Raw genomic sequence first — 461,373 nt, 5'->3', positions numbered from 1 at the left:
GGGCGTCCGGAGAAGAGATCGGCAAGCGATCCCGCTCGATCCCGTACATCAGCGGCCTCGATGCCGTCGACATCGACGTGGTGGCGGAAACCCAGTGTCAGCAGGTCGCTCGCCGCGTGGTGCCATCTGGCGTGCGAGGCGAGCCAGTCAGCCTCGGGGACCATGTCGCAGTCGAGAAACACGAGAACGTCACCGTTCGCAGTTCGTGCGCCGTTGTTGCGAGCCCGAGCCAAGCCGAACCCGAGGTCTTCCTGGTGAATCACCTGCAGGTTCAGCGGGTTCGGCCCACTCAGGTCGAGCCCAGGCAAATCGAGCGCAGACAGATCCAGCGGGGGATCTGAGCCGTCATCGACGACGATTACTTCGAAGAGATCCCGCGGGTAGGTCTGTCGTTGAAGTCCGGCCAGTGTGAGCCCCAATTCGTGGGGCGCTTCGTAGTAGGGAACGACGACCGTCAAGCTCAGCAGCGGCTCGAAGACGACCAACGGCGCGACAGCGATCGAGCGCCAGTCATTGCCCCGCACATCGGCGGGCGGCGGCGCGGGACGGTTTCGGGAAAGTGTGAACACGGGTGGGTCAATGTCTCCGGACATCACTCAGCGGCGTGAGTATGCCCCCGCTGGCCACTGAGGGCGGGCACCGGTGCTTCCGGACGGCCTTCGTAGGATGACCCGCGTGGACAGCGAGGGCCCCGACGGAGCGGCCACCGGCGAAGCGCCGGCCCGGCCCCTCATCGATCTGACATCGAGGCCGTCAACGCTCAGCTACCTCCGGGAGGCCTGGCGGCGGCGCGAGTTCGCCATCGTCGTGCCGGCACAGGACCTGCGCGCCCAGAACATGGACACGACGCTGGGTCAGCTCTGGCACCTGGTGAACCCCGCCCTGCTGGTCGGCGTCTACTTCCTCGTGTTCGGCGTGATCATCCCGGAAACACGGCGCGGGATCGACAACTTCCTGGGCTTCCTCATCATCGGCGTGGTGCTCTTCCATCTCACCCAGCGCGTCACGCTCGAAGCGGCCGGCTCGATCACGCAGAACCTCGGCCTGATCCGATCGATCCAATTCCCGCGCATCCTACTGCCGGCGGCGTCGGTGAATGGCCAGACGGCCGCTTTCGTGCCTGCACTGGTGCTGGCGCTGCTGGCGGTGCTGGCGACCGGCGAGTTGCCGACACTGCGATGGCTCGTCCTGCCGGCCGTGCTGGTAGCGCAGTTCGCCTTCAACTTCGGCGTCGCGCTGCTGGTGGCGCGCATCGGGACGACGATGCGGGACTTGCGCCAGATCCTTCCGCACCTGTTCCGGCTGCTGTTCTACGGCTCGGGAGTGATCTTCAGCGTCGACGCGTTCGTACAGAGCACTGCGTGGCGGCGGGCTTTCGCCCTCAACCCGATCTACGACGTGATCACCTGTGCCCGCTGGTGCCTGCTTGGTGAGCCCGTGGATCTGTGGGTCGTCGCCGGCCTCGTGGTGTGGTGCATCGTGATGCCTGCGCTGGGCTTTGTCGTGTTTCACCGGTCAGAGCAGAGGCTCGGCGCGTGAGCGATCCAACGGTCACCGTCGAGGTGAGGGATGCCCACGTCAGCTACCGGGTGTACGAGGAGCCCGCGATGGGCGTCAAGCAGGGCTTTGCCCGGGGCCGGTTGCGACGCGAATCCCGCTTGATTCCTGCAGTGCAGGGTGTGACGCTCGACCTCTACGAGAGCGAGACGTTGGGGCTGATCGGCCCGAATGGAGCGGGGAAGTCGACGCTGCTCTCGGCGATGACGGGGCTGTTGCCGCTGCGCTCAGGCAGCATCCGGGGTCGGTCGAGGCCGTCGCTGCTGGGCGTGTCCTCCGTGCTGCGCCCGGCATTGTCGGGGCGTCGCAACATCCTGATCGGCGGGCTGGCGCTGGGCTTCACCCGAGTCGAGGTCGAATGCCGGATGGACGAGATCATCGATTTCGCCGGCCTGCGTGAGGCCATCGACCGGCCGATGCGGACGTATTCCTCAGGGATGCGGGCCCGGCTTCGGTTCGCGATCGCCACCGCCCGGATTCCCGAGATCCTGCTGATCGACGAGGCCTTGACCGTCGGTGACGAGGAGTTCCGGCGACTGGCTGCGGAACGGATCGACGATGTGCGGTCGGCGTCGGGCTCAGTTGTGCTGGTCACCCACAACATGAACGAGATCCAACGCTTCTGCGATCGGGTTGTCTGGCTGGACAAGGGCCGCATCCGAGCCGTCGGAGAGCCATCCGAGATCGTCGAGACTTACGTCACGAGCTCCCGCCCCAACTCCGCTTGAGCCAGCAGGGCGCTGCGGGGGCGACGATGCGAGACTGACCCCGTGACGGGAGACGCAGGGCCGGGGCGGCGGATCATTCTGAACGCGTTCACGATGAACTGCGTCAGCCACATCCAGCAAGGGCTGTGGGTTCGTGACGACACCCGCCAGCGCGAGTACACCTCGCTCGAACCGTGGCTCGAGCTTGCCCGCATCTGTGAGGCGGGCTGCTTCGACGCCATCTTCCTGGCGGATGTGATCGGGTTGTACGACACCTATCAGGGCAGCGCCGACACCTCGCTGCGCGAGGGCATGCAGGTGCCAGTGAACGACCCGATGCTGCTGATCCCAGCCATGGCCACGGTGACCGAGCACCTCGGATTCGCCTTCACCAGCAACGTGCTGCAGGCACATCCGTTCACCTTTTCCCGCCAGATCACCACGCTCGACCACCTCACCGGCGGCAGGGTGGCGTGGAACGTCGTCACCTCGTACCTGCAGAACGGTGCACAGAGCCTCGGCTATGACCGGCTTCCAAAACACGACAATCGCTACGAGCGGGCAGAGGACTACATGGACGTCTGCTACAAGCTCTGGGAGGGCAGTTGGTCCGACGACGCCGTCGTGGCCGACACCGAGCGCCGCGTGTACGTCGATCCCGACGGCGTACGGCCGATCGATCACGAGGGCCCGTACTACTCGGTGGCAGGTCCGCACCTTGCCGAGCCGTCACCGCAGCGAACACCGGTGATCTACCAAGCGGGCTCCTCGGATCGCGGGCGGGACTTTGCAGCGAGACATGCTGAGTGCGTATTCGTTGTGGCGGCCTCGCGGGGTCTCGCCCGCATCGCCGCAGACATCCGGCGCCGGGTGAGCGCCGCCGGCCGAAGCCCCGACGACGTGAAGATCATCGCCGGCCTGTCCCCTGTTGTCGGAGGCACAGAGGCCGAGGCCAAAGCCAAGCACGCCGACTATCTCGAAACGCTGTCGCTAGAAGCGGGCCTGGCGCACTTGAGCGGCAACCTGAACATCGATCTCGGTCACATCGACCCTGACCAGCCGCTCGAGACCTTCGACACCGAAGGTGTGCGAGGACCGGTCAAATCCCTGCTCGATTCCGCTCCTCCGGGCACCCGGACCTTTGGAGATCTCATCAAGCTCAACATGGCGGGCCAATTCCTCGTCGGTTCTCCCGAGCAGATTGCCGACGCCATGGCGCGCCGTCTGGACCAGGGCGTGGACGGCTTCAACCTCGTCTACGCCACCACTCCCGGCACATTCGTGGACTTCATCGACGGTGTCGTCCCGGTGCTGGCAGAGCGAGGTCTCGTGCAGCGGGAGTATCAGCCAGGGACGCTGCGGGAGAAGCTCTTCGGCCGCAGTCGACTGCCTGCGACGCACTACGGCAGCAGCTTCCGCCAGCAACCGGCGTAGCCGTACTGCCAGCCGGTCGGCCGCCCGGGCTCAGCCGGCCAGCGTGGCCCGTGAGGGCCCCCGCAAGGTCACGCCGCCGTCGACGACCAGCGTGTGACCGGTGATGTAGCGCGCCTCATCGGTGCACAGGAACCTGACCGCTGCGCCCACATCCCAGCCGCTGCCTTCGATTCTCAGCACGCTTGCCCTCCGGCGGGCCTCGGCAAGTTCTTCGGGCATGTCGTCGCCGCCGACCAGCGGCGTCCGCACAGGTCCTGGGGCCACGCAGTTCACACGCACACCGTCGGCGCCGTGGTCGACCGCCATCGCCGAAGTGAGCGACATGATCGCCCCCTTCGACGTCGAGTACGCCGTCATTCCCCGCGGCCGCAGCGCCGAGATTGACGAGATGTTGACGACCGCTCCCGCGCCCGAGTGCTCGATCATGGACGGGATCGCGTGCCGTGAAGCCAGCACCATCGAGGTCAGGTTCACGTCCATGACACGTTCCCAGCGGTCCACGTCCTCGGTCACCACCGTTCCGCTGCTGCCGATGCCGACGTTGTTGACCAGGATGTCCAGCCGGCCCCAGCGATCGATCGCTGCCTGGACCATGGCCGCGCAGTCAGCCTCGACGGTCACATCAGCCTCGACGGCAATCGCGCTGCCGCCCTCTGCGGCAATCATCTCGACGGTCACCTCGGCGAGTTCGAGCTTGCGGTCGACAGCGACGACATGCGCCCCGGCCTCGGCCAGCAGGATTGTCGCAGCCCGTCCATTGCCGATCCCGTCTGCGCGTGCCCCGGCGCCGGTGACGATCGCCACCCGACCGCTCAGATCCGCACTCGCCCGCGTCGCACTCATCGGCACAGTGTCTCATTCCTGTCCCGTAGGCGGGACAGCGAGAAAGCTCCGCCTGCCCCAGATGTACGCTCGCGGCATGGCCGCGGTTGTTCGGGTACCGGACATCCTGGCGAAGAAGCAGCAGGGTGAGCCGATCACGATGCTCACCACCTACGACTTCAACATGGCCCGCCTACTGGACGCCGCCGGCGTCGACATGCTGCTGGTCGGAGACTCCTTGGGCATGGTGGTGCTGGGCTATCGCAACACCGTTCCCGTCACGCTCGACGACATGGTCCACCACAGCGCGGCAGTGGCACGCGGGGTCGAGCACGCATTGGTCGTTGCAGACATGCCGTTCGGAACGTGCCACTCGGGACCCGACGACGCGATGCGCGCCGCGTCGCGTCTCGTCCAGGAGGGCGGCGCCGCAGCGGTGAAGATCGAGGGTGGCCACCAGATCACCGATGTCGTTGCTCGCTTGACCGATGGCGGCATCCCCGTCATGGCACACGTCGGGCTTCGGCCCCAGTCGGTGCACCAAATCGGCGGGTTTCGACGCCAGGCACGCACGCCATCAGAGGCCGAGCTGCTGCTGCACGACGTCAAAGCTCTTGCCGATGCCGGCGCGTTCTCGGTCGTGCTCGAGGCGATTCCCCACTATGTGGCGGCCGAAGCCACCCAGGCAGCGCCGATTCCCACGATCGGCATCGGCGCTGGTCCGCACTGCGACGGACAGGTGCTGGTCAGCTACGACGTGCTCGGGCTGTACGACCGTGCTGTGCCCAAGTTCGCGAAGCAGTACGCCGACCTCGGCCATCAGGTCACCTTGGCGGCCAAGCAGTTTGTCGACGAGGTGACCGCAGGGCAGTTTCCCCCGCCGCCACACCAACCGTCCTAGCTGTCTCCATGGCACTGCGGCGCGCCGACACCATTGCGCAACTCAACGAAGTACTCCATGTCGCGCGGCGTGACGGTCAGCGAGTCGCGTGCGTCCCGACGATGGGCGCGCTGCATGCAGGTCACACGTCGCTGCTTGACCGGGCCCGCGCCGAATGCGATGTGGTCGTGGCCACGCTGTTCGTGAACCCGCTCCAATTCGACCGCGCCGACGACCTCGCGAACTACCCCCGAAACGTCGATACCGACCTCGGCATCTGCGAACGGCACGGCACCGATGTGCTGTTCTCCCCCACACCTGAGGTGATGTACCCCGGACCTCAGCGGGTGACCGTCGATGTCACGCCACTTGAGGGCTGCCTCTGCGGCGCCACCAGACCAGGCCATTTTCGTGGCGTTGCTACCGTCGTGACCAAGCTGCTGAACATCGTTGCGCCCCAGCGGGCATATTTTGGCGAGAAGGACTTCCAGCAGCTCGTGATCATCGCCACGATGGCGCGTGATCTCAATCTGGATGTCGAGATCGTCGGCTGCGAGACCGTGCGCGACGACGACGGTTTGGCGCTCAGCTCCCGCAACGCACTGCTCGACCCCGTCCAGCGAGCCGCAGCGCCGCTCCTCGCGACCGTTCTGCGCGACGCCAGCGCAGCCGTGGCCGCTGGCGAGCGAGACGCCTCGAAGCTCGTCGCTGCCGCCAAGGCCTCGCTGAACTCCGAACCGCAGTTCGAGATCGACTATGTCGAGATCGTCGATCCTGCGACGCTCGAGCCCGTGAGCACCATCACCGGTACCGTCAGGATCGCTGCTGCCGCGTACTTGGGCTCAACGAGGCTCATCGACAACGTTGCCGCGTTGCCACTGGGTTGATCAGGCTGGGCTGATTCCGCCGAGCTGATTCCTAGGCCTGGTTGCGGCGCAGCGTGCTGCGATCGTCCAGCGGCGTCCACGCATCGGTGTAATCGTCCTGCAGCTCACCCAGGCCTGCTGCCCAGGCCGTGGGGATCCACGCATAACGGGACTCGAACATGAAGGCCAGCATGTCGGCCATCCGCCGGGGCTCGAGTTCCGCCGTGGTACCGGCGTCGTAGGCGTCGATGTCGGGGCCGTGGGGCAGGAACGCATTGTGAATACTCACGCCGCCGGGCAAGAAGCCTTCGAGCTTGGCGTCGTAGGTGCCTTCGATGAGCCCCATGAGCTCGCTCATGACGTTGGAGTGGTACCAGGGCGGACGAAAGGTGTGCTCCTGCACGGCCCAACGCTCGCGGAACAGCACGAAGTCGACGTTGGCGGTGCCCGGAAGGTCTGAGGGCGACGTCAGCAGCGTCCAGATCGAGGGCGCGGGATGATCGAACAGCAGCGGCCCGAGCGGGCAGTAGTTGCGCAGGTCGTACTTGTAAGGGGCGAAGTTGCCGTGCCACGCCACCACGTCGAGCGGGGAGTGCGGCAGGTGCGTCTCGAGCAGGCGGCCGTCGTGCTTGAAAACCAGCCGGGTGGGCCGGTCGTCGGCCTCGTAGCCGGCAACCGGATAGAGGAAGTCCCGCGGCATGGCCAGCGCGTCCACGCCGATCAACCCTGGGTCTGGCAGCCGGAATGGTGCGCCGTAGTTCTCGCACACATAGCCCCGCGCTGTCTCCTCCATGAGCTCGACGCGGAACTTGACACCACGGGGCACGGTTGCAAGCTCGGCAGGCCCAACAGTGAGCGTGCCCAACTCGGTGACGAGCCGCAGTGCTCCCTGCTGGGGCACGATCAGCATCTCGCCGTCGGAATTCGCGAACACCTCGCCGTCCATCGAGCGGTTGGCGAAGTACAGGTGCGTAGCAGCGCCGCATTGGACGTGAGCGTCGCCGTTGGCGGCCAGCGTGCAGAGCCCTTCGAGCCAGGTGCGCGGCTCGTCAGGCACGCCAATGGGGCCCCAGCGCAGCTGGGCCACCGGCGGTGAGCCCTCACGGCATGGGGAGGTCCGGATGTTGCCCGGATCGATGTCGCGGAGTCCCGTGACGTGACGCACCGATGGTCGGATCCGGTACATCCACGTGCGCAGCGCATCCGTCCGAGCGACAGTGAAGGCGCTGCCGGTCAACTGCTCGGTGTAGAGGTCGTGGGAGACACGCTGGGGGCTGTTCTGACCGATCGGCAGCACGCCGGACTCAGCTTCGGTGGCGTGCTCGTTGCCGAATCCGCTCTGATACTCGACGCCGAAGTCATCCCCCATGCCTGCCAGCCTAGATCGGGCCCGCCGACCCGCTTGAGGGAGCGAGCACGGACCAGCCAGACCGGCGCTAGTAGCTGGGTCGGCGATGCCGGCGCATGACCAGCGCCATGACGGTTGCGCCTGCCGCGCAGACCGCGAAGCCGGTCCAAACCAGGTCGAAACTGCCCGTCCATTCGGCTATGTAGCCGGTCGAGAGGCCGCCGATGCTCAACCCGGACATGAAGCCAAGCATCACGGTGCCCGATGCCCGGCCCGCCAGGGCAACAGGAATCCCGGTGATGATCGCCAACATCGCTACGGCGTTCCAGGACATCATGGTGAAGCCAGCCAGCAGGGACATCACCCACAGCAGGCCGCCGTTGACAGAGGTGGCGGCGAGCAGGAGGCCCATCGCGACGATGGTGAACCCCGCTTGCACGGCCAGCGCGCTCGCCGGCCGGACTCGTAGTTCGGTGAGTCGGGCCCACCAGATGCGTGATCCCACCGCGGTGATGCCTGCGAGCGCGCTGGCCAGGCCGGCCCAGACGTTGGTCCAGCCCAGTGATTCCTCGGCAAAGAGGATCTGGAAGCGGCCCACGCCACCGACGACGGCTCCCATCAACAGCGAGTACCAGGTGATGGTCCTGATGAAGCGGCGTTCGGAGCGGCCCATCCGGAGCACCTTCGGAAGCAACGGGGTAATGGTGAACACCGCGCCCGGCGGTGCGTCGTACGCCACCGCCGATGCGGAGCCCGTCCGCGCGTCGGGACGCATCCACAGTTGGATGCCTAGAGCGCACGCCAGAGCCACGACCCCATAGACGCCGACCGCGGTACGCCATCCGAACCAGACGGCGAGCGTCGGCAGCGTCGCCCCCGCCAGGAAGGTCCCGAACATGACGCCCGATTGCTTGAGGCCGGTGATTGTGCCTCGTTGACCTTCCGGCACTCGTTCGGCGATGAGCTTGTTGGTCGCCGGGTTGCACCAGCCCTGGCCAAGGCCAGCGAAAGTTGCGAAGGCCATCAGCGCCCAAACGTTGGACGCGAAGGCCATGCCGATCAGACCGACCCCGGCGGTAGCGATGGTCAGCACGGTTGAGAGCTTCGGGCCGATTCGGTCGGTGAGGCGCCCCGAGAGCGGGGCGAACAGCGCTGCTGCAACCGTGTTGGTCGTGAGCGCCACCCCGAAGACACCCTTGGTGATGCCGAGCGACCCGATGAGATCGGCCGCTACAACCGCCGGTGCGATGAGGGGAAACGGCCCGAGCACCATCGTGGCGACGAGCACGAACCTCAGACCGAAGCGCTGCAGCAGGCCTTCGGGACCCGGCGGCGCCACGGCAGCGTCCGGTACTGCGCTGGAGACGCTGCCGACCGTTCGCATCGTTGCGCACCCTATGGCTGCTGTCACGCTTTCTGTGTGCAAATTTGCCGTCTGTGGCGGCATTTCTGCGCAGAGTCGAGGCCGTCGGGGCGGCCGGGCATCGCCGCCTATCCGCTAAGGCTCTAACGGATCGTCCCGGCGATGACATTGGAGACTGCGTAGCGTGCCGGCGTGAGTTCTCGACAAGTCCTGCTGCCCGTCGACGACTATGCGCGGCTTGCTGATCGGCTGTCGGCGCTCGATCACGACATCGAGCCGCTGTTGTGGAGTCGCGACGGGGTAACGCTCGCCGACGGCACCCCAGTCGCCGACGCGGACGGGATTCCGATCGGCTCGCCGACGTACGCGCCCAATGCTGCCTGGGTGTCGATCGGGCTGCTGTTCGGCGGCGACCTGGCCGGCTTCGTCGAAGCTGCGCTGGCCCCTGGGACACTGCGTTGGACCCAGGCGTGCTTGGCCGGAACCGATGCGCCACCGTTCCAGCGGCTCGTGGCCGATGGCGTTCAGTTGAGCCGCAGCGACGCTCCGAACGACGCCACCGCCGAGCACACGATGTCGCTGATCCTGCACACCCTTCATGGCTGGGAAGGACGTATCGATCGCCGGAGAGCCGGTGTCTGGCTGCAGGTGCCGTGGCGAGAGGTGCGGGGCAGCCGCTGGCTGGTAATCGGCTTCGGCTCAATCGGCCGCAAGCTGGCGGCGCTGGCACAGCCGTTCGGCGCAGTCGTCGTCGGTGCCCGCCGCAGCGTTGCCGATGCCGCCGACCTCGGGTCCGCGGACGCGATGGTGACGATGGAAGCCCTTGCCGATGAGCTGCCTCTGGCTGACGTGGTGGTCCTGACGTGCCCGCTCACTGATGAAACGCGGGGGCTCGTCGATGCCAAGTTCCTGGCGTCGGTGCGCGACGACGCGGTGCTGGTCAACGTGGCCCGTGGACCCGTCATTGACGCCGATGCCCTGCTGGCATGGCTGGACGGGAACCGTCCCGCGACGGCGGTGCTCGATGTCTTCGACATCGAGCCGTTGCCCGCTGACAGCCCGCTGTGGAATCATCCCAAGGTTGTGATGACGACCCATATCGGAGGTGCCGGCAGCGGGATGCCGTCTCGCAACGACGATCTGTTCATTTCTCAGCTCGATTCGTTCCTCGCGGGCCACGCGCCTCGCCTGCTGGTCGAGGGCTGAGCCATGAGAACCGAGACACTGCTGCCGCTGGGCAAGCTCGACCCCGGGCTGCGAGCCCCCGACGTGCCGCTCGACGTGACGGGCATCGGCGAGGCCGCTGCGCAGGTCGAAGAACTGGGCTACGACGCCCTCGTCGTCGAGGAGACCAAGGACGACCCCTACCAGCTCCTCGCAATGGCAGCAATGGCAACGACCACGCTGGGACTCGGCACCTCAGTGGCGATGGCATTCCCGCGGTCACCCACCGTCACTGCACTGTCGGCATGGACGCTGCAGAAGGCTTCCGGCAACCGGGCGATTCTGGGGCTCGGATCCCAAGTTCGTGGCCACATCCGCCGCCGTTACGGCATGGAGTGGTCGGCGCCGGCGCCGTGGATGCGCGACTACGTCGGCGCAGTGCGTGCAGTGTGGCGCTGCTGGCAGGATCGCTCCCCGCTGGACTACCAGAGCGAGCACTACAACCTGAACCTGATGGTGCCGCTGTTCGATCCAGGCCCGATCGCCCATCCCGACATCCCGGTGCACATCGCGGCAATCAACCCCAACATGTGCGGGGTCGCCGGCGAGGTCGCCGATGGCATCCGGCTGCACCCGGTGTGCTCGCCGCTGTACATCACTGAGGTCATGGCGCCTGCGGTCGATCGTGGCGCCGAACGAGCCGGGCGCGACGCCGTCGCAGTGGACTGGTGCATGAAGCCGCTCGTGGCCGCAGCGCCAGACGAGGCCATGCTGGCGGTCGTGGCACGCACTGTTCGTGAGCGCGTGGGTTTCTACCTGTCGACTCCCGCCTACCGGGCAGCCTTCGACGTGCACGAATGGACTGACGAGTCGGAGCGGGCCGCGGTGATGTCGAAAGCTCAGCGCTGGGACGAGATTTCGGCGCTCGTATCCGATGAGATGCTGCACACCATCGCCACGGTCGGCACCTACGACCAGATCGGACGGCTGCTCGCCGAGCGATACGGTGCCCTGATCGACCGCATCGAGTTCTCGATTCCCGTCAGTAATCCTGAAGACGGCGAGCGGTTGACCAGCATTCTCACGGAGCTTCAGGCCACCAGCCGACGCTGAGCGGCGCCGCGGCTCTTCGCCGGCAACGGCACCTGAGACCTTCTAGGTCTAGGGTCTCGTCGTCGGTCGCGTGCAGGCGCGGCCATGGAGTCAACCGCACACAGGCTGGGAGGCAGCAGATGGGTGTCCTGGACGGGCGAGTCGCGATCATTACCGGGGGCGCACGAGGGCAGGGCGCTGTCGAAGGGCAGCTCTTTGCTGACGAGGGTGCAACCGTGGTCCTCACCGACGTGCTCGACGAAGAGGGCGAGCGGACCGCCGGTGAGGTGGGATGCGAGTACCTGCACCAGGACGTGGCCTCGGAGGCCGATTGGGATGCGGTCGTGGCCGACGTCGTGAATCGTCACGGCCGCATCGACGCCCTGGTGAACAACGCCGGGATCTTCCAGGACACCGGCCTGATGAACACCACGGCCGAGGACTACCACCGCATGATGAGCATCAACGCTCTCGGCCCGTTCTTGGGAATGCAGAAGGTCGGGGCAGTGATGGCCGAGGCAGAGTCCGGATCCATCATCAACATCAGCTCAGTCGCGGGCCTCATGGGCACCTTGGGAGGGTTCGCCTACGGCGCCAGCAAGTGGGCCGTGCGCGGCATGACCAAGTCGGCGGCGAAAGAACTCGGCCGCCGCAACGTGCGCGTCAACTCGGTTCATCCCGGTTACATCGACACCGAGATGCTGACCCAGACATCGGTCTTCAACGAGGACCCCGACCGCACTCGCCGGGTGCTGCGCAACGTGCCGCTGGGGCGCATCGCCGAACCGGCCGAAGTCGGCCGCGTGGTCCTGTTCCTGGCGTCGGACGCCAGCAGCTACTGCACCGGCCAGGAATTCACCGTCGATGGGGGCATGTTCGGTTGAGCTTGCTCAGCCGAACCATCAGACACAGCGGTTGAGCTTGCTCAGCCGAACCATCAGACACAGCGGCTGAGTTTGCTCAGCCGAACCATCAGATGCAGCGGTTAAGCGCGGCGCTCTCGCATCTTGGCGAGGTGTCGAGCTGAGTCCATCTGACCGGGCTCGAGCGGCCGTTCTGGGCTCGGATAGTGAGGCACGACCACGGCGCCTGTCGGGATCCTCAGCTCGAATCGGCGCGCCCCGGGTAGTGAGCAGGTCGAATCGTCGCACACCTGCCATCGCACCACGCCCGACGCGGTCACTTCGCGGTTCTCGTTCAGCTTCGAGCCGTTGTGCAGGAAGGGGACGACGACGCGGATAGCGCCGTCGTCGTCTGGCTCGAAGACTTGCAGCGTCTCACCAGTGCCTTCGAGCACATGGGGGCGTGCCACCGGCAGTGCGGCGTCGAGCACGATGATTGACTGCTCGCCGTCGTCGAGCTCCACGGCTGTCGCAACCATGCCGGCAGGCACCGGTGCGCCGTAGAGGTGCCATCCGAGCGGGGGTGTGAGCTCGACGTTCAGGTCCGCCACGATGCCGGGCGGCAAGTGCCGGGCTTTCGTCCAGACCCGCACCTCGATGTCGCCTGGTTCGGTCGACACATCGTCGGTCGCCAGATCGGCGAGCACAGCGTCGTCCGTCGCGGGGGCCGGCTCTCCCCGGACGGCCCGCAGCAGCTGGTCGCCGCTCGCACGGATTGCCAGACGGCCCTCGAAGAACTTGGACCGGATGATCCCCTCGCCATCGATGATGTAAGCGCCGGGGAATGGGATGCCGTGCCACGGGTGATCATCGGGCGGGATCAGCGTGTTGAGGATCCCGAACCCGGAAATCACCTTGCTGTCGGGATCGGACAGGAGTGTGAAGGTGGTTGCGTGCTCAGCGGCGAAGTCCGCCAACGCCTCGGGCTCGTCATAGCTGAGGGCATAGACGGCAACACCCGCCGCCTCGAAAGCGGACATTGATCGCTGCAGCTCGACCAGCTGCGTGCGGCACGGCGGTCACCACACGGCCGAACGGAAGAAGAGCATCACTGCGGGTTTGCCGTCGCGATGCTGATGCACGTCGATCGCTTGCCCGGCCGCGCCCATCGCGCGGACATCGGGCAATCGCTGCCCCACCTCGGGTCCGCTGGGCGAGTGTCCCGCTGGATCTCGGCGCGGCCCGGTCCCGGGTTGCAACGGGCCGATAAAGCCCTGGCGGTCGATCCATGCCCGACCGCCGCGCCATGGCGTACCGGCGGTGTCGAGATCAGGAATAGGCGCAGGATTGGATTCGATGACAGAGGCGCTTTCGGTCATGGCGAGACCGTAGCGGGCCGGTTTCAGGTGCAGCGTGGCGCAACGTCAGAGTCCGCAAGTGGCCGTCAAGCAGTGAACTACAGTGACCCGCGGGTTGACCCCATGGGGAGAGGTCCCACATGAACTACGACGCCCAGCTCCTCCGTGCGGACATCCGAGCTGGCATCACCTCTGCCGCTGTCGTCTTGCCGCTCGCGCTCGCCTTCGGCGTCGTGTCAGGGCTGGGTCCCGTTGCCGGTCTGTGGGGCGCAGTCGCCGTCGGGCTCCTGGCGGCTGTCGTAGGGGGCACGCGAGTACAGATTTCCGCGGCGACGGCCCCGGTGGCGATCGCCGTGTCGTTCATTCTCGTGAGGTACGCGGACTCGGCGGTCGAGGCGCTCGCAATCATCTTCATAGCCGGCATCATCCAGATCCTGTTGGGCCTGTTGCGGCTCGGGAATCTGGTGCAGTACACGCCCTATTCGGTGGCTTCGGGCTTCATCAGCGGTGTCGGCATCATGGTGGTGCTGCTGCAGGTACTGCCCTTCTTCGGTGCCGATCCGGTGCTCGGCAACCCACTCGATTCGATCCGCGAGTGGCCCGACGCTGCCCGCGACATGGACTTCCACGCGTTCGGATTAGCCGTCACGACCTTCGTGATCTTCGCGGGATGGCCAAAGCGGTGGCGCAACTACGTGCCAGCCCCCGCTGGCGCGCTCGTGTGCGGCATCATTCTCGGCGCATGGATCTTCGACGGGGCTCCCCGCCTCACCGAAGTCGTCGACGTTCCGGAATTCTGGGCAATGGAGATGCCAGCCGGCGGCTTCTGGGGCGCTGTCGGCGCAGCGATGATCATCGCTCTCATCGGCACGCTGAACAGCCTCCTGAACGCCTCGGCATCGGACTCAATGACCGGGTACCAGCACGACCCGGATCGGGAACTCATCGGCGTTGGACTCGGCAATGCACTGGCGGGCATGTTCGGCGGCCTGCCGGGTGCCGCTGCTCCGGACGCTACGCAGACGAATATCCGGGCAGGGGCGCAGACCAGGGTGGCGGGCGCAGTATCGGCAGTGGTGTCGCTGGTGCTGATCATCGTGCTCGGCGGCCTCGTCGACGACATCCCCTACTCGGTCCTGGCGGGCATCTTGCTGTGGATGGGCTTGCGGCTCATCGACTGGCGACTCATAACGCACCTGAACAAGGTGCAGCGAGAGCACGTGCTGGTGATGTTGCTCACACTCGGGCTCACCGTCTTCGTCGACCTGCTGGTGGCCATTGCCGCCGGCCTGATCGCTGCGGCTCTGGCTGCCAGCCGTCGCTTTGAGCGGCTGGAGCTGGACAGTGTCTTGTCGGTGCCGATGCTCGACGCAGTGTTCTTCGCTGACAGCGACAGGGTCGACATCAGCCAATTCGATGCGTTCTCGGCACGAGTCGGGATGGTGAAGATGCGTGGCAGCTTCACCGTTGCGTCATCCAACCGGCTGAGAATCGCCATCGGCAAGGACATCCAAGAACACGAAGTCGTGATCCTGGACTTCTCCGAGACGAGCTACATCGACGACAGCGCAGCGCTCGTGGTGGAGCAGCTCATCGACGCTGCGATCGAGCACGACACCGAATGCATCGTGATCGGCCTCGACGGGCTGCCCGCGACCAGCTTGCAGGCCCTCGACGTGCTGCACCGGGTGCCGGGCGACCACTTTGTCCAAGACTTTGACCAGGCTCGGTCCATTGCCGCTCGGCTGCTCGAGATCAACATGGAGTCCAGCACGGAGGCCTGAGCCCGCGCCGCTCGATCCAAAGTCGAGCCGCGGTCGAGCCGCTCAGACCCCTGGTTGCAGGCTCAGTACAGCTCTGGGACGAACGTCTGGTCTGACATCGGCGGGCGCACGTATCCCTCTGAAGGACTGCGTTCTGGCAGCTCGACGGACTCCCACGGCACGGCTTCGTAGGGGACCTGCGACAGCAGGTGGCCAATGCAGTTGAGCCGCGCCGCCCGCTTGTCGTCCGCCTCGACGACGAACCACGGGGCCTGCTTGATGTCGGTGTACGCGAACAGGGAGTCCTTGGCCCGTGAGAACTCCACCCACCGTGCACGAGCTTGGAGGTCCATCGGCGAGAGCTTCCAGCGCCGGGCCGGATCGGCGATGCGGCTCTGGAAGCGACGCTCCTGCTCCTCGTCGCTGACGGAGAACCAGTACTTGATGAGGATGACGCCCGAGCGCACCAGCATCCGCTCGAACTCGGGGCACGAGCGCAGGAACTCCTCATACTCCTCTTCGGTGCAAAAGCCCATGACCGGCTCGACGAGGCCGCGGTTGTACCAGCTGCGATCGAACAGCACCATTTCGCCAGCTGCAGGCAGCTCTCCGACGTAGCGCTGGAACCACCACTGCGTCTTCTCGCGATCACTGGGCGTGCCGAGCGCCACGACGCGCACCACGCGAGGGTTCAAGCGGTCGGTAATGCGCTTGATCGTGCTGCCCTTGCCGGCCGCATCCCGGCCTTCGAAGATGACCACGACCTTGAGCCCCTTGTGGACAATCCAGCGCTGGAGGCGGGCCAGTTCTTGCTGCAGGAGCTTGAGTTCCCGCTCGTATTCGCGGCGACCGATGCGGCTGCGACGTTTCGGCGGCGGGGCGGGAGAATCGGTGTCGGGCTCGGCAGCGGCAACTGCTTCAGGCTCAGCGTCTTTGGACGTGGCCTTCGACCCCATGGGTTCGGACAGTAATTCAGCGATCCCAGTGACGAAGACCCAGCCGAAGGGGGCTGGTCTCAAGCCTTCCTGATTGCCGCAGTGGTCGTTCGATCAAGCACCGTTGCATAGAGCACGCCCAAGATCACGATGATGGCGCCCGCTACCGTCGTGAGCGTCGGGTACTCGCTCAAGAATGCGGCTGCCCAGACGATGCCGGCCACGGTCTCCACCGGAGCGAACAGGGCCACCTCGCCGGCGGGGGCGTATCTCGTTGCGGTGCTGTAGGACAGGCGTCCAAGCGGGTTGCAGACCAAGCCCATCACCAGCACGGCAGCCCAGGCTGTGGCGTCAAGCCGGCCCAGGTCGACGACGAATGCCGTGGGGATGACCACCAGCGCTGCAGCCAGTGCCAGACCGACGAGGCGGCTCATATCGCGATGGCGTCGCCAGACGACCGTGCTGGCGGCGAACGCCGCAACCGCGACCAGTGCCAAGAAGTCGCCGAGCAGGTTCGGCGTGCCAATCGAGTCCGAAACCACCAGGCCGATGCCCGCCAGCGTCAGCGTGATGCCCACGACGACACGCAGAGACGTGCGTTCACGCAGAGCGAACCAAGCGATCGCCGCAGCCAGAACGGGCGCAGCCGCCACGATGGCCACGACGTGAGGGATCTCGGTGTGTGTGATCGCCGAGATGAACGTGAGCTGGCTGAGCGCCCCGAGCACGCCGATTGTGAGCAAGGGCACGGTGTGAGTCCGCATGGACGCCCAAGCGGCCGACGGTTGCCGGACTGCCATTGCACCGTAGAGAACCAGCGACAGCACCCCGACGACAAAAGCGATGTCGAGTGCGTCGGCTTCCGAGATACGCACCCACAGCGAATCGGTGGACACCAGCAGCATGCCGCTGGCCGCGAGGAACCAGCCAAGGCGTCGACCGTCGCGGTCGGTGTGAGTGTCCGTCACAACACGGTCGCGCTGCCGAGGTGGCCTGTTGTGATCATGAGAGGTTCAGTCATTGGCAGAGCTGTCACCTCCGAGGCGGCGATGCACCAACTGGGCTGCGGCCAAGTCCGACAAGGCGAAACCGACCGACTTGAACAGGGTGATCTCGGAGTCCGAGGTGCGCCCGGGATGGTTGCCGACGACAAGTGCCGCCAAGTCGGCTGCGATCGAGTCGCTCGTAATGAGCTCGTCGGCGATCGGCTGGGCGAGATCGCCTGCGAGCACTGCTCCGTCACGCGTGTCGACGAACAACGTCGATCGAATGACTGCAGCATCGTCCGCCTCGCGCATGTCGGCGCGGAAGCCGCCCACGAGGTCGAGATGCGTGCCGGGCTGCAGGAGGCTGCCCCTCACCAGCGGGCTGGTCGCGCCGGTGGCGCAGGTGACAATGTCGGCACGCTCGACTGCGACGTCAAGCGAGGGAGCAGGTTGGGCCGGCAGGCCCTGGTATTCGAGTGCGCGCGCCACTGCAGCGGCCTTGGCCAGATCCCGTCCCCAGACCTCAATGACGCTGAATTGCCGGACCGTGGCGTGGGCCAGCGCGAGGTTGGGTGCCAACTTGCCCGTGCCGACAACGAGCAAATGATTGGCATCGGAGCGGGCGAGGCGATCAGCGGCAAGCGCTGAGACGGCGGCCGTGCGCCGCAGCGTCAGCTCGTCGCCGTCAAGCACAGCAGCGAGCTGGCCCGTCTGGCCGTCGAACAACAAGTAGCCCGCACTGATGATCGGCAGGTCGGTGCCCACATTGGAGGGGTAGTACGTGACGGCTTTTACTCCGAGCAATTCGCGATCAACCCATGCGGCCATGACCAGCAGCGAGCCAGTGCCGCCGTCGGGAAGGGCCACATCGTGCACCTCCCGCTGGGGCACCGTGGCGCCACCGTCACCGAGCAGTTGGGCAATCGCCTCCATCAGCTCGTTCCACGGCGTGGCCCGCCGCACCGCTGCGGCATCGAGCGAGAGCATCACGAACTGCCAGCGGCGAACAGGCGGGGAGGCCGGTAGACCCCGTGGGTGACGGCGCCGTCGACAACGTGAAGCTCCCAGATGGACGCCTTCTTGCAGCGGCGCGGGGTGACGTCTATTCCCTGGTGGGCGAAGCGCCACAGCACTTCGGGAATGACGTCGCCGTGGCTGCACAACACGCTGTCCCCTGGCAGGCCGCACACGCAATCGAGCAGGGCTTCAGTGCGCCAGCCATCGGCGCCCTCGTCGAGCTCAACAGCTATCCCGATGTCCAGTCCCAGCGCTGCGGCGAGCGGTTCGATGGTCTGGATGCAGCGCACCGACGGGCTTGACAGCACTCGGCGCACTGGTGCTGCGCAGAGCAACTCGGCGATGGCCGCCGCCTGGGCCAAGCCCTTCGAGTCGAGCGGTCGGACGCTGTCGTCACCCTGCCAGGCCCGCCGATCGCCAGCGGAAGCGTGACGAACGAGGTAGAGCACAGCGTGAACGCTAGGGCCGCGCACGAATGTCTGCCGCCCCCTCCGCGACTACTGAGACCGGGGTGCGGTATGAGACGATGAGCCCGAACCGAACGGGGGTGGCCGATGAGCGACACGACTCAGGATCCGGATCCGAGCGAGACGCCTAGCGTCGCTGGGTCTAATGCCGAGACGCCAAGCGTCGCTGGGTCTAATGCCGAGACGCCAAGCGTCGCTGGGTCTAATGCCGAGACGCCAAGCGTCGCGGTGCCCGCACTCCCCGACGGCGAGTTCGCCTGGCACCGGCTTGTCGGCGTCGACGAACTCGATGTCGGCCGGGTCACCACGGTGACCGTCGAACGCGAGAGCCTGTGCGTCACCCGCACGGATACAGGATTCGGGTGCCTCGCCAACGCCTGCCCGCATCAGGGCGGTCCGCTCGGCGAGGGCAGCATCGAGGGCGGCTGGCTGCGCTGCCCGTGGCATGGCTACGACTACTCCCCCACCAATGGCAAGCCGCCGCCCCCATTCGACGATGCACCTGCCGCCTACCGCACCGAGGTCCGGCCCGACGGTGTCTACGTGGCTCTGCCGGTTTTGGCCACCCGGACTCGAACCGTGTCGGACCAGCTCGTCGAGACCATGACCGCGTGGGGCGTCGGGTGGGTCTTCGGCATGGTGGGGCACTCAAACCTGGGCTTCGCCGATGCACTGCGAACCGCCGAGGCTCGCGGCTCGCTGCAGTTCATCGGTGTGCGCCACGAGGGCGCCGCCTCCTTCGCGGCGACCGCGTACGGAAAGCTGACCGGGAGTCTGGCCGCGTGCTTTGCGATTGCCGGGCCGGGCAGCACCAACCTGCTGACCGGGCTGTACGACGCCAAGATGGATCGGGCACCGGTTCTGGCGCTGTCGGGCCAGGTGCCGTCGAGCGTGCGTGGCAGAGGTGCATTTCAGGACACCGACCTGTCAGCGGCATTTGCCGACGTAGCGCGCTATTCCCAGACCGTCCAAGCGGGCTCCGATGCAACAGAGCTGATGAACCTGGCCTGCAAGACGGCGTTGGTGGAGCGCGACGTGGCACACCTGGTGCTGCCCGACGAGGTGCAGGTGCTTCCCGCTCCCGCCGCCCAACGGGCAGCCGGTTCACCGGAGGGCCGCACGGGTGATCGTGGTGTCTCCCCCGCCCCGAGCGCACTCGACGCGGCGGTCGACGTGCTATCGGGCGCGGCGCGGCCGATGATCATCGTGGGGCACGGCGCCCGTAACGGCATCGACGACATCGTGGCACTGGCTGAGTCGATTGATGCGCCGATCGCCACGACGTTCAAGGGAAAGGGCCTGATTGCTGACCAGCACCCGCTCGCGTGCGGGGTGCTGGGCCGCTCTGGCACCCCGATCGCCAGCTGGTTCATGAACGAGGCCGACGCGCTGGTGACCTTCGGCGTGTCGTTCGCAAACCACACAGGCATCGCGTCCTACAAACCGATCGTGCAGGTCGACTTCGACCCGATGGCGCTCGGGCGGTTCCATGCGGTGACGGTGCCCATGCTGGCCGATGTAGGCACGGGGGCACGGACGCTCGCCTCGGCGTTGGAGAGTCGAGCCGCACGAGGGGACACCGCTGCTGAAGTTGCTGAGCGCTGGGATATCTGGCGTGCCGAGAAGCAACGCCGGCGTGACGATGACCGGGGCAGCGGCATGAATTCGGCGGTCGTGTTCGAGACCCTGAGCCGCCTCGTTCCGGCCGACGCCATCATGACCGTGGACGTCGGCAACCACGCCTATTCCTTCGGCCGCTACTTCGAGCCCTGCGGGCAGACCGTGCTCATGTCCGGCTACCTGGGGTCCATCGGCTTCGCATTCCCCGCTGCGATGGGGTGCTGGGCCGCAACCCAGCGTGCGCCGAGTGCGGAGGGGTCCCCTTGGGCAGGCCGGGCGGTGGTTTCGGTGTCGGGCGACGGCGGCTTCGGCCAGTACGCCATGGAGTTGACGACCGCCGTCAAGTACGGCATGGACATCACCCACGTGCTGCTCAACAACGGCGAGCTGGGGAAGATCTCCAAGGAGCAGCGAGCGGCCGAGCTGGACGTGTGGCAGACCTCGCTGCACAACCCGAGCTTCGCCGAGTTCGCGGAGCTGTGCGGCGTGATGGGCAGCCACGTGACCACGGCGAACGAGCTGGACACCGCGCTCATCGACGCATTGGCCCACCCGGGTCCGGCCCTGGTAGAAGTGATGACCGACCCTCTGCTCGTCTGACCGCAACCCCGGGTTCTCTGCGCAAGAAAGCCGCACGCAACGGCATTCCTGCACACAGAACCAAACTGCCGCACTCTCTGCGCAAGAGAGCCGCCCACAACGGCATTTCCGCACACAGAACGGCAGCGCTAACGTCACCCAGCGATGACCAAGCCAACGGCGGCGGAATCGGCCGCAGCAGGTATCGGGCTTGAAGAGGCCTACGCCGTCGACGGGCCCGAAGCCAACCGTGAGCTGTACGCCTCATGGGCGGAGACGTATGAGTCTGTCTTCCTAGCCGAGAACGACTACCTGTACCACGAGCACGTGGCAGCTGCGTTCTGTGGCGGTCTCGACGAACTCGACGGGCCCGTGCTCGACGTCGGCTGCGGAACGGGCGTCGTCGGTGCCGAGCTGGCACGGTTGGGTGTCCCGGTGATCGACGGCATCGACATCTCGCCCGAGATGCTGGCGAAGGCCGCTGACAAGACCCACGACGGTCGCTCGACCTACCGACAGCTCTTCGAAGCCGATCTCACCGGCCGGCTCGACCTCGACAGCGCGACGTACGCCGGCATCGTGAGCGCTGGCGCGTTCACCCACGGTCATCTGGGCCCTGAATCTGTCAACGAGCTCATTCGTGTGGCCCGCCCGGGTGCTCGTTGTTCGCTGGGCATCAACTCGGCGCACTTCGCCGAAGTCGGCTTCGGCGACTGGCTGGCCGAGCGTTCCGAAGCCGGCGTGATCAGCGGGCTCGGTTTCGTTGTGCGTCCCATATATGGCGGCGCCGACCCTGACAACCCCGACAGGTGGACCCGCATCGCCGTTTTCACGGTGCGATGAGCCCTGCTGGCATTGGCCAAACGGTGATCTTCGCCGACTTGAGTCGCTGCCAGTGATACCTGCATCCGGGCCGTCGATCGCCGGGCGACTGACGCCAGCCAACAGCTACTGGCGGTAGGCGAAGGTTTCGTCGAAGCGGGACTGCAGGTAGGCGCCCGATGTCGTGGGCGGGTACTTCGGCTGCTCGCCCTCGCCGAGGCAGCCCGGCAGGCACTCGACGACGGTGTCGTAGGACGGGTTGACGAACGTGGGCACCGAATAGCGGTCCGCCGTGCGCGGCGACTGCACTCGGTGAACGGTGGCGCGGTACCTGTCGTTCGTCCAGCGAGCCAGCATGTCGCCGAGATTGATGATGAAGCTGTCCGCGGGCGCGACCACGTCGTGCCACCGTCGGTCGATATCCGCGAGTTGCAGTCCGGGCGCACCGTCGGTGAGCAGCAGCGTGATGCAGCCGTAGTCGCTGTGGGCACCGCAGCCCAGTTGGTCGGGCAGGGGCTCGCTGACGGTCGGGTACCGGATGAGCCTCGTCCCCACGAGGGGCCGCCCGAATCGCTCGTCGAAGAAGGACGGCTCCAGCTCGAGTGCCTGCGCGATCAATCGAAGCAGACGTTTCGCCGCGTCGAGCACCGCCTCCTGATAAGCCTCGACCGCCGCGCGAAATCCAGGCAGGTCGGGCCATTGGTTCGGTCCTTCCAGGGGTGAGCGACGGGGGTCGCCGAGCGGTATTTCGGGGCCGAAGTCCATGGTCTCCTTGTAGTCAGCCCGCAGACCGGGCTCCAGCAGTTCACCCTCCACACCTGCGTAGCCCCGGTGATGGTCGGACGACTCGATCGCCAGCGAGTTCTTGTGCGCAAGCGGCTGGGCGAAGAACTCCCTGGTCACGGTGAGCACACCTTCGAGCAGTTCGCCCGCAACTCTGTGACCGGTGACGGCGAAGAAGCCGATGCCGCGGCACGCGGCATCGATCTGCTCGCTCGCAGCGTCGAGCGAGGCGGCGCCAGAGATGTCGATGACCGGAATCGCCGTTCCGCCAGTGGACATGGACGCAACGTACCGGCTTGCCCCGGACGCGCCGAAGCGGGCCGGCGGAGAGGGGACCGGCCCGCTTCGGGATGAAGCCGCAGGGGGTTTATGCGGCAGTGTCGGAGTGGGCGTGCCCGCCCCAGCGCCCCAGACCGTCGATGCCGCCGCGGTGCAGGCCGCGACGTCCGCGCCGTCCGTCTTCGCCTTTGGGCCGCTCGGGCCGCTCGCCGTTGACGAAGGCCGTGATTCTGGTGGTCAGCTCGTCGGCGTCGATTTCGCGGTCGCGCTCTGCGGCACGCTCGCTGATGGCGGTCACGAGTGCGTCCACCACGTCGGAGACCTCGACCTCTTGCTCGGCGGCGATGTCGGCGAGCGACGATCCTTCCTGGAGCTTGGTGCGCAGCGTCTCGGTATCGATGCCGAGCACCTCGGTCAGCGTGTCGCTCATGCCGAGCCGCCAGTGCTTGCCGCCGTGGTGAGATCCGTCGTGGTCGCAGGTGCTGTCCGAGTCGTCCTCGCCGGAGCCGTCGTCGTTCGAGCCGTCGTCTGCCTGCTGCTCGTCGGTGCCGCCGTCGGTGTTCTCGGTCTGTGCACTTGCACTGCTGGCAGTGAACGAGATAGCGACTACAGCCGCCAGGAGGGCTGCGAGAAGCACGGCCAGCAGCCGGCCTCGCTCGGGTCTGCGATGACCCAACTCGCTCTTCGGGGTGATCTCGTTGGATTCGGCCATGTCGCCAGTCCTTTCGTCAGGGGGTTCTGCAGAGGTATCTGCGACAGCCCTGACGATGGCGGGCAAATCTGAAAGGCCCCTGAGATCAACCTGAAGGCGAAATGAGAATGTGCGTTCGGCAGCGGCAAATGCCGAACGAGAGCGCTATCAGCAGACGGTCAGCCTGCTTCGGAGTGAGTGACCGGTTCTTCACCCATCCATTCGCGCAGCGTGTTCTTGAGCTTGGTCTGCTGGATGAACAGGTCATGCTCGGGACCAGCCGGATCTGCCGACTGGGGGGCCTTCAGGTAGAACGACAACCACTCCTGCACTCCCCCTTGGCCGGCTCGCTGAGCGAGGTCCAAGAACAGGGCGAGATCCAGCACGATCGGTGCCGCCAGGATCGAGTCTCGGCACAGGAAATCGATCTTGATCTGCATCGGGTAACCGAGCCAGCCGAAGATGTCGATGCTGTCCCAGCCCTCCTTGTTGTCTCCACGCGGCGGGTAGTAGTTGATTCGCACTACGTGGTCGATCTCGCCGTAGAGATCCGGGTAGGTCTCTGGCTGCAGAATCGTGTCGAGAACGCCCAGCTTGGAGGTTTCCTTCGTCTTGAAGTTCTCAGGATCGTCCAGGACTTCGCCGTCGCGGTTGCCCAGGATGTTGGTGGAGTACCAGCCGCGCAGGCCCAGCATCCGTGCCTTGAGGCCTGGCGCGATCAGGGTCTTCATGAGCGTCTGACCGGTCTTGAAGTCCTTGCCGGCGATCGGAACGCCGCGGCGCTGCGCCAAGTCAGTCATCGCGGGGATGTCCACGCTGAGGTTCGGTGCGCCGTTGGCGAACGGCACATCGCTCATGAGCGCGGCGTAGGCGTAGATCTGGCTGGGCGAGATGTTGTCGTCGTCCGCGGCGAGGCCCGCCTCGAACGCTTCGACGCTGGCGTGCACCTCAGCGGGTTCCTGGTATGCCTCGGTCGATCCGCACCACACCATCACCAAGCGGTCGCAATCGTTCTCCGAACGGAAACGCTCGATGTCGGTCATGAGCGCCTGCGCGGCGTCGAGCTTGCCCATCGGCGGCTTGGTGCGTGTGCCCTCAAGCCGACTCACCCAACGCGAGTCGAAGACCGCGTCCATCGCGACAATGCCTTCGAGTTCGCGCGAGATGACGCCGAGATCGCGCTCTTCGAGCACGCCTGCCGTGCGGGCGCCCTCGAGTGCATTGGGTGTGATCGGATCCCAGCCGCCGAAGACAAGATCGTCGAGGCTGGCCAGAGGCACAAAATCTCGGACGAGCGGATTGCGGCCCTCGGCACGGCCGCCCAGGCGGATATGGGCCATCTGCGTGACCGAGCCGATCGGGGCTGCGAGACCGGCCCGAGTGGCGAGCACGCCAGCGATGAACGTCGTGGCTACGGCGCCCATGCCGGGCGTCAGCACACCGAGCTTGCCTGTCGCGGGTGCGATCTGGGGTGTCGTCATACCGCGAACCCTATGGGTCAGCCAAGTCGCCGCGATTGTCGTGCGCGGCCTGTCAGGCAGCGAGCGGGGCGGCGGGCGTGAACTCGGCGTCGAGGTGTTTGACGCCATGAATGAACGCCGCCTGCAAGGCGTCGGGCTCGCTGACGGCGACGATGTCCGGCAGCCGGTTGAACAATTCGCGGTACATCACCGTCATCTCGCGACGCGCAAGATGCGCCCCCAAGCAGTAGTGAGGGCCAGGGCCGCCGTAGCCGTACTGCGGATTCGGGTCTCGAAGAACATCGAACTTGAACGGATCGGTGAACACCGCCGGGTCCCGGTTGGCGGCGACGTAGAACATTGCGACCTTGTCGCCCTGTTGCATCTCGCGGCCGTCAAGGACATAGTCACGGGTGACAGTCCGGCGCATGTAGCCGACGGGGCTGGACAGCCGCACGATCTCCTCGACCGCAGTGGGCGCGACGCCTTCGAAGTCTGCAGCCCATATGGCTCGCTGATCGGGATGGTCGGTGAGGTACTTGAGCCCCCAGGAGATGGCGTTGCGTGTGGTCTCGTTGCCGGCCACCACCAGCAGCACGAAGAAGCTGGCCAGGTCGGCATCGCTCAGCTGGTCGTCAGCAAGCTCCGCGTTGACGAGCACGCTGGTGAGATCGGTGCCGTCGCCGCCGCGCTTCGCCGCTGCAACTTCGTTCATCAGACCGGCCAGTTGGCCGCCGGCGGTGAGCAATGCCGTCAGGAAATCGAAATCTTCCGGCTGGTACTCGGGATCCGAGATACCCAAGATGACGTTTGTCGCCTCGAACACGCCCTGATACTCCGACCGGGGGATGCCCATCAGGTCGCAGACGATCTTGAGCGGGAGCGCGGCGGCCACTTCGGTCACGAAATCGCAACTGCCCCGCTCGCACACCGAGTCCACGATCTCTGCCGCCGCAGTCTGAACGCTGCCGTCGAGATCGGCCAGCATCCGCGGCGTGAATCCCTTGGCGACGATGCGCCGCAGCCGAGCGTGGCGCGGGTCGTCCATGGCAATCATGGAGCTGAAGAACTCGAGGAACTCCGGCGGTGCGTCCAGCATGGTGATGCCATCAGCGGAGCTGAAAACCTCGGTGTTGCGCGAGATTGTTGCCACGTCGGCGTGCCGGGTGACGCACCAATAGCCAGGACCTGGCTTGATCACGTCGTCGTCGTCGTAGTCGGGTTCCTCAAACCAATCCAGTGGGGCTTCGGCATGGTGTCGAGCGATCACCGCGTCGATCACGTCGGCGGGCTGGGTCCAGAACGCCGCCTCCATCATGTTGGGCAGATCGGTGTTCCACTCACGCATGGCTGAACCGTAGCGCTGCGCTGAGATGGATCGACACGGCGCAGCAGCCCCCAAGATCGGTTGCGGCCGTGCGCCGGACCATCTGGCACGATGTACCGCCGTGGCTACCGACAGAGCCCTAAATCGCAGTGCCGCCAATGGCGGCACTGAATTCAACTACATCGTGCATGGCGCTGGAGCAATCGGCAGCGTGCTCGGCGCGCGGCTGACCCAAGCAGGTCGGCGGGTCACCCTGATCGCACGCGGGGACCATCTCGAAGCCCTCAAGCGCGACGGCCTGCGCATCTCGGGCAGCACCGAAGGCCACTTCAGGTTGCCAGCGGTCCGCACAGCGCACGAAGCGGACCTGGACGACAACACCGTGGTGCTGCTGACCATGAAGACCCAGCACACCTTCGAGGCGATCGAGGGGCACCGCGAGCTGTATGACGGTGTGCCGCTGTTCTGCTTCCAGAACGGCGTCACCAACGAGGAATGGCTGCTCGGACAGGGTCTGCGGGCCTACGGCGTCATGGTCCGCATCGGAGCTCGCATTGACGAGCCCGGCCTGGTCACCCACACCGGCGCGCGCCGGGCTCAGATCGGTTGCTGGCCGACTGGCACCGACGAACTCTGTGCGCGAGTGGTGGATGACCTCGTTGCCGCCGAGATGAACGGTTCGCTCGAAGAGCGGGTCGCGGACGCCAAGTGGGGCAAGCTCGTGCTGAACCTGACGAACGCCTTCTCGGCGCTCGCCGATCTGCCGGTCCAGGAGTGGTTCTGCTCCGAAGAAAACCGGATCTTCATGGCCGACATCGAAGAAGAAGCGGCCAACGTGCTCGAGGCGGCGGGCATCACGCCGATCATGGAGGACATGGGCGAATTGCGCCCGTGGATCGCACGCCTGCGCAAACCTGGAGAGCGCGAGCCCCGGGGGGCTACCGACCCAGCGCTGCTCAGCTACCCCTCGACCTGGCAGGACCTGAACTTCCGGCGCCCGACCGTCGAGGTCGAGCACTTCAACGGCCGCATCTGCGAGCTCGGCGAGCAGTACGGCATCCCGACGCCCCTCAACCAGGTGCTGACCGAGCGCTGTGTTGATGCCGCAGCCCGACGCCTCGGTCCAGGTACCGAGACGGTGGCGTCACTGCGCGCCGCAGCTGCCCAGCTGTAACCGCCGCTTCCCGCAGCGATCAGGTGCCCGGGGCGGGCACCAATACCCGCAGGTCAGCCTGATTTTCTGCGGACTGTTACCCATCTGCTACCCACAACCCCGCTGGCTTAGCTCGCGTGGGCCTCTGAGGCGTACTGTGCGGCCCGCAGCGGCGCTGTGCACCCCTCGGCGCGGTGAATGTGCGGGCAACCGTGAACGGCGCTGAACGGCGGCTCAGCGTTCCTAGCTTCGCTGCGGGTGCCGTGCCCGTGCTCACCGTGGGGAAGCCCGCTCGGTGTGTGTAGGGCACACCGTCGCGGGCAACGGGCACGGCACCCACCCGCAGACTCAGCCGACGTGCCTGCAAGCCGCCCCGATCACGACGGCACAACCAACTGCCCGCCTTTGGAGCCCCAGCAGACCGCGGTGGCGTCGCTGCGCAGCCCGCACGAATGCAAGCCGCCGGCGGACACCGCGGTGAACGAACCCGACGGCGCATCCGCCCGCCCGGAGTCGTTCCAGCCCCAGCAGACCGCGGTGGCGTCGCTGCGCAGCCCGCACGAATGCGAACCGCCGGCGGACACCGCGGTGAACGAACCCGACGGCGCATCCGCCTGCCCGTGGCTGTTCCCGCCCCAGCAGACCGCGGTGGCGTCGCTGCGCAGCCCGCACGAATGATCGCTGCTTGCGGACACCGCGGTGAACGAACCCGACGGCGCATCCGCCTGCCCGTGGCTGTTCCCGCCCCAGCAGACCGCAGTGCCGTCAGTGCGCAGCCCGCACGAATGCAAGCCGCCGGCGGACACCACGGTGAACGAACCCGACGGCGCATCCAACTGCCCAGTTACGGTGCCCCAGCCATTCGTGTTGTCACCCCAGCAGACCGCGGTGGCGTCGCTGCGCACCCCACACGAATGAAAGCCGCCGGCGGACACCACGGTGAACGAACCCGACGGCGCATCCAACTGCCAGTCGCCGTATTTGGAGCCCCAGCAGACCGCGGTGGCGTCGCTGCGCAGCCCGCACGAATGATCGCGGCCGGCAGACACAGCGGTGAACGAACCCGACGGCGCATCCAACTGCCCGTCGCCGTTGTAGCCCCAGCAGACCACGGTGGCGTCGCTGCGCAGCCCGCACGAATGGTAGGCGCCGGCGGACAGGGCCGCATAGCTGCCCGTGTCGGCGGGTTCGCCGCTGGTGTTGGTGCCTGCGGTGGTGTCTCCGCTGGCGCGTCGCCCGACAAGCTCCGCGGTGGCCCAGCGGGTACCGCCGCCGAGGCGTGTCATGTCGCGGCCGGCGATCTTCGCGGTAGGCACCGCGGCGATGCCACCGAGCACGTACCCGCCCGCTTCGGCAGCGTCGAGGCGTGCCCGCTGGGCGGCTGTCATGTCCCCGTCGCGTGGTCCGGCGAGGATCACGCAATCGGTGCCGAGCACCCCGGCGAGGGTGACAGCGCTGTAGATGTCCGACTGCGCCTTGCTGTCAGCGCCCACCACGATGGGGGTATCACCGGCGCAATCCGACGCGATCCACGGCTCAGCACCGTCGAGATACACACCGGACACCCGAACGGGCGCGGGCGCTTCGCCGGATTGCCCCGACGGCGCAACCGCCTGCCCGTAGCTGTTGCTGCCCCAGCAGACCGCTGTGCCGTCGCTGCGCACCCCGCACGAATGATTGCTGCTTGTGGACACTGCGGTGAACGAACCCGACGGCGCAACCAACTGCCCGACGCGGTTGTCGCCCCAGCAGACCGCGGTGGCGTCGCTGCGCACCCCGCACGAAGCCCTGGCGCCAGCGGACACCGCGGCGAACGAACCCGACGGCGCATCCAACTGCCCGACGCGGTTGTCGCCCCAGCAGACCGCGGTGGCGTCGCTGCGAACCCCGCACGAATGCGAGTACCCGGCGGACACCGCGGCGAACGAACCCGACGGCGCAAGCGCCCGCCCGAAGCCGTTGTCGCCCCAGCAGACCGCGGTGGCGTCGCTGCGAACCCCGCACGAATGCGCGTCGCCAGCGGACACCGCGGCGAACGAACCCGACGGCGCATCCGACTGCCCGACGCGGTTGTCGCCCCAGCAGACCGCGGTGGCGTCGCTGCGAAGCCCGCACGAATGCCTGGCGCCAGCGGACACCGCGGTGAACGAACCCGACGGCGCATCCGACTGCCCGTAACTGTTCCAGCCCCAGCAGACCGTGGTGGCGTCGCTTCGCACCCCACACGAATGCCAGTCGCCGGCGGACACTGCGGCGAACGAACCCGACGGCGCATCCGACTGCCCGTAGTTGTTCCGGCCCCAGCAGACCGTGGTGGCGTCGCTTCGCACCCCACACGAATGCAAGCCGCCTGCGGACACTGCGGTGAACGTTGACGGGCCCGTGGCTGCCGTGTCGGCGGGTGAACCGCCCGCGGCGATGCGGGCCTCGCTGCCGACTTGTTGCGCGGTGGCCCAGCGGGTAGCGCCGCCGAGACGTGTCATGTCGCGACCGGCGAGCTTGGTTTCGGGCACCGCTGCGGTGCCGCCCACGACGTACCCGCCGGCGGCGGCAGCGTCGAGGCGTGCCCGCTGGGCGGCTGCCATGTCCCCGTCGCGGGGTCCCGCGAGGATCACGCAATCGGTGTCGAGTACCCCGGCGAGGGTGACAGCGCTGTAGATGTCCGACTGCGCCTTTGCGTCAGCGCCGACGACGATGGGGGTGTCACCGGCGCAATCGGATTCGGTCCACGGCTCAGCACCGTCGAGATACGCGCCAGCGGTCTGCGCCGAAGCGGGCGCGGGCAGGATCAGCGGGGACAGGAGCAGCGCGGCGAGCAGCGCTGTGAGCCATCGTCGGGGCATAGCGGTTCCCTCCTGACGGGGGTCAGATTGAAAGCAGGCGCAGTATCGCGCACCCGACACAGCAGGAAACGACCGTGAGACGCGCTGTGCGCCCCGCAGCGGCCTTGGCGGGCAGTTCGTGCGGGGAGCCCCGCCGGAAGCGCAGCACGACACTGGCACAGCACCCCCGCCGAGGGGATCACGTACCCCGCTGCCGACGTGATGGCACCGGCCAGCCTCGGCCACCCCGCGGGCACCGGTGAGGGGGTCACCCGTACTAACGAATGGCCGGAATCGACCAAATAGATGCACACAAGACCCCCTCGCCGGTACCTGCCCCGAGGCGTTCGCCGGTCGGTGCCATCGGGCGCACGGCGGGCGCTGAGGCGTGCTGTGCGGCCCTCGCCGTGGGCTGCGGGCCGCGTTCGCGGCACCGGTAGCCGTCGCGCACGAAGCACCGTCACCGCGGCCTAGCCCAGTTGTGGCCCCAGCAGACCGCTGTGCCGTTCGTGCGCACCCCGCACGAATGCGCGCTGCCAGCCGACACCGCGGTGAACGAACCCGACTGCGCAATCGCCTGCCCGTCGTGGTTCCAGCCCCAGCAGGTCACGGTGGCGTCGCTGCGCACCCCGCACGAATGCCGCCCGCTTACGGACACCGCGGTGAACGAACCCGACGGCGCATCCGCCTGCCCGTTGGAGTTGGAGCCCCAGCAGGTCACGGTGGCGTCGCTGCGCACCCCGCACGAATGCGCGCCGCCTGCGGACACCGCGGTGAACGAACCCGACGGCGCATCCGCCCGCCCGGCGCCGGTGAAGCCCCAGCAGGTCACGGTGGCGTCGCTGCGCACCCCGCACGAATGCTCGAAGCCTGCGGACACCGCGGTGAACGAACCCGACGGCGCATTCGCCTGCGCGTAGTTTTGGCGGCCCCAGCAGGTCACTGTGGCGTCGCTGCGCACCCCGCACGAATGCGCGCCGCCTGCGGACACCGCGGTGAACGAACCCGACGGCGCATACGTCTGCCTGTGTGTGTTGGAGCCCCAGCAGGTCACTGTGGCGTCGCTGCGCACCCCGCACGAATGCGCGCCGCCTGCGGACACCGACGTGAACGAACCCGACGGCGCATTCGTCTGCCCGGGGTCGGTGAAGCCCCAGCAGGTCACTGTGGCGTCGCTGCGCACCCCGCACGAATGCACGCCGCCTGCGGACACCGACGTGAACGAACCCGACGGCGCATCCGCCCGCCCGTGTTGGTTCCAGCCCCAGCAGGTGACTGTGGCGTCGCTGCGCACCCCGCACGAATGGTCGTCGCCGGTGGACACTGCGGTGAACGAGCCCGACGGCGCATCCGCCTGCCCGGCGTCGGTGAAGCCCCAGCAGGTGACTGTGGCGTCGCTGCGCACCCCGCACGAATGCGCCACGCCTGCGGACACCGACGTGAACGAACCCGACGGCGCATCCGCCTGCCCTCTGCCGTTGCGGCCCCAACAGGTCAGGGTGGCGTCGCTGCGCACCCCGCACGAATGCTGGCCGCTTACGGACACCGCGGTGAACGAACCCGACGGCGCATCCGTCTGCCCGTGTGTGTTGTCGCCCCAGCAGGTCAGGGTGGCGTCGCTGCGCAACCCGCACGAATGGAAGTCGCCGGCGGACACCGCGGTGAACGAACCCGACGGCGCATTCGCCCGCCCAGAGTCGTAGTTGCCCCAGCAGGTCACCGTGGCGTCGCTGCGCACCCCACACGAATGCGTGACGCCTGCGGACACTGAGGTGAACGAACCCGACGGCGCATCCGCCTGCCCGCCCCTGTTGCGGCCCCAGCAGGTGACTGTGGCGTCGCTGCGCAACCCGCACGAATGCCCGCTGCCTGCGGACACCGCGGTGAACTGTGGCGTGTCGTCGTCGTTGTCGTCGTTGTTGGTTTCGGTCGTGGTGTTGGTGCCCGCGGTGGTGTCGCCGCTAGCGCGTCTCCCGACAAGCTCCGCTGTGGCCCAGCGGGTAGCGCCGCCGAGACGCATCATGTCGCGACCGGCGACCTTGGCTGTGGGCACCGCGGCGATGCCGCCGAGCACGTAGCCGCCCGCGTCGGCTGCTTCGAGGCGTGCCCGTTGGCTTGCTGGCATGTCTCCGTCGCGGGGTCCGGCGAGGATCACGCAATCGGTGTCAAGCACCCCGGCGAGGGTGACGGCGCTGTAGATGTCTGACTGCGCCTTGGCGTCAGCGCCCACGACGATGGGGATATCACCGGAACAGTCCGATTCTGTCCACGGCTCAGCGCCGTCGAGATACAAGCCGGGCGCTGTCACGTCGCCGGGTGCTGTCAGGGTCGTGTCGGGAGCAGCCGCGGTCTCGGGTTCGGTGCCTGCGGCGAGCGCGCTGGCCTCGCTGCCGACTTGCTGCGCGGTCGCCCAGCGGGTAGCGCCGCCGACGCGCGTCATGTCGCGACCGGCGAGCTTGGCTTCGGGCACCGCGGCGGTTCCGCCCACGACGTACCCTCCCTCAGCGGCAGCGTCGAGACGTGCCCGCTGCTCGGTCGTCATGTCGCCGTCGCGGGCACCGGCGAGGATCACGCAATCGGTGCCCACGACCCCAGCGAGGGTGACAGCGCTGTAGATGTCTGACTGCGCTTTCGCGTCAGCGCCCACCACGATGGGGATATCACCGGAACAGTCCGATTCGGTCCACGGCTCAGCACCGTCGAGATACGCGCCCGATGCCTGCGCCGAAGCGGGCGCGGGCAGGATCAGTGGGGCTGCCAGAAAGACGGCAATCACGGCTGCGAATAGACCTCGGCATCGAGTTGGCATCGGCAAACGGCTCCCTGACGACGGCTCGCGAATCCTGTGCAGCGCATGTTTACATGACACGTGGATGCGTGCCGGGTGCCACAGAGTCCCTTTGCCACGTCAAGGCCAGGGCGCGCCTCGTCAACGTCCGCGTGACTGCCAAGCGCTTGTCGCTCTGCAGAACGGTCAGAGGCTCGTTTCCACCGACGCCCGAGATTGGCCATGGACACATCGAATTCCAGGCCGGCCCACTGTTCCCGGAGAACCCCGGCCAGCACAACTGCACCTGCGTCCGAGTTCGGCGTGGGAACGGACTCGCCTTCAGCCAGGGCAATGCCCACCGCGCGCATCGGCCGCGTATGCACGGCTCCGTCCGCCGTGATGAAATCCTGTGCACTCGCTGGCACCAGTCGCCGCTCGCGGCGTTGCGGCGCGTATGCCGGTTCGGCGCTTCTCTGTGCAAAATCACTCGCTGAGCGAATATTTCTGCACAGAAAACTGATCCCGTCGGGTTCCATTGCCTTCGACTGCGGTACGATTTAAATAACGGTTAATGGATAACCGATATTTAGAGGGCTCATGGCATCACACTTACGAAAACGTTGGAATGCACAATTCCAAGGGATGAGCCGACGGGACCGGCGTGGCTGCTTCTATGACGCATACATTGCCGACCCGCTCGCAGGGTGGGACCCGTCAATTCCCGCAGATATAGCAGCCGACATCGCAGATGCCGAGTCGGCGGTGCGGACGCTGAACGATGTCGGCACTTCGCACGTGAGCCTCGAAGGCCTCGCTCGATTCCTGCTGCGGGCCGAGTCCGTCGGCTCCTCGAAGATCGAAGGCCTCGAGGCAGCGGCCCGCCGATTGGCTCGCGCCGAGGCTGCGATTGCTCTCGGAAGTGATGCGAGCGATCGCGTGGCGGTCGAGGTGCTCGGCAACATCGCCGCGATGGAGTCAGCGGTCGAATTGGCCGTCAGCACCGAACGATTTGAACTCGACGACCTGCTGTCGGTTCACCGCAGGCTGATGGACAATTCACCCGCTCCCGAACTTGGCGGCATCGTCCGCGAGGAGCAGAACTGGATCGGCGGCAGTTCGTTCAACCCCTGCAGCGCTGCGTTCATTCCCCCGCCTCACGAGTACCTCCCGGATCTGCTCGCCGACTTGCTCGGCTACGTCAACCGCGACGACCACTCTCCGCTCGTGCAAGCTGCAATCGCCCACGCCCAATTCGAAACCCTCCACCCCTTCGCCGACGGCAACGGGCGCACCGGCCGCGCGCTCATTCATGTCGTGATGCGACGTCGCGGCCTCGCGCCGACCTTTGTCCCGCCGGTAAGCCTCGTCCTGGCCACTTGGTCCGACGACTACGTCAACGGTCTGATGACGTTCCGCCACCTCAGCGACCCTGACAGCGCTGAACGTTCAAACGCTGCGGCGGAGTGGCTGCGCATGTTCGCAACTGCCACCAGCCGAGCCTGCCAAGATGCTGAGAACTACAGCGCAGACATCGGTGAGATCATCGCGACCTGGCGAACCAAGCTCGGCCGTATCCGTGCGAACTCCAGCGCCGACTTGTTGTTGCGAGTCTTGCCGGGCGTACCGATCGTCACCGTCGCGACGGCGAGCAAGCTGATCGATCGATCAACGGCGCGTTCGGCCGACGCAGTCAATCTGCTCGCAGAAGCAGGCGTCTTGCGTCAGCGAAATGTCGGACGCCAGCGCTACCGAGTGTTCGAAGCGACAGCGGTGCTCGACCTGTTCACCGGACTCGAACGAGCGCTCGCCAGCCCGACTGGCGACACAAGAAGCGCCCGGCCCAACCGGCCCACACCTCATCGCCCGGTCGTGAAACGCTGAGCATCGACGCATACGCGCTCACGGCACTGCGCCGCCGCCAAGCCAAGCTCACAAGCGCAAGAGGCCCCAAGTCTCGGGGCAGGCAACGAGACGGTGACATCGCTGCGCAGCGCAAGAAGCGGGCTTGTGGGTGCCCAGGGCGGGCACTAGTACCCGCAGGTCAGCCCCGTTTCTTGGAATCCGTTACCCATCCGCCCGCTCGTCGGCGTTGTCGCCCGAACAGGTCACGGTGGCGTCGTTGCGCGTCGCTGCTGCCGGCGAAAATCTCACCCGAGACTCCCCGTTGCTGGACCTAGCGTCGCGAAAGGGCCAGGCCCCCGAGCGACGCCACTGCGGTACGTCTGCCAAGTTCGGGGAGGCTGGCCTCTGAGACGTGAGACTACTCGCGCCTCCACAATTCACTCGACAGCGAATTGCGACTCAGCGGCGGCAATGCAAATGGGTGCTCCAGCGCAAGCCTGCTGACTGCGGCGCAGCGTTGAGCGCTACGAGTCTTCTTCTGTTCGCCGCAGCCAGAGGTCGAGCGTTTCTGTGGTCCATGTGGGCACGCCGGTTCCGACGAAATCGTTGTCCGTGGTCCACACACCTACGTCGAGCGCAAGAGCGCATGCGACTACCGGCCAATCGCTGGGGTCGCGAATCGAGCGTTCTCGGGCTTGGTCCTCCCATGCCGAGTAGATGGCTTCGGCGACGATGGTGCAATTCAGAGCGACGACTTGCAGGCAGCGGTCCGACAGCTCACTGACTTCGTCTGCACTCAGACCCCGATGGCGACCGAGCTTCTCCGCGCGGCGCGGAATCTCGCGGAGCGTTTCATGCCACATGCGCTCTGGCAGATACAGGTCTATGCGCTGATCGGCCAGCCGCTGTCGGCCTCGCTCGCGCAGCAGCTCACCGACCAGAACGCTCGTGTCAACGACCAGACGCATGCTGCGGCGATAAACCGTCGCTGGTCGAGGTGGTCTGAGAGCTGATCAGGATCGTCTCGTCCGCATCATCATCAGCCTCATCAGCGAGATCCGCTCCAGTGAACTCCGCTACGAGATCGTCTTCGGTAAGGCCGGTCTTCGCGAGAACCCCTCTCACGGTCTCGCCCAGACGGTCGAGCGCCACCGCGCCAGCACGGCGATCCCTAGCGACAATCGGCACGAAGAATCCGACGGGCTCGCCATGCCTCTCGACGACGAGCGTCTCACCCGAAGCGATCAACTGAGTCGCGCGATCACGGAATTCTCGGATTCCTACCGACTTCATCGGTCTACCTCTCGCCGTTTTCAGCACGTGGGCTGTGTGCCCACAAGGGTAGCCACATACATGCAACGCACGGACATCACCAATTGCGTAACCGAACTCGACCGCCGACGCCAAGCGATTTCGCGCAACAGCGCTCCGCCGCTCGCTGGTGCCCGGGGCGGGATTCGAACCCGCACGCTCCCGTGGGAGCCGAGGGGTTTAAGCCCTCTGCGTCTGCCAGTTCCGCCACCCGGGCCGGCCAGCGGGAACATCATGCCCGCGATGTCCGCTGTGCCCATCATCTTCGGTCCGGGACTCTGGCACGACGCTGGGCAGGGCTAGGCAGCTTCGTCCAGCGGGAAGTGTGAGCCCTCGGGCTCGGAGGCCCGGTTCGTGCTGCGCGACTGCCGTGGACGAACTGTCAGCGACTCACCTGGCTGCGGCGTACCGCGCTCCGGTTCTGAAGGCAGATCCGGACGCACAGCATCCGCCCCGAAATAGTCAGAACCGGACCAGAGACTCTCGACTGCGCACCAGAGCGCATCTCGCACAGCACCGACGACGCTCGCTCCCAAGTCGTTGCAGGCCACGACGCCGTCGATGGCGTCGGCTGCGACGGCGCCGAATGGACGTCCGCGCACCCGAACTGCCACCACACAATCATCTGGGGCGCGACGCAGAATTGAACGAGTCAGATGTTCCGAGCGCGGCGGGCTCTGGAACGCCGGGACACTGAGTCCCAGGTCGCGTGCCGCCGCGGTCAGCGCTCTGACGGTCAGAACGAACTGGCCACTCGCATCAGCGACGACACCAGTGCGGCTCGGACGCTCCATGCCGGAGTTGCCGGTGCCTCGGCGCTCGCTCGGCTTGATGCCCCCGGAGCGGTGCAGGCGGCCGCGGGCCGGCGATGCATCAACCAGCCGGAGCGGTGCAGGACGGTGGGTTCGGGGTGTTGCTGGCATGTGCCCATCATCACTGGGGGGTGTGACAGGCAGCGGCATGGCGGTGGTTCGCGATGACTTCCCGGCCCGGGAGGGGTCGCTTTGTACAATGCGTCTCACCGAATCGCTGCGTTCGACGGCTGAGCGGGGTCCGAGATGACACAGACGGCGATGGACTCCTTGAAGATCGCCCATCGGCACTTGGAGAAGGTGGAGGCGGCTTGGTTCGATCCCGTCGACTGGGCAGACCTCGCGATGTACGGGTTCTACTGCTTGGAGGCGTGCGTGGTTGCCATCACCTTGCACCTCGGGCAGCCACGACCCAAGAGCACACACCCGGCGAAAGTTGCGCTGGCGAGGAGCTTCGCGGCGTCCCACGATCTGCCCGATATTGAGCAGTTGCTCATCGCGCTGAACGACAGGCGCAAGTTCGAGGCTTACGGCGACGTCGAGCTAGCCGAGGATGATGATCTTGACGCTCAGGATGTTGCCGATGAGATCCGGGGCTACTTCGAAGCGGTCGAGGCAATGGTTGCGCCATGAGCTACCAAGGGCTCAAATCGCCTTCCGCGCAGCCGGCGGGACGCTGGGAACGCGCTGTGATCTCGTGGCCCGACGACGCAGCGCTGCACTGGACACGCCTGCTGATCGAAACAGCTCATCGAGACAGCGCCGTCAAGGCTGTTGTCGCCACCGGCTCGGCCGTGCGCGATGTCGAGCACAGCGATGATCTTGACTTGGTCGTGGTGCACCGTGCGGCACGGCCCGTGCTGTCCCGCCCGCCGATTTCGATTGACCTGCGGTGTTTTTGCCAGACCGACATTGTCCCCAAGTTGACCACCGGCCACAGCTTTCTCTCGTGGGCCGTGCGCTTTGGGCGGCCGCTCTTCGAACGGAACCGGTGGTGGAGCCAACTGCGCGCCGACTGGAACGCGCGGCTGCTCCTGCCGCCAGCGACTGAGTCGACCGAGCGAGCGATGCGAGCAGAGCACCATCGGGATGCATTGGCCGAGGCCGGTGACGACGACGCGGCGGCCGAAATGGCGCTGTCGGCCCTGACTCACCACGCCCGAGCGGCGCTGAGCAAAGCGGGAGTCTTCCCGCACTCTCGTCCGGAACTCCCAGGTCAACTGCGCCAGATAGGCGAGCACCAGCTTGCTGAGGTTGTCGATAGAGCACTTGCCTGTCGATATCTGTGAACGCAGCAACCACCGACCTCCCAAGCATCTCCGGATCAATGAGCACAGATGGCTGACACTGCGACAGGACTGCTTCCAGCGCAGCAGGTGACGCTCGATGCAGTCCGCACGCCCTCGCAGCAGCGGCCCGTCTATCCCAACGACTTCGCCGCTGAGTTGCGCCAACAGTCCGAAGACGCGCTGGCGGAATTGGTCGAAACGGCACGCCAACTCGACAACCGGGGCGTGTGGATTTCCAAGCGAGACCTCGCCGGGGTCTTCGGCTGCGAGGCGCGCTACCTCGCCGACGCCGACACCCCCTTCGAATGGTCGGTGCCGACGGCCCGCGGCACGGTGCTGCACAAGGCCGTGGAGCTGTCGATCCACCAGCGTTTCGAACCGCAAGACGCCGTAAGCGCCGCCGTCGAGCGGCTTGTCGCCGATGACGAGAACCTGGGCAGCTTCCTGGCTGTCGCGACGGCCGGCGAGCACGCCGACCTGCTCGCCGGGTGTGTGGCACTGCTGACCCGGTTCGACGAGACCTTCCCGCCGATGCAACGTTCCTGGCGACCTGCCGCCGAGGTCAAAGCCCGCGCACGGCTCTGCGGCGGTGCCATCGTGCTCTCCGGTAAGTACGACCTGACGCTGGGAACGCCAGCGTCGGTGGGTGGTCCCGACGGCGGCCAGCGTGCCGGCAAGGTCATCATCGACCTCAAGACCGGTTCGCGGACCCCGACCGATCCTGAGGACCTGCGCTTCTACGCGCTGGTCGAGACGCTGTCAGTTGGCGTGCCGCCGCTCGGCGTGGGCTCGTTCTATGTGGCAGAGGGTCGCATCGAACACGAAACAGTCACCGCCGAGGTGCTCGACAGCGCACTGCGTCGAACGGTTGACGGCATCGGGAAGCTCGTGACGCTTCGATCAGGCGACCGTGAACCACGCCGAGTGCCCGGCCCGCCGTGCCGTTGGTGCACGATCTCGGCTGATTGCGGTCCCGGTCAGGAGTGGCTGTCCGACCCTGACGACTGAGCGACACCGTCGCTGCGAGCGGCTCGCAGCCGCGCTGCCATCTCGTCGCGGACCGACCGCCATTCCTCCAACGTCAGGCCAAAGCGCACATGGTCTTCCCAGACGCCGGCGATCTGGATGTAACCCTGCGCGATCCCCTCCGAGCGCAGACCCAGCTTTTGCACCACCCGCAAGCTGGCGGCGTTGCGGGGCATGATCGAGACCTGCACCCGGTGAAGGCCGGCCTGCTCGAAGGCGAACCCGAACACGGCCATGAGGCCCTCGGCGACCAGTCCCTTGCCCGCTCGCCGCTCGTCGACCCAGTAGCCCACATGAGCGCTCTGGAACGCTCCCCGCGCCACGTGGGAAATGTTGATCTCACCGCAGAACCAGCCCTCGTGCCACAGGCCGAAGTCGAACGAGGTGCCTAGCGAGCGCTCACGTTCACGCATCCGACAACGGTTGGCGAATGCTTGGGAGTCGCGCGATGGATCGGGCGCGCTCAAGGGTGGGCGCGGCTCCCATTTCGCCAACCAGTCGCGGCATCGTTCGCGAACCTCGCTCCATTGAGCGAAGTCCGACGACACGAGCGGGCGAAGCTCGAGCCGCTCGGTGCGCAGATGACTCACCCCTCGCACAGTACTTGCGCGCCGTCGGCGCTCACCGAGCGGCATGAGCGCCTCCTGCGGTATCCGTGGCGCGCTGCGACGTGCGCAGCTCGGCGGCAATGCCATCGAGAAGATCGCGTTCACGCACCAAGCACTCGTCGATTTCCCAGTGGCGCATGATGGCGACCAGGATGCAGCAACCGCCCACGATCACTGGCGCCCGGTCGACGTGCAGGCCCGGATTATGAACGCGGTCGGCCAGTCGCTCGGTGGCAAGCGTGCGGAACACGTCCTCGGCTGCAGCCCTGGTCAGCACGAAACCGTCGATCACATCAGGATCGTAGGGATCGAGGCCGATCTCGACCGCAGCCACCGTCGTGAGGGTGCCGGCAACGCCCACGAGCCGGGCCGCCGGGGCACCTCGACCGATGACCGGGTGCTCACGGTCGATGTCGTCGAGATACAGGCGAGCGATCGAGATCGCTGAACTCAGCTCGGACGGGTGAGGGGGATCGGATGCCAGGAATCTCTCGGTCCACCGCACTGAACCCATGTCGACTGACGTGGCGTCGTCCGGGCGGGCGTTCGCGGCGGGCGTGCCGTAGGCGAACTCGGTAGAGCCGCCACCGATGTCGAGCACCAACGCGGGGCCCGCATGGGCGCCATCGAGACCCGAGGTGGCTCCGGCGAATCCATAGGCCGCCTCGCTGTCACCGTCCAGCAGCTCAACCTCAGTGCCGAGCGTGTGGCTCGCCGTCTGGAGGAATTCGGAGCCGTTTGTCGCATCGCGCGCAGCGCTGGTCGCCACCGCCCGCACTGAGTTCACCTGACAGCGTTCGATGATCTCGCGGTACTCCCCCAACACGTCGAGCACACGGCCGATGGCGTCGTCCCGCAGCCGACCGCCAGCGTCCACGCCTCGCCCAAGCCCAGTGATCCGCTGCAGCCTCAAACCCAGACCCTCGCCGTCGTCGATGAGCAGACGTGTGCTGTTCGTACCGCAGTCCACCACCGCAACCGGATCGGTGGGGTTCTCGACAGTCACCGAACCGACCCGTCGGGGCCCAGCCGTGCCAGCACCCAGTCACCGACGGGATCGTCGCCGCCCGCCAGCCGGTACGCCAGATGCGCATGCAGGCACTTCACGCCCTGCGCCGTGCCCCCGACGCCACCGCTTGGGCGCGGTCCGCGGTGATCTTGGGGCAATAGCGCATCCCGTTCGGCGGAGTAGCAGCGGTGGGCAGCAGCGAGCGCCGCTGGGTCAATGGCGGCCTCGGCCATCCGGACACCGCCGTCACCCTCAAGCTGGGACACTCGCCGGCGCAAGTCGGCATCGACCAGCCAGTAGCGAGTCGGCATGGGACGTCCGTCGTCGAGCAGCGGGGCATTTGCAATCACGACCGGTCGCCCGTCGTCGTGCGCGACGGCCACGTCGAAGGCGCACTGGGGCGGGCGGCCGAGCAACTCGGCCACCGCTTCGGCTTGAGCGGGCGTCAGGGGTGCGCCGGGAGCGCAACGGACAAGCAATGCCCTGCGGGGAGTCGCGGCGGCGGACCCTCAGCCTTGGCGGCGCTTGCGCCTGCGGCGACGATTGAACAAGAAGAACACCACCACTGCGAGCGGGGCCAGGAGGCGCTTGAGCAAGGGCCTGCCCGCGGTTTCGAGCAGGTCAACCGGCTCCGGTTCGGCCATTTCGATCTGGCGGGGGCCTGACTCTGCGGGAGTTTCCGCCGCCTCGCCCGTCGGTTCAGCGTCGTCAGCGGAGCCGTCGCCCGCCTCAGCACCGGGGTCCTCTTGGTCACCAATCTCAGACAGCTTCTCCTCGAGCGAACTCACGAACTGCCCGATGAGCTTCTCGGTCACATCGGCCATGACCCCGCGGCCGAATTGGGCCACCTTGCCCGTGATCTTGAGATCGGTGGTGATCGACACGACCGTGCCGTCGCCGTCGGGAGTCATCTCGGCGGTCACCTCAGCGGCTGCATTGCCGGCACCGCGCGAGTCTCGGCCGGTGGCTTCGAGCACGATCCGGCGGTTGGCTTCGTCGAGCTCGACGAAGCGGGCCGAGCCCTTGTACTGCGCGGTGATCGGGCCCACCTTGATCTTCACACCGCCCTTGAACTCATCGCCGTCGATCTCGGTGAGCTGCGCGCCCGGCATGCACGGCGCGATGAACTCGACGTCGGTCAGGGTGTTCCAAGTCTGCTCGACTGGAATGCCGACACGGAATTCACTCTTCAGCTCCATCGGCTCAGATCCTCCTCGGTGTCGATGTCGTCGGGTAGCCCTTCGCAGGCTACCGGCACCACGATTTCGGGAAATCGGCGCATCACTGTTCGGGCCCCCTCATCGCCGTCGTGCGGCAGCAGCGGCCAGACCTCGCGTGCCAGACGGACCGGGTTTCCTCGCCGACCGCCGTAGGTGGCAACCGAAATGGACCCACCGCTTGTGGCCACAGCACGCCATGCCCCGGACGTCACGAACGGCTGGTCGGCAAGGCCTACCACGACTGCTTCGTGGCCCTGCCGTTCTGCCCAACCGGCGGCGCACCGTACCGATGACGCAATACCCGACGCCCAGCGTTCGTTGGAGATCAGCGCAATCTCGTGACGTGCATCAGCGAGCGCGCCGGTGAGGTCAACGGCGCCGGTCACGACGGCGACGGCGTCCAGCGATGCCTGGAGCAGCGATTCGAGCGCTCTGCTCACCACACTTCGGCCGTCGATCATCGCAAGCAGCTTGTGCTGAGAGGCGGTGAATCGCGTCCCAGCCCCTGCGGCCAGCAACACCCCCGCAGTACTCACCGGATTCAGCCTTCCCGTCTTTGCCTGGCCAGCCGGCTGGATGTCACTAGTACGAGCGGGGCAGGCCCAGCACCTTCGACGACACGAAGTTCAAGACCATCTCCTGGCTGACCGGGGCGATCTTCATGAGCCTTGCCTCGCGCCAGTAGCGCTCCACGTCGTATTCCTTGGCATAGCCGAACCCTCCATGAGTCTGCATGGCCCGGTCCGTGCACTCGAACGCGGCTTCCGACGCCAGGTACTTCGCCAAGTTGGCCTGCGCGCCGCAGTCGAGGCCATTGTCGTAACGCCACGACGCGTCGCGCACCACAAGCTCGGCCGCGTGAAGCCGAGCGTGGCTGTCCGCCAGCGGGAATGCGATTCCCTGGTTCTGCCCGATCGGACGTCCGAAGATGACTCGGCCCTTGGCGTACTCGACGGCGCGTCGCAGCGCGACCCGGCCGATGCCCAGCGCCTCGGCGGAGATCAGGATGCGCTCAGGGTTGAGTCCGTCAAGGATGTAGCGGAAGCCTTCGCCCTCTTCACCGACGCGGCGGCTGAGGGGAACCCGCAACCCGTCGTAGCGGACTTCGCAGGACACCACCGCGTTACGGCCCACCTTGGGAATTGGCGTGATGTCGACCGCGGGATCCTGCAGGTCGACGAGCAGCAGCGTCATGCCTCTCGTCGGGCCATCGCACTCTTCCTTCGGCGTGGTGCGCACCAGCAGCAGGCACACGTCGCAATACGGGGCTTTGGTGGTCCACACCTTGGCGCCGTGGATCACGTACTCGTCACCGTCGCGCACCGCCCGGGTGCGAATCGACGTCGTATCGGTGCCCGCATCGGGCTCGGTCACGCCAAACGCCGCATGGATGGAGCCGTCGGCTACGCCGGGCAGGAACTCCTTGACGAGCGCATCGGAGCCGTACTTGCGCACCGGCTCCATACCGAAGATGGACAGGTGCAGCGCCGAGCAACCGTTCATGGCCGCACCGCTGGCGGCCACCTCCTCGAGCACGATCGAGGCCTCGGTGATGCCCTGGCCGCCGCCGCCGAACTCGGTGGGAATCGCGATACCGATCCAGCCTCCTTCGGCCATGGCGTTGTAGAAGTCCCAGGGGAACTCGTGGTTCTCGTCGCGGTCGCGCCAGTACTCGTCGGGGAAGTCGGCGCAGACCCGTCGGACGCCTTCGCGGATCGCCTCGTGATCCTCGCTTGTCGTGAACTCCATCTTGCTGACGCTACCTGCCACTCGCTACGCGGTTCCGTGCCCCGGGGTGGGCGGGCCTTTGGGCTAGTGGATGCGGCCCTTGCCTTCGCTGAGGCGGGGGGCCTTGCGACCCGTTCTGGCCGCGATGATCTCGGCAACGATGGACACGGCGGTTTCTTCGGGGGTGCGGCCGCCGATGTCCAGGCCTATGGGGGCGGCGACGCGGGCGAGTTCTTCGTCGGTGACACCGGCTTCGCGTAGGCGCTCGGATCGTTTCTCGTGTGTTGTGCGCGAGCCCATGGCGCCGAGAAAGCCCACGCGGGTCGGCAGGGCGCCCACGATTGCAGGCACGTCGAACTTGTGGTCGTGGGTGAGCACGCACACGGCATCTCTGGGGCCTAAATCATCGCCGATCCGGTCGAGCAAGCGATTCGGCCAATCCACAACCACCTCGTCGGCCATCGGGAAGCGACGCTTGGTAGCGAACACCTCCCGTGCATCGCAGACCGTGACGCGGTAGCCGAGCAGCTTGGCCTGGGAGGCGAGAGCGCGGGTGAAGTCGACAGCGCCGAAGATGACCATATGCGGGCGCCGGGCATGGCACTCCACGAACACGCTGAGGTCCATCTGGCGGGCCTCTCCGTGCTGGCCGTAGTGGCGTACCTCGCTGATGCCGGCGTCGAGCATCCCGAGGGCGTCGCGTTCGACAACCCGATCAAGGTCGGCGTCGCCCAGGTTGCCCAGCGTTGGTTCGTCAGGCCGTACGAGGAGTTTCACACCGGCATCAGGTCCTTCGATGACCGTCGCCAGAGCAACCGGTTCCTCGGCCCGGATGGCGTCGCGGAACACCTCGTAGAGGCTGGTCACCAGTTGAGTACCTCCACGAACAGGTGGATGGTGCCGCCGCACGTGAGTCCGACCGAAAACGCCTCGTCGTCGCTGTAGCCGAATGTCGTGATGCCCGCGCCGCGGCTTCCCGCCAGCAATGCCAAGGCCTCGCCTACGACAGCGCCCTCGACACAGCCGCCCGAGACCGAGCCCGCAACTTCGCCGTCCTCGTTGACTGCCATCGCCGCCCCCGGGTCGCGAGGCCCTGACCCCTCGATGTCCACCACCCGGGCGACCGCGACTCGCTGACCTGCGATTCGCCACCGGTCGATGTCGTCCAAGAGCTCGTCCATCTGATCAGTCTCGCTGCACAGCGGTGCTTCGCGTCGCTCGAGGTCGTTGAGTCGGGGCCGTCCTCATGCTGCAATGGTCGCGGCCAGCTGTTCGAGCGAGTCGAACGAGTGGCCTTCGATGAAGTCGTCGACGTGCGGCAGCGCTGCGGCCATGCCCCGCGCCAGTGGCGCGTAGCCGGGTGTGTGCTTCAGCGGATTCACCCACACCAGCCGATGCGTGACCCGATGCAGGCGGGCCATCTGCTCTTCGAGTTCGTCAGGAGTGCCGCGGTCCCAGCCGTCCGAGACAACCACCACGATCGCGCCGCGGGCGTGGCCCCGCACCCCCCACTTGTCGTTGAACTCGTGCAGCGTCGCGCCCAGCCGGGTACCGCCCGACCAGTCCTGCACCGACTCTGCGGCGTCTCGCAGGCCAGCGTCGGGATCACGTGACGACAGCTCACGGGTCACCCTCGTCAGGCGGGTGCCGATGGTGAACGCCTCGACCCGGGCCCGGCCCACGACCGCCGCATGAGCGAAGCGCACGAGCGCCCTGGCGTACGGCTCCATCGACCCCGACACGTCGAGCAGCAGCACGACCCGCCTCGGCTTGCGGTCCCCCTTGAGGAACTCGCGCTGGATCGCCTCGCCTCCGGTGCGCAAGGCACGGCGAATGGTGCGGCGCAGGTCGGGTCGGCGGGTGAACCGCTTGGCCCTCACTGCCCGACGCGAGCGGCGAGTCACGGCATTGAATCGAAGCCCGCTCATCAACGAATGGAGCTCTGTCAGCTCCGCGTCGCTGCAGTCGGCGAAGTCCTTATGACGCAGCGTCTCGACATCGCTGTAACGAACGCGCAGCGTCGGACCGCTGTCGGGTTGGCCGTCGTCGTCGGGTGGCGGGGCGGCGCCCTCGTCGTCGGTATCGGTGGCAAGCGTCACCGAAATGGGGGGCAGTTGGACGACGATGCCGCTTGGCTCGCGGCCTTCCCAGAACACGGCGAAGGCCCGGTCGTACAGGCCGATGTCGGCGGGACTGCCCACCAACGTTGCTCGTCCCGCCCAATAGACGCTGTCGCGCCGCTCAGCGCCAAGAAGTCGCAGTGCCTCGGTAAACGCCATTACCCGGCGGATCGTGATGACGAGGCCGGCACCTCGCAAGATCGCGCTGAACGCAGATGCCAGGCGTTCAGGCTCGTTCACCAGCCCGTTGGGCGGCTCGTCGAAACCGTTCGTCGCACGAGGCAGCGATGGCTCCGTGGTTCCGGCGCTCCCAGCGGCCGCCATGTCCCGCCCGTACTGCTTCTCGACCGCGTCAGGCCTCGGCGACGGCGGCCATGATCATCTCCATGCCCACCGAGGTGACCCGCTGCTGGTCCTCGCGGTACTTGAGCACCGTCCCGAGCGTCGCCTCGAGCATCGGAGTGTCCAGCTCCGATGCGCCCAAACGGCCCAGCGCGGTGGCCCAGTCGATGGTCTCTGCGACGCCGGGCGGCTTGTAGAGCCGCATCTCCCGCATGGCAGACACGGCCGACGCGACCTGCCTGGCGAGCGTGCCGTCCACGTCGGGCAGCTTGAGTTTGACGATCTCGACCTCACGCTCCACAGACGGGTGCGCAACCCAGTGGTACAGGCACCGTCGCTTGAGAGCGTCGTGAACGTCACGGGTGCGATTCGAAGTGACCACTACGAGCGGCGGGGTCGCAGCGGTGATGGTGCCCAGCTCGGGCACGGTAACGGTGAAGTCGGAGAGCACTTCCAGCAGGAAGGCCTCGAATTCGTCGTCGGCGCGGTCCACCTCGTCAATCAGCAACACCGCCGGCGTGGAGTTGTCGTGGTCGATGGCCTGCAGCAGCGGGCGGCGGATCAGAAAGCGTTCGGAGTACAGCTCGTCCTCGATGGCCTCGGCGTCGGCAGCGGCACGTCCTGCCGCTTCCGCGGTGCGCAGGTGCAGCAGCTGGCGCGTGTAGTCCCATTCGTAGAGCGCCTGCGCCGCATCGATGCCCTCGTAGCACTGCAGGCGAATGAAATCCCCACCGGTCCATGCTGCGAGCACCTTGGCCAACTCGGTCTTGCCGACGCCAGCGTCGCCTTCGAGGAACAGCGGCCGTCCCATCGTGATCGACAGGTACACCACCGTGGAGAGTCCCTCGTCGGGCAGGTACCCGTGCCGGGACAGGGCAGCCGAGACCTCAGCAGGAGTACTGGGCGCCTTGAACACGGCGGCCAAGGCTACGACCTTGCGCTCACGCTGGTGCGGTCGGGAGGGTCACACCGGGCCAGCTAGCCGTAACCGACCCTGCCATGCCATATCTGTGCAGAAATGCTCGCACAGCGGGCAAATCTGCACAGATATGAGGGGAGGCCCGAACGATTCCCAAAACGCACATCAAGTTTTATTATTTTTCAGTTAATTTCAAGACTATATGAGATTGGAGACTGCCAAGCAGGCGACGGGCGGCGGCGAGGTGCAGGTCGACGAAGTACGCCTCGAGTTCCACATGCGACGGCAGCACGGACTTGTCTCGCTCGTCCAAGCTCGGTCGGCTGGCATGAGCCGCCAACAGATACAACGCCGCGTCGGTGCCAGTCGCTGGCGACGCGTCGGGCCAGGCGTGTACCAAAACTCGGCTGTGCCGATCACACCACATTCCAAACTGCTGGCCGCTTGCATCGCCTACGACGGCTTGGCGAGTCATCGGTCCGCAGCCGCCCTGCATGGCATCGAAGGATTCAGATTCGGGCGTCCTGAGCTGGTGGTTGGCCAGAACCGTGCCAGATCCGCAGTCGGAGTCATCGTGCACCGATCCGCGCAGATGGACTCGACCAAGCCGGTGACGCTTCACGGCATACCCTGCACGGGGCTGTCACGTACCGTGCTCGACCTCGCCGGAGTGGTCAGCCGCGAGCGACTCCAACGGGCCATTGACGCCGTCTTGCGCGACGACCGCTTGCGCTACCACGACCTATACGAAGTTCTGGATGCTCATGCGCGCCATGGCAGAAACGGCACGCGCCGGCTCCGCGCTGTGCTCGACGAACGCGTTGGCGAGAGAGGGGTGCCATTGAGCGACTGGAGCCGCTGGGTAAGTGACTTGCTTTGTGAGTCAGGCCTACCGAAACCAGCTCTGGAGCACCGGGTACACACCGTCGAAGGAGACTTCGTCGCTCAGGTGGACTTGGCGTATCCGGCGCGCCATCTGGCCATCGAGCTGGACAGCATCCGCTGGCACCACAACCGAGACTCGTTCGTGAATGACCGACGTCGCCGGAACCGGCTGACGACCGCCGGCTGGGATGTGTTGTCGTTCACTTGGTATGACTACAGCGAGCAACCTGCTGCGCTGTGCGATGTGGTGGCCGGAACTCTCAACGGCACAGCGTCGCGCTGTCCACTGCGCCCGGCAACGGCCTGACCGCATTCGCCACCCGCTCCTCGCGCATATTTGTGCAGATTTGCTCGCTCAGCGGGCTTTATTGCACATAAAAGCGGCGAATGGCGCAGGCATGGAACTGCCTGCCCTCATGTCAGCTTCGAAGAGTGCCGCCGCGTTGCGCTCACGCGGATGCGGCGCCCTCCAGCCGGCAGAAGCACGAGGCAGTGATCGGAACGTCGGCGTGAGCGACAGCGAGATCGAGGCGCTGGCGGACGAGCGGCGCTTCGACGGTGTCCCCTCGACGGATCAGGCACTCGTGCAGACCATGCAGGCTCCACAGGTTGTCGGGATGCTGGCACGCACGCCGCAGCTGACCGTCGAGGCCGAGGTCGGCACGGTATGCCGCCTCTGCCTCATCTGTTCGACCCTGTTCGAGCAACAGTGCGCCGAGCGCATGTCGGGCTGGCTGCATCCAACCCCACGGTTCGTCATAAGGCAGGTTGTCGTCCAATTCGACCGCTCGACGGAGATGGTCAAAGGCGACATCGAAGCTGCCCCGCCGGTACTCCACCTCACCAGTGAGCATGGCCTCGGCGACAGCCAGGATGTCCTCGCACGTGTTGTTGAACAGCGTCCGGCTTGCAGGAACCTGATCGCAAGCGGCCAGGAATGCTTCCCGCTCCGACTCAGCGTCGTCGACCTGACCCGTCGAGGCCAACGCAACCGTTCGTGCGTAACGCATCATCGCCGTAGTGACGCAATAGAGCTCTGGGTCCTCGGGCAAGGCTTGGGAAAGAATCTCGTGCCACTTGCCGAAGCGGATCAACACGTGCTGCTTGACGGGCACAAAACCCTCGAGCCAGTCGGCCATTGGGGGCGAACCGGTCTGCAGCAGCTCAGCGGGCAGCGTGCGGATCATTTCCTCAGCTGCTTCGAGAGCCGGGGCGTACTGGCCCGCGAACATCGCCCCGTACACCTTGAAGTGATAGTCGTGGCAGCGGTAGGCGGAATAGAAGTTCATCGGGCCTTCGCGCTCCAGATACTTCCGGTCGGCCACGATTGCTGCGGAGTTGCGTGCCACAACGTTGAGGTAGTGCCCGCACAGCACGTCGATATGGGTTGGCATGTGAATGAGGTGCCCGGCGTCGGGCATGAGGTCGACGAGCCGGTCCCCGGCGCTGAGCGCCCGCTCGGGATGCGGCGACATCTCCATGAGATGGACGTACATGTGCAAGAGGCCGGGATGGTTGTTGGCGCCCTCGGCGTCGAGCGTCTCGAAGGCAGCCTCGAGCACTTCGATCGCCTCGAGGGTGCCGGCGCCTTCGGGAGGCTCACCAGTGACGAGATCCCAGAGCTCCCACGGGGTCCGGTTCATGATGGCCTCGGCGAACAGCGCACAGACGTCGAGATCGTTGCTGTGGGCCCGGTACACCTCCCGCATCGCGTCCGCATAGGCGTCATTCCAGGACCCGAAGTCGTCTTGGTCGGGGCTCGGTGGATAGCGCTGGGCTAGTGCGCCGATCAGCGCCCGTTCGGCATCTGAGGCACTCGAAGCCGCGTCGGCGGCGGCTGCCACCGCGGCGAGCGCGCACTCGAGCGAGTCGCGCTTCTCTTCGTCGTCGAAGGCTTCCCACGGCTTGTTGTAGTTGGGCCCGATGGCATACGCGATTCCCCAGTGAGCCATTGCGCAGCCGGGGTCGTGCTCAAGCGCTCGCTCGAAACAGGCGATCGCTTCTTCGTGGTTGAAGCCGTAGCACCAGGCCATCCCGCGGTCGAACCAGAGCTGCGCCTCAGGGTTCTGTGTCGTGACGGGCCGTCCGTACGAACCCAGATCGAAATACGCCATGCAAGCTTCCTGCGTTCGGTTCGTCGGCGTGCAGCTAGCTCTAGCAGATTGTCAGCCAGCTGTATTCGCTTGCCCCGCAGTGGGCGTGGCTACGACTCGCAGATCAACGTGGTCCGGTCACGCTCTCCCTCAGGATCCCTCGGGCTCCTCTGGGCCGACAAGGTCGATGATTCCAATCGACGGACGAACTCCGAATCGGAGCTGGGGGGCGTTGCCCCGCTCACGGCCCACACCCGTCGACACATAGATCGGTGTCTCGTTCAGTTCATGAAGTCCACCAGCGGCGATGTGCCTCGGCACGCGTGACAGCGTCAGGGGTGGACCGAGAAGAGGGAACGAGACCTGCCCGCCGTGCGTGTGGCCTGCGATGAGAAGATCGGCAGGCCGTGCTTGCAGCAACTCGATTGCGTCTGGCTTGTGTGCGAGCAGTAATCGAACGTCGGCGTGCTCGTCGCCTGAGAGTCGTTCAGCCATCCGCCGCGCAGCTGCTTCGTCGCCGAAGAGCGTCGTCCCTCCAATGCTCAGTGTGGTGCCGTCGAGTTCGAACGTGTCGATCTCGTTGTCGAGCACTCTGGCGCCCGTTCCTTGGGTGATCTGGCGCAGACCCGCCACGGTGTCGGTATTCCCGCTCACCACATAGACAAAGGGCACATCGTCGGCAATTCGCTGGATCAGTTGCGTGAATTGCGGCGCTCGCTGATCGAACAGTTCACCGTCGAATTGGTAGAGGTCTCCCGGCAACACGACGATGTCGGGCGCAAAGCCAAGCAAGCGGTCGACTGCGTCGTTCTCGTAGTCCCCCACCGCTGTGGTCTGGAGATCAGAGAGCACCCCAATCCGGATCCGCCCGTCGACACCGTCGACTCCGAGCTCGGTGGCGTCCGCCCGCAGCCAGAAGGGCTCGACATAGGTCGCATATACGCCGACCGGGATTGCGAGCAGGGCGACTACGCAGACGACAGTGATTGCTCGCGGACGCTCGCGCGCTGTCAGCAGCACGATGCCGCCTGCAGTAGGTACGCCGACGGTCCCCACGACATAGGCGACATGGACGAGCGTGAACCCGTCCAATCCGGTGATGAACAACGCTCCGCCGCTCAAGATGAGCGTGCTCGCGAATCCGACGGCGACAGCGCGAGCGACGATTCGGCCGCTGCGGAGTCGTGCGCGGAGCCACTTCACCGAAAGGATCCCTGATGCTGTCCCCACGATGGCGGCGGCCACGATGGAGTAGTAGTTCAAGAGCATCGACTACGGCACCTCGCGCCCAGATGATGCCCCATTTCTGTCCGATTCGGTCGGTTGACCAAGGGTCGATGCAGATGGACCTGGCCCAGCCGAGGGGGCCATGCGCTTACGCAGATGCGTTGGCGTCCATCCGGCAGAAGCATGAGGCAGTGATCGAAACGTCGGCCCGAGCGACAGCGAGATCGAGGCGCTGGCGGATGAGCGGCGCTTCGACGGTGTCCCCTCGACGGACCAGGCACTCATGCAGGCCGTGCAGGCTCCACAGGTTGTCGGGATGCTGGCAGGCACGCCGGAGCTGGCCGTCGAGACCGAGGTCGCCACGGTATGCGGCCTCTGCTTCAACGACGCGGCCCTGTTCGAGCAACAACGCGCCGAGGGCATGGCGAGCGGGTTGCATCCAGCCCCAGGGTTCGTTGTAGTGCAGGTTGTCGTCGAGCTCGACTGCCCGGCGGAGATGGGTGAAGGCTGCATCGAAGTTGCCGCGCCGGTACTCCACCTCGCCGGTCAGCATGGCTGCGGCGATATCCAGGATGTCCTCACACGTGTTGTTGAACAGCTTCCGGCTCGGCAGAACCCGGGCCTTGGCTGCCAGGAAGGCCGCACGTTCGGCTACCGCTTTGTCGACCTGGCCCGTCGAGGCGTAGGCCACCGTCCGCGCGTAGCGGATCGTCGCCGTGGTGACGCAGTACAGATCCTGGTCGTCAGGCAGGGGTTGGGCGAGTATCTCCTGCCACTTGCCGAAGCGCACCAGCACATGCTGCTTGACCGGCACGAACCCCTCCAGCCAGTCCGCCATCGGCGGTGAGGGCGTCTGGAGCAGCTCCGCGGGCAGCGTGCGGGTCATCTCTTCAGCCGCATCCAGCGCCGGGCGGTACTGGCCCGCGAACATCGCCCCGTACACCTTGAAGTGGTAGTTGTGGCAGCGGTAGAGCGAATAGAAATTCAACGGGCCTTCGAGGTCCAAGTACTTCCGGTCGGCGACGATCGCCGCTGAATTCCGCGCCACGACGAGGTGGTAATCGCCGCACAGCACGTCGATGTGTGTCGATATGTGATTGAGGTGCCCGGCGTCGGGAGCGAGATCGACGATCCGGTCGCCCGCCGCCTGCGCTCGCTCGGGGTGCGGCGACATCTCCATGAGGTGGACGTACATATGCAGCAGGCCGGGATGGCTGTTGGCACCCTCGCCATCGAGCGTCTCGAAGGCAGTCTCCAGCACTTCGACCGCTTCGAGGGTGCCCGCGCCGTCGGCGGGCTCGCCGGTTACCAAGTCCCACAGCTGCCACGGGGTCCGGTTCATGATCGCCTCAGCGAAGAGTGCGCAGACATTCAGATCGTCGCGGTGCACCCGGTAGACCTCGCGCATCGCGTCCGCATAGGCGTCGTTCCACCGGCCAAGGTCGTCCGGCCCAGGTATGGCCGGATCGGGTGGGTAGCGCTGTGCCAATGCGCTGATGAGGGCGCTCTCGACCTCGGTCGCACCGGCTGATGCGTCAGCGGCTGCAGCTACTTGCGCCCGAGCGAGATCGAGGGAGCTGCGCAGATCTTCGTCGTCGAAGGCTTCCCACGGCTTGTTGTAGTTGGGTCCGATGGCATACGCGATGGCCCAGTGCGCCATTGCGAGGTCCGGGTCGCGCTCGAGGGCACGCTCGAAGCAGGCGATCGCCTCCTCATGGTGAAAGCCGTAGCACCACACCATGCCCCGGTCGAACCAGCGCTGGGCCTCTGGGTCCTTCGTCGTGACTGGCCACTGATACGAGCCCAGATCGAAGTACGCCATCTCAGCCCCTCATGAAAAAACGCTAAGTGCGACACTACCTCTCATACTGTGTGGGATTCGCTGACGCCGTATGCGTGCTCGCCACACCCCGAAGCTCACCCGATTCATGGCGGAAGGGATCAGCTGGTGCCGAGGGTGAGCAGGTTCTCCACGGGCTGGTAGAGCTCGGAGAGGTACACGGTGTCGTCGGGGCTGAGCTCGATCATCGTGGCCTCGACGAGTTGGTCAAGCTGACTGATCTTCGATACGCCAACGACTGGGGCGGTGATCTCGGGCTTGTTCACCAGCCACGCCAGCGCTACTTGGGCGGGACGCACATCGAGCCGCTTGGCCACCTCGGTCACCCGTGCGGCGATGTCGAAGTCGCGCTCGCCCCGGTACAGGCTCTCGGTACGGGCACGATCCTGACCCTGCGACCTGTCGGTGGTGCCGGCCTCAAGACCGCCTTGGTACGACCCCGCCAAAATGCCCCGCGCCAGCGGCGACCACGGGGTGAGCGCCACGCCGGTGCGGGCGCAGTAGGGGTTCATCTCGCGCTCTTCCTCGCGGTAGATGAGGTTGTAGTGGTTCTGCATCGATACGAACTTCGTCCAGCCCCGCATCTCGGCGGTCAGCTGCAACTCCGCGAACTGCCACGCGAACATCGATGACCCGCCGAGGTACAGCGCCTTGCCCGCTTTGACTACGTCGTGCAGCGCTTCGAGCGACTCGGTGATCGGTGTCTCGACGCTGCCCGGGATGCCGTGAGGGTGGCGGTGAATGACTATCTGATCCACGTAGTCGACACCGAGGCGGCGCAGCGAATTTTCGACGCCTTCGATGATGTGCTTTCGATTCAGGCCGCCTTCGTTGGGGTTGCGCCCCATCGGCATCGAGACCTTGGTGGTCAGGACGTACTTCTCACGCGGCAGCAGCTCCCGCAGCAGCTGGCCCACAACCTCCTCAGATGCGCCCACCCCGTAGACGTCGGCGCAGTCGAAGTAGTAGAGCCCGCGCTCGATGGCGGCTTCGAAGATCGGACGGGCCTGGTCGACGTCGAGCGTCCAGTCGCCCTGGTGGCCCCGACCGGGGATCCCGAAATTCATGGTTCCCAGGCAGAGTTCGGAGACCCGCAGTCCGCAGTTGGACCCGAGCTGGGTTGACTTCAGTTGCGTCATGGTCACGAAACGTATTCGACGGCAGCGCTCCCCCGTCGGGTCGACACCGTCGGCGATGCGGGCTCGGCGCTACGCGGGCTCCGGCGTACCAGAGGCGAGGGCACGCCAAAGCAAACGGTAGGTGGGCCACGAAGCCTCAGCGGGAAGGTAGCCGTCGTCGACGAGCGCCCTGTTCAGACGCGCCAAGTTGCGAGCCGGCACGCCCGAATCGACGTGATGCGCCAGGTGGTAGCCGACGTGGTACGGCACGAAGAGCACCCGGGCCAGCCAGCTCTGGCGGATGTGGTGCGTGGTGTTGCGACGGTCAGACGTCCGGGTCATGCCGCCGTGCTCGGCGATGGCCCGCAAGCGGTTGATGATCTGGTACCAGGTGAAGAAGGGCACCACCCACAAGAACAGGTACAGCCAGGGGTGCCCCGCAAGCCAGAAGGCAGCGAACACGACGGCCTGGCCCGCAAAGAACCGCAGGCTCAGCGGCAGGAACTTGAGTTTGGCCAAGCCGATGAATCGGGGCTTGACGATGCGCCACGCGGACACGCCTGCCACATCTCGCATGAACTTGCGGCGAAGCGACAGCCACGAAATTGGGTAGAACGAATACAGCAGGAAATCCGGCTCGCGGGGGCCGAATTCGTCCCGGTGGTGGTTGGCATGGCCCCTGCGGTAATGGTGCGCGCCGGTGCCGAACGGGAACCAGCCCACCAGGTTGATGCCGATCCGGTCGTTCAGCCAACGATTCGAGAACAGCAACCGGTGGGATGCCTCATGGTGAAGGATGAACATCCGCAGTTGCAGCGTGCCGATGATCGGCACCGCAGCAACGATGGCCACCCGATGATCGATGGCGATCACTGCGGCAATGACGACCACGGGCGCAGCCAGCGTCGCGATCACCTCGTACGCGTTGATCGCATTTGGGATGCGGCGCAGCTGTGCTCGGAAGGCGGGTTTCGGGCGACCGTCAGGGCGCAAACGCTCCGAGCCCTCGAATGCTGGCAAGTCGGATCGTGCCATGCCGCCGGTCATCTTCGCCACGCGCTCGGCGTGAGTCGGCGGTACGGCGGTCGCGCTCACGACAGTGATGCTACGGCGCTTCAGTGGGGCGAGCGGTTCGTGGCGACGCGGCGCAAGCCGGCCGTTGGCTACGGTTCCGGGCGACCGCAGACGGGCTGATGAGAATCAGTTGACTGAGACAAGGGAATCGACGATGGACTTGGGAATATCAGGACGAACTGCGGCGGTGGCTGCAGGATCAGCAGGACTCGGGCTCGGCTCTGCGCAGGCGCTCGCAGCCGAAGGCGTACGCGTGGCCATCTGTGGCCGTGACCCAGAGCGATTGGCTGCCGCAGCGACACAGATCGACGGCGAGGTGCTGTGCATCACGGCCGACCTGGGCAACCCCGCCGAGGGACGCAGCTTCGTTGAGCAAGCGATCGCTGGTCTTGGCTCCGTGGACATCCTGGTGACCAACGCCGGCGGACCGCCACCCGGCATTTTTGCAAATACCGAGATCGACTCCTTCCAAATGGCCTTTGACATGAACTGCAAGGCCATGATCGAAATGTGCCGAGTTGCCATCCCCCCGATGCGCGAGCGGGGCTGGGGCCGGGTGTGCGCTATCACCAGCGTCGGCGTGAAGCAGCCGATCCCGTTCCTGATCGCCAGCTCGGTAGCGCGAGCTGGGCTGACCAGCTTCCTCAAGATCACGGCCCGAGAAGTGGCAGCCGATGGCGTCACGGTGAATTCCGCCCAGCCCGGAACCCACTGGACCGCTCGCGTGTCCAAGATGATGAACCAGGAAGATGCTGGCAAGAGCAACCCGATGGGTGTGTGCGGCGACTCCGATGACTTCGGCGCTGCGGTGGCATTCCTGTGCAGCGAGCAAGCCAAGTTCGTGACCGGCACTGGCCTGCTGATCGACGGCGGTCAAGCCACGGGACTGCTCGACTGAGGCGACCCGGGTCGCCAGCCCAGGGTGCTAGGAGAGGCCCGCTGCCTCGAGCGCCCGTCGCGTGAGAACCCGGGCGAGGTGGTTGCGGTAGTCCGGCGTGGCGTTCAGGTCGGTGGGTGCGTCGGTGCCCTCGGCGGCCTGCTCGGCAGCTTCAGCCGCCGATGCCCCGCCTGCCAGTGCCGCCTCGACCGATGCAGCTCGAATCGGCACCGAGCCCATGTTCACGAGCGCCACGTTGGTCCCGCCGTTGACGGTCACCGCAGCTGCGCCGACGATCGCCCAGTCCTGGGCCCGCCGGTTGAACTTCTGGTAGTTCCAGCCGTCGCCGGGCGCCTTGGGAACCCGGATCTCGGTCAGCATTTCGTCGTCCGCCAGCGCTGAGGTGAAGTAGCCGGTGAAGAAGTCGCCAGCGGCGATCTCACGGGTGCCGTTGGGACCTTGGGCGACGAGTGTGCCGCCCAGTGCCAGCACCGCCGCGGGCAGGTCGGATGCGGGATCGGAGTGCGCCAGCGAACCGCCGATAGTCCCACGGTGGCGAACCTGCGGATCGCCGACCTCGCCAGCCACGTGTCCCAGCAGCGGGCACTCAGCAGCCAGCAGATCGCTGGTCTCGAGCGCCCGGTGACGGGTCAGCGCGCCGATGCCGATGTGGTCGCCGTGGTCGGAGATGAAGCTGAGGTCGGTCACGCGGCCGATGTCCACGAGCACGCTCGGCACCGCCAGGCGCAGCTTCATCATCGGCAACAGGGAATGACCGCCAGCCAGCAGTTTGGCCTCGTCGCCGTGCTCACCAAGCAGTGCGATGGCCTCGTCGGCGGAACCAGCTCGTACGTAGTCGAATGCTGCAGGAATCATTTCTGCGCTCCCCTCAGGCTGACGTCTCGCCGGCCGCGCAGGCCAGCACCGACTTGACGATGTTGTGGTACCCCGTGCAGCGGCACAGGTTCCCTTCCAGGCCTAGGCGGACTTCTCGCTCGGTCGGGTCGGGATTCTCCTCGAGCAGCGATACCGACGCCATGACCATGCCTGGAGTGCAGTAGCCGCACTGCAGTCCGTGGTTCTGGCGGAAGGCTTCCTGCATCGGGTGCATCTCGTCCTCCGACGGCGCCAATCCCTCGATGGTCAAGATCTCCTCGCCGTCGGCCTGCACCGCCAGCATCGTGCACGACTTCACCGATTCGCCGTTCACATGCACGGTGCAGGCTCCGCACGAGGACGTATCGCAGCCCACGTTCGTGCCGGTCAGCCGCAGGTCGTCCCGCAGCCAGTACACGAGCAGCGTGCGCGGCTCGACGTCGCCGGTGCGAGTCTCGCCGTTCACAGTGACGCTGATCTCCACAATGACCCCTCTTCTCGCCGGCCACCAGGCCGAGTGTTTGGTTCCGTGGCCGTCAGGCCGGGCGTGTGTCTACACGGCCTGCCGGGCCGAGCGGCCACCATCATGCATCATGCAGCGACCGCGCGCAGACACCGGGACAAGCGGCCCTGAACCGCAGCAGTAGTTTGACGATGTGACCGGCGAGGAGGCCGTTGCGGGTACTGGCGAACGGTCGGAATGCGCGAGCGAAACTGCGCCGCCGGACACTCGGGACTTGATCCTGCAGCGGTCGCGTGACCTGTTCGCCCGGCAGGGCTACCGGGGCACTTCGGTCCGACAAATCACCTCGGGCCTCAACCTGACGCCGGCTGCGCTCTACTACCACTTCACGGGCAAGGAAGACGTGCTCGCCGGGGTACTGACCTCGATGGAGCGCGACGGTGAAACGATCGTCGCCCGGATGGCCAAACTCGAGCGAACACACGAGGCCCTGCGAGAGGTGCTCGACCGCTTCTTCGACCTGCTGGCCCGCGACATCGTGGCGTTCCGACTCGTCGCCGATGACGTCGACGTTCAGCAGAGCGCTGTCGGTCAGCGCCTACGGGCGCAAGCCAGAGATCTCTTTGCCTGGCTCACCGGACCTTCGCCCGAAATCGAGGAGCGCATCCGTGCTGCGGGCGCCGTCGGCACGGTCCGTCTGTCACTTGAGCAAAGCGGCGTGGATCCCGATGTTCACCGTGATGCGATTGTTGGACGCGCCCTGCGCATCATGACCGATTAGCTGACCGGCGGCTACCAGTGGCTTGGCCTGGTGCCAGCCGACGGATTCAATTGCCGAGCAGGTGCGCCACGCCGCGCAGCGGCCACGCTGGCGGCAGCTTGACCACGTCGGCGGGATCCACGTTCAGGCGATACAGCGTGTCGCCGTCGCGCACCAGAGAGAGCTGCTCGCGGGCGATCCGCTCCACGACCACTGGATCCTTGGCCTCGGCCACCTGGGTGGCCAGGTGAGTGGTCTCCGCCTGCAGCCGTGCCAGCGTGTCGGAAGCATGGTCGATGTTGCGCCGCTGGCTCGTCAGCGATTGCCAAGGAAACAGCAGCACTGCGAGCAGGCCGACTGCGCTCACCACGATCACAAGACCGACAAGCACTGCCATCACCCGGGGTCGCCCCTCCCGGCGGCGGAGCCGCGTCGGCGCGTTCACGGGCCCTGGGTTCATCGGCTCTGGCTTCATGGGCTCCGGGCCAGCGAACCGCCACCTCGATAGGCAGCAGTCTCGCCGAGCTCTTCCTCGATGCGGAGCAATTGGTTGTACTTGGCGACCCGATCCGAGCGTGCCGGCGCGCCGGTCTTGATCTGCCCGCAGTTGGTGGCGACAGCCAGGTCGGCGATGGTGGTGTCCTCGCTCTCGCCTGAACGGTGCGACATCACCGCGGTGTATCCGGCCTGCCCGGCGAGCTCGACGGTGTCGAGCGTCTCGGTCAGCGTGCCGATCTGATTGACCTTGACCAGCACGCTGTTGGCTACCCCCGCAGCGATGCCGCGTCCCAGCCGCTCGATATTGGTGACGAAGAGGTCGTCGCCTACCAGCTGAACCCGATCGCCCAGCAGGTCGCCGAGTCTCGACCAGCCGTCCCAGTCCTCCTCGGCCATGCCGTCCTCCACTGAGCAGATCGGGTATCGCCCGCACAGTTCGGCCAAGTAGCTGGCAAAGCCTGCAGCATCGAGCTGGCGACCCTCGCCGGCAAGGGAGTAGGTGCCGTCGGCGAAGAACTCGGTGGATGCCACGTCAAGCGCGAGCGCAATGTCAGCGCCGGGTTCAAAGCCAGCTTCGCCGATCGCCTCGACCAGAAGCTGGAGCGCAGCCTCGTTGGACTCCAGGTCAGGAGCGAACCCGCCTTCGTCGCCGACCGCTGTCGACAGGCCCCGGGTTCGCAGCACGCTCCGCAGTGCGTGGTAGGTCTCGGTGCCCCACCTCAGAGCTTCCGAGAATGACGCCGCTCCCACCGGGACGATCATGAACTCCTGCAGGTCCACGTTGTTGTCGGCGTGGGATCCGCCATTGATGACATTCATCATCGGCGTGGGAAGCACATGTGCATTGGCGCCGCCGACGTGGCGGTACAGCGGCACGCCCAGCGTTGCCGCCGCGGCGTGGGATGTCGCCAGCGAGGCGGCCAGCACGGCATTCGCCCCGAGCCGGCCCTTGTTCATCGTGGCGTCGAGCTCGATGAGCATGCGGTCGACAAGGCGCTGATCGGCAGAGTCGAACCCGACGAGCGCGCCCGCAATTTCGCCGTTCACGTGCCCGACCGCAACAGCGACACCTTTGCCGCCGTACCGGTCACCACCGTCACGAAGCTCTACGGCCTCGAACTGTCCTGTCGAGGCACCGGAGGGCACGATCGCACGACCGACGGCACCCCCAGCCGTGCGTACATCGGCCTCAACCGTGGGATTGCCCCGCGAGTCCAGAACCTCGCGGCCGGTCACCTGGACGATCTGAGAAAGTGCGCGCGCTGTCACGCAATGCGAGAGTACCGAAGCTTGGCACGAGCACGATCAGCGCTCGAGCCAAACGACTAGGGGTTCTGTGTCTCGCGAGCCGCGATGCGGTTCGCCCGTGCGGTGCGTTCGGCCTTCTTGATCGCCTCCCACTGCACCGACAGCTCGTCATCGCTGGGTTCGGGAGCGTCGGGATCGCGTGCGAACACATGGGGATGGCGACGCAGCATCTTGGCCTCGATGGTGTCGAGCACCTCGGCCAACGTGAACGTTCCCGCCTGCTCCCCGATGGCGGCATTCATCAATACCTGCAGCAACACGTCACCCAGTTCGGAGACAAGATCCTCGATGGCGGTTGCCTGATCGTGCGCTGAGCCGGATAACGCGTCATCGGCGTCCGCCAGCGCCTCGGCCAGCTCGGCGGCCTCGTCGAGGGCGTAAGGGGCCAGCGAGGCATGCGTCTGGACCCGGTCCCAAGGGCACTCGCGTCGCAGTCTCGCAATCACCCCATGCAGCGAGATGAATCTCGCACCGAGATCTTCCTCAACGGCCATTGTGACCCTCACCCAAGAGACAGCTCACGGCAGGATCGGCAACGACACCCTCAGGCTGTCGGCCCTCCAGGCGCCGAGCCCTGGGGCGACGCTCACCTCGTAGGTCGACATAATCTCGGTCAGTACGTGGCCCGCGAACGGACCGATTGACGAAAGATCGATCTCGTCGGTAAGCAACGCATCCAGATGCAGCACCACCCAGAGCTCACCGGTCGGACTCGCTGCGGACGGCAACATCAGCGGCTCGGCCAACCCTCCGGGCTCGAGGTCGAGCAAGGCGAGCGCCAATTCGCCTCCGCCGAACAGACTGAACGGCTGGCCGCATCCAATGGTGCCGTCAAATTCGGTGAATCCTGGAAGGTTGACCGCAACAGCGACGTCGGACAGCGCCTCACCTGCTCGCACCCGATCGGAGGCCGCTTTGGCATCGGCCTCGGTCGTCACTGCCAGCGCACTGACGCAGTGCGGTGTCGCCAGCCGCTCGATGTTGGGGTCTTCTTCGACGCTGCGTTGTTGCGCGAACTCCTCGAAGGCGCCCTCGAGGTGCGCTTGGACCTGCGCATTGATCTCCTCGTCAGAGGCACTGACGTCGACGGAAAAGCCCAGTGCTTCGAGAGCGACACCAGCAAGGCGCAACTGAATCATGGACGAGAGCCGCGACACGAACTCCTCGTGCGTCGGGTTCTCCGGGTCGTCCATGAGTGTCACGGGCGAGTCCGCGATGTTCATACGAACCTCATCGACAAGCACCTGCCCGCCCGGGAAGCTCGCTGCGACGGCGGCACCATCTAAGAGCAGTGCCCGGAAGGCGACCTCCTTGGCAACTCGCGCAGCGTCGCGTTCGGCTCGCTCGGCCTCGAGTTGCGCCTGCTCGGCCTCCCTTTGGGCATCCAACTCTGCCTGCTCGTTGGCCGCCGCAACGGCATCGCGTGACACCACGCCGTCATCGTCGGTGTCGAGTGCGTCGACGAGATCGGAGTCCACCGCTGTGTGAATGGTGACGATGTCGCCATCGTCCGCACACGCAAACGCCATGAGCGCTACGAGCCCCGCGACGGCCCCGATGGCCAACTTGCGGCGCAGCGTCCGCCGTCGCCCCGACCGGGCAGTCACCGCCGCCTCGAGCGAGGAGGCCGCCAGGCTTCGATCGGCATCAGGAATTCTCGGCAGCCATGGTGTTGCCGTTGTCTGGGGCATCTAGGCAGGGTAGGTGGTCGCCGATGCGACGGTGTTGGCACCATCGCATCGCAAGGTCAGTCGGCGGGCGGCCGCAGTTGCTGGCAGAACCCAAACAGGTTCCCGACAGTGGCCGGTTTCAACATTCGGACTGACAGCTGCACTTCGCCCACTTCTGCCTTGTAGCGCGCTGCGCCAAAGGGCGTGCCTGCACAGATGCGCCGCATGCGCAGCTCCTCGCTTGCGGTCAGCGCGAACGGTCCCAGGCGCACTCGTCCGCCGTCGTGACCGGGCGCGAACGCCACAGTTCGCATCCCCAGCCGGTGGCATTCGGTGCGCAGCAGCGCTATGTGCAACAGCGTCCGAGCGGCATCAGGAATCGGACCGTAGCGATCGATCCATTCGGCTTCGATGTCAGCCACTTCCACTAACTCGGTCACAGCCCCGAGGCGGCGATAGGCCTCCAAGCGACCCGTCTCGTCCGCCACGTAGTCATCGGGCAGGTGCGCCACGAGCGGCAGATCGATGACGACTTCGGCGGGCTGTTCGGGTATCTCGCCGTTCAGCTCGGAAACCGCCTCGTTCACCAACTCGCAGTAGAGGTCGTAGCCGACAGCAGCGACATGGCCAGACTGCACGCCGCTGAGCAGGTTCCCGGCGCCTCGGAGTTGGAGGTCGCGCATAGCGATGCGGTAGCCCGAGCCCAACTCGGTGGACTCGCCGATCGTGCGCAGCCGCTCGTAGGCCTCCTCTGAGAGCGAGCGACCCTCAGGGTGGAACAGGTAGGCGTATGCACGCTGGCCCGACCGACCCACCCGTCCGCGGATCTGGTGCAGCTGCCCCAGACCCAGCAAGTCGGCGCGGTCCACCACCAAGGTGTTGACGCTGGGCATGTCGATGCCCGATTCGATGATGGTCGTGCACACCAGCACGTCGTAGGCGCCTTCCCAGAAGTCGATCACGACCTGTTCCAGCGTTCCCTCGTCCATCTGGCCGTGTGCCACCGCGATTCGAGCCTCTGGCACGAGCACCGCGAGGTCGGCAGCCACCAGATCGATGTCCGCGACCCGGTTGTGCACAAAGAACACTTGGCCCTCGCGCAGCAACTCCCTCCGGATGGCCTCACTGACAGCGCGCTCGTCATAGGGGCCGACGTGCGTGAGGATCGGCTGGCGCTCAGCGGGCGGTGTCTGCAGCAGTGAGAGATCCCGGATGCCGGTGAGTGCCATCTCCAGGGTGCGGGGAATCGGTGTGGCCGTCAGCGTCAGCACATCGACCTCAGAACGCAGGTGCTTGATCGACTCCTTGTGGCTGACACCGAAGCGCTGCTCCTCGTCCACCACCAACAAACCGAGATTCTTGAACGACACGTCACCCGACAGCAGCCGATGCGTGCCGATCACCACGTCGACTGTGCCGTCGGCTAGCCCGGCGAGCACCACGCGCTGAGAAGCAGGTGTGAGAAAGCGGCTGAGCACCTCGACACGGACGGGTTGGTCGGCATAACGCTCGGCGAACGTCTGGTGGTGCTGCTGGGCCAGCAGCGTCGTCGGCACCAGCACCGCCGCTTGCTTGCCCGCGCTCACCGCGCAGAATGCCGCCCGCACCGCCACCTCGGTCTTGCCGAAACCAACGTCGCCGCACACGAGCCGGTCCATCGGCGTGGGTTCTGACATGTCGGCCAGCACCTCGTCGATTGTCCGGCGCTGATCCGGTGTGGGCGTGTAGGCAAAGCTGTCGGCCAGTTCGGCCATGCCGAATCCGTCGGGGTCAAACGCGGTGCCCGCAGTGGTGATTCGTCGCTGGTACAGCACCACCAGCTCTTGGGCGATCTCGGCCACGGCCGCCCGCACCTTGGCCTTTTGGCGCTGGAAGTCGCTGCCGCCCATGCGACTGAGCCGAGGCGTCTCTCCGCCGATGTATGGGCGGATGAATTCGATCTGCTCGGTTGGCAGGTAGAGCCGGTCGGTTCCGCGAAACTCCAGCTCGAGGTAGTCGCGCTCATCGTCGCCGAACGACCGGCGGACAAGCCCCGCGTAGCGGGCGATGCCGTGATAGTGATGAACGACGAAATCGCCGACGCTGAGATCTTCGAACGACGGAGACACTCCAGTCCGCCGGCGAGCTGCGCGGTGAACGCGGCGGCGGCCGGAGAACTCCGCCTCGGGCAGCACCGCGATACCGGCCTGGGGCGCGATGAATCCCTTCTCGAGGGGCGCGACCACCACGTGCCCGCCCGGCGCCGGAGCGAACCCGTCTCGATGCAGGCGCAGCGGCACCTCTTCTGCGCCGAGCGCGTCAGCGAGACGCACAGCCGAGCCCTCGCCTTCGGCCGCCACAATCACAATGGGTCGCTGCGCTCCCGCCACCACGGGTCGCTGCGCACCGGTCACCAAGCGACGCAACTGAGCCACCAAGCGCGTGACGTCGCCGGCGGCGGGCACCCAAGACTCGGTCGCTATGTGCGGGCCCGGTGTTCCGTCTGCCGACGGAGCTGCGGTCGAGTCCACCGACCACACTGCGGCCTCGCAGCGCGCCAGCAACCGGTCGAAGGGAACGTGCAACCGCGGAAACGACACCTCAGCCTGTTCGCCCGTGCCGTCGCACTGGCCCGCATCGTCGGGATTGCTGAGGCCCCACGTCACCGCCAGAGAACGGGTCAGGTCGTCGGTTTCCGCCGTGATGTCGGCGGCCCGGTCGGCGAGTCGCCGCGGTTCACAGAGCAACACCAGCGCCTCGGGTCCCAGCAGATCCGGCAGCACGATCTCATCGGAGCTGAGCCACGGCAGCCACGACTCCATCCCGTCGAACAGCTCGCCTCCAGCGAGGCGCTCCATGTGCTCGCGGCACCACGGTTCGCTGATTGCCAGCGCTGCGGCCCGTTCCCTCATGGCGGCATCGGGGCGCATCTCGCGTGCCGGGAAAAGACGTGTCTCGCCAAGATCTGCCACCGAACGCTGATCGGCGACGGAGAATGTCGTGAGACGATCCACCTCGTCGCCCCACAGGTCGATTCGTATCGGCGCATCGGCCGTCGGGCAAAAGACGTCCACGATCCCGCCGCGCACCGCAATTTCGCCTCGGTGCTCGACCTGATGCTCGCGGCGGTAGCCCCACCCCACCAGCTGCGACACCAGCTCGCCGAGGTCGCACTGGCCGCCTCGGGCCACGCGAATCGAAGACGTTCCCCCAGCACACGTATCGGGACTGAGCCGTTGCAGCAGAGCTCGAATCGGGGCGACGATCACCTCGGGCACAGGCTCGCCTGCGTCTGAGCTCGTGCTCAGCGCCCCCAGCACCGCCAGGCGGCGGCCCATGGTCTCAGTCGCAGGACTCACCCGCTCGAACGGAAGCGTCTCCCAGGCGCCGAACAGTGCGACCTGTTGCTCCCCCAACCAGGTGCCGAGGTCATCGGCATAGCGCTCAGCTTCGTGGGCTGTCGCTGTCACGACAACAACCGGCGTCCGCGACCCCAACGTCGCCAAGCCGGCCGCGACATAGGGGCGTGCCCCCTCGGCGACCGCAATCGAACCGGACGCACGACCCAGCATCGACACGAAGCCGGGGTCGTTGCCGAGGCGTTCGGTCAACACCCGCAGCGGCGCTGAGCCTACGGTGCTCATTGTGCGTGGGGGTCCCGACCCCGCCGTCGGGTGTTGGTGACGTTCATCGCCGCCTCGGGTCCATCGCGCACCAGCGTCTCCAGCCCTGCCACCGCCAGGTCGACGGCCTCGTCGATCAATGGTTCTTCCCGGCGCGACGGGCGTTGCAGAACCCACTTCTTGCCGGCTTCGGGCCGCGGCGGCTTGCCGATGCCGATGCGCAGACGCACAAAATCCCGGGTGCCGAGCTGGCTGGCGATCGAGGCCAAGCCGTTGTGACCGGCGATCCCCCCGCCCACCTTCAGCCGCACCTGGCCAGGCTCAAGGTCGAGCTCGTCGTGCACGACGACAAGTCGCGACGGCTCGACAATGCCGTGGCGCTTGACCAGCATGCCAACGCTGCCCCCGCTCTCGTTCATGAATGTGGACGGGCACGCAAGCGTGACGCGGCACTCGCCGACCGTCGTCACTGCCACCCGGGCGTGTTCGCGTCTCTGCACGGTCAACTCGCACCTGAGCGCCGCTGACCAGCGTTCCACGGCTAGGGCCCCAGCGTTGTGGCGGCTGCCGGCGAAGCGCTCGGGAGGATTGCCGAGACCTACCACCAACCAGTCTGCGGCTGCCCCCCGCCGCGCGGCCGCCCGGCGGAAGACGGACACTGAGTGGGTCAGTCCTCGTCGTCGGCGACGTCGTCGTCTTCGTCAGCCTCGGTTGGCTCGCCGTCTTCGTCCACCTGCTCGGCTGCGACAGCGGCCCGTGATCGCTGCGCGATCACCACCAGCGTGTCGCTTTCGAGCAAGCTCACCATGCCCTCGGGCAGGGCGAGATCGCTGACGCGGATCGAGTTCTCCAGCGACAGCCATTCCACGTCGACGTCGATCGCCGGGGGGATGACTCCCGCTGGCGACTCGACATGCAGCGACATGAGCTGCTGCTGCACGACCGCTCCCTCGCGACCGGCCACTGCCGCTTCACCGACAAGCCTGACCGGCACGTCGACCACGAGGCGCTCTTCGAGCGAGACGAGCATGAAGTCGACATGCGTGACGCGGTTGGCGATCGAGTCGCGCTGCATGTCCTTGACGATGGTGAGATGGTTCTTGCCCTCGACCTCGAGGGTGATGATCGCGTTCGGACCCGCTGCGTTCAGCGCCGCCCGGAACCGCAAGCGATCGAGCGTGATCAACACCGGGTCGCTGCCGTGGCCGTACATGACCGCAGGAATCTTGTTATCGGCGCGTAGACGTCTCGACGGGCCTGAGCCGATTGTCAGACGGGCCTCGGCGACGAGCTTCAGCTGTTCCATGCCGATCCCTTCAAGTGCTGGACATCTAGTCGGTCAGCGACGGGGAAGCCTACGAGATCGAACCCCGAGAGCCGCCGCAGATCCTTTTCTGTGCAGAAATGCTCGCCTGGCGAGCTTTTTTGCACACAGAAGCGCTCCGGCCTCAATTGCCGGCAGCCATCGCTCTAGAACAAGTTCTGGCCGTCAAAGATCTCCGAAACCGAAGCGTCCTCGAACACCGATTCGAGGGCGTCGGCGAACACCCCAGCGACACTCAGCACCACCAGCTTGTCGAACTGCTTCGAGCTGGGGATCGGCACTGTGTTGGTGACGATGACCTGGCTCAGCGACGAGTTCTTCAGGCGGTCGACGGCCGGCTCGGAGAACACGCCGTGAGTGCTGGCGCACATCACGTCGGCCGCTCCCTGGGCCAGCAGCGTCTCGGTGGCCGAACAGATGGTGCCAGCCGTGTCGATCATGTCATCGATGATCACGCAGGTGCGCCCCGTCACCTCACCCATGATGCCGAGCGCTTCCGATTCATTGGCGCTGTCAGCCGAGCGGCGCTTATAGATCGACGCAACATCGCAGCCCAGCCGTGTGGCATAGCGCTCAGCCACTTTCACCCGACCGGTATCGGGCGACACGATCACTGAGTCGGGGTCCATGACGTCGGACAAGTACTTGATGAGCACCGGCGCGGCAGTCAGATGATCCACCGGACCGTCGAAGAAGCCCTGGATCTGACCGCTGTGCAGGTCAATCGACACCAGACGCTCCGCGCCGGCGACCGAGAACATGTCGGCGAGCAGTCGCGCTGTGATCGGCTCGCGGCCGGCGGCCTTGCGATCCTGGCGGGCGTAGCCGTACAGGGGTGCAACCGCGGTGATGCGCTTGGCCGATGCGCGCCGGGCGGCATCCACCATGATGAGCTGCTCCATGATCGCGTCATTGAGGCTCATGGTCTCGCAAGCGGCATGACTCTGGATGATGAAGACATCGCCGCCGCGAATCGACTCTGCGAACTTGCACTTGATCTCGCCGTTTGCGAAGTCGATGAGTCCTGGATCACCGAGTTCCACGCCCAGTTGCTCTGCGATCTCAGTGGCCAATTCAGGATTCGCCCTTCCGCTGAACAAGTGCAGGCGCTTCTTGGTGACCAGCTCCATTGCGTGTTCCTTTCGCAGCCGTCCCCGTGGCGCCGTGCTCAACACGGACGCGCTCGAGGCAGCAGCACTTGAAGGCTGGGCGGAACGCTCGGCAGTGGGTTTTGGCGGCATGTTCAGCAGTCCGGCGACACTTCGAGGCTACCTGACGGCACTTGCAGAACACCGGAGATTTCCGCTGTCCGACTGCGTTTTGGACGCTCAGCGACCGCGTCGCGTCGCCAGCACTGCCTCGCACGCCGCCAGCTGGTCGGCGTCGTTCACACCCAGCACTTCGGCAGGGTCAGGGGCCGGCACAGCCGAGATCGACTGGCCGGCGCGCGCGAGCAGTCCGATGGCATCGGTGAGGTAGTACTCCGACTGATCGTTGGCCGGGCTCAGCTCGCCCAGCACCCGGCGCAACAGCGAGATGCGAAAGCAGTAAACGCCCGCATTGATCTCGTTGATTCGTGCTTGCGACGGCGAGGCGTCTCGTTGCTCGACGATCCCGATGAGCCCGTCAGTGCGCACGATGCGCCCGTAGCCAGTCGGGTCGTCGACGTAAGCCGTGAGCAAGCTCGCAGCAGCGTCAACGCGCCGGCGCTCCGAGATGACTTGGCTCAGCGTCGCGGCACGCAGCAACGGCGTGTCGCCCGGCACCACCAGAACATCTGAGGCTTCTGAGAGCTGGCTGAGGGCCAGCAGGCCCACGCGTGCTGCGTCGCCGGTGCCGAGCTGGGAGGGCTGGGTCGCGAACACCAAGCGGTCTGGCTGTGGCGCTGCGCTCTGCACGGCGTCGCGGACTTTGGTTGCGCCATGCCCGATCACGACCACAACCGGCTCGGCATCGACACCTGCGAGCGCGTCGAGCACCCGCAGCACCATGGCGCGGCCTGCGACCGGAAGGAGCGGCTTCGGCGCGTCCGAGGCCATTCGAGTGCCCGCGCCCGCTGCCAACACGATGGCTGCGCAGGGTTGGCTCATCGGAACCGAGCGCATCGTGCGGGTCCGACCTGGGAATGGGGCGGTTCGGGGAGGAGGGTTCGAACCTCCGTTGTCGGGACCAAAACCCGATGTCCTGCCAATTGAACGATCCCCGATCACGCATGCGGCGTCAGCCGGCGTGCTTGTCTAGCGAGGGTAGCGACCCGCGCGAATGCCATGGTCAGGGAGTTGCCCGAGCTCTGAATCCGGGCGTTCTCGTGGGACGCCGACGGTGAGGCGGTAGCGTTCAGCGCTCGATGGGATCGCTGGTCAAAAAGCGCCGCAAGCGGATGCGCAAGAAGAAGCACCGCAAGATGTTGCGGCGCACGCGTTACCAACGCCGCAATCGCTGATCCAGCGACCGCGATGGTTTAGGGCGATGGCCTAGAGCCGCCCGATGGCACGCGCTCGCAGGGCGCTGATGCCGTCGCGCGTAGGCAGGTTCAGGCGTGTGCCAAACGGCGCAGGGACGAACCACGTGCCGCCGCTGCCAGCCAGCCGAGGCGTTCGCCCTGTGGCCCCGGCGAGCTGATCGCGCCAGGCGGAGAGTTCGGGATGAACGGCCAATGCGGCCGCCTCAAGGTCGTTCGAGCCCCCGCTCGGTCCCCCCATCTCGTCCCAGCGCCGGTACACCGCTGCGGTATTGACCTGAATCGGCGGCGTCCACAGCACAAACGCTGCATCCCGGAACGGGATCGACTCGATGATCTCGCCGATTCCCGTCACGCGAGCTCGACCGCCGGTGAGGCAGAACGCCACGTCTGCGCCCAGGGTCGCCGCCTGTTGCGGGGAGACGAGGGTCGGAGTCTGGGGACGGGACGCTTCCGAGGCTGCCTTGGCGGTCTCGCTGACTGCGAGACGATTCGCCCAGCGGAGCACTGCGGCCGCGTCGGCCGATCCCCCACCGAGCCCGGCGCCCGGCGGTATGCGCTTGCGAATCTCGACGTGGGCGGTGTGGCCCGCCAGCTCCAGCGCCCGGATGACCAAGTTGGAACGGTCGCTGGGGATGTCCCAGTCGGCTGCACCGGCTGCGCCGGCCGAAGGCACCACCTCAACCGACGATGTTGTGCTGGGATGAACGATGAGCTCGTCGCACAGGTCCAGCGTCACCATCTCGGCATCAATGAGGTGATAGCCGTCTCGACGAGTGCCCGTGATGCGCAGCTGCAGCGTCAGCTTCGCTGGAGCAAGCAGGCGAACCGGCCCTCGGTCAGCGGAGGCGTGCGCCGGCACAGCCGTCTCAGCCTTGCTGCCGAGTGCCCAGCGAGACTGTGGCGAGACGTGCCCACTGCGCAAGCCCCAGCCGTTCGGGGCGCTCGGTCGGGTCGATGTCGGCGGCCACAAGCTTTGCATCGGCGTCATCGAAGGCATTCCGCAACGTGCGACGCAGCATTTGCCGGCGGTGCGCGAAGGCCGCTGTGACGAGCCGTTCGATCTCCGCGCGCAACTTGGACTCCAGCGCGTCCGCACGCCGGGTGATGCGCACCAGCGCGGACTCCACTTCGGGACGGGGGTAGAAGACCGTGGCCGGTACCGCGCCAGCCAGTTCGGCGTCAGCGTGGATCGCAACACGCACCGAAACGGCGCCGTAAGCACCGCTGCCGGGTTCAGCTGCCAGTCGCTCGGCGGCCTCTCGCTGGCACATCACCAGCAGCTGGGACACCCCCGGCACCTCGTCGAGCACCGTCAGCACCAGCGAGGTGGCGATGTTGTAGGGAAGATTCGCCACAAGGTGCCAGCCAGTGCCTCCCAGGAGTGCGTTCCAGTCCATGCGGCGAGCGTCTGCGTGCACCACCTCCACCGAACTCGGGTAGGGACTCAGCACTTCACGCAACAGGGACACCAGCCGGCCGTCGGTTTCCACGGCGACAACGGTGGCTCCGGTCTCCGCCAAGGCCGCCGTCAGCGAACCCAACCCGGCGCCGATCTCGACAACGCGGTCACCCGGCCCGACTCCTGCCAAGCGGGCAATGCGGCGCACGGTGTTGGGATCGACGACGAAGTTCTGGCCGAGGCTGCGACGTGGAACAGTGCCAGCCCGCTCCAAGAGTTCCTTGACCGCAGGCAGCGTCAGCAGCTGGTTGGTCATGGGAGGCCAGAGGGGCCAAGCCGGAACATGCGCTGGGCATTGGCCGTGGTCTCGGCCGCAACCTGCGCGACAGAAATGCCCCGTGTCGCTGCAACTGCCTGGCCTACGAAACGCACCCAGCTCGGCCGGTTCTGCTTGCCGCGTTGAGGCACCGGGGCCAGGTACGGCGCGTCTGTCTCTACGAGGTAGCGGTCGGCCGGAACGAGGGCGGCAGCATCACGGATCTCGGATGCATTGCTGAACGACACGATGCCGCTGAACGACAGCGAAGCGCCGCGATCGAGTGACGCGCGGGCCTCGTCGGGCCCTCCGGTGAAGCAATGGAAGATGGTGCGCTCAGGCACGCCCTCGGCGTCGAGCACGTCGAACGTGTCCTCCCAGGCGTCGCGGCTGTGGATCACCAGCGCCAGCTCGTAGCGATGCGCCATCGCAATCTGAGCGGCAAACGCCTCACGCTGGCTGGCCCGATCGGAGTGCTCGTAGAAGTAATCCAACCCGCATTCGCCGATCGCGACCGGCGAGGAGCCTGCAGCGATCAGCTGCTCCAGTGCCTCAAGCTCCGCAGGTCCGGAATCGGCATCGTGGGGATGCAGCCCGATGGTGGCAGCGACACCCGGCAACGTGCGGGCGCGCTCCAGTGCCGAAATGCTTCGCTCAACGTCGGTGCCGATGTCGATGACCCAGGCGACCCCGTCTCGGTGCGCCTCGGCGACGAGGTCGGCGCCGTTGTCCCACAGGTGGCAATGGCTGTCGATCCAGACTTCGGCCAGGTCCTCTGTGTTCATCGCAATGGGCTCATCGCAGGCGCGGATACAGCGGTTCGCCCGTTTCCACCGGCAGGCCCCCTGGGTAACCGCCCCAGTTGGCAGCCTCCGGCAGACGCTGATCGGCCACCAAACCCTCCATGCCGATGCGCCGCCACACTTCCTGGCAACCCCTCGGCGTGGCCACCGACGACAGCACCGCCACGATGCGCAGCGCCTCGAGCGCATCACCGAGCACCGCGTCCACCTCGGGACCTGGTTCGGCCTTCCATGGCTCGGTCGCCTCGAGCATGGAATTGGTCTCACGAATGATCCGCCATGTGGCGTCGAGGGCATCTGAAGGCGCCAGTCGTTCCCACGCCTCGGCCGCCTCGCCGTAGCACTGGGCCACCGCGGAGGCCAGCGGGCTGTCGGGGCTAGGCGCCGGCCCGATCCCGTTGCACTTGCGAGCGACCACGGTGGCCACCCGGCTCATGAGGTTGCCCAGGTTGTTGGCCAAGTCCGCGTTGTAGCGGGCGACCATCGCCTCATAGGAGAAATCCCCGTCAGGTCCGAAGGGCTGATCGTGCAAAAAGTGGTGCCGCACGCCGTCGCTGCCGAAGTCGTTCACGAGGTCGCCGGGAGCGATCTGGTTGAGCGCCGACTTCGCCATCTTCTCGCCGCCGACCAGCAGAAAGCCGTGGACGTGGACCCGCCGCGGCGGCAACACGCCGCCGCTCATCAGCATCGCCGGCCAGTACACGCAGTGGAATCGCAGGATGTCCTTGCCGATGAGATGGACCCCCGGCCAGCGGTGGTCGAACTGGATCGGGTCGTCGCCGTAGCCAGCCGCCGTGATGTAGTTCGTCAGAGCGTCGAACCAGACGTAGGTGACATGGCGAGGGTCCCAGGGAATTCGGATTCCCCAGTCCAGCGATGTGCGGCTGATGGAGAAGTCCTGCAGGCCGCCGCGGATGAACCCCAGCGCCTCGTTGCGCTTGGTCGCCGGGACCACGAAGTCGGGATGTGCCTCGTACCAGTCCAGCAACGGCTTCTCGTACCGGCTGAGCGAGAAGAAATAGTTCTCTTCGGTGACATGCTCGGCGGGACGGCGGTGGATGCGGCAGTTGCCGTCGTCAAGGTCGTCGTCGGTGTAATAGGCCTCACAGCTCACGCAATACAGGCCCTCGTAGGTCTGCAAGGTGATGTCGCCGTTGTCGTAGCAGGCCTGCAGCAGCTGCTGTACCGAGCGGTGATGGCGGGGCTCGGTTGTGCGGATGAAGTCGTCGTTGGCGATGTCGAGCTGCTGCCATGCCTCCTGGAAGCGCACGACGGTGCGGTCTGCCCACTCGATGGGAGTGCAGTCGTGCTCCTGCGCTGCCCGCTGGACCTTGAGACCGTGCTCGTCGGTGCCGGTCAGGAACATGACGTCATCGCCGCACAGCCGCTTCCAGCGAGCGATCGCATCGGCGGTGATCGTCGTGTACGCGTGCCCGATGTGGGGGGCGTCGTTCACGTAGTAGATCGGCGTCGTGACGTAGTAGGAAGCCACGCCTGCAGGGTAGTGAGGGGCAGCCAGCGAGCTTGCGGAGTTTCAGCGACGAGTTTGGGTACCCGCCAGCTCAGTCGCGAGCGCCTGCCAGCGCCACCGCGAGGGGGTACACCCGGTTGCGACCGACGCCGAGCTTGCGTGCCACGGCGGCCGCAGCGTCGCGTGCGCTGACGCCAGCGGCGAGCTCGTTCGCCAGTTCGGCCCCGATCTCATCGTCGGAGGGGGCCGCTGAAACTGCCGGACCGATGACCACCACGATCTCCCCCTTGGGCGGGTCGCCAAATCGGGTCGCCAACTCTGCGAGCGTCCCGCGGCACACCTCTTCGTGCAGCTTGGTCAGCTCCCGCGCCACCACGGCTGGCCGGTCGCCACCACAAGCTTGCGCCAGCTCGGCCAGCGTGGCGCCGACTCGTCGAGGCGATTCGAGCAGAACGACGGTGTGCCCCGAGACAGCGATCTCGGCCATCCGCGCCTCGCGGGCCTCCCCGCTGCGGGGCAGGAAGCCCTCCATGATCCAGCGTTGCGTCGGCAGGCCGGACACGGCGAGCGCCGCGATGGGCGCAGATGGCCCCGGCACAACGCTGATGAGCACTCCAGCAGCCGCAGCGGACTCGACGAGGCGCTGTCCGGGATCGGAAATGCCAGGCATGCCGGCGTCGGTCACATATGCAGCTGTCTCCCCGGCAACCAAGCGCTTGACCACCTGTTCGCATGCCGCAGCCTCGTTGTGCTCGTGCACTGCGAGGAGCGGCCGCCGTCCGATGCCCAGCCGCTGCAGCAGCAAACCTGTGCGGCGTGTGTCCTCACAGGCCACGAATGACACCTCGCGCAGCACCTGTACCGCCCGGGGGGCGATGTCGGCCAGATTTCCGATCGGCGTAGCGACCAGCCACAGCCGCGGTTGCTCTGCGGTGTCTGCGGCTGACCGGTCAGTCATGTCTGTAGGCAAGCACGCCCAGCGAGTGTTGGTGTGCTCATGCGTCGAGCCGGACGTCGAGCGAGTCGCCCACTCGAATTCCCCAGCGTTCGAACGCGCCCGCTCGGGCCTCGATCACCGATCGTGCACCCAGCCGGGGCAGGCCGATCCGGCCCGGCCGCATCGTGACGATGTCGACCACTTGCCTGCCGGCGTCGAGGTATGCCACATCGATCTCGAAGTTCATTCCCACCGTGTGCACCGCACGGCAACGCTCGATCAGCAGCGCCCCGGTCAGGTCGTCGCGCCCCAGCAGTCCGCGACGGCGTGCAGACCGGGCGCGGGCGACTTCGAGGCTTGCCACCACGCGGTCCCCACAGGCCAACCACGGCATGGCTACACGTTGAAGCGGAACTCCACGACGTCGCCGTCGCGCATCGGGTAGTCCTTGCCTTCGACGCGCATCCTGCCGGCTTCACGCGCAGCGCCCCATGAGCCCAGTTCGAGCAGCTCCGCCCAATCGATCACTTCTGCCCGGATGAAGCCACGCTCGAAATCGGTGTGGATCCGGCCAGCACACTGCGGTGCCCGCCAGCCAGCACGGAATGTCCACGCCCGTGACTCCTTCTCGCCGGTCGTGAGAAAAGTTCGCAATCCCAGCAGGCCGTGCGCGCCAGCAACGAATCGCTCCAGCGCTCCGGAACCCAGACCGAGTCCTTCCAGCAATTCAGCCCGTCCGGCCGCATCGAGCTGTGCAGCTTCTGCTTCAAGTTGCACGCAGAGCGGCAGCACCGTGGCACCCGGCAGCTCAGCCTCGATGGGCGCGGCAAGCTCGGCTGCGGAATCCAGCTGGTCCTCTCCGATGTTCAGGACCGCCATGACCGGCTTGTCGGTCAGCAGGAAGTGGCTCCGCAGCGCAGCGCGATGCGGGTGTTCGTCGGCCCCGTTGCGCGTCGCAGCGAGCGGCCATGCCCGGAACAGCGGTGTGCCAGCTTCGAGGTGCTCAAGTGCTGCATCGAGTGCTGCCACTTCTTCGGCAAGCGCAATGTCGGAGGGCTGGCTGCGCAATGCCTTGCGCCGGCGTTTGATCCGGGACTCCACCGACTCCAAGTCGGCCAGTGTCAACTCGGTCTCCACAATGCTGAGGTGCTCGAGCGGATCGGCGGGACCTGGCACATCGGTATCGGTGAAGGCACGCAGCACAAAGACAATCGCATCGACCTCGCGAATTCCGGCCAGGAATCGGTTGCCCAGTCCCTCGCCCTTGCTGGCGCCCTCTACCAAGCCTCCGATGTCGATGAACTCGGTGGTCGTGGGCACCACTTTGCGGCTCGCGCTCATGGCGGCCAGGGCATCGAGGCGTCCATCGGGCACGCGTGCCACGCCGACATTGGGATCGGTTGTCGCGAACGCGTACGGCGCGGCCAGCGCACCGCCGCCAGCGAGGGAATTGAACAGTGACGATTTCCCCGCGTTGGGCAAGCCGACAAACCCAAAGCGCTCCATCGCCGGGCGAGGCTAGTGAGCGCAGCAGTTCAGAAGGTTCGTGGTTGTGGGGTCCGCGGTCGTGGAATTCGTGTCCCCGAGCGTCAAGGTCGGGGCGGAGGGGGTGGAATGGAAGCGACCGTCTGTTGTGCACGGACGATGACGCTGTCGGCGAGATTGGTGAACTGGTCGAGCTCCGCACTGGTGGGTTCGACGAGATCGGAAGGGTAATTCGCCTTGTGTCGGAGATCGCGTAGCTGGTCGAGTTGTGTCCATTCGACTCGATTGACAAGGTCGACTGCGAGCGCGTAGTCAACGGCAGCGACATGAGCGCCGGGACGGTTGGCAAAACGCAGTCCCTTCGAAGCCGCGACCGCCGTGACTGCCAGCCGGGCCGCTTCGTGCAGGTTTGATATCACTGGGAGGCGCAGGTTGTTGTCGCGGCAGAGCTGAGCCGTATGACGAAATTCGCGTGCCGACGCCAGGACGCGCCTTCCCTCGTTGCGGTGTTCAGCGACCGGTCCCGGGACACGGTGCAGCGACGCGCCGATGAGTTCGCCTAACGCTGCCGGACGGCTGTTCACGTGCGGGCATCTCGAGGGACGAGAACCGGTACCGATCCTGCTCGAAGCGACTCAAGCCGTTCGTTGTCGGGTGCCAAGATCATCTGATCGACGGTCATACCGGTCTCGACTTCGATCGCGGTGCGATAGGGGGCAAGAGTGAACCGAGTATGGGAGAGGCTGACGATAACGAGGTCAAGATCGCGGGGTGGGCTGCCGGGCTCCCCGTGGAATCGTGCTGCCCAGGACCCGTGAATGAAGGTCTCATCGATGTCATCGACGTTCTCGTACACGGTGCGGACGATGTGGGGAACGCCTGCGGCATATGCAACGAGCTGGCGCAGCGCATTGGCGTAGGGCGCAGGGGCGGCGTGGACGACTTTGGCATTGCCGACTTGCTCGTACTCCACGATCCCGGCGTCCACGAGCCGGCCCAGCTCTCGGGCAACGGTTGGCTGAGCCAAACCGAGCCGCCGTGCAAGTTCACGGCCATTCGCCGGCGAGTTGAAGAGCACTTCGGCGAGAATCTGCGCCTGAGTCTGGGACCGAAAGATCGGAAGGAGTGCTGGGGCTGGCGCTGGCACACGATGAGTATACACATATTCAGTCAAATGACTATGAATGCGGATCGAAGGTCATGACGCCTGCCAACTCCGACTGCTTCGACTCTGCGCAGAAATGCCGCCACAGACGGCAAAATTGCACAAAGAAGGCATGACAGTCGTTTTCCGAGCAGCGGCGCTCGGGCATCGCGCAATCCGAGATGCAAGACTTCGCCGCTACGGGCGTGCGGCTACGACGCCCACTGACGGGGAGGAATCCATGGGACCGTTGCAGGGACTCAAGGTGATCGAGCTTGCTGGCATCGGCCCAGGGCCGTTCTGCGCAATGCTGCTCGCTGACCTGGGGGCGGACGTCGTCCGCATCGATCGCATGACACCCGAAGACCTCGGCATCGACCGGGGACGCAAGTTCAACGTGCTCAATCGCGGCCGGCGCTCGGTTGCGGTCGACCTCAAGTCGCCGGACGGCGTCGAGACCGTGCTGAAGCTGGTGGAACAGGCCGACGCGCTGATCGAGGGGTTCCGCCCCGGCGTGACCGAACGGCTCGGCCTCGGTCCGCACGAGTGCTTCGACCGCAACCCGAAGCTGGTGTACGGGCGCATGACCGGGTGGGGTCAGGAAGGCCCCATGGCGCACGCAGCCGGCCACGACATCAACTACATCGCCCTCACGGGCGCACTGCACGCCATCGGTCCCGCCGAGGCGCCGAGCCCACCGCTCAACCTGGTGGGCGACTTCGGCGGCGGAGGCATGTACCTGGCATTCGGTGTGTGCGCTGCGCTGCTCGAAGCGCGCGACTCCGGGGAGGGCCAGGTGGTGGACGCAGCGATGACCGAGGGCGCCGCATCGCTGATGGCGGCGATCTACGGCATCTACGGCTCGGGCGGCTGGCAAGACGAGCGGGAATCCAACTTCCTCGACGGCGGCGCCTACTACTACGGCGTGTACGAGACCTCCGACGGCAAATTCGTCTCGGTCGGGTCGATCGAGGGCAAATTCCACGATGAACTGTTGGAGAAGACCGGCTTGGCCGACGCTCCCACCGTGGACCGCAACGACCGGGATGCGTGGGCTGACAAGCGGGCCCGCCTGGCCGAGGTCATCAAGACCAAGACCCGGGATGAGTGGGACGAGATCATGGCCGGCTCAGACGTGTGCTACGCGCCGGTGCTGGACCTGTCCGAGGCTCCCCATCACCCGCACAACGTGGCCCGCGGCAGCTTCGTCGAGGTGGAAGGCGTGATGCAGCCCGCGCCTGCACCTCGCTTCAGCCGTACTCCCGGCGAAGTCGCTCGGCCGCCGGCTTCACCCGGCGAGAACACCGACGAGGTGCTGGCTGACTGGGGCTTCGATGCCGACGACATCGAAAAGCTGCATGAGGTCGGCGCGGTTGGCTGAGCCGACCGTGGCCTCGGAGACCACCACACCGCAACTGATGCCCCCGGACTGATGCCGGCGCGGCGTCGATAGCCTGATCCGTCTATGTCGAAGCGCACCAACAAGCGAAAGCTCCGGGCGCGGCGCAACAAGGCCAATCACGGCAAGCGCCCCAACTGCGGCCGCGGCTAGTCGCGCGTCAACCGCTGCGGCGCTCAATCGCGGCCAGGATCGGCTGGGTCAGCACGAGACCGCCATAGAGCGTGTAGTGGACTCCGTCTTGGGTGCGAATCCTGCGATTGCCGTGATCGGCGCCGAGCTGCGAGGCATAGCGTCCGTCGATAGACAGCGTCTCGTATGCATCGACGAAGATCGCTCCGGGGACTTCGGCCACAGCCGCCGCGGACAGCGGGTTGACTGTGCTGGGCAGGTCTGACAGAAACCGAGATCCCAGCGGTGGCAGCCCAACCCAGACCACCAGTCGGCCGGGCCGCACTGCCGCAGCGACGATGTCGCGCACGCGCGAGCGGTATTGCTCAGACCACGCCTGCTCCCCGACATAAACCGGAATGCCCCGGAACCGCTGCTTGTCGTTGGCGCCCATGGCAATCACGATGACGTCGTAGGGTCCCTCCGCCACCTCGGTGGCCATGTAGTCGATCCAGTCGAAATACCAGTCGGTCACGACGCCGGTCGACTTGATGATGTCCTCGGTGAAGCGGAACCGCTCGTCGTCGGCGATGAGCTGCCGGAAGCCATAGACCGGACCGCCCGACATCGAGTCTCCGCCGGCCCACACCCGCAACGGCCGTTCGGAGGTCGCCGACGGTAGGAGCGACCGCCGGTCGTCGCGCGCAAACCAGTAGTAGGTGGGCTCGGTGCCCAGCTGCGATTCGGCCAGCGGGTCTGGCCAGCGCAGCACAGGGTCTGCCCATGGATCTTCACTGACCCTGGGTGCCGGCTCGGGCGCCGGCTCGGGCGCTGGCATTTCCTCGCTGGCACCGTCGTCGGTCGAGGCCTCGTCGTCGGTCTGCGCCCCCGCCGGTCCCCCAAGCAGCCCTGACGCCAGCAGGCACACGACGACTGCGGCCGCTGCTGCCCTCAGCGATCGCCGAGGGCGGCGCAATTCCCGCTGGTTCACGAAGGAGCGCCCGACGTCAAATCGACGACAAGGCCGAGTTCGTCCAACAACACCTCCGACAGCCATCTGCCACCGATGGTGCTGAGGTGGACGCCATCGGTGAGTCGAACGTCGGTGAGCTGCCCGTCGGCATCAGCGACGTAGCGGCTGAAGGTGCCGTTCGGCCCCCTGAACAGGTCGCGGATTTCCACGTAGCGCACCCGGTCGCGCTCGGCAGCTTCTGCCGCAAAGATCTCGTTGACCCGCTGCATCCGGGAGTCGTAGTCGGGATCTTCCATTATCGGCTGGCCGACCCAGATCAAGACTCGTTCCGGGTCGGTCGTCACCAAATCCATGATGTGACCGACTCTTGCCGAGTACTCCTGTAGCCAGCTCTCCGAGAAACGGCGGGCGATCTGGCCGTCCACGACGATCGCCTGAGCGTCGTTGCCTCCGAACATCAGCACCACTGCGTCGGGGTCGTCAGCAGCCATGACTTCGACGATCCGAGTCGGCCAGTCGTAGAAGTCAGGCCGACTCAGGCCGCTTGAGAGCTGATGCTCTGTCGAGGCATTGATGACACCAGTGTCGTTGGCCAGTCCGACCATGGTCTTGCCGAAGAACTGCACCATCGAGTCGCCCATGATGGACAGCTGCAGCGGGTCAGCGGGTGTTGGGAACCACGGCACCGTGGTGGCAGGTGCGCTCGTCGCCGAGTCGTCGGCGGCACCTGTGGCCTGCTGCTGGTCCCCAGCTGTCGCCTCTGTGCCGATTGATCCGCCGACCGTCGCCCCGGATCCCGTCGCTTGGTCTGCCAACGCAGGCGTATCGCCGCTCTCTGTGCTGTCGGTCCCGGTGGCGGGCGTGTCGGCGATCACGACACCGACGGGGATCGAATCGGTCACTGCTGTGTCGGCGGCATCGCCCGCGACGACGGAGGCGAATTGGTCAGTGATCACGCCCGGATTGGTCACCGAGCGGCCCAACGCTTCGTCGGCCCACAGGCGCGGCAGGTGCAAGCCGACGGAGCTGGCAGCACCCTCGACCGGCTCCCAGACCGCCACCGAAGCGTCGCGCTCCCAGCCGAATGGCTTCTGCTGAGCTTCCCGAAGCAATTGCTGCGAGTTGAGCACGATCGCCAGCAGCAGCCCCAGCGCACCAGCCAACAAGACCTTGCCGGCAGCGACCCCGGTGCGACGGTCCGTGGCGTCGAGACGAGGTTGCCCGGTGGGCGGGACGATTCGGGAAGCGTGCGAATCCGACATGGCTCAGAACTGGAAGTAGATGAACGGGGCGACGCCCGTCGGGCCGAGGACATCGATTGCCACCAATGAGACGCCCACCACCGCGCCTTGGGTCACCCAGCCCAGGCTGGCGAATCCGTCGCGCAGCTGATCGAACCAATCGGTGGGCATGAACTGGAACGCCAGCGCGCCAAAAGTCACAGCGATCACGAGCGGCGTCGCAGCGCCGGCGTAATTGTCGAAGCTGGCGACCGCACCGAGCATCTCGATCGCCGCCGACAGCGACTCGGAACGGAAGAACACCCACGCCAGGCACACGACATGGAACGTGACCAGCCAGCGCACCACCTCGCCGAGGGCTGGGGACAGCACGGGACCCGCACCGCTGCGCTCTCGCTGCTCACGCACCAGCCGCTCCACTGCCAGAACGACGCCGTGAATGCCTCCCCAGATCACGAAGTTCCAGGTGCTGCCGTGCCACAGGCCACCGAGCAGCATGACGATCATGAGGTTGCGGTACGTGTTGGCGCGGCCACCCCGGTTGCCGCCCAGCGGCACATAGAGGTAATCGCGCAGCCAGCGCGACAGGGTCATGTGCCATCGGCGCCAGAAGTCCTGCAGCGTGAGCGCCCGGTACGGATTGTCGAAGTTCTGCGGGAAGCGGAAGCCCAGCAGCAGCGCCACGCCGATGGCGATGTCGGTGTACCCGGAAAAGTCCGCATAGATCTGGACCGCATAGGCGTAGACGCCGAGCACGACCTCGGGTCCGCTGTGGGCCCCCGGATCGGCGAAGACGTCGTCCACGATCTCGCTTGCCAGAAAGCTGGAGATCACGACCTTCTTGAACAGCCCGTTCAGGATCAGCCCGAACGCTTCTGCGGCTGGGACGTAGCGGGGGTCAGGCCGTGCAGCGAGCTGCGGTGCCATCTCTGCCGCTCTCACAATCGGACCGGCGACCAGCTGGGGGAAGAATGACAGGTACACCGCAAAGTCCAGCGGCGCCATCTCGCGGACGTTCCCCCGGCCGATGTCGATGATGTAGCTCATCGCTTGGAACGTGTAGAAGGAGATGCCGACCGGCAGCGTGTACTCCAGCACCGGCAGGGCACCGGAGATGCCGATGCTCTCGAGCAGGTTGGACAGCTCGACGGCGAAGAAGTCCCAGTACTTGAAGACGCCGAGGATGCCGAGATTGGCGGTAACGCCGAACCGGACCCACCACCGTGCTGCCTCGGCGGAACCGGTCACCGCGTAGTGCCCGACGACCCAATTGATGACGATGGTGACGAGCAGCAGGAAGACGAAGCGCCAGCTCCACCAGCCGTAGAACACGATGCTGGCTGCGAGCATCAGCGGCTTCCACAGGGCCGGGTGCGGCCGAGTGAGCCAGTTCACGACGAAGACGACGACGAAGAATGCTCCGAAGACGAACGTCGGGAACAACATGCCCAGTCGAACATACTTGCGCCCCCAAGTACTTCGAGGGACAGCGGTGAGTGAAGGCGATCCCCCATGACGACCCCGACAACGCTGCTGGACGCCTGGCTGGCCGCCGACCCAGATCCGGTGGCGCGCAGCACAATCGAGGCCAACCGCGAGCGTCCCGACTGGGTCGAGGCGCATTTCGGCAGCGTGCTTCGATTCGGGACCGCTGGGATGCGGGGGCCGAGTGGACCGGGCCCCGCGCGCATGAACCGGGTCATGGCGCGCCTGAGTGCTCGGGCAATCGGCGCCGAACTTGTCTCAGCGGGACTTGCTGACCGAGGCGCCGTCGTCGGCTTCGACGCCCGATCCGGTTCCGCGGACATGGCCTTCGACGCCGCACGGCTGCTCGCCGCTATGGGAATCCCGACAGCAATCATCGACGGTCCCGCACCAACACCCCTGCTGGCACGGCAGCTGCTCGCCCGCTCCGCCGGGGCGGGACTCATGATCACCGCCAGCCACAACCCTCGCGATGACAACGGTCTCAAGGTCTACTGGGCTGACGGCACCCAGATCCGGCCGCCGCTGGACCGCCGCATCGAGGCCCGCATGGACCTCGGGGATCTCCCAACCGACGACGACCTCGCCGTCCGCCACGAGCTGGAGTTGCTCGACGTGCGATCGGTGATCGCCGAATACGTCGGCGCTGCCGTCCGTCGACCGGTGTTCGGCCCCGACGGCCTGCCGGCCGATCCGGCGGACGTGCCAGAGTTCGTCTACACGGCGCTGTGCGGCGTCGGCTCGCAAACCCTGGGCCACGCGTTCGCCACCGCGGGCCTGCCGCCACCGATCTATGTCGAGCACCAACGACATCCCGACGCAACGTTCCCGGGGCTGCCGTTCCCGAATCCCGAAGAGCCGGGCACCCTCGACGATGCGATCGCACTGGCCTCCGACGAGGGCATCGACTTGGTTCTGGCCAACGACCCCGACGCAGACCGGCTGGCAGTGGCCGTTCGCGATGGGGACGGTGCGTGGCGCCGGCTGAGCGGGGACGAACTAGGCGTGCTGTTGTGCGACTGGCTGATCGGTCTGGCCGGTAGCCACCGGGCTGCGCGACCGTTGATCTCGGCTTCATCGGTCGTGTCGGGACGGATGGTCGAGGCACTCTGCACCGCTCGGGGCGTCGGACACCATCGAACCCTGACCGGCTTCAAGTGGATCATGGAGCCACGGCTGGCGCATCCCGACGCTCACTGGGTGTTCGGCTACGAGGAAGCGCTCGGCTACTCGGTCACTGACGCCGTACTCGACAAGGACGGCATCTCGGCGGCCATCGAATTCGCGCGGCTGACCGGAGCCTTGGCTGCTCGCGGCATGGGACCGCTCGAACGTCTCGATGAGCTGGCCGCCGAGTTCGGCCTCCACGTCACGGCGGCAGCTTCAGTGCGCGCCAGCGCCGGTGCGATCGCCGCCGCCATGGCGGCGTTGCGGGCCAATCCACCTCGCACGATCGCTGGCCGCTCCGTTACGAACATCGCGGACTGGCTCGACGCCAGCACGCCTCACCCCGCTGACCTCGTCGAACTGGAGCTGGCGCCCGCCACGGCGGACGGCTCCAACCACGACCCGGAGGCGCAGGTGCGCATCTGCATCCGGCCGAGCGGCACCGAACCTAAGGCGAAGATCTACCTCGAAGCCGTGATTCCGAGCCCCGGTGACATCCGCGCCGAACGCCACCGCCTGCGGGCGCTGCTCGACGCCATCGCCGCCGAAACCCGGGACTCACTCTTCACTATCGAGTGACAAGGAACTAGCGTTGCCCAGAACGTAGAGCTAACCGGGGGAGCACAATGTCTCACCGTCCACGTATTTCTACGAACGGCTGGATTGGTCACCGACGACGCCCCAGCCTGCTCATCTTCGCCCTGCTCGCAGTGATGTCGCTGCTGGCGGTGTCCTGCGGCACCGACGACGACGCCCCCGATGCAGCCCCGGACACGCCGAGTGCGGACACCAGCGCGACAGCAACCGAAACTGACGACGCAGCGCCGGAGCCGGACGAAGGAGCGGAGCCGGACGAAGGAGCGGCGCCGGACGAAGGAGCGGCGCCGGACGAAACCGCCGCCCCCGAATCCGAGCCGGCAGAGTCCGCGCCGGAACCCGAAGAGACGGCACCTGAGGTCCCCGCACCGAGCGGCACGGTCCGTTTAGCACCGATCGTCTCGCTCATCACGATGGACCCGCACAATTTCTTGGGCGGCGGGTTGCCCTGGCTGACACCGGTGTATGAGCCGCTGTTCCGCATAGAGCGTGGCGGGGATGGCTCGATCCAACCGCTCCTCGCGACCGGTTTCTCCGTGGACGGCCTCGATGTCACCATCACGCTGCGGGATGATGTCACCTTCTCCGACGGCGAGCCCTTCAACGCCGCAGCTGTCAAGGCGAACCTCGACCGAGGCAAGGCAGTTGGTGTCAGCGATGTGTTTGCTGTCATCGACTCGGTGAGCGTGGCCGACCCCTTCACCGTTGTCGTCACACTGGCCCAGCCCGCTCCGGCCTTCATCAGCGACCTGGCGTCGATTCCGGGATTCATGATCAGCCCTGCGGCCTTGGACGATCCCGCACTCGACCGCAACCCCGTCGGCACGGGTCCCTGGGTGTACAACGCCGCAGAGAGCCGCGAGGGGGACGTCCACGTCTACACGCTGAACGACGGCTACTGGAATCCGAGCGCCCAAGGTGTGGAACGGATTGAGGTCTACGACATTCCGGACGCGCAGGCCCGACTCAACGCCCTCAAGACCGGCCAGCTCGATATCGCCGCTGTCGCCGGCCCGACTGCTGCAGAGGCAGGCGCCGACCCCTCGCTTGGTCTGATCGAAATGGGAACGAATTGGGTGCTGGGAATTCCCATCCTCGACCGGGACGGCACCAACGTGCCGGCATTTGCCTCTCCACAGGTCCGCGAGGCGATGTCGATCGCCATTGACCGCGATGCCTGGGCACAGGTGATCGACTTCGGCCTCGGTACTCCCAACCTGCAGCCGGTGCCGAAGGGTCACTGGGCCCACAACGATGCACTCGACGAGAACATCGAGTTCAACCCCGAGCGGGCCCGGCAGTTGATGGCGGAAGCGGGTTACGGCGACGGCTTCAGCTTTACCATGCCCTCCATCGGATTCTTCGGTCGGCACGTGGAAGTCCTTGGCGAGTTCTGGCGAGACATCGGCATCGACATGAGCGTCGAAGTGCTCGAACCTGGCACGCTCGCCGGCCGCAGTCGGAGCACCGACTTCCCCATCACGACGCTGTTTTGGGTTGTCGGCAGGGATGTCTCGGCATACCCAGGCACGTTTCTCAATGTCGGCGCGCCGTTCAACCCGTTCGGCCACGTGCCGAATCCGCGATTCGCTGAGCTCAACGAACTCGGCTCGGCGAGTCTGGATCCCGCCGAGCGCGCTCCCCACTACCACGAGATGTGGGAGATCCTCGCCGAGGAGAGATCCGTCATATTCGTCACGAGCAGTGACGTCGTGCTGGGCGCATCGGCCGAGATGGCGCAGAATCCGACGATCCGGATCGACGCCGCGCAGGCGGAGGCGCCGATCTGGCATGGGTTCCGGGTCGGCGGCTAGCCAGTACCCGGCTTTGCTTCCGGGCTCCAAGAAAACCCGATGAGATCAGGTAGCGCCGCATGCTGAAGCTCGCGGCACAGCGGCTGGTCGCGCTCGTCCCCCTGCTGTTCATCGTCTCGCTGCTGACGTTCTCGATCACCGACCTGCTCCCGGGAAACCCCGCCGAGCTCATCGTGGGCGACGACGCCACCCAGGAGCAGGTCGACCTGGTGCATGAGCGGCTCGGCCTCGACCAGCCGTGGCCCCAGCGGTACTGGGACTGGCTGACCGATGCGGTCCAAGGCGACTTGGGGACGTCGTTCTTCAACAGCGTCGAAGTGACCGATGCGGTGCTGTTGCGCCTGCCGGTGACGCTGTCGCTGACGCTTGCGGCTGTGGTGGTGGCGCTCATCATCGGCATCGGCGCGGGCCTCATTGCGGCGCTGCGACCGGGCGGATGGACGGACCGGGCCGCCACGGCGGGCGCCACCGTCGGCCAAGCGTTGCCGAACTTCTGGCTCGCGCTGATACTGGCCGTTGTCTTCGCTGTGAAGATCCGGTGGTTCCCGGCGACCGGGTACACCCCCCTCACCGAATCGCCTACAGAGTGGCTGCGCAGTATCACCCTGCCGGCCATCGCGCTCGGGACGGGTGCCGCTGCGATCCTCGCCCGCCAGACACGCAGCGCGATGGTCGGCGTTCTGCAGACGGACTATGTCCGTGCCGCCCGCGCGCAAGGCCTCAGTTCTCGCCGGGTGGTGCTCAAGCATGCGATGAAGAACGCCATGCTGCCGGTCGTCACCGTGCTGGCGTTCCAGATCACCGTGCTGCTGGGGGGCGCGATCATCGTCGAGCAGGTCTTCGCAGTGAACGGGCTCGGCTCGCTCGCCGTCACCGCCGTGCGTCGCCAGGACGTGCCGCTCGTGCAGGGGGTCGTCATCGTCTCGGTGATCGTCGTGGTGCTCACCCAGCTCGTGACCGACCTGTTGTACGGCTATCTCAACCCGAAGGCCAGGCCCTCATGACGAAGGTCTCGCCCGGATCGGGTCTCGGGGCTCCGCCGGCTTCCGGGCCATCGGCTGGCGCTGCCGGCAGTCTGCTGGGCTCTCGGCAACGTTTCACCCGGCGCTTCTTCGCCAAGCGTGCCGTGATTCCCGCTTCGCTCATCGTGGCGGCCGTGCTGGTGGCCGGGATCTTCGCGCCCTGGCTCGCTCCCTACGACCCGCTCGACCAGAGCCTGCTCGACACACTGCAGGGTCCATCACGAGAGCACTGGCTGGGGACTGACGATCTAGGCCGCGACGTGCTGAGCCGTCTGATCTTCGGGGCTCGCATCGTGCTGATCGCCGTTGCCCAGGCTCTGACGGTTGCCGTCGTGCTCGGCGTGCCGATCGGGCTGTTCATCGGGTACATGGGCGGTTGGTGGGACCTTCTCGTAATGCGAGTCGTCGAGGCTGTCGTGTCGGTGCCCGGGATCATGGTGGTGATTGTCATCATCACGGTGCTCGGCACGGGTCTCACGAAGGCGATGATCGCCCTGGGCCTGCTGTTCTCGACAGCCTTCCTGCGGCTCGCACGAGGCCTCGTGATCGCCGAGCGCGAGGAGCTCTACGTGCGGGCCGCACGGGTCGTGGGCGCCGGCACCGGTCGCATCGTGCGCAAGCAAATCCTGCCCAACATCGCCGCGCCGCTCATCGTGCAGATCACGTTGACGACGGGTGCCATCCTGCTGGCAGAAGCCGGCTTGAGCTTCCTGGGCCTCGCCGTGCAACCGCCGGACGCCAGCTGGGGAACGATGCTGACGACGGCGTCGCGATTCATCAATCTGCACCCCTGGCTGGCCCTGCCGCCGGGCATCGCCATCGCGCTTGTTGTGCTGGCCGTGAATCTGCTCGGTGACGCCATCCGCGATTCAATCGGCCGCGGGATCGGCGAGACCGCCGTGCTGCGACCGGGTGCGGAGGGCGCGGCCGCTGTCAGCGCCATCGCTGGACACCCCTCCCCAGGCCCGCAGGCGCGAGCCGACGTTCCGCCCGATGCAGTGCTCGTCGTGTCGTCGCTGCACGTTCAGTTCCCCTCGCCGCGCGGTGTGCCGCTGACGGTCGTCAGCGATGTGTCTCTGCATGTCCGGGCGGGCGAAACGCTCGGCCTTGTCGGCGAGTCGGGGTGCGGCAAGAGCGTGACCGCGATGGCGGTGCTGGGCCTCGTGCCCGAACCTGGAGCTGCGACCGCGGAGGCCATCCTGCTCGGGGGCGATGACGTGTCAGAGATGTCGCGCCGGGACCTCGAACACGTACGGGGCACGCAAGCGGCGGCGGTCTTTCAAGACCCCACCACGAGCCTGAATCCGGCCTTCCGGATCGGCGACCAGCTCTCCGAGATCCTGCGGATCAAGCGTGGGATGAGCCGCAGTGACGCACGCAAGCGGGCTGTTGAGCTGCTGGACATGGTCGGGATCCCCGACGCCGCGGCCCGGACTCGCAGCTTCCCTCACGAGCTCTCCGGAGGGATGGCGCAGCGAGTCGCTATTGCACGGGCGTTGTCGTGCGAACCGAAGCTGCTCATCGCCGACGAGCCAACCACAGCGCTCGACGTGACGGTCCAGGCCGAGGTCTTGGCGCTGTTGCGCGACCTGCAACGCGAACTTGGCATGGGGATGCTGTTCATCACCCACGACCTCGCCGTCGTCGCGGACATCTGCGACCGGGCAGCCGTGATGTATGCCGGGGAAATCGTCGAGCAGGCCGAGGTCACCGAGCTCTTCGCCAATCCACGCCACCCCTACACCGAGGGCCTTCTGGGTGCCGTGCCCCAAACCGCTCACCGCGGAACAGCCCTGCGGTCGATACCCGGCGTGGTGCCGCAGCCGGGCGAGTGGCCCACGGGTTGCCGCTTTGCGCCACGTTGTCCCTACGCCACCGCCGAGTGCACTGCGGCTCCGATTGCGTCGGTGACACAGGACACGCACCTGTTCCGCTGCGTGCGTGCCGCAGAACTCACGCTGGAAGGGGCGCAATGAACGGCGAGGCGGACACCGAGGCACTGCTTGCGGTCTCAGATCTTGTCGTCAAGTATCGGAGCCCTCGCAGCCTCTTCCATCTCGCGGCGGCCGATATTCACGCCGTCAACGGCGTCAGCCTCGACATCGCTGCGGGACAGACGCTGGGCCTCGTCGGCGAGTCCGGTTCGGGGAAGTCAAGCACGGGCAACACGATTCTGGGCATCGTGCGTGCCGAATCCGGATCGGTGCGCTTCGACGGGGTCGAGCTGACCACCTTGGAGGGCAAGTACCCCAAGGCCATCCGCCGCGACATTCAGGCCGTCTTTCAAGACCCCGCTTCGTCGCTGAACCCGTCGATGGTCATTGCGGACATCCTGGGTGAGCCGCTCGACATCCACGAGCGCCTCGGCAAGGCGGCCCGACTCGCGGCCTGCGAGGAGCTGCTGGAGCTCGTCGGGCTGTCCCGCGAGCATCTCGAACGCAAACCGCACGAGTTCTCCGGCGGGCAACGCCAGCGCATCGCCATCGCGCGGGCCCTGGCGTTGCGCCCGCGACTGCTCATCCTGGACGAGCCGGTGAGCGCCCTCGACGTGTCCACCCAGAGCCAGGTGATCAATCTCCTGGAGGAACTTCAGGAACGGCTGGGGCTCACCTACCTGCTGATCGCTCACGATCTCGCCGTGGTGCACCATGCCAGCGATCGCATCGCAGTGATGTACCTGGGCAGCATCGTCGAGGAGGGCCCAGCCGAAGAGCTGTACGCCGAGCCGGCGCATCCCTATACCCAGGCCCTGTTGGCCGCGGTGCCGGTCGCGAACCCGGTTCGCCAACGCGAGCGGCGCTCCGGCGGCCGCATGAGCACGGGCGAGATTCCCAGCCCGCTCAACCTCCCCTCGGGCTGTCCGTACCGCACTCGCTGCCCGCACGCTCACGATGCGTGCGTTAACGATCATCCTCCGATGATCGACCTGGGCAATGACCGACAGGTGGCCTGCGTCCTCTACACCGGCGACAGCAAGGAGATCATCGGATGAACACTCACGCAGCTGGGACCTACGCGGGCACTGGCCCGCACCCGGTGCGAAAGGCCGAGCACCTGAGGGTGGTGGATGAGCGGCGCGACCGCGAGATCGAGATCACCTGCCGCTACCCCACTGAGGCCGGCTCCCACAAGCTGCTCGTTTGGTGTCACGGGTTGGGCGGATCGCGCCATCGCAGCGTGGAATTGACCCGACTGTGGGCAAGCCACGGGTTCGTCGTCATCCAGCCGACGTTCCTGGACTCGATTGAGCACGTCGCGCGGGACTATCCCGATCTCGGGCTCAAACGGCACCACATTGACAACAACGAATGGGTCTCCGTACCCGAGATCTTCGAGTTCATGATCGGCCGCTTGCTCCAGCCCCCGTGGTGGCTAGCCCGCGTCGCGGACGTGAAGGCCGTCCTGGACCAAGCGCCCACACTGCTCGACGAGGTCGCGGAATTCGCCGGAACCGTCGACGGCGAGCGCGTCGGCGTCGGCGGCCACTCCTTCGGCGCCTACACCAGCCAGCTCGTTTCGGGGGTCACGATCAACCTGCCGGGCGAGGGGCCGACGTCGCTCCGCGACGACCGGGTGGGTGCCGTGGTGATCGCCAGCGGTCAGGGCCGCAACCAGCAAGGTCTCCGGGACGGCTCGTGGGACACGATGGCCTGTCCGATGCTCAACATCACCGGCAGCAAGGACATGGGAGCCACGACCGACGATCCGAATTGGAAGCGTGAGCCGTTCCTGTTCGCACCACCCGGCGACAAGTACGAAGCCTGGATGGAGGGTGCCGACCACGGGCTGGGAGGCATCAGCGGGAATATTTCGAATTTCGTTGAGAACGCCGACCAGAGGAGGATCGTCGAACAGACAACGCTGGCCTTCTGGCGGGCCTACATCGCCGGCGATGCCGACGCGATGGCGTGGCTCAACTCTGACTCGCCGAGCGAGTTCGGCGCGCCGATCCTGTCATTCGAACGACGATGACCGCGTGACGCGACCGGCACCGCTGCGGCGTCCATTCAGGTACCGACCATCGAGTTCCGGCTCAATGGGAACAATCTTGCACCGCGCTACCCACCACGCCCGTCCGGCAGCAGCAACGACGACTGGCTCTAGATCAGGTCGGCCGGAACATAGTGGTGGCCGCGGCCACCGACATTGGCATTGCTCGACACAAGTTCTCCGGCTTCTGCGAGTGCCCTGAGCCGGGCGACGGCCGTGGGGGTGCTGACCGAGAGCAAGGATGCGGCCTCTGTGCTGGAGATGCGGCCGCGGGCGGTCGCGTAGGAGAACGCAACGCGCAATTGGCCCTCGATCGGTGCATGCACCGCATTTCGACGGTGCAGGTGCTTGCGTGCCGGGACGCTGATCATGCATGCTGCGTGCCGGCTGTCGGGACTTCCGGCAATGCGCACGATGATGGGAACTGCTGCCGGTGACCGCCTGCGTGCGTCTCCCGCAGGAGGCACCACGCCGGGTTCCTGTATGCCATCGTTCGCTCGCGGCGTCCCACCGACGACAAACGTGGCCTCAGCGAGACGCTCCAAGATGTCGGCCGTCTCAGCCTCGCCCCGCTGCAACGTCAGCGCAGCTGTGTAGCGGTCAGCCCAACCAATTCTGCACAGGTGGTCAATCACCAACGCTGTGTCGACGCTGGAAGCTACGTCTGGTGGCTCAATGCTGCTGAGCAGACTGGCCAGCGCCACGTCGGGTGATCCACCCATCAGAACCACACGCACAAAGGGGCCCACGAGTTCGGAGATTTCAGGTGCCGGTCGTCCGAGCGCCAGCATGTCTCGCACCATTCGCGCCACGCCGACGCCTTGCCGCTCGGCATACTTCAGCATCGCCAACGCCTCAGCCAAAGCGCGATGGCGGGGTACCGCAGGGTGGGTGATGATGTTGGATGGATCGATCCCGCCGACAAAGCCTCCTGGTGACGTGACCGTGACCGTCTCAGCCACGTGCTCTACAACCGTGGGAAGAGGAGACAGCCAGTCTCTGTGAGCAACGCCGTTGACGATTGCCTCGCGCAGCGCTCGCGAGGGCACCGATTGCACTTGTCGGTGAACAAAACCCAATTCGATGTGATGGACCGGGTTTGCAGCCTCCGCGGCTAACTCAACCTGCTGCACCTGCATTACCAACGGTTCGGTGCCACGCAACCTGTAGCGGCTGTCGCCGCCTGAGCCATCGCGACGGATGTAGTCAATCCCGGGCTCCGGAGTACCCACGAAGAGCAATGAGCCTGCGTTCGACAGTCGCCCGTCGCTGTCGGCGAGGCTCAAGCGACGCAGCAATTCGGCGTCATTCGCCTTCGCAAGATCTGTTGCAGCACCTTCGGAGGCCAGATGTCGCCGAGCGGTATCCAATGCGGCAGCGCTCGCATCTTCGATCGCGTGGCCTGACGGCTGGGCCGACCAGTCGGCCCCACTGCGGTGCAGACGGGCGCTGTGCCATGCAGAGATATCCATCTGAACGCTGCGCGGCCCGACTCGATGGTGCAGTTTCCCCTGGGAGCTGATCGGCTCCACAACCTCGGGCGTACTGAGCAGCAAGAGGCGGCAACCGTTGAACTCAGCTGCGCGCACGTTCACTGTGAGCCGATTTCCGCTGAGCTCCCAGATCCGCGCTCGCAGCCAGTCAGGGTCGATCTGAGTACCGACGAGAGTGCCGTCATCGGCGACTCCCAAGACGACCGCACCACCGCCTGCGCTGTTGGCCATGGACGCCATCGCATGTGTCAGCGCTGCCGCAGCAGCTTCATTGCGGGCTTCACCGGTTCTCACCGACCCGTCGGGTGCGCGGCGCCCTGACTCTTCCTTGAAGTCAACCTGGGCGCTCTCGACGACCTCAGGCAGTTCACCGTCGACAACGCGGTTGAGCGCAGCTTCAATCTGCTCATCAAGGGAGTCGGGTCCCAGAAAATGCAAGGGCATGCGAAGAATCCAATATGGCTTAAAGTCTTTCGGACACACCTGCGCAAAACGGTGCTCTGCCGGGGACAAACTTTAAAGCAACGGCACGATCTGTCAAGATCTTTAAGTTTCTGGGATGCCGCACCAAGGCTCGGCGGCTATGCCGCAATCCTGTGCAGAAATGCCGCCTCAGACGGCAAATTTGCTCACAGAATGCGTGACGGTCGCTTCCCAAGCCGGGACGACTGGCTCTAGATCACGTCGGCAGCCAGCTCATCGAGCGGCACCAGCGGCCGGGTGCCCACGTGGGAGATGACCTCGGCGGCTGCCACTGAGCCCAGCCAGCCGCAGCGCTCCAGGTCGTAGCCCCGGGCCAAGCCGTACAGCACACCGGCCGCGTACAGATCGCCCGCACCGGTGCGGTCGACCACTTCGTCGACGGGCTCAACCGGAACGTTCACGACCTCGTCGGGGGTGACGAGCACTGCGCCCGCTGCTGAGAGCGTGACCGATGCAATGTCCACCTGACCTCGCACGGCAGCGAGCGCCTCGTCGAGGTCATCGGTCTGGTAAAGCGCCTTGAGTTCAGCAGCGTTGGCGAACAGGACGTTGGTGCAGCGGTCGACCATGTCGATGAACTCGCGCCGGTGGCGTTCCACGCACAGCGAGTCCGAGAGGCTGAGGGCAACCTGGCAGTGGTTGCCGGGCGCGGCGCAGTGCTCCGCCACTTCGCGCAGCGCTGCCCGGGCCGCTGTCGGGTCCCAGAGGTAGCCCTCAAGCAGCACAGTCCGGGCTCGATCCACCATTGCCCAGTCCACGTCGGCCGGGGCGAAGCCGGCCGATGCGCCCAGGTACGTGCTCATGGTTCGTTCGCCGTCAGGGGTGATGACCACCGTGCAGCGACCCGTCGGATCGTCTGCGGGCGCCCGCGCAGTGGCGTGTTCCACGCCATGGCCGACCATGTCCGAGACGAACAGATCGCCGAGCGGGTCTTCGCACACCCGGCCCATGTAGCCGGCGCTGCCGCCCAGCGCCGCAATGCCCAGCATCGTGTTCGCGACCGAGCCGCCGGGCGTCATCTCGTCGGCGCCGCCCAGCATCTCGACGAGCGCGCTGAGCTCGACCGCCCGCTGGGTGTCCACCAGCGTCATCGCCCCCTTGACGATGCTCAACTCGGTGACGACGGCTTCGTCGGCGCGCAGCAACACATCCACCATCGCATTGCCGATGCCCACGACATCAAGAGGATGCTCACCAGCAGCGGCATCGGGTGCGTGGTCGATGCCCACGACATCCAGCTGTTCGCCCGATTCCACCCCGTCGGCTTAGCACCTCGTCTGGTCCGTTCGCACGATCTGCCTCGGCGGTCAGGGCGTCGGTAGTGTGCGCGCCGTGACGTTTCTGATTCCTGGCCCGCCCCCCACGTCGGGATCCGACGGTTCTGCTGTACCCGATGTCAACCCGTACCGACTGCCCCGAGATGTGCGGCCAGTTCGCTACGACATCGTCATCGAGCCAGATCTCGACGCTGCGCGATTCGTGGGCGAGGTCCGCATCGAGGCGGTAGTGGAACGCTCGGTCGACAGCGTCACCTTGAATGCCGCCGACCTCGAGTGCTCCGATGCGACTTTGCGCCAGAGCGGCAGGGCCGTCGGCGCTGAGATCTCATTCGATCCCGAGACCGAGCGGATGACGCTGCGGCCTGTCGACGGCAGCCGCCTCGATGTCGGCCAAGTGCAGATCGCATGCCGGTTTGCCGGCGAGCTGAACGACCAGCTGCGTGGCTTCTACCGATCCACGTTCGTCGACGAGGCCGAGCAAACGCGCACGATCGCCACCACCCAATTCGAATCCACCAACGCCCGGCGCGCCTTCCCCTGCTTTGACGAACCCGACCTCAAGGCGGTGTTCGGCGTCACCATGATCGTGCCGCCCGACCTCATGGCAGTCAGCTGCGGCGAATTGGTGTCGTCCGAGCCGACAGCTGACGGGCGGCGTCGCGACACATTCGCCGACACCATCCAGATGTCGACCTATCTGATGGCCTTCATCGTCGGCGACCTCGAAGCGACCGATCCCGTCGACGTCGACGGAGTGCCGCTGCGGATCGTTCACGTGCGCGGCAAGTCGGCACTGACCGCGTTCGGGTTGGAAGCCGGGGCGTTCTCACTCGCGTGGCTGGTCGACTACTACGGCATCGACTACCCGGGCACCAAAGTGGACCTCATTGCGGTGCCGGACTTCGCATTCGGTGCCATGGAGAACATGGGTGCCATCACCTTCCGCGAAACGCTGCTGCTGGCAGATCCCCAGAAGGCGACCACCGCGGAGCTGTTGCGCATCGTCGATGTCGTCGCGCACGAACTCGCGCACATGTGGTTCGGCAACCTCGTGACGATGGACTGGTGGAACGGCATCTGGTTGAAGGAGGCGTTCGCCACGTTCATGCAGGTGGCGACCACCGATGCCTTCCGGCCGGAGTGGAACCGCTGGGACGAATTCTCGATCGAGCGTGGGGCGGCATTCGACGTGGACGCGTTGAGTACCACCCGCCCCGTCGAGTACGAGGTGATCTCCCCCGCTGACGCCGAGGGCATGTACGACGTGCTCACCTACGAAAAGGGCGCCGCGGTGGTGCGGATGCTCGAGCAGTACCTCGGCCCGGACCGGTTTGCAGCGGGCGTGCACCACTACCTGGAACGCAACAGCTACGCCAACACCACCACGACCGACTTGTGGGACGCCCTTGAGTCCTCCAGCGGCGAACCGGTGCGGTCGGTCATGGACGGCTGGATATTCAAGGGCGGCTACCCGATCGTGTCCGTCGAAGCGCATCGCAGCGGCCTGACGGTCTCGCAGCACCGCTTCGTCTACGGCTCCGGGGAATCCGACGATGCGGATGCCGAGATCTGGAGCGTGCCCGTCATGGTGCGCGCACGTCTCGCCGACGGCAACACCGTCGAGCGGCGACTGCTGCTCGCCGATGCCTCGGCGACTGTGAACTTGGGCGGACCGGTCGAATGGGCCGTCGTCAATGCCGGCGGCCATGGCTATTACCGGGTGCGCTACAGCGGGGACCTGCTCGCAGCTGTGGCCCGTCAGGCGCTCGAAGTGCTTGAACCCATCGAGCGCTACGGGCTGGTGGACGACACCTACGCCGCCGTCGTGGCCGGCGACGCCAGCGCCGCGGAGTTCATCGGGCTCGTGACCGACCTGTGCTTGGAGACAGATCTGCACGTGTGGCAGCGGATGATTTGGGGGCTGAAAGGGCTGCACGCCATCGCCGAGCCGGCGGGGCGCGAAACCCTGGCTGTTCTCATCAGGGACATGGCCACGACCGCCCTGGGTGTGCTGGGCTTCGAGCCTCAGCCCGGCGAGCCCGATCTCGACCGTGAACTGCGAGGCGTGCTGTTCGAGGCAGCTGGCGGCAGGGGGCGCGACGAGCTGGTGCGCACCCGCGCACGGGAGCTTGTTGAAACGGCAATCGGGAACAGTGTCGCCGTCGAGCCGAATCTGGCCGCGGCTGCAGTGCAGGTCGCAGCGGCCTCGGGCGACGAGACTGACTACGAGCAGATGGTCGAGTTGTACCGCTCAGCGGACACTCCCCAAAGCGAACTGCGCTACCTCCAGGCACTGCTGCTCTTCGAAGATCGACAACTGTTCGAGCGCACGCTGGAGTTGTTCGCCACCGAGGTGCGGACCCAGAATGCCCCATATCTGCTCGGTGCCGCCATGACGCATCTCGACTGGGGACCGGTGGCGTGGGAGTTCATCCGGGACCAGTGGGACGAATTGACCAACCGTTTTCCCCAGAACTCAATTTCCCGCATGGCCGGAGGGATCCGCGGTCTGCACACCCGAGATCTCGCCACCGAGGTCGAGACGTTCTTTGCCACCCACGAGGTACCTCAAGGCGCTCTCACGGTCGCCCAGCACATCGAGAAGATGTGGGTCAACGTGCGGTTGCGCGAGCGTGAGGGTGCCCGCATCTGATGTTCGGCCGCCCGCCTCGGCGCCCCATGCGTCCGGGCGATGAGCTGTGGCTGTCATTGCGCGCACTCGCTGCCTCGGCGGCGCTGATCGTCGTGGTGATCTACTGGGCGCTCGTCATCGTCGACTAAGCGGGCCAGCCGGACTGGACGCCCGAGACTCGTCAGCCCAACGCAGCATCATGGCGATGATGGCTCCCCACACGATGGGAATGCCGCCCAGCTTCATGATGAGCCCGGCCGTCTGCTGGTCTGTCGCAGCGTCGAGGCCATAAAACCGGGGCGCCAGCTCGTAGGTGGCATAGAGGGGGAAGCTGGCAAAGGTCAGGAACCCCGCAGGCACCGCCGGAACGACACCAAGCGCCAGGAACAGATACACCATCTTGCCGGGGTAGGCGCGTAGCCGGTGCTCGGTGAGCGGCGACAAGATCGGCAGCCACACGAGCACGCCCGAGACCAGCCACACCACGTCCATCACAAACGAGCCGAATTGGTTCGCCCGCAGGTTGTCGACTGCCCACGGCGAGTGCGTCGCAACGAGGCAACCGTTGAACACCAATGCGGCGGTAACCGGCTTGGTGAGCCGGGTCAGGAGGCGGTAGAGGCGCAGCCTCGCCAGAATCCTGCGAGCCATCGGCTCGGACACGCCCATCACCAGCAGCGGCGCGGCGACCAGCGTGTACAGCATGAACTGCAACATGTGGGCCGAAGCCAGATAGCCCGCGCCGAGCACGCCGAGCGGCCAATCAGAAGCCATCCAGAACGCCGCCACCCCGGCCAGGAACAGCCACATCTGGCGGCGCTCCGCCGCTGCTTCGGCGGCGTCCAGCGGTTCTATGCGCATGGCGCGGGCACGGCGACGAGCCACTAGGTACGGGACTGCGATGGCAAGCGTTGCCACCCAGACCCCTGGATAGGCACGCCACCCCCACGTCCACGGCACCTCGAGCGCCGAGCACCAGAAACGCATGGTGCTACAGACCCGCGCCGGCCGGCGCGTCCGGTTCGATGACGGCCAGGATCGGCAGGTCGTGATCGAACTGGGACTGACGTGTGGGATAGGGGTACTGCGCGTAGCCGTAGCCGTTGGGGGCGAAGGCAAAGACACGGCCGTCGTGGCCTACGTCGTAGGCGCCGTGGCCGTGAGCCACGTCGGCCTCGACATCGGTGCTGTGGTCGTGTTCCGTCGTCGGAGTCGTGTCGAAGATCTTGAACGAGGCCAACGAGCCCAGCGCGTTCTGAAGGTCGGTCAACTGCTGTTCGCTCCGGGGAATGAGTCCAACAAAATCGGCGCTGAACTGGTCAAGATACGCACGCAGGATCTCAGGTGTGTCCCGATCAGGGTCGACAGTGACCGCCAACACCTGCACGTTCTTGGGAGCCCCTGGCCGGCCGAGCACGCTGGCGAGCTGCGCCAGTTGCACCCCACAGATATCGGGGCAGTTCGTGAACAACTGGTACACGAGACGTACTTGCCCTTCCGTGTCGGCCGCGAGTTCGAAGTCGTTGCCAGCGGTGTCTGTCAGCGACATCTGGGGGATCTGCCGCAGCTCGGAGGGGGCCACCGCGAGGCCTTCGTAGCGCGATTCGCTGTCGCCCCCGCCTCCGCATGCTGCCACGAAGACGGCAGCTACCAGAACTGAGGCAATCGCGCTCAGGCGTGCCCGGCGAGCGTGTCCTCGGTGCCGACGCGGGTGGCCCCGGCGTGACGACAATGTGAAGGTGAAGGGAATTCGTAGGAGCAGGTCAGGGGCCATTTCTGCTGTCGGTTCCCTTTCGGTTACCTAGCAGCGCAGGGGTTGGGTTCCCGTCACGCCTGCCAACGGCCCGACGTTTGGCGCAGCGTGCCGCCAAGTAGCGCTGAATTGTGCCCGCGAAGATAGTTGGTGCGTCGAGACTCCCCTCTTCGGTACCCGCCCCTTAGCGAAAGGGCGGGGTGCCATCACCGTCGAGGCGGGCGCTGCGGGGTGCTGGGCGGGGCGGTACGTCGAGGCCGCCGCCCACCTCGTCAACGTCTCTCGCCGTGTGCGCTGCTTCGCGTGCATCGGCCGAGTTGTACGGCATTGGGAAATACCTATGGCTCGGTGTCCTGACAGGACTTGTCAGCGGTTGGCTTCGAGCCATTCGTCGCGAGAAATGCCTGCTTGGTCGAGAATGATCGCAAGCAGTTGACTGCTGATGTCGGGACTGTGTGGGTTCGGCAAACGCAGTTTTTACTTGCCTTTGTGCATCATCTGATGCTTGCTGCCCTGCCACGGACCGGTCCAACCCTGCCTCCGCAAGGCCTTAATCAAGTCCCTGCGGCTGATCGGCTCGAGCCTCTGGCTCATTGGGTGACGTAGAGACTTACCCCGTCAATGCTGGGAATGTCGTCGTCGCCGTGTTCGATCTTGAGGGAGGCCCAGTCGACGAGCACTTCCAGCAATTCCTCTCTCGCCTCTCGTACGTCCGCTCCATGAGCCCAAACGCCAGTCAGGCCAGCAACGGTCGCGACGACTCCGGGTGGGTCTTCAATGTCCTGCAAGCTCGCATGCCCAAGCGCAGCCTCAGCCCACACGACAACCGGCCCGCGGTGCGCTTCTTGCGGATGAGCAGTCGGCTCGCCGGAGCGGGAAGCACGAATGCCGACATCTAGAGAACTCCCAGGCTGACCGTCTGGTACGGGCACCTTGCGCTTGCGTTCCACATCGGCATTCTGCCATGATCCGATCCCATCACTCACACGGATTATTCCGCTCGGGCAGGTTGCTACACGTTGACGGGACGCAGCGTGGAATGGAGCGGACCTCGCCAAGGCGGCGTCACGTGACTGGGCGTGGAGGTGAGGGGAATCGAACCCCTGGCCTCTTCGATGCGACCGAAGCGCTCTACCAACTGAGCTACACCCCCGAACCGGGCGGTTGTCGAATATATCTGCGGGATCAGCGGGCCAGTCTGCGACCACGATTCGCTGCTCAGCAGCGCTTGGATGCTCTGGCTGATCTCCGGGGGGCCGGTGCCTACTGGTTCGCCGTACGGCGCCGTGGCTACTAGTTCGCCGTTCGGCGAATCATCCTCACCGTCGACGAGCTGGCCGGATCTCGCAGTGGCAGGTAGTGCACCTCAGCAGTGGGAGCTGCGCGACTCCGACGCACCGCCAGCGCGACGTAACCCGTGGTGAGCCCGAGCATCACAACGAAGGCAGCAAGTGCCCACAGCGAGCCCGTGGCGAGTGTGCCTGCGAGCGTCACCAGCATGCACAGCACGAGCAACGTACCGATGTCGCGTCGACGGACCGCTGCCTGCTTGGGCGTGGTCGGCATCGAGGTGGATGGGCTCGTCCTCCGAGGTTGAGGCTCGCGGAATTCCCTCAACGCATGCGCTTGGGAGATAAGTGCTGCAGCCGGCGCCGAACGACCGAGTGAGTCGAGTTGCTCGCGGAACTGGTCGACGGACGATGTTGCTCTGCGTCGTGGCTGGAACAGGCGCGCAACGTCGGGAGCCAGTACCACGATCCAAGCGACAGCCAACAACACCAAGACCAGTTGTGTCACGCGTCACCTGCCTAGCGGGCTGGCCTGCCCACACAGGGTGCCATTCCGCCGCGCGTCCAACATGCATTTCCGCTGCCCGCGCACAGCAGCAGACTAATGTTCCCAGATTGAGAGCGCTGATCGCGCGACCGTTCGCTCGGCGGGCACTCCACAGCACCGCAACCGCATCAGGCGACGGGATCAGTCGGTGGCGTCCGCTTCTCGCCGGTAGGCGCCCGACTTGCCGCCCGTTTTCTCCCACAGGGCGAGGTCGCCGATGACCATGGATCGGTCGGCCGACTTGCACATGTCGTAGATGGTGAGGGCTGCGACGGAACAAGCCGTCATCGCCTCCATCTCAACACCGGTGCGGTCCACTGTCTCCACCTGCGCCTCGATCTCGATCCAGGTGTCGGCAATCTCAAAATTCACATAGACAGCGCCGACGAGCAGAGGGTGACACAGCGGGATGAGATCTGGAGTGCGCTTGGCGGCCTGGATGCCAGCCACCCGAGCGACCGCGATGACGTCCCCCTTCGCGATCGCACCCCGGGCAACCAGTGACGCTGTCTCGGTGGCCATGTGCACGCGGCATCGAGCGATCGCTCGTCGATGTGAGATCTCCTTCGGGGTCACATCGACCATGCGCGCCCGACCCAGAGGATCCAAGTGAGTGAAAGGTGACTCGGTCATGATCTCAGCCGCCCCTGTGTCTAATGAATCGGCGGCTCTCAGCCGCCGATTTGACTCATTGTTCGCTTGGGTTTGATGAAGTTGACCTGCCCGATCGAGTGGCCGGCCCACTTGGTGCCGACCGCATCGCGGACTGCAACCGCGAGGCGGTCATCGAGCTCGTCACTCGGAGCACCGCTGCGCAGGATCGACCGCATGTCGAACTCGTCCAGCGCAAACAGGCATGTGCGGAACTGGCCTTCGGCTGTGAGGCGCACCCGGTCACAGTTGCCGCAGAAGGGCTTCGTGACACTGGCGATGACTCCGACGTGACCGACGCCGTCGAGGTAGCGGTAACGCTCGGCGGGCTCGTTGCCACGCAGCACGGGCTCGGTCGGGAACACCTCCGAGATTGCCGCCAAGATTGCATCGGCGGGAACCACTACGTCTGATGTCCACACATCTCCAGCCTCGAGCGGCATGAACTCGATGAAGCGGACTTCAACTCCACGCTCGCGGCCGAAGCGGGCGAAGTCCACGACTTCGTCGTCGTTGATGCCGCGCATCATGACCGTGTTGATCTTCACTGGCGCGAGCCCGGCGTCGATGGCTGCGTCGATGCCATCGAGGACCCGATCCAGCTCGTCACGGCGCGTCAGCTCCAAGAAGCGATCGCGCTGGAGCGAGTCGAGGCTGATGTTGATCCGCGAAAGGCCCGCTTCCGCGAGCGGCTTGGCATGCATGCGCAACGTGGCGCCGTTCGTGGTCAACGCCACGTCGACGCCGAGCACGGCAAGACGTTCGACCAGCCGTGGCAGGTGAGCCCGTACCAAGGGCTCTCCTCCCGTCAGCCGGATGCTCTCGAAACCGAAGCGGTCCACGCACACCTTGGCGAAGCGCTCGATCTCCTCGAAGCTCAGGATCTCTGAACGGGGTAGCCACTTCATGCCCTCGGCGGGCATGCAGTACTGGCAGCGAAAGTTGCAGCGATCGGTGACCGAGATGCGCAGATCGCCCACGGTCCGACCAAACGGATCGACAAGGTCAACCGCTCGTGCCGACGCTACGGCACCTGCTGCACCATTCATTGGCCTGAGCGTATCGACGGCTGCGCAGAGAGGTCGCCGCCGGGTCCCCGACGATGGACTGGCTCAGTCCAGCAGGAGCACGTCGAGCTTGCCTCCGGCGCGTACGCCGTCGCCGTCACCGATGACGGCCAACGCATTCGACTTGGCCATGGCCCACAGCATGTGCGAGCCCTGACCTCCCGCGGAGCGCACTTCGGTCCGGCCGCCCAGCGGTGTCGCCAGCACCCGCATGAAGTGCGTCTTGCCGTCCGGGCGCCGGAGCAGGTCTTCCGCAGCGAAGGCCATGACCGTGGGTCGGATCGGCTGCGGATGCCCCATCATCGAGCGCAGGCCGGGCCGGGCGAAGAGCTCGAAGGACACCATCGATGAGACTGGGTTGCCCGGAAGCCCGAAGACAGGCACATCGCCAACTGTGCCGAACGCCAGTGGTTTTGCCGGCTTGATCGCCACCTGCATCCACCGCATGTCGCCGATGCGCTCAAGCACAGCTTTCACGTAGTCGAAGTCGCCCATGCTCACGCCGCCCGAGGTGACGATGGCGTCGCATGTCTGGACGCCGATGGCGAGGGAGGCCTCGATCTCGGCTGGGTCGTCGCGGACGAGGCCGAGGTCGACCGTTTCGACATCGGCCCGGTGTGCCAACGCCAGCAGCGTCCGACGGTTCGAATCGCGAATCTGTCCCGGCTGCAATGGACTGCCATCATCGACGAGCTCATCGCCGGTGGACAGCACGCCGACTCGCGGCCGGGGGTACACCTCAACGTCGGTCATCCCGAGGCTGCACAGGACGCCGAGATGCCCCGCCGCGAGCTCAGTTCGTGCGGGGAACACGTTGTCGCCTGCATGCAGATCATCGCCAACAGGCCGCACGTGATTGTCGCGCGGGACGCTGATCTCCACTCGTACGACTTCGCCGTCTGCGACCGAGTCCGAAACGATCGCCGTGCGCTCCACCATGACGACGGCATCGGCCCCAGGGGGGATCGTGGCCCCGGTCATGATGCGACTGGCTTCACCGGGCCCCACGGTGATCTGCGGAGCATGCCCGGCGGCGATCGTCTCGACGATGCGCAGCTCACAAGGAGCGTCCGCTACGTCCGCCGATCGCACGGCAAAGCCGTCCATGGCCGTGTTCGCAAACTGCGGGATGTCCTCCGAGGCGATGATCTCGCTGGCCGTCACCAAGCCCAGTGCGTCCGCGACCGGCACGCGCACGGGCTTGCGCGCTTGGCATCGGTCCAGAACGAATTCGCGCGCAGTCTCAAGCGGCAGCACCGGGCGCAATGTACTGGGCGCAATGTGCCCGAGGCGGCCTAGAGGGAGGTCTCGATGCCCCGCGCTGCGAGTATCCGGGCGATCTCGGGGCGGCGCGCTTCGAGTTCGGCAGGGTCCTTCACCGGCTGGAAACGCCCGTCAGGCCCGTCACGCTCGACGAGCAGCATCGTGGTGTCCACGAAGGCCGAGAGCTCGCCGATCAGCCGTTCGAACTGGACGACCTGGGCACCTTCGACCTGTTTGCGGACTTCGAACCAGGTGAGCGGCCAGTCCGCCTCGAAGACTTCGACGTCGGCAACCAATGAATTGGTGTTCACCGCACATGTCGCCAGCGGATCGATCCCGGGTGGCAGACGAAATGACTCCACGATCTGCGCTCGCCCGTTCACACGCCACGGCGATCCCCCCGTTGCGGCGCCCGGGACTACTTCGCAGGTGAGCGGCTTCGCTTCCACCACGTGCGCGCCGATCACTGCCGGATCCAGCGTTGCCGCGGCGTTGTCGACATTGGTCACGAACAGGTGCCGACCGCCCGCTTCGGCGAACCGGCCCAGCTGACCGCTCCGGCGCATCGCCCATGGCGCGTCCCCGTGCCCCGGCGCGTGCAACGACACAGTGCCGCTGCGGTCCCGGAACAGATCGCCGTCGGGCGTCAGGCGCATGGAGACGCCCTGTGGAGCGAAGTCGACCGGTACCTGTGCGCTGCGGGTGCGGGCCGATACCCAGTCGCGCAGAACGCCGTCGGACTGGAAGCTCGTCATCAGCCACAGGGGGACGGTGCACCCCAGCTCGCTCGCCAGGCGACCCAGGTCCGCCATCTTGGCGTCCGCGAAACTCAGGCCGGGCAGCACTTCGGCCAGCGCCTTTACGCCGCCGCCGAAACGAGTGGCCATGCCGCCCGCCAAGAGCAAGACGCCCACCTGCCCACGAGCGATTGCCTCGCGACCGACATGTGCGAGCCGTTCGCGTTCGGCCGAGTCCAGCGGTGTCAACGACACCAGGTCGTCGGATTGCGCGGCTTCGATGCTGCCACTCACCCGATTCGCACTGGTCCGGTCGCTGTCGCCGCCCGAATTGCCGGTCAGCCGGCCGCGCAGCTTGTCGAACGTGCCGGTGTCGAATCCGTAGGTGGCAAGCGTCTGAGCTGAGCGCTCGTCGATGCCGTATCGGTCTGCCAGGTCCGAAGCGCGCACGGCACGAAAACCTAGAGGGTTCACGGAGAGGCGACGATGCCGGGCAGTCCACGACGCCCGACAGCTACACTTCTCGGCGGCTGGAGACAGGACCACATCGGAGAACGGGACCTCATGCCGACCTACCAGTACCGCTGCACTGACTGCGGAGAGTCGTTCGAGCGCCATCAGAGTTTCTCGGACGATCCCATCACGGTGTGCCCACTGCCGCGGGAGGGCGAGGCGCTCAACGGGGCAGGGTCGAAGTGCGGAGGCGAGGTCCGCAAGATCTTCTCCAACGTCGGCATCAGCTTCAAGGGCAGCGGCTTCTACCGCAACGACAGCCGAACCTCTTCAAGCTCAACTTCGCCCGACTCGTCGGAATCCGACTCATCTTCATCAAGCACAACCAGCGAATCCCCAAGCAAGGAATCGACCTCTTCGGAGAGCGGCTCGTCAAGCGACAAGTCGAACTCAACCGTCGGGGCCGCCTCGGCGTCAGGCTGACGCCTCCAGCATCGAAACGAATCCGCGGCGGTGCAACCGCCGCGATGACTTCGTGGCGGAGGTATTCATGGCGTTCATCTCACAACTCGGCGATCTCTGGCAGCGCCGTCCCAACCTGGTCCACTGGACCGCCGTCGGCGCTGTTGCGCTCGTGGCACTCGTGCTCGTCTCCGGGATGACTGGCCGGGCGCGCACGGCTGCTGCCGCATGGGGGACCTCGGTACGCGTACTTGCCGCTCAGTCCCCGTTGGCAGTGGGGACCTCTCCCGAAGGACAGGTCGATCTCATCGAGGTCCCGGCCCATCTCGTGCCCGCCGGAGCGCTCACCAGTGCGTTCGAGCTCGGCGAGCTGACTCGAGCCGTCCCGCGCGGGGGCCTGTTGACCGAATTGGACTTTCACCCCGCGGCGGGAGTGAGCCCGGGGCGCCGGGGCATCGGCATCCGCGTCGTTTCCCACGCACCCGACGTCGAGCCCGGCACTGGCGTGGAGCTGTTGCTGTTCGCCGACATCGATCCGTTCGATCCCTCCGCTGGCAATGCAAGCCCCGATCGCGTGCCTGCCTATGTCCTCGCCGCATCGGCAGATCGTTGGTTTGTCGAAATCGAGCCCGTGCACCTCGAAGGGGTCGCGCGCGCCAGCGCGACTGGCATCGTGGTGCCGGTGGTCCTCAGCGCAGACCGCTGATAGCCACCACGGCCACCGCAGCCGCCAATGCCACGCGGTAGCCGGCGAACCACGCAAACGGGGATCGCTGCGGAGCCCGGCTCGTCCGATCCAGCAGCCACACCATTGCGGCAACGCCCGCCCATGACGACACCACTGCTGCTGCTCCCCCGACGATGAACAGCTGCAATTGTGCACCTGTGGGGGCAGCATCTGCCAGCGTGAACGAGCGGTAGACGCCCGCGCCCCCAATGAGCGGCAAGCTCATGAGGAAGGCCAGTCGCGCCGCCGCAGCCCGGTCGAAGCCGAGCCACCGGCCTGCGGTGATGCTCACCCCCGAGCGGCTCACCCCCGGCAGCAAGGCTGCTGCTTGCGCGAGTCCCATTCCGGCCGCGTCCCGCAGGCCGTAGGAATGCTGGGACCTCTGCGCACCTCGTCGGGTCGCCGATGCGTCGCTCCACCACAGCAACCCACCGAATCCAGCCAGCAGCGCAGCGATCAGCAGCGGCCGCTCTGCGAGGTCGAGCAAACGGTCCTCCAGCGTGACGCCCACCAGCGCCGCGGGGACGGCCGAGAGGGCCAAGCTCAGCGCAACCACCGTGTCGGGTTCGGCGCGGCCGCGGATGCCGCTCCAAAGTGCCTTGGCGTAGCGGGCGATGTCGGCACGCAAGTACACCGCCGCTCCAACGAGCGTGCCGACGTGCAGCGCGACGTCGAAGGCATTCTCCAGCTCGTTGTCGCCATCGAAGAGATCCCAACCGGCCAGCCATGGCACCACTTCGAGGTGGGCGCTCGAAGAGACCGGGAAGAACTCGGTCACTCCTTGCAGCAGGCCGAGCACGATCGCCACGGCAAAATCCGGCACCGAGGCGGCCTCTAGTCGTCGCTCCCCACCGATGGGACAATGCGCGGTCTCCAGCGACGGGGTGGGTCGTAGTGATGGCCGACCGCCCAGCCCTGACGCATCGATGCGAGGAAGGTTGCGGGATCGTCGTCGTCGAAATCCGGCATCTCGAGGTAGGCGCCCCCGAGTGCTTCGGCCACGTGGGCGTCGCTGCCGGCGCCCGGCGCCAAGCCGTGCTCGCCCGCGTAGCGCGCCGCACGCGCGTTGAGGCTGGTGAGGCTCGTCTTCGCGTTCAGCACCTCGATGCCGTCGACGAGACCGTCGCCGACGAGCTCATCGAGCACGTCGTGACGCAGGTTGTTGCGAAGCGGATCGAACGGGTGCGGGATGTAGACGAGCCCACCCTGGTCCTTCACGGCCTGCGCAGCCGTCACCGGCGCCAGACCCTGCGGCACGCGGTCGGTCAGGAAAAGCCCGATGATCTCACCCGCGTGGGTCTTCATCTCCTCGCCGACCACGACCCGAGCATCCAAGGTGCCCTGCAGCTGTTGGGCACCGCGCACGGCGTTGTGGTCGGTGATGCACACCACATCGATACCGCTCTCAGACAGGCACTGCGCGAACTCGTCCGGTGTCGTGGTCGAGTCGCCCGACCACATCGTGTGCGTGTGGAAGTCGACCCGCACCCACCCCGACGGGCACTTGTCGGCGAGATGCGGATGGCGTTCGACGGCTGCTGGTGCAGGTAGGCGCGGCATCGCTCACACCCCCGAGAGCGCCACGTCAGCGATGACCAGCGGTGGCATCGACATGCCGCCCGCGAGAGGTTCAGCGGTGGCGCCGACGCCGCAGATCTCCAGCAGCATCCGCTGAAGGGTGGATGCGATGGTGGCCTCGCGAAACGGCTCGGCGAGTTCGCCTCCAACGATGCGGTGCCCCCAGGCACCGACCGAGAAGTCGCCACTCGTGGGATTGACCCCGCTGTGCAAACCGCTGACGCCGCGCACCAGCACGCCGTTTTCGACCGCAGCGAACAGATCTTCAGCGGCGATATCGCCAGTGGCGACAACGCGCGCATGGGTGCCCACACCAGGAACGGACCGCGTGCCGCGCACTGCCGAGCCGGTCGACACCGTGTCTGATCGGCGTGCCGTGTAGGCGTTGTGCAGGAAGCCGCAGAGCACGCCCGCCGAGATCAGCGCGTTGCGGCGGGCCGCCAGACCCTCGCCGTCGAAGTTCGCTGCACCAAGTGTCGTCGGGTCGGTGGGGTCGTCGACCAGGTGCAGGCGCTCATCGGCAATCGGCTCGCCGACCCGGTCGGCGAACGGCGAGCGGCCCTTGAGCACACTGTCTGCGGCGAGCACGCTCGACACCACACCGATAAAAGCTGCCGCAACCGGCGGGGCCAGCACAACATTCATTCGTTCGCTGGGCGGCTTGGTTGCGCCCAGCTGGCCGGTGGCCAACGCCGTTGCTTCTGTGACGACTCGTTCGACGTCAAGTTCGTCGGGACGCCACGCAGCATCACCGGCGTAACCGATCTGCGTCTCGTCACCTTCGGTGGCGAGAGGTTGGGCGCCGATCGAACAGGTGCCGCGCTCGGATTGCACACAGATGCCGGTGCTTGAGGCCAGCGCAGACTGCGACCACCCGTCGCTCCACGCCGCGACACGCACTCCCGAGATTCGGGGATCTGCGGCCAAGCAGCGGCGCTCGAGGTCGATGGCCGCCGCGATCTTGTCGGCGTCGGACACGCCCAGCACTGATGAGTCGCCGAGGTCAAGGCCGGGGGGCGCCACGCCGTCGGGCTCGGCAAGTCCCTGGTGGGGATCAGGCTCGCCGAACGTCACGTTGCGGCGGGCAGCTGCGAGCGTGTCGGACACCACGTCGGCGTCCAGAGAGCCGGCCGATGCGAAGCCTTGACGCCCTTGCGAGACAACCCGCACGCCGATCGCGGCACTCACACCCGAGCGCAAAGATTCGACATCGCCGTTGTACGCACGCACCGTGGTGGAGCGCCCCGTCGACACGCAGACCTCGATCTGCTCGTTTCCGTGGGCTTGCTCGCACACCCGTTGGGCGAGGCGAGCCAACTCGTCAGTTTCGTAGTGCCGTCGTTCGCTCACGCGCGATCACACCCTGCCGCTCACGCGCGACAACACCCCGCCGCTCACGCGCGACAACACCCCGCCGCTCACGCGGCGGTGCCCCCGACCGTGAGGGCTCGCACTCGCAGGGTGGGCTGGCCGTCGCCAACGGGCACGCCCTGGCCGTCCTTGCCGCAGGTGCCCGGGCTCCCCATGGCGAAGTCGTTCCCAAGGGCGTCGATGTCGAGGAGCACCTGAGGGCCATTGCCGATCAAGTTGCCCTCGCGCAGCGGCTCGGTGATCACACCGTCTTCGATGAGATACGCCTCGGTCATGCCGAACACGAAGTCGCCTGTGGCGGTGTTGACCTGACCGCCGCCGAGGTGTGCCACATAAACACCCCACGGCGTGTCGGCGATGATGTCGGCGGGATCGATGTCGCCGTTGGTGACGAACGTGTTCGTCATCCGGACCATCGGCAGGTGCGTGTAACTCTGGCGGCGACCGTTGCCCGACGGCGCGCGGCCATCGTCGCGGCTGCGCAGCCAATCCCACATGTAGTTGGTCAGCACGCCGTCGGAGATCAGGACGTTGCGCTGGGACCGGTGGCCCTCGTCGTCGATGGCCAGCGCGCCCCACTCAGGACCCATCGTGCCGTCGTCCACCAGCGTCACACCGCTAGCAGCCACCTGCTCGCCCACCCGGTTGGCAAACACGGACGCGCCTTTGCGCACCAGATCGGCTTCGAGTCCGTGACCGCAGGCCTCGTGGAAAAGCACTCCACCCCCGCCCCGAGCGATGACGACGGGCACCTCACCGCTGGGCGCCGGGCGAGCCGACAGCTTGGTCACAGCGCGCTGCGCAGCGCGCTCGGCAAGCTCGGCGGGGTCGTAATCGTCGAACAGCTCCCACCCGACCGTGTAGCCGACAGTCTCGCGTCCGGTCTGCAAGCCGCTGTCGCCGCTCGCGACGCATCCCACGGAGAAAAGCGTCCGCACCTGGTCGTCGGCGGCGCACACCCCACTGGTGTTCGCCACCATGATCCGTCGGCGGCCCTCGCCGTAGCGGACGGTGACCTGGGTGATGGCCTCGTGGGTGGACCGCGCAGCATCGTTGGCGGCGCGCAGCAGTGCCACCTTGCGTTCCGCGCCGATGGTTGCGGGCAGCACTGCCACCCGTGGCTCAGCGAGACCGTTGCCCCCGAGCGACATCATGTCCACCGTCCCGCCTCGGGGCGAGCGGGTTGCCACCGCTGCAGCCGTGCGGGCCGCATCTGCCAATCCTCCGGCACTCAGGTCGGACGTGTGCGCATAGCCCGTGATGTCGCCGGTGGTGACACGAATTCCCACACCGCGGTCGCGACCCGAGTTCATCTCCTCGACCCGGCCCTCGTCGAAGATCACGCCAACCGATTCACGATCCTCGGCGAACAGCTCGGCCCACTCGCCGCCGGCGTGCAGCGCCGCGCGCAGCGTCGCGTCAACAACGTCGAGGTCGACGAGCGGCTCCGCTGCTCCGCTCATGGGTGTCATTGTGTCCGTTGTACGTGTCATCGCCACTTTCGCTGCCAGAAATTCTCAGGCCATGCCCAAATGTGCGACCCGACCCAATCGACGAAGTGGGGCCGCTGCACGGCCGAACGTGGGTCGCGCCATCGCCACACTATTGTGCGAAGCCACGTGAAACGCTTCGAGTGGGAAGTGCGCCGGGGGGCTGATTCAGGCACCGCAGTTTGCAGGCTCCGCGGGAGTGCAGCCTGAGTGCGCATCCCACATGGCCTCGTCACGGCCTTACGCGTCTGCGTGAGTGCAGGCCTCTTGGCGCTGCTGATCGTCATCAGCCGCGATGAGCTGTCGGCGCTTGGCGTCGACTCCAAGAGCGCCGCCGCTGCCTGGCTGGCTGCAGCGGCCATCGCAATCGCGGCGGCGTTCGTGACCGCCGCTGCACGCTGGTGGCGGGTGGCAGACACGCTTGACGTCGAGGTGTCCGGACGCTCGATGCTGTCGATCTACCTCGCCGCTCAGTTCGTCGGGAACTTCTTGCCCACCACGATCGGCGGTGACGTGTTGCGCGTCAACCGGCTCAGTCGCATCTGCGGCAGCGAAGCCAACGCATTCGCGTCCGTGATCATCGAACGACTCACTGGCTGGGTGGTGCTGCCAATGCTCACCCTCATCGCACTCGTGTCGCAGCCGAGCCTGCTGACGCACTCCGGAGGTCAGATCGCCGGCGCGCTGGCACTGGGGACCTTGGTGGTGCTCGCTTTCATTGTCTGGTTCGCGGAGCATCCCCGCGGTCTCGGCCGGTTGTCGGGCGGCAGCCGCATCCGGGACGCCCTCGGCGCCGTGCATACCGGTCTGAGCATCTTCCGGCGCGCACCGCGAGCTGCCGGGCATCTCCTCGGCGTCGGGCTCGCGTACCAGTTCCTCCTGGTGGTGGCGACAGCATTGGCCGGCGCAGCGATCGGCGTGAACCCCGGCCTGCGAGCGTGGCTGGCGTTCGCACCGATGGTGCTGATCGTCCAGCTGCTGCCGGTTGCCATCGGCGGCCTCGGGGTACGAGAAGGCGCTCTCGTGCTGTTCCTGGATGCGCACGGAGTCAACGAAGGTGAGGCAGTGCTGCTGGGCCTGCTGCTGTACGCGCTGACGCTGCTGGTGAGCCTTTCCGGGGCTCCGACACTGGCATTCGGCGGACCACGGCGTCGCGGCAAGCCACAGGCCGAGGTCCCGCTAGGGCGCTGAGTACCCTTGTGCCGCGAATGCACCTCGCCAAGCTCACCAGTCCGGCTGACCTGCGAGCGCTCAGCCCTGCACAGCTCGATGAGCTCTGCGCGGAGATCCGGCACTTCGTCGTGCAAGCCGTCTCGCGGACCGGCGGGCATCTCGGATCGAATCTCGGCGCGGTCGAACTCAGCGTGGCACTGCATCGCGTCTTCGAGTCACCCCGTGACGTCATCATCTGGGACACCGGCCATCAGGCCTATGTGCACAAGCTCATCACCGGCCGGCGGGAAGGCTTCGAACGGCTCCGCCAGCGGCACGGTCTGTCGGGATACCCCAGCGCGAGCGAGTCCCCCCACGACTTCGTCGAGAACAGCCATGCTTCGACCTCGCTGAGCTGGGCGTCCGGCCTCGCCGTCGGCTTCCAGATGACAGGTCACGAGCACCGACGCGTCGTCGCCGTCATCGGCGACGGCTCCATGACCGGCGGAATGGCCTTCGAGGCGCTGAACAACCTCGGCCACTACGCCCAGCGGGCGCTTATCGTGCTCAACGACAACGGCCGCTCGTACGCCCCGACTGTCAGCCGGCTTTCGGCCGCGATGTCTCGACTGCGACAGTCGCCGCACTACGTGCAGGGCCGTCGAGCGATGGAGCAACTGCTCGATCGCGTGCCGCTGGGCGACGGCGTGCGACGGGGGATCGACAGCGCTGCCGCCGCGATGCGCGAGATGTGGGAGCCACCGGCGTTCTTTGAGACGCTCGGAGTCCGCTATCTCGGCCCGGTCGACGGGCACGACATCGCGGCCATGGAATCGGCGTTCCGCGACGCTACGGCCTATACCGACGGCCCCATCGTCGTCCATGTCGTCACGCAGAAAGGGCGCGGCTACGCCCCCGCCGAACACGACACCGAAAAGCACCTGCACGACATCGGCTTGTTCGATCCCGCCACTGGTGGTGCGCCGGCGCTCAGCACGGGCGCCTCGCAGTTAGAGGCGAACATGGTGGCGCAGGCCGAGCCTGATGCAGATGCCGACTCGCAGGCGGCTGCGAAGTCCCAGCTACCTGCATCTTCGGAGCCGGCTCTGCGCGATTACACCGCTGTCTTCACTGAAACGCTCATCGCAGCAGCACGACGCAACCGCGACATCGTCGCTATCACGGCTGCCATGGGCGGCTCCACGGGGTTGCTGCCCTTCCAGCGAGAGTTTCCTGAACGCTTCTACGACGTCGGCATCGCCGAGCAGCATGCGTTGACCTCAGCTGCGGGCATGGCGCGCGCCGGGCTACGGCCTGTTGTGGCGGTGTATTCGACGTTCCTGGCACGAGCCTTTGACCAGGCGCTGTACGACATCGGCCTCCATCGCATGCCGGTCATCCTCTGCGTCGATCGGGCCGGCATCACCGGACCCGATGGCGCCTCGCATCACGGGCTGTACGACATCGCCATGTTCACGCGCATACCCGGCATGACGGTGTTCGCTCCATCGTCACCCGACGAACTGCCTGTGGCATTCGCGCAAGCCTTGGAGATCACCGACGGACCAGTAGCGATCCGCTGGCCACGCGGCAAAGGCCCAGTGACGCAGCCCGCCGAACACACAGCCACAATGGCAAGCGGCATGCGGATGCAAGCCCGCCAACACCGCTGCGGCCCCGACGCCTGCATCCTGGCCGCGGGCCAGACACTCGCCGCCGCAACCGAAGCTGCCGCGCTCCTCAGCGCCGAAGGAGTGGACGTCTCGCTATGGGACCCCAGGGTGCTGAAACCGCTCGATCGAGCGATGGTGCTCGACGCCGCCACGCACCCGCTCGTAGTTACCGTCGAGGACGGCGTACGAGTGGGCGGCTTCGGCAGCCTCGTCAACGACGCACTGCAGCAACTTGATGTGCCGACAGCGCCGCGCGTCAGCCAGCTCGGCACCCCCGACGCCTACCTCCCCCACGGAACCGCCGCAGAACTGCACGCCGAGCTCGGCCTCGACGCAGTCGGCATAGCCGCCGCAGTCCGCAAGACCCTCGCCCGCATCACGGCCTAAGAACCGCAAGCGCGAAACGGCCCGGGAGCAAGTGCCCCCGGGCCGTTCAGCGAATTCGGTTGTGTGCTTGGCTCAGCCGAGCTCGGAACCTACGACCGAGACGAAGCTCACGCATGCGCCCGGCTGGCCGCCGAGGTTGTGCGTGAGGCCCAGCGTCTTGCCCTGCTCGGTGACCGAGGAGATCTGCCGCTCAGGCGGTGCCTGACCACGAAGCTGCAGCCAGCACTCGAAGAGCATCCGCAGGCCGGATGCACCAATCGGGTGGCCGAAGCTCTTCAGGCCGCCGTCGGGGTTGACCGGAAGGTCGCCGTCGAGGTCGAACGTGCCGGCCATGGCTTCCTTCCAGCCCAGGCCACGCTCGGCGAACCCGAGATCCTCCATCAGGACGAGTTCGGTTGGCGTGAAGCAGTCATGCACCTCGGCCATCGCGATCTGCGAGCGAGGATCCGTGATGCCGGCCTGCTTGTAGGCCTCGGCTGCCGATACCTCCACCTCGCGGAACGTGGTGTAGTCATACGTGCTGTCGAGCGCCCCGGTCGCAGGACCTGAGGCGAAGCTGAGCGCCTTGATGTACAGCGGGTTGTCGCAGTACTTGTGGGCGTCCTCTGTCCGAACCAGGATCGCAGCGGCCGAGCCGTCGCTCACGCCGGAGCAGTCGAAGATGCCAAGTGGACCAGCGATCAGCGGCGAGCCGGCGATGGTCTCCTTGGCGACTTCCTTGCGGAACTGAGCCCGGGGGTTCAGCGCTCCGTTGCGGTGGTTCTTCCAGGCGATGCGGGTAAGAACTTCCTTCATGGTGTCGGAATCGAGCCCGTACTTGTGGGCGTATGCCGGTGCCAGCAGGCTGAACGTCGCCGGAGCGGTGATCGACGAGTCGGTGCCGTCGCTGGGCGGGCGAGCGCCGGTCAGGCCGGAGTAACCGGAGTCCTTCAGCTTCTCGACGCCGATGGCCATCACCATGTCGTAGGCGCCCGATGCGACTGCGTACGCAGCGTTGCGGAATGCTTCCGAGCCGGTGGCGCACATGTTCTCGAGCCGGGTGACCGGCTTGTAGTCGAGCTGCAGCGGCTTGGACAGTGTCAGGCCGGAGACTCCCGAGCCCATCGTGCCGAGCCAGAAGGCGTCAACGTCGTCCTGTACGACGCCCGCGGATGCGTACGCCTCGTGCGCGGCGTCGGTGAGCATGTCATCGACGCTGCGGTCCCAGTGCTCGCCGAATTTGGTGCATCCCATTCCGACGATCGCGACCTGGTCGCGAATGCCATGTGAACTCATGTGTGCCTGCCTTGTGCTGGTTTGGGTGTTGGGTGATGGACCGGTCGGTGCTCTGTCGGTACGCCGCTGAGTACGCAGGTGCCAGATCTCCCAGAGACATTATGGCCGCTGGGGCACAGTGCTTGCTCGCTGCTGCTCTCGCAGACTGCATTTGCCTGCTGCTCTCAAAGCACGAGCATGCTGCGTCAGGAGGCGGCTGGGCGAGCCTTCCAGAAGTAGTTGTGAATGCCCTCGGCGCTGTAGAGGCGCCGGAACGTCATCTCGACCCGGTCACCGATCCTCACATCGTCCGGACTGACGTCGGTCATCTCGGCCTGGAAACGACCGCCGCCGTCGTAGTCGATGACGACCGCCACGACCGGCGGAGAAAGCGAGAAGGCCAGCCGGTCGACGGTGAACGTGGCGATCGTGGCGGGAATATCCGCCATGCGGATGCGCTCCATGTCGTCCACGGCCCCACCGTCCATCGACACGCGCATCGGCGGCATGTGGATCGCACCCGAGCTTCGGTCACGGGAGCCGACGAAGGCGTACTTCCAGTCCTCGGAACGGAACGCAGGCGGCGCGCCCGGGCGTTCAGGGTCTGGACGGCGGGGAGGCTCGCGGTCGAGGAAGCCGCGCCATGTCAGGTACTTGTTGTAATCGAGCGCGTCGTTGCCGCGATTGATCTGAGAACGCACCGAGGCAAACGGCGTGTGGTCAGCGATGGCGTCCGTCGTGCGCAGCACATCGACCGTGGCGCCGTCGGCCAGATGGACCAGCAGGATCGTTTCGTTGGGCTCGGCCTCGTCCAGAATTGATGCCAGCACGATCGCCGGGTGAGCGGTTCCGGTGTTGCCGATCTCGCCTGTCAAGTCGGGGACCAGATTGTCGCCCGCGACCCGTGACAGGCTGCGCACCGCCCGCGCGTGCAGGCCGACGATCGCGATCTTGTCGATGTCATCGAGACTGACGCTCGCGTCGCCCAGCGCACGCTCGATGGCGTCGTTTGCGAGCGGCAGATACACTTGCTCGCCGAATCGTTCCTCCCAGATGCGCGAGAACGCATCGCCCGGCTGCCGGTAACGGTCGGTGAACTCCGCTGTGGCGACCGCTCCCCCGAGCCATTCGCACAGCACCGGCGAAACCGAGTCATCGCCGAAGACGTACGCAGCCGCGCCGTCGCCTCCGGTGGCCTCGTCGCCGCTGGTGGGACGACCAGTGCGCAGGTCAGAGGCGACGGCCAGGTTGGTGCCCCGATTCGCTGCGGCGAGCGCCCAGGCGGCCTCCGATGACCGCGGCGCTCCGCCGACGTCCACCGCCCACGATGACTGGGGCAGATCGAGCGCCGCGTGGATTGCCGCAGCGTTCGTCTTGTCCATGTAGGCAGGATTCGCCGTCGAGAACAGCACCGAGTCGGGCACGAGCTCGCTGCCCCGCAGTGCATTGCGCGCCGCTTCGACACCCATCGTCGTGGTGTCTTCGTCGTAGCTGGCCGCCGCACGGTGCCCCCTGCCGCCTCCCGAGCCCATTACCGCAGTGATCTTGGAGCGGTCCAGCCGCCAGTACGGCACATACGCCCCGTACGCAATGATCCCTCGTCCCATGATTCCGTCTCCCATCGACCGTCGTCTTGGGCCCTCGAGCGGCCCCCACGGCCCCGGTCCGGCGCACACCGGCCAGCGCAGGAGCCTACGTCGTTGGGTGCCCTTGTCGCCTAGCCGGCAGGGACGACGCGGTAGGCCTCGGCGAGACGGCCGTCCGCCAATCCGGCGGCTTGCGCAGTCCTGGTGCACCATTCCCGAACTCGGTCGGCGAGCCCATCGAACGGGGCCAGCTGGCTGTGGTGTTCGCGCAGCGCTGCAATCTTGGCGTCGAACGTGTCGGTGATGTCGATGTAGCGGTTCGGCTCGGTGCCGGTCAGCCATATCTCGCTGACGCTGTAGGGCTTGTGGCCCTCGTCGAGAAGTTCAGGGAAGGCACGGGGATTACGAGCATCGGGGTAGACGGCTGCCAACGCAGCCGTGGCCGTGGCCATGTGGTCGGGATGGGAGATGTAGATGTGGTCCCAGTTGGGGATCGTCGTCTGGCAGAGCACCACGTCGGGTCGGGACATGCGGATGACCCGGGCAATGTCGCGGCGCAGGCCCAGGTCGGCCACCACCATTCCGTCAGGGTGGCCGAGCCAGTGCAACTCGCTGACACCGACTCTTCCCGCGGCCGCCGTCTGTTCGGCCTGCCGCAATTCCGCCAGCTCCTCGGACGTATGGGAGAGATCGTCGTCGCCGGCCTCGCCACTGGTCGCCAGGCAGTAGGCCACGTGACATCCGGCGGCCGTCAGCGCTGCCACAGTTCCTGCCATCCCGAAGTCGATGTCATCGGGATGCGCCACGATGACCATCGCGCGCGCCGGCGCTTCGATCTCGCCTTGATCGGTGAGAATCACGCCCACAGCACCTGCCTCCAGCGCTCGAAGGGCCGCTCTTGGAGGCCTAAGCGACTAGTTCCAAGGGGTCGGGTGGTGCCTCTACCGGTTGACGCGGTCACTCAAAGTGCATGTCGTCGATCCTGGCTTCGCCGCCTTCCTGGTACGAACCGATGAGCGTGCGATGGCTCGCGACGCGACGATGGTCGGACAGCTCTTCGAGACGTTCGTAGCCACCGAACTCGCACCCCACGTCGAGGCTGCATCCGACACCACCGAGATGCTCCACTTCTGCGACAGGTCAGGCCACGAAGTCGGCTTCGTGCTGGAACAGCAGGGGCGGATCGTGGGACTGGAGGTGAAATCCGCTACCAGCGTCGGCCGCGATGACGCGAAGGGCTTGCGGTGGCTGCGAGATCAGCTCGGCGACGCCTTTCATCTTGGGGCGGTGCTGTAAGCAGACCGGCTGCCGTTCCGCATCGACGACCGCCTGTGGGCACTGCCCATCAGCGCCATGTGGCGACCATGACCGGCGGTGCTGTTTCGGGCGGCTCAGGACCGCCTTTGGCCAGTTTTGACAAGGGCGTGATATCTTTTTTGGTGTCATGTGGGCAGTCGAGGTCGAACCGGAGGTTGAACGTTGGCTGGACTCGCTGCCTCCGAAGGAATTTGCGGCCGCGCAGGCCCACATCATGCGGCTAGCAGAGAAGGGAAGCCAATTGCGCCCGCCCGCAACCCGATCTCTGGGGGATGGTCTCTTCGAGCTGCGATTCAATCTCAGGAGCGTGGCCTGACGTGTCACATTCCGCTTCGCTCCAGCGCAGCGAATTGTGCTGCTCACGGTGTTCCGCAAGCAGCGACGACGAGAACAACACGAACTGCGACGGGCGGCCGAAGAAGTGCGCCGCAGTATTCAGTCCGATAGTGAGGAGTCACCGTGAAGCGCCCGACCATCGACGAAATCGCCGAGCGCCGGCTAGGAGAAATGGGCGCCGATGAACGCGCCGAGTATGACGAGGGACGAGAAGCGGTTGAACTGGCCTTTCAGATCGGCGACGCCATCCGGGGCCTTCGTGAGACTGCCGGTCTCAGCCAACGGGCCTTGGCACTGCGCATGCATACCAGCCAAGCGCAGGTGGCTCGCATCGAAGCCGGCGTGGTCGCTGCAACGCTCACGACACTGCAACGCGCCGCCCGGGCTCTCGGGTTCGTGCTCAACGTCGACTTCATCAAACGGCCGCAAGTCCGCTCGCCTGCACGCGTCGACTGAGCCGCCATCCCGCTCTCAGGGCTCGCCAAGCCAGCGCAAGCCCGGATCGGCAGATCACATCTCCCACAGGTACGAGATCGGCAGTGCCATGATGCGGGGCCCGAGTCGCAGTGGTTGCTCACCGGCGTAGAGGACGATGCCGAGCTCGAAACGGTCTCCGATGGTGTCGCGGAGCCAGCCGAGCGTTTCTGCCTTGCGGTCGTGGGCGCGCATCGCAGCGGTGACCTCGATGCAGATGAGCTTCCCGTTGGCCAGCCGAACAATCAGGTCCACCTCACGTTGGCGACGATCCCGGAAGTGATGCAGCGCCGCACCCGAGCCCCCGAACGACAGTTGCTTGCGGACCTCGTTGGCGACGAACGTCTCATACAGCGGTCCGCGCAACGGCTCTGTGGGATCGGCCAGCGAGTCAGGGGTTGCCCCCAACAGCGTCGCGGCCAATCCTGAGTCGGCCATGTGCAGCTTGGACCGCCGCTTGACACGGGTGGCCGCGCTCGTCGACCACGCCGGAAGCAACACCGTCAGATACACCATCTCCAGGTACCTGATGTAGTCAGCAGTGGTCTGCGAGCTGCCGAACGCCGTGTCGCGATGCACATCTTCGATAACAACGGGCCTCGGACGGTCCCAGACGAACCCGACGGGGTCACCAAGAGCAGCTTGGAGCGTGTCGGGATTGTCGAGACTCAAGAACACGCCGCCATTGGTGACCTGCCTGGCCAGCCTCGTCTTGCCCGACTGGCGCGGCCCCAGCAGCGCGGCTGGAAGAAGTGCTGGCTGTTCGCCCAGGCCTGGGGCGAAGCGGCATCGATCCGAAGAACAAGCAGCTTCCTGTGACGGCAGCCGCTGGGTGGCCTCATGACGAGCTGAAACGGGCGTTGCTGTGGCTCGCCGTCTGTGACCGCAGCAACAAGAAGACTCTGGTTGGCAGCGGCATCTACCGGAACCAAGCCGCTCGCTTGACAGGAGACGACATCTCGAACGGGTCGCTTATCGCTGCCGCATACATGTGCGACCTAACACGCGACTACGAATGCGACGGCGGCGAGATGTCAGTCGAACACGAGGTAAGCGCCATCGAAAGTGTGCTGGACCACCACGCCCCTGAAGCCCATGAGGGGTGGGGCTGGTGCGCCGACTGCGCGGGCCACCACGCCTACCCGCACGACGACGGTGAGTACATCGAAGCGTCACCGTCGCCCGAAGCTGACCGGGCGCGAGACTGGCGCCTCAGGGGCTCCCAACCGTCAGCAGGCTCGGAAGCCAGTCCTGGAGCCGAGTGACGAGCGACTGCACCGTCTCACCGCTGCGCTGCGCTTGCGCGGAAACGGCTCCCAGCACTTCGACATGATGGCTGAGCATCGAGAGCACGCCGATTCACCACGTACGCGAATCTTGCTTAACACGGCACCAGCCGGCTGTTGAAGCGGTGCCTGATACGCGCTTCTGCCGGTACAAAGCCGCTGATCAACAGTCTTGTGAGCTGCTCAAGACAGACTGCTTCTTGCACCCTGCTAGCTGGCCTCCCAGTGCTGAACTTCGAGTTCGGGCATCGGAAAGTCCGAGACGTTAGCTGTGGCGAGTGCGGCACCAACGCCGACTGCTGCGGATGCGATGAGGCAATCGGCCTGGTGCAGCGTGATCCCACGTGACGCGAACTCGCGGCGCCACCGACCGGCCCGCTGGCCTTCGGCGGCGCCCAACGATGCCAAGCGCAGCGCTCCGACTAGACGGCGTGCCAGCGGCTCCTCCTCAGGCTGGAGACCACGCCAGATCTCCTCTACCGATACCGCAGACACCCACGGCTCCACGCCGACTCGCCGAAGGCCTCGGAGGCGCTCAGCGGCGGGGCGGCCTCGCAGAGCGTCGATCAGGACTGTCGAGTCCAACAGCAGGCGGGACACGCTCAGCCAGACCGTCGCGCATCGCGATGCCGCTGGGCGCGCACCCATGCGGCGGGACCGTCGTCCCACTCGTGCCCCGAGTCAGAGATCGAGCCCAACGATGCCTCGATCTCGTCCCAGCGGTGCTCATCGTCAAGCCCTCGCCGGATGAGCGCGGTAATGAATGCGCTGCGGCGCCTTGGGCCAGCCCGCCGGTCGATATCAGCGACGATTTCGTCCTCGAGCTGTATGTGTAAACGCATGTGTGTTATTATACACACGTCACCGATTCAGCTCTACGGACTCTGGACTCCTTTCGCAGGCTCGAACACGACATCAACCGACTGCGGCCGAGCGTTCACCGGCCGTGGGGAATCCGGCACGATCCCTCAGCGAATTTCATTCGACTGCCGGCCGAGCCTTGCGGCCGCATACCTGCCGAATTCGCGCAGGAATTCCGCGGCCACAAACTCCTCATGCACGATGCGACGGCCTCCGTCGAATTCAGCCTCGAGCGTGGGGTCCCACGGTGTTGGCCCGGCGGCCGCGCTGTCGTGTGGCAACGGAACGCCCTGTGCTGCGGCGCGTTGCACGGCATGGCGGTAATCGGCGGCCGACATCATCCACGGCGTGCACCCGCGGTCGCGCATGCGCCAGCAGATGGCGATGCCTGCTGCGTCGAAGTCGCCGTGATAGCGCAGATCAGCGCCGCTCGCAGCAAGCTGGTCGATGAGTTCGGTCACCGTGGATGTCGGGTTGCCGTTGGTGCACACGAGGCCGAAGACGGCAGACGCGTCGGCGGCGCTCTCGACGACGCTCGGGTTCTCCACGACCAGGATTGGCGTGCCCGGCGCAACCTCGACCTGATGCTGGCGCAGTGCCCGCAAGCTCACGTGCATGGGCAGGCCGGCATCGGCGGCGCAACCGAGCATTGACGCCAGCGGCGACGCACCGAGCGGTCTCAAGCCCCATGTGAGCGCCGGAGCGGAGACCGAGTCCGCGGCTATTCCTGCCGCCTCCCACAGTGCTCGGCCTTCGACAGCGCTTTCGCTGAGCCCGACCACATGTCTCAGCGCTCGCTCAGCAGCCGCAGCGAGCTTCGTCTGCCTGTCGAGCGAGTGAGCCGAGCCGAACAGCTGTGCCGCCAACTCCGTGCGCGAGGCAGTCCGCGCCAGCGGATCAGCGCGAGCGTCGATGAGCCGGCGCACATTTCCCAGCAGAGCTGCGACCTCGCCCCCGTCGAGGCCGCTGAGCAACCCGGACCTGAGCATGTCTTGGCCCCAGTGAGCGGCCCACGTCTCTGGCCATCTCTCCAGTGCCGATTCCAATGCTTGTCGAGCCTGTCGCGCCCGCGCCCGGGCTTCGCTCCGTTTGCGCTTGGCAGGATCAGGCGGGCAGCCGAGGAGTGTCAACGCCGAGTCAAGGTCATGACCGAGTCCCAGTCGAACCAAGCCTGCTTCGAGTTCGGAAACATCGAGCCGCGATGTCGGCGAGCGGCCGATGAGCGCAGCCACTGCCGGCTCGCAGCGCGGCTCAATGACGGGCATCCGGATCGTGCCGGGCATGGCCCCGTCGCAGCGGTCATGCCGTTGTCGAACCGCTCCCCACAACGTAGCGAGGCCGGGATCGGCCAAGGACGCCGGAACCGACCGATGACTCACGGCTTCGACGCCAGCCGCCACTGCCTGCGAACCCTCAGGGTCATCAGACTCCGGAACGGGAGGTTCGCTCACAGCATCGATACCTCTTCATGCGAGACGTCGAGGACGTACCGCGCCGCTGCGGGCAGCACGACGATCTCGTCGCCGACCAGATCGACGAGCCGGTGGTCGGCGAGCAATTCGAGGGCTTCGCCGGCCAGTCGCTCGGGACTGTCGGCGAGCTGGGACCAGTACGAACGATGCTCGGCGGCCAGATCCGCGACGATCCCGACCACGACGTCACGGCCCACCGGCACGTCGCCGCGCTGTGACAGCCGGTCGGCGAGCAGCAACGCCGTGTGGCCGACAGTGCCGGTCAGCGGGAACCGCACATCGGTGAGCTCGCCGACGGGATCGACGGCCATGACACCCTCGGCACGAGCCTCGATGTGCAGCCCGAACATCTCGTCGAAGAAGCCGGACTCCTCACTGAGGCGTCGCCGCAACTCAGTCCACTCGTCGGCATCGAAGTCGCCGCGGTACACGACGGGTTCCTCAAGAATCCGGGCACGCATCCAGGCCCGGGCCGAATTGCGGCTGTCGGAACGCTCGAAGAGCTGCTCGGCGGTCTGGGCGCGAGCCAAGACCGGCAGCGGCAGCATCGCCACCCGGTCGGGCCGAATCGCCAGCACCGCGTCGGCCTCGGCGTCATGTGCGTACTCGTCGATGCGTTCATGAAGCTCGGTCGCAAGACCGTGGGCGATCATCCAGCGCAACGCCGTCACGAGTGCCCGCCGGTCCGACGGCTCGCTCCCGATAGTCACACCCGCCTCTGAGGCAGCGCCCTGAAGCTCTTGCACCAGATCGCGCAAGCTGATCACGCTGGGACCTGACACCACTGCTGCCAGAACAAGCGCCAGCATCAGGTACTCCGAAATACCGAAGGGACGTCGTTGCGCAGTTGCTGTGCGGAGCGGGCGACGTCGCACTGTTGCGGTCGTCTTGGACAGTCGGGCGGTGTCCGCAGTCACCTGCAGCCGGTAACCGAAGCGCTGAGTGAACCACTGATCGAGTTGTTGGCGGTGACGCCGTATCAGAGCGAACTCATCCGGGAGGTGTTCGGCCGCAATCAGCGGACGCACAACCAGGCACCGCGCTGCCTCGCGGAGGTCCGCTGCGAGCTCGTCGGCATCGGAGGAGTGCCTCATGCCGCCGTCTCCGTCGGCTCGGCCGCTGTCGCCACCAGCGCCGGCTCGGACACTCGCCGCCCACCGGCGGTGTCCGCGACCGAGATCGTCAAGCCATGCAGCCAGAGCCGTCCTTCGGGGCAACTGACCGTCGTCTGCGCATGCTCGTCGCGCCGCAATTCGCAGCAAACGCCTGCGGATTCCGCCACTCGGGCGCCGGTGCTGCCGGCCGTTTGGTGCCCGCACAGGCCGATGAGTTCCCGGAGCAAACTGAAAGCAGCAGTCGACAGCGATACCCCGTCGATCCGGCCCGCGGCATCGGCCTTGGACAACAACTCGCGTGCCGTCGCATTCCGCTCGACGCGCTCTCGGTCGAGTCGCTCCCGAATGATCCGATGCTCGCTGCTGCGGTCGCGCATCGGCGTCGTGTTGCCCCGCTGAGTCCGTTCGCCTCGTTCGCGCAGCGAGATCGGCACCTGCGCCCGTGGGGCGCTCGCCCACGGTGTGGTGGTGGGTGCGGGATCGTCGGCGTCAGCGGCAAGCGTTCCGGCGTGACGGCACGACCCGAGCCCTAGCGCCGCAGAAGCCACATCGTGAGCCTCATGCGGTGTCGTCGCCGCTTCGAAGAACGCCGCCAGTCGCAGGAAGTCGGCGCGTCGCGATGTCGTCGCTGTGCCCAGGCGCGAGAGCCGGCTGAGGTTGGAGGTCAGGGTTCGCACCGCCGCCAGGGCTTGGTCGGTGAGCTGGCTCAGGCGAGATGGACGCGCTGGTGCATCGCTGAACCAGCGGCTCAGCAAGTACCAGTCGTCGCGTTCCGAACCGCGAAGGCGACGGGCCGAGAACTTATCGGCGAGACCGGCTTCGCCGACGCGCTCCGCAAGGCCCGCGTCGATCGACGAGAGCAGTGCGTCGAGGTGCGGCATTATCTGCTCCAAACAGCGTGAGATCGGCCGCTGCAGTCGCTCAATCTGGGCGAGCTGCTCGCTGACGTAGCCGACGATGACGCCTGCGAGCAATTGCACCTCGTCGGCGTTCAGGTCGTAGCGGCTCTGCCATTGGGCGAGCTGCCTGAAGAATCCAGTCAGCTCCTCGGCGAATCGCTCATGGATGTCGAACACAGCGCGCACCGCAGCGGTTGTGTCGTCCCGGCCGAGATCGCGAAAGCCGCCAAGAGCGTGGTCGGCAAGCAGTTGCAGGTGGCCCCTCAGATCGCTCAGCCGGCCTGCTTGGGGGTCAGCAACCTCGTCGATGCTTGCAAGCATGCGCTCGACGAGATCGAAGACCTGCTGACCTGCACGGGTGATGAGGTAGCGGTGGCGCCTGCGGTTGTAGTCCTCCAAGCTCGTCGGATTGCCTGCATCGGTGGAAACCGTCAGATTGCCCCAGCGCCGCAGGCTGTCGAGACGGTCCCGCACCACCTCGGCACTCAGATGCACACCCACAAGGCGGGCTTGCACCTCTTCGGGACTGAACTCGGTGAAGAAGGTGTCCACGAAGACGGCGAGAATGGCGCGGTACTCAGCCCACTCCTCGCCGCCGAGGTATCGGAACAGTTGGCGGACGCGCTGCGCGTCGGGCTCGCTGCTGACCGCCGGCGCAACTTCGCCTGACCCCGCGGCAGCCTCGCTCATGACGTGACGACGCGTTCGAGCGTGTCGCCCTGCCAGCTATAGCGATCTAGCAGAATCGACTTCAAGCCGGCGTCGCGCACGATCTCGACGATGGACAGCTCGGGCACGGTGCGATGGTCGCCCCACAATCGTTCGCTGGTGGCGATGAAATCGAGATCCAACGACACGAGCAGTCCGAACAGTGCGGCGTGATTGTCCGCAGAGACCTTGGCGAAGGCATCGTCGAGCAGCACAAACCGTGCGATTCCCGCTTCGCCAGCGCCCGCCTGAGCGCCTGCTTGCGCCAGCGCGTCGTAGGACGCGGCCACCGCCACGAACAGCGGCAAGTAAGTGACGAGCTTCTTCTCGCCCTCCGAAAGCGGCGTCCGGCGGCTGAGCCGTCCCTCGGGTGCTTCCGGGCGCGTCACCATCACGTCGAGTTCGTGCCACGTCTTGTAGTCGAGCGTCTCTGCGATGAGCTGGCGGTAGGACACGTCGGGCTCATCGGCACGGGCTGCGTCGAGCCGTTGAGACAGTGCGTTGCGGACTTCGGCGATCTCGTCGGGTGTGCGCAGATCGGGCGGCTTGGCGAGCAGCTCGACCATGCGCTTCGTCGAGGCGTCAAGCTCGGGCGAGCGTCGCCATCGCAGCCGCACACCCACTCGGTGCGCGGTGGCAACCGAACGGAGCCGTTCGTTCGTGAGCTCGATCAGGTGCCCCGCGCCGTGCATCTTCTCTGCGATTTCCTTGGCGATCAGGCCTTGCAGAAGTTCGCGCAGTGCATCTTGCTGCTTGCGGTCGAGCAGGCCAGCGAGTTGGCGGTGCTGAGCACTCGTAACACGCAGTGCGGCAGGCAGAGTTGCAGTGCCCGACGGCCCAGTGACCTCGACGGAGAGCGGCCTGCCAGGATCGGGCTGGAGTGCGACGGCATCCCATCCCGCACCGAGCGAGTCGCGACGTTGTTGCAGCGACAGGCGGACACTGTCGGCATTCACCGCCGAGTCGGCGCCGTCCCCACTGTCCGCGTCGGCCATGAATCGGCTGAGTTCGTCGAGCAACGCCGCAAGCCCAGCTGAACCGGCACTCTCCGCTGCGGGCGGTGCTGGCGCCTCATCGCTCACGAGTGCGTCGAAGTAGCCCGGCACCCTGAGCACATCTTCGAGCTCGACCCGGCAGGTCTCACACGAACGCTCGCTCCCCGATGCCGCTCGTTGCGCACTTTCAGCGGCGGCCCGAGCCTGCGCCCTGCGTTCAACAGCGCTCTCTTTGCGCCCGCGTGTCGTGGGAAGGCGGCGTTCGAGCATCTCGAGGTCGGCAGCGAGCCGGTCACGCTCTTGGCGAATCCGTTCGTAGTCCGCGCCGACAGTTCGTTCGAGCATGTCCAGGCGGGCTTGCTCTCGGGCTCGTTCTGACTCGGTTTGCGCGAGTCGAGCGCTCGCCTCGTCACGCTGAGTGATGTCGTTGCGGCTCTGTGTGGCATAGCGCTCGCATTCCTGAACAGAACGTTGCAACGTCGTGAGTCCGGCGACGCAGGATGACACCAGCCGGTCGAACTCGGCCACTTCGGCAGCCACGCTGTCCAGCTCAGAACGGTCTCGCGGCAGCGACAGTGTCGTGGCGGTTCGGCGCAGCGCAGTGTCAGCATCATTGACGGCTCGCTCGGCTTGCGCCGCGTCGTGTGCTGCATCGCCGTGACGGGCTTCGGCGGCCGCCAATTCGCTGGCTGCTGTGTCCGCAGCGCCAGCCGCATGTTCGATGCCGCTCGTGTCCGGCAGTGCCGCGCGGTGGCGGTGGAGGTCATCGAGTGATTCCTGCTGCCGATCGCTCAGGTCAACCAGACGCTGCACCTCGGCTTGCAGCGTTTCCAGTTCCAGCCGCGCTGCGGCACGTTCGCGTTCCAAGGCATCTCGCCGTGCTGCTGCACCGATGAGCTCTGCGCGCTCCTTGGAGTGCCGACCACGCAGCAGACCTGATCGGAATGACCCGTCGGAAGCCGCGACGGTGAAGCCCTCGGCATTGACATCGCAGCTGATCGAGTCGAGCAGACGCGCAACAACGCTTTCGTCAATCGACCCGGCGAGCGCTGCTGGAACCGCCGGGCGCAGCAAGCGGCGCAGGGGGCGTGCGACAGGCGAGGCTGCAACGACGACAAGTTCTCCGCTGGCAAGTTCCAGCACATCGTCGGCCGCCACCCGGGCCGCGAGCAGTCCCGCCGCCTCGAGCGCTGCCTCGACGCTGGCGCGTTCGGGAGCGTCCAGTTCGGGCGCGAAGTCGACAAGGTCCGCGAAGCAGTGATCGGCGACAACTTGCCAGTCGAGCCGAGGCGGTTCAGGCTCGGCTCGACTCAAGAGCTTGTCGAGCACAGCTTGCTGGTCGCGAACCGCGTCGCGACTGTCATCAAGAGCCCGACGGGTCTGCGCGACCGTGCCCGTTTGTGCCCCCACGGCAGCGTCGAACTCGGCGAGCAGGCCCACCCGTAGAGCAGCGATTGACGGTATCTGGTCGCCGCCCGGCAATTCAGCATTTCTTGAGGCCTTTGCGGCAACATCGGACGGCGAGCCGACAGACGCACAGAACTTCACTGCCGTCGAGGCCCACACCCCGACTTGGGTTGCCCAGTCACGTTGGGCCGCCGCCAGCGCCGCCCGCCGCTGCGCATGCTGATCAACGGCCCGTTGCTTGGCATTGGCTGCAACCTGAAGCGCGTCGGTTGCTCGGGTGAACTGTCCTTCGGCCTGATCGCACCGTGTGCGCGCTTCGGCGACCTGTTTGATGTCACGCCGTCGCTGCTGTGCCGCAGCCGCGGATGCATCAAGACGACGCTTGGCAGGGGTGGCATCGAACGACTCAGGGACGGCGATGTCGAGGTCTTCGAGCCGGTGGCGCTCAAAGACCAGCGCGGTGGGCGGACGTTCGGCAAGGCCGCATCGGGCCGCGATCTTCTCGGCTTGTGCGAGTCCTCCGTTCAGTTTGTTGAGATCGCCTTCGCTTCGGCCGACGGCACCGATGAGGTCCTCAACCGCGCGCCGCACACGTTCCTCGGCACCCTCGAAACTGCGTTGCGCTTCACCATGCTGCCGACTGAGATTGGTGACGAGATCGCGCACGCCGTCGAGCTGGCGCCCTTCCTGGTAGGCACTCGACTCCTCGATCGCCGAGATCTGGCTGCGCAGCCGCTCGGTGCCGCGCTGCTCGTCTGCAATCTGGGCCTCAAACCGCACCACCTCGACTTCAGCGGCGTCGACGGCTTTGCGCGCAGCTGCCTCGTCGCGACGAAAGCGCTGGGCTTCGTCGAGCTGGCGCCGCCCCTGCGCTGCTCGCTGGCGCAGGTCGCTCGCGCAGTACGAGCGGTAACGATCGAGCAGCCCGCCGACCGCGGACACCGTCCGTTCGAGTTCGGCGACGTTGCGGCGGTGATCTTCGAGGTCGTCGAGCGGTGCCGCTGCGTCGGTGAGTGCCTGTTCAGAGAGCTGCGGCAGCGCATCGGCGAGATCGAGCGGCAGATCGACATCAATCCGGTCGCCGACTCGCGGGTTGCGGACCTTGTCGAGGAGCCGGATGTGCTGGTCCAGGCTGACGCCGCCGAACAGGTGCTGTTCAATGTGGCGCCGGTATTCCCGCCGATCGCGCTCGGCAAACACCGGGTCGCCGTCGAGCTTGTCGCGCAGCACCTCGGCTGACAGCGGAACACCGTCGACGACGAGATCGATGTCGATGCCCGGGCGCTTCGAGGTTGCGAACCACCACGTCACGACATTGTTGGCCGCCCGGTTCGCCTTGATGCCACAGCCGCAGACGAAGAACGCGTCGCCGCACCGAAACTCGATCCACAGGTAACCCACAGGCTGGGAGTCGTCGCGTCCGCCGAGCATCCATGACGCCAACAAGCCGCTCTGATCGCGGGCAGCGTCGATGTTGCGCTGGCGAGCCGTCAGCAGGAACGGCAGCAGCATGTTCATCGCGGTCGACTTGCCCGAGCCGTTCACGCCTCGCAGCAGCAGCCGACCGCCGGCAAAGTCGAGCACCTCGTCGCCGTACTGATAGACGTTGATGATCCCGGCGCGCTCAAGTCGCCAGCGCGTCGGTGGATCGTCAGCGGCAGTGCCCACGGCGCAGAACGTAGCGACTGCATGTCACATGAAAACGCGTCTCGTTCGGCATGCGGCCGGTGCTTGCCCAGTTGGCAGACGACTGCGCCGAATCTCGCTCAGCGGAACGCAGCATGCCGCGCGCCGTGCTACGCGGCGGGAACAACCCTGAACGCCTCGGCGAGACGGCCGTCCGCGAACCCACCGGAGCGAGCGGTCTCGGTGCTCCACTCGCGCAGGCGTCCGTCGAGGTTCTCCATGTGCTCGGTCTGGCTGCGATGCTCGCGCAGCGCTGCCACCTTGGCGTCGAACGTGTCGGTGATATCGATGTAGCGATTGGGCTCAGTGCCGATCAGCCACAGCTCTTCCACGGTGTGGGGCTGGTGGCCTTCGTCGAGCAACTCGGGAAACGTGCGAGGGTTACGGGAATCGGGGTAGACCGCAGCCAGCGCCGCCGTAGCGGTCGCCAAATGGTCCGGATGCGAGATGTAGATACGGTCCCAGTCCGGAATCGTCGTCTGGCAGATCACGACGTCGGGCCGGACTATGCGGATCACCCGCGCGATGTCGCGCCGCAGTCCGAGGTCGGCCACCACCATGCCGTCGGGGTGCCCCAGCCAATGGAGCTCGCTGACGCCAACACGCGCAGCGGCAGCGGTCTGCTCGGCCTGCCGCAGCGCTGCCAGTTCTTCGGATGTGTGTTCGAGATCGTCACCGCCAGCGTCCCCACTGGTCGCCAGGCAGTAGGCCACGTGACATCCGACGGCCGTCAGCGCTGCCACGGTTCCTGCCATCCCGAAGTCGATGTCATCGGGATGCGCCACGATGACCATCGCGCGCGCCGGCGCTTCGATCTCGCCCTGATCGGTGAGAATCACGCCCACAGCACCTGCCTCCAGCGCTCGAAGGGCCGCTCTTGGAGGCCTAGGTGAAGTAGGGGTTCTCGCCCGAAGCGTGATCGGTGAGGTCGACCACCCGCTCGATGTCGGGGATCAGCTCACGCAGCGTCTTCTCGATGCCGGCGGTGACGGTGGCGTTGGCCATGCCGCATCCCTGGCAGCCGCCTCCCAGCTTCACAACCACCGTGTCCCCCTCGACAGTCACCAGTTCGGCGAAGCCGCCGTGGGCCGCAATGGAGGGGTTGATGCGCTTCGTCAACACCTCGCGGACGTTGTCTTCGACGGTGCCGTCGAGGTCGAGCGCAGCGTTGGGTCCGAGGTCCGGACGGTTCGGGTTGCGCAGCACCAAGCCCGGCTGGTTGGAGTTGGACGGCAGGTCCAGCGAGGCGCCGTCGAGCTTGACAACGTCGCGATCGGGAATCAACACCGTCAAACCGTTCCCAACCGCGAAAGGCACGTCGGAAGCGTCGGCCTCGGCCAGCAGCTCGAAGGCGAGGTCGTAGGTGTAGTCGACGCCTTGAGCGCCCGTCACCTCGATGCGAAGCGCCAACTGGTCGCCGTCGACCTCACTGTTGCGTAGCTCGATCACCTTGGAGAGCGCGGCCGGCGCGACGTCGAAGGTCTCGCGTCGCGTCTCCATCATCGATTCGCGAATGGTGTCGCTCAGGGCCATGCGGTCAGCCTACTGACGGCACCGTTCGAGTACGAGGCCGGCTTCGAACGGTGGCGCCGAACCCCCGGCGGTAATGTCCCGCAGATTCGCTGGGCTTCTCACTCCGAGGACGCCACGTCGACGAGGGGACCTCCATGGCATTCCGCGTATTGATGCTCAAAGAGCAGGACCGCCCAAATGGATCGAAGGCAGTTACGGCCGAACTGGCCCAGATCGACGACGGCCAACTGCCGGACGGCAACGTCACGGTCGCAGTCGAATACAGCACCCTCAACTACAAGGACGGGATGATCCTGGGAGGGATCGGCCGGCTGGTTCGCAATTATCCCCATGTGCCAGGTATCGACTTCGCCGGCGTCGTGGAATTGTCCGAGGATGCCCGTTTCGCTGCCGGCGACCGCGTCGTGCTGACCGGCTGGCGCGTTGGCGAGACGCATTGGGGCGGGTACGCGGAGCGCGCACGCGTCAATGCCGACTGGCTGGTCCGCCTGCCCGAAGGGCTGTCGACCTTCGACGCCATGACGATCGGCACAGCCGGATTCACCTCGATGCTGGCCGCCCAGGCGCTGGAGGACCACGGCATCGGATCGGGTCCGGTGCTCGTGACGGGCGCTGCCGGCGGGGTCGGCAGCGTTGCGGTGCACCTGTTGTCGGCCGCCGGCCACCAAGTCGCCGCCTCGACCGGCCGGCCGCAGACCGCCGACTACCTGCGAAGCCTTGGTGCCACCGAGATCATCGACCGGGCGGAGCTGTCAGAGCTGCCCCAGCGGCCGCTCGGAGGCGAGCGGTTCGGCGGCTGCGTGGACGCCGTCGGCGGGACGACGCTGGCGAACGTTCTGACACAGATGTCCTACGGGTCAAGCGTGGCAGCATGCGGCCTCGCCGGCGGCAATGGGCTGGACACGACCGTCATCCCGTTCTTGCTGCGCGGTGTCAACCTGCTTGGCATCGATTCGGTCATGTGTCCCTTCGAACCACGCGCAGCGGCGTGGGAGCGACTGGACGAGCTGGTCGACCGGGATCTGCTGGCGTCCATGGCAACGACTGTGGGTCTCGGCGACCTGGCGGCGCTCGGGCCGAAGATCCTGGGCGGTGAGGTGCAGGGCCGAACTGTTGTAGATGTGCGCGGCTGACGCCGCGTCTGTGGATGTGCGCGGCTGACTAGAGCACGGAGGCGATTGCTGCGAACCCGGTCAGCAGCATCGCCGCGACGACCAGGACCGCTGTCCACCACACGCCGGGGCTGCGTTGGTGGAGCGGGCGCAAGTTGCCTGCGGAGTCGTATCGATTTCGTGGCATACCGCAGCGACTAGCCCTTCAGTCTCCACACGATGGTGCCGATCTCATTCTGGACCTCGACCTCGATGTGTTGAGCAGCCTCCGTATCGGTCCGCTCGAGCGTGCACAAGAAGGTATGGCCGACCGAGACCACGAGGTACTGGTCATCGCCGCAGTCCGCTTGAACGCTGAATCCCAGCTCAGTCGCCGCTTCGGCACCAAGAGCGGTTTCGGTGGCGTTCACCTGCATCACCGCCTGTCTGGGTCGGACTTCGCGGCGGCCCTGCTCGTCGATGATGGTCACTTGCGCCTCGTAGAACGCGCCCTCGACCTTGCCGTCGCACAAGAACGTCGAACCGGGCCTGATAGGCGCGTCCGCTGGACATGAGATGTCGGCAATCGCCGCCGGTGCCACCACGCTCTGTAGGTAGGCCTGAACCTCGCGTTCAACCTGCGTCTGCTCGGTCCCGCCGCCACAAGCCCCGAGAACCACTGCCATCAGCAGCACCGTGACGGCGCTCCACGCAAGCCGACCGGTGCGATGGGTCCTCACCGTCCGTGCGCGCACGCAGGCTGTCTCCGGCGCGGACGGTCTGGTCAATGTGCCGGCCTCCGGGTAGGAATGACGGGACACTAGCCCACCGCTGCCGAACGGCCTGCACTTCGCACAAGCGGCGCAACCGCAGGTCACCACCAACATCTGCGATGCCTCTCGCCGCACCCCAGGCAAGACGCCGATCAGATGAACGGCCGCTCCTGATAGCGACCGAAGACATCGGCAAGGGCATTGGTCACTTCGCCCACTGTGGCCCGCGTTCGCACCGTGTCGATGAGGTGCGGCATGAGGTTTGCGTCAGTTTCGGCGGCCCGGCGCAGCGCCTGCAGGGCCTCGTCGACGGCAGCTTGATTGCGATCGGCCCGAACTTGCTGCAGCCGCTTGATCTGTCGCTGCTCGTCGACGTTGGTGATCTTCAGCAGGTCGATGTCGTCGTCTTCGCTGCCCTCAGTGAAAGCACTCGCCCCAACGACAACCCGGCGGCCCGCATTCACCTTCTTCTCGAAGTCATAGGCGGCGTCCGCGATCCCGGACTGATACCAGCCCTCGTCGATCAGGCGAAATGCTCCTTCGAGCATCGAGCCGTCGCCAGCAGACAAGATGTGAGCAAACATCTCCTCTGCCTCGGCTTCGAGCTGGTCGGTGAGCTCCTCGATGAACCAGCTGCCGCCAAGAGGGTCGATGACGTGGGCGGCCCCGGTCTCATGGGCGATGATCTGCTGCGTCCGCAAGGCGATGCGGGCCGCCTTGTCGGTCGGCAGCGCCATCGCTTCGTCCATCGAGTTGGTGTGCAGGCTCTGCGTGCCGCCCAGAACCCCTGCAAGCGCCTCGATGGCGGTGCGGGCAATGTTGATTTCCGGCTGCTGAGCCGTGAGCGACACACCAGCGGTCTGAGTGTGAAAGCGCAGCATCATCGACCGCTCGTGCTGGGCGCCGTACCGGTCGCGCATCCAGCGGGCCCAGATGCGTCGGGCCGCCCGGTACTTGGCGATCTCCTCGAAGAAGTCGATGTGAGCGTTGAAGAAGAAGCTGAGGCGCGGGGCGAACTCGTCGGTGGTCAGGCCCCGCTGGGCGGCCGCTTCAACGTACGCGAACCCATTGGCCAGCGTGAACGCCAGCTCTTGCGCGGCTGTCGAGCCTGCTTCGCGAATGTGATAGCCGCTGATCGACACAGAGTTCCACCGAGGCATCTCTTCGGTGGCGAATTCGATGGTGTCGGCAACGAGTCGCATGGACGGGCGTGGCGGATACACCCATTCCTTCTGGGCTTGATACTCCTTGAGGATGTCGTTCTGCAGCGTCCCGCCGAGATTGCGGCGGTGCGCGCCGTGTTCTTCGGCATTGGCCACGAACATCGCCCAGATGGTGGCGGCCGGTGCGTTGATGGTCATCGACGTGGTGGTCGCCTCGAGGTCGATGCCGTCGTAAAGGGTCGCCATGTCGTCGATGGTGTCGACGGCGACGCCGCAGCGGCCCACCTCGCCCAGCGACATCACGTCGTCGGAGTCGAGGCCCATGAGGGTGGGCATGTCGAATGCCGTGGACAGTCCGCCGCCGCCTGCTGCCAGGATTTCACCGAAACGCTTGTTGGTGTCTTCGGGAGTGCCGAAGCCTGCGAACATGCGCATCGTCCAGAGCCGGCCGCGGTAACCGCTGGCATGCACGCCGCGCGTGTACGGGAATTGGCCAGGCCAGCCGACTTCTGAATCGGGTTCGTCGTCAACCGGCCCGTAGAGCGGCTCGAGTTCGATGCCGCTCATCGTCTCGAAGTCGGCTTCTCGCACCTCGGTGGCCTCGAACTCCGTTTGCCAGCGCTCGCGTGTCACCGGGTGCCTCCTGGGGTGTGCGGCCTCGCCGCCGCTGAGACGAGCTCAAGAACGGCGTCACGAACAGCGTTCGCAGTGTACGCAGATGGGTCCGAACCGGTCCGGCCTCACACAGCGAACGGGTCGACAGGTCCTTGGCCGCCGCCGAGCTGGCGAGTCGCTGAAGCTGCAATAGCGCGTGTTGTCAGGGTGTGAGCGCGATCGATAGCTGAATCAAGGTCAGTGCCCTTCGCCAGCTCAGCGCAGATTGCGGCCGAGAAGATGTCGCCCGACCCTCGGACATTGCGGGTCTCGATACGCGGGGCCGACAGCAGCCGGACCCTGCCGTTGAGGACCACAACGTCGGTGACGGTGGCCCCACCTCGGAGACGGCCGCCGGTGACGATGACGGCCTCGGGACCCGCAGCCGCGAGCTCATGGGCCGCTTCGATCCACGCCTCGGGCTCGCCGGGAAGATCTCTTCCCACCAACCGTCCCGCCTCGAGATGGTTGGGTGTTACGACGCGAGCGCACGGCAGGAGCCGAGTTGCCACCGATCGTTCAGCATCGGGGGTGAGCATCGGCTCACCGGCCCCATTGACGAGCACCGGATCCACCACCAATTGGGGGAGACGGCGGGCAGCGATTGATGCCACGACCGCGATCGTCTCGGCAGTGAGCAAGAGGCCCGTCTTGGACGCCGCTATCGGCATGTCGTCGAGCACTGCGTGAATCTGCGCCGCCACCAACTCGGCATCGACGGGCTGTACCGCTCGAATCTCTGTGGTGTTCTGTGCCGAGACCAGTGTCAAGGCGAACGCTCCGTGCACGCCCGACGCCGCGAACGCCCGCAGATCGGCCGCGAGGCCCGCACCGCCGGAGGAATCTGCACCCGCGATGGTCAGTGCTGCGGGCGACCACGTGCGCGGTCCGGGTGGACTGTGGCTCTCATTCTCGATTCCACCGGCCATGACCCAAGTACAACAGTTCGGAGCGCCGCGCGGCGCTCAGGCGACGAGGGTGGTTAGCGTCGGCGGACGATGGCAGGACCGGTTTCGAAACTGAGCGACCGCCGCGATGGCCGCGGCTCGGCTGACGGCACCATCGGGATCATCGCGAACCCCGTCTCGGGGCGCGACGTGCGCCGAGTAGCGGCGCGCGGTGCGGTGTCCACCACCGAGGACAAGCGCAACCGCATCGCCCGAGCGGTGATCGGCGCGGTGACGGCCGGGGCCACGCGCATTGTGGCCATGGCAGAGCCATTTGGGATCGCCACCGGAGCGCTCACCGACTTGCGCATCAACGCCGAGATCGAGATCGTCGACGTAGGGGCGACAGTGTCGCCGGCCGACACGGTGCGTGCCGTCGAGGCAATGCGAGCCCGCAACGTCAGCGTGCTCATAACGCTGGGCGGCGACGGCACGAACCGCACGATCTCTGGGGTGTGGCCCGAAGCCACGTTGGTGCCCATGTCCACCGGCACGAACAACGTGTTCCCCAGCCTCACTGAGCCGACTGTCGCCGGTGCCGCCGCTGGCCTTTTGGCCAGCGGCGCCGTGGACCCAGCGTTGTGCGCTCCGCGCGCGAAGCTGATCTGCGTCCGGCTTGCGGGGGGCGCAACAGACATCGCGCTCATTGACGCTGTGACGCTGGCCGACGACTTCGTCGGCAACCGGATGCCCGCCGACGGAGCGCTGATACGGCAGGTGCTGGTGTCGCGTGCCCACCCTGCGAGCATCGGGCTCAGCTCGCTCGCGGGGCTTCTGCGGCCCTGTTCATTTGACGAAGACGCAGGTGTGCTGGTGGAGTGCGGTCCAGGTGGACAGCCGATGCGCGTGGCGCTGGCACCCGGGTTGTACCGCACGGTTTCTGTGCTCGACCATCGTGAGGTCCCCCTGGGAGTTCCGGTGGAGCTTCGGGGTCCGACCGTCCTGTCGCTCGACGGCGATCGGGAGCACACGATCGACGCCGATGACGTTGCATCTGCGGAGGTGCGGCGGTGCGGGCCCCGAGTCGTGGACGTGGAACGCGCACTGGAACTGGGCGCGGCCGCCGGAGTCTTCACGACGACGCAAGCGCCGACCGGCGACCGGGCGCTCAACGAACGACCCACAGTTCATTACCACCACGCCGACGGCACCCCGATACGGGACTGCTGCTGAGCGGAAGCACACCCATCGCCGTGAGCCGACTGGTCGCCCGATGAATTCCTGACTAATCAGGTCGGATTTGTCGCCTAAGCCAGCTAACCTGTGCCCAACGGTTCGTGCCGTCGGAGGCACGCCTTTTGCCGGAGGAAAAACATGGCACTGCGCCTCAATGACACTGCTCCTGATTTCACCGCCAGCACCACCGAAGGCGAGATCACATTCCACGACTGGATCGGCGATGGATGGGCGCTGCTCTTCTCCCACCCGAAGGACTTCACCCCGGTGTGCACAACCGAGTTGGGCGCCGTCGCCGGCCTCAAGGACGACTTCGCCGCACGCAGCTGCAAGATCATCGGCATCAGCGTTGACGGTGTGAGCGATCACCAGGGTTGGAAGGCCGACATCGCATCGGCCACCGGCCACGAGGTCAACTACCCGCTGATCGGCGATCCCGAGCTCAATGTGGTGAAGCTCTATGACATGCTTCCCGCCGATTCCGGCGATACCTCCAAGGGCCGCACGGCTGCCGACAACGCGACGGCTCGCACGGTGTTCATCATCGGTCCGGACAAGAAGATCAAGGCGTCGCTCACCTACCCGATGACGACCGGTCGCAACTTCGCTGAGATCCTGCGTCTGCTGGATTCGTGCCAGCTCACTGCTGCCGAGCAGGTGGCTACGCCTGCCAATTGGCAGCAGGGCGACAACGTCATCATCGTTCCCGCTGTATCGAACGAAGCCGCCGCCGAGAAGTACCCCGACGGCTGGGAGGCACCGCTGCCATATCTGCGCCTGGTGCGCCAGCCGGGCACCTAGTTCAAGCTGGATTCAGGCGCGACTTGGGCCTCGAAGGCCGGAGCGCCGTCGAGGCTCCGCATCGATGGGGGCAATTCGGCGCGGACTCGCTGGTGGAATGGCCGGTCCCGTTTGAGCGAGTAGGGATAGACAGCCCGCCCATCCCGCACGAGCGGCACATGCAAGGGACGGCTGTCGGCCGGGCCCGGACGGTCACGCTCGACCAGTACCTCGGCCGTCGCAATGCCGTCCTGCAGCACGCGGTACGGCCGCACTACCCCGCCGCGGGTGGCCTTGCCCTCTGATTCCTTGTGCACCGGTACGACCGGTTCGAACCTGCCCGAGTGCCGAGCAATGGCGACCGCCTTGTACACCATGCCAGCGGTCGCGTGTCCAGAACCCACCACGAGCTGAGTGCCTACGCCGTAGCCGTCAACCGCCAGATCCGCCAGGTCGGCGATGCGGTATTCGTCCAGGTCACCCGAGACCACGATGCGGGTCGCTTCGGCACCTGCATCGTCGAGCCAGTGCCGGACTCGCGGCACTTCCACTGTCAGGTCACCCGAGTCGATGCGGACTGCGCCGGGCACCCCGCCGAGCCGTTTCGCGGCAGCCAGACCACGCTCCAGGCCTGTGCGCAGGTCATAGGTGTCGATGAGCAGCGTTGTCTCGAGTCCGTGAGCGCGCATCTGCGCATCGAATGCGGCTTCCTCGTCGTGGTGCGCCAGCGTGAAGGCGTGCGCCGCCGTGCCAGCGGTCGGGATCCCGTATTGCGTGCCGGCCAGCAGATTGGAGGTCGCGTCGAAGCCGACCAGCCACGCGGCGCGTGCAGCTGCGACCGCCGCCAGCTCGTGCGTGCGGCGGCCGCCCATCTCGATGAGGTGACGTCCAACCGCTGCATCGTGCATGCGGGCCGCCGCCGAGGCCACAGCGCAGTCGTGATTCAGCACCGACAGCACCAGCGTCTCGACCAGCAACGCAGCGCCGAACGAGGCGTCCACCCGCAGCACCGGGCTGCCGGGCACGTAGAAGTCGCCCTCGCGGTAGCTCCAGACGTCGCCGTCGAAGCGGAACGTGGCGAGGTGTTTGAGCAAGCCGTCACTGAACCGGCCGAGGCCCGCCAAGTACTCCAGATCTTCGGCCTCGAATCGGTAGTCGGCCAGCAGCTTGGCCAGGCGCCCCGGCCCCGCCACGACGCCGTAGCCACGGCCTGGCGGCAGTCGCCGGGCGAATACTTCGAAGCACGCGCGCCGTGACGCGACCCCCGACTGCAAAGCCGCATCGAGCATGGTCAGCTCGTACAGGTCGGTCATCATCGCCGTGCCCATTCGGTAAGTCTGCCTTCTCGCGCCCCGACCGCACTCACCGACGCTGCTTCAGCCAGCTACGAGGAGCGAGAGCATGCGCCAGTAGCGTCGCGGCGATGGTCGGTGTCGGGCTGGCGCGCCTCGTGGCCGCGTCTCACCTGGGCTACATCGTGTTCTTGCTGGTGGGCGGGTTCATGGCTCGGCGCTGGCCCAAGCTCACGAAGTGGCACCTTGGAGCAATTGGCGTAGCGGGCGTCGTCAACATCACCGGCTCGGACTGCCCGCTGACCGTGTGGGAGAAGTGGTTCCTGCGCCACGCTGAGCAGGAGCCCTATGAGACGGGCTTCATCTCGCACTACCTCGTGGAGCCGGTGTACCCGCCGGGCATCAACGGACGCGTCAACTTTGTGATCCTCGTGTGCCTGACAGTGCCGATCACCATCAGCTACTTGCGCATGCGCAAGTCCAGCTCGACTGCCGCCTCGCATTAGGGAAACGTCGGCACGGGGCGGCTCCTAGACTCGCCCCCGGTTGTCGCGAGCGAAGCCGGTGAGATCCCGGCACTGTCCCGCAACGGTGATGCCCCTCCGGGGGACGAGTCCGATCGCCTCTCGACCGCCGTGACGAGATCCGATTCCTCGAGGAAGGAGCGGCTCGCGCGGTGGGAGCTCCCGCTGCTCGGCCCTGAACTCGAGCAGAAGGGAGAGCACCATGAGCCGTACCCCAACAAGACGAGCCTCGCTGCCGCGGAAGTTCTTGTGGGCAGTGTTCGCCCTGAGTCTTGTGGCGGCCGCTTGCACCGGCAGCGACACCGGCTCTGCCGAGGACCGCGACTTCCAGCGGATCGTCTCGATCTCGCCCGTCGGCACCGAGATCCTGTTCGCCATCGGCGCCGGCGACCGCGTGGTCGCGGTCGACCAGTTCTCGTACTACCCGCCTGAAGCGCCAGTGACTGACCTCGACGGCTGGAACCCCAATCTCGAGGCCATCGCCGCATACGAGCCGGACCTCGTGGTGCTGCAGACCGATGGCGATCTCATCTCCGGCCTCGAAGCGCTGGGCATCGCCGTGCTCGCGCATGACGCGCCGTTCGTGTTCGAGGACGTTTACGCCCAGATTGCCGAGTTTGGCGAAGTCACCGGTCAGGTCGACGAGGCGGCTCAGCTCGCCGCCGACATGAAAGCGCAGATCGCAGACTTGATTGCAGCTGCGCCCGACGCATCGGGTCTGAGCTACTACCTCGAGCTCGACAACACCCTCTACACCGTCACGAGCGGCACGTTCATCGGCCAGGTCTATGGATTGTTCGGGCTTGAGAACGTCGCCGATCGCGCAGACGCCGACGGCACCTCCTACGGCTACCCACAGCTCAGCGACGAATACCTGGTGGATGCCAACCCCGACGTGATCTTCCTGGCCGACACGCTGTGCTGCGACCAGAACGCTGCGACTGTCGCTGCACGCCCCGGCTGGGACGAGCTCACGGCCGTGCAGACGGGCAGGGTTGTGGAACTCAGCGACGACATTGTCTCTAGGTGGGGACCCCGCCTGGTGGACTTCATCGCCGCCATCTCCGACGTGCTCCGAGATATCGGCGCAGCGAGCTGATCGGCACTGGACATGGCCGGCTCACCCATGTCGCTCGGCCCTGAGGTGACCGAGGCAACGCTTCGGCCGTCGGGTCTGCGGCCCGCAGCGCTCATCGCGGGGCTTGCGGCGGTTGCGATCGCCGTGACTGCCGGACTGACGATTGGCCCGGCCGGTATCCCTGTTCACCGGGCGGTACTGGAGCTGTTCGACGCGCTGCCCGGCCTCACGTTCGACTCTGGGCTGAGCTCGGCACACGCAGCGATCGTGCGGGAGATTCGCCTTCCCCGTGTTGTGCTCGGCCTGCTCGTGGGCGCCACGCTGTCGATGAGCGGCGCGACATACCAGGCCGCGTTCCGCAACCCGCTCGCCGACCCGTACCTGCTGGGCATCGCTGCAGGCGCTGGCCTCGGCGCGACCATTGCCATCACCAACAACCTCGGCGACGGCGCTGGCGCCCTGGACCCAGTGCCCCTCGCCGCGTTCGCCGGAGGGCTCATTGCGGTGACGGTGTCCTACGCCGCAGGACACGTCGGCGGCCGCTCAACGGCGTCGCTGATCCTGGCCGGAATCGCCGTAGCCAGCTTCCTGACGGCATGCCAGACCTACGTCTTGCAGGCCAACAGCGATGCCTTTCGCAAGATCTTCGCCTGGATCCTGGGCCGCATCGCGACCTCGGGATGGTCGGAACCGGCACTGATGCTCCCGTACTTCGTGCTGACCACAGCGGTCGTGCTCCGTTACCGCCGGGCGCTCGACGTGCTCGCGGTCGGGGACGAGGAGGCCGCCGCACTCGGCATCGAACCCCGAAAGGTGCGCTTGATCGTGGTGCTCGCGGCCTCACTGGCCGCAGCTGCGGCTGTGTCGGTCAGCGGCTTGATCGGATTCGTCGGCATCATCGTGCCCCACACGGTGCGGCTCGCGTTCGGGGCCAGCAACCGAGTCGTCCTGCCGCTCTCGGTGCTGTTCGGCGGGGCGTTCATGGTGTTCGCCGACCTGGGGGCACGCACGGTGCTGTCGCCGGCGGAATTGCCGATCGGGGTCGTCACTGCCTTCCTGGGAGCGCCGTTCTTCGTGCTCGTCTTGCGCACGACGCGTCGGGAGATCTGGTGACCGAATCAGTGGCTCTGCCATCTGTGGCCCCCGCCGCTGCGGTCCCCGTCGAGGGTGCCGCACCCACTGCTTCGCCTGGCCACGCCGTCAGGATCCAAGCGCTGGAAGTCAACCTCGATGGCGCGCAGGTGCTCGACGGTGTCGATCTGACCGTCTCAGCAGGGGAATGGGTGAACATCATCGGCCCCAATGGCGCCGGCAAGACCACGATGCTTCGAGCGGTGTTGGGCCTGGTGCCGTTCCGCGGGAAGATCCAGATCAACGGAATTCGAGAACGTCGCCGCGCCGCGCGTGCTCGCCATGTGGCTTACGTTCCCCAGACACCGGTGATCCCTCCGGGAATGCTCGTCGCCGATTACGTACAGCTCGGACGCATACCCCACCGAGGCGTGTTCTCCGCGGAGACCGCCGGTGACCGCCGGATCGTTGCCGAAGTTCTGGAACGACTCGATCTAGGCGGCTTCGGCGAGCGCACTGTCCAGTCGCTCTCGGGAGGCGAACGTCAGCGGGCCGTGCTTGCAAGGGCGCTCGCCCAGCAGACCGGCGTTCTGCTGCTGGACGAACCGACCACAGCGTTGGATCTCGGACATCAGCAGGACGTGCTCGAACTCGTCGAGGCGTTGCGGTGCGAGCACGGGCTGACCGTCATTGCAACGCTGCACGACCTCACGCTCGCAGCCCGATACGGCGACCGGGTCGCGATCCTCTCGGACGGCCGGATCGCGCAGTGCGGATCACCGGCCGAGGTGCTTACCGTTGCGAACATCTCCGAGCACTTCAATGCGAAAGTTCGCATCCTCGACGACCCCGACGGCCCCGTGATCGTCCCGAGCGCGACCAACTCGAGCCCGAACTCGACGATCGAGAGGGCACCCACCAATGGAGGCACCCGATGACCGATTCCCCCACATCCGCCGACACGCCGCCCACCGAGGACCCCCGCCCCGACGGTCTGCGCACCGCTCGCAGTCTCGTTGTGGTGAATACCGGCGACGGCAAGGGCAAATCCTCGGCCGCGTTCGGCACGGCAATGAGAGCTCGCGCCCGCGGCTGGCCTGTCGCGGTGGTGCAGTTCCTCAAGTCCGATGACTGGGTGACCGGAGAGCAGATGATGGCCGAACCGCTCGGCATCGACTTCTGGTCGCTGGGCGAGGGATTCACCTGGGACAGCAACGACCTCACCCGAGATGAGGCTGAGGCTCGCGAGGCGTGGCAGCACGGCAAGGCGCTCGTGGCCGCGGGCGATCACCGGCTGGTCGTCTTCGACGAAATCACCTATCCGCTCAACTGGGGCTGGATCGACGCGGCCGATGTCGAGGCCACCTTCCGGAGCCGGCCCACCCACGTGTCCTTGGTGCTGACGGGGCGCGACGCACCCGGCTGGATGATCGACCTCGCCGACACCGTGACCGAGATGCGCAAGACCAAGCACGCCTACGACGCGGGGATCCGGGCCAAGAAGGGCATCGACTACTGAACCATGAGTGGAATCAAGGTTTCCGGGCGCGCAGACATTGCGCCGTTCTTCGTCATGGAGATGATGCGCGCCGCCGCGCAGCGGGAAGCTACGGGTGGTGATGTCGTGCACATGGAGGTCGGCCAGCCGTCCTCGCCCGCGCCTGCGGGTGCGCGTGCGGCCGCAAAGGCCGCAATCGACAACGACGTGCTGGGCTACACCGATGCGGTCGGGATCGAGCCCCTGCGTGCCCGGCTGGTCCAGCACTATGCCGATTGGTACGGCCACGACGCCGACCCTGGCCGCATCGTCATCACCCAGGGTGCCAGCGGAGCGTTCACGCTCGCGTTCCTCTCGTGTTTCGAGGCGGGCGACCGCGTGGCAGTGACAGCTCCGGGTTACCCGTGCTACCGCAACACGCTCGAAGCGCTGGACATCGACGTCGTCGAGATCGCAGTCACACCCGAGACGGGATTCCGGCTCACCGCCGAGATGGTTGAAGGTGCCGGTCCGCTCGACGGATTGGTGGTGGCCAGCCCCGCCAATCCGACCGGCACCATGCTCATCGCCGACGAGTTAGGTCGGCTCGCTCGTTGGTGCCACTCCGCTGGCGTGCGGCTCGTCTCCGATGAGATCTACCACGGCATTTCTTACGGCAGCGAAGCAGCCACTGCGGCGGCCCACAGCCCGAGCGCGGTGGTGGTGAACAGCTTCTCCAAGTACTTCTCGATGACCGGTTGGCGCCTGGGCTGGCTGCTGCTGCCGCCCGAGTTGGTTGCGCCCGTCGAGCGCCTCGCCCAGAACGCCACCATCGCCGCTGCCACGGTCTCTCAGCACGCAGCGTTGGGGGCCTTCGACAGCATCGACGAGCTCGAGGCAAACGTGGCGCGCTACACGGCAAACCGACAGATCCTGCTCGACGGGCTGCCGGCTGCTGGGATCGATCGCATTGCCCCGCCCGATGGGGCGTTCTACATCTACGCGAACGTCGATCACCTCACCGATGACAGCGCCGAGCTTGCTGCGGTCTGGCTTGGGGAACTGGGCATCGCCACCACGCCCGGCATTGACTTCGATCCCGCCGAAGGCCACCGCTACATTCGCTTCTCATTTGCCGGCAGCAATGACGACATGGGACAGACCGTCGAACGGCTCACAAACTGGGCCAAACAAAGAGGCCCTTCGTCTTTTGTTGGGATGAGGTTGGGTTGAGGGTCCGTTTGTAGGGGTCGAGGCCGTGGGGGGATCGGTGTTTGGAGACGCCGAACCCTGGAGGGCCTCGATGGCGAGTGATGTTATGTCGGTGCGGCTGTGGCTGTGGCGCATCAAAGTGGAGGGGGTCGTCGTCGACGCGCCGGAGGAGCTGGTGGTGCGGGTGTGCTCGACGGTGCGCCGCCCCGGATGCCCCGATTGCGGGGTCCCGAGCGGGAAGGTTCATGACCGCGGGGACAACAAGATCCGCGACTTGGAGGTGTCGGGGCGGCCGGTGACGCTGATCTGGGAGCGGCGGCGGCTGGTGTGCGAGCCGTGCGGCAGCCGTTTCAGTGAGGGCCATCAGGGGTTCGAGGGCCGCGTCACGGCGCGTCTGGCGCGCCGGCTGGTCAAAGACGCCCGTGCGATGACGGTCAACGCGGCAGCCAAACGCCACCAGGTGAGCTGGAAGCTGGTGAACTCGCTGGTGGTCGCATGGGCGGGGCTGGTCGGCGAGCACCGCCGCCGCCAAAGATGCCGGGTGCTGGGGGTGGAGGGGACCTCGATCCGCAAGCGGCACCGCTGCGTGACGGTGATCGTCAACGGCGACACCGGCGAGGTGCTCGCCATGGTGCCCCACCGCGACGCCCAGGCGCTCAGCGCGTTCCTGGCCGCCCAAGGGCCCCGCTGGTGCAAAGCCGTGAAGGTCGTCGTCTCCGACGGCTCGGCGGCGTACAAAGCAGCGATCGACGCCCGGCTCGGCCACGCCCGCCACGTCCTGGACCGGTACCGGGTCATCAGATGGTTCCAAGCAGGGCTCACCGCGGTCCGCCGAGACGTCCAGCGCCGCCCCGAAGGCTCCAAGCCCGCTTTCGACCGCGACGTGTTCAGGGCGAGATTCCTGCTGATGCGCAGACCCGACAAGCTCGACGCCGCCGACCAGGCCCGCCTTGACGTCCTGTTCGCCGCCCATCCACGGCTCAACCCAGCCTGGGACGCGCTCGGCGAGCTGCACGGCCTCTATCTCGCCGACGACCACAAAGGCGCGATGGCAGCGCTCGACCGCTTCGCCGACATCTACGCCACCGGCCAGATCCCCGAGTTCAGCGACACCGTCGACGCCTTCTTGGCCTGGCATGCCCAGATCCTCGACTGGCACCGAACGGGACGGCCCAGCAACGGCCGAATCGAAGGAACCAACAACCTGCTCCAAGTCCTGCGACGCCGAGCCCACGGCTTCACCAACTACGCCAACTTCGAAGCCCGCGGACTCCTCCTAACATGAACCCCGCCGAACCCAGCAGCCCGAATCCCAAAAAAAGACGAAGGCTCAACAAAGAACTTGAGCCGGCGGGCGCAGCGCGAGCCCCATCACTAGCGTCGCTGCGCATGGAATCGGCAGAGCTCGAAACACTGATCATCGACGCTGCGGACAATGGCGTCGTCACCATCACCATGAACCGGCCGCACCGGCTCAATGCGGCGAGCCCCACGATGTTCACCGAGCTGCGCGAGACGTGGAACGAGATCGGCGGTGATCCCACGGTGCGCTGCGTGGTGATGACCGGCGCGGGTGACGCCTTCTGCAGCGGCGCCGACCTCGCAACTGATGACGACGGGCCCAAGAGGCACCCGCTGCAGGGGCTGAACGTGATTCACCAGACGGTGTCGGCGCTCTACTCGATCATGGTTCCCGTCATTGCCAAAGTGAACGGGTGGCCGCAGGCGCCGGCATGAACCTCGCTCTCGCCTGCGACCTGATCGTGGCCTCAGACCAGGCGCGCTTCAGCGAGATCTTCGCCCGCCGCGGCCTCTCGGTGGACTTCGGCGGAACGTGGATCCTGCCCCGGCTCATCGGCTTGCACCGCGCCAAGGAACTGGCCTTCTTCGCAGACGTCATCGACGCCAAGCAGGCGGAGGATTTCGGCATCGTCAACAAGGTGGTGCCCCACGGCGACCTCGACGCATTCGTCGGCGACTGGGCCGACCGGCTTGCCGCCGGGCCCCCGATTGCCGTCGCAATGACCAAGCGCCTGCTCATGCTCAACGCTTCGGCTGACTTCGCAACCGCGCTCGAAGGCGAAGGCATGGCTCAATCGCTCAACTTCACCACCGAGGACACCAAGGAAGCGGTCAAGGCGTTCCTCGAGAAGCGGCCCCCGACCTTCACCGGACATTAGGCAGAGACCGACTCTGAGGTTCGTTCAGGCGGGCGTCATTCGGTCCTGTTCACGACTTGGCTTTATGTTCGTCCGCGCGAACATTCTGGGCGTCAGAACATGAAAATCGCACGATCTTCAGGTAGCTCAAGTGACATGGCTGCGGGCTCCGGCGGACAACGCCATCGTGTTCGATGACAGGGCGGCGGTTCGCGGCGCGGCGACGGTGAACCGTCATCTGGCCGCGCTGTTTGGGTTCTACGGCTTGCGCGCTCGCAGCGGCGGCATGGGCGTGGCGGGCGAGTTGGTGGCGTGGCGGAGCGGGTCTCGGGGTTCCTGCAGGCCGTTCTTGCGCGGCATCGCTGGTGGCGGGCCGGTGCGCACGCGGCCGGTTGGGTTGCGTGTGCCGCGGCGGCTGCCGGCTGTGCTCGGCGTCGAGGAGATCGCTGTGATCTTGGCGGCGTGCACCCGGCTGCGGGACCGGTTCTTGTTCGCCTTGTTGGCCGAGACGGACATGCGGGACGGCCAGGCGCTTGGTCGGCGACACGAGGACTTCGTGAGCCGCCGCCGGGAGGTGCGCATCGTGGCCCGTGCCGACAGCGCGAATGGGGCCCGGGTCAAGTGCTCGTCGCCAGCAACGGTGCCGGTGTCGGCACCGCTGGTGCGGCTCCACAGCGATTGCATGCACACGGAGTGCGGCGAATTGGCCGAATTCAATCGGTCGTCGCAACACCTCGTTGATGGAGGTGCGAGATGGGGACGATGCGGGAGCGGCGGCTGGGAGCCCGCACGGGCATCGAGTTCGCCCCGCGCACGCTGCGCCACAGCCGCGCCACCGAGCTGGTGCGTGCAGGCGCCTGGGCGCGGGGTCTGTGCTCTGCTCACGACCAACGGTGGGCCAGCCACGGCAAGCCCGACCTCGGGGAGTTCAAGGCGGGGGCCGCTGCAGTCGCGGTCCGGGCCGGCTCAGAGGGCGTGGATGGCTTCGATCTGTCGGCGTTGGCCGTCGGGGCCCGCCTGGAGGTCGCGTACGTGCTGGGGTGCCGCCACGACGACCGCACTGTGAGGGTGCCGCCCTCGACGGTGAGGCATTTGGTCGCTCTGGTGGCCGACAGCGGCGCCGGCTCGCTGCTGGATCGGCCGATGGAGGACTGGCTAGATGAGGTGAGGTCCCGGGGCCGCAGGGACCCGAGCCCCACGATCGGGCTCGTCCGCTATGCCTACCGGAGTCTGAGCGACCTCGGCGGCATCGACATCGAAGCCGAGTACGCGTCGGACGTCTGGGTCGCCTCGCGGCTGGGGATCAAGGTGACCCGGTCGCCGGCTCAAACCCGTTTTGACACCATCGACCAGCGGTGGCTGCGCGCCGCGGTGAAGCGCTGGGCGAGGCTTCGGCTGGGGTCGGGCACGACCTTCGGCAGCGTGCATCTCGATGCGCGGGCGAGGCTTTGGCTCAGCCGGTTCCTCGGCCGACGCGATCCCCGAGCCTCCGACGAGGCTGTCGTCACCCGCGACGCGCTGGAGTCCTATCTGGTGTGGTCAGCCGCCTCACATCTCGCTGCTCACACCTCCAGCACCTACATCACGTGTCTGCGAGTCTTTCTCGATGCCTGCCGACGCCACGGCTGGCTGCCCCGACTGCCCGCGACTGCAGCGATCTATCACGACGACCTGCCCAGCCGACCCCGGCCGCTGCCCCGGTTCATCCCCGAGTTCGTCATGGCCCAGCTCGAAGACCCCGAATGCCTCGCATGCTGCCCGACGCCACGACGCGGGCGCTGGTCACCGTGATCATGGAGACCAGCCTGCGGGCCAACGACGCCTGCTCGCTGCCGTTCAACCCGATCATCGACCACAGCGCCCGATGGCCCTGCCTCCGCTACCTCAACACCAAGATGGCCACCGAGCAGCTCGTGCCCCTCAGCGCCGCCGCCGCCGAAGCCATCCGAGCCCAACAGAGGCATCTGCTCCACCGCTGGCCCGTCGCCTCGCCGGTGCTGTTCCCCGCCCCGCGATCCAACCCCGACGCGATCCGACCGTTCAGCGACGCCACGCTGCGGCGGCGTCTGGCCCGCTGGCAACACAGCATCGACCTGCGCGACGACACCGGCCGGCCCGTCCGGGTCACCGCCCACCAGTTTCACCACACCTTCGGCACCCGGCTGATCAACATGGGCGTCCCCCAACACGTCATCCAGCGGCTCCTCGGCCATGCCAGCCCCCAGATGACCGCCCGCTACGCCGAGCTCCATGACACCACCGTCCGCGCAGCTTTCGACGACTGCTGCCAGCAGCGGGTCGACCTCGCCGGAGAACGCATCGCCTACGACCCCGGCGCGCTCACCGCCCAAGTCGAGTGGACCACCCACAACATGGCCCGCGTCCAGGCCAGGCCTGCCCAACGGCCACTGCGGACGCCCACCACAACAGCACTGCCCCCACCCCAACGCCTGCCTCACCTGCCCCGACTTTCAGACCACCCCGGCGTTTCTCGCAATCCACCGCCGCCAACGCGACGAGACCCGGCTGCTCATCGCCACCGCCGAAGCCGACGGCCGGTTCCGGCTCGCTGACAACCATCGCCAAGTCCACGACAACGTCAACCGGCTCGTCGCCGCGCTCGAATACATCGCAGACACCACCCCGCGACCGCCGCCCTCGCCGCTGCCGCCCGACAATGCTCCGTCCAGACCCGCCAACGCGCCACCGAAGCGCTATAGCGCAACCGCGCAACCGGTGATCCTCGCACACGTCGCCCGCACAGCAGGCGCGTCCCGGTCCTGGCTCCACCGCCAGCCCGACCTGCGAGCCGACATCGACCGACTCCGCCGAGTTGCCACAGCCCAGGCTGCCCCCGTTCCACCACCCGAACGAAGATCAACCGAATCGCTGCGACAACGCCTTGAAGCCGCCCTCGGCGAAATCACCAGACTCAAAGCCGACAACCACCAGCTCCGAGAACACCTCGCCCAGCACCTCGGCCACCGGCGCCACAACCGCATCCCGGCCAAACCCAACAGCCCAAACCCCACGAAAACGCGAAGGCTCGAAAATGGTGACCCCGGACCGTCGCCGGGTCGCTGTGGAGCGGGTCGTGGATCGGTTCGGGGTGTCGCGGCGGCGTGCGTGCGGTGTGGTCGGGTAGCCGCGGTTGACCCCCCCCCCCCCCCGATGCTGATGAGACCTATGGGCAGTGGCTGTGGGAGTTCGCGAATACCCATCCCGCTGGGGCTGGCGCAAGACCAACGAGGTGGCCGCTCGGGTACGCCGTACGGCCAATCCCATGCGCACTCTGCGGCTGTGGCTTACCTGTGAGCTGCAGCGGCCCCCGCAGCGGCGCCACAAACGGAGTCGCCTCGGCGACGGCACCGCCGTCAAACTGCGCGCTGAACGTCCCGACCATGTGTGGGCCTTGGACTTCCAGTTCGACGAGATTGCCGCCCGGAGGCGCCTCAAGCTGCTCAGCGTCATCGCCGAGCACACCTGCGAAGCGTTCGCCATCAAGATGGACCACAGCATCGACGCCGACGGCGTCGTCGCCACCGTCGAGGCGATCGCCGCCGCACGGGGCGCGCCGAGTCATCTGCGCACGGACAACAGCCCCGATCTCGTCGTCGGCGCACCGCGGGACTGGTGCAGGCTCTCAGGAACTCAAACGGCCTACATCGAGCCCGGCACGCCCCGGGAAAACGGCCACATCGAGTCATTGAACAGACGGCTACGCGACGAATGCCTCAACATCGAGGACTCCGCCAACCTCACAGAAACCCGCGTCGTCATCGAGAACCGTGTGTTGCGTCTGACTTAACGCGACGGGATTCTGGTTCTTTCAGGTTGCATCTGACACGGTGGCTGGCCTTGATCATGGAGGCCGTCAACGATGACGTCGATGCAGCGAGAGCCGAAGCGGATGCTGACAGCGGAGCAGAAGTACGACTTGTGGGTGCGGATGCTGTCGGGGCAGATTTCCCAAGCGGACGCCGCGGCCGAGGCGGGGGTGGATCGCTCGGTGGTCGCTCGGCTGCGCGCTGTGGCTCGCGACGGGGCGATCGCCGCTTTGCAGGCTTCGAGGCCGGGCCGGCCGCGCCGGTCCCGCGCCGAGGCGTCGGAGGCGGCCGCGTTGCGCGCCGAAGTCGAACGGCTCCAGTCCACGGTGATCGAGCAGGCGGTCGAGTTGGCGGTGCTGCGGGGAAAATCGCACTGGGGATGAGCGGCCCGATCCCCGCCCGCGTCGACGGGGCCGCCAAAGCAGCGCTGCTCGGCTTGATCGACGACGCTGTGCGCGCCGGCTGGAGTCTCACCTGGGCCTGCGCGGCCCTCGAGGTCGACCGGGCCAGGGTGTGGCGCTGGCGACAACGCCGAGCCGCCGGCCGCCTCGAGGATCTCGCTGCGGGCGGGAACCCGATCCATCGGCTCCTCGAGTGCGAAGAGGCCGAGATCTTGGCGCTGTTCGATGACTGGGGCGACATCGACCGCTCGCACCCCAAGCTCGCCCACCGCGGCTCCTACGAACAGCGAGTGTGGGCATCGCCATCGACAGTGGACCGGGTCCTGGCCCGTCACGGCCTTGCCCTACAAGGAGACCCGCGGCCCGCGCGCAGCGCCAAGACGCCGCGGCCGGCCTGGCATGAATGGCGCCCGAACCAGCTGTGGTGCTGGGACGGCTCCCAGTTCGAACGCTGCGCTGCCGCCAAGCACGCGTACGCGATCGTCGACCTCGTCAGCCGCAAATGGATCTGCGCCCACCTCACAGCCAACCCCGACTCGGTCGCCGCCCGGGTCCTGTTCAGCCGCGGTCTCGACAACGAAGGGCTGCCCGCCAACGAGCTGCGGGCGCGCCTCGACGACCCCGACGCCGAACCGCCCGACGACACCACGATCCCGTTGCTGCTGGCGATCTCGGACAACGGCACCGAGATGCGCGCCAACGAGACCCGCCGGTTCATGGCCCTGTGCTCGATCGCTCAGCACTTCGGCCGCCCCTCCACACCGACCGACCAGGCCTGGATCGAGTCCCTGTGGGGCCACGCCAAACGCGAGCACCCCCACCTGACCACGATCACCGACCCGGCCGTGCTCACCGCCGAACTCGAACGGATCCGAGCCCACCACAACAGCGTCCGGCTGCACGAAGCCATCGGCTACGTCACCCCCAACGACGAACACGACGGCCGCGGCGACACCATCCGCGCCGCCCGCCAACACGGGATGCACACCGCCGACCAACAACGCCGAGCCTGGCACCGGAGCCAACGATGACCCAGACCACTACTCTCACCAACCACAACCCGCCAGCAACCCACCGACGCAGTCTGAACCCAACCCCAACCCGTCGCGAAGAGTCAGAAACACCTCAACCGGCTACACCGATCACCCGGCGGACAAACCCTCGCCGCATACGCTAAACAACACAACCGACAATACCCATAACAACTGGACCGACAATCAGGTCCCCGTCACCCGACGGGCCGCAAGAGAAAACCAAGGCCGTGCGGTGCCGTGCCACTCTCCAACAACGGCAAGTCCTACATCCTCGCACGTATCGCTGATGCCAGGGACCGTATAGTAATTGACGAGTCGTTCACCCGCAATATAGCCATCCAACTTCCACTCCGTGCCGTGGCCCTCTTTCATACTGATCCAAGCCATTCCGTCCTCAGTAAGAACCCGTGCAATTTCGCTGAGAGCCGCACCCAAGCAGGTCCGCGGCACATGCAGGAGAACGCCACTACATAGGACACCACCAAATGTGCCGTCGCCAAACGGAAGAGCCACAGCGTCAAGGTGGACTGCAGGCAGCCCTGCACCCTTGGCTATCACGCAGAATTCAGCGACTAAGTCACCGAATATTACTCGGCGTCCGAGTTGAGCAAGGAACAGGGCATCTCTACCTGAGCCACCTCCCAAGTCGAGTATTGGCCTTGCCTCCGGAACGGAAGCTTCGAACCTCAAGATATCCTCACGCAGACCAGGGAACCGCTCGTAGTTGATTGTCTCGGCAACATAGCGATCCGCCATCATTGCATAGGTGGACGCCGTACGTTGCATGGCGGCAGGGCCATCCAAATCAGCTAATGCTGTCATACGCCTAGAAATCTACGCTCGCCGATCCGGTTTGCAACCTGCTGCGCCAGTTCCTGAAGGTTTTCATCTTCCAAGATGCGCGCGCCATAGGGTAAGTCAACGGAAATACATCCACTGAAGCGCTCGCCACTGCGTATCGGCGTTGCCAAAATCGCACCACAATGCTTAGATCGCTTGTGTTCGGTCCATGAGAGATTCCGTCTAGTGCTATTGGTTACATCCAACCAAGCTTCTTGACTATGAACGTCATGATGCGCGCTGATATTGTCGGCTACTACGATATCATTACGCTCCCAGCACGCTCCCGTCACGCCCTTACCGCGCAAGAATATTACGGGTTGAGTGGTAGGAGTACTGGCCATTCGTATCGCGCGCAGGCGGACCAGCTGTCCAACGAGGGGGTGTCGAATTGTCCGCTTGGCGCGCCATATGTGCAGAGCAATATCTCTGTGACTTAGGGCGTAAGGGTCGTCAGCCTCAACTAGTTGCAACGAAACGGCTGGCTGAAGGATCTCATTATCCTTGCTTTGGTGGACGAGATCTAGTACGCGGGACAAGATATTAGAAAACGCACTGTTGATTTGGTGGTCCATCGCAATTCGATCCTGAAGTTGTCCCCGCTCCGACCAGCGCACTACTGGTTGCACGATGCCAAAAAAACTGCCCAGTGCCAGAAGGGCCAATGGAAACCAAGAAGATCTTCCAAGTTCTGACATCCACAGCCACGCGAACTCCTTCTGCTCGCGGAGAGCAAGAAGCACGGTTGCAATAAAGAGGACGGTACTATCTATGTGTCGAATATAGCGCAAAGTCACGATCCTCCTTTAGAGTCCCGCTTCGTCGTAGGCGTCTAGCGTTTCCCAAGAATCTCGGCCGCTATTTCACTCGATGATTCCATCTGATGGCGCCAAGCTACTCCAGGGAGCGGTTCTAGTTCCTCGCCAAATCGGAGAAAGGCACCCGTCTCACCTCTATCTGACATAACTTCGCCAATAATATGGAATTGGAGGTCGTACTTCTTGAAAGCTGCACTAAGCCGGTCAAATTTTGCGGGCTCGAATGTAAACACAAGCTGAAAATCCACTGAGTTGCCGAACGTGAGGTCCAAGGCATCAACTCCGGCCTCATGCGCCACCGCCGCCACGGCCGGGTGCACCGGAACGCGATGCGCATCCACCGCGATTTGGACTCCAGACGCTTCGGAGATCTGTTCAAGGGTCGCCTTCAAGCCGTCAGATGAATCCTGACAAGCTGATGCCAATCGCTGAGATCCGAGAACGCGGCCAGCCAATACTTGAGCCTGGGGATGCCGCCATGAATCGAGGAGCTGGCGTTCGGTATCGACTGGCACCGACCATCCGCTTTCATCCTTCTTAGTAAAATAGGCCATAGCGGTGCCCGCCAGCCCCGTGGTTCCGGTCACTGCCACGAGGTCACCATGTTCTGCTCCGCTGCGGAGCAGAACATGGTCTTGGTGGCACATTCCAAGGCCAGTGGCGCTCAAGTACACCCGCTCGGCCCCACCGATATCTCCTCCGACATTCAATACGCCGAAGTCAGTGCAAGCGGAGTTTATTCCAGCAATGAGTTGACCAAATTCGTCGTCGGTCAAGCTAGAAGGATAGCGGATGACAGAGAGCAAACCTATCGGAATCGCGCCCATTGAAGCTACATCGCTCATGTTCGCGGCAACCAGATAGTATCCGATGTCACGGAGTGTCAGAAGGCCAAGCTCAAAGAGCGAAAAGCCCACGCCCCGAACAAAATCGCTGCCTGCGACGAGCGCGAGTTCGGTACCGATGGAGTAGACGGCACAGTCGTCGAATTGGTCAGCACCGGTCTGGAGGCGTACATCAACTCCGACGTCATCAGATGTCGCTACCAAAGAGTCCGATTGTCCCATCACGTAGCGGCCGATTATCGACGCGATACGTGTCGGCTCGTCGGAGATGATTGCACTAACGTCGTTCATATAACAGACCTCCGACTAATGCGTTCACAAATCAAATCCAATACTGCATCGGGAGTTAGCTGTGAGGTGTCGACTCGAACCATATTAGTTCGCTTCTCAAGTTCTTCTTGGACGGAGCAGTCCAAACTCGTCGTACAACCAACCACAATAGACCGATCGGGCATTGTCAGGGTCTGTTGGCGCCGACGCATCCGACGACTCTTATAATCGGCCGTAAGGTAGACGTGGAGGTGAGCGTCGGCGAGCAACGACAATGATACATCCCGTCCTGCTGCAATAGTCCGCGGAACAGTCAATAGTGCTTCATGATACGATAGTATCTCCGATCGAAGCGTGATGGACTTGGCTACATCATCCAAATGTATATCGGCTTCATAATTGAAGATGTCAGCGGTTACATCGCAGCCATCGATGCGGATGAGTTCTCGAAATTCGGGCGGTTCCGCAACTTGATGGACGATCCGCCTCCTCCAGATGCCTGCTAGATTCTCAGGAGCAACCTCTCGTTCGATATCACATAAGAGCGCGATTGCCCGAAATGTCAGGCCCGTGTCTAAGAAAGAGGCAGAATATCGCTGGGCTAGAGCCATTCCTAATGTGGTCTTCCCGCTCGCAGTCGGTCCGTCGATAGAAATCCTCAGGCTCATGAGAAGGCCGCCAGTCTGCTAACGGTTTCTCGAAGCAAGTGTTTACGTATCTTCATCGCCCAGTCCCAATCAGGTTCGGGAATATCAAAGACTTCAGCCGTGACGACTCGCAGGTACTGGTGGCGCTTGCTGAGATTATCTTCGAATAGATATTCGTCGCCAGCGTGTGGATCGCGATAGTAGATGTATGGCCGGTCGTTGCGTGCGGGTTCTGCTAAAGCACGCCAGCTCGACACCCTTCTTCCTATCAGGCGGTCAGCCTGAAAGACATCGTATGAGGCCGCTGCATTGGGGACAATGTGGCAGTGTGCATGGGTAACGCATGCAGAGGGCGACATGGTGGAGGAGGATCCATGTTCGAGTACTGTCGGCGACCCAAAGATAGAACCCACAAGGTGTTCGCACTCGGCGCGGAAAGTTTCAAATTCGTTTGCAAGATTGCCAGGTATGTGTCCAAAAGCCAAGTAGTGATGGCGCGGTACGAGAAGGCAATGACCAGCGACGATCGGTGAGATGTCGCAGATGAGAAGGAAGTTGTCTGACTGACCGATGATTCGGCTCGGAGGGTCACCTGCGTAGATCTCATGGAACGCGATTCCGTCAACAGCCCCAGCGATTTCATCACAGAGTTTTGAGTCGTCACATTGCATGTGGTGTCGATCCGTATTTTGACATAGGCGTAGCGTAGCCCGCGGGTCAGAGTGATTCGGGGAGCCATGGGTGTTGGACCTTGGGTTCCTGCGAGGACGTGGCCGCAGGGGGAGCGTGATCGGCGAACAGTGACTGAGGTGTGTCTGAGTCTTTCGCGGAGTTTGGCTGGGTAATGAACCAAGTCATGGGGTGTTGGCGGGGTTGTTGGTGGTGGTTCGGCGGTTGTGGTCGAGCCGTCGTGTGCGGGCTCGTTGGAGGCCTTGGCGGCGGGCCTCGCGGATCGGTTCTGGTCGTTGGTGGTGTTCGTCGTCGGGGGGTGAGGTAGCCGAGCGTTTCGTGGCGCCGGACTTCGTTGTAGTCGATCCGGATGCGTGCGGGCTCTGTGTCGAGCAGCGCCGGGTCGGTGATGTCGTTGAGGTGGGGCCATTCGTGGGTGATGTGGCTGAAGAAGCTCTCGATCCAGGCTTGGTCGGTGGGGGTGTGGGGTCGGCGGGGGTGTTGGGCGATGGCCGTCATCGCCATGTAGGCGCGGGTGTGGGGGCTGGTCATGGCCGGGCCGTTGTCGGACACGGCGACCAGGATCGGCCGGTCGGGGTCGTCGATGTCGAGATCGAGGCGGCCCTCGGTGAGCAGCTCGTCGAGATCTTGGGCTAGCAGCGCCTGGTCGAAGATGACACGCACTTGGGTGGAGGTCTCCTCGGTCGAGACCAGGCTGGCGGTCCAGTAGCGCGAGACCACCTCGACGATGGCGAACACGCAGCGCCGGGCCTGCCCGAAGCCGGTGACGTCCCAGACCCCGGATCCTGTTCGGTTCGGTAGACCAGCCAGTGCGGCCATGGCGTGCGGGGCCGCCGTGGTGTCGGCGGCTGTTCGCGCAGCACAAGCGGGTGGGCAGCCAGAACGCGCCGGAACGTCGAGGGGGCCACCCACACCGGGCCCACATAGGAACCGCGGTGGGCGAGCTTGCGGTGGGACCGGTCGACCGGTCCCCACTCCTGGGCGACAGCGAGGACCTCCGCGACTTCGTCGGCCCCCACCGCATGCACCGGCGCGCCGCCCGGGGCGAGGTCGCTGAGCGTGCCCAGCTCGCGTCGGCGGGCCCGCCAGCGGTGCACCCGGTCGTCGGAGACCTGCCACACACCGGTGGCCCATGTGTGCCAGAACCCGGCGGCAACGGCGTCGTCGACGGTGTTGAGGACCAGCTCTTTGGCCTCGGCGGGGACTCTCGCCGGGACCGGTCCGTTCAGTCCCAGCCGGATTTTCCCCGGACAATGGCCAACTCGATCGCTTGGACCTTGATCGCCTCGGTGAGCCGGCCGATCTCTGCCCGGGCCGCTTCGAGCTCCCAGTTCCGTTCGGTGGCCGGGCGACCCGGCTTGCGGGCCAGCCCAGCCAGCGCCGCGTCGGTCACCGTCCGGCCGATGGAGATGACCCTCGACACATCGACCCCCCACTTCCGGGCCGCGTCGGCCTGGGTGATCTCTCCGCCCGTGACCTGCAAGTAGATCTCCCACTTCGTCTCCGCGGACAGCTTCTTCGGTCGACGCCGACCCTCGCTGACAGTCATCTGATGCTCCTTCACGCGTCAGCGAGAACACGATCAGACTTGGTTCATTCCACGGTGCACCCTCCGCGGCAAAGTTCAGACGCACAACATGACGTATACCCGCAATGCTGGGATGATACTGGTACATCATTTGCTCGTTCGGGACTTGAACCGGGTCCCTTGGTGCGGCCCGTTGGATTTCGCTGCGCGTGTAGTTGCGTGCGCGTGATGCGGGTGGTGGTGTGTTGCGGCTGACATTGTGTCGCTAGCCCTGATTATTCACGAGAATGCCTGTTCAGGGTTTTATGGGTTGTGTTTTGGTGTGTCGGGCGGGTTTGTCGGCTTGACGGGACCCGGTGGGTGCTGTTGGGCGCGGCTGGAGTGATCGCAGGGCCCGTGTTGGACCCTGACATGGGTGTGTGGGCGCGACGGGTCGGCCGCCGCGTGAGCGGCGCTGTTGGCGGCTGGGGGTGCTGGGTGCTCAGTTGGGGTGCTGGGCGGCGAGCAGGGCTCGGGCGCCGGGGTGTGCGGTGGGGAGCCGCAGCCAGGTGCGTCGGCCGGTTTCGCATACGAGCGCGGGCAGGTGCCACAGCTGCCAGCGGAGCCGTTTGCGGGCTGCGCGTTTGAGCGGCCCGGTGAGGCGTCGTGTCTGGAACCAGTGCACGAGCGCGGCGCTGATGTTGCACAGCGTTGCCCATGGGCAGTTGGCGTGCCAAGCGGTGAAGGGCATGCGCATCAGCCCGGAGTCCTTGAGACGCGCGACGGCATCTTCGACGTCGGCGTGCTTTCTCATCAGGCGGTCGAGCGGGGCGGGGCCGGCTTGGGCGTCGGTGAGGAATCCCCAGCAGGCGGAAGTTGTCGCTCTCGAACAGGCTGCGCTGCGCGCCCGGGTGGCGCGGTTCGCGTCGGATGATCAGCCGTGTCCGTGCTGGCCAGCCCGACAGGTCCACCAGATCGGTCAGCTCCGCGACATGCGCTTTGGGATGACGCTGGGCGGGGTTCGCCACAGCAGCAGTCCACCGTCGGGGATCGCAGCGGGCAGCCGCGATGGCGGCGTCGATGCCCGCGGTGGCCCGAGCGGACATGAAAAACGTGACGTTGCGGTCCCTGCATGCCTCAGCGATACGCGCCGAGCAGCCCCCGGCGTCGACACGCAGCACCAGTTCGCGTCCCCCCAGCGCCGCGTCGTCGCCTGCGCGGTGGCCCGCCGCGTCAGCTGCGGGCAGCACCGAGACCGCCGCGTCGAGCACTTCTATGTGATCGGCGATGTCGTTCGCGGCGGCGTTACCCGGGCGCAGCTTGGCCCACAGCGGCTCCCCGTCGCCAGTCGAGCAGACCATCGGACCGAACCCGTACCCGCCCTTGCAATGGGGCGCGGCGCCCTGCTTGTTCTCCGAGTGGACCTCCACCAGCGTCGAGTCGATGTCGACCACCAACGGACCCGAGCCTCGGCGCTTCGACCACGCCTCGGCGCGTGCGGTCGCCGCGGCGCCCCACATCGCCCCCAGTCCCGAGCCGTCGATGCCCCCAGCGCCCGATACAGCGTCGAGCCCGACCCCACCGGCCCGAACAGGTCCCGCTGAGACCGCAGATGCTCGACATCTGTGCACGCCTCGCCGCCCCCGGCCAGCACCAGCAACAGATGCACCAACAACACGCCCCGGTCAGCCCGACACGGTCCGCGAAACCGCCCAAAGCGAACAGTCCCGCGCCCCACGCCACCCGTTCACCGCCGCCTGCCAGACGCGCATTTGCCACACTGCTAAGTTTCACCTCGAAGATGCCTCTCTGAATTGCACACTGCGTGCGTTGACAACACGCATCGTCGCAGATCAGAGAGGCTTTTCCGCGGACTCACACACCCAAACCCACCAGACTCATGAACAATCAGGGCTAGTGCCCCGAGAAGGATGAGCGTTGCCAGTCCCCACATGAGTGGCTACTGTGCACGATACTTTTTCATCAATGAGGCTGCTCCTGTGGCTGTGAGATGACGCCTGCATTATTACGACAGATGCCGTCAACGATTGGTGTCGCTACATCAAGCCAGAACACGACGCAGATCATTGCCGAACATCTCTATCATGTGGTCGGCAACGTATCGGTGAGGAAATTGCCTCCAAGGGGCTAGTGTTCCACACTCTGCTATCCATTGTTAAGTCATGACAATGCCACCACATCGACTCTGTCAGGCTTCCTGATTCTCACGACCAAAGCTCAAATGCAGGGCTGAACGCCGCCGAGGCCTAACTCAGGGAGCGCGGTCAAAGCGAACGGCCATGCAGTTGAACGTGCCGTCGGAGCGCAGTCCGCACGGCCTGTCGCCGTATTGCCAGATGGCAGTGAAGTTGCCTGCAGGCAGGTCAGCGTCGGTGAGGAGGTTACTGGTATCTCCCCAACAGGCAAGGGTGCCATCGGAGCGCAATCCGCACCCCGTACCTGATGTGCGCCGCCATATGACGGTGAACTCGCCGACGGGTTGTTCAGCGTTACCCCAGATATGTTCGTTGAACCTGTCCCCCCAGCAGGTCATTGTACCGTCTGTGCGGAGACCACACGAATAGGCGATCTCAAATCGAGGACCGGTTATGCCACCGGGAACCATCGCTGTTGACGTGACACTCGCGAATACAGCTGTGAATATCCCCGTCGGTGCGTCAGTTTGCCCGACATCGTTGTTGCCCCAGCATGTGATGGCACCGCCTGGGCGCAAGCCGCAAGCATGTTTGTTGCCCGTGGATACAGCAATGAATGAGCCACTGGGTGCATCTATCACTCCGAAATCGTTGCGACCCCAGCAGGTGACTGTGCCGTTTGTGCGGACCCCACACGCATAGTCGTCATTCGTAGAAATTGCGGTGAATGTTCCCGACGGTACATCCGTCTGTCCGGGCCTGTTGTCTCCCCAGCAGGCAATCGTGCCGTCGGTGCGAACCCCACACGCATAGTGGCCAAAGCTAGGAGATACAGATATCGCGGTGAAAGTTCCCGGCGGCGCATCCGTCTGTCCGGACCTGTTGTCTCCCCAGCAGGATATCGTGCCGTCGGTGCGTAATCCGCAACGGAATGTCTCGGCTGCAGACATGGCTCTGAATGTTCCCGAGGGTGCGCCAGCCTGTCCGTATGTGTCGTCACCCCAGCAAGTGATAGCACCGTTAGTATGTAGCCCGCACCACGATCCGGTAACGCTATCAGATAGGCGAAGGGTGGTGAAGGTGCCCGTCGGCGCAGCGTCAGGCCTCGAGAGACGAAGTGCCCCCCAGCAAACGAAGGCGCCGTCAGTCCGCCGTCCGCATGATGGAGACGTGTATACCGAATCAAACTTGCCGGTCGGGACGTGTTTGTTACTCCAGCACGTCACGCTGTCGTCGGTGCGCAAGCCGCACGCATAGTGTCCGGCCACAGCCACAGCTGTGTACTTCCCCGGCGGCGTATTGGTCACCACACCAGAGTCGTTCTTTCCCCAACAGGTGACGGTTCCGTCGGTGCGGACCCCGCACGCAGTCTCAGCACCTAGAGACACTGCGGTGAACGTTCCCGCTGGTGGGCTAGCCTGCCCGACTCGGTATTCAGGCCTCGTGTCGCCCCAGCAGGCGATGGTGCCGTCGGTACGTATTCCGCACGCATATCCGACGTTCTTGATGGCTATAGCGATGGTGGATATTTCGGCGAATGCGCCGCTGGGCGCGTCAGTGTGCCCGCTGCGGTTGTCGCCCCAGCAAATGACGGTGCGGTCTGTGCGTATACCGCACGAGTAGTGGTAGCCGACGGCAACCGAGGTGAACGTGCCCGAAGGCGCCTCAGCTTGCCCACCGGAGTTGCCGCCCCAGCAGGCGACGGTGCGGTCAGCGCGCAACCCGCACGAGTGCGATTGGCCCAACGAAACTTGGGTGAACGTGCCTGAAGGCGCGTCAGTCTGTCCGTACCTGTTGTCTCCCCAGCAGGTAATAGTGCCGTCGGTGCGAACCCCGCATGAATAGTCGTAGCCGACGGCAACCGAGATGAACGTGCCCGAAGGCGCCTCAGCTTGCCCACGGGAGTTGTCGCCCCAGCAGGCGATCGTGCCGTCGGTGCGGAACCCGCACGAATGATCCCAGCCAAATGTCGCTTCGTTGAACGTAGCCGGCGGCGGCGCGGCGGCGCGCTCATGGGCGCAGGTGATGGTGCCATCTACACGCAACCCACACAGACCCCGACCGCTCGAGGCGGAAATGGTAGCGAAAGTGCCCGACAACAAAGGCCCGTTGGCGGGTCCATTAGCCGTCCAGCACATGAGTTCGCCGTTAGTTCGCACAGCGCATGCCGTATTGCCGCTTACGTCTATCAATGTGAAGGTGCCCGATGGTGTGTAACCCGGTGCGTGCACATCGTGACCCTGGCCCCAGCAGGTGATGGTGCCGCCCGTACGAATCCCGCACGAATGGTAAGAACCAAGCGAAATTGCGGTGAACGTGCCGGAGGGCATGTCGGTCTGCCCGGCGTTGTTTCTGCCCCAGCAGGCGATTGCGTTATCGGTGCGAAGTCCGCAGGAGTGGCTGTATCCGGTTGATACTGCGATGAAAGTGCCAAGAGGGGCGTCAGCCCGCCCGTACCTGTTGTTTCCCCAGCAGATGATGGTGCCACCCGTACGAATCCCGCAAGCATGCGTCTGGGCAGGGGATACGGAAGTGAATGTCCCGGACGGTGCATCGGCCTGTCCGTACCCGTTGTCTCCCCAGCAGATGATGGTGCGGTCAGTGCGTATTCCGCACTGGAGAAACGCAGCGGAACTCGAATCAGCTACGTGTACAGCGTCGAATGTGCCGCTAGGCGCGTTCCCGGGATCGACGCCGCCGCCGCCACGGCACGCAACCGTGCGGTCAGTCTGCAGCCAACACGAGAAGCCGTTCCCACTGGAGAAGGACGCGAACGACTCAGTGGTGTCGGCACGGGTTTCTTGTGCAATGATCGGCTCGTCGCTGGTGGGTGTTCCTGCGGTGGTGTCGCCGCTGGCGCGGCGCCCAACAAGCTGCGCGGTAGCCCAGCGGGTGGCTCCGCCTAGACGCGTCATGTCCCGACCGGCGATCTTCGAAGTGGGCACCGCCGTGATGCCGCCGAGCACGTAACCGCCCGCTTCTGCTGCGTCGAGGCGTGCCCGCTGACTCATCGGCATCGCGCCGTCACGGGGACCGGAGAGAATGACGCAGTCGGTGCCGAGCACCCCCGCGAGCGTGACAGCGCTGTAGATATCCGACTGCGCCTCGACGTCCGAACCGACCACAACCGGCACCTCTCCAGCGCAATCCGACGCGATCCACAGCTCCGCTCCCTCTAGAAATACACCGGGCTGCCGCACATCCGCAGGAACATCTAGAGTCGTGTCAGGCGCACTTGCGATAGCCGGCTCCCCGTCTTCGGCCAATGCACGCGCTTCACTGCCGATGAGCTGGGCTGTCTCCCAACGAGTAGCACCGCCGAGGCGTGTCATGTCCCTGTCGACGATTTTCGCTGTGGGCACCGCAGCGGTGCCACCAAGCACATACCCGCCCGCTTCGGCTGCGTCGAGGCGTGCTTGCTGGGGAGCTGGCATATCCCCGTCGCGGGGTCCGGCGAGGACCACACAGTCGGTTCCGACGACACCTGCGAGGGTGATCGAACTGTAGATGTCGGACTGCGCAGCCGCATCTGAACCGACAACGATCGGGATCTCACCCGCGCAGTCCGACTCGGTCCATCGTTCAGCGCCGTCGACAAGTGCGCCACCGGTCTGTGCTGCCGCTGGCGTCGGCAGCGCAAGCGGGCCAATGAACGCCGCTACGAGCAGTATGGAAATCCATCGGCGTCGCTCGTCAAGCATCAGCGTTCTCCCGTTTCAAGTTTCGAGGACTCAGCAACGATAGGCGGCCCCGCGAGGCGTACACGGATTCCCGCCGCGAGCGGAGATTGCTACAGACCTGATCGCGTCGTTGGCGTGCGCACCGGCAGCCAGACGCGCGCGCAAAGATTGCACCTCAATGTCCCTACAAGACCTGAGGTGCTACATCAATTCACAAGATTTTCCAATCACCGCGATCTCCCCAGCACTCGATGATGGAGCTGACCCGGTTGGGTTGGCGCCACGGGCCAACCAATTGAATTGACACCTTCAGAAGCCGCGACTCTCGACACCCACCGAGTCGATTCAGACGGTCGGCCGACTAGCACCGTTGTTGTCGTGCGGGGATCTTCACAGCGAACGAGGTGACAAGCCAATCGCGCAGGCACCAACGGGTGGAGACACCCTCTCTTTGCCTGCGACCACTAACCCTCTGGATTCGATCACCCGATTGAGCGTTGCCACGGGGCGGTCAGTCGGCGAACATCTCCCGAGCGATGGCGAGCACCTGCGCTGTCGTCGGCGCCGGGAGCCGGCCGAGGTTGCGCACAAGCCGCGCTTTGTCCACCGCGCGCATCTGGTCCAAAACGACGTGAGCACGCACGCCGTCAAACTGGCAGGCGACTCTGAACGGGTAGGGGTGGCTGCCGGTGGTCATCGGCGCTACCAGACAGCTCGCCCAGTGCTCATTGAGTTCGTCGGGAGAGATCACCACAGCGGGACGGGTCTTGCGAATCTCCGAGCCGACGGTGGGATCCAGGCTGCACAGGTACACGTCCCCGCGTCGGGGCGTCATCGGGCGTCATCGGTCGCGGGTTCCCATTCCCATTCGTCGGTGTCGAACCGGGTCGGCGGCCAAGACTCGACGCCGATGTCGTCGCCTCGCTCGCGAGCCAGTCTGGCTGCTTCGGCCCACCCTGCCCTCGCCTCAGAGCGGGGCTCGATGAGCACACCGCCTTCCACGATGCGGAGCGAGACACGCTCGCCCAAGCCGGCCTCCTCGATGAGCGGCTTCGGCAGCCGGACGCCGCGTGAGTTGCCGATCGGCACGATTCTCGCGTCCATGAGAGCCTCCATACACCATCAGCGCCATCGCCGACACCCGCGAATTGTAATTACATTATAGCTACGATCAGCAATGTGCAGCGAAGATGGGGTACCACCATCTCAGTCTCCCGCGGGGCAGCCAGCGACGCTGATCGACCGGGGCGGATCAGGCGTGCGACGCGCGAGATTCTGCCCAGGTCTTGCCGGACTCCACGTCGACATCGTGTGGGAGGCCTAGGACTCGCTCGGCGATGATGTTTCGCTGGACCTCCGAGGTGCCGCCGCCGATCGTCAGCGCCGGGCTGAAGAGGTAGCCGCCGTGCCAGCCGTTCCAGCCTTCCACGACGGCTTGAGACTTCGGGAACTCCGGCGACGTGCCGAGCGGGCCCGTGTGTGTCAGCAGCCCATGGGCCCCGGAGAGGTCCTTTGCCAGCGTCATCACGTGTTGGCCGTGATCGTCGGCAAGCGCCTTGCGCACGCTGGCCTCGGGTCCGGGCTGGCGTCCGTGCAGGCGCGCGCTCAGCGTCCGCAGCCGGATGAGACGCAGCACCTCACCCTCCATGTGCAACCGCGCTGCGCGGTCACGCAGGACCGGGTCGGTGAGGCCACCGGCGGAACGGACGATGTCGAGCAGGTCGGCAGCGCTGGGACCACTGCCCCACAGTGCGCCCTCGCCCGAGAGCGACACCCGTTCATTGCCGAGGGTGATCTTCGCGAGACGCCACCCGTCGTTCTCGTCCCCGATACGGTTCTCGACCGGCAACTCCATGTCAGTGAAGAACGTCTGGTTGAACGAGTAGGCCGTAGTCATGTCGATGATCGGGCGCAGCTCGAGGCCCGGCGTGTCCATCGGGCAGATGAAATACGACACGCCTCGGTGCTTGGGCACGTCGGGATCGGTGCGGGCAATGAGGATGCCGAACTTGCTGCGGTGCGCTCCTGACGACCAGATCTTCGAGCCGTTCACGATGTAGCGATCGCCGTCGCGTACCGCCCGCGTGGCCAGATTGGCGAGATCCGAGCCGCTGTCTGGCTCGGAGAACAGCTGACACCACACCTCCTCGCCGGTCAGGATCGGCCACAGGTAGCGCTCCTTTTGCGCATCCGTTCCGCCGTACAGAATCGTCGGGCCGGCCCAGCCCAGACCGATGCCACCGGCCAGCCGGCGGATACCTGCGCTGGCCAGTTCCTCGTCGACCAGCAGCTGGGTGATCGGGTCGGCTTCGAGGCCGTAGGGCTTGGGCCAGTGGGGTGCCACGTAGCCGGCGTGCGCCAGTGCCTCCTGGCTGGGCGCACCGTCGTGGTCGTCAAGCCAGTCGCGCACCGCAACACGGCGAGGATCATCATCGTCCGGCCAGTCGAAATCCATGAGCGGACCCTAGTAGTGGCTCGTCAGACGCGTACAGGCCCCGGCGTTGCCGCCGGGGCCTGTACTTACCCGAAGATCGTTGTCGCGCCTCCGCTGCTTGGCGGGGCTGCAGCCACGTGAGGACCAGCACGCGGATCTTGTGGGGTTCGGTGGTCCGGGTTGGAGTCGCCACCTGTAGGAGGCGGCCCCTCTTCGGAAGCGGGCCGCCTCAGCGCCCGGCCACCTCCAGAGTCCTCTTGCGTTTCGCCATTGTGTGGACCACCCCCTTTTTCTGGTGCGCCCAGATTGCCACAGACGCAAGCCCTTAGGTGGCAATGGCGGCCCTGATGGCTGAAGCCACCGCCCGCGCGCCGAGCATTGCGATTAGGTCGGCTCTGGTCTCGACCTCGCCAGTCGCCAGCAGGAAGAGGGCATCGCCGTCGAAATTGGTGTGCGGCGGCTCGATGGCCCGGGCAATGCCAGTGTGCGCCAAGTCGGCCGCGCGGCACGCTTCGGGCTTGGTGAGCCGGGCATTGGTGACCAAGCAGCCGATAGTCGTGTTGGATCGCTCGAGCTGCTCGGGCTCTTCGGAGCCGCGACCGGTGAAGCCCGGAATCGCTTCGATGGCGGAATCCGGGTAGCGCGCCGCCGACGACGGTGCCGTGCAGCCAGCCAGCACGGAGCCATCGGCATCGATGACATCACCCAGGGCATTCACAGCCACGACCGCGCCGACGATCACGTCGCCGGAGCGTTCGACTGCGGCACCCAGCCCTCCGGGCACCGAATGGTCTCGCCCCGCAGTCTTGCCGATCGTGCAGCCTCGCCCCACACCGATCCGGCCCGTGGCGGGCTCATCGGCGGAGGCAGCCTCGCAGGCTGCCCATCCCGCTTCTGCTGTGGGTCGTGTGCTCTCGGGTGAGGCGATGTCGTACACCACAGCGGCGCCCACGACCGGAACGATGCTGTCTCGGATGTTCAGGCCTCGGTCCTGCTCGGCGCACCACCTCACGACGCCGTCGGCGGCGGCAAGGCCGAACACGCTGTTGCCGCACAGCACGACGCCGTGGCATTCGGTGCCCCCGCCGGTTGGTCCGAGCGCCGCCGCCTCACGAGTGCCCGGCGCGCCGCCACGCACCGCGATTGCGCCCAGGGTTCCCGCCGGCGGCAACACCACCGTCACGCCAGTGCCAGCGTCATCGTCCGTCCACGATCCGACGAGTACGGACTCCAACCCCAACGCCATGGGCGCGGACCCTACGCGCTGGGGTTCCAAAACGCCGGACCGCGCCCCAGCGCGCTCCGATATCACCCAAAAGCACTCGGGCAAGATTTCTCGAGCGGCAGCTCTGGCTCAACTGATTCGCGAAAGCCGCGGCGCGCGATGGCCGACCGGACACAAAACCACGCTTGACCGAACACCAGGTTGCGGCAGTCTCACCGATGTGCGTGCACAGACTTCAGACCGCGATCGACCAAGCTCATTCGGGCCGCGCCCTCGAGTACCGAGAACTCGCCGAGCATTCGGCCGAACAGAACAGCACGGCACGGGCTCGGTCATTTGACTAGCTATTATTACTGACAGAACTTCGACAGAATACATGACATCCAAGCGTGTCGACATCCTCCCGAAAGGACAGGCTCCATGGCGGCAGGAATCGCCGAACGGGTTCGGGAACTCCAGGACGCAGCCCGGCTTACCCAAAGTGACATCGGGCGCGTCGTCGGTACATCGGCGCGCACTGTCGCCCGTTGGGATCGTGGCAGTTGCGCACCCCAACCCGGGGCCCGCCAGCGGCTGCTCGAGCTGGTGTACGTCACTGACCAGGCGTCCACAGTCATCCAGCCTTCGGAATTCTCGCTTTGGCTGTTTGCCCCAAATCGGCTGCTCGACCACGATTCGCCTGCCGACCGAATCGCTCAGGGCGACTACCGATCCGTTCTCGCCCTCATCGAGGCGCTCGCAGACGGCATCACGGTTTAGTGACAGCGACGATGCAACCGAGACGGCCGAGGACGACCCGCTATCGGCTCTGAACTCGCTCGGCGCGACACCACTGGATCTCATCGCCTACCGGCACACTTCTCGCAATCGTCCGCCCCTCTCCGGTCGCGGAGCGCAAGCCCTCGGCGGCCGCTGGAATCGTCGCGGAGGGAGCGCAGCCATTTACCTCACGGATTCCGTGCCTGGGTGTGCGGCGGAATTCCGTCGGATGGCAGCAGGACAAGGCCGGGGGAGCTCCGCGCTGCTGCCCCGCGCGCTACACCATGTGCACCTCGATCAGATGCCGCTCGTCGATCTTGCTGTACCCGGTGCTCTCGACGCACTCGGACTCAGCCGGGACGACATCCGTGCCGCAGACTGGTCCAAATGCCAGCTGATCGGCGAGACAGCTGCGCTGGCCGGTTACGCAGGCTTACGTGCACCGTCCGCTACCGGGATCGGGCACGTGATCGTCCTCTTTGAGGCTCTCATACCCGAGGGCCGAGTGCATTTCATCAAGACGGAGGATCTCAGCCCATACCTGTGAACTCACACAACTCGTGCTTCCAGCAAAGCATCCACCATCGACCCACGACCGCTGACCGCAATCTTCAGCAGATCGGTGGCGCGAGTCATGCCGACATAGAGCAGACGCCGGCGCAGGGTGTCATCGGTGCTCGGACCGCCCCGGATGTCGTCCACTCCGATGATGTACACCCGTGCGAACTCGAGGCCCTTGGCGAGTTGCATCGTCGACAGACGCACTCCGTCATCAGTTTCGGTTCCGTCCGGATTGAGGTCGACAAGCTTGAACGTCGGGATGTCCAGCTGACGGGCCTCCTGCTCAATTTCGTTCAGTGCGTCCCAGTTCCCAGCCAGAATCGCCATGTCCGACCAAGGAACCCGTTCGGCGTGTGATCTGCGTAACGCCGCACACACAGATTGGTACCCCTCGAGGTGCGATTGAAATGGGCGCACATCGGGAGCAGGGCCCGACCGTTCAGCGGCTTCGGGCGGAATGAATGTCGCCGGGTCTTCTTCATCGCCACCCTCAGGCACGCCGCCAGCCCGAAGAAAGTCATCGGCAAACTTCAGGATCTCGTAGGTGTTGCGGTAGTTGACTCGAAGCACTTCGGTCCGCCCGCGGCCGCTGATTTCGGTGGTATCGGTCGAGTTGGGCCGGTGCTGCGCAGGCGGCGGCAGTCCAGGCTGACGCCGATAGAGGTTCTGCGCAGAGTCAAGGGCGACCACGAAATCACTCCACGGATACCGCAGGAGCCCGAACACCATGCGTGTCCTGCTTGCGTCGAGATCCTGTGCCTCGTCGATCATCACGGCGTCGTAGCGATAGCGCTCCGGCACTCGACCAGCATCGAGCGCTTGGTTCACCTCCTCCACATGACGATCAAACCTTGAATTTCCGAGGTGTCCGGTCTGGATTTCAAGTGTCCTGCATATGGCCGATGCCAGACTGTCGACGGTTCGCACGCGGACATTGGGACAATCCTCGAGTTGCCGGGCCAACGAGAGTGCCAATGGCCGGTTGAAGCAGGTCAGCAGGATTCGCCAATTGGGATAGTGCCGTGCAAGGTGCCGTGCCCGGAACACCAGCACCAGCGTCTTGCCAGATCCGGCTACGCCCTTGATGACCCGGTAGCCGTCTCCGAGATGTTCGGCAAGACGTTCCTGCTGGCGGTCCAGCACTTGCACAACGTCTTCACCATCCTTTGGTGGCCGGAAGACCAGCTGACCCTGCTCGGCCTGCGCAGCGCTGTTCACGAGGAGTCGCGGATTCAGCGCTGCTCGTGCCCGGCGCTCTTCGGCCGCGCTGAGGCCCACGTCGGCGCGCCGTCGCCCGCCATTCGAAGTGGCGAGCATCCGCTCGAGCGCCGATTCGATCGATGAGGCGGAGAAGTCTTCTTGCAGCAGAAACTGATCCACATTGGCCTTGCCCGCGGCCAAGACTTTCGCCCTCGTCAACCGAGGTGCCGCCACCGCGAGCGCGACCGGAACTCTCGCTTCGCTGAGACCCTGGGCAACAAGCCGGTCCCGGACTTCCTCGGACAGGAGCCCCAATCGGCCCCGCGTTTCTTCGGCGAGTCGCTGCAAGACACGTTGGGGCCGCCGCATGGTCGCGAGGTTACGAGCGGTGCTGCCAGGAACGAAGTCCAAGAACACGATGCCAAGCGACGGGTGCAGCACAACCAGGTACGGCCTGCTCGTCGTGCCTTGCGAATCGGCCGAGGTTGAGTCGTCATCGTCAGATCGGGTCACGTTCGGCGCATACAGCGTCACCGTGACTTGCTCCGGAAGCCAGTCCCGGAATACCTGCGCTGCCTGCCGCAGTGGCGGCGGCACTGCCATGTTGTTGACAAGATTCGCAGGTAGCAAGAAGGCCATGAGTGGCATTCACGGTAGCGGCGACGTTCGGCGCAGTAGGTGGTTGCACGATGCGATCGCCAGTGCACACGGAGTGGAATTCTTGCTTGCCAGCGATGTCGAAGAGCGAATGTTTGCCTACGACGGGATGCGCAGCGTTTCCCAACTTCCGCGCTCTTCGTCGATGCGCTCGATGCGTAGCTCGCCTGAGCCCAAGAGGCGATCGATCTCACGCCGCACTCCGCGCGGGCCGAGCGCAGCGAGACGGCCGTACAGCCGGTGTGTGCGCAGCGGAAGCGGGAGTTCGTTGCGGGTGCCCTCGCCGGACTCGCCAGCCAGGCACCGTTCGATGTTGCGCTGCGACGGCGACCGGCGGTTCGGATCGCCCGGCGGCACCTCTCCTGCGATCTCCAAGATGACGGTCACCGCGTCAACGGCTTTGTCAATGTGCTGGCGAGAGATCACGACCTGTTCCCACGGTCGTTCAAGATCGCCTCTGCACACATCGCACGCATGACAGCTCGACGCTGCGGCCGCACCGAGATATTCGAGCAGCACTCGACGACGGCAGTCGTGGCGGTTGTCTCGATAGAGCTTCGCCAGGTCGCTGAGACTGCGAACGGCACGCCTGCGCTGTTCGAGCGATTCGCCGATTGCCGCGAAGTCCGGAGTGCTCCCGGGGACACGCTGCCATAGAGGCGAGACCTGCCATGCCGTCAGTTCGATTGCCTCGCCATGACTGAGGTCAATCAGCGCTCGTTCGAGTCTGCGCGTTGACGACCAGTCCATCTCCGCTGCCCAAGAGCGAATGCCGAACGACCGCTCGCTCGCTCCCTCAAGCGATTTCAGAATCTCGCGCGCATCCTCACTCAGCCTTCCTTGGCCACTCTCGGACCGGTGATGCCGAGCCGCACCGGGCAGGACTCGAACGATGCCCTCTTCGATCATGTCCTCGACGCGCTGAGCACACCCCTGCTCAACGAGCAGATGTGCAGCGAGCTCGAGGTGACTGCTGTCCCTGTCCCTAGCAGCGCGGCGGTCCCCGTTGACCCGAGTCAGCGCTACCGGCCCACCCGTGCGTTCAGCAGCGATCTCCAACGACCTCCAGAGCTGCTTCACCGTGTCCAGACTGGGCGCTGCGTCCCTGACAAATGACTCGTGCACGCCGCAGTCATCAGGGGCCCTCAACAGAATGCAGCGTCCAAGGCTCGGGCCGCTGCCAGCAGTGGCACCTCGCGCCGCTCGCCCCACCTCTTGCACGTAGCTCTCGACCGACGCGGGCATTTCGAGATGGACGACCACTTCCACATCAGGCTTGTCGATGCCCAAGCCGAACGCATTGGTGCCGACAACGATGTCGATCTCCCCCGCACGGAAGGCTTCCTCGGTGTGCACCCGTTGCGCCGACGACATGCCGCCGTGATACGACCGTGCCGTGTGACCATCGAGTCGCAAGAGCTCTGACATGCGTACCGCCGTCGCTCGGCTCGGCACATAGACAATCATCGCCCGACGCCGGTACGCCTCAGCGATGCGCATTACGACCACATCGCGGTCGTCGAGCGAATCACAATCCTCGACGTAGTAAAGGAGCTCTTTGCGGTCCGGGTCCAGTTCGTGCCGGTGCAACGTTCCGCCGATGCCGAGGCACGCCACGATGTCTTCGGTGACCTCACGCGTGCCCGTGGCTGTCACCGCCAATACCGGCGGGCGTCGCGACGGCGACAGCTCACGCAGTGCTTCGGCGATAGCTCGGTATTCGGGGCGAAAGCTATGGCCCCATTGGGAGATGCAATGCGCCTCGTCGACTGCTACAGCTGAGATCTCGACGCCAGCCAGTGCCTGTCGTAGGCGGCTTGACCACAACCGTTCTGGCGAAACGTAGAGCAACTTGTACTCGCCGTCGCGTGCGCGTCGCAGCACCTCAGCCTGCTCAATTTGACTCTGGCCCGAACGCAGTTCCGCCACTCGGGTCAACCCTCGATCGCGCAGACCCTCGACCTGATCGCGCATCAACGCCACCAAGGGAGACACGACCAGTGTCAGACCTGAACGCAGCATTGCCGGCAACTGGTACGTGAGCGACTTGCCAGCCCCGGTAGGCATCACCGCCAGCGTGTTGTGGCCCTCTGCGAAGCTGCGCATCACTTCTCGCTGGCCCGGACGCCACTCTTCGAAGCCAAGCAACTTACGCGCTCGCTCCAGCAGTTCGTCGACATTCTCCGTTTGGGTTGCAGCATGGCGCGCGTCTGACAACGTCTCGAGCTCTCGCCACGGGTCGGAGGATGGCAGTGCACGCAGCTCGGCTTCGTCGGATGCGCCAAAGGGGAGTCCCAAGTGCCGGGCGACCGTTGCATAGGCCGCGCTCGCCGTATGAGGCCGTTCTATTGACGGCGGGCCGGGCAGCGAGTCCAGGAACGCGGCGGCATACGGCGCGCTGCCTCGAATCCGTTTGTCAAGCACGACGCACACGCCACGGTCCGTCTCCTTTCGCACCAAGCGGCCGACTGCCTGTGTGAATCGGAGTACGGCCTCGGGCACGAGGTAGCGGCTGAAGGCATCCTCTCCTCGGCGTTCAAGTTCGGCCATGCGTGCCGCCACCACCGGATCTCCTAGTGCAGCAAACGGCAACTTTTCGATGATCAACAGGCTCAGCGCTTCGCCGGGCACATTCACGCCTTCCCAGAACGAGCGTGTGGCGAGCAGGCTCGACGATGCGTCGGTGCGCATCCGCTCCACGAGCTCACCCGATGGGGCATCGCCTTGGCACATCACACCAAGTCCGTGCAATCGGAGCTCGGGCACGCGCCACAGATGGTCACGTGCATGTGCCATGCGAGCCGAGGCGGTGAACAGCGCGAGTGTGCGACCGCGTGCGACCAGAACAAGGCGCGCTATCTCGTCGGCCTCTGCCTTGGTGAACTCCGCCATCAATCCTCCGCGGGGCACCGGCAAGTGGCGTGGAAGCACCAGAAGCTCATTCTGGGAGAGATTCTCGAACGGCGTCTGCAAGGCGAGTCGCCGGGCGTCGGACAGCCCGATCCGCTCGAGCACGTAGGCGAACTCGCCGTCGACGCGCAGCGTGGCCGAGGTCAGCACGACCGAATCCAGTTCTTCCCAGGTGGCCCGCAAGTGATCGGCAACGGACACCGGCACCCGCCGCATCGACCACTCCCAAGTTGTCTTGCCGTCGTAGACGGGTCTGCGACAACGGAGATCGACAATGCTGATCCAACTGTTGTCGTCGCGTGCGGACGTGGTGTTGGCGAGCACTTCGGCTGCGGTTCGCACGCGACGACCGATGCAGCCCAGCTCTGACTCGATGTGACGCCAACGAACGCTTCCGAGCGCAGCTGCGGGCGGCTCGAATGCCATGCAACCGCTGAGCCGCCGCAGATATTCGGACAATGCCCGCGCCGCTCGGCGCGCGGGCGCGAACTCAGCCCGACTGGTATCGAGTCCCGGCCTCAGCCGGTACGCGACTCCGAAGCTCGCAGCTGCCTCGACGGTTACCTCTGTACGACCTCGTATGTAGTCGACGATGCGTCGATCCAGATCTGTCAGCGCCTCACGGCACTGCGACAAGGCATCCAGAGCCGCGGCGACTTGCTCGGTTGACGAGTCACCCGAAGCTGCCACCGAGTATCGACGCAGCACGCCGGCACCGCTGTCGACGTGCGCGACGCAGTCGAACAACGCTGCAAGCGCCGCTCCGCCCGTGGTCTCGGTCAGCGCACTCGTCGCGGCGTCTTCGAGGTTGTGGCCTTCGTCGACGATGACATGCGGCACCTCTTCGACGAGCCTGCCGAGTGTCACGAGCACGGCGTGGTTGGCGACCACAATGTCCGCCGAGGAAATGCCGGCCAGTGCGCGGCGATAGAAGCACATGCGATCGGCGTCGTCAGCGGCGAATTCACGTACTTCGTCCACGCTCAGTCGCGATCGCAGGGCCACGAGCTGTGGCCATGAGATTTCAAGCTGTGAGATGCTCAAGTCATCCCAGTCGCCGGTGACTGTCTGAGCGGCCCACCCGGTCATCACCGCCAGACCGAGCGCTTCGACCGGTCCGTCGGGTCCGGCTCCGATGGCTGCGTCAAGATAGGCGACGGAAACGTAGTTGGCGATGCCCTTGAGCAGCACCCATCGGACGTCGCCAACAGCCCTGCGATAGAGCTCGATGTCGGTGAGGAGTTGATCCTGGAGCACCTTGGAGTGCGTCGCAATCGCAACCGGGTGCCCTCGCGCCTGCGCACATGCCACAGCAGGCACCAGATACGCCAACGTCTTGCCCGTGCCAGTCGGCGCTTCGACCGCCAGCCGTCGCGTCCGGGCAGCCGAGTCTTCATTGTTGACGCCGAGACCGTCAGCGAGCGACCTGAGCACCGCAGCGGCCATCTCACGTTGCTGGGATCTGTAGGCACGGCCATCGCCGGTCACGAGTACCCCGCCGGGGCTCAACGGCGCCAGAACCGCCGCCTCGTCGAGCGTTACCACGGGTTCGGCGTTCGCCGCGTTGCCCTTGTCATCGCGCATCACATGATCCATGTCGACGGCGCTCGGTTGACCGCTGATTGTTGCGAGACGGCGTGCCTCGGCACTACTTAAGCAATCGATCACAGACGTGCCGGCAGGCGGTGCCTCCATGAAGCGCGCCCACGGATGCTGGCCAGCGTGCAGGATCCAGCGCTGCAGCCGGCGTGCCGGCGACGGGTCGGAGATCATCTTCAGCATCCGCTCGATCAGCACCGCCGTCAGCTGCGCATCAGGAACGGCCCGATGCCGCTCCGACGGCCGACCAGCAGCACCGAGCCACGTCGCAAGATCGTCAACACTGCGACTCGCCGGTGGCACCGACCCGTCGGCGTTCGGCCGCATCTCGCTTCCCACCCGTGGAGCAGCCAGGTGAGCAAGATCCAAGCTGTCGAGCCGGTCGTCGTGGAGCGCTGCGACATCGCAACGGCGGCAGGCTTCATCGAGCACGGCAAAATCGTGAAGCCGCCCGTTGTGAGCGACCACGGGACTTCCGATGCAGTACTGCGCCAAGTCCAGGAGAGCGTCCCGGCAGGCAACCAAGCCGGCGCTCAGATTGTTGGAGACAGTGTCCACCGCTGTGCACGGAAGGGATCCCGTGTCGGGAGCGGTGCCAAAGAACTCGCTGCGTACTAATCGGTGGAATACATCAGGACGCGCGATGTGCGTGCCATCAGTCAGGACTTCGACTCGGCATGCGCCGATCTCGCGGATGTCTTGATTGGGGCCGAGGCCCACTAACGGCATCGTCTCGATGTCGAGCACAACGTATTGCCGCACACGCGGCGTCACGTCATCCGCGGTGGCCAGCGACCTCGAATTGCTCACCCGTCTTAGGTCAGGTCGACAGTCGTAGGCCGGCTACTCGTCGTCAGCGGCGACGTTGCCGGCGGGGGTGCTGCTCTCGCGGAACATCTCGCCCATGGCTGCGACGGCGCCGAGCACTCCGCTGGTGTCGAGCGGCAGGAAGATCTTGGTGGCTTGGCCGTCGGCGATGCCCTGCAGTGCTTCGAGGTACTTGATGGCGATCAGGTCGTCGGTGGGGTTGCCGTTGTGGATGGCGGTGAATACCCGCTCGATGGCTTGGCCCTCACCCTCAGCCACCGTGAGCTTCTGGTACTTGTCCGCATCGGCCACTCGCTTGATGGCTTCAGCCTCGCCTTCGGCACGCAGAATCTGCGACTCCTTCACACCCTCGGACTTCAGGATCGCGGAGCGCTTGTCGCCTTCAGCTTCGGTGACCACTGCGCGGCGGTCGCGTTCGGCCTTCATCTGGCGGTGCATCGCTTGGGTGACGTCGGGGGGCGGCTCAATCCGCTGGATTTCGACGCGCACGACGCGTGTGCCCCACTTGTCGGTCGCGTCGTCGAGAATCTGGCGCAGCTTGGAGTTGATGAGCTCGCGCGACACCAGCGCATCGTCGAGTTGCAGGTCGCCGATGACGTTGCGGAGATTCGTCTGCGCCAGCTTGGTCACCGCGATGATGAAGCTGCCCACCGCGTACTTCAGCTTCACCGGGTCGGTCGGCTCGTAGTAGATGACAGCGTCGACGGTCACCGCCACGTTGTCCTTGGTGATGACCTCCTGGGGCGGCACGTCCACCACTTGCTCGCGCATGTCCACCTTGAGCATCCGCTGGATGAAGGGGACCACGAACCGCAGACCGGGATCCACCGTCGTGCGGTACTTGCCCAGGTTCTCGATGAGACCCTGTTCGAAGGGGCGCACGGTGCGCAGGCCCTTGGCTGCAATGACGAGAGCCGCCAGTGCGATGATTGCCAGGAGGATCACTCCCGGGCTGATGTTGTCCATCATTCGCTCCTCGGAGGCTGGGTCGCCTCTTGGTCGTCTTGATCGCCTTCGACGCCGCCCGCGTCGCTCACATCGCCTTCCGAAGCGACCTCGGCACCTGCAACCGGATCTGGTGACACCGGCTCGGGGACGTCGCCATGGCGCACGTAATCAGGCGGCGGCGACTCGGTGAATTCGACCAGCAGCTTTGTGCCTTGAACCGCAATGACTCGCACCAACGATCCCTCTTCGACCGGGCCGGTATCGGTAACGGCTCGCCATTCGTCGGACAGAACACGGACGCGTCCTGTGTTCTCGATGAGGTCGATGTCCTCGATGACCCGAGCCTCCATGCCGATATAGCGATAGGCGCCGACCGGAAGATCGTCAGGGCTGTCCTGGCGGCCCATGAAGCGCCGCAGCACCAGCATCGATGCACCGGTGCCGCCGAAGAAGAGCAGCCACTGGACGGCGCCGTGGAGATCCAGCCACGCTGCGGCTGCTGCTAGCACGCCGCCGATCGCGAACGGCAAGAGAAAGAAACCCGCGGTGAAGATCTCGCCGAGGCCCATGACCAACGCCAACGCGACCCAGACCCACCGCCACACTTCGTTGTCCACGCCGACCCCCGATCACGCGATGGGCGTGCCGTCAGTATGCACCTGAGACGTAGCCCGACATGGCGCGTCAGCGGTACTGGCAGCTGGGACACCAAGTGCTGGAACGCTGATCCAGCACCCGGCGGCGCATTTCGGCACCGCAGCGCACGCACGGTTCGCCTGCTCGGCCGTAGCAGACGAAGTATTTCTGATTGTCGCCAGCGCCTTCGAGGCTGTAGTAGTCGCGCAGCGTGCTGCCGCCGCGCTCGATGCTGGCGACGAGCACGTCCCGCAGTGCCGCCAGCAGCCGTTCGGCTCGCGGCTTCGAGATCGTGCGCGCTGAGGGGTTGATGCGGGCCAGAAACAGCGCCTCGTCGGCGTAGATGTTCCCGATGCCGGCGATCAGCCGCTGGTTCAACAGCTGCGTCTTGATGCGCAGGCTGGATCGCCTACTGGCTCGCCAGAACGCTCCCGCATCGAAGCTGGGATCGAATGGCTCGGGACCCATCGCCGCGAGCGTGGGCAGATCGCGGTAGTCACCTCGATCGCAGACCGCTATCCGGCCGAATCGCCGGACGTCGTGCAGGCACAGCACCTCGCCGTTGTCGAGGCGCCACCAAGCGCGCACGTACGGATCGGCTGTGCTGATCCCGCGGGTTTCCATGACGTCGGGGGCAGGGCCGTCAGTCGGCCGCAGCGATGGCGCGTAACCCGGGCCCCCAACAGCGGCGTCGCCAAAGCACAGTCGACCGGTCATGCCGAGATGCACGACGAGGTCACGCTCGCAATCCAGCTCAGCGATCAAGTACTTGCCTCGCCGTCTCAGGACTTCGATAGCGCTGCCGGTGACATCGCGCGCCGAAGCGAACTTGGCAGACGAGTGACTGCCGGCGTCAACGATGCTGCGACCGACGAGACGCGGTTGCAGCTGCCGCCGGACGACTTCGACTTCCGGCAGCTCTGGCATCAGCGATGTCGTGCGCGAGGCCGGAGCTAGCGGAACTTAGGCGGGCGCTTCTCGAGGAACGCAGCGACGGCCTCACGGTGATCATTCGATGCGCGAGCGACGTTGAGCGCTTCCAGCTCACGCCGCTGCACCGCACGCAGATCGGTGTCGGATCCGTTGTCGGAGAGCAGTTGCTTCGTCAACTGCAGCATGGTGGGCGGATTCTCCGCGTAGCTGCGGGCGCGTGCGAGCGCCGCGTCAAGCACATCTCCGTCGGTGACTTCGTCGACAAGGCCCATCTCGACCGCCTCAGCCCCGGTGACAATCCGACCGGACAACGCGAGGTCTGACGCCGCGCCCCAGCCACAGCGCTGAATGAGGATGTGCGACGACGCCAGCTCTGGAGTGACGCCCATCTTCACGAATCGGCACGACAGCTTGGCCTCGCTGTGAGCAACCAGGAAGTCCATCGACAGGACCATGGTGAGGCCGATGCCGATCGAGGCGCCGTTGATGGCCGCCACCATGGGCTTGGATGCGCGCACCAGCTGGACCCAGTCGTCGACAGCGGCATCACCGTCGGCAGCTGCTTCGCCGACGCTGCTGCCGGCTTCGTCGGCAGCATCGATCCGGGCGGCAAAAACCTCAGCGATGTCCGCGCCGGCACAGAAGCCGCGACCCGCTCCCGTGACGACGAACGCGCCGACTGCCGGGTCGTCGTTGCCGGCCCGCACGGCGTCGGTCAGCTCGGCGTGCATGCGCGGTGTCCACGCGTTCAGCTTCTCGGGCCGATTCAGCGTCAGTACCCGCACGTAGTCGCGGTCGGTGACGTTGATCTGCTCGTAATCCATCTCGATGCTCCCCGGTTCGCAAGGTCGGCCTACAGCATGGCCCGAACGAACTGGGTGTTGCTCAAGCAGCCAGCCGTGCTTGATGCGGGCTGGCTCAAGCAGCCAGCCGTCACACTGCGGGCCGGCTCACGCAGCCAGCCCGTGCCTTCTCTGATGCTCGAGTTGGCCTTGGGGGCAGTCATCGCGGTAGGGGCACCAACTGCACAGCGGGCCCGGAGTGGGTTCGAAGCAGCCAGTGCCGGTGGCCTCGGCGATCCGATCCCAGGTGGTGCTGTGCTCGTTGACCGCCGCTGAGACGGCATCCGGATCGAATGAACGAGCGATCTCGGTGGGCTTCCGGTCATCGCGGCCCGAACCTGTCTCACCTAGGTACAGAAGCCGCACCTCACTGACGTCGTCGCCAACTGTCTCAAGTGCAGCTGCATACAGCCAAACCTGCGACAGCCGGCTGTCGACGTAGCGCTGCCCGGGCGGGCGGCCCGTCTTGTAGTCGGTGACGCGCACCCCATCGGGCATCCGGTCCACGAGATCCACGATGCCCCGGAAAGGCACACCTTCCAGCGACGTCTTGACATCGCGCTCGCGATCTACCACGTCGACCTGTGTGGGGTCGACCAGCTGGAAATAGCCCTCGACATCGCGCCACGCATTCCACCGAAAAGCGCGTTCGTTGTCCGCCAGCAGCTCCAACGCCGCAAAGTCGGGGTCATCCGCCAACTGTGGCCACAGGTCCCGGCAGATGGCACGCGCGCGTTCAAGCGTGCGCTGCGAAGGCGCAATCGCGAGTAACTCCTCCAGCACGCGATGCACGAAGGTGCCGCGCAGCGCTGGTTCGCCGGGCGGATCCGGCAGCTTGTCGATGTACCGGAACTTCCAGCGCCTCGCACACTGCCGAAACGTCGACGCGCCCGAAGGGCTCAAGCTGTGAGGAGCCTCGACGTCACGGGCAACATCGGCAGTGACGCTGCCAGCGTGGGGTTCCACCTTCACAGCGTGGCCCATCTGATCATTGCGAGCGTGGATGGTTTCTCAGCGCCGACGCCAGCGTCGCCACAGCCACCATGCGACAACCGCTGAGATCAGCCATCCAACTGCCACCGCGCCTCCGAGTGCCGCAAGCAGGCGGCGGTCGACGGGTTCGGCGCGCCGCGGCAGGAGGTGCGATGCAGGGGCGGGAGCCGGATCAGCATCGGAATCGGTGTCAAGGGGGTGCCCAGTCGCAGGCGGCGGCATCTCTTGAGCCTCATCGGGCAGTGCATCGCCTGGAAGCGCGGCCGACCCGTCAATGCTCGGCCGCGGTCGCTTCGGGTCATAGTTGGCCATGGTGAACCCTCACGCCTGAGCGTACCGCTGGTCCCTCAGCCCAACCGGCGCTGCAGGTCTGCCCACAATTCGTCAAATGCCTGCACCGCCTCGGGGGCACCGGGCCGGCGTCCGAGCGCCCGCAACGGTTGTGATTGCCCCGAGGCCTCGGCAATGGCCGCTCTCTGCGGGATCGGTGGCATGAGCTCGGTGACGAAGCGCTCGGCAAGCTGCTGCGCCCAGTACGCGTTGTCGCGTGTGCGCCCCACTCGGTTCAACACGACGCCGGCGACCGTCGGAGTGCCCTGACGCTGGGCAACGCGATTGATCGTGGACCGCATCAGGTCGACGCCATCGGCCGCCCAGGCTGCCGGCTCAGTCACGACGAGGGCCCGATCGGCTGCGAACAGCCCATTGATGCACAGCAGTCCCAGCGACGGGGGGCAGTCGATGAGCACGAGATCATGGTTCACGCCCGCCAGGGCAATCCGCAGGCGATCCTGAGCACCGACAAGGTCGGCGGCCATCTGAGGCTCGCGGCTTGTCAGCGCATAGCTGCCAGGCACCAGCTGCGGGCACGGACCATCGGGCGGCCAACCACTGCTCACGACTGTCGCCAGAGCCGCACCGGGCGTCGCGTCCGCCAGCACGCCGTCGATGTTCGGGGAGGCATTCCACACACCGAGGCCGGCAGATGCGTTGGACTGGGGATCCAAATCGACGACGAGCACGCTGTGGCCGCCAGCGCATGCGGCTTCAGCGATGCCGAGTGCGACCGTCGTCTTGCCCACGCCGCCCTTCTGGTTGACCACAGCCAGCGTCGCCATCGCTACTGCCCTCCACCAGATTCGGGGCGCACTGTGTCATGGCGCTGCGGTTGGGGCCTGTCACTTCGCTGCAGTTGCAGGCAGCCTGTTGAGGTCGATGCCACACAGCGCCGCAGCAGCCACCAACTCGCCCCGCAGCGTTGCGCCCCCAGCCCCGCGTTCGATCGCTGCAGCGGCATCGAGCAGCGCATCGCGGGCCTTCGGGGCATTGAGATCGTCATCGAGCACAGCCTGCACCTCAGCGAGCAGGCCCGATGACCCGCCGGCTGATCTGGTGGCTGTTGCCGCCCCGACCGCCGCACCAACCAAGGTGTCCAGGTCGCGCTGGGCGCTGAGGCCCTCCGAGTCGAACCACTCCCATTCGGTGCGGTAGTGGTGCGCCATCAGCGCCAGCCGGATGGCCCTCGGGTCGACGCGGGCGCGCAGATCCGAGATGAACACGAGGTTGCCGAGCGATTTCGACATCTTGTGGCCCTGGTAGGAAACGAGGCCCGCATGCACCCAGTAGCGGGAAAGTGGTGCGCTGTGAATCGCCTCGCTCTGGGCGATCTCGCACTCGTGGTGCGGGAAGACGAGGTCGCCGCCTCCCCCATGAATGTCGATGGTCTCGCCGAGCGCTGCGTGGCCCATCGCAGAGCACTCGATGTGCCAGCCGGGCCGTCCCGGACCGAACGGAGACGGCCACGAGGGCTCGCCGTCTGCGCTGGCCTGCCACAGCACGAAATCAAGGGGGTTGCGCTGGCGGGGATCGTCGGGAGTTCCCCCACGCTCGGCCGAAAGCGCCGTCATGTGCTCGGCGCTGTAGCCCGACAGCTTCCCGAAACCGGGAAAGGTCGCCACGTCAAAGAAGACTCGATCGGCCGAGACGTAGGCGTGACCGGCGTCAAGCAGCTTGGCGATCATGGTGATCATGGCATCGATGGACCGTGTGGCCCGAGGCTCGTGCGCAGCAGGCCGCGCTCCCAGCGCCGCCATGTCTGCTGCAAAGCGGTCGATCTCGCGCTCGGCCAGCGAAAGGTAGTGCTCGCCCAGCTCGGCCGCCTTGGGCAGGATGCTGTCGTCCACATCGGTGTAGTTGCGCACCAGCGTGACGGTGTGGCCCATGTCTTCGATCCGGCGGATGATCAGGTCGTATGCCAGGTACGTGGCGGCGTGTCCGAGGTGCGTGGCGTCATAGGGCGTGATGCCGCACACGTACATGCCGACGTGTTCGCCGAGCTCCAGCTCGACGATCGTCTTCTGCGCGGTGTCGTACAGGCGCATTCCCACGGCCCGACACGGTACTGTCGGAGCGGGTGGACGAGCGTCGAGATGACCGCGCGCTGCTCGAGCGAATTGCCCTGTACCGGCACCGCCGCGAGCTGCCGCCGATACAGCCAGTGCTGATCAACGAGCTTGCCGAGTGGCTGAGAGCCCACGGCACCGACCCGCTTACCTATGTGTGCGATCTCTTCGAACGTCACCAGGTCGTGTTCGTCGGCCACCACACTCCGACGCGACGTGCCGGGCTGTTCCTGCAAGACCTCATTGCCGCTGCATACCGATCCGGCGTGGGCATCGTGGCAATCGAGTACGCATGCGTCGACGACCAAGCGCGGCTCGATGCAGTGGTCACTGGCACGACCTTCGACGAGCCACTCGCACGCGAGGCGTTGCTGCGCTGGGGCATCCGGCACAACTTCGCCTACCGCGAGTACCTGGACGTGCTGAGCGCAGTCTGGGAAGTGAACCGCCGCTTCGTCGGCGGCGGTACGCCGATGCGTGTGCTGGGGCTCGACTACGACTTGGACCTCGATGCCGTCACCGACACAGCAGACCTGCGCACGTCGTACGCATGGCCGCACCTGCGCAGTCGCGGCCCGGTGTCTGCCCACATGTGCGAGGTGCTGCTCGCAGAGGTGATCGAGCCGGGGCATCGTGCGCTCGTGCTGACACGCACAGCCCATGCGCTCACGCGAGCGCGACGGCTACCGCACCGGGTGTGGGATGCCATCGATGCCGAGGTCGTCGGCGGGTACGTAGTTGGCGCGGCGAACCGTCTGTACGAGGTGGTGGCTGACCGTGCAGTCACGGTGCTGATCCACGAGCCACTCCCTGCCGATGGCGAGCTGTGCGACTACGCGCTGGTTGCCGACGGCGTACTCGACGCGACGTTCGCCATGAACGACGACCTCGCCGTGCCGCTTGCCTTCGACGTCGACCGGGGCCCACCGGCACGGCTCGGATGCACCACGAGTCTCGACCGCGATCCGCTCGGCAGCCTTGCCACCGGCTGGATCTATCTCGAACGGGACTTCGAGCGTCGGGCGCCCACGCCGTTGCCCGAACCCGTGCCAGCGGTGCACGTGGAGCACGCTCGGCGCTACGCACTCGACCCGGTGCTGCGGGACCGCCGGTCAACCGCAGGCGACTTCGCTGCGGCGGTGTCCGAATCGGCCTCGGCAGCCGAGCTGGCCTGGACACAGGTGCTCTAGAGCAACCGCACTGTCAGGTTCCGGTCGGATTCCGGGCAGACTCATTGGCAGTGCCGCCCGATGCCCCCACCGACGACGAGCGGTCGTCGTCCGCGATCGCATCGCCGGAGGCGTACCTCGGCGACATTTGCGGTCGACACCAGGTCGTCCTGCTGGGCGACCAGATCGGGGTTCGCCAGCATCTGCGCTTCTTGGCGGGCACGCTCGGCGAGCTGGCCGACAACGGAGTCTCCAACTTCGCCTGGGAGTTCACCAATTCGCGCCGTCAGGCCGAACTCGATGCCCTGACCGAAGCGTCAGCTTGGGACGATCGCGCCTGCGCCGACCTCTTTGTCGACCTGCTCGGCGCCGGATTCGGCTACCAGGAGTACGCCGACGTGCTGCACGCCGTCTGGAAGCACAATCAAGCAGAACGCCGTCGAGACTCGGACCGGCGGCCCATCCGTGTGATCGCGCTCGGCCTGCCGACCTACGTGGAAGACCCGGATCTGCTCGACGGTCGCTCAGCCGCCGAGCTCGGGCTTCGCAACTGGTGGCTCGGCGGGCACTACCGCGACATGTCGGCGTTCCATGCCGCCAGCGTGCTCACCGCGGAAGTGCTCCGTCAGGGAGAGCGGGCGCTCGTGTACATGAACATCGCCGCCACCACCACCGGCCTCGTCGAGTGGGCTGACCGCACACCCACAACTTCCGCGGGAAACCTTCTGTGGCGATGGATGAGTGACGGCTGTCGACGAGTCGTCTTGCACGGCGCTGTGGCCGACACCACTGCGGCGGAGCGCGTTGAGGAGCTGGTCTCTCGCTCTCCAGAGGGGCGTGGCAATACCGACATCCGCTTCGGATTGGACCTCGTGGCCTCGTCGCTCGGCAGCGTCGCGATGACTGAGGTACGCGGCTCGGTGGACGGTGCCGAGACCTCGCTGCGGCTGCGCGATGTTGCTGATGGCTACGTGTATCTCGGGCCTCGCGCCGACTGGGAGGCCTGCACGCTGATTGACGACCTGCTCACCGACGCGAACTTTGCGAGCGCCGAGGCTCGCTACCGGGCACTCGATCCCCGGTCAGAGCCCTACAGCCGCGAGGAGCTCGAAGAGTTGCGCCGCACCGGCCAGCAGGAGCTGTCTGATGCTTGGCCGCCGTTGCCAGAGCCTCCCGAAGAGCCGAAGCGCCCCTTTGCTCGGTTCCGCAAGAACGACGCGTAGCGGGCGCCATGCTGCACCGCATCGACGAGATCCCACTTGGAACGCCCGAGGGAACCGGCCGGCTGTACGTCACGAACTTCTCGGCCGTCGGACCCGACCCGCAAGCGGCGCTCGACCGCGTGGACGCCTCGGTCATGGTGTGCCTGCTGACGCCGCACGAGATTGAGCTGCGCTATCCCGACTACCTGCCGTGGCTGATTACTCGAATGCCGCCCTGGCTCATGCAGCAGGTCAATGAATCGGCCGTCGACGACGTGCTCCAAGGCCATGCCGCACGCTTCGGCGACATCGATATCGAGTCACTCCGCTTCCGCAGCGACGCCGATGCCCGAGCGCTTTGGCTGCCGATACCTGACGGCGGCACGATCTTCGACGGCGGTGTCATGGGCACCGTCGCCTACATCAACGAGTCCATCTTCACCGGCAAGAACGTGCTCGTGCACTGCGGCGCGGGCATGGCACGCACCGCGGTCGTGGGCATCCTCGCCATGATCTCGCTAGGGGCAGACGCTCAGCAGGCCGCAGTTGACTTCCGTGCCGCCCGCCCCGGCGGCGGTCCAGACGGTCCCTCGCAGGAACAGCAGATCGCCCGCCTAGTCGGCCGAGCCCGCCGCCTGCGCCCGACGTACTGACTTCGGAGTGCTACGAAGTCGCTGTTCCGCCGGTGACTGCGTGGGCTCTGGCAGCCGAGGCTGCTTCAGCGTGTGGCGGCGGCGGTGCCGTCGTGTTCTTCCCAGCGCCAGCCAGAACGGACCATGGTGCAGCGACGACGCGGACCGGGCGTGTCGAGGTCGCCGTCGGGAAAGGCAACGTCGCCGACATAGACCGCGACATGGCCCGGGTCGGACTCGGGTGACTCGATGATCTCGGTGTGGAAGCAGGAATGTCCGCTCACGGAGGCCAGAACGTCTGCGGTGCGGTTGAAGCCCGACAGCCACGTCAAGGTCACAAACGTGGGCGTGACGAACTCGATCTCTCCCGCTGCCCTGCGGGCGAGCGCAGCAGCAGGCGAGACCCAAGCGTGGTCGAGGATCTCGCTGCCGTCGACGGTCACTGCGTCCAGTTCGGCGGGGGCCGCGCAGATGAAGAATTGGGTCGAGAAGCGCTTGGGCCGGATTGGCGGCGGCAGCCAGTGAGCGAAATGCACCAAACCGGCACCTGAGAGGTCGATGCCTGCCTCCTCGTGCGCCTCTCGGATCGCCGCCGTGCAAAAGCCGCTGGCGTCGCCGTCGTGAAGTCCTGCTGCACCATCCACCGTGCGGGGATCGCAGGGACTCACGATGTCGCCGGGACTTTCCCTGTCGGGCGGATCGACTCGGCCCCCAGGGAACACCCACATGCCGCCGAAGAAACCGCGTGAGTTTCGGCGCAGCATGAGTACTTCGATATGCGCGCCGATGTCGCTCGTCGCAAGGTCGAAGCCGTGCCCGGGCGCCGCGGCCGGCTCTGCATCTCGCAAGACGACCACTGTTGCCGCGTCGATCGGTGGCGACATTGCTGATGCACTCGGAGTGCTGCTCATGTCGTGTCCCTGGTGCGCACCTCGAGCCGGTCCGAGCCCGCATCCATGCCAGGCAGCGGGCGCGCCACAGCACTTCCGGCCGCCGCCATCAGCTCCACGATCATCTCCTCCATCTCGGTCCAGTCGTGGGCACGTGGGCCGGCAACGTGGGCGTTGTACGGCTGGTCGAACGCAATGACATGGCCGCCGGCTGCTCGGATGGCCTCGATATTGTGCGGCGCGTCCTCGATGTGGGCGTCGGCATTCACCACCGACTTGTCGGCGAGAAAGCAGATGTCCCGGTAGGGAATGCGCTGCCGGTCAAGCCACTCCACCGTGTCGCTGACGGTGACCCGGTGACCCCAGCTGGTGTAGAGCCGGTGAGTCACAATCCGGATCCACACGCCGGCATCGGACAGCCGCCACAGTGCCTCCGAGCAGCCTTCCATCGGTTCGATGTCGCGGAACATGCGGTACTCGAGGACCGCCACTTTGTGCAGCTCTTCGAAGTCGCCTTCGCCAAAGCCCCACTCGGAGAAGCTCCAGCTGCGCAACAGCGGCAACGTGTCCTCGCTGACGTTGCGCTCACGGGCGACGACACGTCGAAATGCCTCGGTGTGCTGGGCACAGACCCCGTCGAGATCGACGGCCAGTACGAACTCGGGCATCCCCGCAAGCTAACAACCTGACTGACACAGAATCCGGCGATTACGACCGGATGCCGCGAACTCTGCCGACCGCCGCCGTGTCGAACTGCGACGAGGACCGCCCCCGTGTCGAACTGCGGCGACCACCGCTGCAGGTGCAATGCTGGGCCCGATGCAGCCCAGTGGTCATGAACGCAGCGTGCACGACCTCGGTGGCGTCTCCGGATATGGACCAGTGCCCCACGAACCGGACGAGCCGCCGTTTCATGCCGACTGGGAGCGGCGTGTCTTCGGCTTACTCGGCGCTGTCACGTCGGCGACTGCTCGGCGGCCCGGCGAGTTCCGATATGCGCTGGAGCGCCTGCACCCCGACGACTATTTCAAGAACGGCTACTACGGACGCTGGCTGGCGGGTTTCGAGGTGCTGCTTGCCGAGTACGACATCGTCGATCCCGTCGACTTGGCCCTGCGGATGGCCGGGCTCCGGGACGTGGCCCTGCGGGTGGCCGGGCGCGCGGACCTGACCCCTACAGCTACCTCTAAAGCGACGCCGGCGCGGCTGGTCTCCCCCGTCGCCGACCGTGTCCCGTCCCTGCTGCCCCCCGATCGCCCCACACCGGCGCCGCAACGCCGGACGGTCCGGCGCGAACTCGCTGAGCCACCTCGATACAGCGTCGGCGACCGCGTGGTTGCCCCGGCACCAATCCAGCCCGGCCACACACGGCTGCCCGGCTACGCCGTGGGCAAGCCGGGCATCGTCGTGAAGCTGCACCCGCCCGAAGTGCTGCCCGACAGCACGGCACACAACAGGGGCGAGCGGCCCCAGCACGTGTACTGCGTGGGTTACGACGCCCGAACGCTGTGGGGCGACGACGCCGAGCCGAACGCGACGGTCCACGTCGACCTGTACGAGTGCTACCTGACCACAGCGACGGCTGACCGCTGAGGCCCCGCCGATGGAGGAATTCATGCAAGACGACCACGGAAACGGCCACGGCCATCACCACGACCATTACGACGCGTCATCGCCGGAAGTCCGCGTCGAAGCGCTCGAAGACCTGCTGGTCGCCAAGGGCCTCGCTGATCCCGAGCGGATCGATGCGACCATTCGGCGCTTCGAGCACGACATCGGACCGATGATCGGAGCGCGGCTGGTTGCGCAAGCGTGGACTGATCCCCCACTGCGACAGCGACTGCTGGCCGACGCCGACGCCGTCGTCGCCGATATGGACATCCGCGGTGCCGAGATCGAGCACATCGAGGTGAAGGCCAACATGCCGGGCATCCACAATGTGGTCGTCTGCACGCTGTGCTCGTGTTACCCGTGGGCCCTGCTGGGGCTGCCGCCGAATTGGTACAAGAGCCCCGAGTACCGGGCCCGCGTGGTGCGTGAGCCGAGAGCCGTGCTGGCCGAGATGGGCCTGGAACTCGGGACCGACACCGAGGTGCGCATCTGGGACTCGAGCTCTGAAACCAGGTTTCTGGTGCTGCCGGAGCGACCTGTCGGCACCGAAGGCTGGCCGGCCGAGCGACTGGCCAACCTTGTGACGCGCGACTCGATGATCGGCGTAGCCCGTGCCGCGCAGCCCGACAGTCAATGACGGCCAACAAGCTGACGGGACAGCCATGAGCATCGAATTGCTGGAGGGCACCACGGCCGCACCGCCGCGGGACAACGGCGAACTGGTCTTCTCCGAGCCCTGGCAGGCCCGGGCATTCGGTCTTGCGGCCGATCTCGTCGATGGCGGTCATTTCACCTGGGACGAGTTCCGCGGGCACCTCATCGAGGCGATCGCCGCCGCGGAGACTGCCGCGGCGGACGACGAGGCGCGCGAGACTTGGGACTACTACCGGTGCTGGCTCACCGCACTTGAGCAGGCGGTCACCGACGGCGGGCTGCTGGAGGGAACAACGCTCGCTGATCGGGCCACGCGGTACGCCGATCGACCAGCCGGTCACGACCACTGACCGCACAGCACGCGTGCAGCCAGCGCGGGTGTCAGACTGTGTGCATGAGCACCCTCACCTTCCACGATCCACGGGGCGAGGCCAAGACTGCGCCCGAGCCGTACAGCTTGAGCACACGGCTCGATCAGCCGATCACCATCGGCCTGGTTGCCAATGGCTTCCCTGATAGCGTCCGCTTCCTCGACCATGTTGAGAAGGCGCTTGCCGAGCGGCTTCCGGCTGCGTCGTTCTACCGCTACGACAAGGGCGACGCCTCGTCGGTTGTCGGCGAAGGAATGCTCGCCGACATCCGCTCCGAATGCGGTGCGGTGATCGCGGCGTACGGCCATTGAGGCAGCTGCACCTCTGGCACCGTGCGTGACAGCATCTCCGTCGCCCGGCAGGGCATTCCCGCCATCGCACTCGTCACCGATGCTTTCTGGCCCCAAGGCGACTTCGTGGCCGCCGCCACCGGCATGCCGGCTGTTCCCCGCATCCGGCTGCCGCATCCGGTCGCCGGCAGCGGCGAGGACAACATGGCTCGGGTGGCAGCCGACATCGCGCCACAGATCGTGGCGATCCTGAGCGGCGCCGTCACGAACTGATCAGGCCGTGACGCTCTTGGAGGCCCGCAGCGAGGCCGACGCGCTCGAAGAACTGCACGTGCTCGGGCTGACCGACGGTCTGCCGGTCGTCATCCCGACTCCTGAACGAGTGGCCGCGATGGTGCTCGCGACTGGGCTCGATACCGACGTTGAGTTGGGTGTCATGGGTCCTGCGCACGGCGTGGCGAGCGTTGAGAAGGTGGCCACGGCGGCCGTCATGGCGGGCTGCTTGACCGACCACGTGCCGGTTGTCGTCGCCGCAGTGCGAGCCGTGTGCAAACCCGAGTTCGACCTGACCGAGATGCAGAGCACCACCCACTGCACCGCGCCGCTCATGGTGGTGTGCGGGCCCGCTCGGCACCAATGCGGAGAGGTTGCCTCGGGATTCGGGGCGCTGGGTCCGGGTCACCGGGCCAATGCCTCCATCGGTCGGGCGCTGAGACTGGCGATGATGAACATCGGCGGCGCTCGCCCCGGCGTCTCCGACATGGCACTGCACGGCCATCCGGGCAAGTTCACCTACTGCATTGCAGAGGACACCGAGAACAGTCCGTTCGCGCCGCTGCATACGTCGTTCGGCTACGAACCCGACCAGAGCGCAGTGATCGTGACGGGTGCCGAGGCACCGCACTCGACGTTCTTCACCGGCGACGCCGACGATCCCGAGTCGGCCAACCGCCTGCTGAACGTGATCGCCGCCGTGATGGCGAATCCAGGCAGCAACAATGCACACCTTCGCCACGGCTCGCTCGTGGTGATCATGAATCCGGACCACACGGCTGTGCTGGCCCGGGCAGGACTGAGCCGTGAGGACGTCCAAGCCGAACTCGCTGCTCGGGCCGCCAACTCGACGGCCGTGCTCGTCGCCATGGGGTCCGTGTTCCATCTTGGGAACGACTCGCCGCCCGACGAGATGGTGCCGATCCTGAAGGACCCGAGTCGGATCGTGGTGTTCCAAGCGGGCGGCAAGGGCCTGTACACGATGGTGATGCCCTCGTGGTGCGCCGGCCCGCACCAGAACCCGGTGGTCCACGCCGAGATCGAACTCGACCAGGCCTGCGAGGTGCCCGGCATCGCCGACGCTCTCGGCGTCGGCGCATCGGACACTTCAACTGAAGGACAAGGAGCTGCCTGATGAGCAATGCTCCACGCCCGCACGGCGGCTTGTGGTTCGAAGAACTGACACCGGGGCTGGTGATCCACCATCGGCTGCGGCGGTCCATCACCGAAGCCGACAACGTCATGTTCACGACCATGACGATGAACCCGGCGGCCCTGCACCTCGACTTCGAGTACGCCCGCACGGAGACCCAGTTCGGCAAGCCGCTCGTGAACTCGATGTTCACTGCCGCAGTCGTCGTCGGCATTTCGGTGCACGAGACCACGCACGGCACCACCGTTTCGAACGCATGGACTTCCCCGCACCGGTGTTCCGTTCGACCACGCACGGCACCACCGTCGCCAACCTGGGTTTCGAACGCATGGACTTCCCCGCACCGACGGCGACACGCTGCGTGTCGAGAGCGAGGTCGTGTCAGCCCGGGGTTCGAAGAGCAAGCCTGATCAGGGCATCGTGCTGTTCGAGCACCGCGCCTACAAACAGGACGACACCCTGGTTGCCATCATGCGGCGCAACGCCCTCATGTGGCGCCAGCCTGCCGAGGGGACAGACGCCTGAGAGCGCTGGTTCGACGTTCCGATTGACCCGAGGCATGTTGCTGTCGCTCGTGCATCCTTGAGCGACATGAATCCCGAGGCACCCCCTGACGCAAGCGCGTTGCTGCACACAGCACGGCAGCTCGCGAGCGACGTGCTTCTTGGGCGCTCGCTCGATGTGGACGCAGCCGGAACGGTGCCTGAGGACAATTTGGACTTGTTGCGCGACGCGGGGTTCTACGGCTTGTGGACGCCACGAGAGGTCGGCGGCTGTGGCTTCAATGAACTCGAACGGCTCGCGATTCTCGAGGCGCTGGCTAGTGGCTGCCTCACCACGGCATTCGTGTGGGCGCAGCACGGCGGTGGGTCGGCGGCCGCCGCGCGTATGCCACCCGGCTCGCCGCTGCACGATCGCTGGGCCCGTGCCCTTGCGACCGGCAAGTCTCGCAGCGGCGTGGCGTTCGCGCATGTGCTGCGGCCTGAACCTTGCCTGTTCGCGGAACGTTCCGGCGACGGCTGGTCACTGCGTGGCGTGGCGCCCTTCGTGACTGCGTGGGGCCACATCGATGCCGTGCTGACGGCTGCCCATAGCGCCGATCGCCTGGTCTGGATGCTGATCCCGGCAGATGAGGCGCCGACGTTGCAGTCACGCCGGCTGCGCCTCGCCGCAGCGGACTCATCGGTCACCGTCGAGCTGCATTTCGATGGTCACGTCGTCGGCGACGACTCTGTCGTCGAGGTCATTGGTTACGACGAGTGGCTGGCTGGCTACCGCCTGGGACTGCGAACCAACGGGGCGCTCATGCTGGGGGTTGCCTCGCGAGCCTTGGCATTGCTGGGTCCATCACCGCTTGACGCGGAGCTCGATTCGGCACGCCGGGCCCTGCACGCCGCCGAGGTGGACGACATGCCAGAACGCCGTGCACAGGTCGGTTACGTGGGCATCCGCGCGACGAGCGCGCTCGTGTCATCGGTAGGTGGGCGTGCCATCACGCTTGGCCATCACGCGCAGCGCCTCGCCCGCGAGGCCTTGTTCCTGCTCGTCCAAGGCCAGACCGCCGAGATCCGCTCCGGCCACCTGCGCCGCCTCGGCGCTGCAGACGACTAGGGAATGCGGGCTAAGGCAGGCCAGCTCCGGGAATGTCGACCCGCACGGTCTCGATGCGACCCCGCGGCGGTTGGTCCGCCGGCGGTCGCGATGTCGGGGCGGTGACCATGTAGAGGGTGCGTCGATCGTCGTCGCCGAGCATGCAGGCGAAGCAGTTCAACTCCAGCTCGATGACGTCGGTCACTTCGCCGCCGTCCACCACCCGGAAGCAGCTGGCGTTCAGGGGATCTGCCACCCAGATGCCCCCGGCCTCGTCCAAGCAGATGCCGTCGGGCACCCGCTCGCCGAGTTCGGCGAACGTCCGGCGGCCGCTCAGCGAGCCATCGGGCTCGATCTCGAATGCGGTCATGCGGCGGCCGTAGCTCTCGGCGACGACCATGTGCCGGCCGCTGGCATCGATCACCGTGCCGTTGGGAAAGTCGAAGCCATCTGGTCCGGGCCGCGCCGTTCCGTCCGGGGCCACGATGGCCAGAGTTGCCTGAGCGAACGTCTCCCCCGCACTGTCGTCGAAGCCGAAGTTGCCGACATACGCGGTGCCGTCCGCCGCCACCACCATGTCGTTGCAGGGTCCGTCGGCAATGTGAAACAGGTCGGCATGCAGCGACTCATTGCCGCCCGGGTCGAGACGCCGCAGCTGACGGTCCAGCATCGACACGAACAGCAGGTCGCCATTTGGCAGCCAGCCCAACCCCGATGGCTGCGTCGGAACCGTGTGGATCAGCTCCTCGTGGCCGTCGGGCGTCACGGTGAAGATGCCGTGGCGGTAGAAGTCTGAGTACCAGAGCCTGCCGTCGCGCCAGCGCGGCCCTTCCCCGAACCTGAGCCCGGTCACCACTACGTCGGTCGTCGTCATGCGTGCCGAAGATAGTGGTGTGTCCGAGGGTGTCTGCAATTGCGGGGGCCCTAGCGGCGTGGAACGACCATCTGGTGCTTGATCGGGCCGACGTGGAGGTGGCCGATGCGCGACTGGCCGCCCTCGAGCTTCAACCCGTCGAGCAGCGGCGCCACCACACGGAAAAACGCCCGCAGCTCCCAGCGAGCCAGGTGCACGCCCAAGCAGAAGTGGGCGCCATGGCCGAATGCGAGGTGGTCGTTCGGAGTGCGCTGAAGGTCGAAGCGGTACGGATCGGGGAATTGGCGATCGTCACGGTTAGCTGACGGGTACCACACGCCGACGTGCTCGCCCGCCTTGATCTTCTGGCCTCCCAATTCGGTGTCGGCCGTGCAGGTGCGTGCGAACTGGATCACCGGCGACGTCCAGCGCAGGATCTCCTCCACCGCTGCCTCGACCGCCCCGCCGGCGTCGCCGGCGTCAGTACGCCGGTCGTCGTCGATCCGCTCGTTGAGCAGGTCGAGTTGGTCGCGATGTTCCAGCAGTGCGATCGTCCCGCCGCTGGCGGCATTGCGGGTCGTCTCATTCCCGGCGGCGATCATCAGCCGCAGGTAGCCGACGAGCTGCTGGGGCGTGAGCGGACCCGATTCGATCTCCGACCGAAGCAGGATGCTCACTAGGTCCCGGCCGTCTGTCCCGTCACGTCGACGTTGCGCGATCAGCTCGCCGATCCACGTGTCGAACTCGCGGATCATGCGCGCCCGCATGTCGTCGTGAGCCTCACCTGGCTGGCAGTACCGGTCCAGATCGGGATCGTCGAACAGCACGGCGGTCCAGGCGTGGACCTGTTCCCAGTCGTCGGCTGAGACGCCAACCATCTCGCAGATGGCTGCCAGCGGCAGCTTCACTGCCAGGTCTTCGACCAAGTCCGCCGTGCCCTCAGTCGCAACGCGGGCCATGAACTCATCGGCGAATCGCTGGGCGTGGCGCTCCAAGGACTCGGACCGGCTGCGCATCGCCTTCGGCGTGAACTCCGGCACCACCAGGCGACGCAGATCCCAATGGTCGGGACGGTCCTTGAAGATGAAGTCCGGCGGCTCGTCGGGGTCCCAGCCGATCTCGATCATCCGTTGGCGGTACTTCGTCCAGAAACGCAGGTCGCGGTCGGCGTCAGCCAGACGCAGGCGCCCGCCTCCGTTGATGAACGTGCGGTTCTGACCCGACACCCACCTCACGTCGGAGTAGCGGGTGATCGCCCAGAACGGGACGATGTTGTCGCGCACGTACCAATAGACCGGAGCCTCGTCACGCAGCAGGTCCCACTCGGCCCACGGATAGCCCTGCGCCGCATATTGCTCGGTGTCGTGAATCACCACATCGTCGACTTGCATGGGGTTCGCCTCACTCGGGTGCGGATGCTCAGAAGCAACAACCGGAACAACGGTAGCGAGCCGCTCAGCGGCGCCGCTGAGTTGGATGGGCCTGCTGCCGCCGCAGATGCAGCGCAATACTGGCGCCATGGAACACGAGTCGGCCGATCTGCCGATTGTCTGGTTTGACCGTCCTGCGGGCACTCTGCAACGCGAACTGCTCGACGGAAAGGCTCGCATTGTTGATGTGCGTGGCGACGACCCGCTGGAGGGCATCGAAAGCGCCCACGGAGCCATCGTCGGCGCCGCAATCGGCTACAACCGCACCGTCTACGAACGTGCACCGAACCTGCGTGTGATTGCTCGTGCGGGGATCGGCTACGACAACTTGGACCTCGACGACGCCACCGCCTTCGGCATCGCCGCGTGCAACACGCCCGACGGACCGACGGTCTCAACCGCCGAGCACGCCGTGGCGCTGATCTTCGCTGCAACCAAGGGAGTCCGTGAGTCGGTCGATAGGCACGAAGCCGGCGACGGCGACTACTGGGCGCGTCACAGCCACTTGGAACTGGACGGTTCGATGCTCGCGCTGCTCGGGCTCGGACGCATCGGCGGCTACGTCGCCCGCGTGATGTCAGCGGTCGGCATGAACATTGTGGCCTACGACCCCTACGCCAGCGACGAACGCTTTGCCGCCCTCGGTGCACGGCGCGCGACCACACCCGCCGCCGCAGTCGCCGATGCTCACGTCGTGTCGGTGCACGCTCCGCTGAGCGACGCGACCCGGCATCTGGTGAATGCCGACTTGCTCGCGGCGATGCGCGAAGGCGTCTACGTCGTCAACACCTCACGCGGCGGATTAGTGGATCAGGTTGCGCTCTTGGCGGCTCTGGATTCGGGACGAGTCCGTGCAGCGGCACTCGATGTCAGCGAGCCAGAGCCGCTGCCGCCCGATCACCCGCTGCTGGGTCGCCCCGACGTGGTTGTCACCCCGCATGTGGCCTCTGCCACGAATGCCGGTCGTCGCCGCATCTTCACCCACGCCGTGGCCGAGGTGATGACGGCCCTCGACGGCACCCAACCGCCGAACATGCTCAACCCCGAAGCCTGGCCAGGCCGCAGCGCCTGAAGTGCGGTTACGCCCCCACACAACACCGGCACCCCAACCCCGGACATAGCCTCCGATACCGATGGCAGACGCGGTATCGGCGGCAGGACAGCTGGCGACGTTCCTGCCCCGCGAGCCCGACCCCGACTCGCTGCTGGACGCGTTTCTGGCCTACACCGACGAGATCGGTTTGGAGCTCTATCCGGCTCAGGAAGATGCGATCCTCGAGATCTTCTACGGCAACCACGTCATCATCACCACACCAACCGGCTCAGGCAAATCACTCGTCGGACTTGCGGCCCACTTCGAAGCGGTAGCGCGCCGTCATCGCAGCTACTACACGGCGCCAGTCAAGGCGTTGGTATCGGAGAAGTTCTTCGCCCTGTGCGGCGAGTTGGGCGCAGCCAACGTCGGCATGGTGACCGGCGACGGCGCGGTGAATCCCGACGCGCCGGTGGTGTGCTGCACGCAAGAGATCCTTGCCAATCTCGCGCTGAGCCACGGTGCCGACGCCCCGGTCGACAGCGTTGTCATGGACGAGTTTCACTTCTATTCCGATCGGGATCGGGGCTGGGCTTGGCAGGTGCCCTTGCTGGAATTGACCCGCTCACAGATGGTGCTCATGAGCGCGACGCTGGGGCCGACGTCACGTTTCGCCGAGGATCTGCGGCGTCGCTCCGGCCGCGAGGTCGCCACGGTGACGGGGACAGAGCGTCCAGTGCCGCTCACCTTCACCTACCGCAAGACGACCCTGCACCAGTCGCTTGAAGAGCTGCTGGAACTGCGGCGTGTACCCGCCTACATCGTCCACTTCACCCAGAGAGCCGCCAACGAGCGTGCCCAGGCGCTGACCAGCATGAACGTGCTCACGAAGGACGAGAAGGCTGCGGTCGCCGCCGAGATCGTCGACTTCGGCTTCGATTCGCCCTTCGGGCGCGACGTTCAAAGATTCGTCAAGGCCGGCATCGGAGTGCACCACGCAGGGATGCTGCCGAAATACAGGATGCTGGTCGAACGGCTGGCTGGCTTGGGCCTGCTCAAGCTGATCTGCGGCACCGACACGCTCGGCGTCGGCGTAAACGTCCCCATCCGAACGGTCGTGTTCACACAGCTCTGCAAGTACGACGGGCGCGACACTCGCACCCTGACGGTGCGCGACTTCCAGCAGATTGCCGGACGAGCCGGCAGGCGAGGCTTTGACCACGACGGCTTCGTGTGGTGCCAGGCCCCAGAGCACGAAGTGGAGTACGCCATCGCTCTTGAGAAGGCCCGCGAGAAGTTCGGCGACGATCCTGCCAAGCTCCGCAAGGTCCGGCGCCCATCGGCTCCCAAGCGCGGTTATGTGGCATGGAACGCCGACACCTTCGAGCGGCTGGCATCAGGCCAACCTGAAGCCCTGCAATCCCGCTTTGACGTCTCGCACTCGATGCTCATGCATGTACTGGACCGGCCCGGTGACGGCCGTGCCGCAATGAAGCGGCTGCTCACCGACAACCACGAGACGCGCAAATCCAATCGCAACCACATCCGTCGTGCGATCTCGATCTACCGGGCGCTGGTGGCTGCAGATGTCGTCGAACAGCTCGACGAGCCCGATGAACAGGACCGGCTCGTGCGCGTCAACGTCGATCTGCAGCTGGAATTCGACTTGACCCGCCCGCTCTCGCCGTTCGCGCTCGACGCGATCGAGTTCCTCGACCGGGACGAGCCGACCTACGCGCTGGACGTGCTCAGTGTGCTGGAGTCAACGCTGGAGAATCCGACCGTCGTGCTGGAACGCCAGCGAGACATGGCCTGCACCGACCTGCTGGCTGAGATGAAGGCCGAAGGCATCGAATACGAAGAGCGCATTGAGCGCCTCGAGGAGGTCGAATGGCCCAAGCCGCTGCGCGACTGGCTCTACGACAGCTTCAACGCCTGGTCGACGAACCACCCCTGGCTCGGCAGCGAGAACGTCCGCCCCAAGTCAGTTGCCCGCGACATCTACGAACGCGCCATGACGTTTCGCGAGTACGTCAACCAGTACGGCATCAAAGGCTCCGAAGGAGTGCTCCTCCGCTACCTCAGCGACGCTTACAAAGCACTCTCGCGAAACGTCCCCGAACATCACCGCAGCGACGACATCGTGGAGCTGACCCGCTGGCTCGGCGACACCGTCCGCAATACCGACAGCAGCCTCATCGACGAATGGGAACGCCTCCAGGCACTCGCTGCGGGCTAGTTCGGAGCGCTGTAGTTGGGTGCCTCTTTGGTGATGATGATGTCGTGGGGGTGGCTCTCTCGCAGGGCCGCCGCGGTGACACGGACGAATCGGGTGTGCATGCGCATGTGGTCGATCGTCGAGGCGCCGCAGTAGCCCATGGCCTGGCGCAGGCCGCCAACGAGTTGGTGCAGCACGCCTGACAACGGGCCCTTGTAGGCCACACGTCCCTCGATGCCCTCGGGGACCAGTTCGTCGGCGCCTCGGCCGTCCTGGAAATAGCGGTCCTTCGAGAAGCTGCGGCCCTTCATGGCGCCGACCGAGCCCATGCCTCGATACTCCTTGAAACGCTCGCCCTGGTACAGCACGACCTCGCCGGGCGACTCGTCGGTGCCAGCGAGCAGGCTCCCGACCATCGCGCAGTCGGCGCCCGCTGCGATCGCCTTGGCCAAGTCGCCCGAGAATTGCATGCCGCCGTCGGCGATGACCGGGACGCCGGATTCCGACGCCGCTGCCGCGCAGTCGAACACCGCAGAGACTTGTGGCACGCCGACCCCGGCAACGACCCGCGTCGTGCAGATCGAGCCTGGTCCGATGCCGACCTTGATCGCGTCCGCTCCGGCATCGATGAGTGCCCGGGCCGCATCGCCAGTAGCCACATTGCCGGCCACGACTTCGGTGCCGTAGTTGGCCTTGATCTTCGCTACCATCTCGATGACATCACGGCTGTGACCGTGGGCAGTGTCGACCACGATGGCGTCGACGTCTCGTTCGACCAGCGCCTCGACTCGATCAAACGTGTCAGGTCCCGTGCCGACGGCTGCGGCGACGAGCAGCCGCCCGAGCTTGTCCTTGGACGCGTTCGGGAACTGGATCCGCTTCTGGATGTCCTTCACCGTGATCAGCCCGACGAGGCGAAAGTTGTCGTCGACGATCGGGAGCTTCTCGATGCGGTGGCGTGCCAGCACGACCTGGGCGTCTTCGAGCGTGGTCGGTGCTTTCGCCGTGACCAGCCCAACAGAGGTCATCACTTCGTGAATCGGTCGCGACCAGTCGGTCTCGAAGCGGAGGTCTCGGTTGGTGAGGATTCCCACCAGCTTCCCCGCTGGGTCGGTGATGGGCACGCCGCTGATCTTGAATCGCGCCATCAGCGCTTCAGCATCGGACACCAGGTCGTGGGGCCCGAGCGTGATCGGCTCGACGATCATCCCGGACTCGGAGCGCTTCACCCGGTCCACTTCCGCTGCCTGGTCGGCAATCGCCAGGTTCCGGTGGATGACTCCGATGCCCCCGTGGCGGGCCATGGCGATCGCCAGCCGGGCCTCGGTCACGGTGTCCATGGCGGCGCTGACGAGGGGCACCGCGAGCGTGATCCTGCGGCTGAAACGGGTCGCTGTGTCCACCGTGTCGGGCAGCACGTCGGATGCTGCGGGCACCAGCAGCACATCGTCGAACGTGAGGCCGTCGGCAGCGAATTTGGCCTCCAGAGACGGGAAACCGACTGGCGGCCGCTGCGGTGTCGAGACCATGGCGCACGATACCGCGCGACCCTCCGCGATCTGGCGACCGGCAACGGCGGGCACGGTAGGTTGCACGCGGTCAACCGACGGGGTGCGATGTGGCCGATTTCCAGCAACACGAGTCGATCGCGACGCTCCACCGGCTCAGCGATCGCCCCGTCGAGAGCTTCGAAGCAGATCTGTTCGAGCGCTCGCGCCGCAGTCCCATCGCCCTCATCATTCCGGCGCTGTACAGCGAGATCGGCGGACCGGCGCTGGGCCCCATCGTCGACGAGATCGCCAAGATCACCTATCTCGACGAGATCATCATCGGCATCGACCGAGCGAATGCCGCGGAGTTTGCCGAGGCAAAGCAGTTCTTCGCCCGCCTGCCGCAGCGAACCCGTCTGCTGTGGAACGACGGGCCTCGGCTGCGCAACATCGACGAACAGCTCGCCGATCGGGTGCTCGCCCCTGACGAGCCGGGCAAGGGCCGCAACGTCTGGTACTGCCTCGGCTACTTCCTGGCGTCAGGCCGCTGCGAGAACGTGGCGCTGCACGATGCCGACATCCTCACCTACGACCGCGGGATGCTGGCCCGACTGCTCTACCCGATCCTGCATCCCACCTTCGGGTACTCGTTCTCGAAGGGCTACTACTACCGGGCCAGTGGCGATATGTCAGCCGACGGCCTCGGTGCGAAGGGGCGGATGAACGGACGGGTGGTACGCCTGCTGGTCACGCCGTTGCTGAGAGCGCTGAGCGCGACCATCGGCGAACACGACTACCTGCGGTATCTCGACGGGTTCCGCTACCCGCTCGCCGGCGAGTTCGCGATGAAGACCGACATGACGCGCAGCATTCGAATTCCCAGCGACTGGGGTCTCGAGATCGGCGTGCTGTCGGAGGTGTACCGCATCTACCCGGGGCGCCGGATCTGCCAGGTCGACATCGCCGATCGCTACGACCACAAGCACCAAGAGCTGTCGGAAGCCGATGCAAACGCCGGGCTGCACAAGATGAGCCGGGACATCGCGAAGGCCATCTATCGCAAACTGGCGATCGACGGCACGGTGCTGGGCACCGAGACGTTCCGCACGGTGAAAGCCGTCTACTACCGGAACGCTCTGGACCTCGTCAGCCACTACCGCAACGACGCCTTCTTCAATGGCTTCGACTTCGATCTCCATGCCGAGGAAACGGCAGTGGAATTGTTCGCAGCGGCGATCATGGAAGCAGGCGACGAGTTCCTGAACGATCCGATGGGAACACCATTCATCCCGAACTGGTCACGGGTGCAAAGCGCCGTCGACGGAGTGCTCGAACAGCTCTACGACGCAGTCGAATTGGACAACGCCTAGCGCAGCGGGGCGGCCTCTCGGTCTGCCAGCGCAGGCTCCCTGCGCTCGGCTTCCAAGCACAGCCAGATCGTCTGGCCCGCTGTCAAAGATGCATGCGAACCCGGGCCGTACACCCGGTCCTCGAGAAGATCTACGCAGCCTTCGTGGCCGAATCGCGCCCCCGCACTGCCGAGCGGGCACAGCCCGGACAGCACTTCGAAGTCGATGGTGAGCTGACTGTGCGAGACGTTGGTGATCGACACCACCGTTTGGTCCCATTGCGGCCCGCCCCGAATCACACCGAACGCCCGGGAGCCCAAGTCCAGCGACACCTGCGCGCTGTCGGGATGGAACGCTGGCTGGCCGCGCCGCACCAGCATCCGCCGCACCAGTTCCACCAGCACCCTGCGACGAACGCCTCCCTGTGAGCCGAGCAGGTCGACTGCCTCGTCGAGCGTCAGCTTGCGCCGGTTGATCGTGCGTTTGTTCTGCTCGACAGGCGGCAGTCCGTGATCGGTGACGATGCGAGGCGGCTCGCTGATCGGTGTCCAGTAGCTGGGGGTGCCCAGCAGCGCATGCACGTACACCGCAGGAATGCCGGCGAGGCTCAGCATGACCGTGTGCGCGGCAAGGAACTGCGCGACGCCAAGCGCGTCCCGGTCGCCGGCGAACAGATCCCACAGCGAGACGTTCAGCTCGTACGCCTTGGGTCCTGCGGGGGTGTCGAACTCCGAGTGAGTGCCGCCTGCGCTGTGGGCCGCCGCGATGAGCCGGAAGATCTGTGCACCGCTCAACAATCCCTCTACCGGACGCAGCCCGATCCCATCGTGACTGGCGATGAAGTTGAAGTACGACGCTCCCGCTGGGGGCGGCTCCAGCTGAGCGAGCCAATGCTGCAACGCGACGGCCGACCCCGACAGCATCGTGTGGGCGACCAGCGGGGGGAGGCTGAAGTTGTAGATGAGATGGGCTTCATCGCCTGCGCCCCAGTAGGCCACGTTCTGGTCGTGAGGCACATTGGTCTCGGTGACGATGACAGAGCCAGGACAGCGCGCATCCAGCAGTGTTCGCAGCAGCTTGACGATCTCGTGGGTCTGCGGCAGGTTCACGCACGAGGTGCCCGGCTCCTTCCAGAGATAGGCGATGGCGTCGAGGCGGAACCAGCGCACTCCTGCGTCGACGAGGCATGCGACAGTGCGCAACAGGTCCAGCAGAACCTCGGGCTCGGCAAAGTTCAGGTCGATCTGGTCATGGCTGAAGGTGCACCACAGCAGCCGGGGGCCGTCGGGGGTTTCGACCTCGCGCAACAGCGGCGCTGTCCGTGGTCGCACCACGCTCGAGGTGTCGTCTTCGGGTTCTGCGGTGAGCAAGTACCGGCTGCCGGGCATTTCCCCTTGGCAGAACTGATCCATCCAAGGGTGATCGGCGCTGACATGGTTCACGACGAGGTCAGCCATCAACGTGTAGGTGTCGCTGAGCGCTGTGATGTCCTCCCAGCTGCCGAGCCGGGGGTCGACCGCTCGGTGGTCGGTGACAGCGAAGCCTCCATCGGAGCTCGCCGGGTAGAACGGCAGCACGTGCACGACGGTCACGACATCGCCCGTCAGGTCGTCGAGCATTTCGAGGAGGGTGTGCATTGGGGCTTTGCCCGCCTCGGTGATCGAGTCGGCGTACGTAATCACTGCGATGTCGTGCTGATCCCAGCGTGGCCTGGCATCGGCCACCTCATCAGCCGGCTCCCAGCCGATGGCGGCGAGCACGTCGTCGACGAGTCTCTCTGTGGGCAGCGCGGGGTAGACGAATTCGAGATGGCGCCGGACACGGCTGCGAAGATCCCCCTCCGTCACGACTTGAGGACCCCCATCACCAGCCTGTCCGCCTGCCCGTCGCGCTCGGAGCCGTAGCGGGCGACACTACCGATCGCATCCGATGAGGCCGCGCCACGTAGCGTGATCCCATGACCGAGACCATGCTCGAACGACCCAGCGATGATGCGACCACGCCGCCGCGTCATCCACTGTCGATGATGACCGAAACCGAAGCCCATGCCGCCATCGAGGTGCTGCGCCGCAGCGGGCGCATCGGCGACAGCGCTCACTTCCACGGATTCTGCATCTGGGAGCCGCCCAAGGCAGAGGTCGCGGCTTGGACGCCCACCGCCGGCACCGACCGCCGCTTCGAGGTGGTGGTACGCGAGAACGGCGAGGTGTACACCGCCGTGGTCTCAGTGACCCGCGGCGAGGTGGACTCCTGGGAGCACCAGCCGGGCGTCGTGCCGCGGGTCGGCATGGCCGAGCTGTTCGCCGTGATGGACGCCTGCCGGGCGGACCCGGGATTCGCTGCGGCAATCGCCAAGCGCGGCATCACCGATACGTCACAGGTCCAGATCGATCCGTGGCCGACCGGCGACTACGGCTTCGATTTCGAAACGGGTCGGCGGGTGCAACGCTGCATCGCCTTCTGGCGCCCGAATCCCACCGACAACGGCTACGCCTACCCCCTGGACGGGCTGATGGTGCATGTCGACGTGGACACGCTGGAAGTGCTGCACATCGAAGACTTCGACCAGTGGCCAGTGGCCTCGGAGCGGGGCAACTACGACGTAGACGCCGTCACCGAAGACTTCGGGCCGATGCGCACCGACCTGCGACCGATCGAGATCACCCAGCCGGAAGGAACCAGCATCACGCTCGACGACAACGAGCTGCGCTGGCAGAAGTGGTCGATGCGCGTCGTCATGGATGACACCGAAGGCCTGGTGCTGCACCGGATCGCCTACGACGACGGCGGTCGGGTACGCCCGATCATCGACCGGGCGTCACTGGCCGAGATGGTGGTGCCCTACGGCGACACACGTCCGTCTCAGACGTTCAAGCACGCGCTCGACTCGGGGGAGTTCGGCCTCGGCCTGATGAACAACTCACTCAAGCTGGGTTGTGACTGTCTCGGCGAGATCACCTATCTCGACTCCGCCCAGGTGTTCGACGACGGCTCAGTTGTCACCACGCCGAACGCGATCTGCATCCACGAGGAGGACTTCGGCATCGGCTGGAAGCACTTCGACTGGAATGCCGACACCACCGAGGTTCGCCGATCTCGCCGGTTGGTGGTGAGCGCCATCCACACGGTCGGGAACTACGAGTACGGATTCTTCTGGTACTTCTACCTCGACGGCACCATTCGATATGAGGTCAAGCTGACCGGCATTCTCACCACCCGTTCGCACCGCGACGGCGACGACATGACGTTTGCCCGGCAGGTTGCCCCGCACGTATCTGCCCCGATCCACCAGCACATCTTCTGCGTGCGGTTGGACATGGCGATCGACGGCACTGCGAACACGGTGGTCGAAGTGAACACCGAAGCGCTGCCGCCGGGCACCGACAATCCGCATGGCACTGCGTTCGCCGCTCGTGAGACGGTGCTGGAGAGCGAGTTGGCTGCTCGCCGCGACACCAACTCGTCGTCGAGCCGGTACTGGCGGATCGAGAGCGCCGACCACATCAACCGGCTCGGGCGCCCGACGGCATTCCGGCTCTTGCCACCACCCACCGCGACGATGTTTGCTGCGGCCGACAGCCCGCATTCAGAACGCGCCACCTTCGGCCGGCACAACTTGTGGGTGTCGCCGACCGATCCCGACGAGCGATATGCCGCTGGCCGGTTCCCGACGCAGCGCAACGCCGGCGACGGTTTGGAGCGCTATACGGCGGGTGACCGGTCGATCGTCGGCACCGACGTCACGGTGTGGCACACGTTCGGCATCACCCACGATGCCCGTCCCGAGGACTTCCCGGTGATGCCCACCGAGTACATCAGCTTCGGACTGGTGCCCGACGGCTTCTTCGACCGCAACCCGATGCTCGACGTGCCCCCATCATCGAACGGCCACTGCGGCTGAGCCAGCCGCGGCCTACTGTGGCCAGATGGCGGGAGCACCCGAAGTCGAAGAGCCGAGCCTGACGACGACCGGCGCTGTATCTGATGACGCCGGTCTATCCGGCCCTGTATCTGATGACGCCGGTCTATCCGGCCCTGTATCTGATGACGCCGGTCTATCCGGCGCTGTATCTGATGACGCCGGTCTATCCGGCGTTGAGCTCGTCGAGCACTTCTCCCCGGCACCGACCGAGGGGCTGCGTATCGCGCCACTGTTGGACGCGATCGAGGCGCAGGCAGAAACAGCAGACCGGACCCGGTCCGTGTCGTCGGATGTCATCGAGGCAATCCGCGGCACCGACTTCATGCGCATGTCCGCCACCCCGAACATCGGCGGCGTCGAGGAATCGATGCTCCATATGGGCCGCGAGCTCGAAGCTGTGGCCGCCCGCTGCCCCAGCCTGGCGTGGTGCCTGTGGAACCACCTGTGCGTGTTCCACCTGTTCGTCGGATCCATGGGCCCGCAGCAGCAGGACTTCCTCACCGACATCGTGACCAACGGCCATTGGGTGTCGTTCCCCGGTGGTGCCCGCAGCTCCGTGTACGGACGCATTGAAGGCGACCAGGCCATCCTGAACGGGACCGGCCGCTGGGGCACCGGTGCCCGCTACGCCGACTACTGCGGCGTGGCCTTCGCTATCACTGGCCCCGACGGCAAGCCGGTGCGACCGATGGACATCCGATTCACCATCGTGTCCACCAAGACCGAGGGGTTGAAGATCGATCCCTCGTGGGACGGTGCTGGCCTGCGCGCCTCGGCAACCGACGACGTCCACTACACCGACGTACCCGTGAACCTCAGCGACTGCGTCGCCTGGTATGGAGCGAATCGCGCCGAGTCGCTGCGCAGCGTTCCGGTGGTGGACCACCGGTACCGGGAGGACTGGGTAGGCATCTCGGATCTCTGGCTCACGTGGATGGCGGTGGGCCTGGTACGCCGGGCGCTCGCGGAGGCAGCCGATGCCGCCGGCGGTCGTCGGGTCATCATCGGCGGCAAGATGGTCGAGCGGCCGACGGTGCAGGTCAACTTTGGTCGTGCGGCAGCACTGCTGGCTGGCGCCGCAGCCGCGGTCGAGACCGCCTGCAACGACGTCGACCGTCGCATCGCTGCCGGCGTCATTCCCGACGAAGCGGACTACTTGCGACAGATGGCCGTGACCTCGATGGCCGTCGAGCAGCTCGATGAGGCCATGTCGCTGCTGCATCGCACTCAAGGCGGGACGGCGCTGCGAGAAGGCGGTGCATTCGAACGTCGCTACCGGGATTTCCGGGCCATGCCGGTGCACATCAACGTGCATCAGGACCGCGTCACCCATCAGCTCGGGCGCCACGTCCTCGGCCTCGAACTCAACCCATTCTGAACCGCTTGGCGATATTTGCCGCCAGTGGCCGCGGGCACAGGTGCGCAAGATTAGGCTCTCCTCGACCGCCCCGGGGTTACCTCTCGGGCGCGAACCGAGAGGGAGATCATGGGTTCGAGGACTCTGACACGACTCGCCATTGCTCTGGCCGGCGTGGCGCTGCTGGGAGCAGCGTGCGGCGGCGACGATGGCGATCCCGAGGACGTCACGGCGGCATTCGTGCTGGTGGGACCCGTCGGTGACGCCGGCTGGAACTGGGCACACGACCAAGGTCGCCAGCAAGCGGAAGACCAAACCGGTGCAACGACGCTGTTCGTTGAGAGCGTCCCGGAGAACGCCGAGGACTTCAAGGCGGTCGCCGTCGACTTCATCGAGAACGAGGACGCAGACATCATCTTCGGCACCTCGTTCGGCTACATGGACCCGATGCTCGAGCTGTCCGAGGAGTACCCCGACGTCGTGTTCGAGCACGCCTCGGGCTTCAAGATGAACGAGGCCAACTTCGGCAACTACTTCGGCCGCATGTACCAGCCGCGGTACCTGTCGGGCATGGCGGCAGGTGCGATGACCGAGAGCGGGCAGTTGGGCTACGTGGCTGCGTTCCCCATCCCTGAGGTGATCCGAGGCATCAACGCCTTCACCCTCGGCGTGCTCGAGACCAACCCGTCAGCCGAAGTCCACGTCATCTGGACCTTTACCTGGTTCGACCCGGCGGTTGAGGGCGACTCAGCCAAGGCCCTCCTGGAAGCCGGCTCCGATGTCATCGCCATGCACCAGGACTCCACGGCTGCGGGTGTCGCTGCGCAGGACGCTGGAGCACGTTGGGTTGCCTACAACTCCGACATGCGCGACTTCGCACCCGACGCGTTCATCACCGCACCTGTGTGGAACTGGGGCCCGCGCTACACCGCGATCATTGAGGCCGTTGCTGCGGGCACCTACGAGCCAGGTTCGTACTGGGGCGGCATGGACGACGGCATTGTCGACCTGGCGCCGCTGGCTGACGATGTGCCTGGGGACATCGCCGATCAGATCAGCGACGTTGCCGACCAAATCCGTGAAGGCGAGTGGGACGTGTTCACCGGCGAGATCCGCGACCAGGACGGCACCGTCCGCGTGGCCGCAGGCGAGACTCTGGACGACGGCTCGATGCTGGGCATGGACTGGTTCGTCGAAGGCGTCGTGGGTGACGCCAGCCCCTGATCCGACTGATCGAATCGCACTGACACTGCCGTTGGTTTTGGGGGACTCCGAGATGTCCCTCGGAACCGGCGGCGGTGCCGCGCGCCGCTGTAGCAGCAGGCCGCGGGCTTCTGACACCGGTACGGCGTGAACGTTCAAGATCTCTCGGAGCCCCGCTCCGGCAGCGGCGACGCTGCCCCGATGGCCGTCGACCTGCGCGGCATCCGCAAGGAATTCCCCGGAGTGGTTGCCTGCGATGGCGCCGACCTCGCCGTGCGGGCGGGCACCATCCACGCGCTACTCGGAGAAAACGGCGCCGGCAAGACCTCGCTCGTCAACGTGCTCGGCGGGGTGTACCTGCCCGACGGAGGCGAGATCTGGGTTCATGGCAAGCAGCAGCAGTTCCACTCGCCCGCCGATGCAATTGCCGCGGGAATCGGCATGGTCCACCAGGAGTTTCGCTTGGTGCCCACGCTCACGGTCGCGGAAAACGTCGTGCTCGGCTCGGCACCGCGATACCTGAACATGACCCAGATCACCGAACGCGTTGCTCACCTGGCAGCGACCTACTCGCTCGACGCCGATCCCACCCGGCCTGTATGGCAGCTCTCGGTCGGCGAACGGCAACGTGTGGAGATCCTGAAGGCACTCTGGCGCGACGCCGACGTGTTAGTGCTGGACGAGCCGACGGCGGTGCTCACACCTGCCGAGGCAGCCGACTTGGGTCTCACGCTGCGTGCCATGGCTGACCGCGGCCGCTCCGTGATCTACATCAGTCACAAGCTCGACGAGGTGCTGTCAGTGTGTGATGAAGCCACCGTGCTGCGCGGTGGAGTAACCGTTGCGCAGCCGGGCAGCCTCGCCGGAGTCGAGCGATCGGACTTGGCCCAGATGATGGTCGGAGAGACCGCAGCCGAAGTTCGGCGTCCCGCGGGACAGCCGAGCGGTGACGTCGTGCTCGCGTTGGATGGCATCGCGGCATTGAGCGACCGGGGGTTTCCCGCACTGCACTCGGTCGACCTCGACCTACACGCCGGCGAGATCGTGGGCGTCGCCGGCGTTTCGGGAAACGGCCAGAAGGAGTTGGCCGAGGCCATCGCCGGATTGCGTCCCGTCACCTCCGGAAGTGTCCGCTTGTTGGGCACCGACATCACCGGTGCTTCGCCGAGAACGCGTTCTCGCAGCGGGATGGCCTACGTGCCCGAGGATCGCCTCGGCGTCGGTCTCGCCCCGCATATGTCCGTCGTCGACAACGCCGTCGTGCGTTCGTACCGGGCCATGCGCCGCGGGGTCCTGCTGGACCTGCGGCGCTGCGAGGACTTCTGCAAAGGCCTCGTCGAGAGGTTCGGCGTGCAGGTCGGACGCTTGCACTCAGATGTGAGCGCCCTGTCAGGGGGCAACCTTCAACGCCTGCTGCTCGGCCGCGAGCTGACCGGAGAGCCCAAAGTGCTCGTGGCAGCCCAGCCCACCCGCGGTCTCGATGTGGCGGGCATCGCCGCCATCCAGGAACAGATCGTCGCGCAGCGAAGCGCCGGCGTTGGAATTCTGCTGATCTCTGAAGACCTCGACGAATTGCTCGCTCTGTCAGACCGGCTGATCGTGATGTACGAGGGGCGCATCGCGGCCCGTCTGGACCCGACGACGTCCTCGAGAGCCGAGGTAGGCACCGCGATGGCCGGAGGCGGAGGGGGCGACACATGACCGACCCGAATCCGGCGCCGGAACCGACGCACGCTCCGCTGCACACCGTTTCACGCGGTCGAGCTCGCTGGCATCGCGGCCTGGTACGGCCCGTGCTGCAGCGACGTTCGGACGTAGTGCCTGCGGCACAGGCCTTCGCCTTCGTGATCGGAATTGCGGTGGCTCTGATCGCGGGAGCGCTCCTGCTGCTCGCCGCGGGCCACAACCCGGCCGAGGTGTACGGCCGGATGATCGACTCGTCGCTTGGCGGCTTCAATTCGATCTCACGGACGTTGCTGCGAGCGACACCGCTTGCGCTGGCCGGTCTTGCGATTGCCGTTGCGGGATCAATGGGACTGTGGAACATCGGCGCCGAGGGTCAGATGATGGCGGGCGCGACGGTCGCAGCAGGATTCGCCATGTCGGCGGGCGACTTGCCGGGTCCTCTCCTCATCGTCTCGATGCTGATCGCCGGCGCGGTAGGCGGCGTCATCGCAATGCTGGGGCCGGCGCTCGCTCGTGCATACCTGGGTGTCAGCGAGATCATCACGACGCTGATGCTCGTCGAGGTTTCGATTCGGATCGTGGAATGGCTCGAGACCGGTCCGTGGAAGGATCCCGAGTCGCAAGGCTTTGCGTTGATCGAGCCCCTGCCCGACCATGCGTCGCTGCCGGGACTGTTCGGCCGCGCACACATCGGTGCAGTGTTCGCCGTCGCACTGCTGGTGGCCTTCTGGCTGGCCGTCTCGCGCACAGCGTGGGGATACGAGCTGCGCATGGCGGGATCGTCGCCGGCCACAGCTCGCTATGCCGGTATCTCGCTGCAACGCAAGGTGCTGACGGCCTTGCTGCTGTCGGGCGGACTGGCGGGCCTCGCCGGCGCCATCGAGCTGACCGGAACTGCAACGCGGCTCGATCCCGGCTTGTCGAACGGCTACGGCTTCGCTGGGATCATCGTGGCGGCGCTCGCGCTGATGCGGCCGTCGGGTGTGGCGGCGGTGGCGTTCGTGTTCGGCGCGGTGCAGGTGGGCGGCCAGTCCATCCAGACGCTTGGCGTTACGAGCTCGATCGCCACGATCCTGCAGGCCATGATCCTCATCGGTGCTCTGGTGGCCGCGGTGCTGCTCAACTACCGCGTCCGATGGGTGCGACCCGTCGGACACCCCACAGATGCCGCCCCACAACCAGACGGCGCCGCCACTCCGGGAGCTTCGGGTGTCTGAGGCAGCCATCATCGGGCTGCTCGTGGCGACAGTGCAGTTCGCCACCCTCGTGTATTTGGCTGGGCTCGGCGAGCTCATCGCCGAACGATCCGGCGTGCTGAACCTCGGTGTCGAGGGAATGATGGCGATGGGGGCCGTGAGCGGATTCATGATGGCGCTCGCCACCGGCCGGCCCTGGATCGGCTTCGCATTCGCTGCGCTCGTCGGCATGGCGGTCGCAGGGGTCCACGCTGTGGTGAGCGTGGTGATGGGCGCGGGCCAGGTGGTATCCGGCTTGGCGATCACCATCGGCGGATTGGGATTCGCAGCCTTCATCGGACAAGGCGCAGTGCGCCAACGCGCCGATGCCGTGTTCACCGATCTGGGCATCGCCGGACTTGCCGACATCCGCTGGGTCGGTCCGATCCTCTTCGACCAGCCGCCAGTTGTCTACCTCGCGGGTCTTCTGGGCATCGCGGTCTGGTTCGTGCTGAATCGAACCCGGCTCGGCCTCGCACTGCGTGCCGTGGGCGAATCCGCCTCGACGACGGACTCGGTGGGCCACTCAGTGACACTGCTGCGCTCCGGGGCTGTGCTGACCGGCGGTGCCTTCGCCGGCGCTGCCGGCGCCTTCTTGTCGCTGTACATGGCCGCCGGCTGGACCGAGGGCCTCATCGCCGGCCGCGGCTGGATCGCAGTGGCACTGGTCATCTTCGGGGCGTGGCGGCCCGGCCGGCTTGCCGCTGGCTCGCTGTTATTCGGGTTCACGCTGGCGCTGCAGCCCCGTGTCCAGACGTTCGACCTGAGCCTCTTCGGCCTCGAGGTCAACTCGATCTCGCCAGCGCTGCTCGGCATCCTGCCGTTCCTGCTGACTGTCGTGGTCCTCATCGCCATCAGCTTCCGGGCCCGGCATCGACCGAGCCCAGCACCCGCCGCCCTGACGCTCCCCTATCGACGCGAGGAACGCTGAGTGCCACAGATGCCGCCGCCGGCAGCGTGACAGGGGCGGGCTAGGGCTAGCGTCTTCGCCGATGGCCGAGGGCAACCCGCACGAATCGCTACCCGACGGTACGAAGCTGCAGATTCGCCTCCCACCTGAGCTTGAGGCCGGTGTGTGGTCCAACTTCGCGGTGGTACGCCATTCGCCGTATGAGTTCACGCTCGACTTCATCCGGCTGGACTTCAGCGGCAAGCAGTCACCCCGGCGAGGCGTCGTCGTGCAGCGCGTCAACATGTCGCCGCAATTCGTGGAGCAGCTCATCAGCGCCCTGAGCGACAACATGTCCAAGTTCGCCTCGAACCTTGCGCCGTCCAGTCTTGAATCGCTGAATGAGCCGCAGGACGACCCAGACGTTTGATCGTGCTCAGCGCTGCGGCGAGCGCTGGTGACCCTTGGACCTGGAACGGTTGTTGTTGCTTCGACGGTGCCGGGACTGATTCTTGGCCGCCGGGCGCTCAAGCGTGCGACGCCGGGTCTGCGAGCCCTTGCGGTGCCAATCCGCGTCGGCACTCGCCTTGCGGGGCTCAGTGCGGGGCTGATCTGATACGGCGTTGGCCTTGCGGGTCTTCGAGCCCTTCGGGCCTGAATCGCTGGCGAATCCGGCGCCGTTGGCGCTCACCTTGCGTGGGCTGGCTGACCGGATCGCAGCCACGTCGACTTCGGTGATGGGCTGCTCCAGGCCCATCTTGCGCTGCATGGACTTGAGTTCTTTGACCTGCTCGGGCTGAACCAGCGAGACCACCACACCACCCAGACCGGCCCGGGCAGTCCGGCCCGATCGGTGAAGGTAGGTCTTGTGGTCGGCTGCGACGTCGTAGTGAACGACGGCGCCGACACCCTCGACATGGATGCCGCGGGCTGCAACGTCGGTCGCGACCAGCGCCTGGACCTTGCCGGCGGCAAACTCGGCCAGCGCCCTTGTGCGCTGGCTCTGGCTGCGTCCGCCGTGAAGTGCCGCAGTGCGGATGCCTCGGCTATGCAGCTGCCGGGCCACGCGATCGCAGCCATGCCGGGTTCGACAGAACACGATCGTCGATCCTGCGGCGTCGATTGCTTCCGCGCAGATGTCGGTGCGGTCAGTCCTGGCCACGCTCCAAAACACGTGGTCGGCAGCGCTGACGTCGGGGATCTCGTCTCCAACCTCGTGACGCACGGGATCGCGCTGGTAGTCGCGTGTCAGTGTTGCTACATCGCCGTCGAGCGTGGCCGAGAACAGCATGGTCTGGCGTTTTGCGGCGGTCTGGTCGAGCAAGCGCCGCACGGCCGGGATGAATCCCATGTCGGCCATGCGGTCGGCCTCGTCGATGACGACCTTGTCCACAGCGGACAGGTCGACTTGGCCCTGTTCGATGAGGTCTTCGAGGCGACCTGGACACGCCACGAGAATGTCGACCCCGCGACGCAGGGACCCGATCTGGGCGCCATAGCCCACGCCGCCATAGGCGACGCTGACCCGGCGCTTGCCTGCGAAGGTGCGCAGCTCGGTCATGATCTGGTCGGCGAGTTCACGGGTCGGCGCGAGCACGAGTGCTCGGGGCTTGTGTGGCTGGGCGCTGCCGACGCTGGCTACGAGCGGAATCCCGAACGCCAGCGTCTTACCGGATCCGGTTGGCGCTCGGCCGCAGACATCGCGTCCGGCCAGGGCATCGGCCACGGTGGCCGCCTGGATGGCGAACGGCTGGCTGATGCCACGTTGAGCGAGGGCGCTGACGATGAAGTCGGGGGCGCCCAGCTGGGTGAAGGTGGGGGGCATTTGTCTCCTGGCCCGCTGCGCGCGGGCTCTGCACGGGTTCGGTGGCGCCTCAACAGGGGGTGAAGAGGTCGGCGATAACTGGGGTCTGGTCCACGTTGACAGGAAGAACCAAGACCGGCCTGCGAACCCGTCGGCCGAACATGCCGGCCAGACGACGGGAGGGTACCGGCGCGCGCTGCTCAATACTCGCGGAGCAGAACGCGGCCGGGTGGCCCGAGATGTGTTGACACGGGTGGCGTGTGACGCCGCCCGCGCCTGATGTGCTTGCCAACGGAGTTCTGATGGCCGAGATGTCTCGCGGCCAAAGCTCCGAACGTCGCCAGCCCGTTCGGCTAGCGACGGTCAGTGGCGAGTGCCCTCAGACGGGCTTGACGTTCTGAGCCTCGTCGCCCTTGCGGCCGGGTCCGATATCGAACTCGACCTCTTGCCCTGCTTCCAACGTTCGGTAGTTATCACCGACAATGTTGGAGAAGTGGACGAAGACGTCGTCCGCCCCGTCACGGGAGATAAAGCCGAAGCCCTTCTCACTGTTGAAGAACTTGACTGTTCCACGCATGTCTTGCCTCTCGAAGCCCGGCCTAGCCGGTCAAAGACCGCAAGGCTACGGCGGAAACTTCGCGTTCAGGCTCGGGCTTGTGCGGAGGGCACGAATTCGGCCAGGAAACGGAGCGTCGCTTCGACGAATATGTCGTTGCGATCACCGGCCACCATGTGCGCCGCGCCGCCCACATTGGCGTAGTGCGCATGCGGCACAGCGTCGAGGAACGACGCGGCGCCCTCCTCGGACAGCACGTCGCTGAGCCCGCCGCGGACGAGCAGCGTCGGAAGCGTCAGGTTCTCAGCGGCCGCCTGCTGACGCGGGATTCGCTCCGCGAAGCTGCGCGGACGGTGCATGAACGCCGGGTCCCAGTGCCAGCGATAGCGACCGTCGGGCCAGAGGCGAACGTTCTTGGCGAGACCGTCGAGATTGCGCGGACGCTTTCGGTGCGGCTGGTAGTTCGCGATGGCCTCGGCGACGTCTTCGAGTGACGCGAACCCGTCGGCGCCTTGAGCCATGAAGTCTCGAATTTTGCGCACGCCAGCCGCTTCGATCTGCGGCGCTGTATCGACGAGGACGAGAGCAAGTGCGTCCACCGCGCCTTCCCCGACGGCGGTCAACGAGGTGCCCCCGCCCATCGAGGCGCCTACCAGCACTGGTCGTTCGCCGAAGTTCTCCTCGATCGCCACCAGATCGGCCACAAACGCCTCGGTCGTGTAATCGCCGTCAGGCGCCCAGTCCGAATCGCCGTGGCCCCGTGCATCGAGGCTCACTGCGCGGTAGCCGCCGTCGGCGAGGGCCTGCCCCGCTCCCTTCCAAGCGTGACGGGTCTGGCCGCCGCCGTGCTGAAGCAAGACGAGCGGACCTCTGTCGCCATATACGTCGGCGGCAACCTTCACGCCGCCCGACGCTTCGATCATCAGGTCAGGGTCCACAGCGCCAGTGATCCGCTCCCCATGCTCGGAGGGATGCGAGTAGACATCCGCACCAGCCGGCTCGGAGGGCACGAAGTCGGGAGCATCGGCGTCGGCTGGATCGACCAGGGGCCGGCGTTGCTGGCCAGGTGATTGCTGCGTCATGTGCTGCCTTTCGTACGCGCTGGCGCCGACGGCTCCAGCCGCCGATGCCCAGATTGCTCAGGCGTTCCGGGCGCGGCCGTCGGCCTTGGCGGCGGCCTGATCGCGTCGACGGGCCTCGCCCGCTGCAGCCAGGGCGGCCCGGTTCGAGTCGTCGACGCGCATGAAGTGGTCGCGCCAGCCGTCGTTGTCGTCGGCATCCCACACGTAGGGCGTCTGCACCGTCGTGCGCGGCAGCCAGGCGCGCTCGAACAGGTCGAGCGCGGTGCCCACAATGTCTCGTTGCATCGCCACGTCGCCCGGCTTGCCTGTGGGATTTCCGAGCGGGAAGTCCGTGAACACGAAGCGCGCGACGCCACATTCTTCGACGATGTCACGGGCGCTGCCAGCAATCACAGTCGGTATGCCGGCCTCTTCGAGATGTCGTGCGACCAGACCCACGGTCTGGTGGCAGACGGGTCAGAGGGGGACCAGCAGCGCCACGTCGACGCCGTCTTGGCGCATCCATTCTTCGATGCGGGGAGAGTCGTTGCGCTGAGTGCGACGCTGGCTGTAGTCGGTGGGAATGCCGTAGAAGCGCTCTGACACCGCACCGATGCGGCCAACGGCTGCGAATTCGCGCAGCCGGTTGATCGGCAGGTACGTGTCGAGATCTTCGGTGTGTGTGTTGTCCTTGTCCCAGAACAGGTCATTGTTGTAGAGGCCTTCGAGGGCGTCGTCGCAGCGCGCGGCGTAGGGCTGCTTCGGCCGGGCCGAGGGAACGCCGGCAGGCTCGCTGCCTGCCCGGAAGAACGATGTCGTGAGCAGGCCGACTGTGCTCTCCGACAGTGGTTTGGACAGTGGGGTGAATGCCACCTCGTGGTTGTATGCCCATTGGTACGGCTGCGGATAGCCGTTCGCCGCGTAGTACCCGCGCGACTTGTCGATGTAGCTCAGATACGACCGTTGTGCCCGCCGTCCGTTCGTCCGCCGCTGCGAACGATCTGTCAACGCCATCGTCTCTCCCCTGCCTGCCGCTGGGTTCTTCCCAGCCTCACCGCTGTGCGCCGACGCTGCGAGCCGGCGCACCAAGACTGTACGCGCCTCGCCCTGCGGGATGCCCGGCGGCGGCGGCATGAGAGTCCAGGAGCGCCGAGAGATGGGCGAACCGCTCCGGCGTGATGTAGGCCGCATTCCAGCCATCAGCAAGCCGTGCGGCCATCGGGATCGTGCGCCGCTCGCCGATCCCGCCGAGCCAGATCGGAAGCCGCTCCTGCACGGGAGCAGGCAGGCACGAAGCATCTTCAGCACGAACCCAGCGGCCGTCGTACGTCGTGCGCTCCTGAGTGAGCAGCGAACGGATGAGCTCGAACGACTCCTCGAGCATGTCGAAGCGCTCACCCAGCGACGGGAAGTCGTAGCCGAACGCGGCGGCTTCGGTTTCGTGCCCCCCGGAACCCAGACCCAGCGTGAAGCGTCCTCCGCTGATGTGATCCAGCGTGGTGGCGGCCTTGGCCAGCAAACCCGCGTTGCGATATCCGACGTAGAAGACAAGACAGCCGATGCGGGCGTTGCGAGTGTCGGCCACAAGCGTTCCCAAGGTGGAAAGCGCCTCAAAGTGAGGCACCGTTCCGCCCTGGGGCGGCGCCTCATACAGGTGGTCCCAGATGGAGATCCAGTCGGCCCCTCCGGCATCGAGTCGCTTCCACAGGTCACGCATCTGGGCGGCCGTCATGTTCTGTTGCCCGATGTGCGCGCCAAGCTGCATCGGCCCATCGGCGTGGGGGTGTTGTGTCGTAGTCAGCCGCGCAAGCTAACCCGATGGCGCTCTTAGCCTGATTGACGTGACCGAAGCTGACGCCATCCCGCCGAGCGAGTCCGAAGGGTCCACATGGGGAGCGGGCGGGCTGACGCTGGGCGGCAAGCTGGCTGATGCGGTCGAACAGCCGCCGACCGTCTACGCCGCGGTCGGTGGGCAACGGTTCTTTGACGAATTGGTTGACCGGTTCTACGACGCCGTCGAGTCGGACCCGCTGCTGCGGCCGCTGTACCCCAGGGACCTCGCGCCTTCCCGGCACCGACTGGCGGGATTCCTGGCCCAGTACTGGGGCGGCCCCGCCGACTACAGCGCCGAACGCGGCCACCCGCGGCTGCGAATGCGACACATGCCGTTCGCTATCGGTCAAGCCGAACGGGATGCCTGGATGGCCCACATGCTGGCGTCGCTCGAAGTCGCTGCGCTGCCCGACGGCTCACCGCTGGACCCCGAGATCGCGAACGCCATGTTCGCCCACTTCGACAACGCTGCCACCCACCTCATCAACCAACCCGACTGAACGGCTACGCGTCGGGCGTGCAGCACACGTCAGGGGACGTCGAGCAAGAGGGCGATGACCTCGCGGATCTGGGCCAGCGCGACACCGCCGACGTTCCCACGTGGTTCCTGCACCCGTGCCGTAGCCACCGCGCGGACGTGCTGACACTGAGCGGCTGAGCGTTCGTCGAGACCATTGCTCGGATCAGCTGCAATCTCAATCTCTGAAGCGAACCTGCGAAGCCGCGATGTCAGGGGCACAACATGGACTATTGCCGGGTTGGCATCGAGGACGCGCTGCGCAGTGACGACGATCGCTGGGTGCCGGAAGCCAGCTTCGTGCCCAATCGGCGTACCGAGGTCAACGTTGACAACGTCGCCTGCGCTGAACGTCATCCCAAGTCGGCTTCGAGCCACGCGGACTCGACTTCGTCGAGATCCGCACGAAGTTCTGCGCCGATCTGATCTTGTCGAAGGCGACGCACCGCCAACGACACGGTTTCGCCCACGGTCATTGCCATCACTGCGGCGAGATGTTTGAGTTCGCGATGCGTCGCAACGTCGATACGCACACTCGTGCTCTGCATGTCGGGAGCATAGCTCCGAAGCAAGGCATGTATGCATTTTTGCATGCAATCTCGATGGCGTACGCCGTTCATGCGGACCGTCGACGATGTGCACGCTCTTGCTCTCCGATCGACAGAGCGCTACGCCGCAGGAACGGGCGGGATAGAACATCGGACGATGGCTGAGACGACCAGAATGCGAGCACGGCAGATGTGGGAGTGCGTGGAGCGCTTTCATCAGCTCTGCTACTGGGCTCCCGAAGTACGTCAGACGGGCTCTGCGGCCGGGTTGCGGGGATTCTGGATGAACTACTTCGCTACGCGGGCCGCGCCGCTGGGGCCGGTGCCCGCGATCGTCGTGGAGTCGCTGTTCTTCTACTACGCGCCGGCGCGAGTTCGGCGCGCAATCCCTGATGCCTGGACGTACTCGTCACCGCCGGCAGCGCTGGCGGCGCGCTACGAGGGCATGGACGCTGCACTCAGACGTGAGCTGGGCGAGCTGGTTGGGAGCGACGAGGTGCGACGCTGCGTCGACATCGTGCGAGCGGCTGCCGAGGCGGCCGACCCGGTCGGGCGGACGCTCTTTGCGGGTTGGGCGTCGCTGGACTGGCCAGATGAGCCCCACCTGGCGCTGTGGCACGGCTGCACGCTGCTGCGCGAGTACCGCAGCGGGTGCCACTTGGTGGCGCTCGCGGCAGCTGGTCTGGGCGGCTGCGAGTCGGTGGTTTCCCAGGTCGCGGTCGACGAGGCGCCGCACGAGTGGATCGGCCAGGAAGCCGGCTGGACACCCGAAGAGGCTGCAGAGGCGTGCGCGAGCCTCCGAGCACGCGGCTGGGTGGACGCGGACGGCTGGGCCACACAAGCCGGACGCGAAGGCCGCGCCGAGATCGAAGCAATGACCGATCGACTTGACGGCGCCCACTGGGCCGCTATGGGAGACGGGGCGGCCGACGCCTTGCTCGCAGACATGGCGCTCATCAATGCGTTGCTGCCCAAGGACGATCAGATCGACTGGCGCGAGCTTTACCCCGCCAACGAAACCGCCACCAGCTAGCAGTCGGCGGCCCCGCGACGCCGCCCATCCGCTGGCCGGGCACCATGCCCGCGGCGCGGCGACATCTGCAAGGCTGCGGCTCATGGGCGAACAACTGCTAGGACACGTCGACAACCCGGTCATGGAGCACACCGATTCCATCGACATTGATGCTCCGCCGTCGGTGGTGTGGGACATGGTGACGGCGCTGGATCGCTACGGCGAGTGGAGCAGCGAGAACACCGGCGGCTACTGGCGCAAGGGCCCCGACGGCGAGCCCGGCACCGGCGAGGTCGGCGACATGTTCGTGGGCGTCAACCGGCGTGACGGCGAGGAATGGAAGGCGCCCGTCGAGATCATTCGCCGGGTCGACAACGAAGACTTCGCGTTCGTCACGGGCGGCCTCGAATACAACATCGTCCTGTGGCGCTACCAGCTGGCACCCAAAGGCGACGGCACCACGCTGACCGAGACCTGGACGCTCCGCAAGCTCTCACCTCGCATGGTCGAGCACGGTCAAGGCGAGGTCGATCAGCGATCCCACAATGCGCGCACCAGCATCCGGGCGACGCTCGAAGCGATGAAGGCAGCCGCAGAGGCCTAGCCGGGAATGCCGATCATCTGTGCGGTTGCGTGCATGTTGATGAGACGACCCAAGTCGACGAATTCGCTGAAGCCGTCTTCGGTGATCGTCGACTTGTAGGCCTCCCAGCCACCCGGGTCGGCGAAGTACAGCTCCGCCATGCCGATGTAGGCCTCGTCGGCAGGGTTTTGGCTGTGGTTCACCACATAGCGCAACCCGCCGATCTCTTCCATGACGCCCCGCACGTTGGGCGCATGCGCTTCAAGCCAGTGCCGGAACGCTGCGTCGTAGTCCACCCCTTCCCTGCCCGGAACCAGGAACGTCACCTTGAAAAAGCCTGACCGAGTCGCCGGAAACGGCTCGTTCAGCGTGTTCGGCACAACGGGCAGCTCTCCATCCATCACTACGTACTCAGTGGTCGCCCACCCCACGTACGGCTCGGCCTTCTGCTGGAACGTGTCGGCGGGCACAGTGCCGTGCGGCTCGGGCGGGTTCGGGATCGTGCGATCGAACCACAGCTGCGCCATGCCATCCCACGGCACGTCTCGGCCGGGCCGCTGATCGAACAGGGTCGCGATGTACTTCGTGGCGTGGATTTTGCCCTCGGCGGCCTGACGCGCTTGCCCGGCGATGACTGCGGGCATGTGGTTCTTGAACCAGTTCGCGACCAGCTCGTCGCGGGTCGCTTCCGGCCGGCGCTTGATGAGGAAGATCATCTTGGCGCCGGATGTTGCTGCGATGTTGGGTGACATGGATGCCTCCTTGGCGACCAAGACGTGCCTGCCTGGGCGACCTGTTGCCGCTCAAAACCCGCTTGGCGGGAACGCTGCCAAAATCTAGGTTGGCGCTCGGTGCGACGGTCCGCATCCTTCAACACTTCAGACTCGGCGTGCGGGCCGTCGCACTCATGAGCGCTCATCAGCAACTTATCGGGAGACCGCAAAGGCTGTCAACGGAGTTCGGCAGCGAGCGCCTCGGCGAGCCTGTTGTAGTCGCTGGAGTCGTTGTAGAGGTGGGCGGAGATTCGCAGCACGCGATCCGGCGGGGCCGGCCACGTGAACACCGGCACCTCGATGCCGTGCCGGTCCCGCAGCGCCCCCATCAGCGGGTCGAAGATCGCAGAACCCGAGTTTTGAGCGGCCGGCAACGGCACGCTCGCGATCGCGCCGATCATGTCGCCAGGTGCTGGCGGCTCGATGCCGAGGGCTTCGACCAGCCGCTCCCGTCCCTGTAAGCACCGTTGACGGATGACGTTTTGCACACCCGGCCAGCCGTCGGCGTGCATCGCCTCCACAGCGGTCAGCGCATCGGGGACCGTCAGCCACGCGCTCGGGTCGTGGGTTCCCGTCCAGTCGAACTGGGCGTGGAGGTGGCCTCCTTCAGTCGGCCAGCCGCCGTTGTACCCATGGCTGATGACCGCCGGGTACACGCCGTCTCGCCGGTCGGGCCGCACCCACAAGAACGCAGCACCCTTGGCCGAGCACATCCACTTGTGGCAGTTCGCCGTGACGTAGGACGCGCCCAGTTGGGCCACGTCGAAGTCGATCATGCCGGGGGCGTGCGCAGCGTCGACCAGAACCCGCACGTCGGGCTCCAGCTTGGCCACGAGCTCGGCCACCGGCAGCACGAGGCCTGTTGCGGAAGTCACTGCGTCGATCAGCAAGATGCGGGTGCGTTCGGTCACGGCGGCGAGCACGGCATCGACCACTTCGCGCTCGTGCTCAAGCGGGAACGGCACTGCCGCGGTGGTGACCACCGCCCCAGCCCGCGACGCGGACACGATTGCGGCGTTGGTGCACGCGTTGTACTCGTGATCGGTCACCAAGATCTCGTCGCCGGGCAACAAGGCCGGCTCCAAGGAGCGCAGCACGCCGTTCACGCCCGCTGTCGCATTCGTGACGAACACCAGGCCTGCTTCGTCGGCACCGACGAAGTGGGCCACAGCTCGCCGTGCCTGGTCCAGCCGTTCCTGGTACTCCCCTTCCAGGAAGAACCGTGTGGGATTCAGCTCGATGCGCTCTTGGATCCGTTGCTGTGCCTCGAGCACCGCCGCAGGTGTCGCGCCGAACGAACCGTGATTGAGGTGCAGTACTTCCGGGTCCAATAGCCACGCAGTCACGCAGCGCACGCTAGGTCAGCGAAAACAGAGGCGGCGCGGAGAACTGCTGCCACGCCTTCTGTGTGCAAATTTGCCGCCTGAGGCGGCATTTCTGCGCAGAGTCGAGGCAAACGGGGCTAACGGGCACCGCCACCTCTCCGTCGACGCTCATAATCTCTGAGCACCGGAGGTCGTCATGAAAAAGCTCCTGGTGGCCAACCGAGGCGAGATCGCCATCCGCGCCTTTCGTGCGGCGACCCAGCTCGGCATTCGTACGGTGGCGATTCTCCCCGTCGAGGAAGAACGCAGCGGCGCGTTGCACCGCATCAAGGCAGACGAGGCGTACGTCATCGGCGAAGAGGGTCGGCCAGTTCGGGCGTATCTCGACCACGCCGCCATCGTGGACAAGGCCGTCGAAGTCGGCGCCGACGCGATCTATCCCGGTTATGGATTCCTCTCCGAGAGCCCAGATCTGGCAGACGCGTGCGCAGCGGCAGGCGTCACGTTCGTCGGGCCGAATGCAGAGGTGCTGCGCCTGACCGGCAACAAGATGCGAGCGCGCCAAGCCGCCGACGAAGCCGGCTTGCCGGTGCTGCGCCAGTCGGAACCCATCGACGACGCCGACGCCGATGCCGACATCATCGCCACTGCACACGAGATCGGCTTTCCGCTGTTCGTAAAGGCGGCCTCTGGCGGCGGCGGTCGTGGCATGCGGCGCGTGGAGCGCCCCGGCGATCTGGCCGAAGCGGTGGACGCCGCCCGGCGCGAGGCGCACAGCGCCTTCGGTGACAGCACCGTGTTCTACGAGGAGGCCATGACCGATGTGCGCCATATCGAGGCACAGGTCCTGGCTGACGCCAGCGGAAATGTCGTACACCTTTTCGAGCGGGACTGCTCGGTGCAACGACGCTTCCAGAAGGTCGTCGAGATGGCTCCCGCCCGGGATCTCGACGAAGCCGTTCGGCAGCAGCTGCTCGCCGATGCGGTGCATTTCGCCGAGGCCATCGGCTACGCCAACGCCGGCACCGTGGAGTTCCTCGTCGATGCCGAGGGCCGTTACGTCTTCATCGAGATGAATCCCCGCATCCAGGTCGAGCACACCGTGACTGAGGAAATTACCGACGTCGATCTGGTGGAATCGCAGCTGCGCATTGCTTCGGGCGCCACGCTGGCGGATCTTGGGCTCGCCCAGGAACGCATCAGCCTGCGCGGCTTCGCGATGCAATGCCGGGTCACCGCCGAAGATCCGGCGCATGACTTCCGGCCCGACACCGGCCGGATCGTCGCGTACCGGCCCGCCAGCGGCGCCGGGGTGCGTCTCGACGGCTGCGTCTATCAAGGCGTGGAGATCACACCGCACTTCGACTCGATGATCGAGAAGATCACCTGCCGGGGTCCCGACTTCGACACCGTGGTCCGCCGGATGCAGCGCACCCTGGCTGAGTACCGGGTCCGTGGCGTGTCGACCAATCAGCCATACCTGCAGGCGATCCTTGCCGATCCCCAGTTCCGCGCCGGGCCAGTCTCGACGACATTCATCGACGATCGGCCCGAGCTGACCGCGGCATCTGTCGGGGCCGACCGGGCCACCCGCTTGCTGCGTTACCTGGCCGATGTGACCGTCCACCAGCCGAACGGCCCTGCGCCGACCGACGTCGACCCGGCTTCCAAGCTGCGGCCGGTGCAGGGCGCGCCGCCGGCTGGATCGCGGCAGCGTCTCGCCGAGCTTGGACCGGCTGGCTTTGCCGCCGAGCTGCGTGCTGCGACTGCGGTTGCCGTCACCGACACCACGCTGCGCGATGCCCACCAGTCGATCCTTGCCACGCGACTGCGCACCATCGACCTCGTGGCCGGGGCACGCCAGATGGCTCACTTCATGCCGGAGCTGTTCAGCATGGAGTGCTGGGGCGGTGCCACCTTCGACGTGGCACTGCGGTTCTTGCACGAGGATCCCTGGGAGCGCCTGCGACGCATCCGGGCGGCAGTCCCCAACATCTGCACTCAGATGCTGTTGCGGGGACGCAACACGGTGGGCTATTCGCCCTATCCCGACACGGTTGCGCACGAGTTCGTGGCTGAGGCTGCCGAGTGCGGGATGGACATCTTCCGCGTCTTCGACGCGTTCAATTCCATCGACCAGATGCGACCGGCGATCGAAGCCGTGATCGCTGCTGGTGCTGTGGCCGAGGGCACGATCTGCTATTCCGGCAACCTTTCCAGCCCCGACGAGGACCTCTACACGCTCGACTACTACCTGGGTGTCGCCTCGGGGCTCGATGACGCAGGGGTGCACATCTTGTGCATCAAGGACATGGCAGGGCTGCTGCGGCCTTCTGCTGCGGCGGTGCTGGTCAGCGCGCTGCGTGAGCGCTTCGCCCAGCCCGTCCACCTGCACACCCACGACACAGCCGGCGGGCAGCTCGCGACCTACCTGGCAGCGGTACAGGCAGGGGTGGATGCCATTGACGCCGCCGCGCCGCCACTGTCGGGCATGACCTCGCAGCCGTCGATCGCCTCCGTGGTGGCGATGACCGACGACACCGACACCGAGACCGGCCTCGATCTTGACGCGATCGGCGACATGGAGCCCTACTGGGAGGCAGTGCGCCGCGTGTATGCGCCCTTCGAAGCCGGGCTGCCGTCGCCCACCGGAACCGTCTATCGCCACGAGATTCCAGGAGGCCAGCTGTCGAACCTGCGAGCCCAGGCTCGGGCACTCGGCATCGGGCACCGGTTCGAAGAGGTGGAGCGGCTCTACGCGGCGTGCAATGAACTGCTGGGTCGGCCGATCAAGGTCACACCGTCGTCCAAGGTCGTGGGCGACCTCGCTCTGCACCTCGTGGCCTCGGGCGTCACTCCCGACGAGCTGGCGTCTGATCCCGCTGGCGCCGACTTGCCCGACAGCGTCATCGGATTCCTGCACGGCGAACTCGGAACCCCGCCCGGAGGGTTCGCTGAGCCCTTCCGCTCTCGGGCGACCGAGGGCCGCGATTGGGCACCCAAGACCAAAGACCTCACCGACGACGACAAAGCGGGTTTGGCCACAGATCGGCGTGCCACGCTCAACCGGCTGCTCTTCCCCACACCATCGTCCGCACAAGGGGAGAACACCGAGCGCTATGGCGACCTGTCGGTGCTGCCATCACTGCTGTTCTGGTACGGGCTGGATCCTCACGCTTGGGACACTGCGGTGGTGCTGGGCCCCGGCGTGCGTCTGCTGCTTGGCCTGCGATCGATCAGCGAGCCCAACGACGAGGGCATCCGCATGGTCAGCTTCCGGGTCAACGGTCAGCCCCGCGACATCGACACGCTGGATCGCACGGTTGCAGCGGACCGTCCCACCCATGCCCGCGCCGACCCGAGCGTGCCCGGGCACGTTGCAGCACCCTTCCGGGGCTCGGTCAACGTCGCGGTGACCAAGGGCGATCAGGTTGCCGTTGGCGACACGATTGCGGTGATCGAGGCCATGAAGATGGAGTCGTCGATCTCGGCGCCGGTTGCTGGAACTGTCGTATCGATCGCAGCAGCGCCGGGTGCCCTGCTCGAGCCCGGCGATCTCATCGCCGAGATACGTCCGGCAGGGCGCTCGGGCAGCCCCGAGAGCGAACACGACGGATAGCTGGCATCGCCGCTAATTTCGACAGCACCATGCTGCAGCCATTCACCGTTGCCGATTGCGTGGCAACGAACGCCCGGTCCTTTCCGGACCGGTGCGCGATCGAAGTGCTGGACCCGCGCGCAACCGGAGGCGTCGAGCCCGTCGAGACGTGGACGTACGGCCAGCTCTGGGCCCGAACCGAGGCCATCACCGATGCGCTGGGGCCAGTCGAACCGGGGCCTCATGGGCAGATGGCCGGGCTCCTGCTGCCCAACGGTGCCGACCACGCCGCTGCGTATCTGGCATGCCAGCTCGTCGGCGCAGCTGCAGTCCCGGTCAACAGCCGACTGGCCGAACCCGAGATCCACTACGTGCTGGAGGACTCGGGCGCCTCGGTACTGATTGCCGACGAGCCGTTCATCGACATCGCCCGCCGGGTGACGGCCGATCTCGGAATCAGGCTGATCGACGCCGCCGCGATTCCCCCCTCGGCGCCATCGAGGTGGTCACGACCCATCGGGCCGTATGCCAACAGCGATCCCAGCACGGGTCGGCTGGTGCCGAGCGTCGCGCCGAGCGACATCACCACCGATGAGCGCGTCGCCGTGATCGCGTACACCTCAGGGACGACCGGTTTCCCGAAGGGGAGCATCAACACCAACGCTGGATTCCTGTCTCGACTGTTGCACTGGAGCTGGACATTCGGGCTGTCGCGCCGCGAGGTCGTCTCCACGCCGGGTCCGATGTTCCACCTCTCCTATGGTGGCCTGACGTTGGCGCAACGGGTGGCTGGCGGTCGGGTCCGGGTGATGACCGCGTTCGAGCCGCAAGCCGCCCTCGACGAGTACGCCGGGCACAGCACCTGGGCGTTCCTGGTGCCCTCCATGACCGCTGCGATCGCCGAGGCGTGGCGGGGGGCCGGCCGGCCACCGCTCGGCGCACTGCGGTACCTGCTCTCCGCAGGGGCGCCAGGACCGATGTCCCTGCTCGACGAGGCGTTCGACATCTTCCCGAACGCCGAGATCACCGACGGCTATGGCTGGACCGAAGCCGGCTGGGTGACCTACGACATCAAGGATCGTGCCGCTCTAGTGCCCCATTGCGTTGGCGTCCCCACGCCGGGCGCGGCCGTCAAGGTCGTCGACCCTGACACCTGCGACGAGGTTCCCGTCGGCGTCGCCGGTGAAGTGGTCGCTATGTCGGTGGTGCCATTCGAGGGCTATCTGGGTCAGCCCGAGGCCACCGAGGCGGCCCACACGCCTGACGGATTCGCCCGCTCGGGCGACATGGGCATCATGGCGGACGACGGCCGGCTGGCGATCGTGGACCGCGTCAAGGACATGATCATCAGCGGCGGAGAGAACGTGTACTGCGCCGAGGTCGAGCGGGTTCTCGTCGAGCATCCGCAGGTCGCCGAGGCAGCCGTGGTCGGACTGCCCGATGAGCGCTGGGGCGAGCGAGTCGCAGCAGCCGTCGTGCCGCACGCGGGCGAAGAACCCGACCTCGCCGCCGTCATCGCATTCGTGCGAGACCGGCTGGCCCACTACAAGTGCCCGCGAGAGCTGATAGCCGTAGCCGAGCTGCCCCGAAATGCCATGGGAAAGGTGCTCAAACCGTTGCTCGCCCAGCAGTTCGGCTGACATCCGCGCACCAGTGTTCGGAGCGTCTGCGAGAACGGGATAGAACTAAGAGATGGCGACTCATTGGACCCAGCCGGAGCCTGGTTGGACGCAGCCGGAGGCTGGATTCTGGGCGCCCAATCGCAACACTGTCGATGCGTCGTTCGCCATGTCGCCCGTGGTCTACGCCGACGAGAGCTTCTTCGCCGCCGAGCAGGAGCGACTGTTCGGCCGTGCATGGGTCTGCGTGGCTCTGGCGGCAGAACTGGCGCGACCGGGCAGGCTGCTGGTGCGGTCGATCGGCGGGCGATCGGTGCTGCTGACCAGAACCGACGACGGCCTGGTCGGCTTCCTGAACTCGTGCCGCCACCGCGGCACCGAGCTTGCCGAGGCCGACTGCGACGTCACACAGACCATTCGCTGCCCCTATCACCGCTGGCACTACAGCGTGGACGGCCGGCTCGTGGCCACGCCGTTGTTCGATTCGGTGCCACGAGACGATTTCGACCCAGCGGATTTCGGCCTGGTGCCAGTGCGGGTGGATTCGTGGGGACCGCTCGTGTTCGCGTGCCTCGACGCCGACACGCCGCCTCTCGCACAATGGCTGGGCGACCTCGACGAGCGCATGACCGGCTACCGATTCGACGAGTGGGAGCCAACAACACGCTCGCCGGCTGACTGCACGTTCGGGCCGGCCGCCAACTGGAAGCTGATCGTCGAGAACTTTGCGGAGTACTACCACCTGGCCTGGGTGCACCCCGAGTTGGCGAAGGTGTCCCGGGTGGAGAACCACTATCGCTATCAGGGGCCGGGCATGTACTGCGGGCAGACGACCACGCCCATTTCCGGCGACGAGCGCGACGACTGGCTGACGCTGCGGGCCGCAGACGGCCTCGATGCGTCCGATGCCGTGAGCGGCAGGTTCATCGCATTGTTCCCGAACGCGCTGATTGCCCTGCTGCCGAACCACGCATTCTTGATGCGACTTGAACCGGTGTCGGCAGGGCGCACCATCGAGCACTGCTCATTCGTGTTCCCGCCGGGCACGCGTCCTGCATCCGACGAGGAGGGCGCGCAGCAGTTCGCGGAGGCATTCGAGACCACTCGTCGCTTTTGGCTCGACGTGAACGACGAGGACATAGATATCTGCGAGCGCGCCCAGCGCGGCATTGCCCGCGGGGGTGCGCCGCCGGGTCCATTGGCGCCGCGCTTCGAAGAGCCGCTGAATCGCTTCCACAAGATGACAGCCGACCTCATGACGCTGGAGACCGTCGCTGACCTGGCGGTGCCAGCAGGCGACCGCCCCGGAGGCATCGACCTGTACGGAAACGAACCGAATCCCATGCCGCCGGCCGCCGAAGTCGCAGCAGCCTCGAGCGCACCGGAGGCCCCGGCGACGGCGACGTCATGACCGACCGGGTGCAGGCGGTCGTCATCGGCGGCGGCGGCGTGGGCACAAGCGTGCTGTTTCACCTGACACGGGCCGGCTGGACCGATGTGGTGCTGCTGGAACGCTCCGAGCTGACTGCAGGCTCGACATGGCATGCGGCGGGCGGCATGCATCCGATCAACTCGGATCCGACGGGCGTGACCTATGCCTATGCCAGGGCGGCGATGGCGGCCGGGGCACAGGTCCGCCGCCATACATGGGCTCGCCGCATCGAACGCACACCCGACGGGGCTTGGCGGATCGGGCTCTAGGACACAGCCCGAGGCGATCTCGCCGGCACGTCGAACACAGCCGGCAGCCGACTGCGACGATTGGATCGAAGCGTTGCATGTCGTAAACGCGGGTGGTCTGTGGGCTCGCGAGGTCGGGCGCATGGTGAGACTCGAACTGCCCGTGCTTGCCATGGAGCACACCTACGTGATCACCGAGCCTGTCTCCGAGATCGTCGCCCACAACGAGCGCACCGGCGAAGAACTCATGAGCGCGATAGATTTTGGCGGTGAGATCTACACGCGCCAAGAGGGCCAGGGCCTGCTGGTCGGAACTTATGAGCAGGCGGCTGTGGCTTGGCAGCGCCAGCAGACGCCGTGGGACTTCGACAAACGCCTGCTGACGCCCGACCTTGATCGCATCGCCCCGTCGCTGGAGACCGCCTTCAAGCATTTACCGGTGCTTGCCGATGCCGGCATCGCACGGGTCGTCAACGGGCCGTTCACCTTTGCGCCTGACGGGAATCCCCTCGTCGGTCCAATCAAGGGTCTGCCGGGCTTTTGGTCGGCTTGCGCGGTGAAGGCTGGTCTGGGCCGCTTCATACGGTTCACGAGATCCAACGACGACGGCACAGACTTCGTCGGCCGGTCTGCACTCATCGCCAAGTACGGACCTCAGGGACCTGGGGCTGGTGTCAACCCAGCGCCGCAGGGTTCGATGGCGCTGCGCACGTGGACCATCCCGGGCGTGAGGGATCGCTCCGGCTTCGATGCCGTGGCCGATGAACCCATCTTCTGCAATGGCGACCCGGTCGGCTGGGTTACTTCCGGTGGCTATGCCCACTACATCGATGCATCGGTCGCCATGGGCTATGTGCCGGTCGAGTTTGCCAACGACGCGAACGAGCCAGAACCCGAGCCGAGCAACAACGCCGCTGGGGCCGACCAGCCAAACAAGCCGCATGACCAAAGCGCGCAAACGTTTGCGGACACAGCACTAGCCCTGATTATTCATGAGAATTCTGTTGGTCGTATTTTCGGTGTGCTTTGCGCCCGGTTTGGTGGTGTGGGGCTGTTGGGGCGTCGGCGGGAGCGTCGCAGGGGAGCCGATGGCCCCGGTTGTGGCGCTCAGGCGGCGCTGGGCGGCGCTGGGGGCGTGGCGGGGCTGTCCCCCCGGGGGCAGGCGTCGCGCGGGACCGGTTGGCTGGGGGGTCAGCGGGGGTGGGCGATGGCGAGGAGCGCTTTGGCGCCGGGGTGCCGTTCGGGCAGGCGCAAAAGGACGCGTCTGGCGGTGCGGCACACGAGCGCGGGGAGGTGCCACAGCTCCCAGCGGAGCCGTTTGGGGGCCGCGCGGCGCAGCGCCCCGGTGAGGCAGGCGTTCTGGAACCAGCCGACGAGCGCGAGGCCGATCATGCACATGGCGGCCCAGGCGCTGTTCGCGTGCCAGTCGGTGAACGGCATGCGCGTCAGGCCGCTGTCTTTGAGCCGGCACACGGCGTTCTCGACGTCGGCGTGGCTGCGCATCAGCCGATCCAGTTGCACGGCGCTGCCTTGCTGGTCGGTCAGGAATCCCCAGTATCGGAAGTTCTCGCTGGGGAACAGGCTGCGCTGCGCTCCGGGGTGGCGCGGCTCGCGGCGCACGATCAGCCGGGTGCGGCCGGGCCAGCCCGACAGGTCCGCGAGGTCGGTGAGGTCGGTGACCTGAGCACCGCGCCGCTTGCGCTGGCCGGGCCGCTTTGGGGCGTTGTGCCAGCGGTCCGGGTCGCCCAGGCCGCCGCGGATCGCTGCTTGGACGCCCGGAGCCGACCGAGCTGACACCGCATAGCCGATGTTGCGGTCCCGCAGTGCCGCGGCGAGTCTGGGCGAGCAGCCCGCGGCGTCGATGCGCACCACCAGCGGGCGTTCCACGAGGCTGTCGCCGTCGCCTTCGCGGTGGCCCACGGCGTCGGGCTCGGGCAACGTCGCCACCGCGGCGTCGATCACCTCGAGATGATCGGCGATGTCGTTCGCGGCGGCGTTGCCGGGCCGCTGGGTGATCCACAGAGGCTCCCCGTCCGCAGTGGAGCACACCATCGGATGGAACCCGAACCCGCCCTTGTAATGCGGCGCAGCTCCCGCCTTGTTCTCCGAGTGGACCTCCACCAGCGTCGAGTCGACATCGACCACCAGCGGCGCGCTGCGGTCACGGTCGGCCCACAACAGCTCGCGCACCGCTGCGGCCGCGCCCAACAGCGCCGCGGCGCCGCCCTCGCCCAGGCCCGTGAGGGTGCGGTACAGCGTCGAGTCCGACGCCACGTCGCCGAACAGCTCCCGCTGAGCACGCAGATGCTCGATGTCGGTGCACGCCTCCCCGCCGCCGGCCAGCATCAACAACGCATGGACCAGCACCGCGCCCCGGTCATGAACCGGGGCCCGCTCGCCGCGTGGGGGCACCGCGGCCGACAGCGCCTCGGTCAGCCCGACCCGGTCCGCGAACCCGCCCAAAGCGAACAGCCCCGCACCCCACACCACACGATCCCCGCCGCCTGCCAGACGCGCGTTTGTGACACTGCTAAGTTTCACCTCGGAGATGCCCCCCTGAACTCGCGGATGCGTTCATTGCAGACACGCATCGTCGCAGGTCAGAGGGGCCTTTCCGCGGACCCAGACAACCCAGTCCGCCCGACTCGTGAATAATCAGGGCTAGCCCTGATTATTCATGAGAATTCTGCTGGTCGTCTTTTTGGCGTGTTGTGGGCCTTGTTTGGCGGTGTGGGGCTGTTTGGGTGTCGGCGGGGCCGTCGGGGGGGAGCGGTTGGGCTCGGTTTTGGTGCGCGGGCGGGACCGGGTGGGGGTGCGGGCGTGGCGGGGCTGTCCCGCTGCGGCGGGCGTGGCGCGGAACTGGTCGGCTGGGGGTTCAGCGGGGGTGGGCGATGGCGAGCAGTGCTCGGGCGCCGGGGTGCTGTTCGGGCAGCCGCAATAGGACGCGCCGTGCGCTGTGGCACACCAGGGCGGGAAGGTGCCATAGCTGCCAGCGGAGCCGTTTGGGGGCCGCTTTGGCGAGCGCGCCGGTGAGGCAGGCTGTTTGGAACCATCCCACGAGCGCGAGGCCGGTCATGCACATGGCGGCCCAGGTGCTGTTCGCGTGCCAGTCGGTGAAGGGCATGCGCGCAAGGCCGCTGTCTTTGAGCCGGCGCACGGCGTCCTCGATGTCGGCGTGTGAGCGCATCAGCTTGTCCAGCTGTGCGGGGTGGCCGGTCTGGTCGGTGTAGAACCCCCAGTAGCGGAAGTTCTCGCTGGGGAACAGGCTGCGCTGCGCTCCGGGGTGCAGCGGCTCGCGGCGCACCACGAGCCGGGTGCGCTCGGGCCAGCCCGACAGGTCCGCCAGATCGGTGAGCTCCGCGACCTGAGCGCCGCGCCGTTTGCGCTGATCGGGGCGCTTTGGGGCGTTGTGCCAGCGGCCCGGCTCGCCCAAGGCGCCGCGGATCGCGGCTTGGATGGCTGGGGCGGACCGCGCCGAGATCGCATAGCCGATGCTGCGGTCCCGCAGCCCTTCGGCGAGTTTCGCTGAGCATCCCCCGGTGTCGATGCGCACCACCAGCGGACGCTCCACGAGGTCGGGGTCGTCGCCTTCGCGGTGCCCTGCGGCGTCAGGCGCGGGCAGCATCGCCACCGCGGCGTCGAGCACTTCGAGATGATCGCCGATGTGGTTCGCGGCGGCGTTGCCCGGCCGCTGCTTTAGCCACAGCGGCTCCCCCTGCGCGGTGGAGCAGATCATCGGATGGAACCCGAACCCGCCCTTGTAATGCGGCGCAGCTCCGGCCTTGTTCTCCGAGTGGACCTCCACCAATGTCGAGTCGATGTCGACCACCAGCGGCCTGCTGCGGTCGGCGGAGGCCCACAACGGCTCGCGCACCGCTGCGGCCGCGCCCAAAAGCGCCGCGGCGCCGCTCGCGCCCAGGCCCGTGAGGGTGCGGTACAGCGTCGAGTCCGACGCGACGTCGCCGAACATCTCCCGCTGAGCACGCAGATGCTCGATGTCGGTGCACGCCTCACCGCCGCCGGCCAGCATCAACAACGCATGGACCAGCACCCGGCCCCGGTCATGAACCGGGGCGCGCTCGCCGCGTGGGGGAACCGCGGCCGACAGCGCCTCGGTCAGCCCGACACGGTCCGCGAACCCGCCCAGAGCGAACAACCCCGCGCCCCACACGACACGGTCCCCGCCGCCTGCCAGACGCGCGTTTGTCACACTGCTAAGTTTCACCTCGGAGATGCCCCCCTGAACTCGCGGATGCGTTCATTGCAGACACGTATCGTCGCAGGTCAGAGGGGCTTTTCCGCGGACCCAGACAAACCAGTCCGCCCGACTCGTGAATAATCAGGGCTAGGCGCCATCCAGGGTCATTTGTCGACAACCGCGCCTAGCGGCAGACGCTTGCCACAGAATTTAGGTGGCCCGACGGTGACGCGATATATCGATCACCTTCTCGGTGTCAAGACATACATTCCATTGTCTCATGTATTCCGATAATCCCTGATGCATCGTGCACTTGGCGTTCATGCATTTCACAAGGGAATTCCCCCGGCGTTACGGACAGTCATGTACGGAAACCGGGGTGAACAAAGTGCAACACTCTTACGAGATACAGGCGAAGTTGTACGAGTTGCGCATTTCAGGTCGTCATGACCAATCCCACTACGTTGGCCCGTTTAGTATTGAACCACATTCCCTAGTTTCCTGTAATCGGCAGAGGAATAAGAGTCGTTTCGTCCTTATGGTCACATCAATGACGAGTCAGATATCGACCCAAAACGCACGTGAACGGTGCTTCAGCGCGAGATTCGCCGCTCGATGCGACCATGTTCATGAGAAACAAGTGCACACATTTAATATTAGTCATTATATCTGTTCACATATCTCATCCGGGCTGGCGATTTTGTAGCAATGTCTTCACGTTTGGAAATGCACCATTACGAGACCATCGTGGCTGTTTCGGACACCGGATCAGTCACCGCGGCGGCTGGCCGACTCCACGTCAGCCAATCTGCCGTCAGCCATCGATTGGCAGAGGCCGAACGTCGGCTCGGCGGACGCTTATTCGAACGCCGCCCGTCGCGTGGCATGCAGCCGACGCCCGCTGCGCTCGCTCTGTGCCAAGCCGCCCATCGCGCGATACCGGATTTGGGCCGCGCCGAACGGGATTTCATGCGCAGTGTCGGTGGGACGACCGCCACCGTTCGCATCGGAGTCGGCTCTTACGACTGCTACCACTGGCTGGCGCCATTCGCCGCGGCAGCGAGCGAGCGATTGGAAGGACTGCTGCTGGAACTCGTCGTCATTGGTGACGCGCCAGCACAGCGACTCGCTGACGGCACGGCTGACCTCGTACTTGCGCCTGGCCCCGCGCAGGGGACGAGTGAAACAATGCACGTGTTCACAGACGAACTCGTGCTCGTCACCCACCCGGAGCATCGCCTTGCGAGCCGTTCATGGATCGGGCCCGAGGCGTTAGCCGAAGAGGACTACTTCACCTACAACCGTCAACCGTCGCCGGGCTTCGAGTACGAACGCTTTCTCCGACCCTCCGGAGTTTCGCCTCGCACGATTACGGTGCTTGAGCAAACGGGTGCGATCGCCGAAATGATCGCAGCCAATTTTGGAGTATCGATTCTCAGCCGGTGGGCGATGTCGCCGTGGATGGACACAGGACGACTCACAGCCGTGCGTTGTGGCCGCTCCGGCCTCGAACTGGAGTGGTCGGCACTCATGCGTGGAGAGACCGCCGACGACGCGCCGGAGCGTCAAGTCGCCGATGCCATCGTCGCGTGGCTCGGCGATCCAAAGAACAGCTGAGCCTGAGCGCGGCCAGTAGGCCGTCAGGAGAAATCGGCGCAGGTGTGGGCGCTCATGCGCAACACAGACTCCTGGTCGAACCGCTGGCGATATTCCCGGGCGATCTCGCCAGTCAGCTCAGCAGGGCCTCACAGAACGGTGACTCTGACAACAACTCCGGACCTGTCGGGGTGATGAGCACCTGTTCCTCGAGCTTGACAGCCTCGGGCCGCCCAACAGGCGCAACCAAGCTCTCGACGCACAGCGTCATGCCTGCTTCGAGCACGCCGTCATAGCCGTCGTTCCCGAAGAGTTCGCGATTGAGCACCAGCGGGTACTCGTTGCACAGGCCCATCCCATGGGCGACGCACGCATTCGCCGCCGAGTGCAGTCCCGCTGGCGGCAGGTAGGCACGCTCAGAGAGCTCGGCGAAGGTCACTCCTGGCTGCAGCAGTTCGACATTGCGTTGCACCTGCTCGTAAGCGGCGGCGTACATGGTGCGCTGCTCGGCCGTGCGCTTGGCGTCTCCCGCGAGCCAGGTGCGTGACACGTCGACGGTGTATCCGTCCAAACCCACGTGATCGGTGTCGAAGGCAACGAGGTCGCCTTCGCGGATCACCCGATCTGAGCACTCCTGGTACCACGGATTGGTGCGGGGCCCAGATGTGAGCAAACGGGTCTCGAACCACTCTCCGCCGCCAGCGATGGCGACTTGATGCATCACCGACCAGAGCTCCTGCTCGGTGATGCCGGGCCGGCAGGCTGCTTCCATCGCCGCTATTGCCCGCTCGCACACCTCGACGGCCGACCGGATGGCTGCTATTTCCCCCGGACACTTGACCGCACGGGCCAGACCGACGATCTCGCCGCCATCGGTCACCTCGACCCCACAGCGATCGAGGGCCCACAGGCCGAGCGGGTCCAGCCGATCCACGGCGAGCCTGGGCTGGGTGCCCCGCCGCCGGAACGGACTCGAACCGAGCAGTGAAGCGATTTCTGCGGCCCAGCGATCGGCGAATTCACCAGTACGCGGCCCGGTGATGAAGTGGTACCAACTCACCGCATTTCGCACCTCGCCCACGGCCCGATGCCCCTCGGAGAGGTGTTCGCACGTCTTGAACTCGAACAAAGTGACCGGACCCTCCGCAGGTACGAGTGCGTACCGGCAGGGGTGGTGCAGCGAGTACACCGCCATGTTCGTCGTGCCGGTGGCATATCTGACGTTGAGCGGGTCATAGAGCAGGAGCGCGTCGCAGTCCGTGGCGACGAGATGCTGCTGCAGCCTCGCGAGACGTTGTAGCTCTAGGCCCTCCTCGGGAGCGCTCACAAGATGAGCCCGTCGCCCGAACCGGGTGCAAACTCAGCTGCCAGCAGGTGCGCTTCAGTGACGCGGCCGTATACCGACCTGGTCCGATCCACCGGACCGATGACGCCAGGCCGGTTCGCATAGCTGAGTACTCCGACACAGCGCGTGGTCTGGCCCTCCACCTTGGTCACTCGGTGCAAAGAGTACCGGCCCAAGAAGATCTGCAGATCGCCGGCGCGCAGCCGCAGGCGGCGCACCACATCAGGTGCTTCGCCTCGCAGCACCCGGCCGAGTCCGTCGAAGTTCTCGTTGCCAGGACTGCGCAGCCCCGGGCAATACTCGAAGTCGCCGACGCACGCCGCCACGAATTGCTTGACGCCAGGTGCGGCATACACGCGCGCCAGCACCGCGTCGGGCGGGATTTGGTCGCGGGTGAGGTGACCGATCAGGCGTGACATCTGGATCTGGCGAGGATCGTCCGGCGCGAGACCCACTTCGAGATCGGAGCGCGCGTAGACGCTCGAGGTCTCATGACGCAGCGGCGCCTTCGGCATCAGTGAGGAGATTTCGCTGCGTGCTTGCCGCAACCCCTCGTCGGTCAAGAATCCCGGCAGCGTTGCGCACCCGTCGGCTGCCAGAGCCCGTCTCGCCGTGGCCACCATGTCCGCCCAGCTCTCGTTGACCGGACCTCCGGCCTTCTGGGTGCTGCCAACCGGATACTGGCTGACGTTCACGATGTCCGCGAGGGTGTCACCCTCAGGATTCGCATACAGCAGAGCTGAACCCACTTTTGTCCCCTCTTAAAATGTTGTGTTTGAGGTGGTCCTCGCGACAGCCCGAACGAGCTGTGAGCCGAGTTGTGATCACCTTTGAAGACAGTTAACACTCGTGGGGTACATGAAACAACCTCATTGGTTACACGTAATCCGTGAGCAACGTGCATCGACGGTCGCGGCCTGTCGCCGACTCGATATCCGGCCAGCAGGTGTGCTCAGTCGAGCAGCGCCCTGCTGATCACGACATCTTGGATTTCGGTCGCACCGTCGACGTAGTGCGTCAGCCGCGAAGCTGCCAGGTGGCGGGGCAGCGGGTGATCCCGGCGCGCGCCGACAGCGCCCATCACCTGCATGCAGTCCGCCAGCCGTCGCTCTGCTGCGCGAGTCGCGAACTTCTTGGCATGCGCGGCCATCACGGCCGCCGGGCGGCCCTCCGCCACTGCGAGCGCTGCCCGGTACGCCAGCAGGCGCGACGCTTCGAGGTCTGTGGCCACGTCGGCCAGTCGGAACCGCACCCCTTGCAGGTCGGCGATGCGACCGCCGAAGGCCTGACGTTGGCGCACGTATTCGATGGCCGTCGCCAATCCGGTGCGCATCATGCCGCAGCACATCGCCGCGACCAGGACGCGGGCGATGTCGATGCCCTCCATTGCAGCGACGAAGCCCTCGCCCACGGGCACCATCACATCGGCGTCGGACACTCGGCAATTCTCGAAGCTGATGCCGTTGGTCCCGAGGCCGTGTGCGCCGCTCAATTCGTACCCCTCGGAGCGTTCGACGCCGTCGGCACTGCCATCGATGAGGAAGGTGACTATGCCTCGATGGCCGGCTGCGGGATCGGTCTGCGCGTACACCGACAGCAGCTCCGCAGAGGTGCCGTTGCTGACCCAAGCCTTCTCGCCGTCGAGAACCCATTCGTCGCCGTCACGGCGTGCCGAGGTAGTGATCTTGGCGGCGTCGCTGCCCACACCGGGCTCGGTGAGCAGGAAAGCGCCAAGCCGTTCACCCGAAACGAGCGGCGGCAGCGCTCGGGCACGAAGCTCCGCAGGTGCTCGCCGGCTCACTGCCCCCGCCAGGTTGTTGTGACACACCAGCGAGAAGGCGACGGCGAAATCCGCAGCCGCAATCTCCTCGAGCACGCGTGCCAGACCGATCTGGCTCATGCCGGACCCGCCGTCGGCCACGGGCACCAACAGCCCGCAGAGCTCTTCGCCGGCGGCACTCGCAAATGCCTCAGTCGCGAAGCGGCGATCTCGCTCCCACGACTCGGCCCGCGGCGCGACATAGTCGCGAGCCCACGACGCGGCGCGTTCGATGACTGCTTGATCTCCCGAGCCCACCGCGGCGTCGGCGACATCTGGCGTGAGTTCGGATACCAGATCCGGTGCGGGCATGGCGCTGAGGTCGGTCGCTTGGGAGGTCATGACCCGGAATATTGCCATTGCGGGTCCCGTACAGTTCGCCTGGACGTGCAGGCCACCCGTCGGCACGTCCGGTAGCTGGACCCTCAACACGAGGAGCACCGCATCGATGAGTCCCGACGGCCGCATACCTCACAACGGCAACCGTGCCGGAACCCAGGTGAGCCTCGACACCGCAATCGAGCGAATCGGGCGCCGGGCACGCGTCTATGCAGCGCAAGGCTCAGCAACCCCGTACGGCTTGCTGAGCGCGATTGACGCCGCACACGATCGCTTCGAGCAACTCGAGTTCGTGAGCGCCTTCCTGCTCAGCAGGCCTGCACCGCTCGACCATCTCGGCAACCCATTCCGCTGGACCTCGCTGCAGCCCAGCGGCGCACTGCGCGATGCGCACGGCAGCCCGCACTTCGACGTCGTGCCCGCCCGGTATTCGGACATCACCGGCCTCGTGGGCCCCGGCGGCGGGCTCGAAGCCGATGTCTTGGCGTGCCAGGCCAGCCCGCCCGATGCGCAGGGGCGCATGAGTCTCGGCACTGGCGTCGGTGGCCATGTCGGGCTGTTGCGATCGACGCCGCTGGTGATCGCCCAGGTGAACCCGCAGATGCCCTACGTGGGTGGGGAAGGCGAGTGCCACCGGACCGACTTTGATGCGCTGGTCGAGATCGATGAGCCGCTGGCCGAGCTAGCGCCGGCCGTCGTCGATGACACCGCCCGGGCCATCGCAACTCACGTCGGCCAGCACATCGGCGATGGGACCACGCTGCAGTTCGGCATCGGCTCGATTCCCGACGCCGTGCTGTCCAGCCTCGGAGACCGTCGCCACCTCGGACTCCACGGCGGCATGATCAACGACGCCTGCATCGACCTCATCGCCAGCGGTGCGGTGGACAACCGCCACAAGGGGCCGCTGGGCGATGGCGTGAGCGTCGCCGCAGAGGTCATGGGCACACGCCGGCTCTACGACTGGGTCGACCGCAATCCGGCAGTGCAGTTAGTGCGCGGCTCGCTGAGCCACGGCATCGAGGGCATCGCCCAGGTACGCAACTTCGTGGCGCTGCAGTCCACCGTGCAGATGGCGCTCGACGGCTCGGCAAACTCCGAGGTGATCGGCGGCCGATATATCTCCGGACCCGGCGGCGCCCCCGACTTCGCGTTCGGTGCCTGCGTGGCAACCGGAGGCCGTGCCATCGTCGCAATGCCGTCGACGGCTGCGGGCGGGCGCATCTCGCGCATCGTTCCAACCCTTGAACAGGGCGCCCCTACGACGCTGCCGGCGTATGTGGCCGACATCGTCGCAACCGAGTTCGGGGCGGTGGAACTACGGGGTCGCACGCTCGCCGAGCGTGCTGAGCTGCTCACCTCGATTGCACACCCCGATCACCGGGACGCGCTGAGCGATGGGCGCCGCGGCTAGAGGCGACGAACCGAAGCGGCCTTGCCGGTCGTGCCGTACGCCATGCCGGCCATGCGATGCAGATTGCGCGTGTTGTGCATCTTGCCGTGGATGCGTGGCCCCGCAGCCAGCATGGCGCCGTCCACCACGAGCTGCTGACCGCTCACGAACTTGCTGTCGTCGCTGGCCAAGAACAGCGCCGTCGACGCAATATCGCTGCCCTCGCCTCGCTCCGGCCATGGCTGCAGTTCCGCCATGACCTCGGTGGCTTGGGCCTCATTACCGCTGTGCATCAGCGGGGTGAAGATCAGCCCCGGGCAGATTGCGTTCACCCGGATGCGGTGGGGCGCCAACTCCAGCGCCGTTGTCTGAGCCAGGCTGATGACGGCTGCTTTGGCTGCCGAATACGCCTGCGGGCCGGCTCCACCGCCAACGCCGGCAATCGATGCGGTGTTGATGATCGAGCCGCCGGTGCCCTGGGGGATCATGACCCGGGCGGCGTGCTTGGTGCCCAGCATCACTGAGCGCACCAGGATGGCGAACGTCTCGTCCCAGGCATCGGTGTCCAGCTCGGTGATCGGGCCGAAGGCCCCGCCGATGCCAGCGTTGTTGAAGACCACGTCCAGCCGGCCGAAGGCCTCGACCGCCAGCTCGGTCATGGCAGCTACGTCGTCCTCTACCGATACGTCCGTGCGGGTGAAGCGAGCACGCTCGCCGTGGCCAGCCGCGGTCAGTTCCTCCACGAATGCGTGTCCTGCGTCGGCGTTGAGGTCGCCTATCACGACCGAGGCGCCTTCGGCCAGGAACCGCTCGACCGTGGACCGTCCCATGCCGCTGGCGCCGCCAGTGATCACCGCTGACTTGCCAGCCAGGCGGCCTGGTGTATTTCCGTTGCCCTCACTCATGTCATCGTCCTCTGCAGGAGTGTTCGGTCAGGGCCAGATTGTCGCCCATGGCGCGTGTTCGTGCGCCGGTACCGCTCGGCAGACACTTCGGCGGGACGCTTCCGCTGACATCGGAGGCACGCCGTGCGAGAATGCTGGCGGAATCATTGGGGCGAATCAGGCGCGTTGGGGGAATCATGAGCACGACCATCCAGAGAGATCTGTCCGCTCACGGCGATCAGCGCCACATGCACGAGGTGCACAAGATCGCGCACGCCGGCGCTGTGGACGCCGACGGACACATTCTCGAGCCGCCCGACCTGTGGGAGGAATACCTCGAGGAGCGCTACAAGGACCGGGCATTGCGCATCGAGATAGAGCCTGAGCGCGGTCTCGAAGTGCTCATGATCGACAATCAACTGAGCCTGCTCGCGCGCCCTGGCATGGTCTCCACGCTGGGTGCCATGGGCGCAGCCGACTTGCCCGACATCATGTTCAACCCCGAGCGCACATATGTGGGCGAGATCCCCTTCGGCGCCATGGACCCCCATCAACGGATCGAATTGCTCGACGCTGAAGGCCTCGACATCGCGGTCCTCTTGCCGACGATGGGGCTGCTGTGGGAAGCCGAGCTCACCGACCCTGAGCTCAGCCAGGCCTACACCCGCGCTTACAACCGATGGATCTGCGAATTCTGCCGGGACCATTCGGACCGGCTCGTTCCTATGGCGCACCTGTCGCTCACCGATCCCGTCGCCGCGGCGGCTGAGCTGCGGCGCGCCGTTGCCGACGGGGTGCGGGGAGCTTTCGTCGCACCGTTCACACACAGTTCGCGCCCGCTCGGTCATCCCGATCACGACTCGGTCTTCGAAGCAGCGCAGGACCTGGGCGTCCCGTTTGCGATTCACCCCACCTTCGAACCGCAATGGACCAAGGGCACTCGCATGGGCACCTGGGAGCACGTGCGCGATCTGCGGCTCACAGCGTCTATGACCGCGTCGGACGGCGTGCGTCATCAATTCGTGTCGCTGTTCGACTACGGGGTCTTCGACCGATTCCCCGAACTCAAGGTGCTGGTACTCGAGTCGGGCGGCGGATGGCTCGGCTATTGCCTGGACCGCATCGACGCGGTCTTCGCCCACACCTACACCGGCACCCGGGTGCCGCTGGAACTGAAGCCGAGCGAGTACTTCATGCGTCAGGTGTGGATCTCCTGCGATCCCGACGAGCGCACGATCCCGGCACTCGCGAAGCGCTTCGGGCACGACCGGTTCATGTGGGCCAGCGACTTCCCCCACGCCGACCACACCCCGGAGTACGTGCTGGACCTCGACGAACTCGTCGACATGTTCCCCGCCGACAAGCGGCGTGCCTTCATCGGCGACAACGCTCGCCAGCTGTTCGGCCTGTAGCCGAGGCCATCGTCGTGGCCGCCAGTGAGGGCGATCAGCATTGCTGAGGCGGCATCAGCAGCGGACGAGCAGCAATCCGGAGCGGGCCTTGGGCAAGAAGTAGGTGGTCTTCGGTGGCATCACACCACCAAAGTCGGCCACGTCGAAGACCACCTCGAGGGGAACCGGCGCCAGCATGATCGTGACGGGCGTGTCGGCCGTGGCAACGGTCGTGGGTCGGTAGGTGAGCCTCGGGTCGGATGCGCTCGCGACACCGAAGATCTCTTTGAGCATGAAGTCGTGCACGAAGGCGGCATCGAGCCCGCTCGCCGGGTCGATGCCCGGCGGCGCCCCACGTGAAGCGTCGGCGTCACGACGGCGAGCGCGGTACCAATGATCGGCCACGCCGACACCGATCCATCCGGGCTCGGTGGGGCGTGCTGCAACGGCATCGGATACTTCGGTCACCTCACAGCGGGTCGATATCAGGTCCGCCACCCGTCTCGGCATTATGTCGAGCTCGCTCAGCTCGCGGTCGAAACTGCCGAGGTACAGCTCGGCCGTGGGTACCAACGCCACGAGCACGTGGCTGAAGCCGGCTTGATGGGCAGCAGCGACCCGGTGATGTCCGTCCACGATGTACAGCGGGCCATCGAATCGGACACCTTCCGATTCGCCGCCCGGCAACACTGCAGGCCACAGCGTGACGCGCGCGCCGTCGGCGGTCTTGGTATCGAGCAACGGCTCGTGAGGGGTGGACGCCCCGGACGCTGCAATCGTGGCCTCGATGACCTCCGCGACGTGCGCCATGTCGGGCCCGGTGACGACCACCGGGCTCGACATGGCGCCGACCTCGGTGAAGTGCATCGCCAATCCGTGGACCCGGCCGGGCTGGGTGTCCTCGTGCGGCCGCAATTCACGCGAGGCGAGGTTCACACCTCCGAGGAGCGCGTGCTGAACATGGCCGTCGGCCTCGACGCACTGCACGTACAGACTTGCCGAACGGGTGGAGCCAAACGCACCCAGCCCGATCAACCGGTCCAGTGCTTGTGTGCTGCGCGTGGCGTGCTGCAGGTGTTCGCTCGGATGGCCGAAGCTCTCCGGCGGCGATCCGGCGACATGGGCGAACGAATCAGGATTCTCGGCGAGCTGCTGAGCGCGCTCGTCAGGGGTGAGCGAGTCGTAGGGCGCGGGTATCACTGTCGGCGCCCATTCGGGCGTCAGAACACGAGCGCCGACCGGCTCGATCATCCGCTCTCCTTCCACGCCGCCCCATCTCGTTCGCCCGTGTTGTTGAGCCCGGGACGCACAGCGACGCGGCGGATCGAAGTTATCTCACGATCGGCAGTTGTTTCGACGCGCGGCACCTGTCAGGGAATGACACCGGCCTGTTTCAACTGTTCGATTGCATCCCAGTCGTAACCGTGCTCAAGCAGGATCAACTCTGTGTGTTGCCCCAGTTCGGGCGACGGTCCGCTGGGAGTCCAAGCAGTCGCGGAGAAGTCGACGGGCGTCGCGACCATCTCGGTTGTGCCGCCATCGGGTGCTGGCACCTCGACCCAGCAACCGGCGGCCTGAGCCTGCGGGTCGGATCGAAACTCCAGGGTGGACTGCACTGGTGACCACCACACATCGTTGGCGTCAAAGATCTCACCCCAGGTGGCTCGCGTGCGAGTGGCCATGACCGCGTCCATCTCCGCGGTGAGAGCTGCTGCGTTCTCCAGGCGGAGCACGATGTCACCAAAGCGTGGATCGTCGCCCCACTGCGGCCGATCCAGCGCACAGACGACGTTGGGCCAGTGCCGGTCGCCTTCGAGGCCCAGCATCCAGAGCCACTCGCCGTCACCGCACCGGTAGCAGTTGATGAGCGGATTGGGCGGACTGTCGCGACCCCAGGCCACGGTCTCGGCGCCGGTCATCGCGGTGACGTTGTGATCCCAGCCCAGCATGTAGGTGCCCAGGCGCATCAGGGAGGACTCGACGAGCTGGCCCTTACCGCTGCTCGTGCGGTGATAGAGCGCTGCGGCCACGCCGGCCGCCGCCGCCAGTCCCGTCATGTGGTCGCCCATGCCGCCGCGCTGGTAGGGCAGGTCGGCGCCTTCTGGGGTGAGTGAGCGGGCGATCCCGGCACGAGACCAGAACGTGCCGACGTCATAGCTGTGGCGATCTCGTTCATCGCCCTGCAGCGATAACCCGGTCACGCTCGCGTAGATCAGCTGCGGGTAACGCTCCGACAGCGACGGGTAGTCGAGGCCCATCCGTTCGAGCCCGCCGGGCCGGATGTTGGACAGGAAAATGTCGGCGGTGGCCAGCAGTGAGTGCAGGGCATCGAGGCCCTCTGGTTGTCGCAGGTCCAGGGCGATGCTGCGCTTGCCCCGATTGTCGAGATCGAATGGGGGGTTGCCGACACCCGGGTACAGCCATGCCAACGAACGGAACGGGTCGCCGTCCGGCGTCTCGACCTTGATGACGTCGGCGCCCCAATCGGCGAGTATCCCCCCGCAGGCTGGTCCCGCGATCCACACGCCCAGCTCGACGACGCGGACACCCTCCATCGGCCCGGCCATCTGTCCTCCCTTGGCTCAACGAGCCCGTCGCAGTGGGCCGGTCAACCCACCTCGCGGGCACTGCAACCAGCGCAGCAGCAACGCGGCAGGGTACTCAACCCCACCTCTCAAGGGGAGCGAGGTCGTCGTCGGTGGGGATTCGGCTCTGCTGGCGTAGATCGTGTTTGCGCGCCGTGTCGTCCCATTCCACGCACTGCCTTCATAGGGAGGCTCACAAGTACGCTGACGGCATGGGCATTTCGGTCGAAGTGCAGAACCTCGGCCCGCTGGAGTCGGCCCAGATTGATCTTGGCGACCTCAACGTCCTGGTCGGCGAGAACAACACCGGCAAGAGCTTCTTCGCCACGGTGCTGCACTGCGCGGCGGCGTCCACAAGCGCGGCGCGGGTTCCGGGCCGGCGCGATTTTGACGAGATTCCGGGCCAATTCCGTGACTTCGTCACCCAACTCCTTCGCCTCGTGAATTCAGAGAGCCAAGCCAGCCAAGCGCTCGAATATCGGCCAGATGAGAGCACGACTGAATGGCTCAGGGCCATCTCGACGGACTTGATACAGACCTTCGGGCGCGAACTGCGACGCGGGCTTGCGTACGCCTACGGCACGACGCCGAGCGAACTGCGCCGCAAGATCCCAGCCGGCGTAGCGCCGGACTCGCTCATACGGGTCTCCAATAAATCAAGCGATACGGATCTGATGTGGTCGGTCATGGTCGGGTTCGATCCTGACAACAGCGACAGCGAAGACATCGATTCCGATGGCGTCGTGGTTGAGCCGCCGAATCCGATCACCTGGCTCGGCGAAGTCCTCCACGGCGACAACGTGGCATTCGCGACGAAATTCCTGCCTGCCGAACGCCTCGGAACCGAGCCTGTGGCGGACGACATCACCCACACCTGCTGGCGTCTTGCGATCGCGGTGGGCCGCGCTGTCCTGTTCAATGGCTGGCCCACCGAAGCAATCCACTTGCCGGCCCAGCGAAGCGGCATCGTGGAGAACTCCGGAGTTCTGGCCGGGGTGGCGTTGCGGCAGCTCGCAGGCGTCAAGCAGCTCGGCGCAGCAGAAGTGCGCATGACCGGCACGACGGCCGACCTGCTTGCACTCTGGCTGCAGATGGACGGCGGACCGTCTCGGCCGATGCCCGAATCTGAGTTTCCCCGCCTTGTGGAATCTCTCGAGCACCGGCTCGGTGCGTCCATCGAGCTCGACACCGAGGGTGGCGGTGGCCCGACCTTCATGGCTGTGACCCCCGAGGGTCGATTTCCGCTGCCCCGAGCATCGGCGATGCTGTCCGAGCTGGCGCCGCTGCTGCTGGCCGCCAAGCACCGGCTTGAGTGGGGACACTGCCTGACCATCGACGAGCCCGAGGCACATCTGCACCCAGAAGTGCAGCGGCAGATTGCTTCTTTCTTGGTGCAGCTCGCCACCGCCGGCGCTGTCGTCGTCTTGACGACGCACTCGTCGTCCTTCGTCGGTCAGCTCAACAACCACGTCCGGGCCCACGCGTTGAAAAAACTGCCGTCGCTGCCCAAAGGCGTGCCGACGCCAGACATCGACCCAGCGACAGTGCGGGCGTTGTGGTTTTCTCGAACCCAGCGAGGATGCGCGGCTGAGCCGATTGCGGTCGACCGCATCGACGGCATCGACCAAGGCGTCTTCACCGGCACGATGCGAGCGTTGCACCTCGAGACGGCAAGCACCGTCAATCCGCTGCTGGAATCCTCGGTCGACTAGATGCCCGACAGAGTCGGAGTGCCGCCCTGCGGCCAAGCCGATTGCCGTGCCTGTTCCGTTCGGGACTGGTTGCTCGAAGCGGGGGCACGTGGACTCGACAGCGCAACACTCCTCGACGACGACACTCCGGGAAATGTCCACTGCGAAGTGACCATCTGCGATGACGGCGACTGCTTGTGCCAGTCACGTCTGAAGCTTGACATCACAGGTGCGACGTACCGAGAAACCGGTCGACGATCCGAGGAGACGCCAATGTGCGACTTCTCCGTTGTCGCTGCGTTGCCCGAACGGAACGTTGCGGCCGCGGTCGAACTCAAGCTCGGTGCCGCCGCGTGGCCTGATTCCGGGGAACAGCTACAGCATGGCCTTCGAGTGCTGCATGATGCGTTCAGTGGCGTTGGCGCGCACAGCACGCCGAGGGCGTACCTCGCCGTCGGGAAGCAGCGGGAACAGTTACAGGAGGTCCTGGATGCCGAGGGATTCAGGCTGAACTACGGCTCGCACACGGTTCCTGTCGAAGTGATCGACTGCGGTTCCTGCATCAATATCTCGGCTGCCTAGCTCGTCTTGATGCCCCACAGTGTTGGCTCGCCACCGCAACTCGCAGGGTGGGCATCGCCGTCACAAGACTTGGCACAGTCGCAGGGCGGTCTGGGAGTCGATGCGCTCGGCCGGGGTGAGGGTGCGGCTGGTTGCGGCTTCGATCCAGTCAGCGGGTTCCGGGGGCACGGTGGGGGCATCGGAGGACAGCGTGACCGTGATCCCACGGCGCAGCAGGCTGGCGAGCGGCCACAGCCAGCTCTGCTCCGTGACCGAGAGCTGATCGCGGTACTTCTGCTCACGACGGGTCACGAAGCTGGGTTGCGTAACCACAGTGACGCCGAGGCGGGCGATGCGGTCGAGCTGCTCTGGCAGCGCAAGCGCACAGTGTTCGATGCGATCTGGCTCAATCCGCGCAGATTCGGCGGACTGGGCCGTGTCGAGGATTGGCGGATGCGCCTCAAGGGCATCGAGTGCCGATTGCAGCGTGTCGATGTCCATTGCATGGATAGCGACCGGAAAATGGTGGGCGCGAGCGGTCGCGACCATTTCGGCGATCGCGCTTTCGTCGTCGTGGGGCGGCATCACCTTGGCATGACCGATTCGCACGCCAACCTCATCGGACACAGCCGACGGGCCCGGCACGGTCATGCCAAAGGTCAGATCCCCGAGCGAGTCGAGCCGGTCGGCACCCACCATGGCCGTGACGTCCACAGACGGCACACCAGCGGCCGCTTCAGCCAGCAATTCCAACGCAGCGAGGTCGTTCGTGTGCGTGGCATCGGTGCATGCGCTGATGCCCGCGCCAACTACGTCGGCCAGCACATCTGCGACGGATGCCACCGTCGTTGCACGGTCGGGCCGCGGCACCGCCGCCAGCACGTCGTGGCGCTCGACGAGCACCTCACCAGACGCGAGGCCCAGTGCCCGGCCCGCGACGGTGTTGACCACGGCCACGTGACCGGTGACGTGGTGGAGCACGGCGGGATAGCCGGTGGTGACGGAGTCCAGCTCGGCAACCGTGGGATGGCGCCGCTCGTCGAGCAGCGCATCGTCGTAGCCCCACACGCGCAGCCACGATTGAGAGGGGTCACCCGCGGGCACGGCGCCGCCTTGGCGGCGCGCAACCGATCCAGTGCCGCCTTGGCGGCGCGCAGCCAACGCAGCGGCGCTGCGGCGCCGTACGGCGTGCCGCACTGCAGCCAGCAACTCTTCTATGGACGCAGCGGCACTCACGTCCACTGATCGGCGTGCTGCGGCGCACGCCAGCAGATGCAAGTGATCGTCGCGATACCCCGGAGCCGGGGTGGTGCTCACGGGCCGAACGAGCCCGGCGCGCTCACGCCCAGCCTCAGATCGAGCCTCAGATTCCCGTCTCTTCGAGCATCGGTATGAGGTCGCGGCGCAGCAGCTTGCCGGTGGAGGTCCGTGGCAGCTCGTCCATCAGGTACACGAACTCGGGACGCTTGAACGGCGCCAGGCGCTCGCGCGCATGGGCAACGAGGTCGTCGCCGGTCGTGCCGCTGCCGGGCCGCACGACCGCCGCGGCCGTGATGCGTTCGCCCCATTCCTCGCTGGGCAGACCCACCACCGCAGCCTCGAGCACCGACGGATGGTCGTACAGCACAGCCTCGACCTCATCAGGCAGCACGTTCTCGCCACCCCGGATGATCATGTCGCCCGTACGGCCGGCAAGGAAGAGATAGTCGTCGTCGTCGAGGTAGCCGAGGTCGCCCGTGTGGACCCAGCCCTCGTCGTCGATGGTCACGCGGGTCTTCTCGTCGTTGCCCCAGTAGCCGTCCATCGCGCGGAACGTCTGCAACTGCACCTCGCCGATCGCGCCTGGTGCGACTGGCTCGCCGCTGTCGGCGTCGACGACGCGGACTTGCACGTCCTCCAGCACCTGCCCGACAGAGGACAGCCGGTGCAGCTTGCGCTCGTTCTCCTCGGCGGTTCCGGAGATGCGGTGATCGTCGGGATCGAGGACCGCCACCGTGGAGGTTGTTTCGGTCTGGCCGTACGCCCCCGCGAATGCGACGTTCGGCGGGAACAGATCGATGGCTCGCCGGATTACCGACGGCGGCATCGGCGCCGCGCCATAGGTGATCGCCTCGAGGCCCCCGAACGCCTCGTGCGCAAAATTGGGCGCCTCAAGCACCCGGGTGAGCATGGTGGGCACCAGGAAGGCGTGGGTCACCGAGTGTGCCTGCACGCAGTCGATCCACGACGAAGCCTCGAATTGAGGCAGCAACACCACAACGCGCCCGCTGTACAGCGCGTTCAGCATCGAGGTCAGCCCCGCGATGTGGTAGAGCGGCGCGGCCACCGCCATGCGACCCATGTCCTCGCCCGTGGCGGCGTCGTTGGTGCCCATCACGTAGCCGGTGATGGCGCCGTTGGTGAGCTTCACGCCCTTGGGCATGGCCGTGGTGCCGCTGGTGTACAGCAACGCGCACAGCCCGTTGGGGTCGACATCTTCGGGAACGGGCAGCTCGAATGCCTCGTCTCGTGCAGATGCATAGGAATCGGGGTCGTCAAGCACGTAGACGTGCTCGAGGTCGGCGGGCTTGTTCTGCTCGATCAGGTCGCTATAGCGAGACTCGGTGAACAGCACGCTGATGCCGCTGTCGCTCAGCAGGTGAGCCGTCTCCTCGGCGCCGGCGCGGAAGTTCATCGGCACGACGGTGGCTCCGACGAATGCGCCGCCGAAGATGGCTTCCACGCACTCAACGCTGTTGGTGGCGAAGATGCCGACACGGTCGCCGACACCGACGCCGAGCATCGTCAACATTCCCGCGGTGCGTGACACGTTGTCGAGCAGATCCTGGTAGGTGACTTCGCGTGCGCTGCCGCCGCCGGCCTCCGTCGAGGTGTCGATCAAGATGACCTGTTCGCCAGCAATGGTTGCTGGCATAAAGAGCAGCATTCCCAGATTCACAACAGCCCCCTGTGGCCCGCACGGGCAGAGATCACCGCAAATACTCGCAGGTGTCGTTGCGACGCGCCAGAAAGAGCGCCAGCAGCGACACAATCTGCCTACCGCTGGCGCCGATGACTCGCCCACTCTCCGCTGGGGTCCCTACGCTTCGCGCATGAAGCGGCTCGCATGTGTCCTGCTGGGTCTCGGCTTGCTGGCAGCCGCGTGCAGCAGCACCGATGACACCTCGCCGGACACGGCGAGCGACGGAACAGCCCAAGCACCGGCCACCGAAGCAGCGGCTCCAACCACTACTGCCGCCCCAACCACTACTGCCGCTCCAACCACTACGGCCGCTCCGGAGACCACCGCCGCGCCAGAGACCACCGCGGCGCCGGCACCCACCACGCAAGCCCCGGCACCGGCGACAACGGCCGCGTCGACGCCTAAAACCACCAAGGCCGCCGAGCATGCAGCGGAGCCCATCGACCGGCTCAGCGCTGCCGTCCTGGAGTGGATGGACGAGACCGGCGCTCCCGGCGTAGTGCTCGCCGTCACCCGGGGAGGTGCTGAGCCGCTCACGTTCGCCTGGGGTGTCAGCGATCTCGCCACTGACACGCCGATGACCCCTGATCACCACGTCCGCATCGGGTCAGTAACCAAGTCCGTCACCGCCGCGGTCGTCTTGCAGTTCGTCGCCGAAGGACGGGTCGAGCTCGACGCGCCCGTCGCGCACTACCTGGGCGACGACTGGGCATCCGGATACGAGCACGCCGCGACGGTCACCGTGCGGGACCTGCTCGGGCATACCTCAGGCTTCGTGGAGTTCGCCGTCGACCCGAGGTTCTTCCAACTTGCGGCGCCACGGCTGAATGAGCCGATGACGCCCGAGGAGATCCTGGAGTTCGCTGCGGCCTACGGACCAGTGGCCGACTTGGGCACTGAACGCCACTACAACACCACCGGCTACGTCGCTGCGGGCTTGCTCATCGAAGCCGTCACCGGCAACCCGGCGGCAGATGAGATGCGTGCCCGGGTGTTCGATCCGCTTGGCCTGTCGCACACCTATCTGACACCCAGCGAGTTCCCGCCCGAGCCCAACGCGAACGGGTACGTCGGCGGCACATTCGCCTACGTCTTGGGCCCGATCCTCGGGCTCACCGGCGACAACAAGATCTCCCTCCAAGGCGCCATCTACGTCGACATCGGCACGATGCCCCAAGAGCTCGCCCGTTCCGCCGGGTGGACCGGCGGCGGCATCGAAGCGCGCATCGGCGATGTGGCGCTGCTGATCCGAGGCCTCTTTGCTGGCGAGATCCTCGATGCGAGCCAGATCGCCGTCATGACGACCGGCCATCCGGATCCCGCCGACAACAACGGCTTGGGCATCAACACCGACGAAGTCATGGGGCTGATGGTTCACTCCCACGGCGGCGGCGTACCGGGCTTCCGCACGATCGCTGCACACGTGCCTGCGTTCGACCTCGGCATCGCCATCACTGCCAACCTGCTCGGCATCGACGGCGACAATGACGTGGACGAGCTGCTTGTCACGCTGGCCCCGATCCTGGCCACGATGGGCTGACGGGCCGCCGGGCTAGCGATTCTGGGTCATCGGCCATACTTGCCCCGTCGGCACTGGCCTTCGGGGCCGGACAAGGGGGCAGCAGTGAGCCAGTTGTTGGCCGGCATTCGAGTGCTGGAACTGGCGACGGGAATCTCGGGTCCGTACCTGGGCAAGCTCTTCGCCGACCACGGCGCCGACGTCATCAAGGTGGAGCCGCCGGGTGGTGATCCGGCGCGTCGCCACGGTCCGTGGGGCCCTTCGGGAACGCCATCAGGGGCCGGCAGCCTGGAGCGCTCGCCGCTCTTCCTGCACCTGAACACCAACAAACGGAGCGTGATCGCCGACCTCGACGTGCCGTCGCCGAGCACTGACGACATCGATTTCGTTCGGACGCTCGTGGCGGATTCCGACATCGTAATCGAGTCGTTCGCACCGGGACATCTCGATGCCATCGGGCTCGGTTACGAGACGATGTGCCTCCTGAGCCCTGGCATCGTCCTGTCCTCGATCACGCCGTTCGGCCAGACCGGTCCGTATGTGGAGGCCGGCTATCGGGGCAGCGACATCGTCACCTACGCGATGGGCGGGCCGATGTGGGGCACCGGCATCGACGAGCGCGAGCCGGTGAAGCTGAGCGGTGATGTCACCTCGTATCAGGTCGGCAATCTGGCAGCAGTGCCAACGCTGGCGGCGTTCCTCATCAGCAGGCGCAGCGGACGGCCTGCACATGTGGACGTGTCAGCCTTCGAGGCACAAGCGGGCACGATCGACCGGCGCAGCTCGTACCTCATCTACCAGGCGTACACCGGTACCGATGTGGCACGCGAGCCCCGTCAGCCTCAGCGGGCGTCGCCCGTCGGCTTCTACCCCGTGACCGATGGCTGGGCGCTCGTCTTTACCCTCCCCACGTGGGCGCCCCGGATGGTGCAGACGCTGGCTGCGGCCGGACTGGGGCTGGGCGATGGCGAAGAAGGCAGTTCGCTGGCCGAACGATTCGCAAGTCCCCGGTGGGTGTTCGATCCCGACCTGCCCGACATGGTCGAGACTGCCTTGTACACGTGGCTGTTCAGCCATTCCAAGGCGAGCGTGGCGGCAGCGGCGCAAGTCCACAAGTGGGCGGTGACGCCACTGAACGCACCGGTCGATGTGCTCGACGACGAGCATTTCGTCTCCCGCGGTGTCTTCGTCGAGGTCACCCATCCCGTCGCTGGAACCGTGACCCAGCTCACAGCGCCATTTCGCTTGCACGCTGGCTCGGATTCGCCATCGGACGCTGGGCCAGATGTGCCGGCGCCGGCACCGTTGCTCGGCGAGCACGACGCTGCGACGCGTGCCCGCGCCGCTGAACGCTCCCGCAGGGACGCTTCGGTCAGCGAGGCTGCAGCGAGCGATGCGTCGGCCAGCTCAGCCGGTTCGCTTGCGCGGGCCGATCGTGAGCCTCCGCGGCTGCCGCTCGACGGCATCCGAGTTCTGGACCTCACGGTGGTGTGGGCAGGCCCCGGCTGCACGATGTACCTGTCGGATCTCGGCGCGGAGGTGATCCGGGTCGACAACCCGTTCGTCTTCCCGACCGCCACGCGGGGCCTGATGGCGCGTCCGCCTTCCGAGATTGTGCAGGAGCTGGGGCCGCTGTCCGGCTACCCCGACAACGACCCGGGACCGCGGCCGTGGAACCGTCAGAACATGTTCAGCTCGCACGGCCGGGGCAAGCTGAGCTGCACGCTGGACCCGCGCACCGAGTTGGGCCGCGAGACGCTGCGGCGGCTGCTGGATCACGTCGACGTGATCGTGGAGAACAACTCCATCGGCGTGCTGGCGAAGCTAGGCATGGACTGGGAGACGGTTCACGCAGCAAACCCGCGGGCGATCATGGCGCGGATGCCGCCCATGGGTCTCGACGGCCCGTCGGCCGATTGGCTGGGCTTCGGCGCCAACTTCGAGGCCATGTGCGGGCTGACCGGACTGCGCGGCTACGCCGACGACGACCCCACGAGCCTGACGTCGGTCTTCCACATGGATCCCGCCAGCGCTGCAACGGCTGCTTTCGCTGTGCTGGCAGTGCTGGCCCGACGGGACGGCGCCGACGGGGAAGGCGGAACAGGCGTCGGCGAACTCATCGAGTTCTCCCAATCGGAAAACGTGATGCAGCACATCGGCGAGTACTTCATCGACGCTGCGGCCAACGGAACCCGTCATCATCCGCTGGGAAATCGGTCCGTCGCACGTGCACCCCAGGGTTGCTACCGCTGCGCTGTGGACCCCGCCCGTCCGGACCAGGACGATGAGTGGGCAGTCATCGCATGCGAGAACGACGCCGACTGGCAGGCGCTCACCGATCTGCTCGACCGGCACCGACCGGACGGCGCACCGGCGCTTGGAGACGATGAGGGGTTCGCGACGCTCGAAGGCCGCATGGCGCACCACGACGAGATCGACGCTCGCGTCAGCGCCTGGACGCAGCAGCGCACCTCTGCTGAGGTATTTCGTCAGTGCCAGCAGGCGGGGGTGCCGGCTGGGCCGGTGCTGCGAGAGTCGCAATTGCGGGCCGATCCGCAGATGGCGGACCGCTGCTGGTTCCGCCAGAACGGTTCGGTCGAGCAGGGCTGGCACAGCTTTCCGGGGCGGCAGTGGGGCTGGGACGGCCCTGAGATGCCGTGGAGGCCGATCGGCATCCTGGGCGACGCCAACGAGTACGTCTTCCGGCACATCCTGAGCCTCGACGACGCCGAGTGGCAGGCGCTCTGCGACGAAGGCCACATCAGCCGCGACTACCTGCAGCCCGACGGCACCCCGCTGTAGAGCAGCGCCAACATTTGTGCCCCGCTTACCCCAGCCAGCCCTGGAGGTTGCTTGTCAGACGGGTTGGCGTGCAGTCGGCAGAGCTTTCACTGTCTCGCCGATCTCCTGGCCGGCAACCGCCAGATCGAACTGCGTTTGCAGATTCATCCAAAACTGAGACTCCACGCCGAACCAGTGCCCAAGGCGCAATGCGGTGTCCCCGGTGATCGACCTCTTGCCAGCGATGATCTGAGACACGCGATTGGGCGGCACGGAAATCTGGCGAGCGAACTCAGTGGGCGTGATCCCAAACTCCTCCAACTCGCTCTTGAGCACCTCTCCTGGGTGAACGACTCGTCGCAACATCTCCGAACCTCCCTTTTTCTAGTGAGAGTCCACGATCTCGACATCGCCGGGCCCCTGCCCTTCCGCCCAAACGAAGCAGACCCGCCACCGCCGGTTGACCCGGATGGAGTGCCGACCCCTTCTGTCGCCCTTGAGGGCTTCGAGTCGGTTGCTCGGCAACGCTCTCAGAGTTTCCAGCGAGGGTGCCGCATTCAGAATCGCCAGCCTCTTCGCTGCCTGCTGTTCGAATCCCTGAAACGCTGGAACAAACACCCCATTGGCAAACATCTCAGTCCTCTTGTTCTTGTAGCCGAGGATCACTGTTCCGCATCCTGCCAGTATTGACGGCGTACGTCAATCGTACACCTCGCGAACGGCGCCAGAGTGAAAGTCGGCCTTGAGGTGCGCTTTCCGATTCGTCAGACGCTGTGGTCGACCACAATGACCAGCGACCGATGCTGAGCTGGACAGCCGGGGACGCGAGTCGCACGCCACAGATAGATTGCGCTCATGGCAACTGATACGGGCACTGACGCGACGACCGCGTCCAACGACATCGAGTTCTGGGTGGACCCCATCTGACCTTGGTGCTGGGTGACGGCCAGGTGGGTCGTCGACGAAGTCGCCTCCGAGCGCAACCTGAACGTGAAATGGCAGCCGATCAGCCTGCTCTTCAAGAACAATCCTCCGACCGACAGTCCCTACTACGACGCGGTCGTGGGCACCCACGGGCAGTTGAGGGTGATGGAGTCGATCCGCGCCGCGGAGGGCGACGACGCCGTGTTCGGTGTCTACTGGGATTTTGCGAGCCGCATCCACCACGACGGTGACCGCGACTTCGACATCGCGAAGGCGCTCGAAGAGCTGGGGTTCGATCCGGAGCACGCGAAGGCCGCGACGGACGAGTCGTGGGACGCCGAGATCCGCTCACGCATGGACGAAGGGTTGGCGCTCGTCGGCACCGATGTCGGCACGCCGATCATCGCTCTGGACCGCAGCGACGGCGAGCGCGTCGGCATCTTCGGCCCGGTCATCACGCGGGCACCCAAGGGCGAAGAAGCCCTGAAGCTGTGGGACGGCATGATCGCCATGATGGACGTGGACGGCTTCTGGGAGCTGAAGAAGACGCGCACCGAGCGCCCCGAATTCGGCGACCGTCCGGTCACCGTCCCGCCGGTCGGTTGAGCGCGCGGCGGCGCACCCGCGCACCGCGGTAACACAGCAACAACCAACGGAGTAGCGCGATGGCTGGCACCATCCTCGACGACCTCAAGATCATCGACACCGACAGCCACTGGTCCGAGCCCTACGACCTGTGGACGTCGCGGGCGCCCGCGAAGTATCGCGACCGCGTCCCACGGATGACCGAGCGCGACGGCAAGCGCCGCTGGTGGTTCGACGACTCCATCCCGATCGGCCTGCCGATCGCTTCGTCAGTCGTCGGTCCCGACGGCGAGAAGGTCACCGGAACGGTGTTCTTCGACTTCGACAACGACATGGTTCACCGCGCCAGCTACGACGCCGAAGCCCGGGTTGCGATGCTCGACGAACTCGGCATCGAAGCGCAGATCATGTACCCCAACGTCGCCGGTTTCGGGAACCAGAACTTCCTGAAGTCGCCCGACGATGCGCTGCGCATCATCTCGGTCGAGATCTACAACGACGCATTGGCTGAGTTCCAAGAGGCCAGCGGCCAGCGGGTGTTCGGCATGGCGCTGCTGCCGTGGTGGGATCTTGACGCTTCGGTGCGCGAGATCGAGCGCTGTCACGCAAACGGCTTGCGGGGCATCGTGACGTGCTCGAACCCCGAGGAGGCGGGCCTGCCCGACATGGCGATGCCGCATTGGGATCCCGTTTGGCAGGTGTGCTCTGACTTGCGAATGCCGGTGAACTTCCACATCGGGTCGTCGAAGGGCAACCTCGACTACTACGGCAAAGCACCGTGGCCGTCGTTCGGGCCCGAACGCCGCCTGGCGGTCGGCTCGGCAAATCTCTTCATGGGCAACGCTCGGGTCGTGGGCAACATGATCTACTCGGGCGTGCCAGAGCGGTTCCCCAATGTGAAGTTCGTCTCGGTCGAGAGCGGGGTGGGCTGGCTGCCGTTTTTCCTCGAAGTGCTCGACCATCAGATGCATGAGACGGCGCCCAACGAGCTTGCCGAACTGTCGATGCTGCCCTCGGACTACTTCCGGCGCCAGTTCTACGGCTGCTTCTGGTTCGAGCGATCCACCGTGAAGCCGACGGTGGACTACCTCGGCGCACAGTCGTTGATGTTCGAGACCGACTTCCCGCACCCCACCTGCCTGTACCCACGAGACGACCGCGACTTGGCCAGAGCCCTCGAGGGCATCCCCCTCGGCGACATCGAGCGCATCATGTCTGCCAACGCGGCCGAGCTATACCACATCGACATCTGATCCCGCTTGGCGCCTGTCGACCTCCTGGTCGGCTTCCGAGAAGCCCAGTTCAGATGAACTCAGGCGTAGACACCGTTTGCTCGGAGTAGGCCACCCGCCGAACGGTGACACGCGTGTAATGACCACAGAGGTTGTTGACGCGGCTCATCTGCGTTCGACTCAGGGTCGGGCACGCGCTGGATGGTGCGCGTCGAACACGCGCGAGCCGCCAGCTTCTCAGCGGCAAGCCATCCGGTAGGCGTCGCGGGCAGCGTTCAGTTCCTTATGCAGCCTCAGCGACTCCGAGGCAAGCTCTTCTTCGCTTAGGTACGGGCCGCCGTCGGGGGAAATGCGTGCGAGATGCTCCGCGCTCGACTCCCCCGGTCGGATCAGGTACGGGCGAATGGGGCCTGCCTCCCAAGCTTAGCTGGCGGCCTTGTAAGCATTACTCAGCTCGTCGCACTGTCGGTCCCGGCACCCGGTCATGATCCCTGCCGTGACGGCAGCTAGGACGATGAATGCGGGTGTTCGTCTCATACATCGAGTTTACGGACCGTCACGCGCCGCTAGTGTCCTGTTTGGGGAATTCGTTGGATATATGAGGCGAGGTTGTCGAGTATCTGGTCTGCGGTCTTGCGCCATATGAAGGGTTTGGGGTCCTGGTTCCAGTTGTCGACCCAGGCGTTGATGGAGTCTTTGAGGTGTTTGACGCTGGTGTGGGTGCCGCGTCGGAGCCATTTGGTGGTGAGTTCGGAGAACCAGCGCTCGACGAGGTTCATCCAGGAGCTGTAGGTGGGGGTGAAGTGGAGCTTGAAGCGAGGGTGCGCGACGAGCCAGCGTTTGACGGCGGGGGTCTTGTGGGTGGAGACGTTGTCGAGCACGACGTGCACGTCGAGGTGGGAGGGGACCTCTTTGTCGATGAGGTTCAAGAACTTGCGGAATTCTTCTGAGCGGTGCCGTTGTGTCATCGACGTGATGACGTTGCCCGAGGCGGTGTCGAGCGCTGCGAACAGGTTGGTGGTGCCGTGGCGGCGGTAGTCGTGGGTGCGCCGCTGGGGCGTGCCGGGCATCAGCGGCAGGATCGGGGCGGTGCGGTCCAGGGCCTGGATCTGTGTCTTTTCGTCCACGCAGAGCACCACCGCGGCCTCTGGGGGGTTCAGGTACAGCCCCACGACGTCGCGGACCTTGTCGATGAACTGCGGGTCCGGGGACAGCTTGAACTCCTCGGTGAGGTGGGGCTTGAGCCCGAACGCCCCCCAGATGGCGTGCACCGACGACGGCGAGATGCCCACCGCTTTGGCCATCGACCGCGTCGACCAGTGCGTCGCGTCGACCGGCGCGGACTCCAGGGTGAGCACGATGACCTCCTCGACGGTGGCGTCGTCGATGGTGCGCGGCGGACCCGGCCGCGGATCGTCGCAGAGCCCGTCGAGGCGCCGCTCGGCGAAACGGCGGCGCCACTTGGACACCGTCGCGGGATGGCACCTCAGCTCCGCGGCGATCTCGTTGTTGGTGCGGCCCTCGGCCGCGCCCAGCACGATGCGGCACCGCAGCGCCAGCGCCTGAGACGACTTCGGGCGGCGCGCCCACCGCTCGAGCGTGGCGCGCTCCTCGCCGTCCAGCACGATCGCGACCGTCGGCCGTCCCCGCCGTGCACCCATATCCGCCTCCGTTCATCGCCTGCCACGGCCACGCCGCCGCCCCACCATGTTAACGCGATGAACTAACCAGACAGGACACTAGCAGGATGCTGAAATATGCAGGTTTGGCCGGAAGTGCACTCCCCTGACCTGCGGGTTCGCGTTCGGCAACCACCCGAAAATCGACTCTTTCAGCACCCTGCTAGGAGGGTGGTCGGAAAGTTCGGGTGTGGGTCCTGGTGTTGGGGGGCGTGATCGCGGATGATGGTGGGGTGCGCGGTTCGGCTGATGGTCAGGGTTCGATTTTCGATGTCGGGGTGATGGTGGGCGGCCTGCTCGACACTGAGGGTTTCTTGGCGACGTTGGGGCAGGCTCGGGGCGAGTTGTTCTGTGATGCCGATTTTGATGCGTTGTACGCGTCTGGCCGTGGTCGGCGGTCGCATCCGCCGTCGGTGGTGGCGGCGTTGTTGTTGTTGCAGTTGTTCTATGGCGTGTCGGACCGCGAGGCGGAGCGCCGTTCGCGGTTCGACATGTCGTGGAAAGCGGCGCTGGGTTTGCCGTTGGAGCATCGGGGGATAGCGCATGTGGTGCTGGTGGAGTTCCGGGCGCGTCTGGTTCGCGCCGGGATGGAGTCCTTTTTGGGGGATCGTGTCAAGATCGCAGCCAAACGCGCCGGGGTGATCGGCCATCGCCGCACGATGGACTCGACCGGTGTGGCGGACTCGGTGCTGACCCAGGACACGATCACGCTGATCAGGTCCGGGGTCCGCAAGTGCATCGAGGTGCTGGGCGGGATCGACGCCGGGGCCGCAGCGGAGCTGGCGGGGCTGTTGTCGCGTGAGGACTACGACCGGCGAGGCAAACCGCAGATCATGTGGGCTGATCCCTGCGCACGGGCCGCTTTGGTCGCGGAGCTGTTCGGCGACGCCGAGACCGTCATCGGGTTCTGCGCCCGTTTCGGGGACCCGGGCCTGGCTGGGGCGGTCGAGCTGCTGAGGGTCGTGGCGGGCCAGGACATCGAGATCGCCGCCGACGACGACGGAGCCCAAACCCCGCGGATAGCTCAAAGAGTGGCCCCCGGCCGGGTCATCTCGATGGTCGATCCCGACGCTCGGCACGGGCACCGTTCCCGCTCGGACCGCTACGACGGATACAAGCTGCACGTCTCCGCGGATGTGGACTCGGACCTGATCTGCTCAGCGACCGCGACGCTCGCGACTGTCCACGACGCCGCTGTGATCGAAGACCTCATCGACGCCGACCCGGTCCCGGTCGCCGAGATCATCGCCGACACCCACTACGGATCGGGGCCCACCCGTCAAGCGATGGCCGACCGAGGCATCGACCTCGTCGCCCCCGCCCAGCCGATCCCGACCCGCGGCGACAAGCTCACCAAAGCCGACTTCGACATCGACCTCGAAGCAGCGACGGTCACCTGCCCGCAAGGAAACACCGCACCCATCCCGCCGCCGAACGGCGCCAAACGGCGCCAGGTGCGGTTCGCGGCAACGGATTGTTCAGCATGCGAGCTCAAGCCCCGATGCACCACACGCGACGGCGGCCGCATCATCGAGATCAACCCCCACGAAGAACTCCTCGCCCCCGCAAGAGCACAACGCCACGAACCCGAGTTTCTCGCCAGATACCGATTGCGATCCCAGGCCGAACGCAAGATCGCCCAGATCAAGTCCCGCACCAAAAACGTCCCCTGGCGCGGCCTCGACAAGGCCAACCTGTGGCTCGACCTGCGCATCGCCGCCCTCAACCTCGACCGCGCCGGCCGCCTCGGCATCATCAGGTAAAACACCCGCCCCGACCGGCGACCCCGGGCCCCACTGGCCGACCGACGATGTGCCTGGGCATCATCAGGCAGAACACCCGCGCCCAACCCACCCCGAACCACCAACCAGACAACCGCGCACGCTCAACAAACAACACACACCACACCCCAATTGCCGACCACCCTCCTAGTGCTGTTCGCTGGCAGCAACGAACGCGCCCGAATCCCAAGGAACTCCATCCCAACCGCTACGCCGATCGGATCGCTAGCGGACCTGCCGGTACCGTCTCAGGACCTTGGTGACCCGTTCTGTCAAGCCGACTACCGTGCTGACGATGCGGTCCTGGCGGCGCGTGAGCAGGGCACTTCACCGGGTTGGCGACGCGCTCGTAGCCATCGTCTTCGTCATCGTCTTGATCTCCCTTCTTTTGGCATTCATGAACTGGCTTGCCTGACCTGAGCCTTTACGCTGCGCTGCACGGCGAAGAATCGAGCCGAGCACAAGCGCACTTCCCCACCCGTACGTCAACAGCGAGACGATGCGACCCCTGAGAGCGTGAGGGACTGTTGGCGAGCAGCTTGTGTAGCCGCATGGAAGGCAATGAAATTTATTTCGCTGCGGCTGGGTCGCTGGCTACAGTGCGCGGCCGGTGGTTCGGTGCCCGCCGGATCGGAGGCGTCCATGCTTGAAGGGGATCGATCCCGTCTCTACGATTGGCTCTGTGAGGAGACCGACGAGCGGCTCGCGGAGTACGTCGTGTCCCGCTTGAGTACCGTGCCGCTGGACGAGTTGGCCACGAAGAACGACATACGGCGGCTCGAGACCGACGTGCAACGGGTCGAGACAGCCGTCGTGCGCTTGGCCGACCTGCGCGAGGCAGACCGTGGCGAGGCGACGGCTTTGCGTGACGCAGACCGTGCCGAGCGGGTGGCCGAGCGTGCGGCTGACCGGGCCGAGCGGGTGGCCGAGCGTGCGTCTGATCGGGCCGAGGCGAAGAGCCAGTTTCGGTGGCTGGTGGGCATCGTCGTCTCGTTCGGCGTGTCGATCCTTGTGGCGGTCGTCGCGCCGATGGCGGTGTCGCTCGTCTCAGGCTGATGAACTGGTCGCTCATGCGGATCCCGTCGTGGCTGGGCTCCACGATGACGCTGGCGATCCCCATCACCAGCACGCTGATGGCCTGGGCGTTCTTGCGCGATTAGGTGTCGCTGTGGCAGTTCGTCGGGATGGCGGTGGTGATGTTCGCGCTCTCCGCAGTGGTGCTTGACCAGTCCCGCACGAAGCTGACGTAATCGCCCTTGGCGAGCCCGGTCGGGCTGGGACCGGTTACGGGTGAGTTGGGGAGGATCGTGGTGGTCAGGCTGTGACGGTGTCGACGGTGGTTTCCGGCAAGACGACAACCTCAGGGTCAACCCCGAGCAGTTCTCCGGCTTCCTGAATCAATGCCTCAAGTTCAGCGAGCGTGGAGGCGTTGGCGAAATACGCGGATTCACCGATGTCCCCTTCGGCTAGCCAATCTCCGCTGCCGTCGTCGTCTCGGGTGATCACGACCTGCGCCATGCCATGCCCTCCATTGGGAAATTCAGAGTAACGCCTCGATCTCGTCCTCGGTCAGCCCCACCCTCTCGACCAGCATCGCCCGCATGTGCTTGCGGCGCCGAGCCGGGTCTTCATGGCACATTCCACTCTTCAGTTGACGGCTATTGGTGCCTTAACCATCAGACACGAATGGTTGTTGGGACCGTAAGCCTCCTGATCACGTCAAGAGAGATCTTCCTGTGTGCGCCGAGCATCAGCTTCGTTCGTCCGAAGCAAGCCTGAAACGGCGACGCCCCGTCGCCAGTGCGCTGCGCTGGGCTAGAACTGCGCGATGAAGTTCGGGATCTTCTACGAGTTGTCGGTGCCGCGGCCGTTCAGCCGGGTCAACGAGTGGTTGACGTACCACAACGCTCTGGAGCAGTGCCGGCTGGCCGACGAGCTGGGCTTCGACCACGTCTGGGCAGTGGAGCACCACTTCTTGGAGGAGTACTCCCACTGCCCCGCGCCCGAGGTATTCCTGACCGCCGTCGCCGCGCAGACACAGCGCATCCGGGTGGGACACGGCGCAGTGGTGTGCGTACCCGAGATGAACAACCCGATCCGCGTCGCTGAGCGAGCCGCGGCACTCGACATCATCTCGAACGGCCGCCTTGAACTGGGGACTGCACGGTCGAGCACTTGGACCGAACTGGGCGGCTTCTGTGCAGACCCGGACGACACCAAGAAGACATGGGACGAATTCGTACGGGTGATCCCGCAGATGTGGACCAGCGACGATTTCGGCTGGGAGGGTGCACGCTTCGAGATGCCGGCGCGCAACGTCATTCCCAAGCCGTTCCAGGAGCCTCACCCGCCGATGTGGGTGACGGTCACGACTCCCGGCACCGAGCTGGACGCGGCTGAGCGCGGCTTGGGCTGTCTCGGCGTGAGCGCCGCACCGTTCGCGGAACAGGAGCGCCGCACCGTCGAGTACTACCGCCGGGTTGCCAACTGCGATCCGGTCGGCAGCTTCGTGAACGACCAGGTCCACACGCTCAACTTCCTGTACTGCCACGAGGACTACCGGCAGGCCGCCGCGCTGGGCCTTCCGATGGTGGGCGCGTTCAGCATGTCCAACGCGCACCTGTATTTCACGAGGGAGGCGTACCCGACGAGGGCCTACCAGACGCTCGGCAACGCGGGCGCTGCACTGCGCAGCCGCGCCGCCCCGAACGGGGCCACTGCGGCTGACGACCCGAGTGCAGCCAAGGGTCTGCCCGAAGGCGTCGGCATCGGCGATCCCGACCACCTCATACGCACGATCCGCAAATGGGACGACGTGGGCGTGACCGGCATCAACTTCCTGCTCAACGCCATGGAAATGATCCCCCAAGAGCAGGTGCTCGACAGTCTGCGATTGTTCGCGACCGAGGTCATCCCGCAGTTCCAAACCCCGGCCGAACGGGCGCAGCCAGTGACGACGCCCACAACAGTTCCCGACGTCGGCCAGTCGAATGCGGCTTCCTCGTCGACCACCCCAACCGGGGCGAGCCGATGATCTCGGGGACCGCGTCGGTCGACGAGTTGGCGGCCGGTGCGGCGGAAATCTCATCGTTCGGCAGCGAACCCATCACGCTGAGCGGCGTCACCGGTCTCTCGCTGATCGCCGAGCTGCGGCGCAGCGCCCGCGAGGAAGTCCTGCCGCCGGGACTGCACCCCATCGTGCCGCCCGCAATGTCGCTCGTTGCCTGGGATGTCGGCGGCTCTCCCTGGGGGGCGTTCAGCGCCGCGTTTGTGCGAGTCGTGTGCCGCAGCGGCGCCCGCGCCCGAACGTTCTGTGTCGGTGCAGCAGCATCCACGCAAGACGCCATCGACGGCTTGCGGTCACAACTCGGCTTCCCCGCACAGCGCGCCGACGTGGCGTTGCGCCGCCACTACGACGGCGTCGACCTGACGGTCGCCCAGTGCGGCGAGGCGGGCGACGGCACCGCAAGTCGAAACGGCGCGGGGCCGATGTTGGCAGTGAGTGCCCTCGACCCCGATCCGCTGTCAGTTGGCGACCTCCAACAGGTCGGCTCGATGAATCTGGCGCGCACCCCGCTGGGGCTGCGGCTCGTCCAGGTCGAGACGCATCACGTGCCGTCCCGCGTGGAGCGACTGGCAGCCCGTATCGATGCATTCGATGCCGAGGCCTGGGGTCAGCGGCTGCTTGATCCGTACTGGGTCGTGAGCTGTTCGGTGTCGCTTGAGGACATCGAGATTCCCGTGATTCGATTCGTGTGCGATCCCGCCAAACACGCCGCTGAGGGCACCGAACGCGTCCAGTAGCGTCCGCTGCCATGAGCGAATCGGCCCCCGATACCACCGACAGCGCCACTGAGAACGGCTCGCAGCTGCGGGCCGTAGGCGTGACGATTGACTGCTCCGATCCGGAGCGAATTGCCGATTTCTGGCAGGCAGCGGTCGGTTTTGCTCAGCGGGTCGGCAACGGCCGTCCCTACATCACGCTGTCGGACGCGGGCGGCGGCCGGATGCTGAACCACCTGACCATCCAGCGCGTGCCTGAAGCCAAGACGGCGAAACTGCGGGCCCATCTCGATCTGTTCACCCGCGACATGGACAGCGAGGTAACCCGCCTGGTGGCGCTCGGCGCGACCGTGCTGGTGCCGGCCAGCACCGAGACCGAACCTGACGGTCATCTCGGCTTCCGCGCCACCGTCATGGCCGACCCCGAAGGCTCCGAGTTCTGCGTCGTCTCCCGCTAGACGCAGCGCCCATCTCCCACTCCGTCACCCCCGACCACCCTCCTAGGAGGGTGGTCGGAAAGTTCGGGTGTGGGTCCTGGTGTTGGGGGGCGTGATCGCGGATGATGGTGGGGTGCGCGGTTCGGCTGATGGTCAGGGTTCGATTTTCGATGTCGGGGTGATGGTGGGCGGCCTGCTCGACACTGAGGGTTTCTTGGCGACGTTGGGGCAGGCTCGGGGCGAGTTGTTCTGTGATGCCGATTTTGATGCGTTGTACGCGTCTGGCCGTGGTCGGCGGTCGCATCCGCCGTCGGTGGTGGCGGCGTTGTTGTTGTTGCAGTTGTTCTATGGCGTGTCGGACCGCGAGGCGGAGCGCCGTTCGCGGTTCGACATGTCGTGGAAAGCGGCGCTGGGTTTGCCGTTGGAGCATCGGGGGATAGCGCATGTGGTGCTGGTGGAGTTCCGGGCGCGTCTGGTTCGCGCCGGGATGGAGTCCTTTTTGGGGGATCGTGTCAAGATCGCAGCCAAACGCGCCGGGGTGATCGGCCATCGCCGCACGATGGACTCGACCGGTGTGGCGGACTCGGTGCTGACCCAGGACACGATCACGCTGATCAGGTCCGGGGTCCGCAAGTGCATCGAGGTGCTGGGCGGGATCGACGCCGGGGCCGCAGCGGAGCTGGCGGGGCTGTTGTCGCGTGAGGACTACGACCGGCGAGGCAAACCGCAGATCATGTGGGCTGATCCCTGCGCACGGGCCGCTTTGGTCGCGGAGCTGTTCGGCGACGCCGAGACCGTCATCGGGTTCTGCGCCCGTTTCGGGGACCCGGGCCTGGCTGGGGCGGTCGAGCTGCTGAGGGTCGTGGCGGGCCAGGACATCGAGATCGCCGCCGACGACGACGGAGCCCAAACCCCGCGGATAGCTCAAAGAGTGGCCCCCGGCCGGGTCATCTCGATGGTCGATCCCGACGCTCGGCACGGGCACCGTTCCCGCTCGGACCGCTACGACGGATACAAGCTGCACGTCTCCGCGGATGTGGACTCGGACCTGATCTGCTCAGCGACCGCGACGCTCGCGACTGTCCACGACGCCGCTGTGATCGAAGACCTCATCGACGCCGACCCGGTCCCGGTCGCCGAGATCATCGCCGACACCCACTACGGATCGGGGCCCACCCGTCAAGCGATGGCCGACCGAGGCATCGACCTCGTCGCCCCCGCCCAGCCGATCCCGACCCGCGGCGACAAGCTCACCAAAGCCGACTTCGACATCGACCTCGAAGCAGCGACGGTCACCTGCCCGCAAGGAAACACCGCACCCATCCCGCCGCCGAACGGCGCCAAACGGCGCCAGGTGCGGTTCGCGGCAACGGATTGTTCAGCATGCGAGCTCAAGCCCCGATGCACCACACGCGACGGCGGCCGCATCATCGAGATCAACCCCCACGAAGAACTCCTCGCCCCCGCAAGAGCACAACGCCACGAACCCGAGTTTCTCGCCAGATACCGATTGCGATCCCAGGCCGAACGCAAGATCGCCCAGATCAAGTCCCGCACCAAAAACGTCCCCTGGCGCGGCCTCGACAAGGCCAACCTGTGGCTCGACCTGCGCATCGCCGCCCTCAACCTCGACCGCGCCGGCCGCCTCGGCATCATCAGGTAAAACACCCGCCCCGACCGGCGACCCCGGGCCCCACTGGCCGACCGACGATGTGCCTGGGCATCATCAGGCAGAACACCCGCGCCCAACCCACCCCGAACCACCAACCAGACAACCGCGCACGCTCAACAAACAACACACACCACACCCCAATTGCCGACCACCCTCCTAGGAGAATGTGACTCCCTCACGGAGCCATGCTGCGAGGGATTCTTCGTCGATGTCGCCAGCTGCCACGGCGAGCATCGTCTGTTCTGCGTCGTCGAAATCGGGTGGATCAGGATCCCAGCGTCCGCCATTGAGATCGATGAACATGACGAGTGCTGCCCAAGCTGCTCGCTTGTTGCCATCTGGCAGCGGATGGTTGCGTGCCAAGCGCCAGCAGAGCACCGCTGCTTTGTCCATCAAGTCCGGGTAGAAATCCGTCCCGCCGAAGCTCGCTTGCGGGGCGTGCAGCGCTGAGTCAGCCAATTCGATGCGGGCAGATCTGGATAGCTCTTCAGCCTGAACTCCAGTGACCTGCTCGGCGAGCCAGAGATACTCAGCGATGCTCAGATACCTGGTCACCGTGCGAGCCGCTCAAGCAGCTCGCGATCTCTCTCAAGCAGGCGTTTCGCCGTGGAAGTGAAATCGTCGTCTGCGCGCACCCGGCCGATCTCGGCGCGCAACGAGTCGACGATGAGCGGATTCATACTCGAACCTTGAACGCGGGCGACGACCTCAGCTTCCTGCGCCAGATCGTCCGGCAGCCGGACCGTCGTCTGTCTTGTCATGAGATCATGATATCGCGATACCACCCATGAGTCCTCGCACGCGCCCCGAAGCAGGCATCCACGCAGGCTGCCTTGCGCGCTCAGGCGGCGTGACGATGAGCGGCAGTCAAGAGCACAGCAGAGTTGCTGTCCCTCAGGCGTCTGCGCCAGCGGCAACGAGGCTGGCCCAGCGACGCTCGGTGGCGAGGCCGTGCTCGAGCGGAAGATCGTTCGCGGCGCGAAGACAGCGACGGAGCGCCCGTGCTGTGAGCGGGTTGATGCGCGCAAGCTCGCTCGCCAGCTCGACAGTCCTGCCTTCGAGGTCATCGGGCGGGACGACCTCGCAGACGATGCCCAGACGCTGAGCCTCGACGGCGTCAATGCTGCGTCCGCTGAGCACCAGTGGCAGCACTGCAGTCGGTCCTATTGCGGCGGTCAGGCTCTGAGTGCCGCCTGCAGCGGGCAGCATGCCGAGCTTAACCTCGGGCAGTCCCAGGATCGCATCGGTGCTGGCGATGCGCAGATCGCAGAGCAGCGACATCTCCAGTCCCGAGCCGAGGGCGTAGCCGTGCAACGCGCACAGCGTCGGCACCGGCAGATTCACAAGCGGCAGCCACGGGTCGCGGTCCCAGCGGATTTGCCGTGCCTCGAAGATGGATTCGGCTGTGCCGAACTCGGACAGGTCGGCCCCGGCGCTGAAGTGCTTGCCTTCGGCAGCGAGCACCACGCAGCGCACATCGGGCACGTCGCGGACTGCCGTGATGGCCTCAATCAGCCCGTCGCGCATCTCGAGGTCGTAGATGTTGAGCGGCGGATGGAGAAGCGTGATCGTGGCAACGCCGTCGTGATCGAAGACCAGCCGGACTCGCTCAGCCATACCTGTTCCCATCGGTCCGGGCGCCGACGGTCACAGTGCAAGCGGCCCGGGCGGCAAGCGGCGCGACGGCACCAGCGAGCGAAACCCCCTGATGTTGCGACGCGGTGCCGGTTAGCTGATCCAGCGCAACGGCCGCTGCTCGAAGCCCGGCGAGGGGGTCGGGATAGGAGTACGCGGGCGCCCGCGGCTCATCGCCCAGCCAGCCCAGACCCGACGCGGCGTGCACGCCCGTGCCGTATGCGATCCAGCCCCGCTCGACAGAGCTCGATTCGAACGCCGTGATTGCCATGGTGCGCAGACCCGGGTGCCGAGCACAGAGCTGCGAAGGCAACAGGTCGAGATTGGCCAGTGCCCGCGGAGACAGTGAGGTGACCAGCAGGTCGGCCAACGCCAGCATCTGGTCGAAAGAGCGTCGGTCTGCTGCAAGCCGCAGATCCACGTCAACCACGGTCTTGTGAGCGTTGAGCTCTGCGTACATGGACGAGCCCGCCAAGCCGTCGGGGCGGGCTGCGGAGGTGACCTTGTGGATCTCGGCACCAGCACGACCCAACAGTTCCGAGCACAGCGGGCCCGCCCACATCGAGGTCAGATCCACCACATTCGCTCCGTCGATGCTGGTCGTAACGGTGGGCTCGTCGCCAAATGCACTCGCAACCGGGCGGCCAGATTCCTCAGGTATCCGGCGATACGGCGTGACTGGAAGGCGCCATTCCTGCGCGGCAACGGCGACGGCGTCGGGGTCAGACTCGTTTCGGTGCACCTCGGCGAAGCGTTCCCACGTCTCGACGTCGTCGGGCCCGAGGTCGACGCAGAGCGCGCCATTGCCCCAGGGCACGGGGGCGCTCGGCACGTCGGCAGTACCGAGCCGGCGGGGCAGGTCGATCCACGCTTCCCCGTCTCCCACCAACGTGCGGCCCAGCCGACTGTCAATGGCCGCGGCCAATTCAGATCCGTACGCGAACAGACCCGGTGGAAGCCAGACGCTCATCGCCCACAAAAGTCCGGCGGGCGCTTGTCGAAGAATGCGGCGAGGCCCTCGGCGCGGTCGTCGGTGGCGGCCAGTTGGTGGTTCAAATCGCCCTCGAGACGGAGTCCGTCGGCGAGGGGAAGCTCTGAACCCCGGTGGACGGCTTCTTTCGCGAACTCAAGTGCTAACGGCCCTGCGCCGGCCAGCTCGTCGAGCCAGCGTTCGACAGCACCGTTGAGGTCTTCTTCCACCGCACCTATCAGGCCCCACTCCAGCGCCGTGAGTGCGTCAATCTCGCTTCCCAGCAGCAGCATCGCACTGGCCCGGGATCCCCCGACTGCACGAGGCAGGCGCTGCGTGCCTCCCCAGGACGGGAGCCGGCCATCGACGGCGTCGCGCATCGCAAAGCGAGCGGTCTGATCGCACAGGCGGATATCGCTGGCGAGCGCAATCTCGAGTCCGGGTCCGTAGCAAGCGCCGCTGATGGCGCAGATCACCGGGCTCCTCACTGCTGCCAGCGCTGATGCCGGATCGGGCTGGAGTTCGAGCGGATCGAAGCTGATGCCCGAGCAGAAGTCAGTGCCGGGTTCGTTGCGCAGGACCAGCACAGCCGGTTCGCGTGCCTCGCGCACCGACGCGCAGAGGTCGGCAAGTGCACGCGCTGCGACGCGGTCGAGTTCGCCGCCGTCCAGGGTGTGTTCGATGCGGTTCAGGGTGCCACCACCCCCTTGGGTGGCCGGCGCAGGTTGCCTCGATACGGCCTCAATCGGCCTCAGTCGGCCGACTTGGTCTTCTTTGGCTCCTGCAGCGCCATGTCCTTGCCGTCGCACTGCAAGGTCACCGCGCCCGGCTTGGTGACGAGCACCTCGATACCGGAATCTTCGTCCTGGTAACGCTTGCCGACCTTCAGGCCCTCGCCACCGGCGGACGAGGAAATGACAGCCTCGCCACCCTTGGTGACGATGACCTGCACACCACCGTCGAAGTCCAGACGCTCTCCAGCCTTGGTCGCCACAGCATCCCCCTGGTCTCATCGTTTCAATGCGGAATGTGGTCGCTACGAAGCTACACGTCGCGCACCCGCGTTACCTCACGGCAACAACGAGCAGCGCCAGACACAATGGCCCGGTGACCGAACGGCAAACAGCGCTCGTGGTGGGCGGCACCGGGCCCACCGGTCCGCTCGTCGTCAACGGGCTCATCGAACGCGGCTTCGACGTGACCATCCTGCACACGGGGCGGCACGAGACCGAGCTCATCGACCCAGAAGTCCGACACATCCATACCGATCCATTCGACGGCGAGGCCACCGGCGAAGCGCTCAGCGGCGAGGACTTTGACGTTGCCGTGGTCATGTACGGGCGTCTGCGGGTGCTGGCACAGCTGCTGGCAGAACGCTGCGACCACTTCGTGTCGATCGGCGGCGTCGGCGTGTACCGCGGCTTTGGCAGTCCAGATGATCTGTTTCCCCTCGGCATGCCCGTCCCGCTGCCGCACGGCGCGCCACTGGTCGGCGACGGGGAGGAGTTTCGCAAGCTGCGAATGATTCGGGTCACCGAGGAAGCCGTGTTCGAACACCATCCGCAGGCCATTCACCTGCGCTACCCGCAGCTGTACGGTCCTCGCCAGCCGCTGCCGCGCGAGTGGCCCCTCGTGCGGCGAGCGCTTGACCGGCGGCCCTACCTTGTCGTGGCCGATGGCGGCCTCACGGTGAAGAGCCAGGGTTGGATCGGCAACGCCGCCCACGCGACGCTGCTGGCCTGTGACGCACCTGCTGCCGCGCTCGGCGGCATCTACAACGTGGCCGACTCGTCTGCATTGTCGATTGCACAGATCGCGGAGGTCGTCGCCGACGAGCTCGACCACAGCTGGGAGCTGGTGTCGCTGCCGCATGACCTTGCGGTCCCCGCCCGCCCGCTGGTGGGCAGCTGGTCCACCACGCACCGGGTGCTCGACATCGGGCCGACAATGCGGGATCTCGGCTACCGAGATGTGCTCGAGCCCGTCAACGCGTGGCGCGCCGCCGCCCGTTGGCTGGCAGACCATCCGCTCGAGCGCGACGGCGCACTCGAGCAGCGACTGGGTGATCCCTTCGACTACGAGACCGAAGACCAATTCGTGGCGGCCTGGAAGGACGCACGGCGGGGCTTCGAGGAGGCCATCGCCGACATCGAATGGCTCAGCGAGCCCAACTACGGCAGCGCGTACGTCGGCGACCGCCCCAACCCCGGTGTCTCACAAGAGCGTGAGAGCCTGAACTCAGCCGCCTCCCGGCCGAAGCCGGTGACCGGCTGAATTGCTCAGCGGGATTGCTCAGCGAGCCAGCGGGCCGCGCAGCAGGTGGCCCGGCACAGCACCGGTCACCTTGCCGTGCTCAGTGATGACCTCGCCGTTGACGATCGTGGCCGCGAAGCCGGTTGCGGTCTGACGCAGGCGTGGCTCACCCGCCGGCAGGTCGTGCACCAGCTCGGGCAGATCAGGTGTGACCGTCTCGGGATCGAACACGTTCACGTCAGCGGCCTTGCCGACGGCCAGCACGCCACGGTCGTCGAAGCCCCAAGCCGTCGCGGGCAGCTGGGTGATGCGGCGCACCGCATCGGCCAGCGTGAACTCCTGGCGGTCGCGAACCCAGTGTCCCAGCAGGTGAGTCTGCAGCGACGAGTCCATGATCTGGGTGACGTGCGCTCCGCTGTCGGAGAAGGTCGGGATGGCGCGGGGATGCTTCATCAGGCGCAGCACCAGGTCCTGATCCTGGTTGGCGATGGCCTGGACAAAGAACAGCTCGAGGTCGCTGTCGAGGGCGATGTCGACGAAGGCGTCCATCGGCGTCACGCCCCGCTCGGCAGCGATCTCTTCGATGGAACGAAACGGCGGCAGTGGCTGCGTCAGCGGGTAGATGTGCGCCCACACGGGCTTGCGGGCTTCCGGCCCGAGGGCCCGGCCGTAGTCGCCGTTCGTGGCCTCTTCGACCAGGCGGGCACGAAGGGCGGCGTCGGATAGCGCGGCCCTCTGTTCAGCCAGCGAACCCGCGCGCACGTCACGCCACAGCGGCAGAGCGTCAAACGGCAACGCGGTGCGGAACGACAGCAAGGTGCCGAGGTGGCGGGTGTGCGCCTGACCCCACGAGATGCCCCCAGCAGCGTTGATGCCGTCCAGCAGCTTGATCACTGGCTTCCAGTGATGGTCCGCGCTGGAGGGGGCCAGCATTCCGTAGGTGATCGGGACACGGGTACGGGCACCCAGCTCGACGAGCTTGGCGATGTAGGCGTCGTTCCGCTCGGCGTCTCGCGAGCGCAGATCGCCATGGTTCGCCAGCTCGAAGATGCCAGCGCCCATGGCGCCCATCTCGCTGATCAGCGCATCGATCTCGGACCATTCCGCCATCCGCGAGGCAACCGGGCGGTCGTCGGCGGTCTCGTGGTTATAGGAAATGGACGTGGTGAAGCCCATAGCGCCGGCGCGCAGCGAGTCGCGCAACTGCTGCAGCATCAGCGCGAGCTCGTCATCGTTGGCGCCTCGATCGAACGCCGCCTCGCCCATTGCCCAGGTCCGAAGCGCCGAGTGGCCCATGTAGCCGGCGTAGTTGATGCCCTTCGGTGTGGCCTCGACAAAGTCGAGGTACTCGGGGAACGTCTCCCAGGTCCAGTCGATGCCTGCCGCCATGGCCTCAGCGGAGATGTCCTCTGCCCGCTCGAGGTTGCGCACCACCAGGTGGCGGGCGTCGGGCCGGGCAGGTGCCAGCGTGAAGCCGCAGTTGCCCATCACCGCAGTGGTCACGCCGTGAAAGCACGAGCTCTCGCCCATCGGGTCCCAGGCGATCTGGGCATCCATGTGGGTGTGCACATCGATGAAACCGGGCGTGACGGCGTGGCCTTCGGCGTCGATCGTGCGGTCGACACGGCGGCCGGCCAGTTCTCCCGGTTTCTCGCCGATCTCGGCGACCACGCCGTCGGAGATGAGCACGTCGGCCCGGCGCGGCTCGGCGCCCGTTCCGTCGACCAACGTTCCGCCTGAAATCAGCAGATCACCCATCGCTGTCTCCCTTCGTCGCGCTCTTGCATGCCGACCGCTCGTACTGTGACCACCGACCCTCATGCGATTCCGCCTGGCGGCCTGAACAGAACTAGCGCGATCCACTCACCTGGACAGTAACGACATCGAGACCGTGATACTTCTGATGCTGCACCGAAGAGGTGTAGTGCCGAAGCAAGCGCAGCGTCATGGCGCTTGCGTCCACCGAGCCTGGGGCAGCTTCGGCTTCCTCGCCCAGGTAAGCCAGTCGATCTTCGAGGTTCTCGTCATCGAAGACGGCCATGAACTCCAGTTCCACCACGGTGTCGGCCGGACGCGCTATGACGATCAAGCGAGGCACTGCGCCGTTCGGAGCGGTCTCGTCCAAGTCCACAAGACTCATCAGCGTCTCCTCGCCCGCGGAACGCAGCCGCTGGGTCGACACGTCGTTCCAGCGGAGCCGAGCGGCGAGACCCGAGAGGAATTCATCGAGCTCCGGTTGGCAGGCAGTACTCAACGTGGCGTCGAGACGTCTGCGGTCACGGCCACCGATGAAGTTGGACAACGTGACCATCACCACCGCGGAGAACGCTCCGACCATGACGCCGTTGTTGGCCAGCGGACCCCACACGTCGCCGAGCAGGTCTGCGATGAGCGTGTCCTGTTCGATGCCTGCGCCGAGGGCGAATGCCACGCCCAAGATGACAGCATCGCGTGCGCCGAGCCCCCCTTGAAGCGCTGTTCGAATACCGCCCACGAAGAGCAGCCCCGCGATGCTCAACAGGTAGGACCCGGCAACCGGTCCGGGGACAGCGAGCAGCACCGCGCTCAACTTGGGAAGCAGCGCCACTGCCACGAGGCCGGCCCCGATGTACACGCCGACGCGTCGCGCCGCGACCTGAGTGAAACTTGTGAGCGCCACGCTGAAGGCCCCGTAGCTGCACAATGGCGGCGACCCGACCGCGCCGGCCAGCACGAGGCCGGCCCCGGTGACGTTGATCGAGCCCTGCACACGACGGAAGTCCGTCACGCGCCGTGTACGCCATGACTGCTGCTGCACGAGAACGTTGTCACCTATGTTCTTGATGCCGTCCACCAGAGCGACCAACGCAAATACCGGCAGCAATGACCAGAAGCTCGCACCGAAGTTCGGCTCGAAGCCAGGGAATCCCGCACCGGGAAGGCCGATCCATGGCGCTTCGACGATCTCGCCAGCGTCGTACACGCCGAACAGCAGCGCGACCCCGCAACCCGCTCCGATCGTAATAAGCGGCGCCCAAATCCTCCACGCCCCTCGGGAACGCAGGGCGAGCGCCGTGGCGGCGATCAGCGTCACCAGACCGACGATCGGACCCCCAGCCGCCGGCGTTCCTTCGGGTACGTTGCGAATCCCGTTGAAGCACACCGGCAAAAGCGTGACGGCGATGAGCATGAGCACTGTGCCTGAAACCAGCGGCGTGATGATCTTGCGCAGCTTGGGAAGCCAGAAAGACAACAGGAAATAGGAGATCGCAGCGGCCGCGGTCAGGCTCGACAGCATGGTCGGCCCGCCTTCTGAGAGCGCCAAGATCGAGATCGCCACGTACGACGGCGACACACTCACCATGAACACGAGCCCAGCACCGAATCTTCCGACACGGCTGGCCTGCAACGCAGTAAGGATCCCGCTGACCAGCAGCGCCGCAAAGACAGCCCAGGAGACATAGCTGTCGTCCTGGTCGCTCGCCTGGGCCGCAAACGATGCCAACAGCACGGTCGGTGCCACGACCAACAGGACACCCTGCAGGGCAACACTGATGCTCACCCGTTCCGGGCACCGATCATCAGGCTCGTAGCGGACAGCAGCCTCTGCTTCGTCAGCTGACATCTGCGTCGGACCCTAGTCGTGGGCTCTTGGTGCAGATGGGGCGAATTGTCAGCAAAGCCGGGCGCGATCCGGACTTCGACGCTGGGAATTGTGGCTGCGGCTAGCGCCGGATCGCCGACTCAAGCTCCGGCAGAACCGCAGTCGGGTACTACGTGATGCTGCTGAACCACGGCAACAGCCTCAATACCGGCATGTGGGCCACCGTGGTACCACATCTGCAGGATGGCTTTCACTGCTGGGGCCTCGATTTTCGCGGCCACGGTTCAGCGCGGCCCCAGTACGACGACATGTCTGTCGAGCGCAGCCACTTCGTCGACGAGGCGTACGAGCGGTTCGTGTCCAAGCTTCCTTTCTCGGCCTGCGAGCCCGCGGCGGTGCGCGCGTATGTCGAATTGGGCACGTACTCGTTGGGTGACGGTGCCGTTCGACTTTCCTGCTCGGGCGACACAGAGGCGCGCATCTACGTGACCGGTCGACCCATCGAATACACCAAGCTCAGCACCGTCAGATGCTCTGCCGTGATGGCGCGCGGTGGCTCCCTTGCCGCCAAACGGAACGACATACCGCCGAAGCTCGCACAGCCCATCGCCGAGACCCTCGGCAACGACGCTTGCACCAGACCCAGCTGTCGTGGCCGCACGGGCGGTCGACTCGGTTGCCGGGCACACTGCGCCCGCATCGACACGGCGAAATATGCTCCCGGCCGTGACTCTCGAACTCGAAGCATCCCGTGTCATCGCCCAGCTCAACGCCCTGGACCGACCGACGTTTCAAGACGTCGGCCCCGAACGTGCCCGCAAGGGCTTCGAGGAGCTGCCGCCCGGCGGTGAGCCGGTCGACGTTGCAGCCACCGAGGATCGGACGATCCCCGGCCCCGACGGCAACGCCATCGCGGTGCGCATCTACCGACCCGGCGACGCCGCCGCGACAGCTGACGAGAACGGCGCGCTCGGTTGCCTCGTGTACTTCCACGGGGGCGGCTGGGTAGTCGGCAGCATCGAGACCCATGACCTGACGTGCCGCTCCCTGACCATGCTGGCTGGGGTCGTGACCGTGTCGGTGGACTACCGCCTAGCTCCTGAGGATCCATTCCCGGCGGGTCCGAATGACTGTTGCGCCGCCACGCAGTGGGTGATCGAGAACGCCGACGACCTGGGTGTCGACCCGCAGCGCGTCGCAGTCGGCGGCGACAGCGCCGGGGGCAACCTGGCGGCCGCTGTGGCACTGATGTGCCGCGACGGCGCAGCGAACGGCGACGCCTGCGGCCAGCCGGTACTGCAGGTGCTCATCTACCCCGTCACCGATTTCGACCGTGATACCCATTCGATGATCGCCAACGCCGAGGGCTACCTGCTGACCCGTGAAACGATGGCGTGGTTCGACGACCTCTACTGCCAGCCGTCGGAACGCCGGAACTCATATGCGGCTCCGCTCGCTGTCGACGACCCGTCCGGAGCAGCGCCGGCATTCGTCATCGTGGCCGGCCACGATCCGCTGCGCGACGAAGGGGTCGAGTACGCGCACAAGCTCGCCGAGGCGCAGGTGCCCACCACGCTCATCGAGTACCCGGGCCAGTTCCACGGCTTCTTCGGCATGACCCGATTCCTGGATCAGGCCAACGAAGCCCAAGAACTCACGGCCCTCGCGGTGCGCCGGGCACTTGCACCAACTGCTCCGCAGGAGTAGCGACATGCCTTTGCGAGACAGCTATCCGGCCGGGACGCCCTCGTGGGTTGACCTGATCACGAGCGACGTCGCGGGAGCGTTCGACTTCTACCGGGCGGTGTTCGGCTGGGAGGCGTCATCGTGGGACGAATTCGGGCCCTCGGGCCGCATGTTCACACTTGGCGGCGAACCGATCGCCAGCATCTCGGGCGAACCGCCCCCGGGCGTGCCGCCGCACTGGAAGGTGAGTTTCGGTTCAGCCGATGTCGACCACGCCTGTGAGGCCGCCACTGCGAATGGCGGCACGGTGCTCATGCCCCCGAACGACTGGGGTCCGGGCCGCGTCGCCACCGTTGCCGATTCCGCCGGAGCGGTCTTCGACCTCGTCACCCTGACCGACTGGCCGCAGTAGCGCAATACCGCTGCCGTGCCGAGTTGTGCAGCCGTGGACGAAGTCGGCTAGAGAGACCCCAACACGCGACGGGCGGCTCGGATGGCGGTGTCGGTGCGGGCTTGGCCGGTGATTCGTCGTATGTCGACTCCGTCGGGCGCGGTGTCGGCGATGGTGGTGCGCACATCGTCGGTGATTGCTGAGCGGCCGTCGACGATGATGACCTGGGTGGGCCGGTAGTCGCGTATGAGGGCCGCTGTGGCTTCGGGCAGCGTTCCGGGGGCGGCGTAGGCGACTGCGGAGTTCTCTGTGGCGGCTGCCATGGCAGCGGCGACCCCGACATCGGGCGGGGACCAGCCGTTGGCGATGATCAGGGTGATGCTGTCGGGTGCGGCGGCAGGGTTGCCGAGCACGCGGCGGGCTGCTTGTGCGGCGGTGTCGATGCGGTCGGTTCCGGTGAGCCGCGACACGCTCGCTGCTGGCGCTGTGGTGGTGATGTCGTTCTCGACGCCGGGGCTGATCGCGCCGGTGCCGCCGACCAGGACGACGCGTGCTACCTGGTAGTCGCGCAGCAACGCCGCGGATGCTTCGGGCAGGCGGTCGCGCTGGGTATAGATGACAGCGGATCGGCCGCTGCGCGCGGCCAGCGCCGCGGCCGCGCCGATGTCTGGCGGGGACCAGCCGTTGGCCACGATGAAGGTGACCCGGCCGGCATCTGAGGGTCCGCCCAGGATGCGTCGTGCGGTGGCGGCCGCGGTTTCGGCGCGATCCGCTCCGGTGACTCTGTTGATGTCGGAGTCGGGTGATGCGAAGCGGATCTGGCCGCGGACATCGCGTGACACCGCCGCGATGCCGCCCACGATGATCACCTCGGCCGGGGACGCCTCCCGCAACAGCTCCCCCAACTCGGTCGGCAGCTCGTCCCCCGCGGTGTAGGTCACCACCGCGCTGTCCGAGCGGGCCGCCAGCACCGCCGCCGCTCCCACATCCGCGGGGCTCCACCCATTCGCCACCACAAACGTCGCAATACCCACATCCAAGTCACCGTCACCGCCGCTGCCACCGCCGGTGGCGCCGGGACCAGTCGGACCAGTCGGACCAGTCGGACCAGTCGGACCGATGGTGACGGTGGCCGTGGCGGAGTGTTCTCCGTCGCTGACAGAGTAGGAGAAACTGTCCGTGCCGTCGGTGTCCGGCGCGGGCGTATAAATGACCATATTCTGTGCAGTGAGTGCTGCTGTTCCCTTCGTCGGGCTTGATACCTCAGTAGCGATCAAGGCGTGCGAGTTCGGATCAGTGTCGTTGCTCAGCACATCGATCAGGACGGCCTCGTCCCGGGTCCTAACGACAAAGTCGTTGTTTGCCTGAGGCGGTTCGTTGGTCCCGCTGCAAGGAGTTCGCTCGCCCGCATCGCGGTCGATCGTCCCACCGCCATCGGGACCGACGACGGTCAACTCCAACCGGTTCGACAGTCGCAGGCCATCACGGGTGCAGATGGCACCCGCTATCGAGCATGGACGCCTTGCGGGCAGAACGATTTGGACATTGGCATTGCTGTCAGGAGTGACGACAACGTTCCATTGGTCGCTGCGTCTGTCAACGCGCGAAGCGCTGGTCACGGTTCCGCCCGACACCTCAAAGGCGTCATCCCTCACATCGACATAAGGGTTCCTGATCGGGTGGCTGAAATCGATCTGCAGATTGATCACGCTGCCGTCGTGCTGGCTGGGCGGGCTCTCAAGGCTCGCCGTGAGCGCATCGGCATCTGTAGTGTCGGGGGGCGTGGCAGGGGCGGGTGGGGTGAAGATCCACGGGCGCGCCTGCTTTATCGAGAGCGTGTTCTCACTAGTGATCTTGAACTCGATCTCCATCGCGAAAGGGTCCGCCGTCCCAGCGTTGTACAACGAGGAGAAGCGGGAGTGAATCTGATCAAGGTTGTCGCGCAGCTGTGAGAGTTGCGCGTTGCTCAAGAGCAGTTCTCCCCGCTTGGCCAGGCTGGACAACGAGATGACATGGTACGCCCCGCCATCTCGCAGCAGGATCTCCTCAGGCAGGGAGGCCGCCTCGGGGTTGGTGACCAGATCCTCTCCTATCTGACTGTTGACGTAGTGGTTCCCTCTCGTGCCAAAGGCAGGGTCGGCACTGACCGCGACACCGTTCACCCGTTCGTCCGTGAAGTTGGGATGAACCAACACGCCCATCGCCACCGTCAGATGGTCGATCCTGTGGAACTCCCGCCCGTCGAAGGCGCGGTAGTTCCACAGGCTGGCGTAGACCTCCTTGAGCGACTTGTCGATCCCGTCATCCGCGGTCTCACTAGGTTTCTGCGTCTTGGAGTCATACAGCCCTGCACCGTTGAACCCAGGCAGATCCTCATTGTTGGTGCTCGACCGGTAACGCAGCGACTGTCCTTCCGGGTAGGTGTCGTGCAACGCGGTCAGCGCGCTGATGATCCAGGCCGGCGAGTCGCCGTCCTCGATATTCTTGCGCAGCTTCTTCAGTTGCTTCACCTGCTCATCCTGACTTGACTGGAAGTCGGGGTCGGCCAGCATCTCCTCGACCTGCTCGTAGAACCCGTTGTGCTTCATGAACTCGTCGTAGAAATAGAACGGAATGGCAAAGCCGTCCGGCACCCTTCCCTGTGGAAGGCCCAGCTTTCCCAACACGGCCAGATTGGACGCCTTCACTCCGTACTCTTCACAGTGTTGGAACCCGATGCTGCTCAATGGGCTGACCGTGGTCGTGGGGGTCAGAACCCGGCGCAGACGCTGTACCTCGGCTGGCCGGGACGATTCGTAGTGGGCATTCACCTCGGCCAGTGTCGCGGCTCGCATCTCCCAACCCTGCTCGGTGACCCGATAGAAGACGTGGCGGTCCAACAGCGCGCTGATCGTCGAGTCGTTGAGGGCGTCGCGTACGTAGGCGTTGGGAATACTGTCCTGTGCGGCCCGTAGATTGACGTGCGACAGCGGGGTTTGCGGCACCGTGCTGATGATGCCGGCGACGCGCGGCAACTCGTTGGGGAGCGACTCGTAGATGACGATGTCGCGCTGGCGGGGGCGCTCATCGGGGTCCATATTGCGCAGCAGTCCATATCCCTCGCCTGGATTCAAGGAGATGAAGGAGGCCTCCGGGAACTCCTCGTCGTCGTATAGGAGGTTGACTCTGGAGTCTTGGAAGGAGGACAGATGCGGGCGGAGGTCAGATAGCCAGGAATTGGGGATCCGGTAGGCCAGGTTGTCGTCGAGAATTCCCATGTTGGCGGCGAGCAACGCATAGACGCGCTCAACGTCTTCCAGCCCGTCCACGCCATCTTGCTGCTCGTATCCAAGCAATATGTCGAAATCGAAGAGACCTAGGCTGCCATCGGGAGCCGCTATGTTCGGATAGTAGGAGAGTGAGCCGCGAAACATGCCTGATTCATGTGCGATGCCCAAGTCCTCGAGAATCTGAAAGTGGCTGGGCGTCGAGTTTGCGTTGCTGAAATAAACCGCGGGGCGGTCGGTGTGCATGCGCATGACCATGAACTTGAGCAGGCGACCTCCCCGTACTTCAATAGAGAGCCGCTCGAACGTCGCACTATCAGGGATGGCGGCGGCGCCTACGCTGATGGAAAATGCTGAACCAGTGGGATTCACCGGGCTCATGCCCACGCCATCTCCGAGTTCCGTGATGTCGTCGACACAGTCGCCATCGACATCGCCGGGATCAGAAACGAGGTACTTCTCCACCCGATATTGATCCACGGGCAGGGCGGCCACGTTCTCCGCGATGGTCGTGGTACCTGCCTCGCCTCGAATCACCGCGACCCCCCCCCAATCGGTCACGTAGAGCACGAAATAGTCAGCGGTTGTGGACGGCACCACTATCGGCACAGCACTCACCGCGACCTCAGTCGCGGTCGGGCGTTGAGGAACGCTGACCTCCGCTGCAGTCGACTGGGCGCTGACATCTGCGCCGCGCAGTGCCTGTACCCCATACCAATAGGTCTCGCCAGGTGTCACGGTGGTGTCAGAGTGGGCTGTGTCGGTCGAGCCGGTGTCAGAGACTAGAGCGGTCAGCGTTGCGCTGTCCGGGCCGCGCAGCACCCGGTAGCCGGTGACGCTCGATAGGTCTGCTGTGGGGGCGTCCCAAGTGAGGTTGACGCCGCAGGCATCCGGCTCACCGTCGAGGACGGCGGGTGCTTCAGAAACGCCTTGGGCGCGGGCCGGCGTGGCCAACCACATTAGTGCCATCATGACCGCCAGCGTCCCGATAGCGGGACGGGACTGCTTCGAGACAGCAAGTCTGCTCATGTTTTAATGATAAGTCCTGCACGAGAATGTGGGCTTGCCGTCCATCACGGAGTCGCCCCGGTCAACCCCTTGGCCACAGCATCTATGGTCGCCCGCTTCTGGGCTACGAATAGCACGCTGCCGCCCCGCGCCATTGCAGTGGCGATCAGGTCTGCCGCTACTTCGTGATCCGGCTCACATGGCCATGGTCGACTGGATTCCCGCTGCTGACGGCCGGTTGTTGCAGCCCGAACGTCCAGGCTGTCGATTACCGCGCGTGGCCGGCGTGGTGGCCTTGGCCGTGTCGGGCCCGGGGTTGACTGCGGTGTGCTGGTCGCCTCATTGGAGGGGCCGCTGTCGCCGCTGGAGTTCGCGGCGATGACCCGCACCGTGTACTCGGCACCGTCGGTCAACCCCGTGAGGATGGCCCGATACCGATCGTCCGCAGGTATCGACTGCTCGTCGCCGGATTGGCCGAGACCTGCCGCACTTACAGACTCTAAATTTCAAGACTTGTGCACTCTGAATATCGCGAACGAACGCTATTGAGCAATCTTGCTCAATAGCGTTTGCAGCAGTACGCGAACCGCTCGGAGCAATAGGTTGCAGCAGGCCTTTAGCGCAAAGCGCCCGCCTTCGCAAGGGAATCGATCTCGGCGAGGCTGAGGCCGAGTACTTCAGTGAGAATCTCGCGGGTGTGCTGACCCAGTGTTGGCGCCGGTGTTCGCACTCCGTTCGTGCCCTCGGTCAGGCGCCACGGGATGCCGACGTGGCTCATCTGGCCGACAGCGGGATGAGCCAGGCGTTCGATGAGGCCACGTGCCGCTAGGTGCGGGTTCTCTTCGAGCGAACGGACGCTGAGTGAAGGAAACGCTGGCACGCCAGCAGCCTGCAGCAGCTCGGTGACGTCCCACTGGTCACGCTCGCGGGTCCAGGCGCCGATGAGCTTGTCGAGCTCGGCCTCGTTGGCCTTGCGATCGGCTACTGCTGCGAAGCGTTCGTCGGCGGGGTCGATGCCCGTGAGGGTTGCCAGCGCCGCCCACTCGGTCTCGTCGACACAGCAGATGGCAACCCAGTCGTCGTCGCCGGCGCACCGGTACAGGTTGTGCGGCGACCACAGCGGATCCAAGTTGCCCATCGGCTCGGGCTGTTCTCCGCACAGCACCCATTCCATCCAGCCCTCGGCGGTGCATGCCGTAGTCGCCTCCCACATGGAGGTGTCGATGAACTGGCCTTCGCCCGTGCGCCGCCGCGCCACCAGCGCGGCCACCAGCGCATACGCCGTGGCAATGCCCGCCGCTGGGTCACCGAGCGACACCCCTAACTCCTCAGCGCTTCCGCCGGGATAGCCGGTCATCGACGCCAAGCCAGACAGCGGCCCGGTCGTGGGTCCATAGCCCATGTACGACTTGTACGGCCCGTGATGCCCGTAGCCGCTGACGGCACCCACGATCACGTCCGGACGTTCCGCCGCAAGCTCCTCGTAACCCAGGCCCCATCCGTCCATGACGCCGGTTGCGTAGTTCGACACGACGAGGTCGCACCTCAGCGCGAAGCGCTTTGCCAGCGCCTGACCCTCGGCGGTGCCCATGTCGATGGTGATGCTCTTCTTGCCCTGGCCGTACTGGTTGAAATAGCCGTTGGTGTCGAGCGTCGGTTCGTGATGCACCGAGTAGGTCGGGAGTCGGCGACCCAGGTCCGGCCGGGCCGACGACTCGATCTTGATCACGGTCGCGCCCAGATGCGCCAGGTGCAGCGTGCAATATGGCCCCGCCCACACCCAGCTGAAGTCCGCGACCGTGACACCCTCGAGCGGACGGCCGGACGCCGAGGTGCCAGTCGCTGGGGCGCCATCGGCTCGAACCGCTGCTGCAGTCGTGTCGTCACGCCCGTTCGCAGCGAACCCGTCGCCGTCATGCTCGCCGAGCGCTGGAGCCGGACGCCGAATCGACCACCACGGATTGGTGAGCCGCGACGGCGCGCCGGGCACCGTGATCGTCCCGAGACCGGGCTGGTCGTAGGTCACGAGGAAATCGCGGGCGGCCAGGTGCGGATCGGCGGCCATCTGCGAGACCGTGTTCACGGGCGCGAACGCCAGGCGCTCTGCCTGGCCCCGATGGAACAGCTCCATCACTGACTGGTCGGCGATCCACTCCCCCAGCCACATGTGCAGCAGGTCTTCGTTCTCGTAGCGGCTCTCGATCGTGTCGAAGATCTCCATGTCGGCCCACTCGGGACGGCCCATGAAGTCCTTCAGCCGTTCCCACTGATCGGCTTCGACACACACGATGAAGATGTGGCCATCGGTGGCTGGCAACATCCGCCACGGGTTGAGGATGCGGGCGCCCAGACGGCTGGGGATCTCGCCCGTGTAGGACCAGATGATGAATGCCGCTTCCAGCATGCCGACGACGTAGGACATCTGGGCGAAGTCGATGTGCTCGCCGTGTCCGGTGCGTTGAGCCCGGTCAACGGCCGCAAGCGAGGCGCAGGCTGCGGCGAAACCGGACTGGAACGCTGCCTGGTGGCCGTGTGGTTTGAGCGGGGGCAACTCAGGATCCTGGACGCAGCCGGGAGCGAGCCAGCCCCAGCCGCCGCCGTGGACGACCTGCAGTTCTTCGGCCCGCCAGTCGGCATACGGCCCGGTCTGCCCGAATGGCGTTATCGACGTCGTCACCAGCGACGGATGCTGTGCCCGCAGCGACTCTGGCATCAGGTCGAGCTCTGCTGCTGCGCGCGGGGCTAGGTCGTGGATGAACAGGTCTGCGTTTGCAAGCAATCTGTCGAGCGTCGAGCGGCTGTCGGTATGAGAGAGGTCTGCAACCACACTGCGCTTGTTCGTATTGATTGCTGCGAACAACCCGCCGATGTCACCTTGATCGCTCGCGTGGGGGCGGTACGGCCCACGGCGGCGAGCGGGGTCGCCGTGGGGCGGCTCCACCTTGATGACGTCGGCTCCGAGATCGGCGAGCAGCTTCGCGGTCCAGGGCGCCGCCACCATCTGCCCCAGCTCGACGACGCGGATGCCGCCGAGGCCGCGCGCGGTCATCGAGTGGTCGGGCGCTCGCTCGGCAATCGCCCTGGCGCGCCCTGCCCGCGCGCTTTCTTGGGGCTGCGCGCCAAGTTCGACGTGGTGGAGGTGTTGTGGCTCAAGGCGACTCGTGCTTGAACGACAGCCGGACCTTGGTACGGAACGCTGAGATTGCGCCGCCCTCGATCACCACGTCTTGCTCGACGACCTCTGCGACCCGGAGATCTCGCAAGGTCTTGGAGGCCTCGGAAATCGCGTTCTGCGTGGCCTTTTCCCACGACTCGTCGCTGGTCCCGATCAGCTCGATCACGTTGTAGACGCTGCTCATTGGTTTCTCCTTGATGTCCGACATCCCGACCCAACCTGTTGCCAGGCCGTCGGACTTGACGCCCGAGGTCGCTACTGCCACTTCAGCACACCGCAGGTGCGCATTGTGCCGCAGGAACGCGGTGTGCCCTACAGTCTGCCCCACCGAAGCGCATCGCTTCCCGCTCGCAGGAACAAGCCGCACACCGAACAGGTCCGCATCTTGAACGAATCACCTCAGCGCAATCACAACGCTGTCGAGAAAGTCATCACGCTGGTCGCGGCAAGCCGGATCTCTTGGGAAGACGCGGCGCGTCGGGGAGTCGCCGAGGCCACCAAGACGATCCGCGATCTGTCGGTGGCACACGTGGAAGATCGCGACGTGATGATCGTGGAGGGCGAGATCGCCCTCTACCGGATCAAGCTGAGCATGGCGTTCCAAGTCGACCGCATGCGACCGGGCCTGACGCCGGGCGCTCCCGATGTAGAGGTGACGCGGTGGCTCATCGTTGCCAACCAAACGTTGGGCACCGGCGAGGTCGTGGCTGAGATCGACCGGCTGAACTCGCACGGAGCATGCGAATTCCACCTGCTCGTGCCGATGACGCATTCGAAGAGCTACGCACGGGCACGACGGCTGTCGATGCTCGCGGCCGATCCGGTCACCGGCATCCCCTCCGAGCATGTGCCGGCAGCCGATTTCCTGGGGCCGGACACGCTCGGCATGGAGCAGGCACAGAAGCGTCTCGACGCGCAGTTGGCGAAGATCGCTGCAGCGTCGTACGCAGCAAGCGGCGAGCTCGGCGACCCCGACCCGCTGCGTGCGATCCAAGCAGTGCTGTCGCGCTCCAGCTTCGACGGCATCATCCTGTCCACGCTTCCCGCGGGGGCCTCGCGCCTGGTGGGAGCCGACCTGCCGTCGCGTGTGCGCCGCATCACGAACCTGCCGGTCACCTACCTGCCCGGCAAGGAGCCTGGCGAGCTGTAGCCCGTCCGGTCGATGCAGCGCCAAGTTCTTGTTGGGGCGTGCCGCCGCTGCGTGGCACGACCTGGCCGATCGCGGCGATGATGGCAGGCGCCGAAACGCGGACGAACCGGCACAGGGAGATCAGGATGACGACAACGGGGTCACGCACGCACGCTGAGAGACGAGCTGCTGCACTCGAGGTGTTCGAGCGCTTCACCAACGGTGAGGTAGATGCTGAACGCGCACAACGTTCGATGACTCGGCGTCTGGGAGCGCTGGGCACCTTCGCCTTTGACGTGGTGATGGGCGACGTGTGGTCGCGGACGCAGCTGTCGCGACGAGACCGCAGCCTCATCGTCATCACCGTCCTTGCCACCATCGGCTCCAGCGAAGAGTTGTCGCTGCATGCCGAAGTCGGGCTGAACCACGGCCTGACTCGCACCGAGATCGAGGAGATCTTGATCCAGGTGGCCGCCTACGCCGGATTTCCGATGGCCATGGCGGCATCGCGGGTCGTAGACGACCGGTTCCGGACGCTCGACGGCGTCGAGCGGCTGCCCGAGCGTTCGGGTGGCGCCGAACTTGACGACGACGAGCGGGAGCGACGTGCGGTCGAGGTGCGCCAGACACTCACGGCGGGCCGTGCTTCGAGCGACCCAACGCAGGACATGGCACGCCTCGTCGAACACCTCGGCGAAGTCGGGCGCATCGCCTATCACTGGGCGTTCGGGGATCTCTGGTCACGACAAGAGCTGTCGCGGCGCGATCGCAGCATTGTCGTCATCTCGATCCTGACGGTGTTGAGCCGCACCGATGAGCTGGCATTCCACGTTCCAGCCGGCCTCAACCACGGACTGTCGCGCACCGAGATCGAGGAGATCATGGTGCAGATGACCATCTACGGCGGCATCCCGCGTGCGGTCGAGGGCTACCAGGCCATGAAGAAGGCGTTCGCGAAGATCGACGTCCGCAGCTGACGCTGTGACGAGATCGACGCCCGCCGCTTGCACAGCGCCCTCGACAGCATCGGCCCGACCGACTACGAATTAGCCAACACCAACTGGCCAGCCCTCCACAATTTGGGGGGAAGCCGATACCGGTGCATCTGGGCTAAGGAGCAATGATGAAGTTCAGTTTCGTAACACTGCCCGACTACCCGCTACAGGAGTCTATAGAACACATCAAGTTGGCTGACGAACTCGGCTTCTACGGGTGCTACGCAGCAGACGAGACCTGGCACAAGGACCTCTATGTGCTGTTCGCAGCCGCGGCGTCTTCGACCGAGCAAATCCGTCTGGGTCCGAGCTTGGCCCCGATCGCCTTGCGCGAGCCGACCCAAGTCGCCCAGGCGGTCGCGACGCTCGACGAGTTGACCGGTGGTCGTGCCGAATGCGTCATCTCCATTGGGAACTTCAGCCTGCTCGCCCAGTACGGGTTGGACTGGACTGGCATCAAGACGCTGTCTCGGGTCAAGGAGGCGCACGAAGTAATGCGCACCTTCCTCGACACCGGAGCGCTGACCTTCGAGGGTGAGTTCTACAAATACGACGGGCTGTTCACATTCGCCCGTCCGGTGCAGGAGAAACTTCCGCTGCTGATCGGTGCCTTGCGCGGTCCAAGGTCCTTCGAGGCGGCGGGTGAGCTCTCCGACGGCACCCACGCTTTCGCCCAATACTCCAAAGAGGCGTGCGACTACATGGTGGAGCACCTGAGAATTGGCGCGGAGCGGGCTGGGCGCAACTGGCGGAACCTGGACATTGCGGTCTGGAACGTGTTCGCCATCGGGCCTGACTCGGAGAAGGCCAAGGCCGCCGCCCAAACCATCGGAGCGTTCTACATCCCGGCCATGGCGGTCGAACAGATGGAGCGGCACGGCGTCTCGCAGGCCGACGTTCAGCCCATTCTCGACGCCTTCGGAGACGGAGACGTCCAGGGAGCGATCGACGCCATGACGCCCGACATCGCCGAGAAGCTCTCGGTGGCGGGCACCCCCGAGGAGGTGGTCGACAAGATCAAGTCGGAGATCGAGCCGAGCGGGGTCAACCACTTCGTCGCCTGTATCACGGACTCGTTCCTGCTGAACGCCTTCACCGAACGAGACATCGAGGTCCCCGATGTCGCGGGCCAACTGCAGCTCATCCACGACCAGGTGATGCCGGCCTTCGACTGAGTGAGATCGAATCTCTTGGTCGATTGCGTCGGAGCGGCTGTCCTGACCGGCGAAGTCACGCTTAGAACGTGCCGAAGCGGGCTTGTGCGTCCTCGCTTTGGATCGACCGGGCTGACGCATCGCCGTCGAATTCTGACAAGTCGCCAAGTCGTGTGATCTGGGCGTAGCCACGCAGTTGGTGCTTGGCCATCTGCACTGACAGCGACGGAAGGTCCAGCAGGCGTGCCACCCAGCGCTCGACAGCAGCGTCGAGTGCTTCCTTGCCGTCACACACCTCGTGGGCCAATCCCCACTCGGTCGCCCGCCGGCCGTCGATGCGCTCGCTGGTCATAACGAATTGGCGGGCGCGCGACATCCCGATCTCGGCGATCAGCCGCGGCGTCGCGCCCCAAGGCAGGGGCACGCCAAGCTCGACCTCGGGGACGTACCAGAGCGCGTCTGCCGCCGTGATCCGGAAGTCGCAGCTGGTGGCGAAGCAACACCCGCCCCCAATGGCGTGGCCGTGCACCCGGGCGATGGTGACCACTTCGCAGTCTTCGATGGCTCGAGCCGCCCGCCGGCCCAACTGACTGATGTACCGAGCCTCGCGATCGTTCACCGCGGCAGGCGGCTGCTCCTTGCGATCCGCCCCTGCGCAAAACGAATGCCCCCTCCCGGCAAGCACCGCAACCCGGTACTGGGTCTGCCCGTTCAAAGCCAGGAACAGATCCCCGACCTCGCGAATCATCCGCTGGTCATGCGCATTGCGCGACTCGGGCCGGTTCAGCCAGACCCGCAGCGTCTCGCCGTCAGGCTCCAGCTCGATGGTCTCCAATTCCGGCAACTCAAACGGCAACAAGCTCATGCCGCCCATCCTTGCCCAGCGCAAGGGAAGCGTCTTGCCTTCGGCCGTGTCCTGCTGCAAGACACGCAGCGACCCCATGAGGTCAGCGTCGAGCAGGATGTCGAGCGTTTCCTTTTCAGCACTCCACTCTTCGTAATCAGATCTGGTAGATCAAATCAATCTGATTTGGTAGATCCGTTTTATCTGATTTGGTAGATCTACATCCTCGAAAATGGTAGATTTCGCCCTATGGCTACTGGCGAGGCGGTCGAGGCAGCATCAACCCTGACGCCTGCGGGCTACTGCGAACGCATCGCTGAGCAGAATGCAGCGCGGATACTGCGAACATCTCGTGCGCTGCTCATTGAAGGGCCGAAGGGCTGTGGCAAAACGTGGCTAGCGAAGCGCTTCGCCCGTAGCGAGGCGCTGCTGGAACAGGACCCTGCGGCATTTGCGCTGGCCCAAGCCGAACCCCACCGAGTGCTGGACGGCGCAGCTCCGAGACTGATCGACGAATGGCAGCGCGTCCCGTCGATGTGGGGTGTCGTCCGAGGCGCGTGCGACGCCCGCGCTGCGGCAGGCCAGTTCATCCTGACGGGCTCGGCCACGCCGTCCGATGACCTCACCCGACACTCAGGAGCGCTGCGAATCCAGCGGCTTGCACTGCGGACCATGTCGCTCGCCGAACGAGGATTGTCCACGCAGGAGGTGTCATTAGCCGGGCTCTTGCGCGGAGAAGCGGCTGAAGCAGGCCCGACCGGGCGCGGTGTGCCTGAAGCGGTTGATGCGCTGTGCCGCGGCGGCTGGCCCGGACTCGACGACAGCATGCCGGTACGAGACGTGATCGCTGCGTTGAGGAGCTACCTCGAGGACGTTGCGCGTACTGACATCCGCCAAGTCGACGGTATCGCACGAGACCCTGTGCGAGTGCAGGCGCTGCTGCGCTCGCTGGCACGCAACGTCGGGACCGCAGCAAGCCTGAACAAGCTGGCCACCGAAACCAGCGCTGCCGCTCCGCTCGGTCGCCATTCGGTTCGTGCCTATCTCGACGCACTCGAACGGCTTCATGTACTGGAGCCGCTGACGGTGTGGCCCACCCACCTGCGCTCCCGATCGCCGCTGCTGTCGAGTCCACGACATCACTTCACGGATCCGTCGTTGGCTGTCGCTGCGCTCCGAACCCAGCCCGAGCGCCTACTGGCTGACACCGAGGCGCTCGGCCTTCTCTTCGAATCGCTCGTCATTCGGGATCTGCGCATCTACGCCCAAGCTGCCGATGCCGAGGTGTTCGCATTCCGAGACGCAGCCGGCAGCGAAGTCGATGCCATAGTCGATGCCGGCGACGGTCGCTGGATCGCAGTCGAAGTCAAGCTGGGCGGCAGCGAGCAGATCGAGCAGGCTGCCCGCTCGCTGCTGACCGCGCACGGCAAAGTGGATGAGGCCAAGATGGGCCGGACGGCGAAGCTCGTCGTGGTGACTGGCGCCGATGGCTACTCATATGAGCGCCCCGACGGAGTATCCGTGGTGCCACTGTTCGCTCTCGGCCCTTGATGTGCTGCCGAGACGCTGTCGATCAGCCGCCGATCATCGGCCTGTCTCGATCAGAAGGTGCCGAAGCGGGCTTGCGCGTCCTCGCTTTGGATTGACCGGGCCGAGGCGTCGCCGCCGATGGCATGGCCATGCACCCGTGCGATCGTGACCGCCTCGCAGTCCTCGATGGCGCGGGCCGCTCGCCGGCCCAACTGGTTGATGTAGCGAGCCTCGCGGTCATTGCCGGGTGCTGGCGGTTGTTCCTTGCGGTCGGCTCCGGCACAGAACGATTTGCCTCGCCCAGCGAGCACCACCACCCGATACTCGGTTTGCGCGTTGAGTGCAGCGAACAGGTCCCCAACCTCGCGAATCATCAGCTGGTTGTGCGCATTGCGCGACTCGGGCCGGTTCAACCAGACCCGCAACGTCTCGCCGTCAGGCTCGAGCTCGATGGTCTCCAACTTGGGCAGCTCAAACTCAGGCAAGCTCACGCAGCCCATCCTTGCCGAATTGCCCGCCCGCCAGCAGCGCTCGCTGCGAGGCTCGAACTCAATGCGCCGCCATCGACGCGTCAGCGAGCGGCTTCAACGCCTTCACAGCTCGTGACCGACTGCCGATTTGCACCAGTCTCGCTGCGAACGACGAACATGCTGACGCTCCCTGGGTGCGCCTGCACGCCGAGCACACTCGGGCCGGCGGTCACATGCCGAGCGAGCGGTCCACTCGTGACCGCCCGTGCGAGCGTCTGCATCGGCGGTTCGAGCCGGGCACTCAATGCGCCCCGTACGAACTGTGACAAGCTCTCGCCCGCCCCACGAGCAGCTTCTGTGACGCGGTCAAGTTCATCAGTGGGAATCCGGAAGGACACCACTTCGCTGCCCGATGGCCGCACATCGATCTCGACGGGCTGGTCATCCCATTCGTCGGGGTTATCGCGGTGCTCGTAAAGCTCGGCGGCACCCTCTTCAGTCATCGATCCTCCCGTACTCAAGCCTTGTTGTACCAGTCGATCTCGCGCCGTACTGACCGCCAGCCGGTGATGGCATAGGCCAATGAGTTTACAGCCGTATACTGCTGTCGTACATCTTGGAGAGGATCGTCGCCGTGCCACGCATCGAGATGCTCACACTCGCCAACCACGCTGAAGTCCAGAACGGTCTGATGTACCTCAGCGGCGCCGAGTGGGACACCTTGACACGTGACATTCCGAATGGCGCTCAGCCACCCCCACAACACCTAGGGATCGGCGTATCCGTCGTCGTGGGTTGGACCGAGACCAATGAGCGCCACATGCTGCATCTGTGGATCGAAGACGAAGACGGGCGGCCCGGGCTGCTTGACGTCAACGCCGAGATTGAAGTCGGACGCCCCGTCGGAAAGGTGCACGGAACAGATAGCCGGGCTCCGTTCGCAATCAACGGCATCCTCACGTTCCCCAAGGCTGGCCACTACGCGATCTGCGCACAGGTCGGCGACGAAGCCCGGCTGAAGTATCCGTTCCGAGTCGTCGATCGGCCGATTCCGAATCAACCCGGGTGAGACTCGCTCTCAGCGAGAATCTCTGACGCTGGCACCCTCGTGCCGGCTGCCTCCGTGCGACGCCGCACCGCATCGATCTACGACTCGACCGGCGGTGTCGTGGCGAGGCGCTTTAGTTCCTGCCGCAGGTATTCCTCCAAGGACTGGGAGCGGTCTGCAGCCTTCTCGGCCAGTCGGTCTCGGACATCCTCAGGAACGTCGTAGATGGTGATTTCTACGGCCACCGCAACACCACGTCAGGAGTGACGGCAATCTGCGGCATCGGATCCGTCACTTCTGCGGCGATGGGCTCTTCGCCACCGAGGTGAGTGGTCGAACCAGTTGAGCCGCAATGTCGAAGACGCGCTCGACCTGTTCAGCGGCCGAATCGAGCGCGTCGTCGTACTCCACGCCCATGGGCAATTCGATCGGCACCCACAGCCACTCGGGTTCACGCCATGCGGGCAGCCAGCCTGCTTTAGCCAGACGATCGCTCAGCGCTTCGAGATCAATCGGTTGCTTGTGCCAAATCCGCAGCCAGAGCGGTGTAGTGCCGCGTTCAGCCCAATGGCTAAGACTGACGCACAAGGCGAGCCCAATCGGTCCACGGCCGTCTGCGTGGTCGAATCCGACGAAACGCATGTGGCCGTCGGCCTTGGGCGCCGCCCTCATGCCCTTGATGGTCATCCAGCCGTCACTAGTGCCCCGTCGGACCACACCGTTGACGATCCGGTTGAAGCCCATGATCCGCCGGGCAATCGTCGCGTCGAGGTCCGCTGCATGCAGGGGCGTAAATGCCACCTCGTCTTGCGCCAGCGCCAAGCCATGCAACTGCCGAACGTTGGCGTTCATCGATGGATCGGCGTGATCCAGACCCTTGAGTAACGTGTCCCAGCTCATCAACGCGACGAACTTCTTGGCGCCGGGGACATCGGCGACATCAACGACCGTCATCTTGCCGACAGCGCGGGCCGGCCCAAGCTCCAAGTCCAGCGCGCCCTTCAACTGTCGTTCGATCTTGACCCACAACGTGTCAAGGCGGGCATTCGGGGCCACGAACAGCAGCATCGCCGGGCCATCAGAAGACAAATGCCTGACGTAACCGCAGGCTTGGCCGTCGCGGAGCACCGCCCAGAACTTCGACTCGATGATAAGCCGCATCAAACCGGCGCTGTCGTACGCGACGAGATCCAGCCGCTCTTTTGAGTCGGAGGGGGACACCTGGGTCTTGGCATTCTCCACCGGCATCAGCTGGCGGTCTCCACCGCTCACGAGTTCGACCAAGGCTGCGCGGCATGGCTCGGACTTGTTGAGGATGAAGGCGAGGGCGTCGGTCGCGGCGTCCTCTACGCCGCGCGTCAGTTTCGGCACCAGATGGGCCAGCAGTGAGTGATTGTCGGGCATCAGGGGTCTCCGTTCAGTTGGTCCAGTCGCGCGCGGGTGATGTTGGGTAGTTGTCGTGGCGGCCGGTGTCTCCAGGCTGGATCACGAAATCCCGACGATCGCGGTAAAGGCGGGCTCGGTTGATGACGTAGTTGTCCTCGCCGGCGAGCGGATCGATCTTGCGGAAGTCGGTCATCAGCCAGTACTTGTAGTCACCCACGAACAGGTACGTGTTCGTCATCCTGAAGAAGCGGCCCGTGACGCCCTCGTCGGCGTGGAACCGGGCGCAGATCGCCGCGAGCAGCTCCCGCTGGTCGTCCTTCTCGCTCAGCACGTACTCGTGCGGCCACGTGTCCCGGTAGGTCACGGCCTCGCGCCACGGCGCATTCTCGATGAGTTCAGTCAGTTGCGTCTTCACAGCTGCCAGCATCGCGGAGGGGTGCGACAAGTTCGCCGGTCTGCTCCGATCCCAGCGCCGATCAGCACGAACGACGGGCGACCATGGCGGGTCACGACAATGCGCTCGTGCTGGCGCTCAATCCGGTCCGCCAACTCCGACAAGCGGGTCTTCGCCTCGGAGATCGGCAATGCCTCGGCCATAGGCACCAAGGCTAGTTGTGAGTCTTGTTCATATATTCTTGCGAGAGACTGCACCCATCCAATTGTCACGCTACGAAGCAGACAACTGGCAGCGCCTTCGGCATCATTATCTCGAGCGCAGCTACGCAAGAACTTGGCGCAGCACGCCAGACTGTCGGCCATGAGCGAATCGAACGGCAACACCACCCTCGACCTGTCCGGTGTGAAGCACCACGATGTGGATGCGCTGGGCACCCGGATTCATGTGGCCGAGATAGGTGAGGGGCCGATGGTGCTCTTCGTCCACGGCTTCCCCGAGTCGTGGTACTCGTGGCGTCACCAGCTCCCCGCGGTGGCCGCGGCGGGATACCGCGCAGTCGCGATCGACGTGCGCGGCTACGGCCGCTCGTCGGCACCAGCGGCCGTGGCGGACTACCGCATGGTGCGCCACGTCGCCGACAACGTTGGCGTTGTGCGGGCACTCGGCGAGGACTCCGCCGTCATCGTGGGACATGACTGGGGCGCACCCATCGCCTGGAGCTCCGCGCTGCTGCGGCCCGACGTCTTCACCGCCCTCGGGCTCGTGAGCGTGCCCTACAACGCCCGCAGCGACTTCAAACCGAGCGCGGCATTCCGCATGATGGGCGGCGACGAGGAGTTCTACATCGAGTACTTCCAAGAACCGGGCCGCGCCGAGGCCGAGATGGAAGTCGACCTGGGGCACTGGCTGCTCGGCATGTACTACGCCGCCTCGGGCGACGGTGTTCGGGCACGAGTGGCGTCAGCGGACTCATCGGGCGGACGCTTCACCGTGGCGCCTGGCGGCAAGCTGTCGGACCGCTTCATTTGGCCCGAACCCGGTACCTGGCCGCACTGGATGTCCGAGGCCGACTTCGGCTACTACGCCTCTGAGTTCACGCGCACCGGCATGTCGGGCGGACTGAACCGCTACCGCAACGTTGACCGCGACTGGGAGGACATGGCTGCCTTTGACGACGCACCCATCACCCAGCCGAGCCTGTTCGTCGGGGGCGAGGTGGACGGCCCGACGGTCTGGGGCGCGGGTTCGATCGCCAAGTTCCCCGAGACCATGCCCAACCTCCACAAGTCGGTGATCCTCGACGGCATCGGTCACTGGGTCCAACAAGAAGCCGACGACGAACTCAACGCCGAACTGCTCGACTTCCTGGCAGCGTTGTAGCCGCGGCGGCGGAGTCCCGATTTTCGCCGCCGTACAGCGAATGGCAGGACTGGCGGTATCTGACCCACTGCTCGCGATCGGTTCCGGCCTGGAATCAGCCGCGGGAGGAAAGAGCGCGGCGGGAGGCGAACATCGGCGTCACAAAACCGAACGCCGCGACGACGGCTCCGAAGATGAAGGTGGCTTGGGTGCGTCCCAGCGACGGGTCTGCGCCCGCGAACGCAAGCATCGACTGAATGCCGAAGATGATGCCGATCCACATGACGGTCTGGTTCATGCCGTTGGCGATGCCGATGTCCTTGTCATCCACGGAGTTCGCCACAAGCATCTGATAGGCCGGCGATCCGAAGCCAGCCGAGACGCCCGACAGCACGAGCCCAACCATGATCAGCGTGAGCCCCCAATCTCCGGGACTGCTGCCGGCGGCAAAGGCCAGCATCGAGCCGATCATGGCGGTCGACCCAAAGATCATCGGGACCCGTGCGCCGATCTTGGTCACCAGCGTGCCGCCGAACGGCGATGCGAGCGCAAATGCGCCAGGCCGCGGCACCATCAGCAAGGCAGCGACCCCGACCGTGTACAGGTAGCGCTCCTGCAGCACGATGGGCACGATCACGAATGCGCCCATGTAGGCGAACTGGTTGCAGGCCGCAGAGATCAGCGGCATCGAGAAGTTGGGTCGGCGGAACAGACGGACGTCAAGCAGCGGAAATGTGGAGCGCAGCTCCCACAGCACGAACACAACGAACGCCGCTATTGCCCCGCCCAGCATCAGCATGAGCGTCTGATCCGACAGCACCGGTGCGCCTGTGCGCGTCAGCGTCGGCACCCGCGTGATCGCCAGCAGAACAAGCAGCGTCCCGGTCGCCAGCAGGAGCGCCCCGAGCACGTCAATAGATACTCGCTGACCCTTCGGGATCGGCTTCACGACGAATGCGGCAACCAAGGTGCCGGCCAGCCCGATCAGGCCGAACATCATGAAGATCGCCCGCCAGCCGACGACGTCCAGCAACGGTCCGCCGGCGACCACACCGATCGACGGCGCGCCGGTCATGGCGAACTGGAACCAACCCACCGCTTGAGCACGGCGCCCGGGACCGAATGCGTGCATCAGCAGCGCCATCGCTGCGGGCATGAGCAGGCCGCCGCACAGGCCGAACACGACCCGCACGGCGACAAATGAGCCGAGGTTCCAGACCCAATAGTTGGCGATCATCATGGCGGTCATGCCTGACATGCCGATCATGAACATGCGGCGATGCCCATAGATGTCGGCAAGCTTCCCGCCCGCCGGAGTGGACACCGCCATCGCCAGCATGAGGCCCGTCATCACCCAGCCGGCGTTGGGCACGGTGGTGCCGAACTCGTCGGCGATCGGCACCAAGGCAGCGTTGACGAGCGTCATCAACGAGCCGAATCCCAGCACCGCAACGCCGATCACGATCAGCAGGCGCCACTGGTAGCTGTCCGATTCGGGTGTTTCGACGACCGGTGGCTTGTCGCCTGAGCGCGACGGCGGCGGAGCGACAGACGGCGGCAGCGGGCGACCTGCAAGGTCGAGTACTCGCGGTACGACCGTGAAGACCGACGGGCGAGCCGCCGGAATCTGCGTCGGCGCGCGCCAGATCGAGCCTGCGGGTTTCATCGGGGCATCAGCTGCAAGTGCGTGCGTTGTCGCCCGAACGGGCCGCTCAACGGGTGAGATGCCCGTCGTCCAGCATCGCCTCCACCTGGTAACGGGCAATTTTGACCATGTCCGGATGCGTCAGCACCCAGAACCGGTTGGTGCGGACGGCTTCGAGCACCATCGGGCCGACTTCGGCCGGGTCCATGCCCTCGGCCAAGAAGCCTTTCATCATGTCCCAGAACTTTTCACCCTGCTCGGTGCGGACGTGGTGGGAGGCATCTTCGGCATCTCGGTTGCGCTGGCTGTAGACGATGTTGGTATTGATCGGTCCGGGGCACAGCACTGATGCGTGAACCGGCGAGTTCCGCAGTCGCAGGTCACGTTCGAGGCTGGCCATCAGCGCCACAACGCCGTGCTTCGACACGTTGTAAGCGGCAAGGGAGGCGCCCGCATACAGACCCGCCATTGACGCAGTCGAGTTGATGTGACCCTCACCGGCAGCCTCGATGATCGGTAGGAACACATGGGTTCCGTAGATCGGTCCCCACAGGTCGATGTCGAGGGTCCAGCGCCAGTCTTCGAGCGACATGTCGCCCACCGGGCCGGGAATGCCGACTCCTGCGTTGTTGCACAGGACATGGACTGCGCCGAATTGCTCTACGGCCGCCGCCGCGAGCGCTTCGATGTCGGCCAGCTTGGACACATCGGTGCGTACCGCAATGGCTTCTGCACCAGTCGCGCTGATATCAGCAGCCGCATCGGACAGCGGTGCCTCCTCGATGTCGGCCAGCACCACCTTCATGCCCGCCGCGGCGAACGTGTCTGCCATGGCGCGACCCATGCCGCTTGCCGCGCCGGTCACGACGGCAACTTTGTCCTCGACGTCCATTGTCCCTCGCTCGCTCCTCGAGTCGTGTGCGTTGCTGTGAGTGTGTACCGATCCGGGGCCCGCTAGTCGAAATCGATGACGGTGCGAGTGCCGACGCGCTGGCGCATCTGCTCGTAGCCGGTGTTGATGTCTTCGAGCGGCATGTGCGCCGAGATCATCTCGTCGAGCATCAGCCGTCCGTCGAGGTACATGTCGACGTAGCGGGGCATGTCCACCCGGAAGGCGTTCGAGCCCATCATCGAGCCCTGCAGCCGCTTTTCGAGCATGAACACCTCGTAGCCGGCGATCTCGATCTTCTCGCCGAGCGGCATCATTCCGACGATGACGGTCGTGCCGCCCTGTCGCGATGACGACCACGCTTGTTCGCAGGTCCGCTTCAGCCCGATGCACTCGAAGGCGTAGTCCACCCCGCCGCCGGTCAGCTCCCTGATTGCTTCCACGGCATCGACCTCGGCGCCGTTGACCGTGTCGGTGGCGCCTACCTGGCGGGCCGTCTCGAGCTTGGCGTTCTCGACATCGACCGAGATGACACGACCGGCCCCGGCGATGCGTGCACCCTGGACTGCAGAGAGGCCGATGCCGCCTGCGCCGTACACCGCAACCGTGGAACCGGGCTCGATGCGGGCCGTCTTGAACACCGCGCCCAGACCGGTGGTGACGCCACAGCCGATGAGAGAAGCACGGTCGAGCGGCATGTCGTCGCGAATCTTCACCACGGCGTTCTGGTGAACCAGCATCTCCTCGGCGAACCCGCCGAGTCGGGCGAACTGCGAGACCGCGGTGCCGTCAGGCTTGGACAGCCGCGGCGCAGCGCCATCGGCGCGAGCCACTGCAGCGTGGTTCTGGCAAATGTTGGGGCGCCCGGTCAGGCAGCGCTCGCAGTGGCCGCAGAAAACAGAGAGGCAGGTGATGACGTGATCGCCTGGCTTCACGTACGAGACGTTGTCGCCGACGGCGGCAACGAGGCCGGCGCTCTCGTGGCCCATCACGGCAGGCAGCTCATAGGGCCAGTGGGCATCCATGAAGTGCAGGTCGCTGTGACACAGCCCGGCGTGGCGAACCTCGATCACGACCTCGTTCGGACCGGGCGCATCCACCGAGATGTCTTCGATCTCAAGTTCGCCCGGAATCTCGTTGAGTACTGCTGCTTTCATCGTCGGCTTCCCCTCCCGTCACGCACGGCTACGGCGCAACTTGGCCACGCCGCAGCGTAGTCACCGGCGAGCTAGCGCATGAAAGCTTGGCGTGCAGCGCGGCACCTGGTTGTGCCGCGGCGCTCAGGGTGTCGGGCCGGTGCGCCGGATGACCTCGGGACGGATCATCAGCCACAGCGTCATGCCGGCGAGCCCTAGGCAGGCCATCAGGACCACGGCCGCACGGGCGCCGAGCTGCTGCGCCACCTCACCGAGCACGTAGGTGCCCACCGGCAGCGCTCCGATCGCCATGCTGAGCAGGCCCATGGCTCGGCCCCTCATCTCGGGGGACACCGTGGTGAGCACCAGCGTGGACTGTGTCGCGGCGAACAGCCCGCTGCCGCAGCTGGCCACATACAGGGTGATCGCGGCGATGAGGACATTCGGCGACAAGGCCCACACGATGAGCATCGCCATGGCTGCGAAGACGCCGAACGTGTAGGCGAGTCCCCAGCGGCCGCTGCCCCATTTGGCGGTGACGAGCGACCCGGTGATCATGCCGAATCCGGTCATCGAACCGATGATCCCGATCTGAAATGCCGTGGCGTTGACCTCGTCGCCGATGAGCTGAACAGCGGGGAAGTAGGCGAACATGAAGAAGTTCGCCATCACGGTGACGCCGAGGATGCTGAGCAGGCCGCGGTTGGTGCGGGCGAGACGCATGCCCGCACGCAGCTCCGCGATGGTCGAGTTTCGAGCGGGCTCCGGACGACGAAATGCCCCGCTGAGCGGCACGACCTCGAAGATGCGGTCCCGCAGCGCGTCAGACCACCGCTCTGTTGGGGCCGAAGCGGACTGCGCCGGCGGGACCCGTGGCACCCACATGAGCAGGAACAGACCCACGCCGAGCGTTGCGGCCACTCCCAAGAAGGCCGCACCGACGCCGGCGCTGTCGGCGACCGCGCCGCCCAGCAGCTGACCCGCAGCAACGCCCGAGGCAAGCGCCATCGTCTCCCACGCCATCGCCTTGTGCAGCCGGTGCGGGCCCACAATGTCGAGCACGAGAGCGCGACGGCTAGTCATGTCGACCACCCAGCCGATGCCGGCGAACAGCAGGAACGGATAGAGCAGCCAGATTCCCAGCTCACCCGCCCGCTCGGCAAACCCGATCACCGCAACGAACGGAACCAGCAACGCCGTTTGGAGCTGCACCGTTCGCCGACGATCGAAGCGATCTGAAATCACGCCGCCGATGGCACCGCCGAACAGCAATGGTGCCCACATGACCGCGCCGGTGAGCTGCACCATGCGGGGCGAGTCGGTGATCTGGTTGACGTGGTAGCTCGACAGGAACGCGATGGCCCAGCGGCCCCAGTGCCAGCACAGCCCACTGAACCACAGGGGTGCAAAACCCCTAGCGGCGAAGGCGCCGCCGCTGCGGACCTCTGGCCCGGGGCGCGGCGCTTCTCTCACAGCCCCGCCCCCGCGCATTGGCGCGCAGCCTACGGCTCCGATGTGCATCGATGCCTGTGGCCGCTGTTGACTGTGAGGGATCAGATGAACGAGAAGCAGCGGACGAGCGAGATGGCGAGCGACGGCATCGAAACCGGCGTCGGGCGCGTCGGGGGCGTGCGCCGCCGAGGTCCATCCCGAACTCAGCTTCGCTGTGATGGCCGCCACGTTGCGCATGGCGAAGTCGCCCGGTCAGTCAGACAACCCGATCACCGACGGCGCCGGCTTTCCCTTGGGCATCGTCGTGTGACTACAAGGCCAGCTCGGAGCACTCAATCCGGCGCGCGAGTGCCGTCGACCGGCCAAAGGCGGAGAGTTCCTGCGGGACCATCCCACTCGATCCGAAATTGTCGCAGGACATCGAGTCCGATCAGCATGTCCTCGCGCAAGTTCGGCGCCCTGGCCACGACGAGACGCAACGGCCGCGTGCGGGTGCCTGAGTTTCCGACGAACTGGAACTCGACGGCGTAGCAAGGTGCCATAGTCGAACTGAGCGCGGTATGTAGCTCCACCGAATGGATGATCTCGAGCGAGAGCGCATCGGCGGTCGCATCGCTGATAACGGACATGACAGTGCCGGTGTCAATGAGACCGGCACCGCGTACCCGCGGTGGCAAGGGCCGACCATCAAACTGGTGCGCTTGGCGACTCGCGGGTGTCAACGTGAGCTCGTATCCGATGCGCGCCCCACTCGCCGTCACGTCCGCTTTGATCAGCGTCGGTCTCGCGCTCGAATCGATATCAGATACCTGCCGGCCGAACAACGACCGGCTCGTCGACTTCCATGATTCGCTTCACGCAGAATCGCCGACCCTCAGGATCGAGATAGCCCGCGTCAATCGCGTCCCACTGGTCGTCAAAGACCTGGAGTTCTGGCACCAAGCGAGAACCCCGGTCGAGCAAGAGCGCCCACAGGCCCGCATGTCCGACAACGAGTTTGGCGCGCAGCCGGTCGAATCGGCGTTCGAGCCGCACCAGTATCGAATCCAGCACAGGGCCCGGCGACATCCCGCCGAGGTGGAGCTGCAAAGGACGACCCTCCGGCACGGAAACCACGTATTCATCCTCGCATGCTTGTCTGGGCAGTCATCTACATATTGCACGCTCGCCTCAACTTGGCGTGTCAAGAAGCCGGCCGGCAGCCAAGAATTCAGCGACAATGTCATTGGTGTCTCGCAGACCGGCACTACACCGGCTCGTCGGCTTCGCAGATTCAGCTTGACACCAACCAGCGGGCACTTGGCTCAGACCGCGACGGTGCCGGCTACCCGTTCACGATCGTCGTGTGAGTGCGACCGAGTCCCAACGCGAGTCAGCAATCGCGCCGAGGGGCCAAGTACGTTTGCGCTGTGTACGGCATCGCGGTGAGCGTCGCTGCCTGCCTGCGCGGGGGTACCCGGGTTGACGTGGCCTGGAACCTGGATACTGTCCTCACGCCGCGATTCGACCCCGCGGATGCCGTCGGCATCACTCCCGGCGGCGGCAAGCTCGGCACGCTCTTGGGCGGGGCCCTCGACAGTCACCTCATCGAATTGGCCTCAGCGAAGCCGACGAGCGGGCGAGTCGTCGAGATCGAGCTGGACGCCATCGAGAGCACCGCAGTCGGCGTCGAGGCGGGCACGGTCGTCCGCATCCTGGTGGCGCCGGCCGACACGCTCCCCGAAGAGCTGTGGGATCAGCTGCTCGAACGCCAGCGGGTCACCCTCGTGGCCGAACTCGACGGCGACACGGTCACCGCGACCACGATCGCGGGCGACGGCACCGCAGACAGCTCTGTCGTGTTCGAGCCCGACTCAGTGTTGACGACGTGGAGTCCGCGGCCGACCCTGGTGGTGATGGGATCGGGTCCCATGGCCGACGCGGTGGCGGCGGCCGGCGACTTCGTGTGTTGCAACGTCCAGCAGTGCAGCGGGCCCGACGCCGCGATCGGCCAGGCCGGTGCCCTGTCCCGGATCGACGGCATCGTCGTGATCGGCCATGACATCGAGGGAACCGGCCGCGTGCTGTTGGCGGCGGTGAACTCGCGGGCCGGCTACATCGGCTCGGTGGGTCCGCAGTCGATCCAGGCGGCGAGGCTCGACTGGCTCGCCTACCGGGGTGTCACCGACACCAGCCGGATTTGCGCGCCGGCCGGCATTGACATCGGCGCTCGAACACCGAGCGAAGTTGCTGTCTCGGTGCTCGCTGAGATGATCGCCGTACGCAAACAGCCGCCGTCGGGATGAGCTCGAAGATCGAGCTCTGCCGCCTGCGGCTACCATCGACGCGGTGACGTCGACGGATCCAATCCTCACGAATACAGACCCGAACGCCGAGGCGCTGCCTGCGGTGGCAGACGTGTGGCAGGGCGCCGACGACGTCGGCCTTGACAGTGACTGTAGTCCCACGAAGGTGTGCCGCAACGCACGCGATTTCACGTTCGACGGCTTCGCCGAAGGCGACGAGGATCTCGCCACCTCATGGCAGAGGCTCCTCGAGCGCGAGGGCAAGTCGTCTCCCGACGGCACGTCGTTGCGCGACCTGGTCCTAGGTCCGACCTCGGGAGACTGAGGACCGCGACGACCCGGCTGCACACGGTGAGCGACCAGCCCCGCAACGAGGCGCCGGCAAATGTTGCTGACCTGCAGGCACAGCTGCGTTCGTCGGACTACCTCGCGAGCCGCGGACTGGCCACGACAACCCTGATCGGGCTGCGGTTAGGTCGACCCATCCTGCTCGAGGGCGAGGTCGGCGTCGGCAAGACCGAAATGGCCAAATGCCTCGCCAAGATCGGCGGGCGACAGCTCATCCGGCTCCAGTGCTACGAGGGCATCGACACCCACCAGGCCCTGTACGAGTGGGACTACGCACGCCAGATGCTCCACGTCCGGGCGCTGTCGGAGAGCGAGCTGTCAAATGCCTCGACGGTCAGCGGCCTCTACAGCTCTGAGTTCCTGATCGAACGTCCGCTCCTCGCGGCGATCCGGGCCGGAAGCGAAGCGGTGCTCCTGATCGATGAAATCGACCGTGCAGATGACGAATTCGAGGCGTTCCTCTTGGAGTTGCTGTCAGACTTCCAGATCACGATTCCCGAGGTCGGCACCATCGCCGCCGACGACCGACCGACCGTGGTGCTGACATCGAATCGCACACGGGAATTGCACGACGCCCTGAAGCGACGGTGCCTGTATCACTGGATCGGCTATCCCACCTTCGAAGAAGAAATCGAGATCGTGCGCCTGCGTGCGCCTGGTGCGGTCGATGCGCTCGTGCGCAAAGTTGTCGCGGCGGTCCAGCGACTGCGGGACATGGACTTGGTCAAGCATCCCGGCGTCGCGGAGACACTGGACTGGGTGGACGCGCTCGGCGTGCTGGGCACCTCCGAGCTCGACGCGGCGTCGGCAGCCGACACGCTCGGTGCGGTCATCAAGGATCGCGACGACCTCGAATTTGTCGAAGCCGAACTCGACAGGGTCGTTGCCGATGGCTGACATCGGCGTCGTGGCCGGTGCCTGAGACGGGTCCTGGGCCCGGACACGAGGCTCGCTCACCGTCAATGGAGATCGTGGCGCGGCTCGTCGGTTTCGGTCACGCGCTGAGAGACGAGGGCCTGCCGGTGGGCTCCGACGACGTCGTCATGTTCTGCTCAGGCGTCGCCGAGCTCACGCCATCTGACCTCACCGACATCTATTGGAGCGGCCGAGCAACGCTCGTGCATCGCCGCGAGCACCTGCCGGTCTTTGACGAGGTGTTCCGCCGCTATTTCATCGGCCTGCCGGCGCCCCGCTCCCCAGAATCCGAACCGCACGAACCGGTGACGCCCGGATTGAGCGGCACGCTGAACGTTCCTGACAGCGAACCTGGTACCCAGGCCGGCGATGAACGGCCCATGGTGCTCGGACTGCAGGCATCGGGGGTCGAGATCCAGCGTGCCAAGCGATTCGCCGAGTGCACGCCCGACGAATTGGCAATGCTGCGGCGGATCATGACCCGGATCGGACTGGAGCCGCCTCGACGTCGTACACGACGGCGGAAACCGGACCCGTCGGGCTCGCGGCTCGACATCCGGCGCATGGCCCGCGAAGCCATGCGAATCAGCCACACCGCACCCGATCTGCGCCACCTGTCTCGATCACTGAAACCCCGGCCACTCGTGCTCATCTGTGACGTCTCGGGGTCGATGGCCGACTACTCGCGCAACCTGTTGCAGTTCGCATACACGATGCGCCGGGCAGCCCAGAAAGTCGAGGTCTTCTGTTTCGGCACCCGGCTGACGCGCATCACGCCAGCGCTGGACCGACGCAACCCGGACGACGCGATGAAGCTCGCTGCGGGCCGTGTGCTCGACTGGGACGGCGGCACGCAGATCGGCAAGTCGCTGGACACCTTCGTTCACAAGTGGGGTCGCAAAGGCCTCAGCCGGGGCGCCACCGTCGTCATCTGCTCCGACGGGCTTGACCGCGGCGACCCAGCCGTCCTTGCCCAAGCAATGGAACGCCTCAGTCGGCTCTGCCACCGGATCATCTGGATGAACCCGCTCGTCGGCGACGACATCGATGTCCCGCCGAACACGCTCGCCATGTTGGTCGCGGGCCCGTTCATCGACACCCTTGAATCCGGACACGACCTGGCCAGCCTCGAGTCCTTCGCCAAAAAGCTGCCTCACATCGGCTGATCGGTATGAGCAAGTGGAGCGTCTCCATCTCCGCAGAGGGCGACCGACCCGTCGAACTCAGCGAGGTTGTGGCGCTCGCCGACGCGGTCGCGTCGCTCGGCGGCATCGCATCGGGCGTCGGCGCGATGGCGTACGGCGCTCAGATTGTGATCGAGGCCGAAAACGCCGACAAGGCCGTCGAAGCGGCAATGGAGGCCTTCGCCGATGCGGTCGAGACGGCGAAGCTCCCAGCCTGGCCGATGACCCGAGCAGAAGTCATCGGCCCCGAAGGCTCCGACGACGACTTCGGATTCCCCGAATGATCCGGCCCAAATGATCCGACTGGGCTCGCTCGCCGGTTACCCCTTCGAGGGACCCAGGGTGCTCGGCGGCTGGACGCCGCCTGCAATTGCGGCCGTGTTCGCGATCCTGTACCGAGCCGATCCCGACGGCCGACCGTACGACTACGCCGTGCTCGACGTCGACCACGCGGACAACCTGGCTGCGGCCATGCTGCCGTTCGGCCACCCGCGCGCAAAGTGCTGGGAGCGGCGCGCCGGCAACAAGTGGAACCTTCACATCTGCACCTATGAGGTCCCAGGCGGGTTGCGCTCGCATCGCGAACAGATCGTCCGCGAGCTGGTCGCCATCTACCGACCCGGCTGCGCGCCCGAACAGTTCGACCAGGTTTGGAAGGACGAGTGGATCGGCAGCTACCGAGCGCCGACCGCAGGCCCGCTCACCACCACGCGCGATCCCGGTGGCCCAACTGGGCGAGCCGCTGAAACGGACGTGAACTGATCGCTGACGGCTATTCGGGGTGGTAACCGACGGCGTCGTGGAGCCGGCTGCGGCGCGTGCCCATCGCGGGCCGGGCCGGCACAGGCTCGCGCGGCTCGGGGTCAGGCTCATACGTGGCGCCAGCCACGATGCCTTCGGCCATGCCGTACAGCAGCGGCAACGCTCCCGCGATGACGCCGCCGGTGTTGTTGATGCGCTCGACACCAGGCTCGACAGCTTCGGCGTCCGCCTTGATCTTCCACACGATCTGCGAGCACTCTTCCAGCAGCCCAGCGATCCGGGTCAGCTGACCTCCCACGATGAACAGGTAAAAGGCCAGCCCGGCAATGAACAGTCCGATCAGGATGACGGAGAGGACTACGAGCGTCGTCATGAGCGCACCTTGTCGAGGACACGGCCCAAGAACAGGTGGTGTTCAAGGCCTTCGGTTAGGACCGCATCGACTTGAGCGGCGGTCTCGCCGATCAGGGCAGTGTCGGCGGTGTTGGCAGCCGCTCGTTCGAGCGTGTCCTTGATTGTTGCCACCCGCTGCTCGATCGTCCGCACAAGCAGCACGAGCATCGTGAGCAGGACGACCACAGCGATGATCACGACGAAGCCGCCGATGATGACCCCCCACCAAAGGTTTTCCTGGGTGTCGGTCAGAGCCAGTAGGTCCATCTCAGCCTCCTAACCGGGCCCGACCACGCTTCAGGCCGGCGACGATTGTCGATGCCGCCTCGATCGTGGTGTTCAACTCCGCCAGCGACGCCGTGTTGGTGACAGCGTCTTCCAGCGCGGCGTTGATCTCTGATGCCCGATTGCCGATCGAACGAGCCAGCATCAGGATCGGCACGACGAGCGCGACCACCGCGATCACCACGACGATGCCGATGACGTAGCCGATTGTCCACCCGGTTGTCGACTCTTGAGCGAGTAGCAGCATCACGGCATTCCCTCCCTCAGATCGATTCGCAGAAGTCGCGCACGGGCTTGAGCGTCGCATTTACCGACGGCAGCACGGTCGGGACTGTCGAGGTCTGGTCGGCGATGACACCAACACCGCCCGCGACCGCCACGAGCGTGCTGTGGACCGCCCGCAAGTGGAGGCCCACTCGCAGCAGCCCGACAGCGGCAGCCACGATGATCAGGCCGCCGATGATGACAGTGACCCAGGCAACAGCAGGCATCAGAACTCCCTTCAGCCCAAGAGCTTCCCGACCGAACCGGCGTAGCGCACCGCACCGTCTGCTACCTCTTCGATCGTCTCGTCAGTCGTTGCAAGCAGATCGCGCGTGGTGTCGAGTTCTCCGATGACCGCCACGCCCGCAGTCAGGATCTCGTCGCTGGCTTTGCGGATCCGCTCGATGGCAGCCAGTACCCGGTTCAGCAGTGCGACTGCCACCGGCACTACCACCAGCAGCAATATCAGGTTTCCAATCCACCAGAGCACAACAGCCTCCTCAGACGGCCTCGGGGCGGTACGGCAGGGCGAATCGACGCACCACGCGCGCTAGCCCCATTCGCGCGGCGCGCACACCGATGGCAACGCCGCCGGCGGCTTGGGATTGGCTTACCTGGTCGGGGTCACGGCCCGCCGCGATCGCAGCCAGTCGATTCTGAACGTTGACGGCAAAATCGTTCAGCAACACTGCGGTGATGTCACTCGCCAGGCCACGCCCAAATTGCGCGGCCGCCCCGGAGAGCTGCAGGTCCATGGCAACGTCGACGGTGGTGCCGTCCTCAGCCGGGGCAAGGCTTGCGTCGAGCGTGAGCGTGGCTTCGCCCCGGCCCTTGCGATCGCTGCCGCTGGCGGCGACGGAGATCGCGCGGGCCTCAACGTCGCGATGGGTGATCTCGGCGCCGCCGTCGAAGTCCAGCTTGATCGGACCGAGACCAATGGACACCGTGCCGCCGAAGCGGTCGTCTCCCAAATCGGTGGTCAGTTCGGTACCGGGCAGGCACGCGGCAACCTGCGGTACGTCGCCGAAGAAGTCCCACACAGCCTCCAGCGGCTGCGCGACCCCGAACTGATTGGTGATCTGCATCAGGCGACTCCCTGTTCACGCGCATATGCCGTCCGGCACCCTGCGCAGCAGAAGTAGAAGACCTCGTCTCCCACCTGCAGTGAGACAGCAGCCGGATCGATCTGGACCGCCATGCCGCAGACGGGGTCGATAGCCGTGCCTGTCGTGGGCGCTTGGGTGGTGACCGGGGCGGCAAACGCACCCTGTGCTCGCAACTGCACCAGCTCGGCCAGGATCGAAACAGCGACCTCCTTGTGAGAAGTGCGGCCGAGATCCAGTCCTGCCGGGACGCGTAAGGCGTCGAGTTCGGCTTGGTCGGCCCCCTGGGCAACGAGCAGCGCACGCACGCTGTCTCCCCTGCGGCTCGACGCGACGAGGCCCACGTAAGCCGGAGCCGACTTGAGCGCGGCCCCCAGCACGTCTTGGTCGCCGTGTCCTTGGGTGGCGACGACCACGATCGACTGCGGTGTGAGCAAACCCTCGCTGAACTCGGAGCCGGTGACCAGCTCGACACGCCAATCGAGCTGACTGGCGAGCACCGACAGGGTCGTCGCCATCGGCGAGCTTCCGACGATCACCAGGTGAGGTAGGGCCACGACGGGCTCCAGATAGATCTGCAGGGCGCCTTCGCTCTGGCACGACATGGCCACCGCGGTTGTGCCTTCCCGAAGTTCACCGAAACGATCGCTCGCGCCGAGCGCCAGCAACCGCGGCGTCCCGGCTTCAAGCGTTGCCATGGCCTCCCGGATGAACGCAGGCTCAGCGCACGCGCCGCCGATCCAGCCGTAGATCTCGCCCGAGGCCGTGTAGATGGCACGAGATCCCTGCTGCCCCGAGGTCGGGGCTTCGCGCCAGACAACCGTTGCCAGCACGAATGCCTCACCGCTGCGTGCGAGTTCGATGGCCTGTTCCAGGACGCCCCAGCCTTCGACGGCCACATCGGTGACCGAACGGTGTTCGCTCATGGCTCTGTGGTCACCGGCGGTGCGCCGGAGACGTCGTGACGCTGGGTGATGGCTTCATAGACACGATCAGGCAGCAGCGGCATGTCGATATTGCGCACGCCGGAGTCGGAGATTGCGTCCATGACGGCGTTGACGAACGCTGCAGGACCGCCGACGGTGGCGCATTCCCCAATGCCCTTGGCCCCGATGGGATGGTGCGGGCACGGGGTCACCACCTCGTGCAGCTCGAAGCCCGGTGTCTCCCAAGCCGTCGGCAGCAAGTAGTCCATGTAGTTCGAGCCGATGCAGTTGCCGTCCTCGTCGAATGTGATGAATTGCATGCTGGCCATGGCATACGCCTCGGTGAGGCCGCCCATGATCTGGCCCTCGACGATCATTGGGTTGATGCGCACGCCGCAGTCGTCCACGGCCACCACCCGCAAGACGTCCCACACGCCGGTCTCGGGATCGACCTCGACGGTCGCTATGTAGCAGGCGAACGGCCACGTCAGGTTGGGAGGGTCGTAGTAGGCGTGGTTCTCAAGGCCCGGCTCCATGCCGTCAGGCATGTTGCTGTAGGCGGCAATTGCGCATTCCTGGATCGTCACGCCTCGGTCAGGGGCGCCGCGAATCGAGAACCGCCCGAGTTCCCACTCGATGTCCTCTTCGGACACCTCCAGCAGGTGAGCTGCAATCTTGCGGGCCTTGGCGCGGATCTTGCGCGACACCATCGCAACGGCCGCCCCGGCCACGGGGGTGCTGCGCGAAGCGTAGGTCCCCATGCCGAACGGGGCCGTGTCGGTATCACCCTCCTCGACGAGTACGTCTGCCGCAGGGATTCCGAGTTCGTGGGCGACGATCTGTGCCCATGTGGTCTCGTGGCCTTGACCCTGGGACTTGGCACCGGTGCGCAGCAGCGCCTTGCCGGTCATGTGCACCTTCAGCTCGGCGGAGTCGAACATCTTGATACCCAAGATGTCGTATTCCCGGCTGTTGCCGGCCCCGAGGGGCTCGGTCATGGTGGAGATGCCGATGCCCAAGAGCCGGCCCCGCTTTCGGGCTTCTTCCTTCTGCCGCAGGAAGTCGTCGTAGCCGATCGCTTCGAGGCCGAGGTCGAGGCACTTCTGATACTGGCCGGAGTCGGTCAGGAATCCGAAGGGAGTGCGATGCGGGAAGTCGTCGTCTCGAACCAGATTGATCCGGCGGATTTCGGCCTGGTCCATGCCGAGGTCGTCGGCGGCGGCTTGCACCATGCGCTCCTGGAAGTACATGGCTTCGGTGACCCGGAACGAGCATCGATACGCGACGCCTCCCGGCGCCTTGTTGGTGTAGACGCCCTGGGCGGTGAGATGGGCAGCCGGGATGTCGTAGCAGGCAAACGCCGAGTGCATCAGGCCGATTTTGAACTTGCTCGGCTGGGCATCGGAAAAGAACGCGCCATGGTCGGAGTCGGTGTGCATGCGCACGCCCAGAATGCGGCCGTCGTTGCGCAGCGCCAGCTCGCCCTTCAAGTAGATGTCGCGGCCGAATCCGGTGGAGATGAGGTTCCCGCTCTTGTCCTCGATCCACTTGACCGGACATTCGAGCAGGATCGACGCCAGGATCGACACCACGTAGCCCGGATACACCGGCACCTTGTTCCCGAAACCGCCGCCGAGGTCGGGAGACACGATGCGGATCATGTGCTCGGGCAGTTCGGCCACCATTGCCACCGCGGCCCGGATGATGTGCGGCGCCTGGGTAGTCATGTACACGGTGAGCTTCGAGGTCGCCCGGTCGAAGTCGGCGATCGAACCGCAGGTCTCGATGGGCGACGGGTGAGAGCGCGGGTAGTGCATCTCGATGGCCGAGACCACGTCGGCCTCGGCGAAGGCCCGGTTGGTGCCCTCCCGGTCGCCGACCTCCCAATCGAACACCACGTTGTTTGTCTGGCCGGTCTTGTCGTCGCGGATCAGCGGCGCGTCGGGGGCCAGCGCCTGGGTCGGGTTGACGATGGGCGGCAACGGTTCGTAGTCGACGACGATGGCCTCGCAGCCGTCCTTGGCGAGGTAGGGGTCGTCGGCGATGACACACGCGACCTCTTGCCCCTGGAATCTGACCTTGTCCGTGGCGAGGACCGCCTGGGTGTCATAGGACAGCGTCGGCATCCATGCCAGATTCCGTGCAGCAAGCATGTCGCCCGTGAGCACGAGACGAACGCCGGGGATCGCCCAGGCGCCGCTGACATCGATGGACCTGATTCGAGCGTGCGCCAAGGGGCTGCGGAGGATCTCCATGTGCAGCATCCCGGGCAGGGCGATGTCGTCGACGTAGTTGCCCTTGCCGCGGATGAAGCGGTTGTCCTCGACCCGGCGCCGACTGGCGCCGAGGCCGCCGATCTTGATCTCGTCGAGCGCCATCTCAGCCTTCCTCTCCGGCCCCGCCGCCGGCGGCATCCGGGTCGTCGCTGTCGGGTGCGGCGCCGCCTAGCTTGGTGGCGGCCCACATCACCGCCTTGACGATGTTCTGGTAGCCGGTGCAGCGGCACAGGTTCCCCGACAGTGCCCAGCGGATCTCGTCCTCGCTCGGGTTCGGGTTCTCCTCCAGCAGGGCCTTGGCGCTGAGCATCATGCCGGGGGTGCAGAAACCGCACTGCAGACCGTGCTCGTCTTTGAAGCCTTCCTGGATCGGATGCAGCTCGCTCGCGGTCGCGAGGCCTTCGACGGTGAGGATCTCATGACCGTCGGCTTGGACTGCGAACATCGTGCAGCTCTTGACGGGCACACCGTCGTACAGCACTGTGCATGCACCGCAGTTCGTCGTGTCGCAGCCGGTGTGGGTCCCCGTCAGTCGGAAGCCGTTGCGCAGCAGGTGTGCCAGCAGCAGCCGCGGCTCGACGTCGGCAGCGCGCCGTTCGCCATTCACCGTCAATTCCACACGGCGAACCGACACCTCGTCACCAAAGCTCGGCGGGATCACTTCGAACAACGTGCTCATGTCAGGCCGCCTTCTGTCCAGACCGCTGAATTTGCGCACCGATGCGTCTCACGAATGTCGCAACGACGTGGCGCTTGTAGTCGGCGCTTCCCCGGTGGTCGGAGCGGGGCTTGGCCGCTTCGGCGGCGAGCTGAGCCGCCGCATCGACGGCGTCGCTATCGAGCGACGCGCCGACCAAAGCCGCCGCCGCGTCGGAAGCGTTGATGGTGGCAGGCCCGACGCCGGTCAGCCCGATGCCCGCCCGGGCGATGGTGTCGCCCGACATCTCTACCGAGACCGCCACGCCGACGGTGGCGAAGTCGCCGACTCGGCGTTCAAGCTTGAGGTAACCGCCGGCCCGGGTCCCACGCGCTGGCGGAACCACCGCCTCGATGGCGATCTCGTCGTTAGCGAGCACCGTCTGGAACGGACCATCGATGAAGTCGTTGACCGGAATGATCCGTTGCCCGTTCGGGCCTTGGGCCACGATGGCTCCCTCCAGCGAGACCATCACCGAGGCCCAGTCGCCCTGCGGGTCGGCGTGGCAGACCGAGCCGACAAGCGTGCCGCGGGTACGAACGAGCGGATCGGCCACAATGGGGGCCGCCGCAGCGATCGTGGGTTGATGATCGCCGAGCGTTGCCGATTTCTCGAGGTCGGCGTGGCGGCACAGCGCACCGATGCGATAGGTGCCATCGACATCGGCCCGGTGGTAGTCGAGACCACTGATGCCGTTGATGTCGACGAGCATCGCCGGGGCGGCGAAACGCAGCTTCATCATCGGGATGAGGCTCTGGCCGCCTGCGAGGATCTTCGCCTCGCCATCAGCAGCGGCGAGCAGGGCTATCGCCTCGGCGAGTGTCGAGGGGGCTTCGTAGCGGAAGCGGGATGGATACATACCTCAGCCCCCTGTCGCCTGCCCACCAGGTCCCTGCGGATCCGGCACAGCTCGCGGCATCGCGTCGGCGTCGGGATCGGGACGTTGCTCCTGGTGCGGCGGCCAAGGCCCTTGGACCGGCTGTCCTGCGACTTTGAGATAGTCGATGATTTGCGGCCACGCCCAGATCGTCGGGCTGTCACCTTCTTTGGGCGCGCCCTCGATGACCTCGTACAGCCTCGGATTGCCAGCGCTATGGCCTGATGACTCGATCGGCATGGACTCCCCTTCCCCCGGAGATCCGGCCGTGTCTTTGCGGCACTGCGAACCTACCACTGACGGTGCTGGTGGCAAGAACGAAACCCGGCAGGCGGCTACACGTATCGCCCGGCTACCCGCCGACCATCGTCGTGTAATGCCGCACTGAGTTCATTCGCAGCGCCCGCGTTCGAGCTCGTGCGAGTGGCGGCAATACTCGCGGGCATGACACTTGGCATCGGCGGCTCGCTGTTGGCGGCGAGCTTTAACTCGGGCGTGTATCAAGCGGTCTTGGTCGTCCATCTCGTGGGCGCTGTGGTGGGATTCGGCGGCAGCGCGCTCGGCACGGTGATGTTGCGCCGGGCGTGGGCAGATGGTCCCGACGCAGCCGGCGCGGTACGGCGGTCGTTCGAGTTCGCGTCCAACCGGCTGACTGACGTGGCGGCGTACCTCGCTGGCATCGCCGGCGTCGTTGCGGTGCTTGTCGACGATCGGTGGGACTTCCGGCAGGGCTGGGTGACGACCGCCTTCGTTCTGTACTTCGCTTGGGCAGCCATCGCGCACGGAGCACTGCGGCCGACCGGAGCCAAGCTGGCTGAGGCCATGGATGCCGGTCCCGAGCTGGCCGACGAGGCCGAACGGCTGCGGCGGCGGGCCGAGCTGTGGAGCATGCTCAGCAATCTCGTCATCGTCGCTGCAATCGCGGTGATGGTGACCAAGCCCGGCCTCTGACTCGCCATCTCGCAGCACCGCCGTGATCTCCTCGCGCACGGCGACGCCGAGCAATGGGACAACTGGGCCGCGTAGCGTCGGCACATGACCTCAGACCGGCGGCACAAGGTGTGCGTGATACCCGGCGACGACGCTGCGCCGGAGGCGATGGCGGCGTCGCTGCGAGTGCTGCACGCCCTCGACCTGCCGATCGAGTGGGACCACGTTCCCGTCGGTGACGAGCTGGCAGCCCTCACACCCGAAGAGCGAGAAGCACTGGTCGGCGAACACATCGACGCCGCCGACACAGTTCTGTTCGGCTCGTCGAATGGCACGACGCCGGGGGCGGGCTTCATGCGCTGGGGCAAGAAGACCTACGCCAACGTTCGTCCGGTCCGCTGGCGGCCGGGCTACGCCTCGCCGCTGGCTCGGCCCGAGGGCATCGATTACGTGATCGTGCGCGAGAACCTCGAGGACATGTACGTCGGCGTGATGGGTCCCGCCAAGCTGCTGCTGGACGCTGGTCTGACCGACGGCCGCTCCCGTGTTCCGCCCGATGCCGCCAATGGCCGCTTCGCGGCGAAGATCATCACCCGGCCCGGCACCGAACAGGTCACCCGATTTGCCTGCGAGCTGGCATTGCAGAGAGGCGGGAAGCTGACCGTGTCTGCCAAGACGAACATGCTGCCAGCCACCGATCGCTGGTTCTGCGACATCGCCCGTGAGGTCGCCTCGGAGTATCCGGGCCTCGAATACGAGCAGTTCATCATTGACGACATGGCACACCGGCTGGTCGTGCGCCCGCACGATCTCGATGTGCTGCTGCTGCCCAACCTGTACGGCGACATCCTCTCCGACGAGGGCGCCGGCACGATCGGGGGCATGGGCCTGGCACCGTCGGGCTGCTACGGCGACGACTGGGCGTACTTCGAATCGGCGCACGGCACCGCACCCGACATCGCCGGGCTGGGCATCATCAACCCGACCGCGACACTCGAATCCGCCGAGATGATGCTGCGCCACCTCAGGCTCGACGCCCCAGCCGGCCGCCTCGACCGGGCCCTCGCCGAGGTGTACGAAGACGGCGAGCACGTAACGCCGGACCAGGGAGGCGTGGCGAGCACCGAAGACTTCGCAACCGCCGTCATCAGCGCGCTGTAGCTGGTGCCTAGGAGCCCGGCGTCGAGCGCAACCCTTGAGGAAGAGGCCGCAGCAAGCTCCGCGAAGTTCTTGCCGCGTAGGTGGCTATCGGTCAAAGAAGCTGGTGATTTCAGTCGGTATCCACTTGTGGTTGATTTATTTGTAGATAAACTCTCGACCGCGGGAGGCACCACATGGAGACTGCAGATTCCACGGGCTCTGCCGATTTCGAGTTGGTCGACGACGTTCTCGATGGACTCGACATCACGGACGCTGAGCGATCCCGAATCGAGGACAGGACCTCCGAACTGCTCACTCTTGATGCATGCCTCAAGAACCTCCGGATCGCCGCAGGGGTACTCCAGAAAGATGTGGCAATAGCCATGGGGGTGACCAAGTCCTCAGTCGCTCAGCTCGAAGCCCGCGGCCTTGCCGACGCCAAGCTCAGTACGCTCACCCGATACTTCGCCGGCCTCGGATACAAGCTCAACTTCACGCTCACCCCCATCGACGCGTGAGTCGAACTACCACTGTGGACGCTCACCACTCCAAGGCTCACGTCGGCGCCATTGCTCGCTGACAGGTCGGCTGGTGCAAATCATCCGATCCAGTCGCTTCACTGCGTCACTCCGTCAACTCAAGACATACGACAACGACCTCTTCATCGCTGTCGCGGCAGACCTCCGATATCTCATCGAGCAACGCCAAGCCGCCCAACTTCCCCAAGTCCGATTCGGACTCGCCCAATCGTGCCATCGCCATGTCATGGGTGAGGTCCGCACTCATATCCCCAGACATCCCGCATTCGTGAGAACCATCTTCGCAATGCCCGACGACGAGTCAGTGTGCGCATTCCTACTGCTCGGCGACAAGAATTCCCCAGCGGCTGGAGCAGTCACTGGCAACGACTGGTATGACACAGCCATTCCTCTTGCCGATGCCCTGTGGGACAAGATCAGCACCCCTCGCGACCTCGGCTGAGCGGCATCCCGACGCCACCCAGGAGCTACAGCGCAAACGCTTGCGGGCACTGCTCAAGCAGGTGCCCGAATCGCATGACCGTCCGGCTCCCTGCGGCCACACGTCGCGAACTCATCATCTGTTCATCGGGGCGGTTTCCAAAGTGTGTCGAGGGAGGCTGACAGCAAGCGGTCGTCGTGGGGCAGGGTGTTGGCACCTGCGTGGAGCAGCACACCTGCGCGAAATGCTCCCGGTTCGACGGCATCGAGGCGGTCACGGAAGTAGACCAGATTGCGCAGATCATCTGGCCTGGGCGACGACGTCGACTTGATCTCCACCGCCACGACAGCACCATCGGATCGTTCGAGTACCAGATCAACCTCGCGTTGAGCATTGTCGCGGTAGTGATGCAGTGACACCGGCATCTCGGCTGCTGAGCAGAGCCGCACGATCTCATTGACGGCAAACGTCTCGAACAGCGCACCAGTCATGGGGTGGTTCAGCGCCGCCAGGGCTTCAGCGTTCAGCCCAAGTAGCCCTGCGGCAAGTCCGCTGTCGGTGACGTGCAGCTTTGGGCGCTGCACGACTCGAGAAGTTCGGTTGCGCCGCCACGAGGACAGTTCATGGACCAAGAAGACTGTGCGTAGCCAGCCAAGGTAGGACAGCACCGTTGCGCGATCGGCACCGAGTTGATCAGCCCACCGAGACACGTTGAGCTCCGACGAGGTCTGAGCGGCTGCGAGACGCAGCATCTGCGGCAACATCGCAGCGCGACGGATGTCACCAAGCTGCGCTATATCCCGGCTCACCACCGTTTCGGCGTAGCCCAAGAACCATCGGTTGCGTCTGTGCGCGCTGAGCTGCTGCACCTCCGGGAAGCCACCGACGCACATCTTCTGCAGGTAGTCGCTGCGACTGGTCACCGAACGCGCTGCTCGCCGTAGAGAGCTGTCTTGGTCGAACCACCGCTCGACGGCGTTCGCGGAGCGCGATGCACCGACCGCGGATGGCGTCAACTCCGATTGCTGCGTTGCCTGTGCACTGACGGGAGGAGCATCGCCGGCTGCGCGGTGAGTGCCGACGGAAGTTCCCCACAATTCGGCTTGGCTGAATGGCCACAGCGTCAAGATGGTTGCACGCCCGGCCAGCGATTCGCTGATCGTCGGCACCGTGAGGAAATTCGTGGAACCGGTCAGCAGGAATCGTCCTGCTGCATTGGTTCCGTCATCCACAGCGATCTTCACCGCTCGTACCAATCGATCTCCGGCCCGCTGAACTTCGTCGATGACCACGGGCGGGAGGAACGCACGAACGAAGGCGTGTGGGTCGTCGAGGGCCAGGCCAAGAACGTCGTCGTCGTCGAGGCTGACGTAGTCGCCGCCGCGTGCGGTAGCGATTCGTCGTGCCAGCGTGGTCTTGCCGCTTTGGCGCGGCCCATGAAGCACGACGACACGTGATGCGTCGAGCGCGTCCGTGAGGTTCGCGCTCAGATGCCGTCGGTGCTCTTCCACGCGTCCAAACCTAGCGCCCGATCGACAATCCTCCTACCCTCTAATCAATAATTGGTTAGACATTTCACCAACAATCCGTCAGACCCATAATCAGCAATTTGTATAGATGCTCATCAGCAATCTGTGTGGCTTGCAATCGATGATCTGATCGACGACATGGCACACCGGCTCGCGCTGGGTCCCCGACCCGCTCACAGGTCGGCTGATGCAGATCATCCGATCCAATCAGTTCACTGCTTCGCTCCAACGACTCAGGGCGAACGACAACGACCTCTTCATCTCCGTTGCGGCCGATCTCCGCCATTTGATCCAGCAACGCCGAACCGCTGAACTCCCAGAGCTTGGGAACCCACAACTACATTGGGGCCATGGCCAAGACCCCGTCGAAGCTCCAGCTGGGGAGCTGGCTCGACGCCATGGTCGCCGGTGCCAACGTCGAAGAAGTCCGTGATGACGACGGCGACCTCGTCGGCTGGTGGGCCGAAAATTCCGAGTGCCACGGCGCATCGGCCTACGGTGCCACAACGGACGACGCTCGCGACAAGCTTCGCGAGGTTCTCGCCGGGTGGGTTGAACTCGGTCACGAACTCTGTCACCCCATCCCCTCTTTCCGCGAAGGCGAAATCGCCGTTACTGCATGACCAGCCGGCTCCCTCCGGCCACACGTCGCGAACTCATCAGGTGTACAAACTCGCTGCAGACCGAGCCGGAGATTTACAACCAGACATGAGCGAGAAGTCCACGAGAGACGAGAACCTGCCGAGAGGCATCCCCGACGACCGCCCCGCCGAGGGCGACAACAACGCGCCACTGTCATTCCGGCTCGACGAGCTGCGCCCTTGGGGTATCGCTGCCTATGTGGCCGCTGGAATGGCTCCGGACGACGCGGCGACCGTTGTCGAGAACCAGCTGTGGTCGGACCGGCGCGGCGTCGACACCCATGGATTCCAGCGGGTCAGCTGGTACGTCAACTGGTTCCGCGACGGCACCACCGATCCGACAGCGCAGTGCGAAATCGTGACCCGCACGCCGTCGGTGCTGGTGGCCGACGGGCACCACGGACTCGGTCAGCTCGTCATCACCCGCTTCATGGAGCAGCTCATCGAGGCCGCTCGCGAGAGCGGACTGGTCGTGGGCGTGATCCGAAACTCCAACGACTGGGGCTGCGGGGCGAACTACCCGTATCGCGCAGCTGAGGAGGGCTTCGTCTGCTACGGCACGACGACGTCCGTGCCGAATCTGGCCCCATTCGGCAGCCGCCGCAAGCTGTTCGGCAACAATCCGATCGTGTGGACGTTCCCCCGCCGCAACGATCCGCCGATCGTGCTCGACATGGCGATCACCCCGGTGGCGCTGGGCAAGGTGCTGCGGGCCCGTTCTGAGGGCAAGGAGATTCCCGAGGCCTGGGGCTTCCTGGATCGCGACGGCAACCCCACCGTCGACCCAGATGTGGCAATGCGAGGCATCGTGCCGGCCATCGGCGGCTACAAGGGCATCGGCATGGTGACCGCTTCGAACATCGCGGCGGGCATCCTCGCAGGCTCTGCCCACACTGGCGACGTGGCCGTCGGGCATCGGGGACAGTTCTTCCTCCTGATGAACCCCGGGGTGTTCCGCGACCTCGACGGCTACTACGGCGACATCGAATCGATGGTCGAGCAGATTCGCGCTGCGGGCGCCGAAGACATCCTGCCTGGCCAGACGGTGTACCTGCCGGGCGAGCTGGAACAGATGGAGATGGACCGTCGCACCGCCGTGGGCACGGTGAGCTATCCCGCGTCGGTGGTCCGCTCGCTGCGCCGTATCGGCGACGAGCTTGGGGTGCCGTTCGATTGCGAATCTTGCTGATGACTGCTGCGAATCGGGGCGAGCGGGACAGCCGGCAAGCATGAGGGCCGGCTACGCGGACGCTGTTACCGTGCCGCGATGACGCCCGCCGCTACGTCCGACGTCGCCGATGGTGAGGCGATGCTGGCTGCCGCGGCGGGCTTTTTAGGTGAACTGCGTGAACGCAGCATTGAGATCGACCGTCTGCGAAAGCTGCCCCAAGACCTGGCGGACTCGCTCGCCGAAGCCGGCTTCTATCGGACGCTGGTGCCGCCGACCCTTGGCGGCCTCGGACTGTCCCCGACCACCGTGGCACAGGTGAGCGAGACACTCGCGACAGGCAATGCGTCGGCTGCGTGGTGCACATTCATCGGCGCCACGTCGCAGATCATGTTCGCCGCGCTGACGCCAGAACAGCTGGCCGAAGTTCTCAGAAACCCTGACGTCATTACTGCGGGCGTGTTCGCATCCTCAGGTCGGGCCACGCCAGCACGCGGTCCCGATGGCACCGACGGCTACTTCGTGAGCGGCCGTTGGGCGTGGGCTTCGGGCTGTCATAACGCCGAGTGGATCTCAGGCGGCGTCCTGATCGACCAGGACGAGAACGCCGACGGTGCCACGAACGCAACCAGCGCAGTAAAGCCGGCCGAAGGTCGTGCCTTCTTCCGGCCTACCGAAATCGTGATCCACGACGACTGGCACACCAGTGGTTTGCGGGGCTCGGGCTCGAGCACCCTCGAGGCACACGATGTGTGGCTCCCCGCACTCCGGATCGCCAAGAGTTCCGCCATCCTGCGTTCCCCCCACGCAGCCGAGCCGCTGTATCGCTTCCCGCTGTTCGGCCTGCTGGCGCTGCCGATCGGCGCGATCGCATTGGGAATGGCGCGGGCCAGCATCGACGAAGTGATCGATGTCGCTCGGACCAAGGTTCCTCAAGGCTCGCGACGGACATTGGCGCAGCGCCCCAGCCTGCATACGGCGGTTGCAGTGGCCGACACCAAAGTGCGCGCTGCGCGTGTGTTGCTGTACGAGACCGCCGAAGCGGCGTGGCAGCGCGCTCAAACCGAATTGGGCAGCCTCGAGATACGGCGGGAACTGCGCACCGCCACCGTGCACGCCACACAGACGAGCGTCGAGGTGATCGAGGCCATGAATACCGCTGTCGGCGGCACCGCCATCTTCGAGTCGTCGCCGCTACAGCGCCACTTGCGCGACATCCAGACAGCGTCGGCTCACTTCATGGTCACGATGCCCGTGATGGAACTGGCCGGCCGCACCATGTTGGTTCCCGACACGGACAGCTCCGGCCTGTAGCGGAGGCGACAGGCGGTTGGCTCAGTTCTCGCGGCGGCGCTGGTGGGCGGGCAGCGGGAACGTGATGGGGATGAGAGCGGTGAGGTCGATGTCGAGCAGGGTTGGACCCGCTGGGCCCGACGCGCCGCTCGCACGATCGACGGCACGGCTGAATGCGGCCTCGAACTCGGCAACGCTGGCGACTCGCTCGGCCGGCACGCCCATCGCTTGAGCGACGCCGACGAAGTCGATACCGCTGATCTCGGTGCCGTGGTGCTCATCCCACAGTGCGTCCTGGATGATGCGCAGCACGCCGTAGCCGCCGTCGTTGAACACGCAGACAATGACCGGCAGGCCGTGCTCGGCCAGCGACGAGACCTCGCCGATCGACAGCATCAGCCCGCCGTCGCCCTGGATGACCACGGTCGGTTTCCCAGTGCCGAGCGCGGCGCCGATAGCCATCGGCACGCCGGGGCCGATAGCAGCGTTGGCAGCCCGGATTGACGTTCGAGGCGCAACGATCGGCAGCAGACGGTTTCCCCACATGTAGCCGGGCACGGTCGTGTCGCGCACGATGCGCGCATCGTCGGGCAACAGCTGCCGCATCAGATCGCAGATAGCGGCGTGATCGGCGCCGACCTCATCACGCAGCGTCTCCATGTCGGCGGCGCGGTGCTTGCGGGAGCGCTCCACGAATCCGTCATCGATCGTCGGCGCACCTTCGCCCAGACGTTCGATCAGGCCAGCCAGGCTGAGCTTGGCGTCGCCGATCACTGCCAGCGACGGCTTGTAGTTGAGCCCGATGACACCGGGGTCGACGTCGAGGTGGATCAGCTCTGCCGGCAGCTCCAGCGCCCACACTCGCGTGGCGTAGTTCTGGAACCGGGTGCCGATTGCCAGCATCAGATCGGCTTCTGCGAACACCTCTGCCATCTGGGGGCGATCCGAACGGAATCCCAGCGACAGCGGATGCTCTTCGCTCATAGAGCCTCGGCCTTCGATGGTGGTGAAGACCGGCGCACCGAGCCGCTGCGCCAACGCCGTCAGCTCTGCGGAGGCATCGGCGATGTTGATGCCACCGCCTGCCCAGATGACGGGCCGTTCAGCGTTCGCGAGCCGTTCTGCGGCGTCGTCCAGCAATGCTCCATTGGGCGCAAGGCGAGCCACTTGTGGCGAGCCAGCTTCGGCGGCATTCCCCACGCGTGCGTACTGGAAGTCGATGGGGATCTCAACGGCACCGGGCTGCGGCCGGCCGGTGCGGATGTCGTCGGCAACCCGGGCAATCTCGGTCGAGATCTCTCCCGGATGACGAACCGAGGCGACGCTGCGGCAGACCGAGCGCAGCATGGCCAGCTGACCCTCGTTCTCGTGCAGGAATCCCTTGCCCTTGCCGTAGAAGCGCGACTCGGTCTGCCCCGTCACCATCAGCACAGCCGAGCTGGAGAAACCTGCCTCGTACAGCCCCGCCACGGCGTTGGCCGCGCCCGGGCCCGTCGACGTCAGCAGCACACCCATCTCACCGGTGGCCCGGAAGTAGGCATCTGCGGCGTGTGCAGCCGCCTGCTCGTGGCGGACCTTCACCACCTCGATGTCGTCGCGCACCGACAGCGCCTCGTAGATCGGCAGGTTGTGGACGCTGACAATCCCGAACACGTGCCGCACGCCCATGCGCGCCAACGTCGCTGCAACGGCCTCGCCGCCGGTCATCTCACTCATTGCTGGCCTCGCTCATCGCCCGCACGGTATCCCCGTCACCGTGTCAACCGCCCGGAGCCGGATTGCGGTCGGAGTGCCGCCTATGCGTTGAGGTTGAACGGCGGGTACTTGTCGGTCAACAGGTGCAGGTAGGTGTTGAAGCGGAGGCTGACGCCATACCAGGAGACAACCCAATCGCGCATTCCAGCGGGCCAGCGACCGGTGAACAGCACGGCGAAGAATCCGAGCACGACCAGCACCGCTGTGATGAGACCGGTGACCGCCACAAAGATCCCAGCCGGGATCGCCAAGATCAGCCGAAACGCCACGGTGAGGCGATTGCGATCAGTCAGCTGGGGCTCGAGGTCGGCCGAGACTGGCGTTCCGCCCGGTTCTGCGGCCGACATATCGAACGCGAACGGCGGGTACTGCTCATGCAAGAAGTCGAAGTAGGCGTACAGGCGAATGCTGTAGCGGAGATACATCGACTGGAAGTCCGCCAGGCCCTTGGGCAGCTTGCCCGTAAAGACGATCGCGACCCAGCCCACCACGTTGAGCAACCACGCGATGTTCTGCAGTACCTCGAAGATGATCAGGTGCGGAATCAGTAAGAGCCAGTGGACGAGGGGTCGCCAATTGGCGATCCGATCGGGCGTCTCGACGCTGACTGATGCTGGGTAGGCCATGCCGGCGACGCTACTGCGTCCCCCAAAAAACCGTCCGGCAATTAGGCAGCGACGAGCGGGAACCGGCTGTCGTCGGCGGGGTACTCGCCGGCGACGGCAGTCGTGTCGTCATCGGTGACGATGGGGTCGCAGCCCGGATGGGGGTACCACACGGCGTCGTCGCCGAGCCAGCGTGTGGACAGCGCCACACGCCGATGGTCGCCGGCATTTCCGGGCGAACCGTGGATGATCCACGACGAGAAGAACAACGCGTCTCCGGGCTCGACGTCGAACCCGACGATGTCGTAGCTGGCACGATCAGCCTCGACGTCGGGCATCTTCTCGCCCTCGAAGTCAGCCATGAAGCCCTTTCGGCCGTCGAACGACTCGGGTGCGTAGTACGCATCCCAGCTGTGCGAGCCGCGCACGAATTCCAGCGAGCTCTCTGCGACGGTCACCGGCGTCATCGCCACCCACGAAGAGCAGATCTGCTTGCCCATGAACGGCCAGTACGGGATGTCCTGATGCCACGGTGTGGGATTCGAGGTCCGTGGTTCCTTGATGAGCATATGGTCGAAATAGAACCGAGAGGATGACGAGCCCATGAGCGCCGCTGCCATCTGCGCCATGCCCGAATCGAAGACGAAACCGCCGATCACGGGATCTTCCTGCCAGCGGTAGCGGGTGGTGAACAGCCGGTTCGAGCTCGCGCCGGGGTTGGTGTCGGACACCCACTTGCCGGGCTCGCGCAGCTGCTGGTCGGCAACCTCGAGCACCCGCTCGATCCAGTCGTCGCCCACAGCACCGCTGACCTTGACAACTCCCTCGGCTTCGAACGTTGCCTTGTGCTCTGCGGTGATGTGGGCCCTGGCTGCTTCAAGCACCTGCTGTCGACTCATTGTTGTCTCCCGTCACGAGCAATCCCACGGGGTCCGGCTCGGGCCGATTCCGCAGGCAACGTCGATGAGACAGATTCTGCCAGCGAATCAGGCTCGGCTCATGCGCTCTCGTCGATTCCCGATTCGCCGTCTGCGCACACGGCGACCCGCAGTCCTGCGATGCGAGCCGGGCTGTGGGTCCGATCGCGGTGGACGCCGAATGCGTGATGCGCCGGCACGAGATCGCCGAACGGGCTAACCACGTTCACATTGTCGGCGCCGATGAGCCCGGGATGCTCCACCCCGCACGCATCGGCGAGGCGGAACAGCTCCCTGCGCAAGCCGACGATGTAGTTGGCGAGCCGAACGCTCTTGTTCGTCGGATCGAGCCCCCGCGAGAGCCACCGGTTCTGCGTGGCGACACCCGTCGGGCAGTGGTCGGTGTGGCACCGCTGAGCCTGAATGCACCCGATCGCCATCATCGGCTCACGTGCGACGCCGATCATGTCGACGCCGATATTGAAGGCAAGCGCCGCCGGGGCGGGAAAGCCGAGCTTGGCCGAGCCGATCATGACGATCTCGTCGGTCAGGCCCGCTTCGCCGAATGCCCGGTGCACGACGCCGAATCCCCGCCAGAAGGGCAACGCCACATGGTCGGTGAACACCAACGGACCGGCCCCGGTACCGCCCTCGGCGCCGTCCACCGTCACGAAGTCCGGGCCGCGGCGGATCTCGGCCATGTGCTGGGCCAGTTCGGTCCAAAAGGCCTCCTGGCCGACCGCAGACTTGATGCCGACGGGGAGACCGGTCGCCGAAGCCACCTCTTCGACAAAGCCCACAAGCTCACCCACGGAGCCGAATGCCGAGTGTCTGCTGGGGCTCACAACGTCTTCGCCAATCGGGACGCCCCGAGCGTTCGCTATGTGCACGCTTACCTTCGCAGCCGGCAGCAATCCGCCGACGCCCGGCTTCGCCCCTTGCGACAACTTGATCTCGATGGCGCGCACCGGAGCTGATTCGACCGTTTCAAGCAGCCGGTCCATCGAGAAGCTGCCGTCCGGATTTCGGCAGCCGAAGTAGCCGGTCCCCATCTGGAAGACGAGATCGCCGCCGCTTCGGTGGAAGTCCGAGATGCCGCCCTCGCCCGTGTTGTGCATGCAGCCCGCCAGCTTCGCCCCACGGTTGAGCGCCTCGATGGCCGGACCGGACAGCGACCCGTAGCTCATGGCCGAGATATTCACGATGGACGCAGGCCGGAACGCCCAGGGGCGGTCTCGCCACGCGCCCATCACCTTGCCGCACGGGATCGGCGCATCGTCGGGCACCGTGCGGCCGAGGGGAAATGCGCTGTGTCGAAAGGTGATGTGTCCCGGCTGGTCGATGTCACTGTCGGTGCCGAAGCCGAAGTAGGTGTTCTGCTGCTTGGCGGTGGAGTACACCCAACGCCGCTGGTCGCGGTTGAAGGGGCGTTCCTCTTCGTTGTCGGCGACGATGTACTGGCGCAGCTCCGGGCCGATCTTCTCCAGTAAGAAACGGAGATGACCGATGACGGGATACGTGCGCAGAATCGAGTGGCGCTTCTGAACGCTGTCGTGAATGAACACGAGCATCAGATATGCCCCGACGATGATCAGCCCCCACAGCCACCACGGCACAACCTGAACCTACCGCGGGCCTGCCTCATGCCGTAGCCGCGACCCCGTGATGCGTCATCGACATCTTGGGACGGACCCCGGGAGCGGACCGTCATCCGACCCAGTGCGAAGCGGCTTCCTATGCTGGCCTGATGTCATCGGAACCGGCGGCCGGAATGCCTCAGCAGGGCATGCCGCTGGCGATGCCGCCCCTGGCCCCAGAAGTCTTGGCGCTCCTGCCGGCAGATGACGAGGCGCCACGCTGTGCCGCCCACGCTTCGGCCATCGGCACCGATCCCGGCGGCACTTCCATTTCGGCGGATGCAGTGGCGCTGGTAGAGATGCCACTGCCCTGGCCGAAGCCCGTGTTCGCCAGCGGACTGCTCGAGGGCTTCAGACCGATGACGGACCTGGCGATGGGCCCGACGCGGGTGCTTGCAGTTGTGCCACCCGATGAACGCAGTCGGGCGGACAGGATCCCGGTCGTGCTGCATTGGCGCGTGGGTGCGGGAACGCAAACGGCATACTTCGAAGCTGACGGCGCCGCCGGTCTGCGCCAGCTGTTCGAGCATCTGGCAAGCCGCCTGCCATCGGAGCCGATCCCGGACGGGGAGGGGTTCGTCTCGTTCGGACACACCGAGGGCGAGCGGGCCGTACTCGTGTGCACCCAAGGAAGTCACGACGTGTGCTGCGGCAGCGAAGGCACCCGCCTTGCAGCCGATTTTGAAGCAGTGTTGCGTGCGTACCGCGACTCCGACGTCGATGAGCCGTACGCCGGCGCGCCGACCGCCAGCGGACGTGTCTCCGTTTATCGCGTCAGCCACACCGGAGGTCACCGCTTCGCGCCGACGGCGATGACGCTGCCCGACGGCCGTATGTGGGCCAGCATCGAAGCAGGCGAGATCGCTGCCATCCTCGACCGAACCGCTGACGCCTCGGCGTTAGCACCCCGCTGCAGGGGATGGTGGGGGGCAGCTACTGGGCCCGCGCAAGTCGCTGAACGCGCCGTGTTCACCCAGGTCGGCTGGCCGCTCGAAGACATGGCCCGCACGGTCAGCTTCAAACCCGCAGCAAACGGTTGGGACGTCGATGTCATTGCAGCGGAAGCGGAACGCGGGTGGACGGTGTCGGTGGTGGCGGGGCGAACCGTGCCGACGATCGCCTGCCGCGCGCTCGGAGGTCTACCGGCCAAGCCAGCGACGGAGTTCATCGTCACCGGCGTTCGGGAGCACTAGGGGCTTCAGCGGATTGCTGGTCGGGACAGCTGCGAGTCGGGCGATCTAGCCTTGCCGAGTCGCGATCGGGCACACCTGGACTATCCGGATCACGACTCACAAGGGGCAATTGCGATGACATCACCGCTCGAAGGAATCCGGGTCACCGAATTCGCAAACTTCGCCGCTGCACCCTCGGCCGTTGCGATCATGGCCGATCTCGGGGCCGAAGTGATCAAGGTCGAGGCCATCGGCGGTGACCCGATCCGCGGCCTGATGAAGCAGGCGAAGGTGCCCGAGGGAGCTCACAACCCTGATGTGGCCTTCCAGTTCATCAACCGCGGCAAGCAATCGATTCAGCTGAATCTTGACGATCCCGATGGCTCTGCCATTGCCCGTCGCCTTGTCGCAGCGTCCGATGTCGTCGTGATGAACCTGCTCCCCGAGCGCCGTGAGCGCTTCGGGCTGAGCACCGACGAGCTGCTGGCGCTGAAGCCCGACCTGGTGATCGGCGTGCTGTCCGGCTACGGCGAAATGGGCGACGAGATCGACCGGCCCGGCTATGACGTCACAGCGTTCTTCTCGCGCTCTGGGTTGTACGGGGCTTCCACGCCGCCCGGCGGATTGCCTCCCCACGCCCGTCCGGGCCAAGGCGACCACACAACCAGCTTGGCCTTCTTCGGTGCGATCATGACGGGTCTACGCGCCCGCGACGTCACCGGCGAAGGACAAGTCGTGGAGTCGTCGCTGCTGCGCACCGCTGCTTGGACAATTGCGATCGACCTCTCCACCTCGCTGGTGGACGGGCGCCCCAACACCGAGCGCCCGCGGGATCGAGGTCTCTCCCCGATGCTCGAGGCATTCGAGTGCGCGGATGGTCGGTGGATTCATTTCACGATGCCCGACACCGGTGACGCCTGGCCGCGATTCTGCCGGGCCATTGAGCGCGATGACCTGCTCTCCAATCCCGACTACCAGACCGGCCGGCAACGATTCCGGGCGATGGGTGTCCTTGTGGCCGACATCGAAGACACCCTGAAGTCGAAGCCGTCGGAGTACTGGATGCCTCGTTTGGACGAGTACCGCTGCATCTGGGCGCCGATCAACGACACCGCGTCGGCGGTGCAGGATCCGCAGGTGCGTGCGACAGGCGCCTTCGAGACCATTCACCATCCCGAAGCCGGCGACTTCGAGACCATCGCCGCACCGTTCCGTATGCACAATGCCCCCGACGTGGGCGTTCGCGGCCCTGCGCCGCGGGCCGGTGAGCACACAGTCGAGGTGTTGTCGGACCTGCTGGGCCTCGATGCCGACGAGATCGCCGATCTGACCGAGCGCGGCGTCGTCGCCTCGGACTGAACGCCCCTCAGCGCTGCACCGGCGCCGGTGCGATTCCGAGGCGCCCGATGATGTCCGCGGCGATGTCTTCCGGTGAACGCCCGGCGGTCGGGACCTGCTCAAACTGTCCGTAGCCAGCCGCACGTTCGTTCAAGAGGCGAGTTACAGCGGCGGTCGGATCCTTGCCCGCCAGCAGCGGTCGCACCGGGCCGTCAGAGTCCGCCCGCAGGCGCCGGACGATCTCATCCGCGTTCGCCACGAGGCAGAAGACCCGACTCGTGGCGGTGAGAGCGTCGGCATTCGCTGCGTCAAGCAGCAGTCGGCCGCCAGTGGCGATGACATGGCGCTGACGCCCGGCCACCTCAGCGGCCACTTCCCGCTCGAATGCCCGAAATGCGTCCTCGCCGCGCGACTCAAAGATGGCCTCGATGGACCCGTGTTGATCCACGATGACATCGTCAGTGTCAACGAAAGCCCAGCCAAGTTCGCGCGCGATGAGCCGCCCAACCGTGGACTTGCCGGTCCCCATGAAGCCGGTCAGCACCACGTTGGGAACCGCATCTCGCGCCACGGGCTCAAGCTAGGCGCGGCCCTGGGGTGACAGGCTGATCGGGAAGGCGTCGCGTATGGCGGCGTCGACAGTGGGACTGATGTGCGACGGCCAGTGATCGGCCAACGTGGCCTTTACCCGCTCATGCGCGACATCGTGTGCGGCCCGGCTGCCTGCATCGGCCCAGTCTTCGGGAGTGTCCCGGTTGCTGACCAGCGGGTACAGGTACTCGGTCTCCATGAGCTCGAGCGTCTGCGATGAGCCGAGAAAGTGCCCTGGACCGGCGATGACTTCGGCGATGAGATCGGCCGACAGGGTGTCGGCGTTCACCTCGATCCCCCGCACGGTGCGGTTGATGGAGCCCAGCATGTCGTTGTCAATGACCAGTGCTTCAGGTGAGCACGCCAGCAAGCTCGCCAGCATCCCAGCCGACTCGTAGACGATGTTCGCTCCGGCGTGTGCGGCCAGCCCCACGTTCAGACCCTTCTCGTAGCCGGCCTGGGCGTCATTCACCTTGGAGTCCGTCATGCCCGCCGCCACGCCGGTGGGCAGTCCGAGCCAGTGGCCGACTTGGGCCGCGGCGGCGTTGAGGATGCCTTCCTCGCCCGATCCCCCGCTCATGGCTCCCGTGCGCAGGTCGGACACGAACGGCCACAATCCCAGCAAGCATGGATGCCCGGGCGACAGCAGGTTCACGAAGGTCAGCCCGCCAAGGCACTCTGCCAGCGCCTGTGCCAGTGCGCCTCCGAGCGCCGCGGGTGCTGTGGCACCGGCTTGTAGGGCCGAGAGCAGGTTGATCGGCATGCCTGTGCGCACCTGTGCGACCAGGCACCTCGCCGAATCGTGAGCAAAGCGCAGCGGGGGGACGACGAACGTGTTGTTCGCCGCCATGAACGGACGCTTCGCAAACTCGCCGGGGCCACCAAGCACGAGGTCGAACATCTCGACCGATTCGTACACCCAACGTGGGTCGAACCACGAGGATCCGCCCGGTTTCGTTGTGCTGCACATCACTGCGTATGCCGTGGTGATGTCGAGGTCACGCGTTTCGGGCAGGTCGCGGGCCACAACCGTGCGCACGTAGAAGTGCAGGTTGTCCAGCGTGTCGACGAGACGGCCGCAGTCGTACACGTCCTGGGCCACCGAGTGCCGGAACGTGCGGGTGACGTGGTCGTATATGAGCACCGCCGCGCCCGAGGTGCCGAAGTAGACGTGCTCGCCGCCCACGTGCACCGACTGGTCGTCGTCAAAGCCGTGCCAGATCCACTCTTTGGCCGCTGTGGAAATGGCCCGCTCGATAACGCCGCGGGGCAGTCGTAGGCGACCGTTGTCGTCGACCCATCCGCCGAGAGGCGTCGCCGCTTCAATGAACTCGTCGAGCGGCTCGCCCATGCCAACGTCTTCGAGCAGTCCGAGGGCGGTGTCGTAGACCTGCTGCATGTCGCTGTCGGACAGCGGCTTGAACCGGCCCGCCGGCAGGCCCGGGCGGACCGGCCGGCGATCAGCTTCGGGAACGGCCTCGCGAACAGCGATGCGTCCCGCTCGGCCGCCGCCGCGGCGGCGCCGCGGTGCTTCGGGAGGACTGGTGTCTGCCATTGCGGGGAACACCTCCAGGGCGCTCGTCGTCGTTGTGCTCGCTGAGGCGCTCACGGCCTCGTCTGCTGCCCAAGTGGGAAGCCTGTGATTCGTGTCAGGCGCGGAGCCTGTTCTTTCTGTCAGGCGCGGAGCGCCTTGTTGGCGGGGTCATATGCGGCCTCTGCGAGCACGGTGGCGGTGCGACGCTCGCCGAGCAGGTCAAGTTCGAAGGTGCTGCCGGGTGCTTCGAAGCGGGGATCGACGTACACGAAGGCGAGGCTGCGGCCCACGGTGTGGCCCCAGGCGCCGCTCGTGCCGATTCCCATGGGCTCGTCGCTGCCGGGCGCGAATGCGGGCTCGTTGCCCCGCACTTCGTTGTCGGTGGCGTCCACCTCGCAGTACACCAGCACCATCGACAGCGGCTCGCCGCGCTCTTCGCATTCGCGGCGCGCCGCGGCGGCGTCGCGACCGACAAACGGCCGTTGGTAATCAACGAAACGCCCGAGGCGCGCCTCCACCGGAGTGATCTCGGTGGTCAGCTCGCTGCCCCACGCCTTGTACGCCTTCTCGATGCGCATCACGTTCATCGCGTAGCTGCCGAAGTGGACCAGGCCGTGAGGCTCGCCCGACTCGGCCACCGCGTCATAGATGCGGGCGGCACCCTCCATTCCACAGTGCAGTTCCCAACCCAGCTCGCCGACGTATGACACCCGCAGCGCGATCGCCGGCACTCCCGCCGCGGTGATCTGTTGGACTGTGAGCCAGCTGAACGCGTCGTTGCTGAGGTCGGCGTCGGTCAGTGGCGCAAGCACGTCGCGCGCTCGCGGACCGGTGACACCCAAGATGGCGGTGTCGTCGGTTGCGTCGCGCACGCTGACCTGCTCACCGTCCTCGACGTGGTCGCGCAGCCAGTCAAAGTCGTGGCTCTGGCCCATGATCGCCGAGGCCAACCAGAACCGGTCCGGCGCAAGACGGGCAATGGTCATCTCGCACTCGATGCCGCCGAGCGGGGTCAGCATGTGGGTCAGGCGGATGCCGCCGTCTCGCCCCGGCAGACGGTTGGCGGACAACCGGTCGAGCAGGGCGGCGGCGGCGGCGCCGGTCACCTCGAACTTGGCGAACGCGCTGAGATCAGCCACGCCGACCCGTTCGCGTACCCCGCGCACCTCAGCGCCGACGAGGTCGTGTGCGTTCGAACGTCGGAACGAGTGGGCCTCGGGCGTGCCGTCGGGAGCGAAGTACTGGGGACGCTCCCAGCCGTAGATCTCCTGCCACCGCGCACCCAGAGCATCCAGCCGGCTCCACAGCGGTGTGGTCTTGATCGGCCGACCTGCGTCGCGCTGCTCACCCGGCAGTCGCACTTGGTACATCTCGTGGTACTCATCGATGGCCTTGTCGTAGGCGAATGCCGACTTGGGCCCGGTGTGGTCGCCGAACCGGCGCGGGTCCATGCTGCGCACATTGATCTCGGTCTGACCGTGCACGATCCACTGAGCGAGGTACTTGCCGGCGCCGGGGCCTTGGGTGATGCCGATGGACGCCCCGTTGCAGTGCCAGTAGTTGCGCACTCCCGGGGCCGGCCCCATCAGGTAGCCCGAGTCGGGCGTGTGGGTGATCGGCCCCGAGACGACCTGTTTGATGCCAGCCGACGCGAGCACGCCGATGCGCTGCTGCGCGAAATCCAGGCACTCCTCGAGCACATCGAGGTCTTGGCCCGGCAGGTGGAAGTGCAGATCCCAGTCGATGCCGTCGATGCCGTACGCCCGAGCACCGCTCATCTCGTAGGGGCCGATGAGCAGCCCGTCGATTTCCTGCCGGTAGTAGCACGAGGCGCGCGGGTCGCGAACAACCGGCAGCTCGAACCCGAGTGCCGCGACCTCGGGCACCGTTTCAGTGACCAGGTATTGGTGGATGACCGACACGATCGGCACGTCGAGCCCGATCATCGCTCCAAGCTGTGGTGCGTAATGCCCTGCGGCGTTGACGACGTGCTCGCAGTGGATGATCTCGCGGTCGTCTTCGCCGTTGGCTCCGTTGCGACGTCGGGCCGGATCGGCGCCGCCCCGAACGACAGCTACATCCCAGGTGCCGTCGGGCCGCTGGGTCATGCCGGTGACGAGCGTGTGCCGCATGATCCGGCAGCCCAGATCGCGGGCGCCCTTCGCCATGGCGTTGGTGCAGCTCGACGGGTCGGTCCAGCCGTCGTGGGGCGTATGGAAGCCAAGCTGGACGTCGTCGAGATCGGTGAGCAGTGGATGCAATTCGGCGATCTCGCTGGGGCCGATGAGGTGCGACTCCACGCCGATCTGGGTGAGCATGGCGTGGACGTAGTGATGCCAGTCGGCCTCGTCGGCGGTACGTGCCAACCGGATCGCCCCGCATCCATGCCACCCTGCCGACAGCCCGGTCTCGGCCTCGATGCGCGGATAGAGCGAGATGGCCTCCTGGTGGACCTTGGCCATGTTGAGGTCGCCGATGAAGTTCGGGATGAGGCCGGCAGCGTGCCACGTCGACCCAGACGTCAGCTCGCCCTTCTCAACGAGGATCGTGTCCGTCCATCCCTCGTGCGCGAGCGCGTACAGCAAGCCGGCGCCCATCGCGCCGCCGCCGACGATCACGCATTGCGCTTGTTCAGGCATGGTCAGGGATGCTGCGCGTGCTCAGCCATGACGCACCTGCTCAGTCATACACAGGTCCCCAATGATCCTGGCCAGACGTGAGCCGTACCCCCCGGTACCGACCCCGTGGCATGCCGACGTGGTGCGCGCAAATTACCACCCCTCCGCGCACCACTGCGCGCAATTGGTCCACAAGGGCTCGGCAATACGTGCGACGTCGGCATCGGAGGGTGCAACCTCGCTGGCAGCCATGTCGGCCCTTCCCCATGCAGTCTCCAAAAGGCGCCCTCAGGCCGCAGCCCCGGCGTCAAATCGCGCCAGTGCCGCAGGAAACTGATCGAGTGTCACGATGTCGACTTCGGTGCGAGACTGGGACTGCTGGCCGCCGTACACGACCGTCTGCGCAGCGACGCCGGGCACCGTCCTAGCGACACGGTCCAGCGGCCGCAGCCAGTCAGACGCCACCGTGGCGCCCGACTTCGCCTCGATGGCGTTGATGCCGCGCCCGGTCTCATAGAGCAGGTCGCACTCAAGCTTGTTCGAATCTCGATAGAAACTGAGCCGGGGCCGACGGCCGCGGTTGTAGCAGTGCTTCACGGTCTCGGCGACGACGATGTTCTCGAACAGCTGGCCTCGCAAGGGGTGAGTCGTCACCTGGCCCGCTTCTTGGAGCCCCACAAGGTGGCTGGCGAGGCCGACGTCGTAGAAGTAGATCTTCGGAGACTTCACCAGTCGCTTGCGGACGTTGGCGTGGAAGGGCGGCAACAGAAAGGCGATATAGCTGCGTTCGAGCACGGTGAGCCAGTTCCGGATGGTCGTCCGAGAAACGCCGACATCGTTGCCGAGCGACGTCATATCCAGCAAGGTGCCGACCCGGCCAGCGCACAGGGCGACGAACTGCCTGAAGGCCGACAGATCACCGACACCTCCCATCCGGCGCACGTCCCGTTCGACGTAGGTGTCGACATAGTCGGCGAGCGCTTGGTGGGGTTCGAGTTGCTGATCGATGATCCGCGGGTAGAAGCCTCCATAAGCGATGTCGCTGAACGATCCGCCCCCGCCTGCCGTGCGGCGTTCTTCGAGCGAGAACGGCAGCAACCGCAGCTGTGCAACGCGGCCGGCGAGCGATTCGCTGACCGCCTCGTTGAGCGCGAAGTTCTCGCTGCCCGTCAGTACGTACAAACCGTTGGCGCCGCTGGCATCTGCCGCTTCCTTGAGATACGAGAAAAGTGACGGCACATGCTGGACTTCGTCGATGACAGCGGGCGTGCCGAGGTCGCGCAGGAATCCCCGTGGGTCGTGCTTGGCTCGCTCACGGATATCGAGCGCGTCCAAGCTGATGTACTCGACACCTGAGGTCGCGAAGACGGACTTGCACAACGTTGTCTTGCCCGACTGCCGCGGCCCGGTCACGGAAACGAACGGATACTGCCGGAACAAGCGTGGCAGCAAGGGGGCTATCTCACGCTGGATCATTGCACGATTCTACCCATAGAATTCATGCAATACGCAACTTCAAGTTGCGTATTGCAATATTTTCGCTGAACGTACGCGCCGGTGCCGTTGGTGACACCTGCCGCATGAGATCGTGCAGTCAGAGGCGGATGCGCTGGTTGGTGGGGTCGTAGAAGCTTCTTAGTGAGGGTGTGGCGTTGATTCGGCGGCCGGCGATTTCGATGTCGAACTTGCCGGCTTCGAGCCAGGACTTGGTGACGGGCTGCGGATCCGGGTCGGCTGCAGTCGGGTGGGTGACATAACCCATTGCCAGGCAGCGGTCTTCGGTGTAGCTCCACATGGCCGACGTGACCCGGCCGACGAGTTCTCCGTCACGACGGATCGGCTCGTCGTGGTACGCGAGCAGGTCGGGATCTTCGAGACGGAACTGCACCAGGCGGCGCGTGCGCGGCTGGTGACGCTGTGCTTCGAGCGCCGCACGGCCGATGAAGTCGCGGGGCTTGTCCCATGCAATCGCAAACCCGAGCCCAGATTCGAGCGGCGTGTCCTCGTCGCTGATGTCGTGGCCCCAGTGCCGGTAGCCGCACTCAAGGCGCAGCGTGTTCATGGCGTGGTAGCCGGCATGCACCAGTTCCAACCCGTCGGCGGCCTCGGCGGCATCTTTCAGCGCCTCGTACACCACGACCGCCTGGGCGTTCGGCACGTACAGCTCCCAGCCGAGCTCGCCGACGTAGCTCATGCGTACCGCCAGGACCGACGTTGAGCCCGCTGACGTTGCAATGTCGATGTGCCTGGCGCTGCCGAACCCGAACGTCTCATTGTCGAGCGGCGCATCGGTGACCCTGCCCAGCAGGTCCCTCGCCTGTGGTCCCATCAATCCCAGCACGGCCCACTCGTCGGTGACGTCCGCTATCTCAACGTCCCGGCCACGGCAAGCCCGCCGCAGCCACGCCCAATCACGTGTCTGCGTAGCCGCGGATGTGACGACCCAGAAGTCATCATCCCCCAGCCGTGTCACCGTCAGATCGGCCTCGATGCCACCGCGCTCGTTGCACCACTGGGTGTACACCGCCCGACCCGGCTCCACATCCACCGACGCCACGCTGAGGGTGTCGAGCACGTCGAGCGCATCGGGTCCGCGAACCGTGAATTTGGCGAACGACGACTGGTCGAACACGGCCACGCCGTTGCGTACCGCTTCGCACTCCCGACCCGCATTGTCGAACCAGTTCTGCTTGCCGTAGCTGTAGCGGTACTCGCGCTCCTGGCCCGGCTCGGCAAACCAGTTGGCCCGCTCCCAACCGGCGGTCTCGCCGAAGACGGCGCCTGCCGCGTCCATCGCGTCGTGCAGCGGCGAGCGGCGCTGGTCGCGAGCGCTCGTGTACTGGAAGAACGGCCAGTGCATCGCATACAGCAGCCCGAGGCTCTCGCTGATCCGCTCGGCGAGATAACCCTCGTCGGCCTGGAACGGCATGGCACGCCGGATGTCCACCGCTGAGAGATCCATCGGCGGGTGCCGGTCAGCGATCCAGTCGGCGAGCACCCATCCGGCTCCGCCCGCGGACTGGATGCCGACGGAGTTGAAGCCGGCCGCCACAAAACAGCCGTCCACTTCGGGAGCCTCGCCGAGGTAGTACACGCCGTCGGGCGTGAATGACTCGGGACCGTTGAAGAAGAGCTGCACGCCGCAGTCCTCGAGTGCGGGCACACGGTGACAGGCCCGCTCGAACACAGGTCCGACGTGGTCCCAGTCCTCGTCGAGGGTGCCGAAGCTGAAGTCCCGAGGAACGCCGCCCAGGCGCCAGACCTTGGCCTCCGGTTCGAAGAAACCGACCATGAGCTTGCCGGTCTCCTCCTTGAAGTACGAGAAGTTGCCGGGATCGCGCATGATGGGCGTCGTCACATCGATGCCATCGAGTGGCTCGGTCACGACGTAGAAGTGCTCGCAGGCCTGCAGCGGCACGTTGACACCGATCTGCGCTGCCAGGTGGCGGGTCCACATGCCGGTGGCCAGCACCACCGTCTCGGTCTCGATGAGGTGATCGGGGGCTTCGTCTGCGCTGCCTGCCGACTCAGTGCGCACACCGCAGATTGCGCCGTCGCGCGTCTCGAGGCCCGTCACCGCGACGCCTTCGACGATGCGGCAACCGTGCGCTCGTGCCCCCTTTGCCAGCGCCATCGTCACGTCAACAGGCGAGACCATGCCGTCATCTGGCAGGTACAGCGCGCCCACCAGATCGTCGGTGCGGATCAGCGGCCACATCTCCGAGAGCTCGTCCATGTCGATCTGCCGGGACTCGACGCCCATGGAGGCCCCCATCGAGGCGCCTCGCAGGATCTCGTCCCAGCGTTCTGCGTCCGACGCCACCGAGATCGAACCCGGTGCCCGAAAACCCGTGGCCTGACCGGTTTCGTCTTCCAGCGCCTCGAAGAGCCGCACCGAGTACGTAGCGAGCTTGGTCAGGCTGTACGTCGCCTTGAGCTGCGCCGCCAACCCAGCCGCATGCCAGGTAGTGCCCGACGTGAGCTGGTTCTGCTCCAGCAGCAGCACGTCCCGAATGCCCCGACGCACAAGGTGGTAGGCGATCGCACAACCCACAACCCCACCGCCGACCACCACCACTTCGGCTCGGTCAGGCAGGCTGCGCCCCACAGTTTCTCTCGCAGTCGCCACTGGTTCAGACGCGTTCAAGCAAGTCAGGCGTCAAGTCGGCGACCGAGCGAACGCCGTTCAGGCGCATCGTTCGGATCATCCCCTCGACGAAGTAGTTGAGCACCCAATCCACGCCGGTCTCGCCGGCAGCACCGAGGGCATACAGATACGCACGGCCGATCATCGCCGAGTCGGCCCCCAGCGCCAGCGCCTTGACGATGTCGCTGCCGCGCCGGATGCCACCATCGCAGATCACTTCGCAGCGATCGCCGACGGCCTCGCGGATCGCCGGCACGCACTCCACCGGAGACGGCGCTCCGTCCAACTGGCGCCCCCCGTGATTGGACACGATCACGGCGTCGAGCCCCATGTCGGCGGCGATCTTGGCGTCGTCCGGCGACAGCACGCCCTTGAGCATCACCGGGCCGTCCCAGCGCTCGCGGAACCACTCGATGTCATCCCACGACAGCGACGGGTCGAACTGGCTGTTGACGTAGTCGGCAAGCGCGACCGCATCGCCGCCATCACCGCCGGTCGCCCCCTCGCAATTGGAGAACTTGATCGGCTCGTTGCTCAAGAAATCGAACAGCCATCGCGGGTGCAGCAGGCCGTCGATGATCGTGTCTGGCCCCAGCTTCGGCGGAAGGCTGAACCCGTGGCGCACGTCGCGCTCGCGACGGCCCAGCACCGCCGTGTCGACCGTGATCATGATCGCCTCGTACCCGCAGGCGGCGGACCGCTGCAGCAGATCGGCCATCAGCTCGCGGTCACGCCACACGTACACCTGGAAGAACTTGCGCCCCGAGCACACTTCGGCCACTTCTTCGACTGAGCGCGTGCCCATCGTCGACAGCGAGTAGGGAATGCCGGCACGCTCAGCGGCGCGGGCCACCGCCAGCTCGCCTTGGGAATGGGCGATGCGGTCGAAGCCCGTCGGTGCGATCACCAGCGGTATGGGTACGTCCTGGCCCAGCACCTTGCCCGAGATGTCCACCTCGGTCACATCGCGCAGCACACGAGGACGAAACTGCCACCGGTGGTACGCCGACACGCTTCGCTCGGCGCTGATCTCATCCTCCGCCGCGCCGTCGATGTAGTCGAAGCAACCACCCGGCATCCGGCGCTTGGCCATGCGGCGCAGGTCGGACACATCGGCCGCTCGGATCAGGTGCCGCTTGTCCGCATCCCGTTCGAACTCGCCGAACTGCATGACGCTGCGGGCGGTCTCATAGGCCTGTGTGACCCATTTCGTCAGGCCCACCATCGCCTGCCTCCCCTCTGCCGGCCGCTCAGGGTCCGCTTGGACACGTCAGATAAAAGCCGGCCCGAATGTGCATGCCCATCTCGAGCACCGCCCGATCGGACCGGGTGCCATCGAACTCTACGATGTGCCCGAACTGCACAGAGCCCGTCCCGCATGCACCTCCGCTTGCGGCTTGGGTGGAACGTCCCCTCCGATGCGAAAGTGAGCCCACATGGCCGCGACCGCCGAACTTGCCGAGCGCTACCGGGCGATCATGCCCAGCTTCATCAGCCCGCTGTACGAGCGACCGATCTCGATCGACCGCGGCGAAGGGAGCTACGTCTTCGACAATGAGGGCAATCGCTACCTGGACTTCTTCGGCGGGATCCTCACGACCATGATCGGGCACGCGAATCCCGTCGTGGCTCAGGCCGTGCAGGCGCAAGCGGCCAAGGTCATGCACACCTCGACGCTGTACCTGAACGAGGAAATGATCTCGTTTGCCGAGGAGGTCGCTGCTGTGTCGGGAATTCCTGACCCGCGGGTGCTGTTCACCACCTCCGGCAGCGAGGCAAACGACACTGCGATCCTGTTGGCCACCAATTACCGCAAGAGCAACCAGGTGCTGGCGATGCGCAACAGCTACCACGGCCGCTCGCTCACGGCCCAGGCGATCACCAGCCACCGTGCCTGGTCGACGACCAGTTTCAGCGGGCTCGACGTGCAGTTCGTGCAAGGCGGCTACCGGCTGCGTAGCCCGTTCCGGCACCTCGACGACGACGCCTTCACCGATGCTTGCGTGGAGGACCTCATCCAGCTCATCGACATGACCGACTCGGGTGGCTTCTCGGCGCTGATCGCCGAGCCCATCCAGGGCGTCGGGGGATTCGCCATGCCGCCAGACGGTTTCTTCGGCGCAATGGGCAAGGTGCTGGCTTCGGAGGGGATCCTGTTCATCTCTGACGAGGTCCAAACCGGCTGGGGACGCACAGGCGAGCACTTCTGGGGATATGAGGCGCACGGCATCACGCCCGATGCCATCACGTTCGCCAAGGGTGTCGGCAACGGCATCACGCTGGCGGGCATCGTGGCCCGAGCCGAGCTGATGAACTGCCTGACTCGAAACTCGATCACCACCTTCGGCGGGAACCCGCTGTCGACCGCCACAGGCCGGGCGACGCTGCGCTATGTCCTCGAGAACAACTTGCAGGCCAACGCCGCCACCCGAGGAGCCCAGATGCGGGAGCGCCTCGCGCCCGTATGTGACGCGTCGCCGCACATCGCCGAACTGCGTGGCAAGGGGCTGATGCAGGCCATCGAGTTCTGCCATCCCGACAGCATCGAGCCCGACGCTGTGACCGCTGGCGCCCTGCTGGAGCGCACCAAGGATCTGGGCCTACTGGTGGGCAAGGGCGGCCTCTACGGAAACGTCATCCGCATCACCCCGATGCTCAACGTGACCGAAGCCGAGATGGACGAGGGACTGGATCTCCTCGTCGCCGCCATCGAAGCAATCGACTGAATCGGCTTCGCCAGCCACAGTCTTGGGCCGCTAGAACGTTTACGCACCCAGAAACCTACTGGTCAGGGAGCTTTTTGGGTGCGCCTGAAACGTTCGTATTGTACGCAGCCTCGAACGCCTCGTCAAGCCGCTTTCTGAGGTGGTTCTCCTGCGGGGTGCTGCTGGGTCAGCTCGGTGCTGTTGTCCCGCTGTTGTCGGGCATGTCGGTGGGCTTGTGCGGCTGCGTCGTGGTCGATGGTGCGCAGCAAGGACGCGACCGAGGATCGGCTCCATGCGGTGTTGCCGGTGGGCGTGGGGATGCTTGCTTGGGTGAGCGCTGCTGCGATCTGGGCCTGGCTGTGGCCTGCTGAGCGCAACTGCGCTGCGAGGGCCTTGGTCGATTCCGCGTGGCGGCTGGGGCGCCCCAGCCGCTGGCCGCGCAGTCGTGCTGCGTGCAGTGCGTCGGTGGTGCGCGCCCGTGCCATGGCGGCTTCGAACTCCGCTATGAGGGCGCGTACCCCAACGAACAAGCGGCTTTCGGGGCCTGCTAGGCCGGCAGGGGCGTCGAGGGTGACGAGCTTCCAGCCCTCGGCCTCAGCACGCTCGTAGAGCCCCAGCAGCTCGACCACCGAGCGCCCCAGCCGGTCGCCGCGCGCGGCCGCGAGCACGTCGGCGTCGCCGCGGCCGAGCTTGTCGAGCGCTTCGCGCAGCTGCGGGCGGAGCTGGGCGGGGGTGGTGCCCGAGACCGCGTCGTCGGTGATGCGCTCGATCACGTGCCAGCCGCGTGCGGCTGCCTCTTGGTCCACGGCGTGGTGCTGGGCGTCGGTGCCCAGGCCCGACTCGGCCTGCGATCCGGTGGACACCCGCGCGTAGGAGATCGCTCTCGCACAGGGGGTTGCATACGTTCGTTCAGTCATAAAACGACTGTACCTGAAACGAACGGTTCCGACACAAGAAGGAGAACCGTTCATGCAACCAACAAGATTCCAACCACTGGGCGCGCTTGCAGCGTTCCTATTGCTGTTGACCGCATTAGTCGCGGTGCCGATGTCGCCAGCCGGGGCGGATACACGCACCCGCGAGCGTTGCGACTACGACCCCATCTCGGGCATGAATTTCAATTGCCGACGGGTACCCGTGCCGCATACTCATCCGACACCCTCGCCTATCACGAACCCCGGACCGAACCCCAATATGGACCCCGGCCCGGATCCTGACGAGGAACAAGAAGACGAAAACGAGAACGAAAACGACGGGCAGGGCAGCAGCGACGGCGCCGGACTGTCCAACCCGCCCTCAGCCACGCCCGACGACGAGGAACAAGAAGACGAAAACGAGAACGAAAACGACGGGCAGGGCAGCAGCGACGGCACCGGACTCTCCAACCCGCCCTCAGCCACGCCCGACCCCGACGACGAACAAGAAGAAGACGACGACGGTTCTGGCTCTGGCCGCCCGGGCCGATGCGATACGCACCCACCACAAGCCGGGTGCAACCAGCAAGGCAGCGGCAGTCAGAGCAATCAGCGGGATGAGCACAATAGCCAGAACCAGCAGGACACCAGCACCGAGCGCAACATCGCCGCTGACGCAATCTGCACTGTGGCAGGCCAGCGCGACGCCCGTATCGGATTGGTGTGCGACGGCACGTCGATGATCGAACCGCGAGCTGAATGGGCTGGAAGGAAATCCGAACGGCGCTCTCGACGACCTCGCTGATGCAGCGACACAGTTCGTCTGCACGATCGCGTGGAGCGGCGGCGTCGCGACCGGCCTCACCTGCCTCGGGGTCGCCTACGGCGTGCCGTTGATTGTGGACAGCGTGACCGAGTTCTTCGAGGACCTCAGCAATGTCGAGCCGACACCGCCGCCGACCGGGACCACCACACCGGAATCGACCGATCCGAATGGCAACAACGAACAGGACTCGCCGCCAGCCGCTGACGACGAAACCGCTGACGACGAGGGGCCTGTGCAGACTGCCCTCAACTACTGCTCAGCATGGAGCGGGTTCGGGTTCTTCAAAGCGGACGGCGAGGAGATCGGGGAGGTCGTGCGCTACGTGAACGGCCAGGGCACCCACTCCATTCAAGGCACGCGAGCGTGGGCGACGGCAACATGCCAGGCCGCTCTCGCCGCCCAGGGCCAATGAAAGCGCCGAAGTCGCCTGACGGCCGCAGACGCTGGCAATGAGCGCAGCGAACTAACCTGCGACCATGACGAGCGACACAGCGGCAACGACGCGAACAGTGACGGCAGCGCTGCGGCCGATAGGCACATAGAGAAGCAGGGATGAACCACACACAGCAGCAATGGTGGCGAACAGACCTGTCGTCACCCGAGTTCAAAGAACGCCAGTCGTTCGCGCTGTGGGTGTCGGGACCGATCATCTTCGGCGCACTTCTGTTCCGGCAGGTCGCCGGCTTCGACTACACGACCAGCTTCATACCAGCGCTTGCGTTCGGAGCGCTCGGCTGGATCGGCCTGCGAGCACGCCAACGACACAAACAACGCAGCCTGTAGAGGCTGTTCCAAGGGGTTAGTGGTCGTAGGCGCGTCAGTCGAAGCTGATGGAAACCTTGAGCGCGCCGGCTTCGTGCGGTTCATGAGCGAGTCGGAACGCATTGCCGATATCGCTGACGTCGAAGACATGACTCAGCAGCGGCGACACGTCGATGTCTTCCGAGGCGATCATGCGCAACGCCTGGCGGAATGACATGGAACCGGGCTCGTCCTGGGCCCCGTAGGTGCTGGCAGCAGAGAGCCGCTTGCGGAAGAACTTCTGGAATCGCACATGAATGTTGTCGTCGGTCGACGGCAACCCGAACCACAGCAGCTGTCCGTCCATGCGCACCAATTCGACCGAATCGAGGAACGTGTCCGAACGGCCAACCGCTTCGACGACGTAGTCGGCCCCGCGACCGCCGGTGATGTCGCGCACGGCCTCGATGACGCCACGGTTGTCCAGCTCAGAGGCGTTCAGGCACTCGTCCGCGCCGTAGGCCTGGGACACCGCCAAACGCGCTTCTGAGAGGTCCGAGACAATGACCCGCTCAGCTCCGGCTCGCTTCAGCAGATGCGTGAAGAACAGCCCGGCGGAGCCCTGGCCCATCACCATGACGGTCTCGCCCGCCACGTCACGGGGATGCTGGCGCATGGCATAGATGACGGTGCCGAGCTGCTGGGCCATGAGGAGGTACGACCGGGGCAAGTCGCAGGCCGGAAGCGGCACGCAGTACCCGGCTCCGACGCGTTGGTAAGCGTTGAAGCACTCGCCTACCGGCGGATTCGGGAAGGCGAGCACATGGGTGCCCTCGGGCAAGCTCGGCGTTCGGCTCTCCACCACCATGCCGATGCCCTCGTGGCCGGGGAACCCGTGCGGGCACGGTGTGCGGTGCGCGAGCCCGGCGCCCATCATCACCATGTGCAGGTCGCTGCCGCAGATCGAGGCCATCTCCGAACGCACCAACACGTCGTGCTGCACCGAAGTCATGCCCAGTGCCGCATCGGGCCGAGACGACGGAGCTTCGTCCGACGACATCCCGCCCAGCGACGGCACAGGAATCTCTTCGCATTCCATGCGTCCGACGTCGACCATCCGGCCGGCCTTCATCATCTCCATCTGCCCGCTCCCTCACGCATTCGGGCAAGTTAGCTGGCAGGCTGTCCGGCGATGAATGCCCCGCTCGTCGAAGCACCGCGCAGCGGGCCGTTCATCCGCGGGTGGGTCGTCCTGGCCGGCGTCTTCCTCGTGATGACCCTGACTTCGGGCTTCGCCTTCTACTCCCAGGGCGTCTTCTTGGACGCCCTTATCGACGAGCAGGGCTTCGCCAACGCGTGGGCCAGTGCGGGCGTGGCGATCTTCTTCGTCGCTTCGGGCATCTGTGGCTACTTCACGGGGGGGCTCGTCAACCGATTCGACGTGCGCTGGGTCATGACCGTAGGCACCGTTGTGGCATCGGCGGGCTTGGCGATGCTCGGCGAAGTCCGCGAGGAATGGCATCTCATCGTGGTCATGCCGATCTTCGGTGCCGGCTTCGCTTTGAACGGCCTCGTACCTACGACCACCCTCGTGACGCGTTGGTTCCAGCGTCGACGCTCGGTCGCGCTGGCGATCGCGTCGACAGGCCTTTCCGTCGGGGGTGTCCTCAGCTCTCAACTGCTCGCCGGGCTCGTCAACCGGGAATCGTTGGCGAAATGGGCGATGCCCTTCGCCCTCATGTTCTTCGGCTCTGTTCTGGCGGCGACCTGGCTGTTTGTTCGCGACTCACCGCAGAAGCTGGGCTTGCAGGCCGATGGCGTACCGGTCGTGCGCAACGGCTCGTCTGATCAACCGACGCCCGCGTCGCCTGGCACCCCGTTCCGCGAAGCCGTGAGGTCACGGTTCTTCGTGTTCGTGTCCATTGGTTTTGTCTTGATCATGGGCAGCCAGGTCGGCGCGATCCAGCACGTCTTCAGTCTGACGGAAGACCGCCTGTCGAGCGCCGCCGCGGGCGGAGCGCTCACCTCCCTCGCAGTGACGAGCGTTGTGGCTCGGCTGGTCGGAGGCATGGCAGCCATCAAGATCCCCCTTCGCTGGCTCGCATCGTTCTTGATCTGCGTGCAGCTCGTCGGTCTCTATCTGCTCGCCAATGCCGACACGAAGCCAGCGGTCTTCGTCGGAACACTCATCTTGGGCAGCGCGATGGGCAACCTGCTCATGCTGCACCCGCTCATGCTCGTCGATGCTTTTGGGGTGCGCGAGTATCCCCGGATCTACGGCCTCGGGTCGCTTCTTATGATCGCTGGCGTCGGTGGCGGGCCCCTCCTCACCGGGATCCTCGAAGACAGCTACGACTACCGGATCGCGTACTACGCCCTCGCCCTGGTCGGGGCCGCCGGACTCGTCGTATACAGCTTCGGCGGCGAGCCCACGCGTGACTACCTCAACGCACCGCCGTCGACCGCTGTACCTCAAACACGACGCGTGGTGGCTGCGCCGGGTCCGCTGGTTCCTGCGCCCCAGCCTGTTCTGGCTCACAGCAGCAACGGCGCGAGCGGTGGTCGCGACGAGGCTCTCGTCATGGCTGATGCAAACGGCGCTGCCGGCAGGCACATCCCGCCGATCCGCCCACGCGGCGCGCCCGAAGTTTGGTCGGTCGAACCCGTCTGAGTTCACGCGCTCCGCGACCATTCCGAGTTGCGGCTGCGGGCCGAGACACTGGTGGCGCAGCGAGGTCAGGGACGGAATGCGATTGGACGCGCCACGAGCTGAGCCGGCCGGCTGGCGATTCGATAAGCGCCGTCGATCCACTCGCAGATCAGGCGTCGGGTGTCGCGGGGGTCGATCATTTCCTCGATTTGGAAGCGGTTCAGCGGCCCGATCGGGCCTCGTGCTGCTTCGATGCGCGCCTCCAGCTCGGCTCGCAGTGCGACCGGGTCTTGAGCCTCGGCGAGCTGCCGCTTATACGCAGCTTCAATGCCGCCCTCGGGCGGGATGCCGCCGACGTCCGCTGCGGGCCACACAACCCGAGCGCTGTGCTGTCGGCGGGGCGTGGCGTAGTTGTTGCCGGCTACACCGAAGCTGCGCCGCATCAGCACCGTGAAGATCGGCACGCTGGCCTGCGCGAACGCCGTCATCCAAGTGGCGCCCTTGCGGATCGTGCCCGCGATCTCGTGCTCCACTCCGACCGCAAAACCCGGATTGTCGACAAGGTTCAGGATCGGCATGTGGAACAGGTCGCACAGGTCGATGTGGCGGGTCAGCTTGTCGCAGCCGTCGGCCGTGAGCGCCCCGCCGTTGACGTGACGGCTGTCCGACGCCAGCACGCCCACCGGGTGGCCATGCATCCGAGCGAAGCCGACCACCTGGTCAGTGCCCCACAGCGAGCCGATCTCGAAGAACGAGCCTCTGTCGACGATCAGATCGATCCCCCGGCGGATGTCGAACGTCGTTGTGCGCTTGCGTGGGACCAGCGTCAACAGCTCGTCGTCACGGCGGTCCGGCGGGTCTCTGGGGTCGGGCGACAGCACCGGCGGCGTCTCATAAACCGACGGCGGCAGGTACGACAGGAACCGCCGCACCATCTCGGCAGCCTCGGTCTCGGTGTCGGCCAGGTTGTCGACCGAGCCGTTCGTGCAGTGGATGCGCCAGTCGCCGAGATCCTCCTTGGAGATGTCGTAGCCCATCGCATGACTCACCACCGGTGGTCCGGCCACAAACAGCTGCGAGATGTCGCGCACCATCACTGCGAAGTGGCCCAACACGGCCTTCGCCGCACCGATGCCCACCACGCTGCCGAGCAGCATGTTGACCACCGGCACGGTCGCGAGCTGCTCGGCGTACTCGGTGCTGCCCAGGTGTGACGGCAGAAACGAACCGCCGCCGCCGCTTACCCGTGGGCGACCAGCCTTGATGGCTCCGGTGCTCTCCTTGGCACTGCTCTCCCCTTCCTTGCGCTGCTCGGGCACCATCGAGGCGACGCTGCCGCCGCCCGACGAGCCGTCGAGGAGCCGGATCGACGGCACTCCCAGCTCCGTCGAGAGCAGGTCGAGGTAGAAGCTCTTGGCGCCGATGGCCCCGTCGGCATGGCCGCCGCGCGAGGTGAAATCGTCGGCACAGACCACTACGTCACGGCTGCTGATCTTGCCGGTGCCGCCGACGTGGTTAGCGGGGGTGAACGCCGCAATCTCGCCCTCGTCGTCGTAGGAGGCGAAGCCCGCCAGGCTGCCGACCTCGCGGAAGCTGCCCTCGTCGAGCAGCAGGCGGATGCGGTCCCGGCAGTGCAGCTTGCCTCGGTTGCGCTGGCGCACCACGCCGGGCTCGTCGGAGTCCGGCCCCAGGCGTTCTTCGGCGAGCCGCTGCAACGTCTGCACCTCATCCAGCTGCGGCTCCCAGCCGCTGGGAGGCGCCCCGGCCGCTCCCGGCACATCTCCCGCAGATATCTCCGAAGCCAAGACGGCAACCACGTCGCCCTCAGCCAGTTGGTCGCCGGGCTGGAGCTGTCGCAGCTCCGTGACTGTGCCGCCGCAAGGAGCGGTGACCTCGGTCTCCATCTTCATGGCAGACAGCACGGCAATGGCTTGCCCTGCTGCCACGGTGGCGCCCGTGCTTACCCGTATCTCGACGACGCTGGCTGGCAGCGGGCTGCGCGCGGCGATCTCGCCGTCATTGAGTTCGCGGTCCGGCCACGTCGACATCGGCAGGGCCGGCGCGGTGACAGGCACGGCAGCGGACCCTGGCGTCGCCGGCTCGAGCAGTGCAGCGCGGCGCGAGGCGTCACCGACTTGCGCGCCGTTGGAGCTGCCCACCGCGCCACCTGGTGTCGTCGACATCTCGGCCAACAGCGTCGTGCGAGCGTCGCTGCGGCTCACCGCCGGGTGGTCCAGGATCTTGCGGAGCTGGCCGATGTTCGTGGGCAGCTGGCCGATGTGGAAGTCGGCCAAGGCCGATGCCGTGCGGGCCACCGCAGCTTCGAGGGAGCTTGCGGTGCCGATGACCTTGGCAAGCAGAGGGTCGTAGTGCGGCGGCGGGGCGTAGCCGGCATACCCAGCGGCATCGACACGCACTCCCGCGCCTGACGGCTCTTGGTACGCCGAGATCGCACCCGAGCCGGTTGCGACTACGCGAGCCTGCACGGCATACCCGCGAGGCTCGGCGACGCCAGCCGCGCCGACGCCCAGCGCTGCGAGAGTTTCACCCGCTGCGATGCGGAATTGGGCTTCGACGAGATCGACGCCGGTGACCTGCTCGGTGACGGTGTGCTCAACCTGGATGCGCGGGTTGCACTCAATGAAGTAGTGCTCGCCGGTCTCGGGCACCACCAGGAACTCGACCGTCGCCGCATTCACCAGGCCCGCCTCGGCGGCGAGCCGCACGGCTTCGGCATGGAGTTGGTCGCGCACGTCGACACTGATTCCGCCAGCCGGGGCGATCTCGATCACCTTCTGGTTGCGCTGCTGGACGGAGCAGTCCCGCTCCCACAGGTGGGCCACGTTGCCGTGCCGATCAGCCAGCACCTGTACTTCGATGTGACGCGGCCGATCCACGAGACGTTCAACGAAGACGGTGCCGTCGCCGAATGCGACTGTGGCTTCGCCCGAACACCGTTCAAACGCTTCGGCGATGTCTTCGAGGCGATCCACGGCGCGCATGCCGCGTCCGCCCCCGCCAGCGGCCGCCTTCAACATGATTGGCAACCCGACCGCGGCGGCCGCATCTGCTGCGGCGGCCGCATCGGCGACCGCTCCGTTCGATCCCCCCACGACGGGAATGCCAAGCGAGGTGGCCAGGGTCCGTGCGCGGACCTTGTCACCGAAGAGCTCAAGCGCGCCGGCGCCCGGGCCTATGAACGCAAGCCCCGCTTCGGCGCATGCGTGGGCGAACCCTGCGTTCTCAGCAAGGAATCCATAGCCGGGGTGGACGCAGTCACAGCCGTGCTCGGCCGCGATCTGCAGCAATGCGGACATGTCCAGGTACGCCGCCACCGGATCGCCGTGCGGCAGAACAGCCGCAGTGGTCGCGGCGGTGAGGTGCAGCGAGCGCTCGTCGACCGGCGCGTAGACGGCAACCGACTCGATACCCAGCGCATCGGCTGCCTTGGCAATGCGGATAGCGATCTCGCCGCGATTGGCGATCAGGACACGGGTGAAGCTCACGATTCCCCCTCGGTATGGCCACGATTCGGCCGAGCACTGTGGATTCTGGCGCATTCTCGGTATCCATCGGGTACAAGTCCAGGCGGACACTGAGCCGCCGCCCCGGAGTTGTGCCTGCTTGGCGATTGTCCCCACCGGCGGGTCTCCCGGTGAGAGGCGGAGCAGTGGGCGACCCCTCTAGGACTGCGTTACCCCGCCGGATCGGGGTCTCCGCCGGGGCGCCTGCCGTTGAAGGCCCACTCGCCCCGGAAGGAGTAGTAGTTGAGCCCCCGGTTGTTGTACGCCCAGACCCGGTACACGTATTGCTTGTCGCCCTTGTCAGTCGCGTCGGTGTAGGTGGTGCTGGTGTCGGCGGGAGTCTGTTCGTCGCGCAGCTTGTCCCACTCGTGGGGGTCCGGCAGGAACCAGCCCCCGGTCTCGGTCGGGCGGTACTCGTGGCGTTCCACCCGGTAGCCGGTCGTCCACGGGTCGGTCACGACCTGTTGGGGCCCGGACCCGGCGCGCGCCGTCTTGAGGGTGGACAGCCACGGGTCCCGCGGCGCATCCCAGGCGAGTGTGCGGCTGGTGGGTGTGTCGTGGGTGAGGCGCACGTTGTGGGGGCCTTCCGGCTCCCGGCTGGGGCCGTAGGCCAACAGCGCCGTGTAGGCGCTGGCGAATGCGCCCTCCTCATCGGGCTCGGGGTTGTTGTCCAGGGCGGTCACGATGTACACGTGTTCGGCGCCGTCAGTGCGGTACACCGCCGAGCAGTCCTCATAGCGGGTGGCGACGCGATCGGCCTGCTCCACCAGCGTTACCTGCGCCGAGCGTTGGGCGCGGTTGTCGGCGTAGCTGTAGCGCTCCACCTTGTAGCCGGTGTCGCGGTCGCCCGAGGGCGGCGTCCAGGTGAGGGTGGCGCATGTCGGCTCCACCGAGACCAGCAGGTTGGTGATCCGCTCAGGCTGGGCGCATTCCCCGGTCTGCGCCGAGGTGGTGGCGTAGGAGCCGAAGCGCGTGGAGCGATAGCGGCTGCCGTCGATCCGCGTGTCGCCGCCGCCGCGGGCGCTCACCCGGAAGTCGTAGCCGCTGTTGCAGTCCAGACCGGCCGCCACGCCGAACACCTGTCGGTTGTCCGTCGTGCTGGGGAGATCGTCGAACTCGCCGCTGATCCTGGTCCAGCCGCTCTGGCCGTGCTTGAGGTACTCCAGCTTGTACTCCGCAGCGGTTTCCAGCGTGGACCAGTCCAGCGTGATGCTGGTCTGGGTCGGCCAGCTCGCCGCGAAGCCACGCGGCGCCGGCGTTTCGGACAGCGACCGCACGTTGAGCGGGCGCGAGTCGGCGAAGCGGCCGTCCGTGGTCATCAACCGGACGCGGAACCAGGCGGTCGCGTTCTCCCCAAGTCCCTCGACCGTGTGCGAGGCCGCAGAGGCCGCCAGCGTGGCCACCGTGTCCCACGACGGAGCAGAGAACGCGGTGCCGCTGATGCGTTGCTGCACCAGCACTCTCGCGACGGTTATGCCGGTGGGCTGGACGGGCAGCGTCCACCTCAGCAGCACAGAGTTGTCCTCTGCAACCTCGCCATCGAGGCCGGTGGCCGCGTCGGGCTCAGCCGTGGCCGACACCGTCGGCGGCCGATTCGGGATGGCCGGCACAACGTCGGCGATGGACACGGTGGCCTCGCTGGTAGCCCCCGCGGTCACCCTCACAGGCAAGGCACCGAAACCCAGCCTCACGCTCTCGCCGTCATCCTCGACAGGGTCCTCGGCGGCGCTGAACGTGAACGACCTGACCATGTCGCCGCTTCCGAAGCGCACGCTGTCGGGGACGCCCGAGTAGTCCGAGGAGGACACGCCACCCTGATGGGTCCTGATGAGAGGCACGGTGACCGTCCGCTCGGGGACCGCGCTCAGCCGCACCGTCACCGTCACCGTCCCGCCCTCGGCCACCGGGTAGCTCCCCCGCTCGAAGCTCACCGTCACCGCCGGGTCGTCGTTGTCGTTGACAGTCACAGCCACACTTGTCGTTGACAGTCACAGCCACACTGTCGACGCCGAGCCCCACGTACTCCGGGGCACTGCCAGAGTCCACCGCGTGGGTGACCGACACGAGGTCGTTCAGCGTGTCGAGATCCTCAGCAGCGCTCACCGTCACCGTCTGCTCCATGTCCCAGTCCGCGGCAGTGAAGGTCAGCGAGGCCGGCTCGACCGTCACGTCCCCCCCGCCGGACACATCGACCCTCACACTGTCCGTGGGCTGGAAGGCCAGCCGCACCGTGTAGATCCCGCTGCCCCCCTCATCCACGCTCAGCGACTGCCTCGACACCGACACCCCCGCGGTGTCGTTGTCGTTGACAGTCACAGCCAAGCTGTCCACGCTGAGCACTACATACTCCGGGGCACTGCCAGAGTCCACCGCGTGGGTGACCGACACGAGGTCGTTCACCGTGTCGAGATCCTCAGCAGCGCTCACCGTCACCGTCTGCTCCATGTCCCAGTCCGGCAGTGAAGGCAGTGAAGGTCAGCGAGGTCGGCTCGACCGTCACGTCCCCCCCGCCGGTCACATCGATCGTCACATTGCCCGACGGCTCCGCATCGAGCACCAACGTGTAAGTCGCCGTGCTTCCCTCAACGACGCCCAAGTCGTCCCTGGACACCGTCACATCCGGGCCGACGACGAACACTTCGGAGAGGGCGTAGAGCGGGCGCGAGGAGTTCCGCACGGCTGTTCGGCCGCTCAGGGGGCCGTCGCTGGACAGCGAGCCGTCGAGCGCGCCGGCGGACGCGAAGAAAGTGCCGCCGCCGCCCAGGCTCTTGGGAAAGCCCTGGGTGGTCAGTTCGGTCCCGTCGTGGTCGCTGCCGGTCCATGCCCGGTCGGCATCGGCGGAGATGCTGCGGGCCGAGCCGGACTCGTCGGTCCCGTTGGTCTGGTCGTCCCAGGTGCCGTCATAGAAGTCGGCGTAGTCGTCGGCGAGCTTGTTGCCGCGGAGCCAGTAGATGGGCACGCCCGCGCCCGTGGTGTTGGTGTTGTCGCGGGCGTCGACGTCAGCGGTGCTCGCCACAGCACGGAAACCGCCGCTGTAGTCCCCGATCGCCTCGTGGCCCGCCGCGGCGGCGGTCTGCACGAACGCGTTGTAGTCCCCGATGTCAGTCGAGGTGGCAGTGCGCGTGGACGAAGTGAGGAACAGCACCCGGAACCGGTCACCAGTCGCCAAACCCTCCGGCACCAACGCCGAGCTGGGAGGCACCACCGTGGAATCAACTTGCGTGCTCTGGGCCTCGACAACTTGTGGGATGAGAAGCACGCCGCCCATCGCCAGGGCCGTCAGGACAACGCCGACGACGCGCACGAACAGGGTGGGACGCGCCGAGGGAACGGCGCCTGACTCAGCGCGTCGGCGGCGCGGGTCCCTTCGGCACCCCCGCACAGACGTCCTCAAGGCTTGCAGGCTCGCCGCCTGTTGGTCGCTGGCTGATGTGAGGGCTCTGGACTGAACGCATGCTCCGCACGGCAGATCGCGTTCCTGGGATTTATCACCCGCATGACAACATGAGTTTATTGCACAGAATGGTCCGCTCCCGTGCTTGGCGAACGCTGTCGGGTACGGATTCGGTAGCCAGATCCACGAGGACGACATCGATACCGCTGGCATCAACGGGTCTCGTTCGGGGATTTGGGCCGCCGTAGACAATCTGTACGTAGTCGAATTAGCGGGGCTTGGTGCAACCACCGGGCCCGATCAGAGAAAGATCGTCGCCGTCGATCGTGGGACAGGTACTGGTCTCGGGGTTGCGGACGGCGGCCTCTTCGTCGTCGGTCGCTTGACCGGAGGCTTCGCTCCTGCCCGCGTGTGATCCCTGCTCTAGCGAACAGTTCTGCGGGAACGCCAGCTACGCACCAGGCGGCGAATTGGATGCCTTCGCAGGCAACAACCGTCGGCAGCGCGGAGTTGGCCGACCGATGCGAGACTGACGAGATGGAGATTTACGACGTCATGCGCACCACCTTCGCCGCTCGGGACTTCACCGACGACGAAGTCACCGACGAGGTGCTGTACCGCATCTTCGACAACGCCCGCTTCGCGGCCAGCGGCGGCAACCGCCAGGGCTGGAAGGTCATTGTGGTGCGCGACCCCGCACGCAAGAAGCGCTTGGGCGAGCTGTGCTACCCGGCGATGCGCGTCGCAGCGGCCCAGGTGAAAGCCGGCGAGGTCTACTGGCAGAGCTACAACCCCTCATCGGTGAACATCGCCGAAGCGATGAACGACGAGTCGCTGAAGTTTCCGCTGCCCATGTTCCGGCATATGGACCAGGTGCCGGTGGTGCTTGTGGTGGTCGTCGACCTGCGCGTGGTTGCTTCCATCGACAAGGAGCTCGACCGCATCGGTGTCGTCAGCGGGGCTTCCATCTACCCGTTCGCGTGGAACATCCTGCTCAGCGCCCGCAACGAGGGTCTCGGCGGCGCGATGACCACGCTGCTGTCGGCATCCGAGCCCGCAGCCAAAGAGTTCCTCGGCCTCGAGGACTGGGAAGCGGTGTGCGGACTGCTTCCGGTCGGCAAGCCGACCAAGCAGCTCACCAAGCTCAGCCGCAAGCCCGTCGAGGAATTCGTCGTTCGTGAGCGCGGCGACGGCGAGGCCTTCACGCTCTAGCGCCGACACGAAGGGGTTGCCTGAACCGCAGCCTTCGAGCCGGAACCGGCGCCACGTCATCACGGGGAGGACGCACCGATGGCCATCGACTTCAGCTTGAGTCCCGAACTGGAAGAGCTGCGTGCCCGCATCGCCGACTTCGTCGAAGCCGAGGTGCGCCCCGTCGAGGGCCGCATCGACGCGGAACGGCTCGAAGAAACCGATCGCGAAGCGTACGTCACAGCTCTGCTGGGCATGCGCAAGCGCGCCCGCGAAGAAAACCTGTGGCTGCCGCACATGCCGACCGAATGGGGCGGCATGGGCCTCGGCCACGTCGAGATGGCCATGGTGCAAGCCGAGGCCGCCAAGACCCGCTTCGGTTCGTGGGTGCTGAACTGCCAAGCCCCCAACGAGGGCAACATGCACACCCTGCTGCACTGGGGCACCGACGACCAGAAGCAGCGCTACCTGGCGCCGCTGTGCGAGGGCAGAGCCGAATCGTGCTTCGCCATGACCGAGCCCGAGGTGGCCGGATCAGATCCGACGCTCATCCAGTCCCGTGGCTATCCCGACGGTGACGAGTGGGTGCTGAACGGCCACAAGTGGTTCATCTCCAATGCGCACCGCTCGAAGTTTGCGATCCTCATCGCCCGCACCGAGGACAATCCGGACATCCCGCAAGCGGCAAACACTGCATTCATTGTGGATCTACCCGCTGACGGGTGGACCGAGGTTCGACAGATCGAGACCATGCACGGCTCCACCGGTCACAGCGAGATCTTGATCGAGGACTTGCGTGTCGGAGCGGGCCAGATGCTGGGCGGGCGGGGCCAGGGCCACCTGCTGGGCCAGTACCGGCTCGGGCCTGCGCGGCTGGCGCACTGCATGCGCTGGATCGCACAGGCCCAGATCGCGCTCGACATGATGGTCGACCGGTCTCTCAACCGGTTCGCTCACGGTTCGCTGCTTGCCGAGAAACAAGGCATCCAGTGGATGATCGCCGACAGCACGGTAGAGCTGTACCAAGCGAAGCTCATGGTGCTGCACGCGGCCTACAAGGTCGACCGCGCCCAGGCAGGGCACGGCGATGACTTCAAAGCCGAAGTCTCGATGGCCAAGCACTTCGTTGCGAACATGCTCGGTCGGGTCATCGACCGGTCGATTCAGGTGCACGGCGCGCTCGGCTACTCCACCGATACGCCGCTGGCGCACATGTACCAGCACGCCCGCTGGGCCCGCTTCGCCGACGGGGCCGACGAGGTCCACCAGATGCGCATCGCCCAGCGCACGATTGCCGCCTACAGCAACACCAAAAGCACCGCCGCGGCGACCGGCAACCTGCCGATCTGAGCGTGTTGCTGACGATGGACGTTCAATGAGCCGCGCCAGGAGCGCACGTTGAGTGTCCTTGAATACCTGCTGGCAGCGCTGTTCGTGGCTGCCGGTGCTGGCACACAAGCGTGCATCGGCATTGGCATGGGGCTCATCGCGGGGCCGGTGCTGGTGGTCATCGATCCGACCGCAGTGCCCGGTCCGATGCTGATGATCGCGGGCGGCATCAATCTGCGAAACGCCATCGCGGACAGAGCGTCGCTCAACAAATCCGCCCTGCGGCGGCATCTGCTCGCTGCACCAATCGGTCTGGTGGCCGGCCTGGCGTTGCTGTCCGCATTGAGCGATCGCTCGCTGGCGATTGCCGTGAGCCTGTTCGTGCTGTTGGCCGTTGCGGTGCAGGCCATCGGCACGCGACCGCTTGACGGCCGCCTGGCTGAGTATGCGGCGGGCGCCGGTACGGCGTTCTCGTCATCGGTGGCAGCAGTGCCCGGTCCGGTATACGCAGTCTTCGCCAGCCACTGGCAGCCTGCCGCGCTGCGAGCCACCCTGGCCACCTACATGCTCATTGTCGGCACGGTCATCATCAGCGCCCAGGCCGTCATGGGCGACTTCGGCCTCGAACAGTTGTGGCTGGCACTGACCCTGATGCCCGCAGTGGCACTCGGGCTGCCATTCGGCAGATGGCTGCGTCCGCGCCTAGCAGGACCACGCTTCCGGATGATCGTGCTGGGCATGGCCGCCACGAGCGCGTCGGTCGTACTGATTCGCGAGATCGTCAACGGCTGAGCACGCCCGCGGCGGCGGGGGCTGCTGTCAGGACCAAGGGTCCTCGGGGCCCGGCAGCAGCTGGGGCGTCGGCGTGGTGGCCTCGGCGATGACTTGCGCCGCCTGATGAGCCGCGCATACTCGGCCTTCGAGAGCCGCTTTGCGCTGAATTGCTGCTGCCGCCGCTGGGATCGGGCACACTGTCCTCATGTCAGCGGCTCGGCGCCCCAGGCTCCTGCTGAGGGAGTACCCGCCTCGATCCATGTCCGAGGTGGAGCGCGGCGAGGAGCTGGCGAGCCTGCTCCACCTCGCCATGCATTTGCCGAGGCGAAATTCACCCGAGCTGGAGTATCCCGTGTTCAGGAGCCGACGTGAGCGACCAACCGACTGAGGTTCTTGCTCCCGACATATTGGGGTTGATCCGGCGGCTGCATCATTCCCTTGAGCGCTCGGGCCTGCCGTATGCCTTCGGCGGTGCGCTGGCGTTGGCTTGGTGCATTCCCGAGCCGCGTACAACGAGAGATGTGGACCTCAACATATTCATCGAGGCCGAATCCGCGGAGGTTGCGGTCGCTGCGCTTCCGCCCGAGATCGTCGCCACCGATGCCGCGCTGTCCGAACTGCGCACGAGGGGCCAGACCCGCCTGCTGTGCGACACCATTCCGGTCGACGTCTTTCTCACGAATGATCCGTTTCACAGCGAAGTGGCAACACGCATCGTCCGACGACCGTTCCTCGGCGAGCAGATGCCGTTCCTGTGCTGCTCAGATCTCGCCGTCTTCAAGGCATTCTTCGACCGGCGCAAGGACTGGTTCGACCTCAGCGAGATGTTCGAAGCACGCTCAATCGATCTGGCAGAGATGACGGCGCTCGTCACGGGGCTGCTAGATCCCGACGACCACCGCATCGCCCAGCTTCGCCAAGCGCACGACGACGGAGAGCGCACACGACTCCGCCGCGCAGCGAGCGACCAGACAGGCGCCTGACGGCCGAGTCGCCTGATGGGGCCATCACAACTCGGCGGCAGCGCAGTTGATTTCTGCTGTCTGAGCGGCAGCGCGCCGCTCACGGTCACGAACTCGGACTCGCCTCGCAGCCGGATGCGCTGGCCAGACTCGAATGTCACGAGGAAAGGTTAGGACCAGGGGTCTTCGGGGCCGGGCGGCGGCTTGGGCGCCGGAATCGTCGCCTGCGCAATGACCTGGGCAGCGGCGGCCACACCGGAGGCGCCGATGGGCGCGTCGATGGCCCCAAGCGTCGCCTCGATCGTGCCGAGCGTGCCCAGCACCATCGGCGGGTTGAGATGACCCATGTGGCCGATGCGGAACTCGCTGTCGGGCCTGCCGGTGATGCTGAGCCCGAGCGTGAGGCCCGCTTCGCTCTCGCACGTGGCGCGCAGCTGTTGTGCGGAGACGTCGCCGGTTCGGATCATCGTGACCGAGTTCGAGCGATGAGCGGGGTCCACCACGTTCAGCTCAAGACCCCCTGGGGCCGACCACGCGTCAACGGCCGCATGGATCGCGCTCGCGAACACACGGTGGCGCTCCCAAACATTGGGGAGACCCTCTTCCTCGATCATGTCCAGCGCCTCGGCGAGGCCCCAGAGGTGCTGAACCGGCGGCGTGCCGCAGAAGATCCAGTAGTGCGCATCGGGATCGGTGCGCCTCGTCCAGTCCCAATACGCGGTGCGCAGATCAGCTCGCTGGTGGGCCTCCCAAGCCTTGGGTCCAACCCACACCATGCCGAGGCCCGGCGGCACCATCAGGCCCTTCTGACTGCCTGCCACGGTGACGTCCACGCCCCACGCGTCCATCTCGAACGGTTCGCACCCCAGCGATGCCACGCAGTCAGCCAGCAGCAGGGCCGGGTGGTCGGCATCGTCCATGGCACGACGCACCGCAGCGATGTCGTTGCGCACTGACGACGCAGTGTCGGTCTGCGCTACGAGCACTGCGGCGAATTCCCGCCCCACGTCGGCTCGCAGCCGTTCAGTGACGGCATCGGGGTCGATCGCCGCCCGTTCGGCCGCGTGCAGCACCTCGAACTTGACGCCGCTCTGGGCTGCCATCTCGGCCCAGTTCGTAGCAAAATGCCCGACCTCGAGCACGAGCACCTTGTCGCCCCGCGACAGCGTGTTGGTGATTGCCATTTCCCAGGCACCGTGGCCGTTGGAGATGGCGATGTAGGCCCGGTGCTCAGTTCGGGCCAGAACCGTCAGCCGCTCCAGCAGCGAGTAGGTGAGATCCACCACCTCGCCCTCGTAGATGTTCGGGATCGAGCGGTGCATGGCTGACAGCACCCGGTCGGGAATGACCGACGGGCCGGGAATCATGACCAGCGGACGTCCGTATCGCAGCGACATTGCATCTCCCTTCGACGATGGCGCAACAACCGCACACCGCCGAGATCACCAAGCCTACGAACGGCCTGGGTGCTGGCCTGCACACATTCGTATGTCATCTGCCCGCACCTGGCGACACCCGAGCGGCGCTACTGACGCATGGACGCAATTGCGGTCCGGTCCGCCATTTGCAGCGGGCGTAGGCTTCGCTCAATCTCCCAGAACAGAAGGCGGGGTTGTTCGATGAGCGGCAGCGCATTGATCCATCCATTCTCGGTACTCGCACAGCACGAGAACGAATTCATCAAGATCGTTTCCGGTGAGGGCGTAATGCTGCGCGACGACGCCGGCAACGAGTACATCGACGCACTCGCCAGCCTGTGGCTGTGCCAGATCGGGCATGGCAATCGCACCGTCATCGACGCCATCACCGCGCAGCTCGATCAGCTGCAGACGTACAACACGTTCGCACCGTTCTCGAACGGTCCCGCCGTCGAAGTGGCCGAGATGGTGCGTGCGCGCTCCCAGCATCCCGACGGCCGCGTGTTTCTGGGCTGCTCGGGTTCTGAAGCGGTCGACACAGTGCTGAAGTTCGCTCGGCGAATCCATCAACTGCGCGGCGACGTCGACCGGCAGATCATCGTGCGGCGCACCGGCGGCTATCACGGCGTGAACGTCGGCGGCACCAGCGTGCAGGGCATCGAGCCGATCCGATCGGGCTGGGGCGATCTGCTGCCGCACGTGGTCGAGATCCCCAACGACGATGTCGAACCGGCTGCCCAGCTGTTCGCTGAGCACGGCGACCGCATTGCGGCGGTCATCTCCGAGCCCATTCAGGGCGCCGGCGGCGTGATCCCGCCGCCGGACGGCTATTTCGAGGGTCTGCGCCGCCTGTGCGACGAGCACGGCGCGTTGCTCATCTTCGACGAGGTGATCTGTGGTTTCGGACGCACCGGCTCATGGTTCGGCGGTCAGACCTTCGGCGTGACGCCTGACATGTTCACGTTCGCCAAGGGCGTCACCTCGGGCTATCTCCCGCTGTCGGGCGTCGTGGTGTCTCGCGAAATCGCCGAATTGCTGGAATCAGACCCCGAGAAGTTCATGCACGGCTACACGTACTCGGGGCATCCCACGGCATGCGCCGCTGGTGTCGCCAACATCGGCGTCATTGAGTCGGAAGGACTTGTCGAGCGAGCGAGCTACATCGGCACCAAGATGGAAGAAGGCTTCCAGGCGCTGCAAGGCGACGGCATGCTCGCGGGCTACCGGGGCCTCGGGGCTATCTGGGCAGCCGACCTCGGCTACGACGCCACCGAGACTCGGGAAGCGTTCCTCAAGCGCGGCGTCATCTCCCGACCGGTAGCGAACGCCCTCATGTTCTGCCCGCCGCTCGTTATCTCTGACGCCGAGATCGGGCAGATCTTCGACCGACTCGAAGACGCTATTCGGGCAACCTCGCCGGTCACCGCCTAGCGCTGCTTCGCAGGCGGCTACTGGCCTGTTCCGAGCCGGCCCGGAGTCCGGTCCCACAGCAGCCGAGCATCGGCGCGCACGTCGGTGAGAGACTGCGGCGAACGCAGCTAGGGCGGTAGGGCCGGTTCGCCCGGGTTGTGATGCGCGTATTCCGGCCGTCGAAAGCTGAGCGACCATGGAGACTGCTGAAACACGGGCGTTGATGGAGCGTTACTACGCCGCGCTGACAACGGCCGATCAGGACACGATGCTGGAGTGCCTCGACCCTGATGTCGTGTGGGTGCTTCCCGCCACGGCCGCGATGGGCAACGCAGTGGACACGATGTCCGGGGCGACGCAGGTCGTAGAGGCGCTGGGCGGCCGCGTGGTCCGGCAGTCCTTCGACATCAAGCAGCCGATCAACCTCGAGGTTCGCAAGATGACCGTCGTGGACGACACGGCCGTCGTGCAGCAACGGCTGACGGCCACCGCCAAGGCCACCGGCCTCGACTACGACAACCAGTACTGCTGGGTGTACACGTGCGCCGAGGGCCGCATCACCCACATGGAGGAATACACCGACACGCTGTACGCGGCGCGTCAGATGGGCTGGAACCTCGACGTCTGACCGACTCGGCTGTGCCCTCGGGCACGCCCACGTCCTCACTCGGCACAATCGATCACAATCAATACCGACCACGATCAATACCGATCAATACAGACAGACCCAAAAGCATCAGGAGCGGCTGCCGTGAGCACTTACGACATCGTCATCAAGGACGGCATGATCTTCGACGGCAGCGGCGCGCCACGTGTGCGCGGCGATGTCGGTATCGCGGGTGGCAAGATCGCCGCCATCGGGCGTGTCGACGCCCGCGAGGGCGCCAAGGTTGTCGACGCCTCGGGCATGCACATCGCCCCCGGCTTCGTCGACCTGCACACCCATTACGACGCGCAGGTGTTCTGGGACCCGTACTGCACGCTGTCGGGCTGGCACGGCATTACGTCGGTGGCCATCGGCAACTGCGGCTTCGGCTTCGCCCCCGTCGACCCCGACATGCGCGAGTACGCCATGCGCTCGATGACCCGGGTGGAGGCCATCCCGTATGAGTCCATGAAGCAGGGCATGCCGTGGGACTGGGTGACGTTCCCCGAGTACCTCGACAGCCTCGAGCGCACCCCCAAGGCGCTCAACATCCTGCCGTACGTGCCCATCGGGCCGATGTTGGTGATGGTGCTGGGCCTCGACGACGCCAAGGACGGCCGCATGCCGACGCTTGGCGAGCACGAGATGCTGGCCAAGCTGGTGCACGAGGCCATGGACGCGGGCGGCTGTGGCTGGTCCGCCCAGCGGCTGCCTCCGACCGGTCCCGCTGCAGTGCAGCGAGACTGGGACGGCACGCCGATGCCGACCGACATGATGAACGACGAGACGGCCCTGGTATTGGCCCGGGTGCTCGCCGAGCGCAACGAGGGCGTCGTGCAGATGACGCTGACCAGCGGCAACGTGGCCCACGACTTGGCGCATCTCGAGGAGATCGCGTCGATCAGCGGGCGGCCGCTGCTGCACAACGTGGTGCAGGCCTTCGAGGACAAGCCGACGATCCACCGTCGTCAGATCGAATGGCTGGAGCGTTGCCGCGAGAAGGGCGTGCCGGTGTACGGCCAAGGCGTCACCAGCGATGCAGGGTTCACCTTCACGCTTGAGGATTGGAACCTCTACGACGACTCCGAGGCCTGGATGGAAGCCTGCATGGGCGACAAGGACGAGCGTCTGGCAAAGATGTCCGATCCCAGCCGCCGGCAGGCGCTCAAGGACACCTTGCCCCGGACCGCCACCGCACCGCTCGAGACGGTGACGATCCTGTCGCCGCGCAGCGCCTCCACGGAGCAATATCGGGAGATGTCGGTGGGCCAGGCGGCTGAGATTGCCGGCAAGCACCCGGTCGACCTGATGCTCGACGTGGCAGTGACCGACGGCTTGGACACGCTGTTCTTCGTGGCGCCGCCCCAGGGCAGCTCTGACCTGTTGCGTGACGTTGTCCAGTACCCGCACATGCTGTTCGGCGTATCCGACGGCGGGGCGCACACCAAGTTCCTCACGGCGGGTCGCTACCCCACCGAGACGCTGACCTCCCACGTGCGCGAGAACCACTGGATTACCTACGAGGAAGCCCACCGGCGCCTGTCGGCGCTGCCCGCACAGCTCGCCGGGTTCCGTGACCGCGGCATGATCCGCAACGGCGGCCCTGCCGATGTGCTCGTGTACGACCCGGAAAACCTGGAGATCGGCCCCAACGAGGTCGTCCACGACCTGCCGGGCGGCGAATGGCGGCGAATCCAGCGGGCCAGCGGCTACCGCAGCGTCATCGTGAACGGCCAAGAAACAATCGCCGAAGACACCCAAACCGAGACCTACAGCGGCCAACTGCTCCGCCACGGCGGCTGACCAAGTTCAAGCATCGCTTCAGATTCGAAGACCGAATGGCTGAGGGGTACTCCCTGGCAGACGGTGGCGAGCGAACTCGCGTCAACGTCGGCGGCAAGCAGCTGCGGCCGTGCGGAACCTATGCAGCATTTCAACGCCACCAGAAGCGCGACCGACACGCGTCTGACAGGCGGATCAGCACGGATCAGTGAGCTCGTCGCAGACGGTGTCACGTACGACCTCGCCGCCCTCGCAACTGACTTAACCGAAGGCGAGGCCTACGAACTCGAGCGCGAAGAGATCGCCAAACTGGACAAACCGCTCAACGTCCAAGGACCTGTCAAGAGTCAACGGGACTAGGTGCGCACGGGAGCATCAGCCGCGCGCCGAAATTCGTTTGCCTGTCATCCGACGATGAATCCATGCTGGCGGTACTCAGCGCTGGCTCACCATCTGGAATCGAGTGTGTACCCTATGCGCATGGCACGCGTGAACGTCTACTTGCCGGACGATCTCGCTGCGAAGGCGCGCGCAGCCGACCTGAACGTTTCCAGGCTGACGCAAGCCGCCATCCAGCGCGAGCTTGACAGATGCGCTCTCGACGAGTGGCTCGACGAAGTGGCGGCTTTGCCTCCGACTGGCATCGACGACGAAACCGTTCTCGAGGCGGTCCGGGCGGCCAAAGACGAACTCGAATTCGGTGAATGAGGCGCTGATCGTCGACGCTTCGGCCGTCGTCGACATACTCATGGACGCCCCGTCCGCTGGCGCGATCCGGAATCGCTTGCGGCACAACGAACTGCATGCGCCGGCACATCTCGACATCGAGGTCCTGTCGGCACTGGGCCGTCTTCACCGCGCCGGTCAGTTGAGCGCAACGCAAGTGTCACGACTGCTGGAGGCGTTCAAACGCATCATCGTGCGACGCCACCTCCTGGAATCGCTGCTCGCGAGCGCATGGAACTATCGCCACAATCTGCGGCTTGCCGACGCGCTCTACGCCGCCCTGTCCGATCAACATGCGATGCCCATCGTCACCATTGACCGGGGCATGGTGGCCGCCATTCCACGAGCCGAACACCCGGCCGATGGTTAGTCAGTAGCTGCAGCAACCGCTGATCCCAAGAGGCGAGTCGAGTACAGCCCCGCGAGCCCTGCAACACTGGCAGTCGCAAGACTGGCGTCCTGGCTGCTCGGCCGAAGGGAGAACCATGGCGACGTATGCCGGTGAACGGCTGATACATGACACGGACAGCCATCTGATGGAGCCAGTCGACTGGCTGGCCAGCTATGCAGACGGAGCGACGGCCACCAAGCTGAGGGATCTCAGCCTGGCCGGCGGGGGCGATGCGGCGACGTTCGAGCTTGTGGAGAAATGTTGGGAGCGGCGCAACGATCCCGAAGAGACAGCGAAGCTGGCGGCCGACGTCGTCAAGGGGCCGAAGGGCTACTTCGCCTACGGCTCCATGGATGCCGACGAGCGGGTAGGAGCACTCGACCAGTTGGGATTCGCCAGCCAGCTCGTGTTCACGACGTTCGCGCACACTCAGTTCCACGGCCGCAAAGACCTCGACCTGGTCTACGGCGGCGCGTCCGCGCACAACCGCGGCATCGCGGACTTCTGCTCCGTCGATCCCCGGTTGCTCGGCGTGGCATTCGTGCCGCTGGAAGACGCGCAACGGACGATTGCGTGCGCCCGTGAGGCCATCGAGGCGGGGTGTCGCGCTGCGTGGATCCCACACGGCGTGCCAACCGAGCTGAGCCCGACGCATCCCGACTTTGATCCCCTGTGGGCGCTGCTGTGTGAGGCGAGCGTGCCCGTACTGATGCACCTGGGGCCCAATGGCGGCAACCAGCTGCCGAAGACGTACCACAACAACGGACGGAACCCCGGCAAGGACTTCGTCGGCGGCGGTGAGAATCTGCGCTCGAAGGATTTCCTGAACCTGTTCCACGATGCCGAGAACCTGCTGTCGTGCATGGTGTTCGACGGCATCTTCGAACAGTTCCCCGAGTTGCGTTGCGGTCTCATCGAGCTGGGCGCCGGGTGGGTGCCGAACCTGCTGCGCTCGCTCGACAACAGCATCAAGGCGTTCGGACGACACGAGCCCGAGCTGGCGAAGCTGACCATGGCGCCCTCGGATTACATCCGGCGGCAGGTGAGATTCACGCCGTGGCACTTCGAGGACGTCGGCTGGCTGGTGTCGAACTGCGGACCCGAGCTCTTCCTGTTCTCTTCCGACTGGCCGCACCCCGAAGGCGGCCGCGACCCGATTTCGGAGTTCCAGGCTTCGTTCACGGCAGCCGGGCTCAGCACAGGCGCCACTTCACCGTTTTGGGCGGGCAACGCCTCGTTCTTGCTCGGCGTCTAGCGCTGCTGGGGCCCACGCGGGCCGACGATAGATTCAGGCACAGAGCGCTGCGGGAGCCGCGCCCGGCGGCACGAATCGCGGCGCTGGAGAACAGACATGGCTGAGAACCCAATCCAGCGCGGGCAGTCCTGTACGGCCCTGCTCGTGGTGGATGTGCAACCGACCTTTTGCGAAGGCGGCGCCTTGCCCGTGGAGGGCGGCAATGCCGTGGCCTCAAGGGTGGCGGACCTGCTGGCCGGCGAGCACGGCTACGACCTGGTGGTGACTACTCAGGACTGGCACATCGACCCCGGCGACCACTTCAGCGACGAGCCCGATTTTGTCGACACGTGGCCGCCGCACGGCGTAGCCGGCACCGCCGAGGCCGAACTGCATCCCGCACTCGACCCGGTCGTTGATCGGATTGACGCCAGCGTGCGCAAGGGCATGCACGCCGCGGCGTATTCCGGTTTCGAAGGCATCGACAACAACGGCCGGAGCCTCAATGAGGTGCTGGCCGCTGCCGGCATCACCGAGGTCGACGTCGTCGGGCTGGCGTTCGACCACTGCGTACGCGCCACCGCCGTCGATGCCGCCGCCAACGGCTACGCCACCACGGTGCTTGATGACCTCGCGGCCTCCGTCGCTCCCGAAACTGAAGCCGCCGCACGCACCCAACTCGCCGACGTCGGCATCACCGTCATCGCCTCTCGCTGAGCCGTCATCCCCCGAGCCGGGGTTAAGGAGGAGCTTTTAGGAGTTCGTCTCGGCGATGCGAACGTGATTGCGGATGACCTCATCCATCACGAAGTGCACGAACTTCTCGCAGAAGTCCGGGTCGAGGCCCTCCTCGGTGGCGAGCTGACGCAACGCGTCGATCTGCTCCTGCTCACGTACCGGATCAGCGGGCGGCGTGCCGTGGGCCGCCTTGTGCACGCCGACGGCGTGCGTGACGCGGAATCGCTCTGCAAGCAGGCGAACCAGGGCAGCGTCGACCTCGTCGATGCTGCGGCGGTAGGCAGCGAGCTCGTCGTCGGACATCGGCCCTGTTTCTAGCCCATCGAGCCACGACAACCACCGGATCGGCAGCCGACGCCCGGTTGCGCTGTGCCGCTCCCCGCTCGGGCGGCACCGGGCAACACTTGGCTACGGTTTGCGCCGTGAGTGCTTCGGGTCAAGGGTTGCGCGGTTGTACCGCTATCGCGGGTGTCGGCGAGACCACCTATTACAAACGGGGCCAATCGCCCGACCCTGAATTCGTCCTGGTGCTGAAGGCGATCCTGGCTGCCTGCGAAGACGCCGGCATCAATCCGCGGGAAATCGACGGCTTCTGCTCCTACAGTAACGATCGCAACACGCCAGCCCGGCTGGCGAACGCGCTCGGTCTGTCCGAGCTGCGCTACTCGAACATGCAGTGGGGCGGCGGCGGAGGCGGCGCAGCCGGTGTCGTACAGAACGCCGCCGGCGCGGTGCTCGCCGGTTCAGCGAACGTGGTCGTCGCCTACCGCGGACTTGCCCAAGGGCAGTACGGACGGTTCGGCCAAGGCGGGCGGCGGCCGGCGATCAGCGGCGAGTACGCCTACACCATTCCCTACGGCGTCATGAGCCCGGCGCAGGTGTATGCCATGCGTACGACCCGGCTCATGCACGAGCACGACATCGACCGGTCGACGATGCGAGCCGTGGCACTGGCCGCATATCACCACGCACAGAACAACCCCCGGGCGGTCATGCACGGCCGGCCGCTCGACGCAGAGACGTACGACTCGGCGCGCTGGATCACCGAGCCATTTCGCCTCTACGACTGCTGCCTGGAGAACGACGGTGCCGCCGCCATGGTCGTCACCTCCGCTGAGCGAGCCGCTGACCTCAGCGACACCCCCGTTCTGGTGCTGGCAGCCCAGCAGAGCGGTGGGCATCGCTCCGGAGCGTGGGTCCACAACCCGACCGATTACGCAACCTCGAGCTTCAAGTTCGCGGCACAACATCTCTACGAGCAGGCAGGTGTGGCACCCGAAGACGTCGACGTGGTGCAGAGCTACGAGAACTTCACCGGCGCCGTCGTGATGAGCTTGATCGAGCATGGCCTGTGCACCTACGAGAACGCCAACCAGATGCTGACGTTCGAGAACTTGCGAGCAGACGGCGGATCGCTCCCGCTGAACACCAGCGGCGGCAATCTCGCCGAGTGCTACATGCACGGCCTCGGGATGCAGATAGAAGCAGTCCGGCAGGTGCGCGGCGACTCCACGAACCAAGTGCCCGATGTCAAGGTCTCGCTGTCCAACGCCGGCCCAATGGTCGAGATCGCATCGACGGCTATCTACGGCACCGCCGAGGCACTGGGATGAGCACCGCATCGAGCGGCAGCGGCAACACCTACCTGCCGAAGGGCCTCACCCAGCCGGCACCGATGCGCGACGGCCTCGACCTTCCGTATTGGGAAGGCACGCGCGAACACGAGCTGCGGGTCCAGCGCTGCGCCGATTGCGGCACTCACCAGTGGGGTCCCGAGTGGATGTGCCACGCCTGCCAGTCGCTCAACGTCGAATGGGTGGCCGTCGAGCCCACCGCCCGCATCTATTCGTGGCAGCGCGTGTACCACCCGGTGCATCCGGCGCTCGCCGACCACGGCCCCTACATCGTGGTGCTCGTCGAGCTTCCCCATGCCGACAACCTGCGGATGCTCGGCAACCTTCTCGGCGACCCGATGGCCGACATCGTCATCGGCAGCGACGTCGAGGCGGTCTTCGAAGACCACGACGACGGCAGCCCGCCCTTCACCCTCGTCCAATGGCAGGTCACCAGCAGCTGAGCTATCGAGCCGTGCGTGAAAGCTCGCCGATGTCCCTGTCGCCCATGACGCCGTAGCGCTCGTGCGACGGGATGCCGTCGCACGCCGATGGCAGGCTGACTTCGAGCAACCCCATGGCCAACTTCAGTCCACGAGAAGGCCAGCTGCGAGGAGGTCACTTCTCGTGGGGCAGATGTGCTCTGTCAGGATCGTCCAGGTCTTCTTGGCGTCGTGCTGAATTCGGCCCGCTACGCAGCTCGGGTGAACGAGGAACTTCTGCGCAGCTACCTCAATGTCCTGACGCACTTCCTCCGTGTCGAACCCATCAGGGAACAACCACTTCGAAACTTGTTCGTTAGCTTCCGCTTCGGTCGGATTGATAGTCCGCTGAGTGTCCTGGATGTCATCCAAGATCGATGATGCCGATTCGGCGGTGATGTGTCCTCTGGTCAAGTGCGCACATTCGTGCAACAGAGTGAATACGACACTGTCGAAGCGGTCTCTGCATGCGGTCAGGCCGATCACAGGACGGCCATCAGGCAAGAACGTCGTCGCTCCGGCCAGTCGTGTGTTGCGAAGTTCCCGGCAGAAGACAACCCGCACGCCGCATGTCGCTAAGAGTTCCACTGCCCGAGGGACGGATCGCGGGCCGTGCCGCAACACCCTGGGTAAGCGCCGCGCGATGTCGGCGAGCTTCTGCAGGTCAAACTCCTCGACCTCTTGAGCACTCGCGATGCGGCGGACTCTCGCTAACCACGCTTGCTGCTTCGGCTCCGAGTCGTCGGATTGACTGAGTCGCCTGGCTGCATAGGGAATTAGCGGCGGCACGTTCTCGTTCGTGATGCCAAAGAACTCGCGTATTGCAGCTTCAGTGGTCTCAGCGTCGGCGTCGGGAATCCAACCCCTTTCGATGGCCTCCTTCAGCGGAAATGACTCTTGAAGTTGTTTCGCACGAAGGTCGCCTATGCGGGTCGCCGGTTTCGTTGGCGAGACCCGATACTCGCCACCTGCCAAGAAACTCTCGCTGTAGATGCGATCGAGCAACTGCTCGATCGACGGTCGGGACGCATAGGGATTGATGCCCGCAGCGTCTTGAGTGGATTCGATGAATGCTTCGGCGGTCTTCCGCTCCGTGTCGTTCAGATCATCCAGCGACGGCGCCTGATCGCCGATGCCCTCGAGGTAGTCGAGGTAGGCGGCTCGGAACTTCGAGAGACCGTCGTGTTGCGAACTCATCGTTGCACCTTCTCTCGCTCTGTTTGGAATTGTGTCATTCCGCAATCTTGTAGGGATATCGGGGGTGGGCTTCGAGACGCCGTGACGCCTGCTCGTACAACTGGCCGACGCGTTGCGGCGTCAGGCCAAGTTCGTCTCCAAGTTCTCTGCGGGACCGCTGCGAGAACTTGATTTCAAGAAAGACCTTCATTTCTCGACCCTCGAGCACCTCACGTGCGAGGTGCAGCAGACCGAGAGCACTTTGGATGGTCACCACCTGGTCTTCGGGGCTGAGGTTCTGATCGGGCAAGCCCTGCATGACACTCGTCCCCACGTCCTCATCGTTCCCAGGGGCCGCTGCGTCACCCGCGACGACGTACAGCTCCGGTCGGATGTCGGTGCAACGCAGGTGCTTCCCAGCAGTGTCGAGCGCGTCCATCGCTCTTCGGGCTGCAACGACGACGCCAAGTGCTGGCCAATCCCGCACTGATGCGACATCTTCATGCATCAACAAGTCAGCCGTGGCCTCTTGAAGAATGTCGTCTGCGCTGGTTCCGCCAACGATCGCGTGCTCAGGTCCTTCCCCACGGCGCGAGTGCCACCTGCCGGGAAAGAGCACTTTTTGGATCTTGACATACATGACGTTTGCGACCTCGTCGAAGAGGCGGCGATCGAGCAGCAGCGGATGCTCGGGGTCACTGGCTTGGGCTGTCGACGACATGTCTCTCTATTGTCGGAAACCGGTGTGACATCGAAAGCGCGGAATCCGCTTTCGACTCGGGTCACGCCTCCGACAAATGGTCAGAAGCACTCGGCGACCCGAAGGAGCATGCCGATGACTGACCAACCAAACGTTGTCGATCTGGGGCGGCTCATCCCCTTCACCATCGACGGCGAAGACTACGAGACTGCCGATCTGAGCCAGCGAGCCGCAGACCTGCTGCGCCTCGCCGGTCGGGATCCGGCTGCGTTCGACCTCGGGGAGATCGAGGGCAAGGATCGGCCCCGGACCAGGAAGTACCTGGATGACGAGATCGTCGAGATCCATAAGGACGCTCGATTCGTCTCGATTCGGCAGTCTGCGCCAGTTGCCTGATGGAGGGCCCCCTACAGGCGTTCGTCGATGACATGGACGGGCTCGGCCTCTGCCCTCGGGTGGAGGCCGGGCTAGTCGTTTGCGACGTCGTCCCGGTAGGAGGAGCTCGCGCCGGCGGCTCGCTGCTGCTCGGCGTCGCGGTCGAAGAAGTCAACAACTGGCCCACTGCACCCCCGCACTGGATTCACCTGGCAGCGGAGGTCAAATTCCGCGCCACGAACAGCGAGGCGTCTTCGAAACCCGGCTGGCTGCGCCACAGCCGCAACTGCGCTGGTTGGGGCGACGCGCCTGCGGCCGTGTGCTGGCATGCCCACCTTCAGGCTGTGCTGGGCGAGGTCGTCGAGTGAGCGAATCGTTTTCTGTCGCCATGACAGCGGGCACCCATCGCGCGCTCGGTGCCGTTCTGGTTCGAGATGACCGCCAAGAAGACGTCTGTATCGCGCTCTATCGTCCGTCAACCGGCGAGACGCGTTCCACGGCACTGCTGACTTCGGTCGTGCCGCCTTCCGACGCCGATCGGGCCGTCCACGGCAATGCGACGGTGTTCGGCGAGTACATGCTGCGCGGGGCGGAGCGGGCCCGCGATGACGGCTGCGGCCTGATGTTCGCCCACAGCCATCCTGGGGCAGCCAAATGGCAGTCGATGAGCGGCCCCGACCGAGAAGCAGAAGCCAGCTACGCCAACCTCATTCGAGAGATCACGGGCCTGCCGCTAGTCGGAATGACACTGGCGACCGGCGATGGGACTTGGTCTGCGAGGCGCTGGGACATCGGTGCCGGCACGGGCGTTGACTGCACTCACGCTGACAACGTCCGTGTCATCGGAGCGCAGCTGTGTGTGTCGTGGAACGAAGACCTTTGTCCGTCTCCCGCGGCGTCGAGCAAGCAAGAGCGCACAGTCAGCGCATGGGGCGACAAGTGCCAGGCGGACCTCGCACGTCGGCGCATTCTCATCGTGGGGGCCGGAAGCGTCGGAATAGATGTTGCAGCCCGCTTGGCAGCTTCGGGCATTCAACGACTCACGGTCATGGACTTTGACGTCGTAGAAGAGAAGAACCTAGACCGTCTCATCGGAGCCGCGCAGCGAGATGTACGGCTGCGCCGGCCAAAGATCCACGTCGCGCGCCGTCTCGCGCTCGCTTCCTCGACGGCCGAGCGCCCGCAGTTCGAATTCTCAGATCGTTCGGTTTGTGAGCCCGAGGGATTGAGCTTGGCGCTCGATCATGACCTGATCTTCTCGTGCGTCGATCGGCCCTGGCCACGTGCTGTGCTCAATAGCTTGGCGTACAGCGATTTGATCCCGGTGATCGACGGTGGCATCGCAATCGACACCAATAGCCGTGGCCGGATGCTCAACGCAACATGGCGCAGCCATGTTGTCCGCCCCGGACGGCCCTGTCTCGCCTGCAATCGACAACTCGATCTGGCTTTGGTGACCCCTGATCGGCAGGGAGACCTTGACAATCCCAGCTACATCGAAGGGGCTGGCATCGCTCCTGAATCCAACGGTCAAAACGTTTCGGCATTGTCAGCGAGCGTCTCTGCGAGTCTGCTCGCCCAATACGTCAGTCTCAGCGTCGCCCCCGGGGGCATCGGTGATCCCGGCCCCATCCAATACAGCCTCAGCAGTCATTTCCTCGATCATCGAGACGACCCGATTCGGCCGCACTGCCCCGTGGAGTCCACCGAAGCCGCCGGCGACCTCCGGCCCGATCTCTCGGGCGCACATCCGATGGCTGCACAGCAGCGCGAGATTGCGGCGGCCGTCGACTGGCGTACACGGGCATTGCGTTGGGCCGACAACCGTGTTCAGGCACTCACCAACTGGCTTAATCGGCGATAGGGAGCAACGGGATGAAACACCGAACCACAGCAACGATGTCAAGTTCTTCGCGAGAGATCGAAGACAGTCACCGAAAGAGCTTGACGCTCAGCCAACGACTGACACTCGCGTGGTCGGCCATCGCCACAGTCCTCGTTCTGGTGACGGGTTCCCGTCTTGCGGTCGATGGCTGGTGGTCGTTGGTAGTGGCGTGGCTCGAATGGCCCTATCCCGGATGGCTCAACGTGCTCACGACAGTCGTCGGGATTGCCATCGCTCTCGTCGCTTGGTCCTGGCGCGACCGCGTCGAGGGAGTGTGGAGAGGTGCCACGCTGACCGCCTCCGCCCTCGCCGCGGCTGTGAGCCTGTTTCTCATTGCTTGCGCTGTCTTGGCACTCATCTGGCTGATCTGGTGCCTTGTCGCGGGGGATGACGACGAGAGCAACACGTATCAGGCTCGAGCACCGAAGCGCCGAGGAAAACGGCGGCGGCGTCCCCACCGGCCTCGATATTGACGCTGAACTCGGGATCTGAACTACTCGGTCTCCTCTTCCTGCGGCCGCGCTGTCGTACATCGGATCTGTTGGCCGAGCTGTCCCCAACCACCACGACAAGGGCAACCCGGCCTACGCCCTCGTCCACTGGCCGGCCCCGGCCGCCTACACCGAGAGATTCGCTAGCTTCAGCACCTGTCTGTCAGCGAGGGGACCTGAGACATGGACGAAGGAAACGCAATTCCGAATGTTGCGGACCTGTACAACCGATACTTCCAAAGGCATCAGTCGTTTGCAGTTTCGCGAATGCACAACGAACTGCTCCGAGAAACCCATGAAGCTCGACAACGAGGGGTGCCCACGCTTCTTGCGCGGCACGTTCCCTTAGAAGCTGTTCCGTACGGCGCAAAGCAATTCGAATTGATCGAGGGCGACGACAGATACAGCGGTGACCAACTGATCGTCGGGCCCTCGATGGCGGGTGTGCACACGAGCAGCCCCGGTCTCTCGGTGTGCATTCGAATCGACAAGGACGTCGCACAAGAGTTCATGCTCGGCCTTGAAAACGGCAGCGAGATCATGACTGCCGCGTTTTTTGACGGCGTGATCGTGCTACCGACCGAGTTCAATTCGCCCGAGGCGACATGTGGAGGAGGTGTCTTCCGGGCCCTACCACCACATCGCCAATTCGTCGAGTGGTTCTACGATCACGATGAACGCGAAGAGCTCTCTCGCCTGGTTCAACAAGTTGCAAACTCGCCGGGCATGGGCCCTGCCGAGCATCGACGATGGCTCGAAGAGGAAACGGGCAACGATCCCGGATCGCAGTTCGCCGCGGAGTAGTTCCAGTGAAACGCGCGACGACGATCAGCGCTGCGCGACGCGAGGAGCGGAGGTACGCCGGGAGATCTAGTTCTCGCTGGCGTCCTGCGGCTTGTCGGGCTTGGGACGCGGCCGAAACGCGTTCGTGGGCACATCCGCAGGGCCGACGCCAGCCTTGGGGGTATACACGCCCAACGGGATTCGGCGAGTCTCTTCGGCTGGCGGGCTGGCCTGCCGCTCATCCTTGGTCATCTCGAAAGCCCTCCCGGCCTGAAGCCGCTAGCGGCATGAATTCTAGTGACTCGATATCCGCCCACTTGAGGAGGATGCCACCGTTGAGCCAGACGAATTCGTCTTCGTCCTCTCTGAGCGCCGGCTCACCCGTGCCTTGGTCGAACTCGGCCGCATGGGCAATGTAGATGTCCTGATCAGGACCCTCCGGCCCTACGTAGGAGGAGACGGGCGACGCCTTGGCATACAAGCCTCCAACCCATCGCCCGGATCGAAGCCTGCACCGGACAAATCCCGCCTCGCGTGCATCGAAGAGCGCATCCCACGCGGTCGGAGCGCGGTTAGGCGCGGGCAATGTGGACGCAATCCGCCTGAGGATCGGCGGACGAAGCACCGACCTGAGCCGGATGTGGAGCGGCATTCGGGGCTCGTTATCGATCAAGTTGCGGGGTCGCATCAGTAATCCGAGCGACCAACCAACTGCCGCCGGCACAGCGAGGTACGCGACGGGCGCAAGGAAGACGTACCGAGGAAGCGCCCTCCCCTGGATGAAGTCGTCCCAGTACGACGAGACCACCCAGTGCAACGGCCACGCGCCCACCGCGAGACAGACCGCAGAGAGCCCAGCAAGACGCAGCAGCCAGTCCTTGAGCCGCCGGCCGTATCTCTGAACGTGCCGCTCGAAGCCCCAAGCCGCGAATGCACCTGGCAGTAACAGCACCAGCAGCAGGAGGGCAGCGTCGTAACCGGAACTCACAACTTCGCTCCCTTCGACCGCTTCCACTCACGGGGCACACCGTTGCGAGACAACGGACACCGCGTGAAGCCGATACGAATACCATCTCGCAGCGAACGCGGCCCCCTATTTTCTGGAGGCGGCGAGCCAAGCAGCGGGATGCCTGTAAGGCAGCACCAACGCCAGGGCGGAGGGTTGAGTGAACGCGCAGACGCACAGCGAGATGGTCAACTTCATTTGGAGCATCTGCAACCTGCTGCGGGGCCCGTACAAGCGCAACGAGTACCGCAAGGTGATCCTCCCGCTGACGGTGCTGCGTCGCTTCGACTGCGTGCTCGCCCCCACCAAGCATGCCGTGCTCGCTGCGGCCCGCAAGTACGCCAAGCAGAGCGAGAGCCTCCGCCACGAGATGCTCAAGGACGCCGCAGGCCACGCCTTCTACAACACCTCCCGACTGGACTTCCAACTCCTGCTCGACGACCCGAACCTGATCGCTCAGAATCTCAACCGCTTCATCGCGGATTTCTCGCCGAGCGTGCGCGAGATCTTGGAACGCTTCGACTTTGGGGCCCAGATCGCCCGCATGGACGAGAAGGGTTTGCTGTTCCAAGTCGTACAGCGCTTCGCAAAGCTCGACCTCTCCCCAGCCCAAATGGGCAGCTCACAAATGGGTTACGTGTTCGAGGAGCTGATTCGGCTCGGCGCTGAACAAGCGAATGAGGAAGCCGGAGAGCACTTCACACCCCGCGAAGTGATCCGCCTGATGGTCAACCTCCTGCTGACATCGGAAGACGACCTCGCCAAGCCCTACGTCGTCAAGACGGTTTACGACCCCGCCTGCGGCTCTGGCGGGATGCTCTCAGAAGCTGAGTCGTTTCTGCGCAAACACAACAACGACGCCAATCCGAGGCTCTTCGGCCAAGACTGGAATGACGAAGCATGGGCCGTGTGCCGCTCCGACATGCTCATCAAGGACCACGACGCCGATCGCATCATCTTGGGTGACTCGTTCATGGCTGACGGTTACACGCACCGAGGCGATAGTTCTCGCTGGACCTTCGACTACATGCTCGCCAATCCTCCGTTCGGCGTGGAGTGGAAGCAACAGCGGCGCTTTATTGAGAACGAACGCGATACACAGGGCGCCAACGGACGGTTCGAGGCCGGGCTGCCGCGCATCAACGACGGCGCGCTGCTGTTCCTGCAGCACATGCTCCGCAAGCGGCAGCCCGTGGCACCAGACGGCTCCGGTGGCAGCCGCATCGCGATCGTCTTCAACGGATCTCCATTGTTCACGGGCGATGCAGGCAGCGGCGAGAGCAACATCCGGCGCTGGATCATCGAGAACGATTGGCTCGAAGCGATCGTCGCGCTGCCGGATCAGTTGTTCTACAACACCGGTATCTCGACCTACATCTGGGTTCTCACAAACCGCAAGGAACAGCGACGGCGCGGCAAGGTGCAACTCATCGACGGACGGCAGTTCTTCGAGAAGATGCGTCGAAGCCTCGGCAACAAGCGCAACGAGCTGTCGCCCGTCCAAATCGACGAACTGACGAGCATTCTCGGCAGCTTCACCGACAGCGAGACGCGCAACCTCACCGACGAAGACCCGGTCACCCACCAACCGCGGACACGCCCCCGCGTCGTCAGCAAGGTGTTCGCCAACGAGGACTTCGGATATCGCAAGATCACCATCGAGCGCCCGCTGCGTCTGAGTTTCGCAGCGATCCCCGAGCGCATCGGTCGCATTGAGACCGAGCCAGCGTTCGCCAAACTCGCGACGAGCAAGAAGAAACCGGGCCCCGCGCATGATGCCGAGATCGTCAAGGGCGAACTGCGCCAGCAGCAGATACGAGACCTGCTCGATGCGCTCGCAGAGCGAACTGCTGGAGAGATAGTCGCCGATCGCGATCAGTTCCTCGCTCGGCTGCGGCTTGTCGAAGAGAGCCAACAGATGCGCCTCACGGCGGCTGAGCGCAGAGCCGTGGTTTCGGCGCTGGGCGAACGCGACCCCAATGCCGAACCCTGCCAGGGCAAGAACGGACACGAGCCCGACCCGCAACTCCGCGACACCGAGACCATTCCGCTCAATGAGGACATCGACGACTACATGCGTCGAGAAGTGCTGCCACACGTGCCCGACGCGTGGGTCGACCACAGCAAGGCCAAAATCGGCTACGAGATCCCGTTCAACCGTCATTTCTACGTATACGAGCCGCCTCGGCCGCTCGACGTGATCGAAGCCGATCTGAAGACACTCGAAGCTGAGATCGCTCAGCTGCTCACCGAGGTCACTACGTGAAGCGGCGATACCCGAGCTACTGCGATTCAGCAGTGAACTGGCTGGGCGACGTGCCGTCACACTGGGACGTGACACGCCTCAAGTTCGTGGCCTCAACAAATGACGAGGTTCTCTCCGAAAACGAAGATCCACTTCGGACCATCGAGTACGTCGACATCAGTTCCGTGGATTCAACAACCGGAATCGTGAAGACCCAAAAGATGGTCTTCGAGGACGCCCCATCACGAGCTCGACGTCTGGTACGGGACGGAGACACGATCGTGTCGACGGTCAGGACGTATCTGCGGGCAATTGCTCCCGTGAACGATCCGCCTACCGACATGGTGGTATCAACCGGCTTCGCGGTGATACGTCCCCGAGCGCTTGAACGCGGCTTCGCATCTTGGGCCCTGCAGGAACACGGGTTCGTAGAAGAAATCGTCGCCAGGTCAACCGGAGTCGGCTACCCGGCCATCAATTCATCTGAGATAGGTGTGCTCCCGGTCCCCATGCCCCCTGTGCGCGAGCAACACGACGTCGCCGACTATCTCGACCGGGAGACTGCCCGAATCGACTCGTTGATCGCGAAACAACAAAAGCTGATCGAACGGCTTGACGAGTACCGAACAGCCCTCATCGCTCGCACCGTGACCCAAGGATTGCCGTCAGAGGCTGCGAAGGCGGCAGGGCTCGATCCTTCGCCTCGCATGAAGCCATCAGGCGTGGAATGGCTCGGCGAGGTCCCCGCCCACTGGCAGGTCGTCGACAACCGACGACTGTTCCGGGAGCGGGACCAGCGGTCAGACGACGGCGATGGCGAGCTCTTGACGGTCTCGCACCTCACCGGTGTGACGCGCCGCTCTGAAAAGCCCGATGTGGGCATGTTCATGGCAGAGTCGCTTGAGGGCTACAAGTGCTGCCAAGCAGGTGATCTCGTGATCAACACGATGTGGGCGTGGATGGGCGCTGCCGGGACAACGACCGAAGCGGGCCTCATTAGCCCTTCGTACAACATCTACACACCTGATACCGATCGCCTCTTGCCCGAGTTTCTCGACCGGGCGTATCGGTCTCGTCGTTACGTGCTCGGCATGACATCTGAATCCCGCGGCATCTGGTCGTCACGGCTCCGGCTCTATCCCCAACAGTTCATGTCACTCCAGACAGCCGTGCCGCCCCTGCCCGAACAGGTGGCCATCGTCGCCTACATCGAATCGGTGGAGGTTCGATCATCCCGGCTCGCTGCTTCGGCACATGAGGCAATCGAACGCCTGCACGAGTACCGAACTGCGTTGATCTCGGCCGCCGTGACAGGGAAGATCGACGTACGAGATGCCGCAACAGCGGCGTCAGAGGCTGCAGCGTGAAATCAGGACAAACCGATGAGGCTGCGCTCGAATCGACGATCGTGTCGATGCTCACTGAGGTGGGGTGGGTCGAGGGCGCCCGCGCTGAGTGGGACGTCGACTTGGCGCTCTTCCCAGGCCGTGTCGTGGCGTTTCTGCAAACTGCCCAGCCGGAGCTCTGGGCCGAGATGGCTGCACTGCATGGCAACGAACTGGAGAATCAGATCATCGCGACCTTGGCACGCGAACTCGACAAGAAGGGCACGCTCGATGTCCTTCGCCACGGGTTCAAGTTCTACGGGAGGACGCATCGACTCGCGTGGTTCAAGCCAGCGCACAGCCTGAACCCCGAAGCGGTAGCGCAATTTGCCAGCAACGAGTTGACCGTCACCCGCCAGGTGCGGTGTCATCCTGGCGAGGCCGACACGGTGGATCTGGTCATGGCGCTCAATGGAGTGCCAGTGGCCACCTGCGAGCTGAAGAACCCACTATCGAACCAGCACTGGCGCGACGCAGTGCAGCAGTACTGCGAGGACCGCGACCCCAATGCACCGCTGTTCAGGTTCCGCAAGCGGGCACTCGTGCACTTCGCTGCCGATACCGAGCAAGTACACATGGCGACGCGCCTTGCGAAGGCCTCGACGCGCTTTCTGCCGTTCAATCGCGGCAGTCATCCGGGTGAAATGACGTGCGGCGCCGGCAACCCCCAGCACTCATCGGGGTACCGGACCGGCTACCTCTGGCAGGAAGTGCTTGAGCGCGAACGCTTCCTGGAGGTCATCGGCTCGTACATGTTTCTCGAGCGTCGTGAGGAAACGGTCTCGGATCACAAGGGCACCCGCACCGTCCCGCGCGAGACGCTGGTCTTTCCTCGCTTCCACCAGTTGCACGCAGTCGAGGCGCTCGTCGAAGCCGCACGCGCAGAGGGCCCCGGCCACAACTACCTCATTCAGCACTCCGCCGGCAGTGGCAAGACCAACTCGATCTCATGGCTGGCCCACCACCTGTCCAGCCTGCACAACACCAGAGACAAGAAGGTGTTCGACTGCGTGCTGGTCATCACTGATCGACGCGTGCTTGACGCACAACTGCAGCAAGCGATCTATCAGATCGAGCACACACAAGGAGTCGTGCAGGCAATCGATCAGGATTCCCAGCAGCTCGCTCAAGCCCTGGTGGACGACACGAAGATCGTCATCACCACCCTGCAGAAGTTCCCATTCGTCATGCGACAACTGCTGCGGCTCGCCGGAGCCGATCCGGACGAGATGCCTGACGCAAGCGAGCATGCCCAAGCTGCCGAGTGGGCCAAGAAGCTTGCCTCACGCAGGTACGCGATCATCGTCGATGAAGCTCATTCGAGCCAGACCGGCGAGAGCGCCCACGACATGAAGTCGCTGCTCGGTGCCGCGGGCGCGACAAGCGATGAAGCTCCCGAAGACTGGGAGGACGGTCTCAATGCGGTCGTTGCATCACGCGGCCGGCAGCCGAACCTGAGCTTCTTCGCATTCACCGCGACGCCAAAGGGCAAGACGATCGAGCTCTTCGGTCGACTTGGCGCAGACGGCAAGCCGGAACCGTTCCACACCTACAGCATGAGACAGGCCATCGAGGAAGGCTTCATCCTCGACGTTCTCGGGAAGTACACCGACTACGACACCTTCTACCGGCTAGTCAAGACCGCCGAGGACGACCCGCAGTTCCCTCGACGTGAAGCGGCGAAGAAGCTTGCGAAGTTCTCCCAACTGCATGCTCATCGGCTGGAGCAGCAGACGTCGGTCATCATCGAGCACTTCCGGGAGCACGTGCGGCCATGCATGGGCGGTAGGGCGAAAGCAATGGTGGTCGCATCGTCCCGCCTGCATGCCGTGCGATACATGGAGACGTTCACGAAGTACATCGATGAGCAGGGCTACGACGACGTGAGACCGCTCGTGGCCTTCAGTGGCTCTGTCTCGGTTCCCGGGCTCGATGCCGAATACACCGAGCCCAAAATGAACATCGATGTCATCACCGGCAAACCCATCAGCGAGTCTGCATTGCCCGAGAGATTCGCCTCGCCGGACTACCAGATTCTGATCGTCGCCGAGAAGTATCAGACCGGCTTCGACCAGCCGCTGCTGCAGGCCATGTACGTCGACAAGCGTCTCAGTGGCGTCCATGCGGTGCAGACCTTGTCGCGGCTCAACCGTGTCGCCTCTGGGAAGCAGGCGCCGTTCGTACTCGATTTCGTCAATAGCCCCGCGGACATTGCGACCGCATTCGCTCCGTACTTCGATGTGACCCAGTTGCATGAAACCTCGGACCCGTACCAACTGGAAAGCCTCAAGCACGATCTCGATGGCGTGCAGGTGTACTACGAGAGCGAGATCGAGCAGTTTGCACAGATCTTCTACCTGCCACCTCACAAGCAGCGGGCGAGCGACCATGCCCGCCTTGAGGCTGCGTTGCAGCCTGCGGTCGATCGGTTCGCTGACCTCGACGAGGACGCACAAGTCGCCTTCAGGGACCAGCTCAGTGCCTATGTGAGCCTGTACGCCTTCCTGAGCCAGATCATCCCCTACGCCGACTGCGACCTTGAACGGCTCTACTCGTATGGTCGAAAGCTGCTGCCGCACCTGCACGTTGGTGGAGACTTCACGCCAATCCACCTCGATGGCGACGTAGACCTTGAGTACTACCGGCTCCAGCGAACGTCCTCCGGTGCGATCAGCTTGGGCGACGAGGTCGACGCAACGGTCGCCAGTCCGACGGCCGTCGGCACTGGGTTGGCCGAGGACGACTCGGCACCGCTGTCCGAGATCATCGAGCTGCTCAACGACCGCTTCAGCACCGATTTCACCGAGAGCGACCGACTGTTCCTGCAGCAGATCCAGGAAGACGGACTCCGCGAGGAGGCCATCCGAGAGACAGCACGCGCAAATGACTTCGATAAGTTCCGCCTCGGCGCATTCGACCGCGTCAAGCAATTGCTGATCGCGCGTCTCGCTGGGAACGACGCCATCGTCGACAAATGTCTCAGCGATGACGAATTCGGCGAATTCGTCATCACCGGCATCCTGCAGAGCATCTTCGACGCCGTGCAACCGGCCGACGGCCGTAAGGATGGGGATCCCCGATAATCACCGGCCGGCGGTGAACTCCGCGGATTTCCTGGGGGACCCACGATTTCCCGCGGAACTTGCTCTACAGCACTCGCCACGACGGTGCCCGCGGGTCCCTGTCTCTACGAACTGCCGTCGACGCTTGCTTGCCCGGTCATCGTCCACTGAACCACTCACTGCCAATCAGCCTTCGATCCGGATCGATCGTCAACAGCACTTTCTTGTCGAGTGAGAGGACGTGACGGCGCTTACCGGCACGTCCGTAGACAATCTCAGCTTCAAGTCGCCCCTCGATTGACCTTGCTGCTGGCAAGTCGGGAAGTTCGATGACACCGTCTTGCCACCAGCCCGTCAAACCTGACGAGACCAACACCGGATGTAGGTTCTTGTCCTTGGTTGAGACGCGATCCATCACTCGCGACTCGATCCGCTCAACTTCGAACTCCACGGGGAACGAGGCGAAGTTGTTGAGAGTGAATCCGAGGTGGAAGCCCGCGATCTGTCCCTGCTCGTCGAGTACCGAAACGACTCGTCCTCCTTGGAATCCGAGCTTGTCCTTGGCGGTGATTCGACTCCTCCACTCTGAGTATCGCAACAGCGCAACTGCGCTCTGGGCAAGCACAATGACAGTTCCAACGAACACGTAGAAGGGCGGCACGTCAGAGTTGAGCCCGATGAGCAATCCGGCTGCGGTAATGACGACTGGCAACACCCATTGTTGAAGGACAAGTCCAGCAAGGAGCTGGGAGACGAATCTGGCTGCGGGCTTCGATTGCACGCTTGGATGCTCTCAGCTTCGCTCGATCGCAGCAATGACGTTTGTATGGCCGCCCAACATTCCGACGGGCCCATCGTCTTCCCTACCCTCCGAGCATGGCCAAGAACCTCATCCCGCTGTTCGAACCGGCGATCGTTCAGGGCATCGCCGATGTCTTGGGCGAGACGCAGTACGGCCTGACTGGCAGCGAGATCGCACGCACCCTCGCGGACGTTCGTATTTCCGACGTGAGCCCCACCATCACCAAGCGCCATCGGCTCTACGAAGCGCTCGCGGACAGACAGGCCCAGGACGATGCCGGCAACTGTGTTGTGGCGTTCATTCGGGAAGCGATGTCGCCGGTCAAGTACCGAAGCGATCCCGCGCTGCGTAGCCGTCGGCAAGACGACCTCAACGAGGTTCTTGTACACACGGGGTTGAGAGTCAAGGACGATGGCCAGGTAGCCCGCCTGCGAGACGGTGCGGCGACGACTCTTGACGAGGCCGCTCGACGAGCCGGCAGCCTGCGTACCGAGTTCCGTCGACGCGGCACCCATCCCGATGTCCTGCGTTACTGCACTGATGAGCTTCTGCGAAGGGACAACTTTCACGCAGTGCACGAGGCTGCGAAGAGCATTCCAGATCGCCTCCGCGTGCTCACGGGTCGTGTCGACGATGGCGCGGACTTGATCAACGCAACACTCACTCCGTCCAGTGGTCCCGCCGTCGCCATCAACGCTGGCCGCACACCGTCGGATCGCAGCGAGCAATCGGGCCTCGCCAACTTCGCGATCGGACTGTTGGGCCTCTACCGAAACCCGCCGGCTCACGACCCAAGGCTGCGCCGCAAGGTCAGCGACGACGAACTGCTTGAGGCGCTCACGGCAATTTCCATGGTGCAGCGCCGACTCGATGATGCGACGATCGCACGGGTCTCCTGACGCCGCGAGGAGGCCATCCGGGAGCCGGAACGTGTGAACGATTTCGACAAGTCTTGCCCCGGCGCTCTTGGCCGTGTCAAGCGTCGGCTGATCGCTCGGCTCGTCGGGAACGACGCAATCGTCGACCGGTGTCTCAGCGACGAGGAATCCGGCGAATTCGTTATCGTCGGCATCCTGCACGGCATCTTCGACTGCGTCCGAACCGAGGTACTCCGCACATGGCAACCGTCCACACGCTGAAGATCTCTCTGAAGTCCGTGAAGCCTCGTGTTTGGCGCCGCATCGAAGTGCCGTCCAATATCGCCCTTCACAATCTCGCCGGCCTTCTGGTGAGGGGGATGGGCTGGGAGGGCTACCACCTCCATTCGTTCGAGATCGACGGCGTCACCTACCAGCGACCTGGACCATTCGACGACTCTCCGTTTGGCCGTCAGTCCCGCGACGAGTCCAAGTACCGACTCGGCACAGTGCTCGGCGAAGTGGGCGCAAAGATGCGATGGGACTATGACTTCGGCGACGGTTGGGAGCACGACATCCTCGTCGAAGCAATAGTGCCCGCCGAGGCAGGCGTGACCTACCCACGCTGCGTTGCCGGTCGCCGGGCGTGCCCGCCTGAAGATTGCGGCGGCTGGTGGGGCTACGCGAATCTGCTCGAGGCGATCGCCGACAAGCAACATCCGGACCATCAGGAGTTGACCGAATGGCTCGGGCATGGCTTCAACCCAGTGCACTTCGATCCCGGTGAGGCGACCCGAGCCATGTAGTCACCAACCTGGCCGGACGGCTGCGACTGAATCCTGAATCGCCGCGGGACTGCCGCTGCTCGGCGGTCTGCCTCCTCGGAACATTCCGATGGACTGGGCCCCACCGGCCAGTACGACGGACAATGCACTCAGGGCGCTTGAGCCGAGACTCTTGTCAGGTCACATTCTTTGCGACGCCCAATATCGATCAATTCAGCGATGCCGGATGGACGCGCAGCCGAGTGTGGCGTGCGAGCGCCGTGAAGTCACGATCGGCATGGAGCACTTCCGCGCCGCTCCTGATGGCAATTGCCGCAATGAGACAGTCGATCATGTTGCGCACGGTCGAGCCTGACTGCCGACACGTTCGGTACAGCAGTGCAGCGCGCTGGTAGTCGATCGTGTTCGTAGGAACGACGTGAGCGCGCCCAAGCAGCGCACGTAGCCGGGCTACGTGGACTTCATTGCGAGCACCAGCCAGAAGCTCCATACGGATGGCATCGCAGGTGAGCGCGCCACCGGCCAATGCCGATGCCACGGCGTCAGAAATGCGACCGTGATCATCCCGCAGGTACGCGACCCAAGCGGACGTCTCGACGAGAACTGTCGCGACCGCTGGACGCGCCCTTGGCCGTGACTGGGTCACAAGTGCTCGATCCTGCCTCCACGCATCGCTTCCAAGTCACCTTCCCAACCGCTACCCCTCATGGCAAGCGCTTCGTCCAGGGACATGGGTTCTTCCGCAGCCAGTTCCAAGGCGAAGTTCACGGCCGCCCGTTTGCTGGTGAGCCCGTATCGCACCATGACGCGCGAACACGCCGCCTCGTCGATGTCAATGTTTGTGCGTGCCATACACCAATAATACACCACTCGCCGGCCGCTACATCGACGGGGCACTCAGCGGCGGTGCAGCGGACTTAGCATTCGAGCGAGGGCTACGAGGGGGTGCAGGCGATGGCACGTGCCGATGTGGCGCATCCGGACAATGTCGGCGGGCCGTGGTTCGTCGATACGCGCTGCATCCGATGCGATGTCGCCCGGCACTGGGCTCCTGGGCTCATCGAGATGGACGACAGCGGGCTTTCGTACCTGGCGCGCCAGCCTGAGAGCCCGGCCGAGACTGCCGCTTTGTGGCGGGCGGCCGAGGCGTGCCCGACGCAGTCGATCGGCAACCTCGAGATCCGCCGCCCGCTCAGCCCGCCATTCCCCTACGAGCTGACACCCGGCGTGTGGGCACTCGGGCACAACGCCCGATCTTCGTTCGGTGCGCACTCGTATCTCGTTGAACGGCCCGACGGAAACCTCATGGTCGACTCGCCCCGCTACCTGCGCGGCCTCGCCGAGCGAGTCGACGACCTCGGCGGGATTAGGCACGTGCTGCTCAGTCACCGCGACGACGTTGCCGACGCCGACCGGTGGGCCGAGCACTTCGGCGCGGAGGTGTGGATCCATGCCGCCGACGCGGACGCCGCTCCCTACGCCACGGTGATCCTCGACGGCGACGACCCCGCCGTGATCTCTCCGGGGACCGTCGCCATCCCGGTGCCGGGCCACACCGAGGGCTCGGTCGTCTTCCACGTCGACGACCGGTGGCTGTTCACTGGCGACACGCTGCATTGGAACCACCGCCGGAACGAGCTGGACGTCTTCGGAGAGCAGACCTTCCACTCATGGGATGAGCTCGCCGGCTCGGTGGACCTGCTCTCGACGCTGCGCGTCGAGTGGGTGTTTGCCGGACACGGCTCGTGGCACGACATCGGAATCGGCCTGTACGCCGACCAGATGTCGAGCCTCGGCGACGGAATGCGCCAGATCGGCCAAGCCAACTGGGCGCAGCGGCCCCGCGCCGCCTACGACTGGTATTGAGCTCCGCCCGAATCGATACGCCGCCCCGGCAGGCGACCAGCCGCGCCGGATCAGCCTTGCCGGATCAGCAGCGCCAGCTCAGCCATGTTTGTCGGGGCCAGCCTTGGTGATGTGGAAGCGGACCAGGCAGCGCTGGTCCTCGACCATCGCCCGGCGGTAGTCGTCCCAGTCGGGGTGCTCGCCGCTGACCGTGCGGTAGTACTCGACGAGCGGATCGAGCGCAGCCGCGCCCGAGATGATCTCGGCTTGGCACTCGAGCTGGACCCAGCGACCCAACCACTTCTCGGGGAACACACACAGCCACGACTGCGGATCGCGGTGCAGGTTCTTGGTCTTGAACGCTGTCTCGCGAGTGCTCATCACCACCGTGTCGTCGACGACTGCCACCGTCACCGGCGAGAGCTGCGGTGTCCCGTCACGCGCCTTGGTCGCCAGAACCCCCCGATCGTTCTTGCGGACGTAGTCGAGTGCCTTGGAGATCTCCATGGGCACAGCGTCGCACACGCCGCATCGACAATTCAGTGGAGCTCGCCTCGGTCCGCAAGACTGCCGCCATGAAGATCTCTGCTGCATTCCCGCCCGTTCCCGAGACACCCGACCACATTGTGCTGGCCGAGCAGTTGGGCTACGAGACCGCATGGGTCTATGACACCCCGGCGCTGCAGCTCGACGTCTGGATGACGCTCGCACTCGCCGCGGTTCGCACCGAGCGCATCCGACTCGGACCGGGCGTACTCATCCCGTCGCTGCGCCACCCGATGACGACGGCTGCGGCCATCGCAACGCTGGTCGGCCTGGTCGGTCCCGACCGGGTCATCATCGGCGCCGGCACCGGCTTCACGGGTCGCCGGGCTATGGGTCAAAAGCCGTTGCGCTGGGCCGACTTCCCCGGCATGGTCGCCGACGTGCAAGCACTGCTTCGGGGCGAGATCGTCGAGGTCGACGGCAGGGCGGCGCGGATGCTGCACTGGCCTGGTCAGGCGGTCGAGCGACCGATCGAGGTGCCGTGGATCCTGGGCGTGAACGGCCCCCGAGGACTCGCCGCGGCCGCCAAGATGGGCGCCGGCGTGTTCACCTCGCGACCCCGTCCTGATGCCGACTACAACGGGATCGACGATGTCATCCTGCTCGGCTTCGGCACGATCATGGACGACGACGAATCGATCGAGTCCCCTCGCGTGATGGACACCGCCGGCCCCGGCGTGAGCGTGGCGTACCACGCCTTCCTGGAACAGCGCGATGCCCGGCTCGGCACGCTGCCGAATGCTGGGCGTTTCGCCGAGATCACCGCAGACATGGACCCCGCAACAATTCACCTGTCGCTCCACGAAGGTCACCTCACCCAGTTGAACGCCATCGATCGCCAAGTCCTTACCCCCGAATCGCTGCGCATTGCGCCTTTCGTATGCCACGCCGCCGAGGTGCCCGAGCGCATGGATCGACTTGCCGCAGCAGGCATCACCGAGGTGTCGTTCCAGCCGATGGGAGACGTCGAGCGCGAGCTGCGGGCCTTCGCCGCGGCAGCCGGAATCTGAGCCCCAACGCGACGAACCAGCCAAAGCACTTCGGGTCGGCCAGTTACGGCTCCTAGCCACTATCTGGCACTATCGGGGCGATGACGAGTGGCGGGGAAACGAACCCTGACCCGCAGGAGAGCCCCGAGGGGACTCCCGGCCTTGGCGATCCCGACTCGCTGAGCCTCTCGGAGACGGCCCTCGAGTCTCCGCTCACCACCGCCGAGCTCTGCCGCGTGGTCGGCAGCCGCGTACGCGAACTTCGCCAAGCGTTGAACATGACGATGTCGGCCTTCGCCTCCGACGCCGGCATCTCGCTGGGCATGCTTTCCAAGATCGAGCACGGCCAGAGCGCGCCCAGCCTGTCGACGCTCGCTCGCCTAGCAGCGACTGCCAAGGTGCCGGTGACCGCGTTGTTCCGGGGTCTCGACGAGGAGCACGATCTGGTCATCGTCCGGGCGGGCGAAGGCCATGAGATCCACCACGACCGGGGCGGACCAGATCGCCTGTACCAAGACCTCGGAACCCTGCGCGGACCCAACCGGATCATCGAGCCGATGATCACCACCATCACCGAGCCGGGCGGTGTGTTCCCCCTCTACCAGCATCCCGGCGTCGAGTTTCTCCACGTCCTGGAGGGGTCGCTCTACTACGGCTACGGCGGCAAGGCCTACCTGCTGAACACTGGCGACACCATGCAGATCCACGGCGAGGTGGCCCACGGCCCGGTTGAACTCGTGGAGTTGCCGGTACGGTTCATCTCCATCAAGGTGTATCCCGCCAGTGAGCAGCGCAGCGCAGCGGGAGGGTGACGCAATGGGCTTGATGATCGTCGCCGACTGGATCAGCGATACCGGCTTCGCTCGCCGGAGCATCTTTCTGTGGATCCTTCTGGTCGCTGCGGTTGGTCTCAGCTACTGGGAGTGCCGCGAACGCGGCTACCGGCAAACGGTCTTACTGTGGTGGGTGTCTTTCGTGGCCATCACCCATGTGGCGGGTTACCTCATCCTGCGCTTCGTCGTTCGACCGCCCCGAGACGACTGATCCCGCAAGCTTGCGAGCCGTAGGACGCCAAGATGCCTGAACACGAGTCGATGCCCCCCGAGCCGCCGACCGGGCCGAAGGGCCTGTTGGGCCGGATACGCGGGATGCCGGGTCGCCCAATCCTGCTCATCGTGGTGGGCCTGATTCTGGTCGTTGCCCTCGTCTTCTTTCCAGGAAGCTGTTCTGGAGTCGACATCGAGGAGGGCCAGGCCATCGCCACCGCCCAGGGCGCCCTCGAGGCCCATCCCGACGCCTTCACGCCTGAGCGAACCGAGACCAAGATTCTGCGCCAAGGCTTCCCCCCGACTGCGATGTGGGTCGTTGTCTTCACGGTCCAAGACCCCGAAGGGGGACCGGAGGATTTCCTCCATCACGCAGCCATCTGGGTGGACGCCGGCACCGGGAAGCTCCGCCAGGTCAACGTCAGCGAGCCCGACGACAACTGACCGGCGGCGCGCGGCTGCCCGGCTGAATTCGCGCGCGAATCTCCCGCGAGGTTCAATATCAACCCATCGGGCGGGTGATGTTCATGCGAACATTGCGAACGTGTTACGGTCTCCCCCAATTGGTCTGAGGCCCGGGTTGTTAGGGACTCAAGCGCAAACCGAAAATGGGGGGAGGCGCGATGGACACGTCTGTTGTGTTCACGGAGGCTTATTACTTCTTCACCGTCGCGATCATGTGGCTGCTGCACGTAGGTTTCATGACCTACGAGGCAGGCGTCAGCCGTCGCAAGAACATCATGTCGACGGCGATGAAGAACATCATGACGATCGCCGTCGTGACGCCAACGTTCTACTACGTCGGTTGGTACGTCTACTTCTGCATGCAGGAGGGCTTGAAGTTCACCGGAACTTCAAGCGGTAACAGCCCCGCAGGACTTGCGGATCTGTTCTTCTGCGGCGGTCAGTACGGCCTGCCATGGGACGGCTCCGCCGGACCGAACCTCGGCGACAACATCACCGGCGTCTTCTGGGCAGCCTTCGTGCTGTTCTCTTGGACGACCGGCTCGATCATGTCGGGCTCAGTGCTAGAGCGAATCCGAATTTCGGCCTACCTCTGGCTGACTGCCCTGATGGGCGGCATCGTCTGGGTGGTTGCGGCCGCCTGGGGTTGGAGCTACGGCGGCTGGCTGACGGTTCACTTCGGCTACCACGACTTCGCCGCTTCCGGCGTGGTCCACGGTGTCGCAGGGATCTTCGCTCTAGGGGTGCTCTTCAATCTCGGACCGAGAATCGGCCGATACGACAAGGATGGCGGCACACGGGCATTCAAACCCCACAACCTCCATCTGACGTTGATGGGACTGATGATCATCTTCACGGCCTTCTACGCCTTTTATGCGGCGTGCCTGGCCATCACGGCGGATACGACGCCTGGCTGGGCGAACATCTACTTCAACCCGGCCACTTTGTCGGCGATCACCTACACCATCACGATGGGCTTCGCCGGCGGTTTCGCCGGCGGCTACGTCTTCAGCAAGGGCGATCCGTTCTGGACCATCTCCGGTGGTCTGGCCGGTGTCGTGGCTGTCTCGGCGGGAGCCGACATCTACAGCCCGAATCTGGTGCTGATCCTCGCGTTCTTCTCGGCCGGGCTCGCCTTCATGGTGGGCAGCTGGATCGAGCAGAAGGCCCGCATCGACGATGCGGTCGGAGCTGTGTCGGTCCACGGTGTCATGGGTTTCTGGGGTGTCATGGCTGTCGGCATCTTCGCCGGTGGCTACCCGACAGGGCCCGCCGGGGTGAAGACCACCTTCCTGGGCCAGCTCGTGGGAACGGCGGCAATCTTCGCCTTGGCGTTCGTGACCGGTTACCTCGCATCCTTGGTCTTGAAGAAGCTGAATCTGCTGCGGGTGCCACCCGAAGTGGAGATCGAGGGCCTCGACATGGCTGAGTACGAGACGGACTTCTATCCGGAGTTCGGCCGAGCCGAAGAACCCATCATCCATGCCGACGGATCCGAGGGGCCTGCAGCCGACACGCTGAAGGCCGACTACCTCGCCAACCGCTAGTCGGGTGTCCGCCTCATGGCTGCAGCTCGTTCTTGCACTTGCCGTCATGTACCTGCTGGTCTCGGCCGCCGGGTACTGGAGCAAGCAGAAGCGAGCGCAGCAGGAGGCACAGGGACATGACCGGCATAACCACTGACATCGTTCAGCACTAAGGAGGACTGAATGAACACCTTCCCTTATGACAGTTGGGAAGCGGCCCTTGAAGCCGCCGATGGCACGACCGGGTACTTCACATGGGGTCCGGGCGGCAACACTGGCTCGTACGTCCTAGCAATCATCGGGATAGTCATCTCGGTGGCTGCGGCACTCATCGTGACCGTGCGTGAGGACAAGCTGCTCAACCATGCAGCTGACCGTCTCGCTGACAAGTACAGCTAGGAGGACTGACATGGCTCGTCGCAAGCAGATTGCGTTCCAAGGCCTGCAGGGCCACGACAAGCGGGTCGAGATGGCGGTAGTGGTCTTCACCATCGCCTGCATCGTCTTCGCCATCATTGCCATCCAGGTCGTCGGCTGACGGCAAAAGGCAATTTCAATCCGAACACCGCGGCAGACGCCGCGCCGCCCATCGGCGACGCGGCGTCTGCCAGCGCGTTGAGAACCTAAGTTGGCCTTGTGAGAGTCGCCCGATTGCGGATCGCCCAAGCGAGTTCTGCGGTTGCCGGCGCTGCGATGTTCCTGCCGTGGCACGTCAACGGCGGACTGAGCGGCACCCAGACTGTGCGCGGCATCGGCACCGGTATCGGCAGGCTCCTCTTCGTCGTGTGCATCGTCACGATCGCAGCGGTGCAGATCCGTTGGCGTCCGGCGTGGATCGGCGCCGGTTTCGCTGGCGCAATCGCAGTGCGCGAAGTCTTGGATCCGTCCGGCGTCAACAACCCGGATCCGGGCTCGGGCTTGTGGGTCGCGATCATCGCGTCTGCAGTGGCCGTCGTCTTGCTGGTATGGGACATGTTCGCCGGCATTCCCGATGGCGGCGCTGGCGATGATGACGGCGGTGACGCCGACGGGCCGCCTCGGCGTGGACTCTCGGGCCCTCTGGGCCGCCGGCGGTGATGCTGGGACCGGGCGTGGAGCGCTACCGGGTGACCGGTGGCGGCGCCACGGTGCTGGCGCTCGCTGCCGGCGACGAGTTGGAGATCGTCGATCCTGAGGGCTGCCAGCCATGCGAGCTGGTCGCCTTCGATCACGCTGGGACGTCAGACCCCGAATTGCTGGAAACAGCAGCCGGAACTGAAAACGGTCGGTCGGACGAGCGGGCCGCAGTGGGCATCCTTTCGGCGGCACTTCACGACGCCCGCCGGGTGCGGGCCGGGCTCGAGCGTGTCGGCATCGACATGGCCGCCATGCAGGCCGCGACGCCACGAAGACTCTTCGTCGGCGACACTCCTGCGGGCAGCAGCGCCCGCGTCATCGCCCAAGCCGTCGTCGCCTGCGTAGTGGTCGCGCCTGGCGGAGCCATGTCGGCCCACGGCGGTGCCCCGCCCACCGACCTGATTGCCTACGTGCACCGTCGCGAACCCACTCCCCAGGCCGAGCCGTTGCTGCCGACACCGCTGGCCGACCCCAGCCAGGACTTCATCGTGCTGGCCAGCACAGCTCGCGCCTACCAGGTATCGGTGGGCGACTGGTTCCAAGTAGTGGACATGGAGGGACGGCAGTGCTCGGACTTCCAGTGCTTCGCAGTGTCGGACCTCGAAGCGGGCTCCGAGCTCGGCCTCGACGCCACCATCACCCGCTCCCTCATGGGAGCGAGCTGCCCGGCACCTGGCCTGTACTCGAAGTTCTTCAACGCCAAGATGCAGCCGCTTGTCGAAGTGGTGCAGGACACGGTGGGCCGCCACGACACCTTCAACACTGCCTGCAACGCCCGCTACTACGAGGAGATGGGCTACCCCGGCCACATCAACTGCACCGACAACATCAACGGGATCCTCGATCCCTTCGGAGTCGCTGCACGGCGGGGCTGGGAGGCGATCAACTTCTTCTACAACACCCAGGTCGATGACGCGAATCAGATCTACCTCGACGAGCCGTGGTCGCGCCCTGGCGACTATGTGCTGCTGCGGGCGCTGGAGGACTTGGTGTGCGTCAGCACCGCGTGCCCGTGCGATGTCGACGCTGCCAACGGCTGGAACCCCACCGACATCGCGGTCAGGGTGTACCCCGCAGCCAACATGTTCAAGAAAGCGACGGCGATCAGAATGACCGCGGACTCCGAAGCCCAGCTCACCCGAGAGACTGGATTCCACCCCCGCACCTCCGCCTTGACGCGGAACCTCAGCGAGTACTGCGGCTACTGGCTGGCCGACCATTACACGGCACACGGCGCCGTCGAGGAGTATTGGGCGTGCCGGCAGGCCGCGGCGGCAATCGACCTGTCGCCCCTTCGCAAGTTTGAGGTGACGGGGCCCGACGCCGAAGTGCTGATGCAGACGTGCGTAACCCGCAACGTACGCAAGCTGGCTGACGGGCAGGTCGTGTACACCGCTATGTGCCACCCCACCGGCGGAATGATCGACGACGGCACCGTCTTCCGGCTGGCGCGCGAGAACTTCCGCTGGATCGGCGGCCAGCTCGGCTACAGCGGCATCTGGCTTCGGGAGCAGGCCGCGCGGCTCGGCTTGGCTGTCTGGGTGCGCAATTCCACCGAGCAGCTCCACAACCTGCAGATCCAAGGCCCCAACAGCCGCCGGATACTCGACGAGGTCATCTGGACGCGCCCCGACCAGCCAACCGTGGAGGAGCTGGGCTGGTTCCGGTTCGCGATTGCGCGGATCGGGGACCACGACGGCATCCCGATCGTCGTCTCACGCACGGGCTACACCGGCGAGCTCGGCTTCGAAGTGTTCTGCCACCCCTCCGACGCCCCGGCAGTGTGGGACGCCATCTTTGAGGCGGGCACACCCCACGGGCTCGTGCCCATGGGCCTGACTGCGCTCGACATGCTGCGCATCGAGGCCGGGCTGGTCTTCGCCGGCCACGAGTTCTGCGACCAGACCGACCCCTACGAGGCGGGGATCGGCTTCACGGTCCCGCTCAAGACCAAGGAAGACGACTTCATTGGGCGCGATGCCCTGTTTGACCGGCGCGACAACCCCCAGCGGCGGCTGGTGGGGCTGGAACTTTCCGGGGGCGAGCCGGCGGCGCTCGGCGACGGCGTGTACGTGGGGCGCAACCACGTCGGTGTGGTCACCAGCGGCACCATCTCCCCCATCCTGCGGAAGAACATCGCCCTGTGCCGCATGGCGTTGCCCTACAACGAGATCGGCACGGCCGTCGAGGTGGGCAAGCTGGACGGCCACGAGAAGCGCATCAGTGCCGAGGTAGTGCGGTACCCGTTCTACGATCCCGACAAGTCCCGAGTCCGCGCTTAGGCGTGTCCTGCGTCCTTGCGCAGGGATGCAAGACTGAGAATTGTTCTACTCTCGTTGCATAGACATCTAACCACAGGGGGGACTCAGACATGACACGGGTAGCCATCATCGGCGCGGGGCCATGCGGACTTTCGCAGCTGCACGCGTTCGCCAGTGACAGCTCAGCAGAGGCCTCGGACATCGAGCTCGTCTGCTTCGAGAAGCAGGACGACTGGGGCGGACTGTGGAACTACACCTGGCGCACGGGACTCGATGAACACGGCGAGCCGTGCCACGGGAGCATGTACCGGTATCTGTGGTCCAACGGCCCCAAGGAGTGCCTGGAATTCGGCGACTACGGCTTCGAGGAGCACTTCGGCAAGCCGGTTGCGTCGTTCCCGCCCCGCGAGGTCCTCTACGACTACATCATCGGCCGCGCCAACCGCAGCGGCATCCGCGACAAGATCCGGTTCAACCAATCAGTGCGGCGCGTGAGCCGGTCGTCGACCGGTGATGGCTTCACGGTGACGACGTACGACCACACCGCTGACGTCACCACCAGCGAGGACTTCGACTGGGTCGTGGTGTCCACCGGGCACTTCTCCACGCCCAACATGCCCCACTACCCCGGGTATGAGACGTTCGGGGGCACACTGCTGCACGCCCACGACTTCCGCGACGCCGTGCAGTTCGAAGGCCGCGTCGTGCTCGTCATCGGGTCGAGCTACTCGGCCGAGGACGTTGCATCACAACTGTGGAAGTACGGGGCGCAGTCGGTCATCTGCTCGTCGCGCAGCGGGCCGATGGGCTTCGACTGGCCCGAGGGCATCACCGAGAAACCGATCCTCACCCACGTGGACGGCCGCACGGTGCACTTCACCGACGGCACCAGCTCCGAGGTTGACGCCATCGTCTCTTGCACGGGCTACCTCCACCACTTCCCGTTCATAGACGACGACCTGCGGCTGAAGACCGCCAACCGGCTCGCTTCGTCAATGCTCTACCGGGGTGTGGTGTTCCAGCCCGAGAACCGGATGCTGTACCTGGGGATGCAGGACCAGTGGTACACGTTCAACATGTTCGACGCCCAGACCTGGTACGCCCGTGACGTCATCCTGGGCCGCATCGAGCTGCCCGACGCCGACAAGCAGGCCCGCTGGATTGACGACTTCCAGGCCGCGGAAGACGAGGTGCCCGACGACTACGCCGCCATTGACTTCCAAGGCGATTACACACAGGACCTGCTGGACCAGACCGACTGTCCCGACCCGAACACACCGCTCATCAACAAGATGTTCAAGGACTGGAAGAAACACAAGAAACAGTCGATCCTTGGCTACCGCGACCACGGCCATACCTCGCCGATAACGGGCACGATGGCGCCGATACACCACACGTCCTGGGAGGATGCTCTCGACGACTCGCTCGAGTCCTATCTGGCCGACTCGGGCTGATTCACGGGGCACGCCAGAGGGCCGCGTCCAGAAATTGCGTTGAGAGGCAGAGCTGTGAGGGCGATCCCAACCGAAGTCGATGCGGTGGTGATCGGCGCCGGGGTGATCGGTGCCAGCATCGGCTACCAGCTCGCCCGGCACTCGGACTTGCGAGTGGCCATCGTCGATGCTCGGGCGCCCGTCGGGGGCATCTCGGGCCGGACGTTCGGCCAGATCCGCCAGCACTACTCAAATGAGCTGATGGTGCGTATCGCCCAGCGAGGGTTCCACTGCATCGGCAACTGGGACTCCGAGGTGGGCTACGGCGACCCCGGCTATGCGCGGCTCGGCTACATGCTGTTGGTGACCGAGGATCAGCTGGACGGACTGCAGTACAACATCGACCTTGGCCGCGGCCTCGGCGTCGATACACGCTTCGTCGTGGGCCGCGAGATCACTGAGATCGAGCCCCTGGTGAACGCGGACGGCCTCGCGGGTGGCGCCTACGAACCTGACGGCGGCTTCATCGACGTCACGAAGATGGTGTTGAGCTGGCTCACGGCTGCAACCGCAGCGGGGGCTGCAGTGCTGGCGCCGGTCGCCGTGGACCAGATCCTGATGTCTGGCAACGCCGTGACGGGCGTGGCGACGTCTGCCGGGGAGATCCGGGCTCCCATCGTCATCGCCGCCACTGGCGCCTGGGCGCGCGACCTTCTCGATCCGCTGGGCGTGGAGGTGCCTGTCGAGCGGCGACGGCTCGACATGGCGGTCCTCTCGCAGGGCCCTGGGGCGCCCGCGCTGGGAACCTGCATCACCGACGGCAACTCCAACCTGGTCATCCGCCCCGACATGGGGCGCCATGTCGTGGCCGTGGCCTACCCGCCGCAGATGCCAGTGGTCACCGATCCGCTCGCCGACGCACCGCCCGCGGACCACCAGGAGCACGCCGTGCGCCTCAGGGCGGCCATGACCGAGCGTCTGCCCGAGATGAGCTTCGCCGCCACGGTCTCGACCACCAGCGGCGCCTACGACGTCTCACCCGACTATCACCCCATCTTGGGCTGGGCCAGCGAGATCGGCCCAGTCGATGGCCTCTACCTGGCCGTCGGCCTCTCAGGGCATGGGCTCAAGCTGTCGCCGGCCCTCGGGGAGATCGTGGCTGCCCATGTGCTCGGTACCGACCAGGTCGGCGACGCGCCCGCCATCGACACCCGGGCACTGCGCCCCTCGCGCTTCGCCGAGGGCGACCTCATGCACCTGTCCTACGGGCCCAGCGCCCGCGCCTAGCCGGCCCCAGGACTGGCCAACCCTAGGACTGGCTAGCTCCAGGGGTACGGCGAGTTGCTCACCGGGTGGAGCCGGCCCTCGGCGTAACGCGAATAGCGGAACGGCTCCAGCAGTGCTTGGGGCTCTCCGAGCAGCTCCTTGGCCACCAGCGCACCCACGCCGATCATCTTGTAGCCGTGATTGGAGTCGGCAATGAAGTAGGCGTTGTCGCAGAAGGTGTCGAACACGGGGAAGTTGTCGGGCGAGAAGCTGCCGATCCCCCCTGAAGGCTCGTCGCTGATGAGGTGGGTCTTGCCCTCGAAGCGCTTGTGGCAGTGAGCTAACGCCGCAGTCCAGGTGCGATAGAAGTCGCCCCCCACAACGAAGTCGGGCGAGTCGGGTCCGTAGGGGTCGACGGCCACATCGGCAGACGGCTTATCCACGACGTAGGGCATATAGCCGCCCTGGACGCCGCCGAAGTTGAAGTCCGGCTTGTAGTAGACGCCCCACGGCCCCTCAGTCACGAGCCCGTCGTCGTCGTACAGCGGCGCATCGGTGTCGACGTGCACTACCGGCGGCATGTTGCCCTCGTTGTCGGTGAGGTAGCCGGGGTCGACTGTGAGCGTGCCTTCCTGCAGGCACATGTAGGTCCACGTCGGACGGCTGTGCAGCTGGCCGTCGCTGGCGAGCACGTCGGTTGTCGTCGGCAGGTCGAGCATCGCCCAGATCTTCTGTACCCACGGCCCCACCGCCACCACCACGTGATCGCACGCCACGGGTCCCTGATCGGTGAGGACTGCGGTGACCGCCCCAGAGTTGTCCTGGTCGAAACCGGTCACGGTCACGCCGCCGACCACGCCGACGCCTTCGGCTTCGACCTTGCCGAGCAGCCCCTTGAGCGAGGCCATGTTGTTGGCATACCCGCCCCGGTGCTCATGCAGGACGCTGGTAATGCCCTGCGCCTGCCAGTCATCGAAGATCCCACGCATGTAGCTGGCCGAGGCCTCGGCACCTTCAACAAACGTCGACGAGTAGCCGATGGCCTCTTGCTGCGCGTGGATCGACGCCACGTCGTCGCGCATCGCCTCATGGCTGATCTGCATGTAGCCCACGGGGTGATACGAGAACGCCTCGGGATCGCTGTCCCAGACGTCCACCGAGTGAGCCATGAGCTCACGCATGGCGGGCTGGAAGTAGTTGTTGCGAATCACGCCACAGGCGATGCCCGAGGCGCCCGCACCTACGCCGGTCTTGTCGATGACGACGATGTCGTCGCCCGATCCCCGTCCCGACGATCTCAGATCGCGGGCAAGGTTCCAAGCTGTCGACAGGCCATGAATGCCTCCGCCGATGATGACAAAGCGGGCCCTGGTCGGCAGTGTCATAACCGCAGCCTCCTCGGTTCAGTTGCTTTGAGTGGCTTCTGTGCGACGGCTCAGTGGCCGCCGGGGGCTGTCCAGCCCTCCAGCACCGGCTTGCGCCAGTCGGTGCCGACGATCCGCGATTCTTCGACCCACGGCCCCAGCTCCACCTGCGGGAACTTGCAGTGGATGTCCTTGAGGGTGATGCCGTAGCTGTTGCCCTCGGTGAGGTGCTTCATGAGCACCTTGCGGGCGATCTCGTCCTCGCGGCCGGGCGGGATGTCGAAGTAGATCTTCAGGAACGAGTTCGAGTAGCGGTCGAACACCGCCGGCACCCCGTCCTCTTCGAGAAGTGTGATGTCCTCGAGCCAGTTGATGTCGGGCCCTGGGGTAACCGCTAGAAGATCGATGTCGGTGACCAGCGACATGTCTTCTTGGTAGGCGAACCGCTTCCCCGCCAGGACTTCGGCGTCGATGGCGACGGTGCGGGTCTCGCGTGAGCTCTCGCCTGTGTGAGCAGATGCTGCGTTCGTGGTCTGCGACATGTCACACTCCCTTGTCGATCACGTAGCGGTCGAAGAGGTCGCGGATCTCTTGCATGTTCCGCTCCTCGCTGACACCCGGGATGTAGTCGGTGCCCGCGAGCGGCACCTTGGCCATGGCGGCCGCCTCGTAGGTGAGCGCGGCCAGGTCCTCGGGCTCCAGAGAATGGACATCGGTCTTGCCGCAAGCCCGGGCCAGCATCTGCACTTCCATGGTGAGGGTGAGGAGGAAGTTGTAGACCCGAAGAGCGGCCTCATCGACGTCCAAGCGCTTGCGCAGCTCGACGTCCTGGGTGGCCACGCCGACGGGACACCGACCCGTGTGGCAGTGGTAACACTCGCCCGCGGGCACGCCGATCGTGCCCTCGTAGTCGGTGACGCCAGGGATCTCCTTGTTGCAGTTGAGCGCCATCAACGCAGCCGTGCCCAACGCGATGGCATCTGCACCCAAGGCCAGGCACTTGGCCACGTCGCCGCCGTTGCGGATGCCACCCGCCACGACGAGGTCGATGTCGTCGGCGAGGCCCACATCCTCAAGCGCCCGCCGGGCCTCAGGGATGGCCGCCATCAGCGGGATGCCGGTCTCCTCAGTGGCCAGATGCGGTCCCGCACCGGTGCCGCCCTCGGCCCCATCGAGGTAGATGACGTCGGGGCCGCACTTGGCCGCCATGCGCACGTCGTCGTACACCCGGGCAGATCCCAGCTTGAGCTGAATGGGGACCTGATAGTCAGTGGCTTCGCGAATCTCTTGGATCTTCAGCGACAGATCGTCGGGGCCGAGCCAGTCAGGGTGGCGGGCCGGCGACCGCTGGTCGATGCCCGCCGGCAGCGACCGCATCTCAGCAACCTGCTCGGTGACCTTCTGACCCATCAGGTGGCCGCCCAGTCCGACCTTGCAACCTTGGCCGATGAAGAACTCCACCGCGTCGGCCAGCATCAGGTGGTGGGGGTTGAAGCCGTAACGGCTCTGGATGACTTGGTAGTACCACTTGGTGGACAGGTCGCGCTCTGGCGGGATCATTCCGCCCTCGCCCGAGCAGGTGGCGGTGCCAGCCATCGACGCGCCCTTGGCCAGAGCCATCTTGGCCTCCAGCGACAGCGCACCGAAGCTCATGCCCGTGATGTACACCGGGATTTCGAGCTCGAGCGGCTTAGCGGCGAAACGAGAGCCGATGACCGTGGAGGTGTCGCACTTCTCGCGGTAGCCCTCGATCACGAATCGAGTGAGGGTTCCGGGCAGGAACACCAGCTCGTCCCAGTGGGGGATCTTCTTGAAGATCGAGAACCCCCGCATCCGGTAGCGGCCGAGCTCGGCCTTCACGTGGATGTCGTTGATGACCTCGCGGGTGAAGATCCGACTCTTGCCGAGCACGTCGGTGCTCACGTTGACCTCGTTCGTATCGGCCATGTCTCTTTCCCCTAGTGGATGACGAGCTTGCGCTCGGAAGGCTCGAGCAAGTCGTAGTTGTGCAGCATCTTGCCGCAGACGAATTTCTGGAATTCGGGCGGATCGCCGAGCCCATGGATGCGGAACTTGCGCTCGATGAACTCGGTGTCGGCGTCGTCCCACTCTCCGGGCACGCAGTCCACGCCCAGCGACGCCACCTTGCCGCCCACATAGAGGGCGCCGTCGTACATCGAGTCACCCAGGTTCTGACCCGCGTTGCCGCAGATGATCTGGCGTCCCCGCTGCATCATGAACCCGGTGTTGATGCCGACATTGCCGAGCACGATGATCGTGCCGCCCTTCTGATCAATACCGGTACGGGCACCGACATCGCCTTTCACGATGAGGTCGCCGCCTCGGATGGCTGCACCGGTCAGCGAACCGGCGCCGCGCTCGATCGTGACGACGCCCGACATCATGTTCTCGGCCACAGACCAGCCCACGCGGCCGTTGATCGTCACTTCAGGGCCGTCGATGAGCCCGCAGGCAAACCAGCCGGGGCTTCCCTCGAAGTGAATCCGGCAGCGCTTCAGTATCCCCACCGCTAACGAGTGCTTCGAGGCGGGATTGAGCACCGTCACATCGGTGATGCCGTCGTCGTAGATGAGTTTGCGCAGCACCATGTTGATCTGGCGGATGGTCAGATCAGCTGCGTCGAAACGGGCCCTGGCACCGTCGAGTTCGACGTTGTCGGGCATCTCCGCATGGGGCTCCACGAGCCCACGGGCGTCATAGGCGATCCCGCTGCGGGAACCTACACCTGCCATACCAGCACCTCTCTCTCGTAGGGATCGCGGGTTTCCACCTCGCGTTTCACCAATGCTCGGATGGCCACTTCCTCGGTGGCCACCGCCACCAGCGGCTCGGACTCGAACAGCACCAGCGGCTTGGCAGCCATTTCGTCCTTGGCGATTCCCATCTGGTTGCCGGTGACGCACACGTAGGTGAACACGCCGTCGAGCTCATCGAGGCTGTGCTTCATCGACGTTTCCAGCGACAGGCCCCTCGACATGTACTCAGCGAGGTAGACGGCGATGATCTCGGAGTCGCACTTGCTCTGGAATCGGTGGCCATGTTGTTCGAGACGCCGGCGCCACTGGTGGTAGTTGGTGAGCTGGCCGTTATGCACCACGGCCACGTCCGCGAACGGGTAGGCCCAGTAAGGGTGGGCACTGGCCAGGTCCACTTGGGATTCGGTGGCCATGCGCACATGACCGATGCCGTGGGTGCCACGGAACGACCCCAGGTTGTACTGATCGCTCACCGTTGCGGCATCGCCGAGATCCTTGATGATCTCCAGGGAGCTGCCCAACGACAACACCTCGCAGCCGGGCACGTCCTCGAGGTAGTCGGCCAGCGCCTTGAGGTCGCCGCCGTAGCGGATGGTGGCCCGGAACGCGTAACCGGTCTCGCCGGTGACCGCGGCCACCTCGGCGCCGATCTTGGCCAAACGACTCTCCACCTCGGCCCGGTTGCGTTCGAGGCGTTCGGCCATGCCGAAGCCGGCGCTCTTGTTGGGCTCGGCCAGCACGAACCGGATGACGACGAGGTCGTCGGCTGGCCCGTATACCGCGTAGCCAGTGGAATCCGGCCCCCGGTGCTTCATGGATTGGAGCATGGCGGTGAGCTCCGCTCCGATGTCGGCGCGTCCGTCGCGGTGGATCACTCCGGCTATACCGCACATGGTGCTACCCCCTTGGTGAGTGTGTGTGGTGTGTGTCGTGGGCCGGCCCCGCAGGCGTCGGCATTGTTGGGATCAGTGCGGCAGGATCAGGGCAGAACGTCCAAGTACTCTTCGACGTCCCAGTCAGAAACCGTGTGCAGGAACCGTTCCCACTCGTCGGTCTTGTAGTGCATGAACACCCTGTACATCTCGCCAGGCAGGGCCGCCTTGATGACCTCGTCTGCGTCGAACGCCGCGAGGGCCTCGCCGAGGTTGAGCGGGATCTTTTGCACGTCCTTGCCCGACTCCACGGCCTCATAGATGTTGCGCTCCTCGGGCGGACCCGGGTCGAGGCTGCGGTCGAGGCCGTCGTCCATGGCCATCAAGAGCCCCGCGAAGGACAGGTGCGGGTTGACCGAGCTGTCGGCCGTTCGGTACTCGAAGCGACCCGGCGCGCTGATCCGCAGGGCGGTCGTGCGGTTCTGGAAGCCCCAGTCTGCGAAGACGGGCGCCCAAAAGCCGGTGTCCCACAGCCTCCGGTAGGAGTTGACCGTCGGCGCGCTGAGGCAGGTGAGACCTCGGACGTGCTCGAGGATGCCGCCGATGGCCTTCATGCCGATGGGACCGGGCAGCTGAGGGTTGTCGCCTTCGGGCATGAATTTGTTGTTGCCCTCGGCATCCCACAGCGAGATGTTGTGGTGGCAGCCATTGGCCGACACACCCATGAACGGCTTGGGCATGAAGCAGGGGAACGCGCCCATCTCGCGGCCGACCTGCTTGCACACCTGGCGATAGGTGGTGAGCCGGTCGGCGGTGAGCTCGGCCCGGTCGAATTGGAAGTTCAACTCGAGCTGGCCGGGGGCGTCCTCGTGATCGCCCTGGATCATTTCGAGTCCCATGGCCTCGCAGTACTCGATCACCTTGTGGATGATCGGCTGCAGCTCCGCGAATTGGTCGATGTGGTAGCAGTTCGGCTTGGTTATGCCCTCGACGGTCGGCTTGCCGTCGGCGTCGGTCTTGAGCCACATCATCTCGGGCTCGCAGCCGGCTCGCAGGTGCAGATCGTGCTTGGCCTCGAACTGCGCGTGGAGCCGCTTCAGGTTGCCGCGGCAGTCGGAGGTCAGGAAGGCACCGCCGTCCACCTCTTCCTCGCGGCCCCGAAACAGCGTGCACCACACTCGGGCAGTCTTGGGATCCCACGGCAACCGCATGAACGACTCGGGCTCGCCGATGCCGACGAGCTCGCGGGCCTCGGGGCCGTAGCCGATGTAGTTGCCGTGGCGGTCGATGAAGAGGTTCGCGGTGGAGCCGTAGACGAGCTGAAAGCCCTTGCGGGCGATCATCCCGAAGTGCTTGGCGGGAATCCCCTTGCCCATGATCCGGCCGGTCACCGAGACGAACTGGCAGTACAGGTACCTGATGCCATCCGCTTCGATGCGGGCCTCGACTTCGGCAATCTGCTCTTCTCGTCCGTCTGCGCCGACGAACATCTCAAGATCGGTAGCCATTGCTTCCCCTGTCTGGCTGGTTACTGAGTTCAAACGAACCGTAACGCCTCAGAAACGCCCCAGAATCCTCGCCAGCGAGTGCCCCGGGCATCACAGGACCATAGCACGGATCGCCCGTCGATATCTAATCTGAGTAGCGGCCCTTTCCTCTCAGTAGAGGCGCGCGAGAACAGCGGCCTTCGCGGATCGGAATGCCCCGTGGCCGCCTTATGTCGCGGCAGCGACGACGGAGACGCCGAATTCGTCACCGGCGTCAATCAGGGCGTCGAAGAGGTACTGGCCGAACGACCGATCGCAGAAAATCAGGTAGGAGGGCGCGGCGTAGGCGTCGTTGCGGGCGATGTCACAGGTGACCTTGGCCACTGAAGCCGACGCAACGGCGCCGTCGGGCATCATCGGATCGGCCCAGTCCAGACTGCAGACTTTTTCCAGCATCCGCGCGGACTCGCGGCCGGTCACACGGAACATTGCCCGCCCGTGTGTCCAATCCAGTGCCGACATGAATTCTTGGGAGTCGAGCCCGTCAAGCTCGGCGACCGCCGCGGATACCTCTTCGGGTGTCCCCAGCACGATCCACTCGCCGGGCCGGGATCCCAGCACGAGTGCGCCGCCAGCCGCGACCTGCGACGATCCGAACCTTGCGCCGAGAAGGTCGGCTGTCGGACCCTGCGCGCTGGCGCGCACCAGCCACTTGGTTGTGGCACTGGCGTCGGACAGCGTCAGATCGCCTGCTTCCGCTGCCGGATAGCTCCGCACCACCGGGCTCTCGTACTCCGGCTTCTCAACCGCCGAGACCTCAAGTGATCGGGCGTCAGCCACGGAGACGCTCCCCGGCCGGGTCGAAATGTGCGTGATGGTCGATCACGGTGGCGCTGATGCGTTCCCCGGAGGTGAGCAGCACCGTCAGCTTGGTGCCGCCGGCGGCCAGATCGGGTTCGACCTGCCCCAGGCAGATCGACCGATCGAGCGTGGGTGAGAACCGCGACGAGGTGATCCGGCCCAGGATCTCGTTGGTCTCGCCGCGCACAATCTGGCTTGCCTCGTCTGGAACGATGCGGGGGTCGTCCGGCTGGATGGCCACGACCTGTGGCAGCTGCCGGTCGGCCGCCCAGGCCAGCTCGGGCTTGCCGGCGAAGTCGTCTTTGTCGAGCTTGATGAGGGCGCCCAAGCCGGTGCTGGGACCCAGGGTCAGCCCGTCGGTGTCTTGGCCCACGATGAAGTGGCCCTTCTCGAGACGCATGATGCGCTGACCTTCCAGACCGAAGGGCCCCACGCCCAGGTCTTGGCCCGCGTCCATCAGGGCCTGCCACACCCCTAGGCCGTGGCCAGCGGGCACGTGCAGCTCGAACGACAGCTCGCCGGTGAAGCCGATGCGCCACATGAAGCAGCCCGACACGCCGACGACTGTGGCCGAACGAACAGTCATATACCCGAAGGCCTCGGGCGACAGGTCCACTCCCTCAGTGACGCGGCTCATCAGCTCGCGCGACCTGGGGCCGGCCACGTTGATGCTGGCGTAGGCGGTGGTCACCGGGGTCACATGGACCTGCCAGTCGGGCCGTTCGGTCTGGAGCCAATTCTCCACCCATTCCCACACGCCGCCCGCGCCCGAGCTGGTGGTGGACATCACGTAATGGTCGGGGCCAAGGCGGCCGGTGACACCGTCGTCGAGCACTACCCCGTCTTCAGCGCACATCATTCCGTAGCGAACCCGGCCCACGTCCAGCTTCATCCACTTGTTGACATACAGCAGGCTGAGCAGCTTCGGGACGTCGGGGCCGCGCAAGTCGAGCTTGCCCAGCGGTGTGACATCGATGAGCCCGACGTTCTCACGGACATTGCGCACTTCGGCGGCCGGGTCGCCGTAGTGGTCCGGGCGGATCCACTGGCCGGCCTGGATGGTGGTTACGCCGTTGGCTTCATGCCACGGATGGATGGACGAGACACGAACCGGCTCGAAGACTCGGCCGGCCAGCGCACCGAGCGTGAGGGGTGCATAGGGGGGTCGCCACACCGTGGTGCCGACCTCGGCGATCGTCTCGCCCCGCGCCTCGGCGATCGCTGCGACGGTGTTGACCGTCTCCAGCTTGCCTTGCGAGGGTCCCATCGTGGCCGTCGTGAATCGCTTGGCCAGCTCGACCGAGTCGTAGCCCTCCTTGGTGGCGGCGACGAGATCCTTGGAGCTGACGTCCTCGGAGTAGTCGACCATGCCGTGGGTGTCGGAGCGATACAGCTCGGGATGGGCGTCACGGCCCAGCGCTACCCGTTCGTCGGGCGCCCAGGCGGGCTCATCGCCTGCGACCTGGAGCGCTCTGGTCGTTCGGGCCTGCAGGCGATGGCGCACGGCCGCGGCGCGGGCAGCGGCGAGGCGGCCCGTAGCGGCGCCATGGGAACGAAGTTGGTCAAGACTTCCGTCGCCGGCGAGGCCCCCGGTTGCCAGGACGTTGCTCGGTGCGTCGGACGGAAAGAACCGAGCTGCGGCTGCGTCGTAGACGGGACGGTCGCCCGCCATGTTGAGCAGTGAGGTCGGGGCGGTCCAGCCCGCAGCCACGACCAGCAGGTCGGCATCGATCCGCCCATTGCTGGCAAGCCCTGCGTCGGCGATGACTGCATCGACCGCCCGGGAAGACCCCTGAGTTGCGCTGACTCGGCGACTCTCGCGGCCGTCGATCACGCTTGCGATCTCCACCCCGGCACGTTCCAGGTCGGCGGCAGCCGCATCGCCGTCGGCGTTGGCGGTGAACACCACCGCCCGCTCGCCCGGCTTGACTCCCCACAGGTTGACGAGGCGCCGGGCCGCTCCCGACGTGATGACACCGGGCCGGTCGTTGCCCTCGAAGACGTAGGGCCGCTCGATGAGTCCGGGAGCCACGACCAGGGTCTTGGCCCGGGCCTTGATGAGCCGTTCTACCGCGATCGGGTGGCTGCGCTGGCAGATGCCGAGCCAGTTGTCCTCATAGCGACCAGTGACCGTCGAGTCGGTGAGCACTTCGATGTCGGACGCTTCGAGCGCCGCTCGCAGCTCAGCCAGCGCAGCTCGGTCGGCGGCGTCACTCGAATAGCGGAGATGGCCGCCCACCGCATGCTCGTGCTCGACGAGCAGCACCCCGGCGCCGGCCTCGCTCGCAGACAGAGCTGCTTCGATGCCGGCTGGCCCGGCGCCGGCCACCACCACATCGGGATGGGTGTAGCGCTTGTCGTGGTAGCCGTGAGGGGTGTCGATGTCGATCTTGCCGCCCGGCGCGAATGTGGCAAGCACACGCTCGTAAGTGGGCCAGAGCCACTGCGGGCGCATGAACGTCTTGTAATAGAAGCCGGCCGACAGGAAGCGTCCGAGGAGGCCATTCGCCGCCTTCAGGTCACGGTTCAGCGACGGCCACGCATTCTGCGAGCGGACGTCCATGCCGGCTTCCAGCAAGCGATGGCCTGCCCTGACGTTCGGATCGTCGCCTACCTGGACCATCAGATTGGGATCCCAGTAGTCGGCCGTGAGGATCCCCCGGGGACGGTGGTACTTCATCGACCGCGAGAAGACTCCTACGCCCGATGCGGCCAGCGCCGAGGCGATCGTGTCGCCTTCGAACCCGCTGAACCGCTTGCCGTTCCAGCTGAAGCGCAGCTTGGTGGCCCGGTCGATCACCTCGGTGGGCTGGACGCCCTGCCGGCTCATCGTCATGCCGCACCGCCTCGCTTGTCACCCGGCAGGGGCGGATCGCGGAACTCATTGGTTGCGGTGTTGCGCTCGATCGTGAACCATCGGCGGCAACCCGACGCGCAATACCAGGTCTCGCGCAGCCACCCGGCCGGGTTGTCGCGCAGGTACAGGTAGCTCCGCCACTGCGAAGGGGACGCCGTGTTGGGGTCGGGGCGAGCGTGTGACTCGCCTCCGTATCGGAGATCGGCCGAGTTGCGCGGGCCGCAGTGAGGGCAAGGCACGAGCAGCATCAGTGACCCACCACAATCGCAATGGCGGCGGCGGTCACATTCACGGCACTGGGGTCAATTGCTCGATGCATCAGTGACCCACCGCCGCTGCGCCCTTTTCGCCCACTAGCTCGCCGCTGTCGAAGCGGCTAAGGGCGAAGGCCTCGATCAGTTTGGGTGTCTTGCCGGTAGCCACCGCCTCGGCCATCTGCTCACCCGACACCGGGGCCGCCTTGAATCCGTAGGTGCCCCAGCCGACGTCCACCAGGAAGCCGTCCACGGGCGTGAAGCCCATCACCGGCGAGTAGTCAGGCGTCATATCGCACAGCCCCGACCACTGGCGCAGCACGCGCATGCGCGAGATGCCGGGCATGAGCTCGAGCACATGGCCTGCCAGTCCCTCGGTGAACTCGAGCGAGCCGCGCACCGAGTAGGTGGCGATCGGGTCGACCGCAGCACCGAACACGAGCTCGCCCCGGTCGGTCTGGCTCACATACACATGCAGCGACCCCGACACCACCACGGTGGGCAGGAACATCTTCACCGGTTCGGTGACCGCGGCCTGCAGGGGATGGGTGGTGATGGGCAGCCGAATACCGGCCATGGCGGAGATGAGTGATGCCCAACCAGCGGTGCAGTTGACCACGACCGGGGTGGAGATATCGCCTCGGTTGGTGCGGACGCCAGTCACGCGGCCTCCGGCGCCCTTGCCGTCGGGACCTTCACCGCCAGTGCAGATGATGTCGGTGACCTCGGTTTTCTGATGCATCTCGACGCCCATGTGGTCGGCGGCCCGGGCGTAGCCCCACACCACTGCGTCGTGGCGCACCACGCCGCCGGGCGGGTGGTAGAGCGCCCCCAGGATCGGGTAGCGAGGGTGATCGGACGTGTCCAGGCTCGGAGCCTCTTTCTTGATCTCGTCAGGACCGATGACGCTGGAGTTGACGCCCTGCAGCTTGTTGACCTCGGCCCGCCAATGCATGGTGCGCAGGGAGCTGTCGGAGTGAGCCAGGGTCAAGTGGCCCCGCTGGCTGAACATCACATTGATGTTCAGGTCAACGGCCATCGAGCTGTAGAGCTGGACCGACCGGTCATAGAACGCCACGCCGGCGGGCGTGAGGTAGTTGGAGCGAATGATGGCGGTGTTGCGGCCCGAGCCACCGCTGCCGAGGTAGGCCTTCTCGAGCACGGCGACGTTCTTGATGCCGTGGTTGCGGGCCAGGTAGTAGGCGGTGGCCAAGCCGTGCACACCGCCGCCGATCACCACCGCGTCGTAGGAACGCTTCAGTTCGGTGTCACGCCAGACGCGTGGCCAGCTCGTGCCGCGGAGGCCCTTCCAGGCCAACGCCGCCGCCGAGTACCTAGGTGGCCGACGCCGGATCCGGCGGGCGATTCCCGTCATCACCGTACGAGCGTAAACAGCTCTCTCGGTGAGGCAAAGTATCAAAAGGCGATTGATTCAGACTCAACGCATATAATTGCGAAATGAACTTGCGGCGCCTCCGCTACTTCACGACCGTGGCGGAAGAACTGCACTTCGGTCGTGCCGCCGACCGGCTGCTGATGTCCCAGCCGCCGCTGAGCCAGCAGATCCGGCTGCTCGAGCATGAGCTCGACACAGCGCTCTTCGACCGCAGCACCCGGCGGGTGACCCTCACCGATGCGGGGAAGTTCCTCTATCCCGAGGCCGTGCGCCTGCTGGCTGCTGCCGACGGCGTGGAACGCCTCATGGAACAGCGCCGAGGCGGCCAGACCGGCACGCTTCGAGTGGGATTCGTCGACTCAGCCGCCTATGAGGTCATGCCACGTGTGCTTGCTGAGTACCGGCGGCGACGCCCCCGCGTCGATTTCGAACTGCACACCTTGAGCTCCGATGAGCAGGCCCAAGCCCTGCGCGCCGGACGCATCGACTTGGGTATCAGCCGGGCAGCCGCCGATTCCACTCACGTGGAGGCGACGCTCGTGATGCATGAGCGGCTGCTGTTGGCTGCCGGCGCGTCCCATCGTCTGACTGAATCGAGTTCGGCATGTCTGCGCGACCTCGCTGGCGAGCCGATCATCGGTTTCGACCGCAGCGTTTCGCCCAGCCTCCACGCCGTGCTGGCGGGGATGCTTGCCGCTGAAGGCGTCAACTATGACCCCGTGATCGAGGCGACGGAGTACACGACCGTTCTCGGATTTGTCGCTGCGGGCGAGGGAGTGGCCATCGTGCCGGCGGGGGTGCAGACGTTCCGGCCGCCTGGCTTGCAATACGTGCCGCTAGAGGACTCAGTTGCCTCGGTGCCTCTGTTACTGCTCAGGGGGGCAGGCGAACCCCTGCCCTTGGTGTCCCACGCTCTCGAAGTCGTGGCCGAGCTCTACGACCCACAACCTCCGGCCTGAGCGCTCCACCGAGGCACCCTGGGCTAATGGCGGGCTCGCTCAGATGGCGAGGTCGTTGAGACTCGCTAGTTACTCATCACGAATCGACCGCCGAACATCGTGATGTGAAAGAGCGAGAGCATGTCCATGCCCAACAGGACGTCATAGTTGTGCGGGACATAGGGAAGGCGCGCTGCGGTGATCTGCCGGCCGCTGAGGTGCTCGTAGATGAGGTCACTGCCATCATGGCTCTTGGCCGGAGTGCTCACTGGTACGGCGATGTTAAGAACGAACAGGTCGACCTGTATCGGTTCGCCACTGGCAGGCATGATGTGGCTGATGCCGCTGCTCACGGCACCAAGTCCGTCGATCACGTTCTGCGAGATCAGTGTCTTCTGGGCACCGGTGTCCACTAGCGCCGTGAACGGCATGGCTTCTTCGTCAGACTCTGGTACTGCGACCTTCACCACCATGAGGACTTGGTGGTTATCGATCTCGACTTCGAATGTGGGCACGCGCTGAACTCAGTTCAGCGCTGCAGTCATGATGCCGAGATGCACGGGCTTCGCGCCGATTTCCTGCAGTGAGAATTTCCCGACGCCAAATTTTTCGCAGCCAATCGAGTAAGCGTCGCCTTCGTCGTTGTAGATCTTGACGACTTCGCGGTTGTGCATCAGCGCGAAGCGCCCGAGATGCTCGCGTTCGAGGACGGCTCGGTACTTCGCTTCGTACGCCTCATAGTTGTCGCGTGCCTGCGAATCAGGCATCACATCTCCTCGGTTGAAGCTGCGAACCCATCGTACTGAGCAGAGAACGAACGTCGGTCCGCGGCCGAACAGCATCTCGCCGACGGCCCCAGGTCGTGAACGCTGACTCACTGTCACCAACTTCAATACGGATTTGGGCTCGCGTGTCACGGCCTGAGCCGTCGCTTGCGTCCTCGACGTTTGTCGGAGTTTCTCCGAATCCTAGAATCGCGATCCGAGTCGTCGTCGGAGTGCCCGAGCAGCCACAAGACCGCGCCAATGATCAAGACGGTCAAGTAGAGCAAGCACAGAATGAGCGAGACGACGACTACCGCGCCGCTGAGGACTCGCCAACCGCCAGTGGTGCGTTCGAATGATTGGGTCGCCAGCAACGCTGCCGCTGCGGCAATGGCCAAGGCGACAAGATTGGTCGATGTCATAACGGGCCAGGCGAACCACGCGCATGCGAGGCTAAGCCAACCACCCGAAACGACGACAGCTGCGGCGTACGCGAGCGACGCGGCAGCGGCCACCGTGGCCAGTTTCCCGACTGCCGGACCCGCTTGAACGTGGCGTTCCAACTCAGTGCAGGGGTTGGCCGTCGCCGCATCAATTGGTTCTTGTCGCGGCCTACCTCTTGGTGCTTGCGGGTGCCTCAGCAGCTGTCGCGGACAGCCGCACGGCTGCGGTCGGATGCCTCTTGCGCATCGCGGTACTGCGCCTGAAGTTTCTCTTGGTCGTCGTGGGCGGCGGCGACTGCTGGTCGCTCGAGGGCTGCGCTTGTTCTGTCCTTGGGAGTCATATCCGGCCGGGCGTCATAGAGACGCTGAATGGCGTCATCGAACAGGTCGCCAAAATGATCCTCGGCGGCGTATGCCGCTGCTCTCGCCTCCCTCAATGCCTGATCGGCTTCGGCTGCGGTGATGCGAGCTTCCACGCAAGCGGCGCTCGGAGGCGATCTCGTGGTGGTCGGCGGCAACGTGACTGGAGCTGTAGTGGCACCTGAGCAGGCCACGCCGAGCAGCGCTGAGGCCGTCAGAGCGCTCACTCTGATGTATCGGCCACCTATGGGCACAAGTCAGGTGCCTCAGGTGCCTTCGGCGTAGCGAATATCTCGAACTATCTGGCTCGCAATTTCGCGGTTGTACTCGTGAACCATTGAGGGCGTGACGAACCAGAACACAATCCAACCGATTACGAAGAATCCGCCCGTGAGCAAGTACGCGATACCAAGTCCGGCCTTGCGCAGAAAGAAAAACTGGATCGGGAACAGCACCGCCAGGACGACCATGGCCACGGTGCTGCGGCGACGTCTCGCGTAATCCTCGACGAACACGTCGCGTTGGTGCTGGCCGAGGTTCACCCACGCCGTTCGTAGGGTCGCTGGCAACTGCTTGCCGAGGTACTCGAGTCGAGGTGTCAATTCTTCTGTCATGCTGCGAACTTGTCGGCGTTCATCAGGATTGTTCGCTGGGCCGAGATCCGGAAGGCCGCCGTCTGGAGCCTCGACGGCGCCGACGCAAGAGTATTGCTGCTCCCGATCACGTTGCCCACGGATCGTTCGGACCGCGTCGTCTCTCGACGATCAAGGCTCGCGGCCCGCTCGCTCGGCTTCTTCGATCTTGGCGCTCGAGCGGATCGGCGGCTCAGATGGCGAGGTCGTTGAGGTTGTAGTCGCGGATGACGCGATCGAAGGTCTCGTTGCTGTAGCGGAAGTCGTCCTCGAGGCCGACGAAGGGGGCGTAGGTGTAGCGCCGCTCGTCGGGGCGATGCTGGGCCCGGGCGTCAATTGCCACCGCGATCACCGACGAGCGCTTGAAGACTCGCTCTTCGTCGTAGACGATGGTCGCGTCACGCGCACTCACCCGCAGCTGACCTGCCACTCCGACCACCGACGAACGCCTGTGGAATCCGAACGTCACCGAGATCCTCGGCTCGGCTGATGTGTTGGCGTACGAGCCGTGCACCATGTGCCGGTTCACGACCGTCGCGTCGCCAGGCTGGCACAGCAGCGGAATGGCATCGGGCAGCATCACGCTGCCGCCGTTGCGGGCCACCTTCTGGCGCAGGTCGATGCGGCCGACCTTGTGCGTGCCCGGCACGACCCAGAGCGCGTTCGCTGCCGTGGTCTTGTACAGCTGCACCTGGAAGTTGAAACCGTGGATACCCATGTCCCAATTCGGGTTGTCCCAGTGGGTGACGCCGTCTTGATGCCACGCCACCGAGCCGCCCAGCCCAGGCTCTTTGACGAAGATGGCGTCGTTGTAGGGCACGAAGTCACCGCCGTTGATGCTCTCTGCGATCGACATCAGTTCAGGATGCCCGTAGAGCCGCAGCGCAGACGGCATCGACTGGCACATGCCAAAGATCAGGAAGACGACATTGGGCGGGGCGTCCGCATCGGGGGCGGGTTGGTCCATCTGCACCTGATGACGACCGGCCAAGGCGTCAGTGCCGCCCCACGGATCCGACAGCGGCTTGACGTGGGTGTAGGGCTCGACGGCGAAGTCACGCCCGAACGCCGGCCGGCCACCCTTGTCGAGCGCGGCACCCTTGTGCACCGGTGCCCGCTCGATGACGTCGGCGACATCAGCTCGCAACTCGTCGATCTCGTCGGCATCCACGACGCCTTCGAAGATGTAGAAGCCGTGTTGCCAGTACGCGTCTGCGATGTCGGGGTGCAGCTTGCCGTCAGGTCCGTAGCGCACCGGCCCCTTGTTGCCGATCCGGCGGGCACGATCTTCACCGTCCGCCAGGTACTCCGCCATGTCCGCGAGATGCTGCGCCCTCGTCGGCGCATCGGCCGCCCGAACTGGATCCGCAACGTCAGTCATCGCATGCCCCCTGCGGCAATCCCCGAATGGGCCTTCCGGCTGAGCGCGCATTCTCGATACCGGAAATCGCCCGCTCGACGAATGGTAGCCGTGGCGGCATCGGCCGGTCCTGACGCGGTCCCGCGACGAACCGCGTCTGCCCGAGTTAGTCCAATATAGACTATCTACTGTGGACCAGAGCCAGCCCATGGCCACCAACCTTGACGAGCGCCCGACGACTGCATCCCGTGTGTGGACTGTTGCCGAGGCCAAAGCGCGCCTGTCGCACATATTGCGTTGTGCTGAAGAAGAGGGCCCCCAGCGCATCGGAACCCGTAAGACATTCGTCGTCGTTCCTGAACATGTGTGGGAGGAACACACTGAACCTGAAGTGCACTTGGGACGCTGGCTCGTCGAGAACATGCCACGCGGCTACGACCTCGAACTCCCCGACCGCCACTCGGACCGGCCGACTCCGTTCATCGACTACGCCACCGACGTTCAGTGAACGGCGTCCTCCTCGACACCAACGTCGTCTCTGAGACGGCTCGGCCCGAGCCCGACGCCCGGGTTCTCGCATACCTATCGAACGAACCGAACTTCTGGCTCTCGACGATTGTGCTGCACGAGTTAGACCACGGCGTACAGCTCATGGCGCCGGGTCGGCGACGCGATGCCATTGCAGCGGCCGTCAGATCGCTCGCCGGACGGGCGCGCCGCATCGTGCCGGTAGGTATTGCCGAAGCTGAGCACGCCGCAGAGTTGCGTGCGCGTGCCCGCCAATCGGGACGCGTGTTGGAACTCGGGGACTCATTGATCGCAGCGACGGCGGCCGTACGCCGTCTCGCGGTGGCGACTCGCAATACCGATGACTTCGAGGGACTCGACCTCAGGGTGATCAATCCCTGGGAGTAGCCGGCTGCAGCTCAGCGGTTCTGCGAGCATGAACCCATGGAGTTCGCAGAGTACGCAGACCGATTTCGCACAGCCGAAGTGACACGGGACGACGCCGGGGTTGTCACCGTCCGCATGCACACCCGAGGCGGGCCGCTGCAGTGGGGCGGCCGCCCGCACCGAGAGCTGCCCGAGCTGTTCATGGCGCTGGCCTCGGACCGCGACATCAAGGTGGTGATCCTGACCGGCACCGGCGACTCGTTCATCGAGCTGCCCGACGGGATCAACGCGCTGGCCGAGGGTCGGGCAAATGCCACCGTGTGGGATCGGATCATCTGGGAGGGCAATCGCCTCGTGGACCAAATGCTGGCCATCGAAGTGCCGATGATCGCCGCGGTGAACGGCCCCGTGACCGTGCATTCAGAGCTGGCCGTGCTGTGCGACGTCGTGTTGGCCACCGAGGGCGCCTACTTCCAGGATGCACCGCACTTCCCCGGCGGCCTCGTGCCGGGCGACAGCATGCAGATTGTGTGGCCGTTGCTGCTGGGGCCCAACCGCGGTCGCTACTTCCTGCTCACCGGCCAGCAGATCGATGCGGCCGAAGCTCACGACCTCGGCATTGTGGGCGAAGTCCTGCCCGTTGACGGGCTGATGGCCCGAGCTCAAGAAATCGCAGCGGACCTGGCCAAACTCAATCCGATTCTGCTGCGCAACACGCGCCACGCCCTGGTGCGCCCGTTGCGGCGAGCCATGGCCGACGACCTGCACACCGGCCTCGCGCTGGAGGCGATCGCCTCGATGTCCGCCCGCGAGTGGTTCCGCGACCGTCCCGCCAGCAACGAGTAGGCAGCGGGCCGACCGAAGGCCGTCGGCAGGGGTGGTTCGCTCCTGCCGCGGCCGACATGGGGCCTAGCGGTCGTCCGCGAGCGGATTCCGCCAGCGCAACCCAGGAAAGTGCCCGGAGTCAGCGTCGTTGGAATGAACCTCTGCCTGATGCTCGCTCGCGAGCGCGGCGATATGGGCATCCGAGACCAGGTTTCCGCCGACTCCGGCTTCGACAAGCAAGCGTCGCAAAGTCGCCACGTACTGCGTGCTGCGATTCAGTGGCGCTAGGTGAGGCAAGCTGAACTATTCAGGGATCAGATCGACAGCCCGCTCAATCGGGACCGGGCGAATGGCTGTCCGGCGCTGTGGGAGGATAGAATGGATATCACAACGTCATCTCACGAGCGCTGGAGCCAGTGCAGACAGCGCTGCGGCGTAGCCCAGCGGTGCAGTGACCGCGTCGCCGATCCACTTTGCAAGCTGGGCTCGCGTGGAGCGACTGTCGGCACCGGGCTGGAAGATATAGCCGTCCGGAAAGCCTTGGAGGCGAGCCGCTTCGGCCGCGGTCAACGTGCGTCGCTCAGAGGGATGCACGAAGCGCCCTCGTCCCGGTGTCATAAACCCGGTAGTGATGGTGGGCGCAGGCCGGTCGCCATGCATACGACCGTACACCGCGCCGTAGCTGGTCCCGTCTTGATGACATTCCGGCCGCTCGGCAAGCGCCAGATCGTGCTCGTCGTTGTCGAAGAGCCATGCGATGCGCCCGCGGTTCGCCTCGGTGTATTCGGGCAGGTCATGCATCGCCGGGTCTTGCGACAGTGCCTGCGTGCCACCGATCGCCCACATGACCGACCGAGGCCAGCCGTCGGCGAGCAGCTCGCGTACCTCGGCCAGCGGCATCGGACCCGAACCGCCCGGAGCATCCAGCCGTCGAGCGATCAGGAAGTGGCGGCGACGGGTTTGAGGCCAGCCCATCTCGTCGGCAGCGAGGACGCCTTCAGTCACGGCGTAGCCGTAGGCACTCAATAAGGCTTTGGTGGTGGCAACCACATCTGCTCCGTCATGAACCACGGAAGTGACGTTTTCGATCACGACGCTGCGCGCACGGCACGCGACGGCGAAGGCCGGTACGGCCAGGTACAGCAAGTTGCGCCGGTCATTGCGTCGCGAGCGGTTGTTCAGGTTCGAATGACCTTGGCAGGGCGGGCCCGCGGTCACTAGGTCAACCGCTTCGCAGGCGGCGGCCAGTTCGTCGTCAACCATCTCGGGGGGATACACGAATTCGGCATCCGCGCCCGTACCGCGTATCCGGTAGTCGACAAGCGAGGTCGCCGAGGCTTCTACGGCGCGGCGAGTCCCATGGTTGCGTCGATGCACAGCCAAGGCGTCGGCGTCGATGTCCACGGCCAGCTCGCAGCGCTGCTCCAAGCCTGCATCGGCGGCCAAATGCCCAGCACCGACCAATAAGCCTCCGACGCCGCAGAACAGGTCGGCAACCCGAAGCGCCGAGCACTCGATTCCACGCTGGGCAGGACCGACCGGCCGCGAGCCGAGCACTCCAGTCCGGCTCACGCCGCCCGGGTCTATGCCGCCTATGGCACCGGGTCCGACAGAAGGCACAGCCCCGTGCAACATCGCCAGCCACCATGTCCCCAAGGGGTCTGCCCGCGCCGCATCGCCGCCTATCGACGGCACATCGGCGAGCATCACATGCGAGCGAATCGCGCCCGAGCCGACCGGCACAGTGCGCATCAGCCGCCCGCTCCCGAAAATAGTGCGAGCACGCACTGCGTCAGCATCATCGGCTGCTGGCGTGGGCGCGGTGGCGAGACTCATGCGCGCGTCTTCATCACACGGCTCTTGACGACAGGCACGCAATCACGCCGGTGTGGCCTCAAGGCTGCCGATCCGTCAGACGGTCTGATATCGATGCTCACTGGAGTTGCCGCTCCCAGAGTTCCTCAACGAGCAGGTCCGCGGCTTCGTCGTCCAACATCGCAGGCACCAGATTCTGCAGTGTGCGGTTGAGTTGTTTCGCGAATTCTCGCAACGGCCCCGTCGTCAGTCGGGTGGCTTCGTCGGCTTGGCGGCGGGCCATTGCTCGCACGATGCCTGGGTGCTCGCCGGCCTTCACGCGCAGGATGTGGCTGCGCCAGAAGTCGGTGCCGCCGTGGGCCTTGTACGCCAAGTCGAGTTCCTGGCCTCCGAGCACGTTGACGCGCAGCCACATCCGCGTCGGCACACACTCATGGAACCTGCGTCCGTCGATGTACACGGCGAACTTCTGTGCGGACGAAACCTCCGGCTCACCTGTGGCACTTGGCTTGGGAAAGAACGTCCCGTGCTCTCGCCACACTGCAAAGTTCCACAAGTACGCCATCGCCATATGGCGCCAAAAGCCGGGATCGTCGAGCACTGCATAGCCCGCGCCACTGTCGCTGATCGCTTGGTGCAGCACGAGCGCCGTCCTGCCTTCGACCGGATCCTTCAACGCGCCTCTAATCCGCGGCGCGTACGGTCTGGCCAGTGTTTCGATGTCGCGCCGGGCCGTTTCGAGCAGCGCGTGTGGGAACTCCTCCCCCTCGCCACGAAAACCGACTTTGCCGACGAGGTCAGCCGCGAGATCGCCGAGAGCCGGACCATCGCCCGAAGCGCCCGTCGTCTCCAGTTGGCTCCGCTGCCGGGCGATTCGGGCCTCGGCGACTTCCACAGCAACGTTCCGCGAGAGCGTTGGGTACCTCACCGTGACACTCCGAGTGTCTTGCGGGCACCCTCGCGCAGACCGAGAGCGTGCTCGGCTTGCGCGATGACGCGAGCCGGCTCGTCCCGACACTGCCGGAATATGCGGGCGCGGTGCTCGTTGTCGGCGTTGCGCCCAGCCACGAGGCCTACGACCTTGCCGATAAGCGAGTCCTGCACATCGCCGTCGCCGACAGAAGCACCCGGCGTTCCGTCGGATGCTCTCGCGTACTCAAAGACCGCTGCGCCTACGAAGTCGAGCGCCAGCTGCCGCTGAAAGAGCATTGCAGCCGGTGACGAGCTGTCCGCGCTCAGCGCAGCCAGCACCTCCTCGTCGACCCAGACCTCGATGTCTGGTGTGCCGTCCACCGGTTCCAGCATGTCCTCACCCCGCAAATCCACGTAGCGCAGCGTGCCCCTGGGGAGCCCAAGCTCGTTTCGCTTGGCATCGTTCAGCGGGCGCGGATGGAACATCGCAGCATCGGCCCCGGAGTCGAGTCGGAACGTGACCCGCGCGAGCCAAGTCGCGGCTCGCTTCGGCAACCGGCGTTCTGCCACCGACCTGGCCAGCCAGTTCGGCGCGAGCGCGATGTAGGCATCTACGACAGCACCGTGGCCACCGGTGCAGAAGACGGGTCTGCGGCAGCCTGTCGGACGCGTGTCGATGCGAACCGAACGCTCGAGGCTCTCAAGATCATCAAGGCCGCAATCAAGCAGCTTCTCAGCCACCTTGAGGCTGCCGGTCCGGGCCACAACCACCAGGTGAAGCCATTGCGGATGGACACCAGTCGCCCAGGCCCCGTCGATGAGTCGTTGCCTTAAGCGGTCGAAACCCTCCTCACTCGCCCAGATCAGCCGCACCTCGTGTCGGGCGAACGAACCATCGTCAACTGCGAGGCTCGAGCCTGCGGCGCAGCAGAGATCGTCGAGCCACAGCGTTGTCTCATCAAGAGCCGACCCCAGCGACGGATCGACCGTGAAGGGGCGGATCGGCCGACGCTCACGACTCACGGGTCAGTCCTGCGGGCGACTTCGGTGCCAGCCATGGCGTCCGCAAAGTTGACATCAACCGTCAGTTCGACGGTCCAGTCGGACTCATAGGGTTCGCAGGTGTAGTCAAACTCAGCGCTCTGGCCCGGGACGAGACGGCCCCGGTATACATGCACCTGCTCGGGCATCGCGACGAAACCGTCCGGTGCGCCGATGCCGATATCCAGCCAGTCCGAGCGACGATCCTCGGCAACAAAGCCGCATCGGATGACGACATCGATCTCCTCGCGGGGATCGGCCGCGGGGTTGTGATGCTCACTGAAGCCGATCACTGCGGTACCGCTGAGCTCAAGTCGGCCGTCATCGTTCTCAGCGAGATGCTCGCCCGGTTGGATTGTGAACGGGCGCGGACCCGGCGGGGGTGGAGGTGGGGTTCCCCGGCCTGGCCCACGCCACAGTGACCGCATGAGACGATCCCATTCGGGGAGTCGCAGATCCTCCGGCGTCGTCTGTTTCGGCTGAAGCTCGCGACTGAATCTGGCGACATGATTCTTGATCTGGCTGATGACGCGCTTTGCGACCGCTGTGTACTCGGGAGAGACATCAGCGCTGTCACTGGTGATCCCCCACGCGTCGTGCAGCTTCGGCTCTGTCTGGCGCAGCGCCTCGTTGGCCGCGCCATCAGCCACGAACACACCCCGGATATGCGGCGCCTTCTCCCGGGCTTCGAAATACTGCACGACCATGCGCGGCGCACGCACCAGCGCGACAAGACTGCGGTGGGCAATCTCCTCACCATCTTCACCCTCAGGGTCTGCCGATGCCGGCTTGGACCAACCCGGCAGCTCTGCGACCAAGCCGAGATCCCCGACCTTCTCGTGCTGGTCGATCTGACCCAAGCGGTGTTTGCGCACGTGATCTCGCTTGGCGTCCTGCGCGGTGGTGGCCACCTCAAAGGCTTCGACAAACGGACGCAAGTTGGCATCTGATTTGGGCCGCGGTGAGTCCCCTCCTTTGCTGCCGCGCGGCGCAGTCTCGGTTTCATCAATGATGCGCACGTTGAACTGCAGGTCTCCGCCTTCTTCAAGTGCAGGCCACCAGTAGCGCTCCACGGCACGCCGAAGGTCGGTGGGCCTGACCGCCGGGCAGACCAGCAGCATTGTGGTGCCGATCTGCTCGGACCGATCCGGTGCGCGCAGCTCCAGCCCCAGGCCGGATGCCAGAGCGTCAGCCTTGCCGTTCTCGGCCGGCGAGATTGCATTGGCATCGGGTCCGGCACCGAAGTGCGCCCAGCCCTGAAACTGCTGGCCCGCTAGCTCGTGTTGCTCCCAATAGGTCATGCCAAGCAAGCGCCGAGTGACGTCATCGTCGTCTGGCCGCGCCTCAAAGCAGGAATAGGCGATGACCGTCCTAATTGCCGACGCCCGGATCAAGCCGGCCTTGCCGTAGCCGAAGGATCCGCCCCGCCCGTCAACCGCGGGCGTGTAGCCGCTGCTGCACATCGCCAGCCAGAGCTTGGAGGCGGTCGTGTTCCATGGGCCGCCCATGCCGCCCCCGCCGGTCTCGCTGACCTCCAGCAGTCGCAGATCCTCGCCATCGGTGAGTTCTGCAAACCAATCACGATCGGCCAATCCGAGCCGCCGTCGATCACCGACTGCTGCCGCCCGAGCACCCAGTTCCTCAAGGCCGAGTCGTTCGATGAGCACATCGGCCTCAGGTCCGCCGACCTTGCGGAAACGAAAACAGATCTCAAATGGCAACCAGTCCTCAGGCGCTTGAGACTCACGCCGTTCACGCGCAGCATCCCACGCGTTCTGGATTGCCTCTCGTGCGAGCAGAGCAGCTTCAGCCGGTATCGGGTCGGCTGCGAAGAACCCGGGTGGCTTGACGTCCTCGTTGCGGAAGACCTTCGACACGTCACCACTCGTACCGAACATCGCGGCATTGACCGTTGGCCAATGCCACCTCGCCATGTCCGTCATCTCGCAGTTATCGGAACGCCGCACTCAGCGGCAACTTTGATTCCACGAGAAATGTGCATCAATCGCCGGTGATGGCGTCGAGAGTCTCCTCGCTGGGCGCGAAGTAGAACGAGCCCGAAGCCGGGTTCGTGTAGTCGGTCATGGCATCACGGATGCCATTGGCGTCGTCAAGGCCGTACATCCGCCGAAGGCGGCGACGCAGCGGCGCCTGGTCCTTGCAGAACGCCATGAAGTACAGCCCGACCGTGCCGTCATGGAACGCGTACGGCGTGGAGCGGCGAGCAATCTCGTTGATCTTGCCGCTGCCCTCGTTGCCGTGGTTGCCGTCCGCACGCAGCTCGACGTGGCTGAGATGGCTGTAAGGCTCCTGGGAATCGGTCTTGTCGGTCTCCGGGAACTTCTTGCGGCCGAAGTTCTTCTCCTGCTGTTCGTCCGACAACGCATTCCAGCCGTCGAGATCGTGCACCCAGCGCTGGGCGATGATGTGCGCGCCGCCCGCACCCGGCTCGCCGTCGGGGACGATCGCCGCGGCGGGCTGATCCTCGTCGGCGGGGTTGCCGGTGCCGTCCTTGAAGCCGGTCATGTCCAGCGAGTCGCCGTAGATGAACGTCGGGGTCTCACGAGCAACAGCCATGTGGCCCGCCAGCGCGGTGCGTGCGTCGTACTGCGCCTTCCAAACCTTGTCCTTGGCGTCGTGGTTCAGCCACAGCAGCAATTCTTCCTGCGTGCCCTTCGCTTCACGCCCCGATCCGTCTTCGGACTGCACCGTGACATAGGCCTGGAAGTCATCCGGCACGTCGTCGGAGAGCTCCGGCAGCAGGCTGGGGCCAAAACCGAGCGTCAAGTTGATGCCCTCTGCGTCGCAAGCAGCGCGCAGGTCGGCGAGGACGGACTTGATCACGCCGACATCGGCACCGTCTATGCGGCTGAGGTGGACGTACCACTGGTTGGCGCCCATCTCGTTGAAGATGGCCTTCTGCGGCGTTGGCATCTGTGCTCCTTGAGGGGTCGATGGTGCAAGCGAAAGCGACCCCGCCGGGCGACACCTACGTCGGCGCCACAGCGAGATTGCGGGGCTGATCGTAGGCCAATCATCGCGGCGCGCACACCCCCGCTTCCCGCTGGTTGACGCGGCTGCTGTCTGACTGCTCGACGTATGCGAGCATGAGACGATTGCCACTGCCCACAACCAGCGGAGTAGCACCCATGAGCATCGCGGCACCACAGCGCACCTACGACACTGAGCTGCCGGTCCGGGGCGATCTCGCAGCCGCTCACGGAGAGGTCGCGGCACGCTGGGCCCGACCGGGAACCTGGTGGGCAGCGGCCCAGCGTGCGGAGATCGTGCGGCAAGTGAGGGCAGCGCTCGACCATCGCACCGGCAGCGGCGAAGCGCTGCCCCCGTGGGTGCAGCCCAGCAGCATTGATGGTCTGGTCGATCCCGACGGTCCCCTGCCCACCGCCGCCGTCGATGCGATCTGGCGCATCACCAATCATCCAGGAACGCTGACGCAGGACTGGTACCAGTCGATCATCGACCGCGGCGTCGATTCTCTGGCATACGTGGAACTGGTGGGTGTGGTCGCGCAAGCCAACTGCGTCGACCGGTTCGCAGACGCTCTGGAGCTGCCACGAATCGATCTGGACGAACCCGCCGACGGACCGCCGACGAGGGAAGGCGCGCCTGCGGCGGTGAAGTACCACTGGGTTCCCACCGCCGACCTCAAGATGCCGAACGTCATCAAGGCCCTGAGCGCAGTACCGGTGGAAAACGAGTCGCTCTTCATCCTCTCCGACGCTCAGTACGTGCCGATGGAGCGCGTTCGCGGCGAACTGATCAACGACCAGAACTCGCTGAACCGGCCGCAGATCGAGCTGCTCGCAGCAAGAACATCGAAGCTCAACGAGTGTTTCTACTGAACGTCTGCCCACGCGATGCTGCTCGGTCTGAGCGGCCAACAAAAGGACATGGCAGTCGGCTACGACGCCGTCAACGGCTCTGACGGGGGCGACGGCGGAGTGCAGCACGGCGCCCTGCTGGCCCGCCTCGCGGAGGCGATGTGGGAAGGCGACAGCCAAGCCACGGCTGCTGCGCGTACCGCTGTGATCGATGCCGCGGGAGCCGACGTCATGGTCGATGCTGTGGCCGTCAGCGCCAACTTCCACATGATGACCCGCGTCGCCGACGGCACCGGCACCCCGCTGGATCCAGGCACCTACGACATGACCAGGTCCGTGCGCGAGGCTTGCGGCCTCAACGACTTCGTGACGCGCCGCGATCCTCAAGGCGAGCGCCAAGGCGCCAGCGGTTCCTCCCACCGGACGTAGCGTCAACAGCGGGCGTCGCCCGCCGAGCTGGCGTCAGGACCTGAAGCGCTTGGTCGGCAGGTGTGGGCCGATGTAGCCCACATGCACCTTGCCGGTGGTGCCACGCGTGTCATCGTGGAAGTAGAGCCGCGGTGCCAACGATCCGTTCGACAGCTTGAGATGAGCTTGCATCTCGAGGCGGCCCGACGTCGAATCAGGCACGCGAGTCGACACCGGAAACCGCCGGTGCTTGAGCAGTTCCGGCTGACGCATGACCTCCTTCGACTCCTTCATCGCGAGCTTCTTTCCACTGGGGGGCCACTTGCGCGGATTCTTGGTGCGAATGCACCATTCCCGGAAATCACCCGCTGCGTCGTCGGAGTGGGCGTACGCCTCGAGTGCCAAGAGTCCGTCGAGCGCACTTCGAGCCCAGGTACGTGACTCCAACGCGCTGTCGAGCTCCTCCAAATGCTGCTCGACCCCTTCAGGTATCTCCACCTTGCGCAGGTTCTCCCGAGCCGATGCGATCGCGTCGCGTACCGATGTCGGTTGGCGGTACGCGCGCTTGGACGCGTCCAGCGGGGGCGACATGGCTGCATCTCCCGCCGCCACCAACTCACCGACCTTCCTGTCCACGATCGCGTTGAGCTTGGACACCTCGTCACGCGACTCGTCCAAGAGCAGCTGCAACTGCTCGATGCGCTCTTGTGCCCCCTCGAGTTCCTCAAGCACGCCATACAGCTGATCGGACTGTTCGTCCCGCTCGGCCCGTGCAGCCGCTCGCTCTGTACGAGCCTGATACAGCGCATCCCATACCGCCTCCACCTCGACTTCGAGCGCTGCGGCTCGCTCGGCAGCGTCGAAGTCGGGCGGCGGCTCGTACCGCTCGCGGCGATCACCCAGCAATTGGCGGGAACGGCGGTACAGGTCAGGAGGTTCGCGTTCGACAAGCATGGTCTGCAGCAAGCGACCGAACCAGCGACCCGTCTCATCGGTGCCGCTTCGAACGAACTCGGGTGCGAGGGTGCGATGCCGGTGCGGTTCATGCTCGCCAGGCAGGTACAGCCGCGCCTCCCCCGGGGTCACGTACCACTCCTCTCCCATGACGACCTGGAATGCATTGAGGCTCTGAGCGGGGAGCACGAAAACTCTCGCGAGACCGGCTAGCTGCTGCGCCGTCACAACGGCGACGTCCACATCCTTTGCCGGGCTTCCCAGCGGGTCGTACGCAATCACGACGTAGGGAAGGCGCCGGGCAGGATCGCGGATCCTGTCGGCGAACGGCACCATGAAGTCGCGCCGAGGCTCCGCCCAATCAGCTGACGTTCGGAGCAGCTCGTTCCCGAGTCGCGGCCGCCCACCGCCTCGCTCAGCCTCGTCGAGCAGTGTGCACACGAGATTCTGTACCCCAGTACCGCTCACGGTGCCGTGGCGGTCTCCGGGCATCTCCACGTCGACCCAGATCCAGCTGTCCGAGCCATTCGTCAACACCCGCATGACGACCAGCGACGATCCCTCGAGAATGTGTTGATCGAGCTCGAGCAACGTCTCCGACACGCCACCATGGGCTGCCGTTTCTCGGCGCAGATTCACCCTCGTGTCGCTTGCACCGTTACCGTCGCCTCCGGTCGACGGTTGAGACTGCTGTCGTTCCTGTGAAGGTGACGGCGCTTCGGGAGACGTGTGGTGACCGCCGCCGAGTTGGGGATGCAGGGATCTCGCCCAAGCTCGAAATGAGCGAGCGGCGAGTTCGTGCAGGCCAGGTCGATCGTCGTTCCACATCGCCCGGTACACCACCGGCGTCGCAGAGGGCCGTATCTGGGCGGTACTCATGGGGCAACCTCGGACGAGCAGACGACCAATGTTGCTGCCACGCCGCTCTGCGCTGGAGCCTGCGAGTCCGGGACGCCGCAGCGGGCACCTCCGGTCAGCATCACTAGCTCTGTTCGTAGACGGGCGTGATGAGGGCGCGGCCCAGCGTCGTGCCGAACATGTTGAAACCGCAGATCGCCGGCGAGACGCTGGCGTCGATCGGCAGTGAGGGCACGCTCAACGCGTGCACCGCGAACATGTAGCGATGAGGGCCATGACCCGGAGGCGGCGCCGAGCCCAGGTAGCCATACATCCCGGCGTCGTTGCGCAGCTGCTGGGCGCCTTCGGGCAATCCGCTGCCTTCGGCGTCACCGACACCTGAGGCGAGCTCGGTGCACGACACAGGAATGTCGAACACCACCCAGTGCCAGAACCCGCTTCCGGTCGGCGCATCGGGGTCGAAGCACGTGACCGCGTAGCTCTGCGTGCCCTCGGGCGCGCCCGACCACGCCAAGTGCGGGGACCGGTCTTCGCCGCCGGCACCGAAGATGCCCGAAACCTGCGGCATCGGCAGCACCTGTCCCTCTGCTACGTCGTCGCTTCGTACCTCGAACGACACAACCGCAGGAAGGAAATCGTAAGGACTGGGAGGTTGTGGCATGGCGGACACCTTTCTGTTGCTGATTGGTTCGGGCACCGTGAGACACAGGGTGCGCTTGGCGACCGGGCCGTTGCACCTGCCCCGAGACAGTCCGCACTGCTGTGCGCGGGTAGTTGACACTATTCGTTTGGGATTCGGTCGCCTCACGCCGCGCGACTGCACTGAAATGCAGCGAATCATCACCGCACGGTGCGCTCGACGGAACGGTCTCTTCGTCGCATTCATGTCTTTATAAAATATTTTCACGCCTATCGCAGTCAACGCATTGGCACGCATCCCGCGTTGTGCGCTAAACAGACCACGTGTTCACCGCTCGGGGTGTCAACCTCGGGCTGCACATCACACAACCCAAACTGACAGACCAAGGACCGGCCCGCTTCTGCGGGCCGGTCTTTGTCGTGGACCCAGTCGCCTCATAGTCCACCAGAGAGGGGAAACGGCGCGATCTGGGGGACATGCCGCAAGCGGTTGCAGTCACGCGGCAGACTGACGGGCATCAGTACATCGCCAACGAGTCTCGGCTCATCCGGCGCATTCGTCGGCGTTGGCCAGAACCGCGCAGTCAACAACTGGAGGTGGTCGTGAAGCGCCGCAGCCCCGCAACCGCCTCAGGCACGTCGGCGCACTGGTGGACGGATGCCGTCGGCTACCAAGTGTACCTGCGCTCATTCGCCGATTCTGACGACGACGGCGTGGGCGACCTTGGCGGAGTGATCGAGAAACTGGATTACTTGAAGCGCCTCGGTGTGGACTTTGTCTGGATCACGCCGTTCTACCCGTCGCCGGGGCACGACTGGGGATACGACGTAGCCGACTACCGCAATGTGGATCCGCTCTTCGGCGACCTGGAAACGTTCGACCACCTAGTGGCTGAAATGCACGGCCGGGACATCCGCATCGTCACCGATCTGGTGCCGAATCACACCAGCAGCAATCACCGCTGGTTCCAAGCGGCGCTCGGCAACTCGGGCGCAGCAGACCGCGAGCGCTACCGCGACCACTACATCTGGCGCGACCCAGCTCCCGGCGGCGGCCCGCCCAACAACTGGGTGAGCTACTTCGGTGGCTCGGCATGGACGCTGGAACCCGAGTCGGGCCAGTACTACTTGCACCTGTTCCTGCCGTCGCAGCCCGATCTCAATTGGCGCAATCCAGCCGTCGCCGCCGAGTGGGACGACATCCTGCGGTTCTGGCTGGATCGCGGTGTCGACGGTTTCAGAGTCGACGTGGCCGGTGGCTTGGTCAAGGACGAGCAACTGCGCTCCAATCCGCAACTGATGCCGATTCCGCCACAGGCGTCGCGCTGGGAGCAGTGGGACTGCTTCGAGCACCTCCACGATGTATTCCAACCGGAGAGCCAAGAGGTATTCCGACGCTGGCGCGCCCTCTGCGATGGCTACGGGGCCTTTCTGCACGGCGAGACCTACCACCTCGAACCACGGGGCATGGACGAGCTGCTGCCGCCCGACGGCATGCACGGTGGCTACTGGTTTGCACCCATGCACATCGAGTGGGCGCCGAATGCAATTCGCGACACCCTCCGCTCGCCGTCCGACAATCTGGCCAGTCGGCTGGTGTGGGCCATGAGCAGCCATGACATGCCTCGCGCACCGACCCGCTTCGCGCCACCCGACTCCGGCGACCGGCCGGCAGATACTCGAAATGGCTGGGGTGCAGCGCGAACGCTGGCCTTCAATGTGCTGACGGCCTTCCTGCCAGGCACCCTTGTGCTGTATCAGGGAGAAGAACTCGGTCTGGCCGATGGCGAAGTGGACGCCGGGGACAAGCTCGATCCCGTCGGCCCCGACGACGACGTAGCGGCCGGTCGTGACGGCTGCCGCACGCCGATGCCCTGGGGTCCCGGACCTCACAACGGTTTTTCTGACGTTCAGCCGTGGTTGCGTTCGACGGAACGTCCACACCGCGAGACGGCCGAGGCGCAGTTGGGAGACGAGCGCTCGTGGCTGCGCGCCTATCAAGGGTTGCTGGAGGTACAGCGGCAGGCGCGTCCAGGCTTCGCGCAGAGCGGTTCGGCAATCGAGTGGACGGACAACGGCAGCGGCCACATCATCTCGTATCGTCGGGGCCGCATTGCCGTCGCCGCGAACGTCGGTGACACCTCCCATGAAATGCGGGTTCCCGCCGCAGCGACAGAGCTATATGACTCCGCTGCGGCGTGCCAGCACCCGCATGCCGACGTTCGGAGTCCTTGCGCTGGCGACCCATCGACCGGCACGCGCCTGCTCGCACCAGCGAGCGCCGTGGTGTGGGAGACATGAGCGCAGACCAGCCCCCGAAGACTGGCAACAAGCACCCGCCCAACGGCATTCCCATGATCCGCATAGGCGATGTCGCTCGAGCTGCGGGAGTATCCACCGCCACCGTCAGCCGTGCGCTGAGGGGTCTGCAGCATGTCGCGCCAGCCACACGGCAGCGAGTGCATGCCGCTGCAGCGGAACTCGACTATCGCCCCAACCTGCCGGCGGCCCGGCTGGCTGCAGGGACAACCAACACGATTGCCGTCGCGGTGCCAGACCCTGCCACCTGGTTCAACGCGACAATCGTGGGCGCCCTGGGCCTCGAGACGGCCTCAGCGGGATACGACTTGCTGTTGTCAAGGGTCGCAAGTGTGGATGAGAGACGACGCTTCTTCGAGCTGAACAGCGTGAGGTCGGGCCGCAGTGATGCGGTGGTGCTCATCGACATTGCGGTTCACGAGGCGGATGCGGATGCCTTCGTCGCCCAAGGCGGGCGCGCCGTCAGCGTCGGCGTCAGGACTCCGGTGCTCAGCTCGGTGACGGTGGACAACGTGGCCGTCGGCTGTGTTGCTACTGAGATTCTTCTTGATCATGGGCATCGAAACATCGGACTGCTCAGCCTGAGCAGCGGCGAGTCGCTGAACTTTTCCATACCCAGTCATCGGGCGGAGGGCTACGCCCGGGCACACACGAAGGCGGGGCTGACGCCGAACCCGTCGATGACCGTATCGACAAGCAACAGCTCGACTGAAGCGCGTCGGGCAGCCCATGTGCTGCTGGGCTCTGCTGAACGGCCGAGCGCAATCTTCGCCATGTGCGACGAACAGGCCTTCGGTGCGATGCTCGCGGCACGCGATCTCGATCTGCGCATTCCCGACGATGTGTCTCTCGTTGGCGTCGACGACCACGATCAGAGCCGCCTCGTGGGCTTGACCACCGTTCGACAGCACGTTGCCGATCAGGGAACTGCCGCCGCGGAACTCGTGCTGCAAATACTCGGAACGAGCAACGCACCGCCGCAGCACACCCAGCTCGATACCAAGCTGATCGTTCGGGACTCGGTAGGGCCGCCGCGCGCCGCCTGAGCACGGGCTCAAGTGCCCCATGGCGCACTGCCGACCGGCACAGCCAGTGCTGCAGCATGACCACGACCGTCATGCGCGTTGAGCCATCACGCTAGGCTTCGACCAAGTGACTGCAAGCGCTTGCAACATGGACAGGCTCATCATCTTGCAGCCCTTCAGGGAGGAACACGTATGAAAGACCACAACACTCGGCCGACCCGGCGCCGCGCAGCTCGGCTCTGGGCGATCGCGCTGGCATTCGGGCTCATTGCGGCGGCCTGCGGCAGCGATGACGACGGCGGCGACGACGTTGCCGCCGCAACCACTGCCGCGCCTGCGGCCACGACAGCCGCTCCGACGACCACCGAAGCGGACCCGCTCGCGGGCACCAAGGTGACGGTCTATGGCCCCGAGTCGAGCGATGAAGAGGCCGGTGCCATGCAGGACGCGCTCGACGTCTTCGCAGACGAGAGCGGCATCGAGATCGTCTATACCGGCGCTCGTGACTTCTCCGACCAGATCAACGCTCAGGCAGCCGGCGGAAACCCGCCGGACATCGCGGTCTTCCCGCAGCCCGGCAAGGTCGGCGACTTCGCAGCTGAGAGCTACATCCTGGCTGTACCCGACGACGTCAAGTCCGCCGTCGCCGCACAGTGGCCTGCGGGCTCGCTGGACACCGTCACATTCGGCGGCACCCTCTACGGTGTCCCCAACAAGACCGACCTGAAGTCGATCGTCTGGTACAACACGGCGATCTTCGAAAGCGGCGGCTACTCGGTGCCTGAGTCGTTCCTGGAGATCGGCGCCCTGTCGTTCCAGATGATCGCCGACGGCGTCACGCCGTGGTGCGTCGGCATCGAGTCCGGTCCCGCTACCGGCTGGGCCTTCACCGACTGGATGGAAGACCTCGTGCTGCGCATCACGGACGAGAACGTCTACGACCAGTGGGTCGCCGGCGAAGTCGGATTCGCCGACCCGCGCATCGTGGGAGTCGCTGAGACCGTGCTCGAACTGTGGAATGCACCAGGAGCGGTATACGCCGCTGGCGGTTCGATCGCTGCGACGCCATTCGGCGACAACGGCGAACCGCTGGTTGCCGGTGACTGCGCCATGCACCGTCAGGCATCGTTCTTCGCGGCATTCCTGCCTGAAGGCACCAGCATTGGCCCGGGCCAGGAAGTGGACGTGTTCTACTTCCCAGCTGTAGCGGCCAAGGGCAACCGTCCAGTGCTCACCGCAGGCACCTACGTCTCGGCCTTCCGCGACGCACCTGAGGTGTGGGCCGTCATGGAATTCCTGGGCAGCGCTGAATACGCCGAGGCCCGCCAAGCTGCACAGTCTGCACGCAAGGGCGGCGGCCAATCTGGCTTCCTGTCGGCGAACACTCAGCAGGACCTGAGCGTCTACAACGACCTCGAAAGGTCGTTCGTGCAGATCCTGCAGACCGCCAGCCCGGCCCGGTTCGACGGCTCCGACCTCATGCCGGCAGCCGTTGGCGCAGGCACCTTCTGGTCAGAGGGCACCAGCGCAGTCAACGGTGACAAGACAGTCGCCGAGGCTTTCGCTGCCATCGACGATTCCTGGCCCCGATAGTCATTGCTGACACATGACGGTTTGCTCGCTCCGGCGGGCGAACCCGAGCGCACCGGCAACAACAACCAAACAACGGACCGGAGGCCGGCCCGCACCAGCGGGTCGGCCTCTGCCGTTGACAGCGGCGGCTAGCGCCTCGACGGCCATGGCCCGGCAGTCTGAGCGGGCGCACCAGCACCACACGCGCCTGTAAGACTGCGCCGATGGGCGCGCTTGGGAATGCGCTGGCGAGCGTTGTCATCGCCGTCGGAGCGAGCGCAGCGCTGTTCGTCGGAGCGAGCTGGCTGTTCGACCTCGCCGTCGATCGCTGGCGCAGATTCCTCACCGTTTCTGGCGCGCTCATTGGCGTCGTTGTGGGCGCGGTGCTCGCCGGTAATCACGTGTTCGGCGGGTTGCCGTTGCTGTCGGCCGAGGCGTCCACAACATTTTGGCTATGGGCCGCGGTGAGAAGCGCGATTTGGCAGTGGGCCGTTGTAGGTGCCGTAGTCGGCGGTGCTGCAGGTGCCCTGATCGGCTCGCTTGGTGCGCCATCGCGCGCCAGCCGAGAACGCCTCACCGAGCGCGGGCGCATCTTCACATTCCTGGGTCCAGCGGTGCTGTTTGTGGCCCTCGGACTGGTGATCCCGCTGATCCGAACTATCTACTTGTCGGTATTCGACGAACGCTCGGTCGAATGGGTCGGCCTGTCCAACTACGGCGAGATCCTGACCAACGAGAAGAGCATCGATCTGAGCGGCTGGGCCGACATCTTCACCAGCCGCTTGTTCTTCGCCGCCGTTGTGTTGGTAGCAGCCGGCCTGCTGATCGGCATGATCGCCGGACGCCGTCGGGGCAGGGTGCTCGAACCGTTGCCATCCGTGATCGGCCCGATTGGTATCGGGCTTTTCGTGCTCTCGTTCGCCGTGCTCTCGACGTTGCGCGGCACGGTGATGAACAACCTGTGGTGGGTGGTCGTGGTCACCGTGCTCTCGACCGGACTTGGCCTCGCCGCGGCTGTGCTGGCCGACCGGGTCCGGTGGGAGTCGGTAGCGAAGAGCCTCATATTCCTGCCGATGGCCATCTCGTTTGTCGGCGCGGGCATCATCTGGCGTTTCATGTACATCGCGCGGCCGCCGCAGAAGCCCCAGACCGGGGTGCTGAACGCCATCTGGTCCGGCTTAGGCAGCTTGCGCCCGCGCACGACGGGGTCATGGGTGGCGGTTGCGCTCCTCGGCGCTGTCACGCTGGCGCTGGCGGGTCTGTGCGCATTCGGCTCGCGGCGGCGGCAGGTCGGCCTCGCCGTCGGCGCCGCCGTGAGCGCCGTGCCGCTGCTGTGGCTGATTTACCGCTTCTTGGGCCCAGGCGTGGGTGGTTCAGTGCCAGGTCCCAACGGCGAGCACATGGCCGGAACCATTCTCTTCCTGCAGGAAGCGCCGTTTAACAACGTCTGGCTCATGGTGGTGCTCGTGTGGATCCAGACCGGGTTCGCCATGGTCATCCTGTCCGCCGCCATCAAGGCTGTGCCCACCGAGATGCTTGAAGCTGCTCGGGTGGACGGTGCCACCGAACGACAGACCTTCTGGCACGTGACGATGCCGACCATCGTGCCCACCATCACCGTCGTCGCTACCACGCTCATCGTGCTGGTCATGAAGGTGTACGACATCGTGAAGGTGATGACGGCAGGTAACTTCGGCACCCAAGTCATTGCAAACGAGATGTGGCAGCGCGCCTTCACCGAGCTGAACTTCGGGCTCGGCTCCGCCCTGGCGGTGGTGCTGTTCTTGGCGGTCGTGCCTGCGATGGCCTTCAACATCCGACGCATGCAGCGAGCAGACGCATGAGCATCGCAACCGCGGACCACAGCACCGGGCCGGTGGACCGCGCCGGCAAGCTCGTCTACGGAACGCTGCGCCGCATCCCATCGTGGCTGCTGTTTGTGCTCGTCATCGCGTGGAGCGTCCCCGCCGGCAGCCTGCTGCTGAACTCGTTCCGCACCCGTGACGCGCAGCGAGGGAGCGGATGGTGGGTGTCGTTCACCGAGGGCGGCTGGACGTTCGCCAACTACACCGAAGTGCTGAGCACCGATCAGACAGGCGGGCTCTCGCGGGCCTTGGTGAACTCGTTCGCAATCGCTATTCCGGCCACGGTGATCCCGGTGGCGATCGCAGCGATGGCGGCCTATGCGTTCGCGTGGATCCCCTTCAAGGGCCGCGAGTGGCTCTTCATCGGCTTCGTCTCGCTCCTGGCGCTGCCGAACCAAGTCGCGCTGCTTCCGCTGCTGCAGCTGTACGCGGGCGGCGCGCACTGGTCCGTTCCAGGTACGGAGTTCACGCTCACCTTGCTGCCCGATCTCGATCTTGCCGGCACTGCTGCGGCCGTCTGGCTCACCCACACCGCGTTCGCCATGCCATTCGCCGTGTTCCTGCTGCACAACTACATCTCGTCGCTGCCGGGAGAGCTGTTCGAAGCAGCGCGTATCGACGGCGCCGGACACGTCACGATCTTCTGGCGCTTGGTGGTGCCGCTGTCGGTGCCGGCGCTGGCGGCGTTCACGATCTTCCAGTTCCTGTGGACCTGGAACGACTACCTGGTGGCCATCACAATGATCGGAGCGAACGGCGAAGCGTGGCCCGCCACCATTCGGATCGCTTCGCTGGCGGGCGAATTCGGGCTTCGGGAGCATGTGCTTTCTGCCGGCGCGTTCATCCAAGCGGGCGTGCCGTTGCTCGTGTTCTTCGGCCTGCAGCGGTTCTTCGTGCGAGGTCTGCTGGCGGGCTCGGTCAAATCCTGAGCTGCGCCACGGCTCTCCAACAACGCAACAAGAGTTCGGCGCACGCCGTCGGGATCGTCCCGGCAGACTGCGCCCCGACCCGACCGACGACAGAGCCGAGGAATCCAAGATGAACTCCGATGCACGAGCGGGGCTTGTGCGGACGACGCCGAGACGCCTCGGGCCAGACGGACCTGACGTCGGACCGCTCGCGCTGGGACTGTGGCGGTTCACCAGCAGCGATATCGGCGCCAATGGGGCGTTCGTCGAAGCCGGTCTGGACCTGGGCATAAACCTCGTGGATCTCGCCGATGTCTATGGCATGGACTGGGGCGGCACTGGCTTCGGTGCGTGCGAAGCCAATCTCGGCGCCGTGCTCGACGCCCGACCCGAGCTGCGGGAGCGGATGGTCCTCGCCACCAAGGGGGGCATCGTGCCGCCGCTCCCCTACGACTCCGGCGCAGCGGCACTGCAGGAGGCGTGCGACGCCTCGCTGCAGCGCCTGCGAACCGACCGGATCGACCTCTACCAAATCCACCGGCCCGACATGTTCACGCACCCCGCCGAACTTGCCGACACGCTGGACGGGCTGATCGCAAGCGGCAGGGTGGGCGCAGTCGGCGTGTCGAACTACACGCCAGCGCAGACTCGTGCCCTCGCGGCCCACCTTGACCATCCGCTCGTCTCGACCCAGCCCGAGTTCTCGGCGGCCTGCCTCGATCCGATGCGCGACGGCACGCTCGACCTCTGCTCCGAGACAGGGATCGTGCCGCTGGCATGGAGCCCGCTGGCAGGCGGGCGACTCATGCGACAGAGCCCGCTGGCAGGCGGGCGACTCGTTTCCGAGGGTGAGGGTGTGCGGCCGGAGCTGCTCGAAACGCTCGACCGACTCGCAGAGCGCGAGGGCGTCAACCGCGCCGCGGTGTGCGTGGCCTTCGTGTTGGCTCATCCGACTGCACCGGTCGCCATCGTGGGAACGCAGAAGCCCGAGCGGCTTGTGTCTTTGCAGGCTGCGCTGGGTGTGCACCTCGACCGCAACGATGTCTACGACGTGATCGAAGCCTCCGAGGGACAACCGCTGCCGTGAGCGGCGGCGCCGCCCCCAGCGATCGGCCGATGCGTTTCGGCATCATCGGCACTGGCATGATGGGCATCGAGCACATCGCCAACCTGGTCGCGCTGGACGGCGCCGAGGTGGCTGCGTTCTGCGACAACTGGGGTCCGTCGCTCGAAGGGGCGCAGCATTTGCTGGCAGCCAACGGGCTCGACCCGGTGCCCTGCTTCGGGGACCACAGCGAGCTGCTCGATGCAGGCCTCTGCGACGCCATAGTGATCGCCACCCCCAACCATCTCCACACCGACATCGTCTTGGACGTTGCATCAGCCGGCGTGCCGCAGCTCATCGAAAAGCCGTTGGCCACCACCCTCGACGAGTGTCGCCGCATCATCGAAGGACTCGATGCACTCGGGACCGCTTCGCCGCTCGCTTGGGTTGGTCTGGAGTATCGCTACATGGCGCCGGTAGCAGCGCTCATCGAGCAGGCACATGCTGGGACGGTGGGCACGATCCGCATGGTCTCCATCCGTGAGCACCGGTTCCCCTTCCAGCCCAAGGTGCGCGACTGGAACCGCTTCAATCGCAACACCGGCGGGACGCTGGTCGAGAAGTGCTGCCACTTCTTCGACCTCATGCGCTTCATCGTGGGCTGCCAGCCGGTCCGTGTCATGGCGTCGGGCGCACAGGATCTCAACCATCTCGACGAGCGCTACGACGGCGAGACCCCTGACATCTTCGACAACGCCTTCGTCATCGTCGACTTCGAATCGGGGTCCCGAGCACTGCTGGACCTGTGCATGTTCGCCGATGCGACACACAACCAAGAGGAACTGTCGGTGGTGGGCGACGACGGGAAGCTCGAAGCGCTGATCCCCGAATCGGTCCTGCGCATCGGGGTGCGCGAACGCGACTGGATTGGCGACGTGTCCGAGCACCCAATCGCCTCCCAAGCGCCCATAGTCGGGCACCACCACGGCTCGTCGTTCATCGAGCTGGAGCGCTTCCGCGACGCCGTCATCGGTGACAAGCCGGCCGAGTGCACGCTGAACGACGGGTTGTGGTCAGTTGCCATCGGCCACGCAGCTCATCTCTCGATCGACGAGGGCCGGCCGGTCCACATGAACGAACTGCTCAAGCCGGAAGAATTGGGCCGGTGAACACAGCAGCGGAGCTCGCGGAGATGCATCCATGAACACAGCGCCGGAGATTGCGTGGTTCTCGGCGCTCTGCGACGACGACTACGAGTTTCTGGGCGTGCCGGATCCCGCCTTGGCCAGTTCATGGGAGCACTGCGCCGACATCGTCCAGGCAGCCGAACGCAACGGCTTCGACAACGTGTTGCTGCCCTCGGGCTATGCACTCGGCATCGATGCCACCGCTTTTGCCGCTGGCATCGCGACGCGGACCGAGCGCATCAACCTGCTCCTGGCTGTCCGCATGGGCGAGCTGTGGCCGCCCCAGCTGGCCCGCCAACTCGCCACCATCGACCAGATGTCCAGCGGCCGGCTGACCATCAACATCATCTCCAGCGACCTGCCCGGCGCACCGCTGCCATCAGCGCCTCGCTACCAGCGCACCCGCGAGTACATGACGGTGCTGCGCACCCTGCTCGACGGTCAGCCGGTCGACTTCGACGGCGAGTTCGTCTCGGTCCAGCTCGATCCGCCTCGTGCCGGCACGGTGAGCGGACGCTGCCCGCCGTTCTATTTCGGCGGCTTCTCTGACGACGCCAAGCACACCGCTGCAGTCGCAGCGGACGTCTTCCTGACCTGGCCCGACACGGTGGCGGGCGTCGCCCAGACGGTCAACGAGATGCGCGACCGAGCAGCAGCGATCGGGCGCGAGTTGCAGTTCGGCTTGAGATCACACGTGATCGTGCGCCCCTCTACCGCCGAGGCAGTCGACGCCACCAGACGACTGGTGAGCCAGCTCGACGACGACACGGGGGCGACGATCCGGTCACGGGCACTCGACTCCGCCTCGGTCGGGGTGCAGCGGCAGGCACAGCTGCGCGAAAGCGCCGACCGCGAGGGCTTCGCAGAAGAGGGACTCTGGACAGGCATCGGGCGGGCCCGCAGCGGAGCCGGCGCTGCCATCGTCGGCGACCCCGACCAGGTCGCTGCGAAGCTCGGCGCGTACTCCGATGTCGGCATCGACGCCTTTATCTTGTCCGGCTATCCGCACATCGCCGAGTGCGACCGCTTCGGCCGTCTCGTCCTCGAAACGATGCCCCACCGCAAGCTCTGGCAGCCCTAGATCCGTACTTGGGCCGGTTGCGCGCCCCGAGAGCCCCGAGCCGAACAGGTTGGCGGGAATGTCAGCCGCGGATGGCCAGCTCGGTCTGCGGGTCGAAGAAGTGCAGGTTCTCGGTGTTGACGCTGAGCTCGACTGTGGTGCCGGGGCGCGCGCTGCTTCGCGGGCTCACTCGTGCGATCACCATCCGGTCGTCGATGCCTTCGAGCGTGTCTGGATCCCCTGCCTCAACCGAAGGCGCATCGAGCGGGAAGTGCAGCAGCAAGTCCGAACCGAGTGCTTCGGTGAGCGACACGACCGCACTCAGGCGAGAACGTCCGTCATCGCCCCCCACGGATGCGTCTTCGATGGCCTCGGGCCGGATGCCCACCACGATCTCTGCGCCGTCGTAACCCCGCAGCGTGGGGTGTGTGTCGAACACTGGCTCAGCGAGGCTCAGCACCTGTGACCCCAGCTGCAGCTGCCAGCCGTCGTTTCCGCTCGACAGGCGCGCCATGCGCAGGTTCATAGCCGGCGCGCCGATGAAGCCGGCAACGAACAAGTTGTCGGGTTGCTCGTAGAGATCTGTCGGAGCCGCGACCTGCTGGAGCAGTCCGTCCCGCAGGACTGCCACGCGGTCCCCCATGGTCATCGCCTCGACCTGGTCGTGGGTGACGTAGATGGTGGTGGCACCGAGCCGATGCTGGAGTCCGGTGATCTCGGCTCGCATCTGCACGCGCAGCTTGGCGTCGAGGTTCGACAACGGCTCGTCCATCAGGAACACGGCGGGATCGCGCACGATCGCCCGACCCATAGCGACACGCTGGCGCTGACCGCCGGACAGCTGCGCCGGCTTGCTGGCCAGCAGCGGCTCGAGTTCGAGCAGGCGCGCCGCTTCGAGAACTTTCGCTTCCGCCTCTTGCTTCGGTACACCGGCCAGCTTCAGCGGAAAGCCGATATTGCGTGCCACGTCCAGGTGCGGATACAGCGCGTAGCTCTGGAAGACCATCGCGATGTTGCGGTCTTTGGGCTCGACATCATTCATCCGCTGCCCGTCGATCTGAAGCTCGCCGTCGCTGATCTCTTCGAGACCGGCAACCATCCGCAAAGCCGTCGACTTGCCGCAGCCCGATGGGCCCACAAGAACGAGAAACTCGCCGTCAGCGATGCCGATGTCCAGTTCGCTGACAGCGACAAACCCGTTGGGGTACTTCTTCGTCAGCTGATCCAACGTGACGGTTGCCATGGGACCCCGCGATCATGCGCACACGCGCCAATAGCCGAGGCTAGTTCGCACCGCCGACACCGGTGACGGTGACGGTGCCGCCCGTGGCAGAATTCGCGACATGAACGCTCACGATCAAGCTGCGGAAGCGACCGAACCCTTCGAGGCCGATCCGCTCGCCGAGCGAGCCCGCCTGCTCACCGATCTGGCCCGTGCCTACCGCCTCTTCGGCGTGCTGCGCTGGGGCGAGCTGGGCGACGGGCACATCACCTGCCGTGACCCGGTGCGGGCCGATCACATGTGGCTGCTGCGCTACGGAGTGACCTTCGAACGGGCCACTGTCGACGATCTGGTGCTCGTCGGGCCCGATGGCACCGCCGTCGACCAGCACGGGCGCACAGCACCGATCAACAACAGCGCCTACCACATCCACCACCCCATCCACGAGGCACGGCCCGACATCGGCGCCGTCGCCCATACACATACCCAGTGGGGCACGCCGTTCTCGGCCGAACGCCGAATGATCGAACCGATCAACCAGGAAGCAACCTGCTTCGTCGACGACCACGTGCTCTTCGACGACGAAGAGGTGCAGATCCTGTCGACTGACGGCGGCAAGCGCATCGCCGCTGCCCTTGGCGACTGCCGAACGGCGATCCTGGCCAATCACGGCCTGCTGACAGTCGGATCGAGCCCGGCTGACGCCGTCGGCTGGTTCGTGCTGGCCGAACGGGTGGCCGAAGTGCAGATGAAGGCCCGCGAGGCCATCCCGATCTCAGTCGAAGAGGCGCGCATCGCCCAGGAGGATCTGACGCGAGGTGACTTCGGCTGGAACCTGTTCGGCTGGGCCACCCGCCGCCACCTGGCTCACGAGTTCGCCTAATCCATCCGGGCTGATCGAGCGGCGACCGAGCAATGACCCAACCTGACGCGTCCGATGGCGCCCGCGACAGTCGCCTGGGCCCGTCCCAGCGCGCCGCCTGGCTCGACGAACTCGGTGGCGGCCGCGTCGATGTCATCGTCATCGGCGGAGGTGTCACCGGTGCCGGCTGCGCTCTCGACCTCGCGCTGCGGGGCCGCAGCGTGGCGCTGCTCGAGCAACGCGACCTGGCGTCGGGCACCTCGAGCCGTTCGTCGAAGCTGATCCACGGGGGGCTGCGGTACCTGCAGCGCCTCGAATTCGGCCTGGTCTTCGAATCGCTGACCGAGCGTCGGCTGCTGCTGGGCAGGCTTGCGCCCCATTTGGTGCGGCCGGTGGAGTTCCTCTATCCGATACGGCGGGGCTGGCGAGAGCGCCTGCGCACTGGGGCGGGTATCGCGCTCTACAGCGCGATGGCCGGACATAAGCAACACAGCATCGGAACCCACCGACACCTCGGCGCCCGCCGCATGCAACGACTCGCACCAGCACTCGACCCGGAAGTCGTGCGCGGGGGGATCACCTACTGGGACGGTCAGGCCGATGACGCTCGGCTCGTGGTTGCCATCGCTCGCACCGCTGCAGAACATGGGGCACGCATCCTCACCTCGACCCGCGTCCAGGAACTGCTCGTCACCGACGGCGCAGTGCGGGGCGTGATCGCACACTGCGGCGAGACCGGCCGCACCTTCAAGCTCGAGGCTGACGCCGTCATCAATGCCACCCGTGTGTGGACCAGCCAGATCGAGCAGCTCGCCGAGCGCGACTCGACCGAGGCGACAACACCCCGGACTCCCATCCGCGCATCGAAAGGCATCCACCTGCTCGTCCCCGCAGAACGAATCGATCTCAACTGTGGGCTCATCGTGCCGACTCCGCCCAGCGTCCTGTTCGTGGTTCCGTGGGGAAACCGCTGGATCATCGGCACCACCGACACCGACTGGGATCTCGACAACGCACACCCCGCAGCGAGCAGTGCCGACATCGAGATGCTGTTGGAGCGGGTCAACAGCGTGCTAACCGACTCGATCACCCGCGACGACATCTGCGGCGTCTATGCCGGCCTGCGACCACTGGTCGCGGGCAACACCCCTTCGGAAACCGAGCTGTCAGCCAAGCTGAGCCGCGAGCACGTGATCACCCGGGTTGCTCCGGGGCTGGTCTCGGTGGCCGGCGGCAAGTACACGACCTACCGGGTCATGGCAGCCGACACAGTCGAGCTGGCACTGGCCGAGGTCGAGGCGGCCCATGGCCGAAGGCCGCCGAGGCTCCCCCATCGTCGGCGCGACGCTTCCGCGCGCCGATCCAAGACGACGATCACACCGCTCGTTGGCGCCGAGGGCTATGAAGAGCGCCGTCTACGCCAGGACGAGATCGCCGCCCGTGCGGGCTTGAGCCGCGCCACCGTTGTTCACCTGCTGGACCGCCACGGCGACCAGGTTGACGAGGTACTCAAGTTGGTCGCCACCCAAGGCGATTTGGGTGAGCCGTTGGCCCCCGCGATCATGCGCACACGCGCCAATAGCCGAGGCTAGTTCGCACCGCCGACACCGGTGACGGTGACGGTGCCGCCCGTGGCAGAATTCGCGACATGAACGCTCACGATCAAGCTGCGGAAGCGACCGAACCCTTCGAGGCCGATCCGCTCGCCGAGCGAGCCCGCCTGCTCACCGATCTGGCCCGTGCCTACCGCCTCTTCGGCGTGCTGCGCTGGGGCGAGCTGGGCGACGGGCACATCACCTGCCGTGACCCGGTGCGGGCCGATCACATGTGGCTGCTGCGCTACGGAGTGACCTTCGAACGGGCCACTGTCGACGATCTGGTGCTCGTCGGGCCCGATGGCACCGCCGTCGACCAGCACGGGCGCACAGCACCGATCAACAACAGCGCCTACCACATCCACCACCCCATCCACGAGGCACGGCCCGACATCGGCGCCGTCGCCCATACACATACCCAGTGGGGCACGCCGTTCTCGGCCGAACGCCGAATGATCGAACCGATCAACCAGGAAGCAACCTGCTTCGTCGACGACCACGTGCTCTTCGACGACGAAGAGGTGCAGATCCTGTCGACTGACGGCGAGCGCATCGCATCTGTCCTTGGCGACTGCCGAACGGCGATCCTGGCCAATCACGGCCTGCTGACAGTCGGATCGAGCCCGGCTGACGCCGTCGGCTGGTTCGTGCTGGCCGAACGGGTGGCCGAAGTGCAGATGAAGGCCCGCGAGGCCATCCCGATCTCAGTCGAAGAGGCGCGCATCGCCCAGGAGGATCTGACGCGAGGTGACTTCGGCTGGAACCTGTTCGGCTGGGCCACCCGCCGCCACCTGGCTCACGAATTTGCCTAGTCGATCCGGGCTGACCGAGCAGTGACCCAACCTGACGCGTCCGACGGCGCCCACGACAGCCGTCTGGGTCCGTCCCAGCGTGCCGCATGGCTCGACGAGCTCAGCGGTGGCCGCGTCGACGTCATCGTTATCGGCGGGGGAGTCACCGGCGCCGGCTGCGCTCTCGACCTCGCGCTGCGTGGCCGCAGCGTGGCGCTGCTCGAACAACGCGATCTCGCGTCTGGCACTTCGAGCCGTTCGTCAAAGCTGATCCACGGGGGCCTGCGTTACCTGCAACGACTCGAATTCGGCCTCGTCAAAGAATCGCTGGCTGAGCGTCGGCTGCTGCTGGGCAGGCTGGCGCCCCACTTGGTCCGGCCGGTTCAGTTCCTGTACCCGATACGGCGGGGCTGGCGAGAGCGCCTGCGCACTGGGGCGGGTATCGCGCTCTACAGCGCGATGGCCGGACATAAGCAACACAGCATCGGAACCCACCGACACCTCGGCGCCCGCCGCATGCAACGACTCGCACCAGCACTCGACCCGGAAGTCGTGCGCGGGGGGATCACCTACTGGGACGGTCAGGCCGATGACGCTCGGCTCGTGGTTGCGATCGCCCGCACCGCTGCGGCACATGGAGCTCGCATCCTCACCTCGACCCGCGTCCAGGAACTGCTCGTCACCGACGGAGCAGTGCGGGGCGTGATTGCACACTGCGGCGAGACCGGGCGCACGTTCAAGCTGGAGGCCGACGCCGTCATCAACGCCACCGGCGTATGGACCAGCCAGATCGAGCAGCTCGCCGAGCGCGACTCGACGGACGCCGCAGCGCCCCGGACTCGCATCCGGGCATCGAAGGGCATCCACCTGGTGGTCCCCGCAGAACGGATCGATCTCGACTGCGGGCTCATCGTGCCGACACCCCCCAGCGTCCTGTTCGTGGTTCCGTGGGGCAACCGCTGGATCATCGGCACCACCGACAGCGACTGGGACCTCGACAACGCCCATCCCGCTGCGAGCAGCGCCGACATCGAGATGCTGTTGGAGCGTGTCAACAGCGTGCTTGCCGACCCACTCACCCGCGACGACATCTGCGGCGTCTATGCCGGCCTGCGGCCGCTGGTGGCTGGCGACAGCCCTTCGGTAAACGAGATGTCAGCCAAGCTGAGCCGCGAGCACGTCGTCACGCGGGTCGCACCGGGACTGATCTCGGTGGCCGGCGGCAAGTACACGACGTACCGGGTCATGGCGGCGGATACGGTCGAACTCGCGCTCGCGGAGGTCGAGGCGGCCCATGGCCGAAGGCCGCCAAAGCTCCCCCATCGTCGGCGCGACGCCGCCGCGCACCGATCCAAGACAACGATCACGCCACTCGTGGGCGCCAAGGGCTATGAGGAGCGCCGTCGGCGCCACGACGAGATTGCCGCCCGTGCGGGCTTGAGCCGCGCCACCCTCGTTCACCTGCTGAACCGTCACGGCGACCAGATCGACGAGGTGCTCAAGTTGGTCGCCACCCGAGGCGACCTGGGTGAGCCGCTGGCCCCCGGACACCTCTACCTGCGTGCCGAAGTGACCCACGCCGTTCGCAGTGAGGGCGCCCTGCACCTCGACGACGTGCTGACCCGGCGTACCCGGCTGTCAGTTGAGTCGTGGGACCGCGGTGTCGACGTAGCTCAGGACACAGCCGAATTGATGGGCGCCGAACTCGGCTGGTCGCCTGAGGCGATCGAGCGCGAGGTCTGGCACTACCAGGCGCGGGTCGAGGCCGAACGCGAGAGCCAGAACCGGCCCGATGACCAGACCGCCGACGCTGCCCGCCTTGGAGCACCCGACATCCGCCGTTGAGTGCCGGTACGACAATGAGCCGCTCGTCCACTTAGATTGGCGCGATGGTCGTTGACTACGAAACACAAGGCCGGATTGCGATCTTCACGCTGAACCGGCCCGAAGCCCGAAATGCAATCAGCCACGAGGTATCTTCCGCCATGGAGGCTCATCTCGACGCCTTCGAGGCCGACCCCGACGTGTGGGTTGGGATCCTGGCCGGAACAGGCACCGTGTTCAGCGCCGGCGCCGACCTGAAGTCGGTGGCCGCCAAGAAGCCCATCGAGACCGAAAAGGGCGGCTTTGCCGGGCTCGCTCGCTATCCCCGTACCAAGCCGCTCATCGCAGCGGTGGACGGGGCAGCCCTGGCCGGGGGCCTGGAGATCGTGCTGTCGTGCGATTTGGTGGTCGCGTCGCCCCGAGCCCGTTTCGGCATTCCCGAGGTCAAGCGATCGCTGGTGGCCGCTGCCGGCGGCCTGTTCCGGCTGCCACAGGTGGTGGGCCGCAATGTGACGCTGGAACTGGCGATGACGGGCGACCCGATCTCGTCCGAACGGGCCTTTCAGCTCGGGCTCGTCAACGAGATGGCTGACGAGGGTGAGGTTGTCCCAGCCGCCATCGCATTGGCGGAGCGCATCATCGCAAATGCTCCGAAGGCGGTGCGAGAGAGCCGCGCCGTGGTGCTCGAGAGCCATGCGCGCTCGGAGGATGAAGGCTGGGAGATCACCAGGGATCACTTCCGCAACATCCTGGGCACCGAGGATTTCCTCGAGGGGCCAAAGGCCTTCGTTGAGAAGCGCGATCCTGTGTGGACCGGTCGCTGAGGCAGACTCACCACTGATCCGCTCGGATCAGCCCTCAGCCCGGAGCCTCACAGGAGCACTCTCATGGCATACACCGCGCCGACTGATTCATTCCGGTTCGATGAGTTCCGCGCCGCGGTAGCTGGCAAACGTGTGCTGATCACCGGAGCCGGCAAGGACGGCGGCATCGGCCAGGCATTTGCGCTCAGCACGGGGCTCAACGGCGCCGAGTCGGTCGGCGTGCACTTCCATCGCAGCTACGAAGACGGCTTCGACCTCGTCGCCCAGCTCAGCGACGAGGGTGTCCACGCCTTTCCCGTGCAGGCCGATGTTACGAACCTGCGCGACCTGTGGGCAATTCGCAGCTACGTCATCGACCAGATGGGCGGACTGCCACCGAATCTGATCATCTGCAATTCGGGCCTCACCGAGACGGGCTACAACCTGGGTCGCACGCTGCGGCAGGTGGAGGGCGAATCCTCGTCGCTTCGACGGGCCCGCGTGCGCCAACACTTCATTGACAACCTTGAGCAATCGCGGCTGGTGCTCGACACCAAGGTCGACGGATTCCTGGCCTCGACGCACTTGTGGGCAGGCGAGGCGGTGTACGCCGACGAGCCGGCCCAGATCGTCTACGTGTCCTCCCGCCAGGCGGTCGACCCGGGTCCGGCGGTGCCCGGCTACGCGCTGAGCAACTGGGCCGTGCTGCAGCTGCCGAAAGTGCTGAAGGTGAATCTGGGACGCAGCGCCGACCTGGTGAGCTGCTTCACCCTGCTGCTGCCGTTCGTGCGCACCGGAATGACCAACTCCTACGCCGGCAACGAGCGGGTCTATGGGCGCTGGCAGCCCCGGATGCTGGAACCGTGCGAGATGGCCGAGGCGTTCATGGCGCTTCTGGCCCGGCCGATCAACGAGACCGACGGCGGAATGTTCGAGTTGATGGTGAACGCCGTTGAAGGCACCGGCGACGCTGAAGATGCCGGCCCGGCAGCGGTGGAGCTGGTCTGGCACCAGCTGTCACTAAACCTCGACGAGCAGCCAGTCGTCTGGAGCGCGGAGGATCCGCTGCGGTTCGCGTGAGCTACTCGACCGAGAACCCGATTCCATCCGGTTAGCACGCTCCACACAGATCGTTAGGTATCCTTTACATCAAACGGAAACAGTGGCTATAGTGCGACGCCATGTCCACGACGTCTCGTTCTGTATCTCTCCCGTCGTCACCGTGCCGCTCAGCCAGGCGCCATCTCGGCTGGGCTGCGATAGCCATCGCGGTCGCAACCATCGCGACTGCTTGCGGGTCGGCGCGCACGCTCGAGGGACCGGCTGCTGCGATATACGACGGTGATTGCCAAGACACAAACGGCCGGAAGCTCACCCTGTATTCGGGCCGCACCGAGAACCTCATCGGGCCAGTGCTCGACGCTTTCGCATGCGAGAGCGGCATCGAGGTGGCCGTTCGATGGGGTGCCTCGACCGACTTGGCACTGCTGCTCGCCGAGGAAGGAGACCGCACCCCCGCCGATGTGTTCCTGTCGCGCTCACCCGGCCCGGTGGGATTCCTCGAGGGCAAGGGCTTGCTCTCGTCCATCGATCGAGACGTCCTCAGTCTCGTCAGCGAGGACAACAGTTCAGACGAGGGAACGTGGGTGGGATTCACCGGCCGCAAACGAGTGCTCGTCTACAACGTCGACGAGGTGCCCGACGACGAGCTGCCCGATTCTGTCTTCGACCTCACCGATGAGCGCTACCGCGGCCGGGTGGCGATCCCCGCCACCAACGGCTCGTTCGTGGACTGGTTCACCGTGTTCCGCAACCAGCACGGCACTGAGGTGGCCACGCAGTGGCTTGACGACATGGTCGCCAATGACGCCCGCTACTACCCGAACAACCGGTCCATCGTGGAGGCCGCCGGCCGCGGCGAAATCGACATGGGCCTCGTGAACCACTACTACCAGTACCAAGTGGCCGAAGCGTCCGGTGAGGACCACAGGGCTGCGAACTGGGACTTCACCGGCGACGACATCGGCTCGCTGCTGATCATCACCGCTGCAACCGTGACCGCCGCCAGCGACAACGCCGAAGCCGCACACGAGTTCATCGCCTACCTGTTGAGCGGGCCCTCGCAGCGCTACTTCAGCAGCGAGACGCTCGAGTACCCGCTTGCGGCGGGGGTCGCTCCCGCTGAGGTCCTGCCGCCGTTGGGTGGTCCCGAGATCGGGAGCATCAACTTCGACTCGCTCGGCGAGGGTTTCGCCCGCTCGACGGAGATCATCGAGGCGAGCGGCATCCTGAACGAGTGACGACCGGCCTGAGCGGCGAAATGACCCCAGCAGCCCGGCGGGGGCGCAGCAGCGCACCGCCGGCGCTGCGCGTCGCCGGCGTGGTGCTGGCGTTCTTGTTCGCCTTCCCCGGCGTGTACCTAGTGTTCCGGGCGCTGCGTGACGGCACGGGTCCCGAGGGTCTGCTGTGGAGTGCTCGCACCCTGGGCCCGATGTGGCGCACGCTCCGGCTCGCCATCTCCGTGTCTGCGAGCGCGCTGGTGCTCGGCACGGGTCTGGCGTGGCTTGCCATGCGCACCGATCTCCCCCTGCGCCGGTTGTGGCGCGTGCTGCTGCCGCTGCCGCTCGTCTACCCGACCTTCGTGGGTGCCGCCGCGTTCATCCGCACGCTGAATCCCGGCGGCCTCGCGAACGACGTGCTCGCACGCATCGGCATCGCTTCGGTGCCCGAGTTGCGGGGGTTCTTCGGGGCCTGGCTGGTACTGCTGCTGATGACCTACCCCTACGTGTACCTGCCAGTCGCGGCCCGGCTGCGACAGCTTCCCGGGAGTCTCGAGGAGAGCGCCAGACTGCTCGGAGACAGCGCGTTCGCCGTGTTCCGACGCATCTGCCTTCCCCACGCCGGCACGGCAATCGGTGCGGGGACGCTGCTGGTGTTCCTGTACACGCTGAGTGACTTCGGTGCGGTGCAGCTGATGCGATACGACACGCTGACCCGCGCCATCGCCACCAACTATCTGGCAAATCCGCCGGTGGCGCTGGCGCTCAGCCTCATGCTGCTCATGCTCGCCGCGGTGGTGGTGCTGGCTGAGCGTTGGTTCTCCCGCCGCATGCCCGACGGGACACGCTCGGGCTCGCAACGGCCCCTCGACTATCACTTGGGGCGCTGGCGGCCCGTCGCCCTGGCAACGGTGGCAATCACCGTCTTCGCCAGCGTGGGCGCACCCTTTATCGCCTTGGTGGACTGGGCCCAGCGGGGCGTGCTGCGCTCGATCACCGGCGACCGGGCGCTCGCTGTCGACTACGCGAGCATCGCTGACGCCACCTTCAACACGGTCTGGGTGAGTGTCGTGGCCGCAGTGGTGTCAGTTGCCGCGGTCTTGCCGATCGCGATGCTGGTAGGGCGTCACCGCTCGCGGACCGGATCGCTCGCTCACGCAATCGTCATCAGCACGTTCGCGCTGCCCGGCCTGCTCATCGCCCTGTCGATGCGCTTCTGGACACTGCGGACCGACCTGGTGCTGGAACTGCTCGGCGACTCGACGGTGCTGCTGATCTTCGCTTACGTCGTTCGCTTCGGGTCGCTGGCGATGGGTGTGAGCGTGATCGCAGTGCGCAGCGTGCCCGATCGCCTGCACGACTCGGCCCGGTTGCTCGGCGCCGGACCGGTGCGCCGCTTCTTCTCCGTGGACCTGCCGGTCATGGGTCCCGCATTGGGGGCGGGTGCTGGCCTGGTGCTGTTGTCGGTGATGAAGGAGCTGCCGATCAGCCTGCTGGTCTCACCGCTGGGCTTCTCGACGCTGACCACCCGAATCTTCGGCTCGTTCGAGGACGCTTTCATCGCCGAAGCTGGTCTGATGGGCGTGATCCTGGTGGTGTTGTCCTTCGCCCTGACGTGGTTCCTGGTAGTCCGCCGGCAAGAACACACCTGACGCTCTCGCAAGCGCCATCGGCCTGTGCGTTGGCTAGCGGTGGTCGACCATCACGTGCTCTTTGGCCAGGAACATCACCGAACGGGAGAAGTCGATGAAGTTGGCCTCGTCCTCGTAGGCCCGACGAGACGCGGCCCGGTTCTCGGGGATGGCGTTGCCCATCGCGCTGCGGTCCATCCATACCTCGGCGTGACCGGTGTAGGGCTCGACAGTTGAGTCCCGTGAACGGTTGATGGCGGTGGTGAAGGAATGCTCGTCGGCGTGCACCTGCTGGTAGCGCAGGATGCCCGACGACTGGGCTTGACGCCGGATCACCGGCCCGTGGTGGGTGCGCCAGTACCACTGCGCTTCTTCGATACTGAACGCTGGCAGGTGACGGAGGGCGAAGTAGAGCTTGACGAGGCTGGAGCGGTCGGTGGCAACGATGTTCTCCGGCGTCGGATTCACCTGCGGGTACTCGTAGCAGTAGTAGGCCGACGAGCGCTTGATGTCCGCGAAGTTGAGTTCGTCTTCGCGCAACAGCCGGTCGAACTCGCGACCGGCGTCGGTCGTCATGGCCTCGAGCATCGACTCACGCGACGCCCACCAGACCTCTGCCACACCGTCGTAGGGCTCTTCCATTTCGCCCCGCCGGCCCGGCAGGCGGCTGTGGTCGTCGTCGGTGGTGTGCACCTGGACGTAGCGCAGCATCTTCGCCACCGCTGCATGGCTGGCCACCAGCGGGCCATGCACGTTGAGCCAGTAGTCCTGCATCTCGGCCCGGCTCATGCCTTCTTTGCGCCGCAGCAAGAACGTGAGTCGCAGCATCGTTCGCCTCCTTGGAGAATTGAGCCAGCCTCGCTTCGCGGCGAGGCTAGTTCCAGCCGGGTTGGGGGGACCAAGACCCAAGAGTCGACCAACAGCCAAGTTCGCGGCTCGGCTTCGGCGGGACGGTGCCTGCTAATTTTGACGCGGCTGCCACCGAGCACCGAGGGGGGCGCACAACATGCCGATCACCGAGTTCTTTCCCGGCATCAAGATTGTCGATTCCGACACTCACTGGACTGAGCCGCACGACCTGTGGACCAGCTTGGCGCCAGCCAAGTACCGCGATCTGGTACCGCAGATCCGCGAGCACAAGGGAAAGCGCAAGTGGGTGGTCAACGGCGACATTCCGATCGCTGGCGACTCAGCGGTGTCGGCGATCCTGCCCGATGGCGAAAAGATGCTCGGGCTGAAGTTCCTCAAACACGACATCGAGATGGTGCACGCTGCGTCCTACGACTGCGACGCCCGCCTTGAGCTGATGGATGCCATGGGTGTGAGCCACGGCATCGTGTATCCCAACGTCGGCGGCTTCGGGAACCAGAACTTCCTCAAGGTGGAGGACCGGGCGCTGCGCATCGCCTGCGTGGAGATCTACAACGACTGGATGGCCGACCTGCAGGCCCGCTCAGGCGGTCGCATCCTGCCGATGGCGCTCGTGCCGTGGTGGGACATCGACGCCAGCGTGCTCGAGGTCGACCGCATGCACCGCAACGGTGCCAAGGGCATCGTGATGTGCTCCAACCCGCACGACTCGGGCATGCCGAATTTCGCACAGCCCGAGTGGCGGCCGTTCTGGGAGATCTGCGAAGCCTTGGAGATGCCGGTCAATTTCCACATCGGCGCGTCGGAGGGCGACATCAACTGGTCTGGCTCGGTGCCGTATGACACCTGGTCGGGCGATGTGAAGATCTCCCTCGGCGGAGCCGCGATCTTCCTGGGCCAGCTGCGCTGGATGGTGAACCTGCTGGTCAGCGACGTGCCGGAGCGCTACCCGAACCTCAACTTCGTGTCGGTGGAGAGCGGTGTCGGCTGGATCCCGTTCCTGCTGGACGCGCTCGACTACCAGTGCGGCGAGACCGCACCCGAGCACATGGCCCACCTGTCGATGAAGCCCTCGGAGTACTTCCGGCGGCAGTTCTTCGGCTGTTTCTGGTTCGAGTCCCAGACGCTGGCGCCGGCCATCGACCACATCGGGGCTACCCAGATCATGTTCGAGACCGACATCCCCCACCCCACCTGCCTCTACCCGCACAGCGTCGAGCGGGTGCGTGACGCGATCGGCAATCTCGATCCCGCTGTCCAGAAGCGGATCCTGCAGGACAACGCCGCCGAGCTCTACAAGATCGACCTGTAGCGGGGCGCTTGCGACGGTTGTCGCCGAGGGCGGTCGCTACGCGGCGGTGGCCCCTCGGCTGAGTCGGTCGGCGCCCCAGCGCGCCATGTCGGCTTCGAGATCGAGCGGGATGTTGCGCGGGGCGTCGGGTTCGTAGAGCTCCAGCGGCACCTCCCACATCACCTCGAACTCGATGCCGTCAGGGTCGTGGCAGTACAGGCTGCGACTAGTGCCGTGATTGTTCTCGCCCATCAGGGCACCCATCTCGGCCAGCCGGGTCCTAGCCTCGGCCAGCTCGGCGAGCGTGGCGATTTCCCAGGCCAGGTGATAGAGGCCCACATGGCGTGCCGGTGCACCTTCGCCAGCCGCGTCGAACAGTCCGAGGTCGTGGTCGGTGTTCGACGAAGGCGACGCCATGAACACAGCGGTGCCGTAGCGGTTCACGACCTGCAGGCCGAGTGCCTGGGTGTAGAAGCCAGCAGAGGCTTCGGGGTCGCTCACCCAGAGCACTGCGTGTCGTATGCCGAGCGTGGCCATGTCGCCTCCCGTCGGTGCAACTCGGGCTGCGGGCGCTGGCAGGCCCGTCGATCGCACCCCTCGCCTCGCCCGGATCGTACCGAGCAGGTGTGCGCCGTCTGTACGTCCATCGTTCGGTCCTGAACTCGCCGACGCAACGCTGCACAGTGGCGCTCAGCCCGACTGCCAGCGCACTAGGGCAACTGGAGCTTGATGCCGCCAAAGGCAGCGTCGTCGGGATCTTGTAGGGCATTGGTTGCCTTCAATTGGCCCTCGGTAGCCCCAGCGTCATGCCAGGGCATGGCTGCCGTCCATCGCCAAGCAAAACTCATGACTCTCATCAGTGCGGCAACATCATCAGCCTGTGTTGTCGAGGTGCGCCGCAGGCAGCCGATGTACTCATTGCGGAACACACTCGGGATGATGATCCGAGCAGCATCGACCGCCGACAGCTCGGCGTTCATCATCACGCGTGCCACCCTCCCATTGCCGTCGGTGAAGGGGTGAACCTCGGCCACCATGATCATGATGTAGAGCGCGCGCCGGAAACCAGCGGGAACCGAGGGGGACAGCTCGAAACCTTGACGCAGCGTGCCCTCGACCAAGGGGGGATCGACAAAAGGGTACGCGCCGACTTGGTTGGGTGCCTGCTTCCACTGCCCCGGACCCACTTCGGGGCGGCCTGTGAGAATCATCTGATGTCGCTCGCGCAGGTGACTCAGGAACCCCTCCACATCCTCAGCGGTGGCCCTGCGTCCGACGGTGTCGGCTACACAGCGATAGGTGCCCAAGATGTCGTGGCCATCGGCTGGGCGAGCAGGTGGGGGTTGCTGAGTGTCGATGATGCGACGGGCTTCGGGCACCGTGAATACCGTGCCCTCGATGTAATTGGAGAAGTAGCTCTCGAAGAATGGCAGCGCTTCCGCTTCGGGTCCCGCTGGGAGCCAATCGGGCACATCCGGGTCGTCGTAGCCGGTCAAGCCCTGAGCCAGTCGGTTGAACATCTCCACCCTGCGTTCATCCCAGGCTCGACCATGCGTGAACGCTTGCAATAGCGGGCCGGCTGTGGGACGCAACGGCTGGTCACCTGCCAACTGGTCGAACAGACGCTTGATTTCGTCGACCTGATCAACTTTGCCCTGGGCCTCGACGAGGGTGGTGGCGTCGTCGCGCAGTCGCGACATCCGTTTTGGCCCCCAAGTAATGGCCTTGGCGGCCAGCCAGTCCTCGAGTTCCGCCAGCGACAGTGTCCGGGGCGTCCTTCCGCTGCGGCCACGAGTGACGGCGAGGTTGTCCGCCAAGATGCGAGCCGGGCTGGACATCCTGAGCCCGTTGGGCCAAGGCAGGTCTTCAAACGGTTCGGTCAAGGGCCTACCAGGGCGGATCCGGACTTCCATACCCGGCAACTGAATGGATTTGCGCCCACTCTGCGATGCGACGAAGATGCAGCCTCCGCTCACGCTGCCGTCTAGCGCTGCTGAGCGATCGACGATCAGGGCGCCGGGAAGCAGACGACCCAAGATGAGCCATCGGTTGGCAACCACTATTTCTGCAGGGTCGCTGATCAGGTCCGAGGAGTACAGGCGCGGTGCCAGCCGCCGGATCCGACCGTCGGCTATTGCCCTGCTGAGCGTGTCCCGCGATGCCACATTGTCAAAGAAGACGGTGCGAGGCTCCGTCGGCCAAGGAGTGGAGACTCTTCGAGCCATAATCTGACGCTAACGCCCCGAGAACTCAAAAAGCAGCATTATTTCTCTAAGAAGAGATTTTGAATCAGTCATATTTCGCTCAAGAACTCAATTATCTGATGTTCTTAGATCGAAAGACTCGATAGATGTGTCAAGACGAACTGCACCGACTCGGCACTCGCAGTCGGGCGGGGTGTCAGTTGCGGCGGGCGTCGGAGTACGGGATGTCCTTGGCGTCGTCGGGCTCTTTGGGCAGTCCCAGCACCCGCTCGCCGATGATGTTGCGCTGGATCTCGTCGGTGCCCCCGGCAATCGACATGGCCGGTGTGGACATCAGGATCTCCGACACGATGCCGTCAGCGTTGGAACCGGGGCCGACGAGCATGCCCATCGAGCCGGCGATCAATGTGTGGGCCTCATGGCAGGCACGGGCCGTCACTGACATGTTCAGCTTGGTGAGCGAGCCCTCGGGGCCCGGCGGCTTGCCGGCAGCACGTGCGGCCCGAGCGCGCTGCATGGTCCACGACGAGATCCGGCGCAGCGTCTCGACGCGGGCAATCTGCTGGCGGACCAGCGGGTCACCTATCCGCCCAGTCCGCTGTGCCTCGGGGATGACGAGGTTGGCCCGCCCTGCCCGCTGCGGGTACCACTTGTAGGTGGCGAAGTACTCGTCGCTCTCGCGCTTCGCCTGGGAGACCGTTGGACCGCCGTCGGCCGGGTAGCGGGGCCGCTGAGTCGCGACGGCGGAGCGTTCGTGCGCCAGCGTCGTGAGCCCGATGCGCCAGCCGTCACCGGGGCCGCCGACCATCTCGTCGTGCGATACCCGGGCATCGTGGAAGAACACCTCGTTGAACGTGGCGTGGCCGTTCATCTGCCGCAGCGGACGTACTTCGACTCCTGGCTGTCCCATCGGGAGCAAGAAGTACGAGATGCCCTGATGCTTGGGCACGCCCCAGTTGGTACGCGCCATCAGAATGCCGAAGCGGGCCTTGTGCGCGCCCGAGTTCCAGACCTTCTGACCGTTGACGATCCACTCGTCCCCGTCACGGTCGGCACGAGTGACTAGCCCCGCCAAGTCAGAGCCGTTGGTGGGCTCGGAGAACAGCTGGCACCACTTGTGCTCGCCGGTGAGAATCGGTCGCAGATGGCGTTGCTTCTGCTCGTCGCTGGCGTGTGTGAGCAGCGTCGGTGCCACCAGGTACATGCTGACGCCGGCCGCCACACCGACGGCCCCGACAGCGTCGAACTCGCGGTCCACCACGGCTTCCATGGACAGCGGCAGGCCCCGGCCGTGCCACTCCGTCGGCCACGACGGGGTGCCCCAGCCGGTATCGGCGAGCATGTTGCGCCACTCGGTGAGCGGCCGCTCCGGGTCCCAGTGCTCTTCCAGCCAGGTCCGGGCCTCGTCGCGCACCTCATCGACAGTCGCCATGCCGGCAGCGTAGAACCGTGGCGCAATCGACACCCGTACGCAGGGGCGAGCGTCAACCAGCCGCGACCTCCGCACGCGTTGGGCGCTGGGGTTACGTTGAGCCGATGGATCTGGGACTGACGGGCAAGCGCGCGGTGATCACGGGCGCATCGAAGGGGATCGGGCTGGGCTGCGCTGTGGCGCTGGCTCGGGAGGGCTGCGATGTTGCTCTGGCAGCGCGGTCGGCCGATGTACTGGCGAGAGCCGCCGAGGACGTGCGAGCAGTTGCGCCAGGGACAATCGTCACAACGCACGCTGTTGACCTGTCTACGGATGCAGGGCGGCAGACACTGCTGGCCGAGACCGGATGCGGCGGTGCTGCGGGAGGCGAACTCGTCGACATCTGGGTGAACAACGCGGGGGCAATTCCGGGCGGCGACATCGTGACCGTCGACGACATGACATGGCGAGACGCGTGGGACCTGAAGGTCTTCGGCTACATCGACCTGTGCCGGGCCATCTATCCCCTCATGTCCGCTCGTGGCAGCGGAGTGATCGTCAACGTCATCGGGGCGGCCTCGCTGCGGCCCCAGCCGTCCTACATCGCCGGCGCTGTGGGCAACAGCGGTCTTGTGGCGATGACCGCGGCGCTGGGCAGCCGGAGCCTGCGCGAGGGGGTGCGGGTGGTGGCCGTCAACCCCGGGCTCATCATCACCGACCGCATGGGCGACTTGCTGCGCCGCCAGGCGGTCGACGAATGGGGCGATGAGTCCCGCTGGGAAGAGCTGATCCCTGCCGATCCCGCTCCGGGAACCGTGGAGCAGGTGGCCGATGTGGTCGCCTTCTTGGCATCGGATCTGGCCGGCCACGTCAGCGGCACGTCGATCACGATCGACGGCGGCGCATCAGCTCGCTGACGTCGCCGCGCTGCAAGACCATCCCAAACCGCTCAGTAGTGTCGTGCCTCCAAGGAGGTGGCCGACCATGGATGTGCCCGACTTCAGGACAGTGACGGTTGAATCACTGGTGTCGATGATGCGAGACCGAACGCTGACCGCTGCGGCGGTGACCGAGCACGCGCTCGAGCGAATCGAAGCCCTGAATCCGCACCTCAATGCGTTCGTCGTCATTGACGAAGCGGCCGCTCGTTCCCAAGCCGCTGCCATCGATGAGCGCCTCGATGCCGGCTCCGACGTCGGCCCGCTGGCAGGCATCCCGATCGGCGTCAAGGACCTCGCCGATGCCGCAGGGTTCGTCACCACTCGCGGAGCCATGCACTTGCGCGACACCCCGCCGGTCACCTCCGACTCCACCGAAGTGGCACGTTTGCGGGCTGCCGGCGCCGTCATCGTCGGCAAGACGAATACGCCGGAGTTCGGCTGTATGGGCGACACGTATAACCCGGTGTTCGGAGCGACGTGGAATCCATGGAACCTGAGCCGTTCGCCCGGCGGTTCGTCGGGGGGCACCGGTGCCGCGATTGCATCGGGCATGGTGCCGGTCGGCACCGGGTCCGACGGCGGCGGCTCCATCCGGATTCCCTCGGCGATGTGCGGCCTGTCGGGCATCAAGACGAGCCAGGGACGCGTGCCGAGCGGGCCGCCGCCGCCAGGACTGCTGGACCTGTCGTGCGTGGGGCCGATGGCTCGCCTCATCCGTGACGTGGCGTATTGCCTCGACGCAGTGGTGGGCCCCCATCCGTCCGACCTCCGAAGCCTGCCCGCACCGACGGAGTCGTGGCGCGGGGCACTGGACGATCCCCCGCTTCCGAAGCGCGTGTTGTGGGTTCCCGCCTTCGACGGCGAACCGGTGGACGCTGAGATCCTGGCCAGCTGTGCTGCTGCGGTCGAGCGGCTCGCTGCGGAGGGCGTCGAGGTTGTCGAGATGGGCACGCTGTTCGACACGGTCTCGGGGGCGTTTCTGCCGCTCTTCCTGGGCGGGCTGATCGCTCCGGCGTTTCGGCCCCTGTACGGGACGCCTGCGTGGGATGACGTCACCGACGTGCTCGCCGTGGCGTTGGAAGAAGCCTTCGAGCGGGTGACGGTGGACACGGTGGCAGCGGCTCGCCAGCAGGCCGCCGAGCTGTCAATGCAGCTCGGCGAGGTGATGACTGGTTTCGACGCGATGCTCTCGCCGACGATGGCGGGCCAGACACCAGTTGTCGGAGGGGACGGGACCATCAACGGCGTCGAGACGGAGAATTGGGTCCGCTTCACGCCGCTTGCCAACCTCACCCGGCGCCCCGCGGGAACCATCTGCTGCGGCTTCACTGACGACGGCATGCCCATCGGCCTGCAGGTGCTCGGCCATCAAGTCGACGACATCGGCGTGCTGCAGACGCTTGCCGTGCTTGAGGATCTACTTGGTCTCGACCCCATCGCGCCGGAGATCGCCTCTGCCGCAGACTGAACTGCCAGGGCACGTCGCTTCGGGGCGGGGGGTTACGTTGGGCCGGTGGACGCCGACAAGGTGACCGAATTGCTGGGCCTCACTCCACTAGCGAGCGAAGGCGGCCAGTGGGCCCAGACCTGGCGAGACGAACATTCGTCTGCGATCTACTACCTGATGCAGCCAGGGGACTTCTCCGCTCTGCATCGTCTCGGGGGCGTCGAGCTCTGGCATCACTACGCCGGCGCACCCGTCGAGATGCTGCTGCTGGAACCCGGTGGCGGCGTCGAGCGTCCGATGCTCGGTGACGACTTGGCAGGTGGACAGCGGCCCGTCGTCGCAGTCGGGCCCGGTGTCTGGATGGCGGCGGGAACTACGGGCGACTGGTCGCTTGTCGGCACGACGGTGGCGCCCGCATTCACCGATGCCGGTTTCGAGCTTGGCGAGCGGGATGCGCTTGTTGCCGCCTACCCGCAGGCGGCCTCCGACATCGCACGCTTCACGCGAATGGAGACGGACTATGGCTGATCACGACGACCTTCCTGCGCCAGCGGACCTGCTGCGACTGGACGGCCGCGTCATCGTGGTGACCGGCGCCGGTGGCGGAGTCGGCACTGGCATCGCCCAGCGCCTCGGAGCGGCCGGTGCAACGGTGGTGGCGCACACGCGGTCGTCGCCAGTCGACCATCTGGTTGATGCCGCCAGCAACCCCGTGACCTCGGTCGAGGCGGATCTGCTCGCCCCCGACGCTCCGCAGCGCATCGTTGCCGCGGCGATCGATCATCACGGCCGCATTGACGGTTTGGTCAACAACGCCGCCATCGCGAACGTTGCACCGTTCGCCGAGCTGACCGACGATTTGTGGTCCGAGATGATCAATGTCAACCTCAATGCGACGCACCGGCTGACGCAAGCCGCCGTCCGCGCGATGCAGGCGCAGGGCTCCGGCGGCGTGGTAGTGCACATTGCGTCGATCGATGGACATCAGCCCGACGATGGGACCGGGCACTACTCCACTTCCAAGGCCGGGCTGCTGATGCATGCCAGGGCCGCGGCCGCCGCCTACGGCCCCGACGGGATCCGCGTGAACAGCATCTCGCCGGGTCTGATCGACCGGCCCAGCCTCGCCGACGACTGGCCCGACGGCGTGTCCCGCTGGAACGCAACGACACCGCTCGGCAGGCTTGGAACGGCCGCCGATGTGGGCGATGCCTGTGTGTTCCTGTGCTCGGACCTGGCGAGGTGGATCACCGGAATCGCCCTCGTTGTGGACGGCGGCGTGCTGACGCGGCCGACCTGGTGATTCAGCGCGCTGGCGGCGCGTAGATCAGCCCGCCTTCGGTCCAGCGAGCATTGGGCGTACCGGCCCGCTGCAATCCGACAAATTCGAGGTTGCGGGTGAAGATCTCTTCGTAGTTCCCGATCTGGCGGACCACCTCGTAGAACGCATTGGGCTCCAAGCCCATCTTGGTTTGCAATTCGCCCTCGCCGCCGAGCAGCCTGATTGCCTCGGCATCGAGTTCGCCGCTGCCCAGCAGATCGTCGACGTTGGCAGACGTGATGCCCTTCTCGTCGAAGATGATCGTCGCGTAGATCGTCCAGTTGACAATGTCGCCGAAGGTCGACTGGTTGGGCAGGTACAGCGGGGCAAGCGGCTCCTTGGAGAAGGGTGCTGCGGGGAAGATCACCCACTCTTGATCACCCTGTTGGCGATTCCGGCGGCCGAGGAGCCCTGAGCCGTCGGTGGTCATCAGGTCGCATGTGCCGCTGATGAAGCTGTCGGTGATGATGTCGAGATCCTCGAAGGTCTGCAGCCTTATCTCGACGCCTGCGGCGTTGGCCGCGTCGGCGACGTTCTTCTCGGTGGTGGTTCCGGCGGTGGCGCAGACCGTGGCCCCTGCGATGTCCGCCACGGTCGATGCAGGCGTGAAGCCGTCGCGGGCGCGGCCCATCAACTGCTGGCCGTCGTAGAAGGTGACCGGCGCGAAGTCGAATTTCAGGTCGCTGTCGCGGCTTTGGGTCCAGGTCGTGTTCCGCACCAGCACGTCGATGAGGCCGCTCTGCAACGCCGTGAATCTCTCGGCCGATGTGAGTGGCACGAAGTTGACCGCACCGGCGTCGCCGAGCATCGCAATGGCCAAAGCGCGGCAGTAGTCGGCATCGAAACCCGTAGTACTGCCGTCGGGTTGCGTCTCGGAGAATGCCACCGCGGCGCCGTACACCCCACAGTTGAGAACGCCCCGCGACCTCACCGTCTCGAGCAGGTCCACGTCCTGCGTTGCTTGAACTGGCACTGGTTCGGCAGGCGCTGCTGCGGCCTCTGCGTTGACGTCGTCAACGGAGCTGCAACCGGCGATCAGCAGCACCGCCGCGGCGACTGCAGCGAGCAAACCGTGGACAGCTCGCATTCGTGTCACACCCCCTTGGTGCACTGCAGGCAGGACAACGTGCACTCCAAGAGCATGGTTCATAGACATGGAGAAATCACGATGAACATATCTACCGACACCCGATCCCGCACCGGCGACTGGCTGCTCGCCGTCGCTGTGGCACTCGCCGGCTGCCTGCTGGTTGTCAGCTGGAGCATGCCCAACGGGTAAACCAGCACGGCGAGGTTCCAGCTACGACGTGGCTCGATCCAATCGCTCGCGGGCATACGTCAAGAGCTCTGGCGCAGATAGCGACTACTCGCAGCGTCCGACGTCGAGATTCCAGCTGCAGTTTGGCGTCTTGCTATTGGCGTTGATGATGCCGCCCGTCTTCTTCCATGCGTGCTTGGAGGCGTCATAGCGGTTGAAGTGGCTGCCTTCCACGAAGAAGGCATCTGAGTTGCCGTTGAACCGTGCGCGGATGCCGTCGAACAGCAGCGGATGGTAGATCTCGAGCGAACGAATCGCGAGCAAGAGGTTGGTCCTGGTCAGGCCCCCAGGCAGCGCAGCGGCAATGCGCACCGCTTCCACGTACGGGTAGCCATAGCGATAGCCCCACGCATACAGCGTGTTCGTCGTGTCGAGACCAGCCGATTCAAGCCTCGTGTTGATGAATTCAATGAACGGCTCGTCGGTGTGGTTGGGATCGGTGGAGTCCTTCCACCCGTCACCGATGATCCACCAGCCGTCAGCCGCCGAGCCTGCCGGCCTCATGTACGTCCCGACCGCAGAGCAGTAGGACATGGTGAACAGCGCGCCATCCCTGCGCCGGATGTCGCCGATCAAACCAGTGTCACGAGCGTCCCGGATGGCATCCAAGCAGGCAGATCCGGCCGTCATCGAGATGTAGACGTCAGGTCCGAAGTTCTCAATGGTCTCCATTTCCGGTCTGACACCCTGGCGACGCGGGTCGTGCCGAGCAGCCAGGAATTCGCTGACGACGTCAGGGTTGGCTTCGGCCCATTGCTTGAAGCTCGATTCGAATGGCTTGCCAAAGTCGTTGTTCATCACCAGCGCACCGACCTTGACGGGCAGCTTGTCGGAGAGGTTTCGCTTGATCCATTCGCCCCACAGGATCGCTTCGCTCGTGTATGACAACCGCGAGCCGGTCGTCCACGGGTGGTTCACGGGATCGCCTAACGCCGGGTGACCCGCCAGCAGGGCGAATGGGTGCGGGATACACGCGTCGTTCAGCGTGTTGTAGGTCGCCAGCGCACTCGGCGCTCCAGCGGTCGTGATGGACAAGACGTTGCCGTCCTCGATCAGTTCATCCACCAACTCGATCGTCCGGATCGCAGAGTAGCCATCGTCCTTGACGACGAGCTGCAGGTCCCGCGACGAGCCGTCGACGATCACAGGGTCGTTCTCGTTCACCCAATTGAGATAGTTCTCCCAGCCAATGGCGATATTGCCGTAGAAAGCGAGGTTGCCGGACTGGGCAATGGTGTGACCGATGCGGATCTCAGTGCTGGTGACTCCGGTGGTGTTCGACCAGTCATCGTCACAATCGTCGAGGTTGACCCGGAATCCGGCAGGACCTCGCAGAACGTTGTTGTCGTCGATGCCGTACTTGCCCGAGTTGATGTTGGCGGTGAGGTCCGCTATTGCCACCGCCCTGCGAGCGGCGGCTTCGGCCAAGATGCCTTCAAGCGTCGACCGGTCGGGGTCGGTCAGTTCGGTCGGCAGTTCCGGCTCGGGCACAGGCTCTGGCCTGAGGCCCGCAAGCGCAGCCTCCGAGACAGCGGCCGTGCCGCCGAACACAACGACCGTGTCAGTCTCAGCGCGCAGCCACTCGGCGGTTCCCGAGTCCATGTGCTGCACTTCGGTGAGCAGCAACGGTGCACACAGCAAGCCCAGCAGCGGACCGGCGCCGAACGAGTCGAACGGCACCCGAGCCGTCGCCAAGCCAGCCGTGGAGCGGTCGAAGCACTTGTCACCCGACGCCTGGTACTTGCCCTCGATGAACTCGGCCACCACCTGGGCCGTGTGGAACCGTGTCTCGCCGCCCAACCGAGTGACGTCCACCCCCAGTCCTTCGAGTTCGTCTTCCACCGATGTCGACACTGCAGCGGATCCGCCCATGATCATCACGTGCTCGACTCCGCTTCCCGTCACAAAGCCACTGACGCCGCCATCGAGTTCGTCCCGGGAGGTGAGCAAGACAGGGTGCGCACCGCGGGCAGCGAAACCGCCGGCAACCATGGCGTCGACGAACACCTCAGAGCTGGCCACGATGGCCGTGGTGCCATCCCCCGGCATGGTGCCCGGCGTCCCGATCCGCTCAGCCACCGCCACTGATGCCGTCGACGCGTCCGCACCCGAAATGCGCTGCACGCTGCCGAATGCGGCCAGACCGTCGATGGCCTGCTGGGACACGACATCGCTGGCACCGACCACCACGACCTCCGATACCCCAGCTTCTGTCAGGAAAGATGATGCGTCGTCGGTCAGCCCGTCGGCCTGAATGAGCAGCACCGGCGCATCGAGCGACCCCGCGAGCCCCGCAGCGATGACAGCGTCAGGCCACGACGTACCTGAAACCAGCACCACGGCGTCGATGCTCCCGCCGGCCTCTTGCACGAACCGGCGTGCCACCTCCAACGACGTCGCATAGCGGTCCTGGCCCCATAGACGCTCGATGCTCGGGGCGTCATCGCTCTGAGCCGCTGAAGCCACCGGCGCCAAAGGCAGCAATGCCGTGGCGACCACCGCAGCAAACGCGACGCGAAGCGCGGTCCTTGGACGTCGACTTCTGGCAGTGCGCAGCATGGCAACTCCTGGACCGCTTCCGTTGAGTAGTCGCCACGATCGCAGACCGGCGGGCGGCGCGTCGCACTAGGCCCGGCCGCGGACGAAGTGCTAGTAAGCAAAGACCACTTCCGACAAAGCTCGACGAGCGGGAGGTACCTCATGCTCATCGCAAACCCTCGAGGCGGTTACCACTTCCTCACCGGCATTTCCCCGTTCTCCAGCGGGGTTGTGGCCGACCCAGGGTTCGAAGTTGTTCACGCCACGCTGGGCGCGCACCTGCCGTGGCGGGAGGGCTTCGAGCTGATCGACGCCCACCTGTCCGAAGTCGGGCGAGAGCGTCAAGCTCTCTGCGCGATCGAACTCCGCTGCACGACCCCGTACTCCATGGGGGGCTTCATCGGGTTCAACGCCGGCTACGTCGAGCTCGTCCGGTCATGGGACCTTTACGTCGACGATCACAACCCGTTGGCCCGCACCAATGTGGCCCCGGCCCACAACCCGCCCGCCGAGCCGGTACTGCACGCCTTCTCCTACACCGCCGAGGCCAGCGACGACGCCCCGACGACGTTCGTGGTCTCGGGCGCAGGTGAGATTCCCGAAGCGACGCTCGACGACAGCGCCATCATCCGCAAGGGCGAGACCGGGCCTGAGGCCATGCGAGAGAAGGCCGGACACGTGGCAGCCACCATGGGTTCGCGGCTCGCAGCCATGGGCGCCAGCTGGGACATGGTCACCACGACCGACGTGTACACGGTTTTCATGCACGAAGGTCTGCTGGAGGACGCTGTCATCGGGGGTATGGGACCAGCGACCCGCCACGGTCTGCGCTGGTACCGGTCGCGCCCCCCGGTCAACGATCTCGACTTCGAAATGGACGTCCGGGGCATCCGGCACGAGATCACGGTCTAAGAGAGGTATCGAGAGGGAGTCGCATTCGGCCCGCGGGGTCAGAAAGATGTTGCACTGGCCAAACAGTTGTTAAGACTACGCTCAGCGTTCAGTGTCGCTTCCCCCGAATCCCGGGTCTCCGGTTCCAGCCGAAACGGTAGGGCGCAGTCGAGGACCTGAAGAGGTCACCGAACGCCTCTTGAATTCGGCGACCACCGTGTTCGGTGAGCGCGGCTTCGAGTCCGCCACAGTCTCGGATATCGCCCGCAGGTGTGGTCTGACCACCGGGGCCATCTACGCGCGTTGGCCCACCAAACGCGAACTGTTCGCCGCTGTCATCGAGCACACATCGGCGAAGCGAATGCTGCTGTTAATCAAGGATGCTGAGGCGACCACTGCCGAGAAGCTCACGATGCTCGGCGCAACGCTGTTCATATCGACACGCGATGACACTCGCAACCTGTGGATCGAGGCATGTGTCAGCGCCAGCCGCGACCCGTCGCTACTCCCGACCGTTGCCGAGTGCCAAGAGGCAGAAGCGGGCGATCTCGCCGAGATCGTGGCCGAAGGCAAAGCGTCTGGCGTCATCGACCCGTCGTTGAGCACCGATGCTGTCGTCTTCTTGTGCCAGTCGCTCGGCCTTGGCACCTATCTGGCCATGCGTGTTCAGGCCGATGAGCGGGGTCGCCCGACCGATGACGACTGGTCCGAAATCGCGGCTCGGCTCATCCGAGCAATCAGACCGGGGCACTGAGTCAAGCCGGCGACGGGGGCCAGCACGGCTGATCACCGTGCTGCTTGTGCTGCTGCTCGCTGGGGCAGCGGCTGCCTGCAGCACCGAGGACGCTGCGCCGACAGCTACTGCAGCCACGACCGTCCCGACAACCGGATCTTCTGGGGCATCGGAACTTCTCCCAACGACGGAACCCGTGCCGTCCACGTCGTTGCCGGCAATTCCTGCGACCTCTGAGCAACCTGATCCCACCGCCGCGCCAGGGCAGAACAGCACCATCACTGCAGAGCTGGAGGGGCGCTGGGAGGGCGTCAATCGGATCGTGGCGCTGGGAGAGCTGCTCTTCACCGTGACCTTCGCTGTGTCCGATGACGGGCTTGGAGCCGCCATGGACATCCAGGGCAATATCGGACTCGAATTGACCAACGTCACGCTCGACGGACAACGCATTCACTTCGAACTGGAGTCGCCACTGGGGCTGGCCGCCTGGGACGGGGAAGTGCGTGACGGAGTGATCGACGGTGAATTCACGCAGGGAGAAGCACAGGGGATCTTCCGACTTGAGAGATCCGTCGAGGTGGAAACCTCAAGATTCCGCAGCGACGAAGTGGTCTTTGCGAACGGCGAGATCGTCTTGGCTGGTGAGGTGACCCTGCCGGACGGCGACGGGCCGTATCCAGCCGTCGTCCTCATCAGCGGCAGCGGCGCCCAACTTCGCGATTCCGACGTAGCCGGCTTCAAGGTGTTCGCCGTGCTCGCCGACGAACTGGCCGAACGGGGCATCGCCTCACTGCGATTCGATGACCGTGGCGTCGGCGGCTCGGGGGGCGATGGTTTGGCCGCCACCATCGAGGACCGTGCCGCCGATGTCGAAGCAGCGGTCGAGCTGCTCCGATCCCGGAACGACATAAAGGCCGACAACATCGGCCTCGTCGGCCACAGCGAAGGCGGCATGGTTGCACCGTTTGTGGCCAACCGATCGGACGGCGTGGCATTTGTCGCTCTCTTGGCCGCGCCTGCCGTGCCGGGCGCCGAGCTGCTCAAGACGCAGCAGCTCGATCTTCTGGGGCTGGCCGGGGCCCCGCAGGACGAGATTGAGCAGTACCAGGAGCTGCAACGGTTGGTCTTCGAGGCGATAGCGACCGGGCAAGGCTGGGACCAGGTCACCGCAGCATCCCGAGCGTTGGCCCTCCAACAGGTGGAAGGACTGCCCGAAGGGACGCGCAACGCCTTAGGCGACATCGACAATTACGTGGACGTCATCGTCAGCCAGGAGTTGACCGCTTGGCAGAGTCCGTGGTTCGCGTCGTTCGTGGACTACGACCCGAGCCCTGCCATTGCCGCCCTTCGCATCCCCGTCATGGCGCTCTTTGGCGAGCTGGACACCCAAGTACGCGCCGACATCAATGCGACCGCGATCTCCGAGGCCATCGCTGCGGGAGATGTCCCGGGCTACGCCATCGCAACGATCTTCGGGGCAAACCACCAGTTTCAGACAGCCTCCACGGGCAGCCCCGACGAGTACGACCAGCTGAGGCCCGAATTTGCCCCCGACTTCCTGGACTTCCTACTGCCATGGCTGACCGAGCAGGTCGGACCGCGGTAGGCAGCGCTCAGCTTCAACCTTCGGGTTCATCAACCACCCGAACACAACCGAAGTCAGTCTCGAACAACCGTTGCGCTACACGGTCAACGCCGAGGCGAGCAGGGTTTGGGTGTAGGCGTGCTGGGGATGGTCGAAGAGAGCGCTGGCTGTCTGCTGCTCCACGATCTGGCCTGAGCGCATGACCGCGATGCGGTCCGCGAGGTGTCGGGCGACGCCGAGGTCGTGGGTGATGAAGAGGTAGGTGAGCCCGTGGTCAGCCTTGAGCTGCTGCAGCAGGTTCAGCACACCCGCCTGTACCGAGACGTCGAGCGAAGAGGTTCGCCTCGGCAGTCGCTGGACCTCCACAGTCGCGCCGGCGACCGGCCGTGACTCGATCCAGGCCGAGACCTGCCCAATTGCGGCCTCGATGTGGCCCGTCGCTTCCCAGTCGGCGTCGAAACTCGGTGACAGCGCCGGTATGGCTATATAGCGCTCGAACTCGGGAATGATCTCGTTTCGCCAACATGAGGCGATTGACGTCGCAACCCCGTCTGCATCCATGCTCAGATCCGCTCCCGCTGCTCAGGCCGCTCGGAGATCGTCATCGTGGTTCCCCTTCGATCGTCCGATGTCGACACATACTGCCCGTCGGCGAGCACGCCGTGGCGACCTCTGCGGGTTAACGCACGTAGGTTTGGTGCTGCCAAACACAATGACCTGCTCTTACGTCGAACCTATGCAGATGATTCAGGCATCTTGTGTCGACCTTGATGCTGCGTAACGGTCTGCTACTTCGAGACATGCCTTGACGACCAGGCGAGAAGACGGCTACGTTCGACGATTACAAATATCAAACAAATATTGGAGTGAACTGTGTCTATCCGATCGCTCAGAATTCTTCCACTGCTCCTCGTCTTCGCTCTGTTCGCCGCATCCTGCGGCGACGACGCCGACAGCGGATCTGCCGACGACACGTCGGCTCCGGCCCCAACAACAGCTGCACCGGAGCCGCCCGCCGAGGAGCCGGTCGAAGAGCCGCTGACGGTCGGCCTTGCTCTGCCTACCGCCAGGAATGACGGTGGGTTCAGCCAGTCCTACTATGACGGGCTGCTTGCGGCTGAGGCGGTCTACGGGCTGACGATTGCCGTGCAGGACAACGCCGGCGACCCGGAACAGACGGTTGACGCCCTGCGCAATCTCGCGGCGACCAACGATCTCGTCATCGGCGTCGGCGCCCAGTTTGCCGAGGCCGGCACGATCGTGGCGCCCGAATTCCCCGACGTCGAGTTCGCAATCGTCAATGGTCAGGCCACCGACGACCCCAATCTTCACATCTACATCGTCCGCCAGGGCGTGCCCGCTTATCCCGCCGGTGTGATTGCCGCCGGCCTCACCCAGACCAACAAGGTCGGATTCATCGGCGGGCTTGAGATCCCGCCCACAACCCAGTCGGCTGACGCGTTCTCGGGCGGGGCCACCTCTGTGAACCCCGACATCGAGACCGTTTCCACCGTCGTCGGCGACTTCGAGGACGTGGCCGGCGCGAAGGAAGCTGCGGCTGCCCAGATTGCGGCCGGCGCAGATGTCCTGTTCGCCTTCGTGAACTCTGGACTCGAGGGCGTGCTCCAGGCCGTCGACGAGAGCGGCGAAGACGTCAAGATCTTCAGCGTCATCTTCCCCCAATGCGGTCGCTCGACCCAGTTGGTGGGGACGGCAACGCTGAGTTCCTTGGCGCAGGTCGACACGATGGTGTCAGCGTTCCTGTCAGGTTCGATGCCGTCGGACCTCACCCTTTGGGGGGTCGAGGACCCGAACATCCAGTCATTCGTGCTCTGTCCCGACTACGCCTCCGCGGAGTTGGAGGCCCAGGTTGTTGACCTCCTCGCCGGCATCAACGACGGATCCATCGTTCTGCCCCCCGGGGTCTAGCTTCGACAGCTCACAACTAGCACCCAAAGGGACAGACGATGCACGAGGTAGAGAACTACCGCGGTGCCTACGGCCAGGATCGGTACCAGCTGGCCATGAACACAGACCTGCCGCTGGGCGCGGAGCGACCCATCTTCTTCGTTCCCGGCGCCGGACAGATGGAACTGGTCAGCAAAGCTCAGAAATGGACGCAATGGGGTCCGTTTCTCATTGTGGACGAGTACGTGGGCTGGTACCGGGAGGCGTTGCAACTTCGCGAGACCGTGGTGATCGGTGATTGGAGCCCGATCTGCAAGTTCAACATCTCCGGTGGAGATGTCCACGAGTTCATGCGGTTCCTGCAAACCCGGAAGGACTTCGCTGACATCAAGATCGGCCAGTCGATGTACACCGTGATGGCTCGCGAGGACGGCAAGGTCATCCAGGATCCCCTGATCACCCGTGTGTCCGAGGACACCTACATGATCACCACGGACCAGATCGACAGCTGGCTGCAGCACGTGATCGAGGTCGGGAACTTCGACGTGCAGGTCACCGACATTCGCACCCAGTACTGCCTGATGTCGATCCAGGGTCCGAACTCCACTGCGCTGATGAACGACGCCGCCGGGAATTCGATGGAAAGCCTCGGCTTCTCCCGGCTGCAGGCCACCGAGATCGCAGGCATACCGTGTGAAATCCTGCGGCAGGGATTCACCGGCGAGGTCGGCTACGAGATCTACGTCGAGGCCGATCGAACGAACGACCTCATCGCCCATCTCGTCGAAGCAGGCGCCAAGCATGGACTGGGCTTCCTTGGCAACTACACGTCAAGGCTGACCCGGGCCGAGGCCGGACTGGTGATGCTGCACTTCGACTATCAGTGCGCCTTCGAGGGGGATCCCGGCATTCTGCGTCGCAACCAGCTCGATCCGGAGATGAGCTATTGCTCCCCGTTCGAACTCAACCTCGACTATCTGGTAGGACTCGACCGCGAGGACGACTTTATGGGCAAGGCCGCGCTGCAGGCCGAGATTGACGCAGGCGGCCCGGCCCGGCGAATGAAGGGGCTGATCTGGAACAGTGACGACGTGATCGAGCTGTACGCGGCTCAGTTCAGGGACGAACCGTCGCCGCCGCCGATCCAATTCCCGCATCCGCTGTTTCCTGAAGCCTTCCCGATCGTTCACAATGGGCAGCAGGTTGGATGGGCGACGAGCGTCTGCTACAGCCCGATAGTTCGCCGAGTGTTCTCCTTCGGCCGCATAGACGTGGGGTTGACTGGGCCGGGAACAGAGGTCACCATCAGCTGGGGAGGCGGCGAGTTCCCGGTGATGGAGATACGGGCCGAGGTGGTGGATCCACCGTTCGTGTCACGCAAGCGCGCCAAGAACCTCGCGGCCGGGTCCTGATCCGGCGACGACACGCCATCTGCTGTGCCGGGACACCAAAACGACATTCCTTCGGAACCGGCGAAGTCCGCAGTGCTGCATGCTGAGGGCATTACCAAGGCCTACGGGAGCCTGCTCGCCTGTTCCGATGTCGACTTCGATCTTCGCGCGGGCGAAGTCCACGCCCTGTTGGGAGAGAACGGAGCGGG

Annotated in this window: 428 protein-coding genes, 3 tRNA genes and 8 pseudogenes (2 of these 439 running past the window's edge); 201 read left to right on the top strand and 238 right to left on the bottom strand. The window is 65.6% G+C overall.

What is annotated here, in order from left to right; all coding sequences use genetic code 11:
• Positions 1-569, bottom strand: partial view of a glycosyltransferase gene (locus tag ACOOHB_RS20395; RefSeq protein WP_420446611.1) — the 5' portion only. 2,560 nt of this gene lie to the left of the window's left edge; only the first 569 of its 3,129 coding nucleotides appear in the window; its start codon is at positions 567-569; its stop codon lies beyond the left edge, outside the window.
• A gap of 106 nt (positions 570-675) precedes the next feature.
• On the opposite strand from ACOOHB_RS20395, the gene ACOOHB_RS20390 reads away from it, so the two are divergent.
• Genes ACOOHB_RS20390 through ACOOHB_RS20380 form a run of 3 tightly spaced genes read left to right on the top strand, consistent with a single transcriptional unit; the run spans position 676 to position 3,698 of the window.
• A complete protein-coding gene (locus ACOOHB_RS20390) occupies positions 676-1,539 on the top strand; it encodes an ABC transporter permease (protein ID WP_420446610.1) in 864 nt (287 codons plus the stop codon).
• Positions 1,536-2,285, top strand: coding sequence for an ABC transporter ATP-binding protein (locus tag ACOOHB_RS20385; RefSeq protein WP_420446609.1), 750 nt, complete (start codon positions 1,536-1,538; stop codon positions 2,283-2,285). The genes ACOOHB_RS20390 and ACOOHB_RS20385 overlap by 4 nt, the downstream gene beginning before the upstream one ends.
• 42 nt (positions 2,286-2,327) lie before the next feature.
• The gene (locus ACOOHB_RS20380; protein WP_420446608.1) at positions 2,328-3,698 is read left to right on the top strand and encodes an LLM class flavin-dependent oxidoreductase; all 1,371 of its coding nucleotides are present in this window, start codon (positions 2,328-2,330) and stop codon (positions 3,696-3,698) included.
• A gap of 30 nt (positions 3,699-3,728) precedes the next feature.
• Here the strand turns inward: ACOOHB_RS20380 and ACOOHB_RS20375 are convergent, their stop codons facing one another.
• A complete protein-coding gene (locus tag ACOOHB_RS20375; protein WP_420446607.1) occupies positions 3,729-4,541 on the bottom strand; it encodes an SDR family NAD(P)-dependent oxidoreductase in 813 nt (270 codons plus the stop codon).
• A gap of 76 nt (positions 4,542-4,617) precedes the next feature.
• Between ACOOHB_RS20375 and panB the strand changes: the two genes are divergently transcribed.
• A complete protein-coding gene (panB, locus tag ACOOHB_RS20370; protein WP_420446606.1) occupies positions 4,618-5,421 on the top strand; it encodes a 3-methyl-2-oxobutanoate hydroxymethyltransferase in 804 nt (267 codons plus the stop codon).
• Positions 5,422-5,429: 8 nt separating this feature from the next.
• On the top strand, positions 5,430-6,287 hold the full coding sequence (panC, locus tag ACOOHB_RS20365; RefSeq protein WP_420446605.1) for a pantoate--beta-alanine ligase: 858 nt from the start codon (positions 5,430-5,432) through the stop codon (positions 6,285-6,287).
• A gap of 31 nt (positions 6,288-6,318) precedes the next feature.
• Here panC and hmgA read toward each other — a convergent pair whose 3' ends face one another.
• Together hmgA and ACOOHB_RS20355 are read right to left on the bottom strand one after the other, a co-directional pair.
• Positions 6,319-7,635 carry a homogentisate 1,2-dioxygenase gene (hmgA, locus tag ACOOHB_RS20360; RefSeq protein WP_420446604.1) on the bottom strand — a complete coding sequence of 439 codons (1,317 nt, stop codon included), beginning with the start codon at positions 7,633-7,635 and terminating at the stop codon, positions 6,319-6,321.
• Between the two features lie 67 nt (positions 7,636-7,702).
• Positions 7,703-8,998 carry an MFS transporter gene (locus ACOOHB_RS20355; RefSeq protein ID WP_420446603.1) on the bottom strand — a complete coding sequence of 432 codons (1,296 nt, stop codon included), beginning with the start codon at positions 8,996-8,998 and terminating at the stop codon, positions 7,703-7,705.
• A gap of 171 nt (positions 8,999-9,169) precedes the next feature.
• On the opposite strand from ACOOHB_RS20355, the gene ACOOHB_RS20350 reads away from it, so the two are divergent.
• From ACOOHB_RS20350 to ACOOHB_RS20340, 3 genes are all read left to right on the top strand, one after another.
• Entirely contained in the window at positions 9,170-10,183 is a 1,014-nt protein-coding gene (locus ACOOHB_RS20350; protein ID WP_420446602.1) for an NAD(P)-dependent oxidoreductase, read from the top strand.
• A gap of 3 nt (positions 10,184-10,186) precedes the next feature.
• Positions 10,187-11,254 carry a TIGR03617 family F420-dependent LLM class oxidoreductase gene (locus tag ACOOHB_RS20345; RefSeq protein ID WP_420446601.1) on the top strand — a complete coding sequence of 356 codons (1,068 nt, stop codon included), beginning with the start codon at positions 10,187-10,189 and terminating at the stop codon, positions 11,252-11,254.
• 119 nt (positions 11,255-11,373) lie between these two features.
• A complete protein-coding gene (locus tag ACOOHB_RS20340) occupies positions 11,374-12,117 on the top strand; it encodes an SDR family NAD(P)-dependent oxidoreductase (RefSeq protein WP_420446600.1) in 744 nt (247 codons plus the stop codon).
• 101 nt (positions 12,118-12,218) lie between these two features.
• Here ACOOHB_RS20340 and ACOOHB_RS20335 read toward each other — a convergent pair.
• Together ACOOHB_RS20335 and ACOOHB_RS20330 are read right to left on the bottom strand one after the other, a co-directional pair.
• Positions 12,219-13,142: pseudogene (locus ACOOHB_RS20335) on the bottom strand (redoxin domain-containing protein); the annotation flags it as partial.
• 12 nt (positions 13,143-13,154) lie between these two features.
• Positions 13,155-13,454 carry a hypothetical protein gene (locus tag ACOOHB_RS20330; protein WP_420446599.1) on the bottom strand — a complete coding sequence of 100 codons (300 nt, stop codon included), beginning with the start codon at positions 13,452-13,454 and terminating at the stop codon, positions 13,155-13,157.
• Positions 13,455-13,573: 119 nt separating this feature from the next.
• Here ACOOHB_RS20330 and ACOOHB_RS20325 point away from each other — a divergent pair, with 119 nt between their 5' ends.
• Positions 13,574-15,217, top strand: a complete 1,644-nt coding sequence (locus tag ACOOHB_RS20325) for a SulP family inorganic anion transporter (protein ID WP_420446598.1) — start codon at positions 13,574-13,576, stop codon at positions 15,215-15,217.
• Between the two features lie 62 nt (positions 15,218-15,279).
• Here ACOOHB_RS20325 and ppk2 read toward each other — a convergent pair whose 3' ends face one another.
• Genes ppk2 through ACOOHB_RS20305 form a run of 4 tightly spaced genes read right to left on the bottom strand, consistent with a single transcriptional unit; the run spans position 15,280 to position 18,583 of the window.
• Positions 15,280-16,152 carry a polyphosphate kinase 2 gene (gene ppk2 / locus ACOOHB_RS20320; protein WP_420446597.1) on the bottom strand — a complete coding sequence of 291 codons (873 nt, stop codon included), beginning with the start codon at positions 16,150-16,152 and terminating at the stop codon, positions 15,280-15,282.
• A 59-nt stretch (positions 16,153-16,211) separates the two neighbouring features.
• The gene (locus ACOOHB_RS20315) at positions 16,212-17,099 is read right to left on the bottom strand and encodes a DMT family transporter (RefSeq protein WP_420446596.1); all 888 of its coding nucleotides are present in this window, start codon (positions 17,097-17,099) and stop codon (positions 16,212-16,214) included.
• Between the two features lie 45 nt (positions 17,100-17,144).
• Positions 17,145-18,104, bottom strand: coding sequence for an ornithine cyclodeaminase family protein (locus ACOOHB_RS20310; RefSeq protein ID WP_420446595.1), 960 nt, complete (start codon positions 18,102-18,104; stop codon positions 17,145-17,147).
• A complete protein-coding gene (locus tag ACOOHB_RS20305) occupies positions 18,104-18,583 on the bottom strand; it encodes a SixA phosphatase family protein (protein WP_420446594.1) in 480 nt (159 codons plus the stop codon). The genes ACOOHB_RS20310 and ACOOHB_RS20305 overlap by 1 nt, the downstream gene beginning before the upstream one ends.
• Before the next feature lie 105 nt (positions 18,584-18,688).
• On the opposite strand from ACOOHB_RS20305, the gene ACOOHB_RS20300 reads away from it, so the two are divergent.
• Both ACOOHB_RS20300 and ACOOHB_RS20295 read left to right on the top strand, forming a co-directional pair.
• On the top strand, positions 18,689-20,821 hold the full coding sequence (locus ACOOHB_RS20300; protein WP_420446593.1) for a thiamine pyrophosphate-binding protein: 2,133 nt from the start codon (positions 18,689-18,691) through the stop codon (positions 20,819-20,821).
• Positions 20,822-20,965: 144 nt separating this feature from the next.
• Positions 20,966-21,643: a class I SAM-dependent DNA methyltransferase gene (locus ACOOHB_RS20295; RefSeq protein WP_420446592.1), complete on the top strand. Its 678-nt coding sequence runs from the start codon at positions 20,966-20,968 to the stop codon at positions 21,641-21,643.
• Positions 21,644-21,748: 105 nt separating this feature from the next.
• On the opposite strand, the gene ACOOHB_RS20290 is transcribed toward ACOOHB_RS20295, so the two are convergent.
• From ACOOHB_RS20290 to ACOOHB_RS20275, 4 genes are all read right to left on the bottom strand, one after another.
• On the bottom strand, positions 21,749-22,684 hold the full coding sequence (locus ACOOHB_RS20290; RefSeq protein WP_420446591.1) for an isopenicillin N synthase family dioxygenase: 936 nt from the start codon (positions 22,682-22,684) through the stop codon (positions 21,749-21,751).
• Between the two features lie 88 nt (positions 22,685-22,772).
• Positions 22,773-23,396 carry a hypothetical protein gene (locus tag ACOOHB_RS20285; RefSeq protein ID WP_420446590.1) on the bottom strand — a complete coding sequence of 208 codons (624 nt, stop codon included), beginning with the start codon at positions 23,394-23,396 and terminating at the stop codon, positions 22,773-22,775.
• A gap of 158 nt (positions 23,397-23,554) precedes the next feature.
• Positions 23,555-24,856, bottom strand: a complete 1,302-nt coding sequence (locus ACOOHB_RS20280) for an inositol-3-phosphate synthase (protein ID WP_420446589.1) — start codon at positions 24,854-24,856, stop codon at positions 23,555-23,557.
• A 52-nt stretch (positions 24,857-24,908) separates the two neighbouring features.
• Complete coding sequence (locus ACOOHB_RS20275; protein ID WP_420446588.1) at positions 24,909-26,183, bottom strand: cytochrome P450; 1,275 nt, start codon at positions 26,181-26,183, stop codon at positions 24,909-24,911.
• Between the two features lie 100 nt (positions 26,184-26,283).
• Here ACOOHB_RS20275 and ACOOHB_RS20270 point away from each other — a divergent pair, with 100 nt between their 5' ends.
• Complete coding sequence (locus tag ACOOHB_RS20270; protein ID WP_420446587.1) at positions 26,284-27,336, top strand: ketopantoate reductase family protein; 1,053 nt, start codon at positions 26,284-26,286, stop codon at positions 27,334-27,336.
• Between the two features lie 356 nt (positions 27,337-27,692).
• On the opposite strand, the gene ACOOHB_RS20265 is transcribed toward ACOOHB_RS20270, so the two are convergent.
• Both ACOOHB_RS20265 and ACOOHB_RS20260 read right to left on the bottom strand, forming a co-directional pair.
• On the bottom strand, positions 27,693-30,158 hold the full coding sequence (locus ACOOHB_RS20265; protein WP_420446586.1) for an RCC1 domain-containing protein: 2,466 nt from the start codon (positions 30,156-30,158) through the stop codon (positions 27,693-27,695).
• Between the two features lie 439 nt (positions 30,159-30,597).
• Positions 30,598-32,913 carry an RCC1 domain-containing protein gene (locus tag ACOOHB_RS20260; protein ID WP_420446585.1) on the bottom strand — a complete coding sequence of 772 codons (2,316 nt, stop codon included), beginning with the start codon at positions 32,911-32,913 and terminating at the stop codon, positions 30,598-30,600.
• Positions 32,914-33,549: 636 nt separating this feature from the next.
• Here ACOOHB_RS20260 and ACOOHB_RS20255 point away from each other — a divergent pair.
• Positions 33,550-34,788: a Fic family protein gene (locus tag ACOOHB_RS20255; protein ID WP_420446584.1), complete on the top strand. Its 1,239-nt coding sequence runs from the start codon at positions 33,550-33,552 to the stop codon at positions 34,786-34,788.
• A gap of 485 nt (positions 34,789-35,273) precedes the next feature.
• Here the strand turns inward: ACOOHB_RS20255 and ACOOHB_RS20250 are convergent, their stop codons facing one another.
• The 4 genes from ACOOHB_RS20250 to ACOOHB_RS20235 form a co-directional block, all read right to left on the bottom strand.
• Positions 35,274-35,717, bottom strand: a complete 444-nt coding sequence (locus tag ACOOHB_RS20250; protein WP_420446583.1) for a PIN domain-containing protein — start codon at positions 35,715-35,717, stop codon at positions 35,274-35,276.
• Entirely contained in the window at positions 35,701-36,042 is a 342-nt protein-coding gene (locus ACOOHB_RS20245) for a type II toxin-antitoxin system Phd/YefM family antitoxin (protein WP_420446582.1), read from the bottom strand. The genes ACOOHB_RS20250 and ACOOHB_RS20245 overlap by 17 nt, the downstream gene beginning before the upstream one ends.
• 146 nt (positions 36,043-36,188) lie before the next feature.
• Positions 36,189-36,277: transfer RNA gene (locus ACOOHB_RS20240), tRNA-Leu, on the bottom strand.
• Between the two features lie 82 nt (positions 36,278-36,359).
• On the bottom strand, positions 36,360-36,983 hold the full coding sequence (locus tag ACOOHB_RS20235; RefSeq protein WP_420446581.1) for a hypothetical protein: 624 nt from the start codon (positions 36,981-36,983) through the stop codon (positions 36,360-36,362).
• Between the two features lie 135 nt (positions 36,984-37,118).
• Between ACOOHB_RS20235 and ACOOHB_RS20230 the strand changes: the two genes are divergently transcribed.
• Genes ACOOHB_RS20230 through ACOOHB_RS20220 form a run of 3 tightly spaced genes read left to right on the top strand, consistent with a single transcriptional unit; the run spans position 37,119 to position 39,169 of the window.
• Positions 37,119-37,505, top strand: a complete 387-nt coding sequence (locus ACOOHB_RS20230; RefSeq protein WP_420446580.1) for a hypothetical protein — start codon at positions 37,119-37,121, stop codon at positions 37,503-37,505.
• On the top strand, positions 37,502-38,161 hold the full coding sequence (locus ACOOHB_RS20225; RefSeq protein ID WP_420446579.1) for a hypothetical protein: 660 nt from the start codon (positions 37,502-37,504) through the stop codon (positions 38,159-38,161). The genes ACOOHB_RS20230 and ACOOHB_RS20225 overlap by 4 nt, the downstream gene beginning before the upstream one ends.
• 48 nt (positions 38,162-38,209) lie before the next feature.
• Positions 38,210-39,169 (top strand): PD-(D/E)XK nuclease family protein, encoded by a 960-nt coding sequence (locus tag ACOOHB_RS20220; RefSeq protein ID WP_420446578.1) that lies wholly within the window; start codon positions 38,210-38,212, stop codon positions 39,167-39,169.
• Here the strand turns inward: ACOOHB_RS20220 and ACOOHB_RS20215 are convergent.
• The 9 genes and pseudogenes from ACOOHB_RS20215 to ACOOHB_RS20175 all read right to left on the bottom strand — a co-directional run bounded on the left by ACOOHB_RS20215 (position 39,139) and on the right by ACOOHB_RS20175 (position 47,130).
• Complete coding sequence (locus tag ACOOHB_RS20215; protein ID WP_420446577.1) at positions 39,139-39,777, bottom strand: GNAT family N-acetyltransferase; 639 nt, start codon at positions 39,775-39,777, stop codon at positions 39,139-39,141. The two genes, ACOOHB_RS20220 and ACOOHB_RS20215, sit on opposite strands and share 31 nt — an antisense overlap.
• A 31-nt stretch (positions 39,778-39,808) precedes the next feature.
• Positions 39,809-40,801 (bottom strand): exopolyphosphatase, encoded by a 993-nt coding sequence (locus tag ACOOHB_RS20210; protein ID WP_420446576.1) that lies wholly within the window; start codon positions 40,799-40,801, stop codon positions 39,809-39,811.
• Positions 40,798-41,229, bottom strand: coding sequence for a DUF501 domain-containing protein (locus ACOOHB_RS20205; protein ID WP_420446575.1), 432 nt, complete (start codon positions 41,227-41,229; stop codon positions 40,798-40,800). Before ACOOHB_RS20205 ends, ACOOHB_RS20210 begins: the two co-directional genes overlap by 4 nt.
• 84 nt (positions 41,230-41,313) lie before the next feature.
• Entirely contained in the window at positions 41,314-42,003 is a 690-nt protein-coding gene (locus ACOOHB_RS20200) for an SRPBCC family protein (protein WP_420446574.1), read from the bottom strand.
• Positions 41,994-42,560, bottom strand: a complete 567-nt coding sequence (locus ACOOHB_RS20195; RefSeq protein WP_420446573.1) for a nucleotidyltransferase family protein — start codon at positions 42,558-42,560, stop codon at positions 41,994-41,996. The genes ACOOHB_RS20200 and ACOOHB_RS20195 overlap by 10 nt, the downstream gene beginning before the upstream one ends.
• Positions 42,561-42,606: 46 nt before the next feature.
• On the bottom strand, positions 42,607-43,773 hold the full coding sequence (locus ACOOHB_RS20190) for an acyl-CoA dehydrogenase family protein (protein WP_420446572.1): 1,167 nt from the start codon (positions 43,771-43,773) through the stop codon (positions 42,607-42,609).
• 63 nt (positions 43,774-43,836) lie between these two features.
• Positions 43,837-44,933 (bottom strand): annotated as a pseudogene (locus ACOOHB_RS20185) (XdhC family protein).
• A gap of 63 nt (positions 44,934-44,996) precedes the next feature.
• Entirely contained in the window at positions 44,997-46,196 is a 1,200-nt protein-coding gene (locus tag ACOOHB_RS20180) for a vWA domain-containing protein (protein ID WP_420446571.1), read from the bottom strand.
• A gap of 28 nt (positions 46,197-46,224) precedes the next feature.
• Complete coding sequence (locus ACOOHB_RS20175) at positions 46,225-47,130, bottom strand: AAA family ATPase (RefSeq protein WP_420446570.1); 906 nt, start codon at positions 47,128-47,130, stop codon at positions 46,225-46,227.
• Positions 47,131-47,335: 205 nt separating this feature from the next.
• On the opposite strand from ACOOHB_RS20175, the gene ACOOHB_RS20170 reads away from it, so the two are divergent.
• Positions 47,336-48,325 (top strand): type IV toxin-antitoxin system AbiEi family antitoxin domain-containing protein, encoded by a 990-nt coding sequence (locus tag ACOOHB_RS20170; RefSeq protein WP_420446569.1) that lies wholly within the window; start codon positions 47,336-47,338, stop codon positions 48,323-48,325.
• A gap of 142 nt (positions 48,326-48,467) precedes the next feature.
• Here the strand turns inward: ACOOHB_RS20170 and ACOOHB_RS20165 are convergent, their stop codons facing one another.
• From ACOOHB_RS20165 to ACOOHB_RS20145, 5 genes are all read right to left on the bottom strand, one after another.
• A complete protein-coding gene (locus tag ACOOHB_RS20165; RefSeq protein WP_420446568.1) occupies positions 48,468-50,132 on the bottom strand; it encodes a tetratricopeptide repeat protein in 1,665 nt (554 codons plus the stop codon).
• Positions 50,133-50,261: 129 nt separating this feature from the next.
• A complete protein-coding gene (locus ACOOHB_RS20160; RefSeq protein ID WP_420446567.1) occupies positions 50,262-51,380 on the bottom strand; it encodes a metallophosphoesterase in 1,119 nt (372 codons plus the stop codon).
• 106 nt (positions 51,381-51,486) lie between these two features.
• On the bottom strand, positions 51,487-53,160 hold the full coding sequence (locus ACOOHB_RS20155) for a tetratricopeptide repeat protein (protein ID WP_420446566.1): 1,674 nt from the start codon (positions 53,158-53,160) through the stop codon (positions 51,487-51,489).
• Between the two features lie 119 nt (positions 53,161-53,279).
• Positions 53,280-54,317: an aldo/keto reductase gene (locus ACOOHB_RS20150; RefSeq protein ID WP_420446565.1), complete on the bottom strand. Its 1,038-nt coding sequence runs from the start codon at positions 54,315-54,317 to the stop codon at positions 53,280-53,282.
• A 69-nt stretch (positions 54,318-54,386) separates the two neighbouring features.
• On the bottom strand, positions 54,387-55,391 hold the full coding sequence (locus ACOOHB_RS20145) for a fatty acid desaturase (RefSeq protein WP_420446564.1): 1,005 nt from the start codon (positions 55,389-55,391) through the stop codon (positions 54,387-54,389).
• A gap of 166 nt (positions 55,392-55,557) precedes the next feature.
• Between ACOOHB_RS20145 and ACOOHB_RS20140 the strand changes: the two genes are divergently transcribed.
• Positions 55,558-56,268 (top strand): SDR family oxidoreductase, encoded by a 711-nt coding sequence (locus tag ACOOHB_RS20140; protein WP_420446563.1) that lies wholly within the window; start codon positions 55,558-55,560, stop codon positions 56,266-56,268.
• A gap of 27 nt (positions 56,269-56,295) precedes the next feature.
• Here the strand turns inward: ACOOHB_RS20140 and ACOOHB_RS20135 are convergent, their stop codons facing one another.
• Both ACOOHB_RS20135 and ACOOHB_RS20130 read right to left on the bottom strand, forming a co-directional pair.
• Positions 56,296-57,123: an FAD binding domain-containing protein gene (locus ACOOHB_RS20135; protein ID WP_420446562.1), complete on the bottom strand. Its 828-nt coding sequence runs from the start codon at positions 57,121-57,123 to the stop codon at positions 56,296-56,298.
• Positions 57,124-57,136: 13 nt separating this feature from the next.
• A complete protein-coding gene (locus ACOOHB_RS20130; protein WP_420446561.1) occupies positions 57,137-57,607 on the bottom strand; it encodes a (2Fe-2S)-binding protein in 471 nt (156 codons plus the stop codon).
• Positions 57,608-57,779: 172 nt separating this feature from the next.
• Here ACOOHB_RS20130 and ACOOHB_RS20125 point away from each other — a divergent pair, with 172 nt between their 5' ends.
• Positions 57,780-58,367, top strand: coding sequence for a TetR/AcrR family transcriptional regulator (locus ACOOHB_RS20125; protein WP_420446560.1), 588 nt, complete (start codon positions 57,780-57,782; stop codon positions 58,365-58,367).
• A 46-nt stretch (positions 58,368-58,413) separates the two neighbouring features.
• Here ACOOHB_RS20125 and ACOOHB_RS20120 read toward each other — a convergent pair whose 3' ends face one another.
• The 10 genes from ACOOHB_RS20120 to ACOOHB_RS20075 all read right to left on the bottom strand — a co-directional run bounded on the left by ACOOHB_RS20120 (position 58,414) and on the right by ACOOHB_RS20075 (position 68,954).
• A complete protein-coding gene (locus ACOOHB_RS20120; RefSeq protein WP_420446559.1) occupies positions 58,414-58,791 on the bottom strand; it encodes an FtsB family cell division protein in 378 nt (125 codons plus the stop codon).
• Positions 58,792-58,817: 26 nt separating this feature from the next.
• Positions 58,818-60,113, bottom strand: a complete 1,296-nt coding sequence (eno, locus tag ACOOHB_RS20115; protein WP_420446558.1) for a phosphopyruvate hydratase — start codon at positions 60,111-60,113, stop codon at positions 58,818-58,820.
• 56 nt (positions 60,114-60,169) lie between these two features.
• Complete coding sequence (locus ACOOHB_RS20110; protein WP_420446557.1) at positions 60,170-60,646, bottom strand: MazG nucleotide pyrophosphohydrolase domain-containing protein; 477 nt, start codon at positions 60,644-60,646, stop codon at positions 60,170-60,172.
• 24 nt (positions 60,647-60,670) lie between these two features.
• Complete coding sequence (locus ACOOHB_RS20105) at positions 60,671-61,843, bottom strand: hypothetical protein (protein WP_420446556.1); 1,173 nt, start codon at positions 61,841-61,843, stop codon at positions 60,671-60,673.
• Between the two features lie 56 nt (positions 61,844-61,899).
• Positions 61,900-65,445, bottom strand: a complete 3,546-nt coding sequence (gene mfd / locus ACOOHB_RS20100) for a transcription-repair coupling factor (RefSeq protein ID WP_420446555.1) — start codon at positions 65,443-65,445, stop codon at positions 61,900-61,902.
• Entirely contained in the window at positions 65,442-66,029 is a 588-nt protein-coding gene (gene pth / locus ACOOHB_RS20095; RefSeq protein ID WP_420446949.1) for an aminoacyl-tRNA hydrolase, read from the bottom strand. The genes mfd and pth overlap by 4 nt, the downstream gene beginning before the upstream one ends.
• A gap of 62 nt (positions 66,030-66,091) precedes the next feature.
• On the bottom strand, positions 66,092-66,730 hold the full coding sequence (locus ACOOHB_RS20090; RefSeq protein WP_420446554.1) for a 50S ribosomal protein L25: 639 nt from the start codon (positions 66,728-66,730) through the stop codon (positions 66,092-66,094).
• Between the two features lie 164 nt (positions 66,731-66,894).
• Positions 66,895-67,878: a ribose-phosphate diphosphokinase gene (locus ACOOHB_RS20085; RefSeq protein ID WP_420446553.1), complete on the bottom strand. Its 984-nt coding sequence runs from the start codon at positions 67,876-67,878 to the stop codon at positions 66,895-66,897.
• 198 nt (positions 67,879-68,076) lie between these two features.
• Positions 68,077-68,838, bottom strand: coding sequence for an NTP transferase domain-containing protein (locus ACOOHB_RS20080; protein ID WP_420446552.1), 762 nt, complete (start codon positions 68,836-68,838; stop codon positions 68,077-68,079).
• 44 nt (positions 68,839-68,882) lie between these two features.
• Positions 68,883-68,954: transfer RNA gene (locus ACOOHB_RS20075), tRNA-Gln, on the bottom strand.
• A 141-nt stretch (positions 68,955-69,095) separates the two neighbouring features.
• Here ACOOHB_RS20075 and ACOOHB_RS20070 point away from each other — a divergent pair.
• Positions 69,096-69,191 (top strand): 30S ribosomal protein bS22, encoded by a 96-nt coding sequence (locus tag ACOOHB_RS20070; protein WP_323671112.1) that lies wholly within the window; start codon positions 69,096-69,098, stop codon positions 69,189-69,191.
• Between the two features lie 31 nt (positions 69,192-69,222).
• On the opposite strand, the gene ACOOHB_RS20065 is transcribed toward ACOOHB_RS20070, so the two are convergent.
• From ACOOHB_RS20065 to ACOOHB_RS20025, 9 genes are all read right to left on the bottom strand, one after another.
• Complete coding sequence (locus tag ACOOHB_RS20065; protein ID WP_420446551.1) at positions 69,223-70,071, bottom strand: 4-(cytidine 5'-diphospho)-2-C-methyl-D-erythritol kinase; 849 nt, start codon at positions 70,069-70,071, stop codon at positions 69,223-69,225.
• 7 nt (positions 70,072-70,078) lie between these two features.
• Positions 70,079-70,927: a 16S rRNA (adenine(1518)-N(6)/adenine(1519)-N(6))-dimethyltransferase RsmA gene (rsmA, locus tag ACOOHB_RS20060; protein ID WP_420446550.1), complete on the bottom strand. Its 849-nt coding sequence runs from the start codon at positions 70,925-70,927 to the stop codon at positions 70,079-70,081.
• Positions 70,924-71,712 (bottom strand): TatD family hydrolase, encoded by a 789-nt coding sequence (locus ACOOHB_RS20055; RefSeq protein WP_420446549.1) that lies wholly within the window; start codon positions 71,710-71,712, stop codon positions 70,924-70,926. The genes rsmA and ACOOHB_RS20055 overlap by 4 nt, the downstream gene beginning before the upstream one ends.
• A gap of 10 nt (positions 71,713-71,722) precedes the next feature.
• Entirely contained in the window at positions 71,723-73,222 is a 1,500-nt protein-coding gene (locus ACOOHB_RS20050; protein ID WP_420446548.1) for a class I tRNA ligase family protein, read from the bottom strand.
• Between the two features lie 70 nt (positions 73,223-73,292).
• Complete coding sequence (gene rsmI / locus ACOOHB_RS20045) at positions 73,293-74,159, bottom strand: 16S rRNA (cytidine(1402)-2'-O)-methyltransferase (protein WP_420446547.1); 867 nt, start codon at positions 74,157-74,159, stop codon at positions 73,293-73,295.
• Between the two features lie 37 nt (positions 74,160-74,196).
• A complete protein-coding gene (locus tag ACOOHB_RS20040; protein WP_420446546.1) occupies positions 74,197-74,532 on the bottom strand; it encodes a DUF192 domain-containing protein in 336 nt (111 codons plus the stop codon).
• Between the two features lie 2 nt (positions 74,533-74,534).
• Positions 74,535-75,644, bottom strand: coding sequence for a redox-regulated ATPase YchF (gene ychF, locus ACOOHB_RS20035; RefSeq protein ID WP_420446545.1), 1,110 nt, complete (start codon positions 75,642-75,644; stop codon positions 74,535-74,537).
• A gap of 83 nt (positions 75,645-75,727) precedes the next feature.
• Positions 75,728-76,207 (bottom strand): HEPN domain-containing protein, encoded by a 480-nt coding sequence (locus ACOOHB_RS20030; protein WP_420446544.1) that lies wholly within the window; start codon positions 76,205-76,207, stop codon positions 75,728-75,730.
• The gene (locus ACOOHB_RS20025) at positions 76,204-76,770 is read right to left on the bottom strand and encodes a MarR family transcriptional regulator (RefSeq protein ID WP_420446543.1); all 567 of its coding nucleotides are present in this window, start codon (positions 76,768-76,770) and stop codon (positions 76,204-76,206) included. The genes ACOOHB_RS20030 and ACOOHB_RS20025 overlap by 4 nt, the downstream gene beginning before the upstream one ends.
• Before the next feature lie 238 nt (positions 76,771-77,008).
• Between ACOOHB_RS20025 and ACOOHB_RS20020 the strand changes: the two genes are divergently transcribed.
• Positions 77,009-78,148 (top strand): CaiB/BaiF CoA transferase family protein, encoded by a 1,140-nt coding sequence (locus ACOOHB_RS20020; RefSeq protein WP_420446948.1) that lies wholly within the window; start codon positions 77,009-77,011, stop codon positions 78,146-78,148.
• 84 nt (positions 78,149-78,232) lie between these two features.
• The gene (locus ACOOHB_RS20015; protein ID WP_419923509.1) at positions 78,233-78,319 is read left to right on the top strand and encodes a 50S ribosomal protein bL37; all 87 of its coding nucleotides are present in this window, start codon (positions 78,233-78,235) and stop codon (positions 78,317-78,319) included.
• 7 nt (positions 78,320-78,326) lie between these two features.
• Here ACOOHB_RS20015 and ACOOHB_RS20010 read toward each other — a convergent pair whose 3' ends face one another.
• The 3 genes from ACOOHB_RS20010 to ACOOHB_RS20000 are packed head-to-tail and all read right to left on the bottom strand — an operon-like array spanning position 78,327 to position 81,937.
• Positions 78,327-79,268 (bottom strand): DUF459 domain-containing protein, encoded by a 942-nt coding sequence (locus tag ACOOHB_RS20010; protein WP_420446542.1) that lies wholly within the window; start codon positions 79,266-79,268, stop codon positions 78,327-78,329.
• Positions 79,265-80,512, bottom strand: a complete 1,248-nt coding sequence (locus tag ACOOHB_RS20005; RefSeq protein ID WP_420446541.1) for a DUF459 domain-containing protein — start codon at positions 80,510-80,512, stop codon at positions 79,265-79,267. Before ACOOHB_RS20005 ends, ACOOHB_RS20010 begins: the two co-directional genes overlap by 4 nt.
• Before the next feature lie 3 nt (positions 80,513-80,515).
• Positions 80,516-81,937, bottom strand: a complete 1,422-nt coding sequence (locus ACOOHB_RS20000) for an MBOAT family O-acyltransferase (RefSeq protein ID WP_420446540.1) — start codon at positions 81,935-81,937, stop codon at positions 80,516-80,518.
• A gap of 66 nt (positions 81,938-82,003) precedes the next feature.
• Between ACOOHB_RS20000 and ACOOHB_RS19995 the strand changes: the two genes are divergently transcribed.
• The 6 genes from ACOOHB_RS19995 to ACOOHB_RS19970 are packed head-to-tail and all read left to right on the top strand — an operon-like array spanning position 82,004 to position 90,548.
• Positions 82,004-83,722, top strand: coding sequence for a phospho-sugar mutase (locus ACOOHB_RS19995; protein WP_420446539.1), 1,719 nt, complete (start codon positions 82,004-82,006; stop codon positions 83,720-83,722).
• A gap of 47 nt (positions 83,723-83,769) precedes the next feature.
• Positions 83,770-85,554: an ABC transporter substrate-binding protein gene (locus ACOOHB_RS19990; RefSeq protein ID WP_420446538.1), complete on the top strand. Its 1,785-nt coding sequence runs from the start codon at positions 83,770-83,772 to the stop codon at positions 85,552-85,554.
• A gap of 59 nt (positions 85,555-85,613) precedes the next feature.
• Positions 85,614-86,558: an ABC transporter permease gene (locus tag ACOOHB_RS19985; RefSeq protein WP_420446537.1), complete on the top strand. Its 945-nt coding sequence runs from the start codon at positions 85,614-85,616 to the stop codon at positions 86,556-86,558.
• Positions 86,555-88,552: a dipeptide/oligopeptide/nickel ABC transporter permease/ATP-binding protein gene (locus ACOOHB_RS19980; protein WP_420446536.1), complete on the top strand. Its 1,998-nt coding sequence runs from the start codon at positions 86,555-86,557 to the stop codon at positions 88,550-88,552. Before ACOOHB_RS19985 ends, ACOOHB_RS19980 begins: the two co-directional genes overlap by 4 nt.
• The gene (locus ACOOHB_RS19975) at positions 88,549-89,568 is read left to right on the top strand and encodes an ABC transporter ATP-binding protein (protein ID WP_420446535.1); all 1,020 of its coding nucleotides are present in this window, start codon (positions 88,549-88,551) and stop codon (positions 89,566-89,568) included. Before ACOOHB_RS19980 ends, ACOOHB_RS19975 begins: the two co-directional genes overlap by 4 nt.
• The gene (locus ACOOHB_RS19970) at positions 89,565-90,548 is read left to right on the top strand and encodes an alpha/beta hydrolase family protein (protein WP_420446534.1); all 984 of its coding nucleotides are present in this window, start codon (positions 89,565-89,567) and stop codon (positions 90,546-90,548) included. The genes ACOOHB_RS19975 and ACOOHB_RS19970 overlap by 4 nt, the downstream gene beginning before the upstream one ends.
• 128 nt (positions 90,549-90,676) lie before the next feature.
• Here ACOOHB_RS19970 and ACOOHB_RS19965 read toward each other — a convergent pair whose 3' ends face one another.
• A complete protein-coding gene (locus tag ACOOHB_RS19965; RefSeq protein WP_420446533.1) occupies positions 90,677-92,503 on the bottom strand; it encodes an ATP-binding protein in 1,827 nt (608 codons plus the stop codon).
• A gap of 230 nt (positions 92,504-92,733) precedes the next feature.
• Positions 92,734-93,798 (bottom strand): adenosine kinase, encoded by a 1,065-nt coding sequence (locus ACOOHB_RS19960; RefSeq protein WP_420446532.1) that lies wholly within the window; start codon positions 93,796-93,798, stop codon positions 92,734-92,736.
• A gap of 76 nt (positions 93,799-93,874) precedes the next feature.
• On the opposite strand from ACOOHB_RS19960, the gene ACOOHB_RS19955 reads away from it, so the two are divergent.
• Both ACOOHB_RS19955 and ACOOHB_RS19950 read left to right on the top strand, forming a co-directional pair.
• Complete coding sequence (locus ACOOHB_RS19955; RefSeq protein ID WP_420446531.1) at positions 93,875-96,475, top strand: M1 family metallopeptidase; 2,601 nt, start codon at positions 93,875-93,877, stop codon at positions 96,473-96,475.
• On the top strand, positions 96,475-96,603 hold the full coding sequence (locus ACOOHB_RS19950; protein WP_420446530.1) for a hypothetical protein: 129 nt from the start codon (positions 96,475-96,477) through the stop codon (positions 96,601-96,603). Before ACOOHB_RS19955 ends, ACOOHB_RS19950 begins: the two co-directional genes overlap by 1 nt.
• Here ACOOHB_RS19950 and ACOOHB_RS19945 read toward each other — a convergent pair.
• From ACOOHB_RS19945 to ACOOHB_RS19900, 10 genes are all read right to left on the bottom strand, one after another.
• Entirely contained in the window at positions 96,590-97,372 is a 783-nt protein-coding gene (locus tag ACOOHB_RS19945; protein WP_420446529.1) for a cytochrome c oxidase assembly protein, read from the bottom strand. The two genes, ACOOHB_RS19950 and ACOOHB_RS19945, sit on opposite strands and share 14 nt — an antisense overlap.
• A 73-nt stretch (positions 97,373-97,445) precedes the next feature.
• Positions 97,446-98,090 carry an SCO family protein gene (locus ACOOHB_RS19940; protein WP_420446528.1) on the bottom strand — a complete coding sequence of 215 codons (645 nt, stop codon included), beginning with the start codon at positions 98,088-98,090 and terminating at the stop codon, positions 97,446-97,448.
• Positions 98,091-98,391: 301 nt separating this feature from the next.
• On the bottom strand, positions 98,392-98,535 hold the full coding sequence (locus tag ACOOHB_RS19935) for a hypothetical protein (protein WP_420446527.1): 144 nt from the start codon (positions 98,533-98,535) through the stop codon (positions 98,392-98,394).
• A gap of 262 nt (positions 98,536-98,797) precedes the next feature.
• Complete coding sequence (locus tag ACOOHB_RS19930; protein WP_420446526.1) at positions 98,798-99,193, bottom strand: type II toxin-antitoxin system HicB family antitoxin; 396 nt, start codon at positions 99,191-99,193, stop codon at positions 98,798-98,800.
• A gap of 94 nt (positions 99,194-99,287) precedes the next feature.
• Positions 99,288-99,360 (bottom strand) — tRNA-Ala (locus ACOOHB_RS19925).
• 140 nt (positions 99,361-99,500) lie between these two features.
• Positions 99,501-100,004: a hypothetical protein gene (locus tag ACOOHB_RS19920; protein WP_420446525.1), complete on the bottom strand. Its 504-nt coding sequence runs from the start codon at positions 100,002-100,004 to the stop codon at positions 99,501-99,503.
• A gap of 180 nt (positions 100,005-100,184) precedes the next feature.
• Positions 100,185-100,676 (bottom strand): cyclic pyranopterin monophosphate synthase MoaC, encoded by a 492-nt coding sequence (moaC, locus tag ACOOHB_RS19915; protein WP_420446524.1) that lies wholly within the window; start codon positions 100,674-100,676, stop codon positions 100,185-100,187.
• 38 nt (positions 100,677-100,714) lie between these two features.
• Complete coding sequence (moaA, locus tag ACOOHB_RS19910; RefSeq protein ID WP_420446523.1) at positions 100,715-101,743, bottom strand: GTP 3',8-cyclase MoaA; 1,029 nt, start codon at positions 101,741-101,743, stop codon at positions 100,715-100,717.
• Positions 101,744-101,806: 63 nt separating this feature from the next.
• Positions 101,807-103,018, bottom strand: coding sequence for a gephyrin-like molybdotransferase Glp (gene glp, locus ACOOHB_RS19905; protein WP_420446522.1), 1,212 nt, complete (start codon positions 103,016-103,018; stop codon positions 101,807-101,809).
• Between the two features lie 38 nt (positions 103,019-103,056).
• A complete protein-coding gene (locus ACOOHB_RS19900; RefSeq protein WP_420446521.1) occupies positions 103,057-104,211 on the bottom strand; it encodes a UTP--glucose-1-phosphate uridylyltransferase in 1,155 nt (384 codons plus the stop codon).
• A 114-nt stretch (positions 104,212-104,325) separates the two neighbouring features.
• Between ACOOHB_RS19900 and ACOOHB_RS19895 the strand changes: the two genes are divergently transcribed.
• Positions 104,326-104,697 carry an FmdB family zinc ribbon protein gene (locus ACOOHB_RS19895; protein ID WP_420446520.1) on the top strand — a complete coding sequence of 124 codons (372 nt, stop codon included), beginning with the start codon at positions 104,326-104,328 and terminating at the stop codon, positions 104,695-104,697.
• Positions 104,698-104,764: 67 nt separating this feature from the next.
• Positions 104,765-105,382, top strand: coding sequence for a hypothetical protein (locus ACOOHB_RS19890; RefSeq protein ID WP_420446519.1), 618 nt, complete (start codon positions 104,765-104,767; stop codon positions 105,380-105,382).
• Here ACOOHB_RS19890 and ACOOHB_RS19885 read toward each other — a convergent pair.
• The 4 genes from ACOOHB_RS19885 to ACOOHB_RS19870 form a co-directional block, all read right to left on the bottom strand.
• Complete coding sequence (locus ACOOHB_RS19885; protein ID WP_420446518.1) at positions 105,366-106,226, bottom strand: undecaprenyl-diphosphate phosphatase; 861 nt, start codon at positions 106,224-106,226, stop codon at positions 105,366-105,368. The two genes, ACOOHB_RS19890 and ACOOHB_RS19885, sit on opposite strands and share 17 nt — an antisense overlap.
• 11 nt (positions 106,227-106,237) lie before the next feature.
• Complete coding sequence (locus ACOOHB_RS19880; protein ID WP_420446517.1) at positions 106,238-106,963, bottom strand: PHP-associated domain-containing protein; 726 nt, start codon at positions 106,961-106,963, stop codon at positions 106,238-106,240.
• A gap of 3 nt (positions 106,964-106,966) precedes the next feature.
• Positions 106,967-108,331 (bottom strand): TldD/PmbA family protein, encoded by a 1,365-nt coding sequence (locus tag ACOOHB_RS19875; protein ID WP_420446516.1) that lies wholly within the window; start codon positions 108,329-108,331, stop codon positions 106,967-106,969.
• A gap of 68 nt (positions 108,332-108,399) precedes the next feature.
• A complete protein-coding gene (locus ACOOHB_RS19870) occupies positions 108,400-109,815 on the bottom strand; it encodes a TldD/PmbA family protein (RefSeq protein ID WP_420446515.1) in 1,416 nt (471 codons plus the stop codon).
• Positions 109,816-110,052: 237 nt separating this feature from the next.
• On the opposite strand from ACOOHB_RS19870, the gene ACOOHB_RS19865 reads away from it, so the two are divergent.
• Both ACOOHB_RS19865 and ACOOHB_RS19860 read left to right on the top strand, forming a co-directional pair.
• Complete coding sequence (locus ACOOHB_RS19865; RefSeq protein WP_420446514.1) at positions 110,053-111,033, top strand: lysylphosphatidylglycerol synthase transmembrane domain-containing protein; 981 nt, start codon at positions 110,053-110,055, stop codon at positions 111,031-111,033.
• Between the two features lie 17 nt (positions 111,034-111,050).
• A complete protein-coding gene (locus ACOOHB_RS19860; protein WP_420446513.1) occupies positions 111,051-113,054 on the top strand; it encodes a 1-deoxy-D-xylulose-5-phosphate synthase in 2,004 nt (667 codons plus the stop codon).
• A gap of 72 nt (positions 113,055-113,126) precedes the next feature.
• Here ACOOHB_RS19860 and ACOOHB_RS19855 read toward each other — a convergent pair whose 3' ends face one another.
• From ACOOHB_RS19855 to ACOOHB_RS19845, 3 genes are all read right to left on the bottom strand, one after another.
• Positions 113,127-114,329 carry an acetyl-CoA acetyltransferase gene (locus tag ACOOHB_RS19855; RefSeq protein WP_420446512.1) on the bottom strand — a complete coding sequence of 401 codons (1,203 nt, stop codon included), beginning with the start codon at positions 114,327-114,329 and terminating at the stop codon, positions 113,127-113,129.
• Between the two features lie 185 nt (positions 114,330-114,514).
• Positions 114,515-115,915: an OB-fold domain-containing protein gene (locus tag ACOOHB_RS19850; RefSeq protein WP_420446511.1), complete on the bottom strand. Its 1,401-nt coding sequence runs from the start codon at positions 115,913-115,915 to the stop codon at positions 114,515-114,517.
• Between the two features lie 110 nt (positions 115,916-116,025).
• Positions 116,026-116,754, bottom strand: a complete 729-nt coding sequence (locus tag ACOOHB_RS19845; RefSeq protein WP_420446510.1) for a PIG-L deacetylase family protein — start codon at positions 116,752-116,754, stop codon at positions 116,026-116,028.
• 88 nt (positions 116,755-116,842) lie between these two features.
• Between ACOOHB_RS19845 and ACOOHB_RS19840 the strand changes: the two genes are divergently transcribed.
• From ACOOHB_RS19840 to ACOOHB_RS19830, 3 genes are all read left to right on the top strand, one after another.
• Positions 116,843-117,190, top strand: coding sequence for a DUF4143 domain-containing protein (locus ACOOHB_RS19840; RefSeq protein WP_420446509.1), 348 nt, complete (start codon positions 116,843-116,845; stop codon positions 117,188-117,190).
• Positions 117,191-117,338: 148 nt separating this feature from the next.
• Positions 117,339-117,527 (top strand): type II toxin-antitoxin system RelE/ParE family toxin, encoded by a 189-nt coding sequence (locus ACOOHB_RS19835; protein WP_420446508.1) that lies wholly within the window; start codon positions 117,339-117,341, stop codon positions 117,525-117,527.
• Between the two features lie 143 nt (positions 117,528-117,670).
• Entirely contained in the window at positions 117,671-118,003 is a 333-nt protein-coding gene (locus ACOOHB_RS19830) for a helix-turn-helix domain-containing protein (protein ID WP_420446507.1), read from the top strand.
• A gap of 54 nt (positions 118,004-118,057) precedes the next feature.
• On the opposite strand, the gene ACOOHB_RS19825 is transcribed toward ACOOHB_RS19830, so the two are convergent.
• Complete coding sequence (locus ACOOHB_RS19825; RefSeq protein ID WP_420446506.1) at positions 118,058-118,699, bottom strand: ATP-binding protein; 642 nt, start codon at positions 118,697-118,699, stop codon at positions 118,058-118,060.
• 137 nt (positions 118,700-118,836) lie between these two features.
• On the opposite strand from ACOOHB_RS19825, the gene ACOOHB_RS19820 reads away from it, so the two are divergent.
• A complete protein-coding gene (locus tag ACOOHB_RS19820) occupies positions 118,837-119,286 on the top strand; it encodes a hypothetical protein (protein WP_420446505.1) in 450 nt (149 codons plus the stop codon).
• A gap of 231 nt (positions 119,287-119,517) precedes the next feature.
• On the opposite strand, the gene ACOOHB_RS19815 is transcribed toward ACOOHB_RS19820, so the two are convergent.
• From ACOOHB_RS19815 to ACOOHB_RS19780, 8 genes are all read right to left on the bottom strand, one after another.
• Positions 119,518-119,907 carry a PIN domain-containing protein gene (locus tag ACOOHB_RS19815; protein ID WP_420446504.1) on the bottom strand — a complete coding sequence of 130 codons (390 nt, stop codon included), beginning with the start codon at positions 119,905-119,907 and terminating at the stop codon, positions 119,518-119,520.
• Between the two features lie 2 nt (positions 119,908-119,909).
• A complete protein-coding gene (locus ACOOHB_RS19810) occupies positions 119,910-120,149 on the bottom strand; it encodes a hypothetical protein (protein ID WP_420446503.1) in 240 nt (79 codons plus the stop codon).
• A gap of 126 nt (positions 120,150-120,275) precedes the next feature.
• On the bottom strand, positions 120,276-121,619 hold the full coding sequence (locus ACOOHB_RS19805; protein ID WP_420446502.1) for a DUF2399 domain-containing protein: 1,344 nt from the start codon (positions 121,617-121,619) through the stop codon (positions 120,276-120,278).
• Complete coding sequence (locus ACOOHB_RS19800) at positions 121,616-122,734, bottom strand: TIGR02678 family protein (protein ID WP_420446501.1); 1,119 nt, start codon at positions 122,732-122,734, stop codon at positions 121,616-121,618. The genes ACOOHB_RS19805 and ACOOHB_RS19800 overlap by 4 nt, the downstream gene beginning before the upstream one ends.
• Positions 122,731-124,344: a TIGR02677 family protein gene (locus tag ACOOHB_RS19795; RefSeq protein WP_420446500.1), complete on the bottom strand. Its 1,614-nt coding sequence runs from the start codon at positions 124,342-124,344 to the stop codon at positions 122,731-122,733. The genes ACOOHB_RS19800 and ACOOHB_RS19795 overlap by 4 nt, the downstream gene beginning before the upstream one ends.
• Positions 124,341-128,432: a TIGR02680 family protein gene (locus ACOOHB_RS19790; protein ID WP_420446499.1), complete on the bottom strand. Its 4,092-nt coding sequence runs from the start codon at positions 128,430-128,432 to the stop codon at positions 124,341-124,343. The genes ACOOHB_RS19795 and ACOOHB_RS19790 overlap by 4 nt, the downstream gene beginning before the upstream one ends.
• Positions 128,433-128,560: 128 nt before the next feature.
• Entirely contained in the window at positions 128,561-129,289 is a 729-nt protein-coding gene (locus tag ACOOHB_RS19785; protein ID WP_420446498.1) for a PIG-L deacetylase family protein, read from the bottom strand.
• 46 nt (positions 129,290-129,335) lie between these two features.
• A complete protein-coding gene (locus tag ACOOHB_RS19780; protein ID WP_420446497.1) occupies positions 129,336-129,983 on the bottom strand; it encodes a NifU family protein in 648 nt (215 codons plus the stop codon).
• A gap of 134 nt (positions 129,984-130,117) precedes the next feature.
• Between ACOOHB_RS19780 and ACOOHB_RS19775 the strand changes: the two genes are divergently transcribed.
• The gene (locus ACOOHB_RS19775) at positions 130,118-131,116 is read left to right on the top strand and encodes an MDR family oxidoreductase (protein ID WP_420446496.1); all 999 of its coding nucleotides are present in this window, start codon (positions 130,118-130,120) and stop codon (positions 131,114-131,116) included.
• 28 nt (positions 131,117-131,144) lie between these two features.
• Here the strand turns inward: ACOOHB_RS19775 and ACOOHB_RS19770 are convergent, their stop codons facing one another.
• The 4 genes from ACOOHB_RS19770 to thiD all read right to left on the bottom strand — a co-directional run bounded on the left by ACOOHB_RS19770 (position 131,145) and on the right by thiD (position 134,593).
• Positions 131,145-131,282: a hypothetical protein gene (locus ACOOHB_RS19770; RefSeq protein WP_420446495.1), complete on the bottom strand. Its 138-nt coding sequence runs from the start codon at positions 131,280-131,282 to the stop codon at positions 131,145-131,147.
• A 10-nt stretch (positions 131,283-131,292) separates the two neighbouring features.
• Positions 131,293-131,829 (bottom strand): DUF4333 domain-containing protein, encoded by a 537-nt coding sequence (locus ACOOHB_RS19765; protein ID WP_420446494.1) that lies wholly within the window; start codon positions 131,827-131,829, stop codon positions 131,293-131,295.
• A gap of 170 nt (positions 131,830-131,999) precedes the next feature.
• Positions 132,000-133,643 carry an acyl-CoA mutase large subunit family protein gene (locus tag ACOOHB_RS19760; RefSeq protein WP_420446493.1) on the bottom strand — a complete coding sequence of 548 codons (1,644 nt, stop codon included), beginning with the start codon at positions 133,641-133,643 and terminating at the stop codon, positions 132,000-132,002.
• Between the two features lie 107 nt (positions 133,644-133,750).
• Positions 133,751-134,593: a bifunctional hydroxymethylpyrimidine kinase/phosphomethylpyrimidine kinase gene (thiD, locus tag ACOOHB_RS19755; protein WP_420446492.1), complete on the bottom strand. Its 843-nt coding sequence runs from the start codon at positions 134,591-134,593 to the stop codon at positions 133,751-133,753.
• 69 nt (positions 134,594-134,662) lie between these two features.
• Between thiD and ACOOHB_RS19750 the strand changes: the two genes are divergently transcribed.
• Both ACOOHB_RS19750 and ACOOHB_RS19745 read left to right on the top strand, forming a co-directional pair.
• Entirely contained in the window at positions 134,663-135,784 is a 1,122-nt protein-coding gene (locus tag ACOOHB_RS19750; RefSeq protein ID WP_420446491.1) for an NAD(+)/NADH kinase, read from the top strand.
• Between the two features lie 141 nt (positions 135,785-135,925).
• Complete coding sequence (locus ACOOHB_RS19745) at positions 135,926-136,588, top strand: peroxiredoxin (protein ID WP_420446490.1); 663 nt, start codon at positions 135,926-135,928, stop codon at positions 136,586-136,588.
• Here the strand turns inward: ACOOHB_RS19745 and pncB are convergent.
• Positions 136,585-137,898, bottom strand: a pseudogene (gene pncB / locus ACOOHB_RS19740) (nicotinate phosphoribosyltransferase); the annotation flags it as partial. The gene ACOOHB_RS19745 and the pseudogene pncB sit on opposite strands and share 4 nt — an antisense overlap.
• A 92-nt stretch (positions 137,899-137,990) precedes the next feature.
• Between pncB and ACOOHB_RS19735 the strand changes: the two are divergent.
• The 8 genes and pseudogenes from ACOOHB_RS19735 (at position 137,991) to ACOOHB_RS19700 (ending at position 145,401) form a co-directional block, all read left to right on the top strand.
• Complete coding sequence (locus ACOOHB_RS19735) at positions 137,991-138,365, top strand: DUF2784 domain-containing protein (RefSeq protein WP_420446489.1); 375 nt, start codon at positions 137,991-137,993, stop codon at positions 138,363-138,365.
• A 220-nt stretch (positions 138,366-138,585) separates the two neighbouring features.
• Positions 138,586-139,482 (top strand): ABC transporter substrate-binding protein, encoded by an 897-nt coding sequence (locus ACOOHB_RS19730; protein WP_420446488.1) that lies wholly within the window; start codon positions 138,586-138,588, stop codon positions 139,480-139,482.
• Positions 139,483-139,494: 12 nt separating this feature from the next.
• Positions 139,495-140,574 carry a FecCD family ABC transporter permease gene (locus ACOOHB_RS19725; RefSeq protein ID WP_420446487.1) on the top strand — a complete coding sequence of 360 codons (1,080 nt, stop codon included), beginning with the start codon at positions 139,495-139,497 and terminating at the stop codon, positions 140,572-140,574.
• A 92-nt stretch (positions 140,575-140,666) separates the two neighbouring features.
• Positions 140,667-141,470, top strand: a complete 804-nt coding sequence (locus ACOOHB_RS19720) for an ABC transporter ATP-binding protein (protein ID WP_420446947.1) — start codon at positions 140,667-140,669, stop codon at positions 141,468-141,470.
• The gene (cobO, locus tag ACOOHB_RS19715) at positions 141,467-142,051 is read left to right on the top strand and encodes a cob(I)yrinic acid a,c-diamide adenosyltransferase (protein WP_420446486.1); all 585 of its coding nucleotides are present in this window, start codon (positions 141,467-141,469) and stop codon (positions 142,049-142,051) included. Before ACOOHB_RS19720 ends, cobO begins: the two co-directional genes overlap by 4 nt.
• Positions 142,052-142,054: 3 nt before the next feature.
• Entirely contained in the window at positions 142,055-143,242 is a 1,188-nt protein-coding gene (locus ACOOHB_RS19710; RefSeq protein WP_420446485.1) for a pyridoxal phosphate-dependent aminotransferase, read from the top strand.
• A 70-nt stretch (positions 143,243-143,312) separates the two neighbouring features.
• Positions 143,313-144,506, top strand: coding sequence for an ISL3 family transposase (locus tag ACOOHB_RS19705; protein ID WP_420446484.1), 1,194 nt, complete (start codon positions 143,313-143,315; stop codon positions 144,504-144,506).
• Positions 144,503-145,401, top strand: a pseudogene (locus tag ACOOHB_RS19700) (enoyl-CoA hydratase/isomerase family protein). Before ACOOHB_RS19705 ends, ACOOHB_RS19700 begins: the two are co-directional and overlap by 4 nt.
• Positions 145,402-145,638: 237 nt before the next feature.
• On the opposite strand, the gene ACOOHB_RS19695 reads toward ACOOHB_RS19700, so the two are convergent.
• Positions 145,639-146,064, bottom strand: a complete 426-nt coding sequence (locus ACOOHB_RS19695; RefSeq protein WP_420446483.1) for a hypothetical protein — start codon at positions 146,062-146,064, stop codon at positions 145,639-145,641.
• Positions 146,065-146,133: 69 nt separating this feature from the next.
• On the opposite strand from ACOOHB_RS19695, the gene ACOOHB_RS19690 reads away from it, so the two are divergent.
• From ACOOHB_RS19690 to ACOOHB_RS19670, 5 genes are all read left to right on the top strand, one after another.
• Complete coding sequence (locus tag ACOOHB_RS19690) at positions 146,134-147,171, top strand: hypothetical protein (protein WP_420446482.1); 1,038 nt, start codon at positions 146,134-146,136, stop codon at positions 147,169-147,171.
• The gene (locus ACOOHB_RS19685) at positions 147,123-147,953 is read left to right on the top strand and encodes a tyrosine-type recombinase/integrase (RefSeq protein WP_420446481.1); all 831 of its coding nucleotides are present in this window, start codon (positions 147,123-147,125) and stop codon (positions 147,951-147,953) included. The genes ACOOHB_RS19690 and ACOOHB_RS19685 overlap by 49 nt, the downstream gene beginning before the upstream one ends.
• 626 nt (positions 147,954-148,579) lie before the next feature.
• On the top strand, positions 148,580-149,188 hold the full coding sequence (locus ACOOHB_RS19680; RefSeq protein WP_420446480.1) for an integrase core domain-containing protein: 609 nt from the start codon (positions 148,580-148,582) through the stop codon (positions 149,186-149,188).
• A gap of 72 nt (positions 149,189-149,260) precedes the next feature.
• Entirely contained in the window at positions 149,261-149,590 is a 330-nt protein-coding gene (locus tag ACOOHB_RS19675) for a helix-turn-helix domain-containing protein (RefSeq protein ID WP_420446479.1), read from the top strand.
• Entirely contained in the window at positions 149,587-150,639 is a 1,053-nt protein-coding gene (locus tag ACOOHB_RS19670) for an integrase core domain-containing protein (protein WP_420446478.1), read from the top strand. Before ACOOHB_RS19675 ends, ACOOHB_RS19670 begins: the two co-directional genes overlap by 4 nt.
• Positions 150,640-150,825: 186 nt before the next feature.
• On the opposite strand, the gene ACOOHB_RS19665 is transcribed toward ACOOHB_RS19670, so the two are convergent.
• The 13 genes from ACOOHB_RS19665 to ACOOHB_RS19605 all read right to left on the bottom strand — a co-directional run bounded on the left by ACOOHB_RS19665 (position 150,826) and on the right by ACOOHB_RS19605 (position 165,775).
• Positions 150,826-151,398 (bottom strand): class I SAM-dependent methyltransferase, encoded by a 573-nt coding sequence (locus tag ACOOHB_RS19665; protein ID WP_420446946.1) that lies wholly within the window; start codon positions 151,396-151,398, stop codon positions 150,826-150,828.
• A 62-nt stretch (positions 151,399-151,460) separates the two neighbouring features.
• On the bottom strand, positions 151,461-152,279 hold the full coding sequence (locus ACOOHB_RS19660; RefSeq protein ID WP_420446477.1) for a hypothetical protein: 819 nt from the start codon (positions 152,277-152,279) through the stop codon (positions 151,461-151,463).
• Positions 152,280-152,314: 35 nt separating this feature from the next.
• Complete coding sequence (gene thiL, locus ACOOHB_RS19655; RefSeq protein ID WP_420446476.1) at positions 152,315-153,436, bottom strand: thiamine-phosphate kinase; 1,122 nt, start codon at positions 153,434-153,436, stop codon at positions 152,315-152,317.
• Complete coding sequence (locus ACOOHB_RS19650; RefSeq protein ID WP_420446945.1) at positions 153,433-154,026, bottom strand: (d)CMP kinase; 594 nt, start codon at positions 154,024-154,026, stop codon at positions 153,433-153,435. Before ACOOHB_RS19650 ends, thiL begins: the two co-directional genes overlap by 4 nt.
• A 53-nt stretch (positions 154,027-154,079) precedes the next feature.
• A complete protein-coding gene (locus ACOOHB_RS19645; RefSeq protein ID WP_420446475.1) occupies positions 154,080-154,733 on the bottom strand; it encodes an HIT family protein in 654 nt (217 codons plus the stop codon).
• 46 nt (positions 154,734-154,779) lie between these two features.
• On the bottom strand, positions 154,780-155,571 hold the full coding sequence (locus tag ACOOHB_RS19640) for an integrase core domain-containing protein (RefSeq protein ID WP_420446474.1): 792 nt from the start codon (positions 155,569-155,571) through the stop codon (positions 154,780-154,782).
• A 406-nt stretch (positions 155,572-155,977) separates the two neighbouring features.
• Positions 155,978-156,301 carry a hypothetical protein gene (locus ACOOHB_RS19635; RefSeq protein WP_420446473.1) on the bottom strand — a complete coding sequence of 108 codons (324 nt, stop codon included), beginning with the start codon at positions 156,299-156,301 and terminating at the stop codon, positions 155,978-155,980.
• 254 nt (positions 156,302-156,555) lie between these two features.
• Positions 156,556-157,890, bottom strand: a complete 1,335-nt coding sequence (locus ACOOHB_RS19630; protein ID WP_420446472.1) for a transposase — start codon at positions 157,888-157,890, stop codon at positions 156,556-156,558.
• Positions 157,891-158,531: 641 nt separating this feature from the next.
• Entirely contained in the window at positions 158,532-162,116 is a 3,585-nt protein-coding gene (locus ACOOHB_RS19625; protein ID WP_420446471.1) for an RCC1 domain-containing protein, read from the bottom strand.
• Between the two features lie 490 nt (positions 162,117-162,606).
• Positions 162,607-162,930: a type II toxin-antitoxin system PemK/MazF family toxin gene (locus tag ACOOHB_RS19620; RefSeq protein ID WP_420446470.1), complete on the bottom strand. Its 324-nt coding sequence runs from the start codon at positions 162,928-162,930 to the stop codon at positions 162,607-162,609.
• Positions 162,927-163,199 carry an AbrB/MazE/SpoVT family DNA-binding domain-containing protein gene (locus ACOOHB_RS19615; RefSeq protein ID WP_420446469.1) on the bottom strand — a complete coding sequence of 91 codons (273 nt, stop codon included), beginning with the start codon at positions 163,197-163,199 and terminating at the stop codon, positions 162,927-162,929. The genes ACOOHB_RS19620 and ACOOHB_RS19615 overlap by 4 nt, the downstream gene beginning before the upstream one ends.
• A 148-nt stretch (positions 163,200-163,347) precedes the next feature.
• Entirely contained in the window at positions 163,348-164,550 is a 1,203-nt protein-coding gene (locus ACOOHB_RS19610) for an acyl-CoA dehydrogenase family protein (RefSeq protein ID WP_420446468.1), read from the bottom strand.
• A gap of 304 nt (positions 164,551-164,854) precedes the next feature.
• Complete coding sequence (locus ACOOHB_RS19605; protein ID WP_420446467.1) at positions 164,855-165,775, bottom strand: P1 family peptidase; 921 nt, start codon at positions 165,773-165,775, stop codon at positions 164,855-164,857.
• Positions 165,776-166,174: 399 nt separating this feature from the next.
• Here ACOOHB_RS19605 and ACOOHB_RS19600 point away from each other — a divergent pair, with 399 nt between their 5' ends.
• Positions 166,175-166,513, top strand: a complete 339-nt coding sequence (locus ACOOHB_RS19600) for a hypothetical protein (protein WP_420446466.1) — start codon at positions 166,175-166,177, stop codon at positions 166,511-166,513.
• A complete protein-coding gene (locus ACOOHB_RS19595) occupies positions 166,401-167,060 on the top strand; it encodes an RES family NAD+ phosphorylase (RefSeq protein WP_420446465.1) in 660 nt (219 codons plus the stop codon). Before ACOOHB_RS19600 ends, ACOOHB_RS19595 begins: the two co-directional genes overlap by 113 nt.
• A gap of 2 nt (positions 167,061-167,062) precedes the next feature.
• On the opposite strand, the gene ACOOHB_RS19590 is transcribed toward ACOOHB_RS19595, so the two are convergent.
• The 10 genes from ACOOHB_RS19590 to cysS form a co-directional block, all read right to left on the bottom strand.
• Complete coding sequence (locus ACOOHB_RS19590; protein WP_420446464.1) at positions 167,063-168,913, bottom strand: DEAD/DEAH box helicase; 1,851 nt, start codon at positions 168,911-168,913, stop codon at positions 167,063-167,065.
• A 117-nt stretch (positions 168,914-169,030) separates the two neighbouring features.
• Positions 169,031-174,250: a RecQ family ATP-dependent DNA helicase gene (locus ACOOHB_RS19585; RefSeq protein ID WP_420446463.1), complete on the bottom strand. Its 5,220-nt coding sequence runs from the start codon at positions 174,248-174,250 to the stop codon at positions 169,031-169,033.
• Between the two features lie 33 nt (positions 174,251-174,283).
• A complete protein-coding gene (locus tag ACOOHB_RS19580) occupies positions 174,284-175,234 on the bottom strand; it encodes an SPFH domain-containing protein (protein WP_420446462.1) in 951 nt (316 codons plus the stop codon).
• Positions 175,234-175,833 (bottom strand): NfeD family protein, encoded by a 600-nt coding sequence (locus tag ACOOHB_RS19575; RefSeq protein WP_420446461.1) that lies wholly within the window; start codon positions 175,831-175,833, stop codon positions 175,234-175,236. The genes ACOOHB_RS19580 and ACOOHB_RS19575 overlap by 1 nt, the downstream gene beginning before the upstream one ends.
• 67 nt (positions 175,834-175,900) lie before the next feature.
• Positions 175,901-176,779 (bottom strand): bifunctional DNA-formamidopyrimidine glycosylase/DNA-(apurinic or apyrimidinic site) lyase, encoded by an 879-nt coding sequence (mutM, locus tag ACOOHB_RS19570; protein WP_420446460.1) that lies wholly within the window; start codon positions 176,777-176,779, stop codon positions 175,901-175,903.
• Positions 176,780-176,805: 26 nt separating this feature from the next.
• Positions 176,806-177,609, bottom strand: a complete 804-nt coding sequence (locus ACOOHB_RS19565; protein ID WP_420446459.1) for an enoyl-CoA hydratase/isomerase family protein — start codon at positions 177,607-177,609, stop codon at positions 176,806-176,808.
• A gap of 126 nt (positions 177,610-177,735) precedes the next feature.
• Entirely contained in the window at positions 177,736-178,593 is an 858-nt protein-coding gene (locus ACOOHB_RS19560) for a RecB family exonuclease (RefSeq protein WP_420446458.1), read from the bottom strand.
• A gap of 45 nt (positions 178,594-178,638) precedes the next feature.
• Positions 178,639-178,932, bottom strand: a complete 294-nt coding sequence (locus tag ACOOHB_RS19555; protein ID WP_420446457.1) for a hypothetical protein — start codon at positions 178,930-178,932, stop codon at positions 178,639-178,641.
• 35 nt (positions 178,933-178,967) lie between these two features.
• On the bottom strand, positions 178,968-179,738 hold the full coding sequence (locus ACOOHB_RS19550) for a ParA family protein (protein WP_420446456.1): 771 nt from the start codon (positions 179,736-179,738) through the stop codon (positions 178,968-178,970).
• Positions 179,739-179,798: 60 nt separating this feature from the next.
• The gene (cysS, locus tag ACOOHB_RS19545) at positions 179,799-181,001 is read right to left on the bottom strand and encodes a cysteine--tRNA ligase (protein WP_420446944.1); all 1,203 of its coding nucleotides are present in this window, start codon (positions 180,999-181,001) and stop codon (positions 179,799-179,801) included.
• Between the two features lie 32 nt (positions 181,002-181,033).
• Between cysS and ACOOHB_RS19540 the strand changes: the two genes are divergently transcribed.
• Genes ACOOHB_RS19540 through ACOOHB_RS19530 form a run of 3 tightly spaced genes read left to right on the top strand, consistent with a single transcriptional unit; the run spans position 181,034 to position 184,046 of the window.
• Positions 181,034-182,212 carry a hypothetical protein gene (locus ACOOHB_RS19540; RefSeq protein WP_420446455.1) on the top strand — a complete coding sequence of 393 codons (1,179 nt, stop codon included), beginning with the start codon at positions 181,034-181,036 and terminating at the stop codon, positions 182,210-182,212.
• 50 nt (positions 182,213-182,262) lie between these two features.
• A complete protein-coding gene (locus ACOOHB_RS19535) occupies positions 182,263-183,414 on the top strand; it encodes a hypothetical protein (protein ID WP_420446454.1) in 1,152 nt (383 codons plus the stop codon).
• Between the two features lie 8 nt (positions 183,415-183,422).
• Positions 183,423-184,046 (top strand): hypothetical protein, encoded by a 624-nt coding sequence (locus ACOOHB_RS19530; protein WP_420446453.1) that lies wholly within the window; start codon positions 183,423-183,425, stop codon positions 184,044-184,046.
• Between the two features lie 65 nt (positions 184,047-184,111).
• Here ACOOHB_RS19530 and ACOOHB_RS19525 read toward each other — a convergent pair whose 3' ends face one another.
• Both ACOOHB_RS19525 and ACOOHB_RS19520 read right to left on the bottom strand, forming a co-directional pair.
• A complete protein-coding gene (locus ACOOHB_RS19525) occupies positions 184,112-184,936 on the bottom strand; it encodes an NUDIX hydrolase (protein ID WP_420446452.1) in 825 nt (274 codons plus the stop codon).
• Positions 184,933-185,583 (bottom strand): 5' nucleotidase, NT5C type, encoded by a 651-nt coding sequence (locus ACOOHB_RS19520; RefSeq protein ID WP_420446451.1) that lies wholly within the window; start codon positions 185,581-185,583, stop codon positions 184,933-184,935. Before ACOOHB_RS19520 ends, ACOOHB_RS19525 begins: the two co-directional genes overlap by 4 nt.
• 151 nt (positions 185,584-185,734) lie before the next feature.
• On the opposite strand from ACOOHB_RS19520, the gene nthB reads away from it, so the two are divergent.
• From nthB to ACOOHB_RS19480, 8 genes are all read left to right on the top strand, one after another.
• Positions 185,735-186,508: a nitrile hydratase subunit beta gene (nthB, locus tag ACOOHB_RS19515; protein WP_420446450.1), complete on the top strand. Its 774-nt coding sequence runs from the start codon at positions 185,735-185,737 to the stop codon at positions 186,506-186,508.
• Positions 186,509-186,530: 22 nt separating this feature from the next.
• Positions 186,531-187,163 (top strand): nitrile hydratase subunit alpha, encoded by a 633-nt coding sequence (nthA, locus tag ACOOHB_RS19510; protein ID WP_420446449.1) that lies wholly within the window; start codon positions 186,531-186,533, stop codon positions 187,161-187,163.
• 25 nt (positions 187,164-187,188) lie between these two features.
• A complete protein-coding gene (locus ACOOHB_RS19505; protein WP_420446448.1) occupies positions 187,189-187,530 on the top strand; it encodes a nitrile hydratase accessory protein in 342 nt (113 codons plus the stop codon).
• A 44-nt stretch (positions 187,531-187,574) separates the two neighbouring features.
• The gene (locus ACOOHB_RS19500; RefSeq protein ID WP_420446447.1) at positions 187,575-188,114 is read left to right on the top strand and encodes a UGSC family (seleno)protein; all 540 of its coding nucleotides are present in this window, start codon (positions 187,575-187,577) and stop codon (positions 188,112-188,114) included.
• A 7-nt stretch (positions 188,115-188,121) separates the two neighbouring features.
• Positions 188,122-189,249, top strand: a complete 1,128-nt coding sequence (locus tag ACOOHB_RS19495; protein ID WP_420446446.1) for a hypothetical protein — start codon at positions 188,122-188,124, stop codon at positions 189,247-189,249.
• Positions 189,249-189,677: a MaoC/PaaZ C-terminal domain-containing protein gene (locus ACOOHB_RS19490; RefSeq protein WP_420446445.1), complete on the top strand. Its 429-nt coding sequence runs from the start codon at positions 189,249-189,251 to the stop codon at positions 189,675-189,677. The genes ACOOHB_RS19495 and ACOOHB_RS19490 overlap by 1 nt, the downstream gene beginning before the upstream one ends.
• Positions 189,646-189,792, top strand: coding sequence for a hypothetical protein (locus tag ACOOHB_RS19485; RefSeq protein ID WP_420446444.1), 147 nt, complete (start codon positions 189,646-189,648; stop codon positions 189,790-189,792). Before ACOOHB_RS19490 ends, ACOOHB_RS19485 begins: the two co-directional genes overlap by 32 nt.
• A gap of 66 nt (positions 189,793-189,858) precedes the next feature.
• On the top strand, positions 189,859-190,878 hold the full coding sequence (locus ACOOHB_RS19480; RefSeq protein WP_420446443.1) for an acyl-CoA dehydrogenase family protein: 1,020 nt from the start codon (positions 189,859-189,861) through the stop codon (positions 190,876-190,878).
• Positions 190,879-190,888: 10 nt separating this feature from the next.
• Here ACOOHB_RS19480 and ACOOHB_RS19475 read toward each other — a convergent pair whose 3' ends face one another.
• Both ACOOHB_RS19475 and ACOOHB_RS19470 read right to left on the bottom strand, forming a co-directional pair.
• Positions 190,889-191,731 (bottom strand): SMP-30/gluconolactonase/LRE family protein, encoded by an 843-nt coding sequence (locus tag ACOOHB_RS19475; protein WP_420446442.1) that lies wholly within the window; start codon positions 191,729-191,731, stop codon positions 190,889-190,891.
• Between the two features lie 50 nt (positions 191,732-191,781).
• Positions 191,782-193,101 carry a cytochrome P450 gene (locus ACOOHB_RS19470; protein WP_420446441.1) on the bottom strand — a complete coding sequence of 440 codons (1,320 nt, stop codon included), beginning with the start codon at positions 193,099-193,101 and terminating at the stop codon, positions 191,782-191,784.
• A gap of 127 nt (positions 193,102-193,228) precedes the next feature.
• Between ACOOHB_RS19470 and ACOOHB_RS19465 the strand changes: the two genes are divergently transcribed.
• Both ACOOHB_RS19465 and ACOOHB_RS19460 read left to right on the top strand, forming a co-directional pair.
• Entirely contained in the window at positions 193,229-194,212 is a 984-nt protein-coding gene (locus ACOOHB_RS19465; protein ID WP_420446440.1) for an NAD(P)-dependent oxidoreductase, read from the top strand.
• A 61-nt stretch (positions 194,213-194,273) separates the two neighbouring features.
• Positions 194,274-196,394: pseudogene (locus ACOOHB_RS19460) on the top strand (DEAD/DEAH box helicase); the annotation flags it as partial.
• A gap of 14 nt (positions 196,395-196,408) precedes the next feature.
• On the opposite strand, the gene guaB reads toward ACOOHB_RS19460, so the two are convergent.
• Positions 196,409-197,920, bottom strand: coding sequence for an IMP dehydrogenase (gene guaB, locus ACOOHB_RS19455; protein WP_420446439.1), 1,512 nt, complete (start codon positions 197,918-197,920; stop codon positions 196,409-196,411).
• Positions 197,921-198,009: 89 nt separating this feature from the next.
• Here guaB and ACOOHB_RS19450 point away from each other — a divergent pair, with 89 nt between their 5' ends.
• A complete protein-coding gene (locus ACOOHB_RS19450; protein WP_420446438.1) occupies positions 198,010-199,251 on the top strand; it encodes a glycosyl transferase in 1,242 nt (413 codons plus the stop codon).
• On the opposite strand, the gene ACOOHB_RS19445 is transcribed toward ACOOHB_RS19450, so the two are convergent.
• A complete protein-coding gene (locus ACOOHB_RS19445) occupies positions 199,248-201,077 on the bottom strand; it encodes an alpha-amylase family glycosyl hydrolase (RefSeq protein WP_420446437.1) in 1,830 nt (609 codons plus the stop codon). The genes ACOOHB_RS19450 and ACOOHB_RS19445 overlap by 4 nt on opposite strands.
• 110 nt (positions 201,078-201,187) lie before the next feature.
• Here ACOOHB_RS19445 and ACOOHB_RS19440 point away from each other — a divergent pair, with 110 nt between their 5' ends.
• From ACOOHB_RS19440 to ACOOHB_RS19410, 7 genes are all read left to right on the top strand, one after another.
• The gene (locus ACOOHB_RS19440; protein WP_420446436.1) at positions 201,188-203,131 is read left to right on the top strand and encodes a primary-amine oxidase; all 1,944 of its coding nucleotides are present in this window, start codon (positions 201,188-201,190) and stop codon (positions 203,129-203,131) included.
• A 25-nt stretch (positions 203,132-203,156) separates the two neighbouring features.
• A complete protein-coding gene (locus tag ACOOHB_RS19435; protein ID WP_420446435.1) occupies positions 203,157-204,530 on the top strand; it encodes an acyl-CoA dehydrogenase family protein in 1,374 nt (457 codons plus the stop codon).
• Between the two features lie 108 nt (positions 204,531-204,638).
• Entirely contained in the window at positions 204,639-205,733 is a 1,095-nt protein-coding gene (locus ACOOHB_RS19430; RefSeq protein WP_420446434.1) for a BMP family ABC transporter substrate-binding protein, read from the top strand.
• A 126-nt stretch (positions 205,734-205,859) separates the two neighbouring features.
• Positions 205,860-207,413 (top strand): ABC transporter ATP-binding protein, encoded by a 1,554-nt coding sequence (locus tag ACOOHB_RS19425; RefSeq protein WP_420446433.1) that lies wholly within the window; start codon positions 205,860-205,862, stop codon positions 207,411-207,413.
• Entirely contained in the window at positions 207,410-208,615 is a 1,206-nt protein-coding gene (locus ACOOHB_RS19420; RefSeq protein ID WP_420446432.1) for an ABC transporter permease, read from the top strand. The genes ACOOHB_RS19425 and ACOOHB_RS19420 overlap by 4 nt, the downstream gene beginning before the upstream one ends.
• The gene (locus tag ACOOHB_RS19415) at positions 208,608-209,564 is read left to right on the top strand and encodes an ABC transporter permease (RefSeq protein ID WP_420446431.1); all 957 of its coding nucleotides are present in this window, start codon (positions 208,608-208,610) and stop codon (positions 209,562-209,564) included. The genes ACOOHB_RS19420 and ACOOHB_RS19415 overlap by 8 nt, the downstream gene beginning before the upstream one ends.
• Positions 209,565-209,625: 61 nt before the next feature.
• Positions 209,626-209,952 carry a DUF3467 domain-containing protein gene (locus ACOOHB_RS19410; RefSeq protein WP_420446430.1) on the top strand — a complete coding sequence of 109 codons (327 nt, stop codon included), beginning with the start codon at positions 209,626-209,628 and terminating at the stop codon, positions 209,950-209,952.
• A gap of 6 nt (positions 209,953-209,958) precedes the next feature.
• Here the strand turns inward: ACOOHB_RS19410 and ACOOHB_RS19405 are convergent, their stop codons facing one another.
• From ACOOHB_RS19405 to ACOOHB_RS19380, 6 genes are all read right to left on the bottom strand, one after another.
• Positions 209,959-211,347, bottom strand: coding sequence for a DEAD/DEAH box helicase (locus ACOOHB_RS19405; protein WP_420446429.1), 1,389 nt, complete (start codon positions 211,345-211,347; stop codon positions 209,959-209,961).
• Between the two features lie 358 nt (positions 211,348-211,705).
• A complete protein-coding gene (locus ACOOHB_RS19400) occupies positions 211,706-211,903 on the bottom strand; it encodes a cold shock domain-containing protein (RefSeq protein ID WP_420446428.1) in 198 nt (65 codons plus the stop codon).
• Positions 211,904-211,968: 65 nt separating this feature from the next.
• A complete protein-coding gene (locus ACOOHB_RS19395) occupies positions 211,969-212,964 on the bottom strand; it encodes an alpha/beta fold hydrolase (protein ID WP_420446427.1) in 996 nt (331 codons plus the stop codon).
• A gap of 57 nt (positions 212,965-213,021) precedes the next feature.
• Positions 213,022-213,402, bottom strand: coding sequence for a hypothetical protein (locus tag ACOOHB_RS19390; protein ID WP_420446426.1), 381 nt, complete (start codon positions 213,400-213,402; stop codon positions 213,022-213,024).
• 18 nt (positions 213,403-213,420) lie between these two features.
• Positions 213,421-213,957, bottom strand: coding sequence for a hypothetical protein (locus tag ACOOHB_RS19385; protein ID WP_420446425.1), 537 nt, complete (start codon positions 213,955-213,957; stop codon positions 213,421-213,423).
• 37 nt (positions 213,958-213,994) lie between these two features.
• Positions 213,995-214,708, bottom strand: a complete 714-nt coding sequence (locus ACOOHB_RS19380; RefSeq protein ID WP_420446424.1) for an LLM class flavin-dependent oxidoreductase — start codon at positions 214,706-214,708, stop codon at positions 213,995-213,997.
• A gap of 145 nt (positions 214,709-214,853) precedes the next feature.
• On the opposite strand from ACOOHB_RS19380, the gene ACOOHB_RS19375 reads away from it, so the two are divergent.
• Positions 214,854-215,276: a globin gene (locus ACOOHB_RS19375; protein ID WP_420446943.1), complete on the top strand. Its 423-nt coding sequence runs from the start codon at positions 214,854-214,856 to the stop codon at positions 215,274-215,276.
• A 29-nt stretch (positions 215,277-215,305) separates the two neighbouring features.
• On the opposite strand, the gene ACOOHB_RS19370 is transcribed toward ACOOHB_RS19375, so the two are convergent.
• Together ACOOHB_RS19370 and ACOOHB_RS19365 are read right to left on the bottom strand one after the other, a co-directional pair.
• A complete protein-coding gene (locus ACOOHB_RS19370; protein ID WP_420446423.1) occupies positions 215,306-215,650 on the bottom strand; it encodes a type II toxin-antitoxin system PemK/MazF family toxin in 345 nt (114 codons plus the stop codon).
• Positions 215,647-215,841, bottom strand: coding sequence for a hypothetical protein (locus tag ACOOHB_RS19365; protein WP_420446422.1), 195 nt, complete (start codon positions 215,839-215,841; stop codon positions 215,647-215,649). Before ACOOHB_RS19365 ends, ACOOHB_RS19370 begins: the two co-directional genes overlap by 4 nt.
• A 157-nt stretch (positions 215,842-215,998) precedes the next feature.
• Here ACOOHB_RS19365 and ACOOHB_RS19360 point away from each other — a divergent pair, with 157 nt between their 5' ends.
• Positions 215,999-216,874, top strand: a complete 876-nt coding sequence (locus tag ACOOHB_RS19360) for an SCO6745 family protein (RefSeq protein ID WP_420446421.1) — start codon at positions 215,999-216,001, stop codon at positions 216,872-216,874.
• Between the two features lie 82 nt (positions 216,875-216,956).
• Positions 216,957-217,457: an SRPBCC family protein gene (locus ACOOHB_RS19355; RefSeq protein ID WP_420446420.1), complete on the top strand. Its 501-nt coding sequence runs from the start codon at positions 216,957-216,959 to the stop codon at positions 217,455-217,457.
• Here the strand turns inward: ACOOHB_RS19355 and ACOOHB_RS19350 are convergent.
• Together ACOOHB_RS19350 and ACOOHB_RS19345 are read right to left on the bottom strand one after the other, a co-directional pair.
• Positions 217,454-218,188 (bottom strand): EthD domain-containing protein, encoded by a 735-nt coding sequence (locus tag ACOOHB_RS19350; RefSeq protein ID WP_420446419.1) that lies wholly within the window; start codon positions 218,186-218,188, stop codon positions 217,454-217,456. The two genes, ACOOHB_RS19355 and ACOOHB_RS19350, sit on opposite strands and share 4 nt — an antisense overlap.
• Positions 218,189-218,385: 197 nt before the next feature.
• The gene (locus tag ACOOHB_RS19345) at positions 218,386-219,555 is read right to left on the bottom strand and encodes an aminotransferase class V-fold PLP-dependent enzyme (protein WP_420446418.1); all 1,170 of its coding nucleotides are present in this window, start codon (positions 219,553-219,555) and stop codon (positions 218,386-218,388) included.
• 175 nt (positions 219,556-219,730) lie between these two features.
• On the opposite strand from ACOOHB_RS19345, the gene ACOOHB_RS19340 reads away from it, so the two are divergent.
• The 5 genes and pseudogenes from ACOOHB_RS19340 to ACOOHB_RS19320 all read left to right on the top strand — a co-directional run.
• Positions 219,731-223,153 (top strand): pyruvate carboxylase, encoded by a 3,423-nt coding sequence (locus tag ACOOHB_RS19340; protein ID WP_420446417.1) that lies wholly within the window; start codon positions 219,731-219,733, stop codon positions 223,151-223,153.
• A 29-nt stretch (positions 223,154-223,182) separates the two neighbouring features.
• The gene (locus ACOOHB_RS19335; RefSeq protein WP_420446416.1) at positions 223,183-224,772 is read left to right on the top strand and encodes a class I adenylate-forming enzyme family protein; all 1,590 of its coding nucleotides are present in this window, start codon (positions 223,183-223,185) and stop codon (positions 224,770-224,772) included.
• 52 nt (positions 224,773-224,824) lie between these two features.
• A complete protein-coding gene (locus ACOOHB_RS19330) occupies positions 224,825-226,162 on the top strand; it encodes an aromatic ring-hydroxylating oxygenase subunit alpha (RefSeq protein WP_420446415.1) in 1,338 nt (445 codons plus the stop codon).
• A pseudogene (locus tag ACOOHB_RS19325) lies at positions 226,159-227,083 on the top strand (NAD(P)/FAD-dependent oxidoreductase); the annotation flags it as partial. The gene ACOOHB_RS19330 and the pseudogene ACOOHB_RS19325, both read left to right, overlap by 4 nt.
• Positions 227,084-227,128: 45 nt before the next feature.
• Positions 227,129-227,299: pseudogene (locus ACOOHB_RS19320) on the top strand (glycine cleavage T C-terminal barrel domain-containing protein); the annotation flags it as partial.
• 323 nt (positions 227,300-227,622) lie between these two features.
• On the opposite strand, the gene ACOOHB_RS19315 reads toward ACOOHB_RS19320, so the two are convergent.
• On the bottom strand, positions 227,623-228,972 hold the full coding sequence (locus ACOOHB_RS19315; protein WP_420446414.1) for an IS1380 family transposase: 1,350 nt from the start codon (positions 228,970-228,972) through the stop codon (positions 227,623-227,625).
• Between the two features lie 334 nt (positions 228,973-229,306).
• Positions 229,307-230,641, bottom strand: a complete 1,335-nt coding sequence (locus ACOOHB_RS19310; protein WP_420445293.1) for an IS1380 family transposase — start codon at positions 230,639-230,641, stop codon at positions 229,307-229,309.
• Between the two features lie 696 nt (positions 230,642-231,337).
• Here ACOOHB_RS19310 and ACOOHB_RS19305 point away from each other — a divergent pair.
• The gene (locus ACOOHB_RS19305) at positions 231,338-232,246 is read left to right on the top strand and encodes a LysR family transcriptional regulator (RefSeq protein ID WP_420446413.1); all 909 of its coding nucleotides are present in this window, start codon (positions 231,338-231,340) and stop codon (positions 232,244-232,246) included.
• Positions 232,247-232,358: 112 nt separating this feature from the next.
• Here the strand turns inward: ACOOHB_RS19305 and ACOOHB_RS19300 are convergent, their stop codons facing one another.
• The 3 genes from ACOOHB_RS19300 to ACOOHB_RS19290 all read right to left on the bottom strand — a co-directional run bounded on the left by ACOOHB_RS19300 (position 232,359) and on the right by ACOOHB_RS19290 (position 235,731).
• The gene (locus ACOOHB_RS19300) at positions 232,359-233,552 is read right to left on the bottom strand and encodes a M24 family metallopeptidase (RefSeq protein ID WP_420446412.1); all 1,194 of its coding nucleotides are present in this window, start codon (positions 233,550-233,552) and stop codon (positions 232,359-232,361) included.
• Positions 233,549-234,319, bottom strand: a complete 771-nt coding sequence (locus tag ACOOHB_RS19295; RefSeq protein ID WP_420446411.1) for a hypothetical protein — start codon at positions 234,317-234,319, stop codon at positions 233,549-233,551. Before ACOOHB_RS19295 ends, ACOOHB_RS19300 begins: the two co-directional genes overlap by 4 nt.
• Before the next feature lie 203 nt (positions 234,320-234,522).
• Positions 234,523-235,731: an acyl-CoA dehydrogenase family protein gene (locus ACOOHB_RS19290; protein WP_420446410.1), complete on the bottom strand. Its 1,209-nt coding sequence runs from the start codon at positions 235,729-235,731 to the stop codon at positions 234,523-234,525.
• A gap of 106 nt (positions 235,732-235,837) precedes the next feature.
• On the opposite strand from ACOOHB_RS19290, the gene ACOOHB_RS19285 reads away from it, so the two are divergent.
• Complete coding sequence (locus ACOOHB_RS19285; protein ID WP_420446409.1) at positions 235,838-237,142, top strand: acetyl-CoA hydrolase/transferase family protein; 1,305 nt, start codon at positions 235,838-235,840, stop codon at positions 237,140-237,142.
• Here ACOOHB_RS19285 and ACOOHB_RS19280 read toward each other — a convergent pair.
• On the bottom strand, positions 237,139-238,026 hold the full coding sequence (locus tag ACOOHB_RS19280; RefSeq protein WP_420446408.1) for an SDR family NAD(P)-dependent oxidoreductase: 888 nt from the start codon (positions 238,024-238,026) through the stop codon (positions 237,139-237,141). The two genes, ACOOHB_RS19285 and ACOOHB_RS19280, sit on opposite strands and share 4 nt — an antisense overlap.
• Before the next feature lie 176 nt (positions 238,027-238,202).
• On the opposite strand from ACOOHB_RS19280, the gene ACOOHB_RS19275 reads away from it, so the two are divergent.
• The gene (locus ACOOHB_RS19275) at positions 238,203-239,417 is read left to right on the top strand and encodes an amidohydrolase family protein (protein ID WP_420446407.1); all 1,215 of its coding nucleotides are present in this window, start codon (positions 238,203-238,205) and stop codon (positions 239,415-239,417) included.
• 54 nt (positions 239,418-239,471) lie between these two features.
• Here the strand turns inward: ACOOHB_RS19275 and ACOOHB_RS19270 are convergent, their stop codons facing one another.
• Together ACOOHB_RS19270 and ACOOHB_RS19265 are read right to left on the bottom strand one after the other, a co-directional pair.
• Positions 239,472-240,647 (bottom strand): DUF1015 family protein, encoded by a 1,176-nt coding sequence (locus tag ACOOHB_RS19270; RefSeq protein WP_420446406.1) that lies wholly within the window; start codon positions 240,645-240,647, stop codon positions 239,472-239,474.
• 119 nt (positions 240,648-240,766) lie between these two features.
• Entirely contained in the window at positions 240,767-241,963 is a 1,197-nt protein-coding gene (locus ACOOHB_RS19265; protein ID WP_420446405.1) for a CaiB/BaiF CoA transferase family protein, read from the bottom strand.
• Between the two features lie 230 nt (positions 241,964-242,193).
• Here ACOOHB_RS19265 and ACOOHB_RS19260 point away from each other — a divergent pair, with 230 nt between their 5' ends.
• Both ACOOHB_RS19260 and ACOOHB_RS19255 read left to right on the top strand, forming a co-directional pair.
• Entirely contained in the window at positions 242,194-243,693 is a 1,500-nt protein-coding gene (locus ACOOHB_RS19260) for an AAA family ATPase (RefSeq protein WP_420446404.1), read from the top strand.
• On the top strand, positions 243,694-244,254 hold the full coding sequence (locus ACOOHB_RS19255) for a hypothetical protein (RefSeq protein ID WP_420446403.1): 561 nt from the start codon (positions 243,694-243,696) through the stop codon (positions 244,252-244,254).
• A 60-nt stretch (positions 244,255-244,314) separates the two neighbouring features.
• Here ACOOHB_RS19255 and ACOOHB_RS19250 read toward each other — a convergent pair whose 3' ends face one another.
• A complete protein-coding gene (locus ACOOHB_RS19250) occupies positions 244,315-245,550 on the bottom strand; it encodes an amidohydrolase family protein (protein ID WP_420446402.1) in 1,236 nt (411 codons plus the stop codon).
• Between the two features lie 46 nt (positions 245,551-245,596).
• Positions 245,597-247,147 (bottom strand): class I adenylate-forming enzyme family protein, encoded by a 1,551-nt coding sequence (locus ACOOHB_RS19245; protein ID WP_420446401.1) that lies wholly within the window; start codon positions 247,145-247,147, stop codon positions 245,597-245,599.
• Between the two features lie 178 nt (positions 247,148-247,325).
• Between ACOOHB_RS19245 and ACOOHB_RS19240 the strand changes: the two genes are divergently transcribed.
• Both ACOOHB_RS19240 and ACOOHB_RS19235 read left to right on the top strand, forming a co-directional pair.
• Positions 247,326-248,735 carry a serine hydrolase domain-containing protein gene (locus ACOOHB_RS19240; protein WP_420446400.1) on the top strand — a complete coding sequence of 470 codons (1,410 nt, stop codon included), beginning with the start codon at positions 247,326-247,328 and terminating at the stop codon, positions 248,733-248,735.
• 84 nt (positions 248,736-248,819) lie between these two features.
• A complete protein-coding gene (locus ACOOHB_RS19235) occupies positions 248,820-251,516 on the top strand; it encodes a CaiB/BaiF CoA transferase family protein (protein WP_420446399.1) in 2,697 nt (898 codons plus the stop codon).
• Between the two features lie 54 nt (positions 251,517-251,570).
• Here ACOOHB_RS19235 and ACOOHB_RS19230 read toward each other — a convergent pair whose 3' ends face one another.
• Together ACOOHB_RS19230 and ACOOHB_RS19225 are read right to left on the bottom strand one after the other, a co-directional pair.
• Complete coding sequence (locus tag ACOOHB_RS19230; RefSeq protein WP_420446398.1) at positions 251,571-251,861, bottom strand: HigA family addiction module antitoxin; 291 nt, start codon at positions 251,859-251,861, stop codon at positions 251,571-251,573.
• Positions 251,862-251,879: 18 nt separating this feature from the next.
• Complete coding sequence (locus ACOOHB_RS19225; protein ID WP_420446397.1) at positions 251,880-252,161, bottom strand: type II toxin-antitoxin system RelE/ParE family toxin; 282 nt, start codon at positions 252,159-252,161, stop codon at positions 251,880-251,882.
• 273 nt (positions 252,162-252,434) lie between these two features.
• Between ACOOHB_RS19225 and ACOOHB_RS19220 the strand changes: the two genes are divergently transcribed.
• Positions 252,435-253,025 carry a disulfide bond formation protein DsbA gene (locus ACOOHB_RS19220; RefSeq protein WP_420446396.1) on the top strand — a complete coding sequence of 197 codons (591 nt, stop codon included), beginning with the start codon at positions 252,435-252,437 and terminating at the stop codon, positions 253,023-253,025.
• Positions 253,026-253,084: 59 nt separating this feature from the next.
• Positions 253,085-254,257: an amidohydrolase family protein gene (locus ACOOHB_RS19215; protein ID WP_420446395.1), complete on the top strand. Its 1,173-nt coding sequence runs from the start codon at positions 253,085-253,087 to the stop codon at positions 254,255-254,257.
• 545 nt (positions 254,258-254,802) lie between these two features.
• Here the strand turns inward: ACOOHB_RS19215 and ACOOHB_RS19210 are convergent.
• A complete protein-coding gene (locus ACOOHB_RS19210; RefSeq protein ID WP_420446394.1) occupies positions 254,803-255,897 on the bottom strand; it encodes an IS630 family transposase in 1,095 nt (364 codons plus the stop codon).
• 230 nt (positions 255,898-256,127) lie between these two features.
• On the opposite strand from ACOOHB_RS19210, the gene ACOOHB_RS19205 reads away from it, so the two are divergent.
• Together ACOOHB_RS19205 and ACOOHB_RS19200 are read left to right on the top strand one after the other, a co-directional pair.
• Positions 256,128-257,678 (top strand): transposase, encoded by a 1,551-nt coding sequence (locus tag ACOOHB_RS19205; RefSeq protein ID WP_420443967.1) that lies wholly within the window; start codon positions 256,128-256,130, stop codon positions 257,676-257,678.
• A 660-nt stretch (positions 257,679-258,338) separates the two neighbouring features.
• Positions 258,339-258,752: a hypothetical protein gene (locus ACOOHB_RS19200; RefSeq protein WP_420446393.1), complete on the top strand. Its 414-nt coding sequence runs from the start codon at positions 258,339-258,341 to the stop codon at positions 258,750-258,752.
• A gap of 258 nt (positions 258,753-259,010) precedes the next feature.
• Here the strand turns inward: ACOOHB_RS19200 and ACOOHB_RS19195 are convergent, their stop codons facing one another.
• Entirely contained in the window at positions 259,011-259,214 is a 204-nt protein-coding gene (locus ACOOHB_RS19195; protein ID WP_420446392.1) for a hypothetical protein, read from the bottom strand.
• Between the two features lie 310 nt (positions 259,215-259,524).
• Here ACOOHB_RS19195 and ACOOHB_RS19190 point away from each other — a divergent pair, with 310 nt between their 5' ends.
• From ACOOHB_RS19190 to ACOOHB_RS19175, 4 genes are all read left to right on the top strand, one after another.
• Positions 259,525-260,730, top strand: a complete 1,206-nt coding sequence (locus tag ACOOHB_RS19190) for an LLM class flavin-dependent oxidoreductase (protein WP_420446391.1) — start codon at positions 259,525-259,527, stop codon at positions 260,728-260,730.
• Entirely contained in the window at positions 260,727-261,500 is a 774-nt protein-coding gene (locus ACOOHB_RS19185; protein ID WP_420446390.1) for a hypothetical protein, read from the top strand. The genes ACOOHB_RS19190 and ACOOHB_RS19185 overlap by 4 nt, the downstream gene beginning before the upstream one ends.
• 11 nt (positions 261,501-261,511) lie before the next feature.
• Positions 261,512-261,937 (top strand): VOC family protein, encoded by a 426-nt coding sequence (locus ACOOHB_RS19180; RefSeq protein ID WP_420446389.1) that lies wholly within the window; start codon positions 261,512-261,514, stop codon positions 261,935-261,937.
• 91 nt (positions 261,938-262,028) lie between these two features.
• Positions 262,029-263,579 carry a transposase gene (locus ACOOHB_RS19175; protein WP_420443967.1) on the top strand — a complete coding sequence of 517 codons (1,551 nt, stop codon included), beginning with the start codon at positions 262,029-262,031 and terminating at the stop codon, positions 263,577-263,579.
• Between the two features lie 165 nt (positions 263,580-263,744).
• Here the strand turns inward: ACOOHB_RS19175 and ACOOHB_RS19170 are convergent, their stop codons facing one another.
• The 6 genes from ACOOHB_RS19170 to ACOOHB_RS19145 all read right to left on the bottom strand — a co-directional run bounded on the left by ACOOHB_RS19170 (position 263,745) and on the right by ACOOHB_RS19145 (position 267,187).
• Entirely contained in the window at positions 263,745-264,143 is a 399-nt protein-coding gene (locus tag ACOOHB_RS19170) for a type II toxin-antitoxin system death-on-curing family toxin (protein ID WP_420446388.1), read from the bottom strand.
• The gene (locus ACOOHB_RS19165; RefSeq protein ID WP_420446387.1) at positions 264,140-264,349 is read right to left on the bottom strand and encodes a hypothetical protein; all 210 of its coding nucleotides are present in this window, start codon (positions 264,347-264,349) and stop codon (positions 264,140-264,142) included. Before ACOOHB_RS19165 ends, ACOOHB_RS19170 begins: the two co-directional genes overlap by 4 nt.
• 133 nt (positions 264,350-264,482) lie before the next feature.
• A complete protein-coding gene (locus ACOOHB_RS19160; RefSeq protein ID WP_420446386.1) occupies positions 264,483-265,205 on the bottom strand; it encodes an enoyl-CoA hydratase/isomerase family protein in 723 nt (240 codons plus the stop codon).
• Positions 265,198-266,193, bottom strand: a complete 996-nt coding sequence (locus tag ACOOHB_RS19155) for a CoA transferase (protein WP_420446385.1) — start codon at positions 266,191-266,193, stop codon at positions 265,198-265,200. Before ACOOHB_RS19155 ends, ACOOHB_RS19160 begins: the two co-directional genes overlap by 8 nt.
• Positions 266,190-267,002: an enoyl-CoA hydratase/isomerase family protein gene (locus ACOOHB_RS19150; RefSeq protein WP_420446384.1), complete on the bottom strand. Its 813-nt coding sequence runs from the start codon at positions 267,000-267,002 to the stop codon at positions 266,190-266,192. Before ACOOHB_RS19150 ends, ACOOHB_RS19155 begins: the two co-directional genes overlap by 4 nt.
• Complete coding sequence (locus ACOOHB_RS19145; protein WP_420446383.1) at positions 266,945-267,187, bottom strand: hypothetical protein; 243 nt, start codon at positions 267,185-267,187, stop codon at positions 266,945-266,947. The genes ACOOHB_RS19150 and ACOOHB_RS19145 overlap by 58 nt, the downstream gene beginning before the upstream one ends.
• 113 nt (positions 267,188-267,300) lie before the next feature.
• Here ACOOHB_RS19145 and ACOOHB_RS19140 point away from each other — a divergent pair, with 113 nt between their 5' ends.
• Positions 267,301-268,467: a hypothetical protein gene (locus tag ACOOHB_RS19140; protein ID WP_420446382.1), complete on the top strand. Its 1,167-nt coding sequence runs from the start codon at positions 267,301-267,303 to the stop codon at positions 268,465-268,467.
• Positions 268,468-268,485: 18 nt separating this feature from the next.
• Here ACOOHB_RS19140 and ACOOHB_RS19135 read toward each other — a convergent pair whose 3' ends face one another.
• Together ACOOHB_RS19135 and ACOOHB_RS19130 are read right to left on the bottom strand one after the other, a co-directional pair.
• Positions 268,486-270,204: an N-acyl-D-amino-acid deacylase family protein gene (locus ACOOHB_RS19135; RefSeq protein WP_420446381.1), complete on the bottom strand. Its 1,719-nt coding sequence runs from the start codon at positions 270,202-270,204 to the stop codon at positions 268,486-268,488.
• Between the two features lie 91 nt (positions 270,205-270,295).
• Positions 270,296-272,050 (bottom strand): uracil-xanthine permease family protein, encoded by a 1,755-nt coding sequence (locus ACOOHB_RS19130; protein ID WP_420446380.1) that lies wholly within the window; start codon positions 272,048-272,050, stop codon positions 270,296-270,298.
• 155 nt (positions 272,051-272,205) lie between these two features.
• Between ACOOHB_RS19130 and ACOOHB_RS19125 the strand changes: the two genes are divergently transcribed.
• Genes ACOOHB_RS19125 through ACOOHB_RS19115 form a run of 3 tightly spaced genes read left to right on the top strand, consistent with a single transcriptional unit; the run spans position 272,206 to position 274,127 of the window.
• Positions 272,206-272,880, top strand: a complete 675-nt coding sequence (locus ACOOHB_RS19125; RefSeq protein WP_420446379.1) for an alpha/beta fold hydrolase — start codon at positions 272,206-272,208, stop codon at positions 272,878-272,880.
• Positions 272,786-273,736, top strand: a complete 951-nt coding sequence (locus tag ACOOHB_RS19120; RefSeq protein WP_420446942.1) for an alpha/beta hydrolase — start codon at positions 272,786-272,788, stop codon at positions 273,734-273,736. The genes ACOOHB_RS19125 and ACOOHB_RS19120 overlap by 95 nt, the downstream gene beginning before the upstream one ends.
• A 4-nt stretch (positions 273,737-273,740) precedes the next feature.
• Complete coding sequence (locus ACOOHB_RS19115) at positions 273,741-274,127, top strand: VOC family protein (protein WP_420446378.1); 387 nt, start codon at positions 273,741-273,743, stop codon at positions 274,125-274,127.
• A gap of 47 nt (positions 274,128-274,174) precedes the next feature.
• On the opposite strand, the gene ACOOHB_RS19110 is transcribed toward ACOOHB_RS19115, so the two are convergent.
• The 3 genes from ACOOHB_RS19110 to ACOOHB_RS19100 all read right to left on the bottom strand — a co-directional run bounded on the left by ACOOHB_RS19110 (position 274,175) and on the right by ACOOHB_RS19100 (position 281,739).
• Positions 274,175-278,401 (bottom strand): PEP/pyruvate-binding domain-containing protein, encoded by a 4,227-nt coding sequence (locus ACOOHB_RS19110; RefSeq protein WP_420446377.1) that lies wholly within the window; start codon positions 278,399-278,401, stop codon positions 274,175-274,177.
• A 595-nt stretch (positions 278,402-278,996) separates the two neighbouring features.
• Positions 278,997-281,429, bottom strand: a complete 2,433-nt coding sequence (locus tag ACOOHB_RS19105; RefSeq protein ID WP_420446376.1) for a CaiB/BaiF CoA transferase family protein — start codon at positions 281,427-281,429, stop codon at positions 278,997-278,999.
• Between the two features lie 100 nt (positions 281,430-281,529).
• Positions 281,530-281,739 (bottom strand): dodecin family protein, encoded by a 210-nt coding sequence (locus ACOOHB_RS19100; RefSeq protein ID WP_420446375.1) that lies wholly within the window; start codon positions 281,737-281,739, stop codon positions 281,530-281,532.
• A 201-nt stretch (positions 281,740-281,940) separates the two neighbouring features.
• Between ACOOHB_RS19100 and ACOOHB_RS19095 the strand changes: the two genes are divergently transcribed.
• The 3 genes from ACOOHB_RS19095 to ACOOHB_RS19085 all read left to right on the top strand — a co-directional run bounded on the left by ACOOHB_RS19095 (position 281,941) and on the right by ACOOHB_RS19085 (position 284,854).
• The gene (locus ACOOHB_RS19095; RefSeq protein ID WP_420446374.1) at positions 281,941-282,705 is read left to right on the top strand and encodes a dodecin family protein; all 765 of its coding nucleotides are present in this window, start codon (positions 281,941-281,943) and stop codon (positions 282,703-282,705) included.
• 125 nt (positions 282,706-282,830) lie between these two features.
• Positions 282,831-283,661: a carboxymuconolactone decarboxylase family protein gene (locus tag ACOOHB_RS19090; protein ID WP_420446373.1), complete on the top strand. Its 831-nt coding sequence runs from the start codon at positions 282,831-282,833 to the stop codon at positions 283,659-283,661.
• A gap of 146 nt (positions 283,662-283,807) precedes the next feature.
• Positions 283,808-284,854 carry an LLM class flavin-dependent oxidoreductase gene (locus ACOOHB_RS19085; protein WP_420446372.1) on the top strand — a complete coding sequence of 349 codons (1,047 nt, stop codon included), beginning with the start codon at positions 283,808-283,810 and terminating at the stop codon, positions 284,852-284,854.
• A 61-nt stretch (positions 284,855-284,915) separates the two neighbouring features.
• On the opposite strand, the gene ACOOHB_RS19080 is transcribed toward ACOOHB_RS19085, so the two are convergent.
• Positions 284,916-285,776: an enoyl-CoA hydratase/isomerase family protein gene (locus ACOOHB_RS19080; RefSeq protein ID WP_420446371.1), complete on the bottom strand. Its 861-nt coding sequence runs from the start codon at positions 285,774-285,776 to the stop codon at positions 284,916-284,918.
• Between the two features lie 150 nt (positions 285,777-285,926).
• On the opposite strand from ACOOHB_RS19080, the gene ACOOHB_RS19075 reads away from it, so the two are divergent.
• Positions 285,927-287,228, top strand: coding sequence for an ATP-binding protein (locus ACOOHB_RS19075; protein WP_420446370.1), 1,302 nt, complete (start codon positions 285,927-285,929; stop codon positions 287,226-287,228).
• Between the two features lie 50 nt (positions 287,229-287,278).
• On the opposite strand, the gene ACOOHB_RS19070 is transcribed toward ACOOHB_RS19075, so the two are convergent.
• Positions 287,279-287,698 carry an enoyl-CoA hydratase/isomerase family protein gene (locus tag ACOOHB_RS19070; RefSeq protein ID WP_420446369.1) on the bottom strand — a complete coding sequence of 140 codons (420 nt, stop codon included), beginning with the start codon at positions 287,696-287,698 and terminating at the stop codon, positions 287,279-287,281.
• An 80-nt stretch (positions 287,699-287,778) separates the two neighbouring features.
• Positions 287,779-288,180, bottom strand: coding sequence for a ribbon-helix-helix protein, CopG family (locus tag ACOOHB_RS19065; protein WP_420446368.1), 402 nt, complete (start codon positions 288,178-288,180; stop codon positions 287,779-287,781).
• A gap of 131 nt (positions 288,181-288,311) precedes the next feature.
• On the opposite strand from ACOOHB_RS19065, the gene ACOOHB_RS19060 reads away from it, so the two are divergent.
• The gene (locus tag ACOOHB_RS19060) at positions 288,312-288,746 is read left to right on the top strand and encodes a DUF6941 family protein (protein WP_420446367.1); all 435 of its coding nucleotides are present in this window, start codon (positions 288,312-288,314) and stop codon (positions 288,744-288,746) included.
• Positions 288,747-288,823: 77 nt separating this feature from the next.
• Here ACOOHB_RS19060 and ACOOHB_RS19055 read toward each other — a convergent pair whose 3' ends face one another.
• From ACOOHB_RS19055 to ACOOHB_RS19040, 4 genes are read right to left on the bottom strand one after another with little or no spacing between them, the layout of a single operon-like run.
• Entirely contained in the window at positions 288,824-288,970 is a 147-nt protein-coding gene (locus ACOOHB_RS19055; RefSeq protein ID WP_420446366.1) for a FitA-like ribbon-helix-helix domain-containing protein, read from the bottom strand.
• A gap of 46 nt (positions 288,971-289,016) precedes the next feature.
• On the bottom strand, positions 289,017-290,129 hold the full coding sequence (locus tag ACOOHB_RS19050) for a hypothetical protein (protein ID WP_420446365.1): 1,113 nt from the start codon (positions 290,127-290,129) through the stop codon (positions 289,017-289,019).
• A gap of 13 nt (positions 290,130-290,142) precedes the next feature.
• Positions 290,143-290,526, bottom strand: a complete 384-nt coding sequence (locus tag ACOOHB_RS19045) for a hypothetical protein (RefSeq protein WP_420446364.1) — start codon at positions 290,524-290,526, stop codon at positions 290,143-290,145.
• Positions 290,523-290,708, bottom strand: a complete 186-nt coding sequence (locus tag ACOOHB_RS19040; RefSeq protein ID WP_420446363.1) for a type II toxin-antitoxin system Phd/YefM family antitoxin — start codon at positions 290,706-290,708, stop codon at positions 290,523-290,525. The genes ACOOHB_RS19045 and ACOOHB_RS19040 overlap by 4 nt, the downstream gene beginning before the upstream one ends.
• A 160-nt stretch (positions 290,709-290,868) precedes the next feature.
• Between ACOOHB_RS19040 and ACOOHB_RS19035 the strand changes: the two genes are divergently transcribed.
• Entirely contained in the window at positions 290,869-291,888 is a 1,020-nt protein-coding gene (locus ACOOHB_RS19035; RefSeq protein WP_420446362.1) for an alpha/beta fold hydrolase, read from the top strand.
• Between the two features lie 94 nt (positions 291,889-291,982).
• On the opposite strand, the gene ACOOHB_RS19030 is transcribed toward ACOOHB_RS19035, so the two are convergent.
• The 6 genes from ACOOHB_RS19030 to ACOOHB_RS19005 all read right to left on the bottom strand — a co-directional run bounded on the left by ACOOHB_RS19030 (position 291,983) and on the right by ACOOHB_RS19005 (position 298,105).
• Positions 291,983-293,533: an MFS transporter gene (locus ACOOHB_RS19030; protein WP_420446361.1), complete on the bottom strand. Its 1,551-nt coding sequence runs from the start codon at positions 293,531-293,533 to the stop codon at positions 291,983-291,985.
• Positions 293,534-293,579: 46 nt separating this feature from the next.
• Positions 293,580-294,404: an SDR family NAD(P)-dependent oxidoreductase gene (locus ACOOHB_RS19025; protein ID WP_420446360.1), complete on the bottom strand. Its 825-nt coding sequence runs from the start codon at positions 294,402-294,404 to the stop codon at positions 293,580-293,582.
• A gap of 62 nt (positions 294,405-294,466) precedes the next feature.
• Entirely contained in the window at positions 294,467-295,558 is a 1,092-nt protein-coding gene (locus ACOOHB_RS19020; protein ID WP_420446359.1) for a Zn-dependent alcohol dehydrogenase, read from the bottom strand.
• Between the two features lie 123 nt (positions 295,559-295,681).
• On the bottom strand, positions 295,682-297,028 hold the full coding sequence (locus tag ACOOHB_RS19015) for an MFS transporter (RefSeq protein ID WP_420446358.1): 1,347 nt from the start codon (positions 297,026-297,028) through the stop codon (positions 295,682-295,684).
• A 293-nt stretch (positions 297,029-297,321) separates the two neighbouring features.
• Positions 297,322-297,750 carry a retroviral-like aspartic protease family protein gene (locus ACOOHB_RS19010; protein ID WP_420446357.1) on the bottom strand — a complete coding sequence of 143 codons (429 nt, stop codon included), beginning with the start codon at positions 297,748-297,750 and terminating at the stop codon, positions 297,322-297,324.
• A 40-nt stretch (positions 297,751-297,790) separates the two neighbouring features.
• Positions 297,791-298,105, bottom strand: coding sequence for a hypothetical protein (locus ACOOHB_RS19005; RefSeq protein WP_420446356.1), 315 nt, complete (start codon positions 298,103-298,105; stop codon positions 297,791-297,793).
• Between the two features lie 14 nt (positions 298,106-298,119).
• On the opposite strand from ACOOHB_RS19005, the gene ACOOHB_RS19000 reads away from it, so the two are divergent.
• The 7 genes from ACOOHB_RS19000 (at position 298,120) to ACOOHB_RS18970 (ending at position 302,483) form a co-directional block, all read left to right on the top strand.
• Positions 298,120-298,338, top strand: a complete 219-nt coding sequence (locus tag ACOOHB_RS19000) for a hypothetical protein (RefSeq protein WP_420446355.1) — start codon at positions 298,120-298,122, stop codon at positions 298,336-298,338.
• 60 nt (positions 298,339-298,398) lie between these two features.
• Entirely contained in the window at positions 298,399-299,274 is an 876-nt protein-coding gene (locus ACOOHB_RS18995; protein ID WP_420446354.1) for an XdhC family protein, read from the top strand.
• 43 nt (positions 299,275-299,317) lie between these two features.
• On the top strand, positions 299,318-299,599 hold the full coding sequence (locus tag ACOOHB_RS18990) for a hypothetical protein (protein ID WP_419922185.1): 282 nt from the start codon (positions 299,318-299,320) through the stop codon (positions 299,597-299,599).
• Positions 299,600-299,625: 26 nt separating this feature from the next.
• Positions 299,626-300,519 (top strand): AAA family ATPase, encoded by an 894-nt coding sequence (locus tag ACOOHB_RS18985; RefSeq protein ID WP_420446353.1) that lies wholly within the window; start codon positions 299,626-299,628, stop codon positions 300,517-300,519.
• Between the two features lie 65 nt (positions 300,520-300,584).
• Positions 300,585-301,703, top strand: coding sequence for a vWA domain-containing protein (locus ACOOHB_RS18980; protein ID WP_420446352.1), 1,119 nt, complete (start codon positions 300,585-300,587; stop codon positions 301,701-301,703).
• A gap of 5 nt (positions 301,704-301,708) precedes the next feature.
• Complete coding sequence (locus ACOOHB_RS18975; protein WP_420446351.1) at positions 301,709-302,005, top strand: hypothetical protein; 297 nt, start codon at positions 301,709-301,711, stop codon at positions 302,003-302,005.
• Positions 302,006-302,015: 10 nt separating this feature from the next.
• Positions 302,016-302,483 (top strand): hypothetical protein, encoded by a 468-nt coding sequence (locus ACOOHB_RS18970; protein ID WP_420446350.1) that lies wholly within the window; start codon positions 302,016-302,018, stop codon positions 302,481-302,483.
• A 10-nt stretch (positions 302,484-302,493) separates the two neighbouring features.
• Here ACOOHB_RS18970 and ACOOHB_RS18965 read toward each other — a convergent pair whose 3' ends face one another.
• From ACOOHB_RS18965 to ACOOHB_RS18915, 11 genes are read right to left on the bottom strand one after another with little or no spacing between them, the layout of a single operon-like run.
• Complete coding sequence (locus ACOOHB_RS18965; protein WP_420446349.1) at positions 302,494-302,856, bottom strand: hypothetical protein; 363 nt, start codon at positions 302,854-302,856, stop codon at positions 302,494-302,496.
• Entirely contained in the window at positions 302,853-303,143 is a 291-nt protein-coding gene (locus ACOOHB_RS18960; protein WP_420446348.1) for a hypothetical protein, read from the bottom strand. The genes ACOOHB_RS18965 and ACOOHB_RS18960 overlap by 4 nt, the downstream gene beginning before the upstream one ends.
• Position 303,144: 1 nt before the next feature.
• Positions 303,145-303,408 carry a hypothetical protein gene (locus ACOOHB_RS18955; protein ID WP_420446941.1) on the bottom strand — a complete coding sequence of 88 codons (264 nt, stop codon included), beginning with the start codon at positions 303,406-303,408 and terminating at the stop codon, positions 303,145-303,147.
• 16 nt (positions 303,409-303,424) lie between these two features.
• Positions 303,425-303,652 (bottom strand): hypothetical protein, encoded by a 228-nt coding sequence (locus tag ACOOHB_RS18950; protein WP_419922177.1) that lies wholly within the window; start codon positions 303,650-303,652, stop codon positions 303,425-303,427.
• 11 nt (positions 303,653-303,663) lie between these two features.
• On the bottom strand, positions 303,664-303,915 hold the full coding sequence (locus tag ACOOHB_RS18945; RefSeq protein WP_420446347.1) for a hypothetical protein: 252 nt from the start codon (positions 303,913-303,915) through the stop codon (positions 303,664-303,666).
• 10 nt (positions 303,916-303,925) lie between these two features.
• Positions 303,926-304,510 (bottom strand): SRPBCC family protein, encoded by a 585-nt coding sequence (locus ACOOHB_RS18940; RefSeq protein ID WP_420446346.1) that lies wholly within the window; start codon positions 304,508-304,510, stop codon positions 303,926-303,928.
• The gene (locus tag ACOOHB_RS18935; RefSeq protein WP_420446345.1) at positions 304,510-305,454 is read right to left on the bottom strand and encodes an XdhC family protein; all 945 of its coding nucleotides are present in this window, start codon (positions 305,452-305,454) and stop codon (positions 304,510-304,512) included. The genes ACOOHB_RS18940 and ACOOHB_RS18935 overlap by 1 nt, the downstream gene beginning before the upstream one ends.
• Positions 305,451-307,832 (bottom strand): aerobic carbon-monoxide dehydrogenase large subunit, encoded by a 2,382-nt coding sequence (locus ACOOHB_RS18930; protein ID WP_420446344.1) that lies wholly within the window; start codon positions 307,830-307,832, stop codon positions 305,451-305,453. The genes ACOOHB_RS18935 and ACOOHB_RS18930 overlap by 4 nt, the downstream gene beginning before the upstream one ends.
• A gap of 1 nt (position 307,833) precedes the next feature.
• Positions 307,834-308,409, bottom strand: a complete 576-nt coding sequence (locus ACOOHB_RS18925) for a (2Fe-2S)-binding protein (RefSeq protein WP_420446343.1) — start codon at positions 308,407-308,409, stop codon at positions 307,834-307,836.
• A gap of 1 nt (position 308,410) precedes the next feature.
• On the bottom strand, positions 308,411-309,286 hold the full coding sequence (locus ACOOHB_RS18920; RefSeq protein ID WP_420446342.1) for an FAD binding domain-containing protein: 876 nt from the start codon (positions 309,284-309,286) through the stop codon (positions 308,411-308,413).
• Between the two features lie 3 nt (positions 309,287-309,289).
• Complete coding sequence (locus ACOOHB_RS18915) at positions 309,290-309,544, bottom strand: hypothetical protein (RefSeq protein ID WP_420446341.1); 255 nt, start codon at positions 309,542-309,544, stop codon at positions 309,290-309,292.
• 204 nt (positions 309,545-309,748) lie between these two features.
• Here ACOOHB_RS18915 and ACOOHB_RS18910 point away from each other — a divergent pair, with 204 nt between their 5' ends.
• The 3 genes from ACOOHB_RS18910 to ACOOHB_RS18900 all read left to right on the top strand — a co-directional run bounded on the left by ACOOHB_RS18910 (position 309,749) and on the right by ACOOHB_RS18900 (position 311,892).
• Positions 309,749-310,255, top strand: a complete 507-nt coding sequence (locus ACOOHB_RS18910) for a DUF2269 family protein (protein ID WP_420446340.1) — start codon at positions 309,749-309,751, stop codon at positions 310,253-310,255.
• A gap of 84 nt (positions 310,256-310,339) precedes the next feature.
• A complete protein-coding gene (locus tag ACOOHB_RS18905) occupies positions 310,340-311,395 on the top strand; it encodes an isocitrate/isopropylmalate dehydrogenase family protein (protein ID WP_420446339.1) in 1,056 nt (351 codons plus the stop codon).
• 173 nt (positions 311,396-311,568) lie between these two features.
• Positions 311,569-311,892, top strand: a complete 324-nt coding sequence (locus ACOOHB_RS18900) for a helix-turn-helix domain-containing protein (protein ID WP_420446338.1) — start codon at positions 311,569-311,571, stop codon at positions 311,890-311,892.
• Positions 311,893-311,998: 106 nt separating this feature from the next.
• On the opposite strand, the gene ACOOHB_RS18895 is transcribed toward ACOOHB_RS18900, so the two are convergent.
• Entirely contained in the window at positions 311,999-312,160 is a 162-nt protein-coding gene (locus tag ACOOHB_RS18895) for a hypothetical protein (protein ID WP_420446337.1), read from the bottom strand.
• 39 nt (positions 312,161-312,199) lie between these two features.
• On the opposite strand from ACOOHB_RS18895, the gene ACOOHB_RS18890 reads away from it, so the two are divergent.
• Positions 312,200-312,355, top strand: coding sequence for a hypothetical protein (locus tag ACOOHB_RS18890; RefSeq protein ID WP_420446336.1), 156 nt, complete (start codon positions 312,200-312,202; stop codon positions 312,353-312,355).
• Between the two features lie 122 nt (positions 312,356-312,477).
• On the opposite strand, the gene ACOOHB_RS18885 is transcribed toward ACOOHB_RS18890, so the two are convergent.
• Positions 312,478-313,845, bottom strand: a complete 1,368-nt coding sequence (locus ACOOHB_RS18885; RefSeq protein WP_420446335.1) for an ATP-binding protein — start codon at positions 313,843-313,845, stop codon at positions 312,478-312,480.
• 368 nt (positions 313,846-314,213) lie between these two features.
• On the opposite strand from ACOOHB_RS18885, the gene ACOOHB_RS18880 reads away from it, so the two are divergent.
• The 3 genes from ACOOHB_RS18880 (at position 314,214) to ACOOHB_RS18870 (ending at position 316,986) form a co-directional block, all read left to right on the top strand.
• A complete protein-coding gene (locus ACOOHB_RS18880; RefSeq protein ID WP_420446334.1) occupies positions 314,214-314,486 on the top strand; it encodes a type II toxin-antitoxin system HicB family antitoxin in 273 nt (90 codons plus the stop codon).
• An 85-nt stretch (positions 314,487-314,571) separates the two neighbouring features.
• A complete protein-coding gene (locus tag ACOOHB_RS18875; RefSeq protein WP_420446333.1) occupies positions 314,572-315,693 on the top strand; it encodes an Ldh family oxidoreductase in 1,122 nt (373 codons plus the stop codon).
• 78 nt (positions 315,694-315,771) lie between these two features.
• Positions 315,772-316,986: an acyl-CoA dehydrogenase family protein gene (locus tag ACOOHB_RS18870; RefSeq protein ID WP_420446332.1), complete on the top strand. Its 1,215-nt coding sequence runs from the start codon at positions 315,772-315,774 to the stop codon at positions 316,984-316,986.
• 21 nt (positions 316,987-317,007) lie between these two features.
• On the opposite strand, the gene ACOOHB_RS18865 is transcribed toward ACOOHB_RS18870, so the two are convergent.
• The 4 genes from ACOOHB_RS18865 to ACOOHB_RS18850 form a co-directional block, all read right to left on the bottom strand.
• The gene (locus ACOOHB_RS18865) at positions 317,008-318,681 is read right to left on the bottom strand and encodes a thiamine pyrophosphate-binding protein (RefSeq protein WP_420446331.1); all 1,674 of its coding nucleotides are present in this window, start codon (positions 318,679-318,681) and stop codon (positions 317,008-317,010) included.
• A gap of 80 nt (positions 318,682-318,761) precedes the next feature.
• Positions 318,762-319,346 (bottom strand): DUF4389 domain-containing protein, encoded by a 585-nt coding sequence (locus ACOOHB_RS18860; protein WP_420446330.1) that lies wholly within the window; start codon positions 319,344-319,346, stop codon positions 318,762-318,764.
• Between the two features lie 41 nt (positions 319,347-319,387).
• Complete coding sequence (locus ACOOHB_RS18855; protein ID WP_420446329.1) at positions 319,388-320,224, bottom strand: phytanoyl-CoA dioxygenase family protein; 837 nt, start codon at positions 320,222-320,224, stop codon at positions 319,388-319,390.
• A gap of 98 nt (positions 320,225-320,322) precedes the next feature.
• On the bottom strand, positions 320,323-321,813 hold the full coding sequence (locus ACOOHB_RS18850) for an FMN-binding glutamate synthase family protein (protein WP_420446940.1): 1,491 nt from the start codon (positions 321,811-321,813) through the stop codon (positions 320,323-320,325).
• A gap of 176 nt (positions 321,814-321,989) precedes the next feature.
• Between ACOOHB_RS18850 and ACOOHB_RS18845 the strand changes: the two genes are divergently transcribed.
• Together ACOOHB_RS18845 and ACOOHB_RS18840 are read left to right on the top strand one after the other, a co-directional pair.
• A complete protein-coding gene (locus tag ACOOHB_RS18845; protein ID WP_420446328.1) occupies positions 321,990-323,072 on the top strand; it encodes a sucrase ferredoxin in 1,083 nt (360 codons plus the stop codon).
• A 114-nt stretch (positions 323,073-323,186) separates the two neighbouring features.
• The gene (locus tag ACOOHB_RS18840) at positions 323,187-324,410 is read left to right on the top strand and encodes a CaiB/BaiF CoA transferase family protein (RefSeq protein WP_420446327.1); all 1,224 of its coding nucleotides are present in this window, start codon (positions 323,187-323,189) and stop codon (positions 324,408-324,410) included.
• 7 nt (positions 324,411-324,417) lie between these two features.
• Here ACOOHB_RS18840 and ACOOHB_RS18835 read toward each other — a convergent pair whose 3' ends face one another.
• The 6 genes from ACOOHB_RS18835 to ACOOHB_RS18810 form a co-directional block, all read right to left on the bottom strand.
• Positions 324,418-324,960 (bottom strand): shikimate kinase, encoded by a 543-nt coding sequence (locus tag ACOOHB_RS18835; protein ID WP_420446326.1) that lies wholly within the window; start codon positions 324,958-324,960, stop codon positions 324,418-324,420.
• A gap of 9 nt (positions 324,961-324,969) precedes the next feature.
• The gene (locus ACOOHB_RS18830) at positions 324,970-326,535 is read right to left on the bottom strand and encodes a trimethylamine methyltransferase family protein (RefSeq protein WP_420446325.1); all 1,566 of its coding nucleotides are present in this window, start codon (positions 326,533-326,535) and stop codon (positions 324,970-324,972) included.
• Between the two features lie 119 nt (positions 326,536-326,654).
• Positions 326,655-329,153 (bottom strand): FAD-dependent oxidoreductase, encoded by a 2,499-nt coding sequence (locus tag ACOOHB_RS18825; RefSeq protein ID WP_420446324.1) that lies wholly within the window; start codon positions 329,151-329,153, stop codon positions 326,655-326,657.
• Positions 329,154-329,420: 267 nt separating this feature from the next.
• Positions 329,421-330,608, bottom strand: a complete 1,188-nt coding sequence (locus ACOOHB_RS18820) for an ATP-binding protein (RefSeq protein WP_420446323.1) — start codon at positions 330,606-330,608, stop codon at positions 329,421-329,423.
• 118 nt (positions 330,609-330,726) lie between these two features.
• Positions 330,727-333,261, bottom strand: coding sequence for a GcvT family protein (locus ACOOHB_RS18815; RefSeq protein ID WP_420446322.1), 2,535 nt, complete (start codon positions 333,259-333,261; stop codon positions 330,727-330,729).
• A gap of 4 nt (positions 333,262-333,265) precedes the next feature.
• Entirely contained in the window at positions 333,266-334,504 is a 1,239-nt protein-coding gene (locus tag ACOOHB_RS18810) for an alpha-hydroxy acid oxidase (RefSeq protein ID WP_420446321.1), read from the bottom strand.
• 211 nt (positions 334,505-334,715) lie between these two features.
• Here ACOOHB_RS18810 and ACOOHB_RS18805 point away from each other — a divergent pair, with 211 nt between their 5' ends.
• Complete coding sequence (locus ACOOHB_RS18805; RefSeq protein WP_420446320.1) at positions 334,716-336,005, top strand: aspartate aminotransferase family protein; 1,290 nt, start codon at positions 334,716-334,718, stop codon at positions 336,003-336,005.
• A gap of 122 nt (positions 336,006-336,127) precedes the next feature.
• Here the strand turns inward: ACOOHB_RS18805 and ACOOHB_RS18800 are convergent, their stop codons facing one another.
• Positions 336,128-336,901, bottom strand: coding sequence for a recombinase family protein (locus tag ACOOHB_RS18800; RefSeq protein WP_420446319.1), 774 nt, complete (start codon positions 336,899-336,901; stop codon positions 336,128-336,130).
• A gap of 52 nt (positions 336,902-336,953) precedes the next feature.
• On the opposite strand from ACOOHB_RS18800, the gene ACOOHB_RS18795 reads away from it, so the two are divergent.
• The 3 genes from ACOOHB_RS18795 to ACOOHB_RS18785 all read left to right on the top strand — a co-directional run bounded on the left by ACOOHB_RS18795 (position 336,954) and on the right by ACOOHB_RS18785 (position 338,507).
• Positions 336,954-337,703 (top strand): hypothetical protein, encoded by a 750-nt coding sequence (locus ACOOHB_RS18795; protein ID WP_420446318.1) that lies wholly within the window; start codon positions 336,954-336,956, stop codon positions 337,701-337,703.
• 82 nt (positions 337,704-337,785) lie between these two features.
• On the top strand, positions 337,786-338,136 hold the full coding sequence (locus tag ACOOHB_RS18790; protein ID WP_420446317.1) for a hypothetical protein: 351 nt from the start codon (positions 337,786-337,788) through the stop codon (positions 338,134-338,136).
• A 140-nt stretch (positions 338,137-338,276) separates the two neighbouring features.
• Positions 338,277-338,507, top strand: a complete 231-nt coding sequence (locus tag ACOOHB_RS18785; RefSeq protein WP_420446316.1) for a hypothetical protein — start codon at positions 338,277-338,279, stop codon at positions 338,505-338,507.
• Between the two features lie 34 nt (positions 338,508-338,541).
• Here ACOOHB_RS18785 and ACOOHB_RS18780 read toward each other — a convergent pair whose 3' ends face one another.
• Positions 338,542-339,606, bottom strand: a complete 1,065-nt coding sequence (locus ACOOHB_RS18780) for a zinc-dependent alcohol dehydrogenase (RefSeq protein WP_420446315.1) — start codon at positions 339,604-339,606, stop codon at positions 338,542-338,544.
• A 51-nt stretch (positions 339,607-339,657) separates the two neighbouring features.
• On the opposite strand from ACOOHB_RS18780, the gene ACOOHB_RS18775 reads away from it, so the two are divergent.
• Positions 339,658-341,136: an MFS transporter gene (locus ACOOHB_RS18775; protein ID WP_420446314.1), complete on the top strand. Its 1,479-nt coding sequence runs from the start codon at positions 339,658-339,660 to the stop codon at positions 341,134-341,136.
• Positions 341,137-341,201: 65 nt separating this feature from the next.
• Here ACOOHB_RS18775 and ACOOHB_RS18770 read toward each other — a convergent pair whose 3' ends face one another.
• Both ACOOHB_RS18770 and ACOOHB_RS18765 read right to left on the bottom strand, forming a co-directional pair.
• On the bottom strand, positions 341,202-344,621 hold the full coding sequence (locus tag ACOOHB_RS18770) for a carboxyl transferase domain-containing protein (RefSeq protein WP_420446313.1): 3,420 nt from the start codon (positions 344,619-344,621) through the stop codon (positions 341,202-341,204).
• Between the two features lie 188 nt (positions 344,622-344,809).
• Positions 344,810-346,543 carry a hypothetical protein gene (locus tag ACOOHB_RS18765; protein WP_420446939.1) on the bottom strand — a complete coding sequence of 578 codons (1,734 nt, stop codon included), beginning with the start codon at positions 346,541-346,543 and terminating at the stop codon, positions 344,810-344,812.
• 149 nt (positions 346,544-346,692) lie between these two features.
• Between ACOOHB_RS18765 and ACOOHB_RS18760 the strand changes: the two genes are divergently transcribed.
• A complete protein-coding gene (locus tag ACOOHB_RS18760) occupies positions 346,693-346,875 on the top strand; it encodes a hypothetical protein (RefSeq protein WP_420446312.1) in 183 nt (60 codons plus the stop codon).
• A 177-nt stretch (positions 346,876-347,052) separates the two neighbouring features.
• Here the strand turns inward: ACOOHB_RS18760 and ACOOHB_RS18755 are convergent, their stop codons facing one another.
• Positions 347,053-347,943 carry a hypothetical protein gene (locus tag ACOOHB_RS18755; RefSeq protein ID WP_420446311.1) on the bottom strand — a complete coding sequence of 297 codons (891 nt, stop codon included), beginning with the start codon at positions 347,941-347,943 and terminating at the stop codon, positions 347,053-347,055.
• A 627-nt stretch (positions 347,944-348,570) separates the two neighbouring features.
• Between ACOOHB_RS18755 and ACOOHB_RS18750 the strand changes: the two genes are divergently transcribed.
• The 4 genes from ACOOHB_RS18750 to ACOOHB_RS18735 all read left to right on the top strand — a co-directional run bounded on the left by ACOOHB_RS18750 (position 348,571) and on the right by ACOOHB_RS18735 (position 352,310).
• Positions 348,571-349,245: a nitroreductase family protein gene (locus tag ACOOHB_RS18750; protein WP_420446938.1), complete on the top strand. Its 675-nt coding sequence runs from the start codon at positions 348,571-348,573 to the stop codon at positions 349,243-349,245.
• Positions 349,246-349,323: 78 nt separating this feature from the next.
• Positions 349,324-350,574: an acyl-CoA dehydrogenase family protein gene (locus tag ACOOHB_RS18745; RefSeq protein WP_420446310.1), complete on the top strand. Its 1,251-nt coding sequence runs from the start codon at positions 349,324-349,326 to the stop codon at positions 350,572-350,574.
• Between the two features lie 48 nt (positions 350,575-350,622).
• The gene (locus ACOOHB_RS18740) at positions 350,623-351,345 is read left to right on the top strand and encodes a TSUP family transporter (RefSeq protein WP_420446309.1); all 723 of its coding nucleotides are present in this window, start codon (positions 350,623-350,625) and stop codon (positions 351,343-351,345) included.
• Positions 351,346-351,695: 350 nt separating this feature from the next.
• On the top strand, positions 351,696-352,310 hold the full coding sequence (locus tag ACOOHB_RS18735; RefSeq protein ID WP_420446308.1) for a hypothetical protein: 615 nt from the start codon (positions 351,696-351,698) through the stop codon (positions 352,308-352,310).
• Positions 352,311-352,459: 149 nt separating this feature from the next.
• Here ACOOHB_RS18735 and ACOOHB_RS18730 read toward each other — a convergent pair whose 3' ends face one another.
• Positions 352,460-353,686: a pyridoxal-phosphate-dependent aminotransferase family protein gene (locus ACOOHB_RS18730; protein ID WP_420446307.1), complete on the bottom strand. Its 1,227-nt coding sequence runs from the start codon at positions 353,684-353,686 to the stop codon at positions 352,460-352,462.
• Between the two features lie 222 nt (positions 353,687-353,908).
• Between ACOOHB_RS18730 and ACOOHB_RS18725 the strand changes: the two genes are divergently transcribed.
• From ACOOHB_RS18725 to ACOOHB_RS18695, 7 genes are all read left to right on the top strand, one after another.
• Positions 353,909-355,138, top strand: a complete 1,230-nt coding sequence (locus tag ACOOHB_RS18725) for an aspartate aminotransferase family protein (protein WP_420446306.1) — start codon at positions 353,909-353,911, stop codon at positions 355,136-355,138.
• Positions 355,139-355,313: 175 nt separating this feature from the next.
• On the top strand, positions 355,314-355,745 hold the full coding sequence (locus tag ACOOHB_RS18720; protein ID WP_420446305.1) for a nuclear transport factor 2 family protein: 432 nt from the start codon (positions 355,314-355,316) through the stop codon (positions 355,743-355,745).
• Between the two features lie 123 nt (positions 355,746-355,868).
• Positions 355,869-357,566: an N-acyl-D-amino-acid deacylase family protein gene (locus tag ACOOHB_RS18715; protein ID WP_420446304.1), complete on the top strand. Its 1,698-nt coding sequence runs from the start codon at positions 355,869-355,871 to the stop codon at positions 357,564-357,566.
• A 459-nt stretch (positions 357,567-358,025) separates the two neighbouring features.
• Positions 358,026-358,253: a type II toxin-antitoxin system CcdA family antitoxin gene (locus ACOOHB_RS18710; RefSeq protein WP_420446303.1), complete on the top strand. Its 228-nt coding sequence runs from the start codon at positions 358,026-358,028 to the stop codon at positions 358,251-358,253.
• Positions 358,246-358,641, top strand: coding sequence for a type II toxin-antitoxin system VapC family toxin (locus ACOOHB_RS18705; protein ID WP_420446302.1), 396 nt, complete (start codon positions 358,246-358,248; stop codon positions 358,639-358,641). Before ACOOHB_RS18710 ends, ACOOHB_RS18705 begins: the two co-directional genes overlap by 8 nt.
• Positions 358,642-358,756: 115 nt before the next feature.
• Positions 358,757-359,917, top strand: coding sequence for an amidohydrolase family protein (locus ACOOHB_RS18700; protein ID WP_420446301.1), 1,161 nt, complete (start codon positions 358,757-358,759; stop codon positions 359,915-359,917).
• Between the two features lie 96 nt (positions 359,918-360,013).
• Positions 360,014-360,613 (top strand): isochorismatase family protein, encoded by a 600-nt coding sequence (locus ACOOHB_RS18695; protein WP_420446300.1) that lies wholly within the window; start codon positions 360,014-360,016, stop codon positions 360,611-360,613.
• A 36-nt stretch (positions 360,614-360,649) separates the two neighbouring features.
• Here the strand turns inward: ACOOHB_RS18695 and ACOOHB_RS18690 are convergent, their stop codons facing one another.
• Positions 360,650-360,937 (bottom strand): chorismate mutase, encoded by a 288-nt coding sequence (locus ACOOHB_RS18690; protein ID WP_420446299.1) that lies wholly within the window; start codon positions 360,935-360,937, stop codon positions 360,650-360,652.
• 119 nt (positions 360,938-361,056) lie between these two features.
• Here ACOOHB_RS18690 and ACOOHB_RS18685 point away from each other — a divergent pair, with 119 nt between their 5' ends.
• Positions 361,057-362,247, top strand: coding sequence for a thiolase C-terminal domain-containing protein (locus ACOOHB_RS18685; RefSeq protein ID WP_420446298.1), 1,191 nt, complete (start codon positions 361,057-361,059; stop codon positions 362,245-362,247).
• Complete coding sequence (locus ACOOHB_RS18680) at positions 362,244-362,711, top strand: Zn-ribbon domain-containing OB-fold protein (protein ID WP_420446297.1); 468 nt, start codon at positions 362,244-362,246, stop codon at positions 362,709-362,711. Before ACOOHB_RS18685 ends, ACOOHB_RS18680 begins: the two co-directional genes overlap by 4 nt.
• Positions 362,712-362,834: 123 nt before the next feature.
• Here ACOOHB_RS18680 and ACOOHB_RS18675 read toward each other — a convergent pair whose 3' ends face one another.
• Positions 362,835-363,926 (bottom strand): hypothetical protein, encoded by a 1,092-nt coding sequence (locus ACOOHB_RS18675; RefSeq protein ID WP_420446296.1) that lies wholly within the window; start codon positions 363,924-363,926, stop codon positions 362,835-362,837.
• A 34-nt stretch (positions 363,927-363,960) separates the two neighbouring features.
• Positions 363,961-364,626 carry a hypothetical protein gene (locus tag ACOOHB_RS18670; RefSeq protein ID WP_420446295.1) on the bottom strand — a complete coding sequence of 222 codons (666 nt, stop codon included), beginning with the start codon at positions 364,624-364,626 and terminating at the stop codon, positions 363,961-363,963.
• A 114-nt stretch (positions 364,627-364,740) separates the two neighbouring features.
• Here ACOOHB_RS18670 and ACOOHB_RS18665 point away from each other — a divergent pair, with 114 nt between their 5' ends.
• The 5 genes from ACOOHB_RS18665 (at position 364,741) to ACOOHB_RS18645 (ending at position 368,160) form a co-directional block, all read left to right on the top strand.
• A complete protein-coding gene (locus tag ACOOHB_RS18665; RefSeq protein WP_420446294.1) occupies positions 364,741-365,001 on the top strand; it encodes a hypothetical protein in 261 nt (86 codons plus the stop codon).
• A complete protein-coding gene (locus ACOOHB_RS18660; RefSeq protein ID WP_420446293.1) occupies positions 365,001-365,348 on the top strand; it encodes a hypothetical protein in 348 nt (115 codons plus the stop codon). The genes ACOOHB_RS18665 and ACOOHB_RS18660 overlap by 1 nt, the downstream gene beginning before the upstream one ends.
• On the top strand, positions 365,345-366,844 hold the full coding sequence (locus ACOOHB_RS18655) for a HesA/MoeB/ThiF family protein (RefSeq protein ID WP_420446292.1): 1,500 nt from the start codon (positions 365,345-365,347) through the stop codon (positions 366,842-366,844). The genes ACOOHB_RS18660 and ACOOHB_RS18655 overlap by 4 nt, the downstream gene beginning before the upstream one ends.
• An 11-nt stretch (positions 366,845-366,855) precedes the next feature.
• Positions 366,856-367,338, top strand: a complete 483-nt coding sequence (locus ACOOHB_RS18650; RefSeq protein WP_420446291.1) for a hypothetical protein — start codon at positions 366,856-366,858, stop codon at positions 367,336-367,338.
• 201 nt (positions 367,339-367,539) lie between these two features.
• The gene (locus ACOOHB_RS18645) at positions 367,540-368,160 is read left to right on the top strand and encodes a hypothetical protein (RefSeq protein WP_420446290.1); all 621 of its coding nucleotides are present in this window, start codon (positions 367,540-367,542) and stop codon (positions 368,158-368,160) included.
• Positions 368,161-368,226: 66 nt separating this feature from the next.
• Here the strand turns inward: ACOOHB_RS18645 and ACOOHB_RS18640 are convergent, their stop codons facing one another.
• Together ACOOHB_RS18640 and ACOOHB_RS18635 are read right to left on the bottom strand one after the other, a co-directional pair.
• On the bottom strand, positions 368,227-368,391 hold the full coding sequence (locus tag ACOOHB_RS18640; protein ID WP_420446289.1) for a hypothetical protein: 165 nt from the start codon (positions 368,389-368,391) through the stop codon (positions 368,227-368,229).
• Positions 368,378-369,127, bottom strand: coding sequence for a DUF6338 family protein (locus ACOOHB_RS18635; RefSeq protein WP_420446288.1), 750 nt, complete (start codon positions 369,125-369,127; stop codon positions 368,378-368,380). The genes ACOOHB_RS18640 and ACOOHB_RS18635 overlap by 14 nt, the downstream gene beginning before the upstream one ends.
• A gap of 178 nt (positions 369,128-369,305) precedes the next feature.
• Between ACOOHB_RS18635 and ACOOHB_RS18630 the strand changes: the two genes are divergently transcribed.
• From ACOOHB_RS18630 to ACOOHB_RS18620, 3 genes are read left to right on the top strand one after another with little or no spacing between them, the layout of a single operon-like run.
• Entirely contained in the window at positions 369,306-371,411 is a 2,106-nt protein-coding gene (locus ACOOHB_RS18630) for a type I restriction-modification system subunit M (protein ID WP_420446287.1), read from the top strand.
• Entirely contained in the window at positions 371,408-372,757 is a 1,350-nt protein-coding gene (locus tag ACOOHB_RS18625; protein WP_420446286.1) for a restriction endonuclease subunit S, read from the top strand. The genes ACOOHB_RS18630 and ACOOHB_RS18625 overlap by 4 nt, the downstream gene beginning before the upstream one ends.
• Positions 372,754-375,858 (top strand): type I restriction endonuclease subunit R, encoded by a 3,105-nt coding sequence (locus ACOOHB_RS18620; protein WP_420446285.1) that lies wholly within the window; start codon positions 372,754-372,756, stop codon positions 375,856-375,858. Before ACOOHB_RS18625 ends, ACOOHB_RS18620 begins: the two co-directional genes overlap by 4 nt.
• A gap of 136 nt (positions 375,859-375,994) precedes the next feature.
• Here ACOOHB_RS18620 and ACOOHB_RS18615 read toward each other — a convergent pair whose 3' ends face one another.
• Positions 375,995-376,618: a hypothetical protein gene (locus ACOOHB_RS18615; RefSeq protein WP_420446284.1), complete on the bottom strand. Its 624-nt coding sequence runs from the start codon at positions 376,616-376,618 to the stop codon at positions 375,995-375,997.
• A 95-nt stretch (positions 376,619-376,713) separates the two neighbouring features.
• On the opposite strand from ACOOHB_RS18615, the gene ACOOHB_RS18610 reads away from it, so the two are divergent.
• The 3 genes from ACOOHB_RS18610 to ACOOHB_RS18600 are packed head-to-tail and all read left to right on the top strand — an operon-like array spanning position 376,714 to position 378,302.
• On the top strand, positions 376,714-377,538 hold the full coding sequence (locus ACOOHB_RS18610; RefSeq protein ID WP_420446283.1) for a TIGR02391 family protein: 825 nt from the start codon (positions 376,714-376,716) through the stop codon (positions 377,536-377,538).
• A gap of 33 nt (positions 377,539-377,571) precedes the next feature.
• On the top strand, positions 377,572-377,778 hold the full coding sequence (locus ACOOHB_RS18605; protein ID WP_420446282.1) for a hypothetical protein: 207 nt from the start codon (positions 377,572-377,574) through the stop codon (positions 377,776-377,778).
• A complete protein-coding gene (locus ACOOHB_RS18600; RefSeq protein WP_420446281.1) occupies positions 377,757-378,302 on the top strand; it encodes a plasmid pRiA4b ORF-3 family protein in 546 nt (181 codons plus the stop codon). Before ACOOHB_RS18605 ends, ACOOHB_RS18600 begins: the two co-directional genes overlap by 22 nt.
• Before the next feature lie 187 nt (positions 378,303-378,489).
• Here ACOOHB_RS18600 and vapC read toward each other — a convergent pair whose 3' ends face one another.
• Complete coding sequence (gene vapC, locus ACOOHB_RS18595; RefSeq protein WP_420446280.1) at positions 378,490-378,927, bottom strand: type II toxin-antitoxin system VapC family toxin; 438 nt, start codon at positions 378,925-378,927, stop codon at positions 378,490-378,492.
• Entirely contained in the window at positions 378,924-379,133 is a 210-nt protein-coding gene (locus tag ACOOHB_RS18590) for a type II toxin-antitoxin system VapB family antitoxin (protein ID WP_420446279.1), read from the bottom strand. Before ACOOHB_RS18590 ends, vapC begins: the two co-directional genes overlap by 4 nt.
• 102 nt (positions 379,134-379,235) lie before the next feature.
• Between ACOOHB_RS18590 and ACOOHB_RS18585 the strand changes: the two genes are divergently transcribed.
• Entirely contained in the window at positions 379,236-380,147 is a 912-nt protein-coding gene (locus tag ACOOHB_RS18585) for an MBL fold metallo-hydrolase (RefSeq protein ID WP_420446278.1), read from the top strand.
• Positions 380,148-380,225: 78 nt separating this feature from the next.
• On the opposite strand, the gene ACOOHB_RS18580 is transcribed toward ACOOHB_RS18585, so the two are convergent.
• Positions 380,226-380,633, bottom strand: coding sequence for a PPOX class F420-dependent oxidoreductase (locus ACOOHB_RS18580; protein ID WP_420446277.1), 408 nt, complete (start codon positions 380,631-380,633; stop codon positions 380,226-380,228).
• Positions 380,634-380,701: 68 nt separating this feature from the next.
• Here ACOOHB_RS18580 and ACOOHB_RS18575 point away from each other — a divergent pair, with 68 nt between their 5' ends.
• The 11 genes from ACOOHB_RS18575 (at position 380,702) to ACOOHB_RS18525 (ending at position 390,795) form a co-directional block, all read left to right on the top strand.
• On the top strand, positions 380,702-381,682 hold the full coding sequence (locus tag ACOOHB_RS18575; RefSeq protein ID WP_420446276.1) for an LLM class flavin-dependent oxidoreductase: 981 nt from the start codon (positions 380,702-380,704) through the stop codon (positions 381,680-381,682).
• Positions 381,683-381,762: 80 nt separating this feature from the next.
• Entirely contained in the window at positions 381,763-382,473 is a 711-nt protein-coding gene (locus ACOOHB_RS18570) for a helix-turn-helix domain-containing protein (protein ID WP_420446275.1), read from the top strand.
• Positions 382,445-382,705, top strand: a complete 261-nt coding sequence (locus ACOOHB_RS18565) for a hypothetical protein (RefSeq protein WP_420446962.1) — start codon at positions 382,445-382,447, stop codon at positions 382,703-382,705. Before ACOOHB_RS18570 ends, ACOOHB_RS18565 begins: the two co-directional genes overlap by 29 nt.
• Positions 382,706-382,737: 32 nt before the next feature.
• Positions 382,738-383,151, top strand: coding sequence for a hypothetical protein (locus ACOOHB_RS18560; protein ID WP_420446274.1), 414 nt, complete (start codon positions 382,738-382,740; stop codon positions 383,149-383,151).
• 179 nt (positions 383,152-383,330) lie between these two features.
• Positions 383,331-384,719, top strand: a complete 1,389-nt coding sequence (locus tag ACOOHB_RS18555) for an ammonium transporter (protein ID WP_420446273.1) — start codon at positions 383,331-383,333, stop codon at positions 384,717-384,719.
• A 162-nt stretch (positions 384,720-384,881) separates the two neighbouring features.
• Complete coding sequence (locus ACOOHB_RS18550; protein WP_420446272.1) at positions 384,882-385,097, top strand: hypothetical protein; 216 nt, start codon at positions 384,882-384,884, stop codon at positions 385,095-385,097.
• A gap of 10 nt (positions 385,098-385,107) precedes the next feature.
• Positions 385,108-385,236 (top strand): hypothetical protein, encoded by a 129-nt coding sequence (locus ACOOHB_RS18545; RefSeq protein ID WP_420446271.1) that lies wholly within the window; start codon positions 385,108-385,110, stop codon positions 385,234-385,236.
• 98 nt (positions 385,237-385,334) lie between these two features.
• The gene (locus ACOOHB_RS18540) at positions 385,335-385,775 is read left to right on the top strand and encodes a hypothetical protein (RefSeq protein WP_420446270.1); all 441 of its coding nucleotides are present in this window, start codon (positions 385,335-385,337) and stop codon (positions 385,773-385,775) included.
• A complete protein-coding gene (locus tag ACOOHB_RS18535; protein WP_420446269.1) occupies positions 385,775-388,096 on the top strand; it encodes a DUF1989 domain-containing protein in 2,322 nt (773 codons plus the stop codon). Before ACOOHB_RS18540 ends, ACOOHB_RS18535 begins: the two co-directional genes overlap by 1 nt.
• Positions 388,097-388,185: 89 nt before the next feature.
• Positions 388,186-389,529, top strand: coding sequence for a flavin-containing monooxygenase (locus ACOOHB_RS18530; protein WP_420446268.1), 1,344 nt, complete (start codon positions 388,186-388,188; stop codon positions 389,527-389,529).
• Between the two features lie 54 nt (positions 389,530-389,583).
• A complete protein-coding gene (locus ACOOHB_RS18525; RefSeq protein WP_420446267.1) occupies positions 389,584-390,795 on the top strand; it encodes an NAD(P)/FAD-dependent oxidoreductase in 1,212 nt (403 codons plus the stop codon).
• Positions 390,796-390,827: 32 nt separating this feature from the next.
• On the opposite strand, the gene ACOOHB_RS18520 is transcribed toward ACOOHB_RS18525, so the two are convergent.
• The 10 genes from ACOOHB_RS18520 to ACOOHB_RS18475 form a co-directional block, all read right to left on the bottom strand.
• Entirely contained in the window at positions 390,828-392,159 is a 1,332-nt protein-coding gene (locus tag ACOOHB_RS18520; protein ID WP_420446266.1) for an NAD(P)/FAD-dependent oxidoreductase, read from the bottom strand.
• Between the two features lie 50 nt (positions 392,160-392,209).
• Entirely contained in the window at positions 392,210-392,680 is a 471-nt protein-coding gene (locus ACOOHB_RS18515) for a hypothetical protein (RefSeq protein ID WP_420446265.1), read from the bottom strand.
• 1 nt (position 392,681) lies between these two features.
• A complete protein-coding gene (locus ACOOHB_RS18510; protein WP_420446264.1) occupies positions 392,682-394,085 on the bottom strand; it encodes an FMN-binding glutamate synthase family protein in 1,404 nt (467 codons plus the stop codon).
• 11 nt (positions 394,086-394,096) lie between these two features.
• Entirely contained in the window at positions 394,097-394,891 is a 795-nt protein-coding gene (locus ACOOHB_RS18505) for a GXGXG motif-containing protein (protein WP_420446263.1), read from the bottom strand.
• Positions 394,879-395,808 (bottom strand): glutamine amidotransferase, encoded by a 930-nt coding sequence (locus tag ACOOHB_RS18500; protein WP_420446262.1) that lies wholly within the window; start codon positions 395,806-395,808, stop codon positions 394,879-394,881. The genes ACOOHB_RS18505 and ACOOHB_RS18500 overlap by 13 nt, the downstream gene beginning before the upstream one ends.
• A gap of 86 nt (positions 395,809-395,894) precedes the next feature.
• The gene (locus ACOOHB_RS18495; RefSeq protein ID WP_420446261.1) at positions 395,895-397,295 is read right to left on the bottom strand and encodes a glutamine synthetase family protein; all 1,401 of its coding nucleotides are present in this window, start codon (positions 397,293-397,295) and stop codon (positions 395,895-395,897) included.
• Between the two features lie 207 nt (positions 397,296-397,502).
• Positions 397,503-398,114: a hypothetical protein gene (locus ACOOHB_RS18490; RefSeq protein WP_420446260.1), complete on the bottom strand. Its 612-nt coding sequence runs from the start codon at positions 398,112-398,114 to the stop codon at positions 397,503-397,505.
• The gene (locus ACOOHB_RS18485; protein ID WP_420446259.1) at positions 398,107-400,971 is read right to left on the bottom strand and encodes a 2Fe-2S iron-sulfur cluster-binding protein; all 2,865 of its coding nucleotides are present in this window, start codon (positions 400,969-400,971) and stop codon (positions 398,107-398,109) included. The genes ACOOHB_RS18490 and ACOOHB_RS18485 overlap by 8 nt, the downstream gene beginning before the upstream one ends.
• The gene (locus tag ACOOHB_RS18480; RefSeq protein ID WP_419551853.1) at positions 400,968-401,240 is read right to left on the bottom strand and encodes a sarcosine oxidase subunit delta; all 273 of its coding nucleotides are present in this window, start codon (positions 401,238-401,240) and stop codon (positions 400,968-400,970) included. The genes ACOOHB_RS18485 and ACOOHB_RS18480 overlap by 4 nt, the downstream gene beginning before the upstream one ends.
• A gap of 70 nt (positions 401,241-401,310) precedes the next feature.
• A complete protein-coding gene (locus tag ACOOHB_RS18475) occupies positions 401,311-402,621 on the bottom strand; it encodes an FAD-dependent oxidoreductase (RefSeq protein ID WP_420446258.1) in 1,311 nt (436 codons plus the stop codon).
• Positions 402,622-402,704: 83 nt separating this feature from the next.
• Between ACOOHB_RS18475 and ACOOHB_RS18470 the strand changes: the two genes are divergently transcribed.
• Entirely contained in the window at positions 402,705-403,601 is an 897-nt protein-coding gene (locus tag ACOOHB_RS18470) for a LysR family transcriptional regulator (RefSeq protein WP_420446257.1), read from the top strand.
• A 65-nt stretch (positions 403,602-403,666) separates the two neighbouring features.
• Here the strand turns inward: ACOOHB_RS18470 and ACOOHB_RS18465 are convergent, their stop codons facing one another.
• The 5 genes from ACOOHB_RS18465 to ACOOHB_RS18445 all read right to left on the bottom strand — a co-directional run bounded on the left by ACOOHB_RS18465 (position 403,667) and on the right by ACOOHB_RS18445 (position 407,160).
• A complete protein-coding gene (locus tag ACOOHB_RS18465; protein WP_420446256.1) occupies positions 403,667-404,095 on the bottom strand; it encodes a hypothetical protein in 429 nt (142 codons plus the stop codon).
• 9 nt (positions 404,096-404,104) lie between these two features.
• The gene (locus tag ACOOHB_RS18460; RefSeq protein WP_420446255.1) at positions 404,105-404,347 is read right to left on the bottom strand and encodes a hypothetical protein; all 243 of its coding nucleotides are present in this window, start codon (positions 404,345-404,347) and stop codon (positions 404,105-404,107) included.
• Between the two features lie 634 nt (positions 404,348-404,981).
• The gene (locus tag ACOOHB_RS18455) at positions 404,982-405,374 is read right to left on the bottom strand and encodes a hypothetical protein (protein ID WP_420446254.1); all 393 of its coding nucleotides are present in this window, start codon (positions 405,372-405,374) and stop codon (positions 404,982-404,984) included.
• A 39-nt stretch (positions 405,375-405,413) separates the two neighbouring features.
• Positions 405,414-405,761 (bottom strand): hypothetical protein, encoded by a 348-nt coding sequence (locus ACOOHB_RS18450; protein WP_420446253.1) that lies wholly within the window; start codon positions 405,759-405,761, stop codon positions 405,414-405,416.
• 211 nt (positions 405,762-405,972) lie between these two features.
• Complete coding sequence (locus ACOOHB_RS18445; protein WP_420446252.1) at positions 405,973-407,160, bottom strand: phytanoyl-CoA dioxygenase family protein; 1,188 nt, start codon at positions 407,158-407,160, stop codon at positions 405,973-405,975.
• 169 nt (positions 407,161-407,329) lie between these two features.
• On the opposite strand from ACOOHB_RS18445, the gene ACOOHB_RS18440 reads away from it, so the two are divergent.
• The 3 genes from ACOOHB_RS18440 to ACOOHB_RS18430 are packed head-to-tail and all read left to right on the top strand — an operon-like array spanning position 407,330 to position 408,879.
• Positions 407,330-407,647 carry a hypothetical protein gene (locus ACOOHB_RS18440; protein WP_420446251.1) on the top strand — a complete coding sequence of 106 codons (318 nt, stop codon included), beginning with the start codon at positions 407,330-407,332 and terminating at the stop codon, positions 407,645-407,647.
• Positions 407,644-408,054, top strand: coding sequence for a PIN domain-containing protein (locus ACOOHB_RS18435; RefSeq protein ID WP_420446250.1), 411 nt, complete (start codon positions 407,644-407,646; stop codon positions 408,052-408,054). The genes ACOOHB_RS18440 and ACOOHB_RS18435 overlap by 4 nt, the downstream gene beginning before the upstream one ends.
• Positions 408,055-408,090: 36 nt before the next feature.
• Positions 408,091-408,879 carry an enoyl-CoA hydratase/isomerase family protein gene (locus ACOOHB_RS18430; RefSeq protein ID WP_420446249.1) on the top strand — a complete coding sequence of 263 codons (789 nt, stop codon included), beginning with the start codon at positions 408,091-408,093 and terminating at the stop codon, positions 408,877-408,879.
• Between the two features lie 63 nt (positions 408,880-408,942).
• Here the strand turns inward: ACOOHB_RS18430 and ACOOHB_RS18425 are convergent, their stop codons facing one another.
• From ACOOHB_RS18425 to ACOOHB_RS18400, 6 genes are all read right to left on the bottom strand, one after another.
• A complete protein-coding gene (locus tag ACOOHB_RS18425; protein WP_420446248.1) occupies positions 408,943-409,116 on the bottom strand; it encodes a hypothetical protein in 174 nt (57 codons plus the stop codon).
• Positions 409,117-409,251: 135 nt separating this feature from the next.
• Positions 409,252-410,694, bottom strand: a complete 1,443-nt coding sequence (locus tag ACOOHB_RS18420; RefSeq protein WP_420446247.1) for a DNA cytosine methyltransferase — start codon at positions 410,692-410,694, stop codon at positions 409,252-409,254.
• A gap of 97 nt (positions 410,695-410,791) precedes the next feature.
• Complete coding sequence (locus ACOOHB_RS18415; RefSeq protein ID WP_420446246.1) at positions 410,792-411,601, bottom strand: hypothetical protein; 810 nt, start codon at positions 411,599-411,601, stop codon at positions 410,792-410,794.
• Positions 411,598-412,608 carry a hypothetical protein gene (locus ACOOHB_RS18410; RefSeq protein ID WP_420446245.1) on the bottom strand — a complete coding sequence of 337 codons (1,011 nt, stop codon included), beginning with the start codon at positions 412,606-412,608 and terminating at the stop codon, positions 411,598-411,600. Before ACOOHB_RS18410 ends, ACOOHB_RS18415 begins: the two co-directional genes overlap by 4 nt.
• The gene (locus tag ACOOHB_RS18405) at positions 412,605-414,560 is read right to left on the bottom strand and encodes a hypothetical protein (protein ID WP_420446244.1); all 1,956 of its coding nucleotides are present in this window, start codon (positions 414,558-414,560) and stop codon (positions 412,605-412,607) included. Before ACOOHB_RS18405 ends, ACOOHB_RS18410 begins: the two co-directional genes overlap by 4 nt.
• A gap of 67 nt (positions 414,561-414,627) precedes the next feature.
• Positions 414,628-415,560, bottom strand: coding sequence for a Dyp-type peroxidase (locus ACOOHB_RS18400; RefSeq protein ID WP_420446243.1), 933 nt, complete (start codon positions 415,558-415,560; stop codon positions 414,628-414,630).
• Positions 415,561-415,775: 215 nt separating this feature from the next.
• On the opposite strand from ACOOHB_RS18400, the gene ACOOHB_RS18395 reads away from it, so the two are divergent.
• Together ACOOHB_RS18395 and ACOOHB_RS18390 are read left to right on the top strand one after the other, a co-directional pair.
• Positions 415,776-416,489 (top strand): alkylhydroperoxidase-related (seleno)protein, encoded by a 714-nt coding sequence (locus ACOOHB_RS18395; protein ID WP_420446242.1) that lies wholly within the window; start codon positions 415,776-415,778, stop codon positions 416,487-416,489.
• 48 nt (positions 416,490-416,537) lie between these two features.
• Entirely contained in the window at positions 416,538-416,897 is a 360-nt protein-coding gene (locus ACOOHB_RS18390) for a hypothetical protein (protein ID WP_420446241.1), read from the top strand.
• Between the two features lie 33 nt (positions 416,898-416,930).
• Here the strand turns inward: ACOOHB_RS18390 and ACOOHB_RS18385 are convergent, their stop codons facing one another.
• Together ACOOHB_RS18385 and ACOOHB_RS18380 are read right to left on the bottom strand one after the other, a co-directional pair.
• Positions 416,931-418,709, bottom strand: a complete 1,779-nt coding sequence (locus tag ACOOHB_RS18385) for a hypothetical protein (RefSeq protein WP_420446240.1) — start codon at positions 418,707-418,709, stop codon at positions 416,931-416,933.
• 103 nt (positions 418,710-418,812) lie between these two features.
• Positions 418,813-419,349 carry a YbhB/YbcL family Raf kinase inhibitor-like protein gene (locus tag ACOOHB_RS18380; protein WP_420446239.1) on the bottom strand — a complete coding sequence of 179 codons (537 nt, stop codon included), beginning with the start codon at positions 419,347-419,349 and terminating at the stop codon, positions 418,813-418,815.
• Between the two features lie 581 nt (positions 419,350-419,930).
• On the opposite strand from ACOOHB_RS18380, the gene ACOOHB_RS18375 reads away from it, so the two are divergent.
• The 8 genes from ACOOHB_RS18375 to ACOOHB_RS18340 all read left to right on the top strand — a co-directional run bounded on the left by ACOOHB_RS18375 (position 419,931) and on the right by ACOOHB_RS18340 (position 430,329).
• Complete coding sequence (locus ACOOHB_RS18375; RefSeq protein WP_420446238.1) at positions 419,931-421,628, top strand: alpha-amylase family glycosyl hydrolase; 1,698 nt, start codon at positions 419,931-419,933, stop codon at positions 421,626-421,628.
• Positions 421,625-422,692: a LacI family DNA-binding transcriptional regulator gene (locus tag ACOOHB_RS18370; RefSeq protein WP_420446237.1), complete on the top strand. Its 1,068-nt coding sequence runs from the start codon at positions 421,625-421,627 to the stop codon at positions 422,690-422,692. Before ACOOHB_RS18375 ends, ACOOHB_RS18370 begins: the two co-directional genes overlap by 4 nt.
• Before the next feature lie 171 nt (positions 422,693-422,863).
• A complete protein-coding gene (locus tag ACOOHB_RS18365; RefSeq protein ID WP_420446236.1) occupies positions 422,864-424,264 on the top strand; it encodes an ABC transporter substrate-binding protein in 1,401 nt (466 codons plus the stop codon).
• A 203-nt stretch (positions 424,265-424,467) separates the two neighbouring features.
• Positions 424,468-426,087, top strand: a complete 1,620-nt coding sequence (locus ACOOHB_RS18360; RefSeq protein WP_420446235.1) for a carbohydrate ABC transporter permease — start codon at positions 424,468-424,470, stop codon at positions 426,085-426,087.
• Positions 426,084-427,037, top strand: a complete 954-nt coding sequence (locus tag ACOOHB_RS18355; RefSeq protein ID WP_420446234.1) for a carbohydrate ABC transporter permease — start codon at positions 426,084-426,086, stop codon at positions 427,035-427,037. Before ACOOHB_RS18360 ends, ACOOHB_RS18355 begins: the two co-directional genes overlap by 4 nt.
• Positions 427,038-427,146: 109 nt before the next feature.
• A complete protein-coding gene (locus ACOOHB_RS18350) occupies positions 427,147-428,103 on the top strand; it encodes an aldo/keto reductase (protein WP_420446233.1) in 957 nt (318 codons plus the stop codon).
• The gene (locus ACOOHB_RS18345) at positions 428,100-429,230 is read left to right on the top strand and encodes a Gfo/Idh/MocA family protein (protein WP_420446232.1); all 1,131 of its coding nucleotides are present in this window, start codon (positions 428,100-428,102) and stop codon (positions 429,228-429,230) included. The genes ACOOHB_RS18350 and ACOOHB_RS18345 overlap by 4 nt, the downstream gene beginning before the upstream one ends.
• A 31-nt stretch (positions 429,231-429,261) precedes the next feature.
• On the top strand, positions 429,262-430,329 hold the full coding sequence (locus ACOOHB_RS18340; RefSeq protein WP_420446231.1) for an LLM class flavin-dependent oxidoreductase: 1,068 nt from the start codon (positions 429,262-429,264) through the stop codon (positions 430,327-430,329).
• Between the two features lie 61 nt (positions 430,330-430,390).
• Here the strand turns inward: ACOOHB_RS18340 and ACOOHB_RS18335 are convergent, their stop codons facing one another.
• Complete coding sequence (locus ACOOHB_RS18335; protein ID WP_420446230.1) at positions 430,391-431,551, bottom strand: ABC transporter ATP-binding protein; 1,161 nt, start codon at positions 431,549-431,551, stop codon at positions 430,391-430,393.
• A 100-nt stretch (positions 431,552-431,651) separates the two neighbouring features.
• Between ACOOHB_RS18335 and ACOOHB_RS18330 the strand changes: the two genes are divergently transcribed.
• The 8 genes from ACOOHB_RS18330 (at position 431,652) to ACOOHB_RS18295 (ending at position 441,336) form a co-directional block, all read left to right on the top strand.
• Positions 431,652-432,413, top strand: a complete 762-nt coding sequence (locus ACOOHB_RS18330; protein WP_420446229.1) for a class II aldolase/adducin family protein — start codon at positions 431,652-431,654, stop codon at positions 432,411-432,413.
• A 32-nt stretch (positions 432,414-432,445) separates the two neighbouring features.
• Positions 432,446-433,984, top strand: coding sequence for an FAD-dependent oxidoreductase (locus ACOOHB_RS18325; protein ID WP_420446228.1), 1,539 nt, complete (start codon positions 432,446-432,448; stop codon positions 433,982-433,984).
• 56 nt (positions 433,985-434,040) lie between these two features.
• Positions 434,041-434,799 (top strand): class II aldolase/adducin family protein, encoded by a 759-nt coding sequence (locus tag ACOOHB_RS18320; RefSeq protein ID WP_420446227.1) that lies wholly within the window; start codon positions 434,041-434,043, stop codon positions 434,797-434,799.
• A 21-nt stretch (positions 434,800-434,820) separates the two neighbouring features.
• Positions 434,821-436,623: an FAD-dependent oxidoreductase gene (locus ACOOHB_RS18315; RefSeq protein ID WP_420446226.1), complete on the top strand. Its 1,803-nt coding sequence runs from the start codon at positions 434,821-434,823 to the stop codon at positions 436,621-436,623.
• 44 nt (positions 436,624-436,667) lie between these two features.
• On the top strand, positions 436,668-437,426 hold the full coding sequence (locus ACOOHB_RS18310) for a crotonase/enoyl-CoA hydratase family protein (RefSeq protein WP_420446225.1): 759 nt from the start codon (positions 436,668-436,670) through the stop codon (positions 437,424-437,426).
• Between the two features lie 63 nt (positions 437,427-437,489).
• The gene (locus tag ACOOHB_RS18305) at positions 437,490-438,485 is read left to right on the top strand and encodes an SDR family NAD(P)-dependent oxidoreductase (protein WP_420446224.1); all 996 of its coding nucleotides are present in this window, start codon (positions 437,490-437,492) and stop codon (positions 438,483-438,485) included.
• A gap of 101 nt (positions 438,486-438,586) precedes the next feature.
• The gene (locus ACOOHB_RS18300; protein WP_420446223.1) at positions 438,587-439,705 is read left to right on the top strand and encodes an extracellular solute-binding protein; all 1,119 of its coding nucleotides are present in this window, start codon (positions 438,587-438,589) and stop codon (positions 439,703-439,705) included.
• A complete protein-coding gene (locus tag ACOOHB_RS18295; protein WP_420446222.1) occupies positions 439,702-441,336 on the top strand; it encodes an ABC transporter permease in 1,635 nt (544 codons plus the stop codon). The genes ACOOHB_RS18300 and ACOOHB_RS18295 overlap by 4 nt, the downstream gene beginning before the upstream one ends.
• Positions 441,337-441,369: 33 nt before the next feature.
• Here ACOOHB_RS18295 and ACOOHB_RS18290 read toward each other — a convergent pair whose 3' ends face one another.
• Positions 441,370-442,143 (bottom strand): EthD domain-containing protein, encoded by a 774-nt coding sequence (locus ACOOHB_RS18290; RefSeq protein WP_420446221.1) that lies wholly within the window; start codon positions 442,141-442,143, stop codon positions 441,370-441,372.
• Between the two features lie 178 nt (positions 442,144-442,321).
• Between ACOOHB_RS18290 and ACOOHB_RS18285 the strand changes: the two genes are divergently transcribed.
• Positions 442,322-443,497, top strand: a complete 1,176-nt coding sequence (locus tag ACOOHB_RS18285; RefSeq protein ID WP_420446220.1) for an amidohydrolase family protein — start codon at positions 442,322-442,324, stop codon at positions 443,495-443,497.
• Positions 443,498-443,533: 36 nt separating this feature from the next.
• Here ACOOHB_RS18285 and ACOOHB_RS18280 read toward each other — a convergent pair whose 3' ends face one another.
• From ACOOHB_RS18280 to ACOOHB_RS18270, 3 genes are all read right to left on the bottom strand, one after another.
• Positions 443,534-444,013 carry a VOC family protein gene (locus tag ACOOHB_RS18280; RefSeq protein ID WP_420446219.1) on the bottom strand — a complete coding sequence of 160 codons (480 nt, stop codon included), beginning with the start codon at positions 444,011-444,013 and terminating at the stop codon, positions 443,534-443,536.
• A gap of 173 nt (positions 444,014-444,186) precedes the next feature.
• On the bottom strand, positions 444,187-445,701 hold the full coding sequence (locus ACOOHB_RS18275) for a Fic family protein (RefSeq protein WP_420446218.1): 1,515 nt from the start codon (positions 445,699-445,701) through the stop codon (positions 444,187-444,189).
• Positions 445,702-445,876: 175 nt separating this feature from the next.
• Positions 445,877-447,112 (bottom strand): acyl-CoA dehydrogenase family protein, encoded by a 1,236-nt coding sequence (locus tag ACOOHB_RS18270; RefSeq protein ID WP_420446217.1) that lies wholly within the window; start codon positions 447,110-447,112, stop codon positions 445,877-445,879.
• A 104-nt stretch (positions 447,113-447,216) separates the two neighbouring features.
• On the opposite strand from ACOOHB_RS18270, the gene ACOOHB_RS18265 reads away from it, so the two are divergent.
• The 4 genes from ACOOHB_RS18265 (at position 447,217) to ACOOHB_RS18250 (ending at position 450,782) form a co-directional block, all read left to right on the top strand.
• A complete protein-coding gene (locus ACOOHB_RS18265; protein WP_420446216.1) occupies positions 447,217-448,008 on the top strand; it encodes a short-chain dehydrogenase/reductase in 792 nt (263 codons plus the stop codon).
• Between the two features lie 67 nt (positions 448,009-448,075).
• Complete coding sequence (locus ACOOHB_RS18260) at positions 448,076-449,500, top strand: amidase (RefSeq protein WP_420446215.1); 1,425 nt, start codon at positions 448,076-448,078, stop codon at positions 449,498-449,500.
• A 45-nt stretch (positions 449,501-449,545) separates the two neighbouring features.
• Positions 449,546-450,007, top strand: a complete 462-nt coding sequence (locus tag ACOOHB_RS18255) for a cupin domain-containing protein (protein ID WP_420446214.1) — start codon at positions 449,546-449,548, stop codon at positions 450,005-450,007.
• Positions 450,000-450,782: an SDR family NAD(P)-dependent oxidoreductase gene (locus tag ACOOHB_RS18250; protein ID WP_420446213.1), complete on the top strand. Its 783-nt coding sequence runs from the start codon at positions 450,000-450,002 to the stop codon at positions 450,780-450,782. Before ACOOHB_RS18255 ends, ACOOHB_RS18250 begins: the two co-directional genes overlap by 8 nt.
• Before the next feature lies 1 nt (position 450,783).
• Here the strand turns inward: ACOOHB_RS18250 and ACOOHB_RS18245 are convergent, their stop codons facing one another.
• Together ACOOHB_RS18245 and ACOOHB_RS18240 are read right to left on the bottom strand one after the other, a co-directional pair.
• Positions 450,784-451,887, bottom strand: a complete 1,104-nt coding sequence (locus ACOOHB_RS18245) for an amino acid ABC transporter substrate-binding protein (RefSeq protein WP_420446212.1) — start codon at positions 451,885-451,887, stop codon at positions 450,784-450,786.
• Positions 451,888-452,163: 276 nt separating this feature from the next.
• Positions 452,164-454,677, bottom strand: a complete 2,514-nt coding sequence (locus ACOOHB_RS18240; RefSeq protein WP_420446211.1) for a cell wall-binding repeat-containing protein — start codon at positions 454,675-454,677, stop codon at positions 452,164-452,166.
• A 141-nt stretch (positions 454,678-454,818) separates the two neighbouring features.
• On the opposite strand from ACOOHB_RS18240, the gene ACOOHB_RS18235 reads away from it, so the two are divergent.
• The 3 genes from ACOOHB_RS18235 (at position 454,819) to ACOOHB_RS18225 (ending at position 457,886) form a co-directional block, all read left to right on the top strand.
• Positions 454,819-455,568, top strand: a complete 750-nt coding sequence (locus tag ACOOHB_RS18235) for a RidA family protein (RefSeq protein ID WP_420446210.1) — start codon at positions 454,819-454,821, stop codon at positions 455,566-455,568.
• Between the two features lie 178 nt (positions 455,569-455,746).
• Entirely contained in the window at positions 455,747-456,301 is a 555-nt protein-coding gene (locus tag ACOOHB_RS18230) for a TetR/AcrR family transcriptional regulator (protein ID WP_420446209.1), read from the top strand.
• Positions 456,302-456,338: 37 nt separating this feature from the next.
• Positions 456,339-457,886, top strand: a complete 1,548-nt coding sequence (locus ACOOHB_RS18225) for an alpha/beta hydrolase (protein ID WP_420446208.1) — start codon at positions 456,339-456,341, stop codon at positions 457,884-457,886.
• Between the two features lie 75 nt (positions 457,887-457,961).
• On the opposite strand, the pseudogene ACOOHB_RS18220 reads toward ACOOHB_RS18225, so the two are convergent.
• A pseudogene (locus tag ACOOHB_RS18220) lies at positions 457,962-458,204 on the bottom strand (ABC transporter ATP-binding protein); the annotation flags it as partial.
• Between the two features lie 534 nt (positions 458,205-458,738).
• Here ACOOHB_RS18220 and ACOOHB_RS18215 point away from each other — a divergent pair.
• The 3 genes in view from ACOOHB_RS18215 to ACOOHB_RS18205 are tightly spaced (at most 38 nt apart) and all read left to right on the top strand, a layout consistent with a single transcriptional unit that may run on beyond the window.
• On the top strand, positions 458,739-459,794 hold the full coding sequence (locus tag ACOOHB_RS18215) for a BMP family ABC transporter substrate-binding protein (RefSeq protein ID WP_420446207.1): 1,056 nt from the start codon (positions 458,739-458,741) through the stop codon (positions 459,792-459,794).
• Between the two features lie 38 nt (positions 459,795-459,832).
• Complete coding sequence (locus tag ACOOHB_RS18210) at positions 459,833-461,185, top strand: aminomethyltransferase family protein (protein ID WP_420446206.1); 1,353 nt, start codon at positions 459,833-459,835, stop codon at positions 461,183-461,185.
• Between the two features lie 24 nt (positions 461,186-461,209).
• On the top strand, positions 461,210-461,373 hold the start of the coding sequence (locus ACOOHB_RS18205) for an ABC transporter ATP-binding protein (RefSeq protein ID WP_420446205.1). 1,375 nt of this gene lie beyond the right edge of the window; 164 of the gene's 1,539 nt are visible here — the first part of the coding sequence; its start codon is at positions 461,210-461,212; its stop codon lies off the right edge, out of view.

The sequence above is a fragment of the Candidatus Poriferisodalis sp. genome (assembly GCF_965215815.1).
In the GTDB taxonomy this organism is placed as follows: Bacteria; Actinomycetota; Acidimicrobiia; order Acidimicrobiales; family Poriferisodalaceae; genus Poriferisodalis.
The sequence above is the reverse complement of the archived record's forward strand: the minus strand, read 5'-3'. Positions and strand labels throughout refer to the sequence as shown.

Coding starts and splice junctions, on each gene's coding strand:
- ACOOHB_RS20375 (WP_420446607.1), bottom strand. CDS start 4,541: ATGAGTGCGACGCGGGCGAGTGCGGATCTGAGCGGTCGGGTGGCGATC.
- panB (WP_420446606.1), top strand. CDS start 4,618: ATGGCCGCGGTTGTTCGGGTACCGGACATCCTGGCGAAGAAGCAGCAG.
- panC (WP_420446605.1), top strand. CDS start 5,430: ATGGCACTGCGGCGCGCCGACACCATTGCGCAACTCAACGAAGTACTC.
- hmgA (WP_420446604.1), bottom strand. CDS start 7,635: ATGGGGGATGACTTCGGCGTCGAGTATCAGAGCGGATTCGGCAACGAG.
- ACOOHB_RS20355 (WP_420446603.1), bottom strand. CDS start 8,998: ATGCGAACGGTCGGCAGCGTCTCCAGCGCAGTACCGGACGCTGCCGTG.
- ACOOHB_RS20345 (WP_420446601.1), top strand. CDS start 10,187: ATGAGAACCGAGACACTGCTGCCGCTGGGCAAGCTCGACCCCGGGCTG.
- ACOOHB_RS20340 (WP_420446600.1), top strand. CDS start 11,374: ATGGGTGTCCTGGACGGGCGAGTCGCGATCATTACCGGGGGCGCACGA.
- ACOOHB_RS20330 (WP_420446599.1), bottom strand. CDS start 13,454: ATGACCGAAAGCGCCTCTGTCATCGAATCCAATCCTGCGCCTATTCCT.
- ACOOHB_RS20325 (WP_420446598.1), top strand. CDS start 13,574: ATGAACTACGACGCCCAGCTCCTCCGTGCGGACATCCGAGCTGGCATC.
- ppk2 (WP_420446597.1), bottom strand. CDS start 16,152: ATGGGGTCGAAGGCCACGTCCAAAGACGCTGAGCCTGAAGCAGTTGCC.
- ACOOHB_RS20310 (WP_420446595.1), bottom strand. CDS start 18,104: ATGCTCTCGCTCGATGCCGCAGCGGTGCGGCGGGCCACGCCGTGGAAC.
- ACOOHB_RS20300 (WP_420446593.1), top strand. CDS start 18,689: ATGAGCGACACGACTCAGGATCCGGATCCGAGCGAGACGCCTAGCGTC.
- ACOOHB_RS20295 (WP_420446592.1), top strand. CDS start 20,966: ATGACCAAGCCAACGGCGGCGGAATCGGCCGCAGCAGGTATCGGGCTT.
- ACOOHB_RS20290 (WP_420446591.1), bottom strand. CDS start 22,684: ATGTCCACTGGCGGAACGGCGATTCCGGTCATCGACATCTCTGGCGCC.
- ACOOHB_RS20285 (WP_420446590.1), bottom strand. CDS start 23,396: ATGGCCGAATCCAACGAGATCACCCCGAAGAGCGAGTTGGGTCATCGC.
- ACOOHB_RS20280 (WP_420446589.1), bottom strand. CDS start 24,856: ATGACGACACCCCAGATCGCACCCGCGACAGGCAAGCTCGGTGTGCTG.
- ACOOHB_RS20275 (WP_420446588.1), bottom strand. CDS start 26,183: ATGCGTGAGTGGAACACCGATCTGCCCAACATGATGGAGGCGGCGTTC.
- ACOOHB_RS20265 (WP_420446586.1), bottom strand. CDS start 30,158: ATGCCCCGACGATGGCTCACAGCGCTGCTCGCCGCGCTGCTCCTGTCC.
- ACOOHB_RS20255 (WP_420446584.1), top strand. CDS start 33,550: ATGAGCCGACGGGACCGGCGTGGCTGCTTCTATGACGCATACATTGCC.
- ACOOHB_RS20250 (WP_420446583.1), bottom strand. CDS start 35,717: ATGCGTCTGGTCGTTGACACGAGCGTTCTGGTCGGTGAGCTGCTGCGC.
- ACOOHB_RS20245 (WP_420446582.1), bottom strand. CDS start 36,042: ATGAAGTCGGTAGGAATCCGAGAATTCCGTGATCGCGCGACTCAGTTG.
- ACOOHB_RS20235 (WP_420446581.1), bottom strand. CDS start 36,983: ATGCCAGCAACACCCCGAACCCACCGTCCTGCACCGCTCCGGCTGGTT.
- ACOOHB_RS20230 (WP_420446580.1), top strand. CDS start 37,119: ATGACACAGACGGCGATGGACTCCTTGAAGATCGCCCATCGGCACTTG.
- ACOOHB_RS20225 (WP_420446579.1), top strand. CDS start 37,502: ATGAGCTACCAAGGGCTCAAATCGCCTTCCGCGCAGCCGGCGGGACGC.
- ACOOHB_RS20220 (WP_420446578.1), top strand. CDS start 38,210: ATGGCTGACACTGCGACAGGACTGCTTCCAGCGCAGCAGGTGACGCTC.
- ACOOHB_RS20200 (WP_420446574.1), bottom strand. CDS start 42,003: ATGGAGCTGAAGAGTGAATTCCGTGTCGGCATTCCAGTCGAGCAGACT.
- ACOOHB_RS20190 (WP_420446572.1), bottom strand. CDS start 43,773: ATGGAGTTCACGACAAGCGAGGATCACGAGGCGATCCGCGAAGGCGTC.
- ACOOHB_RS20180 (WP_420446571.1), bottom strand. CDS start 46,196: ATGGCGGCCGCTGGGAGCGCCGGAACCACGGAGCCATCGCTGCCTCGT.
- ACOOHB_RS20170 (WP_420446569.1), top strand. CDS start 47,336: ATGAGATTGGAGACTGCCAAGCAGGCGACGGGCGGCGGCGAGGTGCAG.
- ACOOHB_RS20165 (WP_420446568.1), bottom strand. CDS start 50,132: ATGGCGTATTTCGATCTGGGTTCGTACGGACGGCCCGTCACGACACAG.
- ACOOHB_RS20160 (WP_420446567.1), bottom strand. CDS start 51,380: ATGCTCTTGAACTACTACTCCATCGTGGCCGCCGCCATCGTGGGGACA.
- ACOOHB_RS20155 (WP_420446566.1), bottom strand. CDS start 53,160: ATGGCGTACTTCGATCTGGGCTCGTATCAGTGGCCAGTCACGACGAAG.
- ACOOHB_RS20150 (WP_420446565.1), bottom strand. CDS start 54,317: ATGACGCAACTGAAGTCAACCCAGCTCGGGTCCAACTGCGGACTGCGG.
- ACOOHB_RS20135 (WP_420446562.1), bottom strand. CDS start 57,123: ATGATTCCTGCAGCATTCGACTACGTACGAGCTGGTTCCGCCGACGAG.
- ACOOHB_RS20110 (WP_420446557.1), bottom strand. CDS start 60,646: ATGGCCGTTGAGGAAGATCTCGGTGCGAGATTCATCTCGCTGCATGGG.
- ACOOHB_RS20105 (WP_420446556.1), bottom strand. CDS start 61,843: ATGCCCCAGACAACGGCAACACCATGGCTGCCGAGAATTCCTGATGCC.
- mfd (WP_420446555.1), bottom strand. CDS start 65,445: ATGAGCACCGTAGGCTCAGCGCCGCTGCGGGTGTTGACCGAACGCCTC.
- ACOOHB_RS20090 (WP_420446554.1), bottom strand. CDS start 66,730: ATGGAACAGCTGAAGCTCGTCGCCGAGGCCCGTCTGACAATCGGCTCA.
- ACOOHB_RS20085 (WP_420446553.1), bottom strand. CDS start 67,878: ATGGAGCTGGTCACCAAGAAGCGCCTGCACTTGTTCAGCGGAAGGGCG.
- ACOOHB_RS20080 (WP_420446552.1), bottom strand. CDS start 68,838: ATGAGCCAACCCTGCGCAGCCATCGTGTTGGCAGCGGGCGCGGGCACT.
- ACOOHB_RS20070 (WP_323671112.1), top strand. CDS start 69,096: ATGGGATCGCTGGTCAAAAAGCGCCGCAAGCGGATGCGCAAGAAGAAG.
- rsmA (WP_420446550.1), bottom strand. CDS start 70,927: ATGACCAACCAGCTGCTGACGCTGCCTGCGGTCAAGGAACTCTTGGAG.
- ACOOHB_RS20055 (WP_420446549.1), bottom strand. CDS start 71,712: ATGAACACAGAGGACCTGGCCGAAGTCTGGATCGACAGCCATTGCCAC.
- rsmI (WP_420446547.1), bottom strand. CDS start 74,159: ATGACTGACCGGTCAGCCGCAGACACCGCAGAGCAACCGCGGCTGTGG.
- ACOOHB_RS20040 (WP_420446546.1), bottom strand. CDS start 74,532: ATGCCGTGGTTGGCCTGTGGGGACCGCGTGGTGGCAAGCCTCGAAGTC.
- ychF (WP_420446545.1), bottom strand. CDS start 75,644: ATGGAGCGCTTTGGGTTTGTCGGCTTGCCCAACGCGGGGAAATCGTCA.
- ACOOHB_RS20020 (WP_420446948.1), top strand. CDS start 77,009: ATGGGACCGTTGCAGGGACTCAAGGTGATCGAGCTTGCTGGCATCGGC.
- ACOOHB_RS20015 (WP_419923509.1), top strand. CDS start 78,233: ATGTCGAAGCGCACCAACAAGCGAAAGCTCCGGGCGCGGCGCAACAAG.
- ACOOHB_RS20005 (WP_420446541.1), bottom strand. CDS start 80,512: ATGTCGGATTCGCACGCTTCCCGAATCGTCCCGCCCACCGGGCAACCT.
- ACOOHB_RS20000 (WP_420446540.1), bottom strand. CDS start 81,937: ATGTTGTTCCCGACGTTCGTCTTCGGAGCATTCTTCGTCGTCGTCTTC.
- ACOOHB_RS19995 (WP_420446539.1), top strand. CDS start 82,004: ATGACGACCCCGACAACGCTGCTGGACGCCTGGCTGGCCGCCGACCCA.
- ACOOHB_RS19990 (WP_420446538.1), top strand. CDS start 83,770: ATGTCTCACCGTCCACGTATTTCTACGAACGGCTGGATTGGTCACCGA.
- ACOOHB_RS19985 (WP_420446537.1), top strand. CDS start 85,614: ATGCTGAAGCTCGCGGCACAGCGGCTGGTCGCGCTCGTCCCCCTGCTG.
- ACOOHB_RS19980 (WP_420446536.1), top strand. CDS start 86,555: ATGACGAAGGTCTCGCCCGGATCGGGTCTCGGGGCTCCGCCGGCTTCC.
- ACOOHB_RS19975 (WP_420446535.1), top strand. CDS start 88,549: ATGAACGGCGAGGCGGACACCGAGGCACTGCTTGCGGTCTCAGATCTT.
- ACOOHB_RS19970 (WP_420446534.1), top strand. CDS start 89,565: ATGAACACTCACGCAGCTGGGACCTACGCGGGCACTGGCCCGCACCCG.
- ACOOHB_RS19965 (WP_420446533.1), bottom strand. CDS start 92,503: ATGCCCTTGCATTTTCTGGGACCCGACTCCCTTGATGAGCAGATTGAA.
- ACOOHB_RS19950 (WP_420446530.1), top strand. CDS start 96,475: ATGTTCGGCCGCCCGCCTCGGCGCCCCATGCGTCCGGGCGATGAGCTG.
- ACOOHB_RS19935 (WP_420446527.1), bottom strand. CDS start 98,535: ATGCCGTACAACTCGGCCGATGCACGCGAAGCAGCGCACACGGCGAGA.
- moaC (WP_420446524.1), bottom strand. CDS start 100,676: ATGACCGAGTCACCTTTCACTCACTTGGATCCTCTGGGTCGGGCGCGC.
- moaA (WP_420446523.1), bottom strand. CDS start 101,743: ATGAATGGTGCAGCAGGTGCCGTAGCGTCGGCACGAGCGGTTGACCTT.
- ACOOHB_RS19895 (WP_420446520.1), top strand. CDS start 104,326: ATGCCGACCTACCAGTACCGCTGCACTGACTGCGGAGAGTCGTTCGAG.
- ACOOHB_RS19890 (WP_420446519.1), top strand. CDS start 104,765: ATGGCGTTCATCTCACAACTCGGCGATCTCTGGCAGCGCCGTCCCAAC.
- ACOOHB_RS19880 (WP_420446517.1), bottom strand. CDS start 106,963: ATGCCGCGCCTACCTGCACCAGCAGCCGTCGAACGCCATCCGCATCTC.
- ACOOHB_RS19870 (WP_420446515.1), bottom strand. CDS start 109,815: ATGAGCGGAGCAGCGGAGCCGCTCGTCGACCTCGACGTTGTTGACGCG.
- ACOOHB_RS19860 (WP_420446513.1), top strand. CDS start 111,051: ATGCACCTCGCCAAGCTCACCAGTCCGGCTGACCTGCGAGCGCTCAGC.
- ACOOHB_RS19855 (WP_420446512.1), bottom strand. CDS start 114,329: ATGAGTTCACATGGCATTCGCGACCAGGTCGCGATCGTCGGAATGGGA.
- ACOOHB_RS19850 (WP_420446511.1), bottom strand. CDS start 115,915: ATGGGACGAGGGATCATTGCGTACGGGGCGTATGTGCCGTACTGGCGG.
- ACOOHB_RS19835 (WP_420446508.1), top strand. CDS start 117,339: ATGTGGGCAGTCGAGGTCGAACCGGAGGTTGAACGTTGGCTGGACTCG.
- ACOOHB_RS19810 (WP_420446503.1), bottom strand. CDS start 120,149: ATGCGTTTACACATACAGCTCGAGGACGAAATCGTCGCTGATATCGAC.
- ACOOHB_RS19800 (WP_420446501.1), bottom strand. CDS start 122,734: ATGAGGCACTCCTCCGATGCCGACGAGCTCGCAGCGGACCTCCGCGAG.
- ACOOHB_RS19795 (WP_420446500.1), bottom strand. CDS start 124,344: ATGAGCGAGGCTGCCGCGGGGTCAGGCGAAGTTGCGCCGGCGGTCAGC.
- ACOOHB_RS19780 (WP_420446497.1), bottom strand. CDS start 129,983: ATGGCCCTGAGCGACACCATTCGCGAATCGATGATGGAGACGCGACGC.
- ACOOHB_RS19775 (WP_420446496.1), top strand. CDS start 130,118: ATGGCATTCCGCGTATTGATGCTCAAAGAGCAGGACCGCCCAAATGGA.
- ACOOHB_RS19770 (WP_420446495.1), bottom strand. CDS start 131,282: ATGCCACGAAATCGATACGACTCCGCAGGCAACTTGCGCCCGCTCCAC.
- thiD (WP_420446492.1), bottom strand. CDS start 134,593: ATGGCCGGTGGAATCGAGAATGAGAGCCACAGTCCACCCGGACCGCGC.
- ACOOHB_RS19750 (WP_420446491.1), top strand. CDS start 134,663: ATGGCAGGACCGGTTTCGAAACTGAGCGACCGCCGCGATGGCCGCGGC.
- ACOOHB_RS19745 (WP_420446490.1), top strand. CDS start 135,926: ATGGCACTGCGCCTCAATGACACTGCTCCTGATTTCACCGCCAGCACC.
- ACOOHB_RS19735 (WP_420446489.1), top strand. CDS start 137,991: ATGGTCGGTGTCGGGCTGGCGCGCCTCGTGGCCGCGTCTCACCTGGGC.
- ACOOHB_RS19730 (WP_420446488.1), top strand. CDS start 138,586: ATGAGCCGTACCCCAACAAGACGAGCCTCGCTGCCGCGGAAGTTCTTG.
- ACOOHB_RS19725 (WP_420446487.1), top strand. CDS start 139,495: ATGGCCGGCTCACCCATGTCGCTCGGCCCTGAGGTGACCGAGGCAACG.
- cobO (WP_420446486.1), top strand. CDS start 141,467: ATGACCGATTCCCCCACATCCGCCGACACGCCGCCCACCGAGGACCCC.
- ACOOHB_RS19710 (WP_420446485.1), top strand. CDS start 142,055: ATGAGTGGAATCAAGGTTTCCGGGCGCGCAGACATTGCGCCGTTCTTC.
- ACOOHB_RS19705 (WP_420446484.1), top strand. CDS start 143,313: ATGGCGAGTGATGTTATGTCGGTGCGGCTGTGGCTGTGGCGCATCAAA.
- ACOOHB_RS19695 (WP_420446483.1), bottom strand. CDS start 146,064: ATGCAATCGCTGTGGAGCCGCACCAGCGGTGCCGACACCGGCACCGTT.
- ACOOHB_RS19690 (WP_420446482.1), top strand. CDS start 146,134: ATGGGGACGATGCGGGAGCGGCGGCTGGGAGCCCGCACGGGCATCGAG.
- ACOOHB_RS19685 (WP_420446481.1), top strand. CDS start 147,123: ATGCCTCGCATGCTGCCCGACGCCACGACGCGGGCGCTGGTCACCGTG.
- ACOOHB_RS19675 (WP_420446479.1), top strand. CDS start 149,261: ATGACGTCGATGCAGCGAGAGCCGAAGCGGATGCTGACAGCGGAGCAG.
- ACOOHB_RS19670 (WP_420446478.1), top strand. CDS start 149,587: ATGAGCGGCCCGATCCCCGCCCGCGTCGACGGGGCCGCCAAAGCAGCG.
- ACOOHB_RS19665 (WP_420446946.1), bottom strand. CDS start 151,398: ATGGCGGATCGCTATGTTGCCGAGACAATCAACTACGAGCGGTTCCCT.
- thiL (WP_420446476.1), bottom strand. CDS start 153,436: ATGAACGACGTTAGTGCAATCATCTCCGACGAGCCGACACGTATCGCG.
- ACOOHB_RS19650 (WP_420446945.1), bottom strand. CDS start 154,026: ATGGCTCTAGCCCAGCGATATTCTGCCTCTTTCTTAGACACGGGCCTG.
- ACOOHB_RS19645 (WP_420446475.1), bottom strand. CDS start 154,733: ATGCAATGTGACGACTCAAAACTCTGTGATGAAATCGCTGGGGCTGTT.
- ACOOHB_RS19640 (WP_420446474.1), bottom strand. CDS start 155,571: ATGGCCGCACTGGCTGGTCTACCGAACCGAACAGGATCCGGGGTCTGG.
- ACOOHB_RS19635 (WP_420446473.1), bottom strand. CDS start 156,301: ATGACTGTCAGCGAGGGTCGGCGTCGACCGAAGAAGCTGTCCGCGGAG.
- ACOOHB_RS19625 (WP_420446471.1), bottom strand. CDS start 162,116: ATGCTTGACGAGCGACGCCGATGGATTTCCATACTGCTCGTAGCGGCG.
- ACOOHB_RS19620 (WP_420446470.1), bottom strand. CDS start 162,930: ATGACGCCCCGACGCGGGGACGTGTACCTGTGCAGCCTGGATCCCACC.
- ACOOHB_RS19615 (WP_420446469.1), bottom strand. CDS start 163,199: ATGGACGCGAGAATCGTGCCGATCGGCAACTCACGCGGCGTCCGGCTG.
- ACOOHB_RS19610 (WP_420446468.1), bottom strand. CDS start 164,550: ATGGATTTCGACTGGCCGGACGATGATGATCCTCGCCGTGTTGCGGTG.
- ACOOHB_RS19605 (WP_420446467.1), bottom strand. CDS start 165,775: ATGGCGTTGGGGTTGGAGTCCGTACTCGTCGGATCGTGGACGGACGAT.
- ACOOHB_RS19600 (WP_420446466.1), top strand. CDS start 166,175: ATGGCGGCAGGAATCGCCGAACGGGTTCGGGAACTCCAGGACGCAGCC.
- ACOOHB_RS19590 (WP_420446464.1), bottom strand. CDS start 168,913: ATGGCCTTCTTGCTACCTGCGAATCTTGTCAACAACATGGCAGTGCCG.
- ACOOHB_RS19580 (WP_420446462.1), bottom strand. CDS start 175,234: ATGGACAACATCAGCCCGGGAGTGATCCTCCTGGCAATCATCGCACTG.
- mutM (WP_420446460.1), bottom strand. CDS start 176,779: ATGCCAGAGCTGCCGGAAGTCGAAGTCGTCCGGCGGCAGCTGCAACCG.
- ACOOHB_RS19565 (WP_420446459.1), bottom strand. CDS start 177,609: ATGGATTACGAGCAGATCAACGTCACCGACCGCGACTACGTGCGGGTA.
- ACOOHB_RS19555 (WP_420446457.1), bottom strand. CDS start 178,932: ATGGCCAACTATGACCCGAAGCGACCGCGGCCGAGCATTGACGGGTCG.
- ACOOHB_RS19550 (WP_420446456.1), bottom strand. CDS start 179,738: ATGGCGACGCTGGCTGTGGTCAACCAGAAGGGCGGCGTGGGCAAGACG.
- cysS (WP_420446944.1), bottom strand. CDS start 181,001: ATGCGCCTGTACGACACCGCGCAGAAGACGATCGTCGAGCTGGAGCTC.
- ACOOHB_RS19530 (WP_420446453.1), top strand. CDS start 183,423: ATGCTGCACCGCATCGACGAGATCCCACTTGGAACGCCCGAGGGAACC.
- ACOOHB_RS19525 (WP_420446452.1), bottom strand. CDS start 184,936: ATGAGCAGCACTCCGAGTGCATCAGCAATGTCGCCACCGATCGACGCG.
- ACOOHB_RS19520 (WP_420446451.1), bottom strand. CDS start 185,583: ATGCCCGAGTTCGTACTGGCCGTCGATCTCGACGGGGTCTGTGCCCAG.
- nthB (WP_420446450.1), top strand. CDS start 185,735: ATGCAGCCCAGTGGTCATGAACGCAGCGTGCACGACCTCGGTGGCGTC.
- nthA (WP_420446449.1), top strand. CDS start 186,531: ATGCAAGACGACCACGGAAACGGCCACGGCCATCACCACGACCATTAC.
- ACOOHB_RS19505 (WP_420446448.1), top strand. CDS start 187,189: ATGAGCATCGAATTGCTGGAGGGCACCACGGCCGCACCGCCGCGGGAC.
- ACOOHB_RS19490 (WP_420446445.1), top strand. CDS start 189,249: ATGAGCAATGCTCCACGCCCGCACGGCGGCTTGTGGTTCGAAGAACTG.
- ACOOHB_RS19480 (WP_420446443.1), top strand. CDS start 189,859: ATGAATCCCGAGGCACCCCCTGACGCAAGCGCGTTGCTGCACACAGCA.
- ACOOHB_RS19475 (WP_420446442.1), bottom strand. CDS start 191,731: ATGACGACGACCGACGTAGTGGTGACCGGGCTCAGGTTCGGGGAAGGG.
- ACOOHB_RS19470 (WP_420446441.1), bottom strand. CDS start 193,101: ATGCAAGTCGACGATGTGGTGATTCACGACACCGAGCAATATGCGGCG.
- ACOOHB_RS19465 (WP_420446440.1), top strand. CDS start 193,229: ATGGAACACGAGTCGGCCGATCTGCCGATTGTCTGGTTTGACCGTCCT.
- guaB (WP_420446439.1), bottom strand. CDS start 197,920: ATGGTCTCGACACCGCAGCGGCCGCCAGTCGGTTTCCCGTCTCTGGAG.
- ACOOHB_RS19440 (WP_420446436.1), top strand. CDS start 201,188: ATGACCGAGACCATGCTCGAACGACCCAGCGATGATGCGACCACGCCG.
- ACOOHB_RS19435 (WP_420446435.1), top strand. CDS start 203,157: ATGGCGGGAGCACCCGAAGTCGAAGAGCCGAGCCTGACGACGACCGGC.
- ACOOHB_RS19430 (WP_420446434.1), top strand. CDS start 204,639: ATGGGTTCGAGGACTCTGACACGACTCGCCATTGCTCTGGCCGGCGTG.
- ACOOHB_RS19420 (WP_420446432.1), top strand. CDS start 207,410: ATGACCGACCCGAATCCGGCGCCGGAACCGACGCACGCTCCGCTGCAC.
- ACOOHB_RS19410 (WP_420446430.1), top strand. CDS start 209,626: ATGGCCGAGGGCAACCCGCACGAATCGCTACCCGACGGTACGAAGCTG.
- ACOOHB_RS19405 (WP_420446429.1), bottom strand. CDS start 211,347: ATGCCCCCCACCTTCACCCAGCTGGGCGCCCCCGACTTCATCGTCAGC.
- ACOOHB_RS19400 (WP_420446428.1), bottom strand. CDS start 211,903: ATGCGTGGAACAGTCAAGTTCTTCAACAGTGAGAAGGGCTTCGGCTTT.
- ACOOHB_RS19395 (WP_420446427.1), bottom strand. CDS start 212,964: ATGACGCAGCAATCACCTGGCCAGCAACGCCGGCCCCTGGTCGATCCA.
- ACOOHB_RS19385 (WP_420446425.1), bottom strand. CDS start 213,957: ATGGCGTTGACAGATCGTTCGCAGCGGCGGACGAACGGACGGCGGGCA.
- ACOOHB_RS19380 (WP_420446424.1), bottom strand. CDS start 214,708: ATGCAGCTTGGCGCGCACATCGGGCAACAGAACATGACGGCCGCCCAG.
- ACOOHB_RS19370 (WP_420446423.1), bottom strand. CDS start 215,650: ATGACGTTCAGCGCAGGCGACGTTGTCAACGTTGACCTCGGTACGCCG.
- ACOOHB_RS19365 (WP_420446422.1), bottom strand. CDS start 215,841: ATGCAGAGCACGAGTGTGCGTATCGACGTTGCGACGCATCGCGAACTC.
- ACOOHB_RS19360 (WP_420446421.1), top strand. CDS start 215,999: ATGGCTGAGACGACCAGAATGCGAGCACGGCAGATGTGGGAGTGCGTG.
- ACOOHB_RS19355 (WP_420446420.1), top strand. CDS start 216,957: ATGGGCGAACAACTGCTAGGACACGTCGACAACCCGGTCATGGAGCAC.
- ACOOHB_RS19350 (WP_420446419.1), bottom strand. CDS start 218,188: ATGTCACCCAACATCGCAGCAACATCCGGCGCCAAGATGATCTTCCTC.
- ACOOHB_RS19340 (WP_420446417.1), top strand. CDS start 219,731: ATGAAAAAGCTCCTGGTGGCCAACCGAGGCGAGATCGCCATCCGCGCC.
- ACOOHB_RS19335 (WP_420446416.1), top strand. CDS start 223,183: ATGCTGCAGCCATTCACCGTTGCCGATTGCGTGGCAACGAACGCCCGG.
- ACOOHB_RS19330 (WP_420446415.1), top strand. CDS start 224,825: ATGGCGACTCATTGGACCCAGCCGGAGCCTGGTTGGACGCAGCCGGAG.
- ACOOHB_RS19305 (WP_420446413.1), top strand. CDS start 231,338: ATGTCTTCACGTTTGGAAATGCACCATTACGAGACCATCGTGGCTGTT.
- ACOOHB_RS19290 (WP_420446410.1), bottom strand. CDS start 235,731: ATGACCTCCCAAGCGACCGACCTCAGCGCCATGCCCGCACCGGATCTG.
- ACOOHB_RS19285 (WP_420446409.1), top strand. CDS start 235,838: ATGAGTCCCGACGGCCGCATACCTCACAACGGCAACCGTGCCGGAACC.
- ACOOHB_RS19280 (WP_420446408.1), bottom strand. CDS start 238,026: ATGAGTGAGGGCAACGGAAATACACCAGGCCGCCTGGCTGGCAAGTCA.
- ACOOHB_RS19275 (WP_420446407.1), top strand. CDS start 238,203: ATGAGCACGACCATCCAGAGAGATCTGTCCGCTCACGGCGATCAGCGC.
- ACOOHB_RS19270 (WP_420446406.1), bottom strand. CDS start 240,647: ATGATCGAGCCGGTCGGCGCTCGTGTTCTGACGCCCGAATGGGCGCCG.
- ACOOHB_RS19265 (WP_420446405.1), bottom strand. CDS start 241,963: ATGGCCGGGCCGATGGAGGGTGTCCGCGTCGTCGAGCTGGGCGTGTGG.
- ACOOHB_RS19260 (WP_420446404.1), top strand. CDS start 242,194: ATGGGCATTTCGGTCGAAGTGCAGAACCTCGGCCCGCTGGAGTCGGCC.
- ACOOHB_RS19255 (WP_420446403.1), top strand. CDS start 243,694: ATGCCCGACAGAGTCGGAGTGCCGCCCTGCGGCCAAGCCGATTGCCGT.
- ACOOHB_RS19245 (WP_420446401.1), bottom strand. CDS start 247,147: ATGCCAGCAACCATTGCTGGCGAACAGGTCATCTTGATCGACACCTCG.
- ACOOHB_RS19240 (WP_420446400.1), top strand. CDS start 247,326: ATGAAGCGGCTCGCATGTGTCCTGCTGGGTCTCGGCTTGCTGGCAGCC.
- ACOOHB_RS19230 (WP_420446398.1), bottom strand. CDS start 251,861: ATGTTGCGACGAGTCGTTCACCCAGGAGAGGTGCTCAAGAGCGAGTTG.
- ACOOHB_RS19215 (WP_420446395.1), top strand. CDS start 253,085: ATGGCTGGCACCATCCTCGACGACCTCAAGATCATCGACACCGACAGC.
- ACOOHB_RS19210 (WP_420446394.1), bottom strand. CDS start 255,897: ATGGGTGCACGGCGGGGACGGCCGACGGTCGCGATCGTGCTGGACGGC.
- ACOOHB_RS19200 (WP_420446393.1), top strand. CDS start 258,339: ATGCTTGAAGGGGATCGATCCCGTCTCTACGATTGGCTCTGTGAGGAG.
- ACOOHB_RS19195 (WP_420446392.1), bottom strand. CDS start 259,214: ATGGCGCAGGTCGTGATCACCCGAGACGACGACGGCAGCGGAGATTGG.
- ACOOHB_RS19190 (WP_420446391.1), top strand. CDS start 259,525: ATGAAGTTCGGGATCTTCTACGAGTTGTCGGTGCCGCGGCCGTTCAGC.
- ACOOHB_RS19185 (WP_420446390.1), top strand. CDS start 260,727: ATGATCTCGGGGACCGCGTCGGTCGACGAGTTGGCGGCCGGTGCGGCG.
- ACOOHB_RS19180 (WP_420446389.1), top strand. CDS start 261,512: ATGAGCGAATCGGCCCCCGATACCACCGACAGCGCCACTGAGAACGGC.
- ACOOHB_RS19165 (WP_420446387.1), bottom strand. CDS start 264,349: ATGACAAGACAGACGACGGTCCGGCTGCCGGACGATCTGGCGCAGGAA.
- ACOOHB_RS19160 (WP_420446386.1), bottom strand. CDS start 265,205: ATGGCTGAGCGAGTCCGGCTGGTCTTCGATCACGACGGCGTTGCCACG.
- ACOOHB_RS19155 (WP_420446385.1), bottom strand. CDS start 266,193: ATGAGCGTCTGGCTTCCACCGGGTCTGTTCGCGTACGGATCTGAATTG.
- ACOOHB_RS19135 (WP_420446381.1), bottom strand. CDS start 270,204: ATGGGTGATCTGCTGATTTCAGGCGGAACGTTGGTCGACGGAACGGGC.
- ACOOHB_RS19130 (WP_420446380.1), bottom strand. CDS start 272,050: ATGTCAGCTGACGAAGCAGAGGCTGCTGTCCGCTACGAGCCTGATGAT.
- ACOOHB_RS19125 (WP_420446379.1), top strand. CDS start 272,206: ATGCTGCTGAACCACGGCAACAGCCTCAATACCGGCATGTGGGCCACC.
- ACOOHB_RS19115 (WP_420446378.1), top strand. CDS start 273,741: ATGCCTTTGCGAGACAGCTATCCGGCCGGGACGCCCTCGTGGGTTGAC.
- ACOOHB_RS19110 (WP_420446377.1), bottom strand. CDS start 278,401: ATGAGCAGACTTGCTGTCTCGAAGCAGTCCCGTCCCGCTATCGGGACG.
- ACOOHB_RS19105 (WP_420446376.1), bottom strand. CDS start 281,429: ATGACCGCGCGCGGCCTCGGCGGCATCCGCGTCGTCGAGCTGGGGCAG.
- ACOOHB_RS19100 (WP_420446375.1), bottom strand. CDS start 281,739: ATGAGCAGCGTCTACAACGTGATCGAGCTGATCGGGACCAGCGACGAG.
- ACOOHB_RS19090 (WP_420446373.1), top strand. CDS start 282,831: ATGACGACAACGGGGTCACGCACGCACGCTGAGAGACGAGCTGCTGCA.
- ACOOHB_RS19085 (WP_420446372.1), top strand. CDS start 283,808: ATGAAGTTCAGTTTCGTAACACTGCCCGACTACCCGCTACAGGAGTCT.
- ACOOHB_RS19080 (WP_420446371.1), bottom strand. CDS start 285,776: ATGGGGTCGCTGCGTGTCTTGCAGCAGGACACGGCCGAAGGCAAGACG.
- ACOOHB_RS19075 (WP_420446370.1), top strand. CDS start 285,927: ATGGCTACTGGCGAGGCGGTCGAGGCAGCATCAACCCTGACGCCTGCG.
- ACOOHB_RS19065 (WP_420446368.1), bottom strand. CDS start 288,180: ATGACTGAAGAGGGTGCCGCCGAGCTTTACGAGCACCGCGATAACCCC.
- ACOOHB_RS19050 (WP_420446365.1), bottom strand. CDS start 290,129: ATGCCCGACAATCACTCACTGCTGGCCCATCTGGTGCCGAAACTGACG.
- ACOOHB_RS19040 (WP_420446363.1), bottom strand. CDS start 290,708: ATGGCCGAGGCATTGCCGATCTCCGAGGCGAAGACCCGCTTGTCGGAG.
- ACOOHB_RS19035 (WP_420446362.1), top strand. CDS start 290,869: ATGAGCGAATCGAACGGCAACACCACCCTCGACCTGTCCGGTGTGAAG.
- ACOOHB_RS19030 (WP_420446361.1), bottom strand. CDS start 293,533: ATGAAACCCGCAGGCTCGATCTGGCGCGCGCCGACGCAGATTCCGGCG.
- ACOOHB_RS19025 (WP_420446360.1), bottom strand. CDS start 294,404: ATGGACGTCGAGGACAAAGTTGCCGTCGTGACCGGCGCGGCAAGCGGC.
- ACOOHB_RS19020 (WP_420446359.1), bottom strand. CDS start 295,558: ATGAAAGCAGCAGTACTCAACGAGATTCCGGGCGAACTTGAGATCGAA.
- ACOOHB_RS19015 (WP_420446358.1), bottom strand. CDS start 297,028: ATGCGCGGGGGCGGGGCTGTGAGAGAAGCGCCGCGCCCCGGGCCAGAG.
- ACOOHB_RS19000 (WP_420446355.1), top strand. CDS start 298,120: ATGCTTGTCTGGGCAGTCATCTACATATTGCACGCTCGCCTCAACTTG.
- ACOOHB_RS18980 (WP_420446352.1), top strand. CDS start 300,585: ATGGAGATCGTGGCGCGGCTCGTCGGTTTCGGTCACGCGCTGAGAGAC.
- ACOOHB_RS18975 (WP_420446351.1), top strand. CDS start 301,709: ATGAGCAAGTGGAGCGTCTCCATCTCCGCAGAGGGCGACCGACCCGTC.
- ACOOHB_RS18970 (WP_420446350.1), top strand. CDS start 302,016: ATGATCCGACTGGGCTCGCTCGCCGGTTACCCCTTCGAGGGACCCAGG.
- ACOOHB_RS18965 (WP_420446349.1), bottom strand. CDS start 302,856: ATGACGACGCTCGTAGTCCTCTCCGTCATCCTGATCGGACTGTTCATT.
- ACOOHB_RS18960 (WP_420446348.1), bottom strand. CDS start 303,143: ATGGACCTACTGGCTCTGACCGACACCCAGGAAAACCTTTGGTGGGGG.
- ACOOHB_RS18955 (WP_420446941.1), bottom strand. CDS start 303,408: ATGCTGCTACTCGCTCAAGAGTCGACAACCGGGTGGACAATCGGCTAC.
- ACOOHB_RS18950 (WP_419922177.1), bottom strand. CDS start 303,652: ATGCCTGCTGTTGCCTGGGTCACTGTCATCATCGGCGGCCTGATCATC.
- ACOOHB_RS18940 (WP_420446346.1), bottom strand. CDS start 304,510: ATGCAGATCACCAATCAGTTCGGGGTCGCGCAGCCGCTGGAGGCTGTG.
- ACOOHB_RS18935 (WP_420446345.1), bottom strand. CDS start 305,454: ATGAGCGAACACCGTTCGGTCACCGATGTGGCCGTCGAAGGCTGGGGC.
- ACOOHB_RS18930 (WP_420446344.1), bottom strand. CDS start 307,832: ATGGCGCTCGACGAGATCAAGATCGGCGGCCTCGGCGCCAGTCGGCGC.
- ACOOHB_RS18925 (WP_420446343.1), bottom strand. CDS start 308,409: ATGAGCACGTTGTTCGAAGTGATCCCGCCGAGCTTTGGTGACGAGGTG.
- ACOOHB_RS18920 (WP_420446342.1), bottom strand. CDS start 309,286: ATGTATCCATCCCGCTTCCGCTACGAAGCCCCCTCGACACTCGCCGAG.
- ACOOHB_RS18915 (WP_420446341.1), bottom strand. CDS start 309,544: ATGCCGATCGAGTCATCAGGCCATAGCGCTGGCAATCCGAGGCTGTAC.
- ACOOHB_RS18910 (WP_420446340.1), top strand. CDS start 309,749: ATGACACTTGGCATCGGCGGCTCGCTGTTGGCGGCGAGCTTTAACTCG.
- ACOOHB_RS18905 (WP_420446339.1), top strand. CDS start 310,340: ATGACCTCAGACCGGCGGCACAAGGTGTGCGTGATACCCGGCGACGAC.
- ACOOHB_RS18900 (WP_420446338.1), top strand. CDS start 311,569: ATGGAGACTGCAGATTCCACGGGCTCTGCCGATTTCGAGTTGGTCGAC.
- ACOOHB_RS18895 (WP_420446337.1), bottom strand. CDS start 312,160: ATGAGTGCGGACCTCACCCATGACATGGCGATGGCACGATTGGGCGAG.
- ACOOHB_RS18890 (WP_420446336.1), top strand. CDS start 312,200: ATGCCCGACGACGAGTCAGTGTGCGCATTCCTACTGCTCGGCGACAAG.
- ACOOHB_RS18880 (WP_420446334.1), top strand. CDS start 314,214: ATGGCCAAGACCCCGTCGAAGCTCCAGCTGGGGAGCTGGCTCGACGCC.
- ACOOHB_RS18875 (WP_420446333.1), top strand. CDS start 314,572: ATGAGCGAGAAGTCCACGAGAGACGAGAACCTGCCGAGAGGCATCCCC.
- ACOOHB_RS18870 (WP_420446332.1), top strand. CDS start 315,772: ATGACGCCCGCCGCTACGTCCGACGTCGCCGATGGTGAGGCGATGCTG.
- ACOOHB_RS18865 (WP_420446331.1), bottom strand. CDS start 318,681: ATGAGTGAGATGACCGGCGGCGAGGCCGTTGCAGCGACGTTGGCGCGC.
- ACOOHB_RS18860 (WP_420446330.1), bottom strand. CDS start 319,346: ATGGCCTACCCAGCATCAGTCAGCGTCGAGACGCCCGATCGGATCGCC.
- ACOOHB_RS18855 (WP_420446329.1), bottom strand. CDS start 320,224: ATGAGTCGACAGCAGGTGCTTGAAGCAGCCAGGGCCCACATCACCGCA.
- ACOOHB_RS18850 (WP_420446940.1), bottom strand. CDS start 321,813: ATGCTCGTGTTCATTCACGACAGCGTTCAGAAGCGCCACTCGATTCTG.
- ACOOHB_RS18845 (WP_420446328.1), top strand. CDS start 321,990: ATGTCATCGGAACCGGCGGCCGGAATGCCTCAGCAGGGCATGCCGCTG.
- ACOOHB_RS18840 (WP_420446327.1), top strand. CDS start 323,187: ATGACATCACCGCTCGAAGGAATCCGGGTCACCGAATTCGCAAACTTC.
- ACOOHB_RS18830 (WP_420446325.1), bottom strand. CDS start 326,535: ATGGCAGACACCAGTCCTCCCGAAGCACCGCGGCGCCGCCGCGGCGGC.
- ACOOHB_RS18825 (WP_420446324.1), bottom strand. CDS start 329,153: ATGCCTGAACAAGCGCAATGCGTGATCGTCGGCGGCGGCGCGATGGGC.
- ACOOHB_RS18820 (WP_420446323.1), bottom strand. CDS start 330,608: ATGATCCAGCGTGAGATAGCCCCCTTGCTGCCACGCTTGTTCCGGCAG.
- ACOOHB_RS18810 (WP_420446321.1), bottom strand. CDS start 334,504: ATGGTGGGCCTGACGAAATGGGTCACACAGGCCTATGAGACCGCCCGC.
- ACOOHB_RS18805 (WP_420446320.1), top strand. CDS start 334,716: ATGGCCGCGACCGCCGAACTTGCCGAGCGCTACCGGGCGATCATGCCC.
- ACOOHB_RS18800 (WP_420446319.1), bottom strand. CDS start 336,901: ATGACTGAACGAACGTATGCAACCCCCTGTGCGAGAGCGATCTCCTAC.
- ACOOHB_RS18795 (WP_420446318.1), top strand. CDS start 336,954: ATGCAACCAACAAGATTCCAACCACTGGGCGCGCTTGCAGCGTTCCTA.
- ACOOHB_RS18785 (WP_420446316.1), top strand. CDS start 338,277: ATGAACCACACACAGCAGCAATGGTGGCGAACAGACCTGTCGTCACCC.
- ACOOHB_RS18780 (WP_420446315.1), bottom strand. CDS start 339,606: ATGGAGATGATGAAGGCCGGCCGGATGGTCGACGTCGGACGCATGGAA.
- ACOOHB_RS18775 (WP_420446314.1), top strand. CDS start 339,658: ATGAATGCCCCGCTCGTCGAAGCACCGCGCAGCGGGCCGTTCATCCGC.
- ACOOHB_RS18750 (WP_420446938.1), top strand. CDS start 348,571: ATGGAGATTTACGACGTCATGCGCACCACCTTCGCCGCTCGGGACTTC.
- ACOOHB_RS18745 (WP_420446310.1), top strand. CDS start 349,324: ATGGCCATCGACTTCAGCTTGAGTCCCGAACTGGAAGAGCTGCGTGCC.
- ACOOHB_RS18730 (WP_420446307.1), bottom strand. CDS start 353,686: ATGTCGCTGCGATACGGACGTCCGCTGGTCATGATTCCCGGCCCGTCG.
- ACOOHB_RS18725 (WP_420446306.1), top strand. CDS start 353,909: ATGAGCGGCAGCGCATTGATCCATCCATTCTCGGTACTCGCACAGCAC.
- ACOOHB_RS18720 (WP_420446305.1), top strand. CDS start 355,314: ATGGAGACTGCTGAAACACGGGCGTTGATGGAGCGTTACTACGCCGCG.
- ACOOHB_RS18710 (WP_420446303.1), top strand. CDS start 358,026: ATGGCACGCGTGAACGTCTACTTGCCGGACGATCTCGCTGCGAAGGCG.
- ACOOHB_RS18700 (WP_420446301.1), top strand. CDS start 358,757: ATGGCGACGTATGCCGGTGAACGGCTGATACATGACACGGACAGCCAT.
- ACOOHB_RS18695 (WP_420446300.1), top strand. CDS start 360,014: ATGGCTGAGAACCCAATCCAGCGCGGGCAGTCCTGTACGGCCCTGCTC.
- ACOOHB_RS18690 (WP_420446299.1), bottom strand. CDS start 360,937: ATGTCCGACGACGAGCTCGCTGCCTACCGCCGCAGCATCGACGAGGTC.
- ACOOHB_RS18680 (WP_420446297.1), top strand. CDS start 362,244: ATGAGCACCGCATCGAGCGGCAGCGGCAACACCTACCTGCCGAAGGGC.
- ACOOHB_RS18675 (WP_420446296.1), bottom strand. CDS start 363,926: ATGAGTTCGCAACACGACGGTCTCTCGAAGTTCCGAGCCGCCTACCTC.
- ACOOHB_RS18670 (WP_420446295.1), bottom strand. CDS start 364,626: ATGTCGTCGACAGCCCAAGCCAGTGACCCCGAGCATCCGCTGCTGCTC.
- ACOOHB_RS18665 (WP_420446294.1), top strand. CDS start 364,741: ATGACTGACCAACCAAACGTTGTCGATCTGGGGCGGCTCATCCCCTTC.
- ACOOHB_RS18660 (WP_420446293.1), top strand. CDS start 365,001: ATGGAGGGCCCCCTACAGGCGTTCGTCGATGACATGGACGGGCTCGGC.
- ACOOHB_RS18650 (WP_420446291.1), top strand. CDS start 366,856: ATGAAACACCGAACCACAGCAACGATGTCAAGTTCTTCGCGAGAGATC.
- ACOOHB_RS18645 (WP_420446290.1), top strand. CDS start 367,540: ATGGACGAAGGAAACGCAATTCCGAATGTTGCGGACCTGTACAACCGA.
- ACOOHB_RS18640 (WP_420446289.1), bottom strand. CDS start 368,391: ATGACCAAGGATGAGCGGCAGGCCAGCCCGCCAGCCGAAGAGACTCGC.
- ACOOHB_RS18610 (WP_420446283.1), top strand. CDS start 376,714: ATGGCCAAGAACCTCATCCCGCTGTTCGAACCGGCGATCGTTCAGGGC.
- ACOOHB_RS18600 (WP_420446281.1), top strand. CDS start 377,757: ATGGCAACCGTCCACACGCTGAAGATCTCTCTGAAGTCCGTGAAGCCT.
- ACOOHB_RS18590 (WP_420446279.1), bottom strand. CDS start 379,133: ATGGCACGCACAAACATTGACATCGACGAGGCGGCGTGTTCGCGCGTC.
- ACOOHB_RS18585 (WP_420446278.1), top strand. CDS start 379,236: ATGGCACGTGCCGATGTGGCGCATCCGGACAATGTCGGCGGGCCGTGG.
- ACOOHB_RS18580 (WP_420446277.1), bottom strand. CDS start 380,633: ATGGAGATCTCCAAGGCACTCGACTACGTCCGCAAGAACGATCGGGGG.
- ACOOHB_RS18575 (WP_420446276.1), top strand. CDS start 380,702: ATGAAGATCTCTGCTGCATTCCCGCCCGTTCCCGAGACACCCGACCAC.
- ACOOHB_RS18570 (WP_420446275.1), top strand. CDS start 381,763: ATGACGAGTGGCGGGGAAACGAACCCTGACCCGCAGGAGAGCCCCGAG.
- ACOOHB_RS18560 (WP_420446274.1), top strand. CDS start 382,738: ATGCCTGAACACGAGTCGATGCCCCCCGAGCCGCCGACCGGGCCGAAG.
- ACOOHB_RS18555 (WP_420446273.1), top strand. CDS start 383,331: ATGGACACGTCTGTTGTGTTCACGGAGGCTTATTACTTCTTCACCGTC.
- ACOOHB_RS18550 (WP_420446272.1), top strand. CDS start 384,882: ATGAACACCTTCCCTTATGACAGTTGGGAAGCGGCCCTTGAAGCCGCC.
- ACOOHB_RS18545 (WP_420446271.1), top strand. CDS start 385,108: ATGGCTCGTCGCAAGCAGATTGCGTTCCAAGGCCTGCAGGGCCACGAC.
- ACOOHB_RS18535 (WP_420446269.1), top strand. CDS start 385,775: ATGCTGGGACCGGGCGTGGAGCGCTACCGGGTGACCGGTGGCGGCGCC.
- ACOOHB_RS18530 (WP_420446268.1), top strand. CDS start 388,186: ATGACACGGGTAGCCATCATCGGCGCGGGGCCATGCGGACTTTCGCAG.
- ACOOHB_RS18520 (WP_420446266.1), bottom strand. CDS start 392,159: ATGACACTGCCGACCAGGGCCCGCTTTGTCATCATCGGCGGAGGCATT.
- ACOOHB_RS18515 (WP_420446265.1), bottom strand. CDS start 392,680: ATGTCGCAGACCACGAACGCAGCATCTGCTCACACAGGCGAGAGCTCA.
- ACOOHB_RS18510 (WP_420446264.1), bottom strand. CDS start 394,085: ATGGCCGATACGAACGAGGTCAACGTGAGCACCGACGTGCTCGGCAAG.
- ACOOHB_RS18505 (WP_420446263.1), bottom strand. CDS start 394,891: ATGGCAGGTGTAGGTTCCCGCAGCGGGATCGCCTATGACGCCCGTGGG.
- ACOOHB_RS18500 (WP_420446262.1), bottom strand. CDS start 395,808: ATGTGCGGTATAGCCGGAGTGATCCACCGCGACGGACGCGCCGACATC.
- ACOOHB_RS18495 (WP_420446261.1), bottom strand. CDS start 397,295: ATGGCTACCGATCTTGAGATGTTCGTCGGCGCAGACGGACGAGAAGAG.
- ACOOHB_RS18485 (WP_420446259.1), bottom strand. CDS start 400,971: ATGACGATGAGCCGGCAGGGCGTCCAGCCCACCGAGGTGATCGACCGG.
- ACOOHB_RS18480 (WP_419551853.1), bottom strand. CDS start 401,240: ATGCTGCTCGTGCCTTGCCCTCACTGCGGCCCGCGCAACTCGGCCGAT.
- ACOOHB_RS18475 (WP_420446258.1), bottom strand. CDS start 402,621: ATGACGGGAATCGCCCGCCGGATCCGGCGTCGGCCACCTAGGTACTCG.
- ACOOHB_RS18470 (WP_420446257.1), top strand. CDS start 402,705: ATGAACTTGCGGCGCCTCCGCTACTTCACGACCGTGGCGGAAGAACTG.
- ACOOHB_RS18460 (WP_420446255.1), bottom strand. CDS start 404,347: ATGCCTGATTCGCAGGCACGCGACAACTATGAGGCGTACGAAGCGAAG.
- ACOOHB_RS18450 (WP_420446253.1), bottom strand. CDS start 405,761: ATGACAGAAGAATTGACACCTCGACTCGAGTACCTCGGCAAGCAGTTG.
- ACOOHB_RS18445 (WP_420446252.1), bottom strand. CDS start 407,160: ATGACTGACGTTGCGGATCCAGTTCGGGCGGCCGATGCGCCGACGAGG.
- ACOOHB_RS18430 (WP_420446249.1), top strand. CDS start 408,091: ATGGAGTTCGCAGAGTACGCAGACCGATTTCGCACAGCCGAAGTGACA.
- ACOOHB_RS18420 (WP_420446247.1), bottom strand. CDS start 410,694: ATGAGTCTCGCCACCGCGCCCACGCCAGCAGCCGATGATGCTGACGCA.
- ACOOHB_RS18405 (WP_420446244.1), bottom strand. CDS start 414,560: ATGGCGAGGTGGCATTGGCCAACGGTCAATGCCGCGATGTTCGGTACG.
- ACOOHB_RS18400 (WP_420446243.1), bottom strand. CDS start 415,560: ATGCCAACGCCGCAGAAGGCCATCTTCAACGAGATGGGCGCCAACCAG.
- ACOOHB_RS18395 (WP_420446242.1), top strand. CDS start 415,776: ATGAGCATCGCGGCACCACAGCGCACCTACGACACTGAGCTGCCGGTC.
- ACOOHB_RS18390 (WP_420446241.1), top strand. CDS start 416,538: ATGGCAGTCGGCTACGACGCCGTCAACGGCTCTGACGGGGGCGACGGC.
- ACOOHB_RS18385 (WP_420446240.1), bottom strand. CDS start 418,709: ATGAGTACCGCCCAGATACGGCCCTCTGCGACGCCGGTGGTGTACCGG.
- ACOOHB_RS18380 (WP_420446239.1), bottom strand. CDS start 419,349: ATGCCACAACCTCCCAGTCCTTACGATTTCCTTCCTGCGGTTGTGTCG.
- ACOOHB_RS18370 (WP_420446237.1), top strand. CDS start 421,625: ATGAGCGCAGACCAGCCCCCGAAGACTGGCAACAAGCACCCGCCCAAC.
- ACOOHB_RS18365 (WP_420446236.1), top strand. CDS start 422,864: ATGAAAGACCACAACACTCGGCCGACCCGGCGCCGCGCAGCTCGGCTC.
- ACOOHB_RS18360 (WP_420446235.1), top strand. CDS start 424,468: ATGGGCGCGCTTGGGAATGCGCTGGCGAGCGTTGTCATCGCCGTCGGA.
- ACOOHB_RS18355 (WP_420446234.1), top strand. CDS start 426,084: ATGAGCATCGCAACCGCGGACCACAGCACCGGGCCGGTGGACCGCGCC.
- ACOOHB_RS18350 (WP_420446233.1), top strand. CDS start 427,147: ATGAACTCCGATGCACGAGCGGGGCTTGTGCGGACGACGCCGAGACGC.
- ACOOHB_RS18340 (WP_420446231.1), top strand. CDS start 429,262: ATGAACACAGCGCCGGAGATTGCGTGGTTCTCGGCGCTCTGCGACGAC.
- ACOOHB_RS18335 (WP_420446230.1), bottom strand. CDS start 431,551: ATGGCAACCGTCACGTTGGATCAGCTGACGAAGAAGTACCCCAACGGG.
- ACOOHB_RS18330 (WP_420446229.1), top strand. CDS start 431,652: ATGAACGCTCACGATCAAGCTGCGGAAGCGACCGAACCCTTCGAGGCC.
- ACOOHB_RS18325 (WP_420446228.1), top strand. CDS start 432,446: ATGACCCAACCTGACGCGTCCGATGGCGCCCGCGACAGTCGCCTGGGC.
- ACOOHB_RS18320 (WP_420446227.1), top strand. CDS start 434,041: ATGAACGCTCACGATCAAGCTGCGGAAGCGACCGAACCCTTCGAGGCC.
- ACOOHB_RS18310 (WP_420446225.1), top strand. CDS start 436,668: ATGGTCGTTGACTACGAAACACAAGGCCGGATTGCGATCTTCACGCTG.
- ACOOHB_RS18305 (WP_420446224.1), top strand. CDS start 437,490: ATGGCATACACCGCGCCGACTGATTCATTCCGGTTCGATGAGTTCCGC.
- ACOOHB_RS18300 (WP_420446223.1), top strand. CDS start 438,587: ATGTCCACGACGTCTCGTTCTGTATCTCTCCCGTCGTCACCGTGCCGC.
- ACOOHB_RS18290 (WP_420446221.1), bottom strand. CDS start 442,143: ATGCTGCGACTCACGTTCTTGCTGCGGCGCAAAGAAGGCATGAGCCGG.
- ACOOHB_RS18285 (WP_420446220.1), top strand. CDS start 442,322: ATGCCGATCACCGAGTTCTTTCCCGGCATCAAGATTGTCGATTCCGAC.
- ACOOHB_RS18280 (WP_420446219.1), bottom strand. CDS start 444,013: ATGGCCACGCTCGGCATACGACACGCAGTGCTCTGGGTGAGCGACCCC.
- ACOOHB_RS18275 (WP_420446218.1), bottom strand. CDS start 445,701: ATGGCTCGAAGAGTCTCCACTCCTTGGCCGACGGAGCCTCGCACCGTC.
- ACOOHB_RS18270 (WP_420446217.1), bottom strand. CDS start 447,112: ATGGCGACTGTCGATGAGGTGCGCGACGAGGCCCGGACCTGGCTGGAA.
- ACOOHB_RS18265 (WP_420446216.1), top strand. CDS start 447,217: ATGGATCTGGGACTGACGGGCAAGCGCGCGGTGATCACGGGCGCATCG.
- ACOOHB_RS18260 (WP_420446215.1), top strand. CDS start 448,076: ATGGATGTGCCCGACTTCAGGACAGTGACGGTTGAATCACTGGTGTCG.
- ACOOHB_RS18250 (WP_420446213.1), top strand. CDS start 450,000: ATGGCTGATCACGACGACCTTCCTGCGCCAGCGGACCTGCTGCGACTG.
- ACOOHB_RS18245 (WP_420446212.1), bottom strand. CDS start 451,887: ATGCGAGCTGTCCACGGTTTGCTCGCTGCAGTCGCCGCGGCGGTGCTG.
- ACOOHB_RS18240 (WP_420446211.1), bottom strand. CDS start 454,677: ATGCTGCGCACTGCCAGAAGTCGACGTCCAAGGACCGCGCTTCGCGTC.
- ACOOHB_RS18235 (WP_420446210.1), top strand. CDS start 454,819: ATGCTCATCGCAAACCCTCGAGGCGGTTACCACTTCCTCACCGGCATT.
- ACOOHB_RS18210 (WP_420446206.1), top strand. CDS start 459,833: ATGCACGAGGTAGAGAACTACCGCGGTGCCTACGGCCAGGATCGGTAC.